At 30.4% G+C, this 461,373-nt stretch carries 430 protein-coding genes, 5 pseudogenes, 3 riboswitches and 1 other annotated feature (2 of these 439 cut by a window edge); of the genes and pseudogenes, 300 read left to right on the forward strand and 135 right to left on the reverse strand.

Features of this window, described 5'->3' with window-relative positions:
* From A7L45_RS03850 to A7L45_RS03860, 3 genes are all read right to left on the reverse strand, one after another.
* A protein-coding gene (locus A7L45_RS03850) for a MarR family winged helix-turn-helix transcriptional regulator (RefSeq protein ID WP_071611539.1) crosses the window boundary here: on the reverse strand, window positions 1-405 show its 5' portion. 12 nt of this gene lie to the left of the window's left edge; 405 of the gene's 417 nt are visible here — the first part of the coding sequence; the start codon lies at window positions 403-405; its stop codon lies off the left edge, out of view.
* Between the two features lie 385 nt (window positions 406-790).
* Window positions 791-1,351, reverse strand: coding sequence for a nitroreductase (locus A7L45_RS03855; protein ID WP_071611540.1), 561 nt, complete (start codon window positions 1,349-1,351; stop codon window positions 791-793).
* A gap of 158 nt (window positions 1,352-1,509) precedes the next feature.
* On the reverse strand, window positions 1,510-1,770 hold the full coding sequence (locus A7L45_RS03860; protein ID WP_224616776.1) for a hypothetical protein: 261 nt from the start codon (window positions 1,768-1,770) through the stop codon (window positions 1,510-1,512).
* A gap of 305 nt (window positions 1,771-2,075) precedes the next feature.
* Here A7L45_RS03860 and A7L45_RS03865 point away from each other — a divergent pair, with 305 nt between their 5' ends.
* Both A7L45_RS03865 and A7L45_RS03870 read left to right on the forward strand, forming a co-directional pair.
* Complete coding sequence (locus A7L45_RS03865; RefSeq protein WP_071611541.1) at window positions 2,076-2,300, forward strand: helix-turn-helix transcriptional regulator; 225 nt, start codon at window positions 2,076-2,078, stop codon at window positions 2,298-2,300.
* Window positions 2,287-2,700: a DUF2178 domain-containing protein gene (locus A7L45_RS03870; RefSeq protein ID WP_071611542.1), complete on the forward strand. Its 414-nt coding sequence runs from the start codon at window positions 2,287-2,289 to the stop codon at window positions 2,698-2,700. Before A7L45_RS03865 ends, A7L45_RS03870 begins: the two co-directional genes overlap by 14 nt.
* Window positions 2,701-2,855: 155 nt before the next feature.
* Here the strand turns inward: A7L45_RS03870 and A7L45_RS03875 are convergent, their stop codons facing one another.
* Entirely contained in the window at window positions 2,856-3,380 is a 525-nt protein-coding gene (locus A7L45_RS03875; RefSeq protein ID WP_071611543.1) for a hypothetical protein, read from the reverse strand.
* 301 nt (window positions 3,381-3,681) lie between these two features.
* On the opposite strand from A7L45_RS03875, the pseudogene A7L45_RS03880 reads away from it, so the two are divergent.
* Window positions 3,682-4,408: pseudogene (locus A7L45_RS03880) on the forward strand (ATP-binding protein); the annotation flags it as partial.
* Window positions 4,409-4,607: 199 nt separating this feature from the next.
* Here A7L45_RS03880 and A7L45_RS03885 read toward each other — a convergent pair.
* Both A7L45_RS03885 and A7L45_RS03890 read right to left on the reverse strand, forming a co-directional pair.
* Window positions 4,608-4,991: a type II toxin-antitoxin system death-on-curing family toxin gene (locus A7L45_RS03885; RefSeq protein WP_071611544.1), complete on the reverse strand. Its 384-nt coding sequence runs from the start codon at window positions 4,989-4,991 to the stop codon at window positions 4,608-4,610.
* A complete protein-coding gene (locus tag A7L45_RS03890; RefSeq protein ID WP_071611545.1) occupies window positions 4,988-5,230 on the reverse strand; it encodes a type II toxin-antitoxin system Phd/YefM family antitoxin in 243 nt (80 codons plus the stop codon). Before A7L45_RS03890 ends, A7L45_RS03885 begins: the two co-directional genes overlap by 4 nt.
* 114 nt (window positions 5,231-5,344) lie before the next feature.
* Between A7L45_RS03890 and A7L45_RS23440 the strand changes: the two genes are divergently transcribed.
* Together A7L45_RS23440 and A7L45_RS23075 are read left to right on the forward strand one after the other, a co-directional pair.
* Entirely contained in the window at window positions 5,345-5,506 is a 162-nt protein-coding gene (locus tag A7L45_RS23440; RefSeq protein WP_170288041.1) for a hypothetical protein, read from the forward strand.
* Between the two features lie 66 nt (window positions 5,507-5,572).
* Window positions 5,573-5,737, forward strand: a complete 165-nt coding sequence (locus tag A7L45_RS23075; protein ID WP_169829559.1) for a hypothetical protein — start codon at window positions 5,573-5,575, stop codon at window positions 5,735-5,737.
* Window positions 5,738-5,895: 158 nt separating this feature from the next.
* Here the strand turns inward: A7L45_RS23075 and A7L45_RS03895 are convergent, their stop codons facing one another.
* Entirely contained in the window at window positions 5,896-6,726 is an 831-nt protein-coding gene (locus A7L45_RS03895) for an AraC family transcriptional regulator (RefSeq protein WP_318011219.1), read from the reverse strand.
* A 297-nt stretch (window positions 6,727-7,023) separates the two neighbouring features.
* On the opposite strand from A7L45_RS03895, the gene A7L45_RS03900 reads away from it, so the two are divergent.
* A complete protein-coding gene (locus A7L45_RS03900) occupies window positions 7,024-7,620 on the forward strand; it encodes a maltose acetyltransferase domain-containing protein (protein WP_071611546.1) in 597 nt (198 codons plus the stop codon).
* A gap of 186 nt (window positions 7,621-7,806) precedes the next feature.
* On the opposite strand, the gene A7L45_RS03905 is transcribed toward A7L45_RS03900, so the two are convergent.
* On the reverse strand, window positions 7,807-8,304 hold the full coding sequence (locus A7L45_RS03905) for a hypothetical protein (protein ID WP_224616774.1): 498 nt from the start codon (window positions 8,302-8,304) through the stop codon (window positions 7,807-7,809).
* A gap of 194 nt (window positions 8,305-8,498) precedes the next feature.
* Here A7L45_RS03905 and A7L45_RS23680 point away from each other — a divergent pair, with 194 nt between their 5' ends.
* The 3 genes from A7L45_RS23680 to A7L45_RS03915 all read left to right on the forward strand — a co-directional run bounded on the left by A7L45_RS23680 (window position 8,499) and on the right by A7L45_RS03915 (window position 9,385).
* Complete coding sequence (locus A7L45_RS23680) at window positions 8,499-8,558, forward strand: hypothetical protein (protein WP_236900479.1); 60 nt, start codon at window positions 8,499-8,501, stop codon at window positions 8,556-8,558.
* Between the two features lie 114 nt (window positions 8,559-8,672).
* A complete protein-coding gene (locus A7L45_RS03910) occupies window positions 8,673-9,032 on the forward strand; it encodes a hypothetical protein (RefSeq protein WP_071611548.1) in 360 nt (119 codons plus the stop codon).
* A 68-nt stretch (window positions 9,033-9,100) separates the two neighbouring features.
* On the forward strand, window positions 9,101-9,385 hold the full coding sequence (locus A7L45_RS03915; RefSeq protein WP_071611549.1) for a bacteriocin immunity protein: 285 nt from the start codon (window positions 9,101-9,103) through the stop codon (window positions 9,383-9,385).
* Window positions 9,386-9,593: 208 nt separating this feature from the next.
* Here A7L45_RS03915 and A7L45_RS03920 read toward each other — a convergent pair whose 3' ends face one another.
* The gene (locus A7L45_RS03920) at window positions 9,594-10,979 is read right to left on the reverse strand and encodes a tryptophanase (RefSeq protein ID WP_071611550.1); all 1,386 of its coding nucleotides are present in this window, start codon (window positions 10,977-10,979) and stop codon (window positions 9,594-9,596) included.
* Between the two features lie 427 nt (window positions 10,980-11,406).
* Between A7L45_RS03920 and A7L45_RS03925 the strand changes: the two genes are divergently transcribed.
* Window positions 11,407-12,294: a VOC family protein gene (locus A7L45_RS03925; RefSeq protein WP_071611551.1), complete on the forward strand. Its 888-nt coding sequence runs from the start codon at window positions 11,407-11,409 to the stop codon at window positions 12,292-12,294.
* 187 nt (window positions 12,295-12,481) lie between these two features.
* Here A7L45_RS03925 and A7L45_RS03930 read toward each other — a convergent pair whose 3' ends face one another.
* From A7L45_RS03930 to A7L45_RS03940, 3 genes are read right to left on the reverse strand one after another with little or no spacing between them, the layout of a single operon-like run.
* Window positions 12,482-13,162, reverse strand: a complete 681-nt coding sequence (locus A7L45_RS03930) for a DUF5680 domain-containing protein (protein ID WP_071611552.1) — start codon at window positions 13,160-13,162, stop codon at window positions 12,482-12,484.
* 36 nt (window positions 13,163-13,198) lie between these two features.
* Window positions 13,199-15,421 carry a tetratricopeptide repeat protein gene (locus A7L45_RS03935; protein ID WP_071611553.1) on the reverse strand — a complete coding sequence of 741 codons (2,223 nt, stop codon included), beginning with the start codon at window positions 15,419-15,421 and terminating at the stop codon, window positions 13,199-13,201.
* A 2-nt stretch (window positions 15,422-15,423) separates the two neighbouring features.
* Window positions 15,424-17,118: a molecular chaperone HscC gene (locus tag A7L45_RS03940; RefSeq protein ID WP_071611554.1), complete on the reverse strand. Its 1,695-nt coding sequence runs from the start codon at window positions 17,116-17,118 to the stop codon at window positions 15,424-15,426.
* A 349-nt stretch (window positions 17,119-17,467) separates the two neighbouring features.
* Here A7L45_RS03940 and A7L45_RS23445 point away from each other — a divergent pair, with 349 nt between their 5' ends.
* Window positions 17,468-17,641, forward strand: a complete 174-nt coding sequence (locus tag A7L45_RS23445) for a hypothetical protein (RefSeq protein ID WP_170288040.1) — start codon at window positions 17,468-17,470, stop codon at window positions 17,639-17,641.
* Between the two features lie 212 nt (window positions 17,642-17,853).
* Here the strand turns inward: A7L45_RS23445 and A7L45_RS03945 are convergent, their stop codons facing one another.
* Window positions 17,854-18,036 (reverse strand): hypothetical protein, encoded by a 183-nt coding sequence (locus A7L45_RS03945; protein WP_071611555.1) that lies wholly within the window; start codon window positions 18,034-18,036, stop codon window positions 17,854-17,856.
* Window positions 18,037-18,370: 334 nt separating this feature from the next.
* A complete protein-coding gene (locus A7L45_RS03950) occupies window positions 18,371-19,711 on the reverse strand; it encodes an MFS transporter (RefSeq protein WP_071611556.1) in 1,341 nt (446 codons plus the stop codon).
* Between the two features lie 209 nt (window positions 19,712-19,920).
* Between A7L45_RS03950 and A7L45_RS03955 the strand changes: the two are divergent.
* Window positions 19,921-20,159, forward strand: a pseudogene (locus A7L45_RS03955) (SDR family oxidoreductase); the annotation flags it as partial.
* Window positions 20,160-20,472: 313 nt separating this feature from the next.
* Here the strand turns inward: A7L45_RS03955 and A7L45_RS03960 are convergent.
* Window positions 20,473-20,898, reverse strand: a complete 426-nt coding sequence (locus A7L45_RS03960; RefSeq protein WP_071611557.1) for a DUF4003 family protein — start codon at window positions 20,896-20,898, stop codon at window positions 20,473-20,475.
* Between the two features lie 380 nt (window positions 20,899-21,278).
* Between A7L45_RS03960 and A7L45_RS23080 the strand changes: the two genes are divergently transcribed.
* The 4 genes and pseudogenes from A7L45_RS23080 (at window position 21,279) to A7L45_RS03975 (ending at window position 24,394) form a co-directional block, all read left to right on the forward strand.
* Window positions 21,279-21,443 carry a hypothetical protein gene (locus A7L45_RS23080; protein WP_169829560.1) on the forward strand — a complete coding sequence of 55 codons (165 nt, stop codon included), beginning with the start codon at window positions 21,279-21,281 and terminating at the stop codon, window positions 21,441-21,443.
* A 2-nt stretch (window positions 21,444-21,445) separates the two neighbouring features.
* Window positions 21,446-21,539: pseudogene (locus A7L45_RS24185) on the forward strand (ATPase); the annotation flags it as partial.
* Window positions 21,540-21,799: 260 nt separating this feature from the next.
* The gene (locus A7L45_RS23085; protein ID WP_169829561.1) at window positions 21,800-21,976 is read left to right on the forward strand and encodes a hypothetical protein; all 177 of its coding nucleotides are present in this window, start codon (window positions 21,800-21,802) and stop codon (window positions 21,974-21,976) included.
* A gap of 306 nt (window positions 21,977-22,282) precedes the next feature.
* A complete protein-coding gene (locus A7L45_RS03975; protein WP_071611559.1) occupies window positions 22,283-24,394 on the forward strand; it encodes a methyl-accepting chemotaxis protein in 2,112 nt (703 codons plus the stop codon).
* Between the two features lie 433 nt (window positions 24,395-24,827).
* Here the strand turns inward: A7L45_RS03975 and A7L45_RS23090 are convergent, their stop codons facing one another.
* The 6 genes from A7L45_RS23090 to A7L45_RS04000 form a co-directional block, all read right to left on the reverse strand.
* Complete coding sequence (locus A7L45_RS23090) at window positions 24,828-25,001, reverse strand: hypothetical protein (RefSeq protein ID WP_169829562.1); 174 nt, start codon at window positions 24,999-25,001, stop codon at window positions 24,828-24,830.
* 199 nt (window positions 25,002-25,200) lie between these two features.
* The gene (locus A7L45_RS03980) at window positions 25,201-25,668 is read right to left on the reverse strand and encodes a hypothetical protein (protein ID WP_170288039.1); all 468 of its coding nucleotides are present in this window, start codon (window positions 25,666-25,668) and stop codon (window positions 25,201-25,203) included.
* A 7-nt stretch (window positions 25,669-25,675) separates the two neighbouring features.
* The gene (locus tag A7L45_RS03985; protein ID WP_071611561.1) at window positions 25,676-25,900 is read right to left on the reverse strand and encodes a hypothetical protein; all 225 of its coding nucleotides are present in this window, start codon (window positions 25,898-25,900) and stop codon (window positions 25,676-25,678) included.
* Window positions 25,901-26,135: 235 nt separating this feature from the next.
* Window positions 26,136-26,759 (reverse strand): HAD family hydrolase, encoded by a 624-nt coding sequence (locus A7L45_RS03990; protein WP_084647345.1) that lies wholly within the window; start codon window positions 26,757-26,759, stop codon window positions 26,136-26,138.
* Window positions 26,760-27,065: 306 nt separating this feature from the next.
* A complete protein-coding gene (locus A7L45_RS03995; RefSeq protein ID WP_071611563.1) occupies window positions 27,066-27,953 on the reverse strand; it encodes an ankyrin repeat domain-containing protein in 888 nt (295 codons plus the stop codon).
* A 17-nt stretch (window positions 27,954-27,970) separates the two neighbouring features.
* Window positions 27,971-28,396 (reverse strand): hypothetical protein, encoded by a 426-nt coding sequence (locus A7L45_RS04000; protein WP_071611564.1) that lies wholly within the window; start codon window positions 28,394-28,396, stop codon window positions 27,971-27,973.
* A 386-nt stretch (window positions 28,397-28,782) separates the two neighbouring features.
* Here A7L45_RS04000 and thpR point away from each other — a divergent pair, with 386 nt between their 5' ends.
* Window positions 28,783-29,331, forward strand: coding sequence for an RNA 2',3'-cyclic phosphodiesterase (gene thpR / locus A7L45_RS04005; protein WP_071611565.1), 549 nt, complete (start codon window positions 28,783-28,785; stop codon window positions 29,329-29,331).
* 276 nt (window positions 29,332-29,607) lie between these two features.
* Here the strand turns inward: thpR and A7L45_RS04010 are convergent, their stop codons facing one another.
* Window positions 29,608-30,603: a DUF4003 family protein gene (locus A7L45_RS04010; protein WP_071611566.1), complete on the reverse strand. Its 996-nt coding sequence runs from the start codon at window positions 30,601-30,603 to the stop codon at window positions 29,608-29,610.
* A 340-nt stretch (window positions 30,604-30,943) separates the two neighbouring features.
* On the opposite strand from A7L45_RS04010, the gene A7L45_RS04015 reads away from it, so the two are divergent.
* From A7L45_RS04015 to A7L45_RS04065, 11 genes are all read left to right on the forward strand, one after another.
* On the forward strand, window positions 30,944-31,147 hold the full coding sequence (locus A7L45_RS04015) for a hypothetical protein (protein WP_071611567.1): 204 nt from the start codon (window positions 30,944-30,946) through the stop codon (window positions 31,145-31,147).
* A 171-nt stretch (window positions 31,148-31,318) separates the two neighbouring features.
* Window positions 31,319-31,543, forward strand: a complete 225-nt coding sequence (locus tag A7L45_RS04020; RefSeq protein ID WP_207647758.1) for a hypothetical protein — start codon at window positions 31,319-31,321, stop codon at window positions 31,541-31,543.
* Between the two features lie 503 nt (window positions 31,544-32,046).
* The gene (locus A7L45_RS04025; RefSeq protein ID WP_071611568.1) at window positions 32,047-32,673 is read left to right on the forward strand and encodes a MerR family transcriptional regulator; all 627 of its coding nucleotides are present in this window, start codon (window positions 32,047-32,049) and stop codon (window positions 32,671-32,673) included.
* 177 nt (window positions 32,674-32,850) lie between these two features.
* Complete coding sequence (locus A7L45_RS04030; protein ID WP_071611569.1) at window positions 32,851-33,261, forward strand: toxin-antitoxin system TumE family protein; 411 nt, start codon at window positions 32,851-32,853, stop codon at window positions 33,259-33,261.
* An 89-nt stretch (window positions 33,262-33,350) separates the two neighbouring features.
* Entirely contained in the window at window positions 33,351-33,929 is a 579-nt protein-coding gene (locus A7L45_RS04035) for a restriction endonuclease subunit S domain-containing protein (protein WP_170288038.1), read from the forward strand.
* A gap of 17 nt (window positions 33,930-33,946) precedes the next feature.
* Entirely contained in the window at window positions 33,947-35,491 is a 1,545-nt protein-coding gene (locus A7L45_RS04040) for a type I restriction-modification system subunit M (RefSeq protein WP_071611571.1), read from the forward strand.
* Between the two features lie 118 nt (window positions 35,492-35,609).
* Window positions 35,610-36,824 (forward strand): restriction endonuclease subunit S, encoded by a 1,215-nt coding sequence (locus A7L45_RS04045; RefSeq protein WP_084647346.1) that lies wholly within the window; start codon window positions 35,610-35,612, stop codon window positions 36,822-36,824.
* 80 nt (window positions 36,825-36,904) lie between these two features.
* On the forward strand, window positions 36,905-40,012 hold the full coding sequence (locus tag A7L45_RS04050; RefSeq protein ID WP_071611572.1) for a type I restriction endonuclease subunit R: 3,108 nt from the start codon (window positions 36,905-36,907) through the stop codon (window positions 40,010-40,012).
* 9 nt (window positions 40,013-40,021) lie between these two features.
* Entirely contained in the window at window positions 40,022-40,744 is a 723-nt protein-coding gene (locus A7L45_RS04055) for a M48 family metallopeptidase (protein ID WP_071611573.1), read from the forward strand.
* Between the two features lie 563 nt (window positions 40,745-41,307).
* Entirely contained in the window at window positions 41,308-42,228 is a 921-nt protein-coding gene (locus tag A7L45_RS04060) for a DUF5655 domain-containing protein (RefSeq protein WP_071611574.1), read from the forward strand.
* Window positions 42,229-42,334: 106 nt separating this feature from the next.
* On the forward strand, window positions 42,335-45,235 hold the full coding sequence (locus A7L45_RS04065; RefSeq protein WP_071611575.1) for a DEAD/DEAH box helicase: 2,901 nt from the start codon (window positions 42,335-42,337) through the stop codon (window positions 45,233-45,235).
* Window positions 45,236-45,247: 12 nt separating this feature from the next.
* Here A7L45_RS04065 and A7L45_RS04070 read toward each other — a convergent pair whose 3' ends face one another.
* Entirely contained in the window at window positions 45,248-45,646 is a 399-nt protein-coding gene (locus tag A7L45_RS04070) for a (deoxy)nucleoside triphosphate pyrophosphohydrolase (RefSeq protein ID WP_071611576.1), read from the reverse strand.
* A gap of 73 nt (window positions 45,647-45,719) precedes the next feature.
* On the reverse strand, window positions 45,720-46,625 hold the full coding sequence (locus A7L45_RS04075) for a DNA-methyltransferase (protein ID WP_071611577.1): 906 nt from the start codon (window positions 46,623-46,625) through the stop codon (window positions 45,720-45,722).
* Between the two features lie 100 nt (window positions 46,626-46,725).
* Between A7L45_RS04075 and A7L45_RS04080 the strand changes: the two genes are divergently transcribed.
* Together A7L45_RS04080 and A7L45_RS04085 are read left to right on the forward strand one after the other, a co-directional pair.
* Entirely contained in the window at window positions 46,726-47,511 is a 786-nt protein-coding gene (locus A7L45_RS04080; RefSeq protein ID WP_071611578.1) for an HNH endonuclease, read from the forward strand.
* Window positions 47,512-47,822: 311 nt separating this feature from the next.
* On the forward strand, window positions 47,823-48,254 hold the full coding sequence (locus tag A7L45_RS04085) for a helix-turn-helix domain-containing protein (protein ID WP_071611579.1): 432 nt from the start codon (window positions 47,823-47,825) through the stop codon (window positions 48,252-48,254).
* 68 nt (window positions 48,255-48,322) lie between these two features.
* On the opposite strand, the gene A7L45_RS04090 is transcribed toward A7L45_RS04085, so the two are convergent.
* Complete coding sequence (locus A7L45_RS04090; RefSeq protein ID WP_071611580.1) at window positions 48,323-49,684, reverse strand: homing endonuclease associated repeat-containing protein; 1,362 nt, start codon at window positions 49,682-49,684, stop codon at window positions 48,323-48,325.
* Window positions 49,685-49,981: 297 nt separating this feature from the next.
* Between A7L45_RS04090 and A7L45_RS04095 the strand changes: the two genes are divergently transcribed.
* Window positions 49,982-50,869 (forward strand): HNH endonuclease, encoded by an 888-nt coding sequence (locus tag A7L45_RS04095; RefSeq protein WP_071611581.1) that lies wholly within the window; start codon window positions 49,982-49,984, stop codon window positions 50,867-50,869.
* Between the two features lie 217 nt (window positions 50,870-51,086).
* Here the strand turns inward: A7L45_RS04095 and A7L45_RS04100 are convergent, their stop codons facing one another.
* A complete protein-coding gene (locus A7L45_RS04100) occupies window positions 51,087-51,311 on the reverse strand; it encodes a beta/alpha barrel domain-containing protein (protein ID WP_224616772.1) in 225 nt (74 codons plus the stop codon).
* A 269-nt stretch (window positions 51,312-51,580) separates the two neighbouring features.
* Here A7L45_RS04100 and A7L45_RS04105 point away from each other — a divergent pair, with 269 nt between their 5' ends.
* Window positions 51,581-52,672 (forward strand): PfkB family carbohydrate kinase, encoded by a 1,092-nt coding sequence (locus A7L45_RS04105; protein WP_071611582.1) that lies wholly within the window; start codon window positions 51,581-51,583, stop codon window positions 52,670-52,672.
* Between the two features lie 262 nt (window positions 52,673-52,934).
* Here the strand turns inward: A7L45_RS04105 and A7L45_RS04110 are convergent, their stop codons facing one another.
* From A7L45_RS04110 to A7L45_RS04135, 7 genes are all read right to left on the reverse strand, one after another.
* The gene (locus A7L45_RS04110) at window positions 52,935-53,627 is read right to left on the reverse strand and encodes a phosphoribosylanthranilate isomerase (RefSeq protein WP_071611583.1); all 693 of its coding nucleotides are present in this window, start codon (window positions 53,625-53,627) and stop codon (window positions 52,935-52,937) included.
* A gap of 5 nt (window positions 53,628-53,632) precedes the next feature.
* Window positions 53,633-54,577: a PfkB family carbohydrate kinase gene (locus tag A7L45_RS04115; protein WP_071611584.1), complete on the reverse strand. Its 945-nt coding sequence runs from the start codon at window positions 54,575-54,577 to the stop codon at window positions 53,633-53,635.
* A 136-nt stretch (window positions 54,578-54,713) separates the two neighbouring features.
* Window positions 54,714-55,643: a nucleoside hydrolase gene (locus tag A7L45_RS04120; RefSeq protein WP_071611585.1), complete on the reverse strand. Its 930-nt coding sequence runs from the start codon at window positions 55,641-55,643 to the stop codon at window positions 54,714-54,716.
* 958 nt (window positions 55,644-56,601) lie between these two features.
* Entirely contained in the window at window positions 56,602-56,727 is a 126-nt protein-coding gene (locus tag A7L45_RS24035) for a hypothetical protein (RefSeq protein WP_257786564.1), read from the reverse strand.
* Window positions 56,728-57,166: 439 nt separating this feature from the next.
* On the reverse strand, window positions 57,167-57,427 hold the full coding sequence (locus tag A7L45_RS04125) for a hypothetical protein (RefSeq protein WP_071611586.1): 261 nt from the start codon (window positions 57,425-57,427) through the stop codon (window positions 57,167-57,169).
* 211 nt (window positions 57,428-57,638) lie between these two features.
* On the reverse strand, window positions 57,639-58,595 hold the full coding sequence (locus A7L45_RS04130; RefSeq protein ID WP_071611587.1) for a permease prefix domain 1-containing protein: 957 nt from the start codon (window positions 58,593-58,595) through the stop codon (window positions 57,639-57,641).
* Window positions 58,595-58,930, reverse strand: a complete 336-nt coding sequence (locus tag A7L45_RS04135; RefSeq protein WP_071611588.1) for a PadR family transcriptional regulator — start codon at window positions 58,928-58,930, stop codon at window positions 58,595-58,597. Before A7L45_RS04135 ends, A7L45_RS04130 begins: the two co-directional genes overlap by 1 nt.
* A 182-nt stretch (window positions 58,931-59,112) precedes the next feature.
* On the opposite strand from A7L45_RS04135, the gene A7L45_RS22745 reads away from it, so the two are divergent.
* A complete protein-coding gene (locus tag A7L45_RS22745) occupies window positions 59,113-59,265 on the forward strand; it encodes a UPF0175 family protein (RefSeq protein WP_151553650.1) in 153 nt (50 codons plus the stop codon).
* Window positions 59,266-59,393: 128 nt separating this feature from the next.
* Here A7L45_RS22745 and A7L45_RS24340 read toward each other — a convergent pair whose 3' ends face one another.
* Entirely contained in the window at window positions 59,394-59,468 is a 75-nt protein-coding gene (locus A7L45_RS24340; RefSeq protein WP_071614861.1) for a hypothetical protein, read from the reverse strand.
* A 158-nt stretch (window positions 59,469-59,626) separates the two neighbouring features.
* Here A7L45_RS24340 and A7L45_RS24040 point away from each other — a divergent pair, with 158 nt between their 5' ends.
* From A7L45_RS24040 to A7L45_RS23695, 4 genes are all read left to right on the forward strand, one after another.
* The gene (locus A7L45_RS24040) at window positions 59,627-59,755 is read left to right on the forward strand and encodes a hypothetical protein (RefSeq protein WP_257786565.1); all 129 of its coding nucleotides are present in this window, start codon (window positions 59,627-59,629) and stop codon (window positions 59,753-59,755) included.
* Between the two features lie 212 nt (window positions 59,756-59,967).
* Window positions 59,968-60,696 (forward strand): hypothetical protein, encoded by a 729-nt coding sequence (locus A7L45_RS04155; protein WP_071611590.1) that lies wholly within the window; start codon window positions 59,968-59,970, stop codon window positions 60,694-60,696.
* Between the two features lie 244 nt (window positions 60,697-60,940).
* Window positions 60,941-61,465, forward strand: coding sequence for an AlbA family DNA-binding domain-containing protein (locus A7L45_RS23690; protein WP_224616769.1), 525 nt, complete (start codon window positions 60,941-60,943; stop codon window positions 61,463-61,465).
* An 82-nt stretch (window positions 61,466-61,547) separates the two neighbouring features.
* Complete coding sequence (locus tag A7L45_RS23695) at window positions 61,548-62,177, forward strand: Fic family protein (protein ID WP_236900469.1); 630 nt, start codon at window positions 61,548-61,550, stop codon at window positions 62,175-62,177.
* A 431-nt stretch (window positions 62,178-62,608) separates the two neighbouring features.
* On the opposite strand, the gene A7L45_RS04165 is transcribed toward A7L45_RS23695, so the two are convergent.
* Window positions 62,609-65,260: a hypothetical protein gene (locus A7L45_RS04165; RefSeq protein ID WP_071611591.1), complete on the reverse strand. Its 2,652-nt coding sequence runs from the start codon at window positions 65,258-65,260 to the stop codon at window positions 62,609-62,611.
* An 835-nt stretch (window positions 65,261-66,095) separates the two neighbouring features.
* Here A7L45_RS04165 and A7L45_RS23100 point away from each other — a divergent pair.
* Together A7L45_RS23100 and A7L45_RS23105 are read left to right on the forward strand one after the other, a co-directional pair.
* Complete coding sequence (locus A7L45_RS23100) at window positions 66,096-66,251, forward strand: hypothetical protein (RefSeq protein WP_169829563.1); 156 nt, start codon at window positions 66,096-66,098, stop codon at window positions 66,249-66,251.
* Between the two features lie 90 nt (window positions 66,252-66,341).
* On the forward strand, window positions 66,342-66,503 hold the full coding sequence (locus A7L45_RS23105; protein WP_169829545.1) for a hypothetical protein: 162 nt from the start codon (window positions 66,342-66,344) through the stop codon (window positions 66,501-66,503).
* A gap of 684 nt (window positions 66,504-67,187) precedes the next feature.
* Here the strand turns inward: A7L45_RS23105 and A7L45_RS04170 are convergent.
* Together A7L45_RS04170 and A7L45_RS04175 are read right to left on the reverse strand one after the other, a co-directional pair.
* Complete coding sequence (locus tag A7L45_RS04170) at window positions 67,188-67,700, reverse strand: hypothetical protein (protein WP_071611592.1); 513 nt, start codon at window positions 67,698-67,700, stop codon at window positions 67,188-67,190.
* A 151-nt stretch (window positions 67,701-67,851) separates the two neighbouring features.
* A protein-coding gene (locus tag A7L45_RS04175) for an IS1595 family transposase (protein WP_151553649.1) occupies window positions 67,852-68,914 on the reverse strand; the annotation gives its coding sequence in 2 pieces (ribosomal slippage) (window positions 67,852-68,763 and window positions 68,765-68,914; 1,062 coding nt in all).
* A 310-nt stretch (window positions 68,915-69,224) separates the two neighbouring features.
* Between A7L45_RS04175 and A7L45_RS04180 the strand changes: the two genes are divergently transcribed.
* Window positions 69,225-69,647, forward strand: coding sequence for a hypothetical protein (locus A7L45_RS04180; protein WP_071611593.1), 423 nt, complete (start codon window positions 69,225-69,227; stop codon window positions 69,645-69,647).
* 219 nt (window positions 69,648-69,866) lie between these two features.
* On the opposite strand, the gene A7L45_RS22750 is transcribed toward A7L45_RS04180, so the two are convergent.
* Entirely contained in the window at window positions 69,867-70,016 is a 150-nt protein-coding gene (locus A7L45_RS22750; RefSeq protein WP_151553648.1) for a lmo0937 family membrane protein, read from the reverse strand.
* 263 nt (window positions 70,017-70,279) lie between these two features.
* Between A7L45_RS22750 and A7L45_RS04185 the strand changes: the two genes are divergently transcribed.
* From A7L45_RS04185 to A7L45_RS04195, 3 genes are all read left to right on the forward strand, one after another.
* The gene (locus tag A7L45_RS04185; protein ID WP_071611594.1) at window positions 70,280-70,489 is read left to right on the forward strand and encodes a helix-turn-helix domain-containing protein; all 210 of its coding nucleotides are present in this window, start codon (window positions 70,280-70,282) and stop codon (window positions 70,487-70,489) included.
* A gap of 495 nt (window positions 70,490-70,984) precedes the next feature.
* Window positions 70,985-71,236, forward strand: coding sequence for a kinase to dihydroxyacetone kinase (locus tag A7L45_RS04190; RefSeq protein ID WP_071611595.1), 252 nt, complete (start codon window positions 70,985-70,987; stop codon window positions 71,234-71,236).
* Window positions 71,237-71,340: 104 nt separating this feature from the next.
* Window positions 71,341-72,177, forward strand: a complete 837-nt coding sequence (locus tag A7L45_RS04195; RefSeq protein WP_071611596.1) for a nitroreductase family protein — start codon at window positions 71,341-71,343, stop codon at window positions 72,175-72,177.
* On the opposite strand, the gene A7L45_RS04200 is transcribed toward A7L45_RS04195, so the two are convergent.
* Complete coding sequence (locus tag A7L45_RS04200) at window positions 72,170-73,339, reverse strand: YibE/F family protein (RefSeq protein WP_071611597.1); 1,170 nt, start codon at window positions 73,337-73,339, stop codon at window positions 72,170-72,172. The two genes, A7L45_RS04195 and A7L45_RS04200, sit on opposite strands and share 8 nt — an antisense overlap.
* A gap of 357 nt (window positions 73,340-73,696) precedes the next feature.
* On the opposite strand from A7L45_RS04200, the gene A7L45_RS04205 reads away from it, so the two are divergent.
* Window positions 73,697-75,256, forward strand: coding sequence for a purple acid phosphatase family protein (locus tag A7L45_RS04205; RefSeq protein ID WP_071611598.1), 1,560 nt, complete (start codon window positions 73,697-73,699; stop codon window positions 75,254-75,256).
* A gap of 166 nt (window positions 75,257-75,422) precedes the next feature.
* Here the strand turns inward: A7L45_RS04205 and A7L45_RS04210 are convergent, their stop codons facing one another.
* From A7L45_RS04210 to A7L45_RS04230, 5 genes are all read right to left on the reverse strand, one after another.
* Window positions 75,423-76,673 carry a hypothetical protein gene (locus A7L45_RS04210; RefSeq protein ID WP_071611599.1) on the reverse strand — a complete coding sequence of 417 codons (1,251 nt, stop codon included), beginning with the start codon at window positions 76,671-76,673 and terminating at the stop codon, window positions 75,423-75,425.
* Between the two features lie 91 nt (window positions 76,674-76,764).
* Entirely contained in the window at window positions 76,765-78,009 is a 1,245-nt protein-coding gene (locus tag A7L45_RS04215) for a hypothetical protein (RefSeq protein WP_071611600.1), read from the reverse strand.
* Window positions 78,010-78,021: 12 nt separating this feature from the next.
* The gene (locus A7L45_RS04220; RefSeq protein WP_071611601.1) at window positions 78,022-78,897 is read right to left on the reverse strand and encodes an ABC transporter ATP-binding protein; all 876 of its coding nucleotides are present in this window, start codon (window positions 78,895-78,897) and stop codon (window positions 78,022-78,024) included.
* Window positions 78,894-79,673 carry a hypothetical protein gene (locus A7L45_RS04225; protein ID WP_071611602.1) on the reverse strand — a complete coding sequence of 260 codons (780 nt, stop codon included), beginning with the start codon at window positions 79,671-79,673 and terminating at the stop codon, window positions 78,894-78,896. Before A7L45_RS04225 ends, A7L45_RS04220 begins: the two co-directional genes overlap by 4 nt.
* On the reverse strand, window positions 79,670-80,185 hold the full coding sequence (locus A7L45_RS04230; RefSeq protein ID WP_084647350.1) for an RNA polymerase sigma factor: 516 nt from the start codon (window positions 80,183-80,185) through the stop codon (window positions 79,670-79,672). Before A7L45_RS04230 ends, A7L45_RS04225 begins: the two co-directional genes overlap by 4 nt.
* A gap of 440 nt (window positions 80,186-80,625) precedes the next feature.
* Between A7L45_RS04230 and A7L45_RS04235 the strand changes: the two genes are divergently transcribed.
* Complete coding sequence (locus tag A7L45_RS04235; RefSeq protein ID WP_071611603.1) at window positions 80,626-81,363, forward strand: TPM domain-containing protein; 738 nt, start codon at window positions 80,626-80,628, stop codon at window positions 81,361-81,363.
* 56 nt (window positions 81,364-81,419) lie between these two features.
* Entirely contained in the window at window positions 81,420-81,983 is a 564-nt protein-coding gene (locus A7L45_RS04240) for a LemA family protein (protein WP_071611604.1), read from the forward strand.
* Window positions 81,984-82,241: 258 nt separating this feature from the next.
* On the opposite strand, the gene A7L45_RS04245 is transcribed toward A7L45_RS04240, so the two are convergent.
* Entirely contained in the window at window positions 82,242-83,117 is an 876-nt protein-coding gene (locus A7L45_RS04245) for a LysR family transcriptional regulator (RefSeq protein WP_071611605.1), read from the reverse strand.
* Between the two features lie 121 nt (window positions 83,118-83,238).
* On the opposite strand from A7L45_RS04245, the gene A7L45_RS04250 reads away from it, so the two are divergent.
* Complete coding sequence (locus tag A7L45_RS04250; protein ID WP_071611606.1) at window positions 83,239-84,246, forward strand: YeiH family protein; 1,008 nt, start codon at window positions 83,239-83,241, stop codon at window positions 84,244-84,246.
* Window positions 84,247-84,383: 137 nt separating this feature from the next.
* Window positions 84,384-85,199: a multinuclear nonheme iron-dependent oxidase gene (locus A7L45_RS04255; protein ID WP_071611607.1), complete on the forward strand. Its 816-nt coding sequence runs from the start codon at window positions 84,384-84,386 to the stop codon at window positions 85,197-85,199.
* 75 nt (window positions 85,200-85,274) lie between these two features.
* Here A7L45_RS04255 and A7L45_RS04260 read toward each other — a convergent pair whose 3' ends face one another.
* Window positions 85,275-85,877 carry a DUF3137 domain-containing protein gene (locus tag A7L45_RS04260; RefSeq protein WP_071611608.1) on the reverse strand — a complete coding sequence of 201 codons (603 nt, stop codon included), beginning with the start codon at window positions 85,875-85,877 and terminating at the stop codon, window positions 85,275-85,277.
* A gap of 424 nt (window positions 85,878-86,301) precedes the next feature.
* Between A7L45_RS04260 and A7L45_RS22435 the strand changes: the two genes are divergently transcribed.
* Window positions 86,302-87,222, forward strand: a complete 921-nt coding sequence (locus tag A7L45_RS22435; protein ID WP_171298153.1) for an RpnC/YadD family protein — start codon at window positions 86,302-86,304, stop codon at window positions 87,220-87,222.
* Window positions 87,223-87,858: 636 nt separating this feature from the next.
* Window positions 87,859-88,956: a hypothetical protein gene (locus A7L45_RS04270; protein WP_151553646.1), complete on the forward strand. Its 1,098-nt coding sequence runs from the start codon at window positions 87,859-87,861 to the stop codon at window positions 88,954-88,956.
* Window positions 88,957-89,036: 80 nt separating this feature from the next.
* On the opposite strand, the gene A7L45_RS04275 is transcribed toward A7L45_RS04270, so the two are convergent.
* Window positions 89,037-89,297, reverse strand: a complete 261-nt coding sequence (locus tag A7L45_RS04275; protein ID WP_170288037.1) for a DUF5316 family protein — start codon at window positions 89,295-89,297, stop codon at window positions 89,037-89,039.
* 336 nt (window positions 89,298-89,633) lie between these two features.
* On the opposite strand from A7L45_RS04275, the gene A7L45_RS04280 reads away from it, so the two are divergent.
* Complete coding sequence (locus tag A7L45_RS04280) at window positions 89,634-90,341, forward strand: MBL fold metallo-hydrolase (RefSeq protein WP_071611611.1); 708 nt, start codon at window positions 89,634-89,636, stop codon at window positions 90,339-90,341.
* A gap of 136 nt (window positions 90,342-90,477) precedes the next feature.
* On the opposite strand, the gene A7L45_RS04285 is transcribed toward A7L45_RS04280, so the two are convergent.
* Window positions 90,478-91,596, reverse strand: coding sequence for an NAD/NADP-dependent octopine/nopaline dehydrogenase family protein (locus A7L45_RS04285; RefSeq protein WP_071611612.1), 1,119 nt, complete (start codon window positions 91,594-91,596; stop codon window positions 90,478-90,480).
* 305 nt (window positions 91,597-91,901) lie between these two features.
* On the opposite strand from A7L45_RS04285, the gene A7L45_RS04290 reads away from it, so the two are divergent.
* The 7 genes from A7L45_RS04290 to A7L45_RS04320 all read left to right on the forward strand — a co-directional run bounded on the left by A7L45_RS04290 (window position 91,902) and on the right by A7L45_RS04320 (window position 98,762).
* Entirely contained in the window at window positions 91,902-92,771 is an 870-nt protein-coding gene (locus tag A7L45_RS04290) for a PilZ domain-containing protein (protein WP_071611613.1), read from the forward strand.
* Window positions 92,772-92,890: 119 nt separating this feature from the next.
* Window positions 92,891-93,232: a cupin domain-containing protein gene (locus tag A7L45_RS04295; protein ID WP_071611614.1), complete on the forward strand. Its 342-nt coding sequence runs from the start codon at window positions 92,891-92,893 to the stop codon at window positions 93,230-93,232.
* An 85-nt stretch (window positions 93,233-93,317) separates the two neighbouring features.
* Window positions 93,318-93,596 (forward strand): GNAT family N-acetyltransferase, encoded by a 279-nt coding sequence (locus A7L45_RS04300; protein WP_071611615.1) that lies wholly within the window; start codon window positions 93,318-93,320, stop codon window positions 93,594-93,596.
* A gap of 109 nt (window positions 93,597-93,705) precedes the next feature.
* Window positions 93,706-93,933 carry a small acid-soluble spore protein Tlp gene (tlp, locus tag A7L45_RS04305; protein WP_071611616.1) on the forward strand — a complete coding sequence of 76 codons (228 nt, stop codon included), beginning with the start codon at window positions 93,706-93,708 and terminating at the stop codon, window positions 93,931-93,933.
* A 157-nt stretch (window positions 93,934-94,090) separates the two neighbouring features.
* The gene (locus A7L45_RS04310; RefSeq protein WP_071614864.1) at window positions 94,091-96,034 is read left to right on the forward strand and encodes a sigma-54-dependent Fis family transcriptional regulator; all 1,944 of its coding nucleotides are present in this window, start codon (window positions 94,091-94,093) and stop codon (window positions 96,032-96,034) included.
* 325 nt (window positions 96,035-96,359) lie between these two features.
* Window positions 96,360-97,442, forward strand: a complete 1,083-nt coding sequence (locus A7L45_RS04315; RefSeq protein ID WP_071611617.1) for a 2,3-butanediol dehydrogenase — start codon at window positions 96,360-96,362, stop codon at window positions 97,440-97,442.
* Between the two features lie 225 nt (window positions 97,443-97,667).
* A complete protein-coding gene (locus tag A7L45_RS04320) occupies window positions 97,668-98,762 on the forward strand; it encodes a plasmid pRiA4b ORF-3 family protein (RefSeq protein ID WP_071611618.1) in 1,095 nt (364 codons plus the stop codon).
* 93 nt (window positions 98,763-98,855) lie between these two features.
* Here the strand turns inward: A7L45_RS04320 and A7L45_RS04325 are convergent, their stop codons facing one another.
* The gene (locus tag A7L45_RS04325) at window positions 98,856-99,731 is read right to left on the reverse strand and encodes a YitT family protein (RefSeq protein ID WP_071611619.1); all 876 of its coding nucleotides are present in this window, start codon (window positions 99,729-99,731) and stop codon (window positions 98,856-98,858) included.
* 292 nt (window positions 99,732-100,023) lie between these two features.
* Between A7L45_RS04325 and A7L45_RS04330 the strand changes: the two genes are divergently transcribed.
* The 14 genes from A7L45_RS04330 to A7L45_RS04395 all read left to right on the forward strand — a co-directional run bounded on the left by A7L45_RS04330 (window position 100,024) and on the right by A7L45_RS04395 (window position 116,195).
* On the forward strand, window positions 100,024-100,323 hold the full coding sequence (locus tag A7L45_RS04330) for a hypothetical protein (protein ID WP_071611620.1): 300 nt from the start codon (window positions 100,024-100,026) through the stop codon (window positions 100,321-100,323).
* 246 nt (window positions 100,324-100,569) lie between these two features.
* Window positions 100,570-101,988 (forward strand): short-chain fatty acid transporter, encoded by a 1,419-nt coding sequence (locus tag A7L45_RS04335; RefSeq protein ID WP_224616762.1) that lies wholly within the window; start codon window positions 100,570-100,572, stop codon window positions 101,986-101,988.
* Between the two features lie 182 nt (window positions 101,989-102,170).
* A riboswitch (Lysine riboswitch) is annotated at window positions 102,171-102,350 on the forward strand.
* Between the two features lie 142 nt (window positions 102,351-102,492).
* A complete protein-coding gene (gene kal / locus A7L45_RS04340; protein ID WP_071611621.1) occupies window positions 102,493-102,873 on the forward strand; it encodes a 3-aminobutyryl-CoA ammonia lyase in 381 nt (126 codons plus the stop codon).
* Window positions 102,874-102,894: 21 nt separating this feature from the next.
* The gene (gene kce / locus A7L45_RS04345) at window positions 102,895-103,716 is read left to right on the forward strand and encodes a 3-keto-5-aminohexanoate cleavage enzyme (RefSeq protein WP_071611622.1); all 822 of its coding nucleotides are present in this window, start codon (window positions 102,895-102,897) and stop codon (window positions 103,714-103,716) included.
* A gap of 58 nt (window positions 103,717-103,774) precedes the next feature.
* Window positions 103,775-104,428, forward strand: a complete 654-nt coding sequence (atoD, locus tag A7L45_RS04350; protein WP_071611623.1) for an acetate CoA-transferase subunit alpha — start codon at window positions 103,775-103,777, stop codon at window positions 104,426-104,428.
* 1 nt (window position 104,429) lies between these two features.
* Window positions 104,430-105,089, forward strand: coding sequence for a 3-oxoacid CoA-transferase subunit B (locus tag A7L45_RS04355; RefSeq protein ID WP_071611624.1), 660 nt, complete (start codon window positions 104,430-104,432; stop codon window positions 105,087-105,089).
* Window positions 105,090-105,104: 15 nt separating this feature from the next.
* A complete protein-coding gene (gene kdd / locus A7L45_RS04360; RefSeq protein ID WP_071611625.1) occupies window positions 105,105-106,142 on the forward strand; it encodes an L-erythro-3,5-diaminohexanoate dehydrogenase in 1,038 nt (345 codons plus the stop codon).
* A gap of 35 nt (window positions 106,143-106,177) precedes the next feature.
* Window positions 106,178-107,431, forward strand: a complete 1,254-nt coding sequence (gene kamA, locus A7L45_RS04365) for a lysine 2,3-aminomutase (protein ID WP_071611626.1) — start codon at window positions 106,178-106,180, stop codon at window positions 107,429-107,431.
* 1 nt (window position 107,432) lies between these two features.
* Window positions 107,433-108,476 carry a lysine 5,6-aminomutase reactivase subunit KamB gene (gene kamB, locus A7L45_RS04370; RefSeq protein ID WP_224616760.1) on the forward strand — a complete coding sequence of 348 codons (1,044 nt, stop codon included), beginning with the start codon at window positions 107,433-107,435 and terminating at the stop codon, window positions 108,474-108,476.
* 1 nt (window position 108,477) lies between these two features.
* On the forward strand, window positions 108,478-109,947 hold the full coding sequence (gene kamC / locus A7L45_RS04375; RefSeq protein WP_071611627.1) for a lysine 5,6-aminomutase reactivase ATPase KamC: 1,470 nt from the start codon (window positions 108,478-108,480) through the stop codon (window positions 109,945-109,947).
* A 1-nt stretch (window position 109,948) separates the two neighbouring features.
* The gene (gene kamD / locus A7L45_RS04380) at window positions 109,949-111,505 is read left to right on the forward strand and encodes a lysine 5,6-aminomutase subunit alpha (RefSeq protein WP_071611628.1); all 1,557 of its coding nucleotides are present in this window, start codon (window positions 109,949-109,951) and stop codon (window positions 111,503-111,505) included.
* Window positions 111,505-112,293 (forward strand): lysine 5,6-aminomutase subunit beta, encoded by a 789-nt coding sequence (gene kamE, locus A7L45_RS04385; RefSeq protein ID WP_071611629.1) that lies wholly within the window; start codon window positions 111,505-111,507, stop codon window positions 112,291-112,293. The genes kamD and kamE overlap by 1 nt, the downstream gene beginning before the upstream one ends.
* A 76-nt stretch (window positions 112,294-112,369) precedes the next feature.
* Window positions 112,370-113,827 carry an amino acid permease gene (locus A7L45_RS04390; protein ID WP_071611630.1) on the forward strand — a complete coding sequence of 486 codons (1,458 nt, stop codon included), beginning with the start codon at window positions 112,370-112,372 and terminating at the stop codon, window positions 113,825-113,827.
* 298 nt (window positions 113,828-114,125) lie between these two features.
* A complete protein-coding gene (locus tag A7L45_RS04395; protein WP_071611631.1) occupies window positions 114,126-116,195 on the forward strand; it encodes a beta-galactosidase in 2,070 nt (689 codons plus the stop codon).
* 54 nt (window positions 116,196-116,249) lie between these two features.
* On the opposite strand, the gene A7L45_RS04400 is transcribed toward A7L45_RS04395, so the two are convergent.
* Entirely contained in the window at window positions 116,250-118,004 is a 1,755-nt protein-coding gene (locus tag A7L45_RS04400) for a sensor histidine kinase (protein ID WP_170288036.1), read from the reverse strand.
* A 59-nt stretch (window positions 118,005-118,063) separates the two neighbouring features.
* The gene (locus tag A7L45_RS04405; protein WP_071611633.1) at window positions 118,064-119,596 is read right to left on the reverse strand and encodes a response regulator transcription factor; all 1,533 of its coding nucleotides are present in this window, start codon (window positions 119,594-119,596) and stop codon (window positions 118,064-118,066) included.
* A 201-nt stretch (window positions 119,597-119,797) separates the two neighbouring features.
* On the opposite strand from A7L45_RS04405, the gene A7L45_RS04410 reads away from it, so the two are divergent.
* From A7L45_RS04410 to A7L45_RS04450, 9 genes are all read left to right on the forward strand, one after another.
* Window positions 119,798-120,718: an ABC transporter permease gene (locus tag A7L45_RS04410; protein WP_071611634.1), complete on the forward strand. Its 921-nt coding sequence runs from the start codon at window positions 119,798-119,800 to the stop codon at window positions 120,716-120,718.
* A 17-nt stretch (window positions 120,719-120,735) separates the two neighbouring features.
* A complete protein-coding gene (locus A7L45_RS04415; protein ID WP_071611635.1) occupies window positions 120,736-121,629 on the forward strand; it encodes a carbohydrate ABC transporter permease in 894 nt (297 codons plus the stop codon).
* 47 nt (window positions 121,630-121,676) lie between these two features.
* Window positions 121,677-123,212: an ABC transporter substrate-binding protein gene (locus A7L45_RS04420; protein WP_071611636.1), complete on the forward strand. Its 1,536-nt coding sequence runs from the start codon at window positions 121,677-121,679 to the stop codon at window positions 123,210-123,212.
* A gap of 168 nt (window positions 123,213-123,380) precedes the next feature.
* Window positions 123,381-124,526, forward strand: a complete 1,146-nt coding sequence (locus A7L45_RS04425; RefSeq protein ID WP_071611637.1) for a glycoside hydrolase family 53 protein — start codon at window positions 123,381-123,383, stop codon at window positions 124,524-124,526.
* Between the two features lie 81 nt (window positions 124,527-124,607).
* The gene (locus A7L45_RS04430) at window positions 124,608-124,814 is read left to right on the forward strand and encodes a hypothetical protein (protein ID WP_071611638.1); all 207 of its coding nucleotides are present in this window, start codon (window positions 124,608-124,610) and stop codon (window positions 124,812-124,814) included.
* A gap of 234 nt (window positions 124,815-125,048) precedes the next feature.
* Window positions 125,049-125,390 carry a zinc ribbon domain-containing protein YjdM gene (locus A7L45_RS04435; protein ID WP_071614867.1) on the forward strand — a complete coding sequence of 114 codons (342 nt, stop codon included), beginning with the start codon at window positions 125,049-125,051 and terminating at the stop codon, window positions 125,388-125,390.
* A 41-nt stretch (window positions 125,391-125,431) separates the two neighbouring features.
* Window positions 125,432-126,376, forward strand: coding sequence for a ribonuclease Z (locus A7L45_RS04440; protein WP_071611639.1), 945 nt, complete (start codon window positions 125,432-125,434; stop codon window positions 126,374-126,376).
* Between the two features lie 237 nt (window positions 126,377-126,613).
* Window positions 126,614-127,270 (forward strand): DUF975 family protein, encoded by a 657-nt coding sequence (locus A7L45_RS04445; protein ID WP_071611640.1) that lies wholly within the window; start codon window positions 126,614-126,616, stop codon window positions 127,268-127,270.
* Window positions 127,271-127,373: 103 nt separating this feature from the next.
* Window positions 127,374-127,628, forward strand: a complete 255-nt coding sequence (locus A7L45_RS04450) for a hypothetical protein (protein ID WP_071611641.1) — start codon at window positions 127,374-127,376, stop codon at window positions 127,626-127,628.
* Between the two features lie 126 nt (window positions 127,629-127,754).
* Here the strand turns inward: A7L45_RS04450 and A7L45_RS04455 are convergent, their stop codons facing one another.
* Window positions 127,755-129,476: a M56 family metallopeptidase gene (locus tag A7L45_RS04455; RefSeq protein WP_236900470.1), complete on the reverse strand. Its 1,722-nt coding sequence runs from the start codon at window positions 129,474-129,476 to the stop codon at window positions 127,755-127,757.
* Between the two features lie 102 nt (window positions 129,477-129,578).
* Window positions 129,579-129,962 (reverse strand): BlaI/MecI/CopY family transcriptional regulator, encoded by a 384-nt coding sequence (locus A7L45_RS04460; protein ID WP_071611643.1) that lies wholly within the window; start codon window positions 129,960-129,962, stop codon window positions 129,579-129,581.
* A gap of 390 nt (window positions 129,963-130,352) precedes the next feature.
* Here A7L45_RS04460 and A7L45_RS24005 point away from each other — a divergent pair, with 390 nt between their 5' ends.
* From A7L45_RS24005 to A7L45_RS04495, 7 genes are all read left to right on the forward strand, one after another.
* Window positions 130,353-130,784, forward strand: a complete 432-nt coding sequence (locus A7L45_RS24005) for a M20 family metallopeptidase (protein WP_071611644.1) — start codon at window positions 130,353-130,355, stop codon at window positions 130,782-130,784.
* A 38-nt stretch (window positions 130,785-130,822) separates the two neighbouring features.
* A complete protein-coding gene (locus A7L45_RS24010; protein WP_071611645.1) occupies window positions 130,823-131,242 on the forward strand; it encodes a M20/M25/M40 family metallo-hydrolase in 420 nt (139 codons plus the stop codon).
* Window positions 131,243-131,349: 107 nt separating this feature from the next.
* Window positions 131,350-131,907: a DUF5317 family protein gene (locus tag A7L45_RS04475; protein ID WP_071611646.1), complete on the forward strand. Its 558-nt coding sequence runs from the start codon at window positions 131,350-131,352 to the stop codon at window positions 131,905-131,907.
* Between the two features lie 97 nt (window positions 131,908-132,004).
* Window positions 132,005-132,490, forward strand: a complete 486-nt coding sequence (locus tag A7L45_RS04480; protein WP_071611647.1) for a hypothetical protein — start codon at window positions 132,005-132,007, stop codon at window positions 132,488-132,490.
* A complete protein-coding gene (locus A7L45_RS04485) occupies window positions 132,474-133,130 on the forward strand; it encodes an accessory gene regulator ArgB-like protein (RefSeq protein WP_071611648.1) in 657 nt (218 codons plus the stop codon). Before A7L45_RS04480 ends, A7L45_RS04485 begins: the two co-directional genes overlap by 17 nt.
* Before the next feature lie 5 nt (window positions 133,131-133,135).
* Window positions 133,136-133,270 carry a cyclic lactone autoinducer peptide gene (locus A7L45_RS04490; protein ID WP_071611649.1) on the forward strand — a complete coding sequence of 45 codons (135 nt, stop codon included), beginning with the start codon at window positions 133,136-133,138 and terminating at the stop codon, window positions 133,268-133,270.
* A 68-nt stretch (window positions 133,271-133,338) separates the two neighbouring features.
* The gene (locus tag A7L45_RS04495; RefSeq protein WP_071611650.1) at window positions 133,339-135,042 is read left to right on the forward strand and encodes a bifunctional diguanylate cyclase/phosphohydrolase; all 1,704 of its coding nucleotides are present in this window, start codon (window positions 133,339-133,341) and stop codon (window positions 135,040-135,042) included.
* 79 nt (window positions 135,043-135,121) lie between these two features.
* Here the strand turns inward: A7L45_RS04495 and A7L45_RS04500 are convergent, their stop codons facing one another.
* The gene (locus A7L45_RS04500; RefSeq protein WP_071611651.1) at window positions 135,122-135,775 is read right to left on the reverse strand and encodes a YARHG domain-containing protein; all 654 of its coding nucleotides are present in this window, start codon (window positions 135,773-135,775) and stop codon (window positions 135,122-135,124) included.
* Between the two features lie 146 nt (window positions 135,776-135,921).
* Here A7L45_RS04500 and A7L45_RS04505 point away from each other — a divergent pair, with 146 nt between their 5' ends.
* Window positions 135,922-137,088 carry an AI-2E family transporter gene (locus A7L45_RS04505; protein WP_084647353.1) on the forward strand — a complete coding sequence of 389 codons (1,167 nt, stop codon included), beginning with the start codon at window positions 135,922-135,924 and terminating at the stop codon, window positions 137,086-137,088.
* Window positions 137,089-137,286: 198 nt separating this feature from the next.
* On the opposite strand, the gene A7L45_RS04510 is transcribed toward A7L45_RS04505, so the two are convergent.
* A complete protein-coding gene (locus A7L45_RS04510; RefSeq protein WP_071611653.1) occupies window positions 137,287-137,976 on the reverse strand; it encodes a ferric reductase-like transmembrane domain-containing protein in 690 nt (229 codons plus the stop codon).
* A 184-nt stretch (window positions 137,977-138,160) separates the two neighbouring features.
* Window positions 138,161-138,475, reverse strand: coding sequence for a winged helix-turn-helix transcriptional regulator (locus A7L45_RS04515; RefSeq protein ID WP_071611654.1), 315 nt, complete (start codon window positions 138,473-138,475; stop codon window positions 138,161-138,163).
* A gap of 198 nt (window positions 138,476-138,673) precedes the next feature.
* Here A7L45_RS04515 and A7L45_RS04520 point away from each other — a divergent pair, with 198 nt between their 5' ends.
* Entirely contained in the window at window positions 138,674-139,309 is a 636-nt protein-coding gene (locus A7L45_RS04520; RefSeq protein WP_071611655.1) for an FMN-dependent NADH-azoreductase, read from the forward strand.
* A 167-nt stretch (window positions 139,310-139,476) separates the two neighbouring features.
* Entirely contained in the window at window positions 139,477-141,942 is a 2,466-nt protein-coding gene (locus A7L45_RS04525; protein WP_071611656.1) for an EAL domain-containing protein, read from the forward strand.
* 88 nt (window positions 141,943-142,030) lie between these two features.
* On the opposite strand, the gene A7L45_RS04530 is transcribed toward A7L45_RS04525, so the two are convergent.
* Together A7L45_RS04530 and pgmB are read right to left on the reverse strand one after the other, a co-directional pair.
* Entirely contained in the window at window positions 142,031-144,340 is a 2,310-nt protein-coding gene (locus tag A7L45_RS04530; protein ID WP_071611657.1) for a family 65 glycosyl hydrolase domain-containing protein, read from the reverse strand.
* A 26-nt stretch (window positions 144,341-144,366) separates the two neighbouring features.
* Window positions 144,367-145,023 (reverse strand): beta-phosphoglucomutase, encoded by a 657-nt coding sequence (pgmB, locus tag A7L45_RS04535; protein ID WP_071611658.1) that lies wholly within the window; start codon window positions 145,021-145,023, stop codon window positions 144,367-144,369.
* 257 nt (window positions 145,024-145,280) lie between these two features.
* Between pgmB and A7L45_RS04540 the strand changes: the two genes are divergently transcribed.
* The 9 genes from A7L45_RS04540 (at window position 145,281) to A7L45_RS04580 (ending at window position 154,696) form a co-directional block, all read left to right on the forward strand.
* A complete protein-coding gene (locus A7L45_RS04540) occupies window positions 145,281-146,300 on the forward strand; it encodes a LacI family DNA-binding transcriptional regulator (protein WP_071611659.1) in 1,020 nt (339 codons plus the stop codon).
* Window positions 146,300-147,331 (forward strand): FIST signal transduction protein, encoded by a 1,032-nt coding sequence (locus A7L45_RS04545; protein ID WP_071611660.1) that lies wholly within the window; start codon window positions 146,300-146,302, stop codon window positions 147,329-147,331. Before A7L45_RS04540 ends, A7L45_RS04545 begins: the two co-directional genes overlap by 1 nt.
* A gap of 16 nt (window positions 147,332-147,347) precedes the next feature.
* Window positions 147,348-148,337 carry a methyl-accepting chemotaxis protein gene (locus A7L45_RS04550; RefSeq protein WP_071611661.1) on the forward strand — a complete coding sequence of 330 codons (990 nt, stop codon included), beginning with the start codon at window positions 147,348-147,350 and terminating at the stop codon, window positions 148,335-148,337.
* 383 nt (window positions 148,338-148,720) lie between these two features.
* Window positions 148,721-149,992: a sugar ABC transporter substrate-binding protein gene (locus A7L45_RS04555; protein WP_071611662.1), complete on the forward strand. Its 1,272-nt coding sequence runs from the start codon at window positions 148,721-148,723 to the stop codon at window positions 149,990-149,992.
* 57 nt (window positions 149,993-150,049) lie between these two features.
* On the forward strand, window positions 150,050-150,979 hold the full coding sequence (locus A7L45_RS04560) for a carbohydrate ABC transporter permease (protein WP_084647354.1): 930 nt from the start codon (window positions 150,050-150,052) through the stop codon (window positions 150,977-150,979).
* 11 nt (window positions 150,980-150,990) lie between these two features.
* Window positions 150,991-151,854 carry a sugar ABC transporter permease gene (locus tag A7L45_RS04565; protein WP_071611663.1) on the forward strand — a complete coding sequence of 288 codons (864 nt, stop codon included), beginning with the start codon at window positions 150,991-150,993 and terminating at the stop codon, window positions 151,852-151,854.
* Window positions 151,855-152,052: 198 nt separating this feature from the next.
* Window positions 152,053-152,784, forward strand: a complete 732-nt coding sequence (gpmA, locus tag A7L45_RS04570; protein ID WP_071611664.1) for a 2,3-diphosphoglycerate-dependent phosphoglycerate mutase — start codon at window positions 152,053-152,055, stop codon at window positions 152,782-152,784.
* Between the two features lie 120 nt (window positions 152,785-152,904).
* Entirely contained in the window at window positions 152,905-153,114 is a 210-nt protein-coding gene (locus A7L45_RS04575) for a hypothetical protein (RefSeq protein WP_071611665.1), read from the forward strand.
* A 148-nt stretch (window positions 153,115-153,262) separates the two neighbouring features.
* Window positions 153,263-154,696 (forward strand): amino acid permease, encoded by a 1,434-nt coding sequence (locus tag A7L45_RS04580; RefSeq protein WP_071611666.1) that lies wholly within the window; start codon window positions 153,263-153,265, stop codon window positions 154,694-154,696.
* Between the two features lie 104 nt (window positions 154,697-154,800).
* Here the strand turns inward: A7L45_RS04580 and A7L45_RS04585 are convergent, their stop codons facing one another.
* On the reverse strand, window positions 154,801-155,448 hold the full coding sequence (locus A7L45_RS04585; RefSeq protein WP_071611667.1) for a hypothetical protein: 648 nt from the start codon (window positions 155,446-155,448) through the stop codon (window positions 154,801-154,803).
* A gap of 256 nt (window positions 155,449-155,704) precedes the next feature.
* On the opposite strand from A7L45_RS04585, the gene A7L45_RS04590 reads away from it, so the two are divergent.
* A complete protein-coding gene (locus tag A7L45_RS04590; protein ID WP_084647355.1) occupies window positions 155,705-156,556 on the forward strand; it encodes a DUF1186 domain-containing protein in 852 nt (283 codons plus the stop codon).
* Between the two features lie 75 nt (window positions 156,557-156,631).
* Here A7L45_RS04590 and A7L45_RS04595 read toward each other — a convergent pair whose 3' ends face one another.
* A complete protein-coding gene (locus A7L45_RS04595; protein WP_071611669.1) occupies window positions 156,632-156,895 on the reverse strand; it encodes a hypothetical protein in 264 nt (87 codons plus the stop codon).
* A 40-nt stretch (window positions 156,896-156,935) separates the two neighbouring features.
* Window positions 156,936-157,658 carry a 4Fe-4S binding protein gene (locus A7L45_RS04600; RefSeq protein ID WP_236900480.1) on the reverse strand — a complete coding sequence of 241 codons (723 nt, stop codon included), beginning with the start codon at window positions 157,656-157,658 and terminating at the stop codon, window positions 156,936-156,938.
* 256 nt (window positions 157,659-157,914) lie between these two features.
* Here A7L45_RS04600 and aspD point away from each other — a divergent pair, with 256 nt between their 5' ends.
* From aspD to A7L45_RS04615, 3 genes are all read left to right on the forward strand, one after another.
* The gene (gene aspD, locus A7L45_RS04605; protein ID WP_071611671.1) at window positions 157,915-159,537 is read left to right on the forward strand and encodes an aspartate 4-decarboxylase; all 1,623 of its coding nucleotides are present in this window, start codon (window positions 157,915-157,917) and stop codon (window positions 159,535-159,537) included.
* 128 nt (window positions 159,538-159,665) lie between these two features.
* Window positions 159,666-160,934, forward strand: coding sequence for a diguanylate cyclase domain-containing protein (locus A7L45_RS04610; RefSeq protein ID WP_071611672.1), 1,269 nt, complete (start codon window positions 159,666-159,668; stop codon window positions 160,932-160,934).
* A 155-nt stretch (window positions 160,935-161,089) separates the two neighbouring features.
* Window positions 161,090-161,929, forward strand: a complete 840-nt coding sequence (locus tag A7L45_RS04615; RefSeq protein ID WP_071611673.1) for a methyl-accepting chemotaxis protein — start codon at window positions 161,090-161,092, stop codon at window positions 161,927-161,929.
* Window positions 161,930-161,992: 63 nt separating this feature from the next.
* Here A7L45_RS04615 and A7L45_RS04620 read toward each other — a convergent pair whose 3' ends face one another.
* Both A7L45_RS04620 and A7L45_RS04625 read right to left on the reverse strand, forming a co-directional pair.
* Window positions 161,993-162,742 carry a protein-glutamine gamma-glutamyltransferase gene (locus A7L45_RS04620; RefSeq protein ID WP_071611674.1) on the reverse strand — a complete coding sequence of 250 codons (750 nt, stop codon included), beginning with the start codon at window positions 162,740-162,742 and terminating at the stop codon, window positions 161,993-161,995.
* Window positions 162,739-163,491, reverse strand: a complete 753-nt coding sequence (locus A7L45_RS04625) for a hypothetical protein (protein WP_071611675.1) — start codon at window positions 163,489-163,491, stop codon at window positions 162,739-162,741. The genes A7L45_RS04620 and A7L45_RS04625 overlap by 4 nt, the downstream gene beginning before the upstream one ends.
* 194 nt (window positions 163,492-163,685) lie before the next feature.
* Here A7L45_RS04625 and A7L45_RS04630 point away from each other — a divergent pair, with 194 nt between their 5' ends.
* The 6 genes from A7L45_RS04630 to A7L45_RS04655 all read left to right on the forward strand — a co-directional run bounded on the left by A7L45_RS04630 (window position 163,686) and on the right by A7L45_RS04655 (window position 169,384).
* Window positions 163,686-164,612, forward strand: coding sequence for a DMT family transporter (locus tag A7L45_RS04630; RefSeq protein WP_151553643.1), 927 nt, complete (start codon window positions 163,686-163,688; stop codon window positions 164,610-164,612).
* Between the two features lie 109 nt (window positions 164,613-164,721).
* Window positions 164,722-165,795, forward strand: a complete 1,074-nt coding sequence (locus tag A7L45_RS04635) for an ABC transporter ATP-binding protein (RefSeq protein ID WP_071611676.1) — start codon at window positions 164,722-164,724, stop codon at window positions 165,793-165,795.
* Between the two features lie 9 nt (window positions 165,796-165,804).
* Window positions 165,805-166,662: an ABC transporter permease gene (locus tag A7L45_RS04640; protein ID WP_071611677.1), complete on the forward strand. Its 858-nt coding sequence runs from the start codon at window positions 165,805-165,807 to the stop codon at window positions 166,660-166,662.
* Window positions 166,662-167,444: an ABC transporter permease gene (locus A7L45_RS04645; RefSeq protein ID WP_071611678.1), complete on the forward strand. Its 783-nt coding sequence runs from the start codon at window positions 166,662-166,664 to the stop codon at window positions 167,442-167,444. Before A7L45_RS04640 ends, A7L45_RS04645 begins: the two co-directional genes overlap by 1 nt.
* A 51-nt stretch (window positions 167,445-167,495) precedes the next feature.
* Window positions 167,496-168,572 carry a polyamine ABC transporter substrate-binding protein gene (locus A7L45_RS04650; protein WP_071611679.1) on the forward strand — a complete coding sequence of 359 codons (1,077 nt, stop codon included), beginning with the start codon at window positions 167,496-167,498 and terminating at the stop codon, window positions 168,570-168,572.
* A gap of 140 nt (window positions 168,573-168,712) precedes the next feature.
* On the forward strand, window positions 168,713-169,384 hold the full coding sequence (locus A7L45_RS04655) for a YczE/YyaS/YitT family protein (protein WP_071611680.1): 672 nt from the start codon (window positions 168,713-168,715) through the stop codon (window positions 169,382-169,384).
* A 55-nt stretch (window positions 169,385-169,439) separates the two neighbouring features.
* On the opposite strand, the gene A7L45_RS04660 is transcribed toward A7L45_RS04655, so the two are convergent.
* Window positions 169,440-170,483 (reverse strand): PocR ligand-binding domain-containing protein, encoded by a 1,044-nt coding sequence (locus A7L45_RS04660; protein WP_071611681.1) that lies wholly within the window; start codon window positions 170,481-170,483, stop codon window positions 169,440-169,442.
* 243 nt (window positions 170,484-170,726) lie between these two features.
* Here A7L45_RS04660 and A7L45_RS04665 point away from each other — a divergent pair, with 243 nt between their 5' ends.
* From A7L45_RS04665 to A7L45_RS04685, 5 genes are all read left to right on the forward strand, one after another.
* A complete protein-coding gene (locus tag A7L45_RS04665) occupies window positions 170,727-171,233 on the forward strand; it encodes an RNA polymerase sigma factor (protein ID WP_071611682.1) in 507 nt (168 codons plus the stop codon).
* A gap of 2 nt (window positions 171,234-171,235) precedes the next feature.
* Window positions 171,236-171,694 carry a zf-HC2 domain-containing protein gene (locus tag A7L45_RS04670; protein ID WP_071611683.1) on the forward strand — a complete coding sequence of 153 codons (459 nt, stop codon included), beginning with the start codon at window positions 171,236-171,238 and terminating at the stop codon, window positions 171,692-171,694.
* Window positions 171,695-171,720: 26 nt separating this feature from the next.
* Window positions 171,721-172,374: a DUF2953 domain-containing protein gene (locus A7L45_RS04675; protein WP_071611684.1), complete on the forward strand. Its 654-nt coding sequence runs from the start codon at window positions 171,721-171,723 to the stop codon at window positions 172,372-172,374.
* Between the two features lie 98 nt (window positions 172,375-172,472).
* The gene (locus tag A7L45_RS04680; protein ID WP_071611685.1) at window positions 172,473-172,865 is read left to right on the forward strand and encodes a GerW family sporulation protein; all 393 of its coding nucleotides are present in this window, start codon (window positions 172,473-172,475) and stop codon (window positions 172,863-172,865) included.
* Window positions 172,866-173,089: 224 nt separating this feature from the next.
* Window positions 173,090-173,863, forward strand: a complete 774-nt coding sequence (locus A7L45_RS04685; RefSeq protein WP_071611686.1) for a DUF4931 domain-containing protein — start codon at window positions 173,090-173,092, stop codon at window positions 173,861-173,863.
* 74 nt (window positions 173,864-173,937) lie between these two features.
* Here A7L45_RS04685 and A7L45_RS04690 read toward each other — a convergent pair whose 3' ends face one another.
* Together A7L45_RS04690 and A7L45_RS04695 are read right to left on the reverse strand one after the other, a co-directional pair.
* Entirely contained in the window at window positions 173,938-175,230 is a 1,293-nt protein-coding gene (locus A7L45_RS04690) for an FtsW/RodA/SpoVE family cell cycle protein (RefSeq protein ID WP_071611687.1), read from the reverse strand.
* A complete protein-coding gene (locus A7L45_RS04695) occupies window positions 175,221-175,562 on the reverse strand; it encodes a PadR family transcriptional regulator (protein WP_071611688.1) in 342 nt (113 codons plus the stop codon). Before A7L45_RS04695 ends, A7L45_RS04690 begins: the two co-directional genes overlap by 10 nt.
* A gap of 241 nt (window positions 175,563-175,803) precedes the next feature.
* Between A7L45_RS04695 and A7L45_RS04700 the strand changes: the two genes are divergently transcribed.
* The 9 genes from A7L45_RS04700 (at window position 175,804) to A7L45_RS04740 (ending at window position 183,429) form a co-directional block, all read left to right on the forward strand.
* A complete protein-coding gene (locus A7L45_RS04700) occupies window positions 175,804-176,175 on the forward strand; it encodes a GntR family transcriptional regulator (protein ID WP_071611689.1) in 372 nt (123 codons plus the stop codon).
* Window positions 176,176-176,206: 31 nt separating this feature from the next.
* Window positions 176,207-177,097 (forward strand): ABC transporter ATP-binding protein, encoded by an 891-nt coding sequence (locus A7L45_RS04705; protein WP_071611690.1) that lies wholly within the window; start codon window positions 176,207-176,209, stop codon window positions 177,095-177,097.
* The gene (locus A7L45_RS04710) at window positions 177,090-178,133 is read left to right on the forward strand and encodes an ABC-2 transporter permease (protein WP_169829565.1); all 1,044 of its coding nucleotides are present in this window, start codon (window positions 177,090-177,092) and stop codon (window positions 178,131-178,133) included. Before A7L45_RS04705 ends, A7L45_RS04710 begins: the two co-directional genes overlap by 8 nt.
* Before the next feature lie 47 nt (window positions 178,134-178,180).
* Complete coding sequence (locus A7L45_RS04715) at window positions 178,181-179,230, forward strand: ABC transporter permease subunit (RefSeq protein ID WP_071611692.1); 1,050 nt, start codon at window positions 178,181-178,183, stop codon at window positions 179,228-179,230.
* Between the two features lie 36 nt (window positions 179,231-179,266).
* Complete coding sequence (locus A7L45_RS04720; RefSeq protein WP_071611693.1) at window positions 179,267-180,157, forward strand: ABC transporter ATP-binding protein; 891 nt, start codon at window positions 179,267-179,269, stop codon at window positions 180,155-180,157.
* Window positions 180,150-181,214 (forward strand): ABC transporter permease subunit, encoded by a 1,065-nt coding sequence (locus A7L45_RS04725; protein WP_071611694.1) that lies wholly within the window; start codon window positions 180,150-180,152, stop codon window positions 181,212-181,214. The genes A7L45_RS04720 and A7L45_RS04725 overlap by 8 nt, the downstream gene beginning before the upstream one ends.
* A 26-nt stretch (window positions 181,215-181,240) precedes the next feature.
* Window positions 181,241-181,606 carry a hypothetical protein gene (locus A7L45_RS04730; RefSeq protein WP_071611695.1) on the forward strand — a complete coding sequence of 122 codons (366 nt, stop codon included), beginning with the start codon at window positions 181,241-181,243 and terminating at the stop codon, window positions 181,604-181,606.
* A gap of 232 nt (window positions 181,607-181,838) precedes the next feature.
* A complete protein-coding gene (locus tag A7L45_RS04735; protein ID WP_071611696.1) occupies window positions 181,839-182,594 on the forward strand; it encodes a DeoR/GlpR family DNA-binding transcription regulator in 756 nt (251 codons plus the stop codon).
* A 19-nt stretch (window positions 182,595-182,613) separates the two neighbouring features.
* Window positions 182,614-183,429, forward strand: coding sequence for a Cof-type HAD-IIB family hydrolase (locus A7L45_RS04740; protein WP_071611697.1), 816 nt, complete (start codon window positions 182,614-182,616; stop codon window positions 183,427-183,429).
* Window positions 183,430-183,763: 334 nt separating this feature from the next.
* On the opposite strand, the gene A7L45_RS04745 is transcribed toward A7L45_RS04740, so the two are convergent.
* Window positions 183,764-185,197 carry a DDE-type integrase/transposase/recombinase gene (locus tag A7L45_RS04745; RefSeq protein WP_084647343.1) on the reverse strand — a complete coding sequence of 478 codons (1,434 nt, stop codon included), beginning with the start codon at window positions 185,195-185,197 and terminating at the stop codon, window positions 183,764-183,766.
* A gap of 176 nt (window positions 185,198-185,373) precedes the next feature.
* Here A7L45_RS04745 and A7L45_RS23705 point away from each other — a divergent pair, with 176 nt between their 5' ends.
* From A7L45_RS23705 to rhaA, 19 genes are all read left to right on the forward strand, one after another.
* Entirely contained in the window at window positions 185,374-186,489 is a 1,116-nt protein-coding gene (locus A7L45_RS23705) for a glycoside hydrolase family 32 protein (protein ID WP_071611698.1), read from the forward strand.
* 65 nt (window positions 186,490-186,554) lie between these two features.
* Window positions 186,555-188,378, forward strand: a complete 1,824-nt coding sequence (locus tag A7L45_RS23710) for a GH32 C-terminal domain-containing protein (protein ID WP_236900481.1) — start codon at window positions 186,555-186,557, stop codon at window positions 188,376-188,378.
* Window positions 188,379-188,651: 273 nt separating this feature from the next.
* Window positions 188,652-189,998: a sensor histidine kinase gene (locus A7L45_RS04760; protein WP_071611700.1), complete on the forward strand. Its 1,347-nt coding sequence runs from the start codon at window positions 188,652-188,654 to the stop codon at window positions 189,996-189,998.
* Window positions 189,991-190,662, forward strand: coding sequence for a response regulator transcription factor (locus A7L45_RS04765; protein ID WP_071611701.1), 672 nt, complete (start codon window positions 189,991-189,993; stop codon window positions 190,660-190,662). The genes A7L45_RS04760 and A7L45_RS04765 overlap by 8 nt, the downstream gene beginning before the upstream one ends.
* A complete protein-coding gene (locus A7L45_RS04770; protein WP_207647760.1) occupies window positions 190,652-191,986 on the forward strand; it encodes an ABC transporter substrate-binding protein in 1,335 nt (444 codons plus the stop codon). Before A7L45_RS04765 ends, A7L45_RS04770 begins: the two co-directional genes overlap by 11 nt.
* Window positions 191,987-192,007: 21 nt before the next feature.
* Complete coding sequence (locus A7L45_RS04775) at window positions 192,008-192,952, forward strand: sugar ABC transporter substrate-binding protein (RefSeq protein WP_071611702.1); 945 nt, start codon at window positions 192,008-192,010, stop codon at window positions 192,950-192,952.
* A gap of 356 nt (window positions 192,953-193,308) precedes the next feature.
* Entirely contained in the window at window positions 193,309-193,734 is a 426-nt protein-coding gene (locus A7L45_RS04780; RefSeq protein ID WP_071611703.1) for a mannose/fructose/sorbose PTS transporter subunit IIA, read from the forward strand.
* 22 nt (window positions 193,735-193,756) lie between these two features.
* Entirely contained in the window at window positions 193,757-194,239 is a 483-nt protein-coding gene (locus A7L45_RS04785; RefSeq protein ID WP_071611704.1) for a PTS sugar transporter subunit IIB, read from the forward strand.
* Window positions 194,240-194,259: 20 nt separating this feature from the next.
* Complete coding sequence (locus tag A7L45_RS04790; protein WP_071611705.1) at window positions 194,260-195,027, forward strand: PTS mannose/fructose/sorbose transporter subunit IIC; 768 nt, start codon at window positions 194,260-194,262, stop codon at window positions 195,025-195,027.
* A 122-nt stretch (window positions 195,028-195,149) separates the two neighbouring features.
* Entirely contained in the window at window positions 195,150-195,935 is a 786-nt protein-coding gene (gene manZ / locus A7L45_RS04795; RefSeq protein WP_236900482.1) for a PTS mannose transporter subunit IID, read from the forward strand.
* 121 nt (window positions 195,936-196,056) lie between these two features.
* The gene (locus A7L45_RS04800; protein WP_071611706.1) at window positions 196,057-197,163 is read left to right on the forward strand and encodes a cysteine peptidase family C39 domain-containing protein; all 1,107 of its coding nucleotides are present in this window, start codon (window positions 196,057-196,059) and stop codon (window positions 197,161-197,163) included.
* A gap of 171 nt (window positions 197,164-197,334) precedes the next feature.
* Entirely contained in the window at window positions 197,335-199,086 is a 1,752-nt protein-coding gene (locus A7L45_RS04805) for a methyl-accepting chemotaxis protein (protein WP_071611707.1), read from the forward strand.
* Between the two features lie 373 nt (window positions 199,087-199,459).
* Window positions 199,460-199,897 carry a MarR family winged helix-turn-helix transcriptional regulator gene (locus A7L45_RS04810; protein WP_071611708.1) on the forward strand — a complete coding sequence of 146 codons (438 nt, stop codon included), beginning with the start codon at window positions 199,460-199,462 and terminating at the stop codon, window positions 199,895-199,897.
* Between the two features lie 84 nt (window positions 199,898-199,981).
* A complete protein-coding gene (locus A7L45_RS04815; protein ID WP_071611709.1) occupies window positions 199,982-200,827 on the forward strand; it encodes a (Fe-S)-binding protein in 846 nt (281 codons plus the stop codon).
* A 262-nt stretch (window positions 200,828-201,089) separates the two neighbouring features.
* On the forward strand, window positions 201,090-201,404 hold the full coding sequence (rhaM, locus tag A7L45_RS04820) for an L-rhamnose mutarotase (RefSeq protein ID WP_071611710.1): 315 nt from the start codon (window positions 201,090-201,092) through the stop codon (window positions 201,402-201,404).
* Window positions 201,405-201,423: 19 nt separating this feature from the next.
* Window positions 201,424-202,713 carry an MFS transporter gene (locus A7L45_RS04825; RefSeq protein WP_071611711.1) on the forward strand — a complete coding sequence of 430 codons (1,290 nt, stop codon included), beginning with the start codon at window positions 201,424-201,426 and terminating at the stop codon, window positions 202,711-202,713.
* A gap of 128 nt (window positions 202,714-202,841) precedes the next feature.
* Window positions 202,842-203,840: an AraC family transcriptional regulator gene (locus A7L45_RS04830; RefSeq protein ID WP_071611712.1), complete on the forward strand. Its 999-nt coding sequence runs from the start codon at window positions 202,842-202,844 to the stop codon at window positions 203,838-203,840.
* Window positions 203,841-203,985: 145 nt separating this feature from the next.
* Window positions 203,986-205,419: a rhamnulokinase gene (gene rhaB / locus A7L45_RS04835; protein WP_071611713.1), complete on the forward strand. Its 1,434-nt coding sequence runs from the start codon at window positions 203,986-203,988 to the stop codon at window positions 205,417-205,419.
* Between the two features lie 48 nt (window positions 205,420-205,467).
* The gene (gene rhaA, locus A7L45_RS04840) at window positions 205,468-206,724 is read left to right on the forward strand and encodes an L-rhamnose isomerase (RefSeq protein ID WP_071611714.1); all 1,257 of its coding nucleotides are present in this window, start codon (window positions 205,468-205,470) and stop codon (window positions 206,722-206,724) included.
* Window positions 206,725-206,937: 213 nt separating this feature from the next.
* Here the strand turns inward: rhaA and A7L45_RS04845 are convergent, their stop codons facing one another.
* Window positions 206,938-208,935: an FAD-dependent oxidoreductase gene (locus A7L45_RS04845; protein ID WP_071611715.1), complete on the reverse strand. Its 1,998-nt coding sequence runs from the start codon at window positions 208,933-208,935 to the stop codon at window positions 206,938-206,940.
* 190 nt (window positions 208,936-209,125) lie between these two features.
* On the opposite strand from A7L45_RS04845, the gene A7L45_RS04850 reads away from it, so the two are divergent.
* Window positions 209,126-209,740: a TetR/AcrR family transcriptional regulator gene (locus A7L45_RS04850; RefSeq protein WP_071611716.1), complete on the forward strand. Its 615-nt coding sequence runs from the start codon at window positions 209,126-209,128 to the stop codon at window positions 209,738-209,740.
* An 84-nt stretch (window positions 209,741-209,824) separates the two neighbouring features.
* Here A7L45_RS04850 and A7L45_RS04855 read toward each other — a convergent pair whose 3' ends face one another.
* Window positions 209,825-210,946, reverse strand: coding sequence for a glycoside hydrolase family 88/105 protein (locus tag A7L45_RS04855; protein WP_071611717.1), 1,122 nt, complete (start codon window positions 210,944-210,946; stop codon window positions 209,825-209,827).
* Window positions 210,947-211,505: 559 nt separating this feature from the next.
* Here A7L45_RS04855 and A7L45_RS04860 point away from each other — a divergent pair.
* The 8 genes from A7L45_RS04860 (at window position 211,506) to A7L45_RS04890 (ending at window position 220,368) form a co-directional block, all read left to right on the forward strand.
* Window positions 211,506-212,342, forward strand: coding sequence for a sugar phosphate isomerase/epimerase family protein (locus A7L45_RS04860; RefSeq protein WP_071611718.1), 837 nt, complete (start codon window positions 211,506-211,508; stop codon window positions 212,340-212,342).
* Between the two features lie 112 nt (window positions 212,343-212,454).
* Window positions 212,455-213,645, forward strand: coding sequence for a pyridoxal phosphate-dependent aminotransferase (locus A7L45_RS04865; protein WP_071611719.1), 1,191 nt, complete (start codon window positions 212,455-212,457; stop codon window positions 213,643-213,645).
* 330 nt (window positions 213,646-213,975) lie between these two features.
* On the forward strand, window positions 213,976-214,794 hold the full coding sequence (spo0A, locus tag A7L45_RS04870; RefSeq protein ID WP_071611720.1) for a sporulation transcription factor Spo0A: 819 nt from the start codon (window positions 213,976-213,978) through the stop codon (window positions 214,792-214,794).
* A 521-nt stretch (window positions 214,795-215,315) separates the two neighbouring features.
* Complete coding sequence (locus A7L45_RS04875; RefSeq protein WP_071611721.1) at window positions 215,316-216,620, forward strand: sensor histidine kinase; 1,305 nt, start codon at window positions 215,316-215,318, stop codon at window positions 216,618-216,620.
* 356 nt (window positions 216,621-216,976) lie between these two features.
* Window positions 216,977-217,336: a hypothetical protein gene (locus A7L45_RS04880; RefSeq protein ID WP_071611722.1), complete on the forward strand. Its 360-nt coding sequence runs from the start codon at window positions 216,977-216,979 to the stop codon at window positions 217,334-217,336.
* Window positions 217,336-217,494 (forward strand): hypothetical protein, encoded by a 159-nt coding sequence (locus A7L45_RS23110; RefSeq protein ID WP_169829566.1) that lies wholly within the window; start codon window positions 217,336-217,338, stop codon window positions 217,492-217,494. Before A7L45_RS04880 ends, A7L45_RS23110 begins: the two co-directional genes overlap by 1 nt.
* Window positions 217,495-217,673: 179 nt before the next feature.
* Window positions 217,674-218,438, forward strand: a complete 765-nt coding sequence (locus A7L45_RS04885; protein ID WP_071611723.1) for an ABC transporter ATP-binding protein — start codon at window positions 217,674-217,676, stop codon at window positions 218,436-218,438.
* Window positions 218,428-220,368: an FtsX-like permease family protein gene (locus A7L45_RS04890; protein WP_071611724.1), complete on the forward strand. Its 1,941-nt coding sequence runs from the start codon at window positions 218,428-218,430 to the stop codon at window positions 220,366-220,368. Before A7L45_RS04885 ends, A7L45_RS04890 begins: the two co-directional genes overlap by 11 nt.
* A 73-nt stretch (window positions 220,369-220,441) precedes the next feature.
* On the opposite strand, the gene A7L45_RS04895 is transcribed toward A7L45_RS04890, so the two are convergent.
* Window positions 220,442-221,722, reverse strand: a complete 1,281-nt coding sequence (locus A7L45_RS04895) for an FAD-dependent oxidoreductase (RefSeq protein WP_071611725.1) — start codon at window positions 221,720-221,722, stop codon at window positions 220,442-220,444.
* A 428-nt stretch (window positions 221,723-222,150) separates the two neighbouring features.
* Between A7L45_RS04895 and sigG the strand changes: the two genes are divergently transcribed.
* On the forward strand, window positions 222,151-222,924 hold the full coding sequence (sigG, locus tag A7L45_RS04900) for an RNA polymerase sporulation sigma factor SigG (protein WP_071611726.1): 774 nt from the start codon (window positions 222,151-222,153) through the stop codon (window positions 222,922-222,924).
* Between the two features lie 177 nt (window positions 222,925-223,101).
* On the opposite strand, the gene A7L45_RS04905 is transcribed toward sigG, so the two are convergent.
* Window positions 223,102-223,302 carry a DUF6440 family protein gene (locus A7L45_RS04905; protein ID WP_071611727.1) on the reverse strand — a complete coding sequence of 67 codons (201 nt, stop codon included), beginning with the start codon at window positions 223,300-223,302 and terminating at the stop codon, window positions 223,102-223,104.
* A 285-nt stretch (window positions 223,303-223,587) separates the two neighbouring features.
* Here A7L45_RS04905 and A7L45_RS04910 point away from each other — a divergent pair, with 285 nt between their 5' ends.
* A complete protein-coding gene (locus tag A7L45_RS04910; RefSeq protein WP_071611728.1) occupies window positions 223,588-223,884 on the forward strand; it encodes a CD1375 family protein in 297 nt (98 codons plus the stop codon).
* A 42-nt stretch (window positions 223,885-223,926) separates the two neighbouring features.
* Here A7L45_RS04910 and A7L45_RS04915 read toward each other — a convergent pair whose 3' ends face one another.
* Entirely contained in the window at window positions 223,927-226,152 is a 2,226-nt protein-coding gene (locus A7L45_RS04915; RefSeq protein ID WP_071611729.1) for a HelD family protein, read from the reverse strand.
* Between the two features lie 316 nt (window positions 226,153-226,468).
* Between A7L45_RS04915 and A7L45_RS04920 the strand changes: the two genes are divergently transcribed.
* The 4 genes from A7L45_RS04920 to A7L45_RS04935 all read left to right on the forward strand — a co-directional run bounded on the left by A7L45_RS04920 (window position 226,469) and on the right by A7L45_RS04935 (window position 230,003).
* Window positions 226,469-227,227: a DeoR/GlpR family DNA-binding transcription regulator gene (locus tag A7L45_RS04920; RefSeq protein ID WP_071611730.1), complete on the forward strand. Its 759-nt coding sequence runs from the start codon at window positions 226,469-226,471 to the stop codon at window positions 227,225-227,227.
* A 241-nt stretch (window positions 227,228-227,468) separates the two neighbouring features.
* On the forward strand, window positions 227,469-228,287 hold the full coding sequence (gene rhaD / locus A7L45_RS04925) for a rhamnulose-1-phosphate aldolase (protein ID WP_071611731.1): 819 nt from the start codon (window positions 227,469-227,471) through the stop codon (window positions 228,285-228,287).
* Window positions 228,288-228,347: 60 nt separating this feature from the next.
* Entirely contained in the window at window positions 228,348-229,499 is a 1,152-nt protein-coding gene (fucO, locus tag A7L45_RS04930) for a lactaldehyde reductase (RefSeq protein ID WP_071611732.1), read from the forward strand.
* A gap of 288 nt (window positions 229,500-229,787) precedes the next feature.
* A complete protein-coding gene (locus tag A7L45_RS04935; RefSeq protein WP_071611733.1) occupies window positions 229,788-230,003 on the forward strand; it encodes a CsbD family protein in 216 nt (71 codons plus the stop codon).
* Window positions 230,004-230,106: 103 nt separating this feature from the next.
* Here the strand turns inward: A7L45_RS04935 and A7L45_RS04940 are convergent, their stop codons facing one another.
* From A7L45_RS04940 to A7L45_RS04950, 3 genes are all read right to left on the reverse strand, one after another.
* A complete protein-coding gene (locus A7L45_RS04940) occupies window positions 230,107-230,595 on the reverse strand; it encodes a DUF6803 family protein (RefSeq protein WP_071611734.1) in 489 nt (162 codons plus the stop codon).
* A gap of 208 nt (window positions 230,596-230,803) precedes the next feature.
* A complete protein-coding gene (locus A7L45_RS04945) occupies window positions 230,804-232,195 on the reverse strand; it encodes a sugar porter family MFS transporter (RefSeq protein WP_071611735.1) in 1,392 nt (463 codons plus the stop codon).
* Window positions 232,196-232,370: 175 nt separating this feature from the next.
* Complete coding sequence (locus tag A7L45_RS04950; RefSeq protein WP_071611736.1) at window positions 232,371-233,456, reverse strand: GntR family transcriptional regulator; 1,086 nt, start codon at window positions 233,454-233,456, stop codon at window positions 232,371-232,373.
* Window positions 233,457-233,624: 168 nt separating this feature from the next.
* Here A7L45_RS04950 and A7L45_RS04955 point away from each other — a divergent pair, with 168 nt between their 5' ends.
* The 11 genes from A7L45_RS04955 to A7L45_RS05005 all read left to right on the forward strand — a co-directional run bounded on the left by A7L45_RS04955 (window position 233,625) and on the right by A7L45_RS05005 (window position 244,748).
* Window positions 233,625-235,310 (forward strand): ribulokinase, encoded by a 1,686-nt coding sequence (locus A7L45_RS04955; RefSeq protein WP_071611737.1) that lies wholly within the window; start codon window positions 233,625-233,627, stop codon window positions 235,308-235,310.
* 3 nt (window positions 235,311-235,313) lie between these two features.
* Window positions 235,314-236,015, forward strand: a complete 702-nt coding sequence (araD, locus tag A7L45_RS04960; protein WP_071611738.1) for an L-ribulose-5-phosphate 4-epimerase — start codon at window positions 235,314-235,316, stop codon at window positions 236,013-236,015.
* Between the two features lie 18 nt (window positions 236,016-236,033).
* Window positions 236,034-237,500 (forward strand): L-arabinose isomerase, encoded by a 1,467-nt coding sequence (gene araA / locus A7L45_RS04965; RefSeq protein WP_071611739.1) that lies wholly within the window; start codon window positions 236,034-236,036, stop codon window positions 237,498-237,500.
* A gap of 71 nt (window positions 237,501-237,571) precedes the next feature.
* Window positions 237,572-238,219 (forward strand): fructose-6-phosphate aldolase, encoded by a 648-nt coding sequence (fsa, locus tag A7L45_RS04970; protein ID WP_071611740.1) that lies wholly within the window; start codon window positions 237,572-237,574, stop codon window positions 238,217-238,219.
* A gap of 163 nt (window positions 238,220-238,382) precedes the next feature.
* Window positions 238,383-239,159, forward strand: coding sequence for an EFR1 family ferrodoxin (locus tag A7L45_RS04975; RefSeq protein ID WP_071611741.1), 777 nt, complete (start codon window positions 238,383-238,385; stop codon window positions 239,157-239,159).
* Window positions 239,160-239,359: 200 nt separating this feature from the next.
* Window positions 239,360-239,839 (forward strand): glutathione peroxidase, encoded by a 480-nt coding sequence (locus A7L45_RS04980; protein WP_071611742.1) that lies wholly within the window; start codon window positions 239,360-239,362, stop codon window positions 239,837-239,839.
* Window positions 239,840-240,033: 194 nt separating this feature from the next.
* Window positions 240,034-240,954: an NUDIX hydrolase gene (locus A7L45_RS04985; protein WP_071611743.1), complete on the forward strand. Its 921-nt coding sequence runs from the start codon at window positions 240,034-240,036 to the stop codon at window positions 240,952-240,954.
* Between the two features lie 53 nt (window positions 240,955-241,007).
* Window positions 241,008-241,661 (forward strand): cysteine hydrolase family protein, encoded by a 654-nt coding sequence (locus A7L45_RS04990; RefSeq protein ID WP_071611744.1) that lies wholly within the window; start codon window positions 241,008-241,010, stop codon window positions 241,659-241,661.
* Window positions 241,662-241,899: 238 nt separating this feature from the next.
* A complete protein-coding gene (locus A7L45_RS04995; protein ID WP_071611745.1) occupies window positions 241,900-242,265 on the forward strand; it encodes a hypothetical protein in 366 nt (121 codons plus the stop codon).
* A gap of 50 nt (window positions 242,266-242,315) precedes the next feature.
* Complete coding sequence (locus tag A7L45_RS05000) at window positions 242,316-243,803, forward strand: nicotinate phosphoribosyltransferase (protein ID WP_071611746.1); 1,488 nt, start codon at window positions 242,316-242,318, stop codon at window positions 243,801-243,803.
* A gap of 105 nt (window positions 243,804-243,908) precedes the next feature.
* Complete coding sequence (locus A7L45_RS05005) at window positions 243,909-244,748, forward strand: pirin family protein (RefSeq protein WP_071611747.1); 840 nt, start codon at window positions 243,909-243,911, stop codon at window positions 244,746-244,748.
* A gap of 55 nt (window positions 244,749-244,803) precedes the next feature.
* Here the strand turns inward: A7L45_RS05005 and A7L45_RS05010 are convergent, their stop codons facing one another.
* Window positions 244,804-245,301, reverse strand: a complete 498-nt coding sequence (locus A7L45_RS05010) for a C40 family peptidase (RefSeq protein WP_071611748.1) — start codon at window positions 245,299-245,301, stop codon at window positions 244,804-244,806.
* Between the two features lie 236 nt (window positions 245,302-245,537).
* Here A7L45_RS05010 and A7L45_RS05015 point away from each other — a divergent pair, with 236 nt between their 5' ends.
* Entirely contained in the window at window positions 245,538-246,920 is a 1,383-nt protein-coding gene (locus A7L45_RS05015; RefSeq protein WP_071611749.1) for an AAA family ATPase, read from the forward strand.
* On the forward strand, window positions 246,910-247,644 hold the full coding sequence (locus tag A7L45_RS05020) for a hypothetical protein (RefSeq protein ID WP_071611750.1): 735 nt from the start codon (window positions 246,910-246,912) through the stop codon (window positions 247,642-247,644). The genes A7L45_RS05015 and A7L45_RS05020 overlap by 11 nt, the downstream gene beginning before the upstream one ends.
* A gap of 150 nt (window positions 247,645-247,794) precedes the next feature.
* Here A7L45_RS05020 and A7L45_RS05025 read toward each other — a convergent pair whose 3' ends face one another.
* On the reverse strand, window positions 247,795-249,174 hold the full coding sequence (locus tag A7L45_RS05025) for an amino acid permease (RefSeq protein ID WP_071611751.1): 1,380 nt from the start codon (window positions 249,172-249,174) through the stop codon (window positions 247,795-247,797).
* Between the two features lie 512 nt (window positions 249,175-249,686).
* Here A7L45_RS05025 and A7L45_RS05030 point away from each other — a divergent pair.
* Both A7L45_RS05030 and A7L45_RS05035 read left to right on the forward strand, forming a co-directional pair.
* Entirely contained in the window at window positions 249,687-250,514 is an 828-nt protein-coding gene (locus A7L45_RS05030) for an alpha/beta hydrolase (protein ID WP_071611752.1), read from the forward strand.
* Between the two features lie 255 nt (window positions 250,515-250,769).
* Window positions 250,770-251,201 (forward strand): hypothetical protein, encoded by a 432-nt coding sequence (locus A7L45_RS05035; protein ID WP_071611753.1) that lies wholly within the window; start codon window positions 250,770-250,772, stop codon window positions 251,199-251,201.
* A 72-nt stretch (window positions 251,202-251,273) separates the two neighbouring features.
* On the opposite strand, the gene A7L45_RS05040 is transcribed toward A7L45_RS05035, so the two are convergent.
* Entirely contained in the window at window positions 251,274-252,281 is a 1,008-nt protein-coding gene (locus A7L45_RS05040) for a DUF3048 domain-containing protein (protein WP_071611754.1), read from the reverse strand.
* A 202-nt stretch (window positions 252,282-252,483) separates the two neighbouring features.
* On the opposite strand from A7L45_RS05040, the gene A7L45_RS05045 reads away from it, so the two are divergent.
* Window positions 252,484-253,929 carry an NAD(P)/FAD-dependent oxidoreductase gene (locus tag A7L45_RS05045; RefSeq protein ID WP_071611755.1) on the forward strand — a complete coding sequence of 482 codons (1,446 nt, stop codon included), beginning with the start codon at window positions 252,484-252,486 and terminating at the stop codon, window positions 253,927-253,929.
* A 77-nt stretch (window positions 253,930-254,006) separates the two neighbouring features.
* Here A7L45_RS05045 and thiT read toward each other — a convergent pair whose 3' ends face one another.
* Window positions 254,007-254,651 (reverse strand): energy-coupled thiamine transporter ThiT, encoded by a 645-nt coding sequence (gene thiT / locus A7L45_RS05050; protein ID WP_071611756.1) that lies wholly within the window; start codon window positions 254,649-254,651, stop codon window positions 254,007-254,009.
* 87 nt (window positions 254,652-254,738) lie between these two features.
* A riboswitch (TPP riboswitch) is annotated at window positions 254,739-254,843 on the reverse strand.
* A gap of 365 nt (window positions 254,844-255,208) precedes the next feature.
* Between thiT and A7L45_RS05055 the strand changes: the two genes are divergently transcribed.
* The 3 genes from A7L45_RS05055 to A7L45_RS05065 all read left to right on the forward strand — a co-directional run bounded on the left by A7L45_RS05055 (window position 255,209) and on the right by A7L45_RS05065 (window position 257,715).
* Window positions 255,209-255,472, forward strand: coding sequence for a TM1266 family iron-only hydrogenase system putative regulator (locus A7L45_RS05055; protein WP_071611757.1), 264 nt, complete (start codon window positions 255,209-255,211; stop codon window positions 255,470-255,472).
* 32 nt (window positions 255,473-255,504) lie between these two features.
* The gene (gene hydG, locus A7L45_RS05060) at window positions 255,505-256,923 is read left to right on the forward strand and encodes a [FeFe] hydrogenase H-cluster radical SAM maturase HydG (RefSeq protein ID WP_071611758.1); all 1,419 of its coding nucleotides are present in this window, start codon (window positions 255,505-255,507) and stop codon (window positions 256,921-256,923) included.
* Between the two features lie 177 nt (window positions 256,924-257,100).
* Entirely contained in the window at window positions 257,101-257,715 is a 615-nt protein-coding gene (locus A7L45_RS05065; protein ID WP_071611759.1) for a nitroreductase family protein, read from the forward strand.
* 72 nt (window positions 257,716-257,787) lie between these two features.
* Here A7L45_RS05065 and metA read toward each other — a convergent pair whose 3' ends face one another.
* Entirely contained in the window at window positions 257,788-258,705 is a 918-nt protein-coding gene (gene metA / locus A7L45_RS05070; RefSeq protein WP_071611760.1) for a homoserine O-acetyltransferase MetA, read from the reverse strand.
* Window positions 258,706-258,772: 67 nt separating this feature from the next.
* Window positions 258,773-260,059: an O-acetylhomoserine aminocarboxypropyltransferase/cysteine synthase family protein gene (locus A7L45_RS05075; protein ID WP_071611761.1), complete on the reverse strand. Its 1,287-nt coding sequence runs from the start codon at window positions 260,057-260,059 to the stop codon at window positions 258,773-258,775.
* A gap of 166 nt (window positions 260,060-260,225) precedes the next feature.
* Window positions 260,226-260,336: riboswitch (SAM riboswitch) on the reverse strand.
* Window positions 260,337-260,556: 220 nt separating this feature from the next.
* On the opposite strand from A7L45_RS05075, the gene A7L45_RS05080 reads away from it, so the two are divergent.
* Window positions 260,557-261,219 carry a hypothetical protein gene (locus A7L45_RS05080; RefSeq protein WP_071611762.1) on the forward strand — a complete coding sequence of 221 codons (663 nt, stop codon included), beginning with the start codon at window positions 260,557-260,559 and terminating at the stop codon, window positions 261,217-261,219.
* Between the two features lie 197 nt (window positions 261,220-261,416).
* Window positions 261,417-261,887, forward strand: a complete 471-nt coding sequence (gene ybaK, locus A7L45_RS05085) for a Cys-tRNA(Pro) deacylase (RefSeq protein WP_187350231.1) — start codon at window positions 261,417-261,419, stop codon at window positions 261,885-261,887.
* Between the two features lie 63 nt (window positions 261,888-261,950).
* Here ybaK and yjeM read toward each other — a convergent pair whose 3' ends face one another.
* On the reverse strand, window positions 261,951-263,456 hold the full coding sequence (gene yjeM, locus A7L45_RS05090; protein WP_071611764.1) for a glutamate/gamma-aminobutyrate family transporter YjeM: 1,506 nt from the start codon (window positions 263,454-263,456) through the stop codon (window positions 261,951-261,953).
* A gap of 312 nt (window positions 263,457-263,768) precedes the next feature.
* Here yjeM and A7L45_RS05095 point away from each other — a divergent pair, with 312 nt between their 5' ends.
* Window positions 263,769-265,121: a pyridoxal-phosphate dependent enzyme gene (locus tag A7L45_RS05095; RefSeq protein ID WP_071611765.1), complete on the forward strand. Its 1,353-nt coding sequence runs from the start codon at window positions 263,769-263,771 to the stop codon at window positions 265,119-265,121.
* A gap of 72 nt (window positions 265,122-265,193) precedes the next feature.
* Here the strand turns inward: A7L45_RS05095 and A7L45_RS05100 are convergent, their stop codons facing one another.
* Together A7L45_RS05100 and A7L45_RS05105 are read right to left on the reverse strand one after the other, a co-directional pair.
* Window positions 265,194-265,748 carry a sugar O-acetyltransferase gene (locus A7L45_RS05100; RefSeq protein ID WP_071611766.1) on the reverse strand — a complete coding sequence of 185 codons (555 nt, stop codon included), beginning with the start codon at window positions 265,746-265,748 and terminating at the stop codon, window positions 265,194-265,196.
* A 24-nt stretch (window positions 265,749-265,772) separates the two neighbouring features.
* Window positions 265,773-266,282 carry a DUF2179 domain-containing protein gene (locus A7L45_RS05105; RefSeq protein ID WP_071611767.1) on the reverse strand — a complete coding sequence of 170 codons (510 nt, stop codon included), beginning with the start codon at window positions 266,280-266,282 and terminating at the stop codon, window positions 265,773-265,775.
* A 324-nt stretch (window positions 266,283-266,606) separates the two neighbouring features.
* On the opposite strand from A7L45_RS05105, the gene A7L45_RS05110 reads away from it, so the two are divergent.
* The 13 genes from A7L45_RS05110 (at window position 266,607) to A7L45_RS05170 (ending at window position 280,181) form a co-directional block, all read left to right on the forward strand.
* A complete protein-coding gene (locus A7L45_RS05110; protein WP_372445132.1) occupies window positions 266,607-267,044 on the forward strand; it encodes a MarR family winged helix-turn-helix transcriptional regulator in 438 nt (145 codons plus the stop codon).
* Window positions 267,045-267,060: 16 nt separating this feature from the next.
* Window positions 267,061-268,503 (forward strand): MFS transporter, encoded by a 1,443-nt coding sequence (locus A7L45_RS05115; protein ID WP_071611768.1) that lies wholly within the window; start codon window positions 267,061-267,063, stop codon window positions 268,501-268,503.
* Window positions 268,504-268,676: 173 nt separating this feature from the next.
* A complete protein-coding gene (locus A7L45_RS05120; RefSeq protein ID WP_187350232.1) occupies window positions 268,677-269,906 on the forward strand; it encodes an aminopeptidase in 1,230 nt (409 codons plus the stop codon).
* Between the two features lie 213 nt (window positions 269,907-270,119).
* The gene (locus tag A7L45_RS05125) at window positions 270,120-270,287 is read left to right on the forward strand and encodes a zinc-ribbon domain-containing protein (RefSeq protein WP_071611770.1); all 168 of its coding nucleotides are present in this window, start codon (window positions 270,120-270,122) and stop codon (window positions 270,285-270,287) included.
* 321 nt (window positions 270,288-270,608) lie between these two features.
* Window positions 270,609-272,090: a spore germination protein gene (locus A7L45_RS05130; RefSeq protein ID WP_071614873.1), complete on the forward strand. Its 1,482-nt coding sequence runs from the start codon at window positions 270,609-270,611 to the stop codon at window positions 272,088-272,090.
* An 8-nt stretch (window positions 272,091-272,098) separates the two neighbouring features.
* Window positions 272,099-273,190 carry a GerAB/ArcD/ProY family transporter gene (locus A7L45_RS05135; protein WP_071611771.1) on the forward strand — a complete coding sequence of 364 codons (1,092 nt, stop codon included), beginning with the start codon at window positions 272,099-272,101 and terminating at the stop codon, window positions 273,188-273,190.
* A complete protein-coding gene (locus A7L45_RS05140; protein WP_071611772.1) occupies window positions 273,187-274,299 on the forward strand; it encodes a Ger(x)C family spore germination protein in 1,113 nt (370 codons plus the stop codon). Before A7L45_RS05135 ends, A7L45_RS05140 begins: the two co-directional genes overlap by 4 nt.
* Window positions 274,300-274,301: 2 nt before the next feature.
* Window positions 274,302-275,390: a GerAB/ArcD/ProY family transporter gene (locus A7L45_RS05145; RefSeq protein ID WP_071611773.1), complete on the forward strand. Its 1,089-nt coding sequence runs from the start codon at window positions 274,302-274,304 to the stop codon at window positions 275,388-275,390.
* Complete coding sequence (locus A7L45_RS05150; RefSeq protein ID WP_071611774.1) at window positions 275,387-276,508, forward strand: Ger(x)C family spore germination protein; 1,122 nt, start codon at window positions 275,387-275,389, stop codon at window positions 276,506-276,508. Before A7L45_RS05145 ends, A7L45_RS05150 begins: the two co-directional genes overlap by 4 nt.
* Window positions 276,509-276,543: 35 nt before the next feature.
* The gene (locus tag A7L45_RS05155) at window positions 276,544-277,701 is read left to right on the forward strand and encodes a Ger(x)C family spore germination protein (RefSeq protein WP_084647358.1); all 1,158 of its coding nucleotides are present in this window, start codon (window positions 276,544-276,546) and stop codon (window positions 277,699-277,701) included.
* A 22-nt stretch (window positions 277,702-277,723) separates the two neighbouring features.
* The gene (locus tag A7L45_RS05160; RefSeq protein ID WP_071611775.1) at window positions 277,724-278,809 is read left to right on the forward strand and encodes a GerAB/ArcD/ProY family transporter; all 1,086 of its coding nucleotides are present in this window, start codon (window positions 277,724-277,726) and stop codon (window positions 278,807-278,809) included.
* 200 nt (window positions 278,810-279,009) lie between these two features.
* Window positions 279,010-279,735 carry a hypothetical protein gene (locus A7L45_RS05165; protein ID WP_071611776.1) on the forward strand — a complete coding sequence of 242 codons (726 nt, stop codon included), beginning with the start codon at window positions 279,010-279,012 and terminating at the stop codon, window positions 279,733-279,735.
* 26 nt (window positions 279,736-279,761) lie between these two features.
* Window positions 279,762-280,181 carry an acyl-CoA thioesterase gene (locus A7L45_RS05170; RefSeq protein WP_071611777.1) on the forward strand — a complete coding sequence of 140 codons (420 nt, stop codon included), beginning with the start codon at window positions 279,762-279,764 and terminating at the stop codon, window positions 280,179-280,181.
* A gap of 32 nt (window positions 280,182-280,213) precedes the next feature.
* Here A7L45_RS05170 and A7L45_RS05175 read toward each other — a convergent pair whose 3' ends face one another.
* The 4 genes from A7L45_RS05175 to A7L45_RS05190 all read right to left on the reverse strand — a co-directional run bounded on the left by A7L45_RS05175 (window position 280,214) and on the right by A7L45_RS05190 (window position 283,003).
* Window positions 280,214-280,822 (reverse strand): 3'-5' exonuclease, encoded by a 609-nt coding sequence (locus tag A7L45_RS05175; RefSeq protein WP_071611778.1) that lies wholly within the window; start codon window positions 280,820-280,822, stop codon window positions 280,214-280,216.
* Between the two features lie 218 nt (window positions 280,823-281,040).
* On the reverse strand, window positions 281,041-281,220 hold the full coding sequence (locus A7L45_RS05180) for an asparagine synthase (RefSeq protein ID WP_071611779.1): 180 nt from the start codon (window positions 281,218-281,220) through the stop codon (window positions 281,041-281,043).
* Window positions 281,221-281,334: 114 nt separating this feature from the next.
* Entirely contained in the window at window positions 281,335-282,261 is a 927-nt protein-coding gene (locus tag A7L45_RS05185) for an anti-sigma-I factor RsgI family protein (RefSeq protein ID WP_071611780.1), read from the reverse strand.
* Entirely contained in the window at window positions 282,254-283,003 is a 750-nt protein-coding gene (locus A7L45_RS05190) for a sigma factor (protein WP_084647359.1), read from the reverse strand. The genes A7L45_RS05185 and A7L45_RS05190 overlap by 8 nt, the downstream gene beginning before the upstream one ends.
* Window positions 283,004-283,293: 290 nt before the next feature.
* Between A7L45_RS05190 and A7L45_RS05195 the strand changes: the two genes are divergently transcribed.
* The 4 genes from A7L45_RS05195 to A7L45_RS23115 all read left to right on the forward strand — a co-directional run bounded on the left by A7L45_RS05195 (window position 283,294) and on the right by A7L45_RS23115 (window position 286,526).
* The gene (locus tag A7L45_RS05195) at window positions 283,294-283,974 is read left to right on the forward strand and encodes an IS607 family transposase (RefSeq protein WP_071611781.1); all 681 of its coding nucleotides are present in this window, start codon (window positions 283,294-283,296) and stop codon (window positions 283,972-283,974) included.
* The gene (locus tag A7L45_RS05200) at window positions 283,943-285,469 is read left to right on the forward strand and encodes an IS200/IS605 family element transposase accessory protein TnpB (RefSeq protein WP_071611782.1); all 1,527 of its coding nucleotides are present in this window, start codon (window positions 283,943-283,945) and stop codon (window positions 285,467-285,469) included. The genes A7L45_RS05195 and A7L45_RS05200 overlap by 32 nt, the downstream gene beginning before the upstream one ends.
* Before the next feature lie 296 nt (window positions 285,470-285,765).
* On the forward strand, window positions 285,766-286,284 hold the full coding sequence (locus A7L45_RS05205) for a DUF5667 domain-containing protein (protein ID WP_071611783.1): 519 nt from the start codon (window positions 285,766-285,768) through the stop codon (window positions 286,282-286,284).
* A gap of 80 nt (window positions 286,285-286,364) precedes the next feature.
* Window positions 286,365-286,526: a hypothetical protein gene (locus tag A7L45_RS23115; RefSeq protein WP_169829567.1), complete on the forward strand. Its 162-nt coding sequence runs from the start codon at window positions 286,365-286,367 to the stop codon at window positions 286,524-286,526.
* A gap of 245 nt (window positions 286,527-286,771) precedes the next feature.
* On the opposite strand, the gene A7L45_RS05210 is transcribed toward A7L45_RS23115, so the two are convergent.
* Window positions 286,772-287,185: a hypothetical protein gene (locus A7L45_RS05210; protein ID WP_071611784.1), complete on the reverse strand. Its 414-nt coding sequence runs from the start codon at window positions 287,183-287,185 to the stop codon at window positions 286,772-286,774.
* 168 nt (window positions 287,186-287,353) lie between these two features.
* Window positions 287,354-287,908 carry a hemerythrin domain-containing protein gene (locus A7L45_RS05215; protein WP_071611785.1) on the reverse strand — a complete coding sequence of 185 codons (555 nt, stop codon included), beginning with the start codon at window positions 287,906-287,908 and terminating at the stop codon, window positions 287,354-287,356.
* 261 nt (window positions 287,909-288,169) lie between these two features.
* On the opposite strand from A7L45_RS05215, the gene proB reads away from it, so the two are divergent.
* From proB to clpA, 6 genes are all read left to right on the forward strand, one after another.
* Window positions 288,170-288,988 carry a glutamate 5-kinase gene (gene proB / locus A7L45_RS05220; RefSeq protein ID WP_071611786.1) on the forward strand — a complete coding sequence of 273 codons (819 nt, stop codon included), beginning with the start codon at window positions 288,170-288,172 and terminating at the stop codon, window positions 288,986-288,988.
* Window positions 288,989-289,052: 64 nt separating this feature from the next.
* Window positions 289,053-290,309, forward strand: coding sequence for a glutamate-5-semialdehyde dehydrogenase (locus A7L45_RS05225; RefSeq protein ID WP_071611787.1), 1,257 nt, complete (start codon window positions 289,053-289,055; stop codon window positions 290,307-290,309).
* A 95-nt stretch (window positions 290,310-290,404) separates the two neighbouring features.
* Entirely contained in the window at window positions 290,405-291,193 is a 789-nt protein-coding gene (locus A7L45_RS05230; protein WP_071611788.1) for a YdcF family protein, read from the forward strand.
* 266 nt (window positions 291,194-291,459) lie between these two features.
* Window positions 291,460-291,840 (forward strand): hypothetical protein, encoded by a 381-nt coding sequence (locus A7L45_RS05235; protein WP_071611789.1) that lies wholly within the window; start codon window positions 291,460-291,462, stop codon window positions 291,838-291,840.
* Window positions 291,841-292,169: 329 nt separating this feature from the next.
* Window positions 292,170-292,505 (forward strand): ATP-dependent Clp protease adaptor ClpS, encoded by a 336-nt coding sequence (locus tag A7L45_RS05240; RefSeq protein WP_071611790.1) that lies wholly within the window; start codon window positions 292,170-292,172, stop codon window positions 292,503-292,505.
* A 2-nt stretch (window positions 292,506-292,507) separates the two neighbouring features.
* Window positions 292,508-294,844 carry an ATP-dependent Clp protease ATP-binding subunit ClpA gene (gene clpA / locus A7L45_RS05245; protein WP_071611791.1) on the forward strand — a complete coding sequence of 779 codons (2,337 nt, stop codon included), beginning with the start codon at window positions 292,508-292,510 and terminating at the stop codon, window positions 294,842-294,844.
* A gap of 44 nt (window positions 294,845-294,888) precedes the next feature.
* On the opposite strand, the gene A7L45_RS05250 is transcribed toward clpA, so the two are convergent.
* The 3 genes from A7L45_RS05250 to A7L45_RS05260 form a co-directional block, all read right to left on the reverse strand.
* A complete protein-coding gene (locus A7L45_RS05250) occupies window positions 294,889-295,650 on the reverse strand; it encodes an OmpA/MotB family protein (protein WP_071611792.1) in 762 nt (253 codons plus the stop codon).
* Window positions 295,650-296,450, reverse strand: a complete 801-nt coding sequence (locus A7L45_RS05255; RefSeq protein ID WP_071611793.1) for a flagellar motor protein — start codon at window positions 296,448-296,450, stop codon at window positions 295,650-295,652. Before A7L45_RS05255 ends, A7L45_RS05250 begins: the two co-directional genes overlap by 1 nt.
* A 292-nt stretch (window positions 296,451-296,742) precedes the next feature.
* Window positions 296,743-297,111 carry a VOC family protein gene (locus A7L45_RS05260; protein WP_071611794.1) on the reverse strand — a complete coding sequence of 123 codons (369 nt, stop codon included), beginning with the start codon at window positions 297,109-297,111 and terminating at the stop codon, window positions 296,743-296,745.
* Window positions 297,112-297,316: 205 nt separating this feature from the next.
* Between A7L45_RS05260 and A7L45_RS05265 the strand changes: the two genes are divergently transcribed.
* The 5 genes from A7L45_RS05265 (at window position 297,317) to A7L45_RS05285 (ending at window position 302,218) form a co-directional block, all read left to right on the forward strand.
* Window positions 297,317-298,036 (forward strand): MBL fold metallo-hydrolase, encoded by a 720-nt coding sequence (locus A7L45_RS05265; protein WP_071611795.1) that lies wholly within the window; start codon window positions 297,317-297,319, stop codon window positions 298,034-298,036.
* Window positions 298,037-298,087: 51 nt separating this feature from the next.
* Complete coding sequence (locus tag A7L45_RS05270) at window positions 298,088-298,951, forward strand: YitT family protein (RefSeq protein ID WP_071611796.1); 864 nt, start codon at window positions 298,088-298,090, stop codon at window positions 298,949-298,951.
* A gap of 126 nt (window positions 298,952-299,077) precedes the next feature.
* Window positions 299,078-299,329, forward strand: coding sequence for a hypothetical protein (locus A7L45_RS05275; protein ID WP_071611797.1), 252 nt, complete (start codon window positions 299,078-299,080; stop codon window positions 299,327-299,329).
* Window positions 299,330-299,500: 171 nt separating this feature from the next.
* Window positions 299,501-299,772, forward strand: a binding site (T-box leader).
* Between the two features lie 66 nt (window positions 299,773-299,838).
* Window positions 299,839-301,230, forward strand: coding sequence for an asparagine--tRNA ligase (gene asnS, locus A7L45_RS05280; RefSeq protein WP_071611798.1), 1,392 nt, complete (start codon window positions 299,839-299,841; stop codon window positions 301,228-301,230).
* Between the two features lie 136 nt (window positions 301,231-301,366).
* A complete protein-coding gene (locus A7L45_RS05285; protein WP_071611799.1) occupies window positions 301,367-302,218 on the forward strand; it encodes a YitT family protein in 852 nt (283 codons plus the stop codon).
* 60 nt (window positions 302,219-302,278) lie between these two features.
* Here the strand turns inward: A7L45_RS05285 and A7L45_RS05290 are convergent, their stop codons facing one another.
* Both A7L45_RS05290 and A7L45_RS05295 read right to left on the reverse strand, forming a co-directional pair.
* Window positions 302,279-302,449 carry a DUF362 domain-containing protein gene (locus A7L45_RS05290; protein WP_071611800.1) on the reverse strand — a complete coding sequence of 57 codons (171 nt, stop codon included), beginning with the start codon at window positions 302,447-302,449 and terminating at the stop codon, window positions 302,279-302,281.
* 430 nt (window positions 302,450-302,879) lie between these two features.
* Window positions 302,880-303,731: an AraC family transcriptional regulator gene (locus A7L45_RS05295; protein WP_071611801.1), complete on the reverse strand. Its 852-nt coding sequence runs from the start codon at window positions 303,729-303,731 to the stop codon at window positions 302,880-302,882.
* A 163-nt stretch (window positions 303,732-303,894) separates the two neighbouring features.
* Here A7L45_RS05295 and A7L45_RS05300 point away from each other — a divergent pair, with 163 nt between their 5' ends.
* The 11 genes from A7L45_RS05300 to A7L45_RS05350 all read left to right on the forward strand — a co-directional run bounded on the left by A7L45_RS05300 (window position 303,895) and on the right by A7L45_RS05350 (window position 320,853).
* The gene (locus tag A7L45_RS05300; RefSeq protein ID WP_071611802.1) at window positions 303,895-305,286 is read left to right on the forward strand and encodes a family 4 glycosyl hydrolase; all 1,392 of its coding nucleotides are present in this window, start codon (window positions 303,895-303,897) and stop codon (window positions 305,284-305,286) included.
* Window positions 305,287-305,533: 247 nt separating this feature from the next.
* Window positions 305,534-307,303, forward strand: coding sequence for a cache domain-containing sensor histidine kinase (locus A7L45_RS05305; RefSeq protein ID WP_071611803.1), 1,770 nt, complete (start codon window positions 305,534-305,536; stop codon window positions 307,301-307,303).
* 4 nt (window positions 307,304-307,307) lie between these two features.
* Window positions 307,308-308,852, forward strand: a complete 1,545-nt coding sequence (locus tag A7L45_RS05310) for a response regulator transcription factor (RefSeq protein ID WP_071611804.1) — start codon at window positions 307,308-307,310, stop codon at window positions 308,850-308,852.
* A gap of 127 nt (window positions 308,853-308,979) precedes the next feature.
* Window positions 308,980-310,290 carry an ABC transporter substrate-binding protein gene (locus tag A7L45_RS05315; RefSeq protein ID WP_071611805.1) on the forward strand — a complete coding sequence of 437 codons (1,311 nt, stop codon included), beginning with the start codon at window positions 308,980-308,982 and terminating at the stop codon, window positions 310,288-310,290.
* 82 nt (window positions 310,291-310,372) lie between these two features.
* Window positions 310,373-311,278, forward strand: a complete 906-nt coding sequence (locus tag A7L45_RS05320) for a carbohydrate ABC transporter permease (RefSeq protein ID WP_071611806.1) — start codon at window positions 310,373-310,375, stop codon at window positions 311,276-311,278.
* A gap of 5 nt (window positions 311,279-311,283) precedes the next feature.
* Window positions 311,284-312,129, forward strand: a complete 846-nt coding sequence (locus tag A7L45_RS05325) for a carbohydrate ABC transporter permease (protein WP_308167596.1) — start codon at window positions 311,284-311,286, stop codon at window positions 312,127-312,129.
* Between the two features lie 26 nt (window positions 312,130-312,155).
* A complete protein-coding gene (locus A7L45_RS05330; RefSeq protein WP_071611808.1) occupies window positions 312,156-314,225 on the forward strand; it encodes a glycosyl hydrolase 115 family protein in 2,070 nt (689 codons plus the stop codon).
* 333 nt (window positions 314,226-314,558) lie between these two features.
* On the forward strand, window positions 314,559-316,682 hold the full coding sequence (locus A7L45_RS05335) for a BglG family transcription antiterminator (protein ID WP_071611809.1): 2,124 nt from the start codon (window positions 314,559-314,561) through the stop codon (window positions 316,680-316,682).
* 14 nt (window positions 316,683-316,696) lie between these two features.
* Window positions 316,697-318,610 carry a PTS mannitol transporter subunit IICBA gene (locus A7L45_RS05340; protein ID WP_071611810.1) on the forward strand — a complete coding sequence of 638 codons (1,914 nt, stop codon included), beginning with the start codon at window positions 316,697-316,699 and terminating at the stop codon, window positions 318,608-318,610.
* Between the two features lie 26 nt (window positions 318,611-318,636).
* The gene (gene pfkB / locus A7L45_RS05345; RefSeq protein ID WP_071611811.1) at window positions 318,637-319,566 is read left to right on the forward strand and encodes a 1-phosphofructokinase; all 930 of its coding nucleotides are present in this window, start codon (window positions 318,637-318,639) and stop codon (window positions 319,564-319,566) included.
* A 24-nt stretch (window positions 319,567-319,590) separates the two neighbouring features.
* Window positions 319,591-320,853, forward strand: coding sequence for a zinc-binding dehydrogenase (locus A7L45_RS05350; protein WP_071611812.1), 1,263 nt, complete (start codon window positions 319,591-319,593; stop codon window positions 320,851-320,853).
* Window positions 320,854-320,984: 131 nt separating this feature from the next.
* Here A7L45_RS05350 and tkt read toward each other — a convergent pair whose 3' ends face one another.
* Complete coding sequence (gene tkt, locus A7L45_RS05355; RefSeq protein WP_071611813.1) at window positions 320,985-322,976, reverse strand: transketolase; 1,992 nt, start codon at window positions 322,974-322,976, stop codon at window positions 320,985-320,987.
* A 186-nt stretch (window positions 322,977-323,162) separates the two neighbouring features.
* Here tkt and A7L45_RS05360 point away from each other — a divergent pair, with 186 nt between their 5' ends.
* On the forward strand, window positions 323,163-323,999 hold the full coding sequence (locus A7L45_RS05360; RefSeq protein WP_071611814.1) for a sugar phosphate isomerase/epimerase family protein: 837 nt from the start codon (window positions 323,163-323,165) through the stop codon (window positions 323,997-323,999).
* Between the two features lie 61 nt (window positions 324,000-324,060).
* Here A7L45_RS05360 and A7L45_RS05365 read toward each other — a convergent pair whose 3' ends face one another.
* Window positions 324,061-324,786 (reverse strand): YesL family protein, encoded by a 726-nt coding sequence (locus A7L45_RS05365; protein ID WP_071611815.1) that lies wholly within the window; start codon window positions 324,784-324,786, stop codon window positions 324,061-324,063.
* A 268-nt stretch (window positions 324,787-325,054) separates the two neighbouring features.
* On the opposite strand from A7L45_RS05365, the gene A7L45_RS05370 reads away from it, so the two are divergent.
* Together A7L45_RS05370 and A7L45_RS05375 are read left to right on the forward strand one after the other, a co-directional pair.
* Window positions 325,055-326,164, forward strand: a complete 1,110-nt coding sequence (locus tag A7L45_RS05370; protein ID WP_084647362.1) for an alpha/beta hydrolase family protein — start codon at window positions 325,055-325,057, stop codon at window positions 326,162-326,164.
* Window positions 326,161-327,132, forward strand: coding sequence for a pectinesterase family protein (locus A7L45_RS05375; RefSeq protein WP_071611816.1), 972 nt, complete (start codon window positions 326,161-326,163; stop codon window positions 327,130-327,132). The genes A7L45_RS05370 and A7L45_RS05375 overlap by 4 nt, the downstream gene beginning before the upstream one ends.
* Window positions 327,133-327,187: 55 nt before the next feature.
* On the opposite strand, the gene A7L45_RS05380 is transcribed toward A7L45_RS05375, so the two are convergent.
* The 5 genes from A7L45_RS05380 to A7L45_RS05400 form a co-directional block, all read right to left on the reverse strand.
* Entirely contained in the window at window positions 327,188-328,276 is a 1,089-nt protein-coding gene (locus tag A7L45_RS05380; protein WP_071611817.1) for a glycoside hydrolase family 88/105 protein, read from the reverse strand.
* 25 nt (window positions 328,277-328,301) lie between these two features.
* Entirely contained in the window at window positions 328,302-329,651 is a 1,350-nt protein-coding gene (locus tag A7L45_RS05385) for a glycoside hydrolase family 28 protein (protein ID WP_071611818.1), read from the reverse strand.
* A gap of 31 nt (window positions 329,652-329,682) precedes the next feature.
* Complete coding sequence (locus A7L45_RS05390) at window positions 329,683-330,552, reverse strand: carbohydrate ABC transporter permease (protein ID WP_071611819.1); 870 nt, start codon at window positions 330,550-330,552, stop codon at window positions 329,683-329,685.
* Window positions 330,553-330,571: 19 nt separating this feature from the next.
* Window positions 330,572-331,525 carry an ABC transporter permease gene (locus A7L45_RS05395; RefSeq protein ID WP_224616750.1) on the reverse strand — a complete coding sequence of 318 codons (954 nt, stop codon included), beginning with the start codon at window positions 331,523-331,525 and terminating at the stop codon, window positions 330,572-330,574.
* Window positions 331,526-331,629: 104 nt separating this feature from the next.
* Window positions 331,630-333,099, reverse strand: a complete 1,470-nt coding sequence (locus tag A7L45_RS05400; RefSeq protein WP_071611820.1) for an extracellular solute-binding protein — start codon at window positions 333,097-333,099, stop codon at window positions 331,630-331,632.
* 371 nt (window positions 333,100-333,470) lie between these two features.
* On the opposite strand from A7L45_RS05400, the gene A7L45_RS05405 reads away from it, so the two are divergent.
* The 6 genes from A7L45_RS05405 (at window position 333,471) to A7L45_RS05430 (ending at window position 341,389) form a co-directional block, all read left to right on the forward strand.
* Entirely contained in the window at window positions 333,471-334,157 is a 687-nt protein-coding gene (locus A7L45_RS05405) for a rhamnogalacturonan acetylesterase (protein ID WP_071611821.1), read from the forward strand.
* A gap of 21 nt (window positions 334,158-334,178) precedes the next feature.
* A complete protein-coding gene (locus A7L45_RS05410) occupies window positions 334,179-336,503 on the forward strand; it encodes an AraC family transcriptional regulator (RefSeq protein WP_071611822.1) in 2,325 nt (774 codons plus the stop codon).
* Window positions 336,504-336,758: 255 nt separating this feature from the next.
* Window positions 336,759-337,709 (forward strand): ABC transporter ATP-binding protein, encoded by a 951-nt coding sequence (locus A7L45_RS05415; RefSeq protein ID WP_071611823.1) that lies wholly within the window; start codon window positions 336,759-336,761, stop codon window positions 337,707-337,709.
* Window positions 337,709-338,572, forward strand: a complete 864-nt coding sequence (locus A7L45_RS05420; RefSeq protein ID WP_071611824.1) for an ABC transporter permease — start codon at window positions 337,709-337,711, stop codon at window positions 338,570-338,572. The genes A7L45_RS05415 and A7L45_RS05420 overlap by 1 nt, the downstream gene beginning before the upstream one ends.
* 13 nt (window positions 338,573-338,585) lie before the next feature.
* On the forward strand, window positions 338,586-339,998 hold the full coding sequence (locus A7L45_RS05425; protein WP_071611825.1) for a GldG family protein: 1,413 nt from the start codon (window positions 338,586-338,588) through the stop codon (window positions 339,996-339,998).
* Complete coding sequence (locus A7L45_RS05430) at window positions 339,995-341,389, forward strand: DUF4340 domain-containing protein (protein ID WP_071611826.1); 1,395 nt, start codon at window positions 339,995-339,997, stop codon at window positions 341,387-341,389. The genes A7L45_RS05425 and A7L45_RS05430 overlap by 4 nt, the downstream gene beginning before the upstream one ends.
* A gap of 78 nt (window positions 341,390-341,467) precedes the next feature.
* On the opposite strand, the gene A7L45_RS05435 is transcribed toward A7L45_RS05430, so the two are convergent.
* Window positions 341,468-342,106, reverse strand: coding sequence for a hypothetical protein (locus tag A7L45_RS05435; RefSeq protein ID WP_071611827.1), 639 nt, complete (start codon window positions 342,104-342,106; stop codon window positions 341,468-341,470).
* A gap of 60 nt (window positions 342,107-342,166) precedes the next feature.
* The gene (locus A7L45_RS05440; RefSeq protein ID WP_071611828.1) at window positions 342,167-342,658 is read right to left on the reverse strand and encodes a DUF6106 family protein; all 492 of its coding nucleotides are present in this window, start codon (window positions 342,656-342,658) and stop codon (window positions 342,167-342,169) included.
* A 260-nt stretch (window positions 342,659-342,918) separates the two neighbouring features.
* Here A7L45_RS05440 and ymfI point away from each other — a divergent pair, with 260 nt between their 5' ends.
* The 8 genes from ymfI (at window position 342,919) to A7L45_RS05475 (ending at window position 349,366) form a co-directional block, all read left to right on the forward strand.
* Window positions 342,919-343,659: an elongation factor P 5-aminopentanone reductase gene (gene ymfI / locus A7L45_RS05445; RefSeq protein WP_071611829.1), complete on the forward strand. Its 741-nt coding sequence runs from the start codon at window positions 342,919-342,921 to the stop codon at window positions 343,657-343,659.
* Between the two features lie 152 nt (window positions 343,660-343,811).
* Window positions 343,812-344,141, forward strand: a complete 330-nt coding sequence (locus tag A7L45_RS05450) for a hypothetical protein (RefSeq protein ID WP_071611830.1) — start codon at window positions 343,812-343,814, stop codon at window positions 344,139-344,141.
* Window positions 344,142-344,287: 146 nt separating this feature from the next.
* A complete protein-coding gene (locus tag A7L45_RS05455; RefSeq protein ID WP_071611831.1) occupies window positions 344,288-345,124 on the forward strand; it encodes a phosphatase PAP2 family protein in 837 nt (278 codons plus the stop codon).
* A gap of 74 nt (window positions 345,125-345,198) precedes the next feature.
* On the forward strand, window positions 345,199-345,330 hold the full coding sequence (locus tag A7L45_RS24045) for a hypothetical protein (protein ID WP_257786566.1): 132 nt from the start codon (window positions 345,199-345,201) through the stop codon (window positions 345,328-345,330).
* A 323-nt stretch (window positions 345,331-345,653) separates the two neighbouring features.
* Entirely contained in the window at window positions 345,654-347,060 is a 1,407-nt protein-coding gene (cysS, locus tag A7L45_RS05460) for a cysteine--tRNA ligase (protein ID WP_071611832.1), read from the forward strand.
* Window positions 347,061-347,234: 174 nt separating this feature from the next.
* Window positions 347,235-347,729 carry a hypothetical protein gene (locus A7L45_RS05465; RefSeq protein WP_071611833.1) on the forward strand — a complete coding sequence of 165 codons (495 nt, stop codon included), beginning with the start codon at window positions 347,235-347,237 and terminating at the stop codon, window positions 347,727-347,729.
* On the forward strand, window positions 347,722-348,597 hold the full coding sequence (locus A7L45_RS05470) for a type I phosphomannose isomerase catalytic subunit (protein WP_236900471.1): 876 nt from the start codon (window positions 347,722-347,724) through the stop codon (window positions 348,595-348,597). Before A7L45_RS05465 ends, A7L45_RS05470 begins: the two co-directional genes overlap by 8 nt.
* Window positions 348,598-348,658: 61 nt before the next feature.
* Entirely contained in the window at window positions 348,659-349,366 is a 708-nt protein-coding gene (locus tag A7L45_RS05475; RefSeq protein WP_309249077.1) for a peptidylprolyl isomerase, read from the forward strand.
* A gap of 152 nt (window positions 349,367-349,518) precedes the next feature.
* Here A7L45_RS05475 and A7L45_RS05480 read toward each other — a convergent pair whose 3' ends face one another.
* Window positions 349,519-349,953 (reverse strand): hypothetical protein, encoded by a 435-nt coding sequence (locus A7L45_RS05480; protein ID WP_071611834.1) that lies wholly within the window; start codon window positions 349,951-349,953, stop codon window positions 349,519-349,521.
* Between the two features lie 57 nt (window positions 349,954-350,010).
* Window positions 350,011-350,454 carry a cell wall hydrolase gene (locus A7L45_RS05485; RefSeq protein ID WP_071611835.1) on the reverse strand — a complete coding sequence of 148 codons (444 nt, stop codon included), beginning with the start codon at window positions 350,452-350,454 and terminating at the stop codon, window positions 350,011-350,013.
* Window positions 350,455-350,678: 224 nt separating this feature from the next.
* Between A7L45_RS05485 and A7L45_RS05490 the strand changes: the two genes are divergently transcribed.
* Both A7L45_RS05490 and A7L45_RS05495 read left to right on the forward strand, forming a co-directional pair.
* On the forward strand, window positions 350,679-351,797 hold the full coding sequence (locus A7L45_RS05490; protein ID WP_071611836.1) for a serine/threonine-protein kinase: 1,119 nt from the start codon (window positions 350,679-350,681) through the stop codon (window positions 351,795-351,797).
* A 206-nt stretch (window positions 351,798-352,003) separates the two neighbouring features.
* Window positions 352,004-353,110 (forward strand): C40 family peptidase, encoded by a 1,107-nt coding sequence (locus A7L45_RS05495; RefSeq protein ID WP_084647364.1) that lies wholly within the window; start codon window positions 352,004-352,006, stop codon window positions 353,108-353,110.
* A gap of 99 nt (window positions 353,111-353,209) precedes the next feature.
* On the opposite strand, the gene A7L45_RS05500 is transcribed toward A7L45_RS05495, so the two are convergent.
* The 6 genes from A7L45_RS05500 to A7L45_RS05530 all read right to left on the reverse strand — a co-directional run bounded on the left by A7L45_RS05500 (window position 353,210) and on the right by A7L45_RS05530 (window position 359,335).
* The gene (locus tag A7L45_RS05500) at window positions 353,210-354,304 is read right to left on the reverse strand and encodes a DUF3810 domain-containing protein (RefSeq protein ID WP_071611838.1); all 1,095 of its coding nucleotides are present in this window, start codon (window positions 354,302-354,304) and stop codon (window positions 353,210-353,212) included.
* Window positions 354,305-354,422: 118 nt separating this feature from the next.
* Window positions 354,423-354,824, reverse strand: a complete 402-nt coding sequence (gene mscL, locus A7L45_RS05505; protein WP_269466335.1) for a large-conductance mechanosensitive channel protein MscL — start codon at window positions 354,822-354,824, stop codon at window positions 354,423-354,425.
* A gap of 42 nt (window positions 354,825-354,866) precedes the next feature.
* Window positions 354,867-355,190: a rhodanese-like domain-containing protein gene (locus A7L45_RS05510; RefSeq protein WP_071611840.1), complete on the reverse strand. Its 324-nt coding sequence runs from the start codon at window positions 355,188-355,190 to the stop codon at window positions 354,867-354,869.
* 98 nt (window positions 355,191-355,288) lie between these two features.
* Window positions 355,289-356,389 (reverse strand): GerAB/ArcD/ProY family transporter, encoded by a 1,101-nt coding sequence (locus A7L45_RS05515; RefSeq protein ID WP_071611841.1) that lies wholly within the window; start codon window positions 356,387-356,389, stop codon window positions 355,289-355,291.
* A gap of 278 nt (window positions 356,390-356,667) precedes the next feature.
* Window positions 356,668-357,825: a Ger(x)C family spore germination protein gene (locus A7L45_RS05525; RefSeq protein ID WP_071611843.1), complete on the reverse strand. Its 1,158-nt coding sequence runs from the start codon at window positions 357,823-357,825 to the stop codon at window positions 356,668-356,670.
* A 31-nt stretch (window positions 357,826-357,856) separates the two neighbouring features.
* Entirely contained in the window at window positions 357,857-359,335 is a 1,479-nt protein-coding gene (locus A7L45_RS05530) for a spore germination protein (protein WP_071611844.1), read from the reverse strand.
* Window positions 359,336-359,646: 311 nt separating this feature from the next.
* Here A7L45_RS05530 and A7L45_RS05535 point away from each other — a divergent pair, with 311 nt between their 5' ends.
* A complete protein-coding gene (locus tag A7L45_RS05535; protein ID WP_071611845.1) occupies window positions 359,647-361,008 on the forward strand; it encodes an MATE family efflux transporter in 1,362 nt (453 codons plus the stop codon).
* Window positions 361,009-361,069: 61 nt separating this feature from the next.
* Here A7L45_RS05535 and A7L45_RS05540 read toward each other — a convergent pair whose 3' ends face one another.
* The gene (locus tag A7L45_RS05540; protein WP_071611846.1) at window positions 361,070-361,840 is read right to left on the reverse strand and encodes a polysaccharide deacetylase family protein; all 771 of its coding nucleotides are present in this window, start codon (window positions 361,838-361,840) and stop codon (window positions 361,070-361,072) included.
* Between the two features lie 356 nt (window positions 361,841-362,196).
* Here A7L45_RS05540 and A7L45_RS05545 point away from each other — a divergent pair, with 356 nt between their 5' ends.
* Window positions 362,197-363,348 carry a Rossmann-fold NAD(P)-binding domain-containing protein gene (locus A7L45_RS05545; RefSeq protein ID WP_071611847.1) on the forward strand — a complete coding sequence of 384 codons (1,152 nt, stop codon included), beginning with the start codon at window positions 362,197-362,199 and terminating at the stop codon, window positions 363,346-363,348.
* Window positions 363,349-363,401: 53 nt separating this feature from the next.
* Here the strand turns inward: A7L45_RS05545 and A7L45_RS05550 are convergent, their stop codons facing one another.
* On the reverse strand, window positions 363,402-364,307 hold the full coding sequence (locus A7L45_RS05550) for a chemotaxis protein (protein WP_071611848.1): 906 nt from the start codon (window positions 364,305-364,307) through the stop codon (window positions 363,402-363,404).
* 156 nt (window positions 364,308-364,463) lie between these two features.
* Between A7L45_RS05550 and A7L45_RS05555 the strand changes: the two genes are divergently transcribed.
* From A7L45_RS05555 to A7L45_RS05585, 7 genes are all read left to right on the forward strand, one after another.
* On the forward strand, window positions 364,464-367,547 hold the full coding sequence (locus tag A7L45_RS05555; RefSeq protein WP_084647366.1) for a DEAD/DEAH box helicase: 3,084 nt from the start codon (window positions 364,464-364,466) through the stop codon (window positions 367,545-367,547).
* Between the two features lie 75 nt (window positions 367,548-367,622).
* Window positions 367,623-368,435 (forward strand): SWIM zinc finger family protein, encoded by an 813-nt coding sequence (locus A7L45_RS05560; RefSeq protein ID WP_071611850.1) that lies wholly within the window; start codon window positions 367,623-367,625, stop codon window positions 368,433-368,435.
* A 53-nt stretch (window positions 368,436-368,488) separates the two neighbouring features.
* A complete protein-coding gene (locus tag A7L45_RS05565) occupies window positions 368,489-370,291 on the forward strand; it encodes an ABC transporter ATP-binding protein (protein ID WP_071611851.1) in 1,803 nt (600 codons plus the stop codon).
* A gap of 15 nt (window positions 370,292-370,306) precedes the next feature.
* On the forward strand, window positions 370,307-372,139 hold the full coding sequence (locus A7L45_RS05570; RefSeq protein WP_071611852.1) for an ABC transporter ATP-binding protein: 1,833 nt from the start codon (window positions 370,307-370,309) through the stop codon (window positions 372,137-372,139).
* 159 nt (window positions 372,140-372,298) lie between these two features.
* Window positions 372,299-372,856 (forward strand): hypothetical protein, encoded by a 558-nt coding sequence (locus tag A7L45_RS05575; RefSeq protein ID WP_071611853.1) that lies wholly within the window; start codon window positions 372,299-372,301, stop codon window positions 372,854-372,856.
* Window positions 372,844-374,418 carry a methyl-accepting chemotaxis protein gene (locus A7L45_RS05580; protein ID WP_071611854.1) on the forward strand — a complete coding sequence of 525 codons (1,575 nt, stop codon included), beginning with the start codon at window positions 372,844-372,846 and terminating at the stop codon, window positions 374,416-374,418. The genes A7L45_RS05575 and A7L45_RS05580 overlap by 13 nt, the downstream gene beginning before the upstream one ends.
* Before the next feature lie 97 nt (window positions 374,419-374,515).
* Complete coding sequence (locus tag A7L45_RS05585) at window positions 374,516-376,276, forward strand: methyl-accepting chemotaxis protein (protein WP_071611855.1); 1,761 nt, start codon at window positions 374,516-374,518, stop codon at window positions 376,274-376,276.
* A 51-nt stretch (window positions 376,277-376,327) separates the two neighbouring features.
* Here the strand turns inward: A7L45_RS05585 and gltX are convergent, their stop codons facing one another.
* Window positions 376,328-377,983 (reverse strand): glutamate--tRNA ligase, encoded by a 1,656-nt coding sequence (gene gltX, locus A7L45_RS05590; protein WP_071611856.1) that lies wholly within the window; start codon window positions 377,981-377,983, stop codon window positions 376,328-376,330.
* Between the two features lie 354 nt (window positions 377,984-378,337).
* Here gltX and A7L45_RS05595 point away from each other — a divergent pair, with 354 nt between their 5' ends.
* Window positions 378,338-378,988 carry a Type 1 glutamine amidotransferase-like domain-containing protein gene (locus A7L45_RS05595; RefSeq protein ID WP_071611857.1) on the forward strand — a complete coding sequence of 217 codons (651 nt, stop codon included), beginning with the start codon at window positions 378,338-378,340 and terminating at the stop codon, window positions 378,986-378,988.
* A gap of 74 nt (window positions 378,989-379,062) precedes the next feature.
* On the opposite strand, the gene A7L45_RS05600 is transcribed toward A7L45_RS05595, so the two are convergent.
* Complete coding sequence (locus A7L45_RS05600; protein ID WP_071611858.1) at window positions 379,063-380,490, reverse strand: MATE family efflux transporter; 1,428 nt, start codon at window positions 380,488-380,490, stop codon at window positions 379,063-379,065.
* Between the two features lie 147 nt (window positions 380,491-380,637).
* Window positions 380,638-382,725 carry a helix-turn-helix domain-containing protein gene (locus A7L45_RS05605; RefSeq protein ID WP_071611859.1) on the reverse strand — a complete coding sequence of 696 codons (2,088 nt, stop codon included), beginning with the start codon at window positions 382,723-382,725 and terminating at the stop codon, window positions 380,638-380,640.
* 402 nt (window positions 382,726-383,127) lie between these two features.
* Here A7L45_RS05605 and A7L45_RS05610 point away from each other — a divergent pair, with 402 nt between their 5' ends.
* Together A7L45_RS05610 and A7L45_RS05615 are read left to right on the forward strand one after the other, a co-directional pair.
* Complete coding sequence (locus tag A7L45_RS05610) at window positions 383,128-383,808, forward strand: hypothetical protein (RefSeq protein WP_071611860.1); 681 nt, start codon at window positions 383,128-383,130, stop codon at window positions 383,806-383,808.
* Between the two features lie 23 nt (window positions 383,809-383,831).
* The gene (locus tag A7L45_RS05615) at window positions 383,832-384,773 is read left to right on the forward strand and encodes a GNAT family N-acetyltransferase (RefSeq protein WP_071611861.1); all 942 of its coding nucleotides are present in this window, start codon (window positions 383,832-383,834) and stop codon (window positions 384,771-384,773) included.
* Between the two features lie 88 nt (window positions 384,774-384,861).
* Here A7L45_RS05615 and queC read toward each other — a convergent pair whose 3' ends face one another.
* The 7 genes from queC to A7L45_RS05650 form a co-directional block, all read right to left on the reverse strand.
* Complete coding sequence (gene queC, locus A7L45_RS05620) at window positions 384,862-385,530, reverse strand: 7-cyano-7-deazaguanine synthase QueC (RefSeq protein WP_071611862.1); 669 nt, start codon at window positions 385,528-385,530, stop codon at window positions 384,862-384,864.
* Window positions 385,531-385,566: 36 nt separating this feature from the next.
* Window positions 385,567-386,157, reverse strand: coding sequence for a GTP cyclohydrolase I FolE (folE, locus tag A7L45_RS05625; RefSeq protein ID WP_071611863.1), 591 nt, complete (start codon window positions 386,155-386,157; stop codon window positions 385,567-385,569).
* 4 nt (window positions 386,158-386,161) lie between these two features.
* Complete coding sequence (queE, locus tag A7L45_RS05630; protein ID WP_071611864.1) at window positions 386,162-386,827, reverse strand: putative 7-carboxy-7-deazaguanine synthase QueE; 666 nt, start codon at window positions 386,825-386,827, stop codon at window positions 386,162-386,164.
* 1 nt (window position 386,828) lies between these two features.
* Window positions 386,829-387,260: a 6-carboxytetrahydropterin synthase QueD gene (gene queD / locus A7L45_RS05635; RefSeq protein ID WP_071611865.1), complete on the reverse strand. Its 432-nt coding sequence runs from the start codon at window positions 387,258-387,260 to the stop codon at window positions 386,829-386,831.
* A 21-nt stretch (window positions 387,261-387,281) separates the two neighbouring features.
* Entirely contained in the window at window positions 387,282-388,040 is a 759-nt protein-coding gene (locus A7L45_RS05640) for an acyl-CoA dehydratase activase (RefSeq protein WP_071611866.1), read from the reverse strand.
* Window positions 388,040-389,038 (reverse strand): 2-hydroxyacyl-CoA dehydratase family protein, encoded by a 999-nt coding sequence (locus tag A7L45_RS05645; RefSeq protein ID WP_071611867.1) that lies wholly within the window; start codon window positions 389,036-389,038, stop codon window positions 388,040-388,042. The genes A7L45_RS05640 and A7L45_RS05645 overlap by 1 nt, the downstream gene beginning before the upstream one ends.
* 240 nt (window positions 389,039-389,278) lie before the next feature.
* The gene (locus A7L45_RS05650) at window positions 389,279-390,319 is read right to left on the reverse strand and encodes a 3D domain-containing protein (RefSeq protein ID WP_166520646.1); all 1,041 of its coding nucleotides are present in this window, start codon (window positions 390,317-390,319) and stop codon (window positions 389,279-389,281) included.
* Between the two features lie 622 nt (window positions 390,320-390,941).
* Between A7L45_RS05650 and A7L45_RS05655 the strand changes: the two are divergent.
* The 6 genes and pseudogenes from A7L45_RS05655 to A7L45_RS05675 form a co-directional block, all read left to right on the forward strand.
* Window positions 390,942-393,017, forward strand: a pseudogene (locus A7L45_RS05655) (DEAD/DEAH box helicase); the annotation flags it as partial.
* Complete coding sequence (locus A7L45_RS24190) at window positions 392,997-393,626, forward strand: DEAD/DEAH box helicase (protein WP_338133000.1); 630 nt, start codon at window positions 392,997-392,999, stop codon at window positions 393,624-393,626. The pseudogene A7L45_RS05655 and the gene A7L45_RS24190, both read left to right, overlap by 21 nt.
* A gap of 167 nt (window positions 393,627-393,793) precedes the next feature.
* Complete coding sequence (locus A7L45_RS05660) at window positions 393,794-394,207, forward strand: hypothetical protein (RefSeq protein ID WP_071611869.1); 414 nt, start codon at window positions 393,794-393,796, stop codon at window positions 394,205-394,207.
* 650 nt (window positions 394,208-394,857) lie between these two features.
* Window positions 394,858-397,635, forward strand: coding sequence for a calcium-translocating P-type ATPase, PMCA-type (locus A7L45_RS05665; RefSeq protein ID WP_071614880.1), 2,778 nt, complete (start codon window positions 394,858-394,860; stop codon window positions 397,633-397,635).
* 521 nt (window positions 397,636-398,156) lie between these two features.
* The gene (gene argB / locus A7L45_RS05670; protein ID WP_071611870.1) at window positions 398,157-399,032 is read left to right on the forward strand and encodes an acetylglutamate kinase; all 876 of its coding nucleotides are present in this window, start codon (window positions 398,157-398,159) and stop codon (window positions 399,030-399,032) included.
* Entirely contained in the window at window positions 399,032-400,198 is a 1,167-nt protein-coding gene (locus tag A7L45_RS05675; RefSeq protein WP_071611871.1) for an aspartate aminotransferase family protein, read from the forward strand. Before argB ends, A7L45_RS05675 begins: the two co-directional genes overlap by 1 nt.
* A gap of 73 nt (window positions 400,199-400,271) precedes the next feature.
* Here A7L45_RS05675 and A7L45_RS05680 read toward each other — a convergent pair whose 3' ends face one another.
* Complete coding sequence (locus tag A7L45_RS05680) at window positions 400,272-401,009, reverse strand: response regulator transcription factor (RefSeq protein WP_071611872.1); 738 nt, start codon at window positions 401,007-401,009, stop codon at window positions 400,272-400,274.
* A 3-nt stretch (window positions 401,010-401,012) separates the two neighbouring features.
* The gene (locus tag A7L45_RS05685) at window positions 401,013-402,242 is read right to left on the reverse strand and encodes a sensor histidine kinase (protein ID WP_071611873.1); all 1,230 of its coding nucleotides are present in this window, start codon (window positions 402,240-402,242) and stop codon (window positions 401,013-401,015) included.
* A 258-nt stretch (window positions 402,243-402,500) separates the two neighbouring features.
* Here A7L45_RS05685 and pduA point away from each other — a divergent pair, with 258 nt between their 5' ends.
* The 17 genes from pduA (at window position 402,501) to A7L45_RS05770 (ending at window position 417,427) form a co-directional block, all read left to right on the forward strand.
* Window positions 402,501-402,788: a propanediol utilization microcompartment protein PduA gene (pduA, locus tag A7L45_RS05690; RefSeq protein ID WP_071611874.1), complete on the forward strand. Its 288-nt coding sequence runs from the start codon at window positions 402,501-402,503 to the stop codon at window positions 402,786-402,788.
* 20 nt (window positions 402,789-402,808) lie between these two features.
* On the forward strand, window positions 402,809-403,681 hold the full coding sequence (gene pduB, locus A7L45_RS05695) for a propanediol utilization microcompartment protein PduB (protein WP_071611875.1): 873 nt from the start codon (window positions 402,809-402,811) through the stop codon (window positions 403,679-403,681).
* Between the two features lie 23 nt (window positions 403,682-403,704).
* On the forward strand, window positions 403,705-405,369 hold the full coding sequence (locus tag A7L45_RS05700; protein ID WP_071611876.1) for a propanediol/glycerol family dehydratase large subunit: 1,665 nt from the start codon (window positions 403,705-403,707) through the stop codon (window positions 405,367-405,369).
* Window positions 405,370-405,387: 18 nt separating this feature from the next.
* Window positions 405,388-406,056, forward strand: coding sequence for a propanediol/glycerol family dehydratase medium subunit (locus tag A7L45_RS05705; RefSeq protein ID WP_071611877.1), 669 nt, complete (start codon window positions 405,388-405,390; stop codon window positions 406,054-406,056).
* A gap of 12 nt (window positions 406,057-406,068) precedes the next feature.
* Window positions 406,069-406,584, forward strand: coding sequence for a diol dehydratase small subunit (locus tag A7L45_RS05710; protein WP_071611878.1), 516 nt, complete (start codon window positions 406,069-406,071; stop codon window positions 406,582-406,584).
* Window positions 406,585-406,622: 38 nt separating this feature from the next.
* Window positions 406,623-408,443 carry a diol dehydratase reactivase subunit alpha gene (locus A7L45_RS05715; RefSeq protein ID WP_071611879.1) on the forward strand — a complete coding sequence of 607 codons (1,821 nt, stop codon included), beginning with the start codon at window positions 406,623-406,625 and terminating at the stop codon, window positions 408,441-408,443.
* 1 nt (window position 408,444) lies between these two features.
* Window positions 408,445-408,843 (forward strand): glycerol dehydratase reactivase beta/small subunit family protein, encoded by a 399-nt coding sequence (locus tag A7L45_RS05720; protein WP_071611880.1) that lies wholly within the window; start codon window positions 408,445-408,447, stop codon window positions 408,841-408,843.
* Window positions 408,840-409,394, forward strand: a complete 555-nt coding sequence (locus A7L45_RS24160) for a BMC domain-containing protein (protein WP_071611881.1) — start codon at window positions 408,840-408,842, stop codon at window positions 409,392-409,394. Before A7L45_RS05720 ends, A7L45_RS24160 begins: the two co-directional genes overlap by 4 nt.
* Complete coding sequence (locus A7L45_RS05730; RefSeq protein ID WP_071611882.1) at window positions 409,391-410,044, forward strand: phosphate propanoyltransferase; 654 nt, start codon at window positions 409,391-409,393, stop codon at window positions 410,042-410,044. Before A7L45_RS24160 ends, A7L45_RS05730 begins: the two co-directional genes overlap by 4 nt.
* Before the next feature lie 2 nt (window positions 410,045-410,046).
* Complete coding sequence (gene eutJ / locus A7L45_RS05735; protein WP_308167609.1) at window positions 410,047-410,862, forward strand: ethanolamine utilization protein EutJ; 816 nt, start codon at window positions 410,047-410,049, stop codon at window positions 410,860-410,862.
* Between the two features lie 10 nt (window positions 410,863-410,872).
* Window positions 410,873-411,637: a flavoprotein gene (locus A7L45_RS05740; protein WP_071611883.1), complete on the forward strand. Its 765-nt coding sequence runs from the start codon at window positions 410,873-410,875 to the stop codon at window positions 411,635-411,637.
* Window positions 411,638-411,641: 4 nt separating this feature from the next.
* Window positions 411,642-411,911 carry a EutN/CcmL family microcompartment protein gene (locus A7L45_RS05745; protein WP_071611884.1) on the forward strand — a complete coding sequence of 90 codons (270 nt, stop codon included), beginning with the start codon at window positions 411,642-411,644 and terminating at the stop codon, window positions 411,909-411,911.
* Window positions 411,912-411,940: 29 nt separating this feature from the next.
* On the forward strand, window positions 411,941-412,933 hold the full coding sequence (locus A7L45_RS05750; RefSeq protein WP_071611885.1) for a cob(I)yrinic acid a,c-diamide adenosyltransferase: 993 nt from the start codon (window positions 411,941-411,943) through the stop codon (window positions 412,931-412,933).
* On the forward strand, window positions 412,917-414,332 hold the full coding sequence (locus tag A7L45_RS05755; RefSeq protein ID WP_071611886.1) for an aldehyde dehydrogenase family protein: 1,416 nt from the start codon (window positions 412,917-412,919) through the stop codon (window positions 414,330-414,332). The genes A7L45_RS05750 and A7L45_RS05755 overlap by 17 nt, the downstream gene beginning before the upstream one ends.
* Window positions 414,333-414,344: 12 nt before the next feature.
* The gene (locus A7L45_RS05760) at window positions 414,345-415,688 is read left to right on the forward strand and encodes a 4Fe-4S dicluster domain-containing protein (protein ID WP_071611887.1); all 1,344 of its coding nucleotides are present in this window, start codon (window positions 414,345-414,347) and stop codon (window positions 415,686-415,688) included.
* Window positions 415,685-416,233, forward strand: coding sequence for a BMC domain-containing protein (locus A7L45_RS05765; protein WP_071611888.1), 549 nt, complete (start codon window positions 415,685-415,687; stop codon window positions 416,231-416,233). The genes A7L45_RS05760 and A7L45_RS05765 overlap by 4 nt, the downstream gene beginning before the upstream one ends.
* A gap of 102 nt (window positions 416,234-416,335) precedes the next feature.
* Entirely contained in the window at window positions 416,336-417,427 is a 1,092-nt protein-coding gene (locus tag A7L45_RS05770) for a glycerol dehydrogenase (RefSeq protein ID WP_071611889.1), read from the forward strand.
* A gap of 140 nt (window positions 417,428-417,567) precedes the next feature.
* Here A7L45_RS05770 and A7L45_RS05775 read toward each other — a convergent pair whose 3' ends face one another.
* Window positions 417,568-418,029, reverse strand: a complete 462-nt coding sequence (locus A7L45_RS05775) for a redoxin domain-containing protein (RefSeq protein WP_071611890.1) — start codon at window positions 418,027-418,029, stop codon at window positions 417,568-417,570.
* A 562-nt stretch (window positions 418,030-418,591) separates the two neighbouring features.
* Here A7L45_RS05775 and nirJ1 point away from each other — a divergent pair.
* The 11 genes from nirJ1 (at window position 418,592) to nifJ (ending at window position 434,061) form a co-directional block, all read left to right on the forward strand.
* On the forward strand, window positions 418,592-419,776 hold the full coding sequence (nirJ1, locus tag A7L45_RS05780) for a putative heme d1 biosynthesis radical SAM protein NirJ1 (RefSeq protein WP_071611891.1): 1,185 nt from the start codon (window positions 418,592-418,594) through the stop codon (window positions 419,774-419,776).
* Window positions 419,777-419,810: 34 nt separating this feature from the next.
* Window positions 419,811-420,815, forward strand: coding sequence for a putative heme d1 biosynthesis radical SAM protein NirJ2 (gene nirJ2, locus A7L45_RS05785; protein ID WP_071611892.1), 1,005 nt, complete (start codon window positions 419,811-419,813; stop codon window positions 420,813-420,815).
* Window positions 420,815-421,267, forward strand: a complete 453-nt coding sequence (gene ahbA, locus A7L45_RS05790) for a siroheme decarboxylase subunit alpha (protein WP_071611893.1) — start codon at window positions 420,815-420,817, stop codon at window positions 421,265-421,267. The genes nirJ2 and ahbA overlap by 1 nt, the downstream gene beginning before the upstream one ends.
* Before the next feature lie 6 nt (window positions 421,268-421,273).
* Window positions 421,274-421,753, forward strand: coding sequence for a siroheme decarboxylase subunit beta (gene ahbB / locus A7L45_RS05795; protein ID WP_071611894.1), 480 nt, complete (start codon window positions 421,274-421,276; stop codon window positions 421,751-421,753).
* 132 nt (window positions 421,754-421,885) lie between these two features.
* Window positions 421,886-423,598 (forward strand): methyl-accepting chemotaxis protein, encoded by a 1,713-nt coding sequence (locus A7L45_RS05800; protein WP_071611895.1) that lies wholly within the window; start codon window positions 421,886-421,888, stop codon window positions 423,596-423,598.
* A gap of 355 nt (window positions 423,599-423,953) precedes the next feature.
* A complete protein-coding gene (locus tag A7L45_RS05805) occupies window positions 423,954-425,666 on the forward strand; it encodes a methyl-accepting chemotaxis protein (protein ID WP_071611896.1) in 1,713 nt (570 codons plus the stop codon).
* Between the two features lie 363 nt (window positions 425,667-426,029).
* Window positions 426,030-426,731, forward strand: a complete 702-nt coding sequence (locus A7L45_RS05810) for a FadR/GntR family transcriptional regulator (RefSeq protein ID WP_071614882.1) — start codon at window positions 426,030-426,032, stop codon at window positions 426,729-426,731.
* A 204-nt stretch (window positions 426,732-426,935) separates the two neighbouring features.
* A complete protein-coding gene (locus tag A7L45_RS05815; protein ID WP_071611897.1) occupies window positions 426,936-427,724 on the forward strand; it encodes an electron transfer flavoprotein subunit beta/FixA family protein in 789 nt (262 codons plus the stop codon).
* Between the two features lie 33 nt (window positions 427,725-427,757).
* Window positions 427,758-428,966: an electron transfer flavoprotein subunit alpha gene (locus A7L45_RS05820; RefSeq protein WP_071611898.1), complete on the forward strand. Its 1,209-nt coding sequence runs from the start codon at window positions 427,758-427,760 to the stop codon at window positions 428,964-428,966.
* Between the two features lie 113 nt (window positions 428,967-429,079).
* On the forward strand, window positions 429,080-430,477 hold the full coding sequence (locus A7L45_RS05825) for an FAD-binding oxidoreductase (RefSeq protein WP_071611899.1): 1,398 nt from the start codon (window positions 429,080-429,082) through the stop codon (window positions 430,475-430,477).
* 71 nt (window positions 430,478-430,548) lie between these two features.
* Window positions 430,549-434,061, forward strand: a complete 3,513-nt coding sequence (gene nifJ / locus A7L45_RS05830) for a pyruvate:ferredoxin (flavodoxin) oxidoreductase (RefSeq protein WP_071611900.1) — start codon at window positions 430,549-430,551, stop codon at window positions 434,059-434,061.
* 174 nt (window positions 434,062-434,235) lie between these two features.
* Here nifJ and A7L45_RS05835 read toward each other — a convergent pair whose 3' ends face one another.
* From A7L45_RS05835 to A7L45_RS05865, 7 genes and pseudogenes are all read right to left on the reverse strand, one after another.
* Window positions 434,236-435,375 carry a sugar diacid recognition domain-containing protein gene (locus A7L45_RS05835; RefSeq protein ID WP_071611901.1) on the reverse strand — a complete coding sequence of 380 codons (1,140 nt, stop codon included), beginning with the start codon at window positions 435,373-435,375 and terminating at the stop codon, window positions 434,236-434,238.
* A gap of 286 nt (window positions 435,376-435,661) precedes the next feature.
* Window positions 435,662-436,237, reverse strand: a pseudogene (locus tag A7L45_RS05840) (methionine adenosyltransferase domain-containing protein); the annotation flags it as partial.
* A gap of 70 nt (window positions 436,238-436,307) precedes the next feature.
* Window positions 436,308-436,877, reverse strand: coding sequence for a hypothetical protein (locus A7L45_RS05845; protein ID WP_071611902.1), 570 nt, complete (start codon window positions 436,875-436,877; stop codon window positions 436,308-436,310).
* Between the two features lie 83 nt (window positions 436,878-436,960).
* Complete coding sequence (locus A7L45_RS05850) at window positions 436,961-437,665, reverse strand: LrgB family protein (RefSeq protein WP_071611903.1); 705 nt, start codon at window positions 437,663-437,665, stop codon at window positions 436,961-436,963.
* 1 nt (window position 437,666) lies between these two features.
* On the reverse strand, window positions 437,667-438,011 hold the full coding sequence (locus A7L45_RS05855) for a CidA/LrgA family protein (protein WP_071611904.1): 345 nt from the start codon (window positions 438,009-438,011) through the stop codon (window positions 437,667-437,669).
* Between the two features lie 27 nt (window positions 438,012-438,038).
* The gene (locus A7L45_RS05860; protein WP_071611905.1) at window positions 438,039-439,214 is read right to left on the reverse strand and encodes an SAM-dependent methyltransferase; all 1,176 of its coding nucleotides are present in this window, start codon (window positions 439,212-439,214) and stop codon (window positions 438,039-438,041) included.
* Window positions 439,215-439,587: 373 nt separating this feature from the next.
* Complete coding sequence (locus A7L45_RS05865) at window positions 439,588-440,019, reverse strand: hypothetical protein (RefSeq protein ID WP_071611906.1); 432 nt, start codon at window positions 440,017-440,019, stop codon at window positions 439,588-439,590.
* A 593-nt stretch (window positions 440,020-440,612) separates the two neighbouring features.
* Between A7L45_RS05865 and A7L45_RS05870 the strand changes: the two genes are divergently transcribed.
* The 16 genes from A7L45_RS05870 to A7L45_RS05945 all read left to right on the forward strand — a co-directional run bounded on the left by A7L45_RS05870 (window position 440,613) and on the right by A7L45_RS05945 (window position 460,436).
* Window positions 440,613-441,398, forward strand: a complete 786-nt coding sequence (locus A7L45_RS05870; protein WP_071611907.1) for an electron transfer flavoprotein subunit beta/FixA family protein — start codon at window positions 440,613-440,615, stop codon at window positions 441,396-441,398.
* A gap of 20 nt (window positions 441,399-441,418) precedes the next feature.
* Window positions 441,419-442,357 carry an electron transfer flavoprotein subunit alpha/FixB family protein gene (locus tag A7L45_RS05875; RefSeq protein WP_071611908.1) on the forward strand — a complete coding sequence of 313 codons (939 nt, stop codon included), beginning with the start codon at window positions 441,419-441,421 and terminating at the stop codon, window positions 442,355-442,357.
* A gap of 228 nt (window positions 442,358-442,585) precedes the next feature.
* On the forward strand, window positions 442,586-444,019 hold the full coding sequence (locus A7L45_RS05880) for an FAD-binding oxidoreductase (RefSeq protein ID WP_071611909.1): 1,434 nt from the start codon (window positions 442,586-442,588) through the stop codon (window positions 444,017-444,019).
* 51 nt (window positions 444,020-444,070) lie between these two features.
* On the forward strand, window positions 444,071-445,213 hold the full coding sequence (locus tag A7L45_RS05885) for an acyl-CoA dehydrogenase (RefSeq protein ID WP_071611910.1): 1,143 nt from the start codon (window positions 444,071-444,073) through the stop codon (window positions 445,211-445,213).
* A gap of 155 nt (window positions 445,214-445,368) precedes the next feature.
* Window positions 445,369-446,892, forward strand: a complete 1,524-nt coding sequence (locus A7L45_RS05890; protein WP_071611911.1) for an L-lactate permease — start codon at window positions 445,369-445,371, stop codon at window positions 446,890-446,892.
* 12 nt (window positions 446,893-446,904) lie between these two features.
* Window positions 446,905-448,179 carry a nickel-dependent lactate racemase gene (gene larA / locus A7L45_RS05895; protein WP_071611912.1) on the forward strand — a complete coding sequence of 425 codons (1,275 nt, stop codon included), beginning with the start codon at window positions 446,905-446,907 and terminating at the stop codon, window positions 448,177-448,179.
* Window positions 448,180-448,467: 288 nt separating this feature from the next.
* A complete protein-coding gene (locus A7L45_RS05900; protein WP_071611913.1) occupies window positions 448,468-449,490 on the forward strand; it encodes a molybdopterin-binding protein in 1,023 nt (340 codons plus the stop codon).
* 66 nt (window positions 449,491-449,556) lie between these two features.
* Window positions 449,557-452,286, forward strand: coding sequence for a molybdopterin-dependent aldehyde oxidoreductase (locus A7L45_RS05905; protein ID WP_071611914.1), 2,730 nt, complete (start codon window positions 449,557-449,559; stop codon window positions 452,284-452,286).
* 83 nt (window positions 452,287-452,369) lie between these two features.
* A complete protein-coding gene (locus A7L45_RS05910) occupies window positions 452,370-454,643 on the forward strand; it encodes a pyridine nucleotide-disulfide oxidoreductase/dicluster-binding protein (protein ID WP_071611915.1) in 2,274 nt (757 codons plus the stop codon).
* 2 nt (window positions 454,644-454,645) lie between these two features.
* Entirely contained in the window at window positions 454,646-454,855 is a 210-nt protein-coding gene (locus A7L45_RS05915) for a DVU_1557 family redox protein (RefSeq protein ID WP_071611916.1), read from the forward strand.
* Window positions 454,852-455,565, forward strand: coding sequence for a DVU_1556 family methyltransferase (gene trsM / locus A7L45_RS05920; protein WP_071611917.1), 714 nt, complete (start codon window positions 454,852-454,854; stop codon window positions 455,563-455,565). Before A7L45_RS05915 ends, trsM begins: the two co-directional genes overlap by 4 nt.
* A gap of 13 nt (window positions 455,566-455,578) precedes the next feature.
* The gene (locus A7L45_RS05925; protein WP_071611918.1) at window positions 455,579-456,019 is read left to right on the forward strand and encodes a DVU_1555 family C-GCAxxG-C-C protein; all 441 of its coding nucleotides are present in this window, start codon (window positions 455,579-455,581) and stop codon (window positions 456,017-456,019) included.
* A gap of 13 nt (window positions 456,020-456,032) precedes the next feature.
* Window positions 456,033-457,313 carry a radical SAM (seleno)protein TrsS gene (gene trsS / locus A7L45_RS05930; protein ID WP_071611919.1) on the forward strand — a complete coding sequence of 427 codons (1,281 nt, stop codon included), beginning with the start codon at window positions 456,033-456,035 and terminating at the stop codon, window positions 457,311-457,313.
* Between the two features lie 16 nt (window positions 457,314-457,329).
* The gene (locus A7L45_RS05935; protein ID WP_071611920.1) at window positions 457,330-458,454 is read left to right on the forward strand and encodes a DVU_1551 family NTP transferase; all 1,125 of its coding nucleotides are present in this window, start codon (window positions 457,330-457,332) and stop codon (window positions 458,452-458,454) included.
* A complete protein-coding gene (locus tag A7L45_RS05940; RefSeq protein WP_071611921.1) occupies window positions 458,451-459,095 on the forward strand; it encodes a histidine phosphatase family protein in 645 nt (214 codons plus the stop codon). The genes A7L45_RS05935 and A7L45_RS05940 overlap by 4 nt, the downstream gene beginning before the upstream one ends.
* Before the next feature lie 15 nt (window positions 459,096-459,110).
* Window positions 459,111-460,436: a DVU_1553 family AMP-dependent CoA ligase gene (locus A7L45_RS05945; protein WP_071611922.1), complete on the forward strand. Its 1,326-nt coding sequence runs from the start codon at window positions 459,111-459,113 to the stop codon at window positions 460,434-460,436.
* 42 nt (window positions 460,437-460,478) lie between these two features.
* Here A7L45_RS05945 and A7L45_RS05950 read toward each other — a convergent pair whose 3' ends face one another.
* A protein-coding gene (locus tag A7L45_RS05950; RefSeq protein ID WP_071611923.1) for an XdhC family protein crosses the window boundary here: on the reverse strand, window positions 460,479-461,373 show its 3' portion. It continues 185 nt past the right edge of the window; only the last 895 of its 1,080 coding nucleotides appear in the window; its start codon lies off the right edge, out of view; the stop codon is at window positions 460,479-460,481.

Genomic DNA, 461,373 nt, shown 5'->3' on the forward strand with positions numbered 1-461,373 from the left:
CCCTTCAATTAATTTGAAAATCATTTCTGTAAATAGCTTAGTTTCTTCTTTTGAATAAATTGAAAATATATTAATTGTTAATTCATCACTTATGACTTTAATTTTATTAATTAACTTGTTAGATTCTTTATATATCTCTAAATAAGAAGATCTTTTATCATCTGGATTGTCAATTTTAAGAACTATGCCTTTTTTCTCTAATCTATGTATAACACCTGAAATAGTCGGTCTATCTGATCCGAGATTCTGAGCTATTTCTGCTGCTGTAATTGGATGATCCGATGAATGTATTTGAATTATAACCGAAAACTGTGCAGCAGTTATGTCAAATTCCTTTAATGCTTTATCCAATTTGTTTTTAAGATGTCTTGATGCCTTGATTATTAAATAAGATAGGTTTTGCATACGGTGCCTCCAATGTAGTTAGTACGCTAACTACATTGATAGTATACTAACTTGTTTTATATTTGTCAATTCTATAATACACTTCTCCTGTGAAGTTTTGGATGCTTTTTAAAAAAGGAATAGGAATTCATTATGCAAGTAGGTGAAATAATTCTAATAGTAGTGACCAGGAAGTTTTAAAGTAATAGAAGGAAGTTAAGATTATATATTCAAAATGAAAGTAGTTAGTAAAACATATATATTTTACTAACTACTTTCATTTTTATCAAGACGCATTTCTGGAGTTGTATCGTAACCCACGTCATAGATAATATAGTCTAATTATGTGACGCACTATCTGACGATTGTTAAATAACCTATAAGTACTTATTTCAAAGTTTACTATTTATCGCTTAAAGAAAATCTTAGCTGGTTTTCTACTTGGAGAAGGCAATTGTACCTTTGGATAACCGACTATTAAGGAACTCACTAAATTGTAGTTAGCAGGTATTTTGTATTTTAACTTAAATTCTTCTGTACCACAGACATGCTCAGCAAATCCAATCCAACAGGTACCTAATTTATATTCCATAGCAGCATTCATAATATTACCAGCTGCTAAGGTGCAGTCATAGACATTCCAGTGCGAGTCAGTATCGCCATATATAAGTATTAAACATGGTGCATTATAGAAGGTATTAAACTTTTCATTATTAAGCCAGCTCTCATATTGTTTAAAATATGGGTGTTTTTCAAAATTTTTTAACAAATATTTTTTTGTTTCATCTGATATTTTCTTCATTTCATTTTTATCAGTAATAACTACAAAACCCCAAGCTTCATTTCCGGAACCGGTAGCAGCTTTTGTTCCAAGTGCTATCAACTCATCAATTACATCTGATTTTACTTCCTGATCTGTAAACATTCTTATACTTCTTCTATTATTAATACAATCACAAATATTCATATACATCCCCATTTCTATATTATTTTTATAACTTGTAGCCTTTTATTCAATGGTTTCACCCATATCCTATAGGATAGAATATGGGTGAAAAAGAAATACTCAATTATTTACACTATTGTATCACGAAAAAAAATTAATTGCATTTATGTTACATTCAGCTACCCTGTTACTACCCCTAACGCATTCATTTTATTTATCTCACGATATATAAAAGCTAAAGATATCATTGCAGTAAAAAAATCGGATAACGGAACAGATACAAAGATACCAGTAACTTTAAAAAATATTGGAATAATCAGCATTAATGGTATTAAAAATAAACATGGTTTCATTATTGATAAAAATAATGCTGGTTTAGGTTTACCGATATACTGAAAGAAACTTGCAACAATTACTTGAACTCCTACCAAAGGGCTCATTATTACAATTTACATTTTGCATTTTACTCTTATATCTATTCTGTTACAATAGCAATAATGCTAATATACCTTTATGATATAAATAAAAGCCATACAATAAAATCAGAAATGTTATAATCACGAAAGGAGATGCCGAGCTTTTAAATTGTATTATTTTTCAAAATTGCAATGGCTTTGGCATAGAACCCTAAGTACCAAAATTAATCTTACTTTTAAATTATTATATTGACAATATAATATACGATGGATATAATATGAAGTGTACTTCATGCGAAATACACTTCATATTAAAAGGTGGTCTATATATGGAAAATAAGATTAAAGAATATCGAAAGGAGACTAATATGACACAACAGCAATTAGCTAATACAGTTAGCGTATCGTCAAGAACAATTATTTCATTAGAAAAAGGACAATACAATCCTTCAATTTTGCTTGCTTATAAAATAGCATGTGTTTTTAATACTACCATTGAGGAGTTGTATTATTTAAATAAATATAGTAAGGAGAATATAAATGAAAATATATAATAAAAAGGGACTTATATTGGGAGTACTATCTTTACTTTTTGCAATTGGTGAGGTTGTTATGTATTTTGTTGATTCAAGCAAATCAAGTATAATACTTTTGATTATTTTAACGGTAACAGGAATAGAAGAAATAACAAGAAGTTTAAACAAAAAAAGTAGTATCGAGGATAAAGATTCTGAAGACGAACGAGAAAAATTTATTTTTTTAAAGTCAGGTAATATAACATGTATTATTACATTTTGTTTATGCACTTTATTTCTATTAATACTTTCAGTTCAAGGGGTTAAATGGTGGGGGGCTCAATTAGTTGGACCTATTGTAACAACTTTAAGTATTGTTAGTGCTACTATGGTATTAGTATGGTTTATTTCTTATTTCTTTTATAATAAGAAAAATTAAACAAACAATTTATCGTAAAAACGGATAATAGATTTAAAATACTGCATTTATATAATCCTTACGAGTAAATAAATTTTTTTATTGTTTTATATTAAAATAAAAAGTATGACTTTTTATTTTTAGAAAGTCATACCTTTTGTTTTTAAAAACAGATATTAAAGTGGACCTGCAATCATTATTATATTAGTTATAATCTTATTTACACCTTCAGGCATCCCCCACGATCTAAATACCTTGTGAAGTAAATCTTCAAATCCACTAGATATGCCTATAAATTTATCAGCAGCCTTCACAAATTTATCAATGTTAATGTATTTTCTTAAACCTACTGGTAATTTAGACATTATTAATGTCTTATTTTTTAATAACCATTTTACTCCTTTTTTCATTGCGACTTTTGCTGCTGCAGTTGGTATACTCATTGGTTGTATTGTATCCTCATTTGCAGAATTATCCTTTATAGAATTTGCAATAGTAGATATGCTATATGTAGCTCCATCAACTTCAAAAGTATCCTCATTTATTATTTTTATATTTTCTGTATTTGCCGTGGCTGTAGAAGAAATTCCGTTTGAAACAACAGCGGCTTGTACCTCTTGAACTGAGGTTAATGCGGTTAACGCACCTAGTGTTGTAGCTAAAGTCAATGCACATAATTTTAATTTCGCTTTTTTATTCATATTAATTCCCCCTATAATGTTTTGAGTTTACTTGAAGTCTCTGCAATAGTACTCTGCTAATTAATATTAATTTTTTATCAAATAAGCGATCACTTATTGTAAGAATTCTTACAATACAAATTATATTACTTTTATTAATAAAAGTAACATAAATTGCATGAAACATACAATTTTCGACATAAACAGAAGTATTATCATAAAATAACAAGAAAATTTACATTTAAACCGTTGGTTAGCCAAAGTATTAAAGCTAACCCTGTCTATATATAAGAAAAATGTGCTATTTAGCGTTGGCCACACAAATGGAAAGTTAGAATTTTACCCAATTAGCAATATGGATGAGGTTTTATTAGATGATTTAGTGGGGTATAAATTCCAAAAGGAAGAACCTGTTGAGAATACTGAAGCATTTGTAGCAGGAAGAACAGCCAATAATGTTTTATTGTATGGCGAGTGGTACCGGGAAGTCTGCAAGCATAAAAGCAATCCTTAATCAATATTATAATCGTGGTTTGCGAATGATTGAAATCTATAAGCATCAATTTCAGGATTTATCAGCTATAATTGCTTACATTAAAAATAGAAATTATAAACATATCATTTATATGGATGACTTATCTTTCGAGGAATTTGAAATAGAGTACAAATTTTTGAAAGCTGTGATTGAAGGTGGAGTGGAAGTTAAACCAGATAATGTATTAATATATGCTACATCTAATCGAAGACACTTAATTCGCGAAACGTGGAATGATCGAAACGATATTGAAGAAAGAGGTGACGTCCATACTAATGATACTATGCAGGAAAAATTATCGCTAGCAAATCGATTTGGTCTTACTATTGGTTATAACAATCCTAGCCGAGATGAATATGATGAAATTGTAAAAGAACTGGCTAAGAAGCACGAAAATATTACACTTTCGCAAAAAGAATTATGTGAAGAAGCAAATAGGTGGGAAATGCAACATGGAGGGGCCTCGGGAAGGACAGCACAACAATTTATTAATTGCTTGGCAGGGAAAATTTAAAATGGAAAAACCTCTGTATAATAAGGCTGAAATATACGCCCTATATTTACTTTTTTTAGGAGGTTGATGCAATCACGTTACGGAAATTGGTAACAAAGTGGACAAGTTCTGTTTGCTAATGAGCGAAACGAATTTGCTAGTCACATATGTACTACCATAAACTAGATGTTTATGGTAGTATTTCAATTACATAAAAATGTTAGCTTACATTTTTATGGCTTTTTATCCACTCGTATATATTTTTCTGTTTCAATTCTCCTTTTGCTATGCCTAATCCTAAATCTATTAATTCATTTTGTGTAAATGATAGTTTAATTTCATTATATTCTAATAAAAGTAACATTACATATATTCCTGATCTTTTGTTTCCATCTATAAACGTATGGTTATTTATTATGCAGTAGCATATATTAGAGCACTTTTCCTCAATTGATTTGTATAAATCTTCTCCGTCAAATGTTACTTTTGAGTTCTCAATCGACGATTTTAAAAGTTCTATATCTCTTACTCCATCTGAACCACCAGTTGTACTTATCAACTTTTCATGTAGCTTCAGAATGTATTCAACTGATATATATTTCATTTAGCTAATTCCTTAAAAGCATCTAAATTTTCAAATAATATTCTATCGGCAATTGTCTCTAATTTTTCTTCCTCTGATATTGACACTTTGCTAAATTCATCAAAATCTAAAAGAATATATTTAGGTTTATTGTTTTTCATTATAACTACAGATTTGTCCTCATCTACTAACTTTGCAATTTTAGAAAAATTTTGATTAGCTTCTGATATCGAAACCATCTTTTGACTGTTTAATAACATATATATCCCTCCTATAATTGTAGTTGTCATACATTATTATATCACGTTTAGGATAAATTTAACCTAATTTTAAAAATATATTTAATCGAAGAAGATCCATCTAATTATTATAGCGTGGGTGAAATAGATAATGATGGATTGCTTGAAGTAGATCCTAAAGATCCAAATTCAAACTATACTGTTTGTTCTAAAATTTTAACTTCGTATAAGTGGGATCATGAAAGAGGGTATACCAGCTTTTTTATGATAGAAGAGAAGAGGTTAATAATAAGGTAATAGTTTAATATAATAGTATATTGGTATATAATATTATATAAATAGTTTGAAGTGGAGGTATTAGATATGGAAATAAAAAATAACGAAATATATGATATTTTTTTAAGTTTATCATATAGTCAATTAAAGGACTTATTTAGAAAGGCAAAGAGTAAACAAGAGCAAGATTTTTATATGATGTTATCTAATATGGTTTTACAAAGAGAACAAGAAAAGGTAATAGGTAAATAATTATGCCAGGTTGGACAGATGATTTATTAGATGATTAACTATTAAATATTATTATATTTAATAGTTACTTTTTTATTGGAAAATATCATTTTTATTTGATATCAAATTGTTCATGACGCCCGGGTGTCTTTGTGAGGAGGAGATGAACTTGTATTTTTTTATAATAGAGCCTGTCTATAAGATTTTGGTGAAACCCCTTTTATTTGTTTAAATATCTTTGAGAATCCAAGAGGATCATCATATCCAACGGAACGTGAAATCTCGCTTATAGTTAAATCTTTATTACTTAATAGTTTGCAGGCTTTATTAACCCTATATTTTATTAGGTATTCTTGGGGTGGAATTCCTAATAATTCACTAAATATAGTGCTAAAATAATTTTTATTAAGGCCGATATAACTTGCTAATGATTCAATAGACATGCTGCCAGAATAATTAGTTTCAATAAATTGAATGGATTTTTTTATGTAGTTTTTTTTCTGCCCATCTCCTTTTGTTTTAGGCGCTTCTGATTGCTCTGTGAGCTCTGAAAGTAATATATTTAAATATCCTTGCAAGCGAAGTTCATACCCTAATTTATAAGTGCTAGAATGCCTAATTTCTTCAAAGCATTTCTTAATAATATCACCTTTGCATTTGAAAACTGGATTGTCTTTATCTAATTTAATATTCTTTAAGAAGGTCTCAGCCTTTATTCCTCTAAATCCAATCCAAGTATAAATCCAAGGGTCTTTGCTACTCGCTTCATAATAGGTAATTACATCTGGACATATTAAAAAACCTTGATTTGCATATAGAGTATAAGATTTCCCATCTAATTCAAATAGACCACTTCCACTAATTATATAATGTAATAGGAAATGGTCTCTAAGAGCCGGTCCATAGGAGTGACTTGGTTTACAATTTTCCATACCATAATGATATACTATTAAATCCATGCTTTCATCTAATGGACTTTTAAATCCTGTAAATTCATTTTTATTAAACAAAACGGTTTCACCCCTCCACAATTTATACAATATATCTGAGATTATACCATGTTCATCTTATATAAAACCATTCTTTTTATATGAAAATATTTTATAATATATAGTGTTAGTATTAAATTTATATTTATGAGATATTTATGCTGATAATAAATTATAGAAGGTAGATATTATATTGCTGAATCCAGTGAACATGCATCTGAATATCTCCCATATTTTATTAAAAGTAAATATCCTGAACTAATTGAAAACAAGGAATTAATTGAAATAGATATTATAAATTATGAAGGGGAGGTTATTATGACAATTAGAGAGAAAATGAAAAATGGTATGTTGTATGTAGATGTGGGGGAGGGACTTGACGAGGAACGCATACGGTGTAAAGAATTATTATATGATTATAACAATACACGTCCAAATGAAGAAATCGAAAGGAAAGATTTGCTGAAAAAATTATTGGGTGATATGGGTGAGGATATTTGGATTGAACCACCAGTTCATATGGCTTATGGTACGAATGTGCATATTGGCAATCATTTTTATGCTAATTTTAATCTTGTAATTGTAGATGATATTGATGTTTATATAGGTGAGCATGTAATGATAGCACCTAATGTAACAATAACACCAACAGGACATCCCGTTGATCCAAATCTTCGCAGACCAGGTACTCAGTTTTCAATTCCCGTAAGAATTGGTAACGATGTATGGATAGGTTCAAATGTAGTGATTTTACCAGGCATTACTATAGGGGATAATTCAGTTATAGGCGCTGGAAGTGTTGTCACTCATGACATTCCTGAAAATGTAATTGCTGTAGGAAATCCATGCCGTGTATTAAGGGATATAAATGAACGTGATAAAGAATATTATTATAAAAACAGAAGGGTTGATTAATTTTAATATAATTAATAATAATAAAACCTAGAAATAAATAAACAGCCTCTATATTAAATAAATAATATAGAGGTTTTTCTGTGTTATTAAATTTACTATTTACAATTAAAGATAATGAAGTACATTTTTATACATATGTACCCAAGGGTCTGACCACTTACATAGTTTGGAAGTGAAACGAACAATCTATGTTGCTAATAAATGGGTTAATGTTTGCAATTCTAAAATAAAATTTATAAAAGACTGTGTAGCAAAGTATTTCACGTTTGAAATCCTTAATTCTATACGACCTTCTGAATCCAAACTATCTAACAAAGGTTCTATTTTATATTTATTTAAAAGAGCCGTTATTGTTTTTTCTGTTTTGTCATTGGTAAAAATATTTAATCCAAAAGAAATTTCTAGGCCTCCAAATGGGTACGTATAACATTTTACAGCTATCTTTTGAAAAGCAATTAATTCCTCTTTTGTATAATATCTATTAGAGCTATTTATAACTATGTAGGAACTATCGTCTTTTCCAGTGAATATAACTCCATTTATATTTACTTCTAAGTCATATTTTAACACATCTGATATTGTATATGGAGTAGCTTTTATACAATTTTCTGGAACAAATTTATACAATTTCTTCAAAGAATTCCCGTATATAGTTAATGTTCTAATTACTTTATTATTATCCAATTTAAGTTCCCCCTCCACTATACTATTCAAATTTATATTGATTACAATTACAGTTTATTTTTAGTATATCATTATTTAAATTATTTTTGGAGATTATTATTAAAATATTACCCTGATATATAGTTGTCTACATCCAGTTCCTTTAACTTACTATGTAGGAAAAATTATCGTTAGCAAATCGATTTGGTCATACTATCGGTTATTACAAGCCTAGCCGAGTAGAATATGATGAAATTGTAAAAAAAACTGGCTAAGAAGCACAAAAATAACCTTATATTACCATAATAATATGCTATAATTACCATTAGCGTAGTCATATTCGTAATTTATATCAACATAAAATTTAATTTTAAAGAGGAGCGAAATAAATGAGTAATAAGAGATATATCAATCAAATTCAATTTAATTCTTCAAATCCAAATAATCTAATAAATTCTGTTTATGATTACTTAAATAAAAAAGATTTTAAACAAATTAGTGTAAATAATGAAACATTCTTTACTAATAACACACTTAACCAATTTAATTGGGTACTGTGTCTAAAAATTTTTTTTAATGGTAACGTCGCATTTATAGAAGGTTGGTTAGTGGGTCCGAATATGGTGAGAGAACCAAACTTTAATAAAGAATATGGTCTTGATGGTATGTATGGCAACCTGTGGAGACCAATATCAATGTTAAAAGCAGTAATAAGCGATGTAGAAAGTTTAATCAATCAAGAAAAATAATCATGTTTGGAAAAAACAATATATTAACTATGCTAAGTACAATTCACATTATATAGGGAGTGCTGAAAATGAAATATTCTAAACAAAGTATAGAAGCTATAGAAAATACATTAAAAAAATTAGATACTAATCATGATAGACAATTAGTTGATTTATTAAATGAATATAATAATAAATTATGTACTGGAGATAATTATAGACCTTTAGTAAGTAATTTAGCAGAGAAAATTTCTTTTTATATTTTAAAAAATGATTTAAAAGTCCCTAATGAAGTTCGTGAATTAATAGTAACTCTAAGGTCATTACAATCTAAAGTTAATTTGCTTTCTTATATATTTTCTTTAGGTAAATAGTACGCTCATTTGTTTTACCCAATGGGATAGATCATATTTTTCATATATGCCTATACAATGCCTTCCATCTAATTAATATAGTTTGGGTGATATAGATAACGATGGATTACTTGAAGAAATATAAGCTCAAAGAGAACAATAACCTCAGAGGTTATTGTCACAACCTCTGAGGTTATAACAGAAACTGGAAGTTCCTGCATGTCGTCTTTTATTTTTTAACTGGTTCAAGACTTGCTTGAAAATGTCTAAGAACAGAAGGCTCCCATGTAATTTTGTAACCCGTTATTTCACTTGACCTTGCTTTAATTGCAATCAAAGCATCTGCCATAATATCAATATGTGATTGAGTATAAACACGACGTGGAATTGCTAGACGCGTAAACTCAAATTCTGATTTTAATTGTTTTCCTGTATCAGGGTCATTTCCTAACATATAAGATCCAATATCACATGCACGAATTCCAGCTTCGATGTAAAGCTCAACTCCAAGAGCTTGCCCTGGGAATTCATAGTACGGAATTTGGGGTAGCAATGCCTTTGCATCTACAAACACACCATGGCCGCCTACTGGTGACTGGTATGTAATACCTGCCTCATCAAGTCTTCCTGCAAGATACTCCATTTGTCCATTACGATATTTTAGGTACTCTTCATCAAGTCCTTCATAAAGACCAATTGCTAAACTCTCAAGATCACGACCTGAAAGACCACCATAAGTAATAAAACCCTCAAATAAAATTGTGCGTGCTTTGCAAAGTTGGAATAATTCTCTATCATCTTTAATGCCGATTAACCCACCCATGTTGACAATTGTGTCTTTCTTAGCACTCATTGTAAACATATCTGCATAACTAAACATTTCTTTTACAATCTCTTTAATTGATTTAGTTGCATATCCTTTTTCTCTTAATTTTACAAAGTAAGCATTTTCAGCATAACGTGCAGCGTCGATGCATAACTTAATACCATATTTTTTACAAACATTTGATGTTTCTCTTACATTTTCTACAGATACTGGCTGACCACCCGCTGAATTGTTTGTAACTGTCATAACAACAAGACCAATCTTATCAGCACCGTACTCTTTAATTAGGGATTCTAATTTTTCAACATTCATATTTCCTTTGAAAGGTGCTCTTTTAGCTGGATCTTTAGCTACATCAACAACACAATCAATCGCTCTTGCACCTGTTGCTTCTACGTGTGCTCTTGTTGTATCAAAGAACGTATTAGAGATAGAGTATTTACCCTTTTCTAATAATAATCCAAACATAACCTTCTCTGCTGCACGGCCTTGATGAACTGGCTGAATAAATTTATATCCAAAAATGTCTTGTCCTGCTTCTACAAGTTTATAGTAACTTGATGAACCAGCATAGGCTTCGTCACCTCTCATGACACCAGCCCATTGTTCTGCACTCATTGCATTAGTTCCACTATCTGTTAATAAATCAATATAAACATCTTCACCCCTAAGGTTAAACATATTGTATTTTGCTTCAGCAATTTTTTGTTTTCTTTCCTCTCGTGTAAGCATCCTAATAGTCTCTACCATCTTGATTCTAAATGGTTCTGGTATATATTTTGCACTCATTATAAAAACCTCCATTATATTTTATTTTTTATGCTATTTATTTAAAATTCAATTATTTTGGATTGATAAGCAGTTTTTTAATTGTTATATTTCAAACATTTAATTGGAAGAATGATTTTTATTCATTTATATTAACTGATTTAGTATATATATATTATTAAGGTAATAAAAAAGAACAATTATTTTTATACCGTTATCTCAGCAAATTCAACAAATAAATGGATTTATCTAACATGATACGGAATTTGAAGGCTGAGGATTTGTACCCAGAGGAACTAAGAAGGCATTAAAAAAAGTTCAAAAGGAAATATTAAAGATCGAAGGTTAATTGCATACGATTAAAGGCACAACATATTAATTATATGAATTGTAGTAATAATGCAAAGCGTGAAATTTTTTATAATGATGATTAAGAAAGGAGAACAATATGCAAAAAATAGTTCCTCATTTATGGTACGACAAAGAAGCTAAAGAAGCAGCCGAGTTCTATATCAGTTTATTTGACGAATCAAAGATTTTAAACGTAACAGTTATTGGAGATACTCCTTCAGGAGATGCGGAAATTGTAAACTTTGAATTAGCTGGGCAAACATTTGCGGCAATAAGTGCAGGTCCTTACTTCAAATTTAACCCATCAATTTCCTTGATGGTAGCTTGTACATCCTTAGAGGAGGTTAATACTAAATGGAAAGCATTATCTGAAGGTGGCACTGAACTTATGCCCCTGGGTGAATATCCATTTAGCAAGTGGTACGGCTGGATTCAAGATCGATATGGGTTGTCTTGGCAGTTAATGCTTGTTGATAGTGGTGAAATGGTCCAGAAGATTACAACAAATTTACTTTTTTCAAATGATGCATGTGGGAAGGCCGAAGAAGCAGTGAAATATTACACTGAAGTTTTCGAAAATTCCCAAATAGGAATAATAAGCAAATATGGAAATGGTGAAGCAAAGTCATCAAAAGCTCGGATAAATTATGCTGCTTTTAAGCTTTGTGGTATTGATTTTTCAGCAATGGATAATGGATTTGATGTAGAGTTCAATTTCAACGAGGCATTTTCACTCATTGTAAATTGTGATGATCAAAAGGAAATTGATTACTATTGGGATAAACTCTCTGCAATACCTGAGGCAGAGCAATGTGGATGGGTCAAGGACAAATTTGGCTTATCGTGGCAAATTGTTCCATACAATATGGATGAAATCTTGCTTAATGGCACAAAAGATGAAATTAAAAGAGTGACAGAGGCTTTTCTCAAAATGAAAAAGTTTGACTTAAATGCCTTGGAAAAAGCACGTTTAGGGCATGAATGACGGATTTAGGTCCCTACACTAATTACCATTGAGTTAGATTCGTTAGTTTTTACATAACAATGATTCTTTAAAATATTGTTTTAAAGAATCATTGTTATTTCTACATAAATTCATTATACATTCTCCTATATTAAGATTGCAGCACCGAAGGTGATGATTTAACTAAAAATAATATCTAATTAATCTGTTATTTAATAATTCCACCATGGAAAAAGCATTCATATACCTTTGAATCATTAAAATAAATTTCCTCGTAACCTTGAAACCACTCAAAGTCTCCATTAACAATGCAATGATATTTATATTGACCATTTTGATATACCATAGGTCCACGATAAGGATTTTCCTCTGGTACTAAACTTAATGCTTCTTTTAAAAATTTTCCTGAAAAACCTTTTCCAATAATTCTGCCTGTATAATTCATTGACCAAAATGGAATGTCATCTTCCCATAAAGCTTCTTCTCCTCCAAATTGCTCCCTTCCTAAATAGGTATCAATATACTTTAGATTTCCTTCTGTATACTCTAAATCATGTGAATTAGGTCTTGAAGATTCAATTTCGATACCATCTCCTGCATACGTAGCTCTTTTGGCATTACGTAAAAATTCTACTATTTTTTCATGTGTAGAATCAACTTTTTTCACTTTTATACATAAACGACAATTTTCTTCATAATCATTAACTAATTTATCAATACTTACTTTAAAGAAATCACTTAATGCAATTAGTCTTGCAATGTCGGGGTATGAATGCCCAACTTCCCACTTTGCAACTGCTTGCCTTGATATACCAAGAATTTCAGCTAATTTCTCTTGTGATAATCCTTTTTCTTTTCTAAGTATCTGTAATTGTTCTGGAAAACTCATTTTAAATCACCCCTCATTTAGATACTTCATTTAAATTTATCTGGTATTATCTATATATGTACAGTAAAGATTAACCTTATCAACATTTTGCCCATCCTCAGTTTTTACACTCCTAAACTCATCATAAATCCCATATACAAATCCTTCAACGGTATACCCTCCTGATTTGATTAAATTTCTTGAGAAATTTAAATCCAAAAACATTATGTTCAACTCACCAACTGTTCCAGAATAAGCCTGAGTGTAAGTTTCATCCCATAATTTTTTTTCATCCATTGCCTTTTTATTAAAGTGACCATATGACTTGTTTTTATTATACTTAACAAAATATAGATCTAGTGGAATAATATTAGTTAAATGTACTGATTGAGTTCCTGAATACATAGTATCTTTAAAATCTTGAGCCGTTTCTAAGACCTTAATTTCATAATTACCTCTTATCTTTATTAACTTAGCGCCTCTTATTGCTTTATTGATTTCGATTTGTGAAGTATCAATATATTCTCCTACTACAAAACTGTTTTTACTATCATAAAATGAGCTATATTTGGTATGAATTTGTCTAGATTGTTCAGCATCAAACCAAGTTTTTGATCCTTTAACTTTATATCCTCCATTTTTATCAATAGTTTTATTTGAACAATTTTTATCTTCAAAAGGTATTACAACACCATCAAATTCTCCAAGGTATAGTTGAGACTCAACCTTATTCCATAATTTCTTTTCATTTATTTGATTTTCAGAAAATATAACTTTATTGTCCAGTGATTCTGATATTTTATAATATTTTATTGGCTTAACATTTTTTAAATATACCTCTACATTTGTTCTGAAATCTAAATCTTTAAATTCTTTTGCTGACTTTACATCATTAAATATTTTATAACTTTCTTTATTACTAGATTGAGTAGTATTACTAATTTTAGTAGTATTGTCCTTTTTTATATTTCTATTTCCAAATACGAAACTTAATGCGAAAACTACAGAAACTAATAGTATTAAAATTATAGTGTAGATAAATTTTGCTTTTCTCACAGACTCTTTAGTTACTGGTTTTTTGATTTTCTTTGGAGCTATTTTTTTCTTCCTAGGCTTATATTTTTTAAATCTTATTATCTTGACATTCTTTCCTTCAAGTTTTAATTCTATATTTTTTAGACACTTTGCTATTCTTTTATTATTCCCACAAATTTCTATATATTTTTTAAAAATCTCTCTTGCCATCATAAAATTATTAGTATAATAATAACAGTATCCTATATTATTTAATGCTAGTTCTTGATTTTTATTGAAAGATAAATATAATTTTAGATATGGTAGTGCCTCACTAAATCTCCCATCCGCCCCTAAAATCCCTCCGATAAATAATGCACTCTCTAAATCATACTCATTTATTGCAAAAGCTTGTTCCAAATACTCTAATGCCTTATTAAAATTTCCAGTATCATGGTATAGAGTTCCTATTAATCTTAATAACTCTGGATCTTTTTTAAAAATATCATAAGCAGAAAATAAAGACTTTTGTATTTCATAATAATCTTTTTTATATCCAGTTTCATATAATAATTCTCTTCCATTTTCTCTTAAATACAAGTATTTATCAGCAAAATCAGAATTCAAAGACCCTAAATAATCATATTTAAGATTATTAGAATTCCTAAGATTTTTAAAGAATTCTTCAACTTTATCTGTATGATATTTATCATATAACTTAATCTCATTATTTGTCCAATTGAAATTATTATCTAACAGCGACCATACTTCAGAAGACAAATATTTATGGTTTATTAAAAATTCAAACATTCTTTCTTCTATAACTTCAAAACTATAAGCATTCCAAATTCCATTGAAATTCAATAATTCTTTCCAAGATTTAAGATTTATTCTTAAGGAAATATCATTATAAATTTCATTTAATCTACTAAAAAAATCATTTATTTCTTTATTTGAATTAATATTATCAGCTTGCTTTTCTTCATAACTAATATTAGTACTTAAATCTTGACTAGGTATAATATACTCATTAAGATACTTTTCAGATGTATTTCCATCATCTTTACTATAACTACCTTCTTGAACATTTTGATATTTACCATTCCTCTTTGCAAATTTTACAGCCTCATCATATGATTCTCTAAGTTTTTGATATCCTTTTGCATCATTTTCTGGATTATGAACTTTTAATAATTTGGCATAAGCCCTTTTTATGGTTTTTAAATCGCTATCATAAGGTATTTTTAATACATCCCACCATTTCATAATTAATAATATTCCTCCAACTCATTCAATCTTTGGGTAAATACTTTTAAGTTTTTTTCTATTACTCTAGTATCTTGAGTAGATAAGATACTCTCAAATTCATTTAATAATTTTGATATATATTCTCGCTTATCCCCCAAGGATTCTTCATATAATCTTTCACCTCTAGCTAAAAGCAATCTATTTTCTGTCCTATCTCTTGGGTGGATTTTTATATCCTTAAGCGATATCATACGCTTTTTTATATCTTCTTGTGACATGTACCCTGGAGAATTTTCAATAATTAGAGTTTCTGTTTCTCCTGTACTTAATATAGTCGCTTCTATTTCTAATAGTCCATTTATATCATAAGTATATCTAAGCGCAACAACATATTCTCCTGCTTTACCTCGTGGCACTGGAATTTCCAATTCTCCAAGTTCTATATTATTTACTACACGTCTGCTTTCACCTTGATATATTTTAATTAATAATTTAGTTTGATTATCCCTAATAGTTACTAGCTGTTCAACTTTACTTATTGGAATTGGAGAATTTCTTTCAATTATGGGTAGAAAATACCCACTTTCATAATTACCATTATCTAGTTGATTTGATATTTCTACCCCAAGAGAATATGGACACACATCGGTTAATACTAATTCCTTTAAGTCGGAGTGCTTTTCTTTTAAGGCTCCTTGAATTGATGCTCCAAGTGCTACTGCTTCATCTGGATTTATATTTGTATAAGGCAATTTATTAAACATTTTGGTAACCACAGCTTTTATTAAAGGCATCCTTGTACTTCCACCAATTAATATAATTGCTTCTATTTCTGCTGGTGATATACAAGCATCTCTAAGAGCTCTTTCAACTGGATGGCGTAACTTTAAAATTAAATCTGAAGACAATTTTTCGAATTTACTTCTATCTATTTCAGTATTATATAACTTTTTATCTATAGTCAAATTTATCATTGCCTTTACTTCATTTGATAGTAATTTTTTGCAAAGTTCCGCTTGCTTATATACAATTGAATTCACTTTTTTATCTAATTTTTTTAAATCTAATTTATTAGTTTTCTCGAAATAATCAACTAGTAGTTTATTAAAATCCTCTCCACCTAAATAATTATCTCCAGCTATAGACTTAACTTCCATAACACCTTCAAATAATTCAAGTATTGAAACATCAAAAGTCCCTCCACCTAAATCAAATACTAAAAACTGTGTGTCATCTTTTTCTTGATGTAGTCCATAAGCTATAGCAGCGGCTGTTGGTTCACTTATTAATCTTTCAACTTTAATTCCTGCAAGTTCTCCGGCTCTCTTAGTTGCCTTACGTTGAGCATCATTGAAATAAGCAGGAACACTAATAACTGCTTCTATTATTTTCTCTCCTATGTATTCTTCTGCGTCTTCTATTAATCTTTTTAATATAAATGAAGATAATTCCTCTGGCGTAAATGTATGACAACCTAAGTTATACTTCTTTGATGAACCCATAAATCTCTTAAAATTAGATGCTGTTAATTCTGGATGTGTTATAATCCTTTCTTTAGCTATATCTCCAATTAAAATTTCATTATTGTCATCTACACTCACAACTGACGGTGTTAAGTTGTTTTTTAAAACATTAGGTATAATTTGTGCTCGTCCATCTTTCCAAATAGCAACTAAACTATTTGTAGTTCCTAAATCTATTCCAATTATAGCCATATTTGTCCTCCGTTTTGATTTGATAAAATGGTTGGTTTTATTTTTAATTTAGAATCTTTCTTCTTGCTTTTTCTTAAGCAAAATAGACCAGCTCTCCACAGAAAACTCGTCTATAATAAAACAAGAATTACGTCTTCACATAACTAGATGCATGTTCTTGTAATTTTACTATTCTCTCGTTTTGTCCATAAAATTACATATTAATTATACTATAACCATTTTTTCAAAACAATACCACATGTTCGACAATTTACACTATATTTTTCTGTAAAACCCTACTTGTAATGCAGATTCAGAACTTGTAAAAAAAGCAAATTTAAATGAAGAAGATATAACTAATTATTATAGTGTGGGTGATATAGATAATGATGGAACTCTTGAAGTTGCGGTATTTGAAAGAAATTATTCTTCTGAGGAGTATATTCCGAGTAATATACAATTATTTAAATATACTGATGGAGATGGGTTGACAATATTTTATTGTGATTATGATTTGCTCAATTATGATTTAAATATCGAATGAGAAAAAACGATATTCCTATAATTATAACTGTAGTGATATTCACCTTTCTATTAATATTTAGTGAGTTATTACACATTTATTATAAACTCGAATTTATTTGTTTAATTATAACACGTAAAACATATATTAAATATTAAAATAAGTAACCCCACATCTATAAAGATATAGGGTTGCTTGTGATTAAACAGAAAAAAATTATGTAACTTTAAATATTAATTATCTTTTTTATTTTCTAAGTTATTTAAAATAATATCTATCTTTTTTTCCATTTCTTTATTTCTATTAACATAATTTTTAAACCCTTGTATTGCTTTATAAATCCCTATTATAATTGCAATTATTATAGCAAAGTTAATAATTGTAAAAACAATTGCAGTAGCTCTTGCACTTCCCATACAAAGCCTCCCTTTTATATTAAATCATAAAACATTTATTTAATTATACCATAAATGTAAGTTTATTATAGCCTGTAAAAGCGATGATATTATACCCGTGTGATTTATATAATTATTAACTATTTCTAATTATAAAGCTACTGTAAAAAAAGAAAGAATGTATAATAAAAATGTTGGTGAGAAAGTTCAATATATAAGTAGAGGAAAAATTATCGTTAGCAAACAGATTTGGTGTTACTATTGGTTATTACAGGAAAAATTTAAAATGGAAAAACACTTGTATCATGGGTATTAAAAAACCGCTTGAAATTTACTCGAGCGGTTTTTTAATTTGTTAAGATGCATCAATTTCGTCTAGACTTTTACCTTTAGTTTCAATACCACCAAAAGCAACCACTACGGCAACTGCTGCGAACACTATAGTTAGCATAATAAATACATAAGTGAAGCCAGCCTGCTTACCTTTAGTTTGATACACCACTCCAACGATATAAGGAGCGGCTATGGCACCAATACGCCCAATTGCAGCAGCCCAACCGGTTCCGGTGCCCCTAATACGTGTAGGATAAACTTCTGGAGTATAAGCGTACACCGCACCCCAAGCTCCTAGACTGAAAAAGTAAAGTAGGCATCCAAAAACAAGCACAGTAGCTGCGGATGTTGCTTGACCAAATAAGTATGCGGACATGGCAGTTCCTGCTAAGTAGCTTACTAAAACCGCTTTACGACCAATCTTTTCTATTAGATATGCCGCACTGTAATATCCGGGTAACTGAGCAATGCTAATAATTAATGTGAATTCGAAACCCCTTACTAAGCTGAAACCTTTGCCGACAAGGAGAGTTGGAGTCCATAAAACAAACCCATAATAACCAAAATTAATACCTAACCATAAAATCCATAAGACAAGGGTACGCTTATAATAGGCTTTAGACCATAAATCCGAAAACTTAGAATTACCTATTTTCTCATTTTTTAGAGGACTGGTTACAACCCCTTCATCATTCTTTACTCCGGCTTGTTGCTCCATTTTACTTACAATTTCATCTGCCTCTTTGAAGCGTCCTTTTTGTTCCAAAAATTGAGGAGATTCCGGAATGTTCCTTCTCAAATAGGCCGCATACAGTGCTGGTACTCCTCCCAATAAAAAGCCAATACGCCAGCCATAAATAGGAATTAAGAGGTAAGAAATTAAAGCTGCAACGATCCATCCCCAAGCCCAGAAGCTCTCGAGCAAGACCACCATTCTACCACGTGATTTAGCGGGCGAGAATTCACTAACCAAAGTAGATGCTGCCGGCAACTCTCCGCCGAGGCCTAATCCCGTTAAAAACCGGAAGAATAACAATAAGCCAAAGTTAGGCGCAAGGCCTGATAATATACTAGCTATTCCGTATAACACAAGGGTAAACGTAACGACTGTTCTTCTACCCCATTTGTCAGCAACCATTCCAGCAGCTGCAGCACCAAGAGCCATTCCAATTGCTGAAACACTGCCGAGTAATCCTAAATCAGTGGGAGTAAGTTTCCACACCTTTCCAATTGAAGCCATTACACCGGCGACCATCCCTTGATCCATGGCATCAAACATCCATCCGATACCTACTAAAAACAGCACTCTCCAAAGCATGGGCGTGACTGGTAATCTTTCAATTCTTTTTGAAATACTACTCATTTAATTCATCTCACTTTCTGTTTTGATTTTTTATACTTGTAAGAATACACTAGTTATATAACTTGGACCATTTACATAACTAGTGTATATACATATATGTATACACTAATTATATTATAGTATATATATAAATAAATACAATAATATATTAGATATTAAAAAAAATTATTTATAGTGTGAGCCATCTGAGGAAGAAAAAAATATCAATGCTTGCGACAACTCCTACAGAGGAATTGTTAAAGCTTGAAGTTCTTAAGTCTGAAAATATTAAGGATATCCTTCATGCATATAGAGGGCAAAGCGCTGTAATGAGAAACATGTGATGTCTGAATCTGTGAAAGGGGGTGTAAAGGGAGCAAGAGTAAATTCTATCTCTCCTGGAATTATTGTCACACATCTTGCTATTGATGAATTCAATGGACCAAGAGGGGATTTTTATAAGAATATAACTGATTTAATGAAAGAAGAGATATATGCTAAATTAATTTCTTTAAATGTTGATAGTAAAGAAACTAGAAAAACTCATGTTAAAGCAATTCACAAGCCATTAGCTGAAAAGCTAAATTATTTTGATATAACTTAATATTATAGGCTCTATTACGGCATAATATATATTATAGATTATAAAAAAGGTGGCGAATATTTTGAGGATAAAAACTAATTCTTCTACAAGAATATATAAAGATAAGCTCAGCTTTGAAAATCTCAACAATCTATCGAATATACTGTATGTTGGTAATGAAGCTAAAATTAAAGCTTATTCAATTCTTGTTTACAATCATGAGAAAGATCTTTCTCAGAGTATTCATTCCTTCTCCACTACAGCTAGTTAAAAGGGCATAACTTGCTATTGGTAAATACATATTATTCTTATATCCTGCTTTTCTTATCTTTTTATCATAATCCAGTATTCTATCAAATTCATGTTTTGGACTCTCATATTTAGATGATAACAAAGCTGATAAAATGATATTAGAAGTCCCTCTATAATTAGAAAATATTCCCGTATTTTGATTAATATACTTTCTCACATCTTTTATCTTTTCTTTATCAAACTCTCTGTTATTTAATGTATAAGTCAATGCAGTAAAATGATTAGTTAAAGATCCTTCCCAGTTATACTTACTAGATACTTCTTGAAATAAAGCTATCAACCTATCTAGTTTTTCTTTTACTAATTGATTCATAGAAAATATGCCTCCTTATATTTAACATTTATTTGAAGACTATTATACAACATTTCTATATCTGAAATCATCTCTTCAAAATAATCTTTCTAAAATATTTAAAGATATACAAAATTAATTACAGATTTATATACTGTACATAAAAGTAATGATAGCAGACTTGTGTATTTAGAAGTTTTTGACTTTGTAAGTTTAATTCCTGTATATGTAGGGAGGGGTACCCTTCATAAATTCTTCAGTAGCTGGAATAACTCCACCTTCGCCTTGAATTGGTTCAATCATAATTGCAATAGTGGTGTTAATAATAAGGTAATAGTTTATTATAATGGTATATTTGTATATAAATATTATATAAATAGTTTGAATTGGAGGTATTAGATATGGAAATTAAAAATAACGAAATATATGACATTTTTTTAAGTTTATCATATAGTCAATTAAAGGATTTATTTAGAAAGGCAAAGAGTAAACAAGAGCAAGATTTTTATATGACGTTATCTAATATGGTTTTACAAAGAGAACAAGAAAAGATAATAGGTAAATAATTATGCCAACGTATAAAATATTCGCTGGCACCAATGGTGCTGGTAAAACTTCAATGTATAAGTCAATATATTATAATGAAAATAAAGATGAAATCAATGTATATGATAATACAGAAAAATTTAAGCAAGTAATTGATTTAAGGGATGGCAATATAATTTGGAAAGATAAAAATATGCCAGGTTGGACAGATGATTTATTAGATGAGTAACTATTAAATATTATTATATTTAATAGTTACTTTTTTATGGAAAAATACCATTTATATATAATATTATTTACAATTAGAAAAATACTTAAATATTATATAATACAAATAAATTCCATTTTTAATTTAGAAAAAAAGGAAGTGTGAAAAATGGATAAAAGTAAACAAGCTGTTTGGAATGTATTATCTGGAATTATGTTTTTTGTGTCATCGATTATGGTTTATAAAGGATATGATAAACTTACAAACTACTACTCTAGTGATTCATTATCTTCTTTAAACGTAAATTCTTGTGTTGGACCTGTTTCAATAGAACTGATTGTTTGACGAGATACAACAATAAGTTCTTATAATTCACTTTGAGACAATTTTTTTTCAGCGTGAGCAATTTTAAATCTGGTTTTCAACAATAATTCATTTTTTAATAAAATGTTATTTTTTTGTAGTTAATTTTAAAATGTTTTGGCCGATATTATAACGAGGGTAAAATAATATGAGGGGTTTATGATAATGAGTATTCTATATTTAACGCAGTAGGAAATAACATTATAATTTTACTGTATACTTAAAAGAATTTATAGTTTCGGCAATATGACTGTAAATAGAAGCAAGAAGACATGAGGGGGATTTGTTTTGAAATTATTAGAAAAACTAAAATCAAGTATTGGTTACAAAATAGTAGCTGCGATTACTGTTTGTTGTTTGTTAACTTCATCTATTATAGCAACAGTATGTACTATAGAGAGTAAGAATGTTATACAAAGTGAAGCTGAATCACGACTTACTGATATTTCTTCAAACAAGGCAAATGAAGTAAATAAATTGTTATTAAACACTGAAAATACTGCAAATAATGTAGAAAATATATTATCAACAACATTTGATGATAATAAAGCAAATACAGACCCAAAATATACGAAGGCTTATCTTGCATCGATAGACCCTACAATAAAAAAGATAGGGGAAAGTCAAAAGAATGGGCTAGGAATTACTTTAATACTAAATCCTGATATTACAAAGGATCTATATCAAATTTGTTACGAAGGGACAATCAAAGATAAACAATTTAAAAAAAATAGCAAGTTTATCTTATCAGATTTCAATGAGGCTAAAACTAATATGGGATGGTATTATAACCCAATAAAAACCAAAACTGGTATATGGAGTGACCCACATGTTAATGCTAGTGGAAAATCTGTTAGTAACGACAAGAGAATTTCGTATACTAAACCAATTTATAAAAATAATGAATTAGTAGCAGTTCTTGCTATTGATCTGTTCTTTAGTGATTATGGGAAGATGATAAATAGTATAAGTGTTTATAATAACGGATATGCGTTTTTGTTGAACAACAAATATGATTTTTTAGTAGATAAAAAATATACTACTAAAGATAATTTAGAAAAAATTGAAAATGGGTATTTAAAATCCGTTGCTACTACTATGAGAAATAATACGAACGGTTATACATATGCTAAAATAAATGGCGAAGAAAATGTTTTTGGTTATAGTAAGTTAGTAAATGGCGATATTATGGTTATAGCTGTTAAAAACTCAGATATTTTTAGTAGAATAATAATCTTAGAGAAAATAATTATTTGTCTTGCTTTATTTCTTACAATTATGTTCTCTATAATAGGGTGGTGGATAAGTAAAAAAATATCACAACCCATTATTTTGACAACAAAGCTTGTTAAAAAAACAGCAGATTTTGATTTGTCTGAGGATGACAGTTGTAATCATCTTCTGAAATCAAAGGATGAAGTAGGGCAACTTGCAAATGCATTTGTCCTTATGAAGAAAGAATTAGTTGCTCTAATAAAAAGCATATTAGGAAACTCTCAGGATTTAAGTGCCTCAAGTGAAGAACTATCTGCCACAGTTGAAGAGTTGACGGCAAAGTTTCAACAGATAAATAATGAGACAAAACAAATAGCTATTAAGGTTAAAGAGACTAGTACCACTTCAAATAAAATAACAGTATCTGCTCAAACAGTGGATTCTAAAATACACGTATTGTCAATCAAATCAATAGAAGGAAATAATAATTCAACAAAAGCAAAAGAAAGAGCAATCGAGGTTCAGAAAAAAGGAAAAGAAGCTACTGAAAGTATAGAGAATGTATTTAGCGAAAAAGAAAAAAGCATTCTGAAAGCTATAGAAGAGGGTAGTGTGGTTGATGATATATTGGTAATGGCAGACACTATTGCAAGTATTTCTACACAAACAAATTTATTAGCGCTAAATGCTGCCATCGAGGCTGCAAGAGCTGGTACACAGGGAAAAGGATTTGCGGTTGTGGCAGACGAAGTTAGAAAACTCGCAGAACAGACTTCAAAGGCTGTTGTAAGCATTCAAAATACAATTGGTGGCGTACAAACTGCATTTAAGAATCTTTCCCAAAATAGCAATGAAGTATTAATATTTATTAAAGAAAATGTTAAACCTCAGCTTGAAGATATGAGTAAAATGGGAATCCAATATTATGAGGATGCTAATTTTATTAGTACAATGTCTGGAGAAATAGCTTCTATGTCCGAAGACCTTACTACAACTATCAGTGAAGTGAATGATGGAATGCAAAATATGTCCACACTTGCACAAAGCTCTTCTGAAAGTACGGGAGTTATAGAAGAAAGTATTGACGAGGTGTCCCAAGGTGTAGAACAGATTGCATTTACAGCTCAAAGTCAAGCTGAAATGGCACAAAAACTTAATGAAATGGTGCTTAAATTCAAATTATAGAAAGATACATGCAATGACTAATTTTCAATATAAGGAAAGTAACAGTCGACTTAACATGAACCCAATAGAAAAAAGACCATAGAAAATCTGTTAGTATTTCTATGGCCCTTTTTCTATTCAATTACATTGTAGTAGATATGATAAAAAGCATTCAACATAATAATATCTTTAAGGGATAGGCAATAGACCAAATGTGAATGGATTGACTTTTTAATGGTGATAAAGCTCCATACAATGGTGAAAAAGCTTATAGTATAAATACTGATAAGGCAAAAGATTTAGGATTTGAATTTTCCAATTTGAAGGGTTGGATTTTTAACCTAATTGATTATTATATTGAACTAAACAATAAGTATAATCAGCATTTAGAAAAGCAACTTGTATTTACAATTTGTTTTTAAATATCGAATGAGAAAAAACGATATTCCTATAATTATAACTGTAGTGATAATCCTAGTAAGGCAGATATCTTTTTCTCCATTTCTTTATTTCTATTAACATAATTTTTAAAACTTTGTATTGCTTTATATATCCCTATTATAATTGCAATTATTATAGCAAAGTTAATAATTGTAAAAACAATTGTAGTAGCTCTTGCACTTCCCATATAAAGCCTCCCTTTTATATTAGATCATAAAACATTTATTTAATTAGACCATAATTACCATAAATTAAGTGTATTTACAATTGTTTAAAAATGAGTAATAGCCTCAAAGTGAAAGTAACTCAATTACTATTGTGTTACTTTCGGAAGAGCAATGTGCTTAACATAATAATCGCTTAATTGGTTTATAAATAATTTATTTTTAAATCCATTTTTCGTCGTCTAAAATCCATCTCAAATTTACTAAATCAAAAGACCTCATATCGTCATGTAAACATAAGTACGAAGGAATGTTAATTTTTCCTGCAATAATTTTATTCCATATTTCTGAAAACCATTTAATAAGTTCTATAGAATCTTCTTTATAAAAATCAATTCCTAGTTTCTCATAATACTCAAGTTCATCATAGGAAAATATATGTTCAATTTGTTGAAGCAAATCATACCCTCCTGAAAAATAAGTATCTCCATCATTTTTTATGTCATGGGAAAATTCATTAGCGTCTCTCGTCATACAAAACATCCGGATAGAAAATCCAGACGTAAAGCCTTCATTAAAGATGACAAAATCCAAAACTTCAATTTCTGGATGAAAATTAAAATTTGACAGCTTCATTAGCCCATCTGACAAATCACTAGAAAATTTCTCAAGAATGGTTTTAGTTAGCAATATCTCGCTATTTATTATTATTTACGTTTTTGTTCCATACATATATAACCTTTGAAACAAGGAATTGCATAATAACAAAGATAATCATAAATATTCCAAAACGTAAAACAGTATCTAATGAAAATATTCTTCTTTTAAGTCCAAAATAATCACCCACAGCAGCACCTATAGTAAATGTAACGAACGAACTTATAAAAGTAGCCCAAAAATTATTTTTTTTAATCTGACTCATAATATTTTCCCCCTAGTGTAATATATTCATATACACATATTTCATTTTATTATACTACTATTCCCTTAGCCAAGAATCAGAATAATAATGATAAAATGAATAAAAAAGCGTAAAAAGTTCGTATTTTATCAACTTAAAGTTCGTTTGTTTTATAGTGAAGTCATAGAAGCTAGTTATATAGCCAGAGTTCGTTTTTGGATAGAACACGAACTTTGGCTATTTGATTCATGTATAATTAGACTTTTACGAGTTCCAGTATTTGTTTTGGGTTTTCTAAAATATAATTTGCATCAATTCCTATTGATGATTTAGCACCCCATAGTGCTAATGCAAAATCTATACCAGCACCTAATGCACAATCCAAATCATATTTGGTGTCACCGATATATATAGTCTTTGATTTATCTACTTCTGACAATTCGATAAATTTTAAAAGTGGCTCTGCATTAGGCTTATGTTTTTCTGTATCATCAGCACAAACTACTAATTTAAAATAATTGCTTAATCCAAAAGGAACAAAATCATTTAAGAACTCTTCTTTAGTTTTTGAAGTAACTATCCCTATTGAAACTCCCATTTCATTCAATTTAACTAAACTTTCCTTAATATCATCAAATATTTTCACATGATGAAAATATTCTTTTAAATATACATTCCATTTTTCACTACACTCTAAAATATTAGTAATTCCTAGTTTATTTAACGCTACTTCTCCCGGAATACCTAAAGCAAATTTCAATTCTTCAAAACTATAATTTTTATTAAGTTCCTCAGACACTAGTTTTTGCAGTGATGAAAGAACTGCAATTTCGGTATCTAAAAGTGTACCATCAACATCAAATATAATATAGTTATACATCATGAACCTCCAATTCAAATTAATTTAGTTTCCAACAATATGTAATTTCATAATAACTTGTAAATAAAGTATATCATTATTTAATAGCTAGTAATACGAGTGAATTATTATAAAGGGCAAATGCCGTGAAAGCTGACTTCCATGACATTTGACGATATTAACATCTTTAATATAATTCCCACCCACATCTAATGATATGGGCGAATTGTGCGGGCATATATGAATATTGCGCCTCATATAATTAAATTCAAAAAAATTCGTGTAATGCTAGACTCAACTATGCACATTTTTTATCTTAAACATATTTCATTTAGTGTTATACTCGTTTAAAATACTTGTAATCTTAGTATAGTAGTCATTGTCACTATTCTGGGTATTTACATTATATTGTTTTGCTAATGTAAGAAGTTTTGCTAAAGTAGATGTTTTAGAATTTACTAATGCTCCATGTTCTAATAAACTCTTTATAATAGAATAGCTTGTAGAGTTAGATTTTTGACTACATGCATATGCTAACACCGTCTTACCTTTGTTATCTGTAGCATTAACATCTGATCCATTTTTAATTAGAAGTTCAACAATTGTATAGGCTGAATTCAGAGTCGCTTTAATAAGCGGAGTGCATCCATCTGATGATGCTTTATGATTTACATTAGCCTTGTTGTCTATAAGCAATTTCACAATGTTATACTTTTGTTCCTTATTTACAGCATACATGAGAGGTGTATATCCTACTTCTTTTTCATCGATATATTTTTTAATCTCAATGTCCACTGTACACTTATGTTCTATAAGAAGTTTTGCAATATCATAGTTGCCTACTTCTTTACACGCAAGTATTAATCCTGTATAATTACGTCCATCGTTTTGGTCTGGGTTAGTTCCACTATCTAAAAGTTGTTTTACCCTTGCTAAATCTCCTCTGCCTGCAGCTGGTGGTAGTGTTAGATTATACTGTGTTGTATGGTAGCTTTCGTAAACCATCATACCCTTAAAAGCCACCGGAATAGCAAACATTACTGATCCAACTAGTAGTACTATAACTAATAATATACGAATTATTAACTTTGCTTTTTTACCTTTCTTTTTCTTGTATGATTTGCATGCTATAAGTCCTATTATTGACGGTACTGTTAGAATGAAACTGCTAAAAAACATAATAATCATAAGAAAAACAAAACCTGTCGCTGCCATTTACGTTAACCTCCACTTTATATTTTATCTTTTTCTTTTAAATGATTATATCTATTTTTTCCAAAAAACCATTGCATTAGCGATTTTAGAATACTTAAGATAATACCTTCTTTTAATAAAGGTGAAAACAATATTTGGTATTGTATTGCCTTGTGAACACTACGTTTCTCCAATAAAAATAATAGGCTGATGCTTATTATGTACATAATAATAGTCAAAATAATAGTCCAAATAATAGTATTTTGAAGGACATGTTTTAACATGCCTTTTTCTTTTATTTTTTCCCAAGATTTAATGAAACTTTCATCATCCTCATAAAGTCTCCTTGATAATTTATTTGGTTTAAGCTTTTTTATAGTAATAAGATATCGGAAAATTATAGGTATTATAACTATAATATATACAACCGCAAAAAGAATAATAGCTGTTTTAAATATACTCATAAAAACACCCCCTTTAAAATTTGTATAAACTAATTTTTCGTTGAATTCCATAAACTTTTCCACAATAACAACCTTTTTGGCTTATAGTATTTAGCACGCTGTAACTACTGTGAAACGAAATACTTATTTAAGTATACTATTGTTACCTTAATTTAGGCATAAATAAAAATTAAAAGCCACTCAATATAACGAAAATTATATTGAACCTAAAGTATCCATCCAAAAGCTTAAGCACTTAGTTAAATTTAACTAAGTGCTTTCGAGTATTGCCTGAGCTATGGTTAGGGATGGAAGGATAGTGAAGTATATTTTCATCTAATTATCCAAATGATAAGAATAAAATAAAAACAAATAACAATGATATTTATATACTAAAGGAGAATTAAATGAGAGTGTTTATAGCAATTGAGTTTTCAAAGGATATAAAGGACTATATGTATAGAGTTCAGCAAGATTTAAAAGTTAGTATGGAAAAAGGGAATTTTAGTAATGTAGAAAATTTCCACATTACACTAAGGTTTATAGGAGAGCAGTCCCAAGATAAAATTCTAGCTTTAAAACAAGCTGTAGAAAAAACTGCTGCTAGCGGGATTTCATTTAAACTTCAGACAGACACAATTGGATTTTTTCCAAAGGGAAATAAGAAAGTGCTCTGGATGGGAATTACAAGTGAAAAAGCTTTATTAGAGAAACTTTTCTTATCTTTAGAATTAGAGCTTGAAAAAATAGGAATTAAAAGAGAAGAAAAGCCTTTTAGTCCACATATTACATTAGTTAGGGAAGCAATTTTAAAAGAAGATTTTACAATGATTAAGCAAAATACTAGACTAGAAAATAGAGAAATATGTGTAGAAAACATATCATTGATGGAAAGCACAAGAATCAATGGAAAGTTAACATATATCCCACTTTATGTCTGTAAAATAGGTCAATAGAGGGTCGTGCCAACATTTCCGACAAAATCCATTTTCTTTAAATGTAGATAGTAAAGAAACTAGAGTAACTTATGTAAAAGCAATTCACAATACCTTAGTTGAAAAAGCTATAAAAGTTAATAGTGGTTATTGTCCTAAAGGTGGAGGGAAATTAGTTGCATTTAAGATTCAGCCAAATGCACTATAGTCTATATTTACTTTTTTTAGGATGCTGACACGGCCCCATTACAGAAATTGGTAACGTAAAGGAAAAGTTCTGTTTCCAATACCTTCTTATTAGGATGATGATGTTGAAGCCATAGCTGCTGTACTACTAGCTGCTGCAATGATTGCTACTGTTTGCGCTGCAATTAATGTTTCAATAGAAATGCCAATAGTTGTTTGAATAAGATCTTTTTGATTTTTGATATTTTGAATAAATACATCACTAACCAAAGCAGCCGCAGTATACAAATGAGTTTCTTTCGTTAACCATTTATATTTTTTAGTTGACTTAAGAATACTTACAACTTCAATTACTTGATCTACTGCATCATACCCTTTATCTCCAAGTAATGATAAAAACCCAATCATGGCATACCCACCAGTATACACCTTCAAGTTATTATCTTTTAATTTATCAAATATTTCTTTACATCTTAAAACCGTAACTTTATTTTCTTCTTTACGAAATTGTAATATATGAGATAAAAATTGAAGCCCATTACTTTTATGGAAGCCATTTTCATTTAACAATTTATAACATTCATCCATATTCTCTATAGTATTTTTAACAGTGTCTTCTGAATTAGCTAAAAGTATAGAAAGTGGATAATCATCTCCACCAGTTAACCATGGATGATTTTTTTTCGTTTCACTATATATCTCTAGTGCTTTGTTTATTCTTGTATCCAATCCTTCTCCACTACAGCTAGTTAAAAGGGCATAACTTGCTATTGGTAAATACATATTATTTTTATATCCTGCTTTTCTCATCTTTTTATCATAATCCAGTATTCTATCAAATTCTTGTTTTGGACTCTCATATTTAGATGATAACAAAGCTGATAAAATGATATTAGAAGTCCCTCTATAATTAGAAAATATTCCTGTATTTTGATTAATATACTTTCTCACATCTTTTATCTTTTCTTTATCAAACTCTCTGTTATTTATTGTATAAGTCAATGCAGTAAAATGATTAGTTAAAGATCCTTCCCATTTATACTCACTAGATACTTCTTGAAATAAAGCTATCAACTTATCTAGTTTTTCTTTTACTAATTGATTCATAGAGAATATGCCTCCTTATATTTAACATTTATTCAAAGACTATTATACAACATTTCTATATCTGAAATCATCTCTATAAAATTATCTTTCTAAAATATTTAAAGATATACAAAATTAATTACAGATTTATATACTGTACATAAAAGCAATGATAGCAGACTTGTGTATTTAGAAGTTTTTGACTTTGTAAGTTTAATTCTTGTATATGTAGGGAGGGGGAGGAAATAATTTGCTAGATGTAGGTTTATTTCAAAATAGCAGTTAACTTCCGTAACGAACTGTGAGGTCTGGAAAATTATTTAAAAATAAGAAGGGCTGGCTAAATAAAATAATATTTAGCATGATTATAATTTTCTATGGATGGGTAGTAACAAGTTTATATCCAAGTGCACCTAACTCAGCAGATGGAGGCGGTAGTTTGTGGGAATGTGCATGGTATAACAACACAATAACAAGTGTAAAATTAGTTGGAGTTAATATAACTTATATGGATGACTCTACAGCTTCATTAGATAGTAATCAGGTTCAATATGTTATAAACTGATTTATGATGTAGAGGGAGGCAATTCAAATAAACAAAGGTTTATAAAAGCTGAAAAAGAATAAAAAATGAAGAATTCAAAGAAAATGGAGAAATGGATGCAATTGTTAAGGGTATAACTGACGTACAGGCATTGACGTAGCACTTCGAAGACGTTCTGGGTTCATTGAATTAATGCCGAATTATGCTTTGTTTGATAAGACTGTATTTGAGGGATTGCCACTAGAAAAATGGCTTAAAGAATTAAATGCTAGAATATGCGAGTGCATAGGCACGGATGCTCGAAACTTACAAATTGGCCATTCGTATTTTTTAGAAAAAGAGAAACCTATTATGGAAAATGAAAAGTTTAAAAGAATTATTAGGAAAGATATTATTCCTCTTATTGAAGAATATTAAATTTTGATTAAATCGGCTATAATAAGAAAATTTTAAGTATACCAATGTACATACATACCTAAGGGTTTGGTCCTTTATATAATTTGGAAGTGAATAGACAAGATATGTTGCTAGTTGAGCCATTATCAGGAAGCCAGTATCCATAAACGTGATCATTCTCCATGTTATGTTCTAGTAATTTGGGTGTTAAATGATTAAATATAGATACAATAATAACGTATAAGTCTAGATCGGGAGTTTGAGTAATTTAGTGAAATTTTAACCATTACGAAAACAAATTATGGTTATCATTTGTTCATTTATACTGTGGGTTCATATGAGCGAAGCGGATTTGCTATTTATATTTTTACTATAAGGCCATTTCATTTTATAACTTACCATAAATTACATAATAATAAATTTGAAATTGATTGCATATTTTATAACTTTATTGGTATAATATAAATACAGGTTGCAGTTTGGTTTCAGTTTGAACTCGAACCAATATTCAAGGAGGTGGAGTGATGTTTGCAATTAAAGCTAAAGAGAAGATAAATTCATCTAAGTATGCTGATACTATGCTAAATAGTTTAATGAATACCCCCGATGGAATTGATACTTTAAAGATAATAACTAATTACGTTGCAAAAACATCATCAAAAAAGTCAGAGTTAAGGACTATAGATGAGAAAATATTTGAGAACTCAAAATTAATAAAGAATTATTTAAAAAAAGCGATAGACTATATGATAGAAGTAGCATTAGAAAGTGAAAAAACATATTCTACAGGTGAATTAGCAAAGTATTTTGGTGTGTCAATAACAGCTATAAATAAGTGGGTAAAGGAAGGTCGATTTGCAGATGTAGAAAGATCAGAAAAAAACAAACAACTTAGAATATCAGAAAATACTTTGTGGAAATCAAACAAAGGAGAACTTATTCCAATAAGAGAAATCGTAGAAATATATGGGGAGGATATAGAGATTTCTAAAAATGAAGAAATCATATATATTATGGAAGATATAAAATTCTTTGAGAAAAAATATGGGGGAATCTTTAAAGAAACTTTAGAACATAAAGAAAATAAATCTTCAGTAGAAGAAGCAGATGCAAGAGAATGGTTATATCTTGTGAAAAAAATAAAACAATAGTATAATATGGCTAGGTAGAGTTTTATAAAAATGTTATGTCATTTTAGATATAGTACAAAATTAATTTAGCCTTTTTTCTTGACTTTCATAAAAAATGGTAATACAATGATATTGTAAGAATTTTTTGTTGCAATGCAAAAATGACTTGCAATATTTTTATTTAAGTGAGGTGAGAAGATGAAAAATAATTTAAAAGGCAAATTAGAAAAATCTAACTTTAAACTTATAGAAAAAGAATTTTCAGACCTAATATTAACAGTTGCTGAAATTGATCAAACGGGAATGGGTTCAAGACCAAATGTAACAAGAAAAACGTATACTTTTAAAGACAATACTTTTCTTTCCATAACGGAAAGATATATATCAGGCGGAATTATTGATTACTACAATTACGATTTATACAATAGCAATGAGGAGATTATAATCAAATTTCATAGTGAGCCACATCAAAATAAGAAACAACAAACTAAAACTGAACCATATCATATTCATAAACACAATACATTAGGAGTAGAAGATAGATTGCCTAATTATGTATATAAAAGATTAACAGAAATATTTGAATACATAAAATCAAGGATAGACTAATATTAATGGACCGGAAATCCTGGTCCGTATTGACATAAAATTAAAGAGTGGAAATAATTTAATATGAAGGAGATGATTAATTGAAACATATGAGCTATTTTAAGTTAGGAGATTCTTCAACTACGCTAAATACAGGGCTAGTTATATCTCGTAAGAAATCTGAAGATGATGATGGGTACAAATATAAAATCCTTACATTAAGAAGCTTTAACGAGAATGGATACTTAGATACACAATATTTGGATGGATTTATAAGTAATGAAAAATTAGATGATAAACAGATAACACAAGAAGGCGATATTATTGTACGTTTAAGCTATCCTAATACAGCAATTTATATTCCAAGAGAACTAGAGGGAATTGTTGTAACATCTCTATTTATAATTATAAGAATAAAAACTGAGTATGTTTTACCTAAGTATGTGCAAATATATTTAAATTCAGAGAATGTTAAAAGACAACTGGTAGGAAATATTATTGGAAGTGTTTTATCCATAGTGAAGGCAAGCTCATTTAGAGAGATTGAAATACCTATTTATCCAGTGGAATATCAAGATAAAGTAATCGATATGAATGAGCTTATTTTAAAAGAAAAAAAATTATTGAATAAATTAATAGAAAAAAAGACGATGTATCATAAAGGAATTATGAGAAAAATGTTTGAATAAACAGGAGGAATATAGACATGGAAAAGACAACACAAGGGGAAATAAATTCAACTTTATGGAGAGCTGCAGATACCTTTAGAGGGAAGATAGATTCCTCATTATATAAGGATTATATTTTGGTAATGTTATTTGTTAAGTATTTAAGTGATGTGTATAAAGAACATTATGATGAATATGCACAAAAATATAATGGTGATGAAGCAAGAATTGAAAGAGCATTAGGTAGAGAAAGATTTTCTTTAGATAAAAAGTCAACTTTTGATTATTTATATGAAAATAGAAACTCAACTGAAGTAGGAGATACAATTAATAAAGCTTTAGAGCACATAGAAGAATCTAACAAATCAAAACTAAGAGGAGTATTTAGAAATATAGATTTTAATTCGCAAGTTATATTAGGTAACACTAAAGAACGGAATGATATATTAAGAACATTGTTAATTGACTTCAATGGATTAGACTTAAGGCCTGAGCATTTAGAAGGAAATGATGTTATTGGTGACTCTTATGAATATATGATAGCTCAATTTGCATCTGATGCGGGTAAGAAGGGTGGAGAGTTTTTTACACCTTCAATGGTTTCAGAATTATTGTCTAGATTAGTTAAGCCAAAAGAAAATGATAGAATATATGATCCAACCTGTGGTTCAGGTTCATTACTTATACGAGCATTTAAAAAAGTTCCTAATGGAAAAGCTCAAATATATGGGCAGGAAAGAAATGGTCAAACACATTCACTTTGTAAGATGAATATGTTTTTACATGGAATAGATGATGCAAAGATTGCAAATGGGGATACATTAGCGAATCCACTTCATTTAGAAGATGATAAGCTTATGAAATTTCAGGTAGTTGTAGCAAATCCACCTTTTTCATTAGATAAATGGGCAATGGGATTTTCAGGGGCAGAAACAGAAAATAGTAAGGAATCTGATGATAAAAAGTTTAAAATGGAAGCGTCACTAGATCCATATAGAAGGTTTGAATGGGGAGTACCACCATCAAGTAAAGGCGATTTTGCTTTTGTATTACATATGGTGTACTCTTTAGCTGAAGACGGAAGAATGGGAGTTGTACTGCCTCATGGAGTATTATTTAGAGGCGCAAGTGAAGGGAAAATAAGAAAGGAACTATTAGATAGAAACCTTTTAGATGCAGTAATAGGACTGCCAACGAACTTATTCTTTGGAACCGGTATACCTGCAGCTATATTAATATTTAAAAAGAATAGAGAAAAACAGGATGTGCTTTTTATAGATGCCTCTGGTGAAGGACATTTTGAAAAAGATAAAAATCAAAATAAGTTAAGAGAAGAAGATTTAAAGGAAATAGAAAAAGTATATAATAATTATAAAACTATTGATAAGTATAGTTATTTAGCAACTTTAGATGAAATTAAAGAAAATGATTATAATTTAAATATTCCAAGATATGTTGACATATTTGAAGAAGAAAAAATGGTTGATATGGATGAGGTTGCTCAAAATATTAATAATATTAAAGCAGAACTTCAGGAGGTTGAAAAAGAAATGGCTAAGTATTTAGATGAACTTGGATTGTAGTAGTAGTAGTAGTAGTAGTAGTAGTAGTAGTAGTAGTTAGAGCGATAAGGAATAAATATGATATTTACACAATTGGAAAAGAAGAGCTTAAAAAAACTGAAGAGTGGTGATAATAACGATGAATAAAGGAATTGCTGAGAGAATTGAAATGATAAAACAATGGAAGATACCTAAAGGATATAAGAAAATTAATGATGTAATAATTCCTATTGATTGGGATAAAAAGAAATTAAAAGATATAATAACCTTGATATCAGGACAACACATAAATGCAAGTGATTATAATGAAGATAAAAATGGGATACCATACCTAACAGGTCCATCAGATTTTGTAGATAAAAAGCCAAATATTACAAGGTATACCTCAAAACCTAAAAGTATGTGTTCAAAGGATGATATTTTAATTACAGTAAAAGGCTCAGGAGTTGGGAAAAGCTTTATTGTGATGAATGAGTACTGTATAGGAAGACAGTTAATGGCCATCCGAGCCCAAGATGAATTGAAAAGTTTAGTATATTATAATTTACAACACAAAGAAGCAAATTATAATAGCGATTCTGCTGGTTTGATTCCTGGTATTACAAGATCCGGTATAGAAAATAGTGATATTTTTATTTCATCAAATAATACTGAAAATAAAAAAATTGGAACGGTTTTATGTGAATTTGATAAAGTTATAACATTGAAACAAAAACTCCTACAAGAAAAACAAAAACAGAAAAAAGGATTAATGGAGAGAATTTTGAGTGGACCTGATAGAGCATGGAAGACAGTAAAACTTGGAACAGTAATGAAAGAACGTAATGAAATTGGATATAATGGCTTAGAATTATTAGCTATTACATCAGCTAATGGAGTGGTTCGAAGAAGAGAAGTTAATATAACAGATAATTCAAGTGAAGATAAGAGCAAGTATAAGAGGATTTTACAAGGTGATATAGGATACAACACTATGAGAATGTGGCAAGGGGTTTCAGGATTATCACAGTATGAAGGCATTGTAAGTCCAGCATATACAGTACTTAAATCAACACAAAAAGTAGATTCTGAGTTTATGTCATATTTATTTAAGTTACCACAAGTTATAAATTTATTTCATAGATATTCTCAAGGATTAGTTAAAGATACTCTAAATTTAAAATATAAAAATTTTAAAGGTATAAATGTCACTATACCTAAAAAACTAGAAAAACAAAAGCAAATAGCTAATATTTTAAGAACAGCAGATAAAGAAATTTACTGGCTGAAAAAGGAATTAGAAACTCTCAAACAACAAAAGAAGGGTCTAATGCAGATTCTCCTAACAGGAATAGTAAGAGTTAAATGTGATTAGACATCTCAAAACAGTTAATAAAATTAATATTAACTGTTTTTAGTTTGTATTATGGGGAATTACGGTGGGGGGGAATGTACATGGATAACAAAGATTTTGATGAAAAGAATATAAGTCAAATTCCAGCTATAGAGGTATTAAAGAATTTAGATTATAAATACATAGATACTAAGGAGGCTAGTAAATTAAGGGGCAATCTTTATAATGTTTTGTTAAGGCCAATATTAAAAAAAAAGTTAAATGAGTTGAACTCATATACTTATAAAGGAAAAGAGTACAAGTTTAGTGAAAAAAATATTAATGAAGCTTCAATGGATATTGATGAATTATTAACAGATGGGTTAGTTAAAACCAATGAAAAAATATTTCAATCTTTAATGTTAGGTAGAAGTTATATTGAAAATTTACAAGATGGTACCAAGCGTAGTTTTACGATGAAGTTTGTTGATTGGGACAAAACAAATAATAACGATTTTTATGTAGTTGAGGAGGTTACTGTTGAAAGTGAGGACGGGAGAAAAAGTCCTAGACTAGATTTAGTCCTATTTATGAATGGTATTCCTTTTGGAGTAATTGAATGTAAGAAATCTTCCATTTTAACAGAGCAGGGAATTAGCCAAATGTTAAGGAATCAATCTAAGGATTACATACCACAACTTTTTAAATTTATACAAATTGTTATGGCTACAAATAAGAATGAAACTAAATATGCTACTTGCAGTACACCTAAGCAGTTTTGGAGTGTTTGGAAAGAGCAAGATGAAAAGTGGCTTAATAGTAAAGTGAAAAAAGTAGTAATTGATAGATTACCTACAAACCAAGATAAGAATATTGTCTCGTTATTTTATCCTGGCAGGGTAATTGAATTAATTAAATACTTCATTTTATTTGATAAGGATATAAAGAAAATATGTAGATATCAACAGTATTTTGCTGTAAAGGAAATAATTAAGACTATTAATAAAAACGATAAAAATGGGAATAGACAATCAGGGTTAATATGGCATACTCAAGGATCAGGTAAGTCATTGACCATGGTTATGGTTGCAAAATATATTTTATCTGAGCTTAAACAATTTAAACCTAGAGTTGTAATTGTTACAGATAGAATTGATCTGGACAAGCAAATTAATAGAACATTTAATCATACAAGGTTAAAAGCTATTAGGGCTGCTACAGGAAAACATTTAATAGATTTGATAGAGAATAATGAAGCAGATATTATTACTACATTAGTTCATAAATTTAATACCGCATCAAAAAAAGAAAAAAAACTTGAGTCGAGAGATATCTTTGTTTTAGTAGATGAATCTCATAGAAGTCAATACAACCAATTAAATATTAAGATGAAAGAAGTGTTTCCTAACGCATGTTATTTAGGGTTTACAGGTACTCCACTTATGAAAAATGATAAAACTCTTGATAAGTTCGGTGGGAAGTTTATTCATAAATATACAATGGTAGATGGGGTTAATGATAAGGCTATAGTACCTCTTTTATATGAAGGAAAAATGGTAGAACAAAGTGTTAATAAGAAAGCTATTGATATGCAATTAGATATAATAACTAGAAATTTAAATGATGATCATAAAGATCAAGTTATGAAAAAATGGAGTTCGTTTGAAAAAGTAGCTTCTAGTGATCAAAGAATAAGTTTGATAGCTTTTGATATTAATGAGCATTTTATAAATAATTACAAATCTAAAGACTTACTTTATACAGCAATGTTTGCAACTAATAGCAAAAAAGATTCCATTAAATATTTAAGAGCTTTTGAAGCTTTAGGTGACTTAAATGTTGGAGTGATTATTTCGGCACCAGATATGAGAGAGGGTTATGACGAAGTTAATAAAAAACCAGATGATTTAATAATTGAATTTTGGAATGAAATGATGGATAAATATGAAAATCCCACGGACTATGAGGAGACTTTAAAAGACGAATTCGATCATGGAGAGTTAGATTTATTAATCGTTGTAGATAAACTTTTAACTGGGTTTGATGCCCCAAGGGCCGCTGTTTTATATATAGATAAGGAAATGAAGGACCATACATTGCTTCAAGCAATTGCAAGAATCAACCGTCTATATAAAGATAAAGAATATGGATATATAGTAGATTATAGGGGCTTAATTAAAAAGCTAGATGATGCTATGGAGATGTATTCAGGTGCAGGACTTGAAAGCTTTGAAGGGAAATATTTAAAAGGAGCCGTACATAATGTTATTATGATTATTGGTGACATTAGACAATATTATACAGAGCTTGTTAATTTCTTTAGCATAATTAAAAATAAAGATGATGTCGAGGAATATGAAATATATTTAGCAGATAAAAAAGTAAGAGAAGATTTTTATAATATACTATGCAACTTTGGTAGAAATATTGCTATAGCATTGGAATCAGAAAAAATTTATAATGCTTTAGGTAAAGAAGAAATAGAGAAATATAAGTCTGCTTTTAAGTTTTATCAAAAATTAAGGGAATCAGTAAAACACAGATATTCAGATAGTATTGATGCTAAAGAATATGAAGCTAGAATGCAAAAATTAATTGATAATTATATAGCAGCAGAAGGTATGATGATAATTACAAATCCTGTTGATATATTAGACAAGGAAGCCTTTGAGGAAGAGGTAGAAAGAATTACAAATCCAAGGTCTAAAGCAGATACTATTAGAACAAGACTTAGCAAGAGCATATCAGAAAAATATGATGAAAATCCAGCATATTATCAGAGGTTTTCTGATAGAATCCAAAAAGTTTTGGAAGAATATAAAAATAGGCGAATATCTGAGGCATCAGATTTAGATTATTTAACTAAAATTGAGGATATAATGAAAAACTATAGAGCGAAGAAAGATGATACTTATTATCCAGATTCAATAAAAAACAATGAAAATGCTCAGGCATTTTATGGAGAAGTTAATAACGTTATCAAAGAAAGTAAAGCTTCCTATACCACTAAAGAAGATGAAATAGGTGTTTTGGCTTTAGAAATTGATTATGTAATAAAAGAAAATTGTAAAGTTGATTGGCATGATAATATAGATGTACACAATAAAATAGCTCAAGAAATTGATGATATTTTATATGATTATACTAGTAAAAGCAACTTAGATATTCCTTTTGAAGATATAGACAAGATAATCGAAAAGGTAAAGAATGTAGCACTAAAAAGGTATTAGGTGATAAAAATGAACATATATGAAGTAAAATATGGGGCAGATAAAATTGCATTTAGCATAAAACGAAAGAAAGTTAAAAACATAAATTTAAATATTAGGATTACAGGAGAAGTTATTGTAACTGCTAGGGAGGAAGTACCAATAGAATTCATAGTGGCATTTGTTGAAAGAAAGGCTAACTGGATTACTAAACAAACCAAGTATTTTAAATATCATGAGCCGGAAAGTACAGCTAAAAAAGAAATGGTTAGTGGAGAAACAATAAAATACTTAGGAAGGCAATATAGACTAAAAGTTTTAGAGAGTACTAATGAGTGTGTTAAATACTTTAGAGGATATATTTATCTATATGTCAAAGATAAGAGTAAGTACAGACGTAAGGAGATATTATTAAACAACTGGTTTGATTTTAAATGTAGAAAAATATTTATGAGTAGTTACGATAAAACATATAAAATAGTCGAAAAATATGAGATACCTAATGTTCAGATTAATATTAGAAAGATGAAATCAAGATGGGGATCATGTATTTTAGAAAAACAAATTATAATTTTGAATAGAGAACTTATAAAAGCACCTAAGTATTGTATTGAATATGTTATTTTACATGAATTAATTCATATGAAATACAGGAACCATAATAAGGACTTTTATGATTTTCTATATACTTTAATGCCAGACTGGAAAGAAAGAAAAAGGATATTAGATGAAGAAATTGTGATGGATTTATAGTAAGTGCATACTTTTTGACCTAGTAAAAGCTAAAAGTTTTAGTGATTTACTAGGTGCAAGTAAATCAATGATAAAAATCTAATTATTTTTTGAAAAAGAGTTATGGGTATGAACCATTAGATAAAAATGAATACTATATAGTTTGACTCGAAACCAGGCTAGTGGTTATACCATTCCACAGATTTTATTTTTTCACCAATAATAGGGACTCTAGCAAACTTGCTAGAGTCCCTATTGGCATGTTAGCAACAACGAATAATCAGTTCTTAAAGAGGTCGCACTTTTTATAAAGATTAATAGCAAAACATTTAATCTTTATTGATATAATAATGATGGCGTAATAAGAGTAATTATCGATATTTGCACCAGCAGTAAAAGTAAAAAGGGAATGATCATTAAATCTCGAATACTTATATAATAACAAGTATATTTGGGTGTATAAGCTAAAATGTTAAAAATATTTGAATAGATTAGATTTAAAATTTTAAAGAAATTTATAAAAGGTAAATGCAGTAACTTTTAATTGGAAAGCGAAGAGTTTTATAAGTAAAGGGGTAATGGTTATGTTTTTATATAAAATAGATGGGAATAACTTAGAGGAAATAAAGGAAAATACTTTTTCAAAGGAAGTGGAACTTCATAAGTTATGTGAAAATAATTTAGAAAATATATTTGGGTTAAGGTTTGTTAAGAGGGAATTTTCTTTTAATAACTTTAGGCTTGATACTTTAGCATTTAATGAGAGCAGTAAGTCTTTTGTAATTATTGAGTATAAGAATACTAGTAACTTTAGTGTTATAGATCAAGGCTATTCGTATCTTTCTTTAATGCTTAATAATAAGGCTGATTTTATACTTGAGTATAATGAAAACTGTAATAGCACATTAAAGAGAGACGATGTGGACTGGTCACAATCAAGGGTTATATTTGTATCTCCAGCCTTTAATAATTATCAAAAGGAGGCTATTAATTTTAAAGACTTACCTTTTGAGTTATGGGAAGTAAAGAGATTTACTAATGATACAATGTATTTTAATCTAATTAAATCATCAAAAGGTAGTGAATCTATAAAGACAATAGCTACAAGCGGTAGTGAAGTTGATATTGTAAATACAGAAGTTAAAGTATATACAGAAGAACAGCACTTAAATAACTCTAGTGAAGAAATTATTGAGTTATATGGAAAAATAAAAGATTTTATACTATCATTAGATGCCACTATTGATATAAAAGCTAAAAAATTAGAATTAGGTTTTATATATAATAAGAAAGTAATGCTAGATATACATTTACAAAAAAAAGCCTTGAAAATTTGGTTAAATACAAAAGCAGGTACGTTAGATGATCCTAGAAATATTGCAAGAGATGTTTCAAATACTGGACATTGGGGAAATGGCGATTATCAGATACAAATAAGTAATGACGAGGATATCGAGTACATATTTAGTTTGATTAAGCAGTTATATAAATCGAAGAATAAATGAGTTCAGACTGAAGGTTTAGAGTATGTGTATAAGTGGTGATAATTTAGAAATATAAATTAAATTATGTTAAATAAAATTAGCTACATATTAAATTACGGGGGATAAGATGAATTCAATATTTAACAAGATAGATATTAAAGAGGAACAGCAGATTAATTTTGTAGATGTTAAACATAAAGAAATAGAAAACACCGAATTTCTAGTAAATAATAAACTAATAGTGAATTCAGAAAAAGGAAATTTATTAGATGAACTTAAGATATGCTTAAGCGACTGTGAGAAGTTTTATTTTAGTGTGGCGTTTATTAATTTTAGTGGACTTCAACTTTTATTAGATAGCTTTAAGGAACTTGAGGAAAAAGGTGTGAAGGGTAAGATATTAACATCTACATATCTTAATTTTACTGAACCAAAGGCACTTGAGAGGATAAACAAGTTTAAAAATATTGATTTAAAGGTTTTTGTGGCTACGAATGAGATGGGATTTCATACTAAGGCTTATATTTTTGAAAACAAAGATGAGTATAAAATAATTATAGGATCCTCTAATATAACTCAAAGAGCTTTAAAGCGTAATGTGGAGTGGAATGTTAAAGTTATTTCTAAAAAAGATGACAGTTTTACCCGTGAGGTTTTAGAGGAGTATTTAAGTTTATGGGAATCAACTTCTATTGTTGATGATGAGTTTATTAACAGCTACAGTAACTTTTTAAAGGAACTTAAAAAAAGTCAACAAAATAACAACTTAGACTTTAGTAACTATCAATTAATTAAGCCTAACTATATGCAGCAGAAAGCTATGGATAATTTATATAGATTAAGAGCTGCTGGCGAAGATAAAGCTTTGGTTATTGCAGCCACCGGCACAGGTAAAACTTATATGTCAGCATTTGATGCTATTAGCTATAAACCTAAAAAGTTACTTTTCTTGGCTCATAGGGAAGAGATATTAAGAAGTGCAGAAAAAACATTTAAGGAGTTAGTTAAAAACAAAGATATTACAACGGGACTTTTAGCCGGTACAAGCAAGGATTTAGATGCGGATTATTTATTTTCAACTATACAATCGATGAATAATAATCTTGGAAATTTTAAGAGTGATGAGTTTGAATATATGATTATTGATGAGGCTCACCATGCTTCTAGTTCGTCTTATGAAAGGGTTATGGAGTATTTCAAACCTAAGTTTTTACTTGGCATGACTGCAACACCAGAAAGATGTGATAACGGAAACATATTTGATATTTTCGATAATAATGTGGCTTTAGAATTAAGACTTAGGGAAGCTTTAAAGCTAGAACTCGTTATTCCATTTCATTATTTTGGAATATCAGATATAGAGGGTATTGATCTTAGCGGAGTAAATACGCAGGACATTAATGAAATAACTAAAAGATTAAAGGTTAATGAGAGAGTTGATTTCATAATAGATAAGATGGAATTTTACGGATATGATGGGGAGAAACGTAAAGGAGTAGGTTTTTGTGCCAGTATTGATCATGCACAGTATATGGCAGCTGAATTTAACAAAAGAGGAATTAAAAGCGTATGCTTAAGTGCAGATAATTCTGTTGATGAGAGACAATATTATATAAAAAAATTAGAAGCAGATGAGGAAGAATTAGAAGTTATATTCACTGTAGACATATTTAATGAAGGCGTGGATATTCCATCTATTAATTTAGTATTAATGCTTAGACCAACTAATTCGCCTATAATTTTCATACAACAGCTTGGTCGTGGACTTAGAACTCATAAAGAAAAATCCTTTTTAACTGTATTAGATTTTATAGGTAATCATAAAAAAGTATTTCTAATTGCCATAGCATTAAATGGTGCAAGATATTATGATAAAGATAGTTTAAAGGTAGCTGTAGCAACTCAGTTTGGTAATATACCTGGATGCACAAATATACAGATGGATAGAATCGCTCAGGAGAGAATATTAGAACAGTTAACTGAAGAAAATTTTAATTCCATGAGATATTTAAAGGAAGAATATTTAGAGTTTAAGATGATGAACAGTGGAAAAACTCCATATTTACTTATGGATTATATAAAGTATGATGGAGCACCTGATCCTTTAAGATTTTTAAGTAAGGAAAAAACTTATATTGGGTTTGTAGCTAAGATGGAGAATGATGATGTTTTAAAAAAGTTATTGGAAGAGGAAGTTTTTCTTAAAATACTTAAAGAATTATCAGCAAAGTTGCCTATAAAACGAGTTTATGAATATAGCATAATTAAATATTTGTTAAGCAATGAAAAAATAAGTTTAATGCAAGCTAAGAATGAGATATTAAAGTATATTGATGGTGTAGATGATGACAGTATTAAACATGCATTCCAGTGTTTAAATCAAAACTATTATGATTCAGCTCAGGTTAAAAATAATGTTAAACGTTTTGAGCTTAATGGTGATCTTTTAAGTAGTACATGGGAATTTAAGACGGTGGTACACAATGAAAAATATAGAATATATATTGAAGATGTTATAAATTATGCTCTTATAAGATATGAAAAAGAGTTTGAAAGTAAGTATTATGGAGTGCCATTTTTTAAGTTATATGAGCAGTATCAAATGATAGATGCAGCGTTACTTTCTAATTATACTAAAATTCATAGTTCTTTTAGAGGAAGTGGACTTATAACAAATGGAAATGAATATTTTATTTTTGTAGATCTACATAAGGAAGAAGACATTAAGGAAAGTATAAATTATAAAGATAAGTTTATAGATAGCAAATACTTTCAATGGCAAAGTCCAAATAGCACGTCTCAAAGTTCAGAAAGAGGTAAAAATATCATTTTTAATAAAGAAAGAGGAATTAATCTACATATTTTTGTGAGGAAATATAAGCAAATTGATGGAGCCTCTGAACCTTATATTTATATAGGTAAGGGTGATGTGATAGAGTATGAAGGAGAAAAGCCTATAACGGTTAAGATAAAGTTAAAGAATGAAATGCCAACAGATAAATATATAGAATTCATAAAAAAGGTATAGCAAATTATTTTGCTATACCTTTTCTGTTGCAAGCTGTTTTGCAGCCTTCACATCTGCTGGAGCCCAGTTTAGTGAAAGTAAATTTTCTCTATGTAACCATATCAATTTTGAATGCTCATTTGCAGTAGGCGTCCCAGCTGTTATGCGGCACTTAATAGTAATTAAATTTACTATAAATTTATCATATTCAAAAGTATTATCATTAAATATATCTATAAATTCAACATCGCAATGGAGCTCTTCTTTTATTTCTCTTTCAATAGCTTCTTTTAAAGTTTCACCACTTTCTACTTTACCACCAGGAAACTCCCACATGTTTGGAAGGGACATTATTGGTGAGCGAAGGGCACATAGGATTTCATTATTATCATTTTCAATAATAGCTGCTACAACTTTTATTAGTTTCTTCATATAAAACACCTCTTATTAAGTTTAGCATAAAAGGGGTGAATGTAAAAGTTAGTGGTTATAATAGAACGGTTAGTTAATGTTTTTTATCAAACAATGATATCTGATAGTTATTATCTATTCGTTCGGTAAGCTTATTAAAAGTATTTTTATCATATTCGCATCCAATAACATTTCTGTTTTCGTTTAAACCTTCAATAAGGGTTGTACCGCTACCGGCAAAAGGATCTAGTATAGTGTCACCTTTCACTGTTGAAATACTAAATGCATATTTAGGTAGTGATGCAGGGAAAACAGCTTGATGATTTTTTTTCTTATATCCCATGTTATTTCCATAGAATCCGATATAGGAGGAAAAATAGTTTGGTCTTCCATTTTTTGTAATTTTATTTGTTACACCACAATTTGGACATTTGTAATTTCTAGAATTTTTAATAAATTTACTTATATCCAACTTTGGACTACCTTTTGCAAATAGAAGGATATATTCCCATCCATCCCAAAGATAGTATTGGCTGGCATTAGGGGCAAGTGGTACAGGATTTTCTTTTATCCATATTATTGTGTCCCTATGCACAAAACCAGCTTTTTCTGCAAATTCAATAACTTTTCCGCTAATATCAATAGTTTTTTTATCCATTCTCAATTTGTTTATGTTTATAAACATAAACTTATCATTCCTTAGAACTCTGTAGCATCCATTAAAAACTGCTTCTAGTTCTAAGTAATAATCCTCAATTTTCTTACAATTACCGATTTCATTTTTAGTTGCATCTAATTTAGTAAACTTTTTAATTGTATAGTTTGCCTTATTTCCAATGTTAGTTCCTTTTTTACTGTAATTTCTTTTTTGAAAATATGGTGGGCTAGTAATAATGCAATCGACGCTATTTTTGCAAACAGTTTCACTAAGTACCTTTCTACAATCTTCATTATAGATTGACCAAGTATTGCCTTTGTAATTTCCTTCTCTAAATATCATTTAAGTCTATCCTTAAAATTAGTCTTACTTAATAATATTTTTATGGTGCTTTGGATATACTACTATTTATAAAAACATTCGCAAATTATAGGGAGCGAAAATGAAAAACTTACTGTTAATTCAAAGAGAAAAATTAGAAAAACTTAATTATATAAGAAAAGCTGAACCTGAATCTGACTATTGGGCTGACTTTTCATACAAACTAGTTAAAAAATATCTTAATTGCTTTGACGATTGCTTTAATTTGATAATCATAGGGGATAAAAATATTGAAAAAGATTTTTACATAATTCCATTTAAATATATTTCAGACATTTTTATAGAAGAATTTTTATCTGCTGACAAAAAAAACAAGAGAGTTCGTTGGGTGTGTAAAATAAAAAACAACAAGTTTATGCTAAACAAGTGTTGTGAAAATAGGGATGTAGCTATTTTTTATGGAAATACAAATTATCTAACAGAAGCGAAAAATATATCATATGAAGAGATAACACATAAAGCATTAGTAAATATAAGACAGAAACAAGGTTTATTCAGAAAAAAAGTACTGAAGAATTTTAATGGTAAATGTTGTTTGACTGGAATTAGAGAAAAAGATTTAATTATAGCTAGCCACATTATTCCATGGTCCGACCGAGTGGATACAAGACTTGATCCAGGTAATGGACTTTGTTTTTCAGTTTTATATGATAAATTATTTGATAAAGGCTTTATTTCTTTGGATGATAAGTACAAAATTCTTATACCGTCTAATTTAGAAAATATCAGTCCTGAATTAATAGATATATTGTTTGAGATAAAAGATAAGCAAATTTCATGCCCTAAGGAGTATCCTATAAAAAAGGAATATTTGATATATCATAGGAAGAATATTTTTAAAGGATAACACATATTTAGAAATTGATTTTAAGGCAGATCAGTTTGTATTATGTTAGATACTAATTAGATTATTGTAGTATTTTAAATTGCTATATGTGGATATAATGTAATGTAATTATTAGGCTATTAGGATAAAAAAATTAAGAAAATGAATTTATTAAGGACATTACAGTTTATTTTTAATTGTGGCCAATGAAATCATTATTTAATGTGTATTATATTTAATTAAGGATATCAGATATATTAATAAGCATCGAGTAGATAAGTGAATGTTTGGCCATAATTATAAATAAAGCTATGATTATGGAGGAATTTATTTTGAATACTTTTGGAGAAAGATTTAAGAGCATAAGATTGTCTAAGAAATTAACTCAGCATCAAATTGCTAATGAATTTAATAGGATATATGGATATGCATTTACGAAAACAACTATTAGCCAATACGAGAATAATAAAAGAGTACCAGAGATGAATGCTATTAGGAATTTCGTAAAATACTTTAATGTTTCATTAGATTATTTGTTGTGTAATGATATCCATGTTGTTAAGGAATTAGGTCAAAAGTACAATATGCTTAATGATTCTGAATTTATTGAGCTAGAAAAAATAGCAACATTAATAAAGAATTTAGCAGAAGACGGTAAAATACTTCTTAATAATATAGAAATAAATGCTAAGCAAAGGCAAATATTAATAAATGGTATTGATGTTATTTATGGTTTAGTAAAAAGAGAAACAAAGATGGAATGATAAAATAATACACACCTAATTTGTGGACAAGTATACTATTTTATCATAATATTGTTGATAAAATGACTTTAAATATTAGAGTTAGTATCTATGAGATTTTCTAAATGTATTATTAAATTTTCATAAGTACCAAAATTATTACAGACCCAGTGGTAGCTCGGAAGGGCATTCTTAGCGCCAAACTCACTAATTACTGGCATGCGATTGTATAATGTTTTAAATTCTATTATTGAATCTAGTCTTGAGTTAACTCTGAGGTCGATAGATGAATTTTTTAAGTGAGTATAATCAAGTCCAATTGCGGTAATACAATTTTCAATACTACCCCAATATTTATAATAAACTTTTTGAGTAAAAGTAGTATTAGGGGGACGTAGTTCTCGCCATTTTGGCAACCTCCCAAGTTTATTAATAAGATTCATTAAATCATCCTTAGCTATTTTTTCATCAAAGGGTAAATTAGCAAAAGTATTTATAGTTAATTCGGATGCAATTAATGCATTATTAAAGGTTCCAAACAAATGTGTTATAGCTGATGAGGAGGGGTAATCTGGGTTGCCTAAAAAGTCTCTAGTAAAGGGAACTCTACCATTTTTAAGATGAAATTCCTTTAGCTTTTTAATTATATAGTCTTTTTTATGATCCTTATATGTGTCATTAAAGTCTTTATATACTAGATGAAGGTTCTTGATATCATAACATAATTTATGATAACCTAGTTCTGATAATTTCAAAATAATTTCATCAGCAAAAACATATTTCAGATTCGGTAAGTTTAATCCGGGCCTGTTATTTTTGTTTAAGCACCAATATTCTACTGATGCACCTTTAGCAGTAGCTTTTTTATATTGTTTTACCTTGTGTTTGCATGCGTAATTAGAAGTAGCCGCATCAATTACTTTATGCTTAAGTGGGATATAAATATCTGGTTTAAAATCTAAACCAAATCCGCAATATTGAAATAGACAGTCGCCTTCCAGAATTGACGCTGATATCTCAACAAGATACTGCCATGCAGACCAGAAATCTCTATAATCCAGAGGAGATACACCTGCCAAGCTCAAGATATCATTCCAACTAGACACTAAAGTATCTGGTTTATAATAAACAAAGTGCCTATAATATGTTTTGAAATGGGGATATTTATCATTATTATCAAAGTCGCAGGTTGTTGGTGCGCGTTTAAATTCATTAAAGAAATCCTTTATAATTTGTAGTAATTCCTCATCACTTACAGTTGAATATTTCTTGGATTTATAAGGGAGCATCACTCTGCCTTCTTTAGAGGCTTTTCTTTCTTTATTTCTTCTATTTAAATATTTATTACATTCTTTACAGTATTTTTGATGCCCATCCCTAGAAGATTTATTTAAATTAAACTGTTGTAGTTCCTTGGTTTCTTTGCAGTGTCTACATTGTTTATAATCCATAGTAACCTCAGTCCTTTTTTATTAATACTTTAAGGTTAGTATTTGCAGTTTGTTGTTTAGTATACGTAAATATGGTACTTATAAATATAAGTTTACTTTTGCGTTAACATAATAAATATGATACCTTTGGAGCCTAGGTTATGGTTCCGTATGGAGATGAAGAGAAGTTTAAGGGACATGACTTTTACAATAGCGTGATGGTTATACAAATGTAAATTTACAAATTAAATAATATGACTATTTTTACAAAGAAATGCTATAAGCAAGGTTGCTAGGTATATAGAGGAGATGAATGTAGTGAGGAATGATATTAAAAATTGGGTATTTTCTTGCGATATGATGAGCTATAATGTAATATCAGCTTTTAAAGAGTTAAATGAAGTAGACTGGGGAACAGATAAAAATGTGATGAAAGGTGATTATGTATATATTTATTTAGTGGCACCTATTAAAAAAATTATTTTAAAGACAAAAGTAGTTATAGACAATATAGGTGAAAATGAATTTATAGATGATAGTAAGTTTATGCTTAAAGAAATTACTAAAAGCGAAAAAACCAAATATATAAGGTTAAAATTGATAAAAAGTTTTTCAGATAATATAAGCAATATGTTAACGTATGAGATACTGAGACAAAATGGGTTAAATGGTCCAATACAAGGCCCTCTTATTTTAAATAATAATAAAATTTTATGGAGCTATATAGATAAAATTGAAAATAAACAAAAGGTAGATGAGATTGATAAAAAAGAGGTTGAAAAAATAATCGAATTAGATAAAATTTTATCAAGAACACTTGGAGTTACAGAAAAAGATGCACTTATCAAAATAAGAATAGGACAAGGATTGTTTAAGAAAAAGCTAGAAATGATTGAATGTCAATGCAAAATTTGTGGCCTAAAAAGTAAAAAATTATTAATTGCAAGTCATATAAAACCCTGGAAAGATTGCAATGATAATGAAAGATTAGATGATAACAATGGTTTTTTATTATGTCCTAATCATGACGCATTATTTGATAAGGGATATATATGTTTTGGAGATGATGGTAAAATTATAATCTCTAAATTGATTGAGAAAAATTGCTACAAATTATTAAATATTAGTAGCAGTGATCAAATTGCGCTTACAGATAAAAATAAAGGTTATTTAAAATGGCATAGAGACAAAATATTTAAAAGATAGGGTCAAATTTAAGAAATAAAATTGGCTTGTCGAAAATAGATAAGCCAATAAACTTTTCCCTAATTATTAAAGTATTCATTTATCTTAGTGGAGGATACTTTATTTTATTTTGCATACAGTGCACCTCCATTATAGTTCAACCTTGAAAAATAAACTATAATCCTACCATTACATACCATTTAAAGAATAAAATTGTTATTTGTATCTATTGCTGTGGCTACACATATCTGTTCATTATTAAATGGTATTTATCAGGTTTTATTCTGTTTGCAATAAAAATCATTTCATCAGGGTCCGTATTCAGCATGATAGCTACACATTTGACACCACGTCTTTTCGCATCAGTGAAGATACGGTCTACAACATCAAACGGAACACGATGAGCAGGTACGCCACCGCTCTGCATAGGTACCAGCCCAATATGGTCTGCACCAGCATTCATAGTTGCAACACTTTCATTGTAGTTTAATAAAGAATAGATTTGGTTTTTTATATTTATCTCCTAGCGTAATAATTTTTGGTTTTAAGGTATCACATGAATTATACCATAGAACTCTTAAAAACAACTAATGTTTACTGCGATAAACATAGGTTTATTAAATTCATTGACTTTGATTATTAATTTGTTTATAATAAATTATATTAATGTCTAAACACTTAATTGTTAGTTATTTTACAATTAATATTATTTATAATGAAATGGAGAATGATATGACAGAACGTGAGTTAGAAATTTTAAAAATAATTAAACAGAATCCATTGATTTCCCAATATGAACTTGCAGATATTCTTGGGATTACTCGCTCTGGGGCTGCTGCTCATATTCATAATTTAACAAAGAAAGGCTACATAAAAGGAAAGGGATACGTTTTAAGTGAGCCTAGATTTATCACAGTAGTTGGTGGGGTAAATATAGATACGATTGGGACGTCAAGGAGTAAACTAATAAGTGATAATTCAAATCCTGGCAAAATAATTCATTTACTCGGAGGCGCAGGAAGAAATATTGCACTCGCTCTAACAAAATTGGAAGTTTCTAATTATTTTATCTCAGTATTTGGCGATGATTTAAATGGAAGAAAATTTTTAGATGATGCTAAAGAAAATAATATGGACATTCAATATTGTGAGAAAATTAAAGGAGAAGCTACATCATCATTCATATCCATTAATGATTCAGCTGGAAATAGAATAGTTGGCATTGATGACATGGATATATATCATAACATGACACCAGTGTTTATTGAAAAAAACTTAGACAGAATTAATCATTCAGACTATTGCATTATTGACACAAATCTTCCGAAGGATGTAATAGAATATATCTATGACAAAGTAACAACTCCTCTTGTCGTTAAAACAGTATCTTTGAATAAAAGCTACCGACTAATTAACAATATACAAAAAATAGAAATTTTAATAATCACACCAAAAGAGCTATCACAATTAGTTTCTGAATTAAATGAGACTTATAAAAACATTAATAATGCAATTGACCTCTTACTAAATAAAGGTGTTAAAAATGTTCTCGTTTTTTCAGTAAGTAAAGGTCTGTTTTTTAAAAATCAAAGCATAGAATATAAATGGAATATTAAACCGAATTTAATTGTAAATACAAACGGAGCAAGTGCAACTCTAACTGGTACTTTGATTTGGGGACTTCAAAATAATATGAACTGGGAAGAAGCTTTAAAATATGCTTATGTTGCAGCCATTAGTAGTATGGAAACACAAACTCCGGTAAATCCGAATTTATCCGAAGAATTATTAATGAAAAAAAAGAAATTTCTTTTTCCTAATTAAAATTATGATATTATTTTTCATAAAAAGACCTTATCTCAACACAAGATAAGGTCTTTTATTAAAAGAATAATCCTACAATAGTGGCTGTCAACAAAGAGGCGACAAAAAGGCTAATTCCGATATAATAAAGAAGGCATCCTACTCCTCCTGCAAATAAACGGATTCCTAAAGCATCACTTGTAAAAATATGAGGGTATAAGTAACTTCCAATAGATATAAAGACTCCATAAGAAATTAAATATAAAAAAGTTCCAACATTATTTTATAACCCTAATTCCTCAGCAATCTTATCTGCTCTTTCACAAAACTCTTTTACTTTTGGAATGTCTTTTTCCATTACACCATCATTGTATTTATGGCTTGTTTTAGTTAAAGAGTCTACGCCATAAGGTTTTACCTGTTTGATACATTCTTCTACATTATCCGGTCCTAAACCTCCTGCAATAATTACCGGTATATTTACAGAGCTTACAATCTCTGCATCAATGTCCCAATCGTGGGTCATACCACTTGCCCCGATACCTGTATCTGCTGCAAGTCCTGAATCTGTTAAGATATAATCACAAAATTTTGCATATTCCTTTGCACGGTCTACAGCTTCATGTCCGTCCACAAGAACAGCCTGCATCAATTTAACACCTGGGCATTCTTTACGTAATCTTTCAGCAAATGCTGCATTAGCTGTAAATTTCATGCCTGCAATATGCAGAATATCCGGTTTTACTCTGTTTGTAATGAAAATCATTTCATCAGGGTCTGTATTCAGCATGATGGCTATGCATTTGACACCACGTTGTTTCGCCTCATTGAAGATACGATCCACAACATCAAATGGAACACGATGAGCTGGTACCCCACCGCTCTGCATAGGTACTAGGCCAATATGGTCTGCACCAGCATCCATAGTTGCAACACTTTCATTGTAGTTTATTAAAGAATATATTTGCTTTTTCATATTTTTTACACCCCTTTAGAAAATTTTTTTGCTCTTTCTATTACATTTTTAATATTTAAATTTGGAGATACCGAATCGGCAACTTCTACGGTTAAACTAGCTGCTGCCTGAGTCAACATCCCTACTCTTTTTAACGGTATTGCATTATCATACTGGAAACGTGCCCATGTAATAGTTGCCGTACTACAATCACCGGCTCCATTTACGCTCACTACATGTGAATCCAAGATTGGAATACAATCCACTCCTCCTTCTCTTGAACACAAGATTCCCTTTGCTCCTAAAGATATAAAGACATTTGTTACTCCTTTTTGATGTAAAACTCTGGCTGCTTCTTTAGCACTTTCAGTATCAACAATTTTTACTCCAGTTAAGACACTTGCTTCTAATTCATTTGGTTTAAAAGTATCAATCTTATCTAAAATATTTTCAAATCTGTTTAATTTAGCAATAGAGACTGGATCTACGAAAATCGGTACAGTGCAATGGTTTGCAATCCACTCGATAGATTCTTTTGGAATATTTCCATCAATCACACAAATGGACGCTTCGTTAATGAAGTTTATACGTTTCTCCAAGAATTCAGGAGTAATATTTTCAGTGATTTTCATATCATTAACCGCTGTGACCATATCTCCTTGGTCATCGGTGATATACAAATAAGTTGAGCTTTTGGTATTAAGAATACATTCAGCATAATCTAAGTAAATATTATTCTTTTTACACTCCTCACATAAAAATTGTCCGAAATAATCATCTCCATAGACTGTTAGTAAATATGTAGGAACATCTAATTTAACTAAGTTTTTAGCAATATTCTGTCCTACTCCACCAACTGTCATATCAATCTCTCCGATATTTGAATCTTTTTCATGATATACATTTCCAGACAAACCTGCTATATCTAAATTCAGTCCCCCTATAACTACTACATAATTATCCATTAACATCTTGATACCTCCTTAACTTTATGGATAATGATAATACAAAAGTTCTAACATATAAACAAATATATAAACATTTGTTTATATTAAAATGCCAAAAAAAATCTCTAATCTACAAATACATATTGATATAATCCAAAATTTAGTATAATTTTAATGTATCGTATACTAGATTCCAAAATTTATCAAAATCTAATTTAGTAGCAACTAAAGCATTAGGTTCTTTTCCGGTATTACCATAGTAATCACATACTGTTTTTCCATAAGTTAATTCACTACTAGTTTCTATTTCTACATTCATGGGTTTCGTTTGGATAATGGTTGGATCAATTAAATAAGCTACTGTAGTTGGGTCATGTACTGGTGGTGAATCGAAGCCAAACACTTTTTTCTGTGTCATTCTAAAATATTCCATTAAATCAACAAATAAGTTTGATGCAGTATTATTTAAAGTCTTTATTCTATTTACCACTTCAATTGTTGCTAGCGCTTGTCTTGTTAAGTCTAATCCCATCATTACTATTGGTCTACCGCAAGAAAATACAACTTGAGCTGCCTCTGCATCGGAATGAATGTTAAATTCAGCTGACGGTGTAACATTTCCTAATTGATAGGAACCACCCATTAATACAATTTGTTTTATTTTTGGAACTATAAGTGGTTCTTTTTTCATTGCCATAGCAATATTACTAAGTGGTCCTGTAGGAACAAGGGTTATATCATTATTAGAATTCAACAGTATCTCTATAATTAAGTCTACTGCATGTCTACTATCTAACTTAACTGTTTGTTTTCCGAAATGTGGTCCATCAAGTCCACTTTCGCCATGTATATTATTTGCTACAACTTGTTTTTTTCTTATCATAGGTACAGACATTCCGGCAGCAACTGGGACATTATTAATTCCAACGGCACTACAAATATCTAATGCATTTTTAGTCGTTTTTTCTAGCGTTTGATTACCAGACACCACGGTTATAGCTACAAGTTCTATATTAGGATTCTTAGCTGCCAATAAAATAGCAATGGCATCATCATGTCCAGGATCTACATCAAGTATTATTTTTTCCATAAGTCTACCTCCATTATTTAACTATAAATTAGTTTAATAGTTCTTAACTTTAATCGTTTTCACAATGAGTATTTTTAGACAAATATTTTAAAGCTGAATTCATCCACATATAACGACTACATGATTATCTATTAACATCTCAATACCTCTTTTTCTTTATGAATATACTATAACACAAAATCTTTATTTTTTAAACAAATATTTGTAATATAAACATTTGTTTATAAAAGGTGCAATAAGCATAGCCACAGCTTCAATATAATTAAACTCTATTTTTATATTACGCAATGATATAATGTTAGGACATCACTTTTTTCTTATATTACTGAGAAGTCAGGTGAAAAAAGATAATATTAATGGATATATGAATCTGCTAAAAATCGTATTTAGTTTGAGATTATAATTTGCCTATAAAATAACATTATGTTGTAACTGTAAAAAAAAATTTACAGTTGTAAATTTTTTTTTACGTTTTAATTAGCAAAGTGGCTTGAAACGTTTACATGTTTTTTATTAGTTGCCGTATTTCATTAAAATTCAAGCCACTACACATAAAAAATACCTGTTGAATTAAAAGTTGAAAGATTTTGTAGAGGGGGTGGAGACTCCAGTATCATAATATTGTTGATAAAATGAATTTGAATATTAGAGTCAGTATCTATGAGATTTTCTAAATGCATTATTACAGAATGGTAAGTTAACTCGGAGTGCAGGAAAGGAAAAAATATCAAAAGAGATGGGTATGGAAATATCAGAGAAAATTTTTGAAATAAATCACTCAACAAGGTCATTTATGTTTAACTATTTAGGTTGAGTATTATTTAAGAAGTATAGAAGCTAGAGAATTAGATGAGGATAATAAAATTATGATATTTTCAATAATAGTGTTGAAAACTTGACATATTTTAAGGAAAGCCAAATTGCTTTCCTTAGTTCACATTTTACGAAATATATTGTATTATGAATTTTTTTTAATATATATTTTTAATGCCTTTATAAACAAAATCATTATGTATATGCTTAATCCTGCAACCGTTATTAAGAATAAAAAATAAAATGAACTGAATATACCAAACCTTGACATATCTTAACCTCCTAACTTTATTATCATTTGTTTGGATACTGATTTTAATAAGTACTCCGTAATCCTTTATATAGACTTATCATAAACGTTTATTAAACATAGCCTAAATAATTAATAAATCAATTTTAAATTAGCTATTTTAATGAAAACTCGAGCTTTATTATGTGTGGTTCTAAGGCGTTTACTACAAGTGGTAATTGATAAGGTAATGCTCAGGTATACTTTTTAATTTAGTCCTTTTAAATGATATATTTTTTATAATAAAGTATCAAATAAAATGATATATTCAAAAACTTAATTGCTTAATAATCTATATAAATCAATGATTCATTTAACATATAATATTCAGTTATGACGTAGTACCTGAATAAGCCAACTTAATGAAAGCTTTAGATGATGTTGATGTGTGAAATTAGAATACTGCGCTATATTCTTATGTTTATAAAAGGCGATGTATTTTTGATATTATTAAAATTGTAAGTACGAAGCTAAGAATACTACATAAAATATGTTGTATTCTTAGCTTCTTATTTTCTTTATAAAACCTCAACCCAACAAATAATTGTTGACAACCTATATTTATAAACATTAGTGGTATTACAATTTTAAAATCTACTAATTCTAACCAACCAACTATAAAAAGTATAACGACCGATATTATAAAAGGTATATTCGCTAATAACATTTGTTTGTTTTTCATTTATTAATATACCCCCTCTTATTAATTATATTAGAGTTTTGTTAATACAGATTATTTTACCAGTGTGACGTACTTTCTGAAAAGTCCGTAATAGAGATTATTTAAATTTTACCGTATTTTATACCTTAAAATGTGATAAGATTTTCAAAATTGTACATTTAAATATATGATAAAAAAGCAAGAGCCTGATTTCTCCTGATAATGTATGATATTAAAAAATTAATTGATATAACCGTTTCAATCTATATGGTTCATGTAGAAAATAGAACACTACTGATAAAACCACTATAAGAAAAAATAAAGCAATATATATAATTTTTATTTTTCTATTGTTTTTAACATTATTTGGATTGACAACGATAGAAAATATAAAGTACCCGATAATTCCTGTTAAAATTAATAGAATACACCACTTAGTATTTAGCCTTCCATATCTGTAAACATTTATTATTGACCATATTATCCATAGTACCCAACATATCATAAAAATTAAAATTGCTAACCCTAAATAAAAACCACTATAGTCCGTATTAGCAGAAGTTTTTACTCCTGTTTCTAAAAGATATTTAGTATTATTTACTGTGACTTCATGTCCAGACCTATTATTATAAGATTCGCTTTCTATTTTTTTAGGATAACTATACTTTATTTCGCCAGAGAATGGTTCATTATTTTTGCTACTATCAAAGTTTGGTGGCAATTCTTTTAGAGCAACATAAGTAAGTTGATTATTCTTATCATCTTTAAAGATTTCTTTTAGATATATATCAACACTTGCAATTCCTTCATTTATTAATTTTGTTTCTATCAATTCAATTTGAGGATTCATGGTACTAATTCTCTTAATATAGCCCTGATTTAGTATAAATGCTGTTACAAGTAATAATACGGATAGTGCTAATAAAATCAATGATGATACTCGTATTTTACTGGCAAATAATTTTTGAAAACTTAATACATGATTTAATTCATTTCTTATCTGAAATACTTCCCCAAATCTTTCTATAGCAATTTTGACGCTTTCTTCTTCAGTTACTCCATTTTCTTGAAGTTCCTTTACAGTTTGCATTAAATGATTTCTCATTTCTTGTTTTAAATCTTCTGTCTCTTTAGATGAATCACTTGCACCTCTATATATAGAATTTAGATACTTATCTATCCTATCCACTATTTTACCTCCCCCAAAAAATTATCTACAATGCTCTTGAAAAATTGCCATTCTTTCTGTGAATTTTCTAAATATTTTTTACCCTTATCGTTTATATGATGATACCTTCGCCTTCCCCCACCACTTAATGAATCGTCCCAATATGATTCTAAAAGTCCATTATTCTCAAGTCTTTTTAACACAACATACATTGTTCCCTCTTTTATCTCAAATGTTTCCTTACTTGTATTTCTTATCTTTTTTGCTATATCATATCCATATAAATCTTCTACTACTAACAGGCTCAATATTATACTTTCAATATATCCTTTTATCATCTCTTTATTTATTTCCAATTTTTCTCACTTCCTAATTACATAATAACATAAACTACTATATAGAGTAAAGTAGTTTATGATATATAATTTTACAATAAAAAAACACAGATTTAATTAAATCTATGCTTAAGTGACGAATCTTTTCTTCGTCATATTCTACGATGTCGTCTTAATTAATAGTAATTATAGTATGTTTTTATATGAATATAGCTGGAGTAACTCTTGTAGATTTTATGGATTTGCTTAAAAATAAAAATATATCTTGGAATGAATATACAGAAGATGAATTTAGACTGGATCGAATTGTATTAAAAGAGTTCAAAGATGAATTAGGTGATAGTAAAAATGACTAAAGTTGTATGCAATTGTTTTGAAATCTGCACAAGAGATTGATAGGAAGATAATATAAATGAAACAAGAGAGGACATATGGCTTCCCTTATGAACATTTCGAAATATGCATTAATCTCTTGAAAGCATACTTATTTCATTCGTTTAAAGACTGCGACAATTTCTCTACTTTTTCCATCATCTTGAGTAGTTGAGAAACACGACACTAATTCCCAACCTTGTTCTCCAAAACATCCACCTCAATTCACATATTTAATTTTAGTTAATACAAAACCTAAACACAATATTGTAAAATTGTTTTCTAATTCAATTTGACGCATTATTTCATAAGGGATTTATATGTTTTGGAGATGATGGTAAAATTATGGTCTCTAAATTGATTGAGAAAGATTGCTACGAATTATTAAATATTAGTAGCAGTGATCAAATTGCGCTTACAGATAAAAATAAAGGTTATTTAAAATGGCATGGAGACAAGATATTTAAAAGATAGGGTTAAATTTAAGATAACATTTATAGTCCAGTCGCATACATCCATTCTGATTAAAGTTAAAGGATTTTAAAAATAGGGAAGCAATATACATATAACTATGTTAAATATTTGAATAATTACATTACTATGTTGTACAATTAAATGGGGACACAATATTAGGATAAGGTTTATAAATCATAGAATTATGATTAATAAACAATAGGGAGTAAGATATGAAAAGTAGTAAGGAAGAGTTGAAAAAACGTGGTTATATAGAGGATGTTGATATTACTAATGATTATAAATTACTGACACTTGACGAATTATGTGTTTTGTTAGAATCAAAAAAAGCATTTGAAAGAACTATTGCTATAAGGCTGTTAGAAAACTGTGATAATATTTTGCAATCAGATTTAGGTATTATTTTATTAGAGACTCTTGTGAAAGAGAAATCTCTCTATACAAAAATAGAAATATGTAATGCATTAGAAAAAGGGGATAGTGAAATTGCGAAACAAATGCTTAGTTATGTGGGGAAAATAGGGGAAAATCAACATGTAAAATTACCTAATGAAGTTTCTCAAAAAATAAGTTATCCTTTGCCAAGAGATATTATAGCAAGGGTAATGGGGAAAATGAATAAATCGGTATTGCCTATATTAGTTGAAGCTCTTAACGATTATGATGTTTTTGCAATTCGAGAAGTTATTGATGGTATAGGATTTTTATGTTTTTATAATGATATTCCTAATGAATGTTTTGTTGTTAAAAAACTTATCAAGTGTTATGAAGAATATAAAGATGATTACATTCTTCGTTGGAAAATTACAATGGCTTTTTCGGCTTTTAATAACGAATTTGCAACCTATGAACTAAAAAAAATAATACGTAATGATAATGAAGAACTTATCATAAAAGAAGCAAATAGGGCATTAAAACTGATTGAAAAACTATGTAAATAATTCAAGGAATCCATTTTTGGCTTCCTTTAAAAATTGTCATATTATCAACACGTTAAATGGTATATATCTGTCACTTATAATATTGTATGGAATTGGAGCATTACTTATCATAGTATGGAAAATATGGGTGGATTCATTTTTTACTTTGAAGAAATTTGTATGCTTTGTTTGAAATTAGATAAAATATATTATATGATATAATTATAGGGTTTAAATAAAAAATTTAGAGTGGAAGTTGATATATATGAAAGTTGAAAGAATAAAAGAAATTCTCAATGGTGGAGAAAGTATAACTGTTGAGTTCAAGCAAAGTAAAAATAAATTAAATAAAGATGTTTTTGAATCGGTATGCGCTTTTCTAAATCGAAATGGAGGACACCTATTTCTTGGTGTTGAAGATAAAGGTGGTATTGTAGGAATTAATCAAGAAGCAATAGAGAAGGTTAAGAAGGAGTTTGTGACTTCTATAAATAATATTCAAAAGTTAAACCCAACATTTTATTTGTCAGTTGAAGATATTAAAGTTGATGAAAAAACAATTCTATACATTTATGTTCCGGAGAGTCCTCAAGTCCATAGATGTAATGGGAAAATATATGATCGAAATGAAGATGGAGATATGGATATTACTGATAATACAAATCAAGTTTCAGAAATGTATATGAGGAAGCAAGGAACGTATACTGAAAATAGAATTTATCCGTTTACTCAAATGTCAGACTTACGGAGTGATCTCTTTACGAAGGTCAGAAAACTTGCGGTGAATTAAAGGGCCGATCACCCATGGCTTCTAATGAATGATATGGAACTTCTAAAGAGTGCCGGATTATATCTTAAGCTATGAAAGGCTTATGCAGTTTATAGCAAAGCATTTAAATGACAAATTTTATCTGGAAAAGGACCAAAGAATAGGATTAAGAGATAAGATATTCAGAGAAGTGGTTTCGAATATTCTAATTCATAGAGAATTTTTGAATCCATTTCCCGCAAAACTCGTGATTGAAATTGATAGGGTTTTTACTGAAAATAGTAATAAGCCACATGGTAATGGTGTAATTGATCCGAATAATTTTTCACCATATCCTAAAAATCCTAAAATAGCAAAATTTTTTAAAGAAATAGGCAGAGTGGAAGAACTCGGTTCTGGTGTTAGAAATATATATAAATACAATAAAGTATACTCAGGAGCAGCACCAGAATTTATAGAAGGTGATGTTTTTAGAACTATTATTCCATTAAAACCTCAAGATGGTGAACAAGCTAGTGAACAAGGTGAGGATAATACCAGGAAAATATTGGAATTTTGCAAAACGGCTAGAAGTAGGAGTGAAATTCAAGATTTTAGTGGTATTAAAAGTAGACGATATTTTATTGAAAAGATATTAAACCCTTTGCTAAAAGGTGGTCTATTAAAGCTATCAATACCTAATAAACCTACAAGTCCTAATCAAAAATATTATAATGATAAACTGGGTAGGTAAATCGAGATATTCCATAAAAGAGGCAGGTATTCCTGCCTCTTTTATAGTTCCAGCTTTAATCTATAATAGTATCACCTTTTCTTAAAAGTGGGAAAGTTGTCATGAAATTAAAGGATTTAATTAACGTGTTCTTTATAGAAGGATGCAATTTTATGAAACCTATAAAGATATTAAAGTTGTGTCAACACTGTTGACACAACTAAGTTGGTTGAATCATATTGCCATTTTATAGGTTGCTAAGTCACTCGAAGAAAATGAAAAACCAAGTGTTGGTTGAGATATGGTGGAACATACGCTCATAATGATATTGATTTTGAATTTGGTTCATCGCTTGGTAATTTGGTGATAGTAATTGTGGACAAGTAAATTTTTTATCATGATATTGTGGATAAAATTGTTTTCTAATTTAATTATACAGCTTATTTATATAACTATTCTATCATGTTATCATCTGCAATAAAATCTATATCAACATTTTTCTCGCGAAGCTTATTAATATAAACTACTGCACACCTAAAAGTCTTTTTATTCTTTGGATTTTCTTGTCTCACTGAAAAATTCACAGGCTTATTGTAGCATTTACAGTACTGCATATTACTTAATTGTTTTTTGAAACTACTCAGTGGCAACACCTCATGAGTCACATTATGCTCTCTACAGTATTTTACAAACCTATCGTAGAAGCATGTATAATTAAGGCGAAGCACAAAATCTCCATCTAAATCAAGAACTGCATCATAGTCTATATTTCTTAAAAGTTCGTTATTAGCTGCCATACGATTCATAGTTTCGAAATTTTGTTCTATGACTGTTTTATTCGATGTTCCTCCATCTAACAAGTCCTCATAAGCCCCCCGTTCTATTGATGAAATAATTTCTTTCATAGCAAAACCTGTGCACTCCTCCATATTCAAATCAAAATCATCAAATACCCTCTTAAGTAAAGCTATACCAATCATACAGTTGGCTATAGAGTTTTTAACTCTATCATTTTTAATATCATTACCAATTAGTTTTTCTAAAATTTCATTATGGATTTCTTTGATTTTTTCCTCGCTCATTTTTAAGGCCTCCTTCAAAAGACTGACTCCAAGTTTATTAAGTAAAATAGAATTTCCCTTTAATTTTTCTAGACTTTCTTTGGTTATCTCATCAAAATAAGAAGTTGCAAATATAACTCTAAGGCTTCTTCCTATATTTGCCGTTTCCTCAATACCTACTTCTCCAGATAAAATCACTGAAGCCCTAGGAATAAAACTTCTATTTTTATCTAGGGTGGCTACTCCTTTTATTCCTTTGTAGTTATCATAGGAATTTCTCATAACCCCAGATATTAAGTCCACTTTATTTTTACCTATTATGTGAGGCTTGTACTCTTCTAAAATAAGAGGTATAAAATTACTACTGCTGGCGGTTTTGTTTAAGGCAAAGTCTGTACACTGCGCAGCATTTAATATGCCATCTTCCATGCACAATATAGGCGTAATAATATATTTTACAGCGCTGCTTTTACCACTACTGCTTTCACCTTCTATTAAAAGATGGTTATATTGTATTCTACTCTGTTTAAGCTTTTCTTTCAGAAACAAACCACATACATAACCTAATATGGCTGCAGTATTTTTAAGTATACTAAATTTAAATAAATATGGTGCAACTTCTAAAAGCTCTTCTTTTGTAATAACATCATTCTTTAGAATGTTAGTATTAAGCTCTGCATATTGATTTTGAATAGCTATATCTAAAGTGGGTTTTCCATCAGAATTTAAAGCGCCTTGCTCCGATACGAAGCACCACTGATTATTAATTTTATGAAAACCACTGTAGGTAACGCCCTTTCTTATTTCACGGGTTTTATTTGAAATAATAAATCTTATATATTGAAGGTCCTCAACTCTTCCTATATAAAAAGTTTTAAAGCTGCCCAGTGCTCTTCTAAAAGATAATACATCATCAAAATCGGAGGTTTTAAAAGTCCTCTCGCCTATAACCCCTTCCTGGGTAACAATATCACCTATAATTTGAGTATCCCCTTCATTTTTAATATAATATTTTGGATTAATAATAAAATTAGAGATATTAATTATCTGCTTTTTATAATATTTGTAGTAACAAAACTCATCTACATAAATATTACCTATAGGTTTATTCTGCACGGAGGCGCTTTCTACTGTTTCATCTGCTTTATTAACCAAAGTTATTAAATCGTCTAGAGTGCCTCCATTTCCCACCCAATCTACAATATCCCCCTTAGGTTTTAAACCTGGAAGTTCTATTATTTTTATAGATTTGACCACATTTTTTATAACACTTAGAACATCATTTGCATAAGCCTTACCACTTTCATCATTATCAGGCAAAATTACTATATTAGCACCGGTTAGTGAATTAACATAATCTGCACTATAAGCTGAAAACCCCCTAGCTCCAAAAGCAGTGGTAGTTCCTACTTGTCCTAATTTGAAAATTTCATCCACGCATTTTTCTCCTTCTACAAAGAAAATAGTTTTATCATTTTTAATGCCATCTAAAACCTTTGGTAGCTTATAAATAACATGTCGTGTACCCTTTATTCCAAAGCTCCATTCACTATTATCTTTAGCATAAGCCATGAAATCCTTCTTTCTTTTGCCATTATCCATCCACTCTCTTCTACAAATCTTATATAATATATTTCCAAGTTCATCTTCATAATAATATTTAGCTGTGGTTTTCTTTTGATAATTAAAATTTTGTTTCGTCTTGAAGTCACGGTTTTTAGAAGGATTAGGGCCCTGTGTTTCAATTTCAACATTATATTTTGTGCTTAAAAATTTCATGCTATTATGAAATCCTTCTATACCATCGGTATACTGGGCGGCAGTTAAAATGTCACCTTTAGCTCCACAACTAAAGCAAATCCAATACCTTCCATGGCTTCCCGGCACAATGGCTGCACTTGGATCCTCATCCCTATTGTTATGTGCGTTTTTATTAAAACAGGTAAATTTTCTGTTTTTATTTTTGCTACTATGTTCCATTACGTAATCTTTTAAATGATCCTGTATCTCACTAATACATCTTTCTGTAATTTTGCTAATCATAAATAACCCCCTAATTACTTTTGTGCGGCTTAGATCACTAAGCATTATCTTTATAATAAATCCCTAAAAAATAACAAGAATTGTGTTTGGATTACACTTTCAGTAAAGATATATGCTCTTGTGAAGGATATTTACAGTAAAATTATAAATTATTACTAATTATTTTCTGAAATAGTAATATTGTAAATAAATATGAGTTATGTAATTAGCTTAGTTCATTGATTTATAAGGCTTTACAAGTGATTTGCTTATTGAATTACAAATTTATCAGGGGGGTATATAATAGAGTAGAGTTTTAAAAGTTCAAAATCCATTTATAAAGACAATTTTTGCATTTATATTAATAAGGTGTTTTTGTTTTTTTGTAATATATATATATATCCATGTTTCAATGTAGGTATCTTAGGGGTTTGCGATAATTACAAGAGGTGGTAATGAATTAGAATAAATTGTAATGGAACGGTAATTAGTAGCAAATTAATGTTGTACATAAAAGCCTACGTGAAGAATAAGTACATATATCACCAAGCTTACAAACGATTATGGAAGAGGGTTCGATAAAAGTAGAAGGCGAAATGAAAAAGGCTATAAAAATAGCATAAACATATGGAAGAAGTAGAAAGTATTAATAAGAAATTATTTAACTGAAAATAATAGTTTAATTAATTGTTGACAAATAAGGTTTTTATCATGATAGTGTGGATGAAATAATTATCAACTTAGTGAAAATTGGACATAAGTAACCTTTTTAATTTTTAAAAACAAAATGGAAATTCAATGAATTCCATTTTAATATAGGATTGGTGATGATAATCCTTTGAAGTTGGTTTTTAAAATGGCAAAAAGCTTATTAGAGACGGGTGCAAGAGACGAAGATATATATGATGCAAAAATAAAATTATCAGATGAATTATCAACTCATGATAAAGTGAAAAATAATGATCAAATAAAAGCATATTTGATTATGGTGATCGATGGCAATTTAATATAGAAGTATTTGAGATGAAAAATGAAGGAAATGAAGAATGTAATCCGAAAATAATTGAAAGCAAAGGAGAACGACCACTGCAATATCCTGATTATGGGTGGTAGGCATATATGCGTAAAAGAACTAGATATCAATGCTAGAGAAGAAATGGTAAAGGAAATGTTGCTAGATGGTGAAAGTATTGTGAAAATTAAGAAGTACTCTAAGTTAAGTGAGGAAGAAATAATAAAAATAAAAAATAAGATAACTCAATAAAACAATATAAAGTACTGTAGATTAACTTCTACGGTATTTTTTTGCTTATCCATTAATAGTGATGCTTTTGCTGACGGTTATTCTTACGATGACTCCACAAGCACCCAGCAAGTTACCATGCAAGCGTATGAATAAGTAAAAGAAATTATCTTTTTAATTTTAGTTAGTTCTAATTATATTCGAAATTCAACGTAAAAACACTGTAAAATTTAATTGAATAATACGGTGTTTTAAGGGGGCTATTAGGTTTTAATAGTTGTGACGCTTTAAAAGAACAAAGCGAACTAACTTTCAGTCTTAGATTATCTCAAAATAAATAAGTCCATTAATTACTTGTGAAATCGTCAAAAGTAAAAATCCGATTATAATAATAATTAAAGTCTTTCGTTGTATCATCTTTTCATGTTCTAATAAAAAATTATCTTTATTTGCAAAAGAAGACTCTAGTTTGATGGAATTATATGATATATGCACTCCTAGACCCTGCGAGTTACAACTAAACCGATAAGCCCAAAACAAAAATATTATTCTAAGAAAAGATAATACTTTATATTCAAATAATTTATAGTAAGGCGATGACATTACTAATACATCTTTGTGTAATTTTGTTAATAATAAATAACCCTCTAATTGCTTTTGTGCGGCTTAGATCACTAAGCATTATCCCTATAATAAATCCCTGAATTAGCATTGTTTTCTATATTGATTTTTGCTTAAATAAGTCCACTTGTTTTTAATACCTTTCTCATACTTAGGAATTGCTAAATAAAATCTTTCAGGAATAATTTCATCCTTATAAATCCTATATCTTACGTAAGAACCTTGCTTAAAGTCATAAACTTTCTTAACTCCTATTGCTTCAAATTTATGTCCATATTTCTTACCATCTATGCTAAAGACAACTGAATATTTGCTTTTAAATAACGTATATTTAACTACAGGTGCAGTATAAGAAGGTAGGAATTTTATTTCACATTCCATAGCCCTAATTTTCTTTTTTAAGACAATGCAGATAACTATGAATAGTATCGCTATAACTATTCCAATTAATGAAACCCTGAAATACATAGTTTTGTTATAATGAAAAAGAGAGTCTGTACCTCTTCTACCTTTTAGCAAGCCCATGAACGGCATCCCAAATCCAATACAAACTATGATAGTAAAAAAACTGAGTAAATTATTTATTGTCTTGTACATTTACCATGCCCCCATTACTGCCAGTTATAACTTCTTCAAAATTGTCTCAGAGTATTAACATTTCCTCTTGCATCGCACCGTAATATATTACTATTGTGTTCGTATTAAAGTATACAACATAGTAATGTAATTATTCAAATATTTAACATAATTAAATATAAATTGCTTCCCTAATTTTAAAATCTTTTAACTTTGTATCGGAGTGAGATGTATGCGACTGGACTAATAAATGCTTGGTCTTTTCAGTATCCTTCTCTGTATTAAAAAACTGTAACCATTTAAACCAGTACATGTAGTTAGCAAGATATTTTGTGGCTACACTATGAAAACTATACATCCATTCTTTTAGTTTGCTATGAAAAGCATTTATATGCTGTATATGGTAAATGCCTTCCTTATGCTTCCCACGTTTAATTTGTTGTAGTTCAACACCTGAATTTTGTGCAAATCTAATATAACTCTTGTGTGAATCAGTACAAAGGATAGATTCATCCTCAATCCTGCCTGTAAAGAGCCTTTCTAAATCTGTATGTTTCATCCTACCTTTACATATTAGTTCAGTCATAATAATTCCTACTCTATCAATGGCACATAGTACACAAACCTGTTCCTTTGATATACCCCTTTTTCTCTTTTCATCCTTACTACTCCTACTGCCTTTAACCCCACGTTTATGAGGTTCTCTTGGAATTATAAACGTAGTGCTTTTCTTATGATTTCCTTGAAAGGATTCTCTGAAAAACGCCTCGTCAACTTCTATAACCCCACCAACATTACCAATACACATATACACTCTGATAGCGTCTAAAAACTTATGCCTCCAATAAAAAGATGTGGGCACACTAATCCCAACTATCTCGGCACATTCTCTTATGGAATAACCATTTATCATACATTTAGAATATAATATCCACTTTTTAATATCTTTCTTACTGTTGTAACGGGGTGAACGTGTAAAATCAGTAAATGTCTTTCGGCAGGACTTACAGATATATCTTTGTTTGCCATTGAACTTGCCATTTCTTGATACTTCCTCATGCCCACAGTGGGGGCAGACTTTTCCCCTTGGAGAATCGGTTCTCTTTAACCTCGTTAGTAACCTCGGTAGCAAAAGAGCCTAATACAATAACTTCTTCAAGATAATTTAATATTTCTTCCTGTCCTGTTGTTCCTAAAGCCTCTAAATCTTTCTTTACTGATGCTACACTTGGCATAATAAGGCCTCCGTAATCCTTCATATAGTCTTATTATACCTAAATATTCAAAAAATATAAATTTTCAACATTTATCTTAAACATAGCCTTGTTTTTTTGTAATATATATATATATATTTATGTTTCAATGTAGATATCTTAGGGGTTTACGATAATTACAAGAGGTGGTAATAAATTTGAATAAATTGTAATGGTAGAGAGCATAGGGGTGTAATGAATTAATTAATGTTACAATTCAATGTTGCAAAGTAGATTGTAGCATTGAAATTTAATTATGTAATATAATACAACAATAAGAAGGTAAAATATTATGATAGAATGTTTAAAAGATTTCTATGCATTAGATAATATTTTTAATACAAGTAATAACACCAATTATAAATTTAAAAATTTAATTGGACTTAATAAATATGAATGTATACATCCAGTTAAACAAAGGAAAGTTTATGAAATTGCTAATCTATTATTAAAAGATAATGTTGGTAAGTACATCACTGATATTATAGTGTTTGGTAGTGCCACAACTCTTTTTTGTAGTAGCTTTAGTGATATTGATATAATTGTTTTAGGTGATTTTTCTGAGTTTTATCCAACTGTAGATTTACACGAGTTTGGAGAAATTGATTTATTTGGATATAATAAAAAAATATTCCTTAGTGATATGGAAAATAACAATTTTTATAGGAATGCTTGGCTGAAAGGGGTAAAAGTATATGAGCAATTATTGATATAATGTAAATTTTAGAGAATCTAAAGAGTATATTTTAATTATATATACTGCAGCATTTGAATTGCTTAATCAAATAATGTTGATGCAAAGTAGATAATGTTAAATATTAAAGCCTGCAGTTTATATATTTAGACTGCAAGTTTTAATATACTCGTATATTCAATCTAATATTTTTTACACCTAACGTAGTTAAGTTCTTTTTTTTGTTATCACCTAGACTTTCTAGCGTCTTCTTCCACCAATAAGATCAAAAACAAATATAATTACAGCGATGACAAGCAACGTGTGTATCATGCCCCCACCAATACTAAATACAAATCCCAATAACCATAAAATTATCATTATTCCTACTATCATTCTTAAAAGTCCCATATAGATCACCTCCTTGTAAACAATATTTTAAAAATTTGAACGTCAAAATCTAATATAAGATTAAATATCTTATTATTGGATTAATTTGTTACACATAAATGCAGCGGGCCATCAGGATGTTGCCATAGATAATATGCAAACAGAATGTTATAATTATAACATGACTAATTAACGTTATAAGCTATCATTTACGACATAAAACGACAAACATATTAAGAAAATGGTTTTATTTTATTCTAATAATTAAGGGGATGTGTGATGCTATGTATAAATTTAAATTTAAACTTGAAGCAGTGAGAAAACTCAAAGGTATGACCCAAAAGAGATTAGCATATTTATCAAATTTATCACAAAGCCATATTAGCGAGTTAGAAACAGCGAAGCAAAGTCCCACATTAAAAACCGTAGAAAACTTAGCGGATGCACTAAAAACACATCCAGATAAATTATTAGAGGTAGATACAAATCATTAATAGAAAAGGGAATTCAATAAAATGAATTCCCTTTTAATATATATACATATTTAATTTTAAACTAAGTAGAGTATAGTAATTTATTTTAATATAAGTTATTTTTCTTTGTCTTATCACATATCATAAAGAACTCTTATTTACAAACTTTTACTACCCTCTAAAAACTCTGAAGATTTAATTTGATGCAATGGACTATCCCCTTTCTATTAGCGATTATTTTTACTTTATCTAATGAAGGTTAACAGTTAATTATGCTTCTTTGTTTATGAGATAATAATAACATGGTAATCAGTATTTGTAAAGACTTATTTTTAATTAATAATAAATATTGATAGGTATTAACTTAAAAGAAAGATATGTTATAATACTATTAAGTAAGATGACACTATATTAAGCAAATATATTACTTCACAGTAGCATTTTAAAAAGCAATTTCCATATGCTTTGCAGATAAATAATAATTTATATAATAGAAACAGCAAAGGAGAGTGTAGTATGATCGAATACAAATTTGATACCCAATTATTAATAGAAGGACATAATCTTTCAGAGGATACAATAAACGAATATATTACAAATAATTTTGAAGGTGATTGTTTGCTTGCTGTCGGTGACGATGAATTAATTAAAATTCATTTTCACACCAATACACCATGGAAGGTGCTTGAGTATTGTACTAGTTTGGGAGAAATTTATGATATCGTTATAGAAAACATGGAACGTCAAACCCTGGGGCTTAAAGGTTAAATGCATATGAACTTTTAAAAATAAAATAAGGTTAAAATTGAAATTTGAAAGGTTAGGGGTATAGCTAAGCTAAAACTCAATGATCACATAAAGGGGGAGTAAGTATGGAATTTGAAAAGTCAGTTATTGAACTTATAAAGATGAGGACATCAAGCAGATCATTTGATCAAGAAAATATTGAAAGTTTAACCCTTAAAAAGCTAAAGGATTATATTAAAAAGAGTAATGAAGAAACAAAATTAAGGGCTAGGGTTATAGTTATACAAAGTAATGATAATGATTCTAGGAAAGCAAAAAAATTAGGGACATATGGGGTTATATCAGGTGCTAATTCATTTATTATTGGAATATTTGAAAAAGAAGAAAAAGATGCGCTTAAATTTGGGTATTTATTCGAAAAAATTATTCTCTTCGCAACGGATTTGGGGCTTCAAACATGTTGGCTCGGTGGAACTTTTAATAAGGGGAATTTTGAAGAAAATATGAGTTTAGTTGATAATGAATTCATACCTATAGTTTCTCCCGTGGGAATAAAAAAAGAAAAGCCTAGAGTTTTTGAATCAGTTATGAGAAAAGTTATTGGTGCTAATAAACGAAAACCATGGAGTGAATTGTTTTTTGAAACTGATAGTTTAGTACCATTAAGTGAAGGGAGTGCAGCTCAATATGCCGTTCCGTTAGAGATGGTAAGACTTGGACCTTCTGCTTCAAACAAACAACCTTGGAGAATTATAAAGGATGAGAATGCATATCACTTTTTTCTTTGCAGAACAAAAGGCTATGGAGTAGCTGGTTATGATATGCAAAAAAACGACATTGGTATAGCTAAATGCCATTTTGAGTTATCTGCAAATGAACTTGGCTTAAAAGGCACGTGGGTAGAAATAAAAAATATAAGTACACCAAATGACTGGGAATACTGTTGCAGCTGGTCTAATTAATATTTTTCTTTTCATTTTTAATCCAGCCTGGAATAAGTTGCGAGGAAATATAGGCTATAATTGGAACAGTTAAAATCACAGCAAAACTACCAGTTAAGCCTTCAAGTACAACTATGTTCACCATATCCATATTAAACAATTGATTGTTAGTTAAATTGTAAGAGTAAATTACTATAAACATGCTAAGTGAAGTACCTGCAAACGCAAGAATAAGGGTATTTGCCATGGTTCCCATCATATCTCTGCCTACATTCATACCAGATATGAATAGTTCTTTTTCAATAAGTTTAGGGTTTAATGAATATATCTCTTGTACGGAAGAAGCAATAGATATACTAACATCCATTACAGCACCAAGGGAAGATATTAGGATTCCAGCTATTAGTAACCATTGAACTTGCATGTTTGATTGTGTTGAAATCATATTTAATGATTCCACATCTGCCATATTAAATCCTGATAGATGAGATAGAGTGCAGATAAGAGTGGTAATACTACCAGCAACAAAGACCCCAAGTATGGTACCTAAAACAGCTGATACCGTTTTGGCACTCCACCCATTTAGTAAAAATAATGTAACACAAGAAGATATAATTACCATCAAAATCGAAGCCAAAATGGGCGAATATCCTCTGTATATTATTGGAAGAAACATATAAAAGATAAGAATAAAAGAAATTAAGATACCGATAGCAGATCTCACGCCTTTCTTTCCACCAATTAAGCACAATGCTACAAAGAATATTAAAATAAAAACATATTGAACAGGCGCTCTATAATAATTGTAGACGGTCACTGCATACATATTTGGGTTTCCAGTATCCACATCCACAATAATCTTCATTCCTTGACTAACGTAGACATTGTGAGTATCTGATAAAAAGTTTGTAATTGTCTTAATGTCTCCTTTATGTTCTCCTGTAAGAATCTTTATTTTTATTTGTTGAGTGCCAAGATAAATCTTAGTTGCATTTGGATAACTTTTTAAAGATTCATTTTCCACAACCAATACCTCTGCTTTTTCATATTTAACATAGGAAGTAGAATTTTGATTATTATGGGTGAAGCGAGTACTAGAATTTAGAAAATACAGAAAAAGGGAAAATAACAATATACCTATAATTAAGGTGGTAAATTTAAATGCTCTTGAAGCTTTTAACATATCTTTCCTCCAGACAAATTTTTAAGATGTGATTCGCAAAATAATTTACCTTAATTATATATTAGTTATAAAATTAAATGGTAATGTCCTTGTAAAGCTTGTGTTAAGTTAAGTGAACTATATAAAAATCTCAAAATTTATTTTCTCAATTAATAATACAATGTATTTCAAACTTTACATATATTTAACATATACTTTACACAAATGGGAAAGAACAAAATTCCGATCGCTGATATAATTAAGCCATTAGGCGACGCTTATTATTACAAGATAATATATATAAGGAAGGTGTAAAAATATTAAAAGTATCTATGAAATGATTAGCGTACCAAAAATAAGTAATGAGGGGTAGATTTCATGAAAAAAGTTAAAAAAATAGGAGTGTTAAGTTCCCTAATTGCATTTATATTTGTATTTATATTAGCGACAAATGGAATATTTGGATCAAATAGCAAGACAACGATAGCTTTAGCTGCAGGTGTCGATACTACTATCACAGATATAGCATTAACTCCAGGTAGCGATCCAACGCAATTAAATTTTGCTTGGTATTCTGCGAATAGTACAACTTCTAGTTTAGTACAAGTTGCATTAAAGTCTGATATGAGTGGAACCACATTCCCTATTGATAAGGCAGTAAACTTTAAGGGCACTAGTACTGCAGGAAATGAAGGCCATTTCTCTAACAAGGTAACTGCAACTGGATTTAAAGAATCTACAGCTTATGTATATCGCTTAGGTGATGGTACTAATTGGAGTACAGTTAATAATTACACTACTCATAGTACAAGCCAGTATAGCATATTAGTAGCTGGTGACCCACAGATTGGTGCAAGTGGTAGTGTAGCAAGCGATGGAGCAGGTTGGGGTGATACAATGAACAAAGCTTCATTAAAATTTCCTAATGCCAGCTTCTTACTATCAGTAGGAGATCAAGTTAATAATGGTAAAGAAGTTGCTGATGCGACTACAAAAAAAGAAATTAATGAATCAGAGTATACACAATATTTTAGGCCAACTCAGTTTACAAGTTTACCAATAGCCGTTATCGCAGGTAATCATGAAACTTACGGAGATGGACATATGTCTCACTTTAATGTACCAAATATGTCAACAACATATGGTACAGTTGCAGGTTCTGGGTCAGTTACAGGTACAACAGGTGGAGATTCTTACTTCACATATGGTAATACTTTATACTTGATGCTTAATAGTAATAACGTAAGTGAAGACGGTCATATGGCATTTATGAAAAGTGCTATTGCAGCAAATCCAAATGCAAAATGGAAGGTAGTTTCAATGCATCATTCTGTATATAGTTCTGCAGATCATGAAACAGATGCAGACATAATAACAAGAAGAACAATTCTTCCAGCAATGTTTGATACTCTTGGAATTGATGTAGTTTTAGATGGCCACGATCATTGTTATACTAGAACAAATCAAATGTTAGGTGGAGTATCACAGAAAACTACAACAGATGCAAATGGAGCTGTTGTAAACCCTAAAGGAACACTTTATATGACATTTAACTCTGCCAGCGGAAGTAAATATTATGAGATGCAATCACCTGACCTTAATGGTACTTATGAAGCTGTTAAACAACAAATTCATGTTCCAACTATTTCACTAATGAGCGTAACAGGTAATAATTTAACAATTTCAACATATAGAACTGACACAATGGCACAAACAGATACTTACACAATAGCTAAAGCACCAACAACTAATTATGATTCAATGGCTAATGGTACTGTACTAATAGGAACAAAAGCATTTGCTTTAGATTATGCGAATGACCCATTAAATGCGCAGGAAATCAATAATGCAGTAGTAGGTGGTGGAGTAATTTATGTTAAAAATTTTTCAGGTAATTGGATAGACAATCTTACAGGATTAGCATCAATGCCAAAATAGTATTTATTTTAACCTTTTTAGAATAACTGAAAGTTACACAATGTACTTGTGTAACTTTCAGTTTTTGGCTTTATAATTATAGAATCAATTTAGGTATCATTCACAAAGGTATGGATATGTTCAGTAATGGTAAGCCCAATATTAACAACAAAGTAACTAAAGTCACTTATTGTACTTGATGCTTTCGAAAAGCATTTTTTACAAAAGGTAAAAAAACAATTGCCATGACTCCATAAACTACAATACGCATTAAGATTAAGCTTATAGTTAATCCACCAAATGAATAAGACAAATAAGATGCAAATTCATCAGCTGTCAGTGATTTATAAGGCAATAAATATAGAATACCACTAAATACTCCATTATCAGCTCCCGGCTTCATAAAGAATGAAATAAGTAAAATTACTACATCAATTATCAAAACAGTGAAAGGTGTCTTAAGCCTCACTGATAGCATCATTGTAAAAGATACAATGCCAATCATAACTGCATAAGAAACACAAATACATATAAAAGTACATGAAGCAAATGTAACTGGATAAGGTATTATTGTATTATGAATTTGCATAGGTAAATTCCAGCCTTCAATACCAAAACTCAAAAGTGGTATAGCTACTGCAAAAATAACATTCAAGAAAAATACCATAGTAGCAAATGCAAATGCTGATATTATTTTAGCTGTAATTACTTTTGTCTTTCCATATTTAGAGGCTAAAATAACTGCATCAGCTCCACATTGATATTCTCCAGCAAAGACTGGTGCAATAGTTATACATATAACTAGGAGTGTAAAGATTAATGTTCCCAAATTACTCAGTATTTCGTACCAGCCTTTATAATAACCATATGTATATGGCTCTTGAATTTTAGAGCTTTTATTAAGCCAAAAAGTTTTCTCTTGTGCAGAATAATTTCTATCGCCCTCATTCATATTTAGGAGCGCAGAAATTTTATTGTTTCTAGTTTCATAGAACTTTGAGCCCTCTTGTAAGTTAATATTAAGTAAATTCGAAAGGCCTAAATTCTCATCAGGCTTTTCGTAATTTTGGGATATCATTGAAAAGTATTGAAATTTAGGACTCACATACTTAATATAAACATTCTCTTTAAGAGAAGGCTCTCCAAGTTCAGTTTTTATAATATTTTCAGGCTTGGAAAATAACTTCTGATATTCTTTAATGGCTTTTGTAACTTTTTCTTCTGTTATTGTACTAGAAAAAAATTCTTTTGATTGTTCTTTTTTTAAAGCTATTGCCTTAAATCCTGTGTATTGATTTCCTTTTGTGTCATAGGCTTCAAATTGTATAATAGGCAAGGTAAAAAAGATAATAGTAAGTATTACACTGATTAAAACAGTTATAATATTTATTCTCTTTTTTGCTAACTTCTTAAATTCAAATGTCATTAAACTAAACATAAAATCTCCTTCCTATGCTTCTAATTTAGGAACATGAAAATGATACAAGTATTCTAAAGATGGTGCTACATTAACTACATTGTCCATTGGCTTATTGTACTTGATGTTTACGAAAAGCATTTCTAATAAAAGGTAAAAAAATAATTGTCATAGTTCCATAAACTACAATACGCATTAAGATTAAGCTTATAGTTAGTCCTCCAAATGGATAGGACAAATAATACCTAAACGCACTATCCAGTGATTTGTAAGGCAATAAATATAGAATATGATTAAATAATCCATTATCAGCTCCTTGCTCCATAAATAATGAAACAAACAAAATTATTACATCAATTATCAAAACGGTGAAAGGTGTCTTAAACTTAGCTGATAGCAAAAGAGTAAAGGAGAGCATGCCAAGCATAACTGCATAAGCAGTGGCAATACTTATAAAAGTACCTGAAGCAAATGTAACTGAATAAGGTATTATTATATTCTCAATTTGCATAGGTAAATTCCAGCCTTCAATTCCAAAACTCAAAAGTGGTATAGCTACTACAAAAATAACATTTAATAAAAATACCATGGTAGCAAATGCAAACGCTGCTATTATTTTAGCTGTAATTACTTTTGTCTTTCCATATTTAGATGCTAAAATAATCACATCAACTCTACGTTGATATTCTCCAGCAAAGACTGGTGCAACAGTTATACATATAGCTAGGAGTACAAAGATTAAAGATCCCAAAACACTCAGTATTGAGGACCATCCTTCATAGTAACCATATGTATATGGCTCTTGTATTTTAGAACTTTTATTAAACCAAAAGGTTTTTTCTTGTGCAGAATAATTTCCACCTTCATGATTCATATTTAGGAGTGTGGAAATTTTATTATTTCTAGATTCATAGAACTTTGCTCCATTTTGTAAGTTAATTCTACGTAAGTTCGAATCATCTGAATACTCACCAGGCTTATTGTAATTTTGAGATATCATGTAAAAATAATCGGATTTTGGATAAACATAACGACGGAAGACATTATTTTTAAAATAAGTTTCTCCATTATCAGCTTTTATAATATTTTCAGGCTTGGAAAATAGCCTCTGATATTCTTTAATGTCTTTTGTAATTCGGTCTTCTGTCATTTTAATAGAACGCTCTTTTACATTTTCTTTTTGTAATGCTATTGCCTTAAGCCCTTTATAATCATTGCCTTTTGTGTCAGTGTATTCAAATCTCATAGTAGGCAATGAAAAAATGATAATAGTAGCTATTACACTGACTAAAACGATTATAATATTTGTTCTCTTTTTTGCTAGCTTCTTAAATTCAAATTTTATTAAACTAAACATAACATCACCATCCTATGCTTCTATTTTATATTGAAAATGATATAGGTATAAGTCTTCTAAAGATGGAGCTACATTAATTGCACTATCCATCGGTTTCTTATTACTAACTATTCTCAAGTCTACAGAGTTATCACTATTATGTTGTAGATTTATAATACAATGCTTAGCACAAAATTTATCTGTTTCTGATTTTGATACTGTGCAGTTCCATACACTATTTTCAATTTCTTTTGTTAATCCCTCAACTGAATTTTTTGCAATAATAGTTCCATTTTTCATTATAAGTATTTCATTAGCTATATACTCCACATCAGATACAATATGAGTAGACAAAATTACTATTTTTTCCTTAGAAAAATCTGATATTAAATTACGAAAGCGTACTCTTTCTTTGGGATCAAGACCAGCTGTTGGTTCATCTAAAACTAAAATTTTAGGATCGTTTAGTACCGCCTGTGCAATTCCTAATCTTTGTTTCATTCCACCTGAAAAGGTTCTAATCTTCTTATTTGCAACATCAGAAAGGCTTACCAAGATTAACAACTCTTTAGTCTTATCCTTTGCAAAACCTGGCATTAATCCCTTTAAAGATGCAACATACAACATAAATTCTTTAGCTGTAAAATCTGGATAGTATCCAAAATCTTGCGGAAGATACCCTATTAAATCTCTATACTCTTCCCCCATATCTATATTATTTTTACCATTTAACTTAACTTCCCCTGAAGTTGGCGTTAACACACCACAAATTATTCTCATTAAAGTAGTCTTTCCAGCGCCATTAGCTCCCAAAAGACCATATACACCCTCCTTTAAATCTAAAGAAAGTTTATCTACTGCAATTTTATTTCCATACTGTTTTGTTAATCTTTCTATTGATAAATTCATATAATTTCCTCCTTAATAACCTCATCAAACAAACCTAATCTATTCCACATTGTCTTCATTTCAAGAGCAAAAATAACTGTAGTAATTGCATGCATTATAATCCAGCTTAATATAAAATCCTGTGCATAAATTCCTAAATCATTAAGCCTTCCTAAAAGAAGGATTGTAATTAATAAAGCACTATAAGTGACACAGGCATAATTAAGTTCATTACCATTAAAATACTTCATAAGTTTCATACAACCTATACACACTAAATTAAAAGGTACAAGGGTATACATAATAACTCTAAGTATACTTATATTCATTAAGTTACCTGCAAATATCATCATAATGATTAATGCAATACAATCTGTTATACCCAATATAAGCATTTTTGTAACTAAAACCTTTTTCAATGAATTCTTTGTGGAAAATTCAATTTCCAACATGCTTTTATTGTAAACCCTTGATATTTCATCAACATTAACAATGAGTAGGAGAGGAGCTAAAATTGATATTAAAGAAAAAGTTCTAAAGTTTAAAGAGTCCTGAGCTCTTATATTGTAAAAACCTAAGCATAGCAATCCTAAAATTATAATTTGAAATATCCAGGTTCTTTTTCTAATAAAACCAATTTGTGATAAAATAAATTGCTTATTGCTTGCTCTAAATTTCGGTATACTTAAAGAATTTTCATGAATAAACTCAATTACCCTCATAGGTGCATCATTGTCATGACTAGGTACATCATAATTATTTAACATGTCCTTTATTTCTCTTTCTTTCTTATTCATATTTGTCCTCCTTCCATATTTTCACTAATTAATTTCATTGCTTTTTTTAACCTATATTTGGTTATAGAAATACCTGAATTCATAATTTTAGCAATATCTCTAATCTTTAAATCGTGATAGAACCTTAAAATTATTATTTCATGTTCCTCCGTGGAAAGCTTGTCCAAAACTTCATTAATCATTACCTTATTTTCTAAATTAGAAATTTCTTCTTCAGAAGAACCCTCTTCTACTTCTTTTAAAATATAATGGGATTCTTTCTTGTAAAAGTCTTTGCATATGTTTCCTGCAATTACATAAAGATAATTTTCAAATTTTCCATAATGATTGTAGTTTCCAATGCTTTTTATTACTTTCATGAATACTTCTTGTGTTAAATCTTGTGCAGTCTGCTTATTATCTACATGCCGATAACAATAGTAGTATACTTTTTCATAATACTTTTTTACTAAATCATCAAATAAATGCATTTTCCCGTTTTTAATCTCTGATATTAACTTAGTATCGTCCACTATTATCACCTCCAAAACGTTTCATACACTATAACGATTGTAACTATAAAAAAGTCAGTTTGGTAAAAATATTTTCTAAAATTAATTATTTTAAACAAAAAGAAGTAGGAATACATTAAAATTCCTACTTCTTTTGTTATCTTATTTTACCAATTAGTCTTAACATAATGGTGATTTCAATAGTATAATTTTAAATTAGAACTATTATTAACATACCAAATAACACATAAAATATATACTTTCATAAATCTATGGAACAAGAATTATTAATGCTAATACCATTTTTCTTTGTCTTATCACATATCATAAAGACCTCTTATTTATGTATAGAGAAAACAAATTCTCTCTATACTATATTATAATTTATTATATGTTACAATTATATGTATAATAGAGCAATTTTAGAAAATTTATTTGAGCGATTTAGAAGGAGAGTTTATATGTTTAAGAAGAAACTACTAATATTATTTTATGTTTTGATAGCAGTACTAATGTTTCAGGTACCGGTACTTGCAGCAGAAGACCAATTACCAGACAAACCAACTAATAATATCTATGTTCAAGATAATGCTAAAATATTAAATGCAAGTGAAATTCAAAAGTTAGTAGCAAAAAGTACAAGTTTAAACAGCCAAAAGGGAATACAACTTGCAATACTGACTGTAGATGTAATTCCTAATGGCTACGACTTAGAATCATATTCTAATGCAGTATTTAAAAAGTGGGGTATTGGAGGCAAAGAGTCAAATAAAGGTTTATTGTTTGTTTATGTAACTCATACTGATAATATTAGATTAGAGGTAGGATATGGTTTAGAAGGTGACATTCCAGATATAACAGCTAAAAGTATTCTACAAAAAGTTCATCCAGTATTAAGACAAAAAAAGTATTCCGAAGCACTTAATATTCTTTATCCATTAGTAAGTGATGCTAAACTTCAAACAGCACAAACACCTAAAAAATCTATATTTACCGCCGGTAACATATTCAAAGTACTTTTCATGTTAGGTATATTCGCAGCAATATTTAAAAAACCAAATAGATACCATCGTGATTATGGTGGTGGGTTTGGTGGTGGATTTGGCGGTGGGTTCGGTGGCGGATTCGGAGGAGATTTCGGTGGCGGAGGTGATAGCTTTGGCGGAGGAGACTCTGGAGGCGGAGGAGCTTCTGACTAACTAAATTAATATTATAGAGATATTTAACAAAATAAGATACATAAGGGGACATTAAAATGACAAAATCAAACAAAACATTACTAATAATAGGCGCAATAGTTGTAGTATTAGTATTATCCGTAATAGGTTCATATAATGGAATGGTAAAATCAAGAGTTAATGTAACAACGCAGCAAAGTAACATTGATACTGTATTGCAAAGAAGAGCAGATTTAATACCGAATATAGTAAGTACTGTTAAAGCATATGCAAAGCATGAAACTGACATATTTACAAGTATTTCAACTTCAAGAGCAACAATGATGGGTGCAGGAACTACTAAAGACAAGTTAAATGCAGATACTAAGTTAACGGCTGGGTTAGGAAAATTAATGGCTGTAGCAGAAGCTTACCCAGATTTAAAAGCAAATACACAGTTTACAGCATTAACTACTGAATTAGAAGGTTCAGAAAATAGAGTTTCTGTAGCAAGAAAGAATTATAATGATGCAGTAGGAAGTTATAATACTAAAATAGGCACATTTCCAAATAATATAATGGCAGGTATGTTTGGATTTAAACAAGCAGAGTTATTTAAAGCAACAGCAGGTGCTAATGTAGTACCTAAAGTAACATTCTAAAACTTAATGAGGGATTTTGTATGAAATATTAAATTAAGAGATTTACAACTATCGGATAAAGAATATTTTATATTCATTGGTGACAAATCTTATCATGGAAAAGGTATTGTCACATTAAGGAATAAGAAGGAATTAAAAAGTGCAGCTCTGCAAGAGATGATTTAACAACAAAAAGGGAATTCAATAAAATGAATTCCTTTTTAATATACTAACATCCTGCATTCCTAAAATATAAACTATGTTAACATCATATTCAATTTATTTTAAACAAAAGCCTATAAAAGTCTTAACAAACTCTTCATCACTGTCTTTTATATATACAAAATTAAATTCTCTAAATATCCTAAGTCCTTTAATAGGAATTATTTTTATAATACCTGACTCCACTTCTTTTTTTAATGTTTCTTTTGATATTATAGAATACCCTAAATTTGCTTCCACAAGAGACTTTATAGCCGTTATGCTACCTAATTCCATATATGGTTTAAAATCTTTCAAATCATAGCCCATTTCTAAAAGGTCATTTTCAAAAATCTCCCTAGTCCCCGAACCCTTTTCTCTTAATATTAACTTTCCTTTTAAAACTTTATCTAAAGTTATATTTTTATATTTAGCAAACTCATGTAAATGTGATACTGCAAGCACCAATTCATCATCTTTGTATTTTATATATTTAAATTTTTCTCTATCAAAGTTTCCCTCTATTAGGGCTAAATCTATGGTCCTGTTTAACAATTTTTTAATTATTTCTTCTGTATTGTTAACTTGTAAAAGTATATCTATGTTTTTATAACAATTTCTATAGTCAGCCAGGATATAAGGAAGTATATATCCTCCGATTGTCATGGATGCACCTATATAATAAGTTTTATTAATATTATCTTTATTTCTAAATTCAGCCTCTAAGTTTCTATAAATACTATTCAATTCAATGGCATACTTATAAAGAATTTTACCTTCCACAGTTAAGTTTATACTTTTTCCACATTTCTTTATAAAAATTACGCCATAATATTCCTCAAGAAATTTTATGTGCTGAGATACTGCCGGTTGGGTTATGTTCAATATTTCACTAGCTTTTGTAAAACTTTTTATTTTTGTCACAGTTATAAATGTTTGTAACCTTATGTCCATATAAATTATCATCTCCATGTTAATTATAACAAATACTTATGATTATATAACAAATTCTAATTTGTTTTAAACCTAATTTAATACTATTATTAATTTGTACTAAATTTTAGGAGTTGATTTTATGAATTGGATTAAAAATAATTTTTTAGGAATGGCTCTATCAATATTATTGGCACTTGCCGCATGGAAATTAGGTAATTTAGTTCCTATTGTAGGCGGACCTGTTTTTGGCATTGTATTAGGAATAATTATAAACAACACCATTGGTAAACCTAAAGTTACTCTACCAGGTATTATGTTTACATCAAAAAAGATACTTACCTGGGCAATTGTAGTATTAGGTGCAGGCTTAAGTCTTACACAGGTATTAAAAACTGGTTTAAGCTCTTTTTCAGTAACTATATTTACTCTTGCAGCATCATTTATAACCGCATTTGCTGTAGGTAAGCTACTTGGAATACCATATAAACTAAAAGCCTTAATTGGAGTTGGTACTGCAATATGTGGTGGTTCTGCCATAGCTGCAATCTCACCCATTATTGAAGCAGATGATATGGAAATCTCATATTCTATCTCTACCATATTTTTATTTAACATCATAGCTGTTTTAATATTTCCTCCTATTGGACATCTATTAAGGTTTTCAGATAAAGCCTTCGGGCTTTGGGCAGGTACAGCTATAAATGATACGTCTTCCGTAGTTGCTGCTGGATATGCATATAGTAACGTAGCAGGAGCCTATGCTACTATTGTTAAGCTCACAAGAACTACTATGATTATACCGATATCTCTTATTTTTGCTTTTGTTACTGCGTATAAAAAGAAAAAAGAATCCAAACAAGATTCAAAGGTGAATTATAGTTTTAGAAAAATATTTCCTTGGTTTATTATATGGTTTTTAGTTGCTTCTCTTTTAAACACTCTTGGAATATTTAAGGGAGATAGCTTAACCTACATAAATACTACTGGGAGATTTATGATAGTAACGGCAATGTCTGCAATTGGACTAAATACAGATCTTAAGAAAATGGTTAGTAATGGAGTAAGACCAATTTTACTAGGTCTTATTGTATGGTTTTCAGTAGCTAACGTGAGTATTTTGGTACAATTTGTTACTGGGCAGATCTAATGTATTGAAAAGAGAACATAATGTTAATCTACGTCCATTGATAATTAGGTTAAACTATATTAAACTAATTGTATAGTAAATTTTATTTTAAGAGAATAGTTAAATTATCTAGATGTGATAAGGTGGTGCTATAAAATATGTATATCGGGTGTAATTGGTCAAAATCTTTGAAATTTCTTCTTGAAAAGGAATCTGTTAGTGTAGATTATATTAAGTCAGGTGCATATGGAACATTTAATGAACAGTTTTCAATTATGCGTTCAATGCGACCAGTTCTACTCCATGGTCTAGGATATTTTGAGCGCGCGGGAATGGAAAATATAGAAATCATAGATTTTAATTCTGCAAATAATCTTATAAAAAAGTGCAATTCTCCGCATTATGGTATTCATCTTGCAATTAAAAATTCAGATATGTATCCTGGTATGACTGATGAAAATATATATGAACGTATGTCTAAACAGATTCAGATTTTTAAAAGCAAATTAACAGTTCCATTATTACTTGAAAATATTGCTGATACGCCGAAAGAACATTTAATAACGATTGATCATTACCCTTATATTATGCCAGAACAAATTAGTCGATTGTTAACAGATAATGATGTATCATTTTTGCTTGATCTTACCCACGCAAAGATTACTGCACAATATCGTGGCTGGAATATTCATGATTACATTCGAGCATTACCACTTAATCGTGTTGCAGAAATTCATATAAATGGTTCTGGTTATGATAAAAATGGTTTTCCGGAAGATACACATCAAGCTATGAAAAATGAAGATTACAAATTGTTAGAATGGGTTTTAAATTATACAAATCCCAATATAGTTTCATTGGAATACAATGGAGTAGAGTCAGAAAATGAAGAGACAGTTACTTGTTCTTTAGAAAAACAACTAAAGGAAGTTCAAAATATATGTAATTCAACAAAAAAGGAATTCAATAAATGAATTCCTTTTTAATATATATACATATTTAATCTTTAATTAATAATAAATATCGTTAAATGTGAGATCACAAAGTGGCTATTTCAGATTAACATCCACCTGTTCACTACTAGCGATACTCATAACACAAAGTTCTTTTAGTACTTCTGCAAATAACTCGTAAAGCGCTTTAAGTCGTTCAATATCTCTAATTACACCATTTACCACAAAATATAATTCATCTACATTGCTTGGAAAGTCACTAGCAAAAAAACCGTCATCATCTTTAACTTCTAAGTGTATTGAGCTTTGTAGTTCTAATAAATTTCTTATTTTTTCATTTGAAAATAGTTGAGTTAGTCTTTCACTGTTAGTACCCTTTATTATAAAGTTCTCATCAAATTCACTATACCCAACACTAACATCCTGCATGCCTAAAAGTTTGCCTAAATCACTAAAAAGTCCTTTTCTATAAATTTTAAAATAAAAGCTATCAAAAGTTTTAAAAGGGGCCCTTATTCGTGTATATGTTCTAGAATTGTTGCCACTACCAGAAGAATATGTATCAAATAAAATAATCCAATTATCCACACGTGCCTCTACCATACCTCTTTTAAAGAAACCTCTCTCTATATAATCTGCATTAATCTCCCTAGATAGTTGTTCCCAAACTTCTTTTTTACTTGGTCCAAATAATCCCATTTTATTCCTCCTACAAATATAAACTATGTTAACATCATATTCTATATAATGTTGTAATTAAATACTAAAAACATAAAACGTCATTATGGTGACATGAAAATACATAAATATAACTTATAAATACTGGATTTTTAAAAAGCATTAAATTAAATCAATAAGAAAATAAAAAATTATTTGTATTAACAAGTAAGTTTAATGACAAAAGGGAAATTTGATAAAATAATTCTATTTTAATATATTATAGGAAATGTGATTGTAGAAATGGTTGCTGGGGGTATGATAAAGGTGAATGTTGTTGATAGTAATTAAGGGGATTAAAGTATCACCTTGTTAATACAATATTATAGAAGAAATGTGAGTAATGGAATTGTAAAACACACATAAAAATGATAAAATAAAACAAAAATAGAAAGTACTAATTACTATGATGAATAGCTTATTCAAAGAAGATTTTGATGTTGAAATGACAGAAATAACGTTCGAAAATAATGAATTTGTTTCAGATGATTACGATATAATACGTGGTGATTTATTTTTAAAGATATCAAAAGGGAATAAACCATATCATTATCATATAGAACTTCAAACTAAAAATGATGCAACAATGGTAATAAGAATGTTTGAATATGGATTTAAAAAAGCAAAGGAACTATCAAAATATCAAGTAGATGATGAAAAAGAAATTGTTATATATATTCCAAAACAATTGGTTATATTTGTAGAGCAGAATAGAAATATTAAAGATGAACTAAAAATGAAATTAGTTTTTCCGGGTGGACAGGAAATAAAATATGCTGTGCCAACAATGAAATACTGGGAATACAGTGATATAGACATTATGCAAGATAAAATGTATCCACTGCTTCCATTACAAGTATTCAAACTTAGATATAAAATGGAACAAATAAAAAAGAAATATGGCGAAGGAAGTTCTGAAATAAAAGAAACTATTATGGAAGCAAAAAAAATATCAGAAACAATATCTAAAGAAGGAAGTCAATTATTTAATAATGCAGAAATAGATGGAGATGATTTACACAGAATATTGCTAGCGGTAGCAAATTTATTTGAATATCTTAATACAAAATATGGTGATGATGAAAAATTGAATGAGGAGGTGCGTAATATGACTAAGACTCTGTATGATCCTGCTGTAGAACAAAGAGGGATAAAAAAAGGCATAGAGCAAGGAATAGAAAAAGGTATAGAAAAAGGAGATATTAGAGCTAGAGAGGAAATGGTAAAAGAAATGTTGCTAGATGGTGAAAGCATCGTGAAAATTAAGAAGTACTCTAAGTTAAGTGAAGAAGAAATAACAGAGATAAAAAATAAAATAAAACAATAAAACAATAAAACAATATAAAATACTGTAGATTAACTTCTATGGTATTTTGTAATTAAAGACCATATACTAGAAAAAATATGAAGAATATAAAAAGGAAAGAGATGGGCATTTGAAATGACAATATATGAGATTAGAAGATTTCACTATATAGAATAAATAGAAAGTAGTAATAAGTAATTTTTAACAACAAAAGAGGAATTCAATAAATGAATTCCCTTTTAATATATATACATATTTAATTTTAAACTAAGTAGAGTATAGTAATTTATTTTAATATAATTTATTTTTATTTGTCTTATCACATATCCTAAAGACCTCTTATTTATAAACTTTTACTACCCTCTAAAAACTCTGAAGATTTAATTTGATGCAATGGACTATCCCCTTTCTATTAGCTATTTTCTTACTTTATCTAATGAAGGTTAACAGTTAATTATGCTTCTTTGTTTATGAGATAATAATAACATGGTAATTGGTATTTGTAAAGAACTATTTTTAAATAATAACAAGTATCGTTAAACGTGGCTATGTTATAATGAGGTAAATAATATATATATAGGAGTGATTTTCTGTGGGATAATTACGATATTTTAAAAGATAAAGTTTTGGAACATGTTGAAGGAGAGAGGAATGTATATGTTTAAAAAAATATTGATATATGGTTTATCATTTATTGGGGTAATTGCGGTAGGTATAATTTATGAAAGAGCTTATTCTGGAGATGTAAATTCAACTATACCAATAATAATGTTTATTCCTAGTATTTTATTGGTTGTATTCTGTCTTGCCGTAGTTGTATGTAGCATTGTATATATTATTAAGCATAAATTTAATATGTTTAGTGTTATTTTTATTGTCTGTTCTATAGTAGTATTATTAATTAATACTTCTAAAATAGAGGATATACCATATTTTATAACCGGAAATTTTGTGCATTATAATGGGTTTGTAACGCTAGGCAGTCAAAAGGAGCATGGCATTCACTATAATCGTGCTGAAAGGCAATATAAGATACGGTCTGGTACACAGAGAGTATTGCGATTAGATAATAAAGAAAATATAGTAACTAATAAAGATGTAGGGAATATATCAGATGCTGAAAATAGCAGGGGCGCATATGAGGTCGTATATTTACCAAATACAAAGTATTTAATATCTTTTAAAAAGATAGACGATTCGATTTTATCAAACAACGTAAAAAAATTAGATGATTACTCGAAGCCTATAAACAAATCAAAATCATATACCTTAAATACTAGATATGATGGTAAAGATAGTGCAGATGTAAAGGTAACTATGCTCTCATATATACCAAATAAATACATGACTGAAGTAGGAAAGCTTACCGGATTGGATTATATAGATTCTACGTTTGATGGAATGGCTATAAAAGTAAAATATGATTTGAGCAATATGAAAAGTAATTCTGAGAATAAATATATAGGAGACATCCTTCCTAATAGTACAGGTGACTTCGTCATGAAAGATGCTAAAGGCGTAGAAAGTGGAAATATTTTAGAAAATTTCAATGGAAGTACTTCAAGGGAACTTTATTATTTAGAAAATGATAAAAAATATACATATAAAAATGGGGATAGCAAAAGTATCATTGGATGGGTTATAGTGTTTCCAAATAAAGGTTATGCAAAATTACCTATATCTTTATACATAGGAAAAAACTTAATATACGATAAAGATTTTGAAACAATATTAAAATTTAACTTGCCTCAATAGTGAATGAATATGTTTAAAATTTTTATCAATAAGAAAGGAATTCAAAGTGAATTCCCTTTTAACATATACTTACGATAGCTCTATTTTATTAAGAAAAAAATAGTAACAGCCAAAATAGTATTACTTAATCCTATAACCATCGCGAAATTAGTGATTTTACTCCTTACTACTTTATCGTCTTTTTTATCAATAGAACTAGCTGATCTAAACCTAGTTTTGCCAATAGAGCTACCATTTAATGTTCCGGCTAAACCGAAGCATACTAAAGCTATACTTCCACAGATTTTAATAGATAATACCCAATTGTTTAGGACTTTACCTAAAACAATACTAACACACATTATAATAAAACTTGAAATGATTATTTTTTTAATTTCTACCACCCCTTAACACATGGATTCATTCTAAAACTTATTTAAGAACCAAAATAAATTTCCTATGTTATTATTTTTCTGTTTTACAAGACTTACTTTAATTAACATCATAGTCTATATAAATTTGTAATTAAATACTAAAAGCGTAAAACGTCATTATATTGACATGAAAATACATAAATATAACTTATAAATGCTGAATTTGAAAAAAGTATTAAAAAAGGTTAAGATGTAAATATATTGTTGCTATAGTACATAGCAAAGTAAGAGATGGTAAAACTAATTTATATTAAGGAGGAGAATATGCTTAATTTTATTGGAATGGGAAGTGCTTTTAATACAGAGATTGGCAATACAAGTGCATTTGTAAAGAAAAATGACAGCTTAGTTCTTATTGATTGTGGAGGAACAGTTTTTCATAAGTTGCAAGAATTAAGCATGTTTGATGAACTTAAAAATTTGTATATTGTTATAACTCATACACATCCTGATCATGTTGGGAGTCTTGGAGACGTTATATTTTATTCGTATTATATTTTAAAACATAAACCAACTATTTTTTTTCCACAAAAGGAACTAATAGAAAAGTTTTTAACTAGCATAGGGGTAAGTGCTGAAATGTACAACCTTAATTGTAATAATGTAGAAGATATAAATGATATGCAGCTTGGAGATTTTAGTATAGATTTTATGCCTGTTTCTCATGTTGATACAATACCGGCATATGGATTTATAATGAAATTAAATGGAAGCGTGTTTTATTATAGTGGTGATGCTAATGGTATAAGTAATACAATAGTAGATATGCTGAAAAACGGACAGATTTGTAGAATTTATCAAGATACATGTGGATTAGATTATGAGGAAAATGCTCACTTATCACTAAGAAAACTTTGTGATACAATTCCCCAGGAATTCAGAAATAAGGTTTATTGTATGCATCTTGATAAAAATATAACAGCTGAAGATATAAAGCATAATGGATTTAATGTTGTAGACATATATAAATAGGAATAATATTAGTTTGTTGTACAGCATCATTTTTGCGCTTATCATATTTTTTACATTTTACGTCTTCTCCTTAAGAAATTTTAGAAAAAAATCCTCGACAGTACTTTAATGTAGTACTGTCCAGGATAATCCCAATTTACTTGTAATATGCAAATACATCTTCTATTGATTTTATCCCGAAATTTTGTGGAAGTGGAAGACCTTTTAAATCTTTTCCTATAAATTTACCATATACATAATATTCAACCCCGAAAAAGCTTTCAAACCACATAAGAATTTTATCAATAAAGGGAGTTTTAACTTCCACCAATTCGCAAAAGCTCTTAATAATGCATAGTCCATATGGAAAATCTTCTAGAAAGTATCTTGAATTAAAATCTGGAATATACCCCTTCTCTGTTTTTATAAGTGGAGACTCTATATTCTTAAGCGCAGGCTTACCACTAATTTGCTTTGTCATTTGCTGAGTGGAATCTGCTCCAAAATATTCTTTTATAAAACCGACTTTCTTAAAATCAATAGTCCCGAGCTTTAGGCATAAGTTCTGAACCTCTTCATCAGTAGCTATTAACATTTCTGAACATTCATCCGTCCACTCGTTATAAAATTGAATCATATTTTTAAAATATACTCCTTCTTTATAATCGTGAAAGATTCCATAAAGTCTTGCAGTATGAAGAATTGGATTAGCTGGTGTAAGTGAAACTTGCAGAAAATTTTCTAGTGGATTGCACTTCATGCTAAGTATGGACTCTAATGCATTGCATACTTTTGATGTATTACTAGCAGGAATAGCTCCTATAAAAAGTTCTTCTTTTTTACCTAGGTCATATACAGATTTTCCGTACTCCTTTAATCTAGCTATGCCATAAACTCTCTGAAATCCGAATATTGTACAGCCGTTTTCAATAAGTTCGTCGCAATAGAATTCTCCACCACCATTACCTGGCATCATGCCAATCCAAACTCCCTTTCTAAGAAAAGGCTTTATTCTTTGAAGCGTTTTGCTAAATATATAAGATGGAAGTGTGGATATAATGATGTCAGCATCTTTTATTATTTCCTCTGGGTTACTAGATATAATATCTATTCTCCCTGTGTGTTTAATTGTGCCATCATTATCACAAACCTCAATAATATGGTTCCAATCATCTGGTCTGGAAGTCAATAGCCTTACAGAAATATTCTTGTTTCTTCCGATGTCGCCCATTAAAAGTGTACCTATATTACCACCACCTAAAATACATATATTCATTTTTTGTCCTCCTAAATAATATTTTATTTTTTTAAATCTGTATTAGTATTATAACATATAGGCACATATAACCACAGTATGACTCAAATGTAGAATATATCTTAAATAAGCTTCGGTTTTGTCCGTTTTACGTTGAATTGCTTTATAATTAAGAAAAGTAAGTGAATTTTCTTTGTATTATTACATATAATAAAGACATATTAGTTATAAATTTTAGAGATTGATAGTTCAGAGCTCAGCGGAATCGTACGATAATAAAATATATTTAATATGTAATATATTTCTATTTAGAAAGGACGGTTTTTATGGAAACAAGAGGCATTAGAAAATATTCTAGAATTGAATGTAAGACACCAATTTGTACACAAATTTCTATTGTTAAATTTAATAATAAAATTGTCACTACAGGAAAAGGAAATATCTGTGTAGAAAATATCAGCTCTGGTGGACTCAAGTTTCTTTCTAGCTTAAATCTGCCAGTAAGTGATATTATGATTATTGAGTTTAAGTTGATAGTTGAAGAGGAGTGTACTGCTTTTTATGGTTATATTGTGAGGAAAGAAGAAGTCGATGGTGGCATATATAGATATGGAGTTAAGTTTATTAATAAGGCTGGCGATGATGACCATGAACAGTTTATGATAAGGCTTAATGAATTAAATAAAAATGGAACTTTAGAGAATTCGGATAAGTGTTCATATGATGTAGATTGTATTAGAAAATGTACGGTGAATGTTGATAGAAGAACATATAAAAGATATAAACTTAATAATAATTTTGTTGCGAAAATGAAAGTGCACAAAATAAGTAATAAATCGGGCATTTCCCAGTGGGTCACTATACGAATAGATAATATCTCACATGATGGTATTCAATTTATTACTGATATTAATTTAGTAATAGATGAGAATACAATCTTAGAATTTAGTATAGTTATTGCTAATACAAAAATTTATGCAAAAGGTTATATGTCGTGGAGAGAAAAAATTGAAGAAAATAAATATATATATGGAGTGAAATTAGATATTACTGATTCAGAAAAAGAAAAGATAGTTAAAGTTTTAGAGCATGTAGTGGATTTTTCTTCAGAAAAGGGATTACTTACGCGTGAATGTTTTGGACAAAAGTTTAATTATGCTAGGCCTAAAAATCATAATTTTGAGAGACTTATATAAAAAATATTTATAATCCAAATAATTTGATTCAAATCACATTCTTATGCCTTAAATAAGGATAAAATAAAGACATAGGAAAGCAAGAATATGTGAAAACAAAATATTAGGAGGAAAAAAATATGAACACTAAGTTTTTCAAGAATATAGAGGTTGCAAAGGCATTAGGACTAAAAGAAGAGGTATTATATGTAGAAAATCAAGTTGTGAGTAAAACCTTAACACAAACTAATAACGTTAGCATAACGCTATTTGCTTTTGACAAGGGTGAAGAAATAAGTACACATTCAGCACCGGGGGACGCATTAGTATATGTAACAGAGGGACAAGTTACAATAACAATAGGAAATAATGATCCGGTTATTGTTAATGAAGGCGAAATAATATTAATGCCAGCAAATACACCTCATGGACTCGTGGCTAATGAGAGATTTAAAATGATGTTAGTTATAGTAAATGGTTAAAAGTGGTATTTCAATGAAAAGTAGAACTTAATGTAGTATTATCATTATAAAGAATAAATATTTTTATACTAAAGGAGGAATTATTTTGTTAGATATAAAAAAAGGAGTAAAGAGTTTTTATGTGGGTGATAATGAAGAAAAACCACTCGCTAAGATGGAGTTTTTATATAGTGGAGATGCAATAACTATCGATCATACTTTTGTATCTGATGAGTTAAGAGGCCAAAATGTAGCTAGACAATTGTTAGAAAAGATTGTTAGTTTAGCGAGAGAAACAAATAAAAAAATAATTCCTATCTGTCCTTACGCTAAAGCTGAATTGAATAAAAATGACAAGTATTTAGATGTATTAATGGTTAAATAAATTTTCTTGTAAATACCCCTTTTAATGTTTTATTGTATAATAAATATCTTTGTAGAGATAATAATGATAATAGATAGTTATTAAATAAAACAAAAGGGGATATTAAATTATGAAAAACAAACCAGATGATAGAAGAGATAATGTAGATAAAATCCAAGAGAATATTAGTAATACTATTGAAAACTTTAATCTTACGCAGGACACTATTGAAATAACAGATAATGATAAAGAGAAGAAAACACTAGAACAAAAGAATGAGAGAAGAGAAGACGCAATTGATGGTATGAGATCAGAAATTAGAGATGAGGCAATAGATAAAAAGAACGGATATAGATAAATTATAGAAATCTCTCTGCTATGCAGGGAGATTTTTATAATTTATTTTAGTAGATGTAGAAGCAAATTGCTTTCTCATAGTATAATATAATAAAATGCCACTTGTTACTTACCACTTGCCAGGTGGTGGCACAAAGGGGATGCGGAGAGTGAAGAGTATGTCGGGATATATGGAATTTATTTCTAAGGCTTGGGAAGAATTTGTGAAGCAAGGGAATATGAATAATGAGGTAAGATTAGAAATAGCAGACTCCTGGAAAAGATGCAAGGGGTATGGTGTAGATTTTATGGATGGTCGTGGTAATGATGTTTATGCGGTATCTGTAGAATCTAAAATCAAAGAAAATGCGGAACTTGTTTCTGTAGCCCGTCCTATAATGGAGGATATACATAACATTATAGCAGGCTCTGGATTTGCTTTGTTCTTATCAGATAGGGATGGGTATATACTTGATATTATTGGAGAAAGCAATATTATACAAAAGGCAAATGAGTTGAATTTTGTAAAAGGAGCTCTGTGGACAGAAAGGGCAGTGGGCACTAATGCTATAGGAACAGCGATCCACTTAGATAAACCTATACAGACAATAGGGGCTGAACATTATGGTGTAAACCAACATTCTTGGACATGCTCTTCAGCGCCTATTCATGATGAAGAGGGAAATATAATAGGGTGTATAAATATGGCAGGTATTTGTCGTGATGCACATTTACATACATTGGGAATTGTTACGGCAGCTGCGGAGTCCATAAAAAAGCAGCTAGCACTTATTATTTCTTATGATTTATTAAACATAACTTTTGATTCAATAGTGGAGGGTATGATTGTTATTGATGAAAATTTTAATATCAAAAGGATAAATGACAGGGCTGAAAATATTTTAGGAATAACACAAAATGAGATATTTAAAATGAACATAAAAGAAACACTAAAAGATCTAAATTTTGATCATATGATATCGAGTTCTAGGCAAGCTTATAATAATATAGAATGCGATTTTCATATAAGAAATAAGAGAATAAAATGTATAATAAATGCGGTTGCTATGAAAGTTAATCATAAATTTATGGGCAGCGTTATAACTTTTAGAGAAACTGAGTATGTACATAAGTTGGTTAATAAAGTGGTGGGATATAAAGCAACCTATAAATTTGATGATATTATAAGTGATAATGAAAAAATGAAAAGTTTAATAGAATTTGCAAAGAAAGCTGCAAAAAGTGATTGTAATATACTAATTGAAGGTCCAAGTGGTACAGGTAAAGAGCTAGTGGCCCAATCAATTCATAATTATAGTAAAAGGCAACAGGGACCTTTTGTGGCTATAAATTGCGCATCTATACCAAGAGAATTGGTAGAAAGTGAACTTTTCGGGTATGATAGGGGCGCATTTACAGGAGCGATTAAAGAGGGACACCCTGGAAAATTTGAACTTGCAGATGGAGGAACTATTTTTTTAGATGAAGTAGGAGAACTTCCTTTAGATATTCAATCTAAACTATTAAGGGTACTTGATAACAATAAGATTGTTAGAGTCGGTGGAACATATGAGAAGGAGTTAAATGTTAGAATTATATGTGCAACTAATAAGAGGCTAAAGGAAGAGGTAAAAAAGAAAACTTTTAGAGCGGATCTTTATTATAGGTTAAATGTAATGAACATAAAAACTATTCCACTTGTAGAAAGAAAAGAGGACATAGGAGTACTTGCAAAATATTTCATAGACATGCTAAATATGAAAAATAATGATAAAATCAAAGTCATGAATAAAAATTACATCACAAATCTTATGGAATATGAATGGCCAGGTAATGTGAGAGAGCTTAGGAATGTTATAGAAAGAGATTATTATTCAAGCGAAGATAATATAATTGGAATAGAGTCTTCAGATATAGTAGAAATAAATAAATGTATAGGAAAAACTAAAGATAAAGAAATTAGAGATATAGACATTATACCTATAGATATTTTAGAGAAAGAGAGTATAATAAGGTCTCTTAAATTTTGTCAGGGGAACCTAGTAAAAGCAGCTAAAATGTTGAAAATAAGTAGATCTACTATGTACAGAAAAATTAAAAAATATAATATTAACAATGTTTAAATAAATATTCTATATTTAACTTTCAAATTAAAATAAGTAACTATAAAGTGTATCAAAAAGAGAGTTAAAACATGTAAAATGTCAAAAAGACACACTAATTAGTGTGTCTTTTTGACATTGATGATATTTTCAATGATTTTTATTAGGCTTTTTATTTTGTGAAATGAGGAAAAATAATTGATTTTTTAAGTGGTAGCTATTATAGAGCATTTTTTTTTATAATATTACGATCAAATTATTATCTTGGAATGATAATTGCTATATAAGTATGTGAGAAAATTAACAATAAAACATATAATTATATCATTTAGGAGGGATTTTTATTATGAAAGCAGCATTATGGTATGGAGTAAGAGATGTTAGAGTTGAAGAAATAGAAGAACCAAAGGTTACTAAAGGAAATATTAAAATTAAAGTAAAGTGGTGTGGAATATGTGGATCAGATTTACACGAGTACCTAGGAGGACCAATTTTTATACCAGTTGGAGAACCCCATCCTATAAGTGGTAATGTTGCACCAGTTGTTTTAGGTCATGAATTTTCAGGTGACGTTGTAGAAATTGGAGAAAATGTAACTAATATTAAAGTTGGAGATAGAGTTACAGTGGAACCTATTGTAGCTTGTGGTAAATGTCCAGCATGTAAAGAAGGAAAATATAATCTTTGCTCATCATTAGGATTTCATGGACTTTGTGGAAGTGGCGGTGGACTTGCTGAATATACTGTATTCCCAGAAGAATATGTTCATAAAATACCTGACAATATGTCCTATGAACAAGCAGCATTGATAGAGCCAATAGCAGTTGCTCTTCATTCTATTAGAATGGCTAATTTTAATACAGGAGATACTGCGATTGTACTTGGTTCAGGCCCAATAGGTCTTGCAACAATAGAATGTCTAAAAGCTGCAGGAGCAAGACTTATAATAGTATTACAAAGAAAATCAATAAGACAAGAATATGCAAAAAGAGCAGGCGCAAATGTTGTTCTTGATCCAAATGAAGTTGATATAGCTAAGGAAGTTAAAAAACTTACAGGAGGAGTAGGTGTAGATGCAGCTTTTGAAACTACTGGAGCAAAAATAGGTTTTGATATAGGTATTGATAGTTTAAAATACGAAGGAACTATGGTTATAACAAGCATTTGGGAGGGTGATGTAAGCTTTAATCCAAATGTTTTGGTATTCACTGAAAAGAAAATAGTAGGAACATTAGCGTATAGGCATGAATTCCCATCAACAATTGCATTAATGAGTGATGGAAGAATTAAAGCTGAAGGATATATAACTAAAAAGATAGCTCTTGATGATATAGTAGAAGAAGGGTTCGCAGCTTTAACTGGACCAGAAAAGAAGAAACATGTAAAGATACTTGTAACACCAGATAAGTCGCTTTTATCTGACTGTTAATTAAACAACAAATGACAATGCATCACTTATGATTTTTAAGAAAAACGTAGATATAAAAAAACAAATAAAACATAGGATTAACGACAATATCGTTAATCCTATGTTTTGTTTTTTGACAAGAAAATGATAGTTTTGTAGGGCAATTATGACAATAAAATGTTATAATAAAATAATTCTATAAATTAATATGAGTGGATTACGAAGTCAGGGTTAAAGGGGGATAAAATGCAAATATGTTGTACAAAGAAACTACAAGATGAGATGGGAATAGTACTTCAAAATGAAACTAAAGAGGAAGATTTATTTTGCTGGAGTGTACATTTGATTACCGTAAATCGAAGAAAGACAATTGTTGTGGTAAACGATAGCAATAGATTTGGATTTGTTCTTTATGGGTTAAAAGCAAAACAATTAAAAAATTTAGATGAGTTACTCATTATGGGAATTAGAAATTGTTTGAGAGATGAAAAAATTAAGGAAGAAATAGTAGAGAAGTATCTAAAAAGTGCGGGAGGATTTATTTATGCAAAGACTAGAGGTTCAAAATATGTGGCGAGACTTAATAAAGGTTGTGAACTTGTAAAAGGACTTGGAGATAGTTTAGAATTAAGTGAACTTTTTCAAACTTCGGCAACTAGAATAATGAATAAGGACATTGTAAAAATGAGCAAGGAATCTGATTATCACTATCCGTATGAACTGCTAAGCAAGGATCTTAAAATATTTGCTGGTGAAGAAATTGTTAGATGTGAGGCAGTAGATTTAATAGTTAAACTTAAATTATATCCTAAAATAGCGTGGAGAAGAATTATAACTCCTATAAATACTACATTTAAGGAACTTCATGAAATACTCCAAGTCGCTTTTGATTGGAAAGACTACCATCTGTATGAATTCAATGTTATTGATGATGAAGGTAAATATGTCCTAAATGTTATTAGTGAATTTGAAGAAGTTTATGAAGAATCTCAAGGATGTAAAATACTTTTAGATTCACAGGTTGATATTTCAGAATATACTAATCAGAAATATCGAATAGTTTATTGTTATGACTACGGCGATAACTGGGAGCATGAAATTACTATACAAGGTGTTAATGCGAAGTATGATAAAAATTACCCAACTTGTGTAATGGGTGCTGGCAATACTCCACCAGAAGATGTTGGGGGTATTACTGGATATAAGGAATTTTTAAAAATAATGAAAAATCCTAATCATGATGAATATGAAAATATTAAAAGGTGGGCGCAAGGTCAGAGGTATAAGGATTATGATTCGGACTCTGTAAATAGACGTTTGAAAAATGTTTTGCGCAGATAAATTAGAAGAAGTGATTTGTGTCCTGGTGGAAGTGGTAATAGGGAGGTAATTTCTTATTACCTCCCTAAGGGATCATTTTTGCTCATATTTATTTTACTCTCCGGATAATCGATCAAATCCTATTCCTTTGCCCCATACTGAGATTACAGGCAAAACATCTACAAAGGCATCTGGATCAGTTTCTGCTATATACCTTTTAATTAACATAGATTCTCTTGGAGAACAGAGTGTTAGAAGTTTTAAGCGTGGTAAATTTTTATAACCACCTTTTACTTCATAACTGGTAACTCCTCTTTTAATAGTGTGGATTATATATTGAGTTATAGCTTGATGATGATCGCTTATTATCTCAAGTTTCACCTTCTTTGAACCAAATCCAAACATTACAGCGTCAATCATATTTACCATTATAATTTGTGAAATAATAGCATAAAGTGCGATATTTGAATTATATACTATAACTGATGATGCAATTAGTGTTCCATCAATACAAAGTAGAATCTCACTTATGCTTACAAAGGTAAAAATCTTATGATGAAGAATTTTCGCAATAGTATCAGTTCCTCCCATTGAAAACCCTCTTTTTAGCACAAGACCAGAGCCAATTCCACAAATAAGTCCAAAATAAACTGAAGCTAGCATCATATCATTTTTTATAAAGCTATAATTAAATCTTTCAAAAATTATTAGTATAATAGGAAATATTATGGAGAGAGTGATTATTTTTATACCTTCTCTTTTCCCCATAGATATCCAAGCAAAAGTTAAAACTGAAATAGATAACATATAATTGATATAGGTATATTTAATATGAATTAATTTTTCTAGTATTATAGATATCCCAGTTATGCCACCAGTTATTAATCCATTTGGTCTTAGTATAGAAGTAATTGAAAATGCAATCAATAAACAACCCATGCTTACAAATAAGAAATCCAATACATTTTTATTAAAGTCAATTTTCTTCACAATATCACCATCCTTGCGATTTATTACATATATAATTATTGTAACAGATATTTGTTAACAACGGTAGGTTGGGATTGGTTGTTAAATAATATTTTGTTGATTATACAACTTATAGGTACTTTAGATTAATTTCAGGTTATGTTAATTTTAAATAAGTGCATGTAAATAAATTATTAAATAGATAATAATACCATATATTAAAATAAATGTATGGATAAATATGTAAAAACATGGTAAAATAAAAGAATGCGGTAAAATGAAATTAACAATTTTATATTTAGGGGGAAATTTAATGATTACATTTAAGAAAATGTGGGATGATGTATTATTACTGTTATCAAATGATGACTACATAGACATGAACATTTTGGAGAAATTTGATTCGGGATTTGTTGTTAAAGAAAGTGAAAATACAATTTTTATTACAAAAGAAGACTTTTCCAGTTTTTGGTGCAAATTGTTGTACTATGAAAAATTATCACTGAAGCAAGTTTTAAGTGATGATAAATTAAAACCAAAATATATTTATACTATGATAAAACAATTACCTTATATCTCAGAAAATTCTTCAGTAATTAAGTTAATACAATAATTAGAACGTTGGAATTATTATAACAAAAGTTGATATTTTTTCTTTAAAGTAGACAGAGTAAATAATAAAAACTTAGAGAAATAGGGTCAGTGGATAAATATATCTGCTTGCCCTATTTTTGTGATTTTAGATTTAGCTATTTAGTTTCAATTATTCATGTTTTTTATTGATTTATGTCTTTTCTAATTTGGGTTTGCATAAGAATTAGTAGATCAAAAAAACTTATAGGAAAGGACGTGTAATAGAGTGAGTAATAAGAAAAAGAGCGAAACAGGACAGGTTAAAGAAGGATTCATGGCTCGCGCCGGATTTGTTCTCGCAGATTGGAGTGAAAAGTGGTTCCCAGATGCCTATATATTTGCGATTATTGCGGTGGTTATTGTAGGATTGGCAGCACTATTTATGGGACGTACTCCTATACAAATTGGTGTTGATTTTGGTTCTCACTTTTGGGATTTAGTACCATTCGCGATGCAAATGGCATTTGTTGTAATTAGTGGTTATGTCGTAGCTACGTCTAAACCAGTCAACAGGCTTATTGTAAAACTATCAGCTATTCCAAAAACTCCAAAGACTGCGGTTGCCTTCGTTGCTTTCTTTGCAATGGTTGCATCTTTGTTAAGTTGGGGATTTAGCTTAATTTTTAGTGGAATATTGATTCGAGAAGTGAGCAAACGGGTAAAAGGTGTTGATTACAGAGCGATAGGTGCAGCAGGATACCTTGGTCTCGGAAGTATTTGGGCTTTAGGACTTTCTTCCGCACCAGCGCTACTTATGACAACGAAGTCATCTATTCCTACTTCATTGTATAAAATTAGCGGTACAATACCACTTACAGAAACTATTTTTACTTGGCAAAACTTAGTAATGATTATAGTACTTATTGTTATGTCGGTTACAATTTGTTATTACTCTACTCCTAACGCAGATAAGGCTAAAACGGCAGAAATGGCTGGTATTAATTACGGAGAAGGGGAAGACACCAAGGAAAGAACCAAAGCTGAGAAGCCTGGTGAGTGGTTAGAGTATAGTCCTATATTAACTTTTGTAATCGTATCCATAGGAATTGTCTATGTTTTTAATGTAATTAACACTAAAGGGCCTATAGCTGCTCTAGATCTTAATACGTATAATTTTATCTTTTTAATGTTAGGTATGTTATTACACTGGACTCCAAGAAGTTTTTTGAATGCAGCAGCTAAGGCTATACCTGCTACTGGTGGTGTACTGATTCAATTCCCTATTTATGCAGGTATTTTTGGTGTGTTAATGGGTTCTGGGCTTACTGAATTATTAATGAAGTTTTTCCTTTCCATTTCTACTCAAAATACATTTCCAGCCATTGTTGGAATTTATTCTGCCATTCTAGGGCTCTTCCTTCCATCAGGCGGTGGAAAATTCGTAGTAGAAGCACCATATCTTCTTGAGGCGGCAAAACATTTACATGTTGGACTTGGATGGGTGGTGCAAGTATATAATGCAGCTGAGGCTTTACCGAATTTCATCAATCCTTTCTGGATGTTACCATTGATGGGTATTATGGGCGTGAAAGCAAGGGATCTTGCAGGATTTTCAATTTTGCAGTTAGTATTCCATTTGCCGGTTGTTATTTTTATGGTATGGATTTTGGCAAAAACGGTGCCTTATATTCCAGCAATCTTTTAATTAGTTTATAGGGTTTATATTGGGTGTAGTAATTAAAGTTATATTATCTTGAACTTTATTATTTAAAACTGTAATATATCTTAGAAAATTGAATAAAGTGGTATCATAAGAAATTTTAGGAGGTTGGAGTGTAAATAATATAATTAAGTTAGATACAAAATTAAAATAAAATTTAATAATTTAACATAAATAGAGGTGCAAATAAAGGGGTAGTTTTTGAATGCTAAGGATAGGAACATCCAATGTCAAAAATGAAGGAGTTGTTTGCCGAAAGGATATTTTGGTTCTTAAAGATATTCTTGGTGATAGAAAATAGTATTTCTATCACTGTCATGAAGTTCTTATGGAGAGCTATTTATGTAATGGAAAGTTAATTTTTCATTGCATTAATAGGTTTTTGTTTCTATTAATTAAGGCACTGAAAATTCAGTGCCTTTTTCTGTGTACACAATAGAATCAACCTAGGATTGCAAATTAGACACTATGATTAAAAAGGAGGATAAAATGAAATCTTTAATTAGATTAAGAATGAGTGCTCATGATGCACATTATGGTGGAAATTTAGTGGATGGAGCAAGAATGCTTCAATTATTCGGGGATGTGGCTACAGAACTTCTAATTCTAAATGATGGTGATGAAGGATTATTCAAAGCCTATGATGCTGTAGAGTTTTTAGAACCAGTTTATGCGGGAGATTATATAGAAGCGGTTGGAGAAATAGTGAGTGTAGGGAATTCTTCAAGAAAAATGATTTTTGAGGCAAGGAAGATTATAGTGCCAAGGCCAGATATAAATGATTCAGCTTGTGATGTATTAGATGAACCAATAGTTGTTTGCAAGGCAAGTGGAACTTGTGTGGTTCTAAAAGATAAACAAAGAAAATAGAGAACAACAAGGAGGTAACAGATGGAAAAATTAATAATTACTGCGGCTATATGCGGAGCGGAAGTTACAAAAGAACACAATCTAAATGTGCCTTATACTATTCTTGAAATAGCAATGGAAGCTGAAAAAGCATATAAAGCAGGAGCTAGCATTATTCATTTGCATGTAAGGAAAGATGATGGAACACCCACTCAAGACTTAATAAGATTCGAGGCATGCATGGAAGCTATAAAAGAAAGGTGCCCAGATGTAATCATTCAACCGTCAACTGGTGGAGCAGTAGGGATGAGTAACACAGAAAGATTACAACCTATAAATCTTAGACCAGAAATGGCAACTTTAGATGCAGGAACTTGTAATTTTGGTGGAGATGACATATTTGTAAATACTGAAAATACAATTAAAGAATTTGGAGAAAGGATGATTGAATCTGGCGTAAAACCGGAAATTGAGGTTTTTGATAAGGGAATGGTAGACATGGCTATAAGGCTTCAAAAGAAAGGTTTTATTAAAACACCAATGCATTTTAATTTTGTTATGGGTGTAAATGGTGGGATTAATGCATCACCAAGAGATCTATTATTTATGCAAGAAAGTATACCAGCGGGGAGTACTTTCACAGTATCAGGAATTGGGAGATATGAGTTTCAAATGGTAGCTATGGCTATTATTATGGGTGGGCATGTAAGAGTTGGATTTGAAGATAATGTATATATTGAAAAGGGTGTCCCAGCTAAATCAAATGCAGAATTAGTAGAAAGAGTAGTTAGAATTGCGAAGGATCTTAGTAGAGAAATTGCAACTCCACATGAAGCAAGAAAAATACTAGGTTTATTGCCTTAAATGAAGATAAGCATAAATGTTGTTATGTCCTAAAAATGAATAGAAGGAGGCAAAATAAGTGAATAAAGTTGTAGAGTTAGAACAAATTAGACCTCTACTTAAAGACGGAATGTCAATAATGATAGGTGGGTTTTTAGCTTGTGGAACACCAGAAAAGATTATAGATTTATTAGTAGAAACAAATGTCAAAAATTTAACTATAATTGCAAATGATACAAGTTATGTAGATAGAGGTATAGGAAAACTTATAGTAAATGGTCAAGTTAAAAGACTTATAGCTTCACATATTGGAACAAATGCAGAAACAGGAAGGCTTATGACAGAGAAAAAAATAGAAGTAGAACTTGTGCCACAAGGAACGCTAATTGAAAGAATAAGAGCAGCTGGAGCTGGACTTGGTGGAGTGCTTACGCCAACTGGAGTTGGTACTATGATAGAGGATGGAAAACAAAAAATTACTATAGAAGGAAAGAAATATCTATTAGAGACTCCAATTAAAGCAGATTTAGCACTTGTTTATGCAAGTGTGGTAGATGAAATTGGTAATGCAATTTATTATGGAACAACAAAAAACTTTAATCCAATTATAGCTACTGCTGCAGAAATTGTAATAATTGAAGCTAAAAAGATTGTTAAAGTTGGGGATCTTGATCCAAACAATATTGTTACTCCATGCGTACTGGTTGATTATATTATTAGGGAGGATAACTAATATGGGTATAGATAGTAAACTTGCAAAACAAATTATTGCAAAAAGAATTGGTAAAGAGTTAAAAAATGGACAACTTGTAAATTTGGGTATAGGTCTTCCAACATTAGTTACAAATTATATCCCAGAAGGTGTACATGTTACTCTTCAATCAGAAAATGGGATGATTGGTATGGGTGCGACTCCAGTTGAGGGAAACAAAGATGTAATTAATGCAGGAGGTCAATTCACTTCAATACTTCCAGGTGGGGCATTCTTTGATAGTGCGATGTCTTTTACTTTAATAAGAGGTGGACACGTTGATATAACTGTCCTTGGAGCATTAGAAGTGGATCAAGAAGGTAACTTAGCTAACTGGATTGTACCGGGTAAAATGGTTCCGGGCATGGGTGGTGCTATGGATCTAGTAGTAGGGGCTAAAAAGGTTATTATTGCAATGCAACATACAGCAAAAGGGATTCCTAAAATATTAAAGAAGTGTACGTTACCTTTAACAGCGAAAGCACAAGTTAACCTTATAGTTACAGAACTTGCAGTAATGGAAGTTACAGATAATGGGCTTGTACTTATTGAAATTAATAAAGATACAACAGTTGAAGAAGTTAAATCACTTACTGAGGCTGAATTGATTATATCAGATGACTTGAAAATAATGGATATATAAAGGGGGGAATTGATTATGAAAAAAGGATGTAAATACGGAACACACAGGGTAATTCAACCAATAGGTGTTATGCCACAGCCAGCAGCAAAAATCTCAAATGATATGAATATATACGATAATGAAATTTTAATAGATGTTCATGCTTTAAATATAGATTCAGCTAGCTTTACCCAAATAGATGAAGAAGCTGGACATGACATCGAAAAAATAAAAGCTAAAATCATTGAGATTGTTGCAGAAAGAGGAAAAATGCAAAATCCAGTAACTGGATCAGGTGGAATGCTTATTGGAACAGTCGAAAAAATAGGTGAAGCATTAGATGGAAAAATAGATCTTAAAGTTGGAGACAAAATATCCACATTAGTTTCATTATCGTTAACTCCTTTAAAAATAGATGAAATTATAGATATTAAACCGGACATAGATAGAGTTGTGATAAAAGGAAAAGCTATTTTGTTTGAAAGTGGATTATATGCAAAACTTCCAAAAGATATGGATGAAAATTTAGCATTAGCAGCATTAGACGTTGCAGGGGCAGCAGCTCAAGTTGCTAAACTTGTTAAACCAGGCCAATCAGTTCTTTTACTTGGTGCTGCAGGTAAATCGGGAATGCTTTGCTCTTATGAAGCGGTTAAGAGGGTAGGACCAACAGGAAATGTTATTGGACTTGTAAGAAACGAGGAAGAAAAAACGAGATTGAAAAGACTTGGCTTAAAAATGAAAATAGTTATTTGTGATGCTAGAGCTGCTATTGATGTAATGAATGCTACTTTGGAGTGCAACAATGGGTGTGAAGTGGATGTTGCAATTAATATGGTAAACGTTACCAATACTGAAATGTCAACAATACTGCCTGTAAAAGATGAGGGAGTAGTTTACTTCTTCTCTATGTCTACAAGCTTTACAAAAGCAGCACTTGGAGCTGAAGGAGTAGGTAAAGATATTACCATGATTGTAGGAAATGGATACACTAAAGGACATGCTGAAATAACGCTTGAAGAATTAAGAGAAAATGAGACATTAAGAGAAATATTCGAGGAATTATATGTTTAATTATAGATAAATTATTATACGATGGAGGGGCTGACATGAGAGTTAATAGAAGAGTCGAACTATTTAAAGATGTAACAGATCAGCAATGGAATGATTGGAAATGGCAAGTTGAAAATAGAATTGAGACTGTGGATGAACTTAAAAAATATATACCACTAACAGAAGATGAGGAGGAGGGAGCAAGGCAATGTTTACAAACATTAAGAATGGCAATAACTCCTTATTATCTTTCTTTAATAGATATAAATGATCCAAATGATCCAATAAGAAAACAGGCTATACCAACAGCACTTGAATTACACAAGGCCCACGCTGATTTACTTGACCCACTACATGAAGATACGGATTCTCCAGTGCCGGGGCTTACTCATAGGTACCCAGATAGAGTATTACTATTAATAACTGATCAGTGTTCAATGTATTGCAGGCACTGTACAAGAAGAAGATTTGCAGGGCATAGCGATAGTGACCTGCCAATGGCAAGAATAGATAAAGCAATTGAATATATCAGAAATACGGTTCAAGTTAGAGACGTATTATTATCAGGTGGAGATTGCCTACTTGTTGATGATGACAAATTAGAATATATAATCGAAAGATTAAGGGATATCCCCCATGTTGAAATAATAAGACTGGGTTCAAGAGTACCTGTAGTTCTTCCACAAAGAATTACGCCAAAATTAGTTAATATGTTAAAGAAATATCACCCAATTTGGTTAAATACTCATTTTAATCATCCAAATGAAATTACGCAGGAAGCAAAACTTGCTTGCGCGAGACTTGCAGATGCAGGGATACCTCTTGGAAATCAATCAGTTCTTTTAAGAGGAGTTAACGACTGTACACATGTGATGATGGATTTAGTTCATGAGCTTGTTAAAATTAGGGTTCGTCCATATTACATTTATCAATGCGACCTTTCAATGGGACTTGAACACTTTAGAACACCAGTATCTAAAGGAATAGAAATTATTGAAGCTTTAAGAGGGCATACTTCAGGATTCTGTGTGCCAACATTTGTTGTTGATGCTCCAGGCGGTGGTGGAAAAACTCCGGTAATGCCAAGCTATGTTATATCTCAAAGTCCTGAAAAAGTAGTACTCAGAAACTTTGAGGGTGTTATAACTACTTATGAACAACCAACTAGCTATACTTCAGGTTGCCATTGTGAAGTATGCGAAGGAGTCAAAAAGGTTCACAAAGTGGGAGTAGCTGGATTATTAAATAATCAACAAATGTCAATGGAACCAGTTGGACTTGAGAGAAACTTAAGAGGACACCACGAGTAAAATGGAAGATATAAAAAATATAAGCAGCATTTTCAATATGATTCGCGGTTATGAAAGTATTTCTATAATAGGGATGGGTAAAAATGTAGGGAAAACAACTACGCTAAATCATATTTTAAGAGAAGCTAGAGGGAGAATATCCCTTGGGCTTACATCTATAGGACGTGACGGTGAAAAAACAGATAGAGTAACTGGCACCGAAAAACCTAAAATTTATATAGAAAAAGGAAGTATAATTGCGACTGCAAAACAGTGTTTACTAAATAGTGATATAACTCGCGAGATTTTAAAAACAACTGGGTTTAATACTCCTATGGGAGAAATAATTATATGCAGAGCAATAAGTGATGGATATGTGGACTTAGGTGGTACTTCTATAAATTCTTATATGACTTTAATATGTAATGAACTTAAAAGCTTTGGAAGTAAGCTTGTAATTGTGGATGGTGCATTTAGTAGAAAAACTTTTGCATCACCATCAATTACTAATGCTACAATTTTATCAACTGGAGCAGCAATGTCAAAAAGTATGGTAAAGGTAATAGACGCAACCTGTCATACAGTGAATTTATTATCATTAGAGAGTGAAAAAGATATGGAAGTATTAAAGAGTGCGAAGGAAATTTTATGCAAAGGTAAAATAGGTATTATTGACATAGATAATTCTATAAGGATGTTAGATGTGATTACATCAATTGGAGCAGCTAAAGAGATTGCGCAGTTATTAGACAAAAATACAACGCATGTTGTTATCAAAGGTGTAGTAACAGACAAACTATTAGAAGAAATTATGACATCCACGAACCACTATAAGGGAGTAACTTTCCTGGTTGAAGACGGAACAAAATTGTTTTTAACTAGGGAGACTCTTTATAAATTTAAAAATAGAGGTGGTATCATAAAAACAATAAATTCCATCCATATAGTATGTGTTACATCCAATCCAAAATCACCTTATGGGTATGAATTTGATAGAAATAAGTTTTTATATGAACTTCGTAATAAATTAAATATACCTGTATTTGATGTAGTTGGGGGAGAATAAAATGAAGTTTTTAGATAAGCAGCAGAGAGATCAAATTGGCTTTTCCTTCGTTATGGATAAGCTGGGGATAATCACTTCTTATGGAGTTTGTGAGAGCAAAAATATTAGGCCATTTAAAACCTGCGAAATAAATAAATTAACAAAGGAATTAAACAACCTAGAAAATATAATTAAATCCATAAAAACTAATACCTATGAGTATAACAAAATAGGTAGAATATTTTGCAACATGAAAGATATTAGAAATTCTATTAAAAGATGTAATGAGGCTGAATCATTAGATGAAGTTGAGTTATATGAAATTAAATATTTTTCAATATTAGTAACAGAATTAAAAAATATACTGGATAAATTATATCTTAATATAGATGAAATTCATTTGAATTCTCTAGGTGAAATTATTTATCTTCTAGATCCACAAAAAAATGGAATATCTACCTTTTATGTTTATGATGAGTATTCTGAAACTTTGAAATATACTCGAAAAAAGAAAAGAGAAAAGGAAAAAGAAATTTTTATGGCGATAACCGAAGAGGAAATAAGTGAATTAAGAAAACAAAGATTAGATTTAGTTATAGAAGAAGAAGAGGAAGAGTTAAAGATTAGAAAAGAGTTAACTCTTCAAATTTCTAAAAAAACAGAAATTATAAAGCAAAATATAAGAGCAATAGGAAGATTAGATTTTTTAATTGCTAAAGCAAATTTAGCATTAGCTTATAATGCTTCTCGACCAAAAATTTCTGAGAAGATGGAAATTGAATTTATTGAAGCCTTTAATCCTGAAATCAAAGAGATATTAGAAAAAGGTAAGAAGGCATTTACCCCAGTTAGTATAAGTCTGTCTAGAGGTACAACTATTATAACAGGAGCAAATATGGGTGGGAAAAGTGTGACTCTAAAGACTATTGTTTTGAATTTACTTCTTGGGCAAATGGGCTTTTTCGTATTTGCTAAAAAATCAAAATTCCCAATCCTTAATTTTATTCATTTTGTATCCGATGATATGCAATCCATTTCCAAAGGCTTAAGTACATTTGGAGCAGAAATAATAAAGCTAAAAGAAGTGGTAGAGTGTGCAGCTAGGGGAAATGGATTTATAGCTTTAGATGAGTTTGCAAGAGGCACTAATCCAAAAGAAGGTTATTATCTTGTGAGAGCTCTTTCAAAATATTTGAATAAACTTGAGTCAATAAGCTTAATCTCAACTCATTATGACGGAGTGGTGAAAGATAATATGGTGCATTATCAAGTAACTGGGCTCAAAAATGTAGATTTAAATGCCCTGAAAAATGAGATAAATCTAAATAAAACTCATTCTGTTGAAATAATACAAGAACATATGGGGTATAAACTAGAAAAAGTCTCAAAAGAAAATAGAGTACCAAAAGATGCACTTAATATAGCAATATTACTAGGCCTTGATGAAGAGATAGTAGATATAGCAAAAAGTTTCTATAAAGAGGAGGAGTAAAATGGAAAGCAAATTGAATTTAAATTGGCATCTCGTTGAAAAAGCTAGACAATCAGCTAAAAGCATAGCAAAAGATACTCAAGAATTTATTGACATGCATACTACAGTAACAGTCGAAAGAACAGTATGTAGACTTTTAGGTATTGATGGTGTAGATGAAGCTTTCGTGCCAATTCCAAATATTGTGGTAGACAACATTAAAGATGGTAATGGATTGGCACTTGGTGCCGCAATGTTTATCGGAAATGCTATGGTTGAAACTGGACTTTCACCACAGGAAATATCAGTGAAGGTATCAAAGGGTGAAATAGATTTAACTAAAATACCTATGCACGAAGAATTTGAGATAAAAATGGCTGTTGGTAAAGTGGCTGAAGCAATGACTTTTAAAATTAAACAAAACAGAGATAAGAGGAAATCATATCTTGAAAGATTTGGAGATAAAAGTGGTCCCTATCTTTATGTAATAGTTGCTACAGGTAATATTTATGAAGATATAATCCAGGCAAGAGCAGCGGCAAAGCAAGGTGCAGATATAATAGCGGTAATAAGAAGTACAGGGCAAAGTTTACTTGACTATGTTCCATATGGAGCTACAACAGAAGGCTTCGGGGGAACACTTGCAACGCAAGAAAACTTTAGACTTATGAGAACTGCACTTGATGAGGTAGGAGAAGAATTAGGAAGATATATTAGAATTTGCAATTATTGTTCTGGATTATGTATGCCTGAAATAGCTGCGATGGGGGCAATAGAAAGGTTAGATGTAATGCTAAATGACGCACTATATGGAATTCTGTTTAGAGATATTAATATGCAAAGAACGATAGTTGACCAGTATTTTTCAAGGATAATTAACGGATATGCTGGAGTTATCATAAACACTGGGGAAGATAATTATTTAACTACATCAGATGCAGTGGAAGAGGCTCATACAGTGCTTGCATCACAATTTATAAATGAACAATTTGCGTTAGTTGCTGGAATACCAGAAGAACAAATGGGACTTGGGCATGCATTTGAGATAAGCCCAGATGTTGAAAATGGATTTTTATACGAATTAGCACAAGCACAAATGGCAAGGGAAATCTTCCCGAGAGCACCACTTAAATATATGCCACCAACTAAGTTTATGACTGGAAATATATTCAAAGGACAAGTGCAAGATGCATTATTTAACATGGTTACTATCATGACAGGACAAAAATTACATCTTCTTGGAATGCTGACAGAAGCAATCCACACTCCATTTATGTCAGATAGGGCGTTATCAATAGACAATGCTCAATATATATTTAGGACTATGAAGGATTTAGGATCAGAAATCACCTTTAAAAAAGGAGGCATAATGGAAACAAGAGTGGATGAGGTATTAAATAAAGCAGCAGATCTAATTGGAGAGATTGAAAAAGAAGGGTTATTTAGCACATTGCAACAAGGAAAATTTGCCGGAATTAAGAGGCCACTAAATGGTGGAAAGGGACTTGCAGGAGTTGTAGAAAAAGAAAAAGCTTACTTTAATCCATTTGTAGATCTAATGTTAGGGGGGAAGAAGTAATGAGTGGAGGACAATATTCATTAGAGGTTAAAGAATTCAATAAAAACTTAGACCTAACAAAGCTTAAACCTTATGGAGATACTATGAATGATGGTAAGGTTCAAGTGAGTTTTACGCTTCCTGTAGAAAATAATGAAAGAGGAGTGGAAGCTGCAATTCAACTTGCAAAATCTATGGGCCTTGTTGATACAAACTGTGCCCATCATGAAGCTTTAGATAAAGAATTTTCTTTTTATGTTATTTATGGTTCATTAATGCATACTGTAAACTATGAAGATGTACATGTTCAAACAGTAGAAGTAGAAATAATGGATATGAAACAAGTTGGAGAATATATAAAAGAAAATATTAAACGTGAAGTTGTAATAATTGGAGCTAGTACAGGAACAGACGCCCATACAGTTGGAATAGATGCCGTAATGAATATGAAGGGATTTGCAGGACATTATGGTCTTGAAAGGTATCCTATGATAGAAGCTTATAATTTAGGAAGCCAAGTAGAAAATGAAGAATTTATTAAAAAAGCTATAGAGCTTAAAGCAGATGTTCTTCTGGTTTCTCAAACAGTAACCCAAAAGGATATACACATAAAAAACCTTACTAATTTAGTGGAACTATTAGAAGCAGAAGGGATTAGAGATAAAGTTGTGTTAATTTGTGGGGGCCCAAGAATAACTCACGAACTTGCAAAAGAACTTGGGTACGATGCAGGTTTTGGACCAGGTAAATTCGCTGGTGACGTAGCAAGTTTTGCTATCACAGAAATGGTTGAGAGAGGTTTAGTTTAGTATGAACATAAAATTTTAAGCATCTTCTTACTACTTTTTTAAGGTTAAGTAGCTATTAAATAAGGGGGTATTTACAATGGGTGAAGTAAAAACGGATGAATTGAAAAGAGGATTAAAGCCGCGTCATCTTCAAATGATTGCAATTGGTGGAGCAATAGGAACAGGTCTATTTTTAGCCTCAGGCGGTACAGTGCAACAAGCAGGTCCAGGAGGAGCATTAGTCGCATATATACTTATAGGTGTAATGGTATATTTCTTAATGACAAGTTTAGGTGAAATGGCTACATTCATGCCAGTTACTGGTTCATTTGAAACATATGCATCAAGATTTGTTGATCCAGCATTTGGATTTGCGCTAGGTTGGAACTATTGGTACAACTGGGCAATTACTGTTGCAGTTGAAATGGTTGCAGGAGCTATGATTATGCAATATTGGTTTCCTGGTGTACCCGCACTTGTTTGGAGTGTTGGTTTTCTAGTATTACTATTTGGTTTAAATATGCTTTCTGCTAAGGCTTATGGAGAGTCAGAATTTTGGTTTGCAAGCATTAAAGTTGTAGCAGTTCTAGTATTCCTAGCAATAGGTGTTGCAATGATCTTTGGAATAATTGGAGATCATCATATTGGGCTTTCAAATTTTACATTTTTAGATCCTAAAAGTGGTGCCAAAGGACCATTCCCATTTGGTTTTAAAGGAATATTAATGGTTTTTTTAATTGCTGGATTCTCTTTTCAGGGAACAGAACTCGTTGGTATAGCTGCTGGAGAAAGTGAAGATCCAGAGAAAAATGTACCTAAAGCCATTAAAAGCGTATTTTGGAGAATTATTATATTCTATTTAGGAGCTATATTTATTATCAGTGCATTGATACCGTTTACTCAAGCTGGTGTGACCACAAGTTCTTTCACCGTTATTTTTGAAAGAGCAGGTATTGCAGGAGCTGCAAGTATTATGAATGCTGTAGTTTTAACATCAGTTCTTTCATGTGGTAACTCTGGAATGTACGCGGCTAGCCGTATGTTATATGCAATGGCGAAAGAAGGAAGGGCACCAAAGTTTCTTTGTAAAGTAAATTTGAGAGGGGTTCCTGTAAATGCATTAGTAATTACTACATTAGTAGCCTCGGCATCTTTCTTAGTAGGTTTATATGCACAAGAAACAGTATATATGTGGTTAGTTGCAGCTTCGGGCTTAGCTGGATTTATAGCATGGGTAGGAATTGCAATATGCCACTATCGTTTCCGTAAAGCATTTGTAGTTCAAGGGAAAGATCTGGCTAAATTAAAATATAAGGCAAAATTATTTCCATTTGGTCCAATTCTTGCACTAGTATTATGTGTAATTGTTATATTAGGGCAGGGAATAACCTATTTCACAGCGGATTCAATTGATTGGAAAAATGTTATTGCTTCGTATATTGGACTACCTTTGTTCTTACTTTTATGGCTAGTATATAAGGTAAAGAATAAAACAAAGATTGTTAATCTAAAAGAAATTGATTTTAGTACGAAGCACATTCATAATAAAAAATAATTCCTAATTAAAATAGAATTTAATAAAAATACTGCACTTAGGGGGATCCTAGTGCAGTATTTTTATTTTTTGCTTATTTACCAATTCAATAATAGGTTGGTGTATTTAAATTATTGACAATTTATCAAATTTTATTCACTTTAGTTATTTATAATGTAATGTTTTTTTAAGCAGAGAATAATTTACTAGGTTCAAAACATTTTACTATACTTTATACATTAAAATAATGGTAATATATTAGATAATATTACTAATACTACTAAATTGTAAGCGTTTAAAAAAATTATGAGGTGAAAAAATGATAAAAAAATTTCCATTAATAAATGATAAACTAACTCACTTTTATCACGGTGCAGACTATAACCCAGAACAATGGCTTAAATATCCTGGAATTTTTGAAGAAGATATAAGACTTATGAAATTAGCAAAGTGTAATGTAATGTCTATAGGTATATTTTCATGGGTTACAATAGAGCCTGAGGAAGGAGTATTTAATTTTAAGTGGCTTGATTATGTTTTGGATAAACTTTATGAAAACGGTATCTATACAATATTAGCTACTCCAACAGGAGCACGGCCTGCATGGATGGCAGCTAAGTATACGCAGGTTCTAAGAGTAGGAGCAAACCGTGTTAGAAATCTTTATGGTCAAAGACATAATCACTGTTTTACATCTCCAGTTTATAGGGAAAAGACACAAATAATAAATAGGAAATTGGCCCAGAGATATTCAAATCATCCTGGAATAGTTGCTTGGCATATTTCTAATGAATATGGTGGGGATTGTCATTGTGATTTATGTCAGGAGGCTTTTAGAACTTGGCTTAAAAATAAATATACCTCTCTTGATAATTTGAATGATGCTTGGTGGACTACCTTTTGGAGTCATACTTATACGAATTGGTCTCAAATAGAGTCGCCAGCTCCCCATGGGGAAGCAGGTGTACATGGATTAAGCTTAGATTGGAAGAGATTCGTCACAGACCAAACAGTTGATTTTTGCAAAGAAGAAATAAAACCTTTAAAAGAAATAAATCCTAAGTTGCCAGTTGTAGCGAATCTTATGGAACTATTTGATGGATTAAATTATTGGAAGTTTACAGAGGTGCTGGACATAATTTCGTGGGATAATTATCCCAAATGGCATGAAAATGTAGATGAATCTTTTTTAGCTTCAAGGATTTCTATGAATCATGATATATTTAGAAGCTTAATGGGTGGTAAACCATTTATGTTAATGGAGAGCACTCCAAGTGCTACAAATTGGCAGGCTACTAGCAAGCTTAAAAAGCCTGGGATGCATCTGCTTTCGTCTCTTCAGGCTGTTGCTCATGGATCAGATACAGTGCAGTATTTTCAATGGAGAAAAAGCAGAGGATCAAGTGAAAAATTTCATGGAGCAGTAGTTGATCATTGTGGTCATGAAAATACTAGAGTATTTAAAGAAGTTACGCAGGTGGGTACGGTTCTTGAAAAGTTAGATGAAATTTTAGGCACTAGTGTAGAGCCGCAAGTTGCTATAATATTTGATTGGGAAAACAGATGGGCTATAAATGATTCACAAGGTCCAAGAAATTGTGGAATAAAGTATGAAGACACTGTATACGCGCAGTATAAACCATTTTGGGAAAGTGGCGTGCCAGTTGATATAATTAATATGGAATGTGATTTTTCTAATTACAAATTGCTTGTAGCACCTATGCTTTACATGGTAAAACCAGGTGTAGGAGAAAGAATTGAAGCATTTGTAAAAAATGGGGGAACGTTTGTTGCAACCTATTGGTCTGGCATAGTAAATGAAAATGATTTATGTTTCCTTGGTGGTTTCCCAGGACCTCTTAGAAAAGTACTCGGAATATGGTCAGAAGAGATAGAGAGTCTTTATGATGATGAAGTAAATAATATAGTATTTGATAATAACAATAAGTTAGGGCTTAAAGGTGAATATGAAACTGTAGAGTTAATTGATTTGATACATGTGGAAGGTGCACAGGTACTAGCCACTTATAAATCAGATTTCTTTGCTGGGAGACCTGCTCTTACAGTTAATAAATATGGAGACGGCTCAGCTTACTATATTGCATCGAGAAATAAAGAGGATTTCAATGAGGTATTCTATGGTGATTTAATAAGGAGACTTGGGATTAAACAAACAGTTAAGACAAAATTACCACAGGGAGTTACAGCGCAATTACGAACTGATGGTGATAATGATTTTATATTCTTAATGAATTTTAATAATTGCGATGAAAAAGTTTCTTTAGATGAAAATTTATATGAAGATATACTTTCTGAAAATAAAATAGAAGGAGAAATTAACTTAACGCCATATGGTTTTAAAATTATGAAGAGAAAATCTTTGATATAAAATAAGAAATAAAACACAGCACTCGCTTGAATCCTGTGTTTTATTTTTTATGAATTATAATACGAAACCATCTTCATGCACGGTAGCTGGAATTTTAATTTCTACTGTAGTGCCATGTCCGTACTGGCTTTTAAAAGTTAAGCCGTAACCTTCACCATAAGAGAGCTTTAACCGTTTATCAATATTCTTAAGACCATAACCACTTCCAGTTTCGCTACTTATATCATCTGTTAAGATTTTATCTATTTTATCCTCAGGGATGCCGATACCGTCATCTTTCACATATAGAGTTATATCATTATTTTCTAATTTACCACTAATTATTATCTCTCCGCATACATTGCCACGGCCAAGAATGCCATGTGAAATAGAATTTTCTAAAATGGGTTGTAGTGTTATTTTTAAAATACTATAACGATAAAGCTCCTCGGGTAAATCTATTGTGAGCTTTATTCTATCTGAGTACCTCATGTTTTGAATATCAACATAAAGGGAGGCATGTGTTAATTCATCTTTAATCGAGACTTTAGATTTACCTTTATTTAAACTTATCTTATAAAAACCTGCGAGGCTCTTAACAGCGCTACTGATTTCTTTATTCATATCCTTGAAAGCCATCCAATTTATCATATCCAAAGTATTATACAAAAAGTGTGGATTTATCTGTGCCTGAAGGGCTTTTAACTCTGCATTTTTAACTTCCTTGCCAGATTTATACTGTTCATCAATAAGTATTACCATCTTAGTAATCATAAAATTATAATTATCTATGAGCTCACCGATTTCATCAGAACTTGAATCTTTAATATAAGTTTCAAGGCTGCCATTGTGGACCTGTCTCATAGACTTATTAAGTTTTGTAATTCTTCTAGTTATTGAATTTGAAAAGTAGTATGCAAGAGTAAAAGCTATTGTTCCAAGTATACTTAATAACAAAATCAAGGTATTTCTTATAAATTTAATTTTAACAAGAATACTATCATAAGGTATAATTGTAGTCATATACCAATCTGTATTATTTATTAATGAGCTTTTCAAAAGGCATTTATTATTATTTATAGTAAGCTTTTGAAAATTTTGTGTATTTGATGAAAGGCTGGTGGTTAAAGTATTGTTAAGATTATATTTAGCAATTAAAGAGTCATCTGTAGAGGATACAATTACTCCTTTGGAATTTTGTATATATGTAAAGCTACCGTCTACTGAATTTGTCTTTTTTATAATATCGTCAACCATTGATTTTTTAAAATCTACACGAAGAAACCCAATATCCTTGGAAAAGTCATTTGGATTTTTTATAGCAGATACAAGGGAAAGTTCTTTAGGAGAGCTATTAGGTTTATCCTCAAGATAGGAACTAGGGCACCATAAATTTCTTGTTTTATTTTCCTTAAATATAGTAAGCCATTTAGAATTCTTGGCCTTATTAAGGCTAAACATATTATAGTCTTCATTGGAATAAAGAAAATCATTATTTACATAGAGTTTTAAATTACTTATATCAATATCGTTCTCATAAGAACTAAGATATTTGCGCAGAAAAAACATATCTTTAATTTGTTCATTTATAGGATATGTATTAGGGGATTTACCAAGGATAGTAATTAAATTACTATCAATTGTTGTAATATTATTATCATTAGAAATTATATCTGAAACATCATTAACTCTATATAATTTATATGATAAAAAAGAATATGTTTGCTCAAAAGCTTGTTTTGTTGCAGAGGTAATATAGGTTTCTAAAATGGTAGAAACAGTTTTGTACGTTATAGAAGATAAAAGAATTAATGGAATTATTATTAGCATGAAATAAGATAATAGGAATTTTTGCATAAGTTTTAGATTCGAAAATTTTATCCTTCTCATCACAAAAACTTCTTCTTATATTCAGATGGCGTTAAACCTGTTTCTTTTTTGAATATTTTTGAAAAATAATTTCCATCACCATATCCTACTTTAGTTGTTATATCAATGATTTTCATGTGAGGGTCTTTTAAAAGATCCTTTGCTTTATTAATTCTATACTTGGTAATATAACTGTTTATAGTTGTACCAGTTTCTTCTTTAAATATGGAGCACATGTATGCAGTGGATAGATAAGTTTTATTACTAATATTTTGCAGGGACAAATCTACATCTGAGTAATTATCATGTATATATTTTAGGATAGATGAAACTGGGTTTATATTCGAATTTTTTTCTTCAACAGCGTCAAAAATAGTATGTATTTTTTCTATCATATAACTTTTGATATCCATAAGAGTGTAAGAATTCGCAAGATATTCAAAAGGACTTTTATTATCCAAATCATTTTGATTTATTATTAAGTTTCTGTCATATGAAAACTTTAATAATTGATGTAGAAGTCTATAATAAACATCTTTTGTATAATTTATTGGCGTGGAAGCACTCCCTTTTATTTCAGAAGTAAGTCTATTAATTAGAAGAATGCTGTTTTGTTTATCTTCATTTAATAGATTTTTCGTGAAATTTTCAATAAGATTTTCATCTAAGTTGTAAACAAGTAGGCTAATTTTATCATAATAAATTACGGAATTATAATCATAAAAAAAAGCTTTGCCAAGTGCTTCCACAGCAAAACTGTAGGAAATCGGTATATTTGTAATTCCTATAACTTTTTTACCTTGGCATATAAAAAAAGTTGTGAATCTCTTTAGATATTCAGATATTAGGTTATATATATTTTCTAATGTCGTATTAACAGATAAAGAGTTTATGTCAGCAGGAAAGTATAAGTGCATAAGTATAAGATCATCTTCTTTATAACATAGAATGCAATTGAAATTAGATTTAACTACTATTTTTTTTAGCTCAAGGAGAACAGTCTCCTCCATAAGTTTATCCTTATTTAAAATATTAATCAAAATGGTAATGAAACTAGTCCCTGTAAGCTTACTTTCAGGAATTACATCTATATATTTACCTAAATTATAAAAATCAGCATTTTTTTGAATAAGTTTAAGTGCAATATCATTTTTAATATTCAAAGTATTTTCTGTTTCTTTTAGTTTAAGTGTTATTGCATTTTTAATTGCGGATTGAAGTTCTTCAATATCTATAGGTTTTTCTACGTAACTAACGGCCTTAAGCTCAATAGCTGATTTTAGATACTGTTTATCCGAATAGCCACTCAAAAATATAATCTCACAGGTAGGATAGGTTTTTCTAAGTTCAAAAGATAATTCTACGCCATTCATTCTAGGCATTTTTACATCAGTTAATAAAATATCAGGCTCAAACTTTTCTGCGACTTCAAGAGCATTTATACCATCATAGGCTTGCTCTATTTCAATAGGACCTAGTTTAGCCCAAGGAATTTCAGCGATTATTCCTTCTCTTGTGAAAATTTCATCATCAACTATTAATACCTTAATCATCTTAAACCTCCTACTAACAAAATTTTTTAATTAACGTTTACATGGTAATTATATAATTAAATGAAGTTATAATCAAATCACTCCATATAAATATGATTTTACTAATATCGTAAAAAATTGCTAATAAATTCTAAACTTGAAAATGATATACTCATGTCATAGTAATGAAAACGTTTATAAGTTGAAAGGATGATGATTATAATGGAAAATACAAGCTTCTTACATAAGGTTAAAAAGAATAAAACTTTATTGTTAATGCTTCTACCGGCGGTACTTTTTTTCTTTATATTTAGCTATCTTCCGATTGCGGGAATAGTTGTTGCATTTAAGAGTTACAACTTTAAGGGAGGAATATTTGGAAGTCCCTGGGTTGGCCTTGATAATTTTAAGTTTTTCTTTATGTCGGGGCAAGCTTTTATAGTAACTCGTAATACAGTTTTATATAATTTGGCATTTATATTTGTTAATACAGTACTTCAAATTGCAATGGCTATATTTTTATCAGAGATAAAAAACAAATATTTTAAAAAGATAACTCAATCACTTATGTTTCTACCATATTTTATATCTTGGGTTATAGTGGGGGTTATATCTTATAACATATTTAGTTTTGAGCATGGAACATTTAATTCTGTACTTAAATTCTTTCATATTGCAGCAATAGATATGTATTCAAAACCACTTGCATGGATTGTCATTATAATTATATTTTGCGCATGGCAAGGGCTTGGATATGGTACTGTGCTTTATCTAGCAGCAATAATGGGTATTGATACAGAAATTTATGAAGCAGCAGAAATAGATGGAGCAAATATATTTGAGCGTATTAGATATATTACACTTCCGTCGCTAGTTCCAACAATAACAATACTTACACTACTTGCGGTTGGTACTATATTTAGAGGAAACTTTGATATGTTCTATCAAATCATTGGAAATAATGGTACGCTTTTCAATGCCACTGATGTTATTGATACATTTACAGTTAGGGCACTACTTCAAACTAACGAAGTTGGTATGGCAGCGGCTGCAGGCCTTTATCAGTCAGTATTTTGTTTTATAACAATAATGGTAGTAAATACTGCAGTTAAAAAACATGATGAAGACAATGCATTATTTTAGAATGGAGGGGTAGGAATATGAAGAAATTATCAAAGGATAGAGCAGCATTTAATATAATAGCTTATCTTGTTATAATAATTATGACATTGTTTTGTATAGTTCCATTAATAATTGTAATTTCGGGCTCATTTACATCTGAGTCATATATTTTAAAACATGGCTTTAGCTTAATACCAAAGGAGTTTACAACTTCGGCTTATGCACTCGCTTTTAAGGAACCTATGGTAGTACTTAAAGCTTATGGTGTTACTATATTTATAACAATTGCTGGAACATTTGTTGGGCTACTTGTAACTGCGATGACAGCATATGTACTGACTAGGAAGGATTTCGAATGGAGAAATAAATTTTCTTTCTACTTTTATTTTACCACTTTATTTACCGGTGGACTTGTACCATGGTATATATTAATGGTTAGATATTTAGGTATGAAGGATAATTATTTAGCACTTATACTTCCATTACTTTTAAGTGTTTTTAATATATTGATAATGAAGAGTTATATGAGCAGCATACCGGATGCCATATCTGAGTCTGCAAAAATTGATGGCGCTGGAGATTTTACTATATTTATTAAACTAATACTACCATTATCTAAACCAGCCCTTGCTACTGTGGGTTTGTTTATTGCATTAAGATATTGGAATGATTGGTATAATGCAATGTTATTTATTCAAAATGATAAAATGTATAGTCTTCAATATTTTCTTTATAAAATAGTTAATAATATTGATGCTTACAAAAACATATTAGCAACTTCAGGAGGAAGTGTTAATGTTAAAATGGATTTGCCAAGTGAGTCTTTAAAGATGGCACTTACAGTTATAGTTACAGGGCCGATAATATTTTTGTATCCATTTGTGCAAAAATATTTTGTACAAGGACTTACAATAGGTGCAGTTAAGGGGTAGTACCCGTTAATTAAATATATAGTACATTATGAGGGGGAAAATTAGTTATGAATAAATTTATGAAAAAGTTCGGGGTTACATTTTTAGTAGCTGGTATCATTATGTCATCACTTTCAGGTTGTTCAACAAGCAAAAATACAGCTTCTACTAAAGCAACTGTTGATACAAAAGATGCAGTAAAACTAAAAATGTATATTCTAGGAGATAAGCCAAAAGATGCTGATGCTGTTTATGGTAAAATGAATGCAATACTTACGCAAAAAATTAACGCAACAATTGATGTTAATTTCATATCGTGGGGAGATCAAGCTACAAAATATCCATTGTTATTCTCGTCAGGGGAAGATTTTGATTTGATTTTCACAGCAACAGGATGGTGTTATTATAACCAAATGGCTACTAGAAATGGATTCCTTGAGTTAACACCTGAACTACTCCAAAAATATGCACCTCAAAGTGTTAAAAACGAACCTAAGCTTGCATGGGAACAAGCTAAGGTTAATAAAAAAATATATATGATTCCTAATGACCAAGATGAGTATGCATATTCAGTTGTAGGTATTAGAGGGGATTTAAGAGAAAAATATCATATACCTGCAATTACAAGTCAGGCAGGTCTTGAAAAATATTATGAGACTATAGCAAAAAATGAAAAAGATATAGTTCCTATAATTAATGGCGGAGGACAAAATCTTCAATTTCCTTTAGAGCTTCAGGCAAATGGTTTTACTGGAGTAATGGGAACCTATGGTTCCGATCCTATTTTAGGATATAAAATGAATGATACTACTGGAAAAGTATTTTCTATAATTGATACACCAGAATACAAAGACTACGCTGTAAAAATGAAAAAATATGCAGACAGTGGGTATTGGTCTAAGAGTTCTATTTCTAGTAAAGAAACAAGAGATGATGGATTTAAAGCTGGAAAGTCAGCATCAATGATTTGGAATATTGGATCAGTTGCAAATGACCTTAAAATAATGAATGCAGCTCATCCTGAGTGGAAAGTAGAAATAGCAGATATATTACCAGGAAGCAAAAAATTTGCTAATCCTTACACTAATAATGGTATGGCTATAAATGCAAATTCAAAAAATTCTGAGAGAGCATTAATGGCATTAGACCTTTTAAGATACGATAAAGATTTAAATGACATAACATTCAACGGAGTAAAAGGTACTCATTGGGATGCGGTTGGTGATAAAGAATTCAAAACTTTAGGTGCCACAGCTAATTTCCCAGCAGGAAACGTTTGCCCATGGGGATGGCATACATCTATAACTCGTACAGACGTTGCTAGACCAAAGATAGTACCAGAAACTATTGCTAAATGGCAAAAAAATGATACCATTCATAATCCTTTAGAGACATTTACATTTGATGATAGTCTTGTGAAAAATGAAATGGCAGCAATAAACACTGTAGTTACTCAATACGGCCTTCCTCTTCATCTTGGAATAATAGCAGATCCAGTTAAGGGAGCTGAAATTTACAGTCAAAAATTAAAAGCTGCAGGATTAGATAAAGTAATGAAAGCAGTTCAGGAGCAAGCAGATAAATTTATTAAATCTAAAAAATAAACTATAAAAATCATTCCACAATTTCATAAATTTACTTAATTGATACCATACTTCATTATTAGTACTATAAGATGAAGTATGGTATTTTTAATGAATTTATGAAAAATTATAAAAAATATAAAAATAGTTAAGTTATAGGATAAGAGAGTATAGATGGAGGTAATATTAATGTTTAAAAATAGGTTTAAGAGTGTTTTATCAAAAGTTTTATGCTCAACACTTGTTTTGGGGATAATTAGTAATTTTCATGCAATTATGAAGGTACAAGCGGAAACACCCAGTACTAGTACATTTGCAAAAGGTGCAGACGTAGGCTGGCTCTCACAGATGGAGGCTACGAACTATATATTTAAAGATAAAGATGGAAATGTAAAGGATTGCTTATCTATTTTAAAAGATTATGGAATTGATTCAATTAGGCTAAGAACCTGGGTTAATCCCTCAGATAGTAAAACCGATGGTCATTGCAGTACATCTGAGGTAATTGCTATGGCAGTTAAGGCAAAAGCCATGGGCTTTAGAATAATGATAGACTTTCATTACAGTGATACCTGGGCAGATCCTGGAAAACAAGTAAAACCATTAGCCTGGAAAGATCACGATTTTGACGTCTTAAAGACTGATGTATATGACTATACATTAGGAGTTATGAACGCATTGAAAATTGCCGGTGTTACACCGGAATGGGTTCAAGTAGGAAATGAAACTAATCCTGGTATGATGCTTCCAGATGGAAGTATAAAAGATTATAGTAAGTTAGCTCAGTTGATAAATAGGGGATATGATGCAGTTAAGGCTATAAGTAATAATACAAAAGTTATTATACATATAGCTGATGGATATGATAATGTGAATTTTAGAAAGTATTTTGATGGTCTTAAAGCTAATAATGCCAAATATGATGTAATCGGAATGTCCTATTATCCCTATTGGGCAGGAACGGATTATACTTCAAACATAGACGCATTGGGAAATAATTTAAATGATATGGCAGCAAGATACGGTAAAGAGGTGATGGTAGTTGAGGTAGGTGGATTAGATACGGAACCTATTAATACTTACAATATGCTTGTAGCTGTTCAGGCTAAGGTAAAGGCGGTTCCCGACAATAAGGGAACTGGAGTATTTTACTGGGAGCCAGAAGGCGCAAAAAGCTGGAGTGGATATGCATTGAGTGCCTGGGGCTCAGATGGAAAACCTACAAAGGCTATGGAAGCTTTTATACCTGGTGCAATTGAATATAACCCATTCCCAGTTAAACAAGTAACTATTGATAAAGCAAGCACTACTAATAAAAATAGTAAATTTTGTTAAATGCGCATTTTTTATTTTAGTATAAGTATATTAAGTTAATGGCATTATAATATAGAATAATTATTAAAGGAGATGTTTTTTATGAGCCAAAATAAATCCATAGCTGAAAGCAATCAAAATATTATACCTAATAGTGATAATAGTCTGAGTAAAAATATGAGCATAAAACAAAAGGATCAAAGCATTGTTGATAACAGTCTGAATAGTAAAAATTCTAACAATGGATATGAATTTAATGGAAATGCTGGAATCCAAGCTGCTCAGCAAGGCACTAGAAACAAAAGATAAATTAAATTATTAAATTAGTAAGCACAGTAGATATGTATATATTTTATCTACTGTGTTTTTTATATATATTTGCATGATGGTTTGTGGATAGTAGAAGACTATGATAATATATAAACGAATGAGGAACTAACGTATCATCTGCAAAGCTGTTGCAGCAACGTGGGTGATTATTTAACAATGAAATCTAGAAGGAATTATATACTAGAAACAAAAACGAATGGAGGAAATGAAATTATGGCTGATTTGCCAAATTGCCCAAAATGTAATTCAGAATACACATACGAGGATAGAGATCTTTTTGTTTGCCCAGAATGTGCAAATGAGTGGACTTTAGGATCAGAAACTGAAAATAGTGAAGAGAAAAAAATTATTAAAGATGCAAATGGGAATGTATTAAACAATGGTGATTCTGTAACACTAATTAAAGATCTTAAAGTAAAGGGAAGTCCAACATCCTTAAAAAAAGGTACAAAAGTAAAAAACATTCGTTTGGTTGATGGAGATCACAATATTGATTGTAAAATTGATGGTTTTGGAGCTATGGAATTAAAATCTGAATTTGTTAAAAAAATGTAGATAATATTTTACAAATAAAAAAAATAGAGGAGGTGATTTAATTGGTTGATTTAGCACTTCTAGGATGTGGAGGAGGTATGCCAATTCCAGAAAGATATTTATCTTCACTTCTAATAAGTTATAAAGGAAGAAAAATACTAATGGACTGCGGAGAAGGCACTCAGGTATCTATGAAAATACTTGGGTGGGGATTTAAGTCAATAGATGTGATTTGTTTAACTCATGGACATGCAGATCACATTGTTGGACTTCCAGGGTTGCTTTTAACAATTGGTAACAGTGGCAGAACGCTTCCAATCACTATAATTGGGCCTATAGGTATTACAGCTATTGTGAAGGGGTTAATGGTTATAGCCCCTTATCTTCCTTATGAAATTAATATATTAGAAAATCCACAAGAACCTGTGAAGATAAAAGCTCCATTAAATGCTACAGAAACTACAGTAGGAGAATTTAATGACTTGATAATTTCAACATTGGAACTTGAGCATTCAACTAATTGTTTAGGTTACAGCCTCTATTTTAATAGAAAACCAAAGTTTGATGTTAAAAGTGCAATTGAAAATGAAATACCAAAAGAATTTTGGAATAGACTCCAGAAAAATGAAGTTATAATGGACCACGGGAAAACATATTTCCCAAAGTTGGTTTTTGGAGCTGAAAGAGTAGGAATAAAGATTAGTTTTATAACAGATACAAGACCAATTTCTAAAATAAAAGCATTTATTAATGGAAGCGACTTGTTTGTATGTGAGGGAACTTATGGAGATGAAAACGATATTGAAAAAGCCATAAGGAATAAACACATGACCTTTAGTGAGGCAGCCAAGCTTGCTGTAGGTGGAGAAGTACAAGAACTTTTATTAACACATTTTAGTCCTTCAATGCTGAGCCCAGAGGAGTATAAGGATAGATCGGAAGTTATTTTTAAAAACACTATTATTGGTACGGATAGAAAGATACGGACTCTTTCTTTTAAAGATTAGAAAAATAATTATTTATAAAACCACTACTTATGGGAGTAGTGGTTTTTGATATTTCCTAGGAAATTTAAAGGGGAATTGTAGAATGATATTAAAGTATGTAAGCAGAGTATTTTGCTGAAAAATGTGATAAGATAGTAAAATTCAATTTTTAGGGTTATTTAACATAATATTTGAATACTATAAATAGGAGCGTAAATTAAGAGCGATTAATTAAATTATTAAGGGGAGGGTAAAAACATGCCACAACAAAGTAGCGATTTAAAACGTAGGGCAATGCAGCAGTTAAATGGTAAATGGCTTCAAGCTGGGATCGTGTGTTTTATTGCTTGGTTAGTTACAATGTCATTTTCAGGGGGGAATTTTGTACATTCCTTTCGAAATGTTTGGCAGAATGAAGAATTGGTTAGAGTTCCAATGACGTACTCATACAATGGCTTTGGTAATTTGGTAAGTTTTGTTTTGTCTGGACCAATAACTCTTGGTGTATCAGCTTATTTTCTTAAGCTTATACGGAATGAGGGGCCAGTTATTGAAAATATGTTTAGTGGTTTTAAATTTTTTGTGAAATCATTTGTTCTAAATTTTCTTATTGGACTTTTCACAATTTTATGGACCTTGCTTCTTATCATTCCAGGAATTATTGCTTCACTAGGATATTCAATGTCATTCTATATTATGATGGATAATCCTGAACTAAGTGCCTCGGAATCATTAGACCGAAGTAAACGCATGATGTTTGGCTTCAAATTTAAATTGTTTAGTCTATGGTGTAGTTATATAGGCTGGTTCATATTAGGAATAATAACTTTTGGTATAGGATTTTTATGGATTAATCCTTACTATGAAGCCGCTAAAGCTAACTTTTATCAGGATATAAGATTTAATATAATCTAAACTTTTATACCCTAAAAAAACAGAGGGATATTATTCAGTCCTTTGTAGAACATTAAATGTAATATTTTTAAAATATTACATTATAGTTTAGGGAGGAATATGAATGTCAAAGAAAAATAAAATCTATGAAATTACAATTAGCGAAGATGGTCTGGAAAATTATAAAGGTCAAGATATTAGTGCAAAGGATATGGCTGAAGATTTAGGGATTGATAGCGTAATGACTGATTTTCAATGGGATGAAGATTTAAAAAAAGGTGTAATTCTTACTGGTAGGATTTTAGACAGTATATCTTTAGAAGATGCTTTTGAGGAATTGGAAAACGCTGAGTTTATTGAGGATGTAGTGGAAAGCTAAAGAGTTTATGCTATAGCCGTAGTGCAAAATGGTATGACATGATATTTAGATATTAACTGTAAGTCATTAGCTTAAAATATATAAAATCACCTGTAGTTATTTAAATAATAACTACAGGTGATTTTATTAAGGTAATACCATAAAAGTGGATACTACTTTTCTTTCTCCGGAAATATCACATGGATTATTTATTACTTTACCGTTATAATACATGGTTGATGAACTTCCACCATCAAGATTTGATGCATATACAGCGCCATACTGTAAAAGTATATTTTGTACATCGCGTAATGTAGCACCTAAAGATTTAACACTTCTACCATCAATAGTTAATAAAATTACTGAACCATCTTTTCTCTGACCTATAACTGTTCTTGGAGCAATTCCCCAACAACCATCTCCTTTGGTTATTGTAGGGTTACCATTAACTATAAGTGCAGGTCCAAAACTAACGGCCTGCGTTGTATTAAGCTTATTTAGCTCATTTAAGGAATATTTACCAACTAGAAGGGTGCCTTTATTTGTAAAAGCAACTATATCTCCTTTAATATTATTGTCTGCTATATCATTAAAAATAACCTTTCCATCATGCATTATAAGTCCGGAGGGGGACATTGTTTTGCCAGAAACGTCTTGTGTAAATCCTCCTGCATTGATAGCAACTATTGCATTACTTTCTTTTGCTATTTGACTTGTGGTTTTTGTTACTTTTGAAATATCTTTGTTGAGCCCAACAACAATTTTTTTATCCTTTGGTATTATTAACATTGTACCGTTAAAATGTTTACCTTTAATATCATATTGTGTAATGGAGCTTTTTTTATCTTGGTCACTCAAAGTCTTGTTAGAGTTTATGCTCTGACTATTCTTATTGCCTGCAAGCACTGGTTTATTTTTAGCATTAGTTAGCATTATACCTCCCAATAAGGTTAATGTTACGATAGGAATGATTGACCACTTATAAGAATTTTTCTTAAATAAAGAGATCATAGTTATTCTCCTTTTAATTTGAGATTTATTATTTATAATGTAGGACATACCATAAACTTGAGGCGTTTTCTTATAGTTTTCTAACAATTTTATAATAGTTTTACCGTAGTTTATATAGTTTTCACATTTAACATGAGATAAAGCTAAGGCATCACAAGCGAGTTCTTTATCATTAGACATTCTATAAAACGAATACCATATAATTGGGTTAAACCAATGTATTATTTGAAGTACTCCTGTTATACAACTAACTATTATATCTTGGCGTTTTACATGAGCTAGTTCATGTAAGATTATAAATTGTAATTCGGTTTTATCTACATAGTTCTCAAATCCAATTGGTAGTAGCAATTTAGGTTTTATAAAACCATAAATGCAGGGTGTTTTAATTTCATTAGTATTTATAACTTTAATATTTGATTTTATATTTAGTTTATCCTTGCACTGTAACAATAGCAGCATAACTTCTTCATTATTACACACATGACCATTTTTAAACTTAGCATTTAATTTCATCGTCATTACAATTGTATAAACACCAATTATAATAACTACAAGCAACCATATGCTACTTAACAACTGCAAATATAGAGGACTTTGGTCGGCATTATATGTATTACTTGGTAAAATAGATTTTATAACACCTTTTGTTGCATCTGTATTAGTTTTATTAGTATTTACAATTTTGTTAACCTCTAGATTTTGAGTATAAGTTACTTTGGTAACTTGCTTACCATTAAATTCAATAAGATTAAAAAGACTTAAAGAACTTTGTAATCCGTAAGGAATTAATAATCTAATTACTATAATAAGCCAAATAGCATAGTGCCACCTAACACCTAATTTATTTTTAAGCAATAATTTAAAAAGAAGAATTATTAAACTTAAAATACTTGCTAAAGCGGTTGAATATAATACCCATTTAAAAATAGATATAAGTAACAACATAAATACACCTATTTAACCTTTCTTCTTATCAAGAATATTTTTAAGTTCTTTAATTTCCTCATCAGACAATTTTGATTCATTCAAAAAGTTTGCGATCATACCATTTAATGAGCCATTAAACACACGGTTTATAAAGGATTCACTCTCAGCTTTTATACACTCATTTTCTGATAACAAAGGAAAATAATAATATGTTTTTTTATCTTTTTTATCTATGTTGTAACCTAAAACTTCTTTTTTGACTAAACGATTTATTAAAGTTCTAATAGTATTTGCCTTCCAATCTGTCCTTTTACTTAAGGCATCAACAATCTCATTTGCAGTGCAGGTAGGATTTCCCCAAATGCACTTCATTACTTCCCATTCTGAATTTGATATTTTAGAGGCGTCAGCCATTTCTTCATCACCCTTTATATTAAAGTTTATATATTACATCTGTAATATGTACTACAAATATATATTACAGCTGTAATATATATTTGTCAATATAAGTTATAAATATATTTTTATAGTTAATAGGTTAATAGGTTAGTAGTTAAGATGATGAAACAAAGTATGAGGAAGCATTGTTATAGAGTATAATTAATTAAAACTATGCGAGAGGAGATATGTTATGTTTGGAGAAAGAATTAATATAATATAATTTTTAGGGAATGTAAATATAAGAGGTAGTAAAGATATGGCATACAAACTTATAATGGGGAGTGATTATAAATTAAAGAGGCAATTGATTTTCTAAAAGATCTTTTAAAAATTAATAGTAGCAATCCACCTGGTAATGAGATAATGGTAGCGATGGCTATTGCAAAACAGTTAAGGGAAAGTGGTATTGAATCCACAATACAGTCGGTTGGTGACAATCGTGCCAATTTGATTGCTAGGATAAAGGGAACAGGACATAAAAAAAGTTTAGTTTTTTGCGGTCATATGGATACTGTGTCAGTGGGAGAAATCCCATGGGAACATGAACCATTTGGAGCTGAAGAAATTGATGATCGAATTTATGGGCGTGGATCCTCTGACATGAAAGGTGGTTTAGCCGCTTTAATTATGGCTATGATTGAGGTTTCTAAATCAGGAATAACACTGGAAGGGGACCTGATTTTTGCAGCGACTACAGGTGAAGAGGTTGATTGTATAGGTGCAAACACTATGGTAGCGGATGGAAGTTTAAATTCAAATAAAAGGAGGATAGCCTACTTGGGGGTCCAACCTTAAATATTGCTACTATTTCTGGTGGTGTCCAAGTCAATGTAGTGCCTGATATGTGCAAATTGCAAATTGACATTCGTACTGTTCCGGGTCAAAATCATCAGGAAATTCTATCAGATATTAAGGCATTATTAGCAGAAATTGAGTCAAGATCTAAAGCTAAATTTGATATTAAAGTTTTTAATGATAAAGTGGCATTAAAAAACAAATCCGATGATCAATTTATTAAGTTAACACTAGATACAGCAACAGAATTATTTGGAAGTCGATATAAAGCCAAAGGTGTAACTTATTGTACAGATGCATCCATATTTGTTCCCAGTTTTAATAATAATTTATCTGTTATTATTTGTGGACCTGGCGAAGAAACGCAAGCTCATAAGCCAAATGAATATGTAAAAACAAAAAAATATATTGATTCTATTAAATTATACAAGGAAATAGCATTACGGTATTTAAAATAATAAAAAAATACAATTTTTTTTGTAAAAAGGTAGAAATACATACTAAATATTAGTATAATAGAGATAAATTAAACTAAATGTAAAAATTGTGAATGCGAGGAATATATATGATTGAACCAATACTTTTAGCACTTATTTTTGCAAAGATAAAAGGTTACAAAATAAAACCACTTTTTAAGAGCTGGGCGATATACCCTGTATTAATATTTGCAATATTGTATGTAATTCTAGAGGTTATGATATTTAATAATAATTATACATTTATAAAGTATACCAGTATTTTTCATTATCTTTATCTTTTAACCTTTATAATCTTGGTTATCAAATATAAACTTAATATTAGTGCAATTATAGGGTCAATACTTATTATTATTGGAAGTATCTTAAATAATATTGTTATAGCTGCCAATAACGGGAAAATGCCTGTATTTCCAACATTATCATACTTAACTGGTTATGTAAAATCAGATTCTTTTATGAAGGTTAAGGATATACACATTTTAGGAAGTGGAGTTACTAAATTTAAATTTTTAGCAGATATAATTGATGTAGGTTATTGTATTATGAGTATTGGCGACATATGTATAAGAGGGTTTGCTTTTATTATTCTATTTAATACTATAAAAATCATTAATCAAAGAAAGGAAATACTGGACATTAAATGAATAATTTCTAGTATTAAATATACTATTTTGTAAATTAATGATATAATTTTAAATATATACAAGTGGTTTGGAATAGCTGTCAGGAGAGAAATAAAAAATGTTGAGATTGACGTTATGGGAAGTGTTTTTAAGAAGTTTGCCAGAGGAGTTTTTACTTGTTTTCGCAGTTTATATATTCTCTAAAACTGTTATTAATGTAAAAAGATATATAATAGCAAGTATGTTTTTTGTTATTGCGGTATGTTTAATAAGGTTATTACCAATTCAATATGGGGTACATACTATTCTTAATGTTATAGTAATTATTATATTGACAACTAATGTGAATAAAATAAGCATAAATAAATCCATACAAGCAAGCATAATGGCAGTGATTCTGTTATTCATTTGTGAAGGAATTAATGTTTTTATAGTTCATTATGTATTTAAAGTAAATGTGAAGTATGCTTTCAGTGAACGTTTATTAAAGATTATATATAGTATTCCATCATTGGTGATTTTTGCAGCTATAATATTTACATATTACTTCTATTTGGTTAGAAAAAATAAGTTGAGTGGGGTAATAAATGGAGAAGATATCTAATAATATTGCTAATAAAGTAGCATTAGAGTTATCACTAGATGAAGATAATAAAGAGGTAATCGCCTATGGTGCGTTCGCTTTGATGCAGATGTTTGTTTCTATGATTTTTGTATTTCTATTTGGATTATTGTTTAATATAGCTATTGAAGCTTTAATAATATCATTTACAGCTGCTATTCTTAGAAAATATTCAGGAGGGGTTCATGCAAGTTCCCCAGGAAATTGTACTTTTATAGGAACAATTGTAAGTGTAGGACAAGCGATATTAATATCACTTTTAATAAGTTTTGTGGCTAATTTAAAATTAATTATAATACTTGGGGTTATAGTTTTTATATGGTCCTATTACATAATTTATAAATTAGCTCCAGTGGACAGCGCCTCAAAACCTATAGTAAAACAAGAAAAAAGAAATCGGATGAAAAAAGGATCTATAATACTTTTAAGTGTTTATTTAGTTATAACAGTATTTCTTATCCTGCTTTATATAAGTAGTGGAGAAAAAAAGCTTATATTTTATGTTTTATGTTTATATTCAGGAACGTTGTGGCAAATATTTACACTTATACCTTTAGGACATTTATTAGTAGGTAAAGTAGATCACCTTTTAAATCATATATATATTAAGGAAAGGAGGTAAATAAAATGAAATTCTTAAAGAAACACTTATTCTCTTTAATTGCAGTAGCAACTACACTTGCTGCAACTTCTGTGGCTTCTTCTGCATGCTATTTTTCTTGTTATCAGCCTGAAGAACCAAAATGCCTAAGAAAAAAATAATAAATAAAAAAGGTCAGTTTACTGACCTTTTTTATTTATTATAATGAATTTGATGAGGTAGTGATAGTATGGATCATTTAAAAGAAAACAAACAAAAAAAAATTCAAGAAATAGTGTCAATAGTAAAATTAGCTGCTTTATTGTTTTCAGGAATAGTACTTCTAAGATATTTTTTTAAGGGTAATACCATAGCAGAAGTCACCGTAGATACTAATTATAATTTTATTTCATTTTTCGTAGTTATATTAATATTATTGTCGGTATATTTTATGTGGTCAATGGCGACTGTTGAAAAAATAGATTTTAAATATATTAACATTGTACAAATCATAGAAAACCTTGCGTTTATTCTGTTTTTTATTATTGTTATATTTTATTCAGGTAAAAGTACAAGTGATTATAAATTTCTATTTTTATTTATTATAATAACTTCAACGCTGCAACAAGGTATGAACCAAGGTATGTTAGTGGCAAGCATTTCTTCAATTTTTATATTATCATTAGATCTTGTTATGGGTGCACCTAATGTACAAGTTAATCAGTTTTTTGAGAATGATTTAATTTTAGCTGGAGTTTTTATACTTACCGCATGGCCATTGGGGTTTTATGTGAGAATAGAAAATGAACATATAAAAAAGCTCGAGGGATTAGCAAATGAGGATGGGCTCACAGGGCTTTATAATCATAGATTTTTTTATGATGCATTAGAGGGAATAATGAAAACTAGTGAAAAAGAGAATGATTTTGTCGCGATGATTTTAATAGATATAGATTATTTTAAAATTTATAATGATATGAATGGACATCAAATGGGTGATGAAGCACTTAAGTCAGTTGGTTTTATATTGAAAAATAGTTTTAGAAAAAGTGATGTAGTTGCGAGATATGGAGGAGAAGAATTTGCTGTAGTCCTTCCAAATACTTCTGAGGAAGATGCAATTAAGCTAGCAGAAAAATCAAGAAAAAAGATAGAAGCAACCTATTTTAGTGGTGAGGAAAATCAGCCAAATGGTAAATTGACTGTCTCAATAGGAACATCAATTTATCCAAGTAAAGCTAAAAATGCTATTGAACTTTTTAAAAGTGCGGATGATGCGCTTTATAGAGCTAAGTTTTTTGATAAAAATAGAGTTGAAAGTTATACTTCTATAGTTGAAGAATTAAAAATTGATACAGAAGGTGAACATATAGATATTATTACATCAATAAAAACTCTTATAAGTGTTATTAATGCTAAGGATAAATATACATATGGGCATGTCGAAAGGGTAGTTATTTATAGTAGGTTACTCGCTGATAAACTTAAAGTAAGTGAAAAAAATAAAAAGGAATTAATATATGGCGCTTATATGCATGACATTGGAAAAATAAATATTCCAAAGGAAATATTAAATAAAAATATGCCATTAACCCCAGATGAATGGGAAATAATGAAACAACATTCAGTAAATGGAGTAGAGATTATAAAATCTGTTGAATCACTTAAGGAAATTGCTCCTCTAATATTATATCACCATGAAAGATACGATGGTAATGGATACCCAGATAATTTAAAAGGAAAAGAGATACCTTACCTTGTGAGGATGTTGACAGTAGTAGATTGTTTTGATGCTATGACGTCTTCTAGACCTTATAATATAAGAAAAACTTATAAAGAAGCTATTGAAGAGCTTAAAAGATGTAGTGGTAAGCAGTTTGATAAAGAAATTGTGGATTCTTTTATTGAAGTTATTAGGGAGAATGAAAATCGGATTGGTAATGTAGATGATTAAAAGATATTTTTTAACCTATTCTAAAATCACAAGAAGTTCAGAAAATGTGGATAACCTTATCAACATTTCCTGAATTTTGTTATTTGTTTTCATATTTTAATATTAAGTTTACATTATATAATTCTTTTGCATTTAATTCTGAATCAGTTCCCTTAAAAAGAGAATTTTGTTTATACCAAGACTTATTATTGAAATAGCTCTTAAAAGGTTCACTTTTAAATACAAAACCATGTCTTGCAAAGATTTCATTTCTAGCTAAAGATAAATCTCCTTTTACTAATTTAGATACATCAGATTCTAAAAGATTTTCACTACTGCTTTTAGAAAAAATATAAGAATCAGTTTTATTTGCAGATGTAGTAGCTTGAGATTTTGTATTAGAGGTTTTATTACTAGGAATAGCTTCGTTTTTTATAGAAGTTGTGTCTGAAGCTTTAGTAGTTGTGGGTGAAAATTTAGAAACTGAAATATAATAGCTAATACATCCTATTGATAATACTCCAATTACAACAGCAATTATAATAAATTTTTTAGTATTATTAGGTTGATTTTTGATGCTTGCCATTGAAGTAGTCATTTCATTTGAAGCATTGATTCCTTTTAAAGTAGTGGCGAGTGGTATAGTTGAAATATTTTTAGGATTTATTATACTTTGTTTTGTGTTTTTATTACCACATTTAAAGCAAAAATTGGCGCCATCTTTTATCTCAGAACCACATTTAGAACAATACATAAATCACCGTCTCCTCTTTAAGCTTTATAATAGACATTATACTAAAATAAATGTGGATTTTAAAGGTTTAAAATAAAAACAATGAATTTATGACGAATTTATGCTAAAGTTATAAAGTAAGTAGCTATAGAAGAAAGGGGATAAAAATGAAAATAGATAAAAAATTATTACAATACTGTTTATATGCCTCGGGTACAGTGCTTTTAATTTACATTGGTATAACAATTTTTAATGATATAGGTGCTATATTTTCTTTTTTATCAAGCTTTATAGGGAAAATTATTGGACTTGTAAAACCACTTCTTATGGCATTAGTAATTGTGTACTTGTTCAAGCCAGGTGTGAAAACTATTGAAAATTTCTTGCAAAAGAGAAATATATTTAAACGAGCTGCTCCTAGAAGATTAGTAGGAATTTTAGCAATTTATTTATTAGTAATAGCTGGTATCGCCGCTCTTATTAGTGGAATATACATTATGATTGGTGGAAAGCTTTCTAATAATATAACTATAAGTAATATGACAGAATATCTTACTAAATATTTAAATAACCCAGCATTGTCAGTTAGTTCAATCACTGAGAAATTACAAAACTCAAATATCTCAATGCTAGGAAATCTAAATGATAAAATAACTAAAATTGTAGGTTATGTTCAGACATATTTTACGACAAGTATAGGAGTAATGACAGATTCTGTTTTATCTATAGGTGGCAATATAGCTTCATTTTTTATAGCTTTAGTATTGAGTATATATTTAATACAAGACTCTGAATATTTTATGGACTTATGGGAAAAAACTTTTAATCTAATATTTGGGAAAAGTAAAGTAGGAAATAAATTAAAAGAAATTTTATCAATTATAGATATTACTTTTTATAAATATATAAGAGGTCAATTATTAGAGGCCTGCATTGTAGGGGTTTTATCAGCTATCGTATTGTATTTCGTTGGAATAGATTATGCTTTAATAATAGGAATTATTGCAGGTATTTGTAATATGATACCATATATAGGCCCTGTCGTTGGAACTATTCTCGCAGTAATTATTGCGTTACTGAGTGGACAACCTATTAGAGCAGTATGGGCAGTTGTTGGCATGATTGTAGTCCAGGAGGTGGATAATAAATTACTTGCACCGAAAATTGTTGGAGACAGTGTGGGACTACATCCAGTATTTACTATGCTTGCAATTATAATAGGCGGAAGTGTATGGGGACTAATAGGTATGATGATAGCGGTACCAGTTGCTGCTTGTTTTAAAGTATTAATTAGCAAATGGTACACCTATCATATGGAGAAAACTAATAACTAAAGATAATATTTAGTTATTAGTTTTTAATATTACAGCTCCGTAGGAGATAACTTAACTAGCAATTTTTGATTTAGATTGTCTATTAGTTTTTGATTTAATGACATTTCAGAAGGAAAGTCTCCCATTTCTATAAGTGGGAGTTACATACATTAAAAAATAGAAAGTTTTAGCGGGGGGATAAATCTCCTTCTGAAGTCATTAATATTTCAGCTCCGCAGGAGATGATTTAATCAACTTTAAAATTGTGTATGTACCAAATATAATTGTGTAACTACTTAATTTTAACAGATCAATTTCTTTTTCATTTAACATTATAATCAGGATATGTACGTACACTAGAAAGTAAAATATGTATGCTCGTTTTTGCAATTTTCGCCACTTCCCACTTTGCATTTTGCGTCTGATCTTTTTAAATGAGGTAATAAATAAGGGAATCATTATAACAAATGCTATAATCCCAACAATAATATAAGCTATATATAATTTTGGTATTACACCTGTGCTAAACATTTTTGGAAGTTTAAGTACTATAAAACGAACAAAGTAAATAAGAGCATGAGGTATTATAAAGATAGAGGCTATAATCGCGAGTTCCGCCCTTATGCTTAGGAGTTTCCTTGTTATTTTCCATTTAGGATTTAGAGCACCTGCAAACATTACTAAAATGAAAAATGCTATGGAAATATAACCTCTTATAAATATTTTTTCTAGGAAGAGAGGGAATCCATAAATTTTGACATCTGAAGTTATTCTAAGAACTTCATAAACAGTAGTAATGATTCCAATAAATATGGAGATTAAATAATAAGTCCAATAATTTTTTTTGATGTTTGATGTAAAAAAGAACGATAATAGTAAAACAAAAATTAAAGAATAGATAAAAATCATGTGAAAACTCCTCTGTTAACTTCTTATTTGATAATGATTATCAAAACCATTTTACTTTATTAATTTCATGAAGTCAATAATAAATTATATTTTTTAGATAAAATTGTTAATAAAATGATATGTTTACTATGTTTGATAAAAAATAAATATACCCTCTAATTTTTTAGAGGGTATATAAAAATAATTATTTATCGGGCCATTTCTCTGCCCATTTTTGGATTTCATCCATAGTTTTTTCTAAGTCTTTGCCTTTCTCGGTAAGTCCATATTCTATACGTACAGGCATTTCGGGGTAAACACTACGAGTAACAATGCCTAGTTCTTCTAATTCTTTAAACCTTTCTGTAAGTACACGAGAACTTAGAGCTGGAATAATCTCTTGTAGCTCTGAAAATCTTTTTGAACCACTTAATAAGGAACGTATAATTAATCCAGTCCATCGTTTTCCTAAAATTTGAAAAGCCGCTTCAAATCTTGGACATAAATGAAACTTATCCATACTAAATCATCTCCTATAATTATTTTAACATACTTACTTGACAAAAGTAAGTATATTAATGTATTATAACAACATAAAGTAATTCAATTACAAAAAGTACACAAGTTACTTTATGTAACAAAAGATTAGAGCATATAAAATTAATATTAATTATTTAAATTTAAAAATATATTAAAGAGTGAAAAGGGGAATGTAAAAATGTCAAAAATATTATATATAACTGCAAATCCAAAAACTAAGGAAAATTCGTTTAGTTTAGCTGTAGGATATGAATTTTTAGAAACTTATAAAAAATCTAATCCATCTGATGAAATAATAACTTTAGATTTATATAAAACAGAGGTTCCATTTATTGATGAAGTAGTATTTAGTGCTTGGGGAAAACTTGGAGCAGGAGTTACATTTGAAAAGTTAGATAAAGGAGAGCAGAATAAAGTGGTTGCTATGAATAATTTATTAGACCAGTTTATAGCTGCTGATAAATATGTATTTGTTACACCACTTTGGAATTTTACAATACCTCCAATGATGAAAGCGTATTTAGATAATATATGTATAGTTAATAAGACATTTAAATACACACAAAATGGACCAGTTGGACTTTTAACTGATAAAAAAGCAGTTCATATTCAGGCTAGAGGAGGCGTTTATTCTGTTGGACTCGCTGCTGATCTTGAATTAGGAGACAGATATATAAATACAATATTAAATTTTATTGGGATTACAGATAAACAATCAATTATTGTAGAAGGTATGAATTCGGCTCCAGATAAAGCAGATGAAATAAAGAAAAATGCTATAAACGAAGCAAGGAAAGTAGCACAGAAATTTTAATATCTAATTATAATTGTTTTATTAATTAATACGACAAAGCTCCCTTTCTTAAATCAAAGAAGGGGAGTTTTGTCGAGTTAAAAAGATAAGTATAGATAAAATTTGTAAGTATTATGGTATACTTTATAAATGAATTAGAAACAGGAATAACTGGGGGAGAATAATACATGGCTATATTAACAATTTTATATTTTTTATGTGGAATTACATATGTGATTTTGGGTATTATTACATTTTTAAATGATTCAAAAAATGAATTAAATAAACTATTTTCTGTAATGGCCATAAATTTGGCATTATGGTCGTTTATGTTCTTCTTGATGAATGGTTCAAGGAATGCTAAAGCTGCAAGTGATTTTTATTTATATGCTACATTTTTTTGGTCTATTTTTTATTGTTTATTTTTAAATTTTATAATTATTTTAACTAATAAAGGCGCTTTTTTTAAAAAGAAATTCGCTTATATAATTTTATATTTGCCAGCATTAATATCTATTTATCTTTATGTTTTCCATACAGAAACATCGCAAAACTTTGTTGAGACAAATTTAGGTTGGGCTTATATATCATCAAAAAATAAGGGATTTATTTGGTCGAATTTTTTCAATATATATTGGTTTTCTTATATAATTTCAGTTATATTCTTATTATTTAAATGGTGGAGGAATTCAAAAATAGTAAGGGAGATAAAACAGGCAAAACTTATATTGGTAACAACTTTTATTGCAGCTGTTGCAGGTGGGATTACAGATAGTCTAATTCCAATGATTAGAAGGCCAGTTATGCCGTGTATTGGTATTATATTTATTGTAATACCTGTAATTGGAGTATGGTATTCTATTAAAAAATACAAATTAATGGACCTTAATCCTGAAAATTTTGCTCTAGAGGTTTTGAAAATAATGAGTGAAGGGTTAATTATTGCAAATCATGAGGGTATTATAAAAGATATTAATAAAGGGGCGCTTGAATTATTAGGTTATGATAAAAGTATGATAATTAATAAACCTATAAACTATTTATTCACAGATAAGATAGAATTATCTAAATTAACAAACTGTAGTAGTTTTGAAATTGAAGTTTTACAAAGTAACAATAATAAATTATCAATACTTTTGTCTTCTTCAGTATTAAAGGATGAGTGGGGAGATTCACTGGGGATTGTTTGCATTTTTCAGGATATATCTGAAATTAAACATGTTCAGCAAAAACTGAAGAAATCATATGATGAACTTGAAATTAAGGTGGGGGAGAGAACTAGGGAGTTAAGTAGTTCTAATGAAGAACTCGAGTGTGAAATAAGTTCACGTATAGATATGGAATTTAAAATTAAAAAATTAGCATATTATGATTTCTTAACGGGGTTACCAAATAGAACATTATTTATTGATAGATTAAATCAGGAAATTTTTAATGCGGCTCTAAGTAAAAGTTTCCTAGGGGTATTATTCCTTGATTTAGATTCCTTTAAAAGGATAAATGACACAATGGGACATGCAAAAGGTGATGAGCTTTTAAAAATGGTCTCAAAGAGGTTAATAAATACAATGTTGGAAAGTGATACAGTTTGTAGAGTTGGAGGAGATGAATTTCTTATTCTGATTCAAAATATAAAAAACAACGAAGAGATTAAAGCTGTATCAGAAAAAATACTTGCTGATCTTAAAAAACCTTTTATAATAGATAATACTGATTTATATATAACTACTAGTATTGGTGGGTCCATTTATCCAATGGATGGTAGTGATGTAGAAACATTAATAAAAAATGCTGATATCGCAATGTATAAGGCAAAAGAAAAAGGTAGGAACAAATTTGAGCTTTGTACTGAAATTATTAAGGAAAGTTTAGTTGAAGAGATGAAGTTAACAAAGAGTTTATTTGGGGCAATAGAGAGAAATGAACTAGAACTATTTTATCAACCACAAATTAGTTTAATAACAGGTAAAATAATTGGTCTAGAAGCCTTAATAAGGTGGAACAATACAGAACTAGGAATGGTAAATCCAATAGATTTTATCCATATAGCAGAAAAAACAGGGTTGATATTGCCAATAGGTGAATGGGTACTTAAAACTGCATGTAAACAAAATAAAGAATGGAAAGATAAGGGTATTTTAAATGTACCTATAGCAGTTAATATTTCAGTGAATCAATTTCAAAACACAAAAATAATTGAAGATATTATCACAATTTTAAAGGAAACAGGGTTAGACCCAAATGATTTGGAAATAGAAATAACAGAAAATATAATAATGAAAGAGACAGAGTACATCATTGAATCTTTAAAGCAATTAAAACAACTTGGGATAAAAATTGCAATAGATGATTTTGGTACAGAATATTCTTCTTTAAATTATATTAAACAATTACCAGTTGATAAAATTAAGATAGATATTTCTTTTGTTAGAGGTATAAATATAAACAATAAAGATGAAGCAATAATTAAGGTTATAATTGCATTAGCTAAAAATTTAGAATTAAAGGTAATTGCTGAAGGGGTAGAGACAAAGGATCAGATTGAATTTTTGAAAAAAGAAGGGTGCGATGAAATACAAGGGTATTACTATTATAGACCGATCCCGGCAAAAAAAATAGAAGAACTAATGGAAAAAATTAACAAATCCCAGTAATCTTATATAGATAAATTTAAGAAAAGGTATAGCAGAACTTTGCTATACCTTTTGTAATATAATTTGTTTTGTAGAAAAGAATTTATATCTATGATAGTTTAACTTCTAATAAGCCATTTCCATTTAAATAATAATCATTTTCATGGACTGATAAGTTTATGGGTATTTCATTCTCGTTTTGTATTTGAAGGGTTTCTTTAGTAAATTTAATATTTAAAAGTGCACCTCTAAACATTATTTTGAAGGAACATGAGCACCAATGATCCGGTATGAATGGGTTTAAAATTAACTTATTATTAATAACTCGAAGCCCTCCAAAACCATGCACTACTGCCATCCAAGTTCCAGCCATGCTAGTTGTATGACAGCCATCTTTTGTGTCATTATTATAATTATCAAGGTCAAGTCTAGATGCCCTTAAATACATATCATAAGCTTTTTCATGATTTCCAATTTTAGCAGCGAGTATTGTATGAATACAAGGAGACAAGGACGACTCATGTACAGTTCTTGGTTCATAGAAATCAAAATTTCTTTTAATTGTAGCCATGTCATATTCCTGCTCAAATAAATAAATACCTTGAAGTACATCAGCTTGTTTTATAAAGCATGAGCGAAGTATTCTATCCCATGACCAGTTTTGATTTATTGGAATATTTTTTTTATCTAGATCTTTGACTAATATTTGCTCTTTATCCATGTAACCATCTTGTTGAAGGAAAATTCCAAGTTCTTCATCAAGAGGATAGTACATGTTCTTAATTATGTTTTTCCAATTAATTATCTCATCATCCTTAAAATTAACCTTTGATTTTAGTTCATCTAATGTTTTACCTTGATGTTCATTTAAAGAATTTATAACATTAAGGGTATACTGCATCGTCCAACAGGCAATTTTATTAGTATACCAATTATTATTTACATTATTTTCATATTCATTAGGTCCAGTAACACCTAAAATTACATATTTATTTTTTTTGCTTGAAAAAGTTGCCCTTTGAGCCCAGAACCTTGATATAGCTATAAGCACCTCAAGACCAAATTCATAAAGGTAAGACTTGTCACCAGTGTAGTTTACGTAATTATATATAGCATAAGCTATGGCTCCATTTCTATGGATTTCTTCAAAAGTTATTTCCCACTCGTTATGGCATTCTTCTCCATTCATTGTAACCATTGGATATAAAGCTGCTCCATCTTTAAAACCTAATTTCTTTGCATTTTCTATGGCTTTGCCTAATTGGTTATATCTATATAATAAAAGATTCTTTGATACTTTTTCCTTTGCTGTACTTAAATAGAAGGGGATGCAGTAAGCTTCAGTATCCCAGTAGGTGCCACCACCATATTTCTCACCAGTGAAACCTTTTGGCCCTATGTTTAGTCTATAATCTTCTCCTGTATAGGTTTGATTTAATTGAAATATATTAAATCGGATGCCTTGCTGAGCAGATACATCACCTTTTATAACTATATCACTTTCTCTCCATTTTTCACTCCAAGACTTAGATTGTTCCTCTAAAAGCATCTCAAATCCATCTTTTTTAGCAATGCTTGCAAGTTCTCTAGTTATTTTAATTAATTCTTGTAATTTATAATACCTTGATGAGCTATTTGCAACATATTTATAAATTACAAGTTCATCATTTTTATAACAATCGACTGAGACAGTATTCGAAACATATTTTTCGCTTTCATTAAGTGTTACAATTGGTTTAATTATTTCACCATTTTTAGTTAGCTGGAAAGTCATGCTTGTACATACGTGGAAATCTAATTTCTTAGTTTTTAACATCACATATGCTTCATATGGTTTAGCTCCTTTTGAAGTCTCATCCCAAAATGTTTCATCATAGTTGGAATCACAGTTCACAACGTTTCCATCAAGGTAAGGTGAAACTTCTAATTTGCCGCTGAAATTTAATAACCTAATAGAATACTTTATAACACCTATCTCACTGCGGGTCATGCTTATAAATCTTTTAGCGTTTACTTCAATCTCATTTCCATTTTCTAGTGTAGCCACAAAACTTCTTTTCAGGTATCCTTCTTTCATATTCAAAACTCTTTTAAATTCACGAACACTGCACTTAGCAAGGTCTAAAGTAATGTCATTAACTTTAATGTTTATTCCGATCCAATTTGTTGAGTTTAAAACCTTAGCAAAATATTCTGGGTATCCATTTTTCCACCAACCAACTCTTGTTTTATCAGGATAGTAAACTCCAGCTATATAGTTTCCGCTAAGAGAATTACCGCTATATGCTTCTTCAAAATTTGCTCGTTGTCCCATAAAACCATTACCTAAGCTGAAAATACTCTCAGATATTTCGTTATTACAAGCATTAAAACCCTTTTCAATAATGTTCCATTCGTCAAGTTCATAATAATGTTTCATTAAAAGCCTCCTTGCTAGTCTCGTAGTTAATCAATTAATAGTTCCAATTTATCAAAAGTCATATCAGAAAATCCCGAAAGGACTAAATTAGCTTTTTTTAGTATATTTTTAGAACCTATACCGATGCAGTACATTCCAGCATTAATTGCAGCATCGATTCCAGACTGGGCATCCTCAAATACAATACACTGACAAGGTGGTGTGTTTAGTGCAAAAGCACCTTTTAAGAAAACTTCAGGATTTGGTTTTGTGCTAGAAACTTTTGTTCCATCAATAATAGCATCAAAATAATCCGTTAATTTTAAGTTTTTAAGGATAAGCATAGAATTCCTACTTGCAGAACCTAAGGCAATTTTTAATCCATTTATTTTAATGCTTTCTAAAAAGTCTATAACTCCAGGTAAAATATCAGCGGGGGTTAGTTTAGAGATATATTCTACATACCAGATATTCTTTTTAGCTGCTAGTTTAATTTTTGCATCATTATCTAATGTAAGGCCACCTATATCCAGTATTATGTCTAGGGAATTCATTCTACTTACGCCTTTTAGTCTCTCGTTGTCTTCTATAGAAAATTCAATGTTTAATTCTTTTGCTAGCCTTTTCCATGCTAAATAATGATATTTAGCAGTAGCAACTAATACGCCATCTAAATCAAATATAATTGCTTTAATGTTTCGCATATAAGTCTCCTTTATTTTTATTTTACTGACATCTATGTTTATATAATAATATAAAATTATAGATTTGTGAATGCGTTTGCACAAAATAATTTTATTTATTTTTTATTAACGTCATTATCGCTGTAATATATATATAATATTATTTTGCTTAGCTACTTTGGAATGTGGTAATATTTGCATGAGTTACCTTGATTAATATCAAAATTAATAATATAATGAGCGTAGAATATTTTTACAAATTGGGAAGTGAGGTTTTCATGTCAGTAACTATAAAAGATGTAGCGAAACTTGCAAATGTATCACCATCAACAGTTTCGAGAGTACTTGCGGATAATCCTAGAATTAGCGATGAAACAAAACAAAGAGTATATAAAGCGATGAAGGAAATGGATTACCATCCTAACGCAATAGCTAGGAGCCTAGTTAGTAAAACAACAAAGACTATAGGACTTATATTACCTAACACTGATGAAGATTTATTTGTTAATCCCTTTTTTATTCAGATTATGAGAGGTATAAGTCATTATGCTCAGAAAAAAGGATATTATATCATGTATACATATAGTAATAACGAAGACCAAGAAGTAGAACACATAACAAGTTTGATAAATAGTAGAAGAGTTGACGGAGTTATTCTTGCTGTAGCTCGAAAGGATGACAAATGCATTGCTTATTTGAAAGAAGCAGATTATCCTTTTGTAGTAATAGGTAAACCAGAAAATGCTGATGGGGTTTTATGGGTTGATAATGATAATTTTCATGCTATGTACAGTGTTGTCAATTATCTTATACAAAAGGGTGAGAGAAAGATTGCATTTATAGGAGGTTCACCTACACTCAATGTAACTATAAATAGATTAGAAGGTTACACAAGAGCTATGGAGAATATCGGAGAAAAACTTGATGAAAATATGGTTCAAGTAGCTGAGTTCACAGAAAACAGTGGGTATGATGCTATGAAAAGAATCTTATGTAAAGGGAGACCTACAGCTGTTGTTACCACTGATGATTTAATAGCTTTTGGTGCATCAAAAGCCATAAGTGAAGTGCCGGGCCAACATATTTCAATTATTGGTTTTAATAATACACCAATTGCAGCCTTTCGAAACCCAACATTATCTTCAGTTGATATCAATTCCGAAAAATTAGGTTATTACGCAGTTAAGCTATTAATAAACAAATTAGAAAATGAGAAGCAAGATATCAATAATTATATTATTGATACAAAATTAGTAGAAAGAGATTCAACAAAAAAATTCATAGGAGGCGAAAATTAATGAACTCTTTTTTATTCTCTACCCCTACAGAAACTCTTGATTATATAGGGTGTCATTCTGATCTTTCATTTATTATTTTTGCAGGTATTCCATTAATTAAAAGCTTATCTACAACTGTGGGAGAAAACGTTATTCTTTGCTCAACTTCGGGTGAGTTTTCCCCTAAAGGATATAAAGACAATGTAATTACGGGTTTTTCATATGATTCAGAGATTACTGAAATTGTTGAAATAATGTATCCACCGGCCAAAAGCCTTAATAAGTTAAAAAAATCATATGAAAAAGTAAAAAATAATCCTAATGCTTTTACTCTATTGTTATGTGATGGTCTAGCTGCTATGGAAGAAAGTATAATTACTACTTTTTATTTTGCAGACCCTAATTTTAAAATTATTGGAGGGAGTGCTGGCGATAATCTTAAATTTGAAAAAACTCTGATTTATATTGGTAAAAAAGAAGTACATAGTGTTGCTGTTTTCTTTGATATGAAAAAACGTACACAGCTAATTAAAGAAAATATTTATATCCCTTCAGGAAAAAAATTATTGGTTACTGATGCAGACCCTATTAAACGTACTGTAAAAACTTTTAATAATAATTTAGCGACTGTAGAATATGCCAAAATGTTAGGAATTAAGGAAGTTGATTTACCTAATCATTTTAAGAACAATCCATTAGGGAAGGTTTCTAAAGATAAAGTTTATATAGCTTCACCTATGAAGGTTAATCCAGATAAGTCAATCGTATTTTATTGCCAAATACTTCCTAATACCTTCGTTGAAGTTTTACAGCCTGCTAATTATAATTCAGTTATGAAGGAAACAGTGAAATCTGCTGTGTTTAAACCTAGTTTTGTTTTATCAATAAATTGTATTCTTCGTTCTTTAATGTTTTTAGATAAAAATTTATGGGGAAATGTAAGTTCGAACCTCTTATCTTTATGTGAAAATCAAACAGGATTTGTTAGTTATGGTGAACAATTCTACCAAAATCACTTTAATCAAACTATGGTACTTTTACTAGTAGAATAATAGGAGGCATAATAACATGGTATTAAAATTTAAAAATAAAAATGGGAGCACAAATAAACAAGTTCAACCATGTCCTTTAATAAATGAATCTAATTCTAAATCATCAAAGTTCGAAAATTTAGAAGAAATTTTTGAACTAGCGGACCAAACTAATATACAAATTCATAATTTACTCAAAGAAGAAGGCACAATTACTTTCGGTTTTTCTGATCTTCTAAATGGTACTGGACGTACAACAAACCAAATTGAAGAAGTAGAAGATTATTTAAAATTATTATCCAAAAATGCATATGATACCCAAAGTCAAGTATCTACAGTTTTTAGTAGTTTAAGCCATTCCTCGGAGGAGGTTAGTTCCGCTAAGTCTGGAATTAACAATTTAGCAAAGGAAATGAATAATGTATCTACAGTATTTGAAAGTTTATTAAACCTTTTTAGCCAAATGCAAAGCCAATATACTAATATTAACAATTTTGCAACAATTATTACGAGTATTGCCAGTCAAACCAATCTTCTTTCATTGAATGCTGCAATTGAAGCTGCTCGAGCAGGGGAAGCTGGGCGGGGTTTTTCTGTTGTAGCAAATGAGATTAAAAAATTATCCCAGTCCACTAAAAATAGTGCAACAGATATAATGGATGCATTAAAAAACATGGATGTTATTATGGGCTCATTAAACAACAAATCTGTTGAGGGCAAAACAGTTATGACAAATACACTCCAGAATATTGATAAGTCTATTAGTCTTTTGGATAATATTGTAATAGCTGAAGATGGTGTTCATGGACGTATGCAAGAAGTTGAAGAATCACAAAATTTAAACATTCAAAAAATAGAGCAAATAAGTAAAAATTTGACTAATGTTAGCGAGCGTTCTAAAACTGAAGGAGAATATCTTGAAAAACTTATCTCATCAGTTCAAATAAAGTCAGATTACTATCTTCTAATTTTGAATCACTTAAATCAAATCAGTATTTTTAGTGAGCAAAATGAAAGTAACCATTAAATCTCCTTATAAAATGTCGTTAAGTAGATATTATACATATAAATAATTAATCAAATTGGACAAAAATATAATACATACTTGTATAATATTCATTATTATATAAGTATGTATATATTTTTTATCATTTTATGCATTCGTTTGCGCGAGAAAATAGGAAGCAATAATAATTCTGTTGAGCATGGTAAATTAGAACTTTAAAATAAAATAATTATTTTGAAAATTCGGTTTGACATATAAAGCAATTAATAGTAAAATAAATCTAGGCAAACGGTTGCATAAATAATTACAAACGGTTTCAAACTCTTTATAAATTATAATTCATTTATAAAGTATCTAAGTAATTCCTGAATTTTTATTTTCACAAATTTTAGGGGGGTAAAGAAATGAAAAAGATTAAATCAATTTTGGCTATTGCAATGATATCGACATTAGTAGTAGGAACACTTGCAGGGTGTGGTAGTAAGGCGGCTGATAAAGCATCATCAGTAGATTCAAGTAAGCCGGTAAGTTTGGCTTTTTGGGAACAGGATGATGCGAGCGCACAAAAGACACTTGATAAATTAATTACTGATTTTCACACTGCAAACCCTACTATAACAGTTAAAAGAACACATTATGAGACTGAAGATTTAAGAAAAAATTTCTCAACAGCATCACTAGGTACAACAGGACCTGATATTGTATTATCACCAAACGATAATCTTGGGGTATTTGTTCCAGGTAGTTTAGTACAACCTATTGATACTATTGTCGGAGCAGATTTTATGAAAACATTAGACACTAAAACATTAGAAGCTGGCAAGTTTACAGGAAAACAATATATGATTCCAGATAGAAATGGTAATGAAGTTTTGGTTTCTTACAATAAAAAGCTAGTGAAAACTCCACCTAAAACTTTTGAGGAATTAGAAGCAATTGGATTAAAACTTAAAAAAGAAGGTAAAGTTGATTATGGCTTAGTATTTAATGAAGTTGAACCATTTTTCTCAATTGGATTCTTAGGGGCTTATGGTGGTAAGGTATTTGACGATGTTAATGCTACTTCACCTAAACCAACACTAAATACACCAGCTGTTACTCAGTGGATGACTTTCATGAAAAAAATACACAGCGAAGGTCTAATTCCTAAAGAATCTGATGCAACAATTGCTGACAACTTATTTAAAGGTGGAAAAGCAGCATTTATAATCAACGGACCATGGGGGTTTGCAGATTATAAGAAAGCCGGAATTGATTTAGGAATAATGTCAATACCTACGATAAATGGTAAATCTCCAGCACCTTATTCTGCTGTTAAAGGATACACAGTATCAGCAGGAGTAAAGGATACAAATAAACTAGCTGCAGTTAAGAAGTTCCTTATGTTTGTAAACTCGAAGGATGCACAGTTAAATATGGTTGATGCACATCAACAAATTCCTACTAATCTTGAGGCTATAAAAGATGCTAAGATTACTGGAAACCCATTAATAGTAGGACAAAAGGATCAATTGTCTAAAGCAACACCAATGCCAAATATTACACAAATGAGAGCTATTTGGGATGCTATTAAACCAGTTCAGCAAGATGTATTGTCAGGAAAAACAAAACCTGAGGATGCAGGAGCAATTATGCAAAAAAAAGCTGTTGAAGGAATTAAAGCTTTAGGTTTATAAAATATATTTATAAAAGGGGAGAAATCCTCTTTTATTTTAAAGAAAGGAGGGTTCAAAATGATGCAAACTGTTAAAAAAACAAAAAAGAAAAAAGGTAATGTTAGTTTAGGGATAGGACAAGGTAAGATGACACCTTTCTTTTTTTTAGCACCAGCTGTTATAGTCTTATTAGTTGTTGTTGCTTATCCGCTTATATATGAAATTATAATTTCATTTAAAAATGTAACTTTGCTAAATTTAAAAAGTCAGATTTATCCTTGGATTGGACTCGATAATTACACTAATATACTTTCTGACAGTTTATTTTATTCAACATTGATAAGAACGATATTATGGACGGTTATTAACGTAGTTTTCCATGTTTCCTTTGGATTATTTTTCGCCGTACTTTTAAACAGAAAATTACCAGGTAAAGCATTTATAAGAGTTTTGCTTATTTTGCCTTGGGCAATACCACAATATATTGCTGCAATGACATGGAAAGGTATGTACAACGTTGAATACGGTTCTGTTAATATTATTTTAACGCATATTTTTGGTAATGGGGCAGCTATTCCGTGGTTATCTGTACCAAGTTGGACATTTGTAGGGTGTATAATAACTAATATATGGCTTGGAATCCCTTTTATGATGATGATATCACTTGGTGGACTTTCAAGTATTCCAGAAGAATTATATGAAGCTGCGGATCTTGATGGAGCAACGGGTTTTCAAAAATTCAAAAAAATAACTTTACCACTTTTAAAACCTATACTCACTCCTGCTATAGTACTTGGAACAGTATGGACATTTAATATGGTTAATATAATATATATAATCACGAGTGGTTCAGCTTCAGATGAATCTCAGATTCTTATAACTATGGTGTTTAAGAGAGCGTTCCAATATTTCAGATACGGTCAATCAGCGGCGCTTTCGGTAATTATATTCTTGATTTTGTTAGCGTTTAGTACATTATTTATTAGAGCTCAAAAATCAGAGGATTAGAGGTGAAAGGCATGAAAAGTAATAAACTTGGAGCGAAATTTAACAGAGGGGATTCTCCTTTAAAAATAACTCTAATATATGCAATTTTAATAATTGCATGTATATGCTCACTATATCCAATATTAAATATATTAACAGTGTCATTAAGACCATCAAATGCATTATTTAGTAAATCGTTAAGTATAATTCCACCGAATGCAACGTTTGATAACTTTAAGCAAGCGTTTATACAATATGACATGTTAAATTGGCTCCTTCATAGTTTGATTGTATCAAGTGTTGCTTGCATTTTTAGTGTAATGCTTTCAGTTACTGCTGGATATGCATTTTCTAGATTTAAATTTAGGGGTAAACAAATGGGATTATCTTTGTTATTAGTTACACAGATGTTTCCATTAGCTATGACTTTGTTACCTCTATATTTAATGTTAATTAAGTTTAATATGACAAATAGTTATTTTGCATTGGCAGTAATCTACGTATCTACATCAATTCCATTTAACATTTGGATGATGAAGGGATTCTATGATACCATTCCAAAATCACTTGAGGAGAGTGCTTATGTAGATGGTGCTTCAATATTTAGGTCATTTTATCAGATAATATTACCACTTGCAAAACCAGCTGTTGCATTAACTGCATTATTCTCATTTATGGGAGCTTGGTCTGAGTATATAGTTGCAAGTGTAATCATAAATGAAACAGGGAAATTAACGCTACCAGTTGGGCTTGTAAGTATGCAAGGACAATTCAACACTGCATGGGGTATATATTCTGCTGGTGCTTTAATTACAGCTGTCCCTGTAATGATATTATTCATTTGTTTGTCTAAATATCTTGTTGGTGGGCTTACTGTAGGTAGTGTGAAGGGTTAATATATAAAATATATGAGCTAAAAGTATGGTATTAGTTTAATACCAAAACTTTTAGCTTATTTTTTTACTGTAATATATTTTTGGGTATAAAGTCATAAGCAAGTGGTGTTATAATAAGCATAGTATATTATATTTAATAAGAGGTAGTTTGTCATAGGTTGATAATAGAAATATTTAATTAAGTAGGGAGTGATTATGTTGATTAAACTTGTATTAATAAGACATGGTGAAAGTCTTTGGAACAAAGAAAACAGATTTACTGGTTGGACAGATGTAGATTTATCAGAGAATGGATTAATTGAAGCAAGAAAGGCTGGTCAAATACTTAAGGCGAATGGGTATATTTTTGACATAGCATATACTTCTGTATTAAAAAGGGCAATTAGAACACTTTGGATTGTTTTGCATGAGATGGACTTAATGTGGATTCCTGTATATAAGTCATGGAAGCTAAATGAAAGGCATTATGGAGCACTTCAAGGTTTAAATAAGGCGGAGACGGCGAAAAAATATGGAGATGAACAAGTCCATAAATGGAGAAGATACGTAGATGTAAGGCCACCAGAACTTTCGATTGAGGATGAAAGGTATCCTGGGTCAGAGTTAAAATATAAAGCATTAAGAGAAGAGGAGATTCCTAAAACTGAAAGTCTAGAGGATACTATAAAGAGGGTTATGGTAGAATGGTTTCAAGAGATAGTACCTCAAATAAAAGTAGGTAAGAAGGTTATAATTTCTGCACATGGAAATACTTTAAGAGCTTTAGTCAAATATCTTGATAATATATCGAGTGACAACATTGTAAGTTTGAATATACCTACTGGAGTCCCACTTGTATATGAATTGGATGATAATTTAAAGCCGATTCGTCACTATTATTTAGGAATAGATGGTGAATTACCAGAGGAACAAATTTCTAAAAATTTATAAATGTAAAGAATTTTAGTGTTTATTATTTTAATATATAAATTCCAAAAATTTCATAGTATTACAGTGGTTAAAAAAGCCTAAAATAATACTATTGCTTTAAAGAAATGAGGAGGGATTTGTATGTCAGATAATAACAGTATATATTATAATGAAAACAATGATGTTATGGATGGTCTAAATAATATAGCAGAAAGCCATAGTATAAAAGACCAACTTGTTAAAAAGCATTCTGATATTGGGCCATTAGAAAATGGGAGTAAAATTAGAAGTAAAAAAGATAAGACAGAAGACAATAGTGATGGAACATATAAAATCATAAATTTTTTGTAAGTTATAATAAAAACAGGCTAATTCTTTGAATTTGCCTGTTTTGTTTTGTATTTTTGTATGGAGTAAAGAATTAAATTGAGTTTGCTTAGAGGGATTTAACGCATTTTCTAGAATGATATAGGGGGATCTAAAATTAAGGAGTGAAATTATGAAAAATGCAAAAAAACTCGGTTTATGGACGTTAGTAATGTTAATTTTTGTTCCAACTTTCGGATTTGGAAATATTGCTTCAAATGCTGTTACACTTGGACCCGCGGCTATTCCATCATGGCTTATAGTTGCATTATTATTCTTTTTGCCTTTATCAATAATGATAGCAGAACTTGCTTCTGCTAATAAAGACAAAGAGGGAGGCTTATACAACTGGATAGAATGCTCAATTGGACCCAAATGGGCGTTTATTGGCACTTGGTCCTATTTTGTTGCTAATTTATTCTATTTGCAAATGGTTTTTGCAAGAATACCAGTAATGATATCTTGGACTCTTTTTGGAGAAAATAGATTTAACGATGCCAATGCATATTTATTACCTTATATAGGCATGGGACTAGCAATAGCATTAACATATATTGCTACAACCGGAGTTAAAAGATTCTCTAAAATAAGTGATTTAGGTGGAAAATTAACTTTAGCCGTTACAGTTATATTTATATTATTTGCAGTTGTTGGAGTATTAGTTGGAGGACAACCATCAGCTACAGCCTTTACATCAGGAACAGTCATTCCTAAATTTGATGCAGGTTATTTTTCAACATTTTCATGGTTAATTCTTGCTGTTGCTGGAGCTGAGGTGGCAGGGACATATATTAAGGATGTCGAAAACCCTAAAAAAGTTTTCCCAAAGGCTGTTATCATTGCGACTACATTTGTAGCAGGAGCATATATACTTGGATCACTTGCAATATGTTTAGTTGCATCACCTGAATTAATAACTAAAGCTGGAGTTAAAGATGCAGGGTATGTTGTTTATAAGATATTAGCAGAAAACTGGGGTTTAAATGGTAAAATATTTGTTCAAATGTATGCATTTATTTTAACTATATCATCTGTAGCAGCATATGTAGTATGGCTGGAATCTCCAATTAGAGCTATGTTCTCAGAGGTTCCTAGTGGAACATTCCCGAATTTTTTAACAAAAAAACGTGAGGATGGAACATTAGTTAATGCACTTTGGGTTCAATGCGCCATATTATTAGTATTAATAATAGTACCACTTGCAGGATTAAACAATATAGATAAATTCTTTAATCTATTAACTACGTTGTCAGCTCTATCACTTGCAATACCTTATATTGTTCTTGCAGCTGCATATTTAACATTTAGACTTAAAGGTAATGTACCTCCATTTGTAATGTTAAAATCAAAAGCAGCTGTAATAATAGCTTCGAGTGTTGTTTTTGTATTAGGTATATTAGCATTCTTTGGAGCAGGATGGGGAAATATTGCAGGAGCTAAGAATTTCTCAGAAGCAATAGTTCCAATTTTAAAAAATTATGGTGGTCCAGTAGGATTTATAATTTTCGGATTCTTTATATCATATTTAACAAAAACATTCTCTAAAAGTAATATTAAAGATAAATAGCTATAAGTTAAATTAAAATAAGTATAAAAATTTATGGCACAAAAAATAATCTCATAGGACTTATTTAAAGTTATAAGTCTTAAGAGATTATAAAAGGTGAACTCTTAGATGAAATATGCCAGCCTAATTATATCTTTTGCACGTCTTTGATTCCAAAGCATATTTAAGTTTATCTCTCGATGTTCACCATAGGTGGATACCGAGATGTAATATATATTGTCTTTCAAATTTAGATCTAGGCCAGTTATAGTCATCCAATGCCAAGCATAGTCCTTAAATTCTTTTACTGGATGTTTAAGAACTAAGAGGGCCACTGGAAGTCTTTGTGATAAAGCTTCTAAAATAAAGGTTACAGCTTCATCAATACTATTAGCACTATAATCTAAAATATGAGATGTTAAAGAGACATTTCTTTTTTTTGCAAAATCTAAAACATTATCTGAAAATTGCTGAACAGAGGTAAGTCCAAAGATTCCTGGCTTTACATATTTCCTAATCTCAATCATATGCAAGATAAAATCATTTTTATTAACAATACCCTTGTACGGGTATAAAGCACTGTATTTATCAGGGAATATTTGAGCTAAATATGCAGTTATATTAGCAGCAACAACTGGGCCACAACCACTAAGTTTATTAAGTTTTTTGGGAAACCAATACTGACTGCCACCGTAATATGAATTTTCTAAGTCAGATATATTAAATTTAATATCCTCAAGGTGAGTATAATTTGGTGTTGTAAAATCTTCCATGGTTATCACCCCTTCGTATAAATTTTATAATAATTTAGATAAGTTTTCAATAATAAAATTATTGTAGTTAGTATATAATATACTACAATTTTTAGAAGGTGTAAACAAGGCGGCATCTATGTATATATTTTAATTTTTAAAGATACCTATAGTCATCAAATATCGAATAGTGTAATAATTTATCGTTTTTTAAATTTTGGGCAAAAAATAAGATATAATGTAGTGAACAAATTAAATGAAGAAGGAGTTTTATTTTATGAAAGAATTACTTAAAGAGATCGAATATAATAATGGGGAGTTTCCAGAAGAACAATTAAAAGAGATAATAAATCGCAGGGATGAGTTTATACCTGAATTACTTGAAATATTAAAAAATGCTAAAGATAATTATGAAGAGATTCTAGAAAAACCTGATTATTTTGCACATATATATGCAATATTTTTGTTAGCACAGTTTAAAGAAAAGAGAAGCCTTAATCCAATTATAGATTTGATTAGTATACAAAATGAAATTTCTAGTGATATCTTCCGTGAATATCTTACTGAAGACTTACATAAGATTCTAGCATCAGTTTGTGGAAGTGATACAGAGCCATTAAAGAAATTAGTGGAAGATAATGGCATTAATGAGTATGTTAGAAGTGCTGCTATTAAATCCTTTATTGCACTCCTGGGCGAAGGGGTTATATCTCAAGAGGAAGTTATTGAATACTATAAGAGTTTATTTGAAGGAAAACTTGAACGTGAATTTTCACAAGTTTGGAATGAACTTATATACGATTCTTGTGATGCAGGTCCTAGTGAACTATATCAATATATAAAAAAAGCTTACGTGGATGAATTAGTTGATGAGGAGTGTATATCACTCGAAGAAGTAGACGTCGCAATTAAAATACATGACATAACAAAATTCCCGAATTTAAAGGACGAAGGTTATTCATTTTTTAATGATACTATAGCAGAACTAGGATGCTGGGATTGTTTTGCTAAAAAAAACAATGACTCTAAATCTCAATTTATGTTAGGAGTTAGTAAGTTAAACAAAGGGAAAAGTAAGAATAAGAAAAAGCAGGTAAAGGCTACTAAAAAAAAGCAAAGAAAAAAGTAACTTAAAAATAATTTAACTAAGGATAAAGGATCACTAACTATTAGTAATCTTTTATCTTTAAATTATTGTTAGATATTATTTAAAATGGAATACTAGAGCTTTAAATAAAGAAGACCCATCACTTGTCTTTTTAAGTTCAGTGATATACTCAGGTAGATCAGAAGATACATATACTATTAAAAATAAAACAGATACGATTTTGAGTATTTGGAATAAATTATTTCTGGTTTTACTTGGAGAGTCATTCCATTTTTTAAACCATTTTAGATTAACTATTATACTTAACAATATTGCCATAACAACTATGTATTTTCCTGCTATTTCCATAAAAGTTGACATATATTCACTTCCTTTGATCTTAATATTTATTTTAAATATATTAAATGGATTTATTTATTTTTTTTATTAAAATTTTTCCGAAGACAGTTTCATTTCTTTTGAAAATATTTTTTAATGGCTTAACATCCAAATATAGTGCTCCTTTTTTAGGACAACCTTTAGACCCAATACATTGAAAGCAAGAAATACAGCTACCATCACATACAGTTTCTAAATTAGTTATAGGAACATTCATCGGACAAATTTTCTCACAACGATGGCAGTTGGTGCAAAGCTCCGGATTTCTTTTTAACTTAATAATTCTTGCAAAACTTAGGGCACCGGCTTCAACTGAACCGTGGCAAAAGTATTTGCAGTAAGGACGACGTACCAGTAGAGAAAGAACTGTAAAAATACAAAAGGATATTATTACGGCAACACCTACAATTTCTCTTGAAAATGCTAAATTTACTATCGCGTTTGGACTAGGGCTTCCTATTTTACCCATTATATTTGTTGTAAAAAAGGACGTTGCGAAAAATGCCCAAGCTGTCATAACCACATATCGAAAATAACTTAAGATTTTACTTGTTTTTCTTGGAATTAAAGTGTCAAATTTATCTTTTAAAATCTTTTTACCCAAATTGCCAACCCAATCTTGGTAAACTCCAATTGTACAAAAGAAGCCACAATATATGCGTCCTAAAAAGAGTGTTAATATGGTGAATAAACCCCAAATTATGATGCCATATTCGAAGTTAAAGATTAAGCAAGAAAAAAACAAGATTTGAACTATTAGACGAAAATATTTTTTTATGAAATTAGTTAGCTTGAATTTCAAAGTAAAATCTCCCTTTTAATTTGTAGATTATTATTCTATTAAAAATAAACCAATAAAAGAAAATGATTATCAGTATCAATTACATAAGTATATTAAAGATTTTCTTTATTGTCAAGAAATTAACAGGAATGGTATAATAAATTATAGAATAAATTATTATTCCAAATATTAATTATATCGTTAAACTAGGAGGATAAATATGGAGACACTTGATGTCAAACGTAAAGAAATAGAGCATATCTATGGTAAGGTAAGTCCATTTGAACTTAAGAATAAATTAATTAGCCTTGCAGAAGATTCAAAAGAAAAGGGTGCACATGCATTACTAGATGCAGGCAGGGGTAATCCAAATTGGACAGCAGCAACTCCTCGGGAAGCTTTTTTTACATTTGGTCTTTTTTCGGTTTTAGAAACACGTAGAGTATGGAACAATGATGATCTTGGTGGGATGCCAGAAAAAAAAGGAATTGCAGATCGATTTCGAGATTTTATTAGAGAAAATCCTACTTATCCAGGAGTTGAGCTTCTTGAAAATATTATTAATTATGGAATAACATCTAAAGGATTTGATCAAGATGATTGGGTACATGAACTGGCAGATGGAATTATAGGAGATAACTACCCAGAACCTGATAGAATGCTTACACATGTTGAAAAAGTTGTTCACGATTATCTTATTCAAGAATTGTGTTATAACTCCCCAATGAATGGGAAATTCAATTTGTTTGCTGTAGAAGGTGCAACGGCTGGAATGTGTTATATATTTGATAGTTTGATTGCTAATAATATACTATCTATTGGTGATAAAATTGCTTTAATGGCACCTATATTTACTCCTTATCTTGAGATTCCACATTTACCACGGTATAATTTTGATGTTGTTGAGCTTTTAGCTTCCGAGACGACTTCTGATGGTACGCATACGTGGCAATACCCTAATGATCAAATTGAAAAACTTAGGGATCCATCTATAAAAGCTTTGTTTATTGTAAATCCAAGCAATCCAGCATCTGTAGCAATGAAATCTGAAACAATTCAACTTATAAAAAGTATAGTAAAAGAAGATAATCCTAATTTAATGATTATTTCAGATGACGTTTATGGTACTTTTGTTGATAATTTCCGCTCGTTAGTAGCTGATTTGCCATATAATTCAATAGGTGTATATTCTTTTTCTAAATATTTTGGAGTAACAGGATGGCGCCTTGGCACTATTGCTCTTTATGAAGATAATGTATTTGATAAATTATTAAGAGAATTACCTGAAGATAAAAAAGAAAGGTCAAGAAGACGTTATTCATCATTATCAACTAATCCTGAACAAATCCCTTTTATTGATAGAATAGTAGCAGATAGTAGGCAAGTAGCACTAAACCATACTGCAGGTTTATCAACACCACAACAAATACAAATGGCTTTTTTCTCTGTATTTGCACTTCTTGATAAAGAAAATAAATATAAGCAGCTTACTAAAGATATTTGCCATCGTAGGCAAAAGCTTTTATTTGAAGGGTTGGGTTTAGAACTCCGATGCGATCCGCTGGATGCAGCATATTATACAGAATTTGATTTGTTAGAGTGGGCATGTAATTATTATGGTGATGAATTTGCAAAGTATTTGCAAAAAAAATATAAACCTGTGGATATTCTTTTCCGTTTAGCACAAGAATCTTCTATAGTATTACTTGGTGGTGATGGATTTCATGGACCTGAATGGTCAATTAGAATATCGCTCGCAAATCTTGATGATGAGCATTACAGTAAAATAGGAAAAGTGCTCCATAAGATACTTGAGGAATATGTGACGGAGTGGAAGAATTAGATAGTTAATATTATACATAGTTTACAAAGAAGGTATAGCAATGTTTTGTTATGCCTTTTCTAAAATAGACTGTTGATTTTAAATATATTTAAAACATAATTCTATGATGAAGGGGGCGATGAATATAAATGTTTAAACGTTACATATGCGGTAGTGATCGTGAAACATATTTTAATAATTTGTTTAACTCTTTGGAAGAGGGTTTTCTGCTGAATGAGGTTATTTGTGGAGTTGATGGAATAGCGGTAAGTTTTAAAATATTAGAATTTAATAATTTTTTTGAAGATATGTTTGGAGTAAAAAGAAATATTATAGGCAAAACAATTAAAGAAGTATACCCTGATATAGATTCAAAATGGATTGAAACATGCGGTAAAGTTGCACTAAGTGGTAAAAGTATAAAACAAAATATATATATTAAAAGTGTAGACAAACATTATAAAGTTAATATTATTAGTCCAACTAAAGGTCAGTTTATTATTTTATTTAATGATATTACAGATATTATTAAAGCTAATGAAGTGTTAAAAAAATACTTTATACTGTTTGAGAATGCAATGGATATAATCATTTATCTTAAATCAGATGGACGTATTATTGATGCAAATAAAACTGCGGTAGAAAAATATGGTTACTCTCGCGAAGAATTTCATAATATGAGATTACAACAATTAAGAGAGCCCTCAACTATGAAGGAATATCAGGCACAAATGGAGATTTCCGCTTCAGAAGGAATAGTGTATGAAGGTATCAATGTTAAAAAAGACGGCACAACTTTTCCAGTAGAAGTAAGCTCACAGACTACAGAAATAAACGGAGAATTATTTCGAATTCATATTATTCGTGACATTACGCAGAGGAAAGAATCTGAAGAAAAGATAAAGTACCTTGCAAACTATGATGCTTTAACAGAGATACCAAATAGAGGGTTTTTTATGTATCAATTTGAAAAAATATTAAACCAATCTAAAGCAAATAAAAATAAATTTGCAGTATTAATTTTTGACGTAGATAAATTTAAATTAATAAATGACATTCATGGTCACAATGCAGGGGATGAAGTTTTGAAACAAGTAGCAAAAAGACTAAAAGAAGCTGTAAGAAGGACTGATATAATTGGTAGGTTTGGTGGAGATGAGTTTCTCGTGATTCAACCTTTTATAAAGGGTAAAGAAGATATTTTAATGATTGCCGATAGAATACTTAAGTTTGTGAATAAGCCTGTAAAATGGAATAATGTCAATTTGGATGTACATATAAGCATAGGAATTACTATTTATCCTGATGGATCTGACAATACGCAAGGTCTAATTCATAATGCAGATAAAGCAATGTATTTTACTAAGAAAAAAGGTGGCAATGCTTATAGTTTCTATATTAATAACAGGCTATTTTAAAATGATGTTAGTTGTAGCCAATAGGGAGTAAAATGTTGAATTTGTGTATTATATAAGACTTTTATGTAAAAAAATAAAGAATTATACATAATAAACGAGTATTAAATGATTAGATCAAAAAAGATAAATTTATAATAAAAAGGAGAAAAATAAGGATGGAAAAAACAATTTCTAACAATGAGGCATTAAATGCGTTCAATACTTTATTACCGTACTTACCCTATTTCTTTGATGATGATGATGTTTCTTTTGGGGTAGCAGATACACAAACATATTTGAATGTAGTATGTAATCCAAATTTAGATTTGAAATTAAAGGAAGGCGACGAAATACCACAGGGTGGAGCAATACAGACGGCAATTAAAAATGATAAAGTTCTTGTTAAAGATGTGCCAAAAGAGGTATATGGAATTCCATTTAGATCTTATGCAATTCCTGTTCATAATAAACAAGGAGTAGTAGAAGGGTGCATTGTAATGGGTAAAAGTTTAATTAAAAGAAATGAGTTAATGAGCATTTCTCAAACTTTATCATCAGCTCTTGGGCAAATATCAGATGCTGTTAACGATCTTTCTTTAGGAGTACAAGATGTGGTTAATATGAATGAAGATATAGTTTTAAAAGTTGAAGAAACTGATAAAAGCTCAAAAAATACAGATGAAATTCTAAGTTTTATTCAAGCAATTTCATCAAAAACAAATATGTTAGGTTTAAATGCTGCAATTGAAGCTGCAAGAGCAGGAGAGGCAGGGAGAGGATTTAAAGTAGTTGCAACAGAAATTAGGAAATTATCAACTTCAACTAGTGAATCAGTTAAAAAGGTGGATGATGTATTAAAAAACATTGCGGCTTCGATAAAAAGTATAAACGAAAAAGTAAGTAAATCAACAGGAGTGTTTGAGGGTCAGGCTGCGACACTTGAGGAAATAGCAGCATCACTTGAAGAATTAAATTCAACAGCTGAAATGATGGGGAATCTAGCTGAAAAAATATAAAGAAAAATCGGATAGTGTAAAAATAACTGTTTCTAAAGGTAAAAATTTACCTTTAGAAACAGTTTATTTTATATCAGCTAAAGATTTAAAATCCGGGCGTGCAGCTGAATCTAATAAGTAAGAAGAGGTGGTTGCTTCTTTTATTCTAAATTTATTTAATTCACTAATTATTTCGTCAGCATCTCCGATTCCTATGCCATGCCCATAATAAAGACCATTACTAAGGTCTATAACATTTTCTCCTTGCCACTCAGGTGCTACGGGATCTACATCCGGATTGTAAAAATATCTTCTATCACCTGGGAAATAGTCACTTCGTTTTTTTATAAAACCCACATCTTCAAGAAGATTATCTATATAATGCCAATTCATTAACTGTATATTTGGAAATAATCTATTGAAAAGATTTGCAGAGAATATATTAAGTAATGCTTGATAATAAATAATAACCATGGCGGTTGCACATTCAGTACCATATTTAGAACTATTTATAGAAATATCCTTAATAGCATCACTAGGGGCTACTCCTTTTTTTAATATAAAGCCACCTTCCTTAGTACGATCCCAATAATCAGGGTTACATATTGATTTACGAAAGGTTCTGAAATCCATATCTCCTTTATTTAGATTTTTTGCAGCAATAACAATACTATATCGAAAATCTAACTCAAATTTAAATTGAGTTAATGAATCATATTTATATTGCGATTTACTTAAATCCATCTTAGTTATAATATCTTTTTCAATATCATTTGGATTATAATCATGAATAAAGGTATTAACGTTAACAACACTTCCAGAAATTATTATCATCTATTAACCTCCGCTATGTTTATTTGATTAATTATGGGTTGGTTAATCCATGACCTCCATAAATATTTATTTTCATATTGAATTTTAAGAGAGAAGTTTGATAGTAATTGTTTGTTATTATCATCTAATTTGTTAAAATAATTAGATAAGTTATTTTCCTTTTTTGTTAATGGGATAAAGGGCTTACCAGTATAAACTGATACCCGTTTACATAAATATTTGGCATCGATTGCTATTGCATAAGGCTTAGGGTTACTTGTTCGTTGGTAACTTTCACCTGTAAAATATAAAAAAGGGTAGTTTTCTTTAAGATAGTAGAAAAAAGAGAGATATTGTTTTTTAACATCCACGATTCGAGTCATATCTATTGCGGGCACAAAATCTAAAAGTTGACCAGCTAATTTAACATCATTTATGTTTTCTGAATCCAGGTAATTTGCAATTAACATTAGACTGTAGGGATCTCTTGCTTGAAAAAAAGTCCATATTAGGTCATGATTAAATTGACCTTTTCTATTTCTAGAAAAAATAGTATCCACTATTGTTGGCAAAATTGTCTTGTCATTGTGAGTCTTTATTAAAAGTGAAGCAGTAACATCCAAAATTTCATCATTGTCATCACTTAACTCACGGCTTAATATGCAGCTTTCAAATATGCCCTTCAAAGCAGGATAGGCTATTTCTCTATAATTAGAATATAAATACTTAAGTGTAGATAAATTTGAGTTTTTTATATTATTTATTCGCATATAATCTCCTCCTTTATTACGTATTTTAGATTTTTAATATAAATAAAGAAACATATTATATAATATTATTAATAGAGTCATTTTGTTAAAGTTATTATTAAATATGGTAATTAATATTGAAATTGGTATTGAATAGAGGATAACTGTATAATGATTAGTGTTAAATAAATAGATAGGAAAGGATTTTGATTATTTTGAAAAACAAAAACATTTTTACAAATAAAAAAGTTGTAGCTATTATTGCAACATTTTGTTGTTTTTTATGGGGGAGTGCATTTCCAGCGATTAAAAATGGATATACAATGTTTAATATTTCCGCAAGTGATATACCTTCAAAGCTTGTATTTGCAGGTTATAGATTTATTATAGCAGGGCTAATTTTACTTGTTATGGCTAAAACTTGTGGAAAGAAAATATTTAATATTTCAAAAAAAAATGCTCTGGATTTAAGTTGTTTGGGCGTAATTCAAACAACACTTCAGTATATATTTTTTTATATTGGTGTTTCTAATACCACAGGTGTTAAAGGATCTATAATGAATTCTACTGTTACATTTTTTAGTGTTATTTTAGCTCATTATATATATGTAAATGATAAATTGAATATGCAGAAAATACTTGGATGTATTCTAGGATTTATAGGAGTTATGAGTATGAATTTTAGTACTGACTTATTGGATTTTTCTTTTAGGTTTAATGGAGAAGGATTTTTAATGATTGCGGCATTTGTTTCTGCAGTAGGTGCTATATATGGTAAAAAACTTACTAAAAGCATGGATGTAATGGTGGTGACGGGGTATAGCCTTTTTGTAGGAGGAATAATGTTAATGTTACTTGGAATGTTATCCGGTGGTAGCGTTTATCATTTTACAATGGATTCTTCACTTTTATTAATGTACCTTGCCTTATTGTCATCAGCGGCATTTTCATTATGGAATCTGCTTCTAAAATATAATAAGGTAGGTCCCGTGTCCATTTTTAATTTTTTAATACCAATTTTCGGATCAATACTCTCAGCAATATTCTTAAATGAAAATATATTTGAATATAAAAATATGGTTGCACTTGTATTAGTATGTTTAGGTATATGGATGGTTAATAAAGAAAAGGCAACTACATAGTATGATTAGGATATATAATCATAATTATGAACATTATGGTATAATTAGAATAGAAATTTTTAGAATTATATTTTTTAATATTAGATAAACGGAGAGGAGTTTTTTTAAATTGTCAGAAATTATATTAGAAATAGATAATATAATAAAAAAGTTTGGAAATCAGGAAGTAATTAAGAATATATCGCTAAAGGTAAATAAAGGTGAGTTTTTAACGCTACTAGGGCCAAGTGGCTGTGGGAAAACAACGACCCTTAGAATAATAGCAGGTTTTGAAAAACCAACAAGTGGGAGCGTTCTACTAGAAGGGGTACATGTTGAAAATAAGCAACCTAATGATAGAAATGTAAATACAGTATTTCAAAACTATGCATTATTTCCACATATGAATGTGTTCGATAATATAGCGTATGGTTTAAAAATTAGAAAGGTGAATAAGATAGAAATAAAAAAGAGAGTTATTGAAATGCTTAGTTTAGTGCAGCTAGAAGGGTACGCGAAAAGAAAAATAGATGGACTAAGCGGTGGTCAAAAACAAAGAGTTGCAATAGGCCGTGCGCTAATAAACAATCCTAAAATATTACTCTTAGATGAGCCGTTGGGTGCACTTGATTTAAAACTTAGAAAACAAATGCAAGTCGAACTTAAAAAACTTCAAAAAAAATTACAAATTACCTTTGTATATGTTACACATGATCAAGAGGAAGCACTTAATATGTCTGATCGAATAGTAGTTATGAATGATGGAATCATAGAACAGATAGGAACACCAGAAGACATATACGAGAGGCCTAAGACGAAATTTGTAGCCGGTTTTATTGGAGAATCTAATTTAATTAAGACCAAAATAAAAAGGATTGATGAAGAAAAGATATCCGTTAAAATTGGTGAATATGATATGAACTTGAATTATAAAAATTATGATAATTCAAGAAATAAAGAAAGCTATATTTTAATCAGACCGGAAAACATAAAATATACTAGGGAAAAACCGCCAATCGGACTTATTGCAACAATAAAAGAACATAGTTATATTGGATCTATCATTAAAACTACTATAGAAATTGAAGGCGGGCAGGAAATTATAGTTTGTGATTATGATAAGAAAAAAGATTTAATAGGTATAGGTAGTGAGGTTTGGATGTACTTTGAACCTGAAGATGTAGTTATAGTTGAAGAAGGTTAGGTGACTAAAATGAAAAATGTGAAAGAAAATATTTTAAAGGTTTTGACAATAGTTCCAATATCTTTTTGGATGCTCTTCTTCGTGGCTATCCCACTTTTGTATATTGTGTTTATTAGCTTTATGCAAAGGGGCGATGACGGTAGTATAGTTTATATATCAACAATATCAAATTATACAAGAATGGCTAGGCCTCTGTATGTCAAGGTGTTTCTAGACTCTATAGTAGTAGCTTTTGTTACAACATTATTTACCTTGGTGTTTGGATATCCTTTTGCATATTTTGCTACCAAGATAAAGAAATATAAAATTTTAGTAATGCTTTTAATAATGGCACCATTTTTAACTAATTCATTAATACGTACTTATGGGTGGATTGTAATTCTAAGTACTAATGGAATATTAAATCATGCACTACTTATAACTGGAATCATAAAAGAACCATTAAAGATGTTGTACTCTTATGGAGCAGTAATGATTGGAATGATATATACAATGTTTCCATTTATGGTACTTCCGCTTTATAATTCTATAGATAAAATGGATAGAGCTTATATTGAAGCAGCTAAAGATCTTGGTTCAAGTAGATGGAGGACTTTTAGAACAGTTACGGTGCCGCTAACTATGCCAGGAATAGTTGCTGGCTGTATTTTAGTATTTGTACCTTCTGTAGGACTCTTTTTCATACCAGATTTAATGGGTGGAAGTAATGTAATGCTTATTGGAAATCTAATTGAAAATCAATTTATGGGAGCGAATGATTGGCCCTTTGGGGCAGCGCTGTCAATAATAATGATTTTTATATCCTTAATTTTAATTCTGGTTTATGTGAAAATTGTTGGTAAAAAGTTAGACACGGAGGTGTTCTAATGGATTCAAAATTATCAAAAGGACTCGAGAGAACATATATATTTTGTATATTTGCGTTTTTGTATGTTCCAATAGCAATAATTATTATGTACTCTTTTAATGCTGCAAAATCTAATGTAGTTTTTAGTGGTTTTACTCTTGATTGGTACACTAAGTTATTTACTGATGATGATGTAATTACAGCACTTGTAAATAGTTTAACTATTGCAACCTTAAGTACAATAATTTCAGCAATAATTGGGACTCTTGGAGCAATCGGACTAAAAAGGCATAATTTCAAAGGAAAAGGAATTATAAGTTTACTTGTTTATATTCCAATTGTAATTCCAGAGATAATTATGGGAGTATCATTACTAATTTTGTTCTCAACTCTTCAAATTGATTTGGGCATATTTACATTAGTACTAGCACATACAACCTTTTGCACCCCGTTTGTATTTATAAATGTTAAATCAAGACTTGCTGGACTTGATTTGTCAATTGAAGATGCGGCGATGGATTTGGGTGCATCAAAACTTACGGTGTTTAGAACAATTACATTTCCAATGATTTTACCAGCAGTGCTTTCAGGTGCTATGCTTGCGTTTGCACTGTCACTGGATGATATAATCATAAATATCTTTTTGAGTGGACCAGCAAGTACTACACTTCCAATTAAAATATTCTCAATGTTAAAATTTGGGCTTTCACCTGAAATAAACGCATTGTGCACAATAATGTTAGTAACAACTTTTGCTGTTTTAATATTATCACAGGTTATAAAAATAAGGAGGGAAAAATAGAATACATTTATAATCAATTTTTCTTTGTTAAAGAAATTAGGGGGGATTTATATGTTAAAAAAAAGATTTAAAGCTTTAATAATTTTACTCGCAGTTTCAGTTATAGGATCTACATTTGTTGGGTGTGGAAAATCGAGTACATCAAAGAAGAATGATGAAAAAGAAGTTAATATTTATACTTGGGCAAATTATGTTCCAGATAACGTTGTAAAAGATTTTGAAAAAAAGACGGGAATTAAGGTCAATTATAGCAACTTTTCTACAAATGAAGCGATGCTTTCAAAGCTACAGGCATCAAAAGGTGGAACATATGATGTAATAATTTGTGCGGATTATATGGTTCAAATTATTGCGAAACAGAAAAACTTATTACTACAACCTATTGATAAAGCGGCTATTCCTAATTATAAAAATATAGATAAGGCTTATTTGGGTCAATATTATGACACGTCAAATAAGTATTCAGTGCCTTATTCACTTGGAAGTGAAATGATAGTTTATAATCCAGATAAAGTTAAAATAGATATTAAAGGCATAAGTGATTTATGGGATCCTTCATTGAAAGGTTCTGAGGTATTACTTGAAGACTCAAGATCAGTTATTGGTATGGCATTAACAAAGCTTGGTTATAGCATTAATGAGACAGATCCAGCAAAACTTGCACGAGCTAAAGCGGAATTAACAAAACTTAGGGCAAATGTTAAAGTGTTTGATGCAGATACACCAATGACTAGTTTAATTAATGGAGATACCAATATTGGAGTTATGTGGGGATCACAGGCATCGGCAGCACTTAAGGGTAATAAAAAGTTTAAAATTGTTTATCCAAAAGAGGGAATGCAATTTGAAGAAGATAATTTAATAATGCCTGTTAATGCACCACATAAAGAAAATGCGCAGAAATTTATAAATTTTGTATTAGAGGGTAAAGCAAGCAGTGATATTACAACTAGTATAGAGTATATAAATGTTAATACAGCCGCTCTAAAATTTATGCCTCAAACAGTTCTTAATAATAAGGCTATCTATATACCTAAAGATGAATTCAGCAAGGCTAAACATTTACAGGACGCTGGTAGTGCCTCTAAGGTGTATGATTCAATTTGGTCAGAATTTAAACAAAAATAGAAAACATTAAGGAAATAATATATACTTGTATATAAATTTGTATTATTGTATAATTAAAGTTGCTCTTTTTGTCAGTTTATAAATGAAATTATGAAAATATAATAAAGAGCAACTATAAAACTAAAGAAAAGGATGAAGATATGACTAAGAAACTAAATTTATTTAAAAGACTAATTCTGTTTTTTGTAGGAATGAGTATAATACAGCTAGGGGTAGCCTTGTTTTTAAAGACTAATATTGGTTCTGATCCCTTTACTTTATTCACTCAAGGATTAGCATTTTTATTACATAAAACACCTGGAAATGCTAATATGATTATTTTATTTGTATTATTTTGCATAATACTTTTAGTTGAAAGAACACGTATAAAAATAGGAACAATTATATGCGTAGTTGGAGTAGGCCCAATTATAGATCTTGGAGTAAAGGCTGTTTCATTTTTCTCAATAGCATCTTTAAATATTGGTTTAAAAATGCTTTTAGTTGTATTTGGATGTATTCTAATTGCAATTGGATTTTCTATACTTTCGGCAAGTGATATAGGTGTTGCGCCAAATGATATTATTCCATTTATAATACAAGATAAAACTAATTTTCAATATCGTTGGATTAGAATGGCATTAGATATTAGCTTTTTAGTAATCGGTTTTGCACTGGGCGGGGTGTTTGGTATAGGTACAATAATATCTGCATTGTTAACTGGTCCATGCATACAATTTTGTCTCCCATATGGAAAGAAGTTCGTAAATGCTATTGTTAAAAATGGAGCGCAAGATGATGAAAAGGAAGAGAATATATCATTAGGAGCTTAAACTTAAAAGCTAATGATGATTCCAAAATTTAGCCTTTGGAATTATCATTAGCTTTTTATTTACTATTTGCCATTTCATTTAATGCATCAGATAAAGTTGTAACTTCCATAAGATTAGAGGTAACCTCTTGAATGGCAGCTGATTGTTGCTCGGTAGTTTCAAGTGTAGCGTGAGAAGTTTCGATAGTTTTATCAACAGATTCTTGTATTTTAGTTGTAAGTGCTAATATTTTAACAGCAGTTTCTTTTGAATTTTCTGATAAAGATCTTATCTCAGTTGCAACTACACCAAAACCTTTACCAGATTCTCCTGCTCTAGCAGCTTCTATAGCGGCATTTAATCCGAGCATTTTTGTCTGAGTAGCTATACTTTTTATAGAATCGAGTATTGTATTTATATCTATTGATATAGCTTTTACGTTAATAATTTCATCACTTAAATTTTGCTGATTATTTGTTACAGTTATTGAAGAAGCACTGAGTTCTTCCATAGTTGCAGATATCTGGCTAAAATTATCGGAAAGGTGTTGTGACATAGTGCTTAGTTTAAGTTTTTGATAGCCTGCTTGTGAAAGTGAATTAGCTACAATATATAATACTTCCGCAGCTGCTGTTACATTTTTTTCAGTGGTTAAAGCTATCTCATTAACTGCATCAATATAACCTTCTTCATCAACACCTATCTCATTTGCTACTTTTCTATATCTAGATTCTTCTGGCGCAGAGGTTAAAACTTGGCCTCCTAACATGGTACCTATTAGATGGTCACCTACTAATATAGGCGCAGCAAAATCCAATAATCCAGCATGACAAGTATATATGCACGGTTTTAGAGTTCTTGCAGCTTCCTGGCCACCTTTTTTGTGTGATAATGCACATCTTTCGCAGCCTATTTTTGTAGACTGTGTAAACTCTAAACATGACTTTGTATATGAACTCGGTTTAGTTACAGGGGTACCATCTTTATCTACAGTAACACTTGCCATAGTCATTGCAGTGGCGAAATTATCTTGAAAGGTTTGAAGTAATTTAATATCAATAACATCTTTGATTTCTAGTACAGTTACATCCAATTCACCATTTGCTAATTTCTTAATCATTTTAAATACCTCCAATATATAATTAATATTATCTATGAATTTGAAAGTTATTTGTTATTTACTTTATCGACATTTAAATATAAAAACTTTAGCGATAATAATATTAAGTTGAAACTTTATTCATTAATTATGTGTATATTATAAAGAGATGTTTTAACTTCTACTTTAGGAACGAAAGGAGATGTTGAACGAATTGAAAAAAAATTAATATCTGGATGTAAAAAACATGACAAGTCCTCATTTATGGAACTTTTTAAGATTTACGAGCGATATTTATATAGTATTTGTTATAGTTACACTCAAAATGAACAAGATTCTCTTGATATTGTACAAGAAATTTATATAAAAGTTTTTAAAAATATATCAACTTTTGATGAAAAGAGGCCCTTTCGCCCCTGGATAAGAAGAATTACGGTAAATACCTGTATAAATTATAAAAGAAATATTAAAAGTAATATTATTTCATTAAATTATGAATATGCGAGTGGACTTTGTCTAGAAGACACAATTGTTTCTGACTATAATTTAGAAGAGGAAGTTCAGAAAAAGGAGTTAAAAAAGATAATAAAGGATGGACTTATAAATTTACCATGTAATTATAGAATGGTAATTGCATTAAGATATTTTGATGATCTGAGTTATTTAGAAATTTCAGAATTGCTAAATAGACCGCTTGGAAGCATTAAAACTGATTTATATAGGGCTAAAGCTATATTAAAGAAACAACTAGAAAATGATATGGAGGTGTAATTATGTGCTGTAAATTTGATAAAGAACTTTTATACACTTTTGATGACAAGACAATTCAACCACTAGAGAAAATATTCGTTGAAGAGCATATAAAATATTGCACTGATTGTCAAAAGGATCTAAAATTAATAACTTTGATTAATCAAAATATTAAAGATGAACTTATTAATATTAAATTTCCTGATAAACTAAGTACAATTTCACAACTTGTTACAGAAAACTGTATATTTGAAATGGAGAAAACTACTATTAAATCTAAAATACATAATGTAATAAAAACATATAGTGGTATAAATAAGGCTATAAAAGGATCAAGTGTAGTTTATAAACATAATCCATATAATAATTTTATTAACAATAAAATCGAATCTACTTTTAATTTTATTAAAAAACCTATAAAACATATGGTTAAAAACAAGTTAGCTGAAATAGGTATTCTGAAAAAACTAAAATTAGGTTAGAACCTTAGGGAAAAGGAGGCGTTGATTTGTTTGTTTTATTTTTAATATTAAGAATACTCCTTTATTTATTAATCTTTACATTTGGTATTATTTTATTGTTTTTAATAATTCCCTTTGAATATTATATAAGCTCAAAAATCGATGAAAAAATTAATGTGGATATAACTTTATTATTTTTAAAAAAAATTATAAAAGTAATGGTGAGACATGAAGACACTAAAGAAACATTTTTAATAAAAATTATGGGTCTACGTATTATTAGAAAAGAAATAAAAAGTCCTGGTATAAAAATTGAAAAAGAAGAGATGGAAAAGAATAATAAGAATAGTAAGAAAAAGAATAATTTTAATATAAAAGATTATATAGAACGAGAATTCATAAATGATTTAATCAGTTATTTTAAAGATATAATAAATATAGTAAAACCAAAAACAGTCAAAATAAATGGGGTTTATGGATTTGATGACCCTTCGCTTGCAGGTATGATTTGTGGAATTATTCCTCTAATATCAAATCTTATCCCTAAAAGTGATATTAATTTACAACCAGTATTTGATGATGAAATAATTGAAATTGAGTGTGATGTTCATGGCAAGATTTCTTTACTATCAGCTATAATAAAAACACTTAGATTTGTATTTAAGAAAAATAGTAGACAAAAAATATTTAAAAAAGCATAAAAAATTTGAAACTTTTTAATGGTTTATGTGTACTGTTAAGTGTAAAGTTAATAATGATTACATAATAAATAAATTTAGAATATTAGGAGGAAAAAGTTATGATAAATATGACAGAGAATGCTGAAGCATTATTCTCAAATCTTGAAAGATTTTTAAAGACAGAGACAGTAGTTGGTGAGGCAATAATTGTTGGAGAAACAACACTAATACCACTTATTACAGTTTCATTTGGATGCGGAACAGGGGGCGGAACAGGGAATACTCTTAAGGACGGCGAAGGTACTGGAGGAGGACTTGGGGCAGGAGCTAAGATAACCCCAACTGCTATTTTAGTTATAAAAGATGGAAGTGTAACAATGCTTTCTATAAAGGGAAAATGTAACCTTGAAAACCTTATCCAAATGGTTCCGGGATTAGTATCAAAAGTAAGCTCAAAAATGGGTGGATTTAAGAACAAAACTGATAAGAATAAAACGGAAAATGATATCTAACTTTAAATTATAAATATTAAATGATAGAATTGACTTAAACGGCCAAAATCCTGAATTACATAGGGTTGTGGCTGTTTAATATTTTTTGTAAGCTATTGGTATTGTAGAAGATTATATATCCGTCAATTTGAAGTTATTATTGATTATTTAAATAAAATCATCTATGATATTGTTAAAGTCCACATTAATTAGTTAAATATTATACATTGGAGCAGGTGAATAAAATGAGTTCTAACAGATATTTAAAGTTTTTAGCAAATATAAGTAAAAATAAACCCAATAGCATTAAAAACAAGAAGACTCCATGCCCATTTTGTAACAGAGAGGGGCTAACAGGTATCATAGATGAAGAAGGCCCGTTCATTTTAGTTAAAAACAAATTTCCTACATTAGAAAACACACTTCAAACAGTGTTAATAGAAACAAGCAGTTGCGATGTTGATATTACAATGTATGATAAAGAGTATATGAGAAATTTGTTAAGATTTGGATTTCGTCATTGGATTGATATGGAGAAAAGTGGTGATTTTAAGTCTGTAATTTTTTATAAAAATCATGGCCCTTATTCAGGTGGGACTATTAATCATGCACATATGCAGATTGTTGGACTAAAATCTATAGATTATAAAGAATCTTTAAAAGATGAGTATTTTGAAGGAATAGTAATTAACGAGTCAGATGGATGTGTCATTAATCTTTCAACCAAACCCAAGGTAGATTTTACTGAATTCAATATTATAATAAATAATATTGATAATTTAGATATAATGGCTGATAATATACAGAAAATTGTTCATTATATATTAAATGATTTTTATGTGAAATGTAGTAGTTTTAATCTTTTCTTTTATGATTGGAAGGGTAAAACAATCTGCAAAGTTATACCTAGATTTATTACATCTCCATTATTTATAGGCTTTTCTATTTCTCAAATTACAAACCAAACAGATGAAATTGTAAAGCAGGTTCAACAGTTGTATTTTAAATCTGAAGTCTAACTAGACATTTATTATAATTAAGAGAAGTTTATTATGGCTTCTCTTAATTATAATTGTTACTACATGATATTCAATTAGGCAGATAAACTTCTTCGTCTATATACACTCATAATAACACCTACGGAAAGCATATTAACAAGGCCTAAGGAACCCCCGTAACTTAAGAATGGGAGTGCTACTCCAACGATTGGGAATAAATTTAAATTCATTAATATATTCGAAACAAATTGTACTATAAATACACTAATGAGTCCGCTTATAAGTAATCTGCCATAACTATCTCTAACATATTTTGAAATGTGTAGAATCCTATATATGAAAGAAATTATTATAGAAATAATAACTGCGGCACCTAGCCAGCCAAAGGTGTGTACTATGAAACTAAACACAAACTCTGATTCCATGGAAGGTAATCTTAACATGGTTCCGGTTGAGGAAAAACCCTGTCCAAAAATTCCAGATGTATGGGTTATATTATACATTTGTGCACCCATGTATGTAATTCCAGTTGGATCATATAATGGGTTTAAAAAACTCATAAGTCTAGCTGTTCTATATGGTTCAGACATTAAATAAAATAGACAGCAAATAATATTAAAGGCAACAATGTAGATGACATATCTTTTTTTTATACCAGATTTGAGAGCTAAAACTAAAAATGTAATAAGATAAATTCCCCAGTAGCTTAATCCTTGAACTTCTATCATAAGAATCAATGGAATAAATAAATACCCAATAGCTTTAATTAAATTCATTTTATTGTTCCAGTCATAGTTGTTGAATATGCCTGCCAGGGATATTACAAATACATATAAACTAATTACTTTAATGTCAAATGAGAAAGCGCCTATAGTAATGAATAGGCTCCCGTTTTTGGGATGTCCTATGAAAAATATTAAGATAAATGACAAACACATTCCTATGAAAATATATTTTGAATATTTTTCTAATTTTCGATAATCAAAGAAATATAATAGTACGACACCAATAGTACCAATTGCTGAATATAATAAGCTATGATTAAATAAATAATCACTAGGCTTATATGAGTTTTTATATTGTATAAGGTACATCAAACCAACACCAGCATTTACAAGTATTATGGTTAAAAGTAATGTAATCCAATCGGGGGTTCCTTTATGTGCTATGTTTAACTGTTTACCTATAGCTTCCCCATCGCCCATTCGTTTTATAGCTTCACTAGTTGATTCTAACTCTGATAAGCCACTTTCATTATTTTCATCTACGATATCCTCAATGTGTGATAATAATTCCTTTTTTATTTCTTTATGAGCACCCTTAAATTTCACATAAGAACATATATTGTCTATATATTCATTAATTTTAGAATTATCTTTTATGCCCATATCACAACCTCCAATAACATATTATCAACAGCTGAACGGAAAGTAGACCATTCTTCTTCTTTTTCTTTTAAAGATAATTTACCTTGGTCCATTATCCTATAGTATTTTCTCTTACGTTTTGAAGAACCCTCATCCCAATATGATTCTACTAATCCTTTTGATTCTAATGTATGGAGAATTGGATAAAGAGTCCCTTCCTTCAATGTGAATATACCATTTGATTTTACCTCCATTTCTTTTATCATTTCATACCCATACATTGGTTTTTTATTAATTAGTTTTAAAATAAGAATTACCGTGCTACCTTTTAAAAGTTCTTTATTAATTGGCATTTTTAACCTCCTTATACATAGATAGTCTATACATAGTTAATCTATGTATTATAATAACATTATTTAACTAAATGTCAATATATACAGTAAAATTTATTATTTGGTATAAATGTTTTTTTTTAAGATTAGTTGACATTATAATAATAAAGTTATATATTTATAGTGTACTACACAAAGTAGTACACATAGTACACGTTATGTAACTAGTAAAAAAATTAATTGATTGAAAGAAGGTGAGGCTATGATAAATATTGATAGTAGAAGCAGTAAGCCTATTTATGAACAGATTATTGAGAAGGTAAAGGAAAATATAATAAAAGGAATATTAAAACCAGGAGATAAACTGCCTTCTGTACGGGAACTTGCAGCAGCTATAACGGTAAATCCTAATACTATAAGTAAAGCATACATTGAACTTGAGCGAATGAAGACAATTCAGGTTATAAGGGGAAAAGGAACTTTTGTATCAGAAAATTTTAAACCTGTTATGGATGAAGAAAAAATGAAAGAAATTAAAGAGCATATGAAGAAAATAATAATAGAAGCCCATTATATAGGTCTTGATAAGGATACATTAATTGATATATTGAATGATATTTATAGTGAGTTTTAGCAATTAGAAATTTTAAAATAGGGGGATTATTTTGATAGATATAAAAAATATGAGTAAGAAGATAGATGATAAATATATTTTAAAAAATGTAGATTTGCATGTGAATAAAGGGAGCATATTTGGAATAATTGGTGAAAATGGTGCTGGTAAAACTACACTTATTAAATGTTTAACGGGTATTTACAGAGTTAATGAAGGGCGTATTTTAATAGATGGTGAAGAGATTTTTGATAATAATAAAATAAAACAGAAGATAGGTTATGTGTCAGATGAAAACCAATATTTCTCATCTTTTAAAGTAAAGGAACTCTTAGAATTTTATAAGAAGGCATACAATGATTTTTCCAAGGAGAGATTTGATGAGCTTAATGTAAAATTTAAAATTCCTTTAAATCGAAGAATACGTGAGCTTTCCAAAGGTATGAAGATGAGAACAGCTATCCTTTTAAACTTAAGTATAAAACCAGATATATTAATCCTTGACGAGCCAACATCTGGGCTTGATCCTGTGATTAAAAAGGAATTAATGTCAATTATTGTGGATGAAGTGGCATCTAGAGATGTAACTGTATTTATTTCATCACATCATTTGGATCATATTGAGAGAATATGTGATAACATCGCAATAATTAAAAATGGCACCATAAAACTTAAAAGTTCTATGGAAGACGCTAAAAACAGCATGAAAAAACTTCAAGTGATGTTTAGAGATGCAGTTAATATAAATGCGAAGTTATCTTCTATTAATGGAGTAATTAAGGTTGAAACTATAGGTAGGATAAATTATATAATTACTAAAAATTACACCAAAAATTTTGAGAAAAAACTTTATGATATGGGTGCTGAATTTATAGAAATTGTAGATATGAGTCTTGAGGATATGTTTATATATTTCGTAGGAGAAGATGATGAAAATGAATAGGATTATAAATAAGGCTCTTTTCTATAAGGAATGGGTATATGTAAAATGGATAACTCTTTTAACTATTCTTATAGTTTTATTTAGTAAGGCTAACGAGGTTATAGTAGCATTACATGACAAAGGAATGATTCATCGGCAAGGAGGAGAGAATTATTATTGGTTTAATAATGTAGTTTATGCAGAAAATATTGGTGTTTTCATAATGGTACTCGTTGTGTTAATATTAGCTGCAATTTTGTTTAGTGGTGAGAAAACCAGTGAAACCCAAGGTTTTATGGCTTCTATGCCATTTAAAAGGAAAGAAATAATTTTTAATAAATGGCTTGTTGGAGTGGTAAGTTTACTTATAAGTTTTGCAGTAACGTATATATTTCTAAGCTTATTTTATTTATTAAATATTAAAGGCCTAGATACAACAATAAATCCATATTCCGATATAATTAAATGGTTTTTTATGAATACATTCCAATATATTTGTATTTTCACTTTTATGATGCTTATTCAGGCAGTTATGGGAAATAGCATAGTATCTAGCATAGTAGGTGGAATAATAGTTATGGTACCGTTATTTATAACTTTAATAGCACAGTATTTAAGCGTAAGAGACTATAGGTATACTCATTATCAATATATGATTTTTTATAAAATAAGTAATTGGTTAAATATTTGTTTTTATAATTTATCTCAGCAGTGCCTAGTTAAAACATCAATAAATAATGTGTATTCTAATGTATTTTCTTATTATAGTAATTATAAATTAAAGTTGTTAGTGTTTTTCATGCTAACTTGTTTATTTCTATACTTCGCTTATGTAGCCTATAAAATGAGAAATATAGAATATAATTTAAGACTAATAGTCTTTAAAAATTTAGAATATGTATTTATATGGGGCGTTGCTATATGTTCAGGACTTTTGGCTGGAGCTATTTTTGGAAGTGATCGCTTAAGAGAATTTGGAATTTGGTTTGTCATCTTCACTATTATTGGATACTTTATATCTAAACTATTACTTAAGGTATTATCGTCAAGGAAATAATTTAAAAAAGTAGGATATGGTTATATATTTTGTAGAGGAGGATGGAAATGAATAAGGTTGTAAATAAGGCATTATTCTATAAGGAATGGATAAATGTACGGTGGGTAACTCTTTTAACCATCATTGTACTTTTGTTTTATAAAGTCTATGGTGTTATGACATTACTAAGTCAAATGCATATGAGAAACAATAGTGGGATTAGGACTGAACGGTGGTTTAATAATGGACTATATGGTGGGAGTAGTTATTATTTTGTAATGGTATTTGTTGTCATAATACTTGCTATAATTTTATTTACAGGAGAAAAAACTAGTGAAACAGAGGGGTTTATAGCTTCGATGCCGTTTACAAGGAAAGAAATAATTTTTAACAAATGGATTGTTGGAGCTCTAAGTTTATTAATAAGTTTTATAGTAACATATATATTCTTAAGTTTATTTTATGTTGCAAATATTAATGATCTTAATACAACATTAAATCCATACTCTGATTTAGTGAAATGGTTTTTTATGGACTCGGTTCAATACATTTGTATTTTTACTTTTATGATGCTGGCACAAACAGTTATGGGAAACATTATAGTTGCAGCGATAGTCGGTGGAATAATCCCCATATTACCATACTTTATAATAAGGGTAGTACGAATCTTAATTACACTACGCTATGGATTTATTCAATATATAGTTATAGGTTTTAATAAAATTGAAGGCTGGTTAAATATTTATAGTTATAATTTAACTAATCAGAATTGGGTCAATACTGAAAAAAATGCTATTTGGTTTTGTTATACAAACTATAAATTAAAGTTATTAGTACTTATTATATTAACTTGCTTGTTTTTGTACTTAGCATATGTATCTTTTAAAAAGGTAAATTTAGAATATAACTCAAGATTAATGGCCTTTGGAAACTTAGAACATTTGTTTATAGGGGTGGTTGCTATATGTTCGGGTTTTTTTGGTGGATACATTTTTGGTGTTAGGGGAATTCGAGGAATTGAAAGTCTAAATTCATTTTGGGTATGTTTCGTTGCGTTTGCTATTATAGGTTATTTTATATCCAAGCTTTTACTTAAGGTATTATCGTCAAGGAAATAATTGAAAATATTAGGAATATAAAATGGGGGGATTACATTGATAGATATAAAAAATATGAGTAAGAAGATAGATGATAAATACATTTTAAAAAATGTAGATTTGCATGTGAATAAAGGGAGCATATTTGGAATAATTGGTGAAAATGGTGCTGGAAAAACTACACTTATTAAATGCTTAACAGGTATTTACAGAGTTAATGAAGGTAGTATTTTAATAGATGGTGAAGAGGTTTTTGATAATAATAAAATAAAACAGAGGATAGGTTATGTATCCGATGAAAACCAATATTTCTCATCTTTTAAAGTAAAGGAACTCTTAGAATTTTATAAGAAGGCATACAATGATTTTTCCAAGGAGAGATTTGATGAGCTTAATGTAAAATTTAAAATCCCTTTAAATCGAAGAATACGTGAGCTTTCCAAAGGTATGAAGATGAGAACAGCTATCCTTTTAAACTTAAGTATAAAACCAGATATATTAATCCTTGACGAGCCAACATCTGGACTTGATCCTGTGATTAAAAAAGAATTAATGTCAATTATTGTGGATGAAGTCGCATCTAGAGATGTAACTGTATTTATTTCATCACATCATTTGGATCATATTGAGAGAATATGTGATAACATCGCAATAATTAAAGATGGCGCCATAAAACTTAAAAGTTCTATGGAAGACGCTAAAAACAGCATGAAAAAACTTCAAGTGATGTTTAAAGATGAAGTCAATATAAATGCGAAGTTATCTTCTATTAATGGAGTAATTAAGGTTGAAACTATAGGTAGGGTAAAGTATATAATTACTAAAAATTACAATAAAGATTTTGAGAAAAAACTTTATGACATGGGTGCTGAATTTATAGAAATAGTAGATATGGGCCTTGAGGATATGTTTATATATTTCGTAGAAGAGGAGGACAAAAATGAGTAAAATTTTAAATAAGGGACTTCTCTATAAGGAATGGATAAATGTAAGATGGGTAACTCTTTTAACCATTGTTGTACTTTTATTTTATAAAGCTTATGGTGTTATGACATTACTAAATCAAAATAAAATGTATATGAAATACAATGGTGTAATTAGGACTGACAAGTGGTTTAATGAGGGACTATATGGTGGGAGTAGTTATTATTTTGTAATGGTATTTGTTGTCATAATACTTGCTATAATTTTATTTATAGGCGAAAAAACAAGTGAAACTCAGGGATTTATAGCTTCTATGCCATTTACAAGGAAAGAAATAATGCTTAATAAATGGCTTGTTGGTGTGGTAAGTTTATTAATAAGTTTTGTAGTAACATATATACTTTTAAGTATATTTTATGTTACAAATATTAATGACCTTAATACAATATTAAATCCATATTCTGATATAGTTAAATGGTTTTTTATGGATACATTTCAGTACATTTGTATTTTTACTTTTATTATGCTAATGCAGGCAGTCATGGGAAATAGTATAGTGGCTGGCATGGTAGGTGGTATAATCTTAGGTGTACCAACACTTATATCAATGGTAGTACGGGAATTAGTCATAATATATTATCGAGATAGTCAATCCATTAGTATAATTTTAGATAAAATTTGTTACTGGATAAATATTTATAGTTATAATGTAGCCAAACAGAAGTCCTTTTATCCAAATCCAGCAGAAAATATTAATCAGGATTATTATCAAAACTTTTATTATAGTAATTATAATTTAAAGTTATTAGTGCTTTTAATGCTAACTTGTCTATTTTTGTTCTTAGCATACGTAGCCTATAAAAAGAGAAATATAGAATATAATTTAAGACTAATAGCATTTAAAAATTTAGAACCTGTCTTTATAGGGGGCGTTGCTATATGTTCTGGAATTTTGGTTATAGCCATTAAGGGAATTGGCAATCAAAGGTTAAGTGTATTTGGAATTTACTTTGTCATATTCATTATTATAGGATATTTTATATCTAAACTATTACTTAAGGGATTATCCTCAAGGAAATGAGTATTTAATTTAAGGAGTGGGTTAGATTGAAAAGAATACCATATATAACTGTATTAGGTTGCATAATTATTGCAATTTTAATATCTGCTTGTGGTGAAAAAAACATTAAAAATAATCTCATTATAGGAAATAGAAGTTCCGAAATTATTAGCAATATAGCAATTCAAAGAATTGGTAAAACTGAAATTAGGGGTAGTAATTTGAAGCAGAATCAGCATTGTTATTTTGATATGGGAGTGCAGAAAAATTGTATTTATAAAGTTGAATTTGAAGATAGAAATAACAAAAGTACTCTTAGCAATGAATTTACATGTGATTTTGATAAAGAAAAATTAGTAAATATAAATGTTCTAAAAGACAATGATGGAAAGTGGGAAGTTGTTTTAAATTAGAGGAGTTTAATTGTGAGCATATATAAGATTTGTTATACAATGTTGTTTTTATTAAAATAAATATTAAATTTAATTTTAAATGCCATAGTTGTGTTCACATAACTATGGCATTAATATTTGCAACTATTCAAAGTATTCTAGTATGTTAAAATATAAAATTTAAATACTTACATGTACTTAATATATTGACAAAATACTTATAAATACTTATAATTAATTAAGAGGTGATTATATGTATCAAGAAGAGAGGCTTGTAAAAATACTTGAATACTTAGATTATGCAAATAACCTATCTGTTCATGAAATTTGTAAGATGTTTACTATATCGAGGGATACAGCACGGCGAGATATAGTAAAACTTGTAGATAAAGGTACTGTAATTCGTACTCATGGAGGGATTACTCTTCCTGGTTTAATAGATACAATCCGAAATTACAGGCAACGACTTGAAGCTCATTCGGAAGAAAAAAAAGAAATAGCAAAAAGAGCTTTAATGTATATAAATAAAAATGAACATTATTTTTTCGATGTATCTACAACTGTAAGTTACCTAGCAAAAGGGCTAAACAAAGACGTTACGGTATTTACTCACTCTCTTGATAATATTGAGATACTTTCAGAAAACAAACAGGTTTCTGTTCATTGTATTGGTGGGTGTCTTAATAAAAACAATCGTTTTTTTTATGATATAGATTGTAAGAATTCTCTTTCTGGAATTCATTTTGATATCGCTTTTTTAGGTGCAGCTGCCATAACGGTTGATGGAATTTATTATGCCAACAATGAAGATGCTTTTATCAAACAAACCTCTGCACAACAATCCGATAAGGTGATTTTACTAGCTGATTTTCATAAATATGGAAAGACTACCTATTACAAAGGATTGGATTGGGATCAAATAGATATCATTATTTCTGATTGCATGCCACCACCTTTATATGTGGACATTATTAGAGAGCATAATATTGAGTTAGATATTATAGAATAAGGAGTGTGAAATATAATTTATGAATAAAGTTAAAATGATATGTTTAGACATTGATGGGACATTGCTTAATTCACAGCATAAGATTTCACAAAGAACAAATGATATAATCAGAATAGCTACGTGTGTAAAACAAATTCCAGTAATATTGGTGTCTGCAAGAATGCCAAAGGGAATATTGTTTTTGCAAAAGGAACTTAATATAAATGAACCAATTATTTGTTATAGTGGTGCTTTAGTTATAGACGCAAAAGCTAATATTTTATTAAATAAAGCTATAGCAACTCCAGATGCCCTGCTAGCATATAGTTTTGCTAAAGAATTGAATGTGCATATGAGTTTATATAAAGATGATGAATGGTATATTGAAAAGTTAGATGATTGGGCAAAACAAGAGAGTGAAATAACTAATATATCGCCAAACATTACGAGCTTTACTGATTTGTTTAATGGATGGGAATGTGAAAATTCAGGACCTAATAAAATTTTATGTATGGGAAAGCCTAATGATATAAAATTATTGGATGCAAAAATTAAAAATGCTCACTCAAACGATTTAAATGTATATCCTTCAAAGCCTACGTATCTAGAAATAATGCCAAATAATGTTTCAAAAACTTCAGCTATAGAGATTTTAATGAGAAAGTTTAATATACAAAAATCAGAGATAATGGCTGTAGGTGATAATTATAATGATATTGATATGATTGAATTTGCAGGTATTGGAGTTGCCATGGGGAATTCTCCAGACAAAGTTAAACAATATGCTGATTACGTAACTTTATCAAATGATAATGATGGTGTAGCCCAGGCTATAAAAAAATTCGTTCCATTTTAAAGAAATTATTATATATTTAAATATTAGAAAGTACCTAGTAATATTAGAAGGTAATTGAAAACGTTATTAAAGCTTGGGAACTAAATGATAGTGTTAACTAACTTATGAAAAAACACTAATTGGTAAAATTAGGGCATGTGCTTTCGATTATAACTGAAAATATACCTTATCGCAGAAAATATTAGTAAGAGTATCTTAAAGAATGTGTATTAATTAAGGATTTTGTTCCAGGTGAATAAAAAATTGCATCAAAAATATACCTGATCAGATTGTTCCTTTTTTACGGAACCCTGCCGGGTAAGAAAATTCAAACTATATTAAAAGGTAAATTCACTTATACAACCTGTTTTTCTACTATAAGTTGCTGTGAAAGTTCGATTAACTTTTGCCATTTTGCTGGCATAGTAGAAATGTTTTCAAGTTCAGGTATTGAGTTCAATGGCCCCCAATAAGCGTAGCTATGTGGGCGGAGAAAGTTGTAATATGCTACAAACAACGCCAAGTGCGTGTTGGAACCTTCTTCACTACCAAAGCCATTTGTAACCCTATAGGAAAATTTAAATGTTCTGTTAAGACGCTCTATTATTTGTTTAAGCCAACGATATTCGGTTGAAACAGGATCGGAGTTAGTAAGACCAATTACTTGGATTACATCGAAGTCCATGCCGTTAAGTTTAAACTGTTGCTCAGCGAGCTTATATGCAGTATAGCCATCAGCAACGAATTTAAGTGATTTTCCGGGAAACTCTTTGAACTTATCAAAAGCCATACGCATAGTTAAAATACAAGGGCCAGTATCACGACTAAAAGAGGCTTGGTATCCTAAAATTGATTTCTTGATGGCATCCATAACAAGCCAGATATATTGATGAACTCCTTTTACTTTAGTATAGGTTTCATCAGCAGCAAGATAATTAGTGGGCTTATAATCATAGTTGTCAACATATGGTTTGACAAAAGCGGCAGCTGCAATGGCGTATCTACTAACCATGACATGAGATATTTTCACCCCATGGATTTCCCAAAGAGCAAGTGCCGTACGGCGTGTAGATAGTCCTAAATTAACGTTATATGTTAGACAGAGTCCCATTACATGTGAAGAAAAATTTCTGAACTTGAGGCTAGTAGCACCTTTTGGCATTGAAGATAAATCTACATCAAAATAATTAGTGGTAAACTCACGGTAGATGTAATGTAGCTTAAATTTGTGTTTATCTTTCTTATATTCCTTAATGTCTTCCATTGAAAGATTTGCAAGAGATTGAAGGAAAAAGCTACATTTTTTATTAACGCATTTATGGATATAAAAATTTTTGCGGTCCTTCTTTTTACTTAGGGCATGTCCACAAAATGGACAAATGAGTTTTTCGGTTTTGAAATCATCCTTGTTTTTATTGAAATGCATATCACAAACTTTGCACCAAAGCTGCCCGCGGCCTCCGGCGTTATCGTAGATATAGGTGTGCGGAGCACCACATTGAGGGCATATAGTATCAGAGGATATAGGATGTTTACCGCGAGAATTGACAGGCTTTTTATCCTTGCCATTACTGCGTTTATACTCAGCTAAGAGTTGCCTGTAATCAAGCTTTTCAAAGGTTTTAATAATTGGCAATTTATCTACAGTAAGTTTTTTATATTTAGGACTTGTCATATCGTATTTCGGAACCTTTAATGGTATATTTTTAGCAATAAAAATAAGTAATTGTTTAATTTGAGAAAGTAATACTTGATTATAAGTAACTAACATTGATATAATTGGACTCACAATGACACCTTCTTTCGGGAATTTTTGTTGAGTTTAGATACAACAATTATACCAAACAGAGGGGGTCATTGTTTTTTTTGAGCTAAAAACAGCTACACTCCTTGCAACAGCAGGGTTTAAAATAAATAAAACAAAGATAGTGTTAACACTATCAACTAAATGGGGGGGGATATAAAATGAATAAGGGAAAAACAATAAAACTAGTAGTTGTTGTACTTATGATTATGACCACATTAATTATTTCTTCAATAAGAGTGTTAGCAGAGGAAAAAACGTCTACGTCAGATATTTTATGCAAATCATCAATAAGTAAAAAATACAGTTTGAGTAGTAATAAGGGCGTTAAAACCGATTATTTAGAAAATTATCGTGAACAGTATCATTATTCTCCCGCTAAGGCATGGGCAAATGACCCGAATGGAATGGTTTATTTTAAGGGGGAATATCATTTATTCTATCAATATAATCCAGATGATGTTATATGGGGACCAATGCATTGGGGACATGCAGTTAGTAAAGATTTGGTTCATTGGAAAGAACTACCGATTGCTTTGTATCCAGATAAAAGCGGAACAATTTACTCAGGATCAGCAGTTGTAGATAAAGATAATACTAGTGGTTTCTTTGATGGAATTAAAGGTGGAGGATTAGTTGCAATCTTTACTCAAGATTACCTAAATGATAAGGGTATAGAAAAACAAAAACAAAGTATTGCATACAGTAAAGATAATGGAAGAACATGGACTAAATATGAAGGAAACCCTGTTATTTCAACAGAAAATGATCCATTAAATAATGGAGCATTTAGGGATCCTAAGGTATTCTATCATAAAGAATCTGGAAAGTGGATGATGGTAGTCGCAGGTGGACCACTACGATTTTTCTCATCAACTGATTTAAAGCATTGGAAACCCGAGGGAACGCAACCAACAATTCAAACAGAATGTCCAGATTTATTTAAATTAGAAGTAGGAGATAGTGGTAAAAATAAATGGATATTAAGTGAAGGGGGAAGATATTATCGTGTTGGTGATTTTAAAGAGGTAGATGGTGTATGGAAATTTGTTCCTGATAATGATAAGCGTATTGTTATGAATTTTGCTAAAGATTCATATGCAGCTCAAACTTATTCTGGCACAGATAAAAATGGTACACCTGATGGAAGAAGAATTATGATTAACTGGATGAATAATTGGGATTACTGTAATAATATTGCTCCAATAACAAAAACATTTAATGGACAATTTACTTTGCAAAGCGAATTAAAACTAGTTAGAACGGAATCCGTTTAACTCAACAACCAATTAAAGAATATAAAAAATTACGTAAAGGTGTCAAGAACTTTGAAAATGTTACAATTTCTCAAGATAAGCCTAATATTCTGAATCATTTATCAGGAAGTCAATATGAAATTGTTGCAGAGTTTAAACCAGATGAAAAAACAACAGAGTTTGGATTTAAACTACGTGTTGGTGCAGGTCAAGAAACAATAGTTAAATATAATACGAAAACCCAAGAAGTAACAATTGATCGTTCAAAATCTGGAAAAGCACCAAGTAATTCAACTGCTTTCTTAGAATCATATAGTAGTAAGGTAAATAAAACAAAAGATGGTAAAATTCAATTGAATATCTTTGTAGATTCATCATCTGTAGAATTATATGGAAATAATGGGGAGGTATGTGGTGCAACTCAAATTTTCCCTAATCGTTCTAGTGAGGGAGTAGAAGTATACTCACTTGGAGGAAAAACAAAAGCTACAATTAAATATTACCCATTAAGTGGTATTTGGAATAATGATATTAAGGGAAAGAGCTCTGTTTTAGTATCATTAAGTGAAGAAGAACTAGAAAAGACTTTAGGCGATGAATTTTCTATTTATACAACTACGATTCCTACAAGAGCATCTCAAGGTGTTACATGGAAATTTTCAGATCCTGAGGTTTTAGAAATTGTAAGTCAAGATGAGACACAGACTACATTTAAAACAAAAAAAGTAGGAAGTACAACTTTAACTGCTACTTCTAAAGATGCAAAGGCAAAAAAAACAGCTGACTTAAATGTTTACGGTAAGGATACAAGTAATATTATTAAAGATTTAACTAATTTTAGAACTACTGGATCTTGGTATGTTAAGAAGGGGGCTTATGTAGGAAACAATGAAGGTGATGGATTCACAGTAGCAGAACAAACAAATTCTGATCAAAAATCAACGTATAATTTAGAGGCTGAAGCTAATCTTATAGACATAGGTAGTACTGCTGGGATTGTATTAGTATCACAAAATGAAGATCCTAAAAAAGGATCTATTATAGCAAATGTCAATAAAAATGGTAATTATAGGGTATTTGTGTTTACAGGAGAATTTGATGATAATGGTAATCCAAAAGTTAAGAATTTGATAGAAGGTACAGTTCTAAAAACAAAAGATAACAAGTATAATTTAAAATTAGAATTAAAAGGAAACCATATTAGTTATTGGATTAATGGTGAATTAGTATGTGATACTAATCAAGATTATTATAAAAAAGGACGCTTTGGATTAAATGTATTTGGTGGAACAACAGAATTTAAAAATGTAAGGTTTAACAGTACTACATCAATTGATTATACAAATGTTGAAGGTTCAGGTTTAACTTTTGACCAAACGCCAGGAAATTTACATGCGGCTAATGATAGTTATGTAGTGAATAATGGTAAACAAAAGACTGGTGTGGCAATTTCAGATCAACAAATAGACATTAACAAAAATATATATACTTTAGAAATAGATTCTAAAGTTTTAGGAGATTGGCATGCTGATAATCCAGCAAATGGTGATACTGTGGGAATTGTATTATTCTCTCAAAGTGATAATCTATTTAGAGATGGTGGGATTGTGGCTAATGTTAATAAATGGGGTTCATATAGCTTGATTGCACATGTGAAAGACGAGAATGGTAATCTTAAAGAGGTTAACCTTGCAGGCGGTAAGGTTTATGAAGCGCAATATAATAAATATAAGTTAAAAGTAAAATTAGAAGGAAACCGAATTAGTTTCTGGATAAATGGAGAATTAGTGTGTGATAATATACAACAAAATTATTATCACACAGGAAAGCTTGGATTAATTGTATGGAATGGACCTTCAGAATTTAAAAATATAATTATTACTAGTGATCAGGTTACTCTATTAAAATAGTCTAGATGGAGTAAAACAGTATGTTAATGAGATTATTTTTTTTAATGGTTAAATACTTAAAGGCCACCTAATAATTTTTATTAGGTGTTTTTTTGTATTAGAAAGAAAATTTAGAAATTTAGGTTATATGCAGTTATTCTTTGTGGAAATAACTAATATAAGGTGTTACAATAAAAGTGTAACATTGTAAATCGAGGTATAATATTGAAAAATTATAAAAGCTGCATTAGAAGACTTAATAAAAGGATAAACAATTGTTACGGGGGTAAAATCATGGTAAAACTGGATGGGAAAACGTGGAAAAATACAGCTATAACTAGGATTACATTGTTTGTTATAAATTTTTTAATGATTGTATTCATGTCTATAATTAGTTCTAATACAATAGGGCTTATATGTGAAAATAGTATAGCAAGGGAATTTATTGAAAAAATCAAATCGGTTCCTACAGTTGCTTGGAAGATGCCTGTATTTACTATGTTGCTTTTATTTATGCTTACTTTAGGTGTCATAGTCAGAGAAATGTTTTTTATGGAGAACCAGTTTGTGCTTTATATTTTTTGTATTTATGATATTTTATTATGTATTTTAATAATGGGTTACCTTAATATGGACTATAAAGGAATATTATTTATAGCAATAGCTAATATAGTTATTTATATTGATGGTAAAAAAAGAAAAAGCGTGTTCATTTTAGCTATAATTATTATTTATATAACACTTGATTATAATATTTTGTCCATTAAAGTTAATATATTTAATATAAATGATTATGCGGAGTACTATACATCATTGCAAAGAATTTATTATTATAGTATTAAAAACATACTTAATTCTACGAATGATATTATTTTTATATTGTTTATGATTCAAGTTATACAAAGTGAGAGGGATGAAAATGAGAAAATTTCTGAGTTATATGGCGAATTGTATAAATCATCTGAAGAATTAAAAGTTATAAATATCCAATTACAAGATTATGCTAGGAAATCTCAAGAAACAGCTAAAATTAAAGAAAGAAATAGGCTAGCAAGAGAAATTCATGACACTATTGGACATACACTTACTGGTATAGCAATTGGTTTAGAAGCATGTATAGAATTATCAGAATTCAATATTAGTAAGATGAAGATTCAGATGTTAAAAATATCAGAGCTTGCAAGAAAAGGGCTTTTAGATGTTAGAAGATCTATGAATGAGCTAAGACCGGATGCACTTGAAAGATTTTCGCTGATTGAGGCAATTTCAAAGTTGTCTGAAGATATAAATGAGTGTACAAATACTAAAGTAAAGATTCAAATTACAGGACAAGCTCCCAAAATGGGTGCAGATGAAGAAGAAACCGTTTATAGAATAGTTCAAGAGGGTATAACAAATGCAGTCAGGCATGGAGAGGCAAATGAAATTATTGTGGTTTTAAAATTTGAAGAAAATAAGTTGCAAGTTAAAATAATGGATGATGGAATAGGAGTTGGTGAAATTAAAGAAGGGTTCGGATTAAGGCATGTTGAGGAAAGGGTAGAAATGCTTGGGGGAAAAGTTAATTTTTGGGGAGCCCCATCGGAGGGATTCATTATTTCTGCTTACTTGCCTATAAGGAGGAAAATTAAAAATGATTAAAATATTAATTGCAGAAGACCAAAATATTATTAGCCAAAGTCTAGAGATAATCCTTGGTAATAAGCCTGATTTAAAAGTAGTTGGTGTGGCAGAAGATGGCGAAAAAGCTGTTAGATTGGCCCAAAAACTAATCCCAGACATTATCTTAATGGATATACGTATGCCTGGAATAGATGGAGTAAAATGTATAAAGATTATCAAAGAAATATTACCACAAATCAAGATTATAGTACTTACAACCTTTGATGATAATGAGTATGTGTTTAATGCTTTAAAATATGGGGCAAGCGGCTACCTATTAAAGGGTCTATCTTCTATAGAATTGGTGGGGGCTATTAGAACTGTATTTAATGGAGGGGCTCTTATAAACCCTAATATTGCAATGAAGGTAGTTGAATTTTTCCATGAGGCCGATAAGGTGGATTATAAAATTGATGTAGATGAGTTTGAATTTAATAATTTAAATAAGAATGAGTTAAAAATAATGAAATTAATAGGGAGGGGTATGTCAAACAAGGAAATAGCTTTTGAAACTAATTTTAGTGAGGGTACTGTGAGAAACTATATAAGTAATATTTTAAGTAAACTAAACTTAAGAGATAGGACTCAAATAGCCATATTTGCAATTCAATCTAGACTGGAGCTGAAAAAGATTGAAAATTAGAATAGCAAAAGTAACTCATAGGAAGATTATTATATTTCTGAGTGTAATTATAGCAATAATAACGTCTATTTATTTTACTTATTATAAATATACAAATAAAACGGTAGTATTAGAGTTTGGTACATTTGTTGGAAGTATGTATGATGTACCTGAGTGGCAATCTTACAAAGCTTTAGATGAAGCAATACATAAGTTTGAAAAGGCGAATCCTCATATAAAGGTTAAATATAAAAGTGGTATTTTAAAAACTGATTACTCAGAGCAATTATCTCAAAGAATATTAAAAGGAACTGAACCCGATTTGTTTTGTGTTTTACCTGGTGATTTTAATACTTTTGCATCTATTGGAGAATTGACGAATCTTAATAATTTAATCAAAAATGATAAAACTTTAGATTTATCTAAGCAATATGGAACTGCAGTAAAGTCTGGAAAATATCGAGGTTCTCAATATGCCATTGCAAAGGAAGTTGATCCTGAATTAATGTTTGTAAATAAAACTTTGTTAAAAAAGCAAGGAATAAAGTTACCGAGCGAAGATTGGACCTGGGATGATTTTTACAAAATATGTGACGAAGTAACTATAGATAAAAATAAAGATGGTAAGATAGATCAGTTTGGAACTGTAGGATTTGACTGGAAACAAGCTGTTTATACTAATGGTCAGAAGCTTTTTGATGAAAATGGAAATAAAGCAATATTTGATAATAAGGGTGTTAGTGAGGCAATAAAATTTATTATAAAGCTTAACAAGCTAAATCAAAATTATATAGTTAGTCTAAAAGATTTTGATGATGGTAACGTTGCCTTTAAGCCTTTTCCATTTTCAACATATAGAGCATATAACGTATACCCATATAAGGTAATAAAATATGGACAATTTGAATGGGAATGCATAAAATTACCTAAAGGACCTGAGGGCGAAAATACTGGACAGCTTAATAGTTTACTTATGGGAATAGGTTCAAGAACAAAACATGAAAAAGAATCATGGGAATTTTTGAAATTTTTAACTAATGATAAAGATGTTCAACTGGATGTATTTAAATATTCTCATGGGATGCCCGTTTTAAAAGACGTAGTGGAATCAAAGGAAACTGACAAAGAACTCTCTAAGTATAATTCAAAAGGAAAAAATTTTATTGATAAGAAGGTTTTAAGTGAAGTAGTAGAACAATCTATTGTAACTCCAAGTTTTCATAAATATGAGGCAAGTATGGATATTGCTGATAAGGATATATTTCAATTAATTAATAGTGGAGGAGACGTACAAGATACATTAAGAAAGCTGAACTATAAATTAAATACATATCTTAAACCTTAGACAAATATTAGGAGGAAGTAAATGTCTAAAAAAATTATTGCAATAGTCTTAATAATTTTCATGATTTTGTTTTTGGGTGTACTCAGCGTATTTATGAGCTTTAATAAAGATTTTCCTTTTGGAGAAAAAAAATTAAAATTTGGTGCAACCTATATGAATATGAATAATGCATATTGTGTTAAACTTAATGAGGGTATAAAAAAGGTTGTTGAGGCTCAGAATGGAAAACTCATTTCACTTGATGCGCAGCTTGAAGTTTCAAAACAAATATCTCAAGTTGATGATCTTATAGCTCAAAAGGTGGATGTTATATTTTTAAATACTGTAGATTGGAAAGGAATAAAGCCAGCATTAATAGCTGCAAAAAAAGCTAAAATACCTGTTATAGTTATTGATTCTCCTGTTTTTGATGATAATTTAGTTGATTGTACGGTGACTTCTGAAAATTATAATGCAGGAGTCTTATGCGCGAAAGATTTAGTAGCAAGATTAAAGGGAAAAGGAAATGTTGTCATTATTGAACATCCGACTGCAAAATCAGGTATTCAGAGAATTCAAGGCTTTGAGGATATAATAAAGAAATATAGTGGGATTAAGATTGTCACTAGGAAGACTTCAAATGGTCAGTTAGAACTTGCTATGGAAGTAATGGGTAGTATAATTCAAACCAATAAACACATAGATGCTGTTATGTGTCTTAATGATCCAACCGCATTAGGTGTTATTGCAGCCTTTGAAAACAATAAAATAAATAATAAAGCATATATTTATGGAATTGATGGATCTGATGATGCAATAGCGATGATTGAAAAAGGTAAACTTACAGCAACTGTTGAGCAGTCTCCAGATATGATTGGAAGGATTGCTGCAGATACTGCTTTAAAAAAGTTAAAAGGAATAAAGATTGAAAAATATATAAATGTACCTGTAAAACTAATTAACAAGTCAAATTTGGTGTATCCATAAAGCTATGGGTACATTTTTTTATGAGATTTTATTAGCAAAATAATAATCTGATTTAGAAATCATATAGCCCAGATAGCCTAAATGATAAATGTAACAACTTAGGTGACAATTGTCATAATTTGAATGACAAAATGTAGGTGAAGTGAATGTAAAATTAGTTCATAATATATTTAAGACATAAATCATTCACCCTTAGCTGATAACGTTATCATGCATGGAGGAAGTAACTTAAGTAATTAATAAAAAACAATTCTTATTGGAACAAAATGTGATTTAAACAATACTATTGTGGAGGGGTGATTGCTCTAGTAATAAGTGTTAAGTAAAAAATTGTATTAGGAAATGGAGGAGTTAACATGGTGGCTATTATTGTTGGAACGCACGGAAGTTTTTCAAAACAAATATTGAGATCAGCTGAAATGATATTTGGCATGCAAGAAAACGTTTCATCAGTTACTTTTGAGACAGGTGAAGGGCTTGACGATCTTGTAGAAAAGTATAAAAATGAATCAGAAAAATTAGATTGTAAAGATGGAGTACTTTTTTTAGTGGATTTGTTTGGAGGAAGTCCATTTAATGCAGCAAGTAGAATAGTAACAGAAAACGATAACATGGATGTTCTTACTGGTATTAACTTACCAATGCTACTTGAAATTTATGGATCTAGAGGATTTTCTAATCTTGAAGAGCTAGTGAGTATAGGTAAAAGAGCAGGAGCTGAAGGAATAAAATCATTAAGAGAAGTTTTTTCAGAGACAGAGGATGATGAAGAGCTATTATAATATTTAACAGGAGGAATTAAAAATGGAAATAAACTTTGTGAGGATAGATGACAGATTAATACATGGCCAAGTTGCAAGTATATGGGTAAAAGAAACAAGGTGTAATAAAATATTTGTGTGTAGTGATGAGGTTGCTGAAGACAAATTGAGAAAAACATTACTTTTAAAAGTTGCACCTCCAGGAGTAAAAGCTTATGTATTACCTATTGATAAGGTACTAGAGGTTTACAAAAATCCAAAATATGATTCTTTTAAAGCACTAATATTATGTGTAAAGCCTGGAGATGTTTTAAGACTTATTGAAGGTGGTATGGTTATGAAATCAGTAAATCTTGGAGGAATGTGTTTTAAAACTGGAAGAACACAGATAAGCGGTGCAGTTTCTCTTGGACCTGAAGATATTGATGCCCTAAATAAAATACATGAATTGGGAATTGAACTTGAACTAAGAAAAATTGCAAGTGATTCGAAAATTGATGTAATGAGTAAAATAAAGGATTTATAAATTTAAAAGGAGGGTTATTTATGACTACTATTCAATTTATTTTAGTACTTGTTGTCGCTATGATAACAGGCATGGGAAGTGTGCTTGACAGTATGCAAACACACAGACCGATTATAGCATGTACTTTAATTGGTCTTGTCTTAGGGGATTTACAAAAAGGAATTATTTTAGGTGGTACATTAGAACTTTTAGCTCTAGGTTGGATGAACGTTGGAGCGGCTATGGGACCAGATAGTGCACTTGCTAGTGTTATTGCAACTATTTTGGTAATAACAGGTAATCAGCCAATTGGTACAGGTATAGCAATTGCAATTCCAATCGCAGCAGCTGGGCAAGTTTTAACGATATTTGTTAGAACTATAACAATATTTTTTCAACATCGTTGTGATAAATATGCTGAAGACGGTAATTTTAGAGCTATAGAAATCGCTCATTTTGGAGCATTGATATTGCAAGGTCTTCGTATTGCAATCCCAGCGGCGCTAGTAGCAGCTGTAGCTGGTACTAGCGGAGTTACTGCAATGCTTGCAGCAATACCTCTACCTATAACAAGAGGATTACAAATTGCTGGTGGAATGATCGTTGTTGTTGGTTATGCTATGGTAATTAACATGATGGAAGCAAAATACTTAATGCCATTCTTCTTAGTTGGTTTTTCAATTGCAGCATTTACGTCATTTACACTTGTTGGATTCGGAATACTTGCTGTTTCAGTAGCTATATTCTATATCCAATTAAATCCAAAATATAGTCAAGTTCAAGTTTATGATGAATTAGATGATTTGTAAAAGGGGGAGATAATATGAGCGAAAGTAATTTAACTAAAAATAACATTGGGAATGACAAAACATTGAAAGCGAAGGAAATATCTAAGGGCGAAAATAGATTAACCAAAGGTGATTTAAAAAGCATGTTTTGGCGTTCATGGTTTATATTAGGATCATTTAACTTTGAAAGAAATCAAAGTATGGGTTTTTGTGTAAGTATGATTCCGGCTATAAAGAGATTTTATACAACTAAAGAAGATCAATCAGCAGCACTAAAAAGACATTTAGAATTTTTTAATACTACTCCATATATGGCTGCACCTATCATGGGTGTTACAGCAGCTATGGAACAAGAAAGAGCTATTGGAGCACCAATTGATGACGCAGCTATTAGTGGTGTAAAGATTGGACTTATAGGACCACTTGCAGGTGTAGGCGATCCTGTATTTTGGGGAACATTAAGACCGCTTTTCGCAGCATTAGGTGCATCAGTTGCACTTACTGGAAGCATTCTAGGACCATTGCTTTTCTTTATACCATTTAATATTTGTAGAATACTTACATTATGGTTTGGACTTAAATTTGGATATGAAAAAGGGACAGCGATTGTATCAGAAGCATCTGGTAACACGTTGCAGAAAATAACTGAAGGTGCTTCAATAGCAGGACTATTTATAATGGGAGCACTAGTTTGTAAATGGACTAATATTAATGTACCATTAGTAGTCTCAAAAATTAAAGGTGCTGATGGTAAAATGGTTGTTACTACAGTTCAAACTATTTTGGATTCTTTAATTCCAGGATTACTTCCATTATTATTAACTTTTGGTTGCATGAAATTATTAAAGAAAAAAGTTAATCCTATGACAATAATATTTGGAATGTTTGCTGTGGGTATATTAGGTTATATGGGTGGATTCTTAAAATAATTTGAGCTACTAATAAAAACTGAGAAGCCATTTAATGATTTTATAATATAAGTTAAGGCTATTTCTTAAGCGAGGGATAGTCTTAACTTATATATTTTAATCTGTAAAGGAGATGTAAACTATGATCGTTAATATTGTATCGATTATTGTAGTAGTAATAGCACTAATTATATATTTATTTTTCATAATTTTTAACTTTTATCAACAAAAATATTATCATCAGGCCTATAGTCCTAAATCAATAAGACCAGGTGAAATACTAAAATATCCTGAAAAATATAATATAGACGGGTTTGTTAGCGTATCAAGTCAAAAACAATATCAAGAGGCTGCTGCACTTAAAATGATAAATGACAAAAATAATACAAATCAAAATATATCCATAAATAATATTAACTTTCTTATGGGTTATACATATGGAGCTAGTTTTAATAAGCTAAATAAAAACTTTGTACCATTTCTAGAGCCCATTTCATGTGTAAAAATTTCTGCACCATTTTTGGGATTGAATATGGATTATCGTACATCAAACAGTCCTAAATTATTTGTAGATGCAGTAAAGTATTACATTTCAAAGGGATATCCTGTATTAGCACAAGTGGATATGGCTACTCTTTTGGGGAGAAGAGGTTTCTATTCAATAAGTGAACTTATAGTAGGTTATAATAAGAGTGGGTTTTATTATTATGAAACTCTTGGAATTAATAACGAAAAGAAGAAGTATATTTCAAACAAACAATTAATTGCTGCCGCTAATAAATTGAATACAAAGTTTAAAAAACCATGGAAATATGGGTTTTGTATTTTTAAGGCTAGTGAAGAAAAGGAAGAGATTAAAAATGCAATTAAAATTAATGGAAAAAATCTTATTGGAGAAACAAGTGATAGGACTGCTTCAGGAGCACAAGCAATAGCAGCATTTGCAAAGCATATTAAAGAAACAAAAACATTTGACAGTGGATGGGTAATTGAAGCTTTAGAATATTCAAGAAGAGATAACGCTGAATTCTTTGAAGAATTTTTTAAAGATAATTTTGATTTAAGCAAAGTAGCTAATTTGTTTAGAGTAGTAAGTGATAATTATAATAAAGTTTTAAAAATTATTAAAGTAACCATGAACGACGAAAACATAGAGAAAGTAAGCGACCTTTTATTTGAAAATTCACAAATAGAAGAACAAATCGGAAAACTATTAGAAAAAGCTTCTTACGAGGTTATGTCTAATTAATAAATCAAAAATGGTGTACCCATAAAGTTATGGGTACACCATTTTTTATTTTATAAGGGTTTGTTTTAAAATTGTGATAAACCTAGTCAAGAATATACCATAGTGAACGATATAATAAGAAAGTGCTATAATAATAAATCTAAAAGATCAATAAATCAGGAGGTATTACATATGAAAAAAATGTTTAATAATTTAAAAATTTCAACAAAATTGCTATCACTAGTGTTCTTTCTGGCTATATTTATAGGAAGCGTAGGTTTTTTAGGACTATACAATATGAATAAAATTAATTCAAATGCAACATTACTACATGACTATAATTTAGTTAGCATAGAACAAGTAAATACATTAAGGCAAAATTATTCGGATATCAGAACAGCGTTAATTAAGATGGTTTATAAAGAAAGAAAAGATAAAGGTGAGGATGAAGAGATTATTGCAGAGATAGAGGGTTTAACTAAAAAAAATGAAAATTTATTTGCAATAATAAAAAGTACTAATGAGAAGATGAGGGTAGACAAGAGTCAAGCAGATCAAGAAAAAGATAAAGTTCTGTTTGATAAAATTGAAAGCTCATCAAAGGGATATTTAGCTTCAGGGAAAAAGGCAGTCGATTATGGAGTAGCTAAAGATTTCAAATCAGCTGCAGGTCAACTCTCAGGGGCATCAAAAGATAGAGCAACTTTATTTGAGGGCATTGATGGGCTGAATGCTAGTAGTGTTAAAGAAGCCGATTCATTTTACTCAGATAACAATATAACATTCAATGGGTCTAGAATGATCATAATAACAATTACTGTATTGGGATTTGCTTGCTCAATTATATTAGGACTTTTTATAGCTTTAGCTATTTCAGGACAACTAAAAAAAGTTGTTAATTTTGCTGGAGATATGGGAAATGGAGATTTAACTAAGGACATAGATATTGATTCAAAAGATGAAATAGGGGATCTTGCTAGAGCGCTAAATAAAGCAAAAGACAATATGAAATTACTTATATCAGAAATAATTAATAGTTCTAGTGATATCAGTGCTGCTAGTGAAGAGTTATCTGCAACATCAGAAGAGGTTTCTTCAAAAATGGATATTGTTAACGAATCGACTGATCATATAACCACTGGAATTCAATATTTAAGTGCTACAACGCAGGAAGTTAGTGCATCGACAAAGGAAATTGAAAGTACAACAATGAATTTAATTAATAAGGCTAATGAAAGTTCTAAATCAGCAGTAGAAATTAAGAAAAGAGCAGCTGAAATAAAAGTAAAAGCTACAAAAAATATAGAGCAAGGTAATGAAATATATGAGAAAAATCGTATGAATATACTAAAGGCAATAGATGATGGAAAAGTAGTTAAGGATATTACTGTTATGGCAGATTCAATTGGGGCTATAGCTGAGCAAACAAATTTACTTGCATTAAATGCTGCTATTGAAGCTGCTAGAGCAGGTGAAATGGGTAAGGGATTTGCAGTAGTTGCAGATGAAGTAAGAAGTCTTGCTGAGCAATCATCTGTTGCAGTAGAAAATATTCAGAGCATGGTAAATAAGATTGAAGTGGCATTCAATAATTTATCTATAAGTGGTAAGGAAGTTTTAGAGTACCTTGAAACCGGTGTAAAACCAAGTTATCAATTACTTATGACTACTGGAGTTCAATATGATCAAGATGCAGACTTTATTAATAATATGGCAAGTGAAATAGCTAGTACATCAAAACAAATGAAAGAAGTTATAGATAAGGTAACTTATGCAATAGATAATTTATCAGCAACTACTGATAAATCAGCTGCTAGTACAGAAGATATATCTAATAGTATAAATGAGATAACAATGGCGATAGGGGAGGTAGCAAGTTCAGCTCAAAGCCAAGCTGAAACTTCTCAGAAACTAATAGATGTAACTAATAAGTTTAATGTTTAAATAAATATTATAGTAAGTATTAAAAATGAAGCCATAGTGGCTTCATTTTTTTATGCGACTTATTATTTTATATTAATTTCCTCAGGTTCTTAATCCACTCTTTAATATAGTTGATCCTACGTTAGGGCCATTGGTTATAGTGGAAATAGCATTTTATTTATACATTAAATGCAATCATATACATATATTAATTAACCCTATTCCACCAATATGTAAATGTGGTAAATTAGAAGGATCGATTGGACGAGGCATTAAGTCCTTGAATTTATCTATTATATTTAATTATAATGTAAAAAGAATTTATTGACAAAAAAATATAATTACTGTATATTGATTATAGTGTAAATACACTATAATCAAAGAAGGTGATACTATGGAAAGAAAGATTTATTATAAAAAGTCAGCAACATGTAATTGTATTAATTTACGTAGAGCGTCTTTATCAATTACTGAAGTTTATGATGAAATGCTTGCACCAAGTGGGCTTAAGATAAGTCAGTATTTATTGATTAGCAATATAAAACGTTTAGGACCTATAAGCGTAAGTAATATAGCTTTAGAAATTAGACTAGATAGAACTACCATAGTACGAAATCTTAAACCTCTAGAGGCTAGAGGTCTTATTATAGATATAGCCACAAAAGGTGCACGAAATCGGCAATTAAAACTTACGGATAAAGGAAGTGAAATTTTAGAGGTAGCATTGCCGCTTTGGGTAGAAGCACAAAATTATATTAAACAATATTTAGGTGAGGAAGATATTAATACTTTAACAAGATTACTAGCTAAAATTGAGGCATTAGTGCCTTAATTTTATGCGATAAGCGTGTACATACACTCAAATAGTAAAATATATAATAATTGTTGAAATAATAAAGAAAACGGGGGTACTAGAATGAAGAATCTAATAAAAAATGAAATTGAGAAATTTGTATTGGAAAGTAAAGGAAACTGGTTTGAAGAAATTAATGACCATTTTTATGATGAACCTATTATAAAATTTGCAGCTGCAGATGATCCTTTATTTGAAGAATATAAAAAAATAATTGGTAATCAGCATTTTACACCAAAAGAGGTTTTCGAGTTAGCCTTTGGGGAAGGCAGTTATAATGGAGGAACAGTTATAAGTGTAGTACTGCCTATAAATGAAAAGATTAGGAAGAGCAACAGAACACAAAAAAAACATGGGTCAAGAGAATGGTCATTGGCCCGTACTTTTGGAGATGAAGTATTTATTACGGAATTTGTTAAGCACTTAGTGAATAGTTTAACTGAAATGGGACATAGAACTCTATCACCTTATCATTCTGAATGGTTTGAAATTAGTGTTACAGAATCAGGGCCAACATCAAATTGGTCAGAACGTCATATAGCTTATGTAGCTGGACTTGGAACTTTTTCAATAAATGATGCTTTTATTACTGAAAAAGGAATTGCAGTAAAGTTAATTTCAGTTGTAACTGAATTGAAACTTACGCCAGACATTAGAGAAGCAAAAAAACATACAGAAAATTGTTTGCTATGCAGTAAAGGTATTTGTGGAGCTTGTATTAAACGCTGTCCCGTTAACGCTATATCCAAAGAAGGACATGATAAAATAAAATGTTATAAACATGTTTATGGAGACGAATCAAGAAAATTAGCAGAGTCATATGGGGGAAGTCCAAAGGCAGGATCGGGATGTGGATTATGTCAGACGGGAGTGCCTTGTGAGGGTAGAAATCCAATTAAAATTAGTTAGTATTTTAGATGTCATAACAATAATTAAAAATTATTGTTATGACATCTTTCAATTATCTAAAAAACTGATTTTGATAGTTAACAGCACTTTTAAGGTTAATGAATGTTTTTGCTTAAGTAGATATACTGTACTTAGTTACAAACGTATACAGTAATCGTATACAGGTAGCTGGATATTTTAAAGTGATTTTTTTATGTTACCTATGTAAACGTATAATAAAACAAATCAAGGGATGTTAGTTATAAATAGGGAGGAATTTTAAATGGTTCGTAAATGTATTGTAATGAAAGTATTTAGTGGGTTTCATGCTGAGTATAAAAGACGTCATGATGTAATTTGGCCTGAGATGGTTGAGATGTTACATGAGTATGGTGTAAAAAACTATTCTATTTTCTTGGATGCAGAGACGAATAGTCTAATTGCATATTTAGAAATTGAAGATGAAGTTTTATGGAGTAAAAGTGATGCAACCGAGATTTGTCAAAAATGGTGGGCCTATATGAAAGATGTTATGGAAACAAATGAGGATAATAGCCCAGTTTCAATGGAGTTAAAAGAATTATTCCATTTAAATTAAAAAAAAGGAGGAATAATAAATGATTAGTAAAGAAGAAAATAAACTGGCTTGGAAAACCACTATTTCAGCATCTATGGCAAATTACATTGATGCAGGTTCTATAGTTGCTGGAGCTGCGGGTTTATCACTATGGACTTCGTATCTTCATATGAGTGATGCGAAACTTGGATTATTAAGTGCTTTAAGTTCGAATGCTGTTTCAGCAGCTATTGGTGCGTTAATTGGTGGTTATATATGTGATAAATATGGTCGTAAATTGGTTTATAATTTCTCTATGATATTCTATATGTTTGGCATGTTATTTATTATTTTTTCACAGAATTTTGGAATGATGTTAACTGGATATATTATCGTAGGATTATCAGTTGGTGCTGACATTCCGGCTTCTTGGACAACTATTGCAGAAGGAGCACCTGCTAAAGAGCGTGCAAAGCATTGTGGTACAGCGCAACTTGCATGGGCGGCAGGTCCCGTTATTGTTATGATTCTATCAGTTTCGCTAGGACATTTAGGGCTTCTTGGTAGTCGTATAGTTTTTGGACATTTATTTGTAGTGGCGCTTGTAACTTGGTTAATAAGGAGAACTTTGCCTGAGTCACAATCTTGGTTAGATCAAAAGAAAAAAGAAAAACAACTTATAGCAAAAGGACAACTAAAAAAGGTAACTATTAAAGATTTATTAAGACCAGTAAATTTTAAGTCAATAATATTTTTACTTGGTGTATATTTATTTTGGAATTTGGCAGCAGGTACAATGGGATTTTTCATGCCATTAATTTATCAAACAGTTGGTAAGGTTTCAGCAGAAACTGCTAACTTACTTCAAGCAGGTTTATTTGCATGTACAGCTATTGGTACTTATTTTGTATTTATGAGACTTGGAGATAAGGTAAGTCGTAGAGGTATTTATGCGGTATCAGCCATAATGGCAATCGGGGCATGGTCAATATTTTTATTACCAGCGTCAAGTATGAAACCTAGCATGTTATTAATATTTGTTGTTGGATATGGACTTTCATGTGGATTTGGTCAACAACCATTTTATCAATTATGGGCTAGTGAACTTTTCCCAACAAAATATAGAGCATCTGCTCAAGGGGCAATGTTCTTTGTTGTTCGTATAGCACTTGGTTTATGGAGTTTTGTTATCCCAACTATTATGAGCAAGTTTGGTTTCCAATTAGCAGCAGCATGTATGATAGGATTCCTTATAATTAGTGCTATAGTTGGTATTGCATTTGCTCCTAAGACTTCAGGAAGAACACTTGATGATATTGAAAAAGAACGTTATGGAGAAATTAATTTATAATAAAATAATTTCAATAAGAATATAATCACCACCAGCTTTAAATTGTAAGACTAAATTTATAAGGCTATAATAAATTCATAAGGTCATAATAAATAAAGGATTATAAAATAAAAAGTGATGGTGGTAATATGAATATTAATGAGCTTTATAAAAAATTAAAGCAATTAAATGATATAGAAAAATACACATATGATTTATATAATACCAGAATAACTTCAGAGGTTGATATTAGACTTAAGGAACATTTCTCTAATAAAGTTAAAAATGATTTGTGGATAATAAACAATGAAAAATTGATGAATGAATCAGAGGTTATAGCTATTCATAAACATGATAGGTTTATAAAATTTGATAAACATAAACATGATTATTTAGAAATGATGTTTGTATATTCTGGTAAAATAAATCAGGTGATTGAAGGTGGAAAAATAGTAATAGAAAAGGGAGAAATTTTATTACTAGACATGAATGTTGAACATAGTATTGAGGCTGCGGGTTTTGATGATATTGCCATTAATGTATTAATAAAAAAAGAATTTTTTGATTGGATTTTTATGAGTCAAATTGCTGATAATGATTTAATCTCAAATTTTATTGTTGAAGCAATATACGGTAAAAATAAGTTCAAGCAATACATTCATTTTAAAACATCCGAAAACGATAAAGTTTGTAATTTTATGATTCAGATACTTATGGAATACTATGATAAAAAAAATGGAATGGAAACTGCTATCCGTGCTTATATGATGCTACTTTTTAATGAATTGCTAAGGGATTATAAAAAGTACCTAACTAGTGAAATGGTTTCTAAAATTGATTCCACAATATCTACAGAAATTTTAAACTATATTAACAAAAACTATAAGGTTATAACATTAAAAAGTATGGCAGATCATTTTAGTTATAATCCTGATTATATAGGTAAATTAGTAAAGAAAATCATAGGAAAAACTTTAACGGAACTTGTAAAAGAAAAGAAAATTAAACAATCAGAATATTTATTGCATAACACAAAGATGTCAGTAATTGATGTGATTACTGAAGTTGGTTACTCAAACGTAAGTTATTTTTATAGGCAATTTAAAGATCAAGTAGGGGTTACACCTGATGAGTATCGAAAAAAATAGAGAATAATGTAATAGTTTGATTGCTTATTAGGACAGTAAGATTCTCTTTGTAGGACATAGGATTAATTAGACTATTAAACTAAAATATTAGCTATAGACAAAGTTATACGCGAAGTAGACGTTTGCAACAGATTGGAGGCATGTTATGGAATATTATCTAGCCATTGATATTGGTGCTTCAAGTGGAAGACACATACTAGGCTCAGTTGAAAATGGAAAATTGAAATTAGAAGAGATTTACAGATTTGAAAATGGAATTAGTAAAGTTTCTGATGAATATTGTTGGGATATTGATAAATTATTTGAAAACATAAAAATAGGAATAAAAAAGTGTGTTGAACTTGGAAAAACTCCAAAGAGTGTAGGAATAGATACTTGGGCTGTAGATTTTGTGCTTCTAGATAAAGATGATGAGGTTATAGGAAATGCAGTATCGTATAGAGATGATAGAACAGAAGGTATGATGGAAGAAGTGTTTAAGATTATACCCAGGGATATGATGTATTTATATACAGGAATTCAGTTCCAAAGGTTTAATACTATATATCAACTACTTTCCATAAAGAAAAACAAACCTGAAATTTTAGAAAAAGCAAAAACTTTCTTAATGATTCCAGATTATCTTAATTTCTTACTTACTGGTAAAAAATTTAATGAGTATACTAATGCAACAACAACACAATTAGTAAATTCTTTTGATAGAACATGGGATCCGAAGATTTTAGATGAGTTAGGTATTAAAAAGGGTATATTCCAAGAGATAAAATTACCTAAAACTAAAATTGGTGGTTTACGTGGTGAGTTAACCCGCGAATTCGGATTTGATATGGAGGTTGTACTTCCTGCAACTCATGATACTGGTTCAGCATTTATATCATCAGTATGTAATGATAGTGATAGTCTTTATTTAAGCTCGGGTACATGGTCATTAATTGGCCTTGAAAATAGATTCCCATTATGTGTACCACAAACTATGGAATATAATTTTACTAATGAAGGTGGTATAGATTACAGATTTAGATTCATTAAAAATATTATGGGACTTTGGGTAATCCAAGAGGTTTCAAGGAATCTTGAAAATAAATATTCTTTTGCGAAGCTCGTAGATTTGGCAAGAACAAAATCAGATTTTACATCAATAGTAGATGTTAATGATGATAGATTCTTAAAACCAGAAAATATGATAAATGAAATAAAGGATTATTGCTATGATACGGATCAAAAGGTTCCTGGCGATGTTGGGGAAATAGCAATGTGTGTATATAATAGCTTAGCTCATTGTTATAAGAACGCTGTCCAAAATATTGAAGAAATATTTGAGAAAGAATTCAAGAGAATAAATATTTTTGGTGGAGGATGCCAAAATAATTTATTAAATGAATTAGTTGCGAAAGTTACTGGAAAAGAAGTCTTAGCTGGACCAGTTGAGGCAACTGCAATAGGGAATATTGTAGCTCAGCTCTTAAGTTATAACATTTTTAAAGATTTAGGAGAAGCAAGAGGAGCTATTAAAGAATCTTTTAATATTATTACATTTGAACCCGATGAAGTCGTTAATGTGCAGCGACCCAGGAGATGATTTAAGTAGTTACAATTATAGAATGAATTATAAGGGAGGCAAATATAAATGAACATTAAAGAAAAGTATGAGATGTCTAAAAAAGAATATGAAAAATGGGGACTAGATGTAGATAAGATATTAGAAGAACTAAGCAGGGTGAAAATATCAATTCATTGTTGGCAAGGAGATGATGTAACTGGTTTTGAAAAAACTCAGAATGCATTATCAGGAGGTATAGCTGCAACTGGTAATTATCCAGGAAAAGCTAGAAATGGAGAAGAATTAAGAAAAGATTTAGATAAAGCACTAAGCTTAATTCCAGGAAAACATAAAGTTAATTTACATGCTATATATGCTGAGACTGATGGAGAAGTAGTTGAAAGAGACCAGTTAAAACCAGAACATTTTAAAAAATGGGTAGATTGGGCAAAGAAAAATGGATTAGGTCTTGATTTTAATCCAACCATTTTTTCACATCCTAAAGCTGCAGATGGATTAACATTGTCTAGTCCCAATAAGGAAATAAGAGATTTTTGGATAAGACACTGCATGGCATCGAGATCAATAGGAGAATACTTTGGTCGCGAACTTGGACAAACTTGTTTAACAAATATTTGGATTCCTGATGGATACAAAGATGTTCCAAGTGATAGAATGGGACCTAGAAAGAGACTTAAAGAATCTTTAGATGAAATCTTTTCGCAGAAAATAGATAAGAAGTATAATCTTGATTGCGTTGAATCAAAGGTATTTGGCCTAGGAGCAGAGGCTTATACTGTAGGTTCAAGTGAATTTTATATAAGTTATGCAGCAAGAAACAACATAATGTCATTAATGGATACAGGCCATTATCATCCAACAGAGGTTGTTTCAGATAAATTATCTGCAATGCTGTTATTTAATGATAAAGTTGCACTTCATGTAAGTAGACCAGTAAGATGGGATTCAGACCATGTTATATTATTTGATGATGAAATCAAAGAACTTTCTAAAGAAATTGTAAGAAATAATGCATTAGGTAGAGTAATTATTGGTCTTGATTTCTTTGATGCCAGTATAAATAGAATAGCAGCATGGACAATCGGATCAAGAAATATGATAAAATCATTACTAAGTGCAATGCTCACACCTAATGATAAGTTAAAAGAATTACAAGACACAGGAAACTTTACAGAAAGATTAGCTTTAATGGAAGAGTTCAAAACCTATCCAATGGGAGATATATGGAATTATTATTGTGAAAAGAATAATGTTCCGGTAGCAGAAAAATGGCTTGATAATGTAAAGGACTATGAAAGGACTGAATTGAGTAAAAGGAGTTAAATCATCTCCTGCGGAGCTGCAATATTAACAACTTTGGAAGCAAATGTAGACTGCCACCAAAGCAATTTTCTAGACTAGACAACTGCCACTTATAGAAGATGGCAGACTTGAAGCTTCCAAAATGTTGTTAATTGGATTAAGTATAGAATATAAATTATGAGTGAATTTAGAAAAGGGCCAGCAAATGCTGACCCTTTTCTAAATGTAATTAATTTAAATGTTTCTTGATACTTCATATGCATCCCAGATTGCGTACATAATATTCTGAACTTGTCTTGCATCTCCTAGCAGATGAACCTCTGGTACTTTAAATTTTAGTTCATCGTATAAACTCTTTTGTGAGTTATAGCCAATTGCAACAATTGCGCAATCTGCTTTTATAGCTTCTTCTTTTTCGCCTGATTTTAGTATGAAACCTTCATTAGTAGCGGTTGATACCATTGTATTAAATTTAAGATCTATTTTCTTGAAATTAACTAAATCGCGAAGCATATCCTCATTTGCATGGCACAAAGGGCCACCTACTTTTAAGATGTCACTTTGCATTTCAACAATAGTAACTTTTTTGCCTTGATCTGCTAACCACAAAGCGGCCTCGCAACCCACTAGCCCACCACCAATAATTACTACATTATTACCAGCATCTTTTCTTCCGAGAAGAACATCTTCTGCGCTATAAACTTTACTAGAATTATCGATATTAAGAATTCTAGGAGTTGAACCAGTAGCAACAATTACAACATCAGATTTTAAATTAGTTATGATTTCCTTAGTAGCTTCTGTATTAAAATGTATATCTACTTCTAAATCTTTTAATTCATCTGTATACCATTTAGCAAGTGCTCTGTCGTCGTCCTTAAAATCTGGCACTCCTCCAGCTATAATATTTCCACCTAGCCTATCACTTTTCTCAAGCAAAGTAACTTTATGACCCCTTAGAGTACAGACTCTAGCTGCTTCACAACCAGCCACCCCGCCACCAATGATGACAACGTTTTTGATTTTTCTAGCAGAAGCTATGCCATATTCATTTTCTCTTCCACAAGCTGGGTTTACAGCGCAAGATACTGTGGCATAAGTAGCGAGCCTTCCCATGCAACCTTCTTGGCAAGATAAACAAGGTCTTACCTTATCAAATTTATCAGCCATTATCTTATTAGGTATTTCAGCATCTGCAAGAAGAGGTCTCCCAAGCGCAATCATGTCTGTTTTTCCTTGTAGGATAGATTCACTTGCAAGTTCAGGGTCTTCCATTCTACCAGCAGTAATTACTGGAACTTTAAGTACTTTTTTTAATATTTCATTGTACTCTAAATACATACCTTTTTTCTGATACATCGGTGGATGACTCCAATACCAAGAATCATAAGAACCTACATCTCCATTAAAAGCATCATAACCAGCTTCTTCAAGAATTTTAGCTGCCTCAATTCCTTCTTCTATATCTCTACCTTTTTCCTCAAAATCTTCACCAGGAAGGCCACCTTGTCTCCAATCTTTAATAAAACTTTTAATGCTATAACGTAGTGAAACTGGATAATCCTGTCCACATGCTTCTTTTATCGCTTGTACAACTTCTATAGCAAATCTTAGTCTATTTCTTAAACTTCCACCATATTCATCTGTTCTATTGTTAAAAAATGAAATTGCAAATTGATCAAGTAAATAACCTTCATGTACGGCATGAATTTCAATACCGTCAAAACCAGCCTTTTTAGCTATAACAGCTGATTGCGCAAATTTTGTAATATAAGTTTGTATTTCTTCTATAGTTAATGCTCTACAGGTAACTCCATCAAGCCATCTGTGAGGAATTGGGGATGGTGCTACTGCGGTTTTGCCTACAATTGAAGGTATACTTACTCTTCCAAATCCAGCTGACAACTGCAGAAACATTTTTGCCCCATAAGCATGTACTCTTTCAGTCATAATTTTTCCTGTTTTAACAAAGTTCAAAGGATTAAGTGTTGGACAAGGCATTGATGGTAAAGCACACTTTTCAATGTCATTTTCGACCATAGTTACTCCGGTAATAATTAATCCGGTACCGCCTTTAGCCCTCTCAACGTAATACTCTACTCCACGTTCATTATAAGTTCCATCGGCGTCACATAATCCACCAGGACCCATTGGTGCCATAACAAATCTGTTTTTAATTTCTAATTTACCTATTTTCATTGGCTGAAAAAGAATTTCATACTTTTTTTTCAAAATAATACCCCCTATGAAATAAAGTCTAATGAATTTATTCAACGAACAAACTCACTGAATAGATTCATTATATTGATATGTTATATTTCTGTCAATACAATTATAAAACTAAAACTTTATAATTAAATTGACAAACCATATTAATAAACTATACTTTACTTAGAAAAAGATTATAGTTAGGAGATTTATTATGGATGAGCAAAAGTTAAACAATAGACAATTACAAGCACTTAACACTAAAAATAAAATATATAAAAGTGCAATTGACCTTATGGACAAGAAAGGATATAAAAATATTAAAATACAAGATATATGTAAAAAAGCCGGAGTTTCTGTAGGTTCTTTTTATAATTGTTTTAAATCTAAAAACGAAATTCTTATAGAAATATATAAGCGAGCAGATGAATATTTTATTACGGAAGTTGCCAATAATATATATTGCGATAACGCTACAAATGAAATTATTAAGTATTTTGATTATTATGCAAAGTATAATGTTCAAGTTGGAATTGACACAATGAAATTATTATATAACTCAAATAATAAGTTATTTATAACTAAAGGTAGGGATATGCAAAATCTACTGAATATTATTATAGAAAGAGGGCAAGAAAAAAATGAGATTAGTAATGAGATGTCTAAAGAAAGTATTACGGAGTATTTATTTATAGCTGCGAGAGGGGTTGTATATAATTGGTGTCTTTATGATGGAAAATTTGACCTTATGGAAGCGATGAATGAATATATGAAGCGTTTTATAATTATATTTAAATATGAAAATAGTATCAAACAAAAGAATAGCTAATAGGTAGTTATTTTAAACTACTTATTAGCTATCAATAAAACTCTATTTAATTATTTTGGTGAATTATTGTCTATTAATTATGGTTTATAGATGTTTAAGTGCTTCCACAAGTGCCATTATAGTTAATGATTGTCCATAAGCCATTGGAGCTATAATTATATTCTTATAATGATCTACATTATATCCCATGCCAGTTCCGCCGGATACTTTTAATACAGTACCATCTTTTTCTATGTTATTACATAATGATTTTATTGTTTTTTCAGCATATGGTTTAAATGAGTCATCAAGTATTCCTAGGCGTATTCCAGTTAAAATACCAGTGACTATAGCCGCAGAGCCAGAAACTTCCTCATAACTAGTAACATCGTCTATAACTGTATGCCATAGACCGGACTTTGCTTGATATTTAACTAAGGTATTTACTTGAGCTTTAAAAGTATCAAGTAAAAATTTCTTGATCCCTGGATTCATTGTGCCTTCAAATGCCTCGATATAGTCTAAAATTCCAAAAGTAAACCACGAATTACCTCTGCACCAAAAAACTTCACCGAAATTACTATTTTCATTAAAACTCCAACCGTGATAGAAGAGACCAGATTTTTTATCATATAAATATTTTATATGAACAAGCATTTGATTAATTGATTCATCAACCCAATCCTTCCTATTATATTTTTGACCCATTTTATTTAAAAATAACACGGTCATAAATAGGGTATCTATCCACATCTCACTTTCATTTAACCGTACTGCTTGCCTATCACCATTTGCACTAGTTACATGTTGAAAAGCACCTTCTTTAGTTCTTGGAAGGCAATTTATGAGCCAGTCAGCCCATGTTAAGCAAAGGTTTTCATACTCGGGATTATTAATAACATCACATAGGTTTACTAAGGTTAGTAGAGGCGCTGTAGTATTGATGTTTTTAGAAGGTAATCCTATTTCTATATTAGTTTTATACCAATTAGTTAAAAAGTCTAAATGCTTATCACTTTTGTCGTGTTTATCTAATTTTAATAAACCATATAGACCTACACCTTGTGGCCAATCCCATTCTTGAATACCAAAATCTCTAGGAAATAAACCTATTGCTTCGCCGCCTTCTTTAGGTAGCTTTTCTTCAACGGTTGGACTATCTAGGTTAATTAGTTTATTAACAACTAGATCCAGTTTAATACGTATTTCTTTTTCTGTTAATTTCATAATACACCTCACTATATTATAGTTTATAATTAATTTTACTCTGTATATAAATTATACATTACTAAAGAGAATAAATATACACATAAACAAGACAAAACAAAGAAAAATATAAAAATAACAATAATATGTTTATTTAGGCACGGTAGAGCCATTTATAATATTTGCTAAAGAGGAAATAATAAACTTTAGAAAACAATATAGTTCTAAAAAAATATAAAACCAATATATACAAATAAAAAACATATCAAAAGTGTTGACTTTATGTTGTATTTAAAGTAATCTATAAATGTAAATAGTTCGAGTAAACGATGTCAAATGATTAAATTAATTAACAATTACAATATTTTGTTATAAAAAGAGCTACCTTAAATTAGAGAAAATTTCTAAAAAGGTAGATTTTTTTTATAATATTCATCAAAATTAAAGGTGCAAGGCATAGTTATTAGGAGTTATGGTGGGGAAATATTAAATGCTGAAAGTACAATTGATAATGTACCTCTTTATAAAAGGTCAAAGAGTAATATAGATAATAAAATTTATTTAGGGAGTGGATTAGATTATGAGAATTGGAATTCGCGGGCACGATATAGGACAATACAAATTAGAGGAATTAGCAGAAATATTGGAAGGTAAAAATCTTAAAAGTATTCAATTTGTACCTAAAAAAATAATAACTGAATTTAAAATTACGAATGGAAGCATGACACCCGGAATGGCTGAACATATCAAGGGAATACTTACAAAACATAATTTGAATATAAGTTTACTTGGATGTTATATAAATTTAGCAAATCCAGATGATAATGAACTTAATAAACTATTAGAGAATTTCAAAGAACATATACGTTTTGCAAAATATTTAGGATGTAATATAGTTGGGACAGAAACAGGAGCACTTAATAGAGAGTATGTTTATACAAAAGATAACAATACAGAAGAGGCATTTAAGAGGTCTCTAAATTCAATGAAAATACTTGTAAAAGAAGCAGAAAAGTTTGGAGTTGTAGTTGGAGTTGAGGGAGTCACAAAACATGTGATGAACACACCAGAAAGGCTAAAGAGAGCAATAGATTGTGTTAATTCTAATAACCTACAAGTTATATTTGATCCTATTAATTTTATAGATGAGACAAATTTTGATAATCAAGATGAGATAATAAAAAAATCATTCGAATTATTTGGTGATAAAATAGCAATCATTCATGCTAAAGATTTTGTATACGATGATGGGAAAATAAAACAAGTCTCAATTGGTAGTGGACAATTTAACTATCCATTATTATTATCTCTAATAAAAGAAAGAAAGCCATACATTGATATAATACTTGAGGACACAGTTCCAACAGATTTAGATTCGAGTATTAAATATATAGAGGAATTATATAAAAAAATATGAGTATAATTAACATTTATGTTATACTATAAACTAATAATTCAAACTATTTAAGTTAGACATGAATTAATGGCGTTAGTAATATATTTTATTCTATAATAAAAGGAGACCTAAAATGATATCTAGTAAGATGAAAGATTTAGTTGCTAACAGTTCTATAATAAGAGCTATGTTTGAGGAAGGTAAAAGATTATCTGATATTTATGGTGAAGAAAATGTTTTTGACTATAGCTTAGGTAATCCAAATGCTCTTCCACCTGAAAATATTAAAATTGAAATTAACAAAATATTAAATGAAATAGCGCCTAAACTTGTACATGGGTATATGAATAATTCTGGATATGAAGATGTTAGAGGAAAAATTGCTGAATTTTTAAATAAAAAGCACAATATAGATATTTCATACAATAACATAGTTATGACTTGTGGGGCAGCCGGAGGATTAAATATTTTACTGAAAACATTACTTAATCCAGAAGATGAAGTTATTGTTTTTGCACCATTTTTTGGTGAATACAGAAACTATGTAAATAATTTTGATGGTAAACTTGTTGTTGTTTCTACAGATATTGATACTTTTGAACCTAATATGGAGAGTTTAAAAGAGAAAATAAATAGTAAAACAAAAGCAATTATTATCAACTCACCAAATAATCCAACGGGTGTCATATACTCCGAAAAGGTTATACAAGACTTAGCAAATTTGATGAATCAAAAACAGGATGAGTTAGGTACAAGCATATATCTTATATCTGATGAGCCTTATAGAGAAATAGTTTATGATAATGTTGTTGTTCCATATATTTTGAAATATTATACAAATTCATTTATTGGATATTCCTACAGTAAATCATTATCACTGCCTGGGGAAAGAATAGGCTACGTAGTTGCAAATACAAATATGGACTGTTTTGATGATATAATGATATCTCTTAATGTTGCAAATAGAATTCTAGGATTTGTAAATGCACCATCACTTTTCCAGAGAGTTATTGCAAATTGCCTTGAGGCCGAGGTTGATGTTAGTATATATCAAAAAAATAGAGACTTATTATATAACTATCTTACAAAAATAGGGTTTGTTTGCGTAAAGCCACAAGGAGCATTTTATTTGTTTATTAGAACACCAATAAAGGATGATAAAAAATTCTGCGAGGATGCAAAGGAATTTAAGCTATTATTAGTAGCGGGATCTGCTTTTGAATGCCCAGGGCATGCAAGGTTGTCATACTGCGTTGATTACAAGAAAATAGAAAATTCATTACCAGCTTTTGAAAAACTAGCAAAATCATATAATCTTAAATAGTGCAATTTTAAAGTTATTGTTTTTACTTTTAAATCATATATAGTAAAGAAATGGAAATCTCAGTTTGAATACATAATGTATCAGATTGAGATTTTATTATGAATTTACAAATACAATGTGCTGTGTGGCAATATAATTAGTTATATGTTAATATATAACTAATTATATTATAAATGTAGAAATAATATAAGAAATAGAAAGAGTCACTATCTATATTACTTAATTCGGTAATATTTTTTAATATTTTTTTAAAATAAAAGGATTTTCCAATTAATTGTAGAATTTATAATTATTAGGATGCGTAATTGATATGTAAAGGAGATTATAAACATGGAAGAGAAAAAAATAAATATAATTATTGTCGATGATAACAAGGAATTCTGCAATATTCTTAATGATTACTTACTAACGCAAAAGGATATAGTCGTTACCGGCATTGCACAAAATGGAATAGAAGCAATAAAATTAATTGAGGAAAAAAAACCTGATCTAGTAGTACTTGATATAATTATGCCAATTCTTGATGGACTAGGGGTTTTAGAGAGGCTAAATACAATGGAGATCCAGCCAAGGCCTCGTATAATAATTTTATCAGCAGTTGGTCATGAAAAAATTACCCAGAGAGCTATATCACTTGGAGCAGATTATTATGTTATAAAACCTTTTGATATGGAAGTGTTTGCTAATAGAATAAGACAAACGTTAAATGAAAATATATGTAATGATGAAACACCTAAAACGCTTTCTTATGCTGGTAATGATGAAATTAATACCAATAGAAGTAAGCCAGTTGATGTCGATATGATTGGTCAAATAACAAACATTATTCATGAGATTGGAATACCAGCTAATTTAAAAGGTTATATGTTTGTACGAGAAGCAATAAACATGGTAGTGAAGGATATTGATCTTTTATCATCGGTTACAAAAGAATTATATCCATTAGTAGGCGAAAAATTTAATACTACTGCGAGTAGAGTAGAAAGAGCAATAAGACATGCAATAGAAGTAGCATGGAATAGAGAACAAGTAGAAACCATAACCAATCTTTTTGGTTATACAATTAATAATGAAAAAGGCAAACCAACTAATTCAGAGTTTATAGCAATGGTTGCTGATAAGTTAAGATTACAAAATAGGGTTAGCTAAAATAGGCTATATCAACAGATAATGGGATTTGAAAAGCAATAAACTGTACAAATGGCGTCATAAAAATACATTTAATTGTGTGAAAAAAGTGTATAAGTTCTTAAAAGATAATCAATAGACCTTTTCTATTTATAGATGAAATAGAGGGGGTTTATTTTAATGCAAAAAATTGAGTTATGGAAAAGGATATTAGGGAGTATGTTGTATATATATATATAACAAAGGTAAATGTACGGTAGTGATAGATAAAAAAACTCTAAAAGGTAATATTCCTGAATGGTTTTTATTTAAATATAGTATAAATTAGAGATATATGTTGTAAATAGTCTTAAAATGTAATAATATTATTATATAGAAAATTTTATGAAATGAGTGAATAATATGAATGCATCATTAATTAATTCACATCAGCCTAATTGTTCAGACGAATTTTTGCTATAAAAATATTGCCTCTTTTGGGGGAAATACTATAGAAACAATACTTCAAAAGAGCCAATACTTTATTGAGGAGACGATATGACATGACTAGAGAAATAATACTTGATATTGTAGAAGCATTATTATTATTAGGAGTTTTTAGCTCTTTAACTAATCAGAAAAAGTATATAGTAACAAATAAATTAAAATCAGGACTGTTTTGTATATTATACGTTTGTGCTACTTGTTTAAGTACATTTTATGTAAATAATTTATATCATACACTGACTAATATAGTGGTTTCTATCCTACTATTAAAATTGATTACAAAAACAAGTCTTTATTTATCTACTATCATATTTTCTCTGTTTTTTACAATAATCTTTACTACAGAAACTTTTGTTCAGTTCATTGAGATATTTTTACTTAAAGTGAATTTAAATGAAATTTTATCGGTTAATAAATACTTATTTATCTTCATTATTTTGGGCAAATTCCTACAAATAGTGATTGTTATATTACTTTTAAAATTCGATGTATATTTTAAAAGTATATTGATTAATGAGGAAAAATCTCTTTTCTCTGAATTTCTAATACAAATTGGTATCTTCAATTTATTTATATACATTTTAATTTTTAGTGTGTTAGATATTAAGAGTAATAAAACATACAATATGTTAATTTATGGAATACTTTTAGTATTTTCAATAATTGCAGTTATATACTTAAAAGAAAGAGAGAAAATGATTAATATAAATAGCAAATATAAAATTCAAAAGTACCAAATTTCTAATATGGAAGAAATAATGAGCATCATCAGACAAGAAAAACATGATTATGCTAACCATATCAATGTTATACAAGCATTATGTTGTTTAAACAAACCGAATGCTGTTGAGAAAATAAAAGAATATGTATCAAAAATTTCGGATACAATTCATACATCATTTACATATCTAAATACAGGAAATGATTATATCGATGGATTGTTATCAATAAAAAATAACTATGCAATGAAAAATAAAATAAATTTTAATGTGATAATTGATGAATCTTTCAATTTTTTAAAAATTAGGGAAGATGAATTAATCAGTATTATTAGTAATATTATAGATAATGCATTTGAAGTGTTGAAATTAAAATCATATACTGAAAATAAGGAAATATCGATTACTACTTATTTACAGAATACAACATTTTGTATCGAAATAGAAAATAATGGGGAGCGAATTCCGGAAGAAATAAAAAATAAAATTTTTGAAAAAGGGTTTTCTACAAAAACGAAGCAAGAAGGTGACAATGGGTTTGGGCTATATATTACTAAACAATTAGTCGAGCATAATAATGGGAACATATCTGTAGAAAGTGTTTCGGGAAAAACCAAATTTCTAGTTGAATTTAAGATGTAAGAGGATATAGACTTTTTCTATTTATATATGTAAATAGAGGAGGCCTATTTTAATTTAAAAAAAATAATTTCTTTAGGGTACCATTTTTATTCACATTTAGACTTATTATGAATACATTAGTAGTGTAGAATATACATTATTTATATTCTATCTAATCCCATTAATTAAACTTTTAAATTTAAAATTGAGGCAATTCAAAATATTAATCTGATTTAGTAGAACATATATCAACGTATAAGTCTTATGTTGAAAATATATTATAGTGATATATGTAGCTATAAAATTCTTGATGACGAGATCAGTATTAGTAGGCAGTGTCTTATTTAAAATTTATATATAAAAAGGAGTTTTATTAAATGGGTAAAATTGAAAATTGTAGTAAGTGTTCATGTGAATTATGTAGTGTTATTAATGCAGATCCAGTAGATATGGAGAAACATGGTGCTAGATTACTAACTGTAAGAATAAGAGTAAACAATGTATGTTTTGATAAAAAAGTAGCCGTTGCAGTTATAATATATGACAATTGCCACAGGATACTTGCATTTAGAGGCTTTATTACAGTGGTATGTAAAGAAAATGAATGTGGAGATGAATGTGGTACAATTGTAAGAAAACTAGTGTTTGTACTTCCAGATGATGATAGTAGTGACCCTGATGAAATTGAAGTTCGTACAGCAGCCAATTATATATATCCATGCGAGTCTAATTGTTAATGGTGGCTCATAGACAAAATATAACTGTTGATCCAATAGTATATGAAGAATTTTGCAAGTATGCGAAAATGAAAGGTATGAAAATTTCTACATGGGTGGCTATGAAAATGAAAGAGGCAGTAGAGGAAGAACTTAAAAAGAAAACTAAGGACATTTAAAGTTATAGACCTTTCTATTTATTGGATGTTTTATCCAATGAATAGGGAGGTCTGTTTTTATAAAATGGGGCATATATTACACTTATTATTTTATATTTGATACGAATTAAGCAGATAATGGTACAATTAAATAAATAATTATAAAAGGTTAAAGTGATTGGTATTTGGGGGAGATAGAAATGTCAGTTTTAAACGCGAGTAATGTAGTGAAAATTTACAAAGGATTGGGTAAATCAAATTCTACAAAAGCTCTTAATGGTATTTACATTACAATCGAAAATGGTGAATTTGTTGCGATAATGGGACCCTCTGGTAGTGGAAAGACAACGCTTTTAAATATTCTAAGTGGGATAGATAAACTTACATCTGGTGATATTGAAATTTCAGGCCAAAATATAAATATAATGACAAAAGATGAATTAGCTCTCTTTAGACGTCGACATTTGGGTTTTGTTTTTCAAGAATTTAATTTATTAGATAGCCTTACACTAAAAGAAAATGTGATGCTACCGATGATACTAGATGATAAAGAACCAGAAGATATCCAAATTAAGGCTGATGAAGTTATGGCAATGTTTAATATAGAAGACATTATGGAAAAATATCCATATACTGTTTCTGGGGGTCAACAACAAAGAACAGCTATAAGCCGAGCTATAATAAATAATCCAGATATAATATTTGCTGATGAGCCCACAGGAAACTTAGATTCAAAATCTTCAAAGAACGTAATGAAGTGTTTTGAAAAATTAAATACTATAAATAAAAATACCGTATTAATAGTAACACATGATTCTTTTGCAGCCAGCTATTGTAACCGTGTGATCTTCATAAAAGATGGTATTGTTAACATGGAAATTAGGAAAGATGGTACTAAAAAGGAATTTTTTGACAATATATTGGGTTGCCTTGCGCTAATTGGAGGTGCGGAAGATGACTTTTAACCAGATAGCTCTTAAAATTTTTAAAGCTAATTTGAGAAGATATTTGCTGTTTTTTCTATGCAACAGCTTTTCAATATTGGTTTTCTTTACTTATGCCACAATTTATACAAATAAAAATTTTATGAATCCTTCTAATATTAATTATTCTATTACAGGTAATATGGTAGCGCCTGGAGTAATGGTTATGCTTTTTTCAGCATTTTTTATATTTTATGCTCAGAATTCTTTTATCAAATTTAGAAAAAAGGAATTTGGACTTTTTATGGTATTAGGTATGACAAACAATTATATACAGAGAATGATGATTATCGAAAATGGTTTAATAGCAATTTTTTCTTTGCTAACAGGGTTAGTTTCAGGAACAATATTTTCAAAGTTATTTTATATGTTAATTATTAAAATAATTGATGTCAAAGGGGTACCTTTTTCTAACTCAATTCAAAGTTATATTTACACTACAATTTTCTTCACAGCTATTTACTTACTTGTAATAATAAAGGGACTTATAGAATCTTTTAGGTATGAGATAATAAATCTTTTAAAATCTACTAGAAAACAAGATGATAACTTTCTAAATAGTCCAATATGGAGTGTAATTGGAATTATACTAATAGTAATAGCTTACTTAGATATGATGATTAATAACAGCGTGGAAAATTCATCAGTATCATTACGAAGTTTGGCATTATGTTTTTTAGGAATTTACCTCTTAATTTCTAATATGGCTTGGATTTTTTCGAAGGTAACTAATTTTTTTCACTATAAGAGGTACAAAAATATTTTATTTATAGCTAATATGAAACACACCTTGGGTCAATCAAAGAAAATCCTCTTTATAATAACTTTATTTGTTAGCATGACAATATTTATGAGTACTATAGCAGTAATATTAGTAGCAGACTCTAAGAGAACGTCAACTGCGTACAATCCTTATGACATAGCATATGCAGAAATTTTTGGAAAAAACAAGATCACAGCTCCTAAGCTTGATAATATTTTAAAAAATTCTAAGACTAATTTAACTTCTTTAAAATCAATAGATTTTATATCACAGCCATACATAACAATATTATCTGATAAAAATCTAAATACGAATTTGGGAACACAGTTAAAAGTTGAAAAAGGATCTTTTACATCACTATTTCAAATAGTAAAAGATGATGGGTATGAACATGACACTAGTGCAATTAGCAGTCTAGTCGTACCAATAAAGGGTACTAATAATACATATAAACCTGGAGGAAAAATTACGAAAGTGCTATTTAACAACATTCCAATACTGAGTAATGGGCATTATGTTATCCTTAATAATAACGACTTCCAAAATATAAGAACTAATTCTAAACAAAATGATGTAGGCACAATTAAGCTTATGAATTTTAATGATTGGTATAAAACTAAAGAGGTTTTAGATGAGCTGAAAAGTAATTTGGAGACAAGTAATAGAAAAAATAAAACTTTTTTTGAAAATATAAATGACGATATTAAATGGTTTAAACCCGCATCAAGAATAGCTGATTATTTGGATCAGAAGCAATCAGGGTCATATTCATTATTTTTATGTAGCTTTGTTGGAATACTTTTTTTCCTATCGTCAGTGGTAATGTTGCATTTTAAACTTTTGACAGAGTATGATAATGAAAAGATAAAATATAAAAAACTATATAAAATAGGAATTACTGACAATGAGGTAGCTAAACTTATTTCAAAAGAGTTAAAAGTGTTATTTTTTGTGCCGTACATATTATCATTTTTTGTATCAGCTTTTTATAGCTACCACTTGCCAGTTAAACAAGGAGGTCAGATGGTTACGCTAATGTATTCTCTTATAATTAGTCTTATATATTTTTGCTTTCAAATAGTATTTTATTTAGTTTATAATAAGATGTATGTAAAAAGATTAATTCAGGATTTAGAAAAACAAAAATGAATTTAGGTGGAATTCTTAAAAATAACAATAAAAAAAAATCAGACTTTTAATTCTGATCTTTTTTTATTGTTATCTATATAAGTTTTTTATTAAATATATTGGTTAAATCTAAATTTTCTACTTTCGATTTAATCTCATTCTTATCAAGAGTATAAAGTCCTAGTTCCTTCATTCTTTTAAAATACTCTGCTCCTGCAAAGGTATATCTGTTTTTTCTTCCTTCACTAGTTTGCATTTTTTCATTTGCGTAAGCTATTATATCACCTACAGCTAGGGTTCTTGGTAATATTAGTGGAGGCAGTCCTAAGCAATTTTTTACGGCGTTGTATCCAGCCAAAGCTCCTGTTGCCATCGCTTCAGTGTGGCCTATAAATAGACCTGATTTCTCTCCAGCGCAAAACAAATTATCTAAATCGTTAACCTTCATACTGTCATCTCTTGGAGCTATGGACACATATCTGATGGAGTTTCCTATTCCACCTGCATATGGGTCTACGTATTTTGCATTCTCAAATCCTTTGATTTTTCTCAGTTTTTCTAATGGATAATAGGGGGTCATAAGCTTTACGTCACCGGTATCTATAAGAATTAAATTTTCAGCAAATTCTTTTAGGGCATATTGCTGACATACCTTTAGCTTAAGTTTATCTAAATTTACATCTTCTTTTGGAACCTTTACAATAAGCACGCCTGTCGCATCCAATTGTTCAACAATATCATTAGCTAATGAACCCTTAGCTAGTTTGCCAGAACCACTAAATGCACCATATACACCCTCTTCTTCTCGCTCACCTTTTAAATCTTCAATACCTGCTTTGCTACTTATACTTACTCTCCCACCAAAGGCAGGGCATCTAAGAATGCACATTGCACATCCATTACCATACTTTAAGCAGTTATTCATTGGACCAGCTGAGCCTGTAGTTTCTATAAATGCATCAGCGGCAACGTAACTTTTATCTGATAGATATATTCCTTTTATTTTATTGTCTTCTTTTTTAATATTAACTACTCTTGTTATCATGTTTACTTCTATATCCATGGCTTTTAAATATCTTCCAACTGCGGGTTCAATCTTGTTTACATCATAAAGCCAAGCATTTTTATGACCTGGAAAATCAATATTTTTATGTTTGGTATTTTCGTCAGTCACATGTATAAACTCTCCTGTTCCTAATGCTATTAATTCTTCAGCTGCAGTATAGCGACCATTATTTCTCATTATACCACCGACATTACCAAGACCTAAAAGCATATCTGTTTTCTCATATAAGGCAACTTCTGCACCAGCTTTTTTTGCTGTGATCGCAGCCATGCAACCAGACCATCCACCACCAATTACTATAACTTTCAAAATATCTGCCACCCTTCAAATGCATATTTAGGATCTTCTGCATTTTGTTTTGTTCCGTTTATTCTATTGCAATAGTTATAGTATTATTACCACATCTTGCAAGGTAAGAAATATAATGAATATTTTAATTATGGAATTTTTTAAAATTCTGTGCATATCATATAGTATAGCGTAGGAATAAAGTACGCGATAGTTAATAGCTATTCTCTTTAAGAGAATGGCTATTTTTTATTATTATTAATAAGTGTTATTAAATATTTTTAAAAACTGCTACATGTACTCAAATTAAAGGCATGAATAGCTGTGGAAAAAAAGTTAAAGTGTTTAAGGGGAAATTTAAAAAAATATTGTAGGGTTGTCTTTAGTATAATAAATAAATCTTAAGGACATAATTTAAAAGCAATTACATTGAAGGGAATGATGACCTTATGATATTTAATAAAGTAGAGATATGTGGGGTAAATACTTCAAAATTACCAAAATTAAAAGAAAAAGAAATGAAGGAGTTATTGTACAGGATACAAAATGGCGAGCCTGAGTGTAGAGATGTATTTATTGAAGGAAATTTAAGATTGGTTTTAAGTGTAATAAAGCGTTTTAATAATCGAGGAGAAAATGTAGATGATCTATTTCAAGTTGGATGTATTGGTTTAATGAAATCTATTGATAATTTTAATTTAAGTCTAAATGTTAGGTTTTCAACATATGCGGTTCCTATGATTATAGGAGAAATAAGAAGATACTTAAGAGATAATAACTCTATAAGAGTTAGTAGGTCACTTCGGGATATTGCATACAGAGCATTACAAGTTAGGGACAGATTGGTAAATGAGAACAATAAAGAGCCTACTGTAGAACAAATTGCAAAGGAGTTAGAATTACCAAGGGAGGATGTGGTATTTGCTTTAGATGCTATACAAGACCCTGTATCTTTGTTTCAACCAATATACCATGATGGTGGAGATGAAATTTATGTAATGGATCAAATAAAAGACACTAAAAACTTAGATGATAGTTGGCTTGAAAACATATCAATTAAGGATGGAATGAACAAATTAAAAGATAGAGAAAAATTAATATTAAATTTAAGATTTTTTGATGGAAAAACCCAAATGGAAGTAGCTGATGAAATAGGTATTTCTCAAGCACAAGTGTCAAGACTAGAAAAGACTGCATTAAAACATATGAAAAAGTATGTATAGGGTCCTCTAGCAGGAACAGTTTTACATTTGTGTTTTAGAAAGGTTAAAAGGGATTTAATTAAATTAGCACTTACGGGAAAACACGATTTAACGGTGTTTTTCTATAGGTGCTTTTTTATAGTTTTTATTAAAACTTATACTATGTTATGGGTAGCAAAAATTTAATTTTGTAGGATATTATAATTTAATTTGCGATAACATAGAGTTACCGTTTTTATCTAACAATACAGTAATGCCTCCTTTACAACCTTCTATATTTATAAAATAATTTGTTATTAAACCTGTATTTTTTATTGCTTTGCAACGTACGGATATTTCATATTCATGATCATATATTGTTTTAGGGATTTTATTTTGACTCTCATTATTATTAAACATTTTTCCCTCCTATATTTTAAGAACTTATATTATAAAGTTATTGCCAAATACATTATTAGTCATTCATAAATATTTATTTATCTAAGTTTTATTTAATTTGAGGAATATTTAATAGATTACAGGTATCTCTGTTTTAGCTATTAATACTAATATATGCATTAATCATATATTGGTGTTTTTTATAATCGTCTTAAAGAAGAAAATAATAATGAAAAATAATTCTAATAAGTGCATAAATTAATGAATTTTGTAAATAATATTATGTAGGACATCGGATATAGTTATATGAGTAATATACTAGTGAAAACGTTATTTAAAATACTTTTAAATAACTATCTAATTAATAAAAAATCAAGTAAAAAATATAACTTTAATAGATGTTTTATATACAATGGCCAAAGTATTAATAGTGAAAGGAAGGATAAAATGGTTGACATGTATTACAGGCTTGTGAAAGCAGGATTAAGAACAATTCAGAAAGTACCGGATCAGTTTAGAGATGATGTTATGACAAATTTGACGACACTAACATTAGACAAAAAAGGCAAGTCGATACCAACGAGAAATATAAATAGCAAATAGATAAAGACTTTAAATAGCCTTTATCTATTTTTTTATTATAATTTAAAAAAAATCGCTTTTTTCTCCGGTATAATAAATAACAAGTTGATGGAGTGCTCTTGTGCAAGCAACATATAAAAGATTCCTATCGAATTCACTATTATAATTATTTTTTGAAACATTGAAAACTAGTACTACATCAAATTCTAGACCTTTTGATATATAGGACGGAATAACTACGGTGCCCTTTATAATTTCAGTGTCATCTATATTTAATAATTTAATGTTATCTAAACTAATTAATTCTTTTTCAATTATTAGTGCTTCTTGCTGCGTTTTACAAATAACTGCAATAGATTCATAACCAAGGCTTTCGTATTTGTGAATATCTAGTATGATAGCTTCATAAATAGACTTCTCATTATCTTTGAATACAATTATTGGTTCATCTTCATGCCTATCAAAGGAAACAAACTCTTCTTTGTTATTTAATATTTTTTGAGTAAATGAATTAATTTCAATTGAGGATCTAAAGCTTTTATTCATGGAAAGTTTTAGACTTTTTTTCTTATTAAGAATGTTTTCTAGATCAGCATAAATAAATTTATTACCATGCTTTTCAAGAGTTTGATTAAAGTCACCTAATATTGTAAATTTAGCTCTAGCAAATAGAAGATTAAAAACTTCGTATTGAAGGGGATAATAATCTTGAGCCTCATCAATAACAACCTGCTGTATATCTGAAAATTCCCGATTACCATTAAGCTTAAGTTTAATATATAAAAGAGGTGCACAATCCTCATAATTAATACGGCCTTTATGGAGATTCTCAGCGGTTTTTAATAACATTTGTTTAATTTCTTTTGGTAGCTCTAACCCTTTGGAAAGTTTAAAAAAAAGTCCGGTTTTATTGAAAAGTAATTTGTACAAGTTTGAATAATCAACCTGCGTATACTTGTGAATATGACTCATTAATACTTTAGCTTCTTTAATTGCCATTAATCTGCTAAAAGATTTTATTTCTAACTGGTGGTTAGTACTATTTAGAACAATCTTTTGAATCTTTTGAAGCCTTGCTTTTCTTAAAGGGTGAATTTTATTAAGAATCATACTTTCAATTCTTTTAAGTCTTTTTGATATTGGCATATCCATTTTACCGTTTAAGAAAAGATTATTTAGCTGCTGCTTTGTTTCAATAATTTTGCCATCATAATATAAGTCTTCAAAATTAGTCAAATTATGTTCATAATAATAAATTAGTCTATCTAAAATTATAACAAAAGTTTTTGAGCCTTTAAATTTAGTGCTTTCCATTTTTATATTTATGGTTTGATTATTATTAATAATCAAAGATTCAAGTTGCTCTTTCCTACTTTCAAATATAAATCTATTATCTAAGAAATCAACTACAATATTGTCAAAAGTAGTTTCTTCTACGTTATCCTCTCCGAGTTCTGGTAAAACCCCAGAAATATATTTACTAAATACGGAACTTGGAGAAATTATAATAATATTATTAGAATGTATTTTTGATCCCATACCAACATAAAGCAAATATGCAATTCTATGTAGTGCTATAGAAGTTTTACCACTTCCAGCAACGCCTTGCACAATTAAAAGTTCATTTTCAGTATCGCGAATAATTATATCCTGCTGCTTTTGGATGGTTTCAACTATATTTTTCATTGTCGATGAAGAATTATGGCTCAAAACTTCTTGCAGAATCTCATCATTAATTGTTACACTACTATCAAAAAAATATTGAAGTTTGGAGTCCTTAATTTTATATTGTCTCTTCATAATAATATCACCTGAAATCACTGAGAATGGTGCATTATATGAGCCTTTGCCGATTTCACATTGATAAAACATACTTGAAATAGGTGAGCGCCAATCATATATTAAAATTGAACTGGTATCTTTATCTATTAAATTATAAAGACCAATATAAATTTTATCTGTATCATCATAACCATCTTCTTTAAAATCAAATCTTCCAAAATACGGTGAGTTTAAAATCTGTGTATATTTTTTTATACGTTTAAGTGTTTTTTCGTAGTTATAATTTTGACTATCAACTTCTGAAAGATGTTGAAGCATCTCTGGAATTTTATCAAAATCATTTGAAGAATGAGCAGATTCTTGCCACATATCTCTTCTTGAAGTAATGAGGTCTCTTTTTCTAAAGTTTATATCATATTCATCTTTCTTAAGTTCTTTTTTTAGAAAGTTAAGTGTATTATCAAGATATAGTGCTTCCTCTTTGTTGATTAGTTTATAATTACCCATTTTGTCACGCTCCTATTTATTTTTACAAAAACCATTGACATTTACATTCGTTGTGTGATATAATAAAAGTGAGTTATAAGGTATAATAATTATACTTGTATTCATATTTAATTATATACAAAAATCATATTTAAGTAAAGCTTATATGTGGTTTTATTTTTATGTTGAGGGAAAGAAGATAAGGTATGTAAATGCTTTTTTTATTATAAAATACAAAAGTATGTAATGAAGACACATTATATATAAAGATTTAGAGGGCAATTAGATGCCTTCTTTTTTATTTACATGGTAAAAATTCAAACAAGGAGGTATAGGAATGTTACCAATAGAAAGATTAGAAATTATAAAGCAGATAGCCTTAAGCGAAAAAAAACTATATGTTTCAAAGTTAAGCGAAAAATTTGATGTAACGGAAGAAACAATAAGGCGAGATTTAGAAAAGCTAGAACAACAAGGTTTAGTTACTAGAAGTTATGGTGGAGCAATATTAAATGCTCAAATAACAAATGAGGATATACCTTTTTATAAAAGGTCAAAGACCGAGATGGAAGAAAAAATATACATAGCATCAAAAGCGGTAGAATTTATTAAAGAAGATAGTACGATAATGGCAGATTGTAGTTCAACAGTACTTGAGGTCTTGAAGCTAATTAGAGATAGAAGTGACGTAACAGTTATAACAAACTCAGTTGAGGTTCTTAGTGAACTTAATCAATCAGAACTAAATATTATATCAACGGGTGGTGGAGTAAAGCAAAGATCTCTATCACTTCAAGGACCTATAACGCATTGTACTATTAGAAAATATAGTGTAGATTTAGCCTTTGTGAGCTGCAAAGGAATGGATATTAAAAAAGGTATATTAGATTCAAATGAAGAAGAGGCAGAAATTAAAAATACTATGATAAAGCAAGCCAGTAAGGTGATTTTATTAATTGATCATAGTAAATATGATAAAACATCTTTCGTAAAACTTTTTGATTATGAAAATATAGATTATATCATTACAGATAAGGCACCAAGAGAAGAATGGTTGAAATTATTACATTCTAATAACATTGAAATTATATATTAGTAAAAAACTATACAATCTGAAATTAAGTTAAAGAACTGCCAAAAATCATTTTTGGCAGTTCTTTAATTTTTTGCTTTAGGTAGCAAGAGAAACAAATAAAAACAAGAAAAACAAAACAAAAACAACAGAAAACGATTGTATTTATAAAAAAAATGAAGTATACTTTAAGAAGTTAGATGTTACAACGTGATAGAATATTAAAATTAAAAATATAATTATAATATGAAAGTGGGAGATTAAAGTGAATATAGAAAATATGAAATTCATACAAAACTTTAAAAAAATTGCAAATGATGCATGGCTTAAGGGTTGGCATGAAAGAAACGGTGGAAACATAACTTACAGATTAACACAAGAGGAAGTATCGGGAGTTAAGGGCATTATTAATGATGATTCAGAATATACTCCAATTGGAGTAACTGTTAAAAACTTAGCTAATGAGTATTTTCTAGTAACAGGAAGTGGGAAATTCATAAGAAATATGACCGTATGTTTAGAAGAAAATGCAGGACTCATAAAGGTTGATGAAAAAGGCGAAAACTACAAAATAGTTTGGGGATTAATAAATGGAGCAAGACCAACAAGTGAAGTAACATCACATTTAATGAGTCATTCAATAAAGAAAGAAAAAACAAAGGGAACATACAGAGTTATAATGCATTCACATACTACAAACGCTATAGCTTTAACATTTGTATTACCACTAGATGGCAAGGTATTTACGAGAGAATTGTGGGAAATGGCAACAGAATGTCCAGTAGTATTCCCAGGCGGAATAGGCATAGTACCTTGGATGGTTCCAGGTGGAGCTCCGATTGCAGAAGCGACTGGTAAATTAATGAAAAAACATGATGTTGTAATTTGGGCACATCATGGAATGTTCTGCGCTGGTGAAACTCTAGATTTAACTTTTGGACTTATGGATACAGTAGAGAAATCAGCTGAAATCTTAGTTAAAGTATTATCGATGGGTGGAAAGAAGCAAACAATAACATCTCAAAACTTTAGAGACTTAGCAAAAGATTTTAATGTTAATATTTCAGAAGAATATTTGATTTAACAACATTTTAGAAGGATAGTAATTTATTACAAAATATATTCTAAAAGGAGATTGATTATTATGGCAAATAGAATGGTTTTAAATGAGACAAGTTACATAGGCGCAGGAGCAATAACGAATATTGCGCAAGAGGTTAAAACTAGAGGTTTTAAAAAAGCATTAGTAGTAACTGATAAAGATTTAATAAAATTTAATGTAGCTTGCAAGGTAATAGATTTACTTAAAGAAAGTGTTTTAGAATTTGAAATCTTTGATGGTGTAAAAGCTAATCCTACTATAAGTGTAGTAAAAAGCGGTATAGCAATGTTTAAGGAATCTGGTGCAGATTACCTAGTAGCTATTGGTGGAGGTTCAGCTATTGATACTGCAAAAGCTATAGGTATTATTATAAGTAACCCTGAATTTTCAGATGTAAGAAGTCTTGAAGGTGCAGCTATCACTAAAAATAAAGCAGTACCTATTATTGCAATCCCAACAACAGCTGGAACAGCAGCAGAAGTTACTATTAATTATGTAATAACTGATGAAGAAAGAAAACGTAAATTTGTATGTGTAGATCCACATGATATTCCAGTTATTGCAGTTGTTGATTCGGAAATGATGTCATCAATGCCAAAGGGACTAACAGCAGCTACTGGTATGGATGCTTTAACTCATGCAATTGAGGGATATATTACAAAAGGCGCTTGGGAATTAACAGATACTTTCCATTTAAAAGCTATTGAAATAATTTCACGCTCACTTAGAAGTGCAGTAGCAAATGAACCAAAGGGGAGAGAAGATATGGCCCTTGGACAATACGTTGCAGGTATGGGATTTAGTAATGTAGGACTTGGCCTTGTTCATGGAATGGCACATCCACTTGGAGCTTTTTATAATACACCACACGGAATTGCTAATGCAGTAATATTGCCTTACGTTATGGAATATAATGCAGGTTCGACTGGCGAAAAATATAGAGAAGTAGCCCGTGCAATGCGAGTTCCAAATGTAGATAACATGTCTAAGGAAGAATATAGAAAGGCAGCTATTGATGCTGTTAAAAAACTTTCAGGGGATGTTGGAATTCCAAAGACATTAAAAGAAATTGGAGTTAAGAAGGAAGATCTAGAAGCACTTGCGCAGTCAGCTATGGCAGATGCATGTACTCCAGGTAATCCAAGAGATACAAGCGTTAAAGAAATATTTGAAGTTTATAAATCAATTTTTTAATAAACAATGTATATTAAAAGTAACAGGCTATGGAAATTCTGAAAAGCTGCCTAGATGTTTCATAATAGTTATATAGAAAAAAACGGATTACCTTAAGGTAGTCCGTTTTTTCTATATGTTGAAAGTGAAATTAAAAGTGGGTTAATGCTTATATTTTAACATACAAAATATTGCAGATCCGAAGGAGAGGATTTAATTGGATAAAAAGATTGAAATGTTGGAATAGTAATGGTATTGTAATCACATGAATGAATAAGGAAGTTTAATAAATTAAAATGGAGGTGTCAAATGACAGATTTAAAAAACAAATTTGATAGTGCAAAGGATAAGGTTTTGGGGAAAACTAAGGAGAATGTTGGAAAGGCAACTGGTAGTGAAGAGACAGAACTTAAGGGGAGGGCTCAGTCACAAACGGGTGAGTTTAAGGAGAAATTTGGTGAATTTAAAGAGAAGGTAGCAAAAAAAATTAATGATAAATTAGATAAGAGTGAAGAAAAGAAATAGATGTTTTTAGAAAAATTTATTTTGGACAAAGAAACTTAAGGATCAAAAAAACTTCGGAGAAATACAGCCGAAGTTTTTTGGTTTTTGAGATTGGTTGATTTTGTTACATACCAGGCATACCAGGCATCTTATTAATTATTTCAGGATTTACCATACCGAAAATCATAGCAATATGTGCTACAACTAAAAAACCACTTATAAGAATAAAATGAATTTTCATTTTTTCGTCTAAAGTTTTTTTCTTAAAAATAATACCAAGCTCCATTAGTGCTATTGGTAAAAGGAAAATAACACCACTTAGATAAAAACCAACAGCGACAACATCTACCCAGGTATGCCAACCACCACTTGTTGAAAGGGGTATGACGGCGGTTATAAATAAGTATATAAAAATGCCTGTAAAATAAAATCCGTCAAAAATACCTACAACTTTATTAAATGTTCTAATACCACCTTGCTTAATTTTATTAAAAATAATAAAAAATTCGCTAATTGTTAATGCTTCTGCCATTATAACTGGTAATGCCATAAAAATAATTAAATTCCAGGGCTGATTGTTTGTTAATAATGCCATATAATGTGTCATATTCAATATAATCATCCTTCTTTCTTTAAGCTCATTATAATAAAAAGTTGTGTAGATTTTATGAAGTTTTAAAATTAGAAAAAAATATTATTTATAGAGAATGTAATATTGTATATCTTTAGAAACAAGAAAAGCCATATGATGGAATTGTAATCCAACATGTGGCTGATTTATTAGGGTGTAAATCTATTTTGTAATTTTAAATCAAATAAATTTAAGCAATATTTTTTTTCTTGTTTTTAGGAACCCAGAACTTTTCAATCTCTTCTAATGATTTATTTTTAGTTTCTGGAACCGACGTTGTAACAAATATAAAGCAAATAACATTTAATCCGCAGAATATCCAAAAGGTAAATGCACCACCAATACTACTTAGTAGCATTGGAGTAAATTGCCCAATTGCCCAGTTAGCACCCCACAGAAACATAGTTGCAATGCCTGTTGCTCTTGCTCTTAAATAATTGGGGAATATTTCAGGAATCATAATCCAAGGAATTGGACCCATTGAAATACAAAATGATGCTACAAAACCAAGAATTAAGAATAAAATAACCATTCCATTTCCGTAATGTGTATAAAATGCCAAACCAATGAATAACATAAAGAAAGCCATTAATGCAGAACCTATAGACATTAACTTTTTACGTCCAACTTTATCTATTAAGAACATAGCAAGTATTGTAGCTAAAACGTCTACAACGCCTACCACGCTTGTAGCAAGAAAACTTGAATTAGTTTTAAAACCTATCATTTCAAAAATTTTGGGACCATAATATGTAATTGAATTCATGCCAACTGCTTGATTAAAGATGGCAAGGAAAATTCCGATTACTAAAGCTTTGCGAAGCCCTGGTTTAAAAAGCTGTTTAAGAGATGAATCTTTTTCAACTATTAATGAATTAGAAATAGAAGCAAACTCTTGCTTTCCGATTATAGGGCCATTAATTTTATTAAGTACAGCAACAGCTTGGTCTAATTTTCCGGCTTTTACTAAATAACGTGGACTTTCTGGAACGAAAAATAATGTTAATAAGAATACAAAAGAGGGGAATATACCACAAGCAAGCATCCAACGCCATCCAGTTGTTGTAAGCCAAGCATCATTACCCATATTTACAATCCATAGGTTTATGAAGTATGTAAGACACATTCCAGAGATTGTGAATAATTGATAGAGTGCAGAAAGTCTACCACGAATTGCAGGTGGTGCACATTCTGTAATATAAGTTACAGATAAGGCTGAAGCCATACCAATACCTAGGCCTCCAATTATTCTAGCAATAATTAAAGCTTCTACTGAATGTGATAAAGCAGATGCTAGGGCTGATACTCCAAATAAAGCAGCAGCAAACATTAATACTTTTTTTCTACCGATGAAATCACCTAAGAATCCTGAGATACCAACACCGACGACACCACCAATCATAATACTTGAAATTACTAGACCTTCCATCATTGGTGTTAAATTATATAGCTTTTGAAGCGAACCAATGGCTCCGGATATAACGGCTGTGTCATATCCATATAGTAGACCGCCTAATCCGGCAGCACATGATATTAGTATAATAAACATTAAAGAACGTTTACTTTTAGGTTTCTCTGACATTTTAAATCCTCCTCATATATTATGTTTATTATTAGCATGCAAGCGATTACAAGATTATAATAATATATATACGTACAAATGTCAATAAAATATAAATGTTATAGGTACAAATAAAAAATAAATAAACCATAAACCGCTATAATATCATAAAATAGCTTATGGTCTATGGTTTATTTTAAAGCAACCTTGTTGAACTACGAATAACAAGACTAGGTTCATATAATATAGAATCACTGTCATCAAACTCATTATTATTATTAACTAATTTTATTATTAAATTAGCAGCGTCCTTGCCCATTTGTTCTTTTGGGTGTGTAATGGAAGTTAGTTTTGGAACCATAATTCTTGATAACATAGAGTCATCAAAGCCGATAATTGAAAGTCCTTCTGGAATTTTTATTTTCAATTTATTTGCAATGCTTGATACCATATATGCAATTTCATCATTATAACAAAATATACCTGTGGGACGATTGCTAGATTTGAGTACACTCTCTATTCTTTGGGGAAGTACTGTTTCCACTTCTTCTGAGAGGTAAGTTAAAATTTGATTTGGCGATGATGCAATCTCATTATTTTGACATTCCGTAATAAATCCATTCATTCTATGGATACCTTGGGAATCATCAACTTTAAATATACCGGTTATATTAGTGTGACCTAAAGAAAGTAAGTGTTTAGTGGCAATCTTACCACCTTTAAAATCATTAACACGTAGGCTTGGGACCTTGATTTCATAATAGGAAGCATTAATCATAATAATAGGAATATTTTTAGCTATTATATTATTTAGATATTCTAGATTGTGAATTTGATACGCACTTTTTGTTGGTTCTAATATAAGGCCATCTATCTCATGTGCTAGCAAATTTTTTAAATTACTATTCTCAAACATTATGTTATTACTAGTAGATGATAATAACAGAGAATAAGACTGGGCATATAGAGTGCTTTCAATACCTCGAATTATATCTGGAAATATATAATTTGATATATGAGTTGTAAGAACACCTATATTTTTACTCTTTTTTAAATGAATACTATTTTGTTTCCAATCAGATAGATATATTCCGCTTCCTTGTATTCTATATACATACTGAGCAGCATTTAAATCACTGATAGCTCTCCTTACGGTATGCCTGCTTACATTAAAGAGGGACATTAGTTCGGATTCAGTTGGGAGCTTATCGTTTGGTTTGTATTTTTCAGTAATTGCCCAATTAATAATTTTATCTATTACTTCTTCGTATTTGTGCTTCATATGTATCTCCTATAATAATTTATTTCATAAAATATTATATCAGAAGATAGGGGCATTCACAATGATATTTAAAATTAGTACGTATAAATAATAAAAATGTCTTGACAATTATACGAATAAATATTATAGTTTGTATTGAAAGCGATTACTAAGAAGGGGGTCAATAAAATGACAACAAAATATACAGTTGGAGTTGACTACGGAACTTTGTCTTCAAGGGCAGTGGTTGTAAACTTAGATAATGGAAAAGTTGTATCATCTGCAGTAAAAAATTACCCAAGTGCGGTAATTGATGAAACCTTACCGGGAACTACGATTAAATTAGGTAATAATTGGGCACTTCAAGATCCAAATGATTATTATGAATGTTTTATAGCAACAGTTAAAGAGGCAGTTAGTGAGGCAACAAAAACAATTTCAAAGGATGATATTATAGGTGTAGCTATTGATTTTACAGCGTGTACTGTACTTCCTGTAAAGAACGATGGTACTCCTTTGATGAATATAAAAGAATGGCATGATAACCCACATGCATGGGTTAAACTTTGGAAACATCATGCTGCGCAAGATCAAGCAGATAGATTAAATGCTATTGCTAAAAAACGTAACGAACCATGGCTTAAGTATTATGGTGGTAAAATCTCATCAGAATGGCTATTTCCAAAACTAATGCAAATTGTTGAAGAAGCACCTGATGTATATGCAGCTATGGATGACTTTATAGAAGCAACAGACTGGTTGACATGGCAGTTAACTGGTAAAAAGATGAAGAATGCAACTACTGCAGGCTATAAAGCAATATGGAATGCTGAAACAGGATTCCCAAGTAATGAATTTTTTAAAGAGCTAAATCCATTAATGGAAAATGTAATTAAAGATAAAATTGGTACTAAGTTTTATCCTGTAGGAACTAAAGCAGGTGGACTTCTTGAAAAGATAGCTAAGGCTACAGGCCTCAATATAGGAATTGCTGTAGGAGTTGGAAATGTTGATGCTCATGTTTCAGTTGCACCTACTGGAGTAATAGGGCCAAGAACAATGCTTAATATTATGGGTACATCTACTTGTGATATCACACTTGGAGAAAAAGAAATACCAGTACCTGGTATGTGTGGTGTAGTTAAGGATGGTGCTGTACCGGGATTTTATGCTTATGAATCTGGTCAAAATGCCGTTGGAGATATTTTTGGATGGTTTGTTAATAACCAGGTTCCAGAAAGATATTTCAAAGAGGCAGAGAAAAATGGTTTAAATATTCACCAGTTACTTGAAGCAAAGGCTAAAAAGCTAAAAATTGGTGAAAGTGGATTAATAGCATTAGATTGGTGGAATGGGAATCGTTCTATTCTAGTAGATACAGATTTAACTGGTTTAGTACTCGGAATGAACATGGATACAAAACCAGAAGAAATATATCGAGCTTTAATAGAAGCAACAGCATTTGGCAAACGTTTGATTATAGATACTTTTGAAGAAAATGGTGTGCCAATTGATACTTTAACGGTTTGTGGTGGGTTACCTCACAGAAATCAGATGTTAAATCAAATTTATGCTGATGTTACTAATAAAGAAATGTTTATATCAGAGCATCATCAAGCACCTGCAATTGGAGCTGCAATGTTTGCCGCTGTTGCAGCTGGCAAAGAAGCTTTTGGTTACGACACTATACAAGAGGCATCAAAGCAAATGGCAAGACTTAAAGAAAACTCAATAAAACCAATTCCAGAAAATGTTAAACATTATGAAGCAATTTATAAAGAGTATGTAAAATTACATGATTACTTTGGTCGTGGTGCCAATGATGTAATGAAACATTTGAAGAAGATTAAGGAATCCGTATCTAAGGAGGGTTAATTTATGTTAGAGGATTTAAAGCAAAAGGTATTTGAAGCAAATTTGTTGTTACCTCAATATAATTTAGTAACTTTCACTTGGGGTAATGTTTCAGGAATTGATCGTTCAAGGGGGTTAATTGTTATAAAACCTAGTGGCGTTGAATATGATCAAATGGGAGCTCACGATATGGTTGTTGTTGATATGGATGGGAACATAGTTGAAGGTAAATTAAATCCTTCAAGTGATACACCAACTCATTTAGCTTTATACAAAGCTTTTCCAAATATTATGGGCGTAGTTCATACACATTCTCCCTGGGCAGTTTCTTTTGCCCAGGCAGGTGTTTCTATTCCGGCTGCTGGAACAACACATGGTGATTATTTTTATGGAGATATACCTGTAACTAGGGCGATGACTGAAGATGAAATAATTAAAGACTATGAAAAACAAACTGGAAATGTTGTAGTTGAAACTTTTAATAAAAACAATATTAATCCAGATCAGGTACCAGGGGTACTCGTGAATGACCATGGACCATTTACTTGGGGCACGGATCCCGTAAATGCAGTTCATAACTCTGTAGTACTAGAAGAAGTTGCAAAAATGGCGTATCATTCGCTGCAGCTTAATTCACATAATATTAAAATGGATGGAGTTTTGTTAGATAAACATTTTAATCGCAAACATGGAAAAAATGCATATTATGGTCAAAACAAAAAATAAAAGGAGGAACAAATTATTATGTTAGATAACAAAAAGATGGAATTTTGGTTTATAGTAGGTAGTCAAAATTTATATGGTCAAGATGCATTGGATGAAGTAAAACAAGATTCTCAAATTATTGCAGATGGTTTAAATAAAAGTGGAAAATTACCTTACACTATAGTATTTAAGTCCCTTGCAACATCTGCGGATGAAATTACTAGTTTAATGAAAGAAGTAAATTATAATGATAAGGTAGCTGGCGTAATTACTTGGATGCACACCTTTTCACCTGCTAAAATGTGGATAGCTGGTACAAAATTATTACAAAAACCTCTACTACATTTGGCAACACAATTTAGTGAACATATTCCATGGAAAACAATTGATATGGATTATATGAATCTACATCAAAGTGCTCATGGAGATCGTGAATATGGGTTTATAAATACAAGACTAAAAAAACATAATAAAGTAATTTTTGGATATTGGAAAACAGATGAGATTAAAAAAGAAATTGCTGATTGGATGAATGTAGCCGTAGGGTTTATTATAAGCTCCGAGATAAAAGTTGCTCGTTTTGGTGATAACATGCGTAATGTTGCTGTTACTGAAGGAGATAAAATAGAAGCTCAAATTCAATTTGGCTGGACAGTTGACTACTTTGCTATTGGTGATTTAACTACCGAGATCAGTAAAGTTTCAGAAAAAGAAGTTGATGACACATATGAAGGATTTAAGAAAATATACATTATGGATGCTGGAGAAAATGATCCTAAGTACTATGAGGAACATGTAAAAGAACAAATAAGAATTGAAATTGGATTAAAAACTTTCTTAGATGCAGGAAATTACACAGCATTTACAACAAATTTTGAAGATTTATATGGAATGAAACAATTGCCTGGACTTGCTGTTCAAAGGTTGAATGCGCAGGGTTACGGATTTGCTGGAGAAGGAGATTGGAAAACTGCAGCAATGTCTAGATTATTTAAGGTTATGACAAATAATGAGAAAACAGGATTTATGGAAGATTATATGTACGAATTCAGTAATGGTAATGAAAGAATCTTAGGCGCACATATGCTTGAAGTTGATCCAACATTTGCTTCAGACAAGCCTAGCATAGTTGTTAAACCACTCGGAATTGGTGATAAAGAAGATCCAGCTCGTTTAATATTTAATGGCTCAGTTGGAGCTGGAGTTGCAGTATCTATGCTTGATTTAGGAACACATTATCGTCTAATTATTAACGAAATAACAGCAGTTAAACCTACTGAAGATATGCCAAATTTACCAGTAGCTAAAATGGTATGGAAGCCAGAACCAAACTTTAGTGATGGTGTTAAAGCATGGATATATTCTGGTGGTGGACATCATACAGTTGTTACATTAATGTTAACAGTTGATCAAGTTTATGATTGGAGCCGTATGGTTGGGCTAGAAACTGTTATAATAGATCATGATACAAAATTAAGAGATATTATGAAAGATACAACAAGATAGAATAAATAACTAGAGAAAAATAATATAAAAGGTTGGCAGTTTTGCTGGCCTTTTATAAGGAGGCTAATTGTATGAAATTATTTATTGATACAGCTAATGTAGAAGATATCCGTGAAGCGAATGATATGGGTGTTATTTGTGGTGTTACTACTAATCCATCATTAATTGCAAAAGAAGGTAGAGATTTTAATGAAGTTATAAAAGAAATAGCATCTATTGTAGACGGACCAATAAGTGGGGAAGTTATTTCTTTAGATTCAAAAGGTATGATAAAAGAAGGAAGAGAAATAGCAAAAATACATAAAAATATGATTGTTAAAATTCCAATGACAGAGGACGGTCTAAAGGCTGTTAAAGTACTTTCAAAAGAAGGAATAAAAACAAATGTAACATTAATATTCTCAGCAGGACAAGCATTACTTGCGGCAAGAGCAGGAGCATCATATGTAAGTCCTTTCGTAGGAAGACTTGATGATATAAATGCTAATGCTATGGATTTAATAAGAACTATTGTTACAATTTTTAAAGTACACGCTATAGACACTGAAATAATTGCTGCAAGTATAAGAACTCCAATGCATGTCACAGATGTTGCAGTTGCAGGAGCTCATATTGCGACTGTTCCACTTAAAATCATTAAACAGATGATAAAACATCCATTGACCGATGCTGGAATAGAAAAATTTGCTCAAGATTGGAAAGAAACTTTCGGAAAATAATAATGAAAGTATATAGATAAAGTATGGAACTTTTCTTTAAAAGAAAGGTTCCATATTTTTTTATAAAATCTTGACATTAACTATTATATACAATAGCATTGTATATAATAGTTATAAAGGAAATTGTTTCAATGAAAATAATATTGAGTATAGGAGTGTTTTTATGGAATCTACAATTTATTGTTTTAGTGGTACGGGTAATTCTTTAAAGGTAGCCAGGGATATAGCTCTTGAATTAAAAGATACAGAAATAGTACAAATATGTACAAATAATATGAATATTGATAATACATTATCAAATAAAATTGGATTTATTTTTCCAGTATACGCTTCTGGAATTCCATTTTTAGTTAAAAAGTTTATTAAAGAAATTAGACTTAAAAAGGATGCTTATGTTTATACCGTTGTAACTTTTGGATCAGCAGCGGGGGCCTCTATAAAACAATTAGAAGAGCTGTTAACTGACAAGGGTATTAAACTTAGCGCTGCGTTTAAAGTCAAAATGCCAGGAAATTATCAAGTTATTTACGCACCTTACTCTGAGGAAAAACAGAAGGAGTGTTTTGACGATGAAAAAGAAAAAATAAGTGGAATTGTTAAAAGTCTAAATAATAATGAGATAGTTGGGTTTAGTGGACTCGGGGAAAGCTTGATGAGGACAGTTGGTGGAATGATTTATGGCAGTTTTAGCCCTTATAAAAAAGATAAAGATTTTTGGACAGACAAAAACTGTAATGGTTGTGGTACATGTTCAAAGGTATGTCCTGCGAGTAATATAGAAATGATGGAGGGTAAACCACAATGGCAACATAAATGTGAGCAATGCCTTGCTTGTATGCAGTGGTGTCCACAAAAATCAATTCAATATAAAAAGGTAACAATAAAAAGAGGTCGTTATCATCACCCAGATGTAGACGTTACGGAATTGTTCCATTTATAAAAAAGCGAGCTATTAGTATTGCAGCGACCCAGGATATGATTTAATATAACAAGCGTTAGGTTCTTTAAATAGAATTTTAACGTTTGTTTTATTTTTTGTAAAATTTAGGTTGACAATGATAATAATTAAACCTATAATAAAGTTGAGTCAAATTTAATTGTACAAAACTAAAAAATTAATTTTGAAGGGAAGTAAATAATATGAATTTTTATGATTTTTCAGCAAAAGAAATGGATGGACAAGATATAAAGATGGAGGAATATAGGGGTAAGGTTGTTTTAGTTGTAAACACTGCAAGTAAGTGTGGATTAACACCTCAGTTTGAAGGTCTTGAAAAATTATATAACGAATATAAAGATCAAGGTTTTGAAATTCTAGGATTCCCTTGTAATCAGTTTGCAAAGCAGGATTCTGGTAGTAATGAAGAGATACAACAGTTTTGTTTATTAAATTATGGAGTTAGTTTTACTATGTTTGAAAAAATAAATGTAAATGGACAAAATGCACACCCTTTATATAAATATTTAAAGAATGAAGAAAAAGGATTTTTAGGTAAGGAAATAAAATGGAATTTTACTAAGTTTTTAATAAATACAGAAGGGGAAGTAATTAAGAGATATGCGCCAACAGTGCTTCCATTAAATATAAAAACAGATATCGAGAACTTATTAAAAAAATAAAATTGTATTTAAAAAAACGGGCCTGTAATAAATTACAGGCCCGTTTTTTAGATAATACAATGTTTTTAGTGTTTATTACAAAAGCATTGACTTTGTATCTATATGGTGCTAAGGTTATAGTATTATAACAATACAAAGTAGATTAGATGAGCATAGTCATAAAATAATAATCAATATAGAAAGGAAAAATGATTATGAGAAATTTAGATATAAAAAACAAGGATGGATTAACTGAAAAAGAGTTTTTGGCTAGTTATGTGCCAGGGAATTATGATAGACCCTCTAATACAGTGGATATGTTACTTTTTACGATAGATGATATACCGGTAGAGGGGAAAGATCCTGATAAAGCGCTTAAATTGCTTTTGGTAAAGAGAGGCGATCACCCATATATTGGGTGTTATGGAATTCCGGGTGGATTCGTTAATATTGATGAAGGATTAAGTACTGCTTGTTACAGAGAATTAAAAGAAGAAACTAATATTGATAGTGTGTATTTTGAGCAGTTAAAAACTTTTGGGGATCTAGTAGATAGAGATCCGAGGATGAGGGTTATTTCGATAGCTTATTTGGCACTTGCCGATAAAACAAACATTAAGGCAGTAGCGGGTGACGATGCTACTTATGCGCAATGGTTTACGGTAAAGAAGGACTTTGTTTCATCAGATAATTCTGGAATAGAGAGAGTGGATGTTTATAATATAACACTTATTTCTGATGATGGTGAGGTTAAAATAGGTTATGTTGTTTATGAAAGATTTGTTAAGAATGGCATTATTACAATTAAAGTACCATCCTATGAGCCACTTAAGTGGAGTAAAGATGAACTTGCTTTTGACCATATTGACGAAGTGTATTATGCGTTAGATAGACTTAAAAATAAGATAGAATACACTTCAATTGCTTTTTCATTACTTCCAAAATATTTTACGTTAAGGGAAGCTCAAAAAATATATGAAGCTATTCTTAATTTAGGAAAACCTTTATCAAGGGCTAATTTTAGGCGCAAGATCAAGAAGATGGTTGTAGAAACTGATAAAGAAAAAACAACTGCAGGAAGACCGGCAACCTGTTATATATTTAATGAAAACTGGGAACATAATTTTTTAGACTAATAGGTTAATTATCACCTTTGGCTCTAAATAATAAAAGAGAGGAAATGATATGTATGATAAATTTACTAATAAATAAAATATTTGATATGCAAAATGAAATAAAGGGAAATGTAGTTAATCTAAATGACCTTCCAAAAGAAAAAACAGCTTTGATAGTTATGGATATGGTCAATGGTTTTGTCCACGCTGGAATAATGTCTTCACCAAGAGTTGAAACTATTATAGATAATGTTGTAGCTATTAATGAACGTACATACGGATATAAAAAGGTGTTTTTTTTGGAGCAACATGATGAAAATTCTACTGAGTTTAAGATCTACGGAAGACATTGTTTAAAAAATAGTACTGAGGCAGAGCTTATTTCTTCATTGAATTGTGGAGCTACACTTCATAGTAATACTACAATAATCCATAAGAATAGTACTAATGGCTTCCATGCACCAGAATTTAAAACATGGCTTCATGAAAATGAAGCGCAGATTGAAAACTATATTGTAGAAGGATGTTCGACGGATATATGTGTTAAGCATTTTACAGAAACATTAAAAACATATTTCAATGAAAAAAATATTGATAGAAGAATTATTGTACCAATAGATTCAGTAGAAACCTTTGACACTGGAACTCACGATGGTGATTTAATGAAAGTTATATCTCTTTGGGAAATGAAATCTAATGGCATAGAGGTAGTTGATACTATATTATAGTTATTTCATTAATAGTGTAGATTATAAAATTAGTTCCTTTTATTGTCTAAAGGAACTAATTTTATATATAAACCAATAGTGTGGAATATTCATATTGACAATGGAATGGTATATGGTATAATAATAGTACCACATAGGTACAAAGTATTTTAGGTATAAAAAGAAAAACAATAAGTTTTAATTTTTTTACGAAGGCTTTGTACTAGTTTGATACTAAATGAGTAAGGAGTGAAAGTATATGATGAATTATTATATGATAAAAATACTAAATGAATTGGTAAATGATGAGAGAATAAATAGTCTATCCGGAATTGCAAAGGATAATAACAGAAAGGTTTATATTGAAGGTAACGAGTATCAGGAATATAGCTTGGATTTAATTTTCCTTGTTGACATGGGTGAGCAATTTAAAAAGACTATTGCGTTTACAATAACAACAAATTCATTTAGTTCAAAAATCGAAGTAATAAAACATTGTAGTACGATAAGTCAAATATTTAGTAGAAAGAAAGTTAAAGATGTTACTAATTATATAATAGATAAAATACTAGAACTTAAAAATAATAATCAAAACAATAAATACTTAAATTTATTAAATGCTTAGATAAAGCTAAAAATGATTAAGCCCAATAAAATATGAAATTAAGGAGAAATATGAAAATGAGTAATGAATTCAATATTCGCGAGGAAAGAAATCTTTCAATGTTAATGGATTTTTATGAATTAACAATGTCAAATGGGTATTTTGTAAATGGGGTTTCAAACACAATTGTGTATTTTGATATGTTCTATAGAAAGAACCCAGATGGAGGAGGTTTTTCAATAGCGGCGGGTCTGGAACAACTTGTAGTGTTTGTTAAGAACTTAAAATTCACGAGAGATGATGTAGATTTTTTAAGAAGTAAGGGCGTTTTGTCAGAGGAGTTTTTAGAGTATTTATTAGCATTTAAATTCTCAGGAGATATATATGCAATTCCAGAGGGTACGGTAGTATTTCCAAATGAGGCAATAGTCACAATTAAGGCAAAGGTAATTGAGGCACAACTTATAGAGACTATGTTACTTTTAACAATCAATCATCAAAGCTTAATAGCTACAAAAGCCAGTAGAATAGTGAGAGCTGCAAAGGGGAGACCAATACTTGAGCTTGGAGCAAGAAGAACCCATGGTGCTGATGCAGCTATAATGGGGGCAAGAGCATCATATATAGGAGGAGTAAGTGGAACGGCTACAACTATTGCAGATCAAATGTACGGGATTCCGTCTACTGGAACAATGGCACATTCATGGATACAATTCTTTGGAGATGAATATAAAGCTTTTGAAACATATGCCAAAACTTACCCAGATACATGTACATTACTTGTTGATACATATAATGTTATAACTAGTGGTATACCAAATGCTATTAAGGTTTCAAAAGATGTTTTAGAGCCAATTGGAAAAAGGTTAAAAGCAATTAGACTTGATAGTGGAGATCTTGCTTATCTTTCAAAGAAAGTAAGAATTATGTTAGATGCAGCAGGGCTTACAGATTGCAAAATAGTAGCATCTAATAGCTTAGATGAGTTTATTATAACTGAATTATTAAATCAAAATGCTAAAATAGACATATTTGGTGTTGGTGAAAGATTAGTAACGGCCAAATCAGAACCAGTATTCGGCGGTGTTTATAAATTAGTGGCAGTTGAAGAAGAGGGAGAAGTTGTCCCAAGAATTAAATTGAGCGAAAGTGAAGAAAAAATTATTAATCCAGGATATAAAATGTGCTGGAGATTATATGATAAAAACACTCACAAGGCAATTGCGGATGTTATTACACTTACAGGGGAGGTTATAAATGAGGCGGCTCCATATATTATCTTTGACCCAGTTCTCACTTGGAAAAAGAAAAAAGTTACCAATTTCTACGCGAAAAAGCTTCAAGTACCAATATTTCTTAACGGAGAGTGTGTATATGAATTACCAACTATAGAGGAAATTAGAGATTACTGCAAAAATCAAGTAGACAGCATATGGGATGAAGTTAAGAGATTTTCTAATCCACACAAGTATTTTGTTGATTTATCTCATGAACTTTGGTTAGTTAAGCAGGAATTAATTCGAAAATATAGAAATTTAGAAGAAAAAAATGAAAAATAATTAAATGTACTTATATTAGTTATATGATATAGTGATTATATGGCTGAGAAGAATAAATAATTAGTAATATAAAGTAAATTAGATTTAATAGGGAGGAAGGATATTATGAAAACAAGGGAAATACGTAAAGTAGTAACAGGAACAACTCAGTATGATGGAGCTGGAGTAAAACTTGTTCGTGTGATTAGTTTACCTGATGTAAAAGAATTTGATCCATTTTTGATGTTAGATGCTTTTGACTCAATAGATCCTGATGATTATACTAAAGGTTTTCCATGGCATCCACATAGGGGAATAGAGACAGTTACCTACCTTATAAGTGGAGATATTGAGCATACAGATAGCTTGGGTAATAATGGAAGCATATTAGATGGTTGTTGTCAATGGATGACAGCTGGTGGTGGAATCCTTCATCAGGAAATGCCAAAAAAATCAAATAGAATGCTTGGCGTTCAACTTTGGCTTAATCTACCTCAGAAGGATAAAATGACAAGTCCAAAGTATCGAGATATTAGAGAAGATATGGTAACTAAAATTGACGAAGATGATAAGATCATTAGAGTTATTTCAGGGAATTATAAAGGTAATTCAGGAGCCGTGCAAGGTGAGCATGTGAAAATGTTATTCTTAGACGTTGAAATGAAAGCTGGTGGACGATGGGAATTAGAAACTATGACTGACACAACACTGTTTATATATATAGTGGAAGGCGAAGGCTGTTTTGATGATTCTAATGATAAATTGGTTCCAAGTAGGAGTGCAGTACTTTTTAATAATGGCGAGAAATTAGTAGCTAGAGCAACAGAAAAAGGTCTTCGTTTTCTGTTGTTTTCAGGAGCTAAATTGAATGAGTCGATTGCATGGGGTGGACCTATTGTAATGAACACCCAAGAGGAACTTAGGAGGGCATTTAAAGATATTGAGGATGGAACATTTGTTAAGTAGCAAACAAAAGCTTAGGAGCAAGCAATAATTACAAATTATTGTTTGCTCCTTTTTCCTAATTGCTCGTTATTCTTCTGGCTGTATTATAATCAGGCATATATTTTAAATCTATAATTTTAACCGATGACCCAGTTTTAGGGGAATGTATGAATTTGCCATTTCCAACATAAATACCTACATGATAGACAGGATTACCAAAAAAAACTAAATCTCCTTTCTTAAGGGTAGATTTACTAATTACACTGCCTTTTGATGTTTGAGATGATGCAATGCGTGGCAAATTTACTTTGAAATTATTATAAACATGCATAGTAAAACCAGAGCAATCAAAACCTGCCGTGGTAGTTCCACCATATTTATATGGGATGCCTATAAATGTTTCTGCATAGTCTACGATATTAGTCCCTGTAAGCTTGTTTTTACTTGCTGCTAATTGAGTAATTTCTGTTGTGTATACAAGTGCTTCAGCATGCACAGGCTTACTAGTAATACTTATTGAACCTGCAAGCAATAAAGCAAGAGCAAATGTTGTAATATTTTTAACTTTCTTCATTATGGCCTCCTTTGTAAACGTAATCTATTACTATATTCTACATAAACATAGTAAATCCCTTTAAAAAACAAAAACTTTTTTTAATTATTCTAATTAAGAGCATAATGAATAATATTGTTTGAATGTGATATAATATAAGCGAGTGCATTTAAAGAAACATTTTGTATCAATTAGATAAAAAGTATTACTATATTATAGTGAGAAGCGTGTAATATATATGTATTGGAGTGGAATATATGACAAAAACAATTATAAGAATACAAAAGATTGAACTTACGGGGTTTAAGAATATTCAGGAGGGAATTATAGATTTGTCAGGTTATAGACAAAAAAAATATTATAGTGCTAAATCAGATATAATTGGGATTTATGGACAAAATGGTTCAGGAAAAACCACTATAGTAGAAGCTTTTAAATTATTTAAAATAATAGCAAGTGGTGAAAAATTACCAGAAGATATTAAAAATTATATACACGAATTAGAAGAATCAGCTACATTAAAATTTGTTTTCTATATTGAACTAAAAGATCAAAGGTTATTAGTGTATTACCAGTTTTCCCTAAGGCGAAAAGAAGGGTTTGCAGAATTATATAATGAGAAGTTAAGTTATTCTCAAATAAATGAGGATAATAAAAAAAGAAAAATTGATATAATCGAATATCTTATAGATTTAAAGGATACATATATATTGCCGAAGGCTCGTTATAACGAGTTAATAAGAAATAATAAAGAAAATGAATTTAATCTTGAAGTGGGTAAAAGGTTATCGATAAAGGAAAAAACATCTTTTATTTTTAACGATAGTTTGGAAGAAATTTTTAAAAGTAATTCTATGAGCAATGATTATTTTAATGTTATTAATGTTATTAAACATTTTGCTAGAGTAAATTTATTTGTAATAACCAATGAACATTCAGCAACTATAAGCCTTAATTATATGCCATTAAGTTTTAGAATGGAGGATGAGGACTGTGTAACTAGTGGAGATATCGCAATTAACCTACTCGGAACGTCAAATATAGATAAAAAAAGGTATAATATAGCGACAAGAATTATAAAACAGTTGAATATGGTGTTAAGCACTATTATTCCTAATTTACAGTTAGAGATTAATAATTTAGGAAATGAGATATCTAAAAATGGAAAAGAAGTAGTAAGAATACAATTACTTTCAATTAAAAAAGATATAAAGATTCCTTTGAAATATGAATCTGAAGGTATTAAAAAGATAATTTCTATTTTAAGCACCTTAATCTCCATGTTTAATAACCCAGCAATTTGTTTAATAGTTGATGAACTTGATGCTGGTATATTTGAGTATTTGTTAGGGGAATTATTAAAGATAATTGAGCAAGAAGGAAAAGGTCAATTTATATTTACGTCACACAATCTACGACCACTCGAGATGTTAGAAAAAGAATCATTGGTATTTAGTACGACTAATCCTCAGAACAGATTTATAAGAATAATGAATGTAAAAAGTAACAATAATCTACGAAATGTATATTTGCGTGGGGTTGATTTGGGTGGACTTAATGAGTGTATATATGAAGAGACTAATAGTTTTGAGATTGCACACGCATTTAGAAAAGCTGGTGACATTCTTTATGAAGAGTAAAAAAATTGTTTTATTTATAGTTGAGGGAGTAACTGATAGAAATTCATTTGCATTGGTTTTATCTAAAATAATTGAAAAAGATAAAATTGTTAGGTTTAAAGTTATTCACGGTGATATTACAACGCAAAATGGAGTTAGTGCGAGTAATATTTACGCTAAAATTACAGATTATATAAAGGAGTTTATATCTAGTGACATGTATAAGAAAAGTGATATTTCAAACGTAATTCATTTAGTAGATACTGACGGTGCATTTATAAATGATGAACAAGTTCTGCAAAAGGACACGAATGGTAGTATTGAGTATAACACTCAGAATATATATGCAAAAAATACTGATAATATAAAAAAGCGTAATAAACAAAAATCACAAATTCTAAGTAAGCTCGCAACTACGAATATGGTATATGCAAACTTAAGCTACCGGGTATATTTCTTTTCTTCTAATTTAGAACATGTAATTCATAATATACAAGTCGTTAATGATGATGATAAACGGCGGTTTGCTGAAAAATTTGAAGACGAATTTATAACAAACCCCATTAGTTTTATTGAATTTATGAATAATCCGGAATTTGCTATTAATGCTGAGTATAAAGATACCTGGGAGTTTATAAAAAAAGATACAAATTCTCTAAAACGATTTACTAATTTTAATTTATATCTTAACGACATTTCAGAAGGAAAGTCTCCCACTTCTATAAGTGGGAGTAACTTATCTTAGCAGAAATAAAACTTCAGTGGGATTTTAAATTTCCTTCTGAAGTCGTTAATGCAGCTCCCCAGGAGATGATTTAACACAATAAAGATTGAATAAATTACAAAAATAAAATAGACTACCAAACGGTAGTCTGTCTACTTTATTTTTGTAATATTATTTTTCTTTTTGAAGTAAACTGTGATGTCTACTATACACAAAGTAAATCACTATTCCAATTAATAACCAAATTATAAATCTAATCCATGTAACTAGTGGTAAGGCTGACATTAAATAAATACAAGCAAGTGCAGAAATGATAGGTAGAACTGGTACCCATGGACACTTAAATTTTCTTTCAATATTCGGCATAGTTTTTCTAAGAACTATAACTCCTATTGAAACTAGAATGAATGCAAATAATGTACCTATATTGCATAGTTTTATTATTTCATCTAATGGTAGAAAACCGGCCATTATTCCAGCAATACTACCTGTTATTATTGTGCAAAGAGTAGGGGTTTTGTGAATAGGGTGTACCTTTGAAAAAACCTTTGGAAGTAACCCATCTCTTGACATAACCATAAATACTCTAATTTGTCCATAAAGCATTACAAGTAGTGTTGAAATCATACCGATAACTGCTCCAGTTCCAACAAGGGCTGCTCCCCAATTGATGCCAAATCTTGCAAGAGCTCCTGGAACAGCATTGTTCTCAATTATTTCTTTATATGGAACCATACCAGTTATAACAAGTGCAACTGCAATGTAAAGTATAATTACTATACCTAGGCAAATTGCAAGTCCACGTGGTACATCCCTCTTTGGGTTTATAGTTTCTTCGGCAGCAGTTGAAACTGCGTCAAAACCAATATATGCAAAGAATATAATCGAAGCACCAGCCATAACACCACTCCAACCAAATGGAGCAAATGGTTTATAGTTAGCTACATTAATATGGAATACTCCAAGTATCACAAATAAAATAATTACACCGACTTTTATCAAAACAATTTTATTATTCAATTTTGCACTTTCTTTTATGCCTATAAATAATATCCAAGTTACAAACATAGTTATAAGAACAGCAGGCATGTCAATAATTCCACCAGCTGAGGGAGTTTTAATTATTGCATTAGGCAAATTTAGACCTGCGGAACTTAATAAACCTACAAAGGTTCCTGACCATCCAGATGCAACTGCAGCGGAAGAAACCAAATACTCAAGCATTAAGTCCCATCCTATAATCCAAGCTATTAATTCGCCAAAGGCAACATAAGAGTATGCATAGGTACTTCCCGCAACTGGAAACATTGTAGCAAGTTCAGAATAAGTAAGAGCGCAAAGGGCACTTATTACCGCGGCTACTATAAATGATAAAACAACTGCAGGCCCTGCTAGATGAGCTCCAACACCAGTTGAAACAAAGATCCCTGTACCAACAACTGCACCTATTCCAAGTGCTGCAAGGTCTTTTGATGTAAGATTCTTCTTTAAATCTGATTTTTCGGCTGAATGTAACATTTGTTCTAAGGTTTTCTTTTTCCAAATATCCATAAATTTTTTCACTCCTTTAATTAAATTTTAATTTTACTTAAATTATTTTGTTGATATAAAAACTAAAGTTTTATGTACTAATATTGTCCGTTCTTTATTTGGATTATTTGTATTTAAAACTATAAAAAGAAATGAATGTAATACTATATTATGCATAAAAAATATTATTAGAATTCATTATATAGAAAATTTGAAAAATTAGAAAGGGTTAAATATAGCTTGTTAAGCTAATTCGTTTGATTATATATATAATACTATAATATAATGACATTTTCTAAGTTTTAATATGCAGTTACAACATTGACAAAATGTTTTAATTTTATTTGGATAACAAGTAAAATAGTAGTAAAAATTATTAATATATTATTAATATAAAGGGATATTTTTTTAATATAAAGGGATATAATACGAATATAGACAATTTGGTATATTTTTATTATAATATACTTAATTTGTAAAAAAAAGTATCGGTAGTTTCTTAGTTTGAAATTATGATTAAAGGAGATATGAATATGATAAATAAGACTATTGATTTGTGGGGTGAATTTCCATATAAAAATAAAGGAAATGATGATTTTAGACCAACTTTAGATACATATTTACTTAATGGAGATAAAATAAGGGGAGCTGTTTTAATATGCCCAGGAGGGGCATATGCTTATACATCATTAAGAGAAGCTGAACCTATAGCTATTAAATTTAACGCTGCGGGCTTTCATGCATTTGTTTTATATTATAGTGTTGCTCCAAACAAGTATCCACAATCATTGCTAGATTTATCAAGGGCAATGTGTATACTTCGTGAAAATTCTAAAGAGTGGAAAATAGATGTTAATAAAATTGCGGTGTGTGGCTTTTCCGCAGGTGGGCATTTAGCTTCAAGTCTTGGAGTTTATTGGGATGAGTCTTATTTAAAAGGGGTACCTGGAATTGAGGTAGGTAAAAATAATCCAAATGCTCAAATTTTATGTTATCCTGTAATAACATCAGGAGTATTTACTCATGAAAACTCACTTTGCAATTTGATAGGAGATAATGCCAGCGAGTCATTAAAGGAGAAGATGTCATTAGAACATAATGTTTCAGAGAAAACACCACCTACATTTTTATGGCATACATTTGAAGATGACTCAGTACCGGTTGAAAATACATTGTTATTTGCTAAGGCGTTAAGAAACAAAAAAATACCTTTTGAATTACACATATACCCAGAAGGACCACATGGGTTATCGCTTGCTAATGAAGAAACTAGGGAAGAAGGAAAAGGGGTTTATCCCAATGTTGCTACTTGGATGGAATTGTGTATTACGTGGTTAACTAATCTATTCTCAAAGAAATAGAATAAAATTTTATAAGAACATATTTTTAGCCTAACCACCCATTTTCAAAGCGTTCCACAAAACTAGTCATAGATTGTTCATAAAATTGACACTTAAATGCAATAATTATTTGTTACTATAATTAATAGATACAGAGGAACTAAATAATAAATCCTCGAAACAACATAATCAACATATCACTAAAGATTAATATCAAGTGAGTATCAAAAGCAATTAATTATATAGCCTTTAAGGGCGGAATGGAGACAAATTAATATGGAACATAACGTAAAAGATACATCAAAAAAATCTGCTTTTTCAATCCTTTTATTTATATCTGCCATAATTGTAGCAATCTTAGGAGTGGCACTATTAGTTGATAATATCTACTTGTATAACACTAGTTTTGCTCAAGCTGTAACTCAAGGTTATCCAGTTGCTACGGTAAGAAAGACATTAATGACATCACAATTGTTACCAGGAATATTCCAACCAATTGCCATGTATGGTGGAATTGCATTACTTCTAGTAGCAGTGGGTAAAATCAGTGATAAAGTTTCTAAATATTTAACAGTTTTAACTAAAAAAGAGATTTGCGATGATATTACTCATGAAAATTGTGAAGATCAAGATGTTGCTAATGTAGAAAATATAGAAACAACTAATCCAGAAGAAATATCGGATAAAACTCAAAAAAATATAGACTAAAAATAAGGAAGGTCTTGTCTTAGCAATTAGCTAGGGCGAGACCTTTTTTATGGTTAGTTTGAAAATTATAAATTATTTTATATCTATAACTGCGTTTTTATCTACGATATTCCACCAAGTCTTTCCTGGATTTAAAGGTAAAATATTCCCTTTTTCATCTGTTAGTAGTGTTTTTGAAGTTGTAGTTTTTTTAGTCCAAAACATTTTAACATATTTGCCATTACTTATAACATAACCATTTCCTGTGCCCACAAGTTTAATGTCTAAATGACTCCCATCTACTTGAGTTTTAATTGTAGTTATTTGGACAACTACATTTTTAACGCTTAAGGGAAGTTTATTTTCTTTATCAGTAGAAGATTTTCCATCCATGCTTTTTAGGTAAAGTCCATTTTTATAAGTGTATCTAGTATTGTAATATTTATTTAAAGTTAATAATATATCTGATGCTTTATTTAGTTTAGTATTATCCCAATAGCTTTTATCAAATTTTAATGTATCCCTAGGTGAGTACACAAATTTTTTAATTTTGATAAGCTCTCTTAATTTATCTGTGGAGGTATAAAGGTTATGAGGAGCTTTCCTTATCGAATCCCTCCAATAGGTAGAGGCATTCGTCATTTCGTTCATGCTCATTAATTTTTCTCCATTTATTTTAAGAAGAGCTTCTTCGCTTCCACCACAATGAGCAAAAGGCAAATTATATTCCTTTGAAATATCTAAGAAATAAGCCCGAGCGCTTCTAATTGGTCCAATCTTTTTTGGACTCTCCTTTTGAAACAATGTTATAAACCTAGGAATTCCACCCTCTGCCATGGTTTCATAAACTATGTCTGCATCATTTAATCCAGATTGAGGTCTTGCATCTAAAGAGTTTTCGATTATTGCAAGTGCAGCAATATTAGAGAAGACTTCCTTTGTTACCTCTTCACCAGTATAGGGTGAGATATATTTTTGAGAGGTTTTTACAGCGGGTTTTGGTTTGAGTTGTATTGTAGTATCAACTTTTTTGCCACACCCCTGGGATAAAAAAAACATTGAAACAAGTATACATAATACTAGTTTAGATTTATTTTTCAAAATAAATATAACCTCCCTTAGTTTTAAGTGTCATAATATCTGGTCATAATAAATCTTTCTACAAGTCATAGACAATTACCTTTATATTTAATAATTTTTTTTGCGAAATATCTATTATAATATAAAAACTTATACTATAATAGATATTAATAAAGAATAAGTATTAAAGACTATAAAAATAATATGTTGAGAGGTGATTTTTATGTATGATGTAACTATTATAGGAGCAGGAGTAGTTGGAGCAGCTATTGCAAGAGAACTTTCAAGGTATGATTTAAAAATATGTATTTTAGAAAAAGAAGATGATGTTGCAACCAAGGCGTCGAAAGCAAATAGTGGGATAGTTCATGGTGGATATGCAGCAAAGTATGGTACATTAAAAGGACAATTGTGTGGAAAAGGGAATAAAATGTATAAGGCACTTGATAAAGAATTAAATTTTGGATATCGGAAAACAGGAGCTTTGGTAATTGGATTTAATGAGAGTGATGAGAAAAGGATTACTGAGCTATACGAGAACGGTCTAAAACTTGGATGCGATGATTTGGAGATTATAAAAGGTGAGAAGTTAAAAGAGATAGAGCCATACTTAAATAGTGAAGTAAAGGTAGCACTTTATGCTAAAAGTGTAGGGGTTACATCACCTTATGAATTTACAATTGCATTAGTTGAAAATGCAATAACTAATGGTGTTGAACTTAAGCTAGAGAATGAAGTAATGAGTATAGAAAAATTGGAAGAAAAATTTATGGTTCATACTAATAAGGAAGATATCGAATCAAGGTACATTATAAATGCTGCCGGACTTCATAGTGATAAAATATCTAATATGGTAGGAATCGATGATTTTAAAATAGTACCAAAGAGAGGTCAATATATTTTAATGGGAAAAGATCAAGGTCATCTTGTAAATACTGTTATTTTTCAAGTTCCTACAGATAAGGGGAAAGGAATACTTGTAACTACAACATATCATGGTAATTTTATGATTGGGCCTAATGCAGAGGAAGTTGATAATACAGAAGATGTATCAACTAATGAGAATAGTTTAAAGGATGTAATTACTGCTGCTAGAATGTCCATACCTGATTTTAATATTCAAAAGGCATTAACTACTTTTTCAGGTATAAGAGCCACTAGTAGTACAGGGGATTTTATCATTGAGGAAAGCAGAGTTAAAAGATTCGTAAATGTTGCTGGGATAGATTCACCAGGACTTACATCATCACCTGCAATTGCGAAGATGGTTGTAGATATAATTAAGAATTTAGAGGGAAATCTTAAACTGAAAAATAGTTTTAATCCAAATAGAAATGGAATAGTAATAAAGAAAGATAAGAATTTTGATGGAAAAGTTGATGATGAAAATAAAGAAAAGAATATAATATGCAGATGTGAGCAGGTTACAGAGTCAGAAATTATTGACGCTATTCACAGAAATATACCAATTAATTCTACAGACGCTATAAAAAGACGTACAAGAGCAGGAATGGGAACTTGCCAAGGTAATTTTTGTCAAAGAAGAGTTAAGGCTATAATAGCAAGAGAACTTAATATTTCAGAGGATAAAGTTACTGTAAGGGGAAATAGTAATTCTAAATCACCAGTTAAAGCGGAAATAAATTTAATTAGGAAAGCTAAATATTAAGATAATAAATCTAAGTTAGAATGAAAAAAAGAGCAAAGATCATTTTATGAACCTTGCTCTAATGTTTGAGTAAAAAATTAACTTAAGCTAGGTTTGTTTACAACTAGTTTTGATAAACGTTTTATAGGTAAAATAGCAATAATTATACAGGTGATTATTGCTTCGAGACCCATGTATGAGCCGTTATATAAAAGGGAATATAAATAAACTGAAGTTCCCTTTGGAGCAGAGGTAGCGAAAAATACCACGCCGGATATAAAATGGCATGCAAATCTTGCTAGCATTGCACAGATTACTCCGATAAGTATTCCTGTAATTTTAAAGGATCTAAAGTATCCTGCTATTCCAATTGCCATAAAAGGAAGAGGATAATCAAATAATACTTGGACTGGGTGGACTGCAAAAGGAGATAATATGAAATTTATTATTCCAAATAAAAAGCCTGTTAGAAAACCAACTTCAGGGCCATAAAACAATGCTATTAGTACTATTGGGACCATACTTCCAGCAGTTACGCTACCACCTTGTGGTAATTTCATAATAGTAATAAATTGTAATGAAGTAGCTAATGCGATAGATACACCAACTAAAGTTATCATTTGCGTAGTAAACTTAATCTTTCTAACTTTTAAGATAACATAAATTAATATTAAAACTCCGAGTAGTGCAAAAAGAGCAATGGGGCTTTTGGTAATTTCAGTGATTCTTTCATTTAAAGACATTTATATAACCTCCATGTATTGTGCCTTAGAGGTATTATGGTGAAAACAAAAAAACTATATTCACAAAAGGAATATAGTTAATGTATTTATACATCATTACCGCTTTCCTCCGCTGGTATTATCCAGATCAGGTATAAGGGTCAATGAATTGAATATTCATATCTCAGCCATAAGGCACCCCTAGCACATATTTTATTATTATTTAATTATATAACAGTATATTACAATTTACAAGTAATTTTATGTATTTAGTATATGGGACGCCTATGTAAGTAAACAAAAGGTAAGTTTGCAATTTAAAACACAGAGTGTTATTGTATAAGTGTTCTAGGTAAATTCTAAAATTAGGATAGGTTTTGTTAAAAATTAAACAATAAATTATAATTACAAAAATATCGTTCTGAAGGTATGAGGGTTCGTCCCGAATGAGAAGGCGAGAGAATAGTTGTAATATTGTTAAGGAGCATACTTTTAATGGTGTGTCTTTAATTATAAGAAACTATCCCTATGCCTTTAGAGGTATAGGGATAGTTTAATTTATTAAGGAGATTTAATTAATGGAAACAAGAATTGCATTAATTGGAATTATAGTTGAAAACACAGATGTAGCTCCAAAGATTAACTCTATACTTCACGAATATGGTGAGTATATTGTAGGGAGAATGGGCTTGCCATATCATAAACGTGATATCTCAGTAATAAGTGTCGTTATTGACGCACCAAATGATGTTATCAGTGCTCTATCAGGTAAGCTAGGAATGATACCCGGTGTGAACACTAAAACAATTTATTCCAAAGTTACACCGCAAGCAAGTAAATAATAAATTATTTTAAATAAAAAGGAGATTATGTTATGTATGATTCTATGTCAAAAAATGCAACAGAGTTTATTGATGATGATGAAATTTTATCTACCGTTGCATATGCTAAGGAAAATAAGAGTAATCGTGAATTAATTGATAGTCTAATAAAACGTGCAAGTGAAGGCAAGGGGTTAACACATAGGGAAGCTGCTGTTCTACTTGAATGTGATTTGAAAGATGAAGAAGAAAAAATGTTCAAACTTGCAAAGGAACTTAAGCAAAAACTTTATGGTAATCGTATTGTTATATTTGCGCCTTTATATCTTTCAAATCATTGTATAAACGGATGTGTATATTGTCCTTATCATTCTAAAAACAAAACAATACATCGTAAAAAACTTTCGCAAGAAGAAATAGTTAAAGAGGTTGTTGCGCTTCAGGATATGGGACACAAGAGATTGGCTTTGGAAGCAGGAGAAGATCCTATTAATAACCCAATTGAATATATTTTGGAGGGTATAAAGACAATCTATAGTATTAAACATAAAAATGGAGATATTAGACGTGTAAATGTCAATATTGCGGCTACTACTGTAGAGGAATATAAGATGCTCAAAGAAGCTGGAATTGGAACTTACATACTTTTCCAGGAAACTTATAATAAGAAAAGTTATGAAGAGCTTCACCCAACGGGACCAAAACATAACTATGCATATCATACTGAGGCAATGGACCGTGCGATGGAAGGCGGTATTGATGACGTTGGAATTGGCGTCTTGTTCGGCTTAAATATGTATCGTTATGACTTTGTAGGTTTACTTATGCATGCAGAGCATTTAGAAGCAGCTAAGGGTGTAGGCCCACATACTATAAGTGTTCCAAGAATTTGTCCTGCTGATGATATTGATCCGAATGCATTTTCAAATTCAATATCAGATGAGATGTTTGAAAAAATTGTAGCTGTTATTCGTATTGCTGTACCATATACAGGCATGATTGTTTCAACTCGTGAATCAAAATCAACTCGCGAGCGTGTGCTAGAACTCGGTATATCTCAGGTAAGTGGAGGATCATGTACAAGTGTCGGGGGATATTCAAAGAAAGAGTCAGAAGATGATAATTCAAAACAATTTGAAGTAACAGATACTAGAAAATTAGATGAAATAGTAAATTGGCTTTTAGAACTTGGTTATATTCCAAGCTTTTGTACCGCCTGTTATAGAGAGGGACGTACAGGAGATAGATTTATGAAACTTGTAAAATCAGGTCAGATTGGAAACTGCTGTCAGCCAAATGCACTAATGACACTTAAAGAATATTTGGAGGATTACGCATCCGAGGATACTAAGAAAAAGGGTGAGATCTTAATTCAAAATGAGATTCCAAATATAAAAAGTGAAAAAGTTCGAGAAATTGCAACGGAGTATTTGAAAGAACTTAAAGATGGAAAAAGAGATTTCCGTTTCTAAAAATACAAAAGAGGTAGAGTAGAATTTGCTCTACCTTTTTTTGCATTTTCATATAATAAAGTGATTTTATCATTTACTTGACATATTGCTGAGATAGTAATAGTATAATAATATAAAGTATATAATAATTATTACTAATAGATAATGTGATAAATAAAAGAAATCGGGGGAATTTAAATGAATTTAAAAGAAGTTTATGAAGGTAGAAGAGCTATTAATTTTTTTGATACTAATAAAGGTGTGGAGGCTGGATTACTTAAAGATATAATTAACCTTGCGGTTCTAGCACCATCAGCATTTAATCTTCAACCTTGGGAGATTATAGCAGTAAAATCTAAAGAGGGTAAAGAAAGATTGCATAAATTTGCAGCTCAACCTAAGATATTAGAAGCTCCAGTTACTTTAATTATAGTAGGTAACAAAACAGGATATGAAGCATCAAACCCTACTTGGAATGATATGTTAAAGTTAATGGGTGGAGATAAAGAAAAATTAGCAGGTACACAAGGAATGGCAGCTGGTTTATACGGCACATCAAACGAAAATAAATTAAAGTTTGCTGAAAGTAACGCAGGATTGCTCGCAATGTCTATAATGTATGCAGCTAAGAGTCTTGGAGTTGATTCTCATGCAATGAGCGGAATGGACTTTGAAGGTGTACGAAAAGAATTTGAACTTGATGAGAATAAGACTGTAGTTATGCTAATTTCACTTGGTCACTTAGATGAGAGTAATACACTTTACCCAAGAGCATATAGAAGAGGGTACGATGAGATAGTTAAAGAAGTTTAAAATATTTTAAATTATAATTTAATAGATTGTAATAACAAAAGCGGCGCCATAGATTGTGGGCCGCTTTTGTTATTATTCTAAATACACCAGATTATATGGGGTTTCTTGGTAAACGTAATAGTTTAACCAATTTGAAAAGAGTAAACTTGAATGACCTCTCCATTTTACAATAGGTGTTTTAGTTGGATCATCTTGTGGATAATAATTTTTTGGTACATCAATATTTAAACCATTTGCGATATCTCTATCATATTCTGTTTTGAGCGTTAATGGATCATATTCTGAATGTCCTGTTATAAAAATCTGCCGTCCTTTTTTCGCTGATACAATGTAAATTCCTGATTCATCTGATTCTGATATAATTTTAAGTTCATCGACTTTATCAATATCAACTTTCTTTATTTCAGAATGCCTTGAATGCGGAACATAAAACTCATCGTCAAATCCAGTCAATAGCCTAACATTCTTCTGCGTTGCCGTATGTTTAAATACTCCAAACAGTTTTTTGCATAGTTTATGTTTTTGAACTCCATAATGATAATAAAGCCCAGCTTGCGCACCCCAACAAATATGTAGGGTGGAGAATACATTGCGCACGCTCCAGTCCATGATTTTTTTTAGCTCATCCCAGTAATCTACTTCTTCAAAAGGAACATTTTCAATAGGTGCTCCTGTTATTATCATTCCATCAAATTTAGAATCTTTTATTTCATCAAAAGTATTGTAAAATTTAATTAAATGTTCAGGTGATATATTTTTGCTGTCATGACTTTCTGGGTGAAGAAGCACTATATCAATCTGAAGTGGTGAGTTACCAAGAAGTCTTAGAAGTTGCGTTTCTGTATCAATCTTTGTAGGCATTAGGTTTAAAATTATAATTTTTAATGGCCTAATATCTTGATGAAATGCGCAGTCTTCTGTAATAGTAAAAACATTTTCTTTATTTAGAGTCTTATATGCTGGAAGATTGTCTGGTATTTTTATTGGCATCTAAATCCTCCTTAGGTAATGCATCTTGCGTATTATAATATGACAGATTCATAAATTATTTTTGTGACTATTTAACTGCTTTTTCTAGGGCTTGATTTAAATCGTATATAATGTCATCAATACCTTCTACACCAATTGAAAGTCTTATCAAATCTGTAGTAACTCCAGCAGCCTTTTGTTCTTGCTCATTGAGCTCTGCGTGAGTTGTGCTTGAAGGATGAATTACAAGTGATTTTGCATCAGCAACATTTGCAAGTAGTGAGAATAACTCTACACTGTTAATAAATTTCTTTCCTGCCTCAAGTCCGCCTTTTATTCCAAAAGTAAATATTGAACCTGCGCCTTTTGGTAGATATTTTTTAGATAAATCTTTGTATTTACTTCCTTCGAGCTCTGGGTAATTTATCCATGAAACACTTGGATGCTTACTTAAGAATTCAACTACGGCTCTAGCGTTTGAAACGTGCCTCTCAACTCTTAAAGACAATGATTCAAGTCCCTGAAGAAATAAAAATGCACTTTGGGGACTAAGAGTAGCGCCAGTATTTCGTAGAAGCTGAACTCTAGCTTTTAAAGCAAATGCTGGTGCACCGAGGTCTGCATATACGAGTCCATTGTAGCTTTTATCAGGCGTTGTAAAATCAGGAAACTTACCGCTTGCCCTCCAATCAAACTTACCACCATCAACTATAATTCCACCAATAGTAGTTCCATGTCCACCAATAAACTTTGTTGCGGAGTGGATAACTATATCAGCACCAAATTCAATTGGACGGCATAGGAAAGGAGTTGCAAATGTACTGTCAATAATAAGTGGTATTTTATTTTCGTGTGCGATTTTTGCTACTGCTTCTATATCTAAAATATTTATTTTTGGATTCCCTATTGTTTCACCGTAAAGTGCTTTTGTCTTGTTTGTTATTGCTTTTCTAAAGTTTTCAGGATCATCTGGGTCTACAAATATTACGTTAATTCCAAGTTTCCTAAGTGTAACATTAAATAATTCATAAGTACCACCATAGAGTGTACTTGCAGTTACGATTTCATCGCCACAGCTAGCTACATTAAGTATTGCATAGAATATTGCAGCTAGTCCGGAAGCTGTAGCAAGTCCAGCAACGCCACCTTCAAGAGCAGCTACCCTCTTTTCGAAAACATCAGTAGTCGGATTCATTATTCTTGCATATACATTACCTGGCTCTTTTAATTGAAATAAATTTGCTGCATGATCTGCATTTTTAAAGACAAAAGATGATGTTTGATAAATTGGAACTGCTCTTGAACCAGTAGTAGGGTCTGGGACTTGTCCTGCATGTACCTGTAATGTTTCGAAACTTAATTTTCTCTCACTCATATTAATTCTCCTCTTTAATATTATTTTTAATTTATTGAATTATACTGTAAATATATGTTCGTTTTTTATACGTAAAGGTTTATAAAAAAAAAGCAACTCTCCTATAAGGAAAGCAGCACGATTAACTTTAATAAACAATAAAATTGTATAATAAAATTTGCTATCTTCCTTATCTTTCAGATTTTACAATCTGATGGAATTGACACCATTGCATTTCGCTATAAATGCTGGTTGTCGGGTATCATCGGGCCAGTCCCTCTACCTCTCTTGATAAGTATTTTGTATTAAGTTGTTAAAGATATGATAAAGCTTTTATTGAATATTGTCAATAGTCTAAAAACAAATTTACAGACTAATATGTACAGAAATAAAATAAATTGTCGATTAAAAACTAGATAAAAGGTAAATGTGATATTATAACAAATAAGTACTGCTCGCGGTAACAAAACAATGGAAATAGAATAATATAAAGTATAAATATTATTTTGGAGGTACTTATGTACGATTATCGTTGTAAAAATTGTGAAAATCTTGGACAATGTATGTCTATGATGAATATGCCCATGATGAATATGCCCATGATGAATATGCCCATGATGAATATGCCCATGATGAATATGCCTATGATGAATATGCCAATGGAGAATATGCCAATGGAGGATATGGAAATGGAGGATATGCCTATGGCGAATATGCCAATGGGAAATATGCCAATGGGGAATATGCCTATGGGAAATATGCCTATGGCGAATATGCCTATGATGAATATGTCCATGATGAACATGCCAATGATGAACATGCCAATGATGAATATGCCTATGTGTGAGGAAGATGATGATGAGTTAAAAAGCATGTACCCTAAGGTTTACCATAGGATGCATCCGATGGTAAAGCATCATTGCGATATGATGGTTGCAAGACATGGAAAGATGTATTGCCCTAGCAAGGAGGAAATGGATCATGTCTGTAAAGAAATAGCTGACAAGTACAAAGAGCACCATAAGGATGATTATGATGAGGATGATTGCAGAGATGATGGTGATGGTGATGATATGATGAGGAGAAGACGTCGCTTCAGCGGTGGGGGACTTCAAGATATAGCTAGAATATTAATTATCGGAACTTTACTTGGAGGCAGAGGCTATAATTACGGATATTAATATGATTAAATTTTATTAAGTATTATAAGTTAAGTTATTATTATATTCTAAAAAACTGCTGAAGCATGTTGGCAGTTTTTTTTATGTAAAGTACACATACTTATGAGTATTAGTGCAGATGGGACAGAAAGAGGATATAATGAAGAGAACCACGAAATAATTTATGTTATAAATAAATTTAAACAAAGGGGATAACAATGATAAAAACAAATGTTATGCGTATTTTAGATAAAATGAATATAGAATATAATGTTATGACCTATGAGGTTAAAGATGATAAAGTAGATGGGATATCTGTGGCAAAGAAGATAGGTAGAGATGAAAAATACCTATATAAAACCATAGTTACACATGCAAATTCTAAAGAAATTTATGTTATTGTGATTCCTGTCAGACAAGAAATAGATTTTAAAAAAGTAGCTAGAGTAACTAATGAAAAGAGCATAGAAATGTTAGACCTTAGAGATCTACAAAAGTGTACAGGATATATTAGAGGTGGGTGTTCACCCATAGGTATGAAGAAAAAGTATAAAACATTTATTGACAAAGGAGCACTTGAAATAGATAAGATAATTGTAAGTGCTGGGAAAATAGGATTTCAAATAGAGTTAAACCCGAACTTATTAAAAGATATCGTAGATGGTGAGTTTGCTGATTTAATAAAGTAAACCTAAAAAAATAAAAAAAGATGGTTTCTAACTAATATAGAAATCATCTTTTTTACTTTTTAGTTATTTGTTTATATATCTCCATTCATAGATCCAATATATTATTATTGCAACTACAGCAAAAAATATTGGACCACCTACACTCCAAAGGGTTGTTGGTAAGTCTCCTTCGAGTGCTGGTTGTATTATTGAAAAGAAATTTGCAAATCCAACAGTGAACATAACTACTATTGTCCATATTAAAGCACTTGTGTTAGTTTTAAATATTTCAAAAGGTTTAACAATAGCTTTGTTTTTCTTAAATGGTGCAAAAGCAAATGCTATAAACATGTATGGAAGAGTCATAGCTACGTTAGTCATTGAAACTAATATTTCAATGAACTTTTTCATAGAAGCTCCACCAACAACAGAAACAAGGAAAATCATAACACAAACTATTATGGCTTGAATCCACATTGCATTTTGAGGCATTCCGTTTTTCATTTCTGCCATTTTCCCAGGCCATAATTTAGGTGGCGTACCCTCAATTAATTGTTTTAATGGTGAGAACATTAGTGTAAAGAAAGCACCAGATAAAGCTAGGAACATTGAAAGTCCAACGAATCTAGCTACACCATGTCCAATTGCTATTGAAGTAACTTGGGTTGCACCGTATGCATTACCAAGAGAATATCCTAGGTTGTTCATTACTACATAACCAGCATTAGCTAAGTTAACGTTATCGCCAGTCATAACAGTAGACCAGTTAGTAAATATACCAACAAGGAATATTCCAAGTGAGTAGCCAATTGAGATAATAATTGCTGAAATAACAACACCTTTAGGGAAGTTTTTTTCAGCATTTTCTGTTTCATCAACTAGTCCTCCAACAACTTCAATACCACCATAAGCAAATATAGCAAATACTACGAATGCAAATGATTGAAGTATATTCCCAACAAATTTAGGATTTGGTGAATCTATGAATGAACTAATTCCAGTTATTGGCTGAGCTAAATGACCATGATTTCCTACAAGGACTAGAATAGCTCCAATAAATAAAACTATATTTAATAATGCTACTGCAGTACCTCCAAGTGAAGTTACTTTTTTTATTTTATCTAATCCCTTAGTTGATATAATTGTAACAAATAATATCCAACATATTCCGAGTATTCCTAAAAATTTAGGACCCGTTAATCCAAATAAACCCCAAGTCTTTGTTGTATCTGTACCAAATATCGCATTTGATATTGGAACCCAAACTGTTGACGCAACATTAACCATCCAGATTACATAAGATGCATACCACATAAACGTTCCCATAAAGGCAAATTTAGCTCCTACGGACTTTGCCATCCATGAATAAATTCCACCTTTTTCATCCTTAAAAGCTGCACCGAACTCAGCCATCATGAAAGCAAAAGGTATAAAAAACGTTATTCCTGATAAGATATACCAAGGAATAGCAGCATAACCCATTTTATAAAATGATCTTGGAATGTTATTAAATCCGTAAACTGAAGTAAAAATCATTAATACCAATGGTACCAATGTTAAATGCTTAATATTTTTTGATTTTTCTGACATTTCTTTCCCCCTAACGAGCTTGTAAATAAATTTACTCTACTAATATAATTATATATAAAACAAGAAAAAAATCAATCCTTTATTAAGTCCATAATCAGCTATAATTATACAATAATGTAAATTTTAACTAATCTTTGAAAAGTGTTAATATAATGATGATGATGATGATTTACCTTGTATTTGCTGATTTAAGCTTAAAATGTTATAATATAAATAATTATAGCTTAATAAAATGGGCACGCTAACTATAAAGGTTTAAAAAGTTGGAGTGTTTTTTGAATTTAATCACAATTAAGTGTTGAAGGAGAGATTATGCGAAAAAGTGGAAGAACACCGTTAATGAGAGCAAAAAAATTAGAGAAGGCATTAGGTATTTCAGAGATATATTTAAAACTTGAAGGAGCTAATCCATCAGGACATAAATATGATCGTATTTCAGAAGTTCTAGTTAAAGATGCGATTGCTAATGGATTTAAAAAAATTTTAGTTGATGGGTCTGAGTGTTACATACAATCGGTCCAGTTATTTGCAAAGTTAAATGAACTTGAGATTAAGGTTCCTTTATTTAAACAAGAGAAATGGAAGATTTCCAGAATAGATAAATCTATTTTATTTGATATGCGTGATAAAAAAGATACTATTACGCGTTCTAATTTAAGAGAGATAGCAGAAAAAAACAACATGTATTTGATGTGTGAATGGAATTTGAATAATATTATTAGCCATCTTGTGCTAGAGGATATGACAAGAGAGTGCCTAGAACGTATGGATTTTAAAGCTGATACAATTACAATACAATTAGGCCTTGGATATACACTTTCAAGTGTATATAGTGGATTAATTAAGAGTTGGGTACATGAAGAATTATGTAAGTTACCTGAATTAATATGTGGTTCAAATCCGTCGTGGAAAGATTCAATGGACGAGTACGTTAGAAAGATGCAAATCGGTGGGATTAAAAGCAAGGAAAAAGATACTGCAAAAACTAATTTATACATGGAAGATGATTATACAGGTATAGTTGCAACAGTTGAGAAAATAATTATGGATACACGTGCCCAAATGATTGAGATTGAAGAAATTGATTTAAAAAATGCGGCTAACATGTTAAGAGACGTTGAAGGTGTTATGGTATCCAGGAAGGAATCATATGCAATGGCAGCATTTATCAAAAAGGCAAATCAAGGGAAACTAAGTAATGGAAAACATTTAATTATTTTAAATGATGCAAGAAGTGAAATCGAAGTGTGTGAGATTAAAAGTTTTAATGATAAAAACAAAGAAGAGCTGCTTGAGATGACACGTGATTGGTTGTCTACTTATAATGATTCAGTGGGAGAGACTGTGGATGCTATAGAAAAAGCTATGAAGGAAGGCTTTTTATTAATAGCGAAACGAAATGGTGAAGAACAGGGTATCTGTATTGTAGTAAATATGGGGTTTGAACGATTTATTCCAACTTACCACCTTGCATATATTGGTGTTAAGCCGGGTAATAAAGGGCGAGGTGTGGCGTCGGAACTTATAGGGCGTGCAATTGAGCTAACAGATGGTAATCTGTCCCTTCATGTAGATCTTGATAATAAAAGGGCTAAAAATCTTTATCGTAAAATGGGCTTTAACCATGTATACGACAGGATGATATATAATCATCCAAATGAGTAGGTTAAAATTAAAAAAGGAGGTCAAACTACTGAAATATATTTCAGTAGTTTGACCTCCTTCTTTTTTAGAATACTAATCAATTTTTTTTAGTATTTTACAAGGGTTTCCTACAGCGACAACATTAGCTGGGATATCCTTTGTAACAACGCTACCAGAACCTATTACACTATTATCACCAATAGTTATACCTGGATTTATTATACATCCACCGCCAATCCATACATTGTTTCCTATAGTTACAGCTTTTGTATAATCGGCATTTTTAGGCCTTAACTTAGGATCAAGAAGGTGAGTTGCAGTAAATATACTTACATTAGGAGCAATTAATACATTGTCTCCTATTGTTACAAGTCCATCATCTAAAACTAAAAAATTGAAATTGGCATAGAAGGTTTCTCCAATGTGAATATTACTTCCGTAATCACAATTAAAAGGAGGTTCTATTTCAAAATTATCACCTATTTTCCCAAATAGTTTTTTTAGAATATTTATTCTATCAGTAACATCTTCTGGTTCAGTATTATTATATAATTTTGTAAGATGCCTTGCTTTATTTCTTAAAAGGACTAAATCTTTATCATATGCATTATAGATTTCACCATTTAGCATCTTTTGTTTTTCACACATTTTATACACCCCTTAGTTAGATAGTTATTTTCTAATACCATATCCGCCATATATAGTTTTAGTATCCATTAGAGAAATTACAGCATTTATATGGGAATCTGATATTAATTTTATTAATTCACATTTTCTTTTCCTTTTAACATGTAATATAAGCATCTTTTTTTCTTCTTTTAATCCTTCAGCATCAACAATAGTAACACCGACATTTTCTTTTCTAAGTAGCTCAGCTAATGTATACCCATCTTTAACAGACACTATTGCATTTATAGTAATTAAGCCTAATGCTAGTTTTTCTTCTAAAATACAACCTATGTAATTTCCACAAGCAAAGCCTGAGGCATAAGTGATCATTTTAAGTGGTGCTTCATTTATTCCAACAAGCATTGTACCAATTATATATAACCATATAATTACTTCGAAAAAACCAATAATAGAACCATAGAATTTTTCACCACGAGTTATAAGAACTATTCTAATCGTAGTTAATGAAACCTCAACTATTTTAGCAAAAAAAATAATAATAAAACCTAACATATGTAATCCCTCCAACATAATATATCTTTTGTACATTTTTTATTACATAATACAATATGCTCTATTTAGAAGAGGTTTGCAAGAACTATTACCAAAAGTTTATACATATTTAACTAATACAAGATAGTTTTTAAATTTAATAGAAAAATTTGTTTTATATAGTTAACTTAACCAAATATAAATATACTTAAACATTTTAAGTATAACATTATAATACAGGAATGGCTAAGTGGTTGACAAGTCAACAAAATTCCAATATAATAAGGTTGACTTGTCAACTAAAATGAAAAATATAATAATATTCTTAATATAGGGGTGTAATATTTGAAAGAAGACATAATGCATTTGCTAAAACTTAATAATCAAATTTTAAGAAATACACAAGTTCATTTGGATAAGATGCTAAAAGAATATCATTTAAGCAGTGGTTCATATCCTTATTTACTAATGTTAAGGGGAAATGAAGGTATTAGCCAAAATAAAATAAGCGAGGAAGTAGGTTGTGATAAGGCGATGTCAGCTAGAACCATAACAAAACTAATTGATATTGGATACATAGTTAGAAATAAAGATGAAGATGATTCTAGAGCCTATAAGTTATATTTAACGCAGAAAGCTAAGGTTATAATTCCAAAAGTACTTTATAAAATACATAAGTTGGTAGGATTAATAACAAAAGATTTAAATGAGGAGGAGAAGAGAACTACCATAAACTCATTGAGTAAGGTCCTAAATAGTGTAAAAAAAATGAAAATACAATGATAAGAGGAGAATATAAATGAATTCAGCGAATGATAGTAATTATAAAAACAGATGGGCAATTTTATTTATAGTTGTAATGGTAACTTTTATGTGCACTTTAGATAGTAGTATTGTAAACGTAGCTTTACCTGTAATGGCTAAAGCGCTTCATGTAACATCAGCAGGTATTCAATTGGTAGTAACAAGTTACTTAATTGTTATCTCAGCAGCTATATTAGTTTTTGGTAAATTAGGGGATATGCTTGGTAAAACAAAGGTATTCAAGTTTGGAATAGCTTTATTTACCATGGGGTCTTTATTTTGTGGAATAACAAGTTCTCTTACGGTTTTGGTCTTAGCGAGAGTTGTTCAGGCGATAGGAGCTGCAGCGACTATGGCAAACAGTCAAGGTATTATAACAGGGGTGTTTCCAGCAAATGAGAGAGGTAGGGCCCTTGGAATTACAGGAACCTTTGTGGCACTTGGGGCAATGGTTGGACCGGGACTCGGAGGATTTATAGTCGATGCTACTAGTTGGGAATATATATTTCTAATTAACATACCAATAGGCATAATAACTTTGTTTTATGGATTAAAAATACTTCCTAAAGCAAACAAAACAGAAAAAGGTAAATTGGATGGATATGGAGCATTACTATTTGCATTTACTATAATTCCTTTATTTATAGCTCTTGGTAAGGGTCAAGAAATTGGTTTTACACATCCTATAATTTTGATAGGGTTTTTAATATCAATTGTTTCATTCATACTATTTATATTTGTGGAGAAAAAACGTAAAGACCCTTTATTGGAACTAAAAATATTTAAGAATAAATTATTTTCACTTTCTATATTTTGTGGATTTATATCTTTTATGGCAATGTTTTGTTCAGTTATTATTCAACCCTTTTATCTTCAGGATGTACTTAAATATTCACCTGCATTTACCGGACTTGTACTTATGGTATCCCCTTTAGTTTTGTCTGTTGTCGCACCAATAAGTGGGCATTTATCAGATAAAATAGGATCCGAGATTCTAACTTTTATAGGTCTTTTGGTAAATAGTATAGGTCTACTTTTAATGTCAACTTTAAATGAGCAAACAAGTCTAATGAGTATGGTTTTTTATATAGTCGTTATGACCATTGGTAATGGTCTATTTCAATCGCCTAATAATTCTTTAATAATGTCCACAGTACCGAAGGATAAGTTAGGTATTGCAGGAAGTATTAATGGACTTGTAAGAAACCTTGGAATGGTATGTGGAATAGCTTTATCAACTGCACTTTTATATAATAGAATGAGTTTTAAAATTGGACATCGTGTAACTAATTATATAGTAGGACGAAATGATGCGTTTATATATGGCATGAGAATTGTATATATAACGGCAGCAATTATTTGTTTCATTGGGGCTGTGTTAACTTTTTCAAGGTTATATAGTAGTAAGTCTAAATCATCAGATATGGTAAAGAATTGATTTTTGGAGAGTTAAATATTTTTCTTCAATAAAATTTTATGGTATAATTTTCATGTATGATATGAATAATATATTATAAACAGGGTTAATGTGTTAATTAATTTATATATAAAGAAAGGAAGTGAGTATTTAGTGGATTTGGGTATTGTGTACTAATCCGCTAAAGGTATATTATGGATAATAAATTATTAGAGAAATATGCTCTTTTACTGGTTAAGACAGGAATTAATATTCAAAAGGATCAAACACTTGTAATTAATTCGCCTATTGAGTGTGCTGCTTTTACTAGAATTGTTTCTAAAATAGCATATATAGAAGGTGCTAGAGAGGTAGTAGTAACATGGAGGGATGAATTATCTACAAAAATCAAATTCATGTTCGCTCCGGAAGAGATATTTTCAGAATATCCAGATTGGCAAAGAGATTTTTATGTTTCAAGTGCGCGAAAGGGAGCTGCTTTTTTAAGTATTTCAGCTTCTGACCCAGAACTTATGAAGGATGTTAATCCTGAAAGATTGTCAAAATCAAATAAGGCTGCGAGTACTGCAATAAAAGAATACAGAGATAGAATGATGAGTAATAAAAATGTTTGGTGCGTTGCATCTATTCCAACACAAGCTTGGGCAAATAAAGTTTTCCCAAAAGTTTCAGAGGATGAAGCAATGGAAAAACTTTGGAATGCTATATTTAAAACAGTGAGAGTAGATGCGTTGGACCCTGTTGCTTCATGGGAAACTCATAAATCAAATCTAAAGAAAAGCATGGATTATTTGAACTTAAATAATTTTAAATATCTACAATATAAGAACTCATTGGGTACGGATCTAAAAATTGAACTTCCAGAAAATCATTTATGGCTTGGAGGATCGGATTATACTCCTGGTGGTGTTGAGTTTATAGCAAATATGCCTACTGAAGAAGTATTTACATTACCTAAAAAAACTGGAGTTAACGGTATTGTAGTAAGCTCTAAACCTTTAAATTATAATGGAAATTTAATTGAAAATTTCTCACTTACTTTTGAGAAGGGAAAAGTAGTAGATTTCAAAGCAGAAACTGGTTACGATATTTTAAAGAGTATTATTGAAACTGATGAAGGATCATGTTATCTTGGTGAAGTAGCATTAGTACCATATGATTCTCCGATATCAAACTCTAATATATTATTTTATAACACGCTTTTTGATGAAAATGCATCATGTCATTTGGCTCTAGGAAAAGCATATCCAGTATGTATAAAAAATGGCGAGAATTTAAGCAATGAGGAGCTTTCCAAATTAGAAGTTAATGATTCATTTGTACATGAAGATTTTATGGTTGGTACAGAGGACTTACAAATAATTGGTATCACAGCAGATGGAAAAGAAGTATCTGTGTTTGAAAAAGGAAACTTTGCATTTTAAGTATATGTAATAAAATGTATAAAAAAAGTTGTTGAATGGTTAAAATTATATTGTACATGCTTTTTAAATATGTTAATATAAGTATGTAATAGTAATTTAAAGTTACTATTTAAGAGAATCTAATCTGATAAACAACATATCCCCTTTTATTTAGGAAATTATTGTTAATCAAATTTAGATCTTAATTTTCAAATAAAAGGAGGAATATTTAAAATGGAAGACAAAAACTTAATTTGTAAAGACTGTGGAAAAGAATTCGTATTCACTGAGGGCGAACAAGCTTTCTACAAAGAAAAAGGATTCGAAAATGAACCACAAAGATGTGTTGATTGCAGAAGAGCAAGAAAACAACAAAATAATAACTCATCTTTCGGAAGATAGTTAAGTAAGTATACCCTATAAAACTTTTGTTTTATAGGGTTTTTTTAATGATTTAAATTTATACTAAATAAGGGCACTAGATCTTTACTGTATAACAGTAAGGGGCTAGTGCTCTTATATTTTAAGTTGTGAAGCTTATTTATTTACTAAATAACTGATATATCTATTATGGGAGTAGCCGTACATTTAAAATTGGAATATAAAAAATAAAGCGGATATTTTAGATTAAATAAGAGAAACTAAGTAATATAAAAATTATAATTGAGGTATCAATATATAATTCAATCTGTCTATTTATGAGAAAAGGCCATGGTGATTGCAATGGAAAATGGAGATTTAAATGGAAATATAGATTTAATTAGGAATGGGTTAGGCAAGCAAAGTCCTATAGTGGTAAAGCATTTTTATATCGGAAGTGATCAGCCTTTAGAAGCTGCAATTATCTATATAAATGGAATTGCGGACAAGGATATTATTGATAGAGATATATTAAATCCTCTGATGATTCATATAGGAGAAAATTTAAATGGGAGAGCAAATATAGGAGATTACCTTTGTAAAAGATATATTTCTATGAGCAATACATTGGTAGAATCAGATTTGAATGGAGTCGTTAATCATCTTAAAAGAGGAAAAACAGCAGTGTTAATAAATGGCGCTTTGGAAGTAATAATAGCTGACACTACAGGTGGAGTACAACGTGCTATTATGGAGCCCATGAATGAAACTGCAGCAAAAGGTCCAAGAGATGGGTTCGTAGAGAATTTAGAAGTGAATATCAGCCTTATTCGAAGAAAAGTCAAGGATAAGAATCTCAACATTGAGTTATTTAATGTAGGAAGTCGATTGCAGAGTGATTTGGCAATGGTTTATATAGAGGATATAGTGGATAAACATGTATTGGAAGAATTAAAAAAGAGAATAGAAGCTATTGATTTAGATGCCGTACTTTCAGCGGGAAAGCTTGAGCAATATATTGAAGACTATGCCTATACTGTTTTTCCACAAGCCTATAGCACGGAAAGACCAGATAGAGCTATTGGAAATATGCTAGAAGGGAGAATAGTTCTTATTATAGAAGGAACGCCAATGGTGCTTGTATATCCAGCAATATTCATGCAATTTTTTCAGGCTGTGGAGGATTATACTGAAAGAACAGTTGTATCCTCTTTTGTAAGACTTCTAAGGATTTTGGCGGCAATTATTGTTATTACCCTACCTTCTATTTATTTAACACTTATAAAGTTTAATGTAGAGCTTATACCAATAAAATTTGTAACTCCCATTGTTCAGTCAAGGGTAGGAATTGCCCTAACTCCATTTTTAGAGATTACAGCTATGGAACTAGTTGTGGAGTTTTTACGAGAGGGTGGCTTAAGGCTACCTACTAAAATTGCTCAAACATTAAGTTTAGTAGGAGGTATTATTATAGGTGATACGGCAATTCAATCTAAAATGGTTAGTCCGACTACCTTACTTATAGTAGGGATTACCGTAATTACTACCTTCTTAATTCCTAATTATGATATGTCTCTTTCTATTCGAATGTTACGATTTCCAATGCTGGTACTAGCAAATATTATGGGCATATTTGGAATTGCAGTGGGGTGGTTTTTAATTTTAGTTCATCTTTCATCTTTAGATAGTCTAGGTGTACCATATTTTGAGTTTCATAAAAATGACATGAAGGATACATTTATTAGAGCGCCGCTTTGGAAGATGAACAAGCGCCCAGAGGGAATTCCCAATAGTGACCCTATAAGGCAGACGGATTTTAGAAATAAGTTTAAGAAAAAAAGGTAGTGAATAAAATGGAGAGAAGCTCTGATAAAAAACAAAGCTTAACTGTAAGTCAGTTTGCCCTTATTATCTTTGGTAGCATCGTTGGAGTGGGTGTTTTATCACTTCCCAATGGTGTAGTAAAAGCTGCTCATCAGGATGGTTGGATTTGCACTTTAATTGGTGGAATATATCCATTATATGTTGTAAGTATAGCCAACTATATAAGTAAAAGATTTCCTAATGATAACATACTAAATTTGAGTAAAAAGTATTTTGGTAAAATTCTTGGGAGTATCTTTAATTTAATCTTTGCTTCTTATTTTATTTTTATAACATCGATGATTGCTTGTTATTATAGTAATTTAATGCGAAGTTATATGATGGGATTTTTAACTCCTTTTAAACTTATAGCTATCCTAGTTATCTGCATTATTTATGCGGCTTCGAGAGGGTTAAAAGTAATAGGAAGAATAAGTGAGATTTCTTTTTACGTTACAATCATTCTTCTTTTATCACCTATAATAGCTTTACGATTTCCGAACATGACAAATATCTATCCTGTATTTGGTTCTGGTTTTAGTTCAATAGCAAAGGGAGCTGTAAAGTCAAGTTTTGCTTATGGAGGAGCGGAAATAATCCTACTTATCTATCCTTTTGTAAAAAAGAAAAAGAAAATTCTTAAATCTTCCCTTATAAGTGTGATTATTGCTATTACTCTTTATGTTTGGTGCGTTTTTATAACTATATATTATTTAGGCCCAGATATTGTGGACAAAAGTTTTTGGTCATTTTTGGTGGTAACAGAAAGCATAACCGTATCAGTAATCAATAACTATAGATACATTTTTATGACATTTTGGAGTTTAGTTGCATTTAAAAGTATGAGCATTAACTGTTATGCAAGTATATATATTTTAAAAGAGTTTGCACATAAAATAAAGACTAAAAATATTTACTTTTTAATGTATCCACTACTTGTATATTTAGCTCTAAAGTTTGGTAATGAAATAGGTAGGCAAAATATTAACGAGATTATTTTACCATGGTTTATCATATTTAATTTATTATATATGACATCTATTGCTATATTTATATCTTTTAAGGGAGGAGGTAGAGCTTGAATAAAAAAAAATACTTCATCATAATAATTGGCATTTTTATTTATGTATTTATTATGCTTGATCAAGGCCGGGTACCTATTGAGGAGATAGTAACTATTAATGGCATTGGGTATGATATAGAAAAAAAAGGTGAAGATATCATTGAATATAGTGTCCCGATTAATACAAATGTTTATAAGGCAAGTGGTAAGCAAGCGAATTTGTTATTTAATGAGCAAGGTCAAAATTTAGGAGAAGTAACTCAGAAAAGGCAAGAAAAGATGGATAAAAAATTTGTACAAGGTCAGGAAAGGGTGGTTTTTGTCAGTCAGGATTATGCAAGGTATGGTTTGAAAACTTTAATAGATGATAGATTTAGAAATCCACGAACTAACGATATGGCTTATATGGTAGTATGCAAAGGGAAAGCAGAGGATTATTTAAAGTACAAAAAAAAAGGTTATAGTAACTCTTCAGAATATATAGGGGGGCTTGTAGAATCTTATGGCAATTATAGTTTTTTTTCTAATAACTACAAGTTAATAGATGCATATGTGAGGATTGGAGCTGAGGGTAGAAGTCTGGTGCTTCCATATATAGAAATAACACAGGAAGGAATAGAAATCACTGGTGTGGCTATTTTCAATGGAGATAAAATGGTAGAAGTTGTGGATATACAAAAGGGTAAAATACTTAATTTGTTAAAAAACGATGATGTACACGGGATACTAACTTTACAAAAGAGCCCTAAAGAGTTTATTGATTTTGATGCAAAAACTGGTAAAAGAAAAGTGAAATGTTATAAGCAAGGAAATAAATACAGTTTTATTATTGATTTAACTTTCACAGGTACAATTACTAATAATGAAATGTACGCTAATATGTTAAAGGATATAAACAAAAAAAAAGAATTTGAAAAAGATATGGAAAAAGATATGGAAAAGCAATGTGTTGATTTTATAAAAATAATGCAGAGTGATTATAAGATGGATTGTATTACTCTTGGAAGAGAAGCGGCTGCAAAGTATGGAAGGCAGAAAAATATTGATTGGAATAAAGTAGTTTCAAATGCAGATATTAAAGTAAATGTGGTGGTTAATGCAGATTTACAGGGTAGAGGAGACTATTAATCATGCAGATAGAAAAGAAAAATCTACTAACTCCAAATGAAGTAACTTTTATATTAATAGGAATTGTGCTTGATGTAACGGCTACAAGTTTACCTAATGGGGGAATAGATATTGCAAAACAGGATGAGTGGATTTCTGTAATAATAGGGGCTTTATATCCCTTATATGTAGCTATCTTAGCTATATATGTAAGTGGAAAATATCCTAAGGATAATATTTTAGTGCTTAGTAAAAGATACTTAGGCAAGCCATTTGGGAGCATATTAAATGTTCTTTTTTTACTAAGTTTTTTTAGCTTTTTTCCACCCTTAATTACAACAATCACGTTAATCGTAAGAACGGAAGCATCACCTATTTTAACTCCTTTTAAAATTTATGTAGTTTTATTTTTTATAGGAGTATACGCTGCTGGCCTTGGGATTAAAGTGCTGGGAAGGACATGTGCTATCACCTTTTGGATGGTGTTAGGGGTCATTATACCTACCATTTCTATTTTAAAACAAGGAAGTTATTTAAATATAAGTCCTGTATTTGGAGCGGGGATTATAAATATTTTAAAAGGGAGCGTGTATTCTGCTTATGATTACTCATTAATGGAGCTTATATTTTTAATTTATCCTTTTATAAACGATAGTAGCAAGATAAAGAGTTCCGTTTTAAAGGCAGTAGGATTTACGGCTATTATATATACATGGATTACCTTTATAACCATATATTATATGGGAAAAGATATTATTCATAAAACGATATGGAGTTTCTTTACAGTGACATCGGCAGTAAAGGTTGAAGTAATAAACAATTTTAAATATATTTTTGTGTTTTTTTGGATAATTATAGCAATTAAATCTGTCGCTATTTTTAATTACGTGTGTTTATTTTTATTAAATGATTTTAAGAAAATAAAAAATAAAAAATTAATATATGTTGTTATAGCTGTTTTGGTTATTATCATTACAAACACATATTATCCAGATAAGTTAGCAATGGAGGAAATTATAAAATATACCCTTCCATTCAGCGTTATTTACAATTTGATATATATAACTCTCATCGCCAGTTTAATATGGATAAAAAAAGGATGGGTAAAATGAAAAAATATATGAATATAATATTTATTGTTTTTTTATGTAGTACTCTAATTATGGTTATTTTTGGAGGAGAAAATACAAAAACACAGAGTGTGGAGGATTTAGGTATTTCTGTGGGTGTAGGAATGGGAATAAATAAAAATGGTGAAGGGAATATAATATATAGGGTCTCCACAACTGCTAATGAATATAAAGAAGACGGCACTATTGAAACACTATTAGGTACTGGAATAGGTAGCACTATTGGGAAAACAAGAGAGAATAGACAAAAAAAAATAGGAAAAGAATTTTTTTTAGGACTATCAAAGATTTATATAGTAGATGAGGAATATGCTAAATATGGACTAAGAGGTTTAATAGATGTTAATTTTAAGAATCCTGTGGTTAATGACAATGCATTTTTAGTTGTATGCAAAGGTAGGAATGAAGATTATCTTAATTATACTTCCCCAGGTTACGATAATTCAGCAGAGTATATAAGCGATATGATTAAAAACTCAGTAAACTATAATTTTTTTAAGGAAGACTACATGTTTAAAGATGCATTTTTATCAATAGATGCGGAGGGCAAAAATGTTGTTAGTCCCTATATTGAAATAATGGAAGATGGAATTAAAATAAAAGGCATGGCAGTTTTTAACAAGGATAAGCTAGCTGTTATTTTGGATATGAAGGATACGAAAATAATGAATATGCTTAGGGAAAATAAAGTAAGAGGAATATTAACCATACAAAAGGATTCAGATAAGTATGTAAATTATCAAGGGTCATCTAAAAGAAAAATTACATGCAGGAAAATAGGAGATAAATATACTTTTATTATTGATTTAAATTTGGAAGGAGAAATTGTTAACAATGAATTATATAAAGGTATAGCAACAAACTTAGGGGTAACAAAAAGGTTTGAAGATGACATGGCAAAACAAGTGGAAGAAATGTGCAATGGATTTTTGGGGAGGATGAAGAACAAATATAAGGTAGATCTACTTCAGCTAGGATGGGTGGCTACTGCGAAATATGGAAGAGACACAGGAGTAGACTGGAATGATGTTATTTCTAACTCTGAGATTAAAGTAAATGTAAAGGTACATGTTGATAAAGTAGGAAGAGGACAGTATTAAATATAGGTAAGTAAGAAAAAATAGAAGGTGACACTTTGGAAAAGAAAAAAATAATAATTATGTTTTTGGTGGTGCTTATAGTTTCGATTTATGCAGAAAAATATAAAGTAAGCCCTATGGAGGATTTAAATATAATTTCAGGAATTGGTTTTGATATTAATAAAGAGGTAAATGGTAATGTGCAATATAGTGTCCCATTTTCTATATATGGTTTTAAAAGTAAGGGAAAAAGTGGTCTACCAATCACTACTAAAAAGGCAAGTAGTCCTGGAGAAAATATTGAAAGAACTAGTAGTATTATAATGGAAAAGTCAAATACTATTGGAGATACAAGGGAAGAGAGACAATTAAAGTCAAGTAAAGCTTACACAATCGGAACTGAAAAAATGGCTATAATAGGCGAAGAGCAGGCAGCTTATGGGATACTTAATATGGTAAATATACTTTTTTCTAATGCAAATATTAATGATTCAGATATTTTTTCAGTGTGTAAGGGGAAGGCAGAAGATATATTAAGGTTTAAGGTAGAAGGATATCCTAGTTCTTCAGACTATATGGAGGGTATGATTAAAGGTGCTACAAACTATAATTTTTTAAGTTTAGAATATAATTTACTTAATATATATATAACATTGGATTCGGAAGGGAAAAATTTAGTACTTCCTTACCTAGAAGTAAAGGATAACAATATCTTCTATACGGGTATGGCTTTATTTAAAGGGAATAAAATGGCTTACGTATTGCCTATGGATGAAAGTAAAATTATGAATATGCTTAGGGAGAAAAAAGGTAAAGGAATATTAACGCTTCAGGAAGGCCCAGATAAATATATAAATTACGATGCAATGGTTAAAAGGAAGGTAAAATGCAATAAGATAGAAGATAAATATGAATTTAACATTGATTTGAATTTTAGGGGAGACATCATAGAGAACACATTATATAAAAGTATTAATAAAGAAAGTGAAAAAGAATTTGAAAAGCTTATGGGAAAGAAAATAGAGAAAATGTGTTATGATTTTTTAGGAAAGATGAAAAATGTATATAAAATAGATTGCTTAAATTTAGGAATGGATGCTGTAGCTCAATATGGCAGAGAAACTGGAGTAGATTGGAATGATGTGGTAAGTAATGCAGATATTAAAGTAAATGTAGTGGTGAAAATTGATAATATTGGAAAGGGTCAGTATTGAATGAATATGGGGAGTAAATAAGATGGATAAGGCAAAAAACAATTTGCTTGAAGAAAGTGAAGCTACAGCGATGGTAGTGGGATTTATAATTGGAGCAAGCGTTCTGGCATTGCCTAATGGAGTAGTACAGGATGCAAAGCAGGATGGATGGATATCTGTATTAATTGGTGGTATATATCCTCTATATGTAGCTTTGATAGCTATATATTATGCAAAAAAACACCCCAAGCAGGATATATTGGCTTTAAGTAACTTATATTTAGGCAAGGTCATAGGAACTATATGCAATATTTTATTTATGCTTGAGTTTGGTGTATTTGCTATAGCCGAAATTGTTAGTTTAAGTAATATTTTTAGAGTGCATGCAACACCTTTTTTAACACCAATAAAAGTTTTTATTCCAACTATACTATTAGCCTTATATTTAAGTAGTAAAGGGATAAAAGTACTAGGACGAATCAATAAAATTTCATTATATGTTACAGTTGCTTTACCTTTAATATTAGTATTTTCACTAAAAAATGGAAATTATCTAAATCTGTTTCCTATATTTGGGACAGGGGTTAAAAACATTTTCAGTGGCAGTCTTGAATCAGCATTTGCCTATGGAGGAATGGAAGCTATATTTTTATTTTATCCTGTTTTGAAAGAAAAAAATAAAATAAAAAGGATAACTTTAAATGCCTTATTAATCACTATGGGGATTTATGTTTGGGTTACAATTGCATGCATCTATTATTTAGGATACAAGGTTACATCTATAGCCTTATGGCCCGTTTTAATAGTAACAGGGGGGGTAAATATAGTAGTATTAAATAATTTTAGATTCTTATTTTTATTAGTAGGGTCTATGGTAGTGTTTAAGATTATAGCAAATGAGCACTATGCATTTACGTATATTCTGAGTGGTTTATTAAAAATTAAAGATATAAATAAGACATATTGGATCACATTTCCAATTATTCTTTGCTTATGTATGTTAATTAAAAATGAAGTTCAAAGAAGAGCAATCATTGGGTATATTGTTCCTAAAATAGTTTTATTTAATATAACGTACATATCTATTATTGCCATATTGATATTTATAAAAGGAAAAGTTCGAAAGTAAACTATTTTTGGTTGGAATTTATTTGTTAATATCTTTATTATAAAAAACCACCAGAAAATTTTCAACATTTTCTATAACAAAGCAAAATAATATTTTACCAAATCTATATGTATGAATTTTGGTTAGATGTATAATATTAATAGTGAGTATTTTATTTATTTTTATCATTGAAAAAATAGTTTTGGAGGAAGTGACGTAATATGCCTTTTAATGTATACAGTAGAAACGGAAAATATTTAGGATTCATTCAATCTGCATATCCGCAATATACAAATGTATTTATGGTTGCGAGTACAGATATTAAGCTTACGGAGAAGGACTTTAATATAAATAAAATAAAATCTGAGTTAGCAAGTTTTTTAGGATGTAAAAGTATTTTAGGGAAAATTAATGAGCAAAGATTAAGTAAAAGCATAGAGAATATAATAATTAAAGAATTTAAAAAATTCAAAGATAATACCTATGAAGAATTATTAAAACTAGTATATCTTAGAATAATACGTTCTGAAGAAAACTTTAATTATAAAAAAGTAGATTTAACACAAATAAATGCATATTTCTTAGTGGATATTAATAATGCTATAATTGAAAATGATTCAATAATTATAGATGAAGAGATAGATTATATTTGTAATAAAAAAATAGAAAATCTAATTCCTATTGTTGCAAAAATAACTGATTATCCTGTAATACAAATTGATAGTCTAATGTCAGGTCAAGGGTTGTTATTAGGGGCAGATCTTGCTGATTTGGTAGGAAGAAGTCATATACATAGGACGAAATTAAAAATAAAATCAGGGAACTTTGCATATGAACTTAATTTGCCTGTAGAGCTATACATAAAAATAGGCGATGTAATTGAGATGTATGTAAGTAACAGGGTTGTTAAAAGGATATTTTGCGATGGTATAATATATGAGTTTTAATGAAAATTCTGATCGGAGATATGAATATGTATATTAATGAAACAAAACTAAAAGTAAGGTATGTTGAGACAGATCAAATGGGAATTGTTCATCATTCAAATTATTACGCTTATTTTGAAGTAGGTAGAACAGAATTTATAACAGCAATAGGAATGACATATAAAGAAATGGAAAAAGATAATATTATGTTACCAGTTGTGGAAAGCTCATGTAAGCACATAGAAGGGGCAAAATACGAGGATATAATTATTATCCAAACATTTATTAAAGAGCTAAATGGTGCTAAGGTAATATTTAATTATAATGTAGTTCGGTCAGAGGATGGAAAAATTTTGGCTAAGGGTAGTACAACACATGCTTTTGTTAATGAAAAATTTAGAGTCGTAAATCTTAGAAAAGTTAACATTGATATGTGGAGTAAATTTAAAAAACTATTTGAAGAATAGAAATTCTATGCTTCAAATAGTTTTCACGTTAATTATTTAGCAAGATTCGTGAAATAATGTTTTGGTATGAAACCTTTTTTAATACCTTCTGTAACTAGTAAATATGTTGCAGTAGTATCAAATCTAGCATCATGAAAATTTGCAGCGTCTCCAAAATACTTGTTGCTTTTTAAGTTTATTTGATCTTCGTTTAAATCAAGAAATTTAATGGCTTCTGCTAATTTTGGATTTTTGTATCCTCCACGCGAAGTGAAGAGTTTACATATGTCTTTATAATACTTCATGGTACAAAATGTATGTTTAGGGTTTAGAGCATGTCCACAATTCTCAAGTTCGTGAGTTAAAAATTTTATATCAAAATTAACATTGTGCCCTATAAGAATATCTGCATTTATAAAATCTTCAATAAAACCTTCATAAGAATCTTCGAAAGTTTTGCCTTCGCTTAGTGCAAACAAAGTATCTACACTAAAACCATGTACATCCTCTGCAGATGGTTCTACATAATCTACAGTAAAAAATATATTTTTACCTATTGTTTTCGTAGGTTTATAGTCAGTATCAACGAGTATATAACTAAGCTGACATATATTGCCTGGTCTTATGCCAGTAGTTTCTGTATCAAAAAAAATCATTCTCATTAAATGAGCCCTCCCATATTTCTTTGTGGAATATAACAATAATGTTACATTAATTATAACATAGTTTTTACATCTTTATATATTGTAGAATATTGTATATACTAATTTTAGGATATTGTTTATGTAAATGTACATTTAAGTGAAAAAACAAAAGGACTGATTAAATTTAACTTTAATCAGTCCTCTTGTTTTAGATTATAGTGTTTGAAATCTTAATACTATTTTCTGTGTTCAACAAGATCAATTGCTCCAAGCACTATGTGAGCAAGTCCAAAGCCTACAACACCAGCTTCTATCATGGGAAGCATAGTTTTCTTCTTCATGTTATTCTTTGAAAATGATGCACCAGCAACGCTTACAACTGTACCTAAAATCGTTGGAATTAATCCTTCACGCATATTAAAAACCCTCCTTTTAATAACATATTAATATCTTTCACAAAAGAGAGAATGTTAATACAGTGAAATATATAGAATATAATATATATATTGTTATTTATGTATTCACTTGTTTTAGTTGCTATTTCTATTTTGTTTTTTATTAGTATATTTTTGTATGTTAGTATTAATAGGCAAATTAGAATTTTTAATGTTTTTATTTTTAGATGTATGTCCATTGTTTCTGATTTTATTTGAATTTTCATGTTTTGTACTAGATGATGAATTACTAGTTGAATTTTTGTTTTCGATTTTCATATCGTTGCTAATTTTATTATATTTTTTTATTGTAGGTTTGGTGTTATCTTTCAACGTATCTTTAATTTTAGATGGTTTATTTTCGCTTATATTTATATTTGATTGGTTATTTGTAATTTTTCTTTTATTTAAAGTTGAAGTATTTATTTTTTTATTATTAATTATTATATCAATGTTCTTAGTGTTGCTCGGAGATAGATTAATTTTAACATTTAAATTATTACTACCTATAGTATCTTCAAAGTTAGAAATATCTATAGAGATGGGTTTGGTACTTTTAATGTCAAGATTAACAACTTTTTTATCACTTACATATTTCTCGTTTATAAAGTTTTCAGTTTTAGCTTCTTTAACTAAAAGGCCGAGACCAACGTCAATAGATTTATTTTTTAACTTAATATTATTAAGTATTTGGGCACCATCAGAATTCAGTGGCTTAGAACTAATAATTTTATTCCATTTATTAGCGTCTATAGAAATAGAAGGGTTAATTCTAAGAATTATAGTTGAAACAGGGGTATAGTAGGAATGCGCATAGGCGCTAGAAACAATCATAAACATCAGTGATGCAACGCTTATAACATATTTATAAATAAATAAATTTTTATTGTATAATTTTCCTGTATAAATTTCACCTATATTAGGTAATCCTTTGCTAATTTTTATATATAAAAATTCTCCACTGGAAGTCATAATGCCAGCTTTTTTATTAATGATATTTATCACAATACCTGTTTTATTCATTTATGTCACCCTCTTTTATATCAAGATAGGATTTCAAATACACATATTCCGGGTTAGTAATTATTAGTATTAAAGAAATTATATATATACGCCATTTTTCTATTAACTTTCTGTTGGAGGCAGTTAGTATTATTATTTCCTTGGTTGGTAGTCTTTTCTTTGTCCTTAAATGCCTTAATATTGATTCTTCCCTAGATGATAAAAATGCAACATTTAATAAATTATTTCTTGTATCTTTGTGAGACGGGGATAAGTTAATTAGTGAATCAAAATTAATTTTATATTTTAATAATTCCTTAGAAAATAAGTTTATTTCATCAACTCTAAATTCATTCTCTATTTGAATCTCAAAATTAGTAATTGAATTTTTTTCATCTATATAATCTATATTAAATTCATTATTAGAAAACATTAGACTAGGGCATGTTGCATTTTTTCTAAAAAAATCTATTAAGGAATTTTTAATAATAATTTTACTAAAACCATAAAAATTTCCTTTTGTTTTATCATATTTGTCACAAGCTACATTAAAGGAAGTAAGTGCAATACTAAGTTCTTCATCATTTTCCCAGCTTAAATGTCTTTTGCATATCTTACTTGTAGTCGAATAAATAAAACCTTTGCTTTTTTCAATAAAATTATTACGATTTTCAATAAATAAATCATCTATATTAAAACTTTGTTCTTCATCTAACCCCGAGACTATTTTTTTGTTTTTATGAAAAAGAAGTTTTAAGTTCATTTGTGCACCCCTTATACTTTCTATACGTAAATATTATTAATTTTAAGAGGGTAAAGAAAAATAAACTGCAATTTAAGTAAAATAGAAAAACCCTCTAATAAATCATATCATGTAACGTATATAAAGTGAAATTTAAAATATAGGATAAAAATTAATGACTATTATTTATATAAGAATAATATGAGGAGGTATAAGCAGTAATAAAATACTTGTACATTTATAGACATATATGAACCAAAAGGTATAGTAATTAATACTATTGGGTAAAATAGTATTAGAGGTGAGTAAATATGCATGAATATGTAAGTATAACAAAAGCTGCTCAAATAATAGGTGTAACACCTAAAACTATGAGAGTATGGGACAATGAAGGTGTGCTTAAAAGTTATAAAACACCAAAAGGTCATAGAAGGTACTCTTTAGATGAAATTGAGTCATTAGCACTGGGAAGAGTATCTAATGTTGTTAATATAGATAATAAGGTTTATATATATTCAAGAGTTTCAACAAGAAAACAATGTGAAAGTGGTAATTTAGATAGACAAACACAAAGATTACAAAAATATTGTTTAGATAAAGATTATGAAGTTGTTGAAATCTATAACGAAGTTGCCTCTGGTCTTAATGATAAAAGACCCAAGCTAAGTAAAATGCTATCTAATTTGGAGGGCGTAAGTAAAATAATAGTTGAATATCCAGATAGATTAGCTAGATTTGGTTTAAATTATCTAATTTTAATGCTAAAAAACATAGGTATTACCGTGGAGTTTGTCGAAGATGCTGAAAGTAAATCTATAAATGAGGATATGACCAAAGATATTATAAGTATAATAACGTGTTTTTCTACTAAATTATATGGTGCTACAGGTGGAAGAAAAGTAAAAAAAACCTTAGATGAATTAGCCATGCCTAAATTAATAGAAAAGGCGGTGACTGTAATTGAAGGCGACTCTAAGATGTCTACTTTATAATCCAAGTAACGAAGACTTTGAGTTAATAAGTGACATGATGAATCATTTTTGCAAAGCTAAGCATTTTGCTTATAAGCGTCTTGAAGAAAATAGATTTACAGAAGGTTTTAAAATCCATGAATTGAGTAAAAGTGTTTCTGAAAACTACGGTTTAAATTCAAGGCAATCTAAAGATGCTGTGGAACAAGCTAGACAAACAATGATTTCCCAGGTACAGCTATTAAATTTAAGAATAACAGAATATGAAGGCAAAGTAGAAAAACTTCTTAAGAAATTTGATAAAGGAGTTAAGTTAGAACAAAGACATGGTCTAATAACTAAATTAAATAAAAGGCTTAGAAAGCTTTGTACTTATTTAACTCACAAAACAAATAATACGTTACCTTCAGTTATATTTGGAGGCAAAGAAAATTTCTACAACCGTTGCAAGGGTACAATATCTAAGGAAGACTATCAATTACGTAGAAATAATCAATTTGTTTCTCGTGGTGATAAAACTAAGAAAGGTAATCCTAATCTTAGAATTGTTATTAAAGATACAAATATTTATCTTGAAATAACAACACTTGAATCAACAAAAATGGATTCTCGGTTAAAATTTGACGGTAGCTTTACAAAATCAAAAATAACTTACAAAAAAATATTAACGCCAATATACATTCCACAAAAATTATCTAAAAAAACTGGCAAGATAAATGGATTTAACTATAAAGATAAACTACTTATGCAAGTAGTAAATGAAAATTCATATCAAGTTGAACTACTTCTTAGAGATGGAAAGATATATGCACATGTTACTTTTGAACTAGAAAAAACTGAAGTTACTAATACTTGCCATAATTTCATTATCGGAATTGATACTAATCCAGATGGTTTAGCATTAACTATGATAGATAACAAAGGCAATTATAAATGGCATTATTATTTAAAAAATACAGAACTTTTAACCGCAAGTAGTACCCGCAGAGTAAATCTATGCGGGGAACTAGCTAAATCAGTAGTTTGGGCATCAAAAACTTACGGATGTGGCATTGCTGTAGAGGATTTAGAGTTTATTAATGATAAGGATGTTCACTCAAAAATTGCAAGAAAAACATCACAGTTTTGTTATAGATTAATACTAACTATGATTGAATCAGCTTGTTATAAAAATGGTGTTGAATTTATTAAAGTTAAAGCACAATATACAAGTAAGATTGGTTTATATAAATATTGTCACCAGTATGGAATGGATGTTCATAACGGAGCGGCTATGGTTATAGCAAGGCGAAGTTATGGATTTAAAGAAAAAGTTCCGAAGCTATATAAGGGTTTCTTTAAGCCAATACCAATTATTAAAGATGGAAAATTAACTTATACTAATACGACTTATTCTAACGAATGGAGTAATTGGTCTAATGTTTCTGCGAGATTCAAAATGATACTTCAAAAGGATTGTTACCCAGGATTTGTTATTAAGAATCGTAAAGATATAAGAGATATGATACTTGCTTAATACAAGTAATAACTTAAAATAGAATATTGCATAAGTACACGTTGAGAAAGGCTTATGCAACCTACTATGCTGGGTTAACTGCCCCAATGGTGCTGAACTTTAGCTTTATGAAAACTAAAGGCACGTTGGCATTGCTGATGGTTCTTCGGAATCTAGGAGCTGAGCGAAAAACCTGTGAAAAGCTCGCATCTATTTTCTTACAACTAAACAAAATTTATTTGAAAGGATAAGGTGCTTAGATTATAAATAATCTGACATGTTCAGATTTGTTTAGATTTAATTAACCAGGAATTAACATGAAGAGAGTAAGTAATTTAGTTGCAGCTATAGTATTTACAATAATCATAAATACACAGGTGTTTGCAATAGGTGTTGAAAATTCTAATAGTACAAGTAATGAAATAAATATAAATGAGGTTGTAAATAAGGAAACAAAAATCATAACAGATAGCATTTTCTATTTTATTAATACGGGATTGTATAATCTAAAATTATTTTTAAACTTTGAGGATGTTAAGAAAACAGAAATAATTTTACAAATTGAAAATGAAAGATTAGCACAATGTGATGATATGACAGATAAAGAAAAATATAAATTGGCGAAAGATATGATTAAAGAATTAGAAAAGGGAAATAAGTTAGACGCCACAAGACAAGAATATCAATTAGTGAAAGTTAGTTTAGAGCAAGCGAAGAAATCTGGTGATGTGGTAGCAATAAGGGTGGCTGAAGAATTGTTAAAAGAAAAACAAAGTTTATATAAAGTTGCTATAGAAGAGAAGAAAAGTGTTAGTGTGCCAAACAAAGTAGAATAAAAATTATCTTCTAGGTAAAAATAAAGTATTGTAATAAAACGTTACAATACTTTATTTTAATTTTAGAGGAGGAAATGTTTATGAAGAAAACAAAATTACCAAAAGGACAACATGAAGAGCAAGTTGAATTAGTAAAAAATATGCTTGAGAGTGGAAGTGGTATTATCGAAGTTATGACATCAACAAGTCTAAATGAAGAGGAAGTTTTAAAAATCAATAATGACTTTAGAGGAGAAAAATAGTAAATAAGTTTTTTAAATAAAATAATATGTAATGAGGATAATAAATAAATTTAAGGAGGAAATATTATGGCTAAAAAGGGAATGAGTAGACCTATGTCACCAGAGGTTCAAAGTAAAGGTGATAAAAACAAAAAAATGAAGAGGAATGATGCGAAAAATGTTCCAGTAGTAGGTAAATAAAAAAAATATGAAATTAATTAAACACCAAACCTAGTATTACCAAGGTTTGGTGTTTCAAATTAAGTTTATTCGTATAATCCAAATCCAGTAATAACTAAAAGATCCCAATCAGTTTCTACATTTTTAACCCATTTGTATTCAATACAAAGTTCTTTTAACCAGGCATTTAGGCCATTACTTTTTTTTGATACATTTGGAGATTGTCTTCCAAAATTTTGTTTTATAACTTCAAGTAATTCTTGTTGCTCCTCTTGTCCCAGTTCCTTATCAAGTTGTTCTTCTATAAAGTCACAACACAGCTCATAACATTTCTTATCATCAACATACAAATCATCAGCGATTAACTGTCTTTTTTTATTCATGGTATTCTGAACAGCGTTAATTTCTTCTGAATTTGTTAAGTATTTCTTAGCTATGTTCATAGCAGAAATTTCATTATCTATCTTAATTATTGCTCTTTCCAATTTTGCATTTCTCATTTTAATCTTCTCACTTTACAGTTTTTATTTAGTCATAATTTATATCATCTTAAAATTTTGTTAATAAAAATTAAATCTATTCCTTAGGATGACTACATCCCCGTTTCTAGGGATGACTACTGACAATAAATTAATTATATCATAAATTGACTATGTTCGGAAAGAACGTTAACCAATTTTAGATTCTAATTCTTTTAATAAGGTAATATAGGTATCCTGAAGATTATTTTTTTTAGCTTCTTTTTCTACCTCAAGGCAGGCAAGGTCAATTTCGTTTAGTTGCTCTTTGTTTAACTTTCTTTGTGCAAAAGTATAAATGGTGGTATCTTCTTTTTCTATATGCCTATAAAGAAGGTCAGTGTATCCTATAGCATTTGCGATTATATCTACTCTAGAATCATTATCTCCACCCTTAAATTTAATTAAAGCTGTTTCTAGATTTCCTATAAAAAGTCTGCCTAAATCATGTTCAACAAGCATACCCATAATTGGACCATTAGCTATTCGCTCTCCTAAAACGTCACCCATTTTTTTAAAGAGAATAACCTCTTCTTTATTATGATGATGTTTATCTGCAAAATTACGTACAAAATCAATAACTTTATTAAAATCATTATAATCAACTTCTTCATTGTTAAGCACCTTAATAGAGATTTTCCTTGTTACAGTGAGCATCCTCTTTATAAGTTTATGTTCTTCAATCATTAAATCTATAGCATTCATATTTATACCTCCTAGAGAATTTATTTTATGGATTATTTAAGTATTTATACTTTATCTTAAACAAAATGTGTCATTATATACATATTTACAAATTAGCAATTCTTATTAATTAAAATATATCATATGAATATGTCTAGGTAAACTACAATTGTTACGGAATATATAAATGGAAATTTATCTTTATATGGTGTAAAATTAGATTATTATAGCAAATTTATAGAAAAAAAAGTAAGGTATTAGTATTAGATGAGGAGTGTCTGTATGAACATTAGAAAAGAATATTTAGAAAGTGTAAAAAGAATTGTGGTTAAGGTAGGAACCTCAACATTGACTCATTCTACTGGATTATTAAATTACAAACATATTGAAAGTCTTATAAGACAACTCGCGGATGTTCATAATAAAGGAATTGAGGTAGTTCTTGTAACTTCTGGTGCCATAGGAGCTGGCATGGGAAAATTAGGTCTTGCAAAAAGACCGGAAACAATACCAGAAAAGCAGGCAGCGGCAGCTGTTGGTCAAGGTATATTAATACACATGTATGAAAAGTTTTTTTCAGAGTATGGAAAAACCACGGCACAAATTCTTTTGACAAAAGAGGATTTTGGGGATAAAGCGAGACATTTAAATGCTCATAATACATTTTTGATGTTATTATCACAAGGGGTAATTCCCGTAGTAAATGAAAATGATGCTGTAATCGTTGATGAAATAATGGTTGGAGATAATGATACTCTGTCGGCTATGGTTACAAATCTAATAGGGGCAGAATTACTTATAATACTTTCTGATATTGATGGATTATACGATTCAAACCCTAGGGTAAATCCTGATGCGAAAATAATATATAATGTACAAAATATTACTGATGAAATTAAGCAGTCAGCACAGGGAGCAGGAACGGAGCTTGGAACTGGTGGTATGGCAACTAAGATTAATGCAGCAGAAATTGTAGTAGATGGAAATGCTGCTATGATTATAGCAGAAGGCTCCACACCTAATGTTATTACTGACATCTTAGAAGGAATTGAAATAGGTACATTATTTAAAGGAAAGGCTAGGAATAAAAATACAATGTAAAACGGATTAATAAATTGAAGTTAGTGACTGTTATTAGATACATAAGGACAAAAGGAGGGTATGAATGGATTTTGATAACTACATTATAAATATAGGTAGAAATGCAAAAGCTGCGTCTAGGATTATGGTTACTGTTAGTACCACTATGAAAAATAATGCACTTTTGCATATGGCTGAATCTTTAATTGATAACAAAGAAACTATAATAAAAGCTAATAATAAGGATATGGAATCTGGGAAAAAAAATAATTTATCTACTGCGATGCTTGATAGATTAATGATTAATCAGGAGAGAATTGAAAAGATGGCTGAAGGACTTAGAAATGTATCAACTTTGCCAGATCCAATAGGTGAGGGAGTGAAAAGGTGGAAACGACCAAATGATTTAGATATTTCAATGGTGAGAGTTCCACTTGGTGTTATAGGCATGATTTATGAGTCAAGACCAAATGTTACTGTAGATGCAGCAGCTTTATGTATAAAAGCAGGAAACTCAATAATACTAAGAGGCGGGTCAGAAGCTATAAATACTAATATGGCTTTAGCTAAGGTTATTATTAAAGCAACCACGACAGTAGGACTTCCATATGGGTGTATTCAACTTATTGAGATGGTGGATAGGGAATTAGTAAATAAATTAGTAAAACTTAATGATTATGTAGATGTAATTATTCCAAGAGGTGGGAAGGGACTTAAAAAGGCTATTATAGCAAATGCAACAGTACCAGTAATTGAAACAGGATCAGGTATATGCCATATATATGTAGATTCAGATGCTGATTTAAAAATGGCTGAAGAAATAATAGTTAATGCTAAAACTCAAAGGCCAGGGGTATGTAATGCAGTAGAGACAGTACTAGTTCATAAAGATATTGCAAGAGAGTTTTTACCAAAACTATCAAAGAGACTTTGTGGATTAGGTGTAGAAATAAGAATATGTGAAAAGGGCCTGGAAATTATAGAAGATTCAAAGGTTGCGGTTGAGGAAGATTGGGCTACTGAATATTTAGATTTAATACTTTCAATTAAGGTTGTCTCGACAATAGAAGATGCAATAGATCATATTTTTAAATATGGAACAAAACATTCAGAGGCTATAATAACTAATAATTATACGAACTCTCAGAAATTTTTAAGGGAAGTTGATGCTTCTTGTGTTTATGTGAATGCTTCTACAAGATTTACAGATGGTGCAGAATTTGGATTTGGAGCAGAGATAGGAATTAGCAATCAGAAACTTCATGCTAGAGGGCCAATGGGACTTGAACAACTTACAACTACAAAGTATCTTATATATGGAGATGGTCAAGTTAGAAAATAATGTTATAAGATAAGTATAGATAATTATTTATGCTTATCTTATTTTTGATTATTTTAAAAATTATGGTTTAAAAATTTTAAGAAGGAGCTGTTATTATGCCTATAGGAAGACTAGGAAGATTAATAAAAACTAAAGGATATATATATATAATTTTAGGTATATTATGTGAAATATATTATATAGGGACAATAATATTTGGTGGGATAGTAACTTTTGCATGGTTTTATCTAGGGGTTGGAATAGTATTAATAACACTAGGATTAAAAGAGAAAAAAAATAAGAAGAAGTATATGTTAATAAGACCAGGCAAGATTAAAAATATGGTGAAAATATGTTTTTTACTTGCATTAGTATCTGTTGTAATTATAGAAGGTTTAATAATTCAATCAGCTGTATCAAAACATAAGGAAAAAAGTGATTATCTTATGATTTTAGGTGCAGGTATTAGAGGTGAAGTTCCATCGACGGCACTTTTTCAAAGACTTTATGCAAGTCTTAAATATATTGAAATTAATCCTAATGTTAAAATAGTAGTCTCAGGTGGTAGAGGTTCCGGTGAGAGCATTACTGAAGCGGAAGCTATGAAAAGATTTTTAATGAAACATGGAGTCTCAGAAAATAATATTATAAAAGAAGAAAGATCAACAAACACTTTTGAAAATATGAAGTTCACAACGCAGATCTTGAAAAAATTAGATAAAAAAGAAAATATAGAAGTAACTGTTGTAACAAATAATTTTCATATGTTCAGAGCTAAGTTTTTAGCGCAAAGACAAGGATTAAAGGTATATGGTTATCCTGCACCGCTTCACCCGATGCTAGTTCCTACTTGCTTTGCAAGGGAATATTTAGCAGTGATAAATTCATTTATATTTGATAAATGATAATATATTAGAATAGAGAAGATACGTTCTTATAGAATTTGATAAAGAAAATAATATACGAATATACGTATAATTATGCAGTTAAATATACATAATAATCGATTTATCAACTAATGTTTTTTATGATATCTTCTGTAAATGGCTTAATACAAAGAATTAAAACTTTGATAAATTATTATGGCAGTCTATTGACATATGCATTTAAATACAATATAATGTATATAAATAGTAAGCGGTTTATTCTATTAATTCAGGAGGTAATATAAATGTCAAATATGCAATTATTTCAATCAAAAACAGAATTAGTAGGTTTTATATCAGAATATCTCATCAAACATGATGATACTATAGCGATAATAAAAAAAGACTTAAGAAAAGATGTAATTAAATCATTATTAATAAGTGAGGATTTTAATACATTTAAAGACCTTTCCGGAATAGACGAAAATGTACTATTTTTAATTAAGACTGGTGATAAAAAAGGTAAAAATTTAAGCATTAAGATTTGTGATGCACATAATCAACAAACCAAAGCTTTCAAAATGATTGACATAGATAATATATTACTTGTAGATGGTTTAATTACTGATGATGAGGCTGGAAGTATTACTTATTATAAAGAAATTACTAAAATGAGATTACAATAAAAAAGCCTATGTTTGCTTAAATATGTAAATGATATAGTAGAGAACATTAAAATAGTAAAAATTCCAGGATAACCTTGGGGTTGATACTATTTTATTTTTTTTGAGAATATTTTTATTCATAGATGATGTATAACAATTAATAATTCTAAATATGAAAGATAAAAGTGAACAATAGTTGAAAAAATATACGTAAATGCAGTAATATATAATTAAGTAGGATATAATAGTCTTATACCAATATTCATAAAAAAGGTAGACTAGCATTCTGGCTAGTTGTTTTTTAAAATATTCAAAAATAAATTTAAAGGTAAACAGTGGGGTTGTTAGATATGTCAGAAAAAAGGATTTTTAATGAGGGAATTGAAACTAAAGAGAAAATTGATATTAAAGAAAAAATAGAAAGTAAAATTAGGAAACCTAGTAATTATATGGTAGTTATTCACAATGATGATTATACAAGTATGGAATTTGTTGTGCAGGTTCTAGTTGGAGTTTTTAAAAAACAGGTTGTGGAAGCCACAAGAATTATGTTTGATGTCCATAAGAAAGGTAGTGGCGTCGCTGGAATATATAGCCATGATGTAGGCTTAACAAAAATTGATCAAACTATGGAAATGTGTGAAGAAAGTGGATTTCCACTGAAATTAACATTAGAAGAGGAGTAATTATGCAATTAGATGATATAGTAAATGAAATTATTACCGCAGCTTTTAATGAAGCTCAAATGTCAAATCATGAGTACTTTACCCCTGAACATATTCTTTATGCTTCTTTGTTTTTCGAAGAGGGTATAGAAATAATAGAAAATAGTGGCGGTAATGTTAAAAGGCTTAAGAACCAAATTAAAAAATTTTTAAAAGAAAATATAGAGGTTGTAGAAGACACAGAACCTATACAAACAGTTGGGATACAAACAATTTTATCAAGCGCTGCAGATCATGTTATGTTATCTGGCAAAGCGTTAGTAAAGATAGGTGATGTTATTGTTGCTATGTATGATGATGAGGAAAGTTTTGCTTCTTATTTTTTAAGACAACAGCAAATGAAAAGGCGAGATCTTCTTAATTATATAGCGCATGGTATATCTGTAGTGGATACGCTTGATTTTTCATCTAGTATAGATAGTGAAAGAGAAGATCAAGTGAGTTTCACTGAAGACGAAGAAGAAATAGAATATACTTATGACGAGGATATGGATAATCCAAATCTAAAAGGAGATTTTTTAAGTAATTTTACGGAAGAGTTAACGGAAAAAGCAAAAAAAGGAGAAATGGATCCGCTTATTGGGAGACAAGATATTCTTTTTAGAACACTTCAGGTATTATGTAGAAGGCTTAAAAACAATCCAGTTCATGTAGGGGAACCTGGAGTAGGTAAAACTGCCATCACTCAGGGACTTGCACAATTAATTGTTGAAAATAAAGTACCTAAGGTATTGCAAGGAAGTAAGATATATTATTTGGATATGGGAGCTCTAATTGCAGGTACAAAGTATAGAGGTGATTTTGAGGAACGTATTAAAAAAGTCCTAAACGAAATTAGTAAAGAAGAGAAACCTATAGTATATATTGATGAAATCCATACTATAGTTGGTGCAGGTGCAGTTTCTGGAGGGTCTATGGATGCTTCAAATATTTTAAAACCATTTCTTGCGGATGGCAAGGTAAGGTTTATTGGATCAACTACTTATGATGAGTATAAAAAGCATTTTGAAAAGGATAGCGCATTAGCTAGAAGATTTCAAAAGATTGAAGTTCCAGAACCATCAATTGATGATACTGTAAGTATTCTTATGGGACTTAAAGATAAATATGAAATTTACCATAATGTTACATACAAAGATGAGGCTTTAAAAACAGCAGTAGAATTATCTAGTAAATATATTAAGGAGAGGTTTCTACCAGATAAAGCTATAGATATTATGGATGAGGCAGGTGCTTATGCAAGGCTTTATGCTGGTGATAATGATAATATTGTTATAACGGTAGGTGCAGTGGAGAAAATAGTAGCTACTATTGCAAAAATTCCAGAGCAAAGTGTATCCAGGAATGAAGTAGATACATTGAAAAATTTGGATCTTAATTTGAAGAAACAGGTTTTTGGACAAAGCGATGCTATCGACACTTTAGTAAAGGCTATAAAGAGATCTCGCGCCGGTTTTAATGAAGAAGATAAACCAATAGCATCTCTTCTTTTTGTAGGCCCTACAGGAGTGGGAAAGACTGAAATAAGTAAACAATTAGCTAAGAGTTTAGATATACCGCTTATTAGATTTGATATGAGTGAATATCAAGAAAAGCATACTGTAGCAAGGCTTATTGGTTCACCGCCAGGATACGTAGGGTATGAAGAGGGTGGGATGTTAATTGAGGCCATAAAAAAGAAGCCTTATTGCGTTTTACTTTTAGATGAGATTGAAAAAGCTCACCCTGATATTTTTAATGTGCTTTTGCAGGTTATGGATTATGCAACACTTACAGATAACACTGGTAAAAAGGCAGATTTCAGAAATGTAATTTTAATAATGACTTCAAATGCAGGAGCTAGAGAATCTAGTAAACATATAGTTGGATTTGGAGAAAGAGTGGGAGCTGGCGGGGCAATTATTAAAGAGGTTCAGCGAGTATTTTCTCCGGAGTTTAGAAATAGATTGGACAATGTAATTGAATTTAATAAAATAGATAAGGTTATGGCTCTTCAAATTGCAAAGAAGGCAATGAAGTTGTTTGAAGAGAAACTTTTAACTAAAAATATAAAATTAAAGGTAACTGATGCCTTATATGCTTGGTTAAGCAAAAAGGGATTTTCAGAGGATTATGGTGCAAGGGAAATTAACAGAGTTGTTCAACAAGAAATTAAAACTTATTTTGTTGATGAGGTGCTCTTTGGAGAACTTAGTACAGGTGGTAGTGCAATAGTTGACATTGTGGATGATAAACTTACAATAACAAAAGATAATTCCGATAAGATAAGTAAAAAGAGAAAAGTGAAAAGGGACAAATAAAAAATCAAATAAAAAGATGTTGCTAACAAAACGGCAACATCTTTTTATTTGATTTTTTCTGTTTTTGAAAATTGATTACTTAATATAATAATATCTACGGTTCTATTTTTAGCTTTTCCAATTTCGGTCGTATTAGTAGCCACTGGTCGATTCTCTCCATATGCTACTGCTGATATCTTTTTAGGAGAAATTCCTGCTTTTGAAATAAGTAGCTCAGTAACATTAGTTGCGCGAATTGCTGAAAGCTGCCAATTAGATTTAAATTCATTATTGCTCATTGGAGTACTGTCTGTGTGTCCTTCAATTCTTACGTAATTATTAACATGATTTAATATTTTACCTATGCTGATTAGCTTTTTAGCTGAATCTTCTTTAACACCTGCTGTACCAACATCGAAGAGCAATGAAGTTTTAAGACTTACTTCAAGCCCTCTCTCATCGATTTTAGTAGAAACGCTACTTGCTAAGCCATTTTGTTTCAAATATGTATCAACATTTTTTTTGATGCTTTCCATGTTGTTTTCTTCTGCTGTCTTACTATTTGCAGCGTTTGTAGTAGTTTCGGGCGGATCAACTACAGTGACTGTTGAATTTGTAACACTTGTAGCAGTATCACTACCAATAATAGAAGCACCACCACCACTAATAGCTACATTAAGTGATTTGGCTAGTTGTTTGTATTTAGTAGTGTCGGCATTGCTTGATGCATACAGAACAACAAAGAATATCATAAGTAATGTTATTAAGTCTAAATAAGTTAACATCCACCTTTCAGCATTGGGTTCCTTTTCTTCCCGCTTTTTCATTATGCTGCGCCTCCATTATTCTTTTCATTATCTTTATCATTAAATTGTTTTATTTGTTTTTTATCTAGGAATCCCTTTAATTTTTCTGCTAATATATTAGGGTTTGCACCTTCTTGCATTAAAAGAACAGCTTCTATTATTAATTGTTTTTCTTTAATTTCTTCATTATTTAAATCTTTTAGTTTTGCACCCATAGGAAGCCACAATAAGTTTGCAGAACCAACACCATACAGTGTAGCTATGAATGCTGAGGCAATTTTTTCGCCGAGTACTGCAGGGTCAGCAAGATTACTTAAAACCATAACTAGTCCCATTACTGTACCTATAATACCCATAGTTGGTGCAAATCCACCTGCAGCTTCAAAAATAGCAGCACCATCTTTATGTCTATCATAAGTTGATTCAAGTTCGAATTCTAATATAGTCTTTACCATCTGAGGGTCTACTCCATCTACTACTAGTTGCAAACCTTTTTTTATGAAAGGATCTAACTCATCGGTTATTTCTCCTTCAATACTAAGTAAGCCTTCTTTCCTAGTTTTAAAAGATAATTGTTTAAAGTATGTTACTATTTCTACCAAGTCCTTATCTTTGGCTGTAAATATTAGTTTTATCATTGCTGGAACATTCTTTAATTTTTTAAAAGAAAATCCAAGTCCTACAGCACCAATGGTACCGCCCAATACTATTATAGCAGCACTTTTACTTGCAAGCATAACAGGGCTTCCATCTTCCAGCATGAAGCCACCTAACATGGAGCCAAAACTTATTATCATAAATATAATTGAAAAAATGTTCATAAAAACCTCCTATTTTGCAGCTTACATCATAATATATTTATTATAATAAGATGTAAACACAGTTTAATATTTTAGAAATAAAATAACATCATATAATAATCTTCGGACAAAGTTATTTTTTATTTAGCCTTTTAACCAAATTTATTCAATTTATAGTAATTTATTGTTTAATTTGAGTTAAAACATAAAAAAAACTTCAAAAGGAGTATAAATCTCCTTCTGAAGTCAATAATATTGTAGATTTTAAAGTCGGATACTTGAAAATATTAGCTTAGGTTTGTTTTTGCTAATGCTATTTTTTTGGAATAACCTCTGTCCAGTAGCCATCTGGGTCCATAATAAAATATATCCCCATAGGTTTATTTTCATAACATATGCAGCCCATTTTTTTATGATATGCGTAAGCTTCATCATAATTATCAGCAACTACTGCAAGATGAAACTCATTTTCACCTAAGTTATATGGCTCTGTTCTATCTTTCATACAAGTAAGTTCTAATTTATGTTGCGTTGTTTCATCACCTAAAAACACAAGAGTAAAACTATCATCTGATGGATGATGGCGCCTAGTTTCTACAAATCCTAAGGCCTCTTTATAAAATTCTACACTTTTTTCTAAGTCTAAAACATTTATATTATTATGGTCAAAAGAAAACTTCATTTAATATAACCACCTTTTTAATAAAATTTAATATATCATATATACTATATCTTTATTATAAACTTACTATGAATTTTATTCATAGGATTTTTTAAATAATAAATATATTATTTGATATTTTATTTACTTGAAACCTAAGTTTGTATATAATTTTAGTATGATTATAATTAAACTAAAATATTGTTAATGTAGGGAGCGATAATTTATGAAAAAAGCAAAAATATACTATATATACCATAGTGGGTTTGTTGTTAAGACTGAAAATCATTTTCTGATATTTGATTATTATAAAGAACCTATAGAAAATCAGAACAGAGTTTTGCTATCACCTGAAAATATCAAAGAAATGAAAAATGTTTATGTATTTTCATCCCATAGTCATGCAGATCATTATAATCCTAAAATTTTAGAATGGGAAAAATATAATGATAATATACAATATATACTTAGTGATGATATAAAAACTGATAAAGATAAGTCAAATTATAATTTTATGGGGGAAGGTGACGAAAAAGTATTCCAGGATATTTATGTAAAAGCTTATGGTTCTACGGATATTGGAATATCTTTCTTAGTAAAAGTAGATGGATTAACTATTTTCCATGCTGGAGATCTAAATTGGTGGCACTGGAAAGAAGATAGTTTAGACGAACAAACACTTGCGGAGTCATTATTTAAGGCTCATATAGAAAAAATAAAAGAAGAAAAACCTATAGATATAGCTTTTTTTCCAGTAGATCCGAGACTTTGCGGGGATTATTATATAGGGGGAGAATATTTTGCGAAAAATATTCAGCCAAGGGTACTTATACCAATGCATTTCGGAGATGATGTGGATATTACTAAGCAGTTTGTAAATCGAATGAATAAGATAAATATAAAAGCTGCTCTAATAAATTATCCAGGTCAGGAGATAATATATTAAAAGGATTTATGTATTTGGATAAAGTATAAATTGGAAAGTAGGATAATTAGGATGAGAAGAGAAACAAAAAATGAGAATGTTTTAAATTATGTATACATTATGATTGGAGCCACAATACTTGCAGCAGGTATAAATATGTTTTTTGCTAATTTAAAATTAGTAACTGGTGGGGTATCAGGTCTTGCTATTGTTATAGAGTATTTATCTATTAAGAATTATGGGGTAGACATTCCTTTATGGTTTACTAATATTGTGATAAATATACCGTTACTTGCTATTGCTATAAAACTTAAGGGAAGAGCATTTGTTGGTAAATCTATGTTTGCTGCAGCATATCTGTCTTTTGCATTGTTTTATACAAGCTTTATTCCAGTACCAAAGGTTGATCTGTTGATAGCTAGTATATTTGGTGGTGTATTTGTTGGTATAGGCTTAGGCTTTGTATTAAGAGCATCTGCAAGTACTGGCGGAACAGATCTTGCTGCAAATATTATAAAGGTTTATTTGAAAAACGTTCCAATTGCCAAAATCATATTAGTAATTGATTCAACTATAATATTATTAGGTGCTTTTGTATTTGGAATTGAAAAGGCTATGTATGCATTAATATCAACATACATAGTGTCTAAAGTAATAGACAGTATACTTGAAGGGATAAATTTTTCGAAAGCGGTATTTATTATTTCGGATTATTCAAATGAAATAGCAGAAATACTAATGAAAGATTTAAATAGAGGTGTTACAGGAATACATGCTAAAGGTATGTATTCAAAGGGGGAAAAGCAGGTATTGTTTGTAGTAGTTGGTAAAGATGAAATAGTACCCCTTCAAAAAATGGTTAAGGAAATAGATACCAAAGCATTTATTACTATTGCAGATGTGAGAGAAGTTCTAGGAGAAGGATTTTCGGAGTAAGAGGTAATAAGTTATCATTATACTAATATTTTTAAAATGTTTTAAAGTTGAAAATTAGGTAACATTTCCAAAGTATATTTCGAAGTCTTCATGCACAGACTAGATTTAGAAAGGAAGTGTATATATATGAACGATAGATTAAATAGTAAACCAATTACATTTGATCACCCAGAAAAACTTACAGAGGGAGTTTCTTTAGTAGAAGGAGATGTTACAGCAAAAAGCTTTATTAACGAAGTTGATGGACATGTAACATCCAACATTGTTATTGAAAATAAGGCTACTGGAGAAATAGCTAAGAGAGATGCAGTTATTGGTGAAATAGTTGAAGATGAGGATGAAGTAGACTCAGGCGAAATCGAAAGAGACGATATATAATATTAAATTTTAAACCTTATCCTATAAAGTAGACAATGGAAGTTTACTTTATAGGATATTTATATATATTAATCAGTTATAATAAGGATTTGACATTTATTATTAAAAACATTATAATTTAATTGTATATATAAAGTAATTAATGAATATACTAGTGTTTATAAGTTAAATGTAAAGACTAAGACGAGAAGAGTAGATATAAAAGGTAGTTTTAGCGATTTGGTGATGGTGAGAGACCAATACGAAATTTATATTGAAAAACATCTTTGAGTTTCTAACCGAAATCAGTAGAGAGTAGGCTTAGACGGGTCCAATCCGTTAATAGTTGGGTAGTATCAAATTATAATTCGAAACATTGAATACATAATTTTGTACTAATTAGAGTGGTCATAGTTTATGACAAATTGGGTGGTATCGCGAAATTATAGTTTTTCGTCCCTTTATTATTATGGGAAGAAAGGCTTTTTTTATTATGTACAAAAGCATTAAATTATAAGGAGGGCAATTTTATGGAAAAATTGTTAGTGAAACAAATTTACAGAGGCAGTGAAAAATATGCAGATCAAGTAGTATCTATCTCAGGATGGATAAGAACTTTAAGGGCTTCTAAAGCATTTGGGTTTATAGAAGTAAATGATGGAAGTTTCTTTAAGAATATTCAAGTAGTTTTTGAAGAAAAGTTGGATAATTTTGTAGAGATATCTAAATTACCTATAAGTTCATCACTTACCATTGAAGGAACATTAGTTGTAACGCCAGATGCTAAACAACCATTTGAGCTTAAAGCTACTAAAATAATAGTTGAAGGAATGTCAGATACCGATTATCCACTTCAAAAGAAAAGACATTCTTTTGAGTATTTGAGAACTATTGCACATTTAAGACCAAGAAGTAATGCGTTTTCTGCAGTGTTCAGAGTACGTTCATTAACTGCTTTTGCTATTCATGAGTTTTTTCAAAAAAGAGGGTTTGTATATACTCATACACCAATAATTACAGGTAGTGATTGCGAGGGTGCAGGTGAAATGTTCAGAATTTCTACCCTTGATTTTAGTAATATTCCAATGGATAAAAACAAAAAGGTTGATTATTCACAAGACTTTTTTGGCAAGGAGACTAGCTTAACTGTAAGTGGTCAGTTAGCAGCAGAGTCTTTTGCTTTAGCTTTTAGAAATGTCTATACATTTGGACCAACATTTAGAGCTGAGAATTCTAACACAGGAAGACATGCAGCTGAGTTTTGGATGATAGAGCCTGAAATAGCTTTTGCAGATTTAAATGATGACATGAAACTTGCAGAAGACATGATGAAATACATAATAAAATATGTTATGGAAAATGCACCAGAGGAAATGGAATTTTTCAACAGTTTCGTAGATAAAGGTTTAATTGAAAGATTAAATGGTGTTGTAAATTCAGAATTTGGTCAGGTTACATATACTAAAGCTGTAGATATTTTAATGAAATCAGGGAAAGAATTTCAGTATCCAGTAACTTGGGGCTGTGATCTTCAAACTGAGCATGAAAGATATTTAACAGAAGAGGTATACAAAAAACCACTATTTGTAACTGATTATCCAAAAGAAATAAAATCATTTTATATGAGAGTAAATGAGGATGGTAAGACAGTAGCCGCAATGGACTTACTTGTACCAGGGATAGGTGAAATTATAGGTGGAAGCCAAAGAGAAGAAAGACAAGATATTCTAGAAGCTAGAATGGAAGAATGTGGTCTTAATAAAGAAGATTACTGGTGGTATCTAGAACTAAGAAAATACGGCGGAACTAAGCATGCTGGATTTGGACTAGGATTTGAAAGAGCTATTATGTATATTACAGGTATGAGTAACATAAGAGATGTTATTCCATTCCCAAGAACAACTGGATCTGCTGAATTTTAATCTAAGAAATAACATAATAAAATATAAATGTAAGTACAATATTAATCTCTTAGCCCTTAAGCTGAGAGATTTTTTTTAAAATGTGTTATTATTCTGATATCTAAATATTATAATTTAAATAAGGGGTGAATAAATCATGAAAACAATTATTAAAGAATATATACTGATAACTATCGGAATAGCACTCGTAGCCTTAGGGCTTTACTTTTTCTTAATACCAAATGATTTAGCAGTAGGGGGTGTTAGTGGCCTTGCTATGGTTATAAATCAGTATATGCCAGGTCTTACTATCGGGGCTTTAATGTTTGTATTAAATGTTGTCTTATTTGTTGTAGGATTTATGTTCATAGGGTCAAGTTTCGGAGTAAGGACAATGTATGCTAGTTTCGGATTATCTGGTATGATATGGGTATTAGAAAAACTTTTTCCTATGAGTGGTAGTATAACAAATGACATATTTCTAGAATTGATATTTGGTATATTAATTGGAGCCGTAGGGATGGGTATGGTGTTTAATCAAAATTCATCCACAGGAGGAACTGACATAATAGCTAAAATGCTTAATAAGTATTTTCACTTAGAGATAGGTAAATCTCTGCTTATAGCAGACCTTTTCATAACGATACTTGCAGGTGTAGCATTTGGTCCTAGAATAGGGATGTATGCCTTACTAGGAGTTATTATTAATGGATATACCGTTGATGCAGTTATTGCTGGAATTAATAATTGTAAAAAGGTAGAAGTGGTTAGTTCAAAAGGGGAAGAGATAAAAAGGTTTATAATTGAAGATTTAAATAGAGGGGCAACACTTTACATGGCTAAGGGAGCTTATACTAATGATGAAAAAGAAATTATAACTACTGTTTTAGGTAAAAAGCAGTTTATAAAATTAAAAAATCATATAAAAGAAATTGATAAAATGGCTTTTATAATCACATATAATGTACATGAAACGGTTGGAGAAGGTTTTAAAGATATAGATGAATGAAAAAATGAAAAAAACAATCTATTGACGAAAGCCAATAGATTGTTTTTAAATATGTTCTAATTAAGCTTCAACTGGTGCTCCTGTAGGACAAACACCTGCACAAGCTCCACAATCGATGCAAGTATCAGCATCAATAACAAATTGTGAATCTCCTTGGCTTATAGCGTTAACTGGACATTCAGGTTCACAAGCTCCACAGCTTACACATGCGTCAGTAATTTTATATGACATAATAACGACCTCCTTTTTTTACTAATTCACTACATAGTATCATAATTGGACTAATAAATAAAGCGTTTTTTAAAAATAGAGTATATTGTTAAAAAATTAACAAATAATAACCATAGAGATTAATCTATGGTAAATTAGTGAGGACGATTATTTATCATATAAATTTAAAGGGGAAAGTATTAAATGAACTGAATTAAATAATAGTTACAGCTAAAAACTAAATTTAACACAGTTCATTTAACACTTATGGTAGTTAGTAACTTTTAGCTGTATCTATATTAATGATGAGCTCATCCATGTAGCTGTGAGTTAATAACTATTGATAATATTATGTGTAGGATTTCACCTAAGTATTCAATATAAAATAAAAAAAATTATAAATTTGTTTTGTAGCTAAAACTTGCACGTGTTATTGAACACAGGATTGATATTAAGAAAGTATTTTTTTATATTTTAAGGGGGAGACACCTGTTATTGATTTAAATGCTCTCCCAAAGTGGGTGATACTACGATAACCGACTTTTTCGGATATATTGGTAATATTTAGCTCCGTGGAGAACAATAATTTTTCGGCTGCTTTTATTCGAATAGTGTTAACGTACTGGTTTAAATTTAAACCAGTTACCTTTTTAAAAGTTCTGCTTAAATAGTAGGTGCTAATAAAGAAGCGCTTTGATAAAAATTCTAAAGTTAAATTTTCTCCATAATTTTTATTAATGTATGTAATGATTTCAGATATCCTTTTATGAGTAAGATTTGTTGTTTCAATGTGATAACTAGGTGCATTTTTTAATAATCTTTCAACTAAGATTAAAAACTCTGTAAGCATCATTTTTAAAAAAATTGAAGAACTATCAACTTGATGTGTATCTTCATAAAGCATTTTAGATAATAAACTTTCGATAGATTTCTGTTCGTCAGTTTTTAGCCTTAAGACATTAGCATTTCCATGAAAACATGAAAGTAGATCGTAATTTTTTGCTTCAACTAATATATTATTCAAATATGATTTTTTAAATGTTATTAAAATCCTTTGATGATATGGAGCCCCGGCATCAAAAGTTTTATGAATCTCATTTTTTTCAACAAATACTAGATCTCCTTTTTTTATATCATAGACCTTATCTTTTATAAAATAATGTCGCTTACCATCTAATAAATAATAGATCTCATAGTCATCATGGTAGTGATTCGTTTTCATACTTATATTTCCAACTTGTTTTATTTTGGTTATTTCAAAGGCTTTTTCAATTCTATCATGATCTTTAATATTTTCGTTCATAGCATCACCTAATAAAATTATAGTGCTTACTAATTATTATTACAACAAGATTTGTAGAAAATTAATTTTTAGAGCAAGTTTTGTGCTGAAAGCTATCAATTGTTGCTCTATAATGCAATTATAAAGATATTAAAAAGAGAATAGTTATAGGGAGGAATTACTTATGATTTTAAATGAAAATAAAGTTAAAAATGTTAATGTAGCTTATATTGGGGGTGGTTCTAGAGGCTGGGCATGGGGTCTTATGAGTGATTTGGCTTCACAAGAAGAACTTTCAGGTACAGTATATTTATACGACATTGATTATGAAGCAGCTAAGTGTAATGAAATTATCGGCAATTCGATTAAAGGTCAAAATTATTCTAAAAGTAATTGGAACTATAAAGTAGTTAAATCATTAAAAGAGGCTTTGAAAGATGCTGATTTCGTTATTATATCTATTCTACCAGGAACTTTCGATGAGATGGAATCAGATGTGCATGCTCCTGAAAAATATGGGATATACCAATCTGTAGGGGATAGCGTTGGACCTGGTGGTCAATTTAGGGCTCATAGAACAATACCAATGTATGTTGAAATTGCAGAGAATTTAAAAAAGTTTTGTCCTGATGCATGGGTAATAAATTATACTAATCCCATGTCACTATGTGTTAGAACTTTATATGAGGTATTTCCTGAAATCAAGGCCTTTGGGTGTTGTCATGAGGTATTTTCAACTCAGAACCTTTTAATCAATGCATTAAGTGATATAATGGGCGTTAAAGAAGCAAAAAGATCAGAAATTAAAATTAATGTGCTTGGTATAAATCATTTTACATGGATTAATGAAGCTTATTACAAAGATATAAACTTATTCGAAGTCTATTCAAAATTTGTCAATAAAAACTATGAAAACGGTTTTGTTGGAAATGAGGGGGGGCATTGGATGAATGATACATTTAAATCAGCTGAAAGAGTTAAATTTGATCTATTTTTAAGATATGGAATTATTGCTGCAGCTGGTGATAGACATCTTGCTGAGTTCCTTCCAGGAAATTGGTACTTAAAGGACCCAAAGACTGTTGAAAATTGGAAATTCGGATTAACAACCGTAAAATTCAGAAAAAGCCAACTCAAAGAGAGATTAGAAAGAAGTGAAAGACTAGTTTCTGGCTCTGAAAAATTTGAGTTAAAGGAAACAGGGGAAGAGGGTGTTAATATAATTAAGGCACTTCTTGGAATCAGGAACCTCGTAACTAATGTTAACATGCCAAACTATGGTCAAGTAATTGGATTACCAATAGGCGCTATTGTAGAAACAAATGCTGTTTTTACAAAAAACAGTATTAAACCTGTAATGGCAGGAAAATTACCAAGTAATGTGTTAGGGCTTGTGCATAGAGTGGTTATGAACCAAGAAACAATACTCACAGCGACTTTAGCTAAAGATAAGAAATTAGCTTTTGCTGCATTTGTAAATGATCCTCTTTTAGTCAATATCTCATTAAAAGATGCGCAGGTTCTTTTTAATGAAATGTTTGATAATACAAAAAAATATCTTAATGGATGGAATTAAAATTTAATAATGAACAATTGGCCTGAGTTAGTGATAAATACTAACTCAGGTTATTTAATTTTATTAAGAACTATTTTACAGTAAGGATTGTTTATGTTTTATAATACTTTTGTGGTAGACTAATAAATGTAAATATAATATAAGGTTTTTGTATTATTGAAGTAATAAACTTTGAAATAGGTCTGAAATAGATTTTACAGATATCATGATAACGATTTCGTTTTAATAATTACTAAGGAGGAAAACTGTGGTAATAAATAATTATTTAAGTAATGTAAAAACATATATTATTAATTTTTATAAAATAATGACTATCAAAAGAAAGGTTTTTATTATATTAGCAACATTAGTGTTAATAATTAGTATGTTATCGTTTCTGTTATTACAGGTAACTTTTAAAGTATATGATAGGCAATTAATTAATAATTCATCAGAAATTCTAAATATATATTCTACTAATATTGAAAATGAACTTAGAAAGGTTGAAAGTCTAAGTTTTGGTGTTATAACTTCAAATCAAACGCAGGAATATTTGAGTACAATTAATAATAAAAAATCATCTTATGAAAGATATGTAGCTATTTCAAAAATGGAAGATATTTTGCGAAATCAATCTCAATCTGAAAGTTATATATCATCTGTTAGTCTTGTTGATATAAATGGTAGTATGTACACAGTTGGAAATAGCACAATTACAATTGCAAATACAATTCAAAATGAAGTTATGAAAAGATTAGAAAAAAAATCTGGAGGGTTTGTGTGGATAGAACCTAAAGAGGATAATAAAAATTTTATTTTAGCTAGGAAGATAAGATCTATTAGCAATTTTAAGGTAATAGGCACACTTATAATAAGAATTGATGCTGATAACCTAGTGAATTCGGTTTCAAATATGTCTCCACAATATAAAGCAAATTTAATAATATTGTCCGAAAATAAAAATATGATATACAAAGATAAAAAAATAACTTCAGCGAAGGCAATAGATATTGGATTAAATAATATGTCAAACGAAATATATAATATTGACGGAAAAAAATTCTTACTAAATCGTGAAGTGTCAAACTATTCTAAGTGGACATATGTTAATTTTTTGTCCTATGAAAATATTTTTCAAAATATAAAATTAATGAGAACTATTATGTTATGTTGCTTTTTAATGATTTTTATTTTAGCAGTTTCTATGGGACTCGGTTTTGCGGGTAGTATAACAAAACCAATAATTACATTAAGTAAAAAAATGAAAAAAGTTGAAAATGGTAATTTTGAAATAATGGAAATAGATAAAATTTCTGATGACAAATGTGACGAAGTGGGACAGTTAAATAATGATTTTATTGTCATGGTTAACAAAATAAATGAGTTAATAAAGGAAAACTATATTAAACAAATATTAGTTAAGGAAACAGAATTAAAGGCCTTACAATCTCAAATAAATCCTCATTTTTTATATAATACTCTTGATTCAATTAATTGGATTGCTAAAGCAAATAAACAGGATAAGATATCTTTAATGGTTAAATCGCTTTCAAATTTATTTAGGGCGTCAATAGCTAGCAAGGATAGTATTATAAAAATTGAAGATGAACTAAAGTTATTAAATGATTATATAAATATACAAAAAATAAGATATGAGGAAAGACTAGATTTTAGCGATTTGGTAGATGAGGATATAAAGGAGTGTTATATTCTTAAAATGACATTGCAACCATTAGTTGAAAATTGTATTAAGTATGGACTGGAGCAATTAACTGGTGTATGTAAAATTACAATAAAGTCTCAAAAGCAAAAAGATTTTCTTGAGGTAATAGTTATCGATAATGGAATTGGTATGACTAAGGAATTTCTCCACGAGTTAGAAATTGGTGAGAATAAATCTAGGAGTACCGGCATTGGTATAAAAAATATAGATGAACGGATAAAATTGTTTTTTGGTAAAGAATTTGGAATATCAGTAAAAAGTCAATTAAGTGAGGGAACCACAGTTATAGTTAGGATTCCATACAAAGTGAGGTGATAGAATGTATAAAGTTTTGATTGTTGATGATGAGAGAATAATAAGAGAAGGTATTGCAAATTCCATTGAGTGGAACAAATATGGTTTTTCACTTTGCGGAATGGCCCAGAATGGAATAGATGCTTATGAAATTATTAAGCAAATTGTTCCAGACGCGGTTATAACGGATATTAAAATGCCTGGAATGGGGGGATTAGAATTAATTTCTAGAATATATAAGGAATATCCTCAAATTATTTTTATAATTTTGTCTGGATATGGAGAATTTAAATTTGCAAATAAAGCGATGAAATACGGCGTTAAATACTATTTATTAAAACCATGTGATGAGGATGAAATAATTAATATTTTAAAAAAAATAGAGATAGAAAAAAAAGAAGAAGAAAAAAAAGATAAATTTCTTACGGATATAAATGATAATTTTAAAAAAGTTTTACCACAAGTCGGAGAACAGTTTTTAAGAGATTTTATAATTGGGGTAACTTATAGTAAGGTTGAATGTGAATATTTTTTAAGACTCTTTGATATAAAAGAAACTAAGTTTAAGCTTGTTGTATTTAAACTGGATAATGGAGTTGATTTACTAGAGAAGTTTGCGTTAAAGAATATAGCATATGATATATTGAATCAAAATGTTGTTTACTTAAGCACTATATTGGATAATAATGTTTTATTGCTAATTAAGTCTATTGATTTATCTATACTGACAGATTTATTGTCCCAAATTAAAGATATTTTTAATAAATATTTTAAATATAATATTTGTATAGGGGTAAGTAATGAAAATAGTTTTGAAAGTATACAAAATATGTATCTAGAGGTTAAGGAATGTTTGAAATGTGAATTTTATCTTGGTGATAACAAAATAATAACAGAAAAAATTATTGAGTTTAATAAGTCACAAGATAATTTAAGTGATTCAACTTACAATGAAATGATTGCGGTTTCTGTTAAAACAGGCAATATAGAAAGATTAAACTTGCAATTAGACAGCTTTTTTAATATGATATATCAAGAAAAAGTAGAAATAGAAATGGCTAAAAATTATTGTATTGAAATATTTTTGATTATACTAAGGCAAGGTGATCATAAAAAAGTTAGAGGATATGCAAAGGGTTTATATGAAATCCAAGATAAAAGTACTTTAAGACAAATTAGTGGATATATAAAATATATAGCTAATGAAATAGCTAAAAAAAATTATGATAATAATACAGAAAATTATGGAGCTATTATTAGTACAGTTATAAACTGCGTTGATAATAATATACAAAATTATGAGTTATCACTAAATTGGATAGCAAAAAAAGTATTATTTATAAATGAAAATTACTTAGGTAAGCTTTTTTACAAACACACTAATGAAAAATTTTCTAGATATGTTGTTAGGATCAGGATGGAAAAAGCTAAAGAACTTATTAGGAGTAAAAAAGACTATAAGTTTTATGAAATAACAGAGCAAATAGGACTTGGTGATAACACTCAATACTTTAGCCAAGTATTTAAAAAATATACGGGTTATACTCCATCTGAATATAGAAAACTGTAACGGTTTACAAAAAACGCTGATTTTTAAACAAAAACAGCGTTTTTTTTGACTCTTTTTTTAAAAAAACAATTGTATAATAAAATTATAAATGAAAAAGCTAGTAAAAACATTAAGGGGGCAAATATTAATGAAAAAATCTATGTCTATACTTTTAGCGGCTGTTTTAACTGGTTCTTTAGCACTAGGTGGTTGTGGGAAAAGTGATACTGCAACTACGCAACCGAAAGCGGATGCTAATGCGCCAGTTAAACTATCAATAACTTGGTGGGGATCACAGTCAAGGCATGACTATACTAATAAATTACTATCAATGTATACAGCTAAATATCCAAATGTAACATTTCAGGCAACACCTTCTGGATGGGATGGTTATTTTGATAAAATTTCAGCTCAGGCGGCAGGGGATACCATGCCAGATATAATGCAAATGGATTACTCGTTTATATCAACATATTCTAACAATGATACATTAGCGGATTTAACACCTTATGTAACAGATAAGACTATTGATTTAACAAACGCTGACCAAAATCTGGTGAATACAGGTAAAGTAAGTGGGAAGCTAACAGGAGTTGTCTTAGCTTCTACAGGACTTGCAATAACTTATAATCCAGAGGTATTTAAAAAAGCGGGGCTTGCAATGCCAACATCAGCATGGACTTGGGCTGACTTTGAAAAAGATATGATAACAATTCATAAAAAGACTGGATCTTATGGCCAAAGTAAAATAGATAATATAAGTACTTTTCCATATTGGGTAAGACAATATGGTAAAACAATGTATTCGGCAGATGGTACAAAACTAGGATACGATAATGATAGTGTTTTCATAGATTATGCTAATATGCTTAAAAGACTTCAAGATGCAAAAGCATTGCCTAATCCTGATCAATGGGCACAAATTAGTGCAAAAGGAAAGGAAGCTGAGCCAGTTGTTACAGGCACAGCTGGAGCTACAATGGATTGGTCTAATTATGGTGTAATAGTTTCAAAATCAAACCCTAATTTAAAGATTGTAACACCTCCTTATAGTAGTACAGGAATTAAAGCTTTATGGAACAAACCAGCATCGTTTTTCTCAGTATCTAAATCTTCAAAAAATCAGAAGGAAGCTGCTAAGTTTATTAATTGGTTTTTAAATGACCCAGAAGCAAACAAAGTTATAAATGCTGAACGTGGAATACCAGTATCCTCAACAGTAAGAGATACACTAAAGCCTACATTAACAGCACAACAAAAGGATATGTTTGATTATGCTGATATTATTATTAAAAATTCAACAAAAGCAGATCCAGCAGATCCAGCAGGAGTAGCTGAGGTTACTAAAGCATTGACAGATACAGTAAATTCATTTTTATATGGTAAAACTACGGCTGCACAATCAGCAGCCAGTTTTAGAACTAAATCCAATGAAATACTCGGAAGAAATTCTAAATAATAAAATCAATGCTTTACGGCTGGAATAATATTCAGTCTGTAAAGCATTATTAAAAATTACATTGTGAAGGTTGTGAATTTATATGAGTAAAAAAAAGAAGAGTTTAAAATTTGGAAACAATAATGTAACTGGTTATATTCTTATTGCGCCGTGGTTGATAGGATTTTTGATTATGTATGCAATACCAATGGTTATATCGTTATATTTTTCTTTCACAAAATATAATTTACTTAGTGCACCTAGATTCATTGGTATAGATAATTTTAAAAGAATGTTTTTCAACGATCCAAGTTTTTGGAAGTCATTGGGTGTAACATTTTATTATGTGTTTATGCTAGTGCCTTTAAGGTTAATATTTGCATTTATAGTAGCGATGTTACTTAATAGTAAAAGAAAGTTTTTAGGGTTATATAGAGCAGTGTATTATGTACCTTCAATTGTTGGAGGAAGTGTAGCTGTTTCAATAGTTTGGAAACAAATTTTTGGAAATGATGGAGTTGCAATGGCGCTTCTTTCTATTATTGGGATACATCAAAAAATATCTTTTATAGGTAATCCATCAACTGCTATATGGACAATAATATCACTGGGAGTATGGCAATTTGGATCGGCGATGTTAATATTTCTAGCTGCTATAAAACAATTACCAAAAAGTATTTATGAATCCGCAAGTATTGATGGCGCTGGTTTTTTTAGGCAGGTTTTTAAAATTACAATACCAATGCTCACTCCAGTAATTTTCTTTAATTTAATTCTGCAAATAATTAATGCATTTAAAGCATTTACAGAAAGTTATATCATAACTCAAGGTGGTCCAATGGACAGTACCTTATTCTATGTATTAAATTTATATAGAAAATCATTTACCTACTTTGACATGGGATACAGTAGTGCTATGGCTTGGGTATTGGTTGCTATAATTGGAATATTTACTGCAGTATTATTTAAATCCCAGACAGCATGGGTACATTACGAATCAAAGGAGTGATAAAGGTGGGAAAAAATAAAAAATTAAGATCATTTATGTTTCATTTTTTTACTATAATATTAGGTCTTATTATGATTTATCCATTGTTGTGGTTAGTAAGTAGTTCATTTAAAACGAATTCTGAAATATTTGTTAATTCATATTCATTAATACCTAAACATTGGGACATTGTGAAAAACTACTCTTCAGGATGGAAAGGAATTGGAGGAGTATCTTTTGGAACATTCATGTGGAACTCAGTAATTGTTGCAGTAATTGGAACCGTTGGAGGGGTTTTTTCTTCAGTGATTGCAGCTTATGCATTTGCTAGAATAAAATTCTTTGGTAAAAATTTTTGGTTTTTCTGTGTAATGATGACGCTGATGGTACCTAACCAAGTTATGGTAGTACCACAATTTATTATATTCAAGAAACTAGGGCTTATAAATAATATTGCATCATTAATAATTCCATGGGTTTTTGGTAGTGCATTTTTTATATTTTTAACTGTACAATTTATTCGTGGATTACCAATTGAGCTAGATGAGGCTGCTGAAATTGATGGATGTAGTAAAATTCAGACTTTTACTAAAATTATTTTTCCATTAGTAGTTCCAGCTGTAATTACATCAACAATATTTTCTTTTTATTGGATATGGCAAGACTTTTTTCAACCTCTAATTTTTATGAGTAATCCAAGGCATTTTACTGTTTCTTTAGCTTTGAATTTATATCTTGACCCAAACTCATTTAATAATTATGGGGGAATGCTTGCAATGTCTGTTGTGTCTTTAGTACCAGTAGTTGTTATATTTCTAATATTTCAAAAACAGTTGGTAGAAGGTGTAGCAACAAGTGGACTTAAGGATTAATAAAATAAAAAAGAAGGGTAAAATTAATGAAACAAAATAAATTTTTTATTTTAAATAAAAATACAAAGATAGAAGTAATAGGAGAAAGTAGTAAGGCAATTAAAAATATTATAAATATTTTTTTACGTGATATTAACAAAGTATTTAAAGCTGAAAGTAATTTAAACGGAGATGAAAGGACAGAAATAATTATAAGATGTTCATTAGATGATACTGAGCTTCTTTTAAAGTCAGAAGAGTTTACTCTGAAATTTCAGACCGATGATAATAAAAAAAGTGTTATGAATATAAATGCAAAGGATGAATTAGGAATAATATATGCATTGATTTATATAAGTAAAACATATTTGGGCGTGGATCCATTTTGGTTCTGGAATGATAAAGAACCAAAATGCTTACCATATGTTAGAATTCCTATGTCTGATTATAAGTCATTTACTAAAAAGGTTAAATATAGAGGATGGTTTGTAAATGATGAAGTATTATTATCAGGTTGGAGGGAGAGTCCAACAGATGAAGAAGTTTGGAAATTAGTTTTTGAAACTATACTTAGATGCGGTGGAAATATGGTTATACCAGGTACAGATAAAACAAGCAAAATAAACAAGCAGCTGGCGTCAGATATGGGATTGTGGATAACCCATCATCATGCAGAGCCTTTAGGGGCAGAAATGTTTTTAAGAGCATACCCAGGCGAGGAGCCTATATATGATAAAAATAATAAACTTTTTGAGGAACTTTGGAGAAGCGCCGTATTAGATCAGAAAGACACAAAAGTTATATGGAATATTGGATTTAGAGGGCAGGGAGATCAAGCGTTTTGGGAATATGACGCAACATATAAAACACCTGAGGCAAGAGGTAAACTTATAAGTAAAGTAATTCAAAAGCAATATGAAATAGTTAAAGAGTATGTTGAGAAACCGGTATTTTGTACAAACTTGTACGGTGAAATAATGGAACTGTATAAAGAGGGATACATAGAATTCCCAGAGGGTGTTATAAAAATATGGGCAGATAGCGGATATGGGAAAATGGTTTCAAGAAGACAAGGAAATCATAACCCTAGAATATATTCATTACCAAGTAAAAATGAAATAGGCCCTCATGGTGTTTATTATCATGTTACCTTTTATGACCTGCAATCATCTAATCATTTGACTATGCTTCCTAATACACCTCAATTTGTGAAGTCGGAATTAGAAACTGCATTTATGGTTGGAGCTAATGAGTATTTAATTATAAATAGTGGAAATATTAGACCTCATACTTATATGTTAGATTTAATGAGTGAACTTTGGAAGTATGGTTATTTAGATACAAATAAACACATGGAAAATTATATGAAACGCTATTTTCCTTCTGGAAGTGAAATTGTGCAAGAATGTTTTAATAAATATTTTAATACACCTGTTCAATATGGACAACATGAAGATGAAAGAGCAGGAGAGCAATTTTATCACTATCCAACGAGAGAAATAATTAGTCATTGGATTAAAGATAAAAACAATGATACTATAGAATCTTTAAATTGGGCCACGGGTGATGTTTGCTTTGAAAAGCAGATTAAGTGGTATAAGGAAAAGTGTGAAGCAAATTTGAATAAGTGGGAGGTTTTAAAAAATCAATGTGATAATGTGATAATGTCTTTATTAGGAAAAGAGAAGAGTCTCTTTTGCGATAGTTTATTATTGCAGGTAATAATTCATCTAACAGGTTGTAAAGGCTCAGTATATCTTTGCAAGGGTTATGATGCATTTATGGAAGAAAATTATTCTCTTTCATTTATACATGTTTGCGCTTCAATGAAAGAATATGAAAAAGCACTTAGCAAAATGAAAGAATCAGAGCATGATAAATGGATAAATTTCTACAGAAATGATTGTCTCACAAATGTTAAACTCACAATATATTGTTTAGATACTCTTAGAAGGTATATTCGTGTACTTGGTGATGGTTCTAATTTTTATAACTGGGAAAAACGATATGTTCTATCTAATGAGGATAGAAATATTATGTTGCTTGCAACTACTACCAATCAGTTAACTGATGATGAGCTTTATGCGAAGATTAAGGGAAAGGTAATGACAACATAATTAGAACAGATAGGAAAACTAAAAATTAAAGGTAGGACAAGTTGGTAATTTCATGAACTTGTTCTACTTTTTTTATATTATATAATGAGCTATATATGGGAATAACATAAAAGGCTAAATTAATTGAATATTAAATATTGTCATCATTAGCTACTGACTATTCAATTTATCTTTGAATTGTATGTAATTGTTTACTAGAATATAATAAAGTTAAAGTAATCAAGAAATTATTATTTTATAGACTTTAATTAATAGGATTTAAATTACAGGGCAAACTTAAATTTTAGGTATAAGCAACTTGATACAATCGTTTAATAATTTTGGAGGAATATTATGAAGGGTCATAAGATTAATTTACGTATAAAGAATATTTTGCAAATTATATGTAACGAGAATGATTATATTACTACTGCTAAAATTGCAAAAGATTTAGATGTTAGTGGTAGGACAGTATTAAGAGAGATACATGATGTTGAAAAGTTTCTTAACCAAAATGGATTAAAGCTCGATAAAAAGACTGGGGTTGGTATCAAAGTAATTGGTTCTTTAAGAGAGAAACAAATTATTGTTAATTTACTAAATGGAGAAAAGGATGAAACAATATATTCTCCTCTAGAGAGAAAAAATATAATTATTAGTGAACTACTTCAAAACCAAGAGCCGGTTAAGTTATACAATTTTACTAGAACTTTAAAAGTTACAGAAGCAACTATAAGTAATGATTTAGAAAAAACAGATGAATGGTTTAAAAAACATAGTTTAAATTTAATTAGAAAGCAGGGACTTGGTGTATATGTAGAAGGAAAAGAAAATCATATAAGAAAAGCCATGGTTAGCTTAATTTATGAAAATACAAATGAAAGTCAGCTTTTAAACCTAATAAGGCAAAATTTAGATAATTCAGTGGTTGTAGCAAAAGATATCGAAGATTCCTCTAGAAATAGGTTACTTAATTTAATAGATAATGAAACGATAAGGAAAATAGAAGTTTTAATTGAGGACATGGAGAAAGAAAGAAATTATAAGTTAGTGGATAGCGCGTTTGTTGGATTAATTGTTCATATTGCACTTGCTATTGAAAGGGTAAAAAAAGGCGATAAAATAACCATAGATCATGAGTTCTTAAAAGAACTTAAGAGGAGTGCTGAGTATTTAATTGCATCTGATTTGTCTATTAATATATCAAGATGTTTTGAAGTAGAAATACCAGAGGATGAAATAGGTTATATAACAATGCACATTAAAGGATCCAAAAATTACAAGGAAAAATATAAAACAGGAAATAAGATAATAGGAAGCTTTGAACTTATAAAGTTATCGAAGGAAATTATTAAAACCGCAGAGATTGAAACAGGGAAATTCCTTGGGAATAATGAGGATTTGTTAAATGGATTAGTAAATCATCTTGGAACAGCAATTACAAGGCTAAAGATGAAACTTGATATTAGAAATCCACTTCTAGAAGAAATTAAGACTAATTATACTGATTTAATGAAGACTAGTACTAAATGCGCAAAAGTAGTTGAAAAACATATAGGAATAAAAATGCCTGAAGCTGAAATTGCATTCATCGCCATGCATTTAGGGGCTGCAATTGAAAATAGTGAAACGTTAATTAAACCTATTTACAGGGTTGCAATTGCTTGTGCTACGGGTATGGGAACTTCAAGACTTCTTGCTATAAGAATAGAAAATGAGTATGACAATATTCAAATTGTGGATATTATATCTACAATTCACATTGCAGAAAGTTTTCTAAAAGAGAATGAGATAGATTTCATTATATCTACAGTTAATATAGAAAAGTGTTTTAAACCAGTAGTAATAGTGAATCCATTGCTTTTTAAGGAAGATAAAGATAAAATTGCAAATCAAATAAAGAATTTTCAAAACACAAATATTAAACATTCATGGAACAAAAATAAGAAAATTAAATTCAAAGACAAATTAATTTCATTAAATATATATAGTGAAGCTATAATACAGATATTGGATAATTTTTTCTTGAAAGAAATTCCAGAAATGAGTAGCGTTGATGCTTTAATAATTGAGGCTAGTAAAGCAATAGAAAAAGATTCGGAGACGACAGAAAAAATAAGAATGGCTCTAGAGAGTAGAGAAAAAAAAGGGAATACAGTTGTAACAGGACATGAGATGATATTGCTTCATTGTAGGACGGATATTGTACAAAAATTATACTTTGGGGCGGTAAAGTTGTCTAAGGGATTAGAATGTTTAAATGGTGAAGGTAAAATAGAAAACATTAAGCTTGGAATTATAATGCTTGCACCAGAAGAGTGTAGCGCACTACAAATAGAAGTAATAGGGTATGTAAGTAAAATGCTAATTGAAAGAGTTGACTTCCTTAAATATTTAAAGGATGGAGAAAGAGATTATGCATTTAATGAATTAAATGATATTTTAAAAGAATTTTATAAACAAAAAGTAAATAATTAATGGAGGTATGAGTTATGGATGATACATCGAACATAAAAAATAAAGGAAAAACTAAAGAAAGAGTACAAGGTTTTGGTAGATTTTTAAGCGGAATGATACTTCCGAATATAGGTGCATTTATAGCATGGGGGCTAATTACGGCATTATTTATACCAACTGGTTGGCTTCCTAATGCTCATTTTGCTAAATTAGTTAGCCCAATGATAACCTACCTTTTACCATTATTAATAGGTTACACTGGTGGTAAAATGGTAGGTGGAGTAAGAGGTGGAGTAGTTGGATCAATAGCAACTATGGGAATTATAGTAGGAGCAGATATTCCAATGTTTATGGGTGCAATGATAATGGGACCACTAGGTGGTTATGTTATAAAGAAATTTGATAAACTTGTTGAAGGAAAAGTACCAGCTGGTTTTGAAATGTTAATTAATAACTTTTCATCAGGTATACTTGGAGCAATGTTAGCATTGGTTGCATTTATAGGAATTGGACCAGTAGTCCTAGGATTAAATGGTCTTCTAAAAGATGGAGTAGAAGTCATAGTAAAAGCAGGGTTATTACCTTTAGTAGCTATATTTATAGAACCAGCAAAAATATTGTTTTTAAATAACGCAATAGGTAATGGGATTTTGGTTCCAATAGGTGCACAAGAAGCTAAAGCACTTGGAAAATCAGTGTTTTTCTTATTAGAATCAAATCCAGGTCCTGGACTAGGAGTACTACTCGCTTATTGGGTTTTTGCAAAAGGTGCTGTTAAAGAATCAGCACCAGGAGCAATAATAATTCATTTTATAGGTGGAATACATGAAATTTATTTCCCTTATGTTTTAATGAATCCTCTACTTATAATAGCAGTAATTTGTGGTGGAGCAAGTGGAATATTTACATTCCAAATTTTTGGAGCAGGATTAACTGCAGCAGCATCTCCAGGAAGTATACTTGCGTTAATGGCAATGATTCCTAGAGGTGGTTACTTTGGAGTACTTGCAGGCGTACTTGTAGCAGCTGTGGTTTCATTCTTAGTATCCTCTGTAATAATAAAGAGTACTAATAAAAAAACAGAGGATAATGAATTTGAAGAAGCAAAATTGAAATCTAGTGAACTAAAATTAAAGAAAAAAGATGAGATAAGTGAGACAAATGGAGTAATAGGTAAAACTTTTAATAAAGTAATATTTGCATGTGATGCTGGTATGGGTTCAAGTGCAATGGGGGCAACAACTTTAAGAACTAAATTTAAAAGAGCAGGATATAATATTGAGGTAGTAAATTGTGCAATTGAAGCTATCCCAAAGGATGCTCAGATTGTTGTAACCCACGAAACACTAACTGCAAGAGCAAAGAGTGTAGCTCCAAATGCTGAACATATATCAGTTAAGGATTTTCTTAATAACCCTGCGTTTGAGATTCTTTCGGCAAGATTAAAACCAATTGCTAATACTAATACTAAAGTTAATATTGAACCTAAAAATGTTGTAAAGAATGAAAGTAAAATTCTTGAAAAGAAAAATATAAAATTAGGACTGGAAAGCACAGATAAATATACTGCAATTAAAATGGCTGGTAAATTACTATATGATGGAGGATATGTAGAAGAAGAATATATGGATGCTATGATTCAAAGAGAAAATGATCTTTCCACATATATTGGTAAAGGTATAGCGATTCCTCATGGGGTTGGTGAAGCTAAGAAAAACATTAATAAAACAGGAATGGTAGTGCTTCAATTTCCAAATGGAGTTAGGTTCGATGAAGAATTAGCATATCTCGTAATTGGCATTGCTGGAGTTGGGGATGAACATTTACAAATACTTTCTAATATTGCAATTGCAATTGAAGGAGAAGATGAAAGTATAACTGATAAGCTAAAAAGTACAGAGAATATCCAGTACATCTATGATTTATTTACAATAAAATCAGAAGATTAAAATATTAAAAAATAAGAGGTGAAAATATGATTACAACTATAACAATAAATCCAGCAGTTGATAAGACTATTGAAATAAATAATTTCACTGTAGGAAATGTTAATAGGGTTGCATCTGTTAGATTGGATGCTGGCGGAAAAGGAATTAATGTATCAAAAGTAATAAAAAATTTGGGCGGTGAAAGTCGTGCAATGGGAATTCTATCTGGTACCTCAGGACAATTTATAAAGGAATATTTAGATGAAATAAATATTTTAAATGACTTTGTTTTCACAAAAGGTGAAACTAGAACAAATATAAAAGTTGTTGACATGATCAATCATACTAATACTGATATAAATGAGGCTGGTCCAGAGGCAAGTTTAAAGGATTTGAATGACGTATGCGATAAAATGTTTAATAATATAAATAGTGGTGATACTATAATTTTATCAGGAAGTGTGCCTAGTAACGTAGACAAGAAAATTTATGGTAATTGGATTACTAAGGCAAAACAAAAAGGAGCAAAAACAATATTAGATGCTGATGGTGAAATGCTTAAGGCAGGTATTTTAGCAGGACCTTACCTCGTTAAGCCAAATATCGATGAGCTTGAAGCTATGTTTAACAAAAAAATAGAAGGTGTTGTAGAAATTGTCGAAATAGCGAAAAAAATGCTTGAATATGGTATAATTATTGTAGCGGTTTCATTAGGAAGCGAAGGAGCAGTTTTTGTAACTAAGGAATGTGCTATATATGCACATGGTCTTAAGGTAGATGTGAAAAGCACAGTCGGAGCAGGCGATTCAATGGTTGCAGCTCTTGCATATTCTTTAGAGAAGAATCTTAGCTTTGAAGAAACAGTCAGGTTATCTGTTGCAACAGGAGCTGCGAATGTAATGACAGAGGGTACAAAGGCAAGCGATATTAAAACAATTATGGAACTAGAAAAACAAGTTGTATTTGAATACTTATAATAAATAAAAAAGGTGGTAATATATATGAAAACAAGAGCAGTAAGATTATACGGTAAAAAAGATTTAAGAATGGAAGAATTTGAGCTTCCTGAAATAAAAGAAGACGAAATATTAGTAAAAGTAGTATCGGACAGTATATGTATGTCTACTTATAAAGCAGCAATACTAGGTAGTGATCATAAGAGAGTACCTAGTGATATAGCAGTTAATCCTGTAATTGTAGGACATGAAATGGCAGGAGATATAGTACAAGTAGGTTCTAAATGGAAGAATGACTTTAAGCCAGGCAATAAATTCTCTATGCAACCAGCACTTAATTACAAAGGAAGTATGGATTCTCCAGGATATTCTTATAGATATTGTGGAGGAGATGCAACTTATGTAATAATGCCACAAGAAGTAATGGAACTTGGTTGTTTATTAAACTACGATGGTAAAGCATATTACGAAGCTTCACTGGCAGAACCAATGTCTTGTATTATTGGAGGTTTTCATGCAAGTTTTCATACTGTAATGGGTAGTTATGAACACAAGATGGGAATAGTTGAAGGTGGAAAGCTTGCAATGCTTGCAGCTGCTGGTCCTATGGGCCTAGGCGCAATTGATTATGCTATGCACTGTGATAGGAGGCCGGCTTTAATAGTAGTAACAGATATAGAACAAGGTAGATTAGATAGAGCAAGGGCAATATTCACAAAAGAAGATGCAAAAAAAGTCGGAATAGAATTAATATTTGTAAACACAAAAGATATAGAAGATGTTCCGGCTTATTTAAGAAACTTAACAGGTGGAACAGGTTTTGATGATGTATTTGTATATTCTCCAGTTAAACCAGTAGTTGAGCAAGGCGATAAAATATTAGGTAGAGATGGTTGCTTAAACTTCTTCGCAGGTCCTACAGATACTAAATTCTCAGCGATGTTTAATTTTTATAATGTTCATTATCAATCAACTCATACTATTGGAACCACTGGTGGAAATACAAATGATATGATTGAATCATTAAGAATGACAGAAAAGAATATTATAAATCCAGCAGTTATGGTTACTCATGTCGGAGGACTTGATAGTGCAGCAGATGCTACTATTAGACTAACAGAAGTACCAGCTGGTAAAAAATTAATATATACAAATATATTTATGGATATTACAGCAATAGATGAATTTGAAGAAAAAGGAAAAAAAGATCCACGTTTCAAAAAATTATCAGAAATTGCAAAAAACAATAAGGGACTTTGGTCTTTAGAGGCAGAGAAATATTTACTTGAAAATTGGAAAACTAAATAATATGAAAAAATTTAAATGATAAAAAAAGATACAGGATTAAATAAAATTCCTGTATCTTTTTTTATCCTATTAAACAAAGACCATCTATTCAATATTGAGTAGATGGTCTTTGTTATTATATTATATTAAAATTATTTGCCTAGTAGTTTAAGTGCTTTACTTACAACATTCTCTGTTGTGAATCCAAACTCTTTATATAAAATTTCAGCTTTACCTGAAGCTCCAAATCTATCGATGGAAATTACGTCTCCGTCAAGTCCAACATATTTGTGCCAACCGAATGAAGCAGCAGCTTCTACAGCGAGCCTTGTTCTAACAGATGACGGTAATATAGATTCTTTATACTCTTTTGATTGAGCTTCAAATAAATCTAAACATGGCATACTTATAACTCTTGCTTTAATACCTTTATCATTTAATAATTTAGCACCTTCATAAATAAATTCTACTTCAGATCCAGAAGCCATTAAAATGATATCAGGTTTTTGACCAGGTGTTTCATAAGTTTTTAATACATATGCACCCTTTAAAGCCTCGATTGATGTTTCAGCATATAAAGGAAGATTCTGTCTTGTTAGTATTAATGCGGTAGGGGTTGTTTTTGAAGTTATTGCGGCATACCAACCAACAGCTGTTTCTCTTGAATCAGCTGGTCTAAACACATTAAAGTTTGGTAGAGCCCTTAAAGCTGCAAGATGCTCTATTGGTTCATGAGTTGGACCATCTTCACCAACAGCTATACTATCATGAGTTAACACATAAGTTACAGGTAGACCCATAAGTGAAGAAAGTCTCATTGCACCCTTCATATAATCACTAAATACGAAGAAAGTTGAAACAAAAGGTTTAAGACCTCCATGAACATATATACCATTTGCAATGGCTGCCATGGCATGCTCACGTACTCCAAAATGAAGGTTAGAACCATTTCTATCATCGACAGAGAAATCACCTAGACCCTTCATATATGTTTTATTAGAAGGAGCAAGATCTGCAGAACCACCTATAAAGTTTGGTACATATTTTGCTAATGTATTTATTATAGCACCAGAAGAGTTTCTTGTTGCTGCCTTGCCTTCAAATTTCCATAACTCTTCAACTTTTAGTAAATCAACAGAAAGATCACCACTCTGCCATAATTCATATTCTTTAGCGAGTTTAGGATTTTCTTTGCAATACTCAGCATAAAGTGTGTTCCAAGTTTCTTCTTTTTTGCTTAGTTTTGATTTTACAATTTCCATATGCTTAGCTACTTCATCTGGAACGGTAAATGGAGCAAGATTCCAGCCCATACATTTTTTCATTTCAGTTATATTATCTTCACCAAGTGGTTCGCCATGTGCTGATGCTAAGCCTTGTTTTTTAGCACAGCCAAATCCGATAATAGTTTTAATTTTAATAAAGGTAGGTTTATTTAACTCAAGTTTTGCAGTTTCAATAGCTTTGCCTATTGCATCCATATCATTGCCATCTTCTACGTTTATTACCTGCCATCCATAAGCCTCAAACCTTTTGCTTACATCTTCTGTAAAGGCAATATCTGTAGATCCTTCTATAGATATGCTATTTGAGTCATACATTAAAATAAGCTTAGATAACCCTAGAGTACCTGCAAGGGATGCTGCTTCGGAAGATATCCCTTCCATATTATCTCCATCACCACATATAGCATATGTATAATGATCTACAATAGCATGTTTTTTTGTATTGAATTTTGCTGCAAGATGACTTTCAGCTATTGCCATACCAACTGCATTAGCAATTCCTTGTCCAAGTGGGCCTGTGGTAATTTCAACGCCGTTTGTATGACCATATTCAGGATGGCCAGGTGTTAAACTTCCAAATTGCCTAAAGTTCTTTAAATCTTCAATAGTTAGACCATACCCAAAAAGATTAAGAAGTGAGTATTCAAGCATCGATCCATGACCTGCAGAGAGTACAAATCTATCTCTATCCTGCCATTTTGAATTGTTAGGGTTATGTTTCATATGGTTTGCCCATAATGTGTAGGCCATTGGTGCAACTCCAAGTGGAAGACCTGGATGGCCTGAATTTGCTTTTTGTATTGCCTCAGCTGATAATACTCTTATAGTATCTACTGTTAGTTGTTCAATTTTGTTCAATGTAAATTCCTCCTTATGGTTTTTAATTTCTATATTTATTTAAATTATTTGTAAAGATGTATGTCTTATATTCATTTTATCACAAACAAATATATATAAGAAGCAAACTTAATTAAATTAGCAGTATAATAAATGAATAATATTAAAATTTAAAGAATGTGATAAAAAAAATGGAGGCGAAAAATTTTGATAATAGGTGGAAGAGCTCATGATTTTGGCAAATTACCTGTTGCGCAGCTTGCAGCGAAAGTATCAAAGCAGGGTTATTCATATATTCAATTGGCTTTAAGTAAAGCGATATATGGAATAGATTGTAGTTTGGGTAAGTTAAGTCCAGGCCTTGGGAATTATATTAGGGATAGTTTCAAGAAAGAAAATGTTCAGATTGCTGTTTTAGGTTGTTATATAAATGGTATACATCCGGATATCCAAAAGAGAAGGGCCGATATAGATAGGTTTAAAGAACATATAAGATTTGCTAGAGATTTTGGATGTAGTATAGTTGGAACAGAAACTGGAACTTTAAAGGTTGATGGCTTAAGTGATTATGATAACGAGTCAGAATCAGCTTTTGAAACTTTAATTGAAAGTTTAAAAGAGATCACATGTGAAGCTGAAAAATTTGGAGTCATAGTTGGAATTGAGGGAGGGAAAAATGAGGTTGTATCTACGCCTCAAAGAATGAGAAGAGTCCTAGATTTGATTCCGTCAAATAATTTACAAGTTATCTACGATCCAACTAATTATATATCAATATTAAACTTTAAGGATCAAAATGATCTTATTAAAGATGCCTTTAATTTATTTGGTGATAGAATGGTAGTTTTGCATGCAAAGGATTTTGTAGTTTGTAATGATAAAATCAATATTGTAGCTGCGGGCATGGGAAATTTAAATTATGAATTGATACTGAAACAGCTTAAGAAGAGGAAACCATTTATAAATATTTTGCTTGAGGATATTAAAGAAGTGGATATGGATAGAAGTATTAAGTTTATTGAACAACTTTATAATAGAGTATAATAAAAAAACACGAAATTAAAAGGGCAGTTTATTACTAAATAGTAATGAACTGCCCCTATTATTAGAGATTTTCTAGTTTAGGCTTATCAGTATTTAGTTTTAGTTTATTTTCAATTTCTAATAATACATTTTTTTGATAATACATTATTAAATAACAAACAATACTTGATATGAATAGTAATATAAAGGTAGATATTTTAAAAAATATAAAGCCTACAATTAGAAAACTTGAAAGAGATAAAAGTGTAACATTGAATTTTCTAATTGTATAGTATGCAGCTGTTTTAAGAATATCTTTCCAGCCTAAATAAAATCTTGAGATTATTGGGAATACATATAGATTTATTGAAAAAACAAGAACTATTATTACAAAAAAAGAAACTGTTAATGGTTTTGGGTAAGCACTTGCAATAAAATATTTAATATCAATAGAGAGTATGCACAGGAGCATTATTTCTAAGGCGCCGAAAAATAAAGATTGAATAAAGTTGGTTTTATAAGCTTTAAAAAAATCCTTTGTAATATTTACATCTTTTTCACGTATAAGTTTTCCCATCACACTAAATAAAGCTGTTGCTGCAGGTGCTATAGGAATACAACATACAATAAGGATAGAAGTAAAACCTTGTGGAATTTTATTTGTTCCAACAGAAAAAAGTATAATGAACATAATAACTAATGGAATATTAAGAAGTAGAAAGTATAAATTACCTAGGAGGAACCAAAATATATAATTAGTTATTGTGTAGAAAGGTCCCTCACCAAATTCTCTTTTTGATTTAGCCATTTTTTTCCTCCAACTGCATTTATAAAATGCATTTATGTAAATTATTATAATAATTAAATTGTTTTATAGTCAATTAAAATGTAACACAAAAGGAGTTAAATGCAAATAGGTAGAAGTTATAAAAAAGGCAAATAGATTTTGGTGATTTCTACATATTAACATAATAGAGGGTGATATCAACATAAAATTTTCATTTAATAGATGAATATATTGTCGTAAATGTTTAATAGTGGTATAATTTAGGTTAAATGGTAACGGTTACGACGGAATGAAATATCAAAAGAAAGTAGGGCAATTTATGCTAGAAGAAGAGAAATATTTTACAATCAGCGATCATCTAAAAAATTTTTATTCTCTAAAATCTAAAAAATTAGGATTTATAGCAGAAAATGTTTTGGAATATGGATTATGGAAAGCTGAGTTGAAAACAAAACTTAAAGAAATATTGGGAATGAATAGTATGATGTTATGTGAACTTAAACCACAAATAGTAGAGTCAAAAAAATTTGAAGATTACAGGCGAGATAAAGCTATTATTCAAACAGAGCCAGGAGTTTGGATGCCTCTTTATATATTGATTCCTGATGGAATTAAGCTAAATGAAAAGAGAGATTGTGTTATTGCACCTCATGGACATGGAGGAGGCGGTAAGGATTCAATTGTAGGGAAAATTGATACTCCGGACATTAAAGAAAGCATAGATAAATATAACTACGACTATGGTTTGAAATTCGTGAGGCAAGGGTATGTGGTATTTTGCAGTGATGCAAGAGGAGCAGGTGAAAGAAGAGAAGATAAACATCAAGGCACAGATATAAAAGCAATTATGAGTACTTCTTGTAATGATATAAATAATGTTGCTATTAGCATAGGGCAAACTTTGGTGGGTATGATGACTTGGGACCTTATGAGGCTTATAGATTATATCGAAACTCTTAGTTATTGCGATAGCTCAAAAATAGCATGTTGTGGATTTTCAGGAGGAGGACTGCAAGCATTATGGTTATCAGCAATAGATGAGAGAATAACTTGTAGCGTTGTTAGTGGTTATTTTTATGGATTTAAAGATTCTATATTAAATACTCATTTATGTGGATGTAATTTTGTACCAAGGCTTTGGGAATATATAGAGCTTGGTGATTTAGCAGCTTTAATTGCACCGAATCCACTTTTAATTGAAAGTGGTACTAAGGATAAACTTAATGGCGCAAGGGGAATTGTTAATGCTATACAGCAGGTGGATATAACTAGAAAGGCATATAATATATTTAATAAAAAAGACAATATCTATCATCATATATTTGATGGTCCTCATATGTGGAACGGAGAGAAAACATATGATTTTGTTAATAAGTGGCGAAAGGGGTTTGACATATGATAGTATCAAAGGATGGAAGTGGAGATTTTAAGACGGTTCAAGATGCAATAAATTCTATACCTATTACAAATAAAGAAAAGATCGTTATAAATATTAAAAATGGAATATATAAAGAAAAGATATATATTAATGTAGATAATGTAATTCTTTTAGGTGAAAGTAAAGCTAATACAATATTAACCTATGATGATTATGCATATAAGGAGTCTATAAGCGGAGAAAAGATGGGTACTTTTAATTCATTTTCTACTTTCGTAGGGGGAGATAATTTTTGCGCCCAAAATATAACTTTTGAAAATTCATCTGGTAGCGGAGATATATATGGTCAGGCAGTTGCTATTTATGTGGATGGTGACAAAGCTAAGTTTAAAAACTGTAGTTTTATTGGGTGTCAGGACACTATTTTTACAGGACCTTTACCACCAAAACCCAAGAAAGGTAATTGGTTTGGCGGGCCTAAAGATCGAGCACCAAGAAGGCCTGTACGCCAGTATTATGAAGATTGTTATATTAGAGGTGACATAGATTTTATTTTTGGATCTGCCACAGCTGTGTTTAATCTATGCGTAATATTCTCAAATAATAGGGATCGGGAGGTAAATGGATATATAACTGCAGCATCTACAAGTGAAGGAGAAAGGTTTGGCTATATATTTACAAATTGCAAGTTACTAAGTGATGCTGCACCTAATTCCGTTTATTTAGGAAGGCCTTGGAGGGATTATGCTAAAACTACTTTTATAAATTGTTTTATGGGAGAACATATTATAAGGGAAGGGTGGCATAACTGGGATCGCACGGTCACTGAGCAAACGGCTAGTTACGAGGAATATAACAGTTCGGGTCCTGGGGGGAAATTAGATAATAGAGCTATATGGGCAAAAGTATTAAGTGACGAGGAAGTTAAAGATTATAATATAGATAATATACTTGGTCCTGATTTTAATTATGAATTTTATAAAAGCTAGCAAAATAAATTGCTAGCTTTACTGTTTTATTTATTAATAATTTTATAATGCTTCTCTAATTTAGAATTTCCATCTCTGCCGCAGCAAGGATAAAGGCTCCAATGCCCTTTGCATCATTTGTAACAATTGGTTCACTTATATAGTACTCATATGTACCGTCTCTTTTAGTTGCGCCACCAAGTCCAGCTACAGCGCAGGTTTTGTTTAAATTCACTAGGCCATCTTTTGTAACCATAATAAATTCATCAACAATGTTTTTATATGTTGTTTTTGCAATAGCAACCCATTTTTTTGGTATATAACCTTTATTTGATCCTTTTGCAATAGCATATAGTATCATGCATGATGCCGAGGATTCTATATAGTTACCTTTTTGGGTTCCTTTATCTAATACTTGGTACCAAAGTCCTGTTTTTTCATCGCGAACTTTAAGAAGAGCTTCTAGTACTTCATTTAAAATTTCGATTATTCTAGCTCTATCCTTATGGTTTTCTGGTAGGTAGTCTAATACATCGACTATAGCCATAACATACCAACCCATTGAACGACCCCAAAAATTTTTAGAAAGGCCTGTTTCTTTGTTACACCAGGGCTGAACTTTCTTTTCATCCCATGCATGATATAACAATCCAGTTACGGAATCTTTTGCATGAAGCTCACATATTAAAAATTGTTTTGTAACATCATCAAATTCAGAAGTTTCACCAAACTCTTTTATAAATTCAGCTAAAAATGGTGAACCCATGTAAAGGCCATCTAACCATATTTGATAAGGATAGATTTGCTTATGCCAGAAGGCTCCTTCACTAGTTCGTGGGTGGTTTCTTAATTGTTCTCTTAATAGAAAAGCAGCTTTTTTATATTTCTCAAGCCCTGTTTCCTTATAAAGAAGAAATAAAAGTTTTCCATTGTTTACGTGATCTATATTATATTCAGTAACACTATATTTCTTAATATCACCAGTTTCATCGATAAAAAAGTCCATGTTTTTTTTAATAAAATCAAAGTATTTTTTGTCCTTAGTTATTTTCCATAATAACTCGATACCTTTAAAAATAACACCATTATCATATTCCCATTTACAATTAAACTCTGGAGTTCGAATCATAACGGAATCAGTCATCCTAGCGGCCCAATTTTCCATTTGCAACACCCCTCAATTTTATTTTCTATATAACGTTATTAAGTTTTACCATAGGATCATTGCCTTTTGCATCTTTGGTTTTACATCTTGAGAATTCAACGTTAATACTATTTTCTACATAAAAAGCTGGTCCTTCATTATTACTTATAGTAACATTGTTAAAGAAAATGTCTTTAACATTTGAGCAGAAGAAACCTCTTTGCTTCATTGGAGCAAGATTTGCCATCATATCTGGCATGCCAGGCTCTGCGTTTTCTGCCATAGATATTGAAATATTATTAAAGGATACATCTTCGACATACATTTCAGGAAGGCCATAGAAAAACCCAGCGGCAGCCCTTACTTCTCTAGCAGTTATATTAGAAAAGTGAATTCTTCTAAAGGCTGGAGTTTCTACTGTTATTGGATAAGGAGCTTTATCCCAAACATATTTATCTTTTCCATTAGGTCCACAGTAGTAGTATAGGTTAGCTATAAAAGGGCATAACACATCCTTCATTACTATGTTATTGATTCGTATATCTTCAATAACACCACCACGACCACGACGAGATTTCATTCTAATACCTCTGTCAGTTCCTTCAAATACACAATTGCTTATGGTTACACATCGAACATCACCACTCATCTCACTACCGATTACTACACCACCGTGACCATGTACCATAGTACAATTTGTGATTGTAATATTTTCACATGGAACTCTAAGGGGGGTAGCTTCTGTTCCAGATTTTATAGTTATGCAGTCATCACCGACATCAATGTGGCAATTTGATATATGAACATTTTTGCAAGATTCAGGGTTTATTCCATCAGTGTTAGGTGAGTCATTCGGGTTTTTAATTGTAATCTTATCTATGGTTACATTATCACAGCAAATAGGATTTATTGTCCAGCTTGGTGAGTTTATTAAGGTAACTCCTTCGATAAGTACGTTATTACAATTATGAAAACTTATCAATTTAGGCCTTGGATATATGTTTGTTTTATTTTTAAATATTTTCCACCAAAAGGCGCCTTGTCCATCTAGTTTTCCACGACCGGTAATAGAAATATTTTCTTCATTTTGCGCGTATACGCAAGAGGAGAATACAGATTGCGCAGCTCCTTCCCACCTTGAATCTACAATAGGATACTGCGCTATATCATTCGTGAATATTAAAATAGCTCCTGAATCTAAATTTAAATTAATATTGCTTTTAAGCATAATAGAACCTGTAAGAAAAGTGCCAGCAGGTACGTACACACTGCCACCGCCAGCCTTGCTACATGATGCTATAGCTAGAGCGAAAGCATGGCTGCAAGAGGTAATACCATCTGGAATTGCTCCAAATTCTGTAACATTGAATATTGTTGAATATGGCGAAGTATTCATAAAAACCTCCTTTTTTATTCTAGGGCGGGAATTATCCTTTAACTGCGCCAAGGGTTATACCTTGCACAAAGTATTTTTGACAAAAAGGATATATAACAGCAAATGGTAATATTGTAACAATTATAGCTGCATTTTGAAGAGTTTTACTATATATACCATTTGATGCAGTTGATTGAGTGGATGTACTCTCTATTATCATTTCCCTTATTTTAATTTGAAAGTTAAGTTTATTCGGATCTGAAATGTACAACATAAAGTTAAAATATTCATTCCAAAAGGAAACAGCGAAAAATAATCCTATGGCAGCGAGTGCTGGCTTTGATAAAGGCAACACTATTTTTACGAATATACCCATAGGACTACAACCATCTATTTCAGCTGATTCCATTAAAGCCTTAGGTATTCCCTCAAAGAAACTCTTCATAAGTATCAAATTATAAACATTTAAACTTAATGGAAGAATAATCGACCATAAACTATTCATTAATCCAAGGTTCTTCATATTTAAATATGTAGGAACTAGTCCACCATTAAATAACATTGTAAAAAATAGGAGTGATGCAAATATCTTTCTTCCGGGCATATCATCCTGAATTAATATATATGCTCCTAGTGTTGTTAGGAATAAACCAATAAGTGTACCCAATATAGTTATATAAACAGAAATAAGAAAAGGAGTATACAAGGTTGTTTGTGTAACAACAGCTTTATAAGCTGCAATTGTTGGATGTAATGGAATAAGTCTCAAACCATATGAACCGGTGGTATCTAAAGAATCAGATACTACTTTCAAAATAGGAACAAGTATTGCAACTACAGTCGCAAGTAGAAATAATGCGTTGAATATTTTGAAAAAAGCTCTTCCACGGTATCCTTTTTTGAAGCTAAATTTATCATTCATTAATAACTATCTCCTTTCGTTATAAAATACTTGAACCCTTAATTTTTTTACTGATTTTGTTAGCTGCAAGAACTAACACTAAAGCTATTACAGACTTAAATAATCCCACGGCTGTAGTGTAACCATAGTCTGCTTGTTGAGACATGACCCTAAATGTATAGGTTTGAATAGTATCTGAAACACTATAAACCAAAGGATTCATAAGATTAAATACTGAATCAAATAAGTTTAATACTTTTGCAAGATCTAATATAAATATTACAAGTATTGTATTCATAATTCCTGGAATGGTAACATGAAAACATTGTTTAAGTCTACTAGCACCATCTATAGATGCTGCTTCATATAGTTCTGGGCTTATACCAGATAGTGCGGCTAAGTAAATTATAGTTCCCCAACCAGTATCCTTCCACCTTGCGATAAAGACGAATATAGGGGTCCACCATTTTTCTGACACTAAAAAATAAAAAGGTTTATGACCTGTTTGTACAAGTAGTTGATTTATAAATCCGTCCTGAGGTGATAAAATTATAGTGAATATGGAAGCTACAACTACCCAGGAAAGGAAATGTGGAAGATATAACAATGTTTGAACAAAGCTTTTAGCAAATTTGTTTTTTACCTCATTTAATAACAAAGCAAAAACAATTGTTACTAACATGCCGACAAAAAGATTAAGCAAACTAAGGGTAATAGTGTTTCTAAAAGCACTTAAAAATTGAGGCGTTTTAAATAAAGTCCTAAAATTGTCTAAACCTATAAATTTTGCAGGGGCAAAAGGACCATATTTTGTGAATGCAAATTTTATACCATACATAGGCATGTAGTAAAATATAAATGTGATTACTACTACTGGAAGAGCCATTAGATAAAAATACTTGTATCTTAACATTCTTTTTAGCACAGTGGCGTTTGATTTTTTTATAAGACTAGTATCTGATGTTTTTTGGGGTTTCCTTATTTTAAGTTGCAATTAATTTGTCCTCCTTTATGTTTTATTGGAATTTAGAGCTTGTATACCTTGTAAAATATAATTGGAAGTAAAAGTTAAATTACTTCCAATTATATAATAATTTATTATTTGTTAAGATCAGCTAAAACGCTATCAACTAATGCTTTTGAATCTTTATTATATTTAGCTAATCCAGCATCAACTGTTAATGTCCCAACCATGACCTTGGAAATGACTTCATTTTTGAGTGTTAATAGGTCTGGAATTGCTTTGGTAAGAACATCTGATGCAGGTAGTAATGGTTCTAGAGCCGAGTCTTTAGTAAATGTTGCAAGTGAACTAGTTACTCTCTTATCAAGAGGAATTGGGTTTTTAAATTTTGTTAAAGATAATTCTGGTGATTCATATATTTTTGGGAAATCTATTTTAGGGTCAAGTTTGCTAGGTACTTTTTTAGTAACTCCATTTGTAACTTTGTAGTTTAAATCCTTAACTCCATTTGTAAATAACGTCTCACCTTCACCACCATCATGCATAAACTCAATGAGATATTTGAATATTCCAGTAGGATTTTTTGCTTTGCTAGTTATTCCAAGGGCTACAGGAGCTCTTTCAATATATTTAGTTTCTTTAATTGCTGGTATTGCAATCATTGTTCCAGTTTTTACAGCGTTTTGTAATTTTTGTTCCATAATTCTGTTCCAATCTCCTGCCCAATAAGTGAACGCTCCAACTTTACCAGCATAAAATTTATCACGGACACTTGAAGTTTTATTTGTAACTATTTCTTTGTCAATTAATCCATCAGAGTAAGCTTTAGTCATCCTTTGAAGAGCAGCTTTCATATTAGGTTGTGACATACCATCTACCCATTTACCGTTAACTTTAGTAAAGTTAGGTATTGCATCTTGATAGAATTCTCTCAAATATATAGAATAAGGAACCTCTGTATTTATTACTCCAGCAGCACTGTATGGAATAATAGTTTTCTTACCGTTAGCATCTGGCATATCTTTAAATGCCTTTAAAACGGCAGTGAACTCATCATAAGTAGTTGGAACCTTTAAATTAAGTTTATCTAGCCAATCTTTTCTTAAGTAAGTAATACAACCACCACCAGTTTGAATTGGGTAGGCAAACGATTTATCGTTTACTTTAATGGAATTCGCATATTTTGGATCAATAGTCTGTAGAGTTTTAGATTTTGAGATTGCATCAGTCATATCCCAAAGTGCTCCATTACTTCCAAAAGAAGATAGGTACGAGCTGGCTATTTCTACTACATCAGGTACATCACCTGATGCAAATTGAAGACTGAGTTTATCATAATATTGATTGTGAACCGGTTGTGTAATTTGAAGAGCAATTCCTGTTTGCTTTTTGAATCCTGCAACAAAATCAGCCATTCCATCTTCTGGTTTTAGGAAAGTATCGGTAGTCATCTTAATTGTTGTTGGTTTTACTACTGCTGTGTCTGTTGCTTTTGATGTACTAGTAGCTGCTGTGTCCGCTTTAGATCCACATCCTACTAAACCACCACCTATCATAGTGAGTGATAAAGCTAAACTTAAGTTTCTAAAAATTGATTTTTTCATTAATAATGTTCCCCCCTTTAAATCTATAAAAAAAAATTCAGTTGTTAACGTTTCCAACTTTAATTGAATTATATTATTTAGTGAATTTTTTGTAAAGGAGCAGTTCTCAATATGACATACAATTCCATAGAAATTAATGGAGTTTATACTAATATTATTAATGATACATTCGTTTACATATGATACAATATTAATGAATTATGAAATTAAACCTAGGAGTACCAATAAGTTTTTATTATAATTCTTGGTGGAGAAGGTATATTTAATTAAAACAAGATTTGACAATGTAGCTTTATAATATAGCAATTATAAATTATACGGCTATAATATAATTTAGATGTATTATATTTGAAAAGGAGTAGATGTGTAAAATGAGTAAAAAGATAAAGGTTTTTATTGTAGGAGATTCAACAGCAGCAGAAAAGATTACTGAAAAACGTCCAGAAACGGGTTGGGGTGAAATGATACATCTGTTTTTTAATGGGAAAGTAGAATTTAAAAATCATGCAGTCAATGGTAGAAGTTCAAAAAGTTTTATAGAGGAAGGACGTTTGAAAGAAATATCTGATGCTATTTGCAGTGGAGATTTCATGTTTATTCAATTTGGTCATAACGATGAAAAAGATGATATAGAAAGACATACAGACCCGTTTACTACATATAAAGATTACATTTCAAAATATATAGAAGTAGCCAAAAGTTCAGGAGCAAATCCGGTGCTTTTAACTTCAATACAAAGAAGAGTATTTAATAAGAATGGAACTATGCCAGATACTCATGGTGATTATTCCATAGCAATGAGAGAAGTTGCAAGACAATTTAATCTTCCACTTATAGATATGCAAGAAAAGAGTAAAAACTATTTTGAAATTATTGGTGAAGAAAAAGCTAAGGAAATATTCTTGTGGGTTGATGCTTCAGAGTCATTAAATTATCCGGAAGGAAAAAAGGATAATACTCATTTTTGTGAAAATGGAGCAAAAAAGATGGCGGAGCTAGTTGTTGAAGGAATAATAGAAAATAATATTGAGCCACTTTCGAGGTTTGTAAAGGGTTAATATACATTTGGGGGGGTATTTTTGTTTAAAATATATAAAAACTTTGATAATAAACTTTTTTTAAAATTCATTGTGCCATATATTTTTATATTAGCAGTTCCATTGGTCATGGGGTTTGGTGTTTATAGAATAGCTGCAAATATTGTTAAGGAAGATATCAAAGAATCAAATATATCTATGCTTAACCAATCAAAGAATATAGTTGAAAAACAACTACAGCAAATAGATCATTTATCTATTCAACTAGCGACCAATGATAAATTAGCTAGCCTATTTGACCTTAAGGAACCACTTTTAGATAGTGATTACTTGAAAATTAAAAACGTAATTGAAGAACTCAACAAGTATACTAGCAATATGGATTACTTATCTGGTTATTATATTTATTTAAAGAATAGCAATTATATTATAACTCAAGATACTCTGTATAAGGCAGATATTTATTATAATATGGTTTTAAAATTTAAAGATTTAGAGTATAAAACATGGGTTAATATGTTGATGAGTAATCATTTTGCTCCAGAGTATGTTTCACTAAAATCATATGACGTAAAGGGTTTAGGTTCTAATAATACAAATTTCGTTCAATCAGTTCCTTTTGGATATAATAAAAAACCAATGGGTGCAGTAACAATATCTTTTGAAAATGAAAAAATAAAAGAACTAATTTCATATATTGACATATCAAAAGGAGGATTTGTTTACGTTGAAAATAAGAAGGGAGAACTAATAACCAGTTTACCTGAGAATATGAACCTAAGTAATCGAATGGACTCAAAAGAGTTAACAAAAAAGGAAGGATTTTTCTCCAAAAATATTGATGGCAAGAAAATGATGGTTACATATATAACATCTAAAGAAAGAGGTTGGAAATATGTTATTGTATTGCCAGCTGATTTGGTATTTGCTAATTTAAACGGCTTTACGTTTATTACAGTTAAATTGTTTTTAATAACTCTTTTAGTAGGAATTTTAGTTGCAAGTATTCTTGCTTATCGTAACAGTAAACCAGTTTTTGATATTGTTAAGCAGTTAAAACAATTTAACTCAGATGAATCGGTTGTTAATAAGAATACATTCTCTTCAATAAATGGGAGTGTTTCTAATTTGATCCTAACAAACAATGAACTTCAAAAGGATATAGATAATCAGAAGTCTTTAATTCATTCAGCTTTTCTTGAGAAGCTTATACGTGGGCAAATATATAATGAGGCAGAATTCTTAGCAATTTCTGCTTATGTAGGGATTGATATTTCAAAAGGTAAAAGTATTGTAATATTACTTAAAGTATTTAACAATGAGTCAACTGTAATAAATCTAAACAATGAAATTATAAAGGAATTAAATATTTCTAAAGCAATTATTAGAGGGGTATTAACAAAACATTTCACAGGAAATGTATTTTTTCATGATATAGACCAACAAACAATTGCTATTATATTGAATTCTGATATAAAAGATACAGAAGCTTTTTATAAGAAAATAGAGGATAACGTAGCAAATGTTAAAAAAGAACTTTTAGATAATATTAATTTAAAAGTTGATGCTTCTGGAGGAGAACCTTATTCAAATCCTTTGGAGCTTTGGCATTCATTTGAACAAGCTGTACATGCTTTAGATAATTTTGATGGTAAATATTCAATAGTTTGGTCTCACAATCTTGAGATAGAAACTGAAAATTACTATTATCCACTAGATGTTGAGCAAAAATTATTAAATCATACAAAAATAGGAGATAAAGGTCAGGTTAATAAACTTTTAGATTTCATTTATTATGAAAACTTTGAGACTAGAAATTTAAATTCTTGTAAAAGTTATGATGTTGTAAAGGAGTTAAAAAGTACTATTAGAAAAATGCTGCCTGATTTTAAGGATAATGAAGATAGTAAAAATAATGAGGATATAAAGGATATTAATAATATTTTAAGAGAAGTAAATTCAAAAAATTCTTATGATGTTAATTTTAAGTTGGTAGCGAATGCTTATTACAATTTATGCGATTTAATACTAGTACAGAAAGGCAATTCTAATTTAAATTTAATGAATAAAATTAAAAGGTATATTGAATCAAATTATATGGATAAAAATTTATGTCTTTATAAAGTATCTTCAGAATTTAATTTAAGCGAGGGTTATTTTTCACATCTTTTCAAAGAACAAACAGATATTAATTTTACAGATTATCTAGAAAAAACTAGACTTAATAATGCAAATATTCTTTTGAAAAATCGTGAATTAACAATTACAGGGATTTCTGAGATGGTTGGGTACAATAGTGCACAGTCATTTAGGAGGGCTTTTAAAAGGTTGTTTGGAGTGAGTCCAACTGATGTCAGAAAAAATTAGGTAGATCATTAGCATGAAGATTATAAAACAGGGGAGGATTACCAAAAAAACTTGAGGTAAGTCCTCCCTTTGTTTATATAAAATTCTAATATAATGATTAATTTTGGAATTTAATATAATTAATGTTATAATTGAAATTGTTTACAAAATGATCATAAAATAAAATTCATTTTGACACAAATAAGTTATATTATGAGAATAATAAAATGATTTATAAAAAAAACATGTGAAAAAACGATTATAGGGGTGAAAAAAATGATAGAAATGGAAAATGTAACAAAATGTTATGGAAATCAAGTAGCATTAGATGGTCTTAATCTTACAGTGAAAAAAGGAGAGATATTGGGATTTCTAGGGCCAAATGGTGCTGGTAAATCAACTGCCATGAATATTCTCACAGGGTATATATCCGCAACAAACGGTAATGTAAGAATTGATGGTATTGACATACTTGAAAATCCAGAAGCTGTAAAGAAAAAAATAGGATATCTTCCTGAAATACCTCCATTATATTTGGATATGACTGTTGAGGAGTACCTTAAGTTTGTATTTAGAATAAAAAAGGTTAAATCTGATTCTATTGAGCAAAGTATGATAAAAATAATGTCACTTGTCAAAATATTAGATGTTAGAGGAAGGCTTATAAAAAATCTTTCTAAGGGTTATAAACAAAGAATAGGGCTGGCTCAAGCTTTAGTTGGAGACCCTGAGGTACTTGTTCTAGACGAACCTACGGTAGGTCTAGACCCAAAGCAGATTATAGAAATAAGAAATCTAATTCAGAAAATAGGAAATACGTGTACCATTATATTAAGTTCACATATATTATCAGAAGTTAGTGCAATCTGTCATAGGGTTATTATAATAAATAAGGGCAAGATTGTTGCTTCTGGAACTCCAGAAGAATTATCAAAAGGAGTAAATAGCAGTAACAAAGTCCTTTTGAGGGTTAAAGGGGTAAAAGAGGATGTATATAAACATATAAAAGCAGTGGAAGATGTTAAATCAGTTGAGGAGCAAGGTGTTCATGAGAATGGTACGGTAGATCTTTTAGTTGAGGCAAAAAATAATTTGGATATAAGAGAAACATTATTTGTTACGCTTAGCCAAGCTGGGTTTATTATATTAATGATGAAGAGCAAGGAAATTAATCTTGAAGAAATATTCTTGGATGTTACAACAAACAAGAAAGTAGGAGGTATGTAATGTTAGCTGTATTTTTAAAAGAATTTAGATCATATTTTACTTCAGCTATTGGTTATATTTTTATAGGAACATTTCTATTAATAACAGGAATCTTTTTTACAATGTATAATTTATTAGCAGCAAGTCCAACGTATAATAATACGCTTCAAAGTCTAATTACAATATTTTTGTTTATTATTCCGATATTAACCATGAAGATTATATCTGAAGAAACTAAAACTAAAACAGATCAATTATTGTTTACTTCACCATTAAAAATAAGAGATATTATATTGGGTAAATATTTTGCAGCTGTAGCTATTTTTACTATTTCTCTTTTGATAACGGTTTTATACCCACTAATTTTAAGTATGTTTGGAAATGTCTCACCATCTGAAATATTTACAGGATATATTGGTATGTTCTTGCTTGGAGCAACTTTAATATCTATAGGTTTATTTGTATCAAGTTTAACAGAAAATCAAGTTACATCAGCAGTAATATCTTTTGGAGTATTACTTTTTATATTTTTAATAGATAGTATAGAACAGGCACTTCCTAGCACTAGAATTTCTAGCATAATTTTTGTTCTAGTTATGGTGGGGATATTTGCTTTTGGTGTTTATTTTTCAACTAAAAACATATATGCAGCATCAGTTACCGCAGTAGCAGGCATAATTATAACTATAGGAATATATTTAGCAAAAAAGGAACTTTTTGATGGAATGATTCAAAAGGTTTTCCAATGGTTTTCTTTAATAAAACGGTATGATTTATTCTCGCAAGGCATATTAAGTCTGAATTCTGTGGTGTATTACTTATCATTTATTGTGGCATTTATATTTTTAACTATAAGAATGGTTGACAAGAGAAGATGGAGTTAAGGGGTGGATGAATATGAAAAAGTTACAAATTAAAAACACATTTAAAAATAATAAGTTTAAATATGGTGGTTATGCAGCACTAATTACATCTATGGTACTTGTAATATTACTGGTTGCTAACTTAGTAATTGATAAAATGGATTTTAAATATGATATGACAAAGAATAAATTATATTCATTATCAAATCAATCTTATAAGGTTATGGACAAGCTAAGCCGTGATATTAATATTATTATCTTTTCAAAGCAGAGTAGTTATGATCAAGGAATGACAGAAATAATAAATAAATATCCTAGTAAATCTAAGAAAATAACTGTAAAATATATAGACCCAACTACTAATCCTCAAGTTGCAAAAAAATATAGTAGCACTGAAAATGAGATTGCAAATGGTAGTATAGTTGTTGAGAGCGCTGGTAAATTTAAAGCTATTAAGGAAAGTGAGTTATATAATACCACCCAGGATCAAACTACTGGTGAAACATCTGTTAAATCTCTTGCAGTGGAACAAAAAATCACAGGAGCTATAATGTACGTTGCAGGCGATAAAAATTCAGTTGTTTACAATTTACAAGGGCATAAGGAAAAAGCTTTAGCTACTGAAGTTTCTAGTGACTTAAGTAATCAAAACTTTATAGTAAAACAATTGAATTTATTAACAAACGTTTGGAAACCGGAGGCTGGAGACATGCTTCTTGTTAGTTCTCCATCAGCTGATATAAGCAAGGACGAATTAATTAAGTTAAAAGGTTTCTTTTCAAAAGGCGGTCATGGAATATTTTTAATGGATGTTCAAAAGGGTAAGTTCCTAAATTTTGACAATCTTATGAGCACTTTCGGAATTCAAATTGAACATTCTTTAATAGTAGAAGGAGATTCAAAAAAATATTATAGGGAACCTGCATACCTTATTCCTAGAATGAATAGTCATGCAATTATTGATCCAATGGTTTCTGCAAATCTACCTATTCTTTTTCCAGTGGCACAACCAATTGAGCAACTAAAAGTTAAGAAGGCTTCTTTAAAAGTTGAGCCTCTACTTACGACGTCAGAAGAGTCTTTTGGAAAGAAAGATATAAATAGCACAACAACGCAAAAGGCATCTGGGGACATAGACGGTCCTTTTGATGTAGCAGTTGCTATAACTGATACCCAAGAAACAAGTGTGGCTAAAATTGTTGTTTTTTCATCTTCAGGTTTTATTAATGTAGCAGCTGGTGGTAATCTAGACCTTTTCATGAATAGTATGAATTGGGTACAGGACCTTAAGGAAAATATTTCTATTACGCCAAAAGATTTAACAACGCAAACCTTAGAAATCACTAAGGCACAAACACTTGGATTTTCTGCTTTAGTTATAATAGTAATTCCTGCTATAGTTCTTATCATGGGGGTTGTAGTATGGATTAGGAGGAGACATTTATGAAGAAATCTAAGAGTATTATAATACTCGCTCTTATTTTACTCTTATTATGCGGAGCATATTTTTATGTTTCAAGTAATCCCAAAACAGATAAGCAAGATGCAAGTTCTACCAATGTAAGTACAAGCATCGTTGAAGTTTGGAAGATTGATAACACTAAAGTTTCCCAGGTAATTATTAAAAAGAGCGGTTCGGGGAATACATTTGTTAAAAAATCTAAAGAATGGGTTATTGAAAATTATAATCACAAGATCAAACAGACTACTATTAATGGTATTACAGATTCAGTAATAAATTTATCAGGAACCCTTGTGGAAAAAAATGCTAATGATATGGGGAAGTATGGACTTGCTAAACCAACTATAAATATAGTGATAGTTGGGAAAGATTTGAATAAAACACTACACGTTGGAGACAAAACTTCAGACGGAACTAGCTATTATGTAAATGAGAAAGGAACCCAAAAAGTATATTTTATAGCAACTAGTATTGTAGATGGTCTTTCTTTAAAGCAGTCAGAATACAGAGATAATACAATTACTGCTATAGATACGACTTCGCTTTCATACATGAAAATTGTTAAAGCTGGAAGCTTACCGGTTGTGATAATAAAGAATGCACATCAAAGCAAAGATGAAGCTAAATACAATATAAATACTTGGATGCTTACGGATGCATATAATTCACCGGTAAATTTAGAGGTTGAGAAAATTTCTCCTGTAATAGCGGCTATTGCAAGTCTTAAAGCTGGTGATATAGCTGATGATAATCCGAAAGATTTAAGCAAGTATGGATTAGATAAACCATCTCTTAAACTTACACTAAAGGATAGTAAAAATGTATTGCAACTTTTTATAGGTAAAAACAAGAATGATAGTAGTGTATACTTTAAAGAAGGTAAAGGTGACACAATATATACAATAGATAAGACCGTAATTGATCTCTTTAAATTTAAATCTTTTGATGTGATAACTAAATTTGTGTACATTGTAAATTTAGATGATGTAAATAAGATAGTTGTAGAAGGAAAAGGAAAAAAGGATACAGTCTTAGTTTCTAGAACTTCGGCTAAAGCTGAAAAATCTGGAGATTCAGATGTTGTAACTACAAATTCTAAGGTAAATGGTAAGAATATAGAAATCAATAAGTTTAAAACTGAATATCAAGAAATAATAGGGCTTACTGTAGATGCTGAAAATGACAAAAAACTAGAAAATAAACCAGTGATTAGCATTACATATAGTCTTAATAAGGAGAGTGAAAAGCAGGAAATCATTGATTTCGTACCTTATAATGATCAGTTTTATGCAGTATTTAGGAATGGAAAATCTGATTTTGTAATAACAAAAGATAAAGTAAATAAAATGATAACTAGTTTGGAAAGTTTAAAATAAGATGGTGAAAATATAGCATAAGAAAAAGTCTACTAATCAAGTGAAATATACGTTTCCTTGTTTAGCAGACTTTTTAATTTATTTACTTAGCAAATATTTTAGGACTAAAATTGAATTGTATTTTTGTTTAGTTGATCCAACAATTCCAATCACCTTATTTTTTAGATCAAATCCCAATTTTTTTAATAACGTAATATCTTTGGCATCTATAGCATACACATCGTTCTTTTTATTACTTCCGATAGCGTGAATTTTTTCACCTTTTAAAGAATCTAAATTGAGTTCACTTATATTATCTAATCTCAAAAACATATCTTGTTTTGCGAAGGATTCAAACATTGTTTTATCTAAAATTATAACATCAAGTTCTCCAACGGATACCTCAGCAGTAAGTTTTTGCATATACTGGCTTGTTGTTTGAAGGTTTGCATTTTTTGAAGTATCAATTGGCATACTACTTACTATAGCTTTTTTTCTGGTACTTCCATCTTTGACAACGACTTTTGTAAGTAACGATTCTAAATTAGTTACCTTATTCGTATCTGCAATGTTTGAAATCATAGTTAAATTAAATACATAATCTGGTTTTGTTATTTGGCTATGTATAATAGAAATTATTATACATATGGCAGTTAAAGCACCAATAATATGAAACTTGTAATACTCCCAGATATATTCAGCTTTTTTATGCTTGCTCATACCTTTTAAATCAACCATAATATCCATCCCTCTTATTCGAATTTCAGTATAACATAAAATATTTATAAATTTATTATGTTACTTTTTTACTGCCCTTGGATTATATTTAAAACAATGATTAATAAATTTTTCATCAGGCATAAACATCAATTGCATTTTATCTTTTCCTTCTGTAATCATTGCAACATATATTGGTCCTTTTGCGGTTGTGGGATAGCATTTTACTATAGAATTAGGTTTATTTGAATAATCTTTTACAAAATCGCTATCATTAAGAGCTAAAAGATCTACCTCTTTTATATTAAAAGTAGTGACCTTTTTTCTTTTTTTCATTTCCAATATCTTTTCTATATCAATTTCACCATTTGTAAATTGATATTCATATTCTACATATAATTTTGATTTGTAAAAATAACATGCTACAGCCAAAGCAATTAGTAATATAGCAAAAATCATATTTACACTAGCGGAAAATAGTCCAATTAATCCAAATACATAGGTTGATCCACTTGCTAGTTTATAAGTAGTCGTTTTAGATGTTGTTAGAAGTTGCTCATAAAAATTATCCATTTTTTTCTCCCCTTTAATTATCATATGATTTACTTATTGTGCTAAGAAAAGCATTACAAATTGTAATTTATTTAATAATTCACCTATAATTATAACATAATCCATATATTATAAAAGGTTATTATAGCTAAATTATATAATTTATAGTTGCAAAATATATTTAATAATATGATAATAAAGAGATATGAGTTAAAAATATTATTATGAGATTTTTATACAAAATGTGTGAAAATATAAAATAGTCTAAGAGGGGTGATATTATGAGCTTAAAAGGGAAAGTTGCAATAGTTACAGGAGCATCTAGAGGAATAGGCAAAGGAATTGCTATGGAACTTGCCAAAAACGGGTGTTGTCTTGTGATAAATTATAAAAGTAATGATGAAGAGGCTGAAAAAACTTATAAGGAAATTAGAGAACTAGGGGCTTATGTCTTAATGATTAAAGGTGATGTAAGCAATTATGAGTTTGCAAAGCAGATGGTAAAAACCACTGTTGAAAAATTAGGGAAAATAGATATTTTAATAAATAATGCAGGAATCTCGAAGGTTGGTTTATTTATGGATCAGGAGCCTAGCTCGTGGAATAATATTTTAGATGTAAATTTAAAGGGTACTATTAACTGTTCTCATAATGCCGTAAAAGAAATGATAAAACAAAAGAGCGGTAGCATAATTAATATGTCTTCAATGTGGGGAGAGGTTGGTGCTTCTTGCGAGGTTATTTACTCTGCATCTAAAGGAGCAATTAATGCTTTTACAAAATCATTAGCTAAGGAACTTGCACCTTCTAATATTAGAGTAAACGCTATTGCACCAGGGGTTATAGATACAGAAATGAATAAGTGGCTAAGTGAAGATGAACGTACAAATTTAATAAATGAAATACCTATGATGAAATTTGGAGAAATTTCAGATGTTGCTATGCTTGTAACGTTTTTAGCAAGTGAAAACTCAAAATATATTACAGGACAAGTAATAACTATAGATGGAGGATTCTTATAGTTGATCCAAAATAATTTTAACATATTTAACATATTTATTAAATTATTCATTTTTTCTTAATGAATAGTTAATATTTGAATCTGTTTATATGTTATAATCATACTATCATTTATTGAATAAATCGTATGAAATGAAAGAAGGCTAATATTATTATGGAATATGCAAAGGGTAAAGATGTAATTTCAAAGTTATTCAAAACAGCTTTAACAATAGGTGCTTTTATTGTATTAGCAATAACAATACCTTTTATAGCTATCTTTGCTATTAGAGCCTTATTTGTAATTGTAGTTTTCGGAGTTTTAGTATGGTATAGTTTAAAATTAGTAAAAAGTGTTAAGAAGTTTATCTACAAATCAAGTACAAAAAAAGATGCTACAACAAAATCTAATGTTTTTAGTAGTGATGCAGATATAACAAATACTAATGATGTTAATTACGATGATAGTGTTATTATTGATGTAGATTATGAAAAGGTAATATAATGAAAAAATCAAGTCTATAACTATAGTTAAAGGACCAATCTATAATATAAGATTGGCCTTTTATTTTTTTATAATATAAAGGAATTTAATAAAACGTTTATGAAGCAATAAGGTATTAACTTTATGACGTATATAAGGAGGGCGCTATGCAGGTAGAAATTATAAAATATGTACAAACTATTATATCTCCATTTTGGGATACATTTTTTCAACTAGTTACAATGACTGGAGAGGAATCTTTTTATATTATTGCAGCTGCCATAATATTTTGGTGTGTAAATAAAAAATTTGGGTATAAATTAGGTTTTGCATTACTTACAAGTACAATAGCAAACATTATTTTAAAAGATATGATTAATGCAGCTAGGCCAATAGGAGTGACTGGAATAAGGTCGCTTAGAATAGAAACAGCTACAGGACAATCTTTTCCAAGTGGTCATACACAGGGGGCTACGACATTTTGGATTTCTTGTATTATTAAAGTGAAAAGAAAGTGGATTTATATAGTTGGAATTTTAGCAATCATTTTAGTGAGTATTTCAAGGCTCTATCTTGGACTTCATTATCCAAGAGATGTAATTGGTGGAATAGTAATTGGAATAATATGTGTTATTATTTCTAATTATATTTTTGACTATGCAGAGGAAACCAAGAAAGCATGGGTATTAATGATAATTATTGTACCTACACTTATTGGAATGATACTCTTTAGAGAAAAAACATATTATACAATAGCAGGAACGGTATTAGGATTTTTTATTGGATATATATTAGAGTCCCGATATGTGTTGTACGAAGTTCGAAGTAGTATATTAAAGCAACTGATGAAATTGGTATTTGGATTAGCAATTCTCGTGACCTTAAAAGGTATGTTAAAGGTAATTCTTCCACTTAATATATTTTCTGACTTTCTTAGATATGTTGTAATTGGATTGTGGATCACAGTGGGAGCACCGTGTATTTTTAAAAAATTTATTAGGTAGGTTTAACTAAGTAGAATATTTTTTTTAAAATAGTAAAACCTATGAATAACAATACAAAAAAGGGAGATGTTTTTATGCCTAAAGATAGCCAACCAGATAATAAGTTTTCTAGATTAGTAAAGAGTAATTATAATACTCCTATAACTCGTGAAACTGCGAAAAATCAAAATGCTACAAATAAAAAGCAATCTGCTGATAGAAAATAAAAGCATTAGAGCATATAAACGTTGTTTATGTGCTTCTTTTCTTATATTGAAGAAAAACATAGAACAAAAGATAATTTATTTACATATGAAAATTTTGTGGTTTTATAACAAATAAGAGATTATTTATTGCATTATCTTAATACTATGTTAGAATTTATATATGACTATTTTAGGAGTAAGTATTTAATATTACGTTTATACTGTGAAGTCTAGAGCTGCAGCATGTCTGTAGTTTTTTATATTTTTAAAAACAAAGATTATGTTAGTAATGGTTTCTGCAAAGCCTTAGATATTATTGTATTATTTAAGAAGGAGTGAATGAATTGAGTTTTAATGTATATAATACCATGACCAGAAGTAAAGAAGAGTTTATACCTTATGTAGAAGGAAAGGTTGGAATGTATACTTGTGGTCCTACAGTTTACAACTACGCACATATAGGTAATTTGAGAACGTATATTTTTGAAGATGTGCTAAAAAAAGCATTGGAGTATTCAAAGTTTAAAGTTAAGCATGTAATGAATATTACTGACGTTGGACACCTACAATCAGATGGGGATGAAGGTCAAGATAAAATGGCTTTAGGAGCAAAGCGTGAACATAAAACTGTGTGGGAAATTGCTAAGTTTTATGAAGATGCTTTTTTTGAGGATTGTAAAAAGCTAAATATAAAAAGACCAACTATCGTATGTAGAGCTACAGAGCATATTCAAGATATGATAGGATTTATAAAAAAACTTGAAGAAAAAGGATACACATATGTTTCAAACGGAAATGTATATTTTGAAATTGATAAATTTCCGGATTATGCAAAACTTGCACATCTTAGTTTGGATGAACTTGAGGCTGGTAGTAGAATAGAAGTAGACATTAATAAAAGAAATCCACTTGATTTTGTATTATGGTTTACAAATTCTAAGTTTTCTAATCAAATTATGCAGTGGGAGTCACCATGGGGCAAAGGATTTCCAGGCTGGCATTTAGAATGTTCTACTATGTCTGTTAAATATATTGGTGAATATTTAGACATCCATTGTGGAGGAATTGATCATATTGCTATACATCATACTAATGAAGTAGCTCAATCAGAAGGAGTACTTGGACATAAATGGGTAAAATACTGGATGCATGGAGAGTTCCTAGTCCTCGACAGTGGAAAGATGTCAAAGTCTAGTGGAAATTTTTTAACAATATCTAGTCTTGAAGAAGAAGGATATAGCCCTCTTGATTATAGATATTTCTGTCTTCAATCTAAGTATAGAAAACAATTAGTGTTCAGTTTTGAGAGCTTAAATGATGCAAGGAATGGTTATAAAAAACTTAAAGAAAGAATTGCAATTGTTTTAAGTGCTATCAATGAAAATGATATAGTCAGTGGCGAGAAGATTTTATCATACAAAGAAAAGTTTTCATCATTTATCAGCGATGACCTAAATATAGCGAATGCGTTTACTGTACTTTTTGATGTTTTAAAGGACACTAATCTTAATAATAAGGAAAAATCTATTCTTATAGAAGATTTTGATAAGATATTCACACTTAATCTTATGATAATTGAAAAAGAAACTACAGATATAGATGAGGAACTTATAAATAATCTTATTATTGAAAGAAATGCTGCAAGAGCAAGTAAAAATTGGGCAAGAGCAGACGAGATAAGAGATGAGTTTATAGCTATGAATATTGAGCTTCTTGATTCTAAAGAAGGGACAACTTGGAAAGCTAAATAAAAATAAATATAGTGACATCTTGTGTTTGCATGTAGTGTAAAGGTTAAACAGTTAATAATTGTTTAACCTTTATATTTAGTTTAGATTTTTATAATGCACTATAAGATAATTTAGATTATAATATTATGTGTAGTTAAAAGCATAGAGAAATATTATTAAGTAGAGGTGATGGATATGGATAGAGTAAATTTAAAAGCATCAATAGTAATTGCAATTATTGGTATAATTTTAATATCAGTCATATATTTTAGACCGGTAAGCATTAATAGAAACTATAGTGGATATATGTATGATGAGAATAGTAAACTCGATAAAGCAGTAGAAATTAATCTGGATGGAGAATTAAAAAAGAACTTATCCCTTAATTATGTATTTACAGGAAGTATAAAAGTGGATGGTCTAAAAAAACAGGTTGTATTAAAGAGGATATGGGCAAAATACAATGTTTTTAAAACTGTAGAATATAGCGCTTTTATAGAGACTAAAAATGATAAGAGTGGTCAATACGAGGTAAATGGAACAGTTAATACATCGAAAAATTTCAATGAAATACTTATAAAATTAGATGATGTAGACAGTAAATACAATAGTAAATTTGATATTTGTGGACCAAGTAATACAAGAGAAGAGGCAAAGGGTATTATAACAAAACTAGAAAGAAATGATTAATGATAATAAAGTATTAAGAGTGAATGGAGGAATTGTAATGTCGAAAGGAATGGTTTTGAAACTAGAGCCATATTTAAGCAAAAAGATATGGGGCTGGGAGAAATGGGTACTTTCATGTCATGAAGATGGAAAATCGACAGTAAAAGAGGGGATTTATAAAGGGCAAGAATTATCTAAACTGTTAGGTTGTGGTAATGATTTCCCTATATTAAATAAAATTATAAAGGCGGAAGATACTTTATCTGTACAAGTACATCCCAATGATGCTTATGCTAAAAGGGTTGAAAACGCTAATGGAAAGACAGAGTGTTGGTATATACTCGAAGCAAAAGAGGGTGCAACTTTAGTATCGGGAATAAAGAAGGGCCTAAATAAAGAAAAGTTAAGACAAATTATAAAAGAAGATAAATTAGAAGAGTATTTAGAACGCATTTATATTAAAAGAGGGGATTTCATTTATATACCAGCAGGTACAGTACATGCTATAGAGTCTGGTGTAAAGCTTATTGAAGTACAGCAAAACAGTAATATTACTTATAGGCTTCATGACTGGGGACGTGGTAGAGAGAAACATATTGAAAAATCCCTAGATGTTATAGATTACGAAGGAAAAAATAAAGGTGGAAGAATCGAAAGCTTTGTAAAACTCGAAACTCCTTATTTTAAAGTTGAAAAAATCACTGTTAAAAGTAATTTTATAGATATTGTTAATGAAAGCTTCCATAGCTATACAGTAATAAGTGGTGAGGGAATAATAAAAGCTAACAAAAATCAAATGAATCTAAAAGAAGAAGAGACAATTTACATATCAAAAGGGACAGAATATGTACTTGAAGGAAATATGGAATTACTCAAATCAAGTGTGTAAAAGAATTTAAATAAAAAATATAACCTATGTGACATAAGTTATTAAAAGGAGGGTTTAAATAATGAAACGAATGAAATTACTTAAAAAAAGTATGATATTATTTACATTGATTTTTGTTGTTTTCACTAGTGGATGTGGTAATATAGTGCAGAAAAAAGATGATACAACCTCTAAAGATGTTAAAACGCAGACGAAGGTTGTTACGGAAAAAGGAGTCAAAGATAAAAATCCATTGGTTACTATTGTAATGGAGGATGGTTCAACTATAAAAGTAGAATTATATCCAGAAATTGCACCGAACACTGTTAGAAATTTTGTTTCTTTAGTTAATAGTGGTTTTTATAATGGATTAAATTTTCATAGAGTAATACCAGGGTTTATGATACAAGGGGGAGATCCAAAAGGAACAGGCACAGGTGGACCGGGTTATGCAATAAAAGGTGAGTTTAGCGAAAATAATTTTAATAATGCATTAAAACATGAAAGAGGAGTTATCTCTATGGCCAGAAGTACTGACGCGGACTCGGCTGGTTCACAATTTTTTATAGTGGTTGCAAATTCCACAAGTTCTACTGCTCTAGATGGTAAATATGCTTCATTTGGTAAGGTTACAAAGGGTATGGAAATAGTAGATAAAATAGTTTCTGTAGAGACGGTAGTTCCTGAGGGAAGTGTAGAAAAGTCAAAACCGAAAAAAGATCAAAAAATGAAAAAAGTTACTGTAGATACTTTTGGAGTTAAGTATGGCGAAGTGCAAAAGGTAAAATAATTAAATCATTTTAAATATTAAAAGTATATCTTCCTATAAAATGAATTTATAGGGAAATATACTTTTTTTAAAAAAATAGTTATGGATATTTTAGCTTTAACATAGAACTTATAACTATGGATACTTGTATGAAATTATATTTATAATTTATGTTACCTAGGAATTTGATTTTGATTACCAAATACCGTTACAAACTTAATTGAGTATATATCACACATTATTAAATTATTGGTACTACTTTCTTTAAGGACAATAAAACTAATGCCAACTTCTTGTAAAAGGCCTTGTCTATCTTGAAATGTATTAGTTCCAAGTAAAAAATCAACTCTTATATATTTACCAATTTGAGATTTCAACCAGCCTTGATTGTAGAGTGGATTATTTACTATGGGTGAGGTAGGGCCAAGATCGAAGTCTTGTGTAGTAGTGGGCGTTTGACTAGCAGTAGATGCTCCAGGCATAGGCCCTTGCCTGGAGTCATCGTTCATACCAAATTTTGGCATAGGAGTCATTGGTGTTTCTAAAGACGATGAATCGGTGTTCCACATTGGAGATTGATTAAAATTATTAGGTGGTGATATAAACATAAATATCCTCCTTAAGAAATTATATTATTGTTTGAAATATGGTAAGTTCAATTTTATTTAAGTAGTGTAATAGCGTGCTGTTGGATTGTAGAAGCAATGCTGAAGAACTGAGACTTGAAAGGTGCCACTACCATTAAATGGAAATTCATATGGACAACCAGGTAGGTATGGATTAAAATACCATAAGGATTCACCTGTTGAATATAATCTGTTTCCAGCTAAAGCCCAATCAGCAATATCATAATGTATTTGTTCTGGTGGACTTGACCAAATTGTTTGAGGATTAGCCATACCGCCAAGTACAGAAGATACACAATCAAATTGGCCTGTTTGAAAAATAACTTTTCTTAAATCACCTTGACCTATTCTAAGATATTCACCATCGGCTACATTAACTCTGTTCATAATTACAGAGGCAACGGCTTTCATTCCATTTTCGCCCTCCCCACCAGCCTCACATTTTATTATTCGAGCCAATAACTCTCTAGCACTGTAAGCCATCTTTAGTCATCTCCTCAATTAGTTTTACAGTATTATTATATTCATAATATTAATAATGGTACTTAAATAATGAAAAAAACATTGTAATAAATTTAGAAATAATATCTATAACATATGGTAAATTCATTGAAAGTTTGGTACAATTGCATTGTATTTGTAATCTTATTTTTAAGACAAAATAATTTCTGGTAAAAGTGCAATAGCAAATATACAAGAGGTGGATTATGTTAAATAGTGGAGATATATTAGACGGAAAATATGAGGTAATTAGAACCCTAGGAAAAGGTGGAATGGGTGTTGTTTATTTATGCAAAAACATAATACTTGGAAATCTTTGGGCGATAAAAGAAGTAATACAAGATAAAAAAAATATAGATATTTTAACAGAAGCTAATATTTTAAAAAATTTAAATCATCCAGGTATTCGGAAAATAATTGATACATTTTATTCGAATAACAATTTATATATGGTTCAGGACTATGTAGATGGACAAACATTAAAGGAATATGTTAAGGCAAACGGTATAATACAAATAGAAAAAATTTGTAGGATAGTATCAGATTTATGTGATATTATAGGCTATTTACATAATCAAAATCCAATCATTATATATAGAGATATAAAACCATCTAATATAATGATAATGAAAAGTGGAAAAGTTGTGTTAATAGATTTTGGTATTTCGAAAGTTTATAAGAATGATATGTCACAGGATATAGATATGATATGTGCGGGATCTAATGGTTATGCAGCTCCAGAGCAATACGGTTCAGGGAAATGTTGCATGCAAACAGATATATATGGAATTGGAATGTTAATATACTTTATGGTAAAGGGGAGGACTCCGTATACAGGCATAGAACCTCTTTTGGATGAAAATTATGGACCGGAAATTAATAATAAACTGAAAAAGATAATACAAAAGTGTGTAAAAATTGATATTAATGAGAGATATGCCTTAGTAGAAGACTTAAAGGAAGCTATTTCAAATATATTACCAAAGAATGAAAAAGTAAAATTAGAAATCTTAAATAATTCTAATATCAGCAAAAGTGTAATTACAAAAAAAGTTAATATTAAAATTATAAATAAGTCTATGTACGATAGGTCTATTAGGATCTTTTTCTGCTTTACATTTGCAATTATAGCGAGTATTTATATTTTGTATGGGAATAAAAAAGAAAGTACACTTTCGAATACTGCAGATGCAAAAGAAATAGTTAGTCCTATAGTGGGATCATCAAGCATAGAACAAAATTCTATAAAGGAATTTATAAAGAAACCGACAAGGACAATTAGGGTAGTTCCGACAAAAGGAATATCTAGTTCAATAGCTCAATGAGTTAAAAAGAATATACCATTCTTCTGAAATGTCGTTAAATCAAATTAATAGGCGATTATGGGAGTTAACTTATATTAATCTCTGGCAACGGTTACGATTGCGTAATTTGTTATTAGGAGTTGTTATAATATAATGCTATAATAATATTATTAATGAAGTAAAATGAAAGTTTATGATGATTTTAAAACAATTAATGTGGGGGAATAATGATGAAAAGAAAAATATTACCATTACTTATATCAATTGGGTTAACTATGTTTGTAAGTATCTCAGCAATAGCTGCGCCATTATCACAGCAACAGGACTCTTATAGTTTAGCACAGAAGAATTTAGAAAAATTAGAGTTATCTATTGAGAATCTAGATTTTAATATTGAAAATATCTACTCTGGGATTGACAAAGCAAAATATGATATCATTAGTACTCAAAAGAAAATAGATCAAAATACAAAAGATATACTAGTTGCACAAAGCAATATAAAAGTGGAACAAGCCCTATTTAATGAGCGAATGAGATCCATGTATATGAATGGTGCAGGTAGCTACGTGGAAATATTACTCGACTCAAATGGAGTAGGGGATCTTATTTCTAGAGTGGAGAATATAAAAAATATTGTAGAATATGATAACAAAATTATTAAAGGATTAAATGACAAAAAAGAAGCTATTGAAGTTACTCAAAAATCTCTAAATGCTAATAAGGTAAAAGTTCTAGCATTAAAGGTAAATAATGAAAATAAATTGGACAAGCTTAGTGCAGAGAAAAGAGTACAAAGTAAATTAATTGTTGAATCTAAAAAACAGCAGGAATTACATAAGGATGAAATATCACAAACATCTAAACAGGATGTTGTTATGAATACTCAGAGTGTTAAACAAATTACTCCATCAAGAGGTAATGTGGTAAGGGAAGTGGAAGCTGAACCTAGCACGCAAGGAAGTGCACCAGGGCAATCATCATCAACTAGTTCAAATGCAATAATAGAATATGCTAAGACATTTTTAGGGACACCGTATCAATGGGGTGCTAATGGCCCAAATACATTTGATTGCTCAGGCTTTACTAAATATGTATATGCTCATTTTGGAATCGGTATGGGTAGGACTACATATGACCAGATAACTCAGGGTAAATATGTGTCTAGAGATAATTTACAAGCAGGAGATTTAGTCTTCTTTGGAACAGGAAGTCCTCATCATGTTGGTATCTATGTGGGAAATGGTTCATATATACATGCACCTCAAACAGGTGAAGTAGTAAAAATATCACAGATGACAAGAAGCGATTATATGTCAGCAAGAAGATTTAAATAATATATCGTACAATAATAACAAAAATGAATAGATAAATTTGTTCATATAAAAATAATTTCTTTAATACCGTGCTTCATTTTAAATAAGGTGTTAAAGAAATTATTTTTTTCTGTAATTAGCAAGAAGCAGGTCCACCATCGCACTATAGCTTTTTAGGCCGGATCTTTGACTTGCAGATTTAAGATAAGTGTCATTGATTCCTTCACTAATTTTTTCAATACGACCAGAATAATTTTTCCAAAAGTTTTCATTATAGAGCATATCATTAAGCACACCTTTACTACAAACTGAAATCAGTTCCTTATATTTTTGAGGATCATATTGTCTTAATGAACCAAGTGAATATGTTAATGCTGCAAGTGTACCAGAATATTTAAAATTTATATCAGGATTATTTATACAGGCTATATAAGCAATAAAGTTTGCTTCATCTTCTTTTGCAAAGCCTATTTGATGAGCCATCTCATGAGATATCGTAAAAGGTAGATATGAATCAGGTTCTGCTATATTGATATTTATTTCACTTGTAAAGGGAAAATAAAAACCTGTAATCCCCGTATAACACATTTGATGTGAGAATAATATGCCCTTAGGTGCTCCATAAGTGCCTTTTAATATTACGAATTGTAATGAGGCCTTATCATATCCTAGGTGAGCAGTTTCCAAAATGGCTTTTTTGTTATTGGAAAGTTTCATTATACCGTTTTTATTTTGACTTATTTTCTCCCTTAATGTATTTGAACTAGTTATAAGGTCTTTGCATAGAAGTGCAAGTTCATTTGTGGTTGAATTATGAACATCTAATTTGAGTGTTTTAGCTAGTGGAAGCCTTTGATAGTTAAAACCCCACAAAAGTTGGAATGAAAAATATATTAGTCCTGATATTGCAAGTGCATTTAATAACATATTTTTTAGAATTCTTTTTCTTTTATTTTTGTGTCTTAACAAACTAAAAATTGTTTTAGAAATATACAATAATACAAACGCTGAAAAAGATATAATTATACATTCTGCAAGAGAAAAGGGGAAAAAGTCTGTAATAGAACTTATAGTAGTAACAATTATTTTATAAATAAATAAGGAATAAAATCTCTCTGTAAAATTTGGATATACCCTACACAATTGAGTGAGTGAAATACCTATTGGTAAAAGTAAAATTAAAAATAATTGTTTTCTAGATAAAGAAAATTTCATAAAAAACTCCCTTTCATACATTATAAGTATATATTGCAATTATATAGATTGATTTGAAGCTAGAATAAGTCGTATAAAAAGCTCCAAGCATAAATTTTACTTGAAACTTTTTATACTATTATTTTTGCTTCAATAAGTCTCTGATTTCACGTAATAATATTTCTTCATTGGAGGGACCTTTTACAATTATTTTTTCTGTCTTTTTCTTTTGGACAGATTGTATAACTTTTATAAAGATAAAAAGTGAAAATGCAATTATTAAAAAGTTTATTACAGATTGAATAAATAATCCATAATTGATTGATACAGCTACTCCACCAGATATGGATGAGGGTATATTATATTTTAAACTAGAAACATTGATTCCACCTATTATTATACCAAGTATAGGGGTTATAAGATCAGTAACTAAAGAAGCAACTATTTTAGAAAATGCACCGCCAATAACAACAGCTAATGCCAAATCTAAAACATTTCCTTTAAGAGCGAAGTCTTTAAATTCTTTAAACATATGTAACACGCCCTTCCAAAGTATGTTTTAACGGCCCAGGAGATGATTTAACTATTTAGATCTATCGTATTTCCAAGAAGCTATCCCACGACTTAGATGATATATATTTTTGAAATCATTGTCTGCCAAAGTATCTACGGCTATTGGGCTTCTTCTACCGGATGCACAATAAACAAGTACTTTCTTTTCTTTATATTTATCAAGTTCATCAATCATTGACGTAAGAACTTGAACTGGAACAAGTTTTGCTCCTGGAATGTGACCACTATCGTATTCCTCTTTACTTCGTACATCTAAAATAACAAATTCTTTGTCATCTTTTATAAGATCATAAGCTTCTTTTGCACTTACATTTTTAACATTTGAATCAAACATAATTTATGCCTCCTTTTGATGAAAAATCTATAGTATTAGTATATCATCTGATAGATAGATAGTAAAATGTAATAAATATATGAACATAATAAAGAACATTATTTAATTACTTTTGTGGTTTTTGAATTTCTATTTTTAATTTTTGCTAAAATAAAAATAATTAAAGGAATTATAACTGCAAAAATGAAAGCGTAATATGGGTATATATCTGAAGCCCAAGATTCCATTTCCATGGTGCTTTTAAAAATGAATAATGAAAAGCTTAACATCAAAAGAGCTACAGGCGATGCAATAAATTTATAATCATTAAACCCAAACACTTTAGAAATACCATTACAAACTGCGAGTATACATATACTTATTTTAACAAACACGCATACTAAAAATTCAACGATTACTGTGGTTTCAAGTCTTTGAATCAAATCACCATAATGGATAAGGCTTATGACCAAGCTAGATGGAAAATATACTCTAGATATGGTTTCACCTCCTAGCACTAAGATATTTCTAAATGTTGCTACGAAAACCAAGCCTCCACCTAATAATAAGCCTAATAAAAATGTTTTCTTATAATTTTTTATTTTAGCTATGTTTGAAAATACCATCAAAAAAACTACAGCTTCAGAAAATGGAAAAGCAAAACTCGAGAAAGCCCCTTTTAAAACTGGGTCGATACCATCTCTAAGTATTGGTTTTAAATTGCTTATATCTATTAGAGATGTTGATAAAGAAGATATAGAAATAAATATTATAAATACAACCAAAATAAAAAACTCAGACCATCTTCCTAAGACTTCGATACCTGCTTTTACACTCCATATAAGCAAAATTGTTAAAAAAAACATAGGTAATATTACTGGTGTATCGGGTAAGACTAAGGCATTGGTGAATTCTGATAGGTTCCTAAGAACTAAGGTTCCAAGATGAAAGGCAAACCAGATCATTAGTATATTTATTATATTTCCTATAAACTTTCCCATAAGCAGTTTTGTTATATCATATAAATCTTGTCCAGGATATAAAGATAAAATATTAGAATACATAAGGTATAATATACAAGCCCATAAGATAGCGATAATTATTGAAATCCATGCATCTTGTTTTGCAATGCCACCTGAACCAATCAAAAAAGTGCTTCCAATTAAGAACATTATTATAAGTATAATTCCTTGCCTTACAGATATCATTTCGTTTTTCATTTATTTCTCCCATCTTGATTACCATAATTATAAACAGTAATACGAAAACTAGTTAGTACTACCCAATATAGATAATACAATATTTTTTATTAGATTTGATGGACTAGGCAAATGAACGCCTAAGTATAGAAAAACATTAACCATCATTGAAGATAGAATTAGAAAAAAGTAAAATATTAATTTATTTTTATTTCTTTCTTTAAATAATAGTCGGGATTCAAAAAAACTTAATATGGCATAGAAAATTATTATAAGTAAAAACATTTATAAAATCTCCTTTAATTAATTTTTATAGGGATAGGCTTTTTTGTTCTACCACTACCCTTTATTTGTAAGTGTACATTAACATTAGTTTTTATCTTTGTAAAAAGGTTTTCTCCCTTATTTCTGAAGTCATCATATGCCTTTGGGTTCTCTTTCTCAAAGATATCACCCAGACCTAAAACATCGTTATCATAATTTTTTTGTATTTTACTAATTAAAGATTGAATATTATTTTCGATTTGTTTTTCTGTTTCACTCTGAAGTGTTTTTAAATATTCTTCGTTCATAAAATCTTTATTACCTTCAACTTCAGCTATAATTACAACTGGGTCTATATCAATTGTAAGAGAAGCTTTCCCATTTCTATAATGAGGTGTTAATTTAGTCTTGTTTTCAAATATTTCTAAGGTTACGTTTGTGTCAGAACCGGCAACTTTTTTTAAGGGAATTAAACCTTCTTGTATTTTATTCTTAATCATAAGCATGTATAAAGTTTCAGTACCATCTAGATATCCTACAAGCTTATCAGACTTAAATATAGCAGATCCATCCACATGGGAGGTTATTATATCATCATCAAGTTCATTTTTAACTGTAGCTACTGTTTGACAATGTCCTTTTAATGATAATTTGTCAACAAAGGACCATACTCTCGAAGCAGGAAACTTAGAAAGTAGGTATTGCAGATTCATAGTATCGTCAAGATTAAAAGAAGCTATCTGATTAGGGTTGACAGTTGATTTTAAAATTTCAGAGGCATTATTACCCTTTGATATCAGAAGCCACATATCTGGTCTAAGATCAGAATCACGATTTACCCAATCAAGTACAGGAAGTACACCACTATTTGCCACTGATTCGCTTATTATTACTACCTTTGCTTGACTCCAAAATAGTGCTAACCCAACTTTTGATACCATAGTTCTTTCTGCATTAAATATACTGTAACCTTCTGAGGTGTAGGTTTTAGAACTTGTGGTGGAGGAAGCGCCTTGAGATTCTGAAGTTATAAGTTCTATTGTAAGGATATACTTACCTGATAGGATATCTTTATCTACTGCCATACCGGCTACTATTCCTAATTTATCTATTTCACTATAGTTCCAGCACCCACAAAACATAATAGGACATATAATTATAATAGAAATTATTATTACTATTTTTTTCTTCATGTGAATGCCATCCTTTTGTTTTTTATCTTTATTATTTCTTCATTCGTTTTTTATTTTTTGAAAACATCTTCGGTCTTAAATACATATCCCACCAGGGAGCCCTAATTACTGTATCTTTTATATCTTGAGCAGAAAAAGAGGGTACGTTAGTCATATATGGTATACCAAATGAACGGAGTGACATCATATGAAGAACTAAGCCCATAACGCCAAAAATATAACCATAAAAGCCTAGGAAAGAAGATAAAATTAAAAAAATTATTCGTATAGAAACTACACCCAAAACTTGAGGTAGCATAATACCTGCAATCCCAGTTATTGCAGTAATCTCAACTACGGGGGCACTCACAAGTCTTGCATTAACTGCAGCATCACCAAGCACTAAGGCGCCTACTATGGTAACAGCTCCACCAACATTTTTAGGCATCCTAAGACCCGCCTCTTTAAGTATTTCAAATATGATGGTCATACTAAGCACTTCAACAAGTGAAGGAAAAGGTACACCTTTTCTTGCAGCATATATACTTATAAGGAGCGGAGTTGGAATTAGTTCTTGATGGAAAGTTACAAGGGCCACATAAATTGCTGGAATACTTGTTGAAATAAAAAAGCATAACCAACGTAAAATTCTAATAAAGGAGGAGTATAAAAAGTTGTCATAATAATCTTCATTACTCTGAAATACCTCTACAAAAATAGTTGGGAGAGTTAAAATAACAGGACTTCCATCACAGATAATTGCAAACCTACCCTCGAGGAGCTTACCTACTACCACATCAGGCCTTTCAGTATTAATAATGGTCCTAAAGGGAGAATAGGGAGCGTCTTTTATAAGTTCTTCTATATAACCAGAATCTAAAATACCATCAATATCAATACTATTTAGTCTTGTCATTAGTTCTTTATGAATATCTTCTTTTGCTATGCCATCAATATAACATATACATATTTGCGTTTTGGTTTGTTTACCAATTCTCATAAATTCAAATTTTAAATTTGGATTTATAAGCCGACGCCTAAGAAGTGTAAGGTTTAAATTCATTGATTCTGTAAAGCCTTCACGAGGACCGCGAACTATAGTTTCTGCTTGAGGTTCCGAAATTGATCTAGTTTGCCATCCAATGGTGTTTATAGAAATTACCTGATCTATTCCATCTATGAAAAGCATAGTTTTACCGTATATAATTCCATTGATTATATTATCAACAGAGGAGTTTTTTTTGTTATCCGCAGTTAGAAGCACCCGTTGTATTAGAATATGTATAATATTACTATTGTCAACTACTGGTATATCGTTTAATAGGAGTGGTTTTATAACATCCTCGTTAATTACTTTTAAATTTACCATTCCGTCAATATAAATAATCATACACTTAGGGTTGTTATGTTTTCCAATTGATAGAGATCTATATACGACGGTTGTATCGTTAATGAAAATATTTTTTATTATATTAATATTTTCATCTAAGGATTTTGATAGTTTTATATTTGAAAAATCATTTGTATTCATAAGTTAAATCATCTCCTGGGGAGCTGCAATATTAACGACTTCAGAAGGAGATTAATACACCACTGAAGTTTTCTATTTGTTAGGGTATGTAACTTCCAATTATAATAGTGGGAGACTTTCTTTGTGAAATGTCTTTAAATATCCTTTATATTATAATAACTAACTATATATATACTTTATCCAATTCCTAAATATTTTAGTCACAGATATATATATCAAATGGATTTAAAGACATTTCAGAAGTATTCATTAAAAGAGATTTAGTTAATATACTTAATAATGAAAGTTAATCATTAGGAGGTAGCTTATGTATGGCGAATAAGTATACAATGAATGAAGTACTCAATACTTCGCTACCGGTAGTTGCGGAGATAACAATATATACATTAATGTCTATATTTGATTTAATGATTATAGGGAGATATGGTGGAAATATAGCGGTAAGTGCTGTAGGGTTAAGTAATAATTTAACAAATGCATTTATAGAAGTATTTATTTCAGGAGGATTTTGTATAAGTATTGTTTCGCTAGTTTCTAGACTAGTGGGTGCGGGGAAATATAAAAATGCTGAGAGATTCGCGTCATTAGGATTTATTTTAGGAATTGGGTTTTGTTTAATTATTACAATAGTAGTTTTTTTCTTTGGTAAAGAGCTTCTTTATTTACTGGGGGCTAGGAATGAAATACTTAAAATAGGATATTCATATATAAAGATAAACTCTGTAGGCTTATTTTTTTTCATGAGTATGAGGCTTTTAAATTCCATTTTAATAGGATATGGGAATACTTTCATACCATTTGTATGTTCTTTAATTGTACTTTTTATAAAGATTATTCTGAATTATTTATTAGTTTTTGGTATCGTGTTTAATACAAGGGGAATAGATGGGTCAGCTATAGCATCTACAGTGGCTTATTTATGTGGATTTGTTTTTTGTTTTTATTATACTGTATTTAAATCACAAGTTAAACTCAAATTAATCTATGTTTTTTCTGTATGTTTTAATGATATTAAAAGAATACTAGTACTAGCTATTCCATGTTCAATGGAAGAAGCAGCTTTTAGTATCAGTAAGCTTATGTGCGTTTCTGTTATAATTAAATCTGGGAGTGTTTCATTTGCAGCTGATGCAATAGCTAACATGATAGAGGGTATCTCAGTTATGCCAAGTATTGGCTTTGGCATTGCGGTTATTACTCTAGTAGGTATTAATGTCGGGAAAAGAGATTATAGGCAAGCGAAAAAAGTTGCGTTTAACTGCGCATTTTACGCAGCAGCTATGATGAGTATATTTGCAATAATATTCTTATTTATGCCAAATCTTTTAGTGGATTTATTTGTAAATAATAATGAGAAAAAAGTTGCTTATTTAGCAGGAAAGTGTCTTGCAATTGGAGCAGCAGAGCAGCCTTTTATAGGCTTATCATTAGTATTTGCAGGAGCACTAAAGGGGATAGGTGATGTAAAGAGTCCATTTTTAATTAGCTGTTTTACAAGTTGGATTATAAGGTTACCATTAACATATTATTTTATTAATGTTTTAAATTCCTCAATTACAGCGGTTTGGTGGATAACTGCATTTCAATGGGGAGTAGATGCACTACTTATGTTTATTTTCTTTGAGTATAAATCCAATAAAGTATCAAATGGATCAAAAGGGAGTCTGATTTAACAAGCTCCTTTAGAAAATATTAATAAAACAAAAAAATTGCTATTTATTTTGATGTAGAAATTTATCTGTTTTTATTTATAATATCTATTAAAATCTTCATTCTTTCATGGATATTTGGCTTTATATTATCACGTTTATAATGCAAATCATTTGGATCTAATAGGTAACTATGAGTTATTCCAAATAGTTTTTTATTTTCATCAATACCTTTTTGAAGCATTTCTGAAAGCTTTTTAGTATTAAAATATTCAAGTCTTAATTCTTCGGTTTCATTTTGTGCGTAAACAGATAATGGAGTTAATTCATTTTTTATCACTTTATATTCAGGTCTGTAAACATTGTGGGATTCATACTTAATGTCAGTTAATTCATTTAATATCTTTGTTGTATTATCATCTATAGAAAAATATCCTCCGCGAAAAGCCTGGATTGGCTCAATTCCTAATTTTAAAATATATTCATAACAATATTTTATTATAAGTTTTTGCTGGTCATAAGAGTAGTACGATAATAAATCTTCATCGCTTTTTATAAATGTACAATGTTTTTCTATTTCTTCCGGTAGATTATTTGGATGAATATGAAGGCCAAATATAACTTTATAATTGTTTTTTATCTTTTCAATTAGATTCACTTCTTTCAACATTTGAGCGAAGTAGGGAGTTATAAATAAAAGAGTATATATATTGTTTTCAGAATTTAATTTTAATAACGATTCTAGGTTAAGGACATTGTTTTTTAAATTTTTATCGAAATTGTATCCTTCACAATCTATAGTTAAAATAAAATCAAAATTTGTTTTTTTAAGATACTTATCTAAAAAATATTTCATAAATTATCACTACCTCCTAATATAATATTGCAAACTTACAACTTGCATTGTATAATCAAGTTGTAAGTAAGCAACAACTTAATTATACGGTTCAAATTGTTACTTGTCAAAAATTAATAAAAAGTAATATTATAGTTATTCATAATACAATTCAACTATAAATACACTCAAAGTTTAAACACTTCAAAATAATCTTTTATTGTTATATCTAATATTCAATTATAAAGAAAATTAAAAAACAAACGGCTTAATGATGTTGCATGCAGATGACGATTTTATCCCACAGAGGAATAGGTAGGGGAATAAAAGTTAATATATGTTATTTTCGTGACCGCAAAATAAGGAGGATGATTTTATTGAAAACTATAAGTTTTCCAAGAATGCATAAAGAAAAAAATGAGAAAAGAGATTTTTTACCATCATTGATTGGTATACTTAAAAAAGAAAATGTGCAAGTATTTCTGGAAGAGGGATATGGTCTAGCATTAGGTTATACAAATGAAGATTATTTAAAGGAAAATAAAACAATACAATTTGTATCTAATAAGGAATGTTATGAAAAAGATATCGTTGTAGTTTTAAGGTCGCCAGAGTTTAAGCAAATCGACTATATGAGAGAAGGCAGTATTTTGCTAAGTATGCTTCATTATCCTACTAGGGCTACTAGAGTAGAAAAGCTTAAAGAAAGGGGCATATTTGCTGTTTCGATGGATTCTATCAGAAATGATTTTCTTGAAAGAATTGTTGTTGATTATGAGGGTACATCAGGAAATGGAATTAATGTTGCATTTACAGAGCTTGCTAAAAGTTATAAAAGCGAAAATATTTGCGCGAAAAAACCTATAATTGTGAGCATAATGGGTATGGGACGAGTGGGACTTACGGCAGCGAAAATGGCAGGTAAATATGGTAATAATAAAGAAAGTGAAGCAATACTTAAGGAAAAATCGAAGGGTGTACTTGTTAATATGTTACCAAGAAATATAACAGATGATAAAAAACAGATGATAAAAATATTAGCAAAGACAGATATTTTAGTGGATGCAACTACTAGAAATGATGCGACAAAATATATTGTTACAAATGAACTAATCGGATATTTAAAGGATCATTCTATAATTTTAGATTTAACGTCAGACCCATACTTAACAGATGTTTTCCCTTTCCAGGTGAAGGCGGTAGAAGGTATACCACATGGAACATTAGATAAAATTGTTATGTACCCAAATGATATTGAGTATAGTGATGTGCCAAAGTGCATCGAAGTAATTAATCAAAGGACAGTTGTAAGTTGTAACGCATGGCCAGGGGTTAAACCAAAAGGTAACATGGATTTATATGGTAAACAACTTATATACATTATACAAAATCTTATAGGGTACTCTTCTAGCGACTTTAATTTAAATAACAATGATTACTTTAATAGAGCAATATATAGAGGAACTATTGAGTGTTTTGAAGAAAGCTTAAATGGCTATGAAAATGAGGTATCAGAAATAGTAATGTAATTATAAAGCTGTGAATTAGACATTCACAGCTTTATAATCATATACAATACTTTTTAACTGGTTTTGTTAGTAAATCCATCAATGCAAGATACCAGTTCAGCTATTTCAGGCTTGCTTAGTTGAGCATCTGCACCAACTGCTTCTCCTTTATGTTTTAAATCACTTGTAATTAATGAGGAGAATAAAACAACTGGCAATTTTCTTAGAATAACATGTTCTTTAATTTTCCTTGTTAAGGTATGACCATCCATTTGTGGCATTTCAATATCAGTTATAAGAACTTGGACATCTTCCATAAATTCGATTCCTTTTTTTGAAACTAAATCCAATAAATAATCTAAAGCTTGCTTTCCATCATTAAATATTTTTAAGTTAACAAAACCGGCTTTAATAAGAGTATCATTTAATAATTTTCTAATTAAAGGAGAATCATCGGCTAGTACAAGCTTAACATTAGACCTATCTTTATAATCTATATCAACTATTCTGTCCTCACTAATTCCAGTAGAAGGGCTGATGTCGGTGACTATTTTTTCGAAATCTAACATTAATATTATTTTATTGCTTAAAACAATATTTCCTATAACTAGTGAATTAGTAGATATATCATCTGGTTTTGTTATTTGTTCCCATTTAATACGGTGAACACCTACAATGCTATCAATACTAAAGGCCACTTCAATTTTATTAAATTCACAAAGAATAATCGGTGATTCAATTTCGTTTTTATGTTGTTTCTCTAAAACGTATCTTAAGTCAATTAAGGTTATTATTTTATCTCTATACAGCGTAAGTCCTGCTATGGCAGGATGTGATTCAGGGAGTTTCGTTAAATTGCTTGCATTTATTACCTCTTTAACTTTTATAATATTAATTGCATAAAATTTATTATTTATAATAAATTCAAGTATTTCAACCTCGCCAGTTCCAGATTCTAAGAGTATATTATTAGTATTCATATTTTCCCCCACTTTCAAATAGATATAAAGATAGTATTTCATAAAAATTATATGTACTTAATATCTCGAACAAAACTGCTATAACTTTACTTTTAAATGAAAAGTCGAATTTAAAATAATAAAATAGAATATAAAAGTGAAATTCTTAAGCTAAATATGGTAAACTGTATAGTACGTAGAAAAATGTTAACAGCATTATTAGAGGGTGAAGTAAATTTGATATTAAATGGCGGATGGATAGAAACTACAGAAGGTATGCATACATTTATATTGTGGGGCGAGAGTGGCGAAACTAAATGTACAAGAAGAGGTAGGAAACCTAAAAATGCACTTCCACTATATGAAAAAATGTCTTCAGTTATTGAACTTAGAAGTATTATTAAAGAACAAGCAGTAGACATAAAACATGGAAAGTATAAATACGATTTTGAATCTAAGGATCTTCTTAAGAGAGAAATTAGGGGGATTGCTTTTAATAATTTAGATGCATTCGATATGATTTTAAATATAGATAGAAACAATCTTTACGAAATTGAGTTATCAGGGGAATTAAAATTTTGGATTATAGTAGCTAAATTTACAGCTGAGCTAATAATAAAACATAAATATTTACCATCATTAACTATTGATCGGGTAAATAAAAAAGTGAATTCTCAGTGGAGATGGCATACAAGTGATCCTAAGTATATTGATAAGAAAAAGATCTTATGCAGTAATATGCCTGCAACTTGTAAATCATATTTTGATCTAGAAAATCAAGAATTTGTGTACACAAATGCTACTAAATTGGTAAGCAATTTTATGGATTGTATGATTGATAGTATGGTTAGAAGTAGTTGCACTGGTATAAACAATGAGACTAATAATTTAGAGGATGGTTTGAGTAACTTAAGTAGTAATTGGATGTTTTCTCTTTTCTCAGAATTACCGGATATGCCTATTTCCACAAGTGATCAGATAAAAATACTAAAGGAATATAAGAAATGGATAGAACCTATAAAGATTAAGAATAATAACTTTAAATTTCGAACATGTTTTAAGGTTAATCCACCAAGACGAGAAGAGGATTGGACAATAGAGTATTTGCTTCAAGATAAGGATGATCTTAGCCTAATGCTACCAGCAAAAATGATTTTTGAAGAGTCTGTTGATACAATAACATATTTGAATAAAAAATTTAATAATCCGCAAGAGAGGTTACTTGAGGATTTAGCTGTAGCATCAAAGATATTTATCCCTATTGAAAGGAGTCTATATGATTCAGTGCCAATAGAATGCAAGTTATCTGAGGAGGAAGCCTATTCATTTTTAAGAGAATCAGCTTATTTTTTGAAGGAGAAAGGGTTTGGTATTATTACACCAGCTTGGTGGAAAAAACCTTCACGGCTTTCTGTTAAATTAAAAGATAAAAACCACACTACTAATACTAATTTAGCGGTAAAGAGTCTATTTAATATGGATACTATTCTTGAATATGATTGGAGATTAGCATTAAATGGAAATGAAATAAGTGAGAAAGAATTTGATAAAATATCAAATTTAAAGGTGCCATTTATTCAGTTAAGGGGTCAGTGGGTACAGGTTGATATACATCAAATTAAGTCACTTTCTAAGATGAAAATGAATAAGGGGCTTAATGGAAAGATTCCAATGGGAGAATTATTAAGACTTAACTTAAGTGATGAAGAAATAGTTCCTGGAGTTAGTGTTGATAATATGGATAATCAAGAAGCTGTTGGAAATTTTTTTGAAAAATTATTTAATTTAAATAATATAGAGCAAGTTAATATTCCAAAGGGTTTTAGGGGTACTCTTCGTGAGTATCAAAAAAGAGGTTTTTCATGGTTAACATTTCTTAGAAACCATGGTATAGGGGCTTGCCTTGCTGATGACATGGGGCTTGGAAAAACAGTACAAAGTATATGCCTTATGCTTTATGAGCGGGAAAAGAAGTTAACTGATAAACCAACCTTAATAATATGTCCCACATCTGTTGTTGGAAATTGGGAAAGAGAAATTGAAAAGTTTGCACCAGGTCTTAAATCTGCAATTCACCACGGAAATAGCAGATGGAGTTATGAAAACTTTAGCAAAGAAATACATAAAAATGAGGTTGTTATTACAACCTATGCGCTAATAGTAAGAGACCGAGATTTATTTCAAAAGGAAGAATGGGCGGGGATTATATTAGATGAAGCACAAAATATTAAAAATAGTGCGTCAAAACAAACTCAGTATATAAAAACCCTTAAGGCGGAATATAAAGTTGCATTAACGGGAACACCAGTTGAAAATAGACTATCAGATTTGTGGTCTATTATGGACTTTTTAAATAAAGGATATCTATACAATTGGTCAACTTTTAGAAGTGAGTTTGCAGTCCCAATAGAGAGGGATGGAGACCCTAAAAAAAGTAATAAACTGAAAAAAATAATTTCACCATTTGTATTAAGAAGACTTAAAACTGATACAAACATTATTCGCGATTTACCAGATAAAATTGAGACGAAGGAATATGCATCTTTAACAAAGGAGCAAGCTACTTTATACCAAGCTGTGGTAAAGGATTGTTTAAATAAAATTGATGATTCTGAGGGTATTCAAAGGAGAGGACTTATTATTTCTTCATTAACAAAATTCAAGCAAATCTGTAATCATCCCGTACAGTTTTTAAAGGACAATGGCGAGATTGAGGGTCGATCTGGAAAACTTGAAAGGCTCCTCGAAATGCTAGAAATTGTTATTGCAGAAGGGGATAGGTCACTGGTATTTACTCAATTTGCAGAAATGGGACATATTTTGGAGGCGGAAATTGAGAAGAAACTAGGAGTAAAAACATTGTTTTTACACGGAGGAACGAGCAGAAAGAAAAGAGAAGAATTAATTAATATATTTCAAAATGACACGAGTGAGCCTATGGTATTTATATTATCATTAAAAGCTGGAGGACTTGGTTTAAATCTAACAAAAGCTAATCATGTATTCCACTTTGATAGATGGTGGAACCCTGCTGTAGAAAACCAGGCAACGGATAGAGCTTTTAGAATAGGGCAAATTAAAAATGTGCATGTGCATAAATTTATATGCATGGGAACTCTTGAGGAGAAAATAGATCAAATGTTAGAGCGTAAACAGGCACTTGCTGAAAGTGTAGTGTCAACAAATGAAAATTGGATATCAGAGATGAGCAATAAGGAGCTCCGTGAATTATTTATATTAGAGCATGACAATAAAATATAAAATTCACAGATAACAATTAAAACGGTTTTTTAATAGTTGTTATTTGCATGGATAGAGGCAAGGAGATGTAACTTCGTGACTGGAAGAATAAGAAATGAATTTGGTAGTAATTGGTGGTCTAAAAAGTGGAATAATGCAATTTCTAGTTTTACCGAAAGTTCCACGATTGACAGTGGACGCGAATGCGCAAGAGAAGGCAATGTGCTGAATTTAGATTTTTGCATAGGAGAAATAAATGCAAGAGTTCAAGGCAGCAGTGAAGATTCCTATAAAGTAAATATAAAAATAAGTGCGTTTACAGAAGATCAGTGGAAAAAAATCATGAATGTTATGGTGAAAAAGGCTATCTTTTGCGCTAAACTTTTAAATGGAGAAATGCCAGAAAACATAGAGGAAGCTTTTAAAGAAGGAGGAGTAACTCTTTTTCCTAAAAAACAAATACATTTAGTAAGTGAGTGTTCATGCTCAGATGTTGCAAATCCATGCAAGCATATAGCTGCAGTTCATTATATGCTTGGAATTGAATTTGATAAAGATCCCTTTGTAATTTTAAAGCTTAGAGGCATGGATAAAGAAAATTTTTTGAAAGCACTCAGAACTCTAAGAAGTGGAAATGAAGGGGAACAGGTCAATAGAAAGGCGAAAATACATCGTAGGTCAAGAAAAACTATAGAGGATTTAAAACGAGAATTTGAGAATTTTGATAGAATAGATGAAGATGTGTTAAATATGACATTTTCATATATAACACCAGAAGTTGAACATGAAGTTATAACGACACTTGGAATTCCAAAATTTTGCATGAGCGATGATGAGTTTAAATGTAAAATGACGGTGGCATATACGAGCACTGAAGAGGAGACAAGGAAGTATTTAAGCAGAAAGTAAGTATTGATGTATTATCATCATTTGATGGGTAAAGTCGCGAGGAGAAAAATCGTATGAAGAAACTAATAAATTTAACTAAAGGTAATAGAGTGTTATATATCGTAGCAATAATTTCAATAGCAGCAGCTACATTTATAGCAATGCTTGAGCCTTTGATTATAAAAATAACAATAGATTCAGTAATAGGTAATAAACCAATGGATGTAATAAAACCTCTGCAAAAGATTATTATGGCAGTAGGTGGCAAAGAAGTACTTATAACAAATTTATGGATTTGTGCATTAAGTCTTGTAACATTAACATGTATAAGAGGTATTTTCTTATTCTTAAGTGGGAATTTTTCAGCTAGGGCTGCTGAAAATATATCAAGAAATATGAGAGTGAAGCTTTATGATCATATTCAAAACTTGCCATATGAGTATCATGTGAAAGCAGAATCAGGAGACCTAATTCAAAGGTGTACATCGGATGTGGAAACCGTTAGAAAGTTTTTTGCAACGCAAATGGTTGAAATAGGAAGAGCATTTTTTATAGTAGTATTTGCAATAATAATGATGTTGTCACTTAATAAAAAGATGACAATTATTGCAATGGTAATAGTACCGATTATTTTTATATTCTCATATGTGTTTTTTTATAAAATTAAAAGTACCTTTGAAAAAGCAGATGAACAAGAGGGTGTTCTAACAACTATTCTTCAAGAAAATCTAAGTGGAGTTAGGGTTGTGAAAGCATTTGGAAGACAGAATTTTGAAATTGAAAAGTATGAAAAAGAAAATATAAAATATAGAGATTTAAATTTCAAATTAGTAAAACTAGAATCAATTTATTGGTCATCGTCTGATATACTTTGTATGACTCAAATTGGTCTAGTTTTGGTTTCGGGTATTTATTTTGCAGTTAATGGAGTAATAAGTTTGGGTACTTTGGTGGTATTTAATACCTATGAAGGAATGTTATTGTGGCCAGTAAGGCAACTTGGTAGAGTTCTAACTGACATGGGTAAAATGTCAGTTTCACTTAAGAGGATATCTAAGATTCTCGATACTCCAGTGGAAAGTGAAGATGGAAAGGCTCTTAAGAGTGAGATCAAAGGAGAAATAATTTTTGAAAATGTTTGCTTTGAATACGAGAAAGGTAATGAGATTCTAAAAAATTTAACTTTTAAGGTTGCGAGAGGTGAAACAGTTGCGATTGTTGGGCCAACGGGGTCAGGTAAGTCATCACTTGTACATCTATTATTAAGGCTTTATGACTATAATAGTGGGTCTATAAAAATTGATGGAATAGAACTTAAGGATATTGAAAGAAAACATATGAGAAGTAATGTAGGTATAGTGCTTCAAGAGCCATTTCTTTACTCAAGAAGTATAAAGGAAAATATTAAAATGGCAAAGATACATTCAGAGGATATAGAAATTTATAGTGCAGCTAGTGTAGCTGCTGTGCATAATGTTATAACGAACTTTGATAAGGGATATGACACTGTTGTTGGAGAGAAAGGTGTTACACTTTCAGGAGGACAAAGACAAAGAGTGGCCATAGCAAGAACACTTGTTAAAGATATGCCAATACTAATATTTGACGATTCATTAAGTGCAGTTGATTCTGAAACTGATAGAATCATAAGAGGAAAACTAAAAAAGAGGAGTGAAAACAGTACTACATTTTTAATTTCTCACAGAATTTCGACAGTAATGGATGCAGATAAAATAATAGTATTAAATCATGGAAAGATTGAAACCATAGGAACCCATGAAATGCTTATTAAAAAAGATGGTATTTATAAAAGGATATGGGAGATACAAACAAATATTGATGATTTTACGGACGATGCGCCAGTAAGTTATGAGTAAAAGGCAGGTAATATTATGGATAGAATAGATAAACGTAAATCAACTCAAAAAATAGATATAGGTATATGGAGAAAACTTTTTAAATATCTGTCAGAATTCAAAAATGGACTTATTTTTTTAGCACTTCTAATGGTTGGAGTGGCTGGTATCGACGTAGTAATGCCGCTACTGACTAAGTATGCAATCGATAATTTTATAGTTAAGAAAACTATAGATGGGCTTCCCATATTTGCATTAGTATATTTTTGTGTAATTGTTTTTCAAGGATTAAATGTAAGATTATTTATAATACATGCAGGCAAAATAGAAACACACTTGGCTTATCATATAAGGAAAATTGGCTTTAAAAGGCTTCAAGAGTTATCTTTTTCATATTATGATACATCCTCTGTGGGATGGCTTATGGCAAGAATGACATCGGATGTAACAAAGCTTAGTGAAATAATATCATGGGGACTAATTGACATGGTATGGGCACTAGTTATGATGGCTGGATTCATAGGAGTAATGCTTTATAATAATGTAGGATTAACACTTATATGTATGAGTGTGGTACCGGTTCTATTTTTAATAGGAATGTATTTTCAAAAGAAAATCCTTAAATCATATAGAGTTGTTAGAAAATTTAATTCACGATTAACCGCGGATTTTAGTGAAGAGGTATCTGGAGCTAAAACTACTAAAACACTTGTTCGTGAAGAAGAAAACTTAAAAGAGTTTAAATTAGATGCAGGTAAAATGAGAAACTCATCTGTGAAAGCTGCAGTGTTTTCTGCTCTATTTCTTCCTATAGTTATATCTATGGGTAGTTTAGGTGTGGGTTTTGTTTTATGGATAGGTGGGGAAAAAATTATAGCAGGAGATTTATCTTATGGTACTTTTGTAATGTTTATTGCCTATACAGTTCAGTTTTTTGACCCTATAAATCGTTTAGCTGGAACAATTGCAGAACTTCAGAATGCACAAGCATCTGCAGAAAGAATTATAGGTTTAATAGAAACAAAACCTGATATATGGGACAGTAAAGATGTGATAAAAAAATATGGAGATTTATTCCATTCAAAAAGAGAGAATTGGGAAAAAATACATGGAGATATAGAATTTAAGGATGTAAGTTTTACATATAAAAATGGAGAAAAGGTGTTTAAAAATTTTAATTTAAAGGTTAATAAAGGTGAAACTATAGCTCTAGTTGGAGAAACAGGTTCTGGTAAAAGCACCTTAGTAAACTTACTTTGTAGATTTTATGAACCGTCAAATGGGGAAATATTAATTGATGGTATAGATTATAGAAAAAGATCATTATTATGGCTTCAATCAAATATTGGATATGTGCTTCAAAGCCCACATCTATTTAGTGGAACAATTAGAGATAATATTATATATGGTAAACTTAATGCATCAATACTCGAAATTGAAAATGCGGCAAAGCTTGTGAATGCTCATAATTTTATAAGTAAACTTGATAAGAAATATGATACGCAGGTTGGTGAAGGTGGAGGGAATTTGTCAACAGGAGAGAAGCAACTTATATCCTTCGCTAGAGCAATACTCGCAAATCCAGCATTATTTGTCCTCGATGAGGCTACATCATCTATAGATACAGAAACAGAAAAAATGATACAAAATGCTATAGAAAAGGTTCTAAAAAGCAGAACTAGCTTTGTAGTTGCTCATAGACTTTCAACAATTGTATCTGCTGATAAAATTCTTGTTATAAGAAATGGAAGTATCACGGAATCAGGCAACCATAGAGAGCTATTAAAGAAAAAGGGGTATTACTATAGCCTTTATACAAATCAGCTCTTAGAGGACAAGGAGATGGAGAGTAAAGAGATGTTTTCTTAAGAGTGTCGTTAAACAAAAATTAAAGGGACGGTTAATAACTTATATTAAAGTTATTAACCGTCCCTATAAAGTTTAACATTTAGTTAACACGGACTTAACTTACGTCAAGTAATATAATATTGACAATATATCCAATGTTATCTAAAGGAGCTGTATCCGATGAATTTAAATTTAAAAAAACAAAAGGCAATAGTCATGAGATTAATTACTAGAATTATAAGTTCAATATCTAACATTTTTACAAGGGCTAAAAATATTTCCATTCCTATAAAAATCATTTTAATAGTAGCTGTCACCTTAGTTTTTTTTATGGTTATAGAAAATGCAATTATATATAGGGTTACTTATAATAAAATGGTAAGCACTAATAAACAAAATATGAAGTTAGTGTCTAATGAGGTATATGAAAATTTTATAAATTTAATAAAATTACAAACTAGTGATGTTGAAAAAAATGCATTAAATGCTGATGTTATTGGAGTTGTAAAACATAAAAATGTTACACAGCGGGATGAATTTAAAATAAAATATAAAAATGAAATTGAAAAAATGACAAATAAGTTAATTACATATGCTAAAAGTAACAAGAGTGATGAACATGAATTCATTGCAGATAAAGATGGGATAATTATAGTAGATAGTGATGAGGAATATTTAAATAGTGATTTAAGTCAAAATGATTATACAAAAAGTGCCTTGGGGGGGTGCCTTCAGTAAGTTCAGTATATACATCCGTTGTAAATTTTAAGCCAGTGGTTACATTTGTGCAACCAATTAAGGATGAAAATAATAAGGTAATAGGAGTAGCTGGGAAAAGTGTATACATAGACTATTTTTCTCAAAGATTTGATAAGTTTAAATTCTTAGACGATGGATTTTTGTTTGTAGTGGATAGTTCTCAAAACATAATATATCATCCAGACAAACATCTTATTAATAAAAAACTGGATATAACTGAATTGATAAACATAACTAAGGATAAAAATAATTTTGAAAGGAGTGATATGAAGGAGTTTACATATAAGACAGGCAAAGATACATTTAATGCGTTTTATATTAGTGTACCTGAGCTTAAAAGTTTAGTGGTTTTCACAGTAAATGAGAACAATATGAAAAGTACATCGAATACAATAGGAAGACTTATAGTGTTAATGACTTTTATAATGCTTATAGTAATGGTACCTTTATGTTATATATGTATAAGGAAAATTTTAAGACCAATGAATATTCTTGTGAAAAATACAGTAGAAATTTCAAATGGAAATCTTGCAGTTGTGAACGTAATAATAAGCAATGATGAAATTGGTAAACTAGGCTTAAGTTTTAATATTATGACGCAAAATATTAAATCTTTAGTTTATGACGTAGCGAAGGTAACGGAGGAGCTTTTATACATTAACAAGGTCACTTGCACAGCGCAACATAACATAGTAGCTGGAATGGAGATAATTACAGAAAATACTCAAATGGTATCTATTGACACAAATAAATTAACTAGTGTAATAAATTCAAGCGTAAGGTCTGTCGAAGGTATAACTGAAAAGATACAAGGCATAAAACAACGATCTACAGATATGTATTTAAAGGCTGGTAACATTAAAACTATCAATAATTCAAGTATAAGTTCAATCACTAGTCTGAAACATATAAATAAAGAAAGTACAAATAAACTAAATGGAGTAAATAAATCATTCAAGGAATTATATACAGATTTTATGAAGATCAAAAATATCGTAGATGTTGTAAATAACATATCTAAAAGAACTCATATATTATCTTTAAATGCGTCAATAGAAGCTGCAACAGCTGGAAAATATGGTGCTGGATTTAGTGTAGTTGCTAGAGAAATTAGAAGTTTATCAGAGGGTATTGGTGAACAAATGAGCAAGATACAAGACATAGTTAGTAGTGTAAATAATAATATGTCAAGGACTGAAATTAGCATAGGTGAGGTAAATAGGGTTTTTAATGAGCAAGATAATGCTATAAATAAAACTATTTTAAGTTATCAAAAGGCGTTAAGATCTACAGAGGATATAGTATCGTCAATTGGCAATATTGACATTAGTATTGATGTTTTAAATAATGAAAATATTAGCGTTATAAATACACTTAAAGAAGTAAATATTATTTGCGGGGAGTTTACAGATTCTGTTGGAAAAATAAGTTCTGTAATTGAAAATCAATATGTTGAAACTAAGAATATGGGTGGTCTAGTACTACAATTAGAGAATTCAACTAATGAACTTAGAGTAAAAATGAATAAATTTACTTTATAAGAATATAAAGACAGAAAAGAATATATTTAAAAGTACTCTTAAGTAATAATCGTTTACAACGATAATATAGAGACGATTGTTAAGGGGGATACAACTAATGAAAAAAGCAAATAATAAAACAAAAGGTTTGAATATTAAAACGAAACTCATAATAGTTACAGGAATGTTATTACTTATACCTGTAATTGCATTAGGCTTAATAAGTTATAAAGTCGCCAAAAATGAACTTGAAAATAGCGGAAAAGTTTTACTTAAAAATAGTGTAGAAATGACACTTATGGTAATTAGTGAAAATCAAAAACTTGTAGATGAGGGAAAACTAACGCTTGATGAGGCTAAGGAAAGAACACGTGAGTATATGTTAGGTAAAAAGCAAGCAGATGGTACAAGACCTATTAATAAAAAAATTAGTCTTGGGAAAAGTGGTTATTTGCTAGCGTATACAAAAGATGGTGTAGAAGCTGCACATCCTACCCTAGAGGGTAAGAGTGTAATAGATGTTAAGGATAAGAAAGATGGATCTTACTTTGTTAAGGAGCAAATTAGAATAGCGAGTAACGGTGGGGGTTATTTAACATACTTCTGGACGCCAGCTAATTCCGATAAAATTGCGAGTAAAATAACTTACCAAAGGTTGGATCCTAATTGGGGATGGACTGTTAGTGCAGGGACTTATACAAATGATTTTAATGTTGGCTCAAACAAAATTTTAGGTACTACACTTCTTGTACTTTTAGCTGTGCTTGTTTTAGGAGGAGCAGTTATTATATTATTTGCGGAGCATATATCCGCTCCAATTAAAAAGATTGGTAAGGCAGTAGATGTTGTAGCTTCAGGTAATTTAAGTATTCCGGATCTAAATATAAAAAATAGAGATGAAATTGGGAAGCTAAATGAGTCGTTCAATAGAATGGTTAAGAATGTAAATGAACTAATAAGTTCTGTGAAAGATTCTGCTACTGTTGTATTTGAATCATCTCAGGTGTTAGATTCCATTGTGGATGAAAATACAGCATCAATTAATGAGGTAGCAGCATCTGTTGATGAGATTGCAAGAGGATCAAGTGAGCAAGCGATAGAGACACAAAATGGAGTTAGTAGGGTTAAAATCTTAGCAGATAAAATAGAACTTGTAACAGCGCTTTCTGTAAAAACTAATGAGGTAACAGAGGCAACGGTTGTGATAGGAAGCAAAGGATTTTCTGCATTTGAACAACTTATAGAAAAAACAGATGAGAATAGCAAGGCATCAGGAAAGGTAAGTGATATAATACTTGAGGTTGATAGAAGTTCTATAGAAATTGGAGCAATAACCCAGGCAATTAGTCAAATATCAGAGCAAACAAATTTATTAGCATTAAATGCTGCTATAGAGGCTGCAAGAGCTGGTGAACAGGGAAAAGGATTTGCGGTAGTTGCTGAAGAAGTAAGAAAGCTCGCTTCAGAGTCTGCTATATCTGCTGCAAAAGTTAGAGAACTAATTGATGGAATTCAGAAAAAATCAAAAGATGCAGTTATAGCAATGGAAGTTGGAAATGAAATAGCAAAAGAACAAAGTAAATCTGTAATAGATGCTAAAAGTATATTTGTACAGATTCTAGAAGCTATAGGTAAGATTTCAGAGGATATGAAAAGTATTAAGGGATATAGTCTAGAAATGGAAACAGAGAAGAATGTAATAATTGAAATTTTGGAAACCCTTTCAGCTTCAACAGAGGAAAATTCAGCTGCGACTCAGCAGGTTGCAGCTACAACAGAAGAGCAACTAGCAAGTATAGATCAGATTGTTTCACATACACAGGATTTAAAGAATCTGGCAGTAAAGCTTACAGCGGCAGTGGACGAATTTCAAGTTTAGGGTATAAATAAAAGAGGAAACCAAAATTTTGGTTTCCTCTTTTATTATATATTATTTAAAATCTTGGCTTAATCTTTCTATAACACGTTTTTCACCCATAGCTTGCATTACTTCATGTAGATCTTGAGTTTGTGTCTTATTACTTAATGCCACTCTTACAATTGTCGCAACATCTGATAATTGACCTTTAAATAACTCAGGATTTTTTTTATAAGTTTTTGCGTTTTTGGCATATCCAAGGTTTAAAGCAAGTTCTTTAAGTGTTGCAAACCAAGTATCATTATCATGAGAATAATCATATACACCTATATAACTTGAAAGAACACTTCTTACCTCATCCATTGGTATATGATCAGGGAAATTGTATCCCTTAGTAAGGCTATCTTTATAAAGATCATCAAAGAAATACTCAATATGTTCTTTTACATCTAACCATTTAACAAAATCTTTTCTTGGCTTATCATTTTCTCTTTCTATATTAAATATCTTTTTAGCATATTCTTCATTCTCTATTAATAAATTTGACATTTTAACATCATAATCTTTAGCCCAATTAAGATAAAGTTCATATACAGTAGCTGCATTCATGGTAGCTATAACATTTTTACTAATATCGTTAAGTTTTAAAATATCAAATAAAGCTCCACTTTTGCTCATGTTTTCAAGGGTAATATTAAAGCTTGTGCAAGGAATATTTACGTGTGTATCCCGCCACTCTTGAAAATCAGAATTAATTAAATTTACAAGATATTCAGCTACAGATACAAAAGGATACCCTTCAGATTTATAAAAATTCATAGAAATTTCAGGGTCTTTTCTCTTGCTGAGCTTACGTTTTGAAGCTCCATCCATTTTCATAATTGTAGGTATATGAGCATAATGCGGTGGCGTAAAGCCCAACATTTCAAATAACTGCAAATGTATAGGGAGAGATGAGAGCCATTCCTCGCCACGAATTACATGGGTTGTTCCCATTAAATAATCATCTATAGCATGAGCAAAATGATATGTTGGAATCCCGTTTGTTTTAAGAATTACAATATCTTGGTCATTTTCTGGCATACTTATGGTCCCTTTAATTAAATCATTACAAACAACTCTTTTGCCAGATGCTTCAGGTGCTCTAAGTCTTATAACATAAGGGGTGCCCTTAGTTAATTCAGAATTAATTTCATCCATTGTTGAATTCCTGTGAACTGCCCATTTCCCATGATATCCTGTATTAATCTTAAGTTCTTGTTGAATTGTTCTTGTTTTATCCAAATCCTCTTCAGTACAAAAGCAAGGATAAGCTAAACCTTTTTTTATTAGAGATTTTACGAAAGCGTGGTATATATTAATTCTATCACTTTGCTTATATGGGCCATATGCACCCTTTTCATTATTAGAATCTATAACGCCTTCATCAAAGTTAATTCCAAAATCTCGAAGAGTGTTAGTACTATCTTCGATGGCACCAACTACCTCTCTTTTTTTGTCAGTATCCTCTACTCTAAGATAAAATATACCTTCACTTTGATGAGCAAGTCTTTCAGATATGAGAGCAGCAAAGACACCTCCAAGATGTTGAAAACCAGTAGGGCTTGGGGCGTATCTTGTAATCATAGCATTAGGTTTAAGATTACGTTTTGGGTAAAGAGTTCTATAGTATTCTGGAGTTTCTTTTACGTTAGGTAATAATAAATCAGCCAGTTTTAAATAATCCATATTAATCATCCTTTCTTATGTAAGTATTATAATTTAAAATAAAAAACCTCTCATCCTAAAATATAACAGGACGAAAGGTAAACTTTCGCGATACCACCTAAATTGAAATTATATATGCTTATATCTTTTATTACATTTAAATTTAATTATACAGATATTTTTAGAAGATGTCAATATATAATAAATTCACTTTTTCTGATAAAGACCATATATTAGTAGAGCAGGAATATTGTGTTTGAAATTCTCATAGACTAAAAAAAATATATATACCCCTGTATAGGTTTTCATTAATATGGTATAATATATAAAATAATGAAAATTTTATAAATTATATGAAGGTGAGGTGATAATAATATGGGCGCGTTAGTTTTGCTCAGTGGTTTTACGAAAAAGGATAATGTTAATTTAATAAAGAGGATGAAAGAAATATTTTTAGATAGAAAATATACTTTGAGTTATATACCTTCAATGACAGATAAGAAATTAGAAAGTTTTAAAAAGGCAAAAATACAATTGCGTGAATATGGAAATTTTGAATTTAAGTATTTTGATATAGATGATTTTTGTAGTATAGATACAATAGATGAAATATTTAAGTCAGATGTAATATATTTATCTGGTGGGAATGCTTACTATTTTTTAAATAATCTTAAGAAAAGATATTTTATAACAAGGTTAAGACGATATGTCCAAAATGGTGGTTGTATTATAGGGTTATGCGCAGGTGCGATAATGATGGCAAAGGATATATCAGCTGCACAATTTGGAAGTGAAGATATAGTAGGTTTATCTAATCTATCATCTTTAGCTCTAGTTGATTTTAATTTTATGCCACATTGGAATATGTGTAGTAAGTATTTGGATGATTTAAAGAAGTATTCTAATAATACTGGTAATGTAGTTTATACGTGTAATGATGGGGATGGAATAGTTGTAATTAATAATGAATTACAATTCTATGGAGATATAAATATGATAAAAGAGGGAGAAATAGAGCAAGTATAATTAAAAATCGATGTTATAATATATTTTATACATCGATTTTTTATAAAGCTATGTCTTTGTTTTATAAAAGTATATTAACTAGCGGTAATCGCAATGCTCGCAAGTCTTATTTTAATCTTATTAAGTTTAAAAATTTGATGCCTCTCTAGTATTTCAAGGGATGTATAAGTGTACCTAATAAATATAGCAGCTGTAATAAAGGATATCACATCTGAAATGGGATAAGCGAGCCATGCTCCGGATACACCCATATTAAGACCAATTACAAATGAATATACGAGGGGTATAAATACAATTAGCTGCCTAAATATTGATAACTTGAAAGATGCCTTAACTCTATTTATAGCTTGGCAATAAGATATTGATAGATAATATACGCCAATGCAAGGGAATACAGCTATAACCATTCTAAAAGCCTTCGATGTTTGTTCAATAATGGCTTTATCATTTATAAATAGGCCTATAAATGTATCTGAAAAAATCATGAATATTGCCCATAAGAAAGTTGAGCTTACAGATACTGCAATTATGGACGACTTAACAACTTCTTTTAACCTTGTATAATTTCCTGCACCAAAATTATATGCAGCGATCGGTTGCATAGCTGTGCTTATACCCATTACGGTCATAAATAAAAACATTGAAACCCTTGTAGTTAAACCAATTGTTACGATGGCTGAATCTCCACCATAGGAGAATAATAAATTGTTTAATATAGCAGCAACTATTGCGTCTGATATTTCTATTATAAATGTTGAAAATCCAACATATACTATTCCAACAGATACTGCTTTGTTTAGGGTTAATTTAAAAGAAAATTTCAGGCTCATTTTTAATTGAATAAATACAATAAGAACATATATAAAAGCTATTATTTGAGATACAACGGTTGCTATAGCAGCTCCTTTTACTCCGTATGAGAATACATTTACTAGAAAATAATTTATAATTACATTGAAAATTGCTCCAATAGAAGTGCTTAATAAAACTATTTTTGTGTTTCCAAAAGAAGTTATAATATACGATGCGATTATAGTAAAAGATTGAAATATTACACCGATTAATATTATACTTATATAATCTTTTGCAAGGGAAAATGTATTTTTAGATGCTCCTAGGCTAATTAGAATTTTATCTTGAAAAATAAAAATGCTAATACCGATTATAGATATTGTTATAAACATTAGAACTATAGCATTTGGTATAATTATCTTAAGATTTTCGAAATCTTTGTCTCCACAACTTCTTGAAACGGAAGTTGAAGCACCAATAGCTATAAGCATAGATATGGCAAAAAACAATCTTTGAATTGGAAAGGCTATAGTTAGAGCACCAATCGCATTAGCACCTATAGCTTGACCTAAAAACATAGAATCAACCATGTTGTACATTTCGGCTACCATTAAAGAAATTATTGCTGGCACAGAAAATTTAAATAATAGTTTCCCGATTTTTTCTTCACCAAACATTTTGTTACTTTCTGTGATATTACTTATCGTCATTAAATCCACTACTCCTTAAAAATTTTTGTTTCTATAATACTATTCTACGCTACTATGCATTTTTTTACATTCACACGGTTGCTAGATAAAAAGTACAAAGTTGCTAACATGAGACTTTGTATTATACACAAATAACAAAAAAACACCCTAAAATAGGTGCTTTTGTACTTCTTGAAGAACTATTAATGTAGAACCATAACCTTCTATCTTTATTATATTATTATAAACTGCGTTCTTTTTAGCATAAGATAAGGAAATGTTAGGGGTAGAAATTTTAGTTAGAAGCTTCCACTCATCGTAACCAAGTCTTTTTGGTTTACCCATTCGTAACCAAATATCGTAAGCGGATCCAACTTTTTCTCCAATTTCATATTTAATAACTTTGTAGTCATGAATTAAATTTTTAATTGATAAGGATATTTTTCTCTCAGTAATATTTTTACGGCCCTTACCTTTAGCTAAATCCTCTAGCTTAATGAGTGTATTAAGTTCATCACTGTAACTGTAAAGTAAAACTTGGATATCTTCATCTCTTCTTGTGATAATATATCCATCACCTCTATCAATAACTTCATTTCCTAGTTTAGACAATAAATAATAGGCATAATACGAAGCTTTTTTTATTCCATCTAAGGTAAGAAGGCCGGGAGATCCGAAAAATAGTTCGTTATTTAAAATTGAGTTTTCTTCTACAGTGTCAAAAGCCTTTAATGCATTCAAACTGCTAGTATCATTAATGAAATTATGAATAATATATGGAAGCATATATGAAGAGTCATAAATAGTATTTATAGCTTCAGGACCATTAAAAGGTTCTTCTATTAAATCTTGTAATTGATATTTTTCGAAAATTTGTTTTGAAATATCAATGTATTCTATGGATAGATCTTTTGAGACTTGAAATTTCCATAACTTAACAATTTCAATTCCGTATATATCAGCGAAATATAATATAAAACTCTCTAAAAGTTTAATGAAAGAACTTTTATCTTCAAAGATTTGATCTAAAATTATTACTGGTACAAGGGATATGTCCATTAAAAATTCTAATAATTTTTCAACTTCATTCCAATTTAAAAAATTTACATTTTCATTGAAATATATCTTCATTTCTTTTCCAAAGAGATTTTGGACTATACCATTTTTAAAACCTATGGCCTCTTGAAAAGTTCTTAGGTATTCCTGTTCCCTTGCTTTAATAAGTTCCTTTGCTTGACCTAAATTTATGTTTTCTTCCCATTTGTGGTATAAATGCGAACCTTTCAGCGTGAAATCTGTTTGTAGTTTTATAATTTTATTTGTATAGTTAAATCTATCATAGTCTTCTAAATAATTAGATAAATATTGAATGGAAGTAGATAGGTCACAAGTTTGTATTTTTTTAAAACTATCAAATTTATCTGCTGGTATATCATATTTTTTTCTGAATTGTAGTGGTGTGCACTTATAATGATCTTTAAAACTTTTATTGTAATACCTAGCATGAGAAAAACCAACATCAAAAGAAACATCGGATATGGTTTTATCAGTATCTAATAACAATTTAATAGATTCATCTACTCGTACATTATTAACTAATTCTTTTAAATTTGTTCCAGACATTTCTTTTATTTGATGACATAAATAATAAGGACTTAAATATTCTATATTTGCTATGTCTTGCAAACTTATCTTATTCATATAGTTATTGTATATATACCTAATGATTCTATGATACCTTTGAAATTGTGTCACATTTTCTTTTATATCTTTTTCATCATATGTAAGATAATGAAAATTGTTTATTAAATGAAATAGTAACTTTACTAAAATGGATTCTATTTGATCATCAAAATTCTCACTTTTTTGTATTACTTCGCAAGCTAAAATGGACAAATATTTTCGTAGAACATCATATTTTTCTTCTCGTTGGGCGCCTTCTTCACTTGAATTTGTATAAAAATATATATTTTTCATATCATCATAATATTTTTCGAAAAATATGGGGTCTAAGTGGAAAATTAATACCTTGTTTTCAACCTCTGAGTAAATTCTGTGGGCTTCATCACAATTTATAATTTCAATTTCACGCTCGTATACTTCATAATTGCCTGATTCTATAAGCACATTAATAGTGCCCTCTAGTACAAAAATTATTTCGATAGAGTTATGCCAATGTATTGGGTAATCATTTATATTCTTAAGGGAGATACTTATAGGTAAATCATTCATATAACTTATATATTCTTTTCTCATTGTAGTAACCTCTTTACTTGCGATTATGTGTATATATATTATACATCTTAAATTACAAGATGATACACCACATAATTTATTATGTAATTTAAATTTTATATTCTAGGTAGTAGAGAAATATTATGGTTAATTTTATTATTGTCAATAAAAACTTAGCAAATTATAAATAACATAAAAATTGGATAACTGGGAACAATATAATAATGTTATTATAATATATTAACTGATAAAGATATATTATATAAAGATAATTTTTTGTGGAAAATAATTATGCTAAAGTTTATAATATAAATAATTTCATTTTTTTAATTCTAAAAATAATATTATATGCAAATATAAGGTTTAGACATATTTTAGAAGGAAAGTCACCTATTTATATAAGTGGATACAAGGAGAAATGAAATGGAAAAGTATGTTTATGTCATTATTTCAAGAACACCAACATCTACGGGAAAGATAGTTAGAAAATTTTTAAAAGAAAAATACAATCATGCTTCAATTAGCTTAGATAAAAATCTAAGTCAAATGTATTCCTTTTGTAGATTCTCAGTAAGCAATCCCCTTGTGGGGGGCATAGTTCGTGAGAGTGCATTTACCCTTACTATAGGATTAAAGGAGAATGTACCTATAAAAATATATCGTATACCTGTAACGGCAGAAAAATATGAATTGATAAGTAAATTTATTTATGGGGTTTATAACGATACAGAAATTTACTACTATAATTTTCTTCAAGCTATTGGGCTTATTAATAATAAAAGGCATGCTATTTACAAGACATATATATGCACTGAATTTGTTATGGAAGCTCTAAGGCAAGCTGGAATAAGTCTTACTACATTAGAACCATATCAGATAACACCTACAGATATTTGCAGGATCATGGGTGAATTTATTTGTTACTCAGGTAATCTAGACGACTATCCATTTAGGATACAGATAAAAACGAAAAATGATGAGCGCTTCTTTTGTAAAACAGGTTTTTTTTATGAAGGATTACATACTATTAAACATTTCTGGATGGTTGTTTCTAGAGATAGGAATAGTAAAAGAGTTAGTAAAAGCAAGAGAAGTAGAATTTAAGGTAAATACTAGGGGGGAGAATAATGGATAGTTACAATCATACTATTTGTATGAAATTAAGATTAGATGAGGAAGACAATAAGGCTGTTAGGACCCTTTGCTCTATTTGTTATGAAAAACAAAAGACCTACTTAAAATTGGAACTTGATTTAAAAAAAAGTCAAAGAAAAGAAAATAAAAAAGATGAAGCTCTGCTAGAATTTCTTTATTATGAGAATAAGACCTTAGTAGGATATTTAGGAGTATGTAATTTCGGAGGGAATTCTGTCCAAGTAAGTGGTATGGTACACCCTGAATTTAGGCGAAAGGGGATATTTAGAAAATTATATCTTATGGCAAAGGAAGAATGGCAAAGAATATCTAAAGCTGAGGTTCTAGCGTTATGCGATCATACATCTGCTTCTGGATTAGAATTTATAAATTCTATTGGAGGTGAATATGTATCCTCAGAGTATAAAATGTGTTTAACTAAAAAAGCTTTAGAGTGCAAGGTTAAACAGTTACATGTAAATACTAGTATTATTACACTTAGACTCGCAACTAGTGAGGATGCAGCTGAAATTGAAAAACAAACTTCTATTTACTTTGGAAAACCATTAAATGAAATAGATGACAAAGATGTTAAAGTAGTTAATATGGATAAAGAAGACTTAGAAAACTCCTTCATTCAGCAAGGTAATAATTTCATTAGCTATATGGCACTTCTTAAAGAGGAAATTATAGGGAAGGTTCATATTAGTGTAATTAATAAGGAGGGTTTTGTTTATGGATTTGGAGTGATTCCAGTCTTTAGAGGAAATGGTTATGGACGGGAAGTTCTATTAGCTACATTAGATATATTAAAAGAAAAAGGTGCTGACAATATTTTCCTTGAGGTTGAGTCCCAAAATAAAAATGCAATTGGACTTTACGAATCTTGTGGGTTTGAAGAGGTTGCTGTAATGGATTATTATGTAATGATTTGATATAGTTAGGGTTTATAACTGGAAAGAAATATATTATACAATAAATAAACTGTTATTGCAAAGCAAAGCAATGTAATAACAGTTTGTTTTATTTTTTTTGTATTAAATATTTTTCTTTGAATTCTATATAACCCTTTTTTCTTAATTTACAAGAAGGGCAGTCTCCACAACCATTACCTTTTATACCATTATAACAAGTTAATGTTTGCTTTTTAACCACATCAAGCACACCTAAATCATAAGCCATTTTCCAAGTTTCTGCTTTGTTAATCCACATCAAGGGTGTTTCAATTACAAAATCATAACCCATAGCCAAATTTAAGGTAACATTTAAAGATTTAATAAACACATCTCTGCAATCTGGGTATCCACTAAAATCACTTTGAGATACACCGGTTATAATGTTACTTATACCTCTTTGCTTAGCAAATACGGCTACAAATGTTAAAAATAATAAGTTACGTCCATCTACAAAGGAATTAGGAACACTATCTTTTGGGGCTGACGTGTCAACTTTCATATCTTTTCTTGTTAAGGAATTGGGTGCTAACTGATTAAGTAAATTTAAATCTAAAACATGAAATTCAACGTCATGCTCGCTGCATATAGTTTTTGCACAATCAAGTTCTAATATATGTTTTTGACCATAATCAAAAGACACAGCTATAACTTCTTTATACTTTTTTAATGCCCAAAATAAACAAGTTGTGCTATCTTGTCCTCCACTGAATACTACTACTGCTTTTTCTCTATTCATAATCAACACGCTCCTTTTAATTTGTTTGAATTTTACTTATTTATTATAAAGCATCATTAATTTATTGTTTAAAATTACGTCAGTATTAAATCTTCCTCTAAAAGTAGTGGACATGGTTTTAGTACCTGGTTTTTTTATTCCACGAGTAGTCATGCAGGCATGTTCACCTTCTATAATAACAGCGATGTCCGAAGACGTTGTTACCATTTCCATAGTTTCTGCAATATCTGTTCCTATTCTTTCTTGAAGTTGAAGTCTTCGGCCTACCATATCAGCTATTCTTGCTATTTTACTTAGACCGATAATCTTTTTATTAGGAACATATGCTACTGTTACTTTCATATCATACATAAGCGCCAAATGGTGTTCACAATGACTAAAAATTTGTATATCTTTCATTATAACTATATCACGAGAATCATCATTAACTATTAAATCATCAGCAAATGTTGTATCAAACATTTTAGCAATTTCAGCATTGCTATAACACATACCGGCAAATACTTCTTCGTACATTTTAGCTACACGCTTAGGGGTATCTTTGAGGCCTTCGCGGTTGGGGTCATCACCTAGTGCTATTAAAATGCCTCTTATATGTTTTTCAATTGCTTCTGTATCAATTGCCATAATTTTATACACCTCTCTTATTTGGATCCCAAATGATTTTGTGAAGTTGAACTTGAAGATTAACACCGTTCATTTTATTGCTTTTCATAAATTCTACAATCTTTTCTAGGTCAATTTGTCCAAATACTGGACTAATATATACATTTGTTTTATTTGTTAGTGCATATTTATCTATTATACGTTTGGATTTTTGTAAATCTTCCATACTACTAGCCACAAATTTAACTGTATCTTTATAAGTTAAATAAGCAAAGTTATTTAAATCCATTGGACCTTCCATATTGCTTGATGGTAGTTTATAGTCCATATTAAAGCTTGGTGGATTTTCTATATTCGCAAACTTACTTAAATTAATACTACCATTAGTCTCAATTTCGATATGAATGGAGTTGTCGATTGACAAAACATTTAAGAGCTCTATAATTCCCTCTTGTAATAGAGGTTCGCCACCAGTTAAGGTTACATTTCGAATTTGGGTAGATTTTATATATTCATATATATCATCGGGTGTCATAAGGTTATAACTGGCATCTTTCTCATTAGCCCAAGTGGTATCACAGTAGCTACAATTAAGGTTACAACCTGCGAATCTTATAAATACTACAAGTTGACCTGATAGTGGACCTTCGCCGTTAACGCTTATAAACTTTTCAACTACTTTATATTCCACTTTAATGTGCCTCACTTTCTTCATATGATGCGCTATTATTAGGTGTTTCATAAACGGTAGTTCGCTTAACATTATATCCTTTATCTTTCATTTTTTTAAAGAAAAATTTTGCAAAGTTTTCAGCTGTTGTTCTAAAATCAACAAGTATCACTTTAAATCCATCCTGATTTATACAATTTAGGGTCTCATCTCTCATGCTTCCTATTTGCACAATTAGAGCATGGTCATAGGAATCAGCCATGGACTTAACATCCCTTTTTAAATCACCAAAATCTATTACCATACCTTCTAATTGACCGCCTTTTGTTAAGGTTTCCGATTGTACTTCGACTTCAACCTTCCATCTGTGTCCATGAATATTTGCACATTTTCCTTCATATCCAGAAAGAAAATGCGCACTATCAAAGCTATGTTCTGATTTCAAAATATACATATGGGGCATTCCTCCTAAAATTTATAAAAATTTACTCCCGTAATAACAACATCCAATGGCCCCATTAAATTGAGGGTCTTGGATAGATACTATTTCATCGTAATTGTTACTTAAGTATTTTTTGATTGCAATATTACTTGCAACACCACCTGTTAAGATTAATTTTTTACCGCGAAATTTACTAAGTAATGGTAGGAGCCTTTTGTATAGGGAGTAATTAACGCTAGAACACAAACTTTCTATACTTACACCTTCGGCTATTTTACCAATTAACTCTGATTCAGAAAATACTGCGCAAGTTGAATTAAGTTCTATTGCATTTTCATAATGCTTACTCATCTCGCCAAGTGATACTTCTAGCACATTTGCCATATTTTCCAAATATCTACCACAAGACGCAGCGCATTTTTCATTAAGTTCTAGGTCTGTTGTAATACCTTTTTCTACTTTTACAATTTTAACATCTTGACCACCTATATCTAAAAGTATAAAATCATTTAAACCTGTTTGATAAAATCCTCCATATACATGAGCTTTTATCTCATTTATTGGTGAGAATAGTAATAAATCAGTGTTGTTTTTACCATAACCTGTAGAAACTGCTTTATCAATATGGCTAATATCAAGCTTTTCTAAATCAACAATAATTTTACCATTAAAGTTACAATAATTTCTGTAAAAGCTCATTGTGCTTACTTTCTTTTTTTGTATTATCTTATTGTCTTCCATTAAAACTATTTTAACCTCTCGGCTTCCAAGGTCTATACCTAGTACGCGCATTATTTAGACTCCTTTAAATCTAGTAACATATCAAGGAAGGCTTCTAACCTGAGCTTTGTTCTTGCGTCTAAGACGTTTAATTTATCACCTTCAATATTTAATATGGGAATATTTAATTTCTCTTTTAAAACTATATCTGCAACTGCCCTATAGCAAAATGCTTGAGTGTAGTGAATTATTCCGTCTAATTTCCGATTGTCTATTTGTTTTTGAATCTCTATAATCCTAAAATTAGTATCATAAGGATAAGTATAATCATAATATTGATGATATATATCCATGGCATTATTAGCTCGTGGAAAAGCAAATTCTCTTTGAACCTCATTGTATACAAAACTAGCATTGTGATTTTCAACAAATGAGTAGATATCTGGAGTCATAGGGGGTACACCAATATAGCCAAGGCGAAGTTTTCTAATTACTGGTTTTCTGTTTTTAATTTCATAAATGATTTTTTCTAAGTCAACGTCAAAAGCATCTACATTACAATTAAAATCACTTGAACTTACTTGATAAAGATGATTTTCAAAGCCTGTTGCTTTATTATGTATATGGGTTAATTCATCAATTTCTTTGACCAAGGCGCGAGTCCTATTCAGGCGGTTCTTAACTACTTCAACTTCTTTTATTGTTACATTAAAGACATCCATAAATTTTTTTATTTCATGTTCTACATCCTCTAACTTGTGACTATGAGGGAAGGAAAATGGATAAACTTTTATTCCTCGTAGTTCTAGTACTTCAATTAGAGCTTTTGTGTTAGAACAATCGCCCTCAACAACTCCAACAATTTCTTTTATGTCATTTTGTAAACAGGCTCCATAAATACCCTTTATCCAGGTACATAAACTCCTAGGGAAGCCATCTCTTTCAGCAATGTCTATATATTTCAAATAGTCATCTGAGGTTATAAAAATATTGTTTAAATCGACAGGTGTATAACCTGCTGCAATTAGAATTTCTACTGGAACGGTAGTTGTTAAACCTATTTTTTTCATTGTGATTCCTCCTAAAATATAACAAAAGAACCATCTGATACCAAACAAAAAAACTACCTAAAACGGTAGTTACGTCCTAGTTTTGTTTATAGACAGGATGGTTTTGAACTGTCTTATTTAAGTTTTATACTAATAAAGCTTACTATATTTTAATTGCTATGTCAAATTGACTTGAAAAATAAAAACTGCCACAGAAATAATATCTGTAGCAGTTTTTGCATAATTAAGTATATAAAATATTTAGTTTAGTATATGCACCGTCAGGTATCGTACACCCCAATCACCGCATTCACCTTCATTATTAAAGAATAAATCTATAAATTTTCCTTTTATTGCTGAACCGGTATCAGCCGCGATAGCATTTCCATAACCCTCTATATATAATTTTGTTCCAAGCGGTATGACACTTGGATCTACAGCTACGGTACTATATCCATTTGGATTTCTAACAGTCTTTTGTCCTGAAGCAGTATAAGTGTTATTAGTTCCTTCAGAACCCCAGTAAGCAGTAGTTTTTACAGAAAAAGTTTTACTATATGAATTACTTTTGGAAGAAATGGGTGTTGCTTTTGCAACCTGAGATTCTCTGGAAATTGAAGATCCCCTTGAAACGGATACTGCTGGCATAGTACCTTGAACTATAATTTTATCTTTAGGCTGTGTAACTAACGTTTCTTTAACAACTTTCCTAGTTACTTCTTTTCCGTTTTCATAAGTTACATTTAATGTAATGCTTTTTAAGCCATTAACTCCATTTTGTGAAACTGTTCTTTCAGATTTTAATATACTATCATTTTCTTTAATAACAGTTTTAAAATCAACAGGTTTTGACTGTTTTATTGTTTTTGAATTAACCCTAGTTACTGTTATGCCTAGGCCACTCGATAATTTAGTTTCTTTTGATGGTGAAATTTTATCAGTAGGGCTAATGTCTATTTGTTGTGCCTTTAACATTAAAGCAACATCTTTTTCAGCAGATTTAACATTAAGTTTCTTATTATCCACAAAGACGTTAACGTTTATAGCACGGGTTATAGTTATAACACCGTTGTTTTGTATTTTTGAATTCAAAGCCTTATCAACTTTATCTTTTACGTCTATGCTTATACCAGATTTTTTTAGGGCGTTACCAAATGTCTTTTGATAAGTTACCATATTAGTTGATTTACCGTCTATAACTACCGTAATGTTTTTTCTAATGGAGCACACAAAAATAGTTGAAGTTGTAATTATTGCCACCAGTATGAATCCAATTACAAATTTTATTCGTTTACCTTCCATAAATTTAAATATAAAAATCATCTCCTATTATTAATTTCAGTATAAGGCATCATGGATTTATTATTACAGATGCCTAACCACTTAGGTCTACAGTACTCTTGGGTGCATTACAATTAAGAGTGCTCTCATAAAACGCATGAGCAGTAGGGGAGTCATGTATACTTATACCAATAAATGTATTGGTAAATTATTGTAACAATATTGTAACACGTTTATTAAAAAGATGCAAATGATAACGATTTCTTACCCAACTTTCCCTTAAGTGATATAATTATTATAGCATATAAAAGCTTAGTTCGTTTAATTTATGTGATTTTAGGGGTATTATTAATTTGGAGGTGATTAAGACGTGAAGTTAATGGAGTTACAAAGTATAATATTCAAATCATCTTCAGAGAGTATGAGAGGTCAGGGTAAGAAGGCTTTTAATGAGGGATTAGTTAGTAAAATCAAAGGAAAAAAGATAAATAATATGTATCATATTTATGGAAAGGTTAATAATGATACTAAATCAAAGGAATTAAACACACATATAACAATAGATTTAGCTAAGCTGAAATTAGATAGTATAAAATGTACCTGTGAGGATTTCAAAGAAGTCTCTATTGTAGGTCATTCATTTATGTGTAGTCATTTAACAGCTACAGCATATAGTTTTTTGAATATATATACAAAGGGTAATTCTGAAAAATCAGAGAAGATAAGTGAGAATGATACTAGTAAGAAGCACATAAGTAATATTATAAAGTTAAATCGAAAAGTAGCGAAAGGTTCAATTTATTATGAGGCTCAACATCAAATAGGTACGGAAAAGACAAAAATTGAGGCAAATTACTTAAGAAATTTTCTTGCAGGGCTTAATTATAAAAAAGTTAAATTAAATTATGATGGGTTTGAGTTTGAAGCCCTAATTGTAAAACAGGATCTACCTCTAACATTTACGTTAAAGATGCGAGAAAAGCATTTTGTTTTAACTACGCATAAGCAATTCCCAATATCATTAAATGACAAAAATGATGTATATTTATTCAATTGGAAACTGTACTTACCATCAAAGGGTCAAGTACAAAGGTATATTCTTATTTGTGATAGGTTAAGAAAAAATCGTGAAATTTTATATGGCTTAAATATTACTAATTATAATAAAATCATATCTTTTTTGAGTACTATTTCAAGTGATGTAAATATTAGTGAAGAAGTCAAAAGTTTTGCAACAAACTTTATAAAAGTAGAATTTTACTTGTACGAGGTAGATAACCATATTTATTGTGACTTGTTAGTAGTTTATGGTAATGAAAAAATTAACATACTAAAGAATGATAGGAGTAAAGATAAAATGCTCCGTGAGCATAAAATAAATACACGTGATTACAAATTTGAGGACAAAATCCTTATGGAACTGGAGAAATATAGATTTATAAAAAGAAATGAGAGGCTACTTTTTATAGGGTCAGATGAGCAGCTGTTTGATATATTAAATAAGAGTGAAAACAATCTTTATTCCCTTTGAAATGTTACTTTTGGAAATGGACTTAAGCATATGAAAATACAAAATGCAAAGGATATAAAAGCAGAGATTAAGGAAATGGATGATTACTATGATTTTTCTTATAGTATAGACAATATTTATAATAATGAATTGAAAGCTGTGATTGATTCATTTAAACAAAATAATAGATTTTATAAAACTAAAAATAATAATTTTTTGAACTTTGAAGATGAGACGGTTAAAAGTTTTTTTGATCTAATATTAGTATTAAGTGCTGATGAGTTACTAGAAAATGGCTCAATAAAGATAGAAAAAAATAAGGCGTTATATTTACAAAACAAAATAAAAAACAAGAAATTTGAATTTATTAAGGGTCGCGAAGTGCTAAAGGATATAGAAGACATCTATGATAATATAAATGAAATGGAAATAAAGGTACCTGTGAACTTAAAGGCTACGCTTCGCGAATATCAAATTGATGGTTTTAAATGGCTTAAAAGCCTTAGCGCTTTGGGACTTGGGGGTATACTAGCAGATGAAATGGGACTTGGAAAAACTGTTCAGACCATAGCTTTTCTCTTATCATTTGAAAATAAAAAATCTATTATTATTACTCCAACTTCCCTTATTTATAATTGGAAGGCTGAATTTGAAAAATTTGCTCCTAGCCTAAAGGTTGCAATTGTACATGGAGAGAAAAAAGGAAGGTATGAATTAATTCATAATTTAGAAGAGTATGATATAATACTTACGACCTATGGAACTTTAAAAATGGACTTAAATCAATATGATGATATTGTTTTTGATTATTGTATTATAGATGAAGCGCAAAATATAAAAAATTATTTGGCGCAGTGCACAAAAGTTATTAAAGAAGTTAAGGCTAAAGCAAGATATGCTTTGACAGGAACTCCTATTGAAAATAATTTGTTAGAACTTTGGTCTATTTTTGATTTTGTAATGCCAAACTATTTATATTCCAAAGAAACTTTTGAACTTAAATTTATTTCTGGAAAAAATGTTGATTTAGGAGAACTAAAATCACTTATTAAACCTTTTCTATTAAGAAGAACTAAAAATGAAGTGCTTAGAGAATTGCCAGATAAAATAGAAAAGAAATTTCTAGTTGAGATGACTACATCTCAAAAGGCTGTATATAAAGCCTATATCAAAGCTTTTAGGGATAAAATGAAAAACAATACTGATGGGAAAATAGAGGTCTTTTCTTATTTAACAAGGCTCAGACAAATATGTTTAGACCCATCACTTGTGATAGAAGGATATAAGGGCGGAAGTGGAAAGATAAACATTGCAACAGAACTTATTCAAAAACATGTAGAGGGCGGTGGGAAAATACTATTGTTTTCTCAATTTACATCTGCACTTAAAAATATAGGAGAAAACTTAAAAGAAAAAGGAATACCATATTATTATCTAGATGGAAAAACTAAATCTAAGGATAGAATTAAGATGGTAGATGAATTCAATAAAAGTTGTCAAACATTTGTATTTTTAATATCATTAAAGGCAGGGGGAACAGGCCTTAACTTAACATCAGCAAATTTGGTAATTCATTTTGACCCTTGGTGGAATCCGGCAGTTGAGAATCAAGCCACAGACAGGGCTCATAGAATTGGTCAAAAAAATGTAGTTGAAGTAATTAAATTAGTTGCTAAAGGTACTATTGAAGAAAAAATCATTTTACTTCAAGAAAATAAAAAAGATCTAATTGATAGTGTAATTACAGGGGAACTTACGAATAGTGATATTCTTGGGAAACTTACAAAAGAAGAACTTTTGGAGATACTCATGATTTAAAGCTGTCACCCATATGACAATGATTATGATATAATAAAGCAAGAATATAAAAGAAATAGCAGAATACTTAAGTTTAGTACCTTCAACTATAAGTAAGCTGATTTCTCGTAATAAAATAGTATAAGATGCCACTTGTCACGTGGGTGGCACCAATAGGAGATGAAAATATGTACGTAGAATTTAATAGTACGATTGTGGAGAGTAAAGATATAAAAGATACAATCGAGAAAAACACAGAATTTAAAGTACTTAAAGATATGAGTAAAGGTTCAAAGAGAGAGGATATATTAGCTTTTAATCTAAGTGTAGCTATTAATACCTTAAATGATTTACTGGAAGACGAAAATAATTTAAAGGATTTAACAGAAGATGAATTATTTGAAGAATATCTATCACTTGCAGAAGAAATTGCAATGGACATTGAAGAGTATGTACCAGATGGGGCAGTACTAGACATCAAAGCTTATAAATGGGATAAGTCAGATGATGGCATAAGTCTTGTTATAATTATAGCTCCAGAAGATATAAATGATCTTAAATTAAAGGATATTATGAGGAAACTAATAACTCAAGTGGAGTAATTTATAAATTAACGTTGAAATTGTCTAAGGAAACATACTAAAACTTTATAATGTTATTTTGCCTGCAATAAATAATAAAACTAAAGGTAGGTAGATTAAGATGAATAGCAAAGATAAAAAGTATATAAAAAGAGACTGCAAAAATTTATTTTAAATATACTGACTGTAAAACTTGAGACACAATATAATCTCGTATTGCATAGTCATAAATTTTATGATATCATAATATTATTAATTAAATAATAATTATGAATGTTAAAAGGGAGTAACTGCCTATTTATAGGTGATAAAGTCAACATACCAGACCTTAAAGTCTGGCTTTATCGTGGCTAATTCCAGTCAAGTGAGACTTTTAACGCAATGATCTATAAATGGATCATTGTGTTAAAAGTCTTTTATTTTTTTTATATTTTTTTCAAGCTAAGAGGGAGTAACTACTCGTAAGGGCGATAAAGTCAACATAACTGGTTTTAAAAACCTGGCTTTATCATAGCATTTGCTACAGTGAGACTTTTAGCACAATGAAACCGTTGGTGTTTCGGTGTGTTAAGAGTCTTTGTTTTTTATATATAACTTTGTGTAAAGGAGGAATAATTATGTTGAAATTTTAATCAAGGTGTAAAGTTTATAAAAATAAAGGGGTGGACAATATTAAATATTTTAATGAACAAAGCTTAGAAGTTTTAAACAATTTTAAGGTTGATAGTAGCAAAGGATTATCGAATTCTGAGATCAAACAAAGACTGGAAAAATATGGTGCCAATGAATTTACTAAACAAAAGCAAGGGTCTATATGGGATAGTATTAAGGCTGCAATAACTGAGCCTATGATGATAATACTTTTAGTTGCAGCTGTAATTAGTGCGCTAGTAGGACAGTACCATGATGCTATTGGAATAGTATGTGCTGTAGCAATTGGAATTGGTATAGGTATTTTCACAGAAGGAAAATCACAAAAGGCTGCGGATGCTTTATCAAAAATGACAGAGAATATAGAGGTAAAAGTATTACGTGACGGGAAAATCATTCAGGTTAATAAAAATGAACTAGTACCTGGGGATATAGTCTCAGTAGAGACTGGAGATATGATTCCAGCAGATGGCAGACTTGTAACTAGTTTAGATTTAGCTGTTAGAGAGGATATGCTTACAGGAGAATCAGAGGATGTAAATAAAGACTGCGAACTTATAATAGAAATGGAAAACATAAAAGCCAAAGATAAAATTATTGTACAAGATCCAATTCCTGCAAAACAAAAGAATATGGTTTTTGGAGGAACACTTATTGCTTATGGTAGAGCTACGTTTGTAGTTACATCTACCGGTGATAGATCCCAAATGGGAGAAATAGCTAGAAATCTTGAAAAAGGTAATTTAGAAACACCACTTCAGTCAAAACTTGGACATTTAGGTGGTAGGATTTCAAAAATATCAAGTGCAATAGCTGCGATATTATTTATAGTTATGATTATAAAGTTGGTTGTAGCAAAAGAGATATCAACTGATACAACTAGTGTATTTGCTTTTTTAGAGTCTGTTGGACCGATAAAAACTGCCTTTGTTGTATGCGTTGCTTTAATTGTTGCAGCTGTTCCTGAAGGCCTTCCAACAATGATAAATATGACACTTGCAATAACAATGCAGAAAATGGTTAAAATAAATGCACTTGTTACTAAAAAAGAAGCCTGTGAAACAATAGGTTCAGTAAGTGTTATATGCTCAGATAAAACAGGTACACTTACTCAAAATAGAATGACAGTTGAAAAAGTTTATTTAAACGGTAAGTTTAAGGGTTGCGATGAATTAAGTAATAGAAATAACTATTTTATAGATAACTGCATTGTAAATTCTACAGCAGACATTGAAAGAAATGAATATGAAGTTAAGTATCTAGGTAGTGCAACAGAATGTGCTCTTCTTTTATACAATGATGCCTATGATTACGTGCAAGAAAGACAAAATGCAAAAATAGCGCATCAAATTCCTTTTAGTTCAAAACGAAAGAGGATGAGTACTGTTATAGAAGATGATGAAGGTGCTACAGTATTAACAAAGGGAGCCCCAGAAATAATTCTAGAATTATGTAAATTCGAACACGTTAATTGTGAAGAAGTAGAACTAAACCAGGCAAGGCGTGAAGAGATTTTAAATGAAATTGGAAAACTTCAAAAGAATTCTATGAGAGTTCTTGGATTTGCATATAGAAATATAAGTGAAGAGGTAGCAATGGCGTCAGAGAAAGGAACACTTGAGAATAATTTAGTATTTACAGGGTTTGTAGGAATAAGAGATCCTCTAAGACTTGATGTTAAAGAGGCAGTAGAAACTGCTAAAAAAGCAGGAGTTTCTACAAAAATGCTTACAGGTGATAATATAATTACAGCTATTGCTATAGGAAAAGAGCTAGGACTACTTACTGGTAATAATAGAGCAGTAGAAGCTACTTATATAGATACATTAACAGATGACGAACTTAGAGAGGAAATAACTACTATATCAATAGTAGCACGTTCAAAACCTGATACAAAAATGAGAATAGTTGAGGCTCTTCAAGATAATGGAGAGGTAGTAGCTGTAACTGGGGATGGGATAAATGATGCTCCAGCACTTACAAAAGCTGATGTAGGTATAGCTATGGGTATAGCGGGCACCGAGGTTAGTAAGAATGCTGCAGATATAATATTAACTGATGATAGTTTTGGAACTATTGTAAAAGGTATTAAATGGGGAAGAGGTATTTATGAGAACTTCCAGAGGTTTATTCAATTTCAGATAACAGTAAATATAATTGCTTTTTTAACAGCAATTTTATCTGTATTATTTGATTTCCAAATGCCATTTACTACAATACAATTGTTATGGGTAAATATTATAATGGATGGTCCACCAGCTCTATCGCTTGGACTTGAGCCAGTAAGAGATGCAGTACTCAGGAGAAAACCTACTAATAGAAATGCTAGCATTATAACTAAACAAATGATGACAAGTATGATTGCTAATGCTCTCTATATAACGGGTATTATCGTGGTTCAGATGAAGTTTGATATATTAGGAGCTGGATTCCCTGTAAAGGGCGCTACAGGAGCAAATGAAATGCAAACAGTATTGTTTGCGGTATTTGCTTTTAGTTCATTATTCAATGCATTTAACTGTAGAGAATTTGGCACAAACAGTATATTACATAACATTGCAAAGAATACTATATTTTTAAAAATATTAGCGGTTACAGCAGTAGTTCAAATATTTGTGACAGAAGTATTTTCAGGATTCTTTAATGCAGTGCCTTTAAGCGCTATTATGTGGCTGAAGATAATTGGATTAGCTTCACTTATAATAGTAGTAAATGAAGTAGTGAAATTAGTTATGAGATTTTTTGTAAAAAAGAACAAACAAATCGCGTCAGAATCAGAAGAAAAGATAGCAGCTTAGACACGGTTCCTTTTTATGATGCTTCTTTAATTTATTAAATTCTTAACTTATTATTAATTGTAACATTTATAACTTAGCTTCTGCACATTATTTATACTATATAAAGCATATCATTGTTGCATAATTATGTGGTATTATGATGCAATATTAATATTTGCATGTTTGTAAAAAAAACATGGTAATTGAATGCAAATATAGCATATACACTCGAGTGAGGACGTTTTGGGTACATCGTATCATCTTGATTTATACGTTTATTAATAAGATAATATAATAAACATACAAAAAAACAAATAATGCGTTGAATAATTATTCAGATTGATGTATAATTATTCAAATGATTAAATCATCACCTGCGTGCTGAAATATTAAGACTCCAGAAGGAAATTTATACTCATACTGAAATTATATCTTTATTATAGTATGTAATTTATAGTAAAGAACTGAGAGACTTTCCTTCTGAAATGTCGTTAAACAGTTATATAATTAATAAAAATTAAGTATTAGGTTTGGAGGTTATAATGGATATATTAAATAATGAATCAAATAAAAAAGATTTTTTGCAAATGAGTAAATATGAGGGTAAAACCTTTGTGATAAAATATGGTGGAAGTATAATGAGTAATGATGTTGCGAAAGAAGCTTTTGTAGAAGATATTGAGCTTATGACAAAAGCAGGCATAAAGGTTGTTATTGTACATGGTGGAGGTCCTTTGATTAGCAAGTGGGTAAAGAAAAGCGGTGGTGAAAACAAGTTTATAAAAGGATTAAGAGTTACAAGTAAGGATACTATGGAAATTGTAGAGATGGTATTATCAGGTAATGTTAATAAAAGATTATCATCAATCTTAAGTCTTAGAGGACTAAATGCTATAGGTATAAGTGGTAGAGACAGCAATTTGATTCAAGCTAAAAAGAAGTACATTTTTGATGATGACAAAAAAATTGATATAGGTTTCGTTGGAGAGGTTGCAAACATAAATACAAAGGTTTTACTTACCTTGCTTAAAAACAAGTATATACCAGTTGTTTCTCCAGTAGGTGTAGGCTGCAATGGTGATAGTTACAATATAAATGCAGATTATGCTGCAGCTGCTATAAGTGGAGTACTTAAAGCTGAAAAATTATTAATTATGACAGATATAGATGGTGTATATACAGATATAACTGACCCAACAACACTTTTATCATCAATAACGGTTGCACAAACTAAAGAGTTTATAAATAAGGGTATGATTTATGGTGGAATGATTCCAAAGCTAGAATGTTGCGTTGCTGCAATTGATAAGGGAGCTAAGAATGTTCACTTAGTAGATGGAAGAAAAAAACATGGTTTATTATTAAATATAATTAAGGATAGTGGAACTAAAATTATAACAGCGAAAGGGGTAATATAATGGAAGAAAATTGTGTAATGAATACTTATGGAAGATATGATGTTACTTTTGAGAAAGGCCTTGGATGTAAAATTTATGATTCAGTGGGTCAAGAATATATGGATTTTGTATCAGGAGTTGCAGTGAATTGTCTTGGACATAGCCATCCTGCTATAATAAATGCAATAACTACTCAAAGTAGTAAGCTCATGCAGAGTTCTAATTATTATTGGAATACACCGCATAAGCTACTCGCAAAAAAACTAATAGATAACTGTGATCACGATAAAGTGTTTTTTTGTAACAGTGGTACCGAAGCCATAGAAGCAGCGCTCAAGATAGCGAGAAAATATGGATCATTAAAAAATACTAAAGATAAAAATGTACTTATATATATGGACGAGTCCTTTCATGGTAGAACTATGGGTTCATTATCAGTTACTGGTCAAGAAAAATATCAAAAAGATTTCCGCCCATTAATTGGAGGTACACAAAAGGTAAAATTTAATGATGTAGAAGAGTTAAAAAAGAATTTTAATGATAAAGTATGCGCTGTAATAGTAGAACCAATTCAAGGAGAAGGCGGAATAAATATTGCAACAATAGAGTTCTTAAAAGCAGCAAGAGATTTGTGCGATAAATATGACGCTCTATTAATTTTTGATGAAGTGCAATGCGGTATGGGACGCCTTGGAAGTCTTTTTGCTTATAAGAAATTTTCAGTTATTCCTGATGTAATATGTATCGCAAAAGCACTCGGTGGCGGTTTTCCAATAGGGGCAACTATTACAAATGTTAAAGCGTCAGCGGCATTTGTACCAGGTGATCATGGAAGCACTTTTGGTGGAAATCCACTTGCATGTGCTGTTGGTGAGGCTGTTTTAACAGAGCTTCTTGATGGTGGAGTTATAGAGAAAATTGACGACAAAAGTGCATATATGAAAGAAAGATTACTTAAAATAAAAGAGAAATATGGTGTAATAGATGAAATAAAAGGTATAGGTCTATTGATTGGCATAAAAATAAATGCAGATACAAAGGAATTTTGTAAGTCGTGTTTTGATAAGAAATTGCTTGTAATAGCGGCTGGGAATAATGTGGTAAGATTACTTCCTCCACTTAATGTAACAAAGGGAGAGATTGATGAAGCATTAGATATTCTTGAAAGAGTAATTTCGGAAATTTAATGTGTAAGTTTACTATAAAAATAAAGTGAATTGATAAAGGCTGCATAACGAATTCGTTATGCAGCTTTTATCTTTAGAAATGTTGTTTCTTGTTTTGATATCTAAAGTGATTAGGTGACATTCCAACACTTTTTAAAAAAACTTTACTGAAATAACTTGAATCAACATATCCAACGTTTTGTGATATTTCAGTAATGTTTTTATCTGTATTTAGGAGCAAGTCCTTTGCTTTTATTATTCTAAAGGAAGATAAGTAATTAATAAAATTAATACCAATTTTACTCTTAAAGTATCTGCTGAAATATTGTGGGTTAAGATGAACATAAGCTGCAATTGATTGAAGATTTATATATGTATTATAATGTTTATCGATATATTTCATAGCTTCTTTAATTAGCGTATCATCTTGGTTATCACTTATGACTCTATCATTTTGCGTATTTATTAAAGATATACTCCTATTTATAGATTCAATTAAATCGTTAGGTCTTATGGGTTTAAGTAGGTAATCGATTACTTTTATTCTAATTGCACTCTGAGTAAAAGCAAAATCATCATAAGCAGATAGAATGATTGTGTGTACATTTGGTAAAAATTTAATTATCTCTTTTTGAGCCTCAAGGCCGCTAAGTTCAGGCATTTCTACATCCATTAAAATGATATCGGGGGTACTTGTTTTAGCCATTTCAATAGCTTCAAATCCACTTTTAGCTTCACCACAAATATTAATACAACTTAGTTTATCTTCAATGATGTATCTAAGCGCTCGTCTTTCAATATTTTCATCTTCAACTATTAGTAAATTGTGCATTAGTTACGCCTCCCTTTTATTTAATTTAATACAAGGAACCTTTATTGTAGCGGTAGTTCCACATTCTTTAGTCGATTTAAGTTCGATGCCATAACTATACCCAAAAAAGTGTTTAATCCTGTCGTCTACATTTTTAATTCCTAGGCCGGTAAGGTTTTCATAAGAATTTTCAACTGCAAAAATTGTTTTAAGTCTGTCGTTATCAATACCAATGCCATTATCAAAAACTTCAAGTGTGAGATAACTATTATTAAAATTTTTACCTATTATTTTAACTTTACCATTTATCGTCATATTTTTAAGACCATGAATTATTGAGTTCTCGACTAATGGTTGAAGAGTCATTACAGGAATTTTAAAGTTGAGTATTGAAGGATCAATATCTATTTTGTAATCAAACCTATCACCAAATCTTGTTTTTTGAATATAAAAATACTTTTTAATATTAGTTATTTCTGAATCTATTGTAACCATGTTATTTGAATTCTTAAGACTATACCTTAATAGGTCAGAGATTGCATAAATGAGATTTTCAGTGTCGGGGGCACCTTCTATTAAAGCCATTCTTGCAATGGTATTTAGAGTATTATATAGAAAATGAGGATTAATTTGAGCCTGAAGCGCTTTAATTTCCATATTTTTAAGAAGTTCTGTAAGTTTCATTTTTTCTTTAGTTTCGTCCAAGAGTTCTGATTTTGTAATTGTTGCTATTCCCATTTTAGCGATAAAATTAGAGAAAAGAAAAAGATAATCAGCAGATACTAGAATCTTTTCATAATCAACTACGGGAACTTCAGCTAGTGCATTAAATAGATCATTCTCAGATAAACTAAGTTCACGTGATAATCTCTTAACATCTATGAGTGTTTTATTTTTAAAGTTTGTACTTGTTACTTGTCCACATAACATAGATCCAAGATAATTACCATTTACAATTATCGGAGCCGCAAAATCAATGAGACCAGTGTGGCAGTTATAAATAATAGGTTTACCGGCTTCCATTGCCATTGTTCCACCAACTGAATCACAATGTTTACAACGTCTATATCCTTCTGCACTGCTTCTAATTAAGCTGCACCATTTAGTAAAATAACTGGCGGTTACAACAGGTGTTCCATCTCCATTAACTGTTACAGTTGAGAGGCCAATTATTTTTGCGAATTTATCTTGAATATCTTTAAGTGAGGATACGTCAATGATTTCTTTAAGCTTATATTTAGGATTTATTACCATGATATTCCTCCTCTATAAGAAGTTTTAATAACAATAACTATATAGTTAATATATTACCATTAATTGTAATGAAAATATACTATATTTAATATAATCAAAATATATTAGCATTAACTATATAGTAATAATAATACATTCAAATGTCAAAATAATTTCTTTTTATGAAATCAATATTATACTTAAATAGAGCAATATATTGACATCAAAGAGTGTGAAAATTCGGTATAATGAAGATATAAAATAAATGGAGGTGTTTTTATGGGACAAGAATCATTAGGAATGATAGAGACAAAAGGTTTGATTGGTGCAATAGAAGCTGCAGATTCAATGGTTAAAGCTGCAAATGTAGTTCTTATAGGTTATGAGAAAATAGGCTCAGGACTAGTTACTGTTATGGTTAGGGGAGATGTTGGTGCTGTTAAAGCCGCTACTGATGCCGGTGCAGCAGCTGCAAAGAGAGTTGGAGAAGTTGTATCTGTTCATGTAATTCCAAGACCTCACACTGATGTTGAAAGAATATTACCTAAATATCCAGTTTCAGAATAAATAGTGAGAGGTTGATGTAAATGAATACACAGCTAATTGAAAAGGTTTATGAAGAGGTTAGACGTAAAATTGCTAGCGGAGAAATAAAAGCAAATGATATTGAAAAAACAGTTAAAGAACTTGCAAAATGTGAGAATGAAAGTAAAGTTAAAAATGAAATTATAGAGGTTAAAGAAGTTAAAAAGGAGGGGAAATTTATGCAGGCACCAGGATTAACCGAATTTGTTGGAACAGGTATTGGAGATACAATTGGTTTAGTTATTGCAAACATAGATTCAGCACTACACGCGGCTATGGGAATTGATAAAAAATTCCATTCAATAGGTATTATAGGAGCAAGAACCGGAGCAGGTCCACAAATAATGGCTGCTGATGAGGCTGTTAAAGCTACCAACACTGAAATCGTTTCAATTGAACTTCCAAGAGATACAAAAGGTGGGGCTGGTCATGGTTGCCTTATAATATTTGGAGCAGAGGATGTATCAGATGCAAGGCGTGCAGTTGAAGTTACATTAAAAGAACTTCCTAGAACTTTTGGTGATGTTTATGGTAATGATGCAGGCCATCTTGAAATGCAGTATAGTGCAAGAGCAAGTTTGGCTATAGAAAAAGCTTTTGGAGCACCTGTTGGAAAGGCTTTTGGATTAGTTATTGGGGCGCCGGCAGCAATTGGAGTAATGATGGCGGATACTGCTGTTAAAACTGCAAATGTAGAAATAGTTGCGTATTCAAGTCCATCTAAAGGTACATCACATTCAAACGAAGTTATACTTGCAATAACTGGAGATTCAGGAGCAGTAAGACAAGCGGTAATCGCAGGAAGAGAAGTAGGAAAGAAACTTTTAAATGCGTTAGGTGATGAACCAACTTCAACTACCGAACCGTACATTTAAATTAAGGATGGAGGGTTGATATTATGAAAAGATCAAAAAGATTTGAAGCGTTAGAAAAAAGAGAAGTTAATAAAGATGGGTTTGTAAAAGATTGGCCAGATGTAGGCCTTATTGCAATGGATGGTCCTAATGATCCTAAATCTAGTTTAAAACTTGAAAATGGAAAAATTGTTGAAATGGATGGAAAGAAAAGAGCTGATTTTGATTTTATAGATATTTTTCTTGCAGATCACGCTATAAACCTTGGTGATGCAGAAAAATCAATGGCGATTAGTTCACTTGAAATTGCTAGGATGCTTACAGATATAAATGTTCCTAGAGCAAAAATTGTAACTATTGCTACATCAATTACACCAGCAAAACTAGTTGAAGTTGTAGATCATTTAAATGTTGTTGAAATGATGATGGCACTACAAAAAATGAGAGCTAGAAAAACACCATCTAATCAGTGTCATATTACAAATGTAAAAGATAATCCAATTCTGATTGCTGCTGATGCTGCAGAAGCTGCTTTAAGAGGTTTTGATGAAATGGAAACTACAGTTGCTGTAACAAGATATGCACCATTTAATGCACTTGGATTACTAATTGGAGCACAAGTAGGAAGAGGTGGAATATTAACTCAATGTGCTCTTGAAGAAGCAACGGAACTTAAACTTGGAATGCTTGGTTATACAGCATACGCTGAGACTATATCAGTTTATGGTACAGAGCAAGTATTTACTGATGGAGATGATACTCCTTGGTCAAAGGCTTTTCTTGCATCTGCATATGCATCTCGTGGACTTAAAATGAGGTTTACATCTGGTACTGGTTCAGAAGTTTTAATGGGCTATGCTGAAGGTAAATCAATGCTTTATCTTGAAGCAAGATGCATAATGATTACAAAGGGTGCTGGAGTTCAAGGATTACAAAATGGTTCTATAAGTTGTATTGGTATACCAGCAGCTGTTTCAGGTGGAATAAGAGCTGTACTTGCTGAAAATCTTATAACTTCAATGCTTGACATGGAAGTTTGTTCAGGAAATGATCAAACATTCACACATTCAGATATAAGAAAAACTGCAAGAACTATGATGCAATTCCTTCCTGGAACAGACTTTATATTCTCAGGATACGGTGGAGTTCCTAATTATGATAACATGTTTGCAGGTTCTAACTTTGATGTTGATGACTATGATGACTACCTTGTACTTCAAAGAGATTTAAAGGTCGATGGAGGACTCAAACCAGTAAAAGAAGCAGATGCAATTGCTGTTAGAAATAAGGCTGCTAAAGTGCTTCAGGGAGTATTTAAAGAAATGGGATTACCACAAATAACTGATGAAGAAGTTGAAGCCGTAACATATGCACATGGAAGTAAGGATGTTCCAAACCGAAATGTTGTAGAAGATTTAAAAGCCGCTCAAAGCATACTTAAAAATGGAATTACAGTTCTTGAAGTAGTTAAAGCTCTTTCAAAGAGTGGTAATGAAGATATTGCAGAGAGGGTTCTAAGTTTAGTTAAACAAAGAATTGCTGGAGATTATCTGCACACCTCATCTATTTTTGACGATAAATTTAATGTAATTACTGCAGTAAATGATCCTAATGATTATATGGGACCAGGAACTGGGTATAGGCTTGAGGGAGCAAGATGGGAAGAAATCAAAAACATTAATCAGGCTCTTGATCCTAATAAAATGTAGTTAGAGGAGTGATGTGATATGAATGTAATGTCTAATGAAGAATTAATAAAAATTATAACTAATGAAGTTGTTAAAAAATTACAATCACAAGGCGATTCGCATGAGGAAATAGCGAATAGTAAATTGGACACTTTAAATTCGAAATTAGAGCTTATTGAAGTAGGAGTTGCAAAACCAGGAACAAGGCGTGATGAAGTTGTTATAGCAGTAGCTCCTGCATTTGGAATTTATCAGACAAAAACTATTGTTGATATTCCACATAATGAAGTACTTAGTGAAATTATGGCAGGAATTGAAGAAGAAGGTGTTACTTCAAGAGTTATTAGAGTAACTCGTACATCAGATGTTTGTTTTATGGCTCATGATGCAGCAGTTTTAAGCGGCTCAGGAATTGGTATTGGTATTCAGTCAAAAGGAACAACTGTTATTCATCAAAAAGACCTTGAGATGCTAGAAAATCTCGAACTTTTTCCACAAGCTCCATTAATTACAAGAGAGACTTTTAGAGCGATTGGGAAAAATGCTGCTAAATATGCAAAAGGTGAGTCACCTGATCCTGTTCCTACATTAAATGATCAGATGGCAAGGCCTAAATATCAAGCAAAAGCAGCAGTTCTTCATATCAAGGAAACACAGCATGTTGTGCCAAATGCAAAACCTATGCAGCTTAAAGTTGTATTTAAGTAAGGGGTGAATTATATGGATGATAATATGAATATTGAACAAATAGTAAAAGAAGTTATGAAAATGATGAGCAGTGAACCACAAGCACAAGAAGTTAAGGTGGCAAGTAATAGTAATGTTAAGAAGTTAACACTTAAAGACTATCCATTAGCAATAAAGAGTAAAGAACTTATTAAAACGAAAAATGGTAAAGGCCTTGACGACATAGATGTTAAAAGTGTGCTTAGTGGTGATGTTAAAGACGATGATATAAAAATTACATCAGAGGTTCTTTTATATCAAGCACAAATTGCAGATGAGGTTGGAAGAGTTCAGTTTGGTAAAAATTTAAGAAGAGCTGCTGAAATGGTTATAATTCCAGATGCAAGAGTTCTTGAAATTTATAGTGCACTCAGGCCTTTTAGATCTACAAAGCAGGAGTTATTAGATATTGCAACAGAACTTGATGATAAGTATAATGCCACAATAAATGCTACATTGGTAAGAGAAGCCGCTGATGTATATGAAAAAAGAAGTAGGCTAAAAGTTTAACGACAGCATCGAAGATGATGATTAATGAGGTGATTGGTTTGAAGTTTATTGCAGGTGTAGATGTAGGTAATTCTACAACAGAGGTAGCTATTGCGGATATTGAAAATGGTCTAAATTTTGTTTCTAGTAGTTTGTCTAAAACTACAGGAATAAAAGGAACTTTAGATAACGTTGTTGGAATTTTAAATTCATTAACTGACGCATGCAAGAAGATTAATATAGAATTATCTGCATTGGATTCCATATGTATCAATGAGGCAACACCTGTAATAGGTGATGTAGCAATGGAAACAATTACAGAAACAATAATAACTGAGTCAACTATGATTGGACACAATCCAGATACACCAGGTGGGCTAGGTATTGGTATTGGTAAGACTGTGTATATTGATGAAATAGTGAATTTACACAGTATGGAAGATGTAATTTGTATAATTCCAAAGTCAGTAGATTTTGAAACTGCTGCTATGAGAATTAATAATGCACTTGACAATAATGTAAAAATTAATGGACTTATTGTTCAAGCAGATGATGGTGTTATTATTTCCAATAGGCTAAGGAAAGTTATCCCGATTGTTGATGAAGTTTCCCTTATAGAAAAAGTACCTATGGGAATGATTGCGGCTGTCGAGGTAGCGCCGCCAGGTTCTAACATAACAGTACTTTCAAATCCCTATGGCTTAGCTACAATATTTAGCTTAACCCCAGATGAAACAAAGCATATAATTCCTGTTGCAAGGGCTCTGATTGGAAATAAATCAGCTGTTGTAATTAGGACACCAGAGGGAGATGTAAAGGAAAGAACGATTCCATCTGGTAATCTTATTTTATTTGGAAAACAAGAAAAAAAAGTTGGCATCGAAGAAGGTGCTGTTAAAATAATGAAAGCGTTAAGGGATGCTTGGCCAATAAATGATGTGGTCGGTGAGAGCGGAACAAATGTTGGAGGAATGATTGAAAGAGTTAAGCAGGTCATGGGTCAATTAACTAAGCAGAAAAGCTGCGAAATAAAAATTCAAGATATTTTAGCAGTAGACACATTTGTACCTCAAAAGGTAAACGGAGGTATAGCAGGAGAGTTTGCTTTAGAAAATGCAGTTGCACTAGCAGCAATGGTTAAAACAAGTAGACTGCCTATGGAAAGTATAGCAAGAAAACTTGAGCAGGAGACAGGTATTAAGGTAATTATTGGTGGAGTTGAAGCAAATATGGCAGTTCTTGGAGCATTAACTACTCCAGGTACGGACAGACCAATGGTAATACTTGATTTAGGTGGGGGATCAACAGATTCTGCCTTTATAAGTAAAACAGGAGATGTAAAATCTATTCATCATGCTGGAGCAGGAGAGATGGTAACAATGCTCATAGACTCAGAGCTTGGAATAGATGACTATAACCTGGCAGAGGATATCAAGAAGTATCCTCTTGCAAAAGTTGAAAGCCTATTTAATGTAAGGTATGAAGATGGTAGTGTATGTTTTTTTCAAAAGCCGCTTAGTGCTTCTATATTTGCAAGAAATGTTGTTGTAAAAGAAAATGAGATGGTTCCAATCCATTCAAAACATTCAATTGATAAAATAAGAATTGTTAGACGCGAAGCTAAAAAGAAGATATTTATAACAAATGTTGTAAGAGCTCTTCAAGATATAGCACCAGGGAATAACCTTCGCGCTATTGAGTTTGTAGTGCTCGTTGGTGGATCAGCACTTGATTTTGAAATACCTGAAATGATATCTGATGAGCTTTCTCATTATGGCATAGTTTGTGGAAGCGGTAATATAAGAGCAAAAGAGGGCCCTAGAAATGCAGTAGCAACAGGTCTTGTAATATCTTACTACAATAGCTTGAAAGGAATATAAAATGGAGAATAACAGTAGACCTTGCATTGTTGTTGTTACGGATAAACCAGATATTAATATACTTAAACATATACTCGCAGGAATTGAAGAAGAAGGTATCCCATATGAAGTTGATGTAGTTAATGGTGATGAACTTTTAAAAATCACTCATAAGGCTGCAGTGTATTCAAGAATGGGTGTCGGGATAGGAATAAAACAAAATAGAGTTTTGCTACACTTTAGCAAACTTAAAATTGATAAACCAATTCTCGACGTCAACTTGAATGAAAATATTAAAGATACTGCAAGAAACATTGGTAATAATGCTGCAAGATTATATAAAATAATGCCTTTTAAAAATATGGGCGAGGGTATTATGGAAGCATTAAAGCATAATTTCGCAAGGGAGGAAAACATATGAGCAGAGTTGCCCTTGGGTTAATTGAAACAGTAGGATTAGCTGCAGCAATTGAAGCAGCGGATACTTGTATGAAATCAGCAAATGTTGAGCTCATAGGGTATGAATTGACTAAAGGTTATGGCATGGTTACAGTTAAGATTAAAGGTAACGTGTCAGCAGTTAAAGCAGCCATTGAGTCGGCTAAAGTAAGTGCATCGGCTGTAAATACAGTATATGCAACTCTTGTTATTCCAAGACCTGTTGATAAATTAGATTTAATAATTGAATCTAGTAATACTATTGGATTAGAAAATAAATTTGTTGGCAAAAAAGAAACAATAGAAATTCCAGAAGAAATAATAAATGAAAAAGAAGTAAAAATAGTGGAGAAGCAAGCTTTAGTAGAGGAATCAGTTGTAGTTGTTAATTCAATCATTGTGGATGGAGCAGTGCAGGAAACAACAACAGAGGGAATTTGCAATTTATGTTATGACCCTAAATGTAGTAGGAAGAAGGGAATGACTAGAAAGGCATGTATGCATTATAAGGATAGTGAAGGTGATAAGAAATGAATGAATTTGATGATGCTCTCTTAAAGGATATAGTTGAAGAAGTTTCAAGGAAATCATGTATTAAAAATAGAGAATATGTTATTCCGGTTGGAGTGTCAAGTAGGCATATTCATGTGACCAAGGAAGATCTTGAGTTTCTATTTGGAAAAGGATATGAGCTTACTGTAAAAAGTAAAGTTAAACAGATAGGTCAGTTTGCAGCAAATGAAACTGTTACATTAGCAGGACCTAAAGGAAGCTTAATTAAAGTTAGAATACTTGGGCCTATAAGAAAAGAAAGTCAGATTGAAATATCACTTACTGATTCCTATACACTTGGAGTAAAGGCCCCACTTAGAAATTCTTCAGACATAGTAGGGTCAGAAACACTTAGTGTAATTGGACCAAAGGGAATGAAAATTTTTAATGAAAAAGTAATTGTTGCAACTAGGCATGTTCATATGTTACCTCAAGATGCAATTACATTTGGAGTTTCGGATGGTGACTTTGTTGACATTGAAACTAAAGGGCTTAAAGGTATTATTTTGAAAAATGTACTTGTTAGAGTTGGCAATAATTCAGTTTTAGAGGTTCATATAGATACTGATGAGGCAAATGCAGCAGAAATAAAAAATAATGGACTTATTAGGATTGTGGGGTTAAGTAGATAATTATGATGGAGAAAGCAAATGATCTTATATTGCAAATGGAGAAATGTATAGCTAATGAGGGTCCAATAAAGGTAGAGGGAAAACTTAAGGTTGGAGTTGATCTTGGAACTGCAAATATAGTTATTACAGTGCTTGATTCTAATGATATTCCGGTTGCAGGAGCAATTTATCCAGCAGATGTTGTACGTGATGGAATAGTTGTTAATTTTGTAGGGGCAGTACAAATTATAAGAAAGCTTAAAGCTCAACTTGAAAAGCAACTTGGGCGTGAGCTTATATATGCAGCAACTGCAATCCCACCAGGAATTATGGAAGGTAATGTACGTGTTATTAAAAATGTAGTTGAAGGTGGGGGTTTTATTGTTACAAATGTACTTGATGAGCCAACGGCGGCAGCTAACATATTAAACATTAACTCTGGAGCAGTTGTGGACATTGGTGGTGGTACTACGGGAATTTCGATACTCAAAGATGGAAAAGTTATCTATAGTGCAGATGAGCCAACAGGAGGAAGACATTTGACTCTTGTGACGGCAGGGGCTCTAAATATGGAATATGAAGATGCAGAGGAATATAAAAAGGACATTAACAATTATAATATGGTGTTTACAATGGTTAGGCCAGTAATTGAAAAAATGTCATCGATAATACAAAAACATATAAAAGGCTACAATATCGATACAATATATCTCGTTGGAGGTACTTGTTGCCTTAAGAATATTGAAAATGTAGTAGAGGAGTACACTGGTGTTAAAACTGTTAAAACGTATAATCCACTTCTAGCAACTCCACTCGGAATTGCAATTAGCGTAAAGTGAGGTGATTTAGTTGGATATTGAAGAGCTAATAAGAGCAATCACAATTCAAGTATTAGGTTTGGTTAATAAAAAAGTATTAGTTTTCATTTCAGGTGGGGTAGTAAATGTAGAAGAGGAATTTAAGATTTTAAAAGAATTTGATAATTTACAATATAGTGTTGTTTTATCTGACTCTGCGAAGGATATAATTCCTAATAAGTTTATTGAAGACCTAAATGCAGATTTGATTTCTGACAAAAAAGTAATGGCTAAAAAGATAGATGAAGTTGATTTTATATTGATACCAGTTATGACAAGAAATATACTTGCAAAAACAGCTTTTGGCATTCGCGACACATTTATTACAACAGGAATTTCGGATGCAATTATGAAAAACAAGAAAATAATTGTAGTAAAGGATAGTTTTGATCCTGATAACCCAGTTAATGTTTCATTAGGTTATTCACAAAATGGTTCATATAATGAAATGATAAAAAATCATATAAAAACAATAGAGAGCTTTGGGGTTTCATTTATTAATGCATATGAGCTCAAAAAGGCTATAAACGAATTACTTATTATAGAAGAAAAGAAAATAACACAATTTACTAAGAGTGAAAAAGTTGTGACAAAAGAAATAAGAGAAGTAACATTAAAAGGAATAATAACAAAAACCGATTTGCTGTCTATTGGGAGTTGTAGGAATATAAAAATTTCAAAAGGAGCGGTTATTACATCTCTTGCAAAAGATTACATAGACTCAGAAAACATTGAAATAGATTACATTGAGGGGTGAGAATATGTTTTTGGCAAAAGTAATTGGGACGCTTGTTTCCACAAAGAAAGATGATAGATTGATTGGAAGCAAGCTTCTGATAATTAGAAAAATTAATGAATTCGAGGAAGAAGAGAAAGATACATTAGTTGCAGTTGATACAGTAGGCGCAGGAAATGGTGAAATAGTTCTTGTAATTACAGGTAGTGGAGCAAGACTTTTAGAAGATAATAAAGATACACCAATTGATACGGCTATAGTAGGGATTGTAGATTACATTGAAGTAAGTAAATAATAATTTAAACTCCAATAGGAGATGAATTTATGAAAATATATACAAAGACGGGGGATAAAGGTCAAACAAGTTTGCTTGGAGGAAGCAGAACTTCAAAATCTGATTTAAGGGTATGGTCATATGGAACATGCGATAGTGTAAATTCGACCTTAGGTTTTGCAAGAAGTTTTATAAAAGATGAAGAGATAAAGACAATAATATTCAAAATACAAAAAACACTTTTTGAAGCAGGGGCAGAACTTGCATCGCTTGGTACTGATAAATTTAAGGAAAGAATAGTTAAAGAAGATATAGATTATTTAGAAACAGTAATAGATAAGGTAGACATGATTATCCCAAAGCTTAATAGTTTTATAGTTCCTGGTGGAACAATTGAATCCGGAGCACTTGATGTAGCAAGAACTAAGGTACGCGAAGCGGAGCGATATATAGTAGAGTTAGCCATGAGTTATGATGTTAGTGCTAATTTATCAAAGTATTTTAATAGATTATCAGATGTTATATACACTATAGCAAGATATGAGGATTATAAAAATATTCTAATAAAGGTTAAAGAAAATGTAATAGTGGCACTTAGACTAAAAATTAATAAAAGGGGTAGTGAGAAAATGAATAGAGAACTTAGTGAAAAGATAATAAAAAGGTGTATTGAAAAGGCAATACAAATAGAAGTCCCAATGGTGATTTGGGTCATGGATGAGCATGGAAACCCTGTAATGTTTGAGAGAATGGATGGATCACTTCTTGCAAGTATTGAAATTGCAAAAGGAAAGGCTTATAGTGCAGTGGCATTTAAGTTACCTACACATGAACTTAATGAACTAGCAAAAAACGGAGAACTTTATGGGATTAATAACCTAGATAATGTTATTACATTTGGAGGAGGATATCCGTTAAAGATAAATAATCTTATAGTTGGAGCAGTTGGTGTAAGTGGCGGAACAGTTTCACAAGATATGGAAGTTGCGATCTATGCGGTTAAAAAGTTTGAGGAGATGATAAGTTATGGAGATAAAAAATGATGAAATATCAGCAATGGTTGAAAAAGTACTTCAGGAAATGAATAGGAGAGATCTTAATGTCTCTGAGAGTGATGGCGTTTTTGATGATATGGATGAAGCAATTGAGGCTGCATCAATTGCGCAAAAAGAGCTTATATGTATGAGCATTTCACAAAGAGAAGAGCTTATATCCGCAATGAGAAAAGCTATACTTGATAACGCTACAAAAATAGCAGACATTTGCGTTGAAGATACTGGAATGGGAAGGAAAGATCATAAGTATTTAAAACTTAAACTTGTGGCTAATAAAACTCCTGGAACAGAAGTGCTTAAAACAATGGCAATATCAGGTGATAAAGGATTGACACTTATAGAAATGGGGCCATTTGGAGTAATCGGTGGAATAACGCCTTCAACTAATCCATCTGCGACAGTTATGTGTAATAGCATTGGAATGATTGCATCAGGGAATGCGGCTGTGTTTTCACCACATCCAGGAGCAATAGAAAGTTGTCTTATTTCCGTAAGAGTTCTTAATAAAGCAATAACTGATGCTGGTGGCCCTAGAAATTTAATTACAACGTTAAGAAAACCATCACTTGAAAGTACTGATACGATGATAAATAATCCTAAAATAAGACTTGTAGTTGCAACTGGTGGACCTTTTATTGTTAAGAAAGTGTTATCATCAGGCAAAAAAGCAATTGGAGCAGGAGCTGGTAATCCTCCGGTGGTTGTTGATGAAACAGCAGATATAGTGAAAGCTGCAAGGGATATAATCGCAGGTTGTTGTTTTGATAACAATCTTCCATGTATAGCAGAAAAGGAAGCAATTGTTGTTGAAAGCGTATATGAAAAATTAATTGCAGAGATGCTTAAGAACGGAAACGTATATGAATTAGATGAGCAGCAAAAACAAAAGGTTCTAGATGTAGTAATGAACAAAACTGAAAAGGGTGGAAAAATAAAATATGGAGTTAACAAAAACTTTGTTGGTAAAGATGCATCAGTTATTTTAGCAGCAGCAGGAATAGAGGCTCCTAAAGGTGTTGAATGTTTAATTTGTAGGGCAGAAAATTTACATCCATTTGTACAAGAAGAGTTAATGATGCCAATACTTGCAATTGTTAAAGTTAAAGATGTTGATGAAGCAATAAACACAGCTGTCTTAGATGAACATGGGAATAGACATACTGCTATGATGCATTCAAAGAATATTGATAATTTAACCAAGATGTCAAGACTTATAGATACTACGATATTTGTTAAAAATGCACCATCATATGCAGGAATAGGTTTTGGAGGAGAAGGGTGGACAACATTTACAATAGCTGGGCCAACAGGTGAAGGTATTACAAATGCTACATCATTTACTAGGCAGAGAAGATGTACAATGGTTGATTCTTTTAGAATCATATAAGGAGGGTTTAATATGGAATTATTAGACCAAATATATAAAGCCGGAGTTGTAGGAGCCGGGGGAGCTGGCTTCCCAACTCACATTAAACTAAAATGCAATGTTGAATATCTTTTAGTTAATGCAGCAGAATGTGAGCCACTTATTCAAACTGATAAGTATATTATGCGCCATAATGCAGATGAAATAATAAAGGCATTAAGTTTTATGGCACCACTGGTAGGAGCAGATAAAGTTATAATTGCAATTAAAGGAAAATACGAAAGAGAGATACAAGCTCTTCAAAGTGCAATAAAAAAGCTCGACTCAAAAGTTGAACTTTTTTATCTTAAAAGTGTATATCCTGCTGGTGATGAACAAGTTATCGTATATGAGGTTACTGGCAGAGTAATTCCACCTGGAGGAATACCACTAAGCGTCGGAGCAGTGGTGTCAAACGTTGCAACAGTGTTAAGTATATATGATGCAACGAGAGGCAAGAGTGTTACCGATAAAATAATTACTGTAACTGGTGAAGTAAATAATCCAAGTTTATTATCAGTACCAATTGGAACTCCGATTTTAAAATGTATAAAAGCTGCAGGTGGTTTAAATATTAAGGATTATTGTGTAATTATGGGCGGTCCTATGATGGGAAGAATTCTAAGCTCTGATGAAGTAGAGCAAAGAACTATAACTAAAACTGATGGTGGAATAATAGTGCTTCCTACGAACCATTATATTAAAGAAAGAAAATCATTATCTGTGCAGCACATAATTAATCAAACAAAATCAGCATGTATTCAGTGCTCATATTGCACGCAAATGTGTCCAAGATACTTACTGGGTCATCCACTAAGACCACATAAAGTTATGAGGGCAATTTCAATGTCACTCGATCACTCAGAGGAAATTTTTAAAGAAGCCTTAATATGCTGCGAATGTGGAATATGTGAAATGTACGCTTGTCCTATGGGGATATCTCCAAGGCAAGTAAATATAATCATAAAAAATGAGTTAAGACAAAAGGGAGTTAAGTTTAATACAACTTTAAAAATAATCCCAGATGAACAAAGAGATGGCAGGCAAGTACCTGTATCAAGGCTTGTACAAAGACTTAACTTAGGTAAATATAAAGACATAAAATTTGATGATGACGCAATTGAGGTAAAGGTTAACATTGTGACCATACCATTAAAGCAACATATAGGTAAATCCGCTACTTCAATTGTAGCAGTGGGCGATGAAGTTAATAAAGGACAACTAATTGGCGAAGTTAAGCGGGAGGATATGGGGGCTAATATTCATGCAAGTATTAGTGGAAAAGTTACAAATGTATCTGATTGTATAATTATTGAAAGTAGTGAGGTGATATTATGATTAGATCAATAGCATTAATAGAGCTTAACAGCATAGCAAGAGGAATAGCAGTAGCAGATGTTATGCTAAAGTCTGCAGAGGTAAGACTCTTATTTTCAAAACCTACTTGTCCAGGAAAATTTATAATACTAGTTGCTGGGGAGGTTGGGGCAGTAAAAGCTGCTCAAAAGTCAGGTGTTGATTATGGTGGGCAGTATGTTGTTGATGATGTTTTGATTGCTAATGTGCATCCTGATGTTATTGGGGCTATTAATTGTAATGCAACAATAGATAAAGTAAATGCACTTGGAATATTAGAATTCTTTTCAATAGCAGCGTCCATTGTAGCAGCGGACGCTGCTGCAAAAGCAGCACAAGTTAAGTTAATTGAAATAAGACTTGGAATGGGAATTGGTGGTAAATCTTATATAACTTTGACAGGTGATGTAAGTTCAGTTAAAGCCGCGGTTGAAGTAGGTGCAAATGCAGTAGCGCAAACAGGAATGCTTTTAAATAAAGAGATTATTCCATCTCCTAAAAAAGAAGTATTTAATAATTTGTTATAGTAAAATAATATTCTAAAATGAGTTATACTGAGCAGAGAAGTTGACGGATTGTTAATTTCTCTGCTAATTTAAATTAATGTTAAAATAAAGGAGGTAATTATTATGTCTAAAATTATTATGTCACCAGGAAGATATATTCAAGGAAGTGGAGAACTTAAAAAAATAAAGGACCATATTGAAGCCTTTGGAAAATCATTTTTAATAATTGGGACAGACAGAGCAATTAAGCAGACTACAAGCACAATTGAAACAAGCTTCAAAGAAAGTGGATGCAAGTTATCCTATGAAACTTTTAATAGAGAATGTTGCGTTGAAGAAATTGAAAGATTAATGAAAGTAGTAAAAGCTTCAAACTGTGACGTAATTGTTGGCGTAGGTGGAGGAAAAGCTTTTGATACTGCAAAAGCTGTTGCATATTATTGCAAACTTCCAGTAATTGTAGTCCCTACAATAGCCGCAACAGATGCACCATGTAGTGCATTATCAGTTATTTATACTAAAGAAGGAGTTTTCTCAAATTACTTATTACTCCCTAAAAATCCTGAAGTCGTATTAGTTGATACTGATATAGTTGCAGAGGCTCCAGTAAGACTTTTAGTAGCTGGAATGGGAGATGCACTTGCTACATATTTTGAAGCAAGAGCTTGCAAGGAAGGAAATAGAGGAAATATGTCAGGTGAAAAAGCAACACTTGCAGCTATGGCATTAGCGAAACTTTGTTATGAGACATTATTATCAGATGGAGTACAAGCAATGGTCGCTTGTGAAGGTAATGTGTGTACTAAAGCGGTTGAAAACATAATTGAAGCGAATACTTATCTAAGTGGAATTGGTTTCGAAAGTGGTGGACTTGCAGCAGCGCATGCTATTCATGATGGATTTACAGTACTTGAAAAAACTCATAAGTTATATCATGGTGAAAAAGTCGCATTTGGTGCAATAACAGAATTAGTACTTGAAAATAGACATCTAGCAGAAATTGAAGAAGCTATATTGTTTTGCAAGAGTGTAGGACTTCCATATACATTTTCAGATTTAGGAGTAGCAGATGCAACGACCAAGGAACTAATGAGTGTAGCTGTTGCATCTTGCGGTTCGGGAGAAACAATGATAAATGAACCATTTGTTGTTACTCCTAGGGATGTTTACGCCGCATTAGTGGCCACAGATGCACTTGGAAAAATGTATAAATAAGAAACATAAATTGCAATAAATCAAGTAGCAATATAAGATGATTTTTCATTTAAGATAAGGGCCTCATACTAAATTTAGTATGAGGCCCTTATCATATTAAATATTATTTATACATGTAAAGTATATGCAGGATATTCAAACTACATATTAGATAGGAACTCAAAGACTTCACCTAAATCAGGCAATTGAGACTTAGGGTACACCTTAACCCACGCTACAATGCCATTTTCATCTATTATGATATTAGCGCGCTCTGATATACCTTTGTCTTCAATAAAAATTCCATAATCCTGTGCAACTTTACCATGAGGCCAAAAGTCGGAAGGGAGTATTAAATTTTCAAGAAGTAGTGCAGAAGCCCAAGCTTTTTTACATGGAGCAGGATCAACACTAAAAGCAAGTGGGACTGTGTTAAATGTTTGGAATTTACCCCAATTGTTATCAAGGTCTCTTACTTGGTCTGTGCAAACCGGTGTCCAGGTAAGAGGATGAAAGGAAAGTAATACTCGTTTACCTTTAAAGTCTGACAAACATACATTTTGGTAATTGTTATCTCTTAATGAAAAATCGGGTGCAATATCTCCTACTTTAATTAATTCCATAATTCACTCTCTTTCATATCTATTTTTTAATTGGATTATTTTTATAATTCAATATAATTTATTATGTGCAACATAGAGATATTTATTTGAATTATTTTTACTGTTATTTGTAAGAATTAAATAATCTCCTGCGGATCTGCAACAGCTTCGCAGAAGATACATTGACGACTTCAGAAGGAGATTTATAATCCCACTGAAGTTTTCTATTTGTTAGGGTATATATTCTCTGGGGTAGATAACAATTGAAATGTTATTAAATCTTAGTATAATACTAATCAATAAATGATCAACATCTGCATTCATGTTGTTAATTTATTGATCATATGGTATATTATTTTATATAGACATTTTCATCCATCAGTTAATTACATTGTTTTGCATTAATGTAATAGATGATGATGGTCAAATGCCTATTTTTTGTTATCATTTTAATTTATTAAAATATATTATATGAATTTATAAAATACATAAATAAAATTTACTCAAAGCTAAATATAAAAATTAAATGCGGATGGCTTTAAGGGTCTATTGAAACCAAGATGATAAGTAGAGGAGATAAAATATGATTGGAGTATCAAAATTACTATGTGGGACTGAAAATTTTGGAGACAAATTAAGGTATGTAAGCGGAGCTAGCACGCAAACAAATGGGGTTAGTAATGGCCGTGGGCCTGTTGTTGTATGGAATTGTACGAAAACTTGTAATTTAAAGTGTATACATTGTTATGCGAATTCAGACAGTAAAAAATATAAAGATGAATTAAGCACTAAAGAAGCAATATCTCTTATTAACGATTTTCATGATTTTAAAGTGCCAGTAATATTGTTTTCAGGAGGGGAACCTTTACTTCGTGAAGATCTATTTGAGCTAATAAAGCATGCGGGAGAGCATAAGATAAGAAGCACTATTTCTACTAATGGTACGCTTATTGACAAAAATGTTGCAAGAAAAATTAAACAAAGTGAAGTAGGTTATGTAGGAATTAGCTTAGATGGTATTGGCTCAAGGCATGATGAATTCAGGCGTACTAAAGGTTGTTTTGACAAAGCTTTAAATGGAATAAGAAATTGTAGGGACGTTAATCAGAAAGTGGGAGTAAGATTTACTATTAATAGTCACAATTATGATCAATTGGAGGACATATTCCATTTGATTAAAGAAGAAAAAATAAATCGTGTATGTTTTTATCATCTTGTTTATTCTGGAAGAGGAAGCGAGATGATGAAGGAAGATACATCCCACGCACAGTCCAGAGCTGCAATGGATTTAATAATGGAAAAGGCTGTAGAACTCGGGGATAAAGTTGAAATTCTCACTGTAGATAATCATGCGGATACGGTTTATCTTTATTTGAAAGCTCTAAAAAAATACCCTCATTTAGCTGATAATATATTAAAATTGATGGAGATGAATGGTGGAAATAGGTCTGGTATTGCTATTTCAAATGTTGATTACCTAGGAAATATACATGCGGATCAGTTTACCCCACAATATACTTTTGGGAACGTTAAAGAAAGAGCGTTTAAAGAAATTTGGGAAGATACAACAAGTCCAATTATGAAGGGGTTAAAGGATAGAAAAAAATTGCTTAAGGGTAGATGTAGAAAATGTAAATGGTTAAGTGTATGTAATGGTAATTTTAGGACAAGGGCTGAATCGGTGACAGGAGATTTTTGGGCATCAGATCCAGCGTGTTATTTGAGTAATAAAGAAATTGGTGTGCAAGATGGAATTGGATTAGTTTAAAAAGATTTAGGAAAGAGGATAGGGGGAATAAAATATGATCATGTCATGGAATACAACTAATAAATGCAATATGTATTGTAAACATTGTTATAGAGAGGCAGGTATTCAAGCTAAGCATGAATTAAATACAGTCGAGGGTAAATCATTAATAGAGGAAGTAGCGAAGGCAGGATTTAAAATAATGGTATTTTCAGGTGGAGAGCCTTTAGTAAGGCCTGACATTTATGAGTTAATAAAGCACGCAGTAAAAGTTGGATTAAGGCCGGTTCTTGGGAGTAATGGAACGCTTATAACTAAAAGAGCTGCTATGGAGTTAAAAGATGCAGGGGTTATGGGTATAGGAATTAGTTTAGACAGTCTTAATCCTAAAAAACATGATGAATTTCGAAGTTACATAGGTGGATGGAGAGAAGCTGTAATTGGCATGAAAAATTGTAGAGAGGCCGGACTTAATTTCCAAATACATACAACGGTAATGAATTGGAATAAGGATGAAATACTTGATATAACCGATTTTGCGATTGGAATGGGCGCTGTAGCTCATCATACTTTTTTCTTAGTACCAACAGGGAGAGGCGCTGATATTGAAGAAGAATCATTAAATCCAGAGCAATATGAGTCGTTATTAAAGGATATAATGTTAAAACAAAAGGATGTAAACATAGAGCTAAAACCTACCTGTGCACCTGAGTTTATGAGAATTGCTAAGGAAATGGGAATGAAACCTAGGTTTAGTCGTGGGTGCTTAGCAGGAACTAGTTATTGTATTATTAGTCCTAGTGGAGATGTGCAGCCTTGTGCATATCTAAATATTCCAATTGGAAATGTACGAGAGACACCTTTTAGTGAAATTTGGAGAGATAATCATATATTTAAAGAATTAAGAACTATGAATTATAAAGGTAAGTGTGGAAGTTGCAACTATAAAAAAGACTGCGGTGGATGTCGCGCTCGCGTTGCATATTATAATGATGGAGATTACATGGCAGGTGAAGACTGGTGTTCATATTCTAATGATGATATAGGAAATATAGATTAATGGATAAAAAAAATAAAAATTTACTTAATTTGATTCAGTCTAATTTTCCAATAGAATCAAGACCCTTCTTAAAAATTGCAAATGAGTTAGATATTTCAGAAAATCAGGTTATTGATATGATTAAGGAACTTAAAAATGATGGATATATTAAACGAATAGGTGGAATTTTTGATTCAAGAAAATTAGGATATTCTAGTACTCTATGTGCAATAAAAGTTCCATTAGACAGGATTACTGAAGTAGCAGATATTATAAACAGTTACAATGGAGTTACTCATAATTATATTAGAAATCATTCATACAATATGTGGTTTACAGTGATTGCTCCTTCAATAGTTGAGGTTAAAGAGTTTCTAAATGATATTAAGATTAAAACAGATATTGATGAGATAATTGAGCTCCCTGTAGTGAATTTATTTAAAATTAATGTTGTTTTCAATATTAAGGAGTGATTATATATGTTAAGCTGCTTAGATATAAAAATTATTCGTAAAATTCAAGAAGACATGCCGTTGGTACCAGAACCTTATAAAGAAATAGCTCAGGAAATTGGAATTACAGAAAATGAATTAATCGATAAGATTAAGGAATATTGCAGAAATGGTATTATTCGAAGATTTGGCACTATCTTAAATCATAGAAATGTTGGATTCAAGGCAAATGCAATGGTTGTCTGGATAGTTCCGAAAGAGAGAATTAAAGATGTTAGTAAAATCATGATATTATTTCCCCAGGTTAGTCATTGCTATCAGAGGTCTACATTTCCAGGGTGGCCGTATAATGTTTTTACAATGGTTCATGGAGAAACAAAGCAGGAATGCGAAAAAGTAGTTATGGCAATTGCAGAAGCAGTTAATATTAACGAATACGATTTGTTGTACAGTAGTAAAGAACTCAAAAAGGTAAGCATGAAATATTTTATAGAAAAACAATTTTAATACTATTTATGGGAGAATATCAAATTTAATTATGTTAAGGATGATATATGTAAATTATCAAAATTATTATTAAAGTTGTGTATGTAATGAACGATATATCATTGTAATATATTATTTGAGGAGTGGAGATTAATGAAATTTTTTAATGATTTAAAAATGATTCAGAAATTAGTATCAGCATTTTTACTTGTAGCAGTATTTCTAGGGTTAGTTGGATTTATTGGAACATATAATATGAAGAATATTAATACGAATGTTAAGGATATTTACAATAATGATTTGGTAGGTATTAAAGACTTAATTAGTATCAAAGCCAATTTACTACAAGTAAAAAGCGATACATTGTTAATTCTTGACCAAAAAAATAAAAATGATATACAAACACACAAAGATGATGTAACTAATATGAAAAATGTTACTATCATTCTTATCGCTGAGTATAAAGAAACGGTAAATACAGATCTAGAAAAAACTCAATTTGCTGAATTTGAAAAATTAATGATACAATATCGTATTGCAAGGGATGAATTAATTGAAAAGGCAGTTTTAGGAGATTATAAAAAAGCGTATGAACTCTTACCTGCTGCTGATAAAATAAGAGATGATATGTTAATGAGTTTAGATAAAGAATTGAAATTAAATGTTGCTACGTCAAAAGTTGATTATGATAAAAGTCAGTCATCATATAAAAGCGCATCAGTTCAAATTAATATAGTGATTGCCATAGGATTATTGGTTGCTATAGTACTCGGGTTAATAATTGGAATTGCAATTTCAAAACGATTAAAGAAAGTGTTAGTAGTTGCACAAGCTCTTGGAGAAAATGATTTATCAAAAACTGTTGATATTGAGAGTAATGATGAAATTGGTATTTTATCAAAAGCTTTAAATAAATCTGTAGTTAATTTAAAGATCTTAGTTTCTGAAATATCAGAAAGTGCTACCGATATTAGCGCTACTAGCGAAGAACTATCTGCTACAACAGAAGAAATATCAGCCAAAATGGATCTTGTTAATGAATCCGTAAGACAAGTATCTATAGGTGCAGAACAGTTAAGTGCCACAACACAGGAGGTAAATGCCACTACAGAAAGTATTGCAGAGAACGTGGCAGGTGTAACTTTAAGAGCAAACAACGGAACTAAGATTGCAAGTGACATAGGTATAAAAGCTGAGAAAATCATGAAAAATGCAGAGGACAGTAATATTAATGCGAAAAAATTAGGTGAAGAGAAACAAGAAAAAATATTAAAAGCAATTGAAGAAGGAAAGGTTGTTAGTGAAGTTAAGATAATGGCAGATGAAATAGAAAACATAGCAAGCCAGACAAATCTTCTTGCACTTAATGCAGCTATTGAAGCAGCAAGAGCCGGAGAGCAAGGTAAGGGGTTTGCTGTGGTTGCAGATGAAGTTAGAAAATTAGCAGAGGATTCATCAGCTGCAGTTCAAAAAATTCAAGAGGTAACTTTAAGAGTTGAAGCTGCATTTCAGAATCTTTCAAGTAATGCACAAGAGGTGCTGAATTATCTTATTATTACAGTTACACCTGACTATATATCATTTGTAGACACAGGTAAACAATATGGCACAGATGCCGCAATATTTAATGAGTTATCCTCCGATATAGGAACTTCAATGGATACAGTAAATGAAACAGTGTCAGAAATTAAAAAGGCAATTGAAAATGTATCGTCTACAGCAGAGGAATCAGTAGCGAGTACAGAAGAAATACTAGCAAGTGTTAATGAATCTGTTATGGCTATTAGTGAGATAACAAAAGCATCTCAAGGGCAGGCAGTACTAGCGGAAAAATTAAATGGGATGGTTCAAAAATTCAAGTTATAAATAAATATTAGAAAAATATGATATCAGTGAATTTTACCATATAGAGCAGACAAATAAAGTCTAAGCTATATGGTATTTTTTTTATTATTTTTATATGTAAAAATTGTAATATTTTATATATAAATAGGGTTTTAACAATACAATTTCAAGAATTTTAATGTATTATTAAATTTTGTTAAAGTTAAATGAAAATGGAACGATTATATTAGAGACTTAGAAAAAGATTTAATGATATTTGAAAATTAAATGTAGAACTATAGGAAAATATAAAATATTATAGATAGTTGTTTGGAAAATTTTAAAAATGAATCAGTGTAGCTTGTGCTGCACTAGATATAATTAGGAGTGATTGTTAATGAAATGGTTTAATAATTTAAAAATGATTAAAAAACTAGTGTCAGCATTTGTTTTAGTTGCATTGTTTATAGGTATTGTTGGGTTTATTGGAATGACTAATATAAAAAATATTAATAAAAATCTTGAAAACATTTACAGTATAGATTTAATAGGGGTAAATGATATTTCTAATATAAAAGCAAATTTATTGGAAATAAGAGGAGATTTGTTGTTACTTGCTTCTCCAACAAATAAAAGTGATTTGCAAAAAAACAAAGACAGTATTGCAGCTCTTGTAACCAATAATAATAAACTTATTGTAGAATACAAGACTACCATTAAATCTGATTTAGATAGACAACAATTTACGGAATTTGAAAAACTACTTGTGGATTATGATGCAGGCATTGAGGACGTAATTAAACAAATTAATGGGGGCGACTATAAAAAGGCGAATGAACTTGTTCCGGTACTTTCTAAGATTAGATTAAACATGTTCGCAGTTCTACAAAAAGAGTCAAAACTAGCTATGAGTATGGCTAAAATCGATTATGATAATAGTAAAGTAACATATAATAGCTCATATGTTATTATTGCAATAATAACTTTATTAGGCTTATTTGTCGCAATTGCATTGGGGTTAACAATTGCTATTTCGATATCAAGGAGGATAAAGAAGGTTGTTATTGTAGCTGGTGCACTTTGCGAAAATGATTTATCAAAAACTGTTGATATTGACAATAAGGATGAAATTGGTATTTTAGCAAAAGCTTTAAACAAAGCAATATTGAATTTAAAAACATTAATTTCTGAAATATCAGAAAGTGCTACTGATATTAGCGCTACAAGTGAAGAACTATCTGCTACAACAGAAGAAATATCAGCAAAAATGGATCTTGTTAATGAATCCGTAAGACAAGTATCTATAGGTGCAGAACAGTTAAGTGCCACAACAGAGGAAGTAAATGCTACCACAGAAAGTATTGCAGATAACGTGGTAGAGGTAACATTAAAAGCAAATAACGGAACTAAGATTGCGAGTAACATAGAAGTAAATGCAGAAAAAATTAGTAAAAATGCTGAAATTAATGCAAATATTTCAAATAAAATATATGATGAGAAGCAAGAAAGAATATTAAAAGCAATTGAAGAAGGAAAGGTTGTTAGTCAAGTTAAAATAATGGCAGATGAAATAGAAAATATAGCAAGTCAAACAAACCTTCTTGCACTAAATGCAGCTATTGAAGCCGCAAGAGCAGGAGAGCAAGGTAAGGGGTTTGCTGTGGTTGCAGATGAGGTTAGACAACTGGCTGAGGATTCATCGAGTACGGTTAAAAAAATTCAAGAGGTAACTGCGAAAGTTGAAAAGGCATTCCAAAATCTTTCCATCAATGCTCAAGATGTATTAGCTTTTATGGATAGTAATGTTAAACCGGATTATAAATTGTTTGTAGATACGAGTAAAAAATATGGAACAGATGCAGTAGTCTTTAATAAGTTGACTTCAGAGATTGGAGATTCGATGAATATTGTAAATGAAACAGTGTCAGAAATTAAAAAAGCAATTGAAAATGTATCAGCTACAGCTGAGGAATCGGTAGCTAGTACAGAAGAAATACTCGCAAGTGTTAATGAATCGGTTATGGCCATTGGTGAAATAACAAAAGCTTCTCAAAACCAGGCAAAACTAGCTGAAAAATTAAATAGTATGGTTCAAAAATTCAAATTGTAAATAGAATATTAAAAACCGATAAGATTTTATAAATCTTATCGGTTTTTAATATGATGTTCAGATTAAATGTAATATTTGTAGCCGATATTTCATTTAAAATAAACGATTGCGATTATGTGAAAATATTATCAATGTTCTTGCTTTTTATAAATTATAATATATTATTGTTTTGAAAATATGATTACATTTATTTACATAAATATTTATAATTTTGGACATAATTTGCTGGAATATTAAATTGTAATAATTATGTTATAATATATATAATGTATGAATCTGGAATGTTAAAGGGGGAAACGCATAATGGATAAAATTGATAAGACTACATTAAAACCTTTGGAGCAATATCCAGGTGTGAATAAAATGTTTAGTCCAATAAAGAGTACGAAAGTTTACGAGCAAGTAATTGAACAAATAAAAAATATGATTGATCAAGGTATGCTTAAAAAAGGTGATAAACTACCTTCAGAGAGAAGCTTAGTGCAGCAACTAGAGGTGAGTAGGGCTTCGATTCGAGAGGCTCTTCGGGCATTAGAAGTCATTGGACTTATAGATTGCAGACAAGGGGAAGGAAGTTATATAAAGGCAAGTTTTCAGGATAATTTATTTGAACCACTATCAATTATGTTTATGTTAGAGGGAAGTAATCAAGAAGAGATATGGGAGCTCAGAAAGATTATGGAGGTTGAGGCTGCAGGTCTTGCTTCAAAGAGAATAACAGATGAACAATTAATAGAGCTTAAGGAGCTTACACAAAAATTTATAAATTGTGATGATGAAGATATTAATTCTGAAATAGATAAAAAGTTTCATTATAAGATTGCAGAATGCTCAGGTAATGTTTTAATTTTTGATATTCTAAAAACAGTTTCAACACTTGTAGATCATTTTATAAAGGATGCAAGAAAATTAATAATAGTTCATGAAGGGAATAAGGAAATTCTTTTTTCTCAACATAATGAGATATATTTAGCGATGGAAAGACATAGTTCCTCAGATGCCAGAAAAGCAATGCGAGAACATTTAGATTTTGCAAATAAATATAAGAGTGAAAGGACAATATAGTAATATTATAAAATCATGGGTGAGGGCAATAACAAATATTGCTCTCACCTTTAATTTTATAGTAAAAAAAATAAACACTGTTAATTAAATAACAATAGTAGAAATGTTTTGAATAGTGTGTTATTATAAATTAAAAGGTGGTCAGACCATCTAGCCAACAATGAGTTTTTAGAATTCTATACAAAATGTAGGAGGAATAAATATATGGAAATTTTAGTTTGTATAAAACAAGTTCCAGGTACTTCAAATGTTGAAGTGGATCCAGTTACAGGAGTTTTAAAAAGAGATGGTGTAGATTCTAAAATGAATCCTTTCGATTTGTTTGCATTAGAAACGGCGCTTAAAATTAAGGAAGCAAAGGGTGGACTAGTTAAAGTTATAACTATGGGACCCCCTCAAGCAAAGGATGTTATTCGCGAAGCATATATGATGGGAGCAGATGAAGGTGCACTAATTTCTGATAGGAAGTTTGCAGGAGCAGATGTTCTAGCTACATCTTATACAATTTCTCAAGGGGTAAGAAAAATGGGTAAATTTGATCTTATATTATGTGGAAAGCAAACAACTGATGGTGATACCGCTCAAGTAGGTCCAGAAATGGCTGAATACCTAAATATTCCGCATATTGCAAACGTCTTAAAAATAATAGAATTGAAGGAAAAATCAATTGTTGTAGAGATGGATATGGCAAATACTATAGAAGTCGCTGAGATTCAATTTCCATGTCTTTTAACTGTAGACAAAGATATATATCAACCAAGGCTTCCGTCTTATAGGAAAAAAATAGCTACAAAAGATAGAGAAATAAAAATGATAACATTAAATGATTTTGAAGATAAGGATGAAAAGAAATATGGACTTAATGGTTCACCAACACAAGTTGAACGAATATTTCCACCAGATGTGAATAATGATCGTGAAACATGGACAGGTAGCGGTGCAGAACTTAGTTTAAAAATGGCAACAAAACTTAAAGAATTAAAATTCGTATAATGAATTAAATTATATAAGAAGGGTGGAGTTCTAATGAGTAAGTTAATTTGTCACCAAGAGAAGGTAAATGAATCAATTGCTAAAGAATTAGTAAAGGTTTGTCCTTTTGGTGCTATTGAATATAACGATGGGAAAATAGAAGTTAATGCAGGCTGTAAAATGTGTAAGATTTGTGTTAAAAAAGGTCCAACCGGAGTAATGGAATTTCTTGAAACGAAGGTAGTTCAAGTTGATAAGAGTTTATGGAAGGGTATAGGGGTATATGTTGATCATGTAGAAGGAGTTATACATCCTGTAACAATGGAACTTATCGGAAAAGCGAGAGAACTTGCATCAGTTGTTAATTTCCCAGTATATTGTGTTTTTATTGGCCACAACATAAAAGAGAAAGCAAAAGAATTATTACATTATGGTGTTGATGAAGTGTTTGTATACGATTATGAAGAGCTTAAGGATTTTAGGATAGAACCTTATACTGCAGCATTCGAAGATTTTGTAAATAAGGTAAAGCCATCATCATTACTTGTTGGTGCAACAACTATTGGTAGATCACTTGCTCCAAGAGTTGCAGCAAGATTTAGAACGGGACTTACTGCTGACTGTACAATACTTAAGATGAAAGAAAATACAGACCTTGTGCAGATAAGACCAGCTTTTGGTGGTAATATTATGGCTCAAATTATATGTCCAAATACAAGACCACAAATGTCTACAGTAAGGTATAAAGTTATGAATGCTCCTGAAAAAAATTGTGACGAGAAAGGTAAAATTACAATTTGTGAAATAGATAGGGCAAAATTAAGATCTAACATTGAGGTATTAAAGGTTACTAAAAAAGAAGTTGAAGAAAATATTTCAGATGCAGAGGTAATTATTGCAGTTGGCAGAGCATTAAAGTCAGAAAAAGATCTTGTTATGATACAGGAGCTTGCAGACTTACTTAATGCCCAAGTAGCTGGAACAAGACCAACAATTGAAGCCGGTTGGATTGATGCTAAAAAACAAATTGGTCTATCTGGAAGAACAGTTAAACCTAAATTAATAATAGCTCTTGGAATTTCAGGTGCAGTTCAGTTTACAGCCGGAATGAACAGTTCAGAGCGTATATTTGCAATAAATAAAGATCCTAATGCATCGATATTTAATGTAGCTCATTATGGAGTAGTGGGAGACATATATGAAGTAGTTCCTCAATTGATCCAAAATATTAAAAATTCAGGAGCTGAGTACTGTATTCGCTAACGTATAGATTTAAGCCAACTTTTAGTCTTAACTTAAGTAATAAATCATTTAGCGGTTTTACTAAATGAGACCATTTAGCGGTTTTACTAAATGAATAATCGGGAGGTAATCTTATGAGTTACAAAAAACTTGATGCAAAGGATATAGAATTTCTAGTGTCTATATTAGGAAAAGATAGAGTGTTTACTGGTGATGATATAAATGATGATTTCAGCCATGATGAGATGGGTGGAATAAGTAAAATGCCAGAAGTGTTAGTTGAGGTTCTTACAACTGATGAAGTGTCAAAAATCATGAAATATGCATCTGATAATGTTATTCCTGTTGTAGCAAGAGGTTCAGGAACCGGACTAGTTGGAGCATCAGTTCCAATAATGGGCGGGATTATGATAAATATGTCTAGGATGAATAAAATACTTGAAATTGATGAAGAAAACTTAATGTTAACACTTGAGCCAGGTGTACTTCTAATGGAGATAAGTAAATATGTTGAAGAGTTTGATCTGTTTTATCCACCAGATCCAGGAGAAAAATCAGCAACAATTGCGGGAAATATAAATACTAATGCGGGTGGAATGAGAGCTGTTAAATACGGAGTTACAAGAGATTATATAAGAGGACTTGAAGTAGTACTTCCAAGTGGAGAAATACTTGAAGTGGGTGGAAAGGTAGTTAAAAATTCTACTGGGTACAGCATAAAAGATTTAATATGTGGTTCAGAGGGAACACTTGGAATAGTTACGAAAATAATATTAAGACTATTGCCACTACCAAAGAAAGCTGTGTCATTATTAATACCATTCCCTAATCTTGATATGGCAATAAACACAGTTCCTTTAATAGTTAAATCAAAAGCAGCTCCAACTGCTATAGAATTTATGCAAAGAGAAGTTATTCTTGCTGCTGAAGAATTCCTTGGTAAAAAGTTCCCAGATAATTCATCAGATGCTTATCTTTTATTAACTTTTGACGGTAATACTATAGAAGAAATAGAAAAAGCTTATGAAGGTGTAGCTAATATTTGCCTAGAGCAAGGTGCTCTTGATGTATTTATAACGGATACTGATGAGAGAAAAGAAGCTGTTTGGTCTGCAAGAGGAGCTTTTCTTGAAGCAGTTAAAGCAACAACAACTTATATGGATGAATGTGACGTTGTTGTTCCAAGGAACATGGTTGCCAAGTTCATTAATTACACTAATGAGCTCCAAAAGGAATTTAATATAAGGATAAGAAGTTTTGGTCATGCAGGTGATGGTAACTTACATGTATATGTGTTAAAAGATGACCTTACGGATGAAGTATGGGACACGAAAATTGCAGAAGTATTTGAAGCAATGTACAGTAAATCAAGAGAACTCAAAGGTTTAGTATCTGGAGAACATGGTATTGGATTTGCAAAAAAAGCATATATGTTAGAACAATTAGGACCTGTGTATGTAGGACTTATGAAAAATATAAAATTGGCATTTGATCCTAAAAATATATTAAACCCAGGAAAAGTTTGTGAATAAAGTAATAATATCGCCAATGTCTTTTATAGATGTTGGCGATACAAATAATTTTAAGAAAGAAGGCTTATTAAATGAGAAAAATGAAAACTATGGACGGAAATACAGCAGCGGCACATGTTGCCTATGCATATACTGATGTTGCAGCAATTTACCCTATAACACCATCATCAACGATGGCAGAATATTGTGATGAACTTGCAGCTAAAGGAACAAAAAATGTATTTGGTCAAAAAGTTAAAATTATGGAAATGCAATCAGAAGCAGGAGCTGCAGGAGCTGTACATGGTTCACTTCAAACAGGTGCTTTAACTTCAACTTTTACATGTTCTCAAGGATTATTATTAATGATTCCAAACATGTACAAAATTGCAGGAGAATTATTACCAGGAGTATTCCATGTTGCAGCTAGAGCGTTAACAACTCATGCACTTAATATTTTTGGAGATCATCAAGATGTAATGGCAACTAGGCAGACAGGTTTTGCTTTACTTGCATCTAATAGTGTACAAGAAGTAATGGATTTATCACCAGTTGCTCATTTAACAGCACTAGAGGGAAAAATTCCATTTGTAAACTTCTTTGATGGATTTAGAACTTCTCATGAAATACAAAAAATAGAAGCATGGGATTATGAAACTTTAGGAAGTCTTATGAACAAAGAAGCATTAGAGACTTTTAGAAATAAAGCATTAAACCCAGAACATCCAGTAACTCGTGGAACAGCACAAAATCCAGATGTTTATTTCCAAGGAAGAGAAGCTTCAAACACATATTATGATGCATTACCTGAAAAAGTTGAAACATGTATGGGAAAAATAAATTCATTAATCGGAACTGACTACCACTTATTTAACTATTATGGTGCACCTGATGCAGATAGAATAATAATAGCAATGGGATCAGTTTGTGAAACAATTGAAGAAACTATTGATTATTTAATTGCTAAGGGAGAAAAGGTTGGAGTACTTAAAGTACATTTATTTAGACCATTCTCAGTAGATCATTTCTTTAAATACATACCAAAAACAGTTAAAAAAATATCAGTACTTGATAGAACTAAAGAACCAGGATCAATTGGAGAACCTTTATATCAAGATGTTAGAAGCGCATATTTTGATCAAGAAACTAGACCAGTTATAGTTGGCGGAAGATATGGACTTGGATCAAAAGATACTACTCCAGCTCAAATTGTTGCTGTATATGATGCTTTAAAAGCAAAAACTCCAGTAAACGGATTTACTGTAGGAATAGTTGATGATGTTACTAATAAATCACTCGTAATTGGTGATGCTATTACAACAACACCAGAAGGAACTAAAGAATGTAAATTCTGGGGTCTTGGATCAGATGGTACTGTTGGAGCTAACAAGAGTGCAATCAAAATCATAGGAAACCATACAGATATGTTTGCACAAGCTTATTTTGCTTATGATTCTAAAAAATCAGGTGGAGTAACAATCTCTCACTTAAGATTTGGTAAGAAAGCTATAAAATCAACATATTTAATTAGTTCTGCAAACTACGTTGCCTGTGGTAACCAAGCTTATGTAACTAAATATGATGTTTTAAAAGGAATTAAAGATGGTGGTACATTCTTATTGAATTGTATATGGACTCCAGAAGAATTAGAACAACATTTACCAGCTACAATGAAGAACTATATTGCTAATCACAATATTAATTTCAATACGCTTGATGCTGTTGGAATAGCAGGTAAAATAGGTCTTGGTGGAAGAGTTAACATGATTATGCAAGCAGCTTTCTTTAAGCTTGCAGACATAATACCAGTAGAAGATGCAGTTAAGTATCTTAAAGCTGCTGTTATTACATCTTATGGTAAAAAAGGCGAAAAAGTTATCAATATGAATAACGCTGCAATTGATGAAGGTGTTCAATCAGTTGTTAAAATTAATGTACCAGCAAGCTGGAAAACAGTTAAAGATGTAGTTGTAGCAGAAGATGCTAGACCAGATTTCGTTAAAAACATTGCTGATGTAATGAACAGACAAGAAGGAGACTCTTTACCTGTTAGTGCATTTGTTGGAATAGAAGACGGAACATTAATGCCAGGAACAGCTGCATTTGAAAAGAGAGGAATTGCTGTTAATGTACCAGAATGGCAAGTAGATAAATGTATACAATGTAATCAATGTGCATATGTATGTCCTCATGCAGTAATAAGACCTTTCTTAACGAGTGGTGAAGATCTTAAAAATGCTCCAAAGACTTACGAAAGTAAGAAAGCTATTGGAAAAGGACTTGAAGGTCAACATTTTGCAATAGGTATAAGTAATGCAGATTGTAGTGGTTGTGGTAACTGTGCAGAAGTTTGCCCTGCTAAAGAAAAAGCTTTAATCATGAAACCATATGCTACGCAAGAAGCTAAATTACCAAACTGGAAGTTTAACATAAACTTACCTAAGAAAGAAAATCCAATGGGAACAGCAACTGTTAAGGGAAGCCAATTTGAGCAACCATTAATGGAATTCAGCGGAGCTTGTGCTGGATGTGGAGAAACTCCATATGCTAGACTTATAACTCAATTATTCGGAGATAGAATGTTAATAGCTAATGCTACAGGATGTTCATCTATTTGGGGAGCAAGTTCACCAGCTTCACCATATACAGTTAACAAACGTGGTCAAGGTCCAGCTTGGGCTAACTCATTGTTTGAAGATAATGCTGAATTCGGATTTGGTATGTTCCTTGCAACTAGCCAATTAAGAGATAAGGTTGAAATGTCAGCTAAAGAAGCATTGACAATGAAAACTAGTGATGCATTGAAAACAGTTATTAATGAATGGATAGAAAACAAAGAAGATGCAGAAGGTTCAAAAGCTGCAACTGATAAAATGTTACCATTATTAAATGCTGAAAAAGATAATAACGAAGCATTAAAAGAAATATTTGCTAAGAGAGATCATTTAGTTAAGAAATCTCAATGGATATTTGGTGGAGATGGCTGGGCTTATGATATCGGATATGGCGGAGTTGATCATGTACTTGCATCTGGAGAAGATGTAAATATATTTGTATTTGATACTGAAGTATATTCAAATACTGGTGGTCAAGCTTCAAAATCTACACCAACTGCAGCAGTTGCAAAATTTGCCGCTACTGGTAAGAGAACTAAGAAAAAAGATTTAGGTATGATGGCAATGACTTACGGATATGTTTATGTTGCTCAAATAGCAATGGGTGCTGATAAAGCACAGACATTAAAAGCTATAAAAGAAGCAGAAGCATATAAAGGACCATCACTTATAATCGCTTATGCACCATGTATTAATCATGGTCTTAAAGTTGGAATGGGATGTACACAACTTGAGACTAAGAGAGCTGTTGAATCAGGATACTGGGCTATGTATAGATTTAATCCAGATCTTAAAGATGCAGGAAAGAACCCATTCGTATTAGACTCTAAAGAACCAACTACTTCATTTAGAGATTACCTAATGGGCGAAGTAAGATATTCTTCACTTGCAAAAAGTTTCCCAGAAGTTGCAGAAGAATTATTTGTTAAAACAGAAAATGATGCTAAAGAAAGATTAGCAGGATACAAAAAACTTGCTAGTGAAAAATAGTATTTAAAGTAAACTAAAGGGAGCCCTACGAGGCTCCCTTTAGTTTATTAAAAGATCATTTGAAGAAACATCCTTTTTGGTATTAAATTCAAATTTATTTCAGTTAAATTATTTCCTGCGGAGCTGCAACAGCTTCGCAAAAGATGAATTGACGACTTTCCTTTTGAAATGTTGTTAAAAGTTAATCATTGCACTATAAAGCCAAAATAGGTCAATGTAATTTCTAGGATTTCTATTTGTTATTTTATAAATATTATTTAGTCGGTATCTAATAGTGTTTCTATGAATAAATAGCCTACTGGATACATTATTAAGCTCTCCATTTTCTTCTATTAAAACTTTTAAGGTTTCTCTTAACACCCCATCTTTATCATTTAATGATATTAGTTTGTACGTGTCTTCTAATTCGTTAATTTTCCATTCTTCACTACTTTGAGAAAACAACATCTCACACTTTAGTGAATTAAAAGTATAAATATTATCATTAGGATATATCTTTTTTCCAAATATAAGTGTGTCTTTAGCTATATTAAAAGATTTATACATGTCATTTAACTTGTTGTATATTTTTCCAGTGGATATCTTTACAGTAATGCCTAATTGATTACATATTTTTTCGTTAATTTCTTTTGCTTTTTTATTATACTCTTCAATTTTATTATTAGTATGCACACATTTATATAATACTACAATGGTTTTTGAATCAATTACTGTTGCTAGAGATTCCATAAATGTACCTTCTAATAGTTTTATTATTTCATTAAATATATTTAAATAATGCTTATCTGAATTATCTTTAAAATTCACTTCAATTATAAAGATAGCCATAGGATGATTGTATGGGATTTCAAATCTTTTAATATATTTATCTAATAAGAGAAGCGTATCTTGTTTATTAGATATAACTGCTAGCATAACCTCTTGCTTCATTCTCTTGTTACTTTCTAATTCTCTTAGTGCATGTTCTTGCTCTATCATCATTTCTGCTGTCATTTTAATTAATTTACCATAACCTAAAACATCTTTGGGTTTCCCAGCAATACCGATTACCCCAATAATGTTATTTTGAAACTCAATAATTAAGTTGGTTCCTGAATATACACCATTTAATTTTTTACTTAGATTTTCACTAACTTTAAATTCTAATTTTGTTTTAAGTGCTATTTTTGCGCCCTCGTGTATATCTCCAATTCTGTTTTTATCTCCTGAAGCTATAATAATTCCTAATGTGTTGGTTATAATAATATTATAATTAACAACATTCATAGTCCGTTCAACAATAATTCTAGCTAATTCTGTACTTAAAAACTCCATTAATTACATCTCCTATTAAGTTATAAAAATAGATGCTATATATAAATAAAATAACATACAGCGTATGTTGATTTAAAATGTCTTTATATAGCTTTTATTATAACTTAATATTTAAAAAACGGATATAGATAATTATCTTTGTTTCAAAATGTTATCGTATTTTGTCGTTATTTATATTGTCTAGTTAATTGCATATTATGTATCCTTAATGATTAAACAAAAAAACATAGCTGCTGGATATAAATTTTTATATCCAGCAGCTACTACAAAACAACAGTATTTTATTTTATAAATATTTTTTTATTGCTTCAACTTTGCTCAATTCTTCCCAAGGCAAATTTAAATCAGTTCTTCCAAAATGGCCATAAGCGGCAGTTTGTTTATATATTGGTCTTCTTAAGTTTAGGTTTTCTATAATGGCGGCAGGCCTTAAATCGAATTCACTATTAATTATTGCTACAATTTTATCATCATTAATTTTACCTGTGCCAAATGTTTCAACTGTAATAGATATAGGACTCGCAACTCCAATTGCATAGGCAAGTTCTATCTCTAGCTTATCTGCAGCTCCAGCAGCCACAAGGTTTTTAGCAACCCATCTAGCTGCGTATGCAGCTGATCTATCTACTTTTGTTGGATCCTTACCTGAAAAACATCCACCTCCATGTCTTGCATACCCTCCATAAGTGTCAACAATAATTTTTCTGCCTGTTAAACCTGAATCACCCTGTGGTCCTCCGATTACAAATCTTCCAGTTGGATTTATAAAGTATTTTGTATCCTTATCTAAGAACTCAGAAGGAACAACAGTTTTAACTACTTGTTCAATTATGTCTTTCTCAATTTGTTCTAACGTAACATCTTCATTAACCTTCTGTAACTGATTCTGAAGTGAATAATCTTTTCATAAAACAACCTCCTGTAAATTATTATTAGTGCTTAAATTTATTTAAGTAGTCTATTAATTCATTGTAATTATTTTTTGCTATTATTTCTTTACCATTTAAATTTCCTATTTCTTCTTTATTAAAATCTCCATTATTATTTAAATTTACTAGAGCCTCCGTCACAGTGTTCTTAAAACCTGGAATCATATTTATTATTTTTTTTACTCCATAAATATATTCATCATCATAAAGCTTAAAGCACTGAAACAATCCTGATGTAAGTCTCCCATCTGAAAATATGTAAATGTATCTATCGCTCATTTCATCCGACAAATCAACTTCAATTTTATGCTTATACAACCTAAATATAACATTATCTTTCTCTACGAAAACTGGAAATATCATAGAATAAAGCACTACTATTTCTTCTTTATCATCAACTAAACCTGTAAAATCATTTTTATAAAGTTTTTCAACTATATCTTCTGTAAAAATGCATTCACGTATTTCTTTTCCCAACTTACTTCTTAATGTCTGCTCTTTCTCATCAGACAAAAAATTGTCTATTGAATTAAATAATTTGTTTAGTGGCCCTTTACGCTCATCTTTTTTCATAATTATAATACCTCCTAAATCAACATACATTACATTTATAGAATTGATTTAATGTTGTAATATTCATAGTATATTTCAAGAAACTATTTAAATATTTCAAGAACTATTTTCCATAAAAGGGGATATAAAAGAACAGCTACAACTCCTGAAATAGCCATAGTTAGGCCACTCATTGCACCTTCAAGTTCCCCTATTTCTATAGACCTCGCTGTTCCTAATGCGTGAGCGGATGCTCCCATAGCAATGCCTAAAGCAACTTTATCTTTAATTTTGAAGATTTTATGCAAAAATGGTCCAACAACAGATCCTATAATCCCTGTCATTATAATAGCTACAACTGTAATTGACGAAAGTCCACCTAACTGCTTAGACAGTGCGATACCTATAGGTGTTGTTATTGATTTTGGTATTAAAGATTCTGTAAGCACATTAGTTAATCCAAATAATTTTGAAAGAAATACTACACATATAAAACCCGAAATGGCTCCACTAAAAATTCCTATAAGTATAGAAACAGCATTTTCTTTAAATAAAGCAAATTTCTTATACATTGGCAAAGCTAATGCTATCGTGGCAGGAAATAGGAAAAATGAAATTATTTGACCACCATTATTATAGTCTGCATATGGGATATGGAATTTTTCAAGAAAAAATATTAATATTATAATTGCTATTAATAGTGGATTAAATATTGAAAGTCTTCCCTTATTCTTTATGTAAATTCCAATTTCATAAGCAATGAGAGATGTTATTACACCAAAAACCGGTGAAGTAATTAAATCATTCATTTTAACGTCCCTTCCTTAAAGTTTTAACTACGAAAGCTGTTACAATCCAAACCAAACATGTGGATAAAACAACTATAATAATAAATGGTATCCATTTCCCTTTTAATACACCGAAGGCTGTCATTAAACCTACTCCAGCAGGAATAAAGAAAAAGGACATATTTGATAAAAGAAACTCGCAAAGCTCTTCTATCATTTCCAATTTAACTATTCCTATTTGTAGCCCTAAAAACAGTAAAATAAGTCCTATAACAGCTCCTGGAATTGGCAAATGTAATGTTATCTGTAATACCGTGCCAATAATATATGGAATTAAAATAATCATTAATTGCCGTAAGTATTTCATTTTTTCACCTACTCGTTAAAATTTTGCCTATTTAGCCATGTAGTCTCTTGTCAAAGGCAAATCATTATTTACTCCTTTAGCAAATAATATCTGATGAAGATTGATATTACCGCAATTGAATGATGCAGCACAGGAATTTAAGTATAACCTCCACATTCTTATAAATGTTTCATCTTTAGTCTTTTCTACTATAGGTAGGACACTTTCAAAATTTTCAGCCCAGTGTTCTAATGTTTTTCCATAATGTCTCCTAAGGCTTTCTACGTCTATTAATTCAAGTTCTAGATCTGCTATATCGGTGATAATATTTTTAATTGCAGGCACATGTCCACCTGGAAAAATATATTTATCTATCCATGTATTGTTACCACCTTCATTTACTGCTGTTATGCAATGAAGTAAAGAAAGGCCTTTATCATTTAATAAGTCATTTACTATATGAAAATATTCAGATAAACTTTCTAGTCCTACGTGTTCGAGCATTCCTACACTAACAATTCTATCAAAACTTACATTCTTTATTTCTCTGTAATCCTGAAGCTTAACTTCAACCAAATTTTCTAATCCCTCTAATTTTATTCTTTCAGTAGCATTTTCAAACTGCTCTTCACTTATGGTAATTCCAGTAGACTTCACCTTATATTGTTTTGCAGCTGAAATTATAAGGTCTCCCCAACCACAACCTATATCAAGCAAAGTTTGGCCTTCTTTTAAGTTTAATTTATTTAAAATGTGATTTATTTTATTGCTCTGAGCCTGGTTTAGAGAATCTGTATCATTCTTAAAATATCCACAAGAATAATTCATAGAATCATCCAACCATAATTTATAAAAATCATTGCCAATATCATAATGAAATTGAATATTATCTTTACTTCTTTTTATGGTACTTTTAAACTTTTTTATTAGCTTTTCGTATTTTTCACTCTTGCTTAGAAAGCTTTCTTTGTTATTATATAGAGATTCTACAACAGATTGTACACTCCCCTTTATTTCTAATTTTTTAGTCATATATGCTTCTCCAAAAGTTATAGATGGATCATTTATAATGTCTCCCTTTGATATTGGTTCATTAAAAATAATTTGGAACTTACTCTCACCTTCACCGAATTTCTCTACAATCCCATCCCAAAACTTAATTTCAAATGGATCAGTAAACATGCTTTTCAATATAGTCTTATAAAATAATTTATCACCAACCAAAATTTATCACTCCTTAATTAATATTAAACATTAATCTAAATTATTTACTGTTGTTGAAATTTTATATGTATTGACTTATGTATTTACACAAATTGATATGTGTTGGTTATCACAGTAAAAACAAGAAAATTGATTAACAACATAAAACTATTATCATGTTTTTATATATTACAAACAATATCTAATTGCACAAACATTAATCACTAAATTTGTATATATGCACAGCGATAATTTTATTTGTATATGATATCTATTAAAGAGCCGAACAAATGCTTTTTACAAAGCATTTGTTCGGCTCTTATTTTTACAATATACCCTTCCTTAACTCTTCATAATATAATAATAACTTATATATAAATGTGCTTAAAAATTATTATAACTTTATATATGACTCCGTTAAATAATTATATTGATTATTATTTCTTTTTAGATGATTAGGAAACTCTTTATTACCATTTTGCTGATTGAACTTTATTAAAAATTCATTTAATTTACGTAAGGATACTATTTTACTTAATATAGTACTTTTTTTATAACCTTTTGAATTCTGGAGATAAAGTCCATACTTATTATAATTATCTTTACTTAAGACGAAATAGTTGTTTATATTGTTTAAAGAATACCAATCAATGTATTGATTTACGTTTTTAAGACAGATATTGGTAATATAATTTTGTTTGTATTTTTTTGTTAAATAATATTCAAAGTATTTAACAATTTCATACTGATAATATGATTTGCTTTGAAAAGTAACAACCTTAATTTCATTTTTTATAGTTGTGACACTAGATTTACTTAATATCAAAATAAAACCTCCTCAAATATTATAAGAGCAATCACTAAGTAATATCTTTAATTTTACCTATTTTCTTAAATATAAAAGATGTAGGTTATTAATCATTACAATCAAATCACTATATCATTAATTATAGTTACTCAGTAAAAATAAGGAGATTGTTTAATGATATAAGTCTATTATTATATTTTTTCAGATGATAATCAATATCCAATTGCACAAATATAAAATGTTGATTTTGTGTATGTGCACATAAGTAATTAAATTATAGTATCTAACAATATATTAAATTTAGGAAAAGTTTGTAAATAAAACAATCATATCACCAAAAATTAATTGAAACAATATTGGATTAGTTTAGTAGGGGTAGATCATTATGTAAAAATTATGAAATAAAGAAAATTGTATAAATCATTGAGTTGTTTTAAATATTGTGATAAAATTAAATAAAGTGGTAGTACCATACTACCACCAAATAATATTTCTATAAAAATTAATCAAAACAATTTTCATAAAATGATTCTTTATAAAAAATTTAAATATACAATTGTTCTATCAAGAAAACGATTTAATAAAGTAAAAGTGTAAAGGAGAGGGAAAGTATGAATATTATTTTATGTGTAAAACAAGTTCCAGATGATTCTATTGAAATACATTTGGATAATAAGACGAAAAAACCTAATTTAAATGGAGTCAGTTTGGTAGCAAATGCATTTGACACATATGCATTAGAGTTAGCAGTTCGTTTTACAGAAGCTAATGGAGGAAATGTTAGTGTATTAACTGTTGGAGCAGATGATTCTTTAAATACATTAAAAAATTGTCTTTCGGTAGGAGCTAAAGAAGCATTTTCTGTAAAAGATGATTTATATGCAGATTTAGACGCTACTTCCACAGCTCATGTTTTAGCAGATGCTATTCATAAAATTGAAAAAGACAAAGGTGAAAAATTTGATTTAATTCTTTGTGGAAAGGAATCCACAGATGAAATTACTGGTCAGGTAGGAGCCATACTTGCTGAAAAATTGGACACAAGCTTTGTTAGTAATGCAATTGAAATCAATCTGAAAGATGGTGGCATGGAAGTTCATAAGGAAACTGAAGAAGGATATAATGTAGTTTCTATAGGATCTCCAGCTGTAGTAACAGTAAGTAAACCAAATTATGATCCACGTTATCCTAGTATTAGAACTAAGATGGCAAGTCGTAAGGCAATCATTCCAATTTACTGCGCAGCAGAAATTGGAGAGGTAAAACAATCAAAAGTACGTTGTATTGAATATGTGCAGCCTCCTAAGAAAGAGGCTGGGATAAAGATTCAAGAGAAAGATGCGTCGCTAGCAGTAAGTGCTGCTATTGAGCAAATGAAAAAAGATAAAACAATCTAATTAAGGGGGAAAACGAAATTATGAAAGCATTATTGTTTATTGAAACAGATGGAGAAAAAGCATTAGGCGCAAGTTGTGAATTGATAAGTGCAGTAAAAGCATTAGATGCAGAAGGAACAGCTATTATAGTAGGTAACAGGGCTTTGGCAGATACAGTAGCAACTTTTGGAATTCCAGTTATTTTTATAGAAACTGCTACAGACTGTGATACTTTGACAGAAGTATTATCACAAATTGTTAAGCAGCAAAACCCAGATATTCTTCTACTCGCAAATACATCACTTGCTAAAGATATTGCACCACGTATTGCAGGACGTATGGACTTAGGGTTTGTAAGTGACGTAATAGGAATGAATAAGACTGATGGTAAAGTTATATACACAAGGCCGGCTTATGGTGGTACAATTTTAGAACACATTGAAGTAGATGGAACAGCTGTAGTTATAGTTAGAAATGGAACTTTTTCAAAGCCAGAGGCTGGTTCAAATGCAGGTGTTACAGAGAAAAAATTAGAAATTCCAGCGAGTGTTGTTAGGGCAAAAATAGTTGATACAGTAAAAGACATTTGCGAAACTGTAAATTTAGAAGAAGCAGAGGTTATTGTTTCTGGTGGGCGTGGATTGGGAAATGTAGAGAATTTTAAGCTTGTTGAAGAATTAGCACGTGTACTTGGTGGTGAAGTAGGTGCAACAAGACCAGCAATAGAAGATGGATGGATTTGTCGTACACACCAAGTTGGACAATCGGGAAAGATTGTAGCACCAAAACTTTATATTGCATGCGGTCTTTCTGGAGCAACACAACATACATCTGGAATGACAGGTGCTAAGTATATTGTGGCAATTAATAAAGATGAGGAAGCTCCAATTTTTGAAATTGCAGATATAAGTATTATTGGAAATGTAAATGAAATTCTTCCAATTATGATTGAAGAAATGAAAAAAGTAAAAGCAAAATAAAGGCATTAAAGGGAGCGTTTTTGTTACATTGTCGCTGCATTATCATTTGGTAAAGCAGTGCAAGCATGATCTCCCTTTATTTTAATATCTATAATGTAAATGTTTACTTAAAATTTGTATAAATGATTGAATTGTCTTAGATATTGTGATAAACTTAAATAAAGTGGTCATACCATAATACCAATAAATAATATCGAGTAAGAAAAAATTTAGAAAGGAAGGATTATTATGGCTCAGTATAATCAATTGACAGAAGAATTAATCTTACAATTACAGGGGGCAGCTCCAGGACATATTTTAACAGGTGATGATATCAATGAAGATTATTCTCATGATGAAATGCCTATATATGGGAAAAAGGCTCCGCAAGTTGTATTTATTGCACACTCTACAGAGGAAGTTGCTGCAGTAGTGAAAATATGTAATGAAAATAAGATACCAGTAACTCCAAGAGGAGCAGGAACAGGACTTGCAGGAGGAGCAGTTCCACTACTCGGAGGAGTTTTAATTGATCTTACGAAAATGAATAAAATACTTTCTTATGACTTAGAAAATTTTGTTGTTCATGTAGAAGCAGGAGTACTTCTCAAGGATCTTGCAGAGGATTGTGCAAAACAAGGATTACTTTATGCTCCAGATCCTGGTGAAAAGCTCGCTTGTTTAGGCGGAAACGTTGCAACCAATGCTGGTGGAATGAGAGCTGTTAAATATGGTGCAACACGTGATTACGTACGTGCAATGACAGTTGTTCTTCCAACAGGAGAAATTACTAAGTTTGGAGCTACAGTATCAAAAACAAGTTCAGGTTATAGCCTTTTGAATTTAATGATTGGTTCAGAAGGTACTCTTGGAATTATTACAGAACTTACCTTGAAAACAATTGTAGCACCGAAGGAAGTTGCAAGTTTAATTATTCCTTTTGAAAATTTAGATGATTGTATTTCTGCTGTTCCTAAATTTAAAATGGAACACATGAATCCACAAGCATTGGAATTTATGGAAAGAGAAATTGTTTTATGTAGTGAAAGATATATTGGAAAGAGTGTATTCCCTCAAGTAATTAATGGGGTAACTGCAAATGCTTATTTACTTGTTACTTTAGATGCAAGTAGTGAAGATGAATTAAATGATCTTATTGAACAAGCAAGTGAAATAGTATTAGAAGCAGGAGCAATTGATGTTCTTGTAGCTGATACACCTTCAAAAATTAAAGATGCATGGGCTGCACGTTCTAGTTTCTTAGATGCAATTCTTGCAGAAACAAAATTATTAGATGAATGTGATGTGGTAGTCCCAATAAATAAAATTGCTTCTTATCTTGCGTTTGCAAATAAGGTTGGCGAAGAGTGCGGATTAACTATTAAGAGTTTTGGACATGCAGGAGATGGGAATCTTCACATATACCAATGTAGTAATGATTTAGATGAGGAAGAATTTAAAATAAGAGTTGAGAAATTCTTTGATATTATTTATAAAGAAGCAATAGATTGTGGCGGACTTGTTTCAGGAGAACATGGAATAGGTAGTGGAAAGATCAGCTATTTAGAAGAGTGCGTTGGAAAAGTTAATATGGAATTAATGAAAGGTATTAAAAAGACTTTTGATCCAAATTCTATTATGAATCCAGGTAAAGTATGCTCTCCAATAGATGGTGTCAACTAATAAATCATAATTCACAAACATAAATTAAAAAAAGAAAGGTAGGTAATTGATATGAATTTTATACAAGATGAAAATAACCAACAATTACAAGAAATGTATCGCGAATTTGCAGAAAAAGAGGTAAAACCAATCGCAAAAGAAATTGATGAAAATATGCGCTTCCCAGCAGAAAATATACCCAAAATGGCTGAAATGGGTCTACTAGGAATTCCATTTCCTGAAGAATACGGTGGAGCTGGAATGGATACATTAAGTTATGTACAATGTGTAGAAGAATTATCTAAAGTGTGTGCAACAACAGGTGTTATTGTTTCAGCACATACAAGTCTTTGTGCAACACCAATTTTCACATATGGTACAGAAGAGCAAAAACAGAAATATTTAAAACCACTTGCTTTAGGCGAAAAATTAGGTGCATTCGGATTAACAGAACCTTCTGCCGGAACTGATGCATCACTCCAAAAGACAACAGCAGTACTCGAAGGAGACCATTATGTATTAAATGGCAGCAAGATCTTTATTACTAATGCAGGATTTGCAGATATATATATTATTTTAGCTATGACAGATAAGAGTAAGGGAACAAAAGGTATTACAGCATTTATAGTTGAAAAAGATTTCCCTGGTTTTACTGTTGGAACTCATGAATTAAAGATGGGAATTAGAGGGTCTTCTACATGTGAATTATTCTTTGATAATTGCATAGTTCCAAAGGAAAATCTTTTAGGAGTAGAGGGTAAGGGATTTAGCCTTGCAATGGCAACTCTTGATGGAGGCCGTATTGGTGTTGCAGCACAAGCTCTTGGTATTGCAGAAGGTGCAATAGAAGAAACTATAAAATATGTTAATGAACGTGTTCAATTTGGACGTACTATTTCAAAATTCCAAAATACACAATTTGAACTTGCTCAAATGCGTGCAAATACAGAAGCTTCAAAACTTTTAGTATATCAAGCTGCATGTGCAAAGGATAATCATGAAAGATTTACACATTTCGCTGCTATGGCAAAATTAGTTGCTTCTAGAAATGCAAGTGACGTAACAAGACGTTGTTTACAATTATTTGGTGGATATGGATATTCAAGTGATTATCCAATTGAAAGAATGATGCGTGATGCAAAAATAACAGAAATTTATGAAGGAACATCAGAAGTTCAAATGATGGTCATTTCTGGATGGATGGGTGTTAAATAATAGATAACTAAAATTAAAAAAACAGATGAGGAAAAGTTTGTGAATAAAGTAATAATATCGTCAATGTCTTTTGTAGATGTTGGCGATATATAATATTACGATGTAGTCGGTTTCCTACTGTATCTAATCTTACTAAGTAGAGGAGATAATAAAAAATGAATATGTATTTATTATTTTTTATAGCACTTATTCCTATTGTATGGCTAATGGTATCTCTTGGTGTTTTAAAAATGCCAGGACATAAAACTTGTTCAATTACACTTGCAATTACAATAGCACTTGCGATTATCGTTTGGAAAATGCCAATAGGTCAGGCACTTACAGCAACAGTTGAAGGTGCATCAATGGCAATTTGGCCAATAATTGTTGTAATAATAGCAGCGGTGTTTACCTATAATCTTTCTATTCATACCAAAAGTATGGATGTAATAAAGGACATGATGACAGGAATCACAACTGATAGAAGAATACTCGTTTTAATTGTTGCTTGGGGTTTTGGTGGATTTCTCGAGGCAATTGCAGGTTTCGGTACAGCAGTTGCAATCCCCGCAAGTATATTAGCTGCACTTGGGTTTGATCCGATATTTGCAGCGATAATATGTCTTATTGCTAATACAACGCCAACAGCTTTTGGAGCAATAGGGTTACCTGTAACAACTCTTGCAAAGGTTGCATCAATTGATCCAGTTACTTTAAGTTATGCAGTTGGTATTCAATTATTTGTGTTAATTGTAGTTTTACCATTGATACTTGTAATGCTCACAGGCAAGAGTGTGAAGGCGATAAAAGGAGTTGTGTTTATTTCTATTGCATCAGGTCTAGCTTTTGCAGTGCCAGAACTTTTAGTAGCAAAATATCTTGGAGCTGAACTTCCAGCACTAATTGGATCAATAATATGTATTATTGTAACAGTTACGATAGCTAAAATATTCTATAAAAAAACTGCAGCTAAAGATGCAGTTAATATACCTGTAAAAAAGGCTTTATTAGCTTGGGTGCCCTTTATATTAATTTTAGCTTTTATATTAATAACAAGCACTTTAGTTCCAGCAATAAATAAACCATTATCAGCTATAAAAACTTCAATACAGATATATACTGGTCCACATGCAAAAATCAGTACTTTTACATGGATAGCAAATCCCGGGACACTTATAATTATTGCAACATTTATAGGGGGACTCATTCAGGGAGCTAAGTCACGAGAAATAGTAAAGGTATTCACGGATACTTGCAAACAAATGTCTAAAACTGCAATTACAATACTTGCTATAGTATCGCTTGCAAAGGTAATGAGTTATAGCGGAATGATAACATCTATTGCTGTGGTACTCGTTGCAGCAACCGGAGGATTTTATCCATTATTTGCACCGGTAATAGGAGCTCTTGGAACATTTGTAACTGGCAGTGATACCTCGGCTAATGTACTCTTTGGACCGCTTCAAGTTGAGGTTGCAAGAAATCTTCATATGAGTCCTTATTGGTTAGCAGCAGCCAATACTGGTGGCGCGACAGCAGGTAAAATGATTTCGCCTCAAAGTATTGCAGTTGCAACAGCCGCTACTGGGATAGTAGGCGCGGAAGGTAAGATATTGAAGGCAACACTTAAATTCTGTTTAGTATATGTATTAATCTTAGGGTTAATTGTGTACTTTGGATCAAAATTCTTTACAATGTAGGGAGGAATAAAAATGACTAAACTTAAAATACCATATTCAAAACAGTTTTTAGAAATTGAAATACCAGACAAAAATTTGGTGGCAATACTAGAATCAAAAGCACATGATTACAAAGTAGAAATTACTCAAGAGGACATTGTAAATAAGGCGTTAGATAATCCTATTGGAAGTGTAAAATTAGAAGAATTAGTTAAAGGTAAAAAAAACTTAGTATTAATAACTAGTGATCATACAAGACCAGTTCCTAGTAAAGTAACACTTCCAATATTACTTAGGAGAATAAGATCAGCTAACCCTGAAATTGCTATAATAATATTAATTGCTACTGGTTTTCATAGACCTACAACAAGGGATGAAATGATTAATAAATTTGGACAGGAAATTGTAGATAATGAAGTGATAATAAATCATGTATCTGAGGATTATAGCAATATGGTTAGCGTCGGAATTCTTCCCTCAGGTGGAGAGTTATTGCTTAATAAAGTGGCAATGGAAGCTGAACTTTTAATTTCGGAAGGGTTTATAGAACCACACTTTTTTGCAGGTTTTTCAGGGGGACGAAAAAGTGTTCTTCCTGGAGTGGCATCAGCAAAGACAGTTATGGCAAATCATTGCTCAGAATTTATAGCTAGTGAGTATGCACGTTCTGGAGTTCTTTTAAATAATCCAATTCATAAGGATATGTTATATGCTGCTAAAAAAGCTAAGCTAGCATTTATATTAAATGTTGTAATAGATAGCGAGAAAAATGTTATAAATGCATTTGCAGGAGATAGTGAACTTGCACATGCTAGCGGATGTAAATTTGTAATGGAACTTGCATCTGTGAAGGCTGTTAAAGCAGATATTGCCATTTCAACTAATGGGGGATATCCACTAGATCAAAACATATATCAGTCTGTAAAAGGAATGACAGCCGCTGAAGCAACTTGCAAGGATGGTGGTGTTATAATTATGGTATCAGCTTGTAATGATGGGCATGGTGGTCAGTCTTTTTATGACAATATAGCAAATTCAAGTAGTCCACGTGAGGTTCTTGATAGGGTGATTAAGGTTGGAAGAAATGATACTGCGCCAGATCAATGGGAATTTCAGATTCTTGCACGGATACTGGATAAGTTCACTGTAATCCTAGTTTCAGATATGTGTGACCCAGAGATGATAAAGAAAATGCATATGCAGCATGCATTTACATTTGAAGAAGCACTTGAAAGAGCCCTTAAAATAAAGGGTAAAGATGCTAGCATATCTGTAATACCAGATGGTGTTTCAGTTATAGTAAGATAAATATAAAAATAGTAGCAAAAGAAGAGATGATTCTTGTATTATGAACTGTAAACTAGATATTAGACACTAAAAAAAAGTGACTAGTATCTAGTTTTATTACTTTTTTGTTGTTATAATAGTATATGTATTAATATTACATAAGTATAAACTAAAGGAAGAACAATGTGAAATTAATAACGACAAAATTCGAATAAAATTTTAAAATATCCTTGCAATTTTACAATTTTATGCTTAAAATTTAACTTAAGAGATATTAACAAAAGTGTTAAATATGAGGGAGGGATTTAAATGAAAATTGTTCCGGTTGAAGAAGCATTAGGAATGGTATTATGCCATGATTTAACAAAAATTGTCCCAGGAGAGTTTCATGGTGTGGCATTCAAAAAAGGACATGTAATATCTGAGGAAGATATACCTATAATGTTGGATATTGGTAAAAAAAACATTTATGTCTGGGAAATGCAGGAAGGAATGATTCATGAAAATGAAGCTGGAGAAAGAATGGCAAGAGCGGCAGCTGGGAAGGGAATAGTTTTTACTAAGCCATCAGAAGGTAAAGTTAAATTGGTAGCTGAATGTAAAGGCTTACTTAAAATAAATATTGAAGCTTTAGAAAAAATTAATATGATAGATGAGGCAATGGTTGCAACTTTACATACCGATATTGTTGTAGATGAAGGGAGTGCGATTGCAGGTACAAGAATAATACCTCTTTTTATTGAAGATTATAAAATTGAACAAATCGAAAATATTTGTAAAGAAGAAGGACCCATTATTTGGGTAGAGACCTTGAAAAATATGAAGGTGGGCATTGTGACCACCGGTAGTGAAGTTTATAGTGGTAGAATATCAGATAAATTTGGACCTGTCATTAAAAATAAAATTAATGAAATTGGAAGTCAAGTTATCAAACAAATCGTTGTAACAGACAGTGAGAGTATGATTGCTGATGCTATAAATGAATTACTTACACTAGGTGTTGACATGGTTGTTGTTACTGGGGGTATGTCAGTAGATCCTGATGATGTTACGCCTGCAGGAATAAGGAAAGCTGGAGCAAAGGTTATATCTTATGGAGCACCTGTACTTCCGGGAGCAATGTTTTTAGTTGCATACATGGGTGATATACCTGTTCTTGGACTTCCAGGATGTGTTATGTACAATAAACGAACCGTATTTGATCTTATACTTCCTAAGATTTTAGCTGGTGAAATGATAAAAAGGGGAGATATTACAAAGCTAGGTCATGGTGGGTTATGTGTTAATTGTGAAGTGTGTGATTTTCCAGCTTGCAGTTTTGGTAAATGTTAATAGAGGGCTGAGCTTTTATAAATTAAGGCTGTACCTTTTAAATAAAGAAAGAAAAGGGGAGTTAAAATGTTAAAAAAAATACTGAATATTAATGGTCTTAAAAGAACAGTCATTGTTAGTCCAGAAATTTCACTCGCTGATGTTTTAAGAAAACAGTTATTTCTTACAGGTACCAAAGTAGGGTGTGGAAAAGGTGAATGTGGCGCATGTAATGTAATATTGGATGGTAAAGTTGTAAGATCATGTATAGTTAGAATGAAAAGAGTACCAGATGAAGCTGAAATAACAACAATTGAAGGAATAGGATCTCAGGATGATTTGCATGATATTCAATTTGCATGGATGATACATGGTGCAGCGCAATGCGGATTTTGTACTCCCGGTTTTATTGTAAGTGCAAAGGCTCTTTTAGATCAAAATAATAATCCTACAAGAGAAGAAGTAAGAGCTTGGTTTCAGAAAAGTAGAAATGTTTGTAGATGTACAGGATATATTCCACTCGTAGATGCAGTAATGGAAGCTGCAAAGCTTATGCGTGGAGAGGTTACAAGGAAGCAATTGTGGCTAAAACTTCCAGAAGGTGCAAGCTTAGTAGGTACTGAGGCAGTAAGACCTTCTGCTTGTGCAAAGGTAACAGGAACTTGGGAATTTGGAGCTGATCTTGGACTAACGCTTCCAGAGGATACTCTCCATATAAAACTTGTTCAAGCTACAGTTTCTCATGCAAATATTATATCTATTGATACTACTGATGCTGAAACTATGCCTGGAGTATATAGAGTTTTAACTTATAAGGATGTAAAGGGAACAAACAGAATTAATGGTTTAGCCTTCCCATCAAATAAAGGTGATGGACTTGAAAGACCAATTTTAAATGACAAGAAAATCTTTCAATTTGGTGATGCAATTGCAATGGTACTAGCAGATACACCTACACATGCAGAAGACGCTGCTAAAAAAGTTATTGTTGAAATCGAAGAATTACCAGCATATATGAGTGCACCAGCTGCTATGGCGGAAGATGCTATTGAAATTCACCCAGGTACACCAAATATATATTTTGAAACAAAGGTTGTTAAGGGAGAAGAAACTGCACCGCTTATGGAAAGTCTACCATATGTTGTCGAAGATGACTTATATGTAGGAAGACAGCCTCATCTTCCAATAGAGCCAGATGTAGGATTTGCTTATTTCGATGAAGAAGGTAAGCTAATAATTCATTCAAAGAGTATTGCATTACATTTCCATGCTCTTATGATTGCTGAGGGTATTGGACTTCCATTAGATAAGGTAATGATTGTACAAAATCCAACAGGTGGAACTTTTGGTTATAAATTTAGTCCTACAATTGAAGCTTTACTTGCTGTTGCTGCAATGGATACAGGAAAACCAGTATATTTAGAATTTAATATGTATCAACAAATAACTTATACTGGAAAGAGATCACCATTCTGGATGCATGTAAAGTTAGGTGCAGACAAATTTGGAAAACTACAAGCGCTAGAAACAGATTGGTCTTGTGATCACGGTCCTTATTGTGAATTTGGTGACCTTGTTACAACAAGAGGATCTCAATTTATTGGCGCCGGTTACAAAATAGACAATATTCGTGGAGAAGGTCGAACTGTTGCTACAAATCATGGTTGGGGTTCAGCTTTTAGAGGGTTTGGTTCACCACAAGCTTTATTTGCATCAGAACAAATGATGGACGAGCTCGCAATCAAGATGGATGTAGATCCACTTGAACTTAGATATGATAATGCACTAAGAGAAGGGGAGGTAACTCCAAACGGTTGTAAACTTGATGTATATGTTATTCCACAATTGTTAGATAAAATCCGACCATATTACGCTAAAGCAAAGGAAAATGATAAAGAAAAAAATAAAAATAGTGAGAATAAGAGATATGGTTCTGCTATATCAGTTCTTATGTATAGTTGTGGGCTTGATGGAGCAGATTCATCAGAGGCATGGGTAGAGATAACTAAAAAGGGTGTAACTGTTGCTAACTCATGGGAAGATCATGGTCAGGGAGCAGATATGGGTACACTTACTATGGCACATGAAACATTAAGAAAAGCTGGTTATGAACCTGAAGATATCAAACTTATATTAAATGATATGAACTTTACACCTAATAGTGGCCCTGCAGGTGGAAGTCGTTCTAATGTTCTTACTGGAAATGCTACTAGAGTTGCTTGTGAAAATTTACTTGAAGGACTTAAGAAAGATGATGGAACATACAGAGATTATGATGAACAGATTGCAGAAGGAAAACCAACAAGATATGATGGAAAATGGACTGCACCATGTACTGCATGTGATGTTGAAACAGGGCAAGGCGATCCATTCCCAGTTTATATGTATGGAGTATTACTCGCTGAAGTAGAAGTAGATATGACAACTGGGAAAACTCATGTTGATAAATTAACATGTATTTCAGATGTAGGAACTATTATAAATAAACTTCTAGTTGATGGTCAGATACTTGGAGGACTTGTTCAAGGTATTGGTCTTGCATTATATGAGGATTTCGAAGATCTTAAAAAGCATACAACACTTACTGGTTGTGGAATTCCTCAGATTAAAGATGTAACTGATGATATAACATTATTATATCTCGAGACTCCAAGACCACTTGGACCTTATGGAGCAGCAGGTGCTGGTGAAATGCCGTTGTCATCACCTCATTCAGCAATCATAAGTGCAATATATAATGCTTGTGGAGTTAGAATAACACACCTTCCAGCTTATCCAGATAAAGTTCTTGCTGGAATTAAAAAATTAAATAAATAATTATTGTTTATTAGTGGAACCTAAAGTGAAATATAAAAAATTCATTTTAGGTTCCATTTAAAACAATATTGGAGGAATAACATATGGATTTAGAGAAACTTCTTTCCATGCAGAAGTTATGCATAAATGATAATCCTGCTACATGTGTTACTGAGTGCCCAATTCATGTTGATGTGAAAGGATTTATATGCGAGATAAGAAAAGGGAATTTTGAAGAAGCTTACAGAATACTGAGTAAAAGAATGCCATTTATTAATGTTATAGGACTGGTCTGTGATCATCCTTGCGAAAATCTCTGCGTAACTAATATTAATGGAAATGCTATCTCAATTCATGAGCTTGAAAAAGCAGTTACAATTTATGGAAGCATGGCAAAAATCAAAACACTCCCTATACCTAAGATTGATAAAAAAATTGCGATTATTGGCGGCGGTATAAGTGGAATTACTTGTGCTTATGACCTTAATAAAAAAGGATATAGTGTTGATATATATGAAAAAGAAAATGAAATAGGTGGATCCTTTTTAAAAATGCCTGAAATAATACTTAATCCAAAACTAATTAAAGAAGAAGTTACTAAATTAGAAGAGCAAGGTATTGAAATAAAGTTAAACCAAGAAATTACGCCTGAAAAATTAAAAGACCTCACTCTGGAGTATGATGCATTTTTTATTGGCAGTGGAGAATGGAATGAGAAATTCAATGTAAATGAAGTGACTATGCAAACAGAAATAGAAAAAGTTTTTGCTGGTGGACGAATAGTTAGCGGATGTGAATCTGTTATACAGTCAGTACAAACAGGAAGATGCGCAGCAGTGTCTATAGATAGATTTGTATATAAAAAATCTCTCACAGCACTTAGATCAAAAGAAGGGGCTTACAAAAGTATTCTTAAGGTAGATATAAAAAACGAGGAAATATCACCGAGAATAAAGCCTGAAAATGGTACTTTTACAAAGGAGGAAGCAATTAATGAAGCTCTAAGATGTGTTCAATGTGAATGCCATAAATGTGTTAAAGCTTGTGTTCATCTCCAAAAGGTGAAATTGGATCCTAAAGCGTATATAAGAACCATAAACCAAAATGAACGTATTATTCTTGGAGATCATTATGCAAATAAAACAATAAATTCTTGCACAGAGTGTGGTCTATGTGGAGCAGTATGCCCTACTTCCATAAATATGGCAGATATAATTAATGAAACAAGGATAAGCATGGTTTCTAGAAATAAAATGCCACTTTCAACTCATGATTTTGCTTTAAAAGACATGGAATTTACTAATAGTAAATATTTTGAATTAATAAAACATCAACCTGGCATGAATAATAGTAAGTACGTGTTTTACCCTGGGTGTCAACTAAGTGCCAGTTATTCAGAGTATGTTATTAAATCATATAATTATTTAATGGAAAAACTTGATGGTGGTGTTGGATTATATTTAGGGTGTTGTGGGGCACCGGCTAAGTGGGCAGGTAGGCAAGAACAATATGATAGTAGTATAGAAAAAATTAAATCAAATTTAGAAAAGTTAGGGAACCCTATTGTTATAACGGCATGTTCTACATGTTTTAGTAATTTTGGAGAAAGTTTAAAGAATATAAGAATTAAGTCTCTTTGGGAGGTATTCGATGAAAAAGGTATTCCACTTGGTGCTAAGCCTGGAAATGGTAAAACATTAGCAGTACATGATGCATGTACCACCAGAAATGAGAAGGGGATTCAAGAGAGTATAAGAAATATTGCTAAAAGGCTCCATTATGAAATTAAAGAGCCAGAGTTTACAAAGGAAAATACTAAATGTTGTGGTTATGGAGGGCTTGTATATTATACAAATAAGGAGTTTAGCAGGGAAGTAACTCAGGACAGAATAAAGGATTCAGAGAATGATTTTCTTGCTTATTGTGCTATGTGTAGAGATCTATTTGTATTAAAAGGGAAAAAGACTTATCATATATTAGATCTTATATATGGAAGTGGTAAAGAGGAAATTTCAGACATGAAAGTTCCCACATTATCTGATAGGAGAGCAAATAGATTTAAGCTTAAGAAAGAATTACTAGATAATTTATGGGGTGAGAAAATGGAAATAAAGGATGAATACAACGACTTAAAAATAGTTTTTGGACAGGAATTAAGAGATAAGATTGAAGATGAGCTTATTCTTGAGGGAGATATTAAGAGAGTAATAGGTTATGCAGAGAGAACTAATGATAGTTTCTATAATCCGGAAAATGGTCACATTCTTGCATGGAAAAGGTTTGTAAATATAACCTTCTGGGTAGAGTACCAAAAGGTAAATGATAGCTTTAATATTATTAATGCTTACAGCCATAGAATGGAAGTAAAGGGGGTATGACTATGAAACAAGATAATAAAAATAAAAAAAGTGTATGGGTTTGTTCTAAGTGTGGGGGCAATCTTGAGGAGGGACCTGTGAAAGCAGAGTACCTTGGAGGAAATTTTGAAATTGAATTACTTGAGTGCCCTAAATGTAAAAATGTTCTAATAACGCAGGAGCTGGCAGCTGGTCAAATGCTTGAAGTAGAAAAGAGTTTGGAGGATAAATGAAAGGCTGCTCTGTTTTTGAGAATGAAGATATGATAAGAGCGACAGGAGATACTCTAAGGCCAGGTGGAGTTTTTCTTACTGATAGAGCTGTTAAAATATGTGACTTTAAATTTGATGATAAAATTTTAGACGTTGGTTGTGGAATGGGAGTAACAGTGGAAAGGCTTAAAAGACTATACAAGCTAAATGCTTTTGGGGTTGATCCTTCATTAAAGTTACTGGAGCTTGGCAAAGATAAATATGGTAATCATCAAATAGATTTTGGGAGAGGAGAAAAATTGCCTCATAAAAATGAATTTTTTAAGGGGGTTATGGCTGAGTGTACTATGTCCCTTATGGATGATTTTGAAGAGACAATAAGGGAAAGCTATAGAGTCCTTGAAAATGATGGATATTTTATTGTATCAGATGTCTATGCAAGAAGACCAGAATACCTTGGGGGAGTGGAAAAACATGATATCAATAGTTGTATGAGGGGCCTTTTTAATGTAGATATATTAAAAGATGTTATTGTAAGCGTTGGTTTTGAAATAATATGTTTTGAGGATTGGACGGATTTGCTTAGGCAACTTATGGTGGAAATAATATTTAAATATGGTTCAATGACAAAATTCTGGGAAGTAGCAACTTGTAATAGCTGTGGTGATTTTCAAGAAAAACTTACGTTATGTAAACCAGGATATTTTTTGCTTATTGCTAAAAAAAAATAGTGGAGGGGTTATAATGGGGGCAGATGCATTTAGAATGTTTAAGTTAGCGAATTCCGGATATTGTTGTAGTCAAATACTTATAATTATGTATCTTGAGAGTAATGGAATGGAAAACGTTCCACTAGTAAAGGCTATGGCTGGGCTTTGCGCAGGAGTAGGGAATACTGGAAAGACTTGTGGCATTGTTACTGGAGGAGCATGTCTATTTGGAATTTACGCTGGGAAAGGCATAGATACTCAAACTCGTGATGGTAATTTAAAAGGGATGATTCAAAAATATGTAGAATGGTTTGAAGAGGAGTTTGGAAGCACTCAGTGTGTTGATATGATAACAGTAGACGTCCTTAATGATATGAATCATAATGAGGCTTATCCAATAAAATGTGGTAATGCGATTCAAAAATCTTACAATAAAATTGGTGAGATTTTAAAAGAATATAGTTATATAGAATGAGAGGGTATGTAAAGTGAATGAAATAATAAAAGAAACACAAAGTATTTGTCCGGTGTGTTTAAAAATAGTCAAGGCTACCGTAGTTAAAGAATGCGACGACTTATATTTAACTAAAAATTGTGAAGAGCATGGCTTTTTTAAGACTGTTATTTGGAGGGGTAAGCCAAGTTATGACTCTTGGAAAAGAAACAAGAGCCCAGCTTATCCAAAGGTGCCATATACTAAGGTAGAAAAGGGATGCCCTCATGACTGTGGGCTATGTAGTGATCATCGTCAACATACTTGCACAGTACTTATTGAAGTAACCTCAAGGTGTAATTTGAGCTGCGAATTTTGTTTTGCTGATGCACATGGAAATGAAACTGACCCAGATATGGGAACTATAGAAATGTGGTACTCGAGAATTATTGAAGCAGGTGGACCTTACAATCTTCAGATTTCTGGAGGAGAACCTACGATGCGGGAAGATCTTCATGAGATTATATCTAAAGCAACAAACATGGGTTTTAAATTTATCCAGTTAAACACAAATGGTATTAACCTCAAAAATTATAGTTATTATGAAAAACTAAAAGAGGCAGGACTCAAATCAATTTTTCTACAGTTTAATTCTAAAGATATAATACAGGATAAACTAAAAGTTATAGAATATAGTGCAAAATTAGGGATTGGCGTAATTCTTGTATGCACAGTGGTGCCTAATAAAAATGATAATATTCTCTGGGATATTATAGAGTTTGGATTAAAAAATGCCCCAACTGTAAGAGGAGTACATTTTCAACCAGTAAGCTATTTTGGTAGAATACCTAAGTTGCCAAAAGATAATGATAGAATTACTCTTCCAGAAGTTATATCTAAAATAGTCCAGCAGAGTGATGATAAAATTAAGCTTTCAGATTTTGCTCCTTCTGGTTGTGAAAATGCATATTGTTCTTTTCATGCTAATTACATATCGGTAGATGGAAAACTGATTACCGTAAGTAGAAAAAATGAATGCTGTGGTGAAGAAAATGGTAAAGAAGGGTCAAAAAAATCAAAAAGATTCGTTGAGAGAAATTGGTCCGGAGTGAAAATAAACAAATACATACCAAAGAAAAATTCATTTGAAGAATTGAATCAGAAGATAAAAAATGGTTTTTTCAGTATATCAGGTATGGCATTTCAAGATGCTTGGAATGTAGATACGCAGAGGTTAAAGGATTGTTGTATTCATGTTGTTAGTAAAGAGGGCAATTTAATTCCATTTTGTGCATACAATATTACTACCTTAGATCAAAAAAAATTATATAGATAGGAAGAGAGAGGATTACATGAAAAACTATGCTGCTATAATACTTGCAGCAGGATATTCGACAAGGATGGGGAGCTTTAAACCAATAATTAATTTGGATGGTAAAACTCCACTTCAAAGATGTATAGAACTTTTCAAAAACTGCGGAATAAATAATATTATTGTAGTTACAGGCTATTTGAATGATCGTATAGAAAAGGAATTGTGTGATATTAAAATTGGATTAAATGATATTAAGGTTGTAATCAATGATAAATATAGTGAAGGTATGTATTCATCAATAATAGCTGGAGTAGAATCACTTACAAAGGAAACAGATGCGTTCTTTATATTACCTGTAGATATCCCTTCTGTGAGAGATCACACTGTTAAGAAAATGATGGAAAGTTATGATAAAATTAAAGGTGGCATAATGTTTCCTATATTCGAAAAGGAAACAGGTCATCCCACATTAGTTCCATACTCACTAACTCAAGAAATAATAAGGAGTAATCCTAAAGGAGGATTAAGAGAATTATTCAATCAGCATAAAAAACAGTGGTATTATGAGCCAGTTGCTGATAGGGGCGTTTTACTTGATATGGATACTAAAGAAGATTTTAAAGCTCTTTTAGAGCATCTTTTGGTATATCCATGTCCTGATTATAAGGAATGTATGGAGATATTAAGATTATGTAATGTAAAACTAGAAACAATAAATCATATGAAGAGCGTAGCTGAGTTTGCAAAGGGAGTGTCACTTTTACTTAATGATAATGGATATAAGTTAAATATAAATTATATTTATGCTGGTGCACTACTTCATGATGTAGCTAAGGGATCGAAAAACCATGCTTTGCGAGGAGCAAAAATTGTTGAAGGTTTTGGATATAAGTGCCCAATGGAAATTATTAATGAACATATGTCGCTAAAGACTAAATATAAAATAGGTGAAAAAGAAATAGTTTATCTTTGCGATAAACTATTTAATGGGGAAACACTAGTCACATTAAAGGAAAGATTTGAAGACTCATTTAGTAGATATAAGGATGTGCCAGATATTTTTGAAAAAGTAAATGAAAAATATATTAATGCAAAAATACTTAAGGAAAAAGTTGAAAGTATATTAGGGGCAAAACTAGAAAACATTAGTGATAAGTTTTGAAAAGAAATATTTATATATTAAGACATGGACAAACTGAATATGGAAGAGAAAAAAGGTATTTGGGACATACAGATTGCGGGCTTTCTGTTAAGGGGATAAATGATGCAAAGCAATTAGCCCGCATTTTTATGGAGAGTGGAGTAATTATTAACAATATCTTTAGCAGTGATCTGGTTAGGTGTAAGAGTACTGTAAATATTGCCTTTCCAGATCGAGAAGTAATTTTTTTAGAAGAACTTAGAGAAATAAATATGGGGAATTTAGAGGGATTAACTTTTGATGAAGTAAAAAATAAAGATCCAGAAGTTTATAAAAAAAGAGGCGAAAATATAGCGGACTTTATACCTCTTAATGGTGAATCATTTAGATCTTGCCAGCAAAGGGCAATAAAGATTCTTAATTATATAATTTATTCTACAAAAGGGAATGTTGTTATTTGTAGTCATGCAGGTTTTATTAGAGCATTGATTTGTAGCCTTTTAAATTTAGATTTAGATTTAAAGAATATTTTCAATATAAAGCAAGATTATGGATGTATTAATATTATAAGTTTTGATGGATCTGATTTTTTTGTAGAAGGGATTAATCTCAAAACTTTATCTATTAAATTATCTCCTGGTTCGCTGCAATATATAAAGTAATATGGAGTGTGTAATATGCTTAAAACACTATATGAAAAATGGATGGAAGATAAAATCTTTATGGAAACTGGTGATAAAAAACTTTCCGAGGAAAGCTTAAAATTATATCAATTAGGGGAAATTAGGAAGACTATTAATTTTTCAAAAGAAAGCAAGTTTTATGGGAAAAAATTAAAAAATATATTTAGTGATGAGATTAAATCATTTGAAGATTTTAAAAAAGTACCTTTTACTACTTCAGATGATTTAGCGAAAAATCCAAAAAGTTTTTTGTGTACAACACTTGACCAAATTTCAAGGATTGTAACAATGACTTCTTCGGGAACTACGGGAGATCCCAAAAGAATTTTTTTTACTGAAAATGATCTTAAAGCTACATCCGATTTTTTTAAATACGGTATGCTTAATATTGTAACTCCAGGTCAAAGAGTGCTCATATTTATGCCAGGAAAAAGTACCCATAGTATAGGTCAACTTTTAAAGGAAGGACTCAATGGAGCAGGATGTGAGGGAATTATATATGGGCCTGTGTTTAATGTTTGGGATGCTTTAGAAGCAATAAAATCAAAAAACATTGATTGTATTGTAGGGTTACCAATTCAAGTATTTTATCTCGCAAAAATTAAACTCACTGATGTTAGGTATAAACATTTGAACCTAAAAAGCGTTCTTTTAAGTGGAGACTATGTGCCAAGAACATTATGTAGTGCTGTGAGTAGTGCCTTTAGCTGTCAAGTATTTACTCATTATGGAATGACTGAGATGGGGTATGGAGGCGGAGTGGAATGTAGTGCTATAAATGGATACCATATGAGAGATGTGGATTTATATACTGAAATTATTGACCCAGTAACTGGGCGAAATGTTACAGATGGTAGTTATGGAGAAGTGGTAATTACAACGTTTAGGAGAGAAGCAATGCCACTTATAAGGTACAGGTCTGGAGATATTGCTAGGTTCTTGCCTAGAAATTGTTCTTGTAGTAATTTGTTTAAAAGGATGGATTATGTAAAAGGAAGAGTTAATGAACATTTAAAGTTAAAAGATGGGAAGTTTCTTTCTATAGGAATGATTGATGAAGTTATGTTTGGAATTGATAATGTACTTGATTACAGCGCTAGTATTAATGAGGGAGAAAATAAAGTACTTAGTATAAGCGTAAAGCCAGTAAATCCGAAAATACCTATAAAATTTAATGAAATTAAAAATTGCATTAGGCAAGATAAGTACTTAGGTTTATTAATAAAAAATAATAATATATCCATAGAATTTGGTGGCTTACTTAATAATATTGAAATTAGTAATGGAATGATTAAACGAAAATTATATCTTTTAAATTAAAATTGGACCATGGCAATTAACGAATTACCATGGATTCTATTTTCAAAAGGTTTCTATTATAACATCCATAATTCCGCCACATACCATGCCTTCATCTTCTGCAATGGTACCTGTCATATCTATGCTTTGAAGTTTATATCCACCATCATTAATTAAATCACGGGCGGTTTTAATTATTTCGCCTTCACTACATCCTCCGCCGATACTCCCTAAAATTTTTCCAAAGGGCCATACAAGCATTTTAGCTCCAGCATTTCTTGGAACTGATCCTTTAGTAGAAATAATTGTAATCATTGCTCCAGGAGAATTTGCTTCTTGGCATAATTCATTTAATACATCATGATCAAATTCCGGCCAATTGGTCTTTATAGAGTTAGTAATAGCAGGTGTAGCGCCAAGTCTTCTGTAACTAATTACCTGTGATATAATAGAAATCGCTATTTCGTCAGGTGTAACTGCGCCTATCTTAAGACCTATAGGTGCATTGACTTTGTTTAATTTATCCTTTGAATATCCATCGTCTAGCATTTGCTGCATAACAATTTTAACGCGTCGTTTTGAACCAATCATTCCAACATATGCAGTATTATGTTTTAAAACTTGCCTTAAACAGTCCATATCATGTCGATGACCTCGAGTTACAATAACAACATAGGCGGACTTATTTAAATTAATTAAGTCGAAACAGTTATCAAAACTTTCACAAATTACTTTCTGCGCAGTAGGAAATCGTTCGCTATTTGCAAATGAGGGTCTATCATCAACAACTGTAACTGAAAACCCTGTCTTTGAGGCAAATTCAGCTAAAGGTTTGGCAATATGTCCACCACCTAAAATTATTAATCGTGGCTCAGGAAAATATGGTTCAATTAAATAAGTTTCATTTTCAGATCGTTTAACAAATTGAAGATTGCCGGTTTCTAAAGCATACTTTGAT

Source organism: Clostridium estertheticum subsp. estertheticum (genome assembly GCF_001877035.1).
In the GTDB taxonomy this organism is placed as follows: Bacteria; Bacillota; Clostridia; order Clostridiales; family Clostridiaceae; genus Clostridium_AD; species Clostridium_AD estertheticum.

Coding starts and splice junctions, on each gene's coding strand:
- A7L45_RS03855 (WP_071611540.1), bottom strand. CDS start 1,351: ATGAATATTTGTGATTGTATTAATAATAGAAGAAGTATAAGAATGTTT.
- A7L45_RS03860 (WP_224616776.1), bottom strand. CDS start 1,770: ATGAGCCCTTTGGTAGGAGTTCAAGTAATTGTTGCAAGTTTCTTTCAG.
- A7L45_RS03865 (WP_071611541.1), top strand. CDS start 2,076: ATGGAAAATAAGATTAAAGAATATCGAAAGGAGACTAATATGACACAA.
- A7L45_RS03870 (WP_071611542.1), top strand. CDS start 2,287: ATGAAAATATATAATAAAAAGGGACTTATATTGGGAGTACTATCTTTA.
- A7L45_RS03875 (WP_071611543.1), bottom strand. CDS start 3,380: ATGAATAAAAAAGCGAAATTAAAATTATGTGCATTGACTTTAGCTACA.
- A7L45_RS03885 (WP_071611544.1), bottom strand. CDS start 4,991: ATGAAATATATATCAGTTGAATACATTCTGAAGCTACATGAAAAGTTG.
- A7L45_RS03890 (WP_071611545.1), bottom strand. CDS start 5,230: ATGTTATTAAACAGTCAAAAGATGGTTTCGATATCAGAAGCTAATCAA.
- A7L45_RS23075 (WP_169829559.1), top strand. CDS start 5,573: ATGGAAATAAAAAATAACGAAATATATGATATTTTTTTAAGTTTATCA.
- A7L45_RS03900 (WP_071611546.1), top strand. CDS start 7,024: ATGACAATTAGAGAGAAAATGAAAAATGGTATGTTGTATGTAGATGTG.
- A7L45_RS03910 (WP_071611548.1), top strand. CDS start 8,673: ATGAGTAATAAGAGATATATCAATCAAATTCAATTTAATTCTTCAAAT.
- A7L45_RS03915 (WP_071611549.1), top strand. CDS start 9,101: ATGAAATATTCTAAACAAAGTATAGAAGCTATAGAAAATACATTAAAA.
- A7L45_RS03920 (WP_071611550.1), bottom strand. CDS start 10,979: ATGAGTGCAAAATATATACCAGAACCATTTAGAATCAAGATGGTAGAG.
- A7L45_RS03925 (WP_071611551.1), top strand. CDS start 11,407: ATGCAAAAAATAGTTCCTCATTTATGGTACGACAAAGAAGCTAAAGAA.
- A7L45_RS03930 (WP_071611552.1), bottom strand. CDS start 13,162: ATGAGTTTTCCAGAACAATTACAGATACTTAGAAAAGAAAAAGGATTA.
- A7L45_RS03935 (WP_071611553.1), bottom strand. CDS start 15,421: ATGAAATGGTGGGATGTATTAAAAATACCTTATGATAGCGATTTAAAA.
- A7L45_RS03940 (WP_071611554.1), bottom strand. CDS start 17,118: ATGGCTATAATTGGAATAGATTTAGGAACTACAAATAGTTTAGTTGCT.
- A7L45_RS03945 (WP_071611555.1), bottom strand. CDS start 18,036: ATGGGAAGTGCAAGAGCTACTGCAATTGTTTTTACAATTATTAACTTT.
- A7L45_RS03950 (WP_071611556.1), bottom strand. CDS start 19,711: ATGAGTAGTATTTCAAAAAGAATTGAAAGATTACCAGTCACGCCCATG.
- A7L45_RS03960 (WP_071611557.1), bottom strand. CDS start 20,898: ATGAATCAATTAGTAAAAGAAAAACTAGATAGGTTGATAGCTTTATTT.
- A7L45_RS23080 (WP_169829560.1), top strand. CDS start 21,279: ATGGAAATTAAAAATAACGAAATATATGACATTTTTTTAAGTTTATCA.
- A7L45_RS23085 (WP_169829561.1), top strand. CDS start 21,800: ATGGATAAAAGTAAACAAGCTGTTTGGAATGTATTATCTGGAATTATG.
- A7L45_RS23090 (WP_169829562.1), bottom strand. CDS start 25,001: ATGGGAAGTGCAAGAGCTACTACAATTGTTTTTACAATTATTAACTTT.
- A7L45_RS03985 (WP_071611561.1), bottom strand. CDS start 25,900: ATGAGTCAGATTAAAAAAAATAATTTTTGGGCTACTTTTATAAGTTCG.
- A7L45_RS03990 (WP_084647345.1), bottom strand. CDS start 26,759: ATGTATAACTATATTATATTTGATGTTGATGGTACACTTTTAGATACC.
- A7L45_RS03995 (WP_071611563.1), bottom strand. CDS start 27,953: ATGGCAGCGACAGGTTTTGTTTTTCTTATGATTATTATGTTTTTTAGC.
- A7L45_RS04000 (WP_071611564.1), bottom strand. CDS start 28,396: ATGAGTATATTTAAAACAGCTATTATTCTTTTTGCGGTTGTATATATT.
- thpR (WP_071611565.1), top strand. CDS start 28,783: ATGAGAGTGTTTATAGCAATTGAGTTTTCAAAGGATATAAAGGACTAT.
- A7L45_RS04010 (WP_071611566.1), bottom strand. CDS start 30,603: ATGAATCAATTAGTAAAAGAAAAACTAGATAAGTTGATAGCTTTATTT.
- A7L45_RS04015 (WP_071611567.1), top strand. CDS start 30,944: ATGATTATAATTTTCTATGGATGGGTAGTAACAAGTTTATATCCAAGT.
- A7L45_RS04020 (WP_207647758.1), top strand. CDS start 31,319: ATGCCGAATTATGCTTTGTTTGATAAGACTGTATTTGAGGGATTGCCA.
- A7L45_RS04025 (WP_071611568.1), top strand. CDS start 32,047: ATGTTTGCAATTAAAGCTAAAGAGAAGATAAATTCATCTAAGTATGCT.
- A7L45_RS04030 (WP_071611569.1), top strand. CDS start 32,851: ATGAAAAATAATTTAAAAGGCAAATTAGAAAAATCTAACTTTAAACTT.
- A7L45_RS04035 (WP_170288038.1), top strand. CDS start 33,351: ATGAGCTATTTTAAGTTAGGAGATTCTTCAACTACGCTAAATACAGGG.
- A7L45_RS04040 (WP_071611571.1), top strand. CDS start 33,947: ATGGAAAAGACAACACAAGGGGAAATAAATTCAACTTTATGGAGAGCT.
- A7L45_RS04045 (WP_084647346.1), top strand. CDS start 35,610: ATGAATAAAGGAATTGCTGAGAGAATTGAAATGATAAAACAATGGAAG.
- A7L45_RS04050 (WP_071611572.1), top strand. CDS start 36,905: ATGGATAACAAAGATTTTGATGAAAAGAATATAAGTCAAATTCCAGCT.
- A7L45_RS04055 (WP_071611573.1), top strand. CDS start 40,022: ATGAACATATATGAAGTAAAATATGGGGCAGATAAAATTGCATTTAGC.
- A7L45_RS04060 (WP_071611574.1), top strand. CDS start 41,308: ATGTTTTTATATAAAATAGATGGGAATAACTTAGAGGAAATAAAGGAA.
- A7L45_RS04065 (WP_071611575.1), top strand. CDS start 42,335: ATGAATTCAATATTTAACAAGATAGATATTAAAGAGGAACAGCAGATT.
- A7L45_RS04070 (WP_071611576.1), bottom strand. CDS start 45,646: ATGAAGAAACTAATAAAAGTTGTAGCAGCTATTATTGAAAATGATAAT.
- A7L45_RS04075 (WP_071611577.1), bottom strand. CDS start 46,625: ATGATATTTAGAGAAGGAAATTACAAAGGCAATACTTGGTCAATCTAT.
- A7L45_RS04080 (WP_071611578.1), top strand. CDS start 46,726: ATGAAAAACTTACTGTTAATTCAAAGAGAAAAATTAGAAAAACTTAAT.
- A7L45_RS04090 (WP_071611580.1), bottom strand. CDS start 49,684: ATGGATTATAAACAATGTAGACACTGCAAAGAAACCAAGGAACTACAA.
- A7L45_RS04100 (WP_224616772.1), bottom strand. CDS start 51,311: ATGAATGCTGGTGCAGACCATATTGGGCTGGTACCTATGCAGAGCGGT.
- A7L45_RS04105 (WP_071611582.1), top strand. CDS start 51,581: ATGACAGAACGTGAGTTAGAAATTTTAAAAATAATTAAACAGAATCCA.
- A7L45_RS04110 (WP_071611583.1), bottom strand. CDS start 53,627: ATGAAAAAGCAAATATATTCTTTAATAAACTACAATGAAAGTGTTGCA.
- A7L45_RS04115 (WP_071611584.1), bottom strand. CDS start 54,577: ATGTTAATGGATAATTATGTAGTAGTTATAGGGGGACTGAATTTAGAT.
- A7L45_RS04120 (WP_071611585.1), bottom strand. CDS start 55,643: ATGGAAAAAATAATACTTGATGTAGATCCTGGACATGATGATGCCATT.
- A7L45_RS24035 (WP_257786564.1), bottom strand. CDS start 56,727: ATGTCAAGGTTTGGTATATTCAGTTCATTTTATTTTTTATTCTTAATA.
- A7L45_RS04125 (WP_071611586.1), bottom strand. CDS start 57,427: ATGAAAAACAAACAAATGTTATTAGCGAATATACCTTTTATAATATCG.
- A7L45_RS22745 (WP_151553650.1), top strand. CDS start 59,113: ATGAATATAGCTGGAGTAACTCTTGTAGATTTTATGGATTTGCTTAAA.
- A7L45_RS24040 (WP_257786565.1), top strand. CDS start 59,627: ATGGTCTCTAAATTGATTGAGAAAGATTGCTACGAATTATTAAATATT.
- A7L45_RS04155 (WP_071611590.1), top strand. CDS start 59,968: ATGAAAAGTAGTAAGGAAGAGTTGAAAAAACGTGGTTATATAGAGGAT.
- A7L45_RS23690 (WP_224616769.1), top strand. CDS start 60,941: ATGAAAGTTGAAAGAATAAAAGAAATTCTCAATGGTGGAGAAAGTATA.
- A7L45_RS23695 (WP_236900469.1), top strand. CDS start 61,548: ATGCAGTTTATAGCAAAGCATTTAAATGACAAATTTTATCTGGAAAAG.
- A7L45_RS04165 (WP_071611591.1), bottom strand. CDS start 65,260: ATGATTAGCAAAATTACAGAAAGATGTATTAGTGAGATACAGGATCAT.
- A7L45_RS23100 (WP_169829563.1), top strand. CDS start 66,096: ATGGCAAAAAGCTTATTAGAGACGGGTGCAAGAGACGAAGATATATAT.
- A7L45_RS23105 (WP_169829545.1), top strand. CDS start 66,342: ATGGGTGGTAGGCATATATGCGTAAAAGAACTAGATATCAATGCTAGA.
- A7L45_RS04170 (WP_071611592.1), bottom strand. CDS start 67,700: ATGTACAAGACAATAAATAATTTACTCAGTTTTTTTACTATCATAGTT.
- A7L45_RS04180 (WP_071611593.1), top strand. CDS start 69,225: ATGATAGAATGTTTAAAAGATTTCTATGCATTAGATAATATTTTTAAT.
- A7L45_RS22750 (WP_151553648.1), bottom strand. CDS start 70,016: ATGGGACTTTTAAGAATGATAGTAGGAATAATGATAATTTTATGGTTA.
- A7L45_RS04185 (WP_071611594.1), top strand. CDS start 70,280: ATGTATAAATTTAAATTTAAACTTGAAGCAGTGAGAAAACTCAAAGGT.
- A7L45_RS04190 (WP_071611595.1), top strand. CDS start 70,985: ATGATCGAATACAAATTTGATACCCAATTATTAATAGAAGGACATAAT.
- A7L45_RS04195 (WP_071611596.1), top strand. CDS start 71,341: ATGGAATTTGAAAAGTCAGTTATTGAACTTATAAAGATGAGGACATCA.
- A7L45_RS04200 (WP_071611597.1), bottom strand. CDS start 73,339: ATGTTAAAAGCTTCAAGAGCATTTAAATTTACCACCTTAATTATAGGT.
- A7L45_RS04205 (WP_071611598.1), top strand. CDS start 73,697: ATGAAAAAAGTTAAAAAAATAGGAGTGTTAAGTTCCCTAATTGCATTT.
- A7L45_RS04210 (WP_071611599.1), bottom strand. CDS start 76,673: ATGTTTAGTTTAATGACATTTGAATTTAAGAAGTTAGCAAAAAAGAGA.
- A7L45_RS04215 (WP_071611600.1), bottom strand. CDS start 78,009: ATGTTTAGTTTAATAAAATTTGAATTTAAGAAGCTAGCAAAAAAGAGA.
- A7L45_RS04220 (WP_071611601.1), bottom strand. CDS start 78,897: ATGAATTTATCAATAGAAAGATTAACAAAACAGTATGGAAATAAAATT.
- A7L45_RS04225 (WP_071611602.1), bottom strand. CDS start 79,673: ATGAATAAGAAAGAAAGAGAAATAAAGGACATGTTAAATAATTATGAT.
- A7L45_RS04235 (WP_071611603.1), top strand. CDS start 80,626: ATGTTTAAGAAGAAACTACTAATATTATTTTATGTTTTGATAGCAGTA.
- A7L45_RS04240 (WP_071611604.1), top strand. CDS start 81,420: ATGACAAAATCAAACAAAACATTACTAATAATAGGCGCAATAGTTGTA.
- A7L45_RS04245 (WP_071611605.1), bottom strand. CDS start 83,117: ATGGACATAAGGTTACAAACATTTATAACTGTGACAAAAATAAAAAGT.
- A7L45_RS04250 (WP_071611606.1), top strand. CDS start 83,239: ATGAATTGGATTAAAAATAATTTTTTAGGAATGGCTCTATCAATATTA.
- A7L45_RS04255 (WP_071611607.1), top strand. CDS start 84,384: ATGTATATCGGGTGTAATTGGTCAAAATCTTTGAAATTTCTTCTTGAA.
- A7L45_RS04260 (WP_071611608.1), bottom strand. CDS start 85,877: ATGGGATTATTTGGACCAAGTAAAAAAGAAGTTTGGGAACAACTATCT.
- A7L45_RS22435 (WP_171298153.1), top strand. CDS start 86,302: ATGATGAATAGCTTATTCAAAGAAGATTTTGATGTTGAAATGACAGAA.
- A7L45_RS04270 (WP_151553646.1), top strand. CDS start 87,859: ATGTTTAAAAAAATATTGATATATGGTTTATCATTTATTGGGGTAATT.
- A7L45_RS04275 (WP_170288037.1), bottom strand. CDS start 89,297: ATGTGTGTTAGTATTGTTTTAGGTAAAGTCCTAAACAATTGGGTATTA.
- A7L45_RS04280 (WP_071611611.1), top strand. CDS start 89,634: ATGCTTAATTTTATTGGAATGGGAAGTGCTTTTAATACAGAGATTGGC.
- A7L45_RS04285 (WP_071611612.1), bottom strand. CDS start 91,596: ATGAATATATGTATTTTAGGTGGTGGTAATATAGGTACACTTTTAATG.
- A7L45_RS04290 (WP_071611613.1), top strand. CDS start 91,902: ATGGAAACAAGAGGCATTAGAAAATATTCTAGAATTGAATGTAAGACA.
- A7L45_RS04295 (WP_071611614.1), top strand. CDS start 92,891: ATGAACACTAAGTTTTTCAAGAATATAGAGGTTGCAAAGGCATTAGGA.
- tlp (WP_071611616.1), top strand. CDS start 93,706: ATGAAAAACAAACCAGATGATAGAAGAGATAATGTAGATAAAATCCAA.
- A7L45_RS04310 (WP_071614864.1), top strand. CDS start 94,091: ATGTCGGGATATATGGAATTTATTTCTAAGGCTTGGGAAGAATTTGTG.
- A7L45_RS04315 (WP_071611617.1), top strand. CDS start 96,360: ATGAAAGCAGCATTATGGTATGGAGTAAGAGATGTTAGAGTTGAAGAA.
- A7L45_RS04320 (WP_071611618.1), top strand. CDS start 97,668: ATGCAAATATGTTGTACAAAGAAACTACAAGATGAGATGGGAATAGTA.
- A7L45_RS04330 (WP_071611620.1), top strand. CDS start 100,024: ATGATTACATTTAAGAAAATGTGGGATGATGTATTATTACTGTTATCA.
- kal (WP_071611621.1), top strand. CDS start 102,493: ATGAAATCTTTAATTAGATTAAGAATGAGTGCTCATGATGCACATTAT.
- kce (WP_071611622.1), top strand. CDS start 102,895: ATGGAAAAATTAATAATTACTGCGGCTATATGCGGAGCGGAAGTTACA.
- A7L45_RS04355 (WP_071611624.1), top strand. CDS start 104,430: ATGGGTATAGATAGTAAACTTGCAAAACAAATTATTGCAAAAAGAATT.
- kdd (WP_071611625.1), top strand. CDS start 105,105: ATGAAAAAAGGATGTAAATACGGAACACACAGGGTAATTCAACCAATA.
- kamA (WP_071611626.1), top strand. CDS start 106,178: ATGAGAGTTAATAGAAGAGTCGAACTATTTAAAGATGTAACAGATCAG.
- kamB (WP_224616760.1), top strand. CDS start 107,433: ATGGAAGATATAAAAAATATAAGCAGCATTTTCAATATGATTCGCGGT.
- kamC (WP_071611627.1), top strand. CDS start 108,478: ATGAAGTTTTTAGATAAGCAGCAGAGAGATCAAATTGGCTTTTCCTTC.
- kamD (WP_071611628.1), top strand. CDS start 109,949: ATGGAAAGCAAATTGAATTTAAATTGGCATCTCGTTGAAAAAGCTAGA.
- kamE (WP_071611629.1), top strand. CDS start 111,505: ATGAGTGGAGGACAATATTCATTAGAGGTTAAAGAATTCAATAAAAAC.
- A7L45_RS04390 (WP_071611630.1), top strand. CDS start 112,370: ATGGGTGAAGTAAAAACGGATGAATTGAAAAGAGGATTAAAGCCGCGT.
- A7L45_RS04395 (WP_071611631.1), top strand. CDS start 114,126: ATGATAAAAAAATTTCCATTAATAAATGATAAACTAACTCACTTTTAT.
- A7L45_RS04400 (WP_170288036.1), bottom strand. CDS start 118,004: ATGCTAATAATAATTCCATTAATTCTTTTATCTTCTATAACGTACAAA.
- A7L45_RS04405 (WP_071611633.1), bottom strand. CDS start 119,596: ATGATTAAGGTATTAATAGTTGATGATGAAATTTTCACAAGAGAAGGA.
- A7L45_RS04410 (WP_071611634.1), top strand. CDS start 119,798: ATGGAAAATACAAGCTTCTTACATAAGGTTAAAAAGAATAAAACTTTA.
- A7L45_RS04415 (WP_071611635.1), top strand. CDS start 120,736: ATGAAGAAATTATCAAAGGATAGAGCAGCATTTAATATAATAGCTTAT.
- A7L45_RS04420 (WP_071611636.1), top strand. CDS start 121,677: ATGAATAAATTTATGAAAAAGTTCGGGGTTACATTTTTAGTAGCTGGT.
- A7L45_RS04425 (WP_071611637.1), top strand. CDS start 123,381: ATGTTTAAAAATAGGTTTAAGAGTGTTTTATCAAAAGTTTTATGCTCA.
- A7L45_RS04430 (WP_071611638.1), top strand. CDS start 124,608: ATGAGCCAAAATAAATCCATAGCTGAAAGCAATCAAAATATTATACCT.
- A7L45_RS04435 (WP_071614867.1), top strand. CDS start 125,049: ATGGCTGATTTGCCAAATTGCCCAAAATGTAATTCAGAATACACATAC.
- A7L45_RS04445 (WP_071611640.1), top strand. CDS start 126,614: ATGCCACAACAAAGTAGCGATTTAAAACGTAGGGCAATGCAGCAGTTA.
- A7L45_RS04450 (WP_071611641.1), top strand. CDS start 127,374: ATGTCAAAGAAAAATAAAATCTATGAAATTACAATTAGCGAAGATGGT.
- A7L45_RS04460 (WP_071611643.1), bottom strand. CDS start 129,962: ATGGCTGACGCCTCTAAAATATCAAATTCAGAATGGGAAGTAATGAAG.
- A7L45_RS24005 (WP_071611644.1), top strand. CDS start 130,353: ATGGTAGCGATGGCTATTGCAAAACAGTTAAGGGAAAGTGGTATTGAA.
- A7L45_RS04475 (WP_071611646.1), top strand. CDS start 131,350: ATGATTGAACCAATACTTTTAGCACTTATTTTTGCAAAGATAAAAGGT.
- A7L45_RS04480 (WP_071611647.1), top strand. CDS start 132,005: ATGTTGAGATTGACGTTATGGGAAGTGTTTTTAAGAAGTTTGCCAGAG.
- A7L45_RS04485 (WP_071611648.1), top strand. CDS start 132,474: ATGGAGAAGATATCTAATAATATTGCTAATAAAGTAGCATTAGAGTTA.
- A7L45_RS04490 (WP_071611649.1), top strand. CDS start 133,136: ATGAAATTCTTAAAGAAACACTTATTCTCTTTAATTGCAGTAGCAACT.
- A7L45_RS04495 (WP_071611650.1), top strand. CDS start 133,339: ATGGATCATTTAAAAGAAAACAAACAAAAAAAAATTCAAGAAATAGTG.
- A7L45_RS04500 (WP_071611651.1), bottom strand. CDS start 135,775: ATGTATTGTTCTAAATGTGGTTCTGAGATAAAAGATGGCGCCAATTTT.
- A7L45_RS04505 (WP_084647353.1), top strand. CDS start 135,922: ATGAAAATAGATAAAAAATTATTACAATACTGTTTATATGCCTCGGGT.
- A7L45_RS04510 (WP_071611653.1), bottom strand. CDS start 137,976: ATGATTTTTATCTATTCTTTAATTTTTGTTTTACTATTATCGTTCTTT.
- A7L45_RS04515 (WP_071611654.1), bottom strand. CDS start 138,475: ATGGATAAGTTTCATTTATGTCCAAGATTTGAAGCGGCTTTTCAAATT.
- A7L45_RS04520 (WP_071611655.1), top strand. CDS start 138,674: ATGTCAAAAATATTATATATAACTGCAAATCCAAAAACTAAGGAAAAT.
- A7L45_RS04525 (WP_071611656.1), top strand. CDS start 139,477: ATGGCTATATTAACAATTTTATATTTTTTATGTGGAATTACATATGTG.
- A7L45_RS04530 (WP_071611657.1), bottom strand. CDS start 144,340: ATGAAACATTATTATGAACTTGACGAATGGAACATTATTGAAAAGGGT.
- pgmB (WP_071611658.1), bottom strand. CDS start 145,023: ATGCGAAACATTAAAGCAATTATATTTGATTTAGATGGCGTATTAGTT.
- A7L45_RS04540 (WP_071611659.1), top strand. CDS start 145,281: ATGTCAGTAACTATAAAAGATGTAGCGAAACTTGCAAATGTATCACCA.
- A7L45_RS04545 (WP_071611660.1), top strand. CDS start 146,300: ATGAACTCTTTTTTATTCTCTACCCCTACAGAAACTCTTGATTATATA.
- A7L45_RS04550 (WP_071611661.1), top strand. CDS start 147,348: ATGGTATTAAAATTTAAAAATAAAAATGGGAGCACAAATAAACAAGTT.
- A7L45_RS04555 (WP_071611662.1), top strand. CDS start 148,721: ATGAAAAAGATTAAATCAATTTTGGCTATTGCAATGATATCGACATTA.
- A7L45_RS04560 (WP_084647354.1), top strand. CDS start 150,050: ATGATGCAAACTGTTAAAAAAACAAAAAAGAAAAAAGGTAATGTTAGT.
- A7L45_RS04565 (WP_071611663.1), top strand. CDS start 150,991: ATGAAAAGTAATAAACTTGGAGCGAAATTTAACAGAGGGGATTCTCCT.
- A7L45_RS04575 (WP_071611665.1), top strand. CDS start 152,905: ATGTCAGATAATAACAGTATATATTATAATGAAAACAATGATGTTATG.
- A7L45_RS04580 (WP_071611666.1), top strand. CDS start 153,263: ATGAAAAATGCAAAAAAACTCGGTTTATGGACGTTAGTAATGTTAATT.
- A7L45_RS04585 (WP_071611667.1), bottom strand. CDS start 155,448: ATGGAAGATTTTACAACACCAAATTATACTCACCTTGAGGATATTAAA.
- A7L45_RS04590 (WP_084647355.1), top strand. CDS start 155,705: ATGAAAGAATTACTTAAAGAGATCGAATATAATAATGGGGAGTTTCCA.
- A7L45_RS04595 (WP_071611669.1), bottom strand. CDS start 156,895: ATGTCAACTTTTATGGAAATAGCAGGAAAATACATAGTTGTTATGGCA.
- aspD (WP_071611671.1), top strand. CDS start 157,915: ATGGAGACACTTGATGTCAAACGTAAAGAAATAGAGCATATCTATGGT.
- A7L45_RS04610 (WP_071611672.1), top strand. CDS start 159,666: ATGTTTAAACGTTACATATGCGGTAGTGATCGTGAAACATATTTTAAT.
- A7L45_RS04615 (WP_071611673.1), top strand. CDS start 161,090: ATGGAAAAAACAATTTCTAACAATGAGGCATTAAATGCGTTCAATACT.
- A7L45_RS04620 (WP_071611674.1), bottom strand. CDS start 162,742: ATGATAATAATTTCTGGAAGTGTTGTTAACGTTAATACCTTTATTCAT.
- A7L45_RS04625 (WP_071611675.1), bottom strand. CDS start 163,491: ATGCGAATAAATAATATAAAAAACTCAAATTTATCTACACTTAAGTAT.
- A7L45_RS04640 (WP_071611677.1), top strand. CDS start 165,805: ATGAAAAATGTGAAAGAAAATATTTTAAAGGTTTTGACAATAGTTCCA.
- A7L45_RS04645 (WP_071611678.1), top strand. CDS start 166,662: ATGGATTCAAAATTATCAAAAGGACTCGAGAGAACATATATATTTTGT.
- A7L45_RS04650 (WP_071611679.1), top strand. CDS start 167,496: ATGTTAAAAAAAAGATTTAAAGCTTTAATAATTTTACTCGCAGTTTCA.
- A7L45_RS04655 (WP_071611680.1), top strand. CDS start 168,713: ATGACTAAGAAACTAAATTTATTTAAAAGACTAATTCTGTTTTTTGTA.
- A7L45_RS04660 (WP_071611681.1), bottom strand. CDS start 170,483: ATGATTAAGAAATTAGCAAATGGTGAATTGGATGTAACTGTACTAGAA.
- A7L45_RS04665 (WP_071611682.1), top strand. CDS start 170,727: ATGGAACTTTTTAAGATTTACGAGCGATATTTATATAGTATTTGTTAT.
- A7L45_RS04670 (WP_071611683.1), top strand. CDS start 171,236: ATGTGCTGTAAATTTGATAAAGAACTTTTATACACTTTTGATGACAAG.
- A7L45_RS04680 (WP_071611685.1), top strand. CDS start 172,473: ATGATAAATATGACAGAGAATGCTGAAGCATTATTCTCAAATCTTGAA.
- A7L45_RS04685 (WP_071611686.1), top strand. CDS start 173,090: ATGAGTTCTAACAGATATTTAAAGTTTTTAGCAAATATAAGTAAAAAT.
- A7L45_RS04690 (WP_071611687.1), bottom strand. CDS start 175,230: ATGGGCATAAAAGATAATTCTAAAATTAATGAATATATAGACAATATA.
- A7L45_RS04695 (WP_071611688.1), bottom strand. CDS start 175,562: ATGCCAATTAATAAAGAACTTTTAAAAGGTAGCACGGTAATTCTTATT.
- A7L45_RS04700 (WP_071611689.1), top strand. CDS start 175,804: ATGATAAATATTGATAGTAGAAGCAGTAAGCCTATTTATGAACAGATT.
- A7L45_RS04710 (WP_169829565.1), top strand. CDS start 177,090: ATGAATAGGATTATAAATAAGGCTCTTTTCTATAAGGAATGGGTATAT.
- A7L45_RS04715 (WP_071611692.1), top strand. CDS start 178,181: ATGAATAAGGTTGTAAATAAGGCATTATTCTATAAGGAATGGATAAAT.
- A7L45_RS04725 (WP_071611694.1), top strand. CDS start 180,150: ATGAGTAAAATTTTAAATAAGGGACTTCTCTATAAGGAATGGATAAAT.
- A7L45_RS04735 (WP_071611696.1), top strand. CDS start 181,839: ATGTATCAAGAAGAGAGGCTTGTAAAAATACTTGAATACTTAGATTAT.
- A7L45_RS04740 (WP_071611697.1), top strand. CDS start 182,614: ATGAATAAAGTTAAAATGATATGTTTAGACATTGATGGGACATTGCTT.
- A7L45_RS23705 (WP_071611698.1), top strand. CDS start 185,374: ATGAATAAGGGAAAAACAATAAAACTAGTAGTTGTTGTACTTATGATT.
- A7L45_RS04760 (WP_071611700.1), top strand. CDS start 188,652: ATGGTAAAACTGGATGGGAAAACGTGGAAAAATACAGCTATAACTAGG.
- A7L45_RS04765 (WP_071611701.1), top strand. CDS start 189,991: ATGATTAAAATATTAATTGCAGAAGACCAAAATATTATTAGCCAAAGT.
- A7L45_RS04775 (WP_071611702.1), top strand. CDS start 192,008: ATGTCTAAAAAAATTATTGCAATAGTCTTAATAATTTTCATGATTTTG.
- A7L45_RS04780 (WP_071611703.1), top strand. CDS start 193,309: ATGGTGGCTATTATTGTTGGAACGCACGGAAGTTTTTCAAAACAAATA.
- A7L45_RS04785 (WP_071611704.1), top strand. CDS start 193,757: ATGGAAATAAACTTTGTGAGGATAGATGACAGATTAATACATGGCCAA.
- A7L45_RS04790 (WP_071611705.1), top strand. CDS start 194,260: ATGACTACTATTCAATTTATTTTAGTACTTGTTGTCGCTATGATAACA.
- manZ (WP_236900482.1), top strand. CDS start 195,150: ATGTTTTGGCGTTCATGGTTTATATTAGGATCATTTAACTTTGAAAGA.
- A7L45_RS04800 (WP_071611706.1), top strand. CDS start 196,057: ATGATCGTTAATATTGTATCGATTATTGTAGTAGTAATAGCACTAATT.
- A7L45_RS04805 (WP_071611707.1), top strand. CDS start 197,335: ATGAAAAAAATGTTTAATAATTTAAAAATTTCAACAAAATTGCTATCA.
- A7L45_RS04810 (WP_071611708.1), top strand. CDS start 199,460: ATGGAAAGAAAGATTTATTATAAAAAGTCAGCAACATGTAATTGTATT.
- A7L45_RS04815 (WP_071611709.1), top strand. CDS start 199,982: ATGAAGAATCTAATAAAAAATGAAATTGAGAAATTTGTATTGGAAAGT.
- rhaM (WP_071611710.1), top strand. CDS start 201,090: ATGGTTCGTAAATGTATTGTAATGAAAGTATTTAGTGGGTTTCATGCT.
- A7L45_RS04825 (WP_071611711.1), top strand. CDS start 201,424: ATGATTAGTAAAGAAGAAAATAAACTGGCTTGGAAAACCACTATTTCA.
- A7L45_RS04830 (WP_071611712.1), top strand. CDS start 202,842: ATGAATATTAATGAGCTTTATAAAAAATTAAAGCAATTAAATGATATA.
- rhaB (WP_071611713.1), top strand. CDS start 203,986: ATGGAATATTATCTAGCCATTGATATTGGTGCTTCAAGTGGAAGACAC.
- rhaA (WP_071611714.1), top strand. CDS start 205,468: ATGAACATTAAAGAAAAGTATGAGATGTCTAAAAAAGAATATGAAAAA.
- A7L45_RS04850 (WP_071611716.1), top strand. CDS start 209,126: ATGGATGAGCAAAAGTTAAACAATAGACAATTACAAGCACTTAACACT.
- A7L45_RS04855 (WP_071611717.1), bottom strand. CDS start 210,946: ATGAAATTAACAGAAAAAGAAATACGTATTAAACTGGATCTAGTTGTT.
- A7L45_RS04860 (WP_071611718.1), top strand. CDS start 211,506: ATGAGAATTGGAATTCGCGGGCACGATATAGGACAATACAAATTAGAG.
- A7L45_RS04865 (WP_071611719.1), top strand. CDS start 212,455: ATGATATCTAGTAAGATGAAAGATTTAGTTGCTAACAGTTCTATAATA.
- spo0A (WP_071611720.1), top strand. CDS start 213,976: ATGGAAGAGAAAAAAATAAATATAATTATTGTCGATGATAACAAGGAA.
- A7L45_RS04875 (WP_071611721.1), top strand. CDS start 215,316: ATGACTAGAGAAATAATACTTGATATTGTAGAAGCATTATTATTATTA.
- A7L45_RS04880 (WP_071611722.1), top strand. CDS start 216,977: ATGGGTAAAATTGAAAATTGTAGTAAGTGTTCATGTGAATTATGTAGT.
- A7L45_RS23110 (WP_169829566.1), top strand. CDS start 217,336: ATGGTGGCTCATAGACAAAATATAACTGTTGATCCAATAGTATATGAA.
- A7L45_RS04885 (WP_071611723.1), top strand. CDS start 217,674: ATGTCAGTTTTAAACGCGAGTAATGTAGTGAAAATTTACAAAGGATTG.
- A7L45_RS04890 (WP_071611724.1), top strand. CDS start 218,428: ATGACTTTTAACCAGATAGCTCTTAAAATTTTTAAAGCTAATTTGAGA.
- sigG (WP_071611726.1), top strand. CDS start 222,151: ATGATATTTAATAAAGTAGAGATATGTGGGGTAAATACTTCAAAATTA.
- A7L45_RS04905 (WP_071611727.1), bottom strand. CDS start 223,302: ATGTTTAATAATAATGAGAGTCAAAATAAAATCCCTAAAACAATATAT.
- A7L45_RS04910 (WP_071611728.1), top strand. CDS start 223,588: ATGAGTAATATACTAGTGAAAACGTTATTTAAAATACTTTTAAATAAC.
- A7L45_RS04915 (WP_071611729.1), bottom strand. CDS start 226,152: ATGGGTAATTATAAACTAATCAACAAAGAGGAAGCACTATATCTTGAT.
- A7L45_RS04920 (WP_071611730.1), top strand. CDS start 226,469: ATGTTACCAATAGAAAGATTAGAAATTATAAAGCAGATAGCCTTAAGC.
- fucO (WP_071611732.1), top strand. CDS start 228,348: ATGGCAAATAGAATGGTTTTAAATGAGACAAGTTACATAGGCGCAGGA.
- A7L45_RS04935 (WP_071611733.1), top strand. CDS start 229,788: ATGACAGATTTAAAAAACAAATTTGATAGTGCAAAGGATAAGGTTTTG.
- A7L45_RS04945 (WP_071611735.1), bottom strand. CDS start 232,195: ATGTCAGAGAAACCTAAAAGTAAACGTTCTTTAATGTTTATTATACTA.
- A7L45_RS04950 (WP_071611736.1), bottom strand. CDS start 233,456: ATGAAGCACAAATACGAAGAAGTAATAGATAAAATTATTAATTGGGCA.
- A7L45_RS04955 (WP_071611737.1), top strand. CDS start 233,625: ATGACAACAAAATATACAGTTGGAGTTGACTACGGAACTTTGTCTTCA.
- araD (WP_071611738.1), top strand. CDS start 235,314: ATGTTAGAGGATTTAAAGCAAAAGGTATTTGAAGCAAATTTGTTGTTA.
- araA (WP_071611739.1), top strand. CDS start 236,034: ATGTTAGATAACAAAAAGATGGAATTTTGGTTTATAGTAGGTAGTCAA.
- fsa (WP_071611740.1), top strand. CDS start 237,572: ATGAAATTATTTATTGATACAGCTAATGTAGAAGATATCCGTGAAGCG.
- A7L45_RS04975 (WP_071611741.1), top strand. CDS start 238,383: ATGGAATCTACAATTTATTGTTTTAGTGGTACGGGTAATTCTTTAAAG.
- A7L45_RS04980 (WP_071611742.1), top strand. CDS start 239,360: ATGAATTTTTATGATTTTTCAGCAAAAGAAATGGATGGACAAGATATA.
- A7L45_RS04985 (WP_071611743.1), top strand. CDS start 240,034: ATGAGAAATTTAGATATAAAAAACAAGGATGGATTAACTGAAAAAGAG.
- A7L45_RS04990 (WP_071611744.1), top strand. CDS start 241,008: ATGATAAATTTACTAATAAATAAAATATTTGATATGCAAAATGAAATA.
- A7L45_RS04995 (WP_071611745.1), top strand. CDS start 241,900: ATGATGAATTATTATATGATAAAAATACTAAATGAATTGGTAAATGAT.
- A7L45_RS05000 (WP_071611746.1), top strand. CDS start 242,316: ATGAAAATGAGTAATGAATTCAATATTCGCGAGGAAAGAAATCTTTCA.
- A7L45_RS05005 (WP_071611747.1), top strand. CDS start 243,909: ATGAAAACAAGGGAAATACGTAAAGTAGTAACAGGAACAACTCAGTAT.
- A7L45_RS05010 (WP_071611748.1), bottom strand. CDS start 245,301: ATGAAGAAAGTTAAAAATATTACAACATTTGCTCTTGCTTTATTGCTT.
- A7L45_RS05015 (WP_071611749.1), top strand. CDS start 245,538: ATGACAAAAACAATTATAAGAATACAAAAGATTGAACTTACGGGGTTT.
- A7L45_RS05020 (WP_071611750.1), top strand. CDS start 246,910: ATGAAGAGTAAAAAAATTGTTTTATTTATAGTTGAGGGAGTAACTGAT.
- A7L45_RS05025 (WP_071611751.1), bottom strand. CDS start 249,174: ATGGATATTTGGAAAAAGAAAACCTTAGAACAAATGTTACATTCAGCC.
- A7L45_RS05030 (WP_071611752.1), top strand. CDS start 249,687: ATGATAAATAAGACTATTGATTTGTGGGGTGAATTTCCATATAAAAAT.
- A7L45_RS05035 (WP_071611753.1), top strand. CDS start 250,770: ATGGAACATAACGTAAAAGATACATCAAAAAAATCTGCTTTTTCAATC.
- A7L45_RS05045 (WP_071611755.1), top strand. CDS start 252,484: ATGTATGATGTAACTATTATAGGAGCAGGAGTAGTTGGAGCAGCTATT.
- thiT (WP_071611756.1), bottom strand. CDS start 254,651: ATGTCTTTAAATGAAAGAATCACTGAAATTACCAAAAGCCCCATTGCT.
- A7L45_RS05055 (WP_071611757.1), top strand. CDS start 255,209: ATGGAAACAAGAATTGCATTAATTGGAATTATAGTTGAAAACACAGAT.
- hydG (WP_071611758.1), top strand. CDS start 255,505: ATGTATGATTCTATGTCAAAAAATGCAACAGAGTTTATTGATGATGAT.
- A7L45_RS05065 (WP_071611759.1), top strand. CDS start 257,101: ATGAATTTAAAAGAAGTTTATGAAGGTAGAAGAGCTATTAATTTTTTT.
- metA (WP_071611760.1), bottom strand. CDS start 258,705: ATGCCAATAAAAATACCAGACAATCTTCCAGCATATAAGACTCTAAAT.
- A7L45_RS05075 (WP_071611761.1), bottom strand. CDS start 260,059: ATGAGTGAGAGAAAATTAAGTTTCGAAACATTACAGGTACATGCAGGA.
- A7L45_RS05080 (WP_071611762.1), top strand. CDS start 260,557: ATGTACGATTATCGTTGTAAAAATTGTGAAAATCTTGGACAATGTATG.
- ybaK (WP_187350231.1), top strand. CDS start 261,417: ATGATAAAAACAAATGTTATGCGTATTTTAGATAAAATGAATATAGAA.
- yjeM (WP_071611764.1), bottom strand. CDS start 263,456: ATGTCAGAAAAATCAAAAAATATTAAGCATTTAACATTGGTACCATTG.
- A7L45_RS05095 (WP_071611765.1), top strand. CDS start 263,769: ATGCGAAAAAGTGGAAGAACACCGTTAATGAGAGCAAAAAAATTAGAG.
- A7L45_RS05100 (WP_071611766.1), bottom strand. CDS start 265,748: ATGTGTGAAAAACAAAAGATGCTAAATGGTGAAATCTATAATGCATAT.
- A7L45_RS05105 (WP_071611767.1), bottom strand. CDS start 266,282: ATGTTAGGTTTTATTATTATTTTTTTTGCTAAAATAGTTGAGGTTTCA.
- A7L45_RS05115 (WP_071611768.1), top strand. CDS start 267,061: ATGAATTCAGCGAATGATAGTAATTATAAAAACAGATGGGCAATTTTA.
- A7L45_RS05120 (WP_187350232.1), top strand. CDS start 268,677: ATGGATAATAAATTATTAGAGAAATATGCTCTTTTACTGGTTAAGACA.
- A7L45_RS05125 (WP_071611770.1), top strand. CDS start 270,120: ATGGAAGACAAAAACTTAATTTGTAAAGACTGTGGAAAAGAATTCGTA.
- A7L45_RS05130 (WP_071614873.1), top strand. CDS start 270,609: ATGGAAAATGGAGATTTAAATGGAAATATAGATTTAATTAGGAATGGG.
- A7L45_RS05135 (WP_071611771.1), top strand. CDS start 272,099: ATGGAGAGAAGCTCTGATAAAAAACAAAGCTTAACTGTAAGTCAGTTT.
- A7L45_RS05145 (WP_071611773.1), top strand. CDS start 274,302: ATGCAGATAGAAAAGAAAAATCTACTAACTCCAAATGAAGTAACTTTT.
- A7L45_RS05150 (WP_071611774.1), top strand. CDS start 275,387: ATGAAAAAATATATGAATATAATATTTATTGTTTTTTTATGTAGTACT.
- A7L45_RS05160 (WP_071611775.1), top strand. CDS start 277,724: ATGGATAAGGCAAAAAACAATTTGCTTGAAGAAAGTGAAGCTACAGCG.
- A7L45_RS05165 (WP_071611776.1), top strand. CDS start 279,010: ATGCCTTTTAATGTATACAGTAGAAACGGAAAATATTTAGGATTCATT.
- A7L45_RS05170 (WP_071611777.1), top strand. CDS start 279,762: ATGTATATTAATGAAACAAAACTAAAAGTAAGGTATGTTGAGACAGAT.
- A7L45_RS05175 (WP_071611778.1), bottom strand. CDS start 280,822: ATGAGAATGATTTTTTTTGATACAGAAACTACTGGCATAAGACCAGGC.
- A7L45_RS05180 (WP_071611779.1), bottom strand. CDS start 281,220: ATGCGTGAAGGATTAATTCCAACGATTTTAGGTACAGTTGTAAGCGTT.
- A7L45_RS05185 (WP_071611780.1), bottom strand. CDS start 282,261: ATGAATAAAACAGGTATTGTGATAAATATCATTAATAAAAAAGCTGGC.
- A7L45_RS05190 (WP_084647359.1), bottom strand. CDS start 283,003: ATGAACTTAAAACTTCTTTTTCATAAAAACAAAAAAATAGTCTCGGGG.
- A7L45_RS05195 (WP_071611781.1), top strand. CDS start 283,294: ATGCATGAATATGTAAGTATAACAAAAGCTGCTCAAATAATAGGTGTA.
- A7L45_RS05205 (WP_071611783.1), top strand. CDS start 285,766: ATGAAGAGAGTAAGTAATTTAGTTGCAGCTATAGTATTTACAATAATC.
- A7L45_RS23115 (WP_169829567.1), top strand. CDS start 286,365: ATGAAGAAAACAAAATTACCAAAAGGACAACATGAAGAGCAAGTTGAA.
- A7L45_RS05210 (WP_071611784.1), bottom strand. CDS start 287,185: ATGAGAAATGCAAAATTGGAAAGAGCAATAATTAAGATAGATAATGAA.
- A7L45_RS05215 (WP_071611785.1), bottom strand. CDS start 287,908: ATGAATGCTATAGATTTAATGATTGAAGAACATAAACTTATAAAGAGG.
- proB (WP_071611786.1), top strand. CDS start 288,170: ATGAACATTAGAAAAGAATATTTAGAAAGTGTAAAAAGAATTGTGGTT.
- A7L45_RS05225 (WP_071611787.1), top strand. CDS start 289,053: ATGGATTTTGATAACTACATTATAAATATAGGTAGAAATGCAAAAGCT.
- A7L45_RS05230 (WP_071611788.1), top strand. CDS start 290,405: ATGCCTATAGGAAGACTAGGAAGATTAATAAAAACTAAAGGATATATA.
- A7L45_RS05235 (WP_071611789.1), top strand. CDS start 291,460: ATGTCAAATATGCAATTATTTCAATCAAAAACAGAATTAGTAGGTTTT.
- A7L45_RS05240 (WP_071611790.1), top strand. CDS start 292,170: ATGTCAGAAAAAAGGATTTTTAATGAGGGAATTGAAACTAAAGAGAAA.
- clpA (WP_071611791.1), top strand. CDS start 292,508: ATGCAATTAGATGATATAGTAAATGAAATTATTACCGCAGCTTTTAAT.
- A7L45_RS05250 (WP_071611792.1), bottom strand. CDS start 295,650: ATGAAAAAGCGGGAAGAAAAGGAACCCAATGCTGAAAGGTGGATGTTA.
- A7L45_RS05255 (WP_071611793.1), bottom strand. CDS start 296,450: ATGAACATTTTTTCAATTATATTTATGATAATAAGTTTTGGCTCCATG.
- A7L45_RS05260 (WP_071611794.1), bottom strand. CDS start 297,111: ATGAAGTTTTCTTTTGACCATAATAATATAAATGTTTTAGACTTAGAA.
- A7L45_RS05265 (WP_071611795.1), top strand. CDS start 297,317: ATGAAAAAAGCAAAAATATACTATATATACCATAGTGGGTTTGTTGTT.
- A7L45_RS05270 (WP_071611796.1), top strand. CDS start 298,088: ATGAGAAGAGAAACAAAAAATGAGAATGTTTTAAATTATGTATACATT.
- A7L45_RS05275 (WP_071611797.1), top strand. CDS start 299,078: ATGAACGATAGATTAAATAGTAAACCAATTACATTTGATCACCCAGAA.
- asnS (WP_071611798.1), top strand. CDS start 299,839: ATGGAAAAATTGTTAGTGAAACAAATTTACAGAGGCAGTGAAAAATAT.
- A7L45_RS05285 (WP_071611799.1), top strand. CDS start 301,367: ATGAAAACAATTATTAAAGAATATATACTGATAACTATCGGAATAGCA.
- A7L45_RS05290 (WP_071611800.1), bottom strand. CDS start 302,449: ATGTCATATAAAATTACTGACGCATGTGTAAGCTGTGGAGCTTGTGAA.
- A7L45_RS05295 (WP_071611801.1), bottom strand. CDS start 303,731: ATGAACGAAAATATTAAAGATCATGATAGAATTGAAAAAGCCTTTGAA.
- A7L45_RS05300 (WP_071611802.1), top strand. CDS start 303,895: ATGATTTTAAATGAAAATAAAGTTAAAAATGTTAATGTAGCTTATATT.
- A7L45_RS05310 (WP_071611804.1), top strand. CDS start 307,308: ATGTATAAAGTTTTGATTGTTGATGATGAGAGAATAATAAGAGAAGGT.
- A7L45_RS05315 (WP_071611805.1), top strand. CDS start 308,980: ATGAAAAAATCTATGTCTATACTTTTAGCGGCTGTTTTAACTGGTTCT.
- A7L45_RS05320 (WP_071611806.1), top strand. CDS start 310,373: ATGAGTAAAAAAAAGAAGAGTTTAAAATTTGGAAACAATAATGTAACT.
- A7L45_RS05330 (WP_071611808.1), top strand. CDS start 312,156: ATGAAACAAAATAAATTTTTTATTTTAAATAAAAATACAAAGATAGAA.
- A7L45_RS05335 (WP_071611809.1), top strand. CDS start 314,559: ATGAAGGGTCATAAGATTAATTTACGTATAAAGAATATTTTGCAAATT.
- A7L45_RS05340 (WP_071611810.1), top strand. CDS start 316,697: ATGGATGATACATCGAACATAAAAAATAAAGGAAAAACTAAAGAAAGA.
- pfkB (WP_071611811.1), top strand. CDS start 318,637: ATGATTACAACTATAACAATAAATCCAGCAGTTGATAAGACTATTGAA.
- A7L45_RS05350 (WP_071611812.1), top strand. CDS start 319,591: ATGAAAACAAGAGCAGTAAGATTATACGGTAAAAAAGATTTAAGAATG.
- A7L45_RS05365 (WP_071611815.1), bottom strand. CDS start 324,786: ATGGCTAAATCAAAAAGAGAATTTGGTGAGGGACCTTTCTACACAATA.
- A7L45_RS05370 (WP_084647362.1), top strand. CDS start 325,055: ATGAAATATCAAAAGAAAGTAGGGCAATTTATGCTAGAAGAAGAGAAA.
- A7L45_RS05375 (WP_071611816.1), top strand. CDS start 326,161: ATGATAGTATCAAAGGATGGAAGTGGAGATTTTAAGACGGTTCAAGAT.
- A7L45_RS05380 (WP_071611817.1), bottom strand. CDS start 328,276: ATGGAAAATTGGGCCGCTAGGATGACTGATTCCGTTATGATTCGAACT.
- A7L45_RS05385 (WP_071611818.1), bottom strand. CDS start 329,651: ATGAATACTTCGCCATATTCAACAATATTCAATGTTACAGAATTTGGA.
- A7L45_RS05390 (WP_071611819.1), bottom strand. CDS start 330,552: ATGAATGATAAATTTAGCTTCAAAAAAGGATACCGTGGAAGAGCTTTT.
- A7L45_RS05400 (WP_071611820.1), bottom strand. CDS start 333,099: ATGAAAAAATCAATTTTTAGAAACTTAAGTTTAGCTTTATCACTCACT.
- A7L45_RS05405 (WP_071611821.1), top strand. CDS start 333,471: ATGAGTAAAAAGATAAAGGTTTTTATTGTAGGAGATTCAACAGCAGCA.
- A7L45_RS05415 (WP_071611823.1), top strand. CDS start 336,759: ATGATAGAAATGGAAAATGTAACAAAATGTTATGGAAATCAAGTAGCA.
- A7L45_RS05420 (WP_071611824.1), top strand. CDS start 337,709: ATGTTAGCTGTATTTTTAAAAGAATTTAGATCATATTTTACTTCAGCT.
- A7L45_RS05425 (WP_071611825.1), top strand. CDS start 338,586: ATGAAAAAGTTACAAATTAAAAACACATTTAAAAATAATAAGTTTAAA.
- A7L45_RS05430 (WP_071611826.1), top strand. CDS start 339,995: ATGAAGAAATCTAAGAGTATTATAATACTCGCTCTTATTTTACTCTTA.
- A7L45_RS05435 (WP_071611827.1), bottom strand. CDS start 342,106: ATGGTTGATTTAAAAGGTATGAGCAAGCATAAAAAAGCTGAATATATC.
- A7L45_RS05440 (WP_071611828.1), bottom strand. CDS start 342,658: ATGGATAATTTTTATGAGCAACTTCTAACAACATCTAAAACGACTACT.
- ymfI (WP_071611829.1), top strand. CDS start 342,919: ATGAGCTTAAAAGGGAAAGTTGCAATAGTTACAGGAGCATCTAGAGGA.
- A7L45_RS05450 (WP_071611830.1), top strand. CDS start 343,812: ATGGAATATGCAAAGGGTAAAGATGTAATTTCAAAGTTATTCAAAACA.
- A7L45_RS05455 (WP_071611831.1), top strand. CDS start 344,288: ATGCAGGTAGAAATTATAAAATATGTACAAACTATTATATCTCCATTT.
- A7L45_RS24045 (WP_257786566.1), top strand. CDS start 345,199: ATGCCTAAAGATAGCCAACCAGATAATAAGTTTTCTAGATTAGTAAAG.
- A7L45_RS05465 (WP_071611833.1), top strand. CDS start 347,235: ATGGATAGAGTAAATTTAAAAGCATCAATAGTAATTGCAATTATTGGT.
- A7L45_RS05470 (WP_236900471.1), top strand. CDS start 347,722: ATGATTAATGATAATAAAGTATTAAGAGTGAATGGAGGAATTGTAATG.
- A7L45_RS05475 (WP_309249077.1), top strand. CDS start 348,659: ATGAAACGAATGAAATTACTTAAAAAAAGTATGATATTATTTACATTG.
- A7L45_RS05480 (WP_071611834.1), bottom strand. CDS start 349,953: ATGTTTATATCACCACCTAATAATTTTAATCAATCTCCAATGTGGAAC.
- A7L45_RS05485 (WP_071611835.1), bottom strand. CDS start 350,454: ATGGCTTACAGTGCTAGAGAGTTATTGGCTCGAATAATAAAATGTGAG.
- A7L45_RS05490 (WP_071611836.1), top strand. CDS start 350,679: ATGTTAAATAGTGGAGATATATTAGACGGAAAATATGAGGTAATTAGA.
- A7L45_RS05495 (WP_084647364.1), top strand. CDS start 352,004: ATGATGAAAAGAAAAATATTACCATTACTTATATCAATTGGGTTAACT.
- A7L45_RS05500 (WP_071611838.1), bottom strand. CDS start 354,304: ATGAAATTTTCTTTATCTAGAAAACAATTATTTTTAATTTTACTTTTA.
- A7L45_RS05510 (WP_071611840.1), bottom strand. CDS start 355,190: ATGTTTGATTCAAATGTTAAAAATGTAAGTGCAAAAGAAGCTTATGAT.
- A7L45_RS05515 (WP_071611841.1), bottom strand. CDS start 356,389: ATGAAAAACGAAATGATATCTGTAAGGCAAGGAATTATACTTATAATA.
- A7L45_RS05525 (WP_071611843.1), bottom strand. CDS start 357,825: ATGAAGAAAAAAATAGTAATAATAATTTCTATTATAATTATATGTCCT.
- A7L45_RS05530 (WP_071611844.1), bottom strand. CDS start 359,335: ATGAATACAAATGATTTTTCAAATATAAAACTATCAAAATCCTTAGAT.
- A7L45_RS05535 (WP_071611845.1), top strand. CDS start 359,647: ATGGCGAATAAGTATACAATGAATGAAGTACTCAATACTTCGCTACCG.
- A7L45_RS05540 (WP_071611846.1), bottom strand. CDS start 361,840: ATGAAATATTTTTTAGATAAGTATCTTAAAAAAACAAATTTTGATTTT.
- A7L45_RS05550 (WP_071611848.1), bottom strand. CDS start 364,307: ATGAATACTAATAATATACTCTTAGAATCTGGAACTGGCGAGGTTGAA.
- A7L45_RS05555 (WP_084647366.1), top strand. CDS start 364,464: ATGGTAAACTGTATAGTACGTAGAAAAATGTTAACAGCATTATTAGAG.
- A7L45_RS05565 (WP_071611851.1), top strand. CDS start 368,489: ATGAAGAAACTAATAAATTTAACTAAAGGTAATAGAGTGTTATATATC.
- A7L45_RS05570 (WP_071611852.1), top strand. CDS start 370,307: ATGGATAGAATAGATAAACGTAAATCAACTCAAAAAATAGATATAGGT.
- A7L45_RS05575 (WP_071611853.1), top strand. CDS start 372,299: ATGAATTTAAATTTAAAAAAACAAAAGGCAATAGTCATGAGATTAATT.
- A7L45_RS05585 (WP_071611855.1), top strand. CDS start 374,516: ATGAAAAAAGCAAATAATAAAACAAAAGGTTTGAATATTAAAACGAAA.
- gltX (WP_071611856.1), bottom strand. CDS start 377,983: ATGGATTATTTAAAACTGGCTGATTTATTATTACCTAACGTAAAAGAA.
- A7L45_RS05595 (WP_071611857.1), top strand. CDS start 378,338: ATGGGCGCGTTAGTTTTGCTCAGTGGTTTTACGAAAAAGGATAATGTT.
- A7L45_RS05600 (WP_071611858.1), bottom strand. CDS start 380,490: ATGACGATAAGTAATATCACAGAAAGTAACAAAATGTTTGGTGAAGAA.
- A7L45_RS05605 (WP_071611859.1), bottom strand. CDS start 382,725: ATGAGAAAAGAATATATAAGTTATATGAATGATTTACCTATAAGTATC.
- A7L45_RS05610 (WP_071611860.1), top strand. CDS start 383,128: ATGGAAAAGTATGTTTATGTCATTATTTCAAGAACACCAACATCTACG.
- A7L45_RS05615 (WP_071611861.1), top strand. CDS start 383,832: ATGGATAGTTACAATCATACTATTTGTATGAAATTAAGATTAGATGAG.
- queC (WP_071611862.1), bottom strand. CDS start 385,530: ATGAATAGAGAAAAAGCAGTAGTAGTATTCAGTGGAGGACAAGATAGC.
- folE (WP_071611863.1), bottom strand. CDS start 386,157: ATGGCAATTGATACAGAAGCAATTGAAAAACATATAAGAGGCATTTTA.
- queD (WP_071611865.1), bottom strand. CDS start 387,260: ATGTATATTTTGAAATCAGAACATAGCTTTGATAGTGCGCATTTTCTT.
- A7L45_RS05640 (WP_071611866.1), bottom strand. CDS start 388,040: ATGCGCGTACTAGGTATAGACCTTGGAAGCCGAGAGGTTAAAATAGTT.
- A7L45_RS05645 (WP_071611867.1), bottom strand. CDS start 389,038: ATGAAAAAAATAGGTTTAACAACTACCGTTCCAGTAGAAATTCTAATT.
- A7L45_RS05650 (WP_166520646.1), bottom strand. CDS start 390,319: ATGGAAGGTAAACGAATAAAATTTGTAATTGGATTCATACTGGTGGCA.
- A7L45_RS24190 (WP_338133000.1), top strand. CDS start 392,997: ATGAAAAACAATACTGATGGGAAAATAGAGGTCTTTTCTTATTTAACA.
- A7L45_RS05660 (WP_071611869.1), top strand. CDS start 393,794: ATGTACGTAGAATTTAATAGTACGATTGTGGAGAGTAAAGATATAAAA.
- argB (WP_071611870.1), top strand. CDS start 398,157: ATGGATATATTAAATAATGAATCAAATAAAAAAGATTTTTTGCAAATG.
- A7L45_RS05675 (WP_071611871.1), top strand. CDS start 399,032: ATGGAAGAAAATTGTGTAATGAATACTTATGGAAGATATGATGTTACT.
- A7L45_RS05680 (WP_071611872.1), bottom strand. CDS start 401,009: ATGCACAATTTACTAATAGTTGAAGATGAAAATATTGAAAGACGAGCG.
- A7L45_RS05685 (WP_071611873.1), bottom strand. CDS start 402,242: ATGGTAATAAATCCTAAATATAAGCTTAAAGAAATCATTGACGTATCC.
- pduA (WP_071611874.1), top strand. CDS start 402,501: ATGGGACAAGAATCATTAGGAATGATAGAGACAAAAGGTTTGATTGGT.
- pduB (WP_071611875.1), top strand. CDS start 402,809: ATGAATACACAGCTAATTGAAAAGGTTTATGAAGAGGTTAGACGTAAA.
- A7L45_RS05700 (WP_071611876.1), top strand. CDS start 403,705: ATGAAAAGATCAAAAAGATTTGAAGCGTTAGAAAAAAGAGAAGTTAAT.
- A7L45_RS05705 (WP_071611877.1), top strand. CDS start 405,388: ATGAATGTAATGTCTAATGAAGAATTAATAAAAATTATAACTAATGAA.
- A7L45_RS05710 (WP_071611878.1), top strand. CDS start 406,069: ATGGATGATAATATGAATATTGAACAAATAGTAAAAGAAGTTATGAAA.
- A7L45_RS05720 (WP_071611880.1), top strand. CDS start 408,445: ATGGAGAATAACAGTAGACCTTGCATTGTTGTTGTTACGGATAAACCA.
- A7L45_RS24160 (WP_071611881.1), top strand. CDS start 408,840: ATGAGCAGAGTTGCCCTTGGGTTAATTGAAACAGTAGGATTAGCTGCA.
- A7L45_RS05730 (WP_071611882.1), top strand. CDS start 409,391: ATGAATGAATTTGATGATGCTCTCTTAAAGGATATAGTTGAAGAAGTT.
- eutJ (WP_308167609.1), top strand. CDS start 410,047: ATGATGGAGAAAGCAAATGATCTTATATTGCAAATGGAGAAATGTATA.
- A7L45_RS05745 (WP_071611884.1), top strand. CDS start 411,642: ATGTTTTTGGCAAAAGTAATTGGGACGCTTGTTTCCACAAAGAAAGAT.
- A7L45_RS05750 (WP_071611885.1), top strand. CDS start 411,941: ATGAAAATATATACAAAGACGGGGGATAAAGGTCAAACAAGTTTGCTT.
- A7L45_RS05755 (WP_071611886.1), top strand. CDS start 412,917: ATGGAGATAAAAAATGATGAAATATCAGCAATGGTTGAAAAAGTACTT.
- A7L45_RS05760 (WP_071611887.1), top strand. CDS start 414,345: ATGGAATTATTAGACCAAATATATAAAGCCGGAGTTGTAGGAGCCGGG.
- A7L45_RS05765 (WP_071611888.1), top strand. CDS start 415,685: ATGATTAGATCAATAGCATTAATAGAGCTTAACAGCATAGCAAGAGGA.
- A7L45_RS05770 (WP_071611889.1), top strand. CDS start 416,336: ATGTCTAAAATTATTATGTCACCAGGAAGATATATTCAAGGAAGTGGA.
- A7L45_RS05775 (WP_071611890.1), bottom strand. CDS start 418,029: ATGGAATTAATTAAAGTAGGAGATATTGCACCCGATTTTTCATTAAGA.
- nirJ1 (WP_071611891.1), top strand. CDS start 418,592: ATGATTGGAGTATCAAAATTACTATGTGGGACTGAAAATTTTGGAGAC.
- nirJ2 (WP_071611892.1), top strand. CDS start 419,811: ATGATCATGTCATGGAATACAACTAATAAATGCAATATGTATTGTAAA.
- ahbA (WP_071611893.1), top strand. CDS start 420,815: ATGGATAAAAAAAATAAAAATTTACTTAATTTGATTCAGTCTAATTTT.
- ahbB (WP_071611894.1), top strand. CDS start 421,274: ATGTTAAGCTGCTTAGATATAAAAATTATTCGTAAAATTCAAGAAGAC.
- A7L45_RS05800 (WP_071611895.1), top strand. CDS start 421,886: ATGAAATTTTTTAATGATTTAAAAATGATTCAGAAATTAGTATCAGCA.
- A7L45_RS05805 (WP_071611896.1), top strand. CDS start 423,954: ATGAAATGGTTTAATAATTTAAAAATGATTAAAAAACTAGTGTCAGCA.
- A7L45_RS05810 (WP_071614882.1), top strand. CDS start 426,030: ATGTTTAGTCCAATAAAGAGTACGAAAGTTTACGAGCAAGTAATTGAA.
- A7L45_RS05815 (WP_071611897.1), top strand. CDS start 426,936: ATGGAAATTTTAGTTTGTATAAAACAAGTTCCAGGTACTTCAAATGTT.
- A7L45_RS05820 (WP_071611898.1), top strand. CDS start 427,758: ATGAGTAAGTTAATTTGTCACCAAGAGAAGGTAAATGAATCAATTGCT.
- A7L45_RS05825 (WP_071611899.1), top strand. CDS start 429,080: ATGAGTTACAAAAAACTTGATGCAAAGGATATAGAATTTCTAGTGTCT.
- nifJ (WP_071611900.1), top strand. CDS start 430,549: ATGAGAAAAATGAAAACTATGGACGGAAATACAGCAGCGGCACATGTT.
- A7L45_RS05835 (WP_071611901.1), bottom strand. CDS start 435,375: ATGGAGTTTTTAAGTACAGAATTAGCTAGAATTATTGTTGAACGGACT.
- A7L45_RS05845 (WP_071611902.1), bottom strand. CDS start 436,877: ATGAAAAAAGATGAGCGTAAAGGGCCACTAAACAAATTATTTAATTCA.
- A7L45_RS05850 (WP_071611903.1), bottom strand. CDS start 437,665: ATGAATGATTTAATTACTTCACCGGTTTTTGGTGTAATAACATCTCTC.
- A7L45_RS05855 (WP_071611904.1), bottom strand. CDS start 438,011: ATGAAATACTTACGGCAATTAATGATTATTTTAATTCCATATATTATT.
- A7L45_RS05870 (WP_071611907.1), top strand. CDS start 440,613: ATGAATATTATTTTATGTGTAAAACAAGTTCCAGATGATTCTATTGAA.
- A7L45_RS05875 (WP_071611908.1), top strand. CDS start 441,419: ATGAAAGCATTATTGTTTATTGAAACAGATGGAGAAAAAGCATTAGGC.
- A7L45_RS05880 (WP_071611909.1), top strand. CDS start 442,586: ATGGCTCAGTATAATCAATTGACAGAAGAATTAATCTTACAATTACAG.
- A7L45_RS05885 (WP_071611910.1), top strand. CDS start 444,071: ATGAATTTTATACAAGATGAAAATAACCAACAATTACAAGAAATGTAT.
- A7L45_RS05890 (WP_071611911.1), top strand. CDS start 445,369: ATGAATATGTATTTATTATTTTTTATAGCACTTATTCCTATTGTATGG.
- larA (WP_071611912.1), top strand. CDS start 446,905: ATGACTAAACTTAAAATACCATATTCAAAACAGTTTTTAGAAATTGAA.
- A7L45_RS05900 (WP_071611913.1), top strand. CDS start 448,468: ATGAAAATTGTTCCGGTTGAAGAAGCATTAGGAATGGTATTATGCCAT.
- A7L45_RS05905 (WP_071611914.1), top strand. CDS start 449,557: ATGTTAAAAAAAATACTGAATATTAATGGTCTTAAAAGAACAGTCATT.
- A7L45_RS05910 (WP_071611915.1), top strand. CDS start 452,370: ATGGATTTAGAGAAACTTCTTTCCATGCAGAAGTTATGCATAAATGAT.
- A7L45_RS05915 (WP_071611916.1), top strand. CDS start 454,646: ATGAAACAAGATAATAAAAATAAAAAAAGTGTATGGGTTTGTTCTAAG.
- trsM (WP_071611917.1), top strand. CDS start 454,852: ATGAAAGGCTGCTCTGTTTTTGAGAATGAAGATATGATAAGAGCGACA.
- A7L45_RS05925 (WP_071611918.1), top strand. CDS start 455,579: ATGGGGGCAGATGCATTTAGAATGTTTAAGTTAGCGAATTCCGGATAT.
- A7L45_RS05935 (WP_071611920.1), top strand. CDS start 457,330: ATGAAAAACTATGCTGCTATAATACTTGCAGCAGGATATTCGACAAGG.
- A7L45_RS05945 (WP_071611922.1), top strand. CDS start 459,111: ATGCTTAAAACACTATATGAAAAATGGATGGAAGATAAAATCTTTATG.